We start from the raw sequence: 454198 nt of genomic DNA on the forward strand, positions 1-454198 counted from the left end.
TCCCCCCGCGGCACTCGGCCCGGGGGCCGCCCCAAAACCCGCCCCGCCCGCTTGTCATCACGATGGGCGAACCGGCCGGCATCGGCGTCGAGGTGGTCGGTCGCGCGTTCGAGCGTCGGCACGACGCGCAGCTTCCGCCGTTCTACCTCCTTGCCGATCCGGAGTTCGTGTTCTCCCGCCTCGCTCGGGCGCGGATCGGCGTTCCCGTGAAGACGGTGGAGCCCGAGGACGCCGCGGCGTGCTTCGGCGAGGCGCTGCCGGTGGTGGCGATCAACCGCCGGGTCTCCGACCGTCCGGGCCAACCGGACGGGCTGGACGCCGAGGCCGTGGTGGAGGCCATCGAGACGGCCGTCCACCATGTCGCGCTCGGCCAGGCGAGCGGCATGATCACCGCGCCGATCCAGAAGGCCACGCTCTATTCAGCCGGCTTCGCCTATCCCGGTCACACCGAGTTCCTCGGCGCACTCGCTGCGGACCGTTTCCCGGGTCTCGCCGTCGAGCCGGTGATGATGCTTGCCGGTCCGGACCTTTCCACCGTCCCCGTAACTGTCCACGTGCCGCTCGCCGCCGTGCCGAGACTGCTGACCGCCGAGCGGATCATCGCGGTCGGTCGCGTGGTGGCGGCCGATCTCGTCCGGCGCTTCGGGCTCCAGAACCCGCGGATCGCGGTCGCCGGCCTCAATCCGCACGCCGGCGAGGATGGCACGATGGGCCGGGAGGAGATCGAGGTGATCGGCCCGGCCATCGAGGCGCTCCGGGCCGAGGGGATCGCCGTCACCGGGCCGCATCCGGCGGACACGCTGTTCCACGCCCGGGCGCGCGCCGGCTACGACGTCGTGCTCGCCATGTATCACGACCAGGCCCTGATCCCGGTGAAGACGATCGCCTTCGACGAGACCGTCAACGTCACGCTCGGCCTGCCGTTCGTGCGCACCTCGCCGGACCACGGCACCGCCGTCGACATCGCCGGCAAGGGCATCGCCGTCGCCGACAGCATGGTTGCGGCCATCCTTCTCGCCGACCGGATGGTCCGCGCGGATCGCCGATGAACCAGATCGACGGCCTGCCGCCCCTTCGGGACGTCATCGAGCGGCATGGCCTTTCCGCGCTGAAGAGCCTCGGCCAGAACTTCCTCCTCGACCTCAACCTCACCTCGCGGATCGCACGGTCGGCCGGTTCGCTGGAGGGGCACACCGTCGTCGAAATCGGGCCGGGACCGGGCGGGTTGACGCGGGCGCTGCTGGCCAACGGCGCCGCGAAGGTGATCGCCGTGGAACGCGACCGCCGCGCGATCGCCGCGCTGGCGGAAATCCAGGCGCACTATCCCGGACGGCTCGAGGTGATCGAGGGGGACGCGCTCGCCATCGACACCGCCGCGCTCGGCGAGCAGCCGCTGCGGATCGTCGCCAACCTGCCCTACAACATTGCCACGCCGCTGCTGATCGGCTGGCTTTCCCCTGCCACGTGGCCCCCGCGCTGGTCGTCGATGTCCTTGATGTTCCAGAAGGAAGTCGCCGACCGGATCACCGCGACCGAAGAAGACGACGCCTATGGCCGGCTCGGCGTGCTGGTCGGTTGGCGCTGCCGGGCGACGCAGATGTTCGACATCTCGCCGAAGGCCTTCGTACCGCCGCCGAAGGTCACGTCCACCGTGGTGCACTTCGAGCCGCGGCAAGAGCCCCTGCCCTGCCGCCTCGCCACACTGGAAGCGGTTACGGCTGCCGCCTTCGGACAGCGGCGCAAGATGCTCCGGCAGAGCCTGAAGCCGCTCGGCTTTGATCCGGCGGCGCTCTGCGCAGCCGCCGACCTCGATCCCACGGTCCGCGCCGAAACCGTTCCCGTCGCGGGGTTCGTCCGGCTTGCCAACGCCCTGGACGCGCTGCGGGGTCAGTGACGCCGCGGCGCGGCCAAAGCTCCATCGAGCAGAACCGACCTTCTCCGATCGGTGTCGGTCCATGCCCCGAGCGCGACGCCGCAGTCGGCCAAAATCGGGGAGCCCGAAGGGTTTGTCAGGTTCATCCGCCCGGGTTTGTCGCTGTTCTTGCTCGACCGGACGGTCGAGCTGCGAACAGCTCCTGCCCGGATCGGCGAACCTGGCAAACGCAGAGGGGTCAGGACTTTGTGAGGTCGGTATCAGTTGGTGCCGAAACGGGTGACCTGATCGCCGCTGGTGCGGCAGGTGTAGCGGACGCGCCGATCGCCGGGCCGGAACCGGGCGACGATCTCGCCACTGACGCGGTAGCTGCGCCGGTCGATCCGGTCGACGTCGACTACCGTGTTGCTGCGGATCCGGGTCGCGCCGCGCTGCTTCATGTCGTAGGCCGCGTAGGCCTTGCAGAGCTTGGCGGCGTCGACCGAGGGTCGGTCTCCGGGCACGCGGTCGTTCTTGTCGATCAGCGCCGCGGCAGCGCCCACGATGGCCAGCAGCGCCAGCAGGCCGAGGGTGTCGTCGCCTGAGAATTCGGAGCCCGGCCGGTACTCCTCGTCCGGATACGGCGGGCGGTACTCCTCGTCGGGATACTGCGGGCGATAGTCCTCGTCCGGATAGGGCGGGCGGAAGCCGTACTCCGGGTCGGGGCGTGGCGGCCGGTAGCCGCCGATCTCGACGGCGAACACGCCGCGGCAGCCCCTGTCGACCCAGATCCGATCGTCGGTCACACCCCAGGAGACGCGATAGCGGCACGGCGCATCGCTGACCTGGCGGATCAGTTCGACGCTGCGGATACCCGGCACGTAGCAGGTGTTGTACCGGCTGTCGCGCGAGGCGCAGCTGACTTCACGGGTCTCGGCGACCGCCGGAACGGCGCCGAGCGGCACCGAGGCCAGCGCCACGGAAGCGGCGACCAGCCACGAAACGGGTTTGCAAGCCAACGGCATCTCGAGCTCCCCACCAAGGTGGAGCCATCCTAGGCCTGAGCTCGGCCGTTTTCAAAGCCAGACTAGTCCAGGAGGCGGGTGACGAAGGTGTCGACGCCGGCAGCGATGCGCTCGCGCTTCTTGCGCTCGGCACGCAGGATCGCCTGGAGGTCGGCGAAGGCGCCCTGCAGGTCGTCGTTGACGACGATGTAGTCGAAGTTCGGCCACTGCAGGATCTCGGTGCGGGCGTTCTTCAGCCGTTTCTCGATCACCTCGGGCGCGTCCTCGGCGCGCCGCATCAGCCGCGCCTTCAACTCGGCCATGGTCGGCGGGAGGATGAAGATGGAAACCACGTCCTCGGGCATCTTGTCGCGCAACTGGGCGGCGCCCTGCCAGTCGATGTCGAACAGCACGTCGCGGCCGCCGGCGAGCGCCCGCTCCACCGGGGGGCGGGGCGTGGCGTAGAGGTTGCCGTGCACCTCCGCCCATTCCAGCAGTTCGCCGGCCTCGCGCATGCCGTGGAAGCGCGTCTTGTCGATGAAATGGTAGTGGACGCCGTCGACCTCGCTGGTGCGGCGGTCGCGGGTGGTCACCGAGACGGACATGGTGATGTCGCGGTCGGTGTCGAGCAGCAGGCGCGAGAGCGTGCCCTTGCCGGCGCCGGAGGGCGACGAGATGACGAGCATGACGCCACGCCGCGCCATCGTCACCCGGTTGATGGACCCTTCGGAAGCGCTCATGGCAGGATCGACCTCCTGGGCTCACTCGACATTCTGGACCTGCTCCTTGAACTGATCGACCACCGCTTTCAGCGACAGGCCGATCCGGGTCAGCTCCGTGTCGTTCGACTTTGAGCAGAGAGTGTTGGATTCCCGGTTAAATTCCTGGGCAAGAAAATCCAGCCGTCGGCCGACCGCAACCTCCGTCGCCATCAGCTCGCGCGCCTGGGCGATGTGCGCCTTCAGGCGGTCGAGCTCCTCCTTGACGTCGGCCTTGGTGGCGATCAGCGCCGCTTCCTGGTGCAGCCGGACGACGTCGAGGTCCTCGCGGACGAGCAACAGCGCCAACTGCTCCTCGAGGCGGGCGCGGATCGCTTCGGGCGTGCGGGCCGGCAGTGCCTCCGCGGCGTCGACCAGCCGCTCAATCTCGTCGACCTGGGCGGCGAGGATGCGGGACAGCGCGGCGCCCTCGGCCCTGCGGGCGGCGACGAAGTCCTCCAGCACGGCATCGAAGGCCTTGGCGAGCGCCGTCTCCAGCGCCTTCTGTCGCGTCTCGTCGGCGACGGCATCGACCGCTTCGACGACACCCTTGACGGCGAGCAGCCCGTCGATCGAGGCAGGCTGCAGGCCCGGCGTTTCGGCGTAGCGGCGGGCGGTCTCCACCAGGAGGTCGAGAAGCTGGTGGTTGACGTGGAAACCCTGCTCGGCGGTCTCGCGCGATAGGGTCAGGTTGGCGGTCACCGAGCCGCGACCGAGTCGCTCGCCGGCGCGGGCCCGCGCCTTCATCTCCACGGCGTCGAAGCCGGGCGGCACGCGGAAGCGCAGGTCGAGGCCGCGGCCGTTGACGGAGCGGATCTCCCAGGCGAAGCGATGGCCTTCGGCGGAGCCGTCGCGCCGGGCGAACCCGGTCATGCTGGTCAGGGCCATGGGCGCTCGATCCTGGTCTGGGGGCAGGCCTGCGGGCCCGGGCGATCCATGTGCCACAGGGGCCGGGGGCGCACAACCCTGACCGGAGCGGCGGGCCCGGCGGAGCGAAAATCCGGGGGAACGGCCCCCGCGCGCCCTTGTCCCGCCGGGCTTTCCGCCGTATCAGCGGGGCTCATGACCACCACCGTCAACCCCTACGGCTTCCGCCGCCCGCACCTGCTCGGGATCGAGGGGCTTTCCAAGCCGGAAATCGTCGATCTGCTCGACCGCGCCGAGGCCAACGTCGCGGTCAGCCGGCAGGCCAACAAGAAGCGCGACGGCCTTCGCGGCCGCACGCAGATCAACCTCTTCTTCGAGGCCTCGACGCGGACGCAGTCGTCCTTCGAGCTCGCCGGCAAGCGGCTCGGCGCCGACGTCATGAACATGTCCGTCGCCTCGTCCTCGGTGAAGAAGGGCGAGACGCTGATCGACACCGCCGTCACGCTCAACGCGATGAACCCGGACGTGATCGTGGTGCGCCACCACGCCTCCGGCGCCGTCGCGCTGCTGGCGCAGAAGGTCGATTGCTCGGTGATCAACGCCGGCGACGGGGCGCACGAGCACCCGACGCAGGCGCTGCTCGACGCGCTCACCATCCGCCGGCACAAGGGGCGGATCGAGCGGCTGACGGTCGCCATCTGCGGTGACATCCTGCACAGCCGCGTGGCGCGGTCCAACATCCTGCTGTTGACGGCGCTCGACGCCCGGGTGCGGTTGGTCGGGCCGACGACGCTGATCCCGCAGGCGTTCCGCGACATGGGCCTGGAGGTCACCACCTCCATGAAGGACGGCCTGAAGGACGCCGACATCGTCATGATGCTGCGCCTGCAGCGCGAGCGGATGAACGGGTCGCTGGTACCGTCCGTAAGGGAGTACTTCCGCTACTACGGACTCGACGCGGAGAAGCTCGCCTACGCCCGGCCCGACGCGCTGGTGATGCATCCCGGCCCGATGAACCGCGGCGTGGAGATCGACCCGGCGGTCGCGGATGGTCCGCAGAGCCTGATCCGCGAGCAGGTGGAGATGGGCGTTGCGGTGCGCATAGCGGTCCTGGAGGCCGTCACCGGCAACCGCAACGCATCGGCCGTGGAGTCCGCGCCATGAACCCCACGCGACGCACCGCCGACGAGCGCCCGCTCGTCCTCGACCGCGCCCGCGTGGTGGATCCCTCGCGCGGTCTCGACGCGCTCGGCGCGGTGATCGTCACCGGCGGGGTGATCCGCGCGGCGGGTCCGGAGGCGCTCAACCAGGGACGTCCGGACGGCGCCGAGGTGATCGACTGCAGCGGCCTCGTCGTCGCGCCCGGGCTCGTCGACATGCGCGTCTTCGTCGGCGAACCCGGCTACGATCACCGCGAGACCTTCGCGTCGGCGAGCCGGGCCGCCGCTTCGGGCGGTGTGACGACCATCGTCACCATGCCGGACACCAACCCGCTGATCGACGAGCCGGCGCTGGTCGACTACGTGCTCCGCCGCGCCCGCGATACGGCCGTGGTGCGCGTGCACCCGATGGCAGCGCTCACCAAGGGCCAGGCCGGCGCGGAGATGACCGAGTTCGGCCTCCTCAAGGAAGCCGGCGCGATCGGCTTCACCTCCGGCCGCTCGGTGGTCACCAACGCCATGGTGCTGCGCCGGGCGCTCACCTATGCGCGCGACTTCGACGGCCTCGTCTGCCACCTGCCGCTCGATCCGGACCTTGCCGGCAGCGGCGTGATGAACGAGGGCGACACCTCCGTCCGGCTCGGCCTCACCGGCATCCCGGCCGAAGCGGAGAGCGTGATGCTCGCGCGCGATCTCCGGCTCGCCCGGCTGGCCGGCGGGCGCTACCACGCCTCGGCGGTGTCCACGGCGGAAGCGGCGAGCCTGATGGCGTGGGCCAAGGACCAGGGCATCCAGGCGACCTCTGCCGTGCCGATCACCCACCTCACGCTCAACGAGATCGACGTCGGCGCCTACCGCACCTTCTTCAAGATGTCGCCGCCGCTGCGCCGGGAGGACGACCGGCTCGCCCTCGTCAAGGCGCTCGCCGACGGCGCGATCGACGTGATCGTCTCCAACCACGATCCGCAGGACGTGGAGACCAAGCGCCAGCCCTTCGCGGAAGCCGCCGACGGCGCGATCGCGGTGGAGACGCTGCTTTCCGCCGGGCTCAGGCTGGTGCACGCCGGCGACCTCCCGCTGCTGCGGCTCTTCGAGGCCACGGCCACCCGCCCGGCCCGCCTCGTCGGGCTCGACGCCGGAACGCTTTCGCCGGGCGCGCCGGCCGACATCGTGGTGTTCGACCCCGAGGAGCCCTGGGTGCTCAGCGAAGCCGACGTCGTTTCCCGCTCCAAGAACACGCCCTATGAGGGGGCGCGGTTCAGCGGCCGGGTGCGGCGCACGCTGGTCGGCGGACGCACGGTGTACGTGGGGTCATGACGATGGATGCAATCCCGCTCAGATGACGCGGCAACGCCATGCTGCTACGTTTTGCGTCATCGGGCTGAACTTGGAACGGATCACGCCGCCTTGTCCCAGTGGCTCCCGCTCATCGCCGCCGTCACCCTGGGCTACCTCCTGGGGTCGATCCCGTTCGGCCTGATCCTTACGCGCTGGGCCGGGCTCGGCGACGTCCGGTCGATCGGTTCCGGCAACATCGGCGCGACCAACGTGCTGCGCACCGGTCGCAAGGGGCTCGCCGCCGCGACGCTGCTCGGCGATGCGCTGAAGGGCACCGCGGCGGTGCTTCTGGCGGGCGCCCTCATCGGCCCCGACTATGCCGTCGCCGCCGGTCTCGGCGCCTTCCTCGGCCATCTCTTCCCGGTCTGGCTGGGCTTCAAGGGCGGCAAGGGCGTCGCCACCTACATCGGCATCCTGCTCGGGCTCTACCCGCTCGGCGTGCTGGTGTTCGCAGCGGTCTGGATCGGCATGGCCTTCGTGTTCCGCTACTCCTCGCTCGCCGCTCTCACCGCCACGGCGGTGATGCCGCCGGCGCTCTGGCTGTTCGGCCGGCCGGACCTTGGGGTGCTCTTCCTCATCCTCTCGGCGCTGGTCTGGGCCAAGCACCACGGCAACATCCGCAAGCTCCTTTCCGGCACCGAGAGCAAGATCGGCAAGAAGACATGAACGGACCATCGGCATCCGGCGGAGTGCGGTTGTCGATGGACCAGAAGATATCCTGGCTGCGCCTGATCCGTGCGGAAAATGTCGGGCCGGCCACCTTCCGGGCGATGGTCAACCACTACGGATCGGCGGCCGACGCGCTGGAGGCCCTGCCCCAGTTCGCCCGGCGGGGCGGCGCACGCCCGCCCCGCATTCCGACCGTTGAGGAAGCCGAGGCCGAACTCGCCCTGACGGAGCGCGCCGGCGCGACGCTGGTCGCGCTCGGCGAGCCCGCCTACCCGCCCCGGCTGAGGGAGATCGCCGCAGCGCCGCCCCTCGTCACCGTGCGCGGCAACCTCGACATCCTCACGCGGCCTATGGTGGCGATCGTGGGATCGCGCAACGCGTCGATCGCCGGCTCCAAGATCGCAGAGCGGATCGCGCGGGGGCTTGGCGAACAGGGCTACGTGGTGGTGTCGGGACTTGCGCGCGGCATCGACGCCGCAGCCCATCGGGCATCGCTCGCCAGCGGCACCGTCGCCGTTATCGCGGGCGGCATCGACCACGTCTATCCGGAGGAGCACGGCCCGCTCAGCGCCGCGATCTCCGGCGGGGGCGGCGCCGTGCTCACGGAGATGCCGTTCGGCTGGATCCCGCGGGCGCAGGACTTTCCGCGCCGGAACCGGCTCGTCTCCGGCCTCGCGCTCGGCGTCGTGGTGGTCGAGGCCGCCTCCCGGTCCGGCACGTTGCATACGGCGCGCTTCGCCCTGGAGCAGAACCGCGAAGTGTTCGCCGTGCCGGGCTCGCCGCTCGACGCCCGGGCCGACGGGACGAACGACCTGATCCGGCGCGGCGCGACGCTGGTGCGCCACGCCGACGACGTGGTCGAGGTGCTCGATCCGCTGATCCGGACGCTGCCGTTTCCCAAAACCGAGGCCAACGATCCGACCCATGATGATCGACCACCGCAGATGGTCGACGCGGGTGCAGTCCGCACGGTGCTTGCCGCGCTCGGCCCGGTCCCCACGGCGATCGACGACATCGTGCTCCACACCGGACTGCAGGCCCGGGTGGTTGCAGCCGTCGTGCTCGACCTGGAGCTTGAAGGACGGATCGAGCGGCATGGCGGCCAGCTCATTTCGTTGATCAGCTGAGCGGCCGTCAGTTCCTCTGGCGGGGCGCGCGCATGCCGATGGCCGACGGTTGGATGCCCACGCTTGCGGAGGTTCGAGCGTTCTCCGCTTCCTCCCGCGCCATCTCCAGGAGGTAGCTGAGCAACTTGTGGCCGCCGACTTCGGCCATGCGCGCCAGCTCCTGGCACATCCTCTCGATGTACTCCAGGCGCTCACGTTGCGCGTCGGTCACAGGCACCTTTTCCCCGCCCATCGGTCGCCCCGTCCCCATTCGTTGGCAGCTTCACCAGCAATAATTGAACTTTGAGGATAGCTCCACTGCTCTGCCTAAACTTCAGGTTGATTTATGTCGCTATAGGTGTCAACGGGCATTGTTACATCTTTTTAGTGTACCTCGGTCGCGAGTGGCCAAAAGACGGGCATGACTTGACCCGCGGCCCCGATCTCTCCATAGGGGGTTGGACGCCGACGAAGAGGCCTTCGTCTGCTCTCCTGCGCTTGCGGCCGATCCGCCTTTTCCGAACGAGTGACCAGACCCGATGAATGTCGTGATCGTGGAATCGCCTGCCAAGGCGAAGACCATCAACAAATACCTCGGTGGCGACTACACGGTCCTGGCGTCCTACGGCCACGTGCGCGACCTCCCCGCCAAGGACGGCTCCGTCGACCCGGAAGCCGACTTCAAGATGCTCTGGGAGGTGGACTCCAAGTCCGCCAAGCGCCTGAACGATATTGCCGCTGCAGTGAAGACCGCCGATCGCCTGATCCTGGCAACCGACCCGGATCGCGAGGGCGAGGCCATCTCCTGGCATGTGCTGGAAGTGCTCAACGCCAAGCGCGTGCTGAAGGGCAAGCCGGTGCAGCGGGTGGTGTTCAATGCCATCACCAAGCAGGCGGTGCTGGAGGCGATGGCCAAGCCGCGCGACATCGACGAGCCGCTCGTGTCGGCCTACCTGGCTCGCCGCGCGCTCGACTATCTCGTGGGCTTCACGCTGTCGCCGGTGCTCTGGCGCAAGCTGCCGGGCGCCCGCTCGGCCGGCCGTGTCCAGTCGGTGGCGCTGCGGCTGGTCTGCGACCGCGAGAACGAGATCGAGATCTTCAAGCCGCAGGAATACTGGACGCTGATCGCCCGGCTGGCGACGCCAGCCAACGAAGAGTTCGAGGCGCGGCTGTCGGAGTGGGATGGCAAGAAGACCGGCCGTCTCGACGTCAAGGACGAGGCGAGCGCCACGGCCATCCGCACCTTCATGGAAAAGGCGACCTATTCCGTCTCGTCCGTTGAATCGCGGCCGCAGAAGCGCAATCCCTATCCGCCGTTCACCACCTCCACGCTGCAGATGGAGGCCTCGCGCAAGCTCGGCTTTTCCGCGCAGCGAACCATGCAGGTCGCCCAGCGGCTCTACGAGGGCGTCGATGTCGGCGGGGAGACCGTCGGTCTGATCACCTACATGCGCACCGACGGCGTGCAGATCGCACCGGAGGCGATCACCGCCACCCGCGCGGTCATCGCCAAGGAATACGGCGACCGCTACCTGCCGAAGTCACCGCGCCTCTACTCCACCAAGGCGAAGAACGCCCAGGAGGCCCACGAGGCTATCCGCCCGACCGATCTGTCGCGGCTGCCGAAGGCGGTGTCGCGCTTCCTCGACGACGAGCAGGCCCGGCTCTACGACCTGATCTGGAAGCGCACGGTGGCGAGCCAGATGGAGAGCGCCGACTTCGAGCGCACCACGGTCGACATCGCGGCGGCCTTCGAGAGCCGCTCGGCGGGTCTGCGGGCCACCGGCCAGGTGCTGAAGTTCGACGGCTTCCTCACCCTCTACACCGAATCCAAGGACGACGAGGACGACGAGGAGGGCGGCCGCCTGCCGCGGATGGCGAGCGGCGATCCCTTGAAGCGGGTCGACAAGCCCGGCCATCCGGCGATCACCTCGACGCAGCACTTCACCGAGCCGCCGCCGCGCTACACGGAAGCGACGCTGGTGAAGAAGATGGAGGAGCTCGGCATCGGGCGTCCGTCCACCTATGCCGCCACGCTCGCCACCCTGCGCGACCGCGAATACGTGAACGTCGACAAGAAGCGGCTGGTCCCGTCCGACAAGGGCCGGCTCGTCACCGCTTTCCTGGAGAGCTTCTTCGAGCGCTGGGTCGAGTACGACTTCACCGCCAGCCTGGAGGAGGAGCTCGACAAGGTCTCGGCCGGCGAAGCGGACTGGCGCGAGGTGCTCAGGCGTTTCTGGAAGAGCTTCTCGGCGCATGTGGCCGAGGTGAAGGACCTGCGCGTGTCCGAGGTGCTGGACGCGCTCAACGAGGAGTTGGCCACCCATGTCTTCCCGGAGCGGGCGGACGGGGCGGATCCGCGCACCTGCCCGACCTGCGGCACCGGCCGGCTTTCGCTGAAGCTCGGCAAGTTCGGCGCCTTCATCGGCTGCTCCAACTATCCGGAATGCCGCTACACCCGCCAGCTCGGCAACGGCAACGGCGAGGAGCAGGCGGCCGAAGGCCTCGGCGGGGACGGCGTGAAGCTGCTCGGCACCGATCCGAAGAGTGGCCTGGAGGTCACCCTGCGGGTCGGACGGTTCGGGCCCTACGTCCAGCTCGGCGAAGGCGATAAGCCCAAGCGCGCGTCGCTGCCGAAAGGCTGGTCCGCCGAAGCGATGGACCTGGAGAAGGCGCTGCGGCTCCTGGAGCTGCCGCGCGCCGTCGGCGTGCATCCGGAAACCGGCAAGCCGATCGAGTCCAACATCGGCCGCTACGGCCCCTACGTCTCGCACGACGGCGTCTACGCCAACCTCGATTCCGTCGAGGAGGTGTTCTCGGTCGGTCTCAACCGCGCCGTTGCCGTGCTTGCGGAGAAGAAGGACAAGGGCGCCCGGGCCAGAGCCACGCCGGCGGCCCTGAAGAGCCTCGGGGAGCATCCGGAGGGTGGCGGCGAGATCACCGTGCGCGACGGCCGCTACGGGCCCTACGTCGCCTGGGGCAAGGTCTACGCCACCTTGCCGAAGGGATCGGACCCGCAGGCCGTCACCGTCGAGCAGGCGATCGCACTGATCACGGAAAAGAGCGGCAAGGCACCGACGAAGGGTCGCGGAGCCGCATCGAAGTCCGCCGCCGCCGCTTCCGCACCGGGCGCCTCAAAGTCCAAGAAGAAAACCACGAAAACAACGACCTCGAAGAAGAAGGAAGGCGCCTGAATCGCGCTGTAGCTGGGCGGTTCGGGCCGGTGCGCCTGCGGCAGACACGGACGGCCGCGGGTCTGGGCCAAAGCAGTGTCGCGTTTCCGTATTCTTCACACCGATGTAGGACATTTTGGCAGTTCCAGAGAGTGGCTGCCGATGAAGCCGTTGCCGTTGAGATTCGCCGACCGGCTGAAGTTGCCGACGAATCGGTCCGGAGAAGTGCGCAGGGCCGTCGTGCTCTTCGTCCTCATCGAGGCAACTTTGGTAGGAGGCATTCTCACCGCGATCTTCGCGGTCGTCGAACCCTCGCCGCTCGTCTTCAGCGTGATCGGTATAGGTTTGACGATCCTGGTTGCGCTACCGGTTAATCTCCAGAGTTGCAAAGCCTGGATGAAGCTGTTGGATGCCAATCAGCAGTTGACCTGGACCAGCATCACGGACCCGTTGACGCAACTCCCCAACCGCAGGGCCTACTCTGACCGCATGACGGAGGTCGGTACCGATGACCTGGTCCTGGCCTTGGTGGATGTCGACCGGTTCAAGCGGATCAACGACGACTTCGGCCATGCCACCGGCGACGAAATCCTCGTCGAAGTCTCCCATCTCCTGTCGTTTGCGATGGAGGGATCGGGAACCGTCTACAGAATGGGCGGCGACGAATTCGCCATCGTGGGCGACGCGATCTCCAGCGAGCATATGCACGACATCCTCGATGCGACGCGAGAAACGGTGGCGAAGCTCACGTTCCACGCCGGATCCAGGCCGGTTCGCATCACGATCTCCGGGGGAATCTCCCATCGACGCCCGGGTCAGTCGTTGGATGATCTCTACCGAGCGGCCGACGCCGCCCTCTACGGCGCAAAACTCGCCGGCCGCAACAACATCTGGGACGACGCCCCGCAGGGGACGGGAGTTCCACCCCTGACGGTCGGCGACGACTTGGAATGGCGCCCCGCCAACCGGAGCGGCTGATGGTCAGTGCACGGAACAATTCCCCCGGGACTGCGCTTCGCGGAAGCGACTCCCGCGCTGGAACCGGATAAGGTCGCGGCCACCGATTGTGCCGACGGATGGATTGCATTGGCCCGCAAACTGCGCCCCGAAACCGACGCCCTGCCCTTTCCGACCCGTGAAGCCGTCCTTCGCTACATCACGGAGCATCCCGCACGCGCCACGAAACGCGACATCGCCCGCGCTTTCGACGTGAAGGGTGAGCATCGGGTGATGCTGAAGGCGCTGTTGCGGGAACTCGAGCAGGAAGGGCTGATCGAGCGTCGGGCGAAACGCCTGTCGGAGCCGGGCGCGCTGCCGCCGGTGCTCGTCTGCGAAGTCGTCTCGCGCGATGCGGAGGGCGACTTCTTCGCCGAGCCGGTCACCTGGGACGAGGAGCGTGGCAGCCCGCCGCGGCTGCTCGTCATCGCCAAGCGTGGCCGCCGCGGCGAAGGCGACGTCCAGCCGGGCATCGGCGACCGGCTGCTCGGCCGCGTCACCGACCTGCCGCACGGCTACGAGGCGGTGGCGCGGGCCGCCGTCCGGCCGATCAAGCTCCTGGAGCGCAAGCCGTCGGGCATCATGGGCGTGTTCCGCGCCACAGCCGGCGGCGGCGGGCGGATCGTGCCGATCTCCAAGAAGCAGCTGCAGGAGTTCGTCGTCGACGCCGCCCACACCGGCGGGGCGGAGGACGGCGACCTCGTCGCCCTCGACGTCCACCGCAGCGGACGCTACGGCCTGCCGCAGGCCAAGGTGCGCGAGCGGATCGGCAGCCTGAAGTCGGAGAAGGCGGTCTCCATGATCGCCATCCACGCCAACGAGATCCCCTACATCTTCCCCGAGGCGGTGATCGCGGAGGCGGAAGCCGCCGAGCCGGTCAGGATGGACGGCAAGCGCGAGGACTGGCGCGACCTGCCGCTCGTCACCATCGATCCGCCCGACGCCAAGGACCACGACGACGCCGTCCACGCGGTGCCCGACGAGGACCCCGCCAACCCGGGCGGCGTGATCGCCACCGTGGCGATCGCCGACGTGGCGCACTACATCCGGCCGGGCTCGGCGCTCGACAAGGAGGCGCTGAAGCGCGGCAACTCGGTCTACTTCCCGGACCGCGTCATCCCGATGCTGCCGGAGCGGATCTCCAACGACCTCTGCTCGCTCAAGGAGGCCGTCGACCGGCCCGCCCTGGCGGTGCGGATGGTGTTCGACGCGCACGGCCACAAGAGGCGCCACACCTTCCACCGCATCATGATGCGCTCGGTCGCCAAGCTGTCCTACCAGCAGGCGCAGGCCGCGGTGGACGGCCGTCCCGACGACAAGACGCGACCGATCCTCGACAGCATCCTGAAGCCGCTGTTCGCCGGCTACCAGGTGCTCCTGAAGGGCCGCAACGCCCGCGAGCCGCTGGAACTCGACCTGCCCGAGCGCAAGATCGTCCTGAAGCCCGACGGCACGGTCGACCGGGTCGTGGTGCCAGAGCGGCTGGAGGCGCACAAGCTGATCGAGGAGTTCATGATCCAGGCCAACGTGGCCGCCGCGGAAACGCTGGAAGCCAAGCGGTCGCCGCTCGTCTACCGGATCCACGACCAGCCCTCGATGTCCAAGCTGGAGGCGCTGCGCGAATTCCTGGCCTCGCTGGACCTCAAGATCGCCAAGCAGGGCAACCTGACGCCGGAGGTGTTCAACCGGATCCTTGCCCGGGTGGAGGACGCGCCCAACGCCCACCTCGTCAACGAGGTGGTGCTGCGCTCGCAGAGCCAGGCGGAGTACTCGCCCTTCAACATCGGGCATTTCGGCCTCAACCTCAGGCGCTACGCCCACTTCACCTCGCCGATCCGGCGCTACGCCGACCTGATCGTCCACCGCGCCCTGGTCGGCGCGCTGAAGCTCGGCGACGACGGTCTGCCGAACGGCATCGAGGACCGGCTGGAGCGGATCGCCGCCGACATCTCCGGCGCCGAGCGCCGGGCCATGCAGGCCGAGCGGGAGACCATCGACCGGCTGATCGCGGAGTGGCTGTCGGACCGGATCGGCGCGGTGTTCCGGGCGCGCATCGGTGGCGTCACCAAGGCCGGGCTGTTCGTCAAGCTGGCCGACACCGGTGCGGACGGCTTCGTTCCGGCCTCCACGCTCGGCGCCGACTTCTACGCCTACGACGAGGCCCGCCACGCGCTCGTCGGCAACCGCACCGGCGAAACCTTCCAGCTCGGCGACACGGTCGAGGTCAAGCTGGTGGAGGTCGCGCCGCTGGCAGGGGCGCTCCGCTTCGAAATCGTCAGCGAGGGCCGACAGGGCAAGCCGCTCAACCGCTCTCGCCACGGCCGCATGGCCCCGCCCGGCCGCCGCGACGGCGAGCAACGCCGTCCGAAGGGGATCAAGACGAAACGTCGATGATGCTCGGCAGCCCGGGCCGTCAGCCTGCCGGTTTCGGCGGCGGCAGCACGGGCGTCTCCGGGTCGCGCGGAGGATCCCCGTCGCGCAGGTCGCTCGCGTCGGCCGCTGCCGGCGCCTCGGCCTGTTCCCCGCTTTCCGCGTCGATCGCGTCCGGCGCGCGCTGGTCCACCTCGCCCGCCGCCGCGCGGGTCCGCTCGATCTCGCGCCATTTGGCGACGTTGCGGTTGTGATCCTTCAGCGTGGCGGCGAACACGTGGCCGCCGGTGCCGTCGGCCACGAAGTAGAGCTCGTCGGTGCTCGACGGTGTCGCCACCGCCTCCAGGGCCGCGCGGCCCGGATTGGCGATCGGCCCCGGCGGCAGTCCGGCGATGCGGTAGGTGTTGTAGGCGTTCTCCGCGTCGATGTCCGAGCGGCGGATCGGGCGGCCCAGCGTGCCTTGCCCGCCGACGATGCCGTAGATGATGGTCGGATCCGACTGCAGCCGCATGCCCTGGCGCAGGCGGTTGACGAACACCGCCGCGACGCGAGGCCGTTCGTCGGCGCGTCCGGTCTCCTTCTCCACGATGGAGGCGAGTGTCACCAGTTCGCGCGGCGATTTGACGGGAAGGTCGGCGCGGCGGCTTTCCCACACGGCCGCGAGGGTCTTCTCGTGCGCCGCCGCCATCTGGTCGAGGATCTGCTTGCGCGTGGTTCCGCGGCTGAAGCTGTAGGTTTCCGGCAGCAGCGTGCCTTCTTCCGGTATCGCGTCGATCTCGCCGGACAGCACGGTGTTGGCCTTGAGGCGTTCGACGATCTGGCGGGAGGTGAGGCCCTCGGGGAAGGTGACCTGGTAGAGGATGGCCTTGCCGGCCACCAGCAGGTCCATCACCTCGCGCATGCTAACGCCGGCCGGGAAGGCGTACTCGCCGGCTTTCAGCTTCTGGTTCTGGCGATAGGCGTAGACGCCGCCGAGGAAGACCTGGCGTTCGGCGATCACGCCCTCGCGCTCAAGGGTGTCGGCGATGGCGTTGAGGCCGCTTCCGCTGGCGATCACCACGTTCTTCTGTTCGGTGAGCGGGCCGCGAGCGTCGAACTCCTGCTTGCCCCAGTAGAGCACCGCGCCGCCGCCGATCACGACAACCATCAGCACGGTGATCAGCGCATTGAGCGCCACCACCAGCGGGTTGCGGACGGACTGGGAGCGCGGCGGCGGCGGAGGCGTCTCCGGCGTCAGCGCCTCGCGCGGGCTCTTCGGATTGATCCGCTTGGCGCCGTCGGTTTCGGCACGGTCCGTCGGCGGTATCGGCGAACTGTCGTTCATGGTCCGTCCGGTTGCGATCGATGTCGTCGGTCCGTTGCCCGGCGGAAACGGAGGCGTCGAATCGCGACGCCTTCATCCGGTCGACGCCGCGGGCCGGGACGATAGCACAAGCCACCCGACCAATATGGCGAAAGAGCGGACCGCCGCCGGCCCGCCCCCTCTTCGTCAGCCCTCGAAGGCGCGGAACACCACGGAGGCGTTGGTGCCACCGAAGCCGAAGGAGTTGGAAAGCGCGACGCGCACCTTCTTCTCCTTGGCCTTGTTCGGCACCAGGTCGATCTTGCTGTCCACCGAAGGGTTGTCCAGGTTGATCGTCGGCGGCAGGATGCCGTCCCGGATCGCCAGAGTGGAGAAGATCGCCTCAATCGCGCCGGCAGCACCCAGCAGATGGCCGGTCATCGACTTGGTGGAGGACATGGAGATGCGGCTTGCCGCATCGCCCACCAACCGGTGAACGGCGCCGAGTTCGATCTCGTCGCCCAGCGGCGTCGACGTGCCGTGGGCGTTGACGTAGTCGATCTCGTCAGGCGAAACGCCAGCCCGCTTCAGCGCCATTTGCATGCACCGATAGGCCCCGTCACCGTCCTCGGACGGTGCGGTGATGTGGTAGGCGTCGCCGGACAGGCCATAGCCGATCACCTCGGCGTAGATCTTGGCGCCGCGGCGCTTGGCGTGCTCCAGTTCCTCCAGCACCACGATACCGGCGCCCTCGCCCATCACGAAGCCGTCGCGGTCCTTGTCGTAGGGACGCGAACCGGCCGTGGGGTTGTCGTTGAAGCCGGTGGAGAGCGCGCGGCAGGCGGCGAAGCCTGCCACGGAAATGCGGCAGACCGGGCTCTCTGTGCCGCCGGCGACCATCACATCGGCGTCGTCGAGGGCGATCAGGCGCGCGGCGTCGCCGATCGCGTGGGCGCCGGTCGAGCAGGCCGTCACCACGGAGTGGTTGGGGCCCTTCAGGCCGTACTTGATGGAGACGTGGCCGGAGGCGAGGTTGATCAGCCGGCCAGGGATGAAGAAGGGCGAGACGCGGCGCGGACCCTTGTCGCGCAGCGTGTAGCCGGCTTCCACAATGCCGGCGATGCCGCCGATGCCGGAGCCGATCAGGACGCCGGAGCGGATCTGGTCCTCGTAGTCGGTCGGCTTCCAGCCGCTGTCCTCGACAGCCTGGGTCGCGGCGGCGACGGCGTAGACGATGAAGTCGTCGACCTTGCGCTGCTCCTTGGGCTCCATCCAGTCGTCGGGATTGTAGGTCCCGTTGGTGCCGTCGCCCTTCGGAATCATGCAGGCGATCTGGCAAGGCAGATCGTCCACTTCGAAGGTGTCGATGCGGCGGGCGCCGCTCTGGCCGGCGAGAAGCCGCTGCCAGGTTTCCTCGACGCCGCTGGCCAGCGGAGTGACCATGCCAAGGCCGGTGATGACGACGCGTCTCATACGCGGAACGCCTCCTCAAGAGGGGATCGATGAAGCCGGGCGCGTCTCACGCGCTGCTTGCCCTTGAAAGCAGCGCGGGGGCAGACGCGAGACCCGGCGGGTGCCATTGGCCGCGCGCGCCCCCGACGCACGAGTACAGGTGGTGTCGGCGCGGCGGAACCGCCACGCCGAACCGGATCAGGCGCTGGTCGCCTTTTCCAGGAAACGGACCGCGTCGCCGACCGTGAGGATCGTCTCCGCCGCGTCATCCGGGATCTCGACGCCGAACTCTTCTTCGAAGGCCATCACGAGTTCGACGGTGTCGAGCGAGTCGGCGCCCAGGTCCTCGATGAACGAGGCCTCGATGGTCACCTTGTCGGCGTCCACGCCGAGGTGCTCGATCACGATCTTCTTCACGCGGTCAGCGATGTCGCTCATGTCAGGAAATCCTCACAGTTCTCAGATCTTTGGATGAGGGGTTCGATTTCGGCTCAAGCGGTGGATCTTGCGGACGGATCCGATCCGGTCCTGCGACCCGATCCGAGAAGCGACCCGGAACCACGCGCGTGTGTTGCTCGATCTCGCGGATTTGCCGGTTTTCCCCGATTAGATCGGCGGCTTGGTACCATACTTCCGCCGCCTTGACCAGCGCCGCCCCAGTCCCCGCGGGGCGGCTCCACTTTTCCCGGACGAGCCGGAAAACGCGTCTCATATCATGGCGATACCGCCGTTCACGTGGAGTGTGTGTCCACTGACGTAGCCGGCTTCGCGGCTGGCGAGGTAGACGCAGGCGGCGGCGATGTCACCCGGGGCGCCGAAGCGGCCCATCGGCACCTGTCCGATCGCCGCTTCCCGCTGCTTCTCGTTGAGGGCGTCGGTCATCGGCGTCTCGATGAAGCCGGGCGCCACGCAGTTGGCGGTGATGCCGCGCGAGGCGACCTCCAGGGCGAGCGCCTTGGTCATACCGATCATGCCGGCCTTGGCCGCGGCATAGTTGGCCTGCCCGGGGTTGCCGGTGACGCCGACCACCGAAGTGATACCGATGATGCGGCCGAAGCGGCGCTTCATCATGCCCTTCACCGCGGCGCGCGATAGGCGGAAGCCGGAGGTGAGGTTCACCTCGATCACCTGGTCCCAGTCGTCATCCTTCATGCGGATGAAGAGACCGTCGCGGGTGATGCCGGCGTTGTTGACGAGGATGTCGAGCTGACCGGTGGTGCTCTCCACCTTGGCCACCAGCGCGTCCGCCTCGGCGCGATCGGACAGGTTCGCGGCCATCACGTGGACGCGGTCGCCCAGTTCGCTCGCCAGCGCCTCGAGCGCCGAAGCGCGGGTGCCGGAGAGCACCACGGTCGCGCCGCTGGCGTGCAGACCCTTGGCGATGCTGCCGCCGATGCCGCCGGAAGCGCCGGTCACCAGTGCGGTCAGGCCCGATAGATCGAACATGGGCGTCGTCCCTTTCCATCATGGGATGCCCGCCCGGAAGGCGGGGCTTGCAGCCGGCTGCGCTGTGACCACGTTGGCGGGCCGGTGTCAAGCCGGAAGCAGTTCGAGGAGGAATCCGCCATCGAAAAAGCAACAAGGGCGCTTGCGCGTTCCCGGCGCCTCGCGTTGGATAGCTTTCGCGTTGCTTGCGTCGGCGTCGCGCCGGTGTTCGGGGGGAGAATTTGCCAGCGGCCGGGAGAAGTTCGACGGGACTGGTGGCGGCCGCCGAGCAGCTGCTGGTTGCCGTTGCAGCCGGGCGGGTGGAGGCGGTCGCCGAGCGGGATGCCTATGCCGACCTGTTCGCCTTCCACGCCGGACTGCCGCTCTGTCTGACGCTACGGAGCCTGCACGGCGATCCGCGGGCCCTCGCCCGTCATTCCGCCGGGGTGGCGGTGACCGCGATGGCTCTGGTGACGCGGACCCGCCTGTCCGGGCGCGTGTCCGCGCGCCAGGTGTTCGAGGGAGCCCTCTTCCATGACATCGGCAAGCTGGAGATCCCGGACGCGATCCTTTCCAAGCCGTCGCCGCTGACGGACGCCGAGAGCGACCGGATGCGGGATCATGTCACCATAGGACACCGCATCCTGTTGCGGTGCCCCGGCATCGCGCCGGAGGTCGCCGAGGTCGCGCTTCGCCATCACGAGTATATCGACGGCTCCGGCTATCCCGATGGCATCGGCGGGGACAGTCTCTCCCCGCTGGTCCGGCTGGTCACCGTCGCGGATATCTTCACCGCCCTGACCGAGCCGCGGGCCTATCGCGAGGCGCAATCGGGCGCCGACGCGGTGCTCGCGCTGCGGTCGATGGGGGGCAAGGTCGACCCGTCCCTGGTCGACGCGCTCGCCGCGATCGTCGAGGCTACGTAGCCGCTTTCGTTTCGAGAAAAACGCTACGTAGCCGCTACGTAGCCGCCGGTCAGAGACCGAGCAGCGCGCGGGCGCCTGCGATGTCCTCGGGGGTGCCGACGGACACCGTCGCGGCTTCCTTCGCGATCCGTTTCACCAATCCCGCCAACACCTTGCCGGCGCCGATCTCGACAAAGGCGGTGACGCCGGCGGGGCCTGCCAGGTATTCCACCGATTCGCGCCAGCGCACTGTGCCGGTGACCTGCTCGACCAGCCGCTGCCGGATCTCCTGGGGATCGCTGATCGGGGCAGCAAGAACGTTTGAAATCAAAGGGATAGCCGGTGCGTTGACGGTCGCGGCGGCGAGTGCCTCTGCCATCACGGCGGCCGCCGGCGTCATCAACGCGCAATGGAACGGCGCGGAAACCGGCAGCAGGACGGCGCGCTTGGCGCCCTTGGCCTTGGCGATCTCCAACGCCCGCTCCACGGCGGATCTGTGTCCGGAAACAACGACTTGGCCGGGTGCGTTGTCGTTCGCGGCCTCACAGACCTCGCCCTGTGCGGCCTCCTCGGCCACCTCCGACGCCGCCTCGAAATCGAGGCCGAGCAGCGCCGCCATCGCCCCGACCCCGACCGCAACCGCCTGTTGCATCGCGTTGCCGCGAGTCCTGAGCAGCCGGGCGGCGTCGGCAACCGAAAGGGAACCGGCGGCGGCGAGCGCGGAGTATTCGCCGAGGGAGTGGCCGGCGACGAAATTCGCGTTGTCTTTCAGTGAGATACCCTCGGCCTCAAGGGCCCGGAGCGCGGCGATCGAGACCGCCATCAGCGCCGGCTGGGCGTTGGCGGTAAGGGTCAGGCGATCCTCCGGACCGTTCCAGATGACGTCGGAAAGCGTCTCGCCGAGCGCCTCGTCGACCTCCTCGAAGACCGCCCGGGATGCCGGATAGGCCTCGGCCAGCGCCTTGCCCATGCCGACGATCTGGCTGCCCTGCCCCGGAAAAACGAACGCGACCGCCATGGAAACCTCCTGAAACACCAGAGTTCCGCGGGTGTCACCACGGCAGAGGTGCCCTGTCAAGATCGACGGAACGGTCGCGGCGATGCAGCAGAGCGGGCGTGTTGTGTCGCGGCGGGCTCGTCCTTATGATCCGCGCGCCTTGCGGGGATCTCCCGCGACGATGCTTCTTCACTCTGGGCCGACCGCAGGCGCGGCGCCCGAACCGGACGGACCGATGCTCGATTCCCTGCGCCGCGGCGCCAATACGATTGTTGCCAAGATCCTCCTCGGCCTTCTCGTCGTCTCGTTCGCGGTCTGGGGCATCGCCGACGTGTTTCGGTCCACCGGCAGCCAGTCGGTCGCCGAGGTGGGCGACACGGAGGTATCGCTGACCGACTTCGGACGCCAGTATCAGAGGGAAATCCAGGCTTTCTCCCGGCAATACGGCCAGCCGATCACGCCGGAACTCGCCGCCCAGCTCGGCCTGCCGAGCCGTCTCCTCGGCCGGATGATCTCCGAGGCGGCGTTGACCGACACGGCAACCAGCATGGGTCTCGGCGTCTCGGACGAGGCGATCGCCAAGACCATCGCGGCGGACCCGAACTTCCAGGCCGGCGGCAAGTTCGACCGTGCCTATTTCAACCAGCTGATCAACCAGAATGGCCTGACGGAAGCCCAATACATCGCCGAGCAGCGCTCGCTTCTGTTGCGCCGGCAGCTGGCCGAAGGCCTTTTCGGCGGCATGGGCACCCCGACGACGCTGCTCGAACAGCTCTCGCGCTACCGCGACGAGGTTCGGATCGTCGACTACATCGAGCTGCCGCGAAGCCTGATCACACCAATTCCGACGCCTAGCGGCGACGAGCTCCAGACGTACTATGATGCGAACAAGGACCAGTACCGGGCGCCGGAGTACCGCAAGCTGGACATCCTGACGCTCACGCCGGACGATATCGCCGACCCGTCGGCGGTCACCGACGAGGACGCCCGCAAGGAGTACGAGCGCACCAAGGGCCAGTATGGCACCGCCGAGCAGCGGCGGATCCAGCAGATCCTGTTCCCGACGATCGAAGAGGCGAAAGCCGCGTCGGACAAGATCAAGGGCGGCGCTACCTTCGAGCAGATCGTCGGCGAGCGGAACCTGAAGCCGGAGGACATCGACCTCGGGCTGCTCACCAAGGATCGCGTTGTCGATCCGGCGATTGCGGAAGCCGCGTTCGGGCTCGGCGCCGGCGCCGTCAGCGACGCGGTGGAGGCCCGTTTCGGCGGCGCTCTGGTCCGTGTGACCGAGATCGTGCCGCAGAGCGTGAGGCCGTTCGAGGACGTTGCCGCGGAGATCAAGGCATCGATCGCGCGCCGCGCCGCCGAGGGCACCGTGCTGGAAACGCACGACGAAATCGAGGACGCCCGTGCCGGCGGCGCGACGCTGGCCGAGATCGCGGAGCGGTTCAAGCTGAAGGTTCGCACGATCGAGGCGGTGGACGCTGAAGGCAAGGACGCGGCAGGCGCCACGGTCGACATTCCGCAGTCGACGGAGGTGGTCGCTGCGGCCTTCGCCAGCGATGTCGGGGTGGAGAACGACCCGGTGTCGATGTCCAATCGCGGTTTCGTCTTCTTCGACGTGGTGGACGTGAGGGCCGCCCGCGACCGGCCGCTGGAGGAGGTGAAGGACCAGGTCACCAAGGGCTGGACCGAGGCTCGGATCGGTGAGCTGCTGCAGGCCAAGGCCGACGATCTCCAGAAGTCGGTGGCCGGTGGACAGGACCTCGCCGTCGCTGCCCAGAGCGTCGGCGCGACGGTAAAGACCACGCAGGCCTTCGCCCGCAACGGTCAGATCGCCGACCTGACGCCGGCCGGCGTGGACGCCGCGTTCGGCGGTCCGGAGGGGCATGTCGCCACGGTGGAGAAGGAGGACGGCAGCCGGCTTCTCATCAAGGTGAAAAGCGCCGTGGTGCCACCCTTCTTCGCGGAAGCGGCGGGCAATGCGGAAGCGGCCAAGGGCTTCGCCGAGGAGCTCCAGAGCAGCCTGCTGTCGCAGTATATCGAGCAGCGGCAGGCGGAGCTCGGTTCGTCGGTGAACCAGGCCGCGCTGCAGCAGGTGATCGGCCTCGCCGGTCGTTGACATGCCCGGTTGGGCAGCCACATTCAGCCGGGGGTGAGCGGCGATGAGCGAGCTGAAACGACTGCTGGGCAAGGTTGCGACCGGCGCGGCGCTGACGCGTGAGGAGGCGAGCGCCGCCTTCGACGTGATGATGTCGGGCGAAGCGACGCCGGCGCAGATCGGCGGCTTCCTGATGGCTCTTCGCGTGCGGGGCGAAACCGTCAACGAAATCGCCGGCGCGGTGGAGACCATGCGCGCCAAGATGCTCCGCGTGCCTGGCGCGGAAGACGCCATGGACATCGTCGGCACCGGCGGCGACGGCTCCGGCAGCCTGAACATCTCGACGGCGACCGCCTTCGTGGTGGCCGGTGCGGGCGTCAAGGTGGCCAAGCACGGCAACCGGGCGCTCTCGTCGAAATCCGGAGCCGCCGACGTGCTGATGGCGCTGGGCGTCAAGGTGGACCTGGAGCCCGAGGCGATCGCCGGCTGCATCCGGGACGCAGGGGTCGGCTTCATGTTCGCACCGGCGCACCATGCCGCCATGAAGCACGTGGGCCCGAGCCGGGTGGAACTCGGCACGCGGACCATCTTCAACCTGCTCGGGCCGCTCTCCAACCCGGCGGGCGTCAAGCGCCAGCTGGTCGGGGTGTTTTCCAACCAATGGGTGGAGCCGGTGGCGCGGGTGCTCCAGGCGCTCGGCTCGGAAGCGGCGTGGGTGGTGCACGGGTCGGACGGGATGGACGAGATGACCACCTCCGGACCGACGCACGTGGCGAGGCTGGAGGGCGGGGAGATCACGACCTTCGAGGTCACGCCCGAGGAGGCCGGCCTGCCCCGTCATCCGGCCGACGCGGTCAAAGGCGGCCTTGCCGAAGAGAACGCCGCGGCCTTGCGGGCCCTGTTGGACGGAGCGCCCGGCGCATACCGCGACACCGTGCTCCTCAACGCCGCAGCGGCGCTGATCATCGCCGGTCGCGCCGCGACGCTGAAGGACGGTGTCGCGCTGGCGGCCGCTTCCGTCGACGAAGGCCGCGCAGCGGATACCCTGGCGCGGCTGATCGCGCTTTCGAACGCCTGAGGACGCGATGACCGACATCCTGGCCAAGATCGAGGCCTACAAACGGCAGGAGATCGCGGCGGCAGAGGCGGCGATTCCGCTGGCGGAGATCCGGGCGCGCGCGCTGGACCAGCCGCCGACGCGCGGATTTGCGAACGCACTCCGCGCCAAGCTGGACGGCGGACAATATGCGCTGATCGCGGAGATCAAGAAGGCGAGCCCCTCGCGCGGGTTGATCCGGCCGGACTTCGATCCTCCGCGTCTGGCGGAGGCCTATGCGGAGGGCGGCGCTGCCTGCCTTTCCATTCTGACCGACACCCCCTCCTTCCAGGGAAGGCCGGAGTACCTGACCGAGGCACGGGCAGCGGTGGACTTGCCGGCGCTGCGCAAGGACTTCCTATTCTCGCCCTACCAGGTCTACGAGGCCCGCGCCTGGGGTGCGGACGCCATCCTGATCATCATGGCTTCGGTGGACGACGAACTTGCCCGGCGACTGGAAGAGACGGCCGCCGAACTCGGGATGGATTCGCTGATCGAGGTTCACGACGAGGCCGAGCTGGAACGCGCGCTGAAGCTCTCCTCGCCGCTGATTGGGATCAACAACCGGAACCTCCGGACCTTCGAGACCAAGCTGGAGACGACCGAACACCTCGCCCCGCTGATCCCCGAGGGGCGGATCATCGTCGGCGAATCCGGGCTCTTCACCACGGCGGACCTGGACCGGCTCGCCGAGGCCGGGGTGCGGACCTTCCTGGTGGGCGAGAGCCTGATGCGCCAGGACGACGTCGCAGCGGCCACGCGCGGGCTCCTGGGCCTGCCCACCCGAGAGCAAGCGCAACTGACGCATCTGGACGCCCGCGGTCAGGCCGCCATGGTGGACGTGACGGAGAAGGCGGTGACCGACCGGACCGCCGTCGCGGAGGGCCGCGTGGTGATGAAGCCGGAAACGCTCGCCGTGATCCTGGACGGCCACCTACCGAAAGGGGACGTGGTGGCGACGGCGCGGATCGCCGGCATCATGGCGGCGAAAAAGACGGCGGAACTGATCCCCCTCTGTCACCCGCTCCCCGTGACGAAGGTCGTCGTCGACATCGAACCGTCGCCGGCGCTGCCGGGACTGGTCGTGCGGGCGACCGTGCGCGTGACCGGCCAGACGGGGGTGGAGATGGAGGCGCTGACGGCCGCGTCCGTCGCTTGCCTCACCATCTACGACATGGCCAAGGCTGTGGAGAAGACGATGCGGATCGAGGGGCTGCGCCTGGTCGAGAAGACCGGCGGCAAATCCGGTCCGTTCAAAGCGGACTAGAGCATTCGGGAGGCGGACGTGGCGCTGTTGCCGGTCGAAGAGGCCCAGGCGAGGCTGCTTGCGGGGGTTCGGCCGGTGGAGGCCGAGCACGTCGGAATCGCCGATGCGGGCGGACGCGTGCTCGCGTCGGACCTCTCGGCGCGGCGGACGCAGCCGCCCTTCGCCGCCTCCGCGATGGACGGCTATGCCGTGCGCGCAGCCGACCTTCAGCCGGGCGCGCGGCTCCGCGTGATCGGCGACTCGATCGCCGGACGCGGCTTCGGACATCCTGTGGCGGCGGGCGAAGCGGTGCGGATCTTCACCGGGGCACCGGTGCCGGATGGCGCCGACACGATCCTGATCCAGGAGAACGCCCGCCGGAACGGCGAGTTCGTGGTGGCGGAGCAGGCGGAACCTGCCGGGCGCTTCATCCGCCGGGCCGGGCTCGACTTCAGCGAGGGCGATGTGCTGCTTCGCGCCGGCCTCCGGCTGGACGGCCGCCTCGTCGCGCTGGCGGCGGCGATGAACCATGCGGACGTCGCGGTGCGTCGGCGGCCGCGTGTGGCTCTGCTTGCAACGGGCGACGAACTTGTCCAGCCCGGCGCGCCGATCGGGCCGGACCAGATCGTCGCGTCCAATGCGCTCGGGCTGGCGGCGGATATCCGCGCGCTCGGCGGCGAGGTGATCGATCTCGGCATTGCGCCGGACGACCTCGGGACCATCCGCGCCCGGATCCGGCAGGGGATTGCCGCGAAGGCAGACGTGATCTGCCTGTTGGGCGGCGCCTCCGTGGGGGACTACGACCTGACGCGGCCGGCGCTGGAAGCGGAAGGCATGGTGCTCGACTTCTGGAAGATCGCGATGCGACCCGGCAAGCCGCTGATCGTGGGTCGTCACGGCGATACCGTGATGCTGGGCCTGCCCGGCAACCCGGTTTCGACGATGGTGTGCGGTCTGCTGTTCCTGAAACCCCTGGTTCGAGCCCTGCTCGGCGAAGCCGGTGTCCTCCCGATCGCCGAACGCGCAACGCTCGGTGCGGCGATGGGCGAGAACGACCAGCGGCAGGACTATGTGCGGGCGCGCCTGCGCGTGGGGGAGGACGGACGCCTGATCGCGACCCCGCTCGACCTGCAGGATTCCTCCATGCTTTCCCGGCTGGCGCTGGCCGAAGCGCTGATCGTGCGGGTTCCCGGCGCCCCTCCCGCGCAGGCCGGCAGCGTCTGCGAAATCCTGCGACTGCCCTGACACATCGCGGTGCAACCGCTCTTGCGGAACACACACAGAACATGGTAACCCTGTTCGTGTTTTGTACCGATTCACGGTGCGGAAGGAACGAAGGCGGCCCGGATCGCGAATCCGGAGCTGCAATAGAGGGGCTACCGATGCTCACGCGCAAGCAGCTCGAGCTGTTGATGTTCATCCATGAACGCCTCAAGGAATCGGGCGTGCCTCCCTCGTTCGACGAGATGAAGGACGCGTTGGACTTGAAGTCCAAGTCCGGCATCCACAGGCTCATCACCGCCCTGGAAGAGCGCGGGTTCATCCGCCGCCTGCCGAACCGGGCGCGCGCGCTGGAGGTGATCAAGCTGCCGGAATCGGTGCAGTCGTCGATCGGCAAGGGGCGTCGCGGGTTCGCCCCCTCGGTGATCGAGGGCACCCTCGGTAAGGAGCGGCCCACTCCGCCGCCGGAACCGGCCGCAGAGGCGCGCGATACGCTGCCTGTCCCAGTGATGGGGCGGATCGCAGCCGGCGTGCCGATCTCGGCGATCCAGAACCATTCCCACACCGTTCACGTCCCCATCGATCTGATCGCCGGCGGCGAGCATTTCGCCCTGGAGGTGCGCGGCGACTCGATGATCGAGGCTGGAATCCTCGACGGCGACACGGTGGTCATCAAGAAGTCGGAGACCGCGGACACCGGCGACATCGTGGTCGCGTTGGTGGACGACGAGGAGGCGACCCTGAAGCGCCTGCGCAAGAAGGGTGCTTCAATCGCGCTGGAAGCGGCCAACCCGGCCTATGAGACCCGCATCTTCGGGCCCGATCGCGTGCGGATCCAGGGCAAGCTCGTCGCGCTCATGCGGCGCTACTGAGGGCGCTCCCAGCGGTGCCAGGGGGCTGGCGGGTCGTCGATGGCCTGATCCAGCGGCTCCAGAACGATCGGCGCGTCCGGGTTTGATCGGACGGTCCGGTCGCCGGCGGAGGGAGCCGCCGGGTGGACCGGAAGGTCGGTCCGGTAGGTTCGGGTGCCGGTGCGCTGGAGGACAGCGCCGTCGACGACGGTCGTCAGCGCATGACACCAGGGCGGCGCGACCAGTCGGGTCACGACCAGCCGAGCGCGGTGGCACTCATCGAGAAAGGCCATCGGCCGCTTGATCAGGGCGGCTTCGGCAATGCCGCCGGGATCATCCGCCAGCAGGATACAAGCCTCGCCGTCGCAGAAGACGCCGCGGACGAGCGAGGGGTCGGAGGGCTTGCGGGCGTCGCCGAGCACGGCCAGCCAGATCTCGGTCTGGAAGTCGTCGGCATCGCCCAGGATGCGGATCGTGCCGTCCGGAAGCGTCACCAGCGCGCGGCGGCCTTCGCCGTCGACGATGACATGCGGCAGGGTGGCGAAGGGCACGAGGGCCAGGCCGAGTGCGATCGCCGGCAAGCCTGCGAGGCGCTGGCGTCCTGTCCAGAGGCAGAGCCAGAGCCCGCCCGCGACCATGGCGAGAACGGCGATGACCGGCGGCCGGCCGAAGGTGCCGCCGCGCGGGGTCCAGGCGGCGACCTGTTCGGCGATCAGGACCAGACCGTCGATGCCCCAGCCCATGAGGGTAAGCGGAAGCCGCTCCAGGCCGAGCGGCATGGCGATGGCCGTGACGACGGCCATGGGCATGATCAGGAAGGTGACCAGCGGCGTGGCGGCGAGGTTGGCGACAAGGCCGAGCGGGGCAACGCGGTTGAAGTGGTAGAGGGCGATCGGGAAGGTGGCGAGGCCGGCGATGAGCGACGTCAGCAGCGAAGCGCCGATCCAGAGCGCGACTTTTCCGGTGACGCGGACGATCCACGAGATGTCCCCGCTGTCGCGGGTTCGACCCATGCGTGCCGACAGAGCCTCGTAGCCGGCAATCAGCGCGACCACGGAGGCGAAGGACATCTGCGCGCCGGGCTCCAGAACCGCGGAGGGGGACAGGGCGAAGACGACGAAGGCGGAAACGGCGACAACGCGCAGGCTGAAAGGCTTGCGGTCGGCGATGATCGCGACGAGGCCGAGCCCGACCATGATGGCGGACCGCTCGGCGGGGACCCCCATGCCGGAGACGAGGAGGTATCCGGCATTGCCGGCCAGCGCGGCGAGCGCCGCCCATTGCTTGACGGGATAGCGGAGAGCGATCGGCGGTATGGCGGCAAGGACGAAACGGACGAGCAGAAACAGGCTGGCGGAGACCAGCGCCATGTGGAGGCCGGAGATCGAGAGGATGTGGCTCAGGCCGGATGTCCGCATCGCCTCGTCGGTGTCGTCGTCGATCGCGCCCCGGTCGCCGACCAGGAGCGCCGCGGCGATCGCGCCGCTGTCGCCGGGGACGATCTCCCGGACGCGTGCGGAGACGTGCTGGCGGAGCCGCTCGACCGGACCCCAGGTGGCGAGGTCGCGTGGCAGGTCCGGCGCGTCCGACCACAGGACGGGCGCGCCCAGGGAGAAACCGACCGCGCCGATCCGTTCGAACCAGGCGGCTCGGGCGAAGTCGTATCCGCCGGGCACCAGGGGCGCCGTCGGCGGCGATAGCCGCGCCAGCATCCGAAGGGGCGCGCCGACGACCGGCGGTGCATCCAGCCCGCGGACGGTGACCCGCACCCGTTTCGGCGTTCCCTCGCCCGGTGCCGGGTCCATGGCGTGGACCCGAAGGATCAGGCGCAGTCCGCGCCCTGCCCTGTCCTCCACGGTTTCGACGTGGCCGAAGATCGTGGCGGTGCGTTGTCTGAGCAGTCTCGGCGCGTCGGCCCAGGCGGCGGCGCAATCGGCTGCAAGCACGCCCGCGGCAGCCACGAGGGCGAGCGTGGCCAGGGCGGCGGCAAGGCCGCCCCGACGGCGAAGAGCGAGCGCGGCAGCGGCGGCGACCATCATGACGAGCAGCACGGGAGCGGGAGCCGGACCGATCATCCACTCCAGGCGGATCCCGGCCGCGGTTGCAAAGAGGACGGGCAGCCAGAGGAAACCGCGGCGGTGTTCCAGATCCTTGCCGAGGTCGGCCGCAGCCAAGTCGGCCATGCGTCGGACCAGGGCGCGCAGCGGCGGCGCCGCGGAGCGGACACCGCGGCGCGACCGCGTGGCGGCGGACGGCGAACCATGCGGTGAGGAAGGCGACGTGTCCTGCGGTAGTGGCACCTTGGCGAGCCTCGTCATCAGAAGGTCTTTTGCGAGGCCCCGCCGCTCGTGCTAAGACCCGCTGCGCCCGTAGCCACCTGCCTCCCCAAGCGCGAGCGATACACGCCATACGCGCTCCGTTCATTGGAATTATTGTCCATGTCAAAGCCTGTCGTCACGCGTTTTGCGCCTTCCCCGACCGGATTTCTTCACATCGGCGGCGGACGGACTGCGCTGTTCAATTGGCTCTACGCGAAGCGGCACGGCGGCACGATGCTGCTGCGGATCGAGGACACGGATCGCGAGCGTTCGACCGACGCGGCGGTGGCCGCCATCATCGACGGTCTGACGTGGCTCGGTCTGACCTGGACGGGAGACCCGATCTCGCAGTTCGAGCGCGCCGGGCGCCATGCCGAGGTGGCGCGTTCGTTGGTAGACGCCGGGAAGGCCTACTATTGCTTCTGCACGGCGCAGGAACTCGACGAGATGCGCGAGACTGCGAAGGCCGAAGGCCGCCCGCCGCGCTACGACGGGCGCTGGCGCGACCGCGATCCCGCCGAAGCTCCTCCCGGCGTGAAGCCCACCATCCGGATCAAGGCGCCGCTCGACGGCGAGACGGTGGTGAACGACCAGGTGCAGGGCCGGGTTGTGTTTCCCAACAAGGACCTGGATGATTTCATCATCCTGCGCTCGGACGGCACGCCGACCTACATGCATGCCGTGGTCGTGGACGACCACGACATGGGGGTGACCCACATCATCCGCGGCGACGATCACCTGACCAACACCGCGCGGCAGCAGATCATCTATTCGGCGCTCGGCTGGGAGGTGCCCGTAATGGCACATATCCCGCTGATTCACGGTGCGGACGGCGCGAAGCTTTCCAAGCGGCACGGTGCTCTGGGCGTCGACGCCTACCGCGCTATGGGCTACCTGCCCGCGGCCCTACGCAACTACCTCGTCCGGCTCGGCTGGGCGCACGGCGACGCGGAGATCCTGTCGACGGAGGAGATGATCGCTCTGTTCGACCTAGAGGGCATCGGCCGGTCCCCGTCCCGCTTCGACTTCGCGAAACTGGAGAACCTCAACGGGCACTACATCCGCCACACGGACGACGCCGAACTGCTGACGCATCTGGAGATCCTGCTCGACCACATTCCCAGCGGGCCGGCGCTGAAGGCCAAACTGGACGAGGCGATGCGGGCGCGGCTCGTGGCGGCGATGCCCGGGCTGAAGGAGCGCGCAAAGACGCTGCTGGAGCTTCTCGACGGGGCGCAGTTCCTGTTCGCCGAGCGTCCGCTGCAGCCCGACGAGAAGGCCGGGCAGCTGCTCGACGATGCCGGTCGGGCGGCGCTCAGCGCCCTGCTGCCGCTGCTCGGCGATCTCCAGGACTGGACCGCGTCGAGCACGGAGGCCGCTGTCCGAGCCTACGCGGAGGCGGCCGGCCTGAAGCTCGGCAAGGTAGCGCAGCCGCTTCGCGCAGCCTTGACGGGGCGCAGCACCTCCCCGCCGATCTTCGACGTGCTTGCGGTTCTTGGCCGCGACGAGGCATTGGCCCGGATCAGGGACGCCGTTTAAGCGGACTGGCGGGGTCACGCGCCAGAGACGGAGCTTCGCGGACAACGCAGCCCGGTTCACGTGGACGGAAGGCGGATCCGCTGCTGCCGATGTGTATCGCAGTGCGAAAGGCCGGCTGTTCACGCGGCCGGCCCGACATCTGGCATTGAATACTGAAATACCGCAGGCGGATAACGTCGAGGAGAGGAACGAAACGGTTCCTCCCCGACAAAGGGCCTAGCTCCAATTCACGTCCCTGTTCTTGCCGCATTCGGTTTTTTCCGCTACGCACAACGGCAGGCTTTCCCCGGCGGAAAACAGCTACTTCCCTTTACGTAAAGGGTATTCAGCTCCCTCCGCCCAACGTGGGTCCCGCCCACGCCTCCTGGAGGTCAGACTTTATGAGCGACACCAAAGCCCTCCTCACGATCGGCGGCCAGAGCCATGAGTTCCCGGTGAAATCGGGTTCGGTCGGCCCTGATGTGATCGACATTTCGTCGCTTTACGCCAAGACCGGGGCCTTCACCTACGATCCGGGCTTCACCTCGACCGCGTCCTGCGACAGCAAGATCACCTACATCGACGGCGACAAGGGCGTCCTGCTCTACCGCGGGTATCCGATCGAGCAACTGGCCGAAAACGGCGACTTCCTGGAAACCTGCTACCTGCTTCTCTACGGCGACCTGCCGACGAAGGCGCAGAAGGCCGACTTCGACATGCGCGTGACCCGCCACACGATGGTGCACGAGCAGATGTCGCGGTTCTTCTCCGGCTTCCGCCGCGACGCGCACCCGATGGCGGTCATGGTGGGCGTGGTAGGCGCGCTGGCTGCGTTCTACCACGACTCGACCGACATCTCCGATCCGCACCAGCGGATGGTCGCTTCGCTGCGCATGATCGCCAAGATGCCGACGATCGCGGCGATGGCCTACAAGTACTCCATCGGCCAGCCGTTCGTTTATCCGCGCAACAGCCTCGACTACTCCTCGAATTTCCTCAACATGTGCTTCTCGGTGCCGTGCGAGGACTATACGGTGAACCCCGTCCTGGCGCGCGCCATGGACCGGATCTTCACCCTGCACGCGGATCACGAGCAGAACGCGTCGACGTCGACGGTGCGGCTCGCAGGCTCTTCCGGCGCCAACCCGTTCGCCTGCATCGCCGCCGGCATCGCCTGCCTGTGGGGCCCCGCGCACGGCGGCGCCAACGAGGCGGCGTTGAACATGCTGGCGGAGATCGGCACGCCGGACCGCATTCCGGAGTATATCCGCCGGGCCAAGGACAAGAACGACCCGTTCCGCCTGATGGGCTTCGGTCATCGCGTCTACAAGAACTACGATCCGCGCGCCCGTATCATGCAGCGCACCACCCACGAGGTGCTGCGCGAGGTCGGCCACCAGGACGATCCGCTGCTGCACGTGGCGATGGAACTGGAGAAGATCGCGCTCAGCGACGAGTACTTCGTGGAAAAGAAGCTCTATCCGAACATCGACTTCTATTCCGGCATCACGCTGCGCGCGCTCGGTTTCCCCACCACCATGTTCACCGTTCTGTTCGCGCTGGCACGGACCGTCGGCTGGATCGCCCAGTGGAAGGAAATGATCGAGGATCCTGGCCAGCGTATCGGCCGGCCCCGCCAGCTCTATTCCGGCGCACCGTCGCGCGACTACGTGCCGATCGAGAACCGCCGCTGATCCTGCGCGATCTTCGGACCTGAACGAGCCGGGCCTTTCGGGGCCCGGCTTTTTCGTCGGCCGATCAGGCCCGTCGGCGGGCCGTCGCGAGAACCACTTCGGCTGCGGTGTCAGCGGAACTGCGTCCACCCGGCAGCTGCATCAGCGACCAGAGCCGCTCTAACGCGATGACCTGGCGCGCGCGATCGGGAGTCCCGGAGAGCAGGCCGGCGACGGCGGGTGCGAGGCGATCCGGCGTCACCTCGTCGTCCAGGTGCTCCGGAATCGCCTTTTCGCCGAGGATGATGTTGGGCAGCACCATGGACGTGAACCGCGCTCCGGGCATACGCAGGAGAAGCGGCTTGGCCAGCCGGAAAAGCGCATCCAGCCGATAAGCGACCACCATGGGAACACCCGCGAGGGCAAGTTCGAGCGTCACTGTTCCAGAGGCGGCGAGCGCGGCGTGTGCTCTTCGGAAGGCGGCGAACTTGGCGGCTTCACCGGTGATGATCGCGGGCTTGACGGCCCAGTCAGCCGTTTCCGTCGCGATCCGTTCGGCGTGGCGCTCGACGGCCGGCAGCACCAATTCGAAGCGGTGGCCGGTCGCCTGCAATCGGCCGACGGTCTCGCCGAACACGGCAAGCAGCCGGGTGATCTCGCTGTTGCGACTTCCGGGCAGCACCAGCAGCGTCGGGACCGCGCCTGCGGCAAGCGCCGGGCGCTCGCCGGCGGCGGGCTGCAGGAGCTCCGGACGGTCGACCAGGGGATGACCGACATAGGTCGTCGGGGGGCCGCCCAACTGCCGATGGACCTCGGGTTCGAACGGGAGGATGGCGAGGAGGTGATCGAAATAGCGGGCCATCTTGGCAGCCCTGCCCGGCCGCCAGACCCACACGGATGGCGAGACATAGTCGACAATCGGAATGCCGGGACGTGCCTTGCGAATACGCTTGGCGACCTGATGGGTGAAGTCGGGGCTGTCGATGATGATGACGACGTCCGGGTCCGCCTCGAGGGCAGCATCGACGGTCTGGTAGACGCGCCGGACGATGGTCGGCAGGCGCGCGATTACCGGGCCGAACCCCATCACGGCGATGTCGTGCAGCGGGAAGATGCTCCGCAGGGAGAGCGCTTCCATCCGCGACCCGGCGGTTCCGGTGAATGTGACCGCGCCACCGGTTCGCCGGATCAAGGCCTCCATCAGCCGGGCGCCCAACTGATCACCGGATTCCTCGCCCACCACCATGAACACGCGCAGCGGCCCAGCGGCCGTCATGGCACATCCTCAGCGACGGGCGCGACGGACGCCGGGTCCAGCCGTTCGGAAACCAGGAAAAGCTTGGCCTTGTCGGCGGCCGCGATGGTCTCGGCCCGGTCGACGATCATGACGCGGCCGGTTTCCACGGCGAGGCCCGCAAGCCCCGCTGCCGCGACCGCCTGGACGGTGCGCGGGCCGATCGTCGGCATATCGACCCGAAGGTCCTGTTGCGGTTTGGCAGCCTTCACCAGCACGCCTTCGCGACCGGACCACTTGAGGCGGCCGCGGGCCCTCAGGTCGGCGATGCGGGCGATCAGCTCGTCGGTGCCTTCGACGCCCTCAACGCCGACCACGCGCCCGTTCAGCGCGACGACGGCTTGGCCGATATCGAGCGTGCCGAGAACGCGGGCGGCCTCGAAGCCCTTGGCCACATCGAGCGATTGCGCAGCGGTCGGCCTGACTTGCCCGAGCTGGCCGACGTCGGCAACGAGGAGTGGCGCGACCTCGTGCGCTCCGACGACGGTGTAGCCGCGATCCTCGAAGAAGCGGACGACCCCGCGCAGGACGGTGTCGTCGCCGCCCACCATCAGGGAGAGGATCTTGGGCAGGCTGAGCACCGCGCCGAGGTCCACACGGATGGAGGTGAAGTCGGGCCGAGTCACGGAGCCGCAGATGACGAGGTCGCCGACCTTTTCGCGGACCATGAGATCGAACAGACGGCCGATCTCGCCCCAGCGGATCCAGTGATGCGGATAGGATTCGACAGACGGGCTGGCCTCACCGCGGATGGCGAAGACCACGACGGGACGCCCCGCCTCCGCAGCGGCATCAGCGACCGTGACGGGGACTGCGCCGCCGCCGGCGATGATGCCCAAGGTGGGCCGCGAAGGATCCAACGGCGCCGACGTCATCAGTCGTCCTGGTCCTTTCCGCGCGGGGTGCAGATGGCCCGGTCTCCTCCTTCCCGGATGAAGGCGACCATGCGGTCGACGAGAAGCGAGCCGCCGAAGGTTTCCGCCACGCGGTCGACGCGCTGCTTGAGCGGCTCGTCGCCTTCGAACAGCGCCTTGTAGGCAGCGCGGAGGGCGTGGACATCCTCGCGCGGGAAGTTGGCGCGGCGCAGGCCCACCAGATTGAGGCCGCCGAGCTGGGCGCGGTTGCCGATCACCGTGCCATACGGGATCACGTCGTTCTCGACGCCGGACATGCCGCCGACGAAGGCGCCCTCGCCGATGCGCACCCACTGGTGAACCGCGGAGAGGCCGCCGAGGATGGCGTTGTCGGCGATACGGACATGGCCGCCGAGCGTGACGTTGTTCACCAGGATGACGTTGTTGCCGACGATGCAGTCGTGCGCGACATGGGATCCGACCATCAGGAGGCAACGATCGCCGACCTTGGTCAGCATGCCGCCGCCCTCGGTCCCTGTGTTGAGGGTCACGTTCTCGCGGATTACGGTGTCGCTGCCGATCTCCAGGCGGCTCGGCTCGCCGCGGTACTTCAAGTCCTGCGGGGCGGTGCCGACACTGGCGAAGGGGAAGACCTTTGTGCGCGCGCCGACGGTGGTGCGTCCCTCCACCACCACGTGGCTGTGCAGGACGACGCCGTCGGCGAGTTCGACGTCCGGACCGACGACGCAGAAGGGGCCGATGGTGACGCCCTCGCCGATACGGGCCGCGCTATCGACCAGAGCCGTCGCGTGGATATTCGACATGTTCCCTCCGCCCACCTCGGATGCCGAGATCGCGACCATCAATCGACCAGCATGGCGCTGAGTTCGGCTTCCGCCACCTTGACGCCGTCCACCTTCGCCTCGGCACCGAACCACCACATGTTGGCACGCTGCTTCAGCTTGCGGACGTGATACTCGAGCACGTCGCCGGGCACGACAGGCCGGCGGAACTTCACCTTGTCGATCGTCATGAAGTAGACGAGCCGCGGGCGGCGCTCCGTTTCGCGGGAGGCGACGCAAATGGCGCCGGCAGTCTGGGCCATGCCCTCGATCATCAGGACGCCCGGCATGACGGGCTGAAGCGGGAAGTGGCCCTGGAACTGCGGCTCGTTCATGGTCACATTCTTGATGCCGACGCCCGACTCGTCACCGTCGATCTCAATGATCTTGTCGACCAGCAGGAAGGGATAGCGGTGCGGGAGGACCTCCAGCAGCCGCATGATGTCGAGCGAGTTCAAGGTCTTCGGCGCGCCGCCGCCCGGTGCTGGACTGTCACTCACGGTTCGTTGCCTCCACCGAGTGCGAGTTTCTTCAAGATGGCGTTCTCCTTGATCCACTGCCGAACCGGGCGAGCGGGGTAGCCGCCCATCCTGGCGCCGGGGGGAACGTCGTCCTTGACGCTGGAGGCGCCCGCAACCTGCGCGCCGGCGCCGACCTTAATGTGCCCGGCCAGTCCGGCCTGGCCGCCGAGAGCGACGAAATCGCCGAGCGTGGTCGACCCGGAAATGCCGACCTGAGCCACGATCACGCAGTGTCGACCGATGACCACGTTGTGGCCGATCTGGACCTGGTTGTCGATCTTGGTACCCTCGCCGACGATGGTGTCGCGGTTGGAGCCACGGTCGATGGTGGTGTTGGCGCCGATCTCCACGTCGTCCTGAATGACGACGCGACCGATCTGCGGCACCTTCAGGTGACCCTTCGGCCCCATCGCGAAGCCAAACCCATCCTGGCCGATGCGGACGCCGGCGTGGACGATGACGCGGTTGCCGACGAGAGCGTGCGTGATCGTCGCGCCGGGACCGATGTATCCGTCCCGGCCGAAGCGGACGCCCCGGCCGACCACGGCGCCCGCGCAGACGACCGTGCCGCGGCCGATCTCGGCGCCCGCGCCGATCGAGGCGCCGGACTCCACCGTCACATCGGCCTCAAGTCTCGCCTCGGGATGAATGAAGGCAGCAGCCGATATGCCCACCTCGCCGGTGACGCCCTCCGGCCTGACGGCTTCGGGGAAAAGCGCCTGCATGACCTGGGCGATCGCCCGATAAGGTGAGGCCGAGGCGATGACGGCCAGGCCTGGGGGGGCGGCAGACACGTACTTATCCGCGCAGATCGCGGCAGATGCGGATGTGGTCCGGAATTGCGGAAGATAATGCGGGTTGTCCAGAAAGGTGAGTTCGCCGGCACCCGCCTCGTCGAGAGGCGCGATCCGGCTGAGCACCATGGCGGGTTCACCGGACAGGATCGTCCCGCCGGAGATACGGGCGGCGTCCTCCAGTGTCAACGACCGGACGGGCCGGAAGAAGACGGGATCACTCATTTCCATGTCTCACTTCGGATCGCCTCGACGGAGGCGCTGTCCGCGATTGTCTGCCGCTCACGACCACCCCATAGACGAAACGGCCGCCGCGGTGAAGCGGCGGCCGTGCGATTGTTCAGGCACTGTGTCCTCAGAAGCGGGTGCCGCCGGAGAACCGGAAGAACTGCGTCTCGTCCGCATCGCCCTTGGATACCGGCAGCGCGAAGTCCGCGCGGAGCAGGCCGAAGGGCGACTGCCAGAGAAGGCCGAGGCCGACCGAGGCGCGGATGGTGGCATCGTCGCCGTAGACCGACGGGCTGCCGGCGTTGGAGTCGACGCCCCAGGCCGTTCCGGCGTCTGCGAAGAGCGAGCCGTAGAAGCCGAACTCCTCGGGGATCACCGGGAGCGGGAAGATGGTTTCCGCCGTCGCCGCCGCATAGAACTGGCTGCCGAGGAGGTAGCCGGTGTTGCGGTCGCGGGCGCCGATGCCTTCGGAGTCGAAACCGCGGATCGTCTCCCCGCCAAGGCGGAAGTGGTCGAGGTAGCGCAGATCCTGGCCGATGCCCATGACGTGGCCGGCCTTGACGCCCAGTCGACCGATCAGGCCCCAATCCGCAGAGAGTTCGCGGTAGTAGTCGGCTTTTGCGGTGGTGCGCAGGAAGCTCACGTCGCCACCGACGCCGGCGAATTCCTGCGAGAACTGGGCGTAGATGCCTTCCCGCGGGAACAACTTGTTGTCGATGGTGTCGTAGGTCAGCGAGTAGCTGATCGAGGAGACCAGCGTGTCGCCCTCGTCGACCAGCGAGGTGTAGTCAGCCCCGACGTTGGCGATCTCCTGCTGGTAGATCGAGTACTTCAGGCCGAGCGTGGTGTCCTCGGCAACCGGGATGCCGAAGCGGATGGCGCCGCCGGTCAGCGTCTCGTCGTAGGGATGGATCGCGCCGCTGCCGTCGTTGTAGTCGCGCTTGTAGGCGTCGAACCCGGCCGAGAGACGACGATCCAGGAAGAAGGGCTCGGTGAAGGAGAGCTCGTAGGTCTCCGCTTCGGTGCCCCGGCCGATGGCGGCCCGGACGTACTGGCCGCGACCGAGGAAGTTCTTCTCGGAGATCGACAGTTCGGCGATGAAGCCGTTGTTGGTGGAGTAGCCGGCACCGACCGAGACTTCACCGGTCGCCTGATCCTCGACCTGGACGTTCACGATCACGCGGTCAGGCGAGGAGCCCGGCTCGCTGTAGATGCGGACGTTCTTGAAGTAGCCGAGGTTGCGCAAGCGCCGCTCGGCCTTCTCGATCAGGACCTGGTTGTAGGCGTCGCCTTCGGCAATGTCGAACTCGCGGCGGATGACGTAGTCGCGGGTGCGGGTGTTGCCGATGATGTTGATGCGCTCGATGTAGGCCCGGGTGCCCTCGTCGACGAAATAGGTCACCGAGATGGTCCGGTTGTCGTAGTCGCGATCGCCACGCGGACGGACCTGAACGAAGGCGTAGCCTTTGGCGGCGACGGCGACCGTCATGTCCTCGAGCGTCGATTCCACTTCCTTGGCGCTGTAGACGTTGCCCTTCACGGTGCTCGCGAGAGCCTGCAGATCCTCGGCGTTCACTTCCGTGAGCGTGGTCTCCACGTTGATGTCGCCGTAGGTGTACTGCTCGCCCTCCTCCACCGTGAAGGTGATGACGAAGGCGTTCTGCGTGCGGTCGAAGTCGGCCACTGCGGAGATGATGCGGAAGTCGGCGTAACCGTGGTTGTAGTAGAAGCGACGCAGCAATTCCTGATCCGCGTTGAGGCGGTCCGGATCATAGTTGTCGGTCGACCGCAGCCAGCCGAAAAGCCCGGATTCCTTGGTCTGGATCACGCTCTCCAGACGGCTGTCGGAGTAGGCGTTGTTGCCGACGAAGTTGATCGTGTTGACCTCGGTCCGCGGACCCTCGTTGATCTTGAAGACGAGGTCGACACGGTTCTGGCCCTGGTCGATGACCTGCGGCTCGACGGTCGCGTTGTAGCGGCCGGTTCGGCGGTAGAGCTCGACGATGCGCTGGGTGTCGGATTCAAGCTTGGCCTGGGTGAGCACCGAGCGGGGCTGCAGCTCGATCGTGGCACCGAGAATGTTGTCCTCGTGACGATCGTTGCCCTCGAAGTTGATGCGCATGATGACCGGATTCTCGACGACGGCCACCACCAGAGCGCCGCCGGAGCGGGTGATGCGGACATCGGAGAAGAGGCCAGTCGCGAAGAGCGCCTTGATCGACTCGTCGATGTCGGCGGCACCGAACTGGCGGCCCGGCTTGATGGTGAGGTAGGAGGTGACCGTCTCCGGCTCGACGCGTGTCGACCCGGTGACCGTGATCCTGTTCACGACGTCGGCATGAGCCAGCGACGCGCCGAAGCCCGGAATGTCGCCCCCGATCACTGGAACCGCACCCACCAGTGCGGTCGCGACGGCAACGACTTTGATCCAGTTGAAGAATGAGCGCATGAGATACTCGAACCCGTTTCGCTGCCTGCTTCCGCGTCGGAACCGACGACAGAATCTCGACGTTCGTTTTTGTACAGCGTTCCAAGGGGCTTGCAAGCTGGCCAGACCGGCCGGAACCCTTTTTCGCGCCGCGTCGTGGCCGGTTGGCCACGCTACCCGGTGATCAGGCGGCTGATGTCGTTCCACATCGCCACCGCCATGAGAGCGAAGAGTACCGCAGCCCCCACGGCGAAGCCCAATTCCTGCTTACGCGCTGAAAGCGAACGTCCCCTGATCGCTTCGATCGCGTAGAAGAGCAGGTGTCCACCGTCCAACAACGGAATGGGGAAAAGGTTAAAGAGACCGATCGAAACCGATAAGAATGCGGCAAGGTTAATGAACGGTAAAATGCCCAGGGACGCGGCTTCTCCGGCCACCTTGGCGATGCCCACCGGGCCGCTCAGTTGTTCGATCGATTGGTATCCCCGGAAGAGATGGCCGATGAAGGTGAAGGTCTGGTCGATGATGTACCAGGTCTGTTTTCCGGCCTCCGCGAAGGCCTGAAGAGGACCGAGACGGATCACCTCCGCGTCCTTGCCCGAGTGCTTGAGACCAAGAAGTCCGCGGGCGTTGCCGGCGGCAGGACCACTCTCGATCACCTCGCTCCGCGGGGTGGCTTCAAAGGTCAATCGTTCACCATTGCGCTCCACGACGACGATCAGCGGGACGTTGGCGTTAACCGAGACGATGCGGGAAATGTCGCTGAAGGACTCGATCGACCGGCCGTCGATCTCCAGAACCAGGTCGCCCTTCTGGAAGCCGGCGGCCTCTGCTGCGCTGCCGGCCTGGATCTCGTCCACCCGGGGGATCAGCACCACCTTGCCATAGGCCATGAAGACGCCGGTGAAGATCACGATCGCCAGAATGAAGTTGGCGATCGGGCCGGCGGCGACCACGGCGGCGCGCTGGGCGACGGACTTGGACTGGAAGGCTCCTTCCGTCCGGGCCGCGGGCGAGTCCGTATCCGGGACGCTCGCCGGGTTCATGTCGTCGATGAACTTGACGTAGCCGCCGAGCGGGATGCTGGCGAGCTGCCAACGGGTGCCGTGCCGGTCGGTGAAGCCGAAGATTTCCTTGCCGAATCCGATGGAGAAGGTGCGCACCTTCACGCCGCACCAGCGGGCAACCAGGAAGTGGCCGAGCTCGTGGATGAACACCACCACCGTCAGGACGACAAGGAACGCCAGGATCGTCCCGATCGTCCAGCTTCCTATGCTCGATAGGCTTTCCATCACATTGGCACCTGTGTTCTGAGCAGCCGCCCGAAGGCGGCGCCCCACTCGTTCCTATCACCGGATTCGGGTCGTCACCACCTCGGCCGCGATCCGACGGGCCAAGTCGTCGAGCCGGGTCGCCTCTTCCAGGGATCCGGGGTCGGCCACCGCGCCCGTAGCGATCGCCCGGTCGAGCGTCATCTCGACAGTCACCGCAATGTCGGTGTAGCCGATCCGGCCCGCAAGGTAATTCTCGACGGCGATCTCATTGGCCGCGTTCAGGACGCAGGGCTGCCCCCTGCCCTCCGCCAAAGCCGCCTCGGCGAGCGCAAGGCAGGGGAAGCGCAGGCGGTCGGGCTTCTCGAAGGTGAGTTGGCCGAGCGCCGCCAGGTCGAGCGGCGCAACAGGCGTCGGACGCCGGACCGGCCAGTCGAGGCAGTAGCCGATGGGCGTGCGCATGTCGGGCGAGCCGAGTTCGGCGAGGAGCGAGCCGTCGGAATAGCGGACGAGACCGTGGATGACGGACTGCGGGTGAACCAGCACGCCGAGCCGGTCCAGACCCACGCCGAAGAGATGGTGGGCCTCGATGAGTTCCAGGCCCTTGTTCATCAGCGTGGCGCTGTCGATCGTGACCTTCCGCCCCATCGACCAGTTCGGGTGCTTCAAGGCGTCCTCGGGCCGGAGCGCCGCCATCCTCTCCAGCGGCGTGGTGCGGAAAGGCCCGCCGGATGCCGTCAGGATGATCTCCGCGACGGCCGCCATGTTGCGGGTCTCGAGCGCCTGGAAGATGGCGTTGTGCTCGCTGTCGACGGGAAGCACCGTGACCTCTCTGCGGGCTGCTTCCCGCATGAAAAGGTTGCCGGCGCAGACGAGCGTCTCCTTGTTGGCGAGAGCCACGATCCGGGTCGCGGCAAGGGCAGCCAGCGAGGGGGCCAGGCCTGCCGCGCCGACGATGGCGGACACGACGATGTCGGTGCTTCGCGCCGCAGCCTCGATCACCGCCGAGGGCCCGGCGGCGGCCTCGATGCCGGATCCGGCGAGCGCGGCCTTCAGGTCCGCATAGGCGGCGGGATCGGCGACCACGGCGAGTTCGGCGCCGACCGCGCGCGCGGTACGCGCCAGCGCGGTTGCGTTGCCATTGGCCGTGACGGCCACGACGGTCCAGCGCTCGGGATGGCGTTGGACGAGATCGAGGGTCGACGTGCCAATCGAGCCCGTGGCGCCCAGGATGGAGAGGCGCCGCGGCGGCGCAGGATCGCGGGGGTCTGTCATGGATGCCCTGTCACCATGCCACGAGGCCGGCGCCGATCTCGCCGCCTCCAGTCCTGGCGTAGCCAATCAGGGCGGCGGCCGCGAGCGCGACCACGAGGCCGTCGACGCGGTCCATGATGCCGCCGTGGCCGGGGATGATGGTCCCGGAATCCTTGACGCCAAACCGGCGCTTGATGGCCGACTCCAGGAGATCGCCCACCTGGCTGAAGACCGAGAGCACAGCCGCAATGATCGCGCTGGAGGCATAGGTGGTCAGTCCGGCCATTGCGATGGTAGCGACACCGGCGGCGATCCCGGCGACCAGGCCGCCAATCGCGCCGGACCAGGTCTTCTTCGGCGAGACCCGGGCCCAGAGCTTGGGTCCGCCGATCGAACGGCCGGCGAAATAGGCGCCGCTGTCCGTTGCGATCACGACGACGAAGGTGAAGATGATGGCGACGAGGCCGACAGCGCTGCCCCCGTTCTCGCCGATGCCGCGCAGAACGACAGCCGCAACACCGGGGAAGCCGGCATAGACGATCCCGACGCCGAGCCATGGAAGGCGGGGATCTGCAATCCGCGCCAGGACGGTGGCAAGCGCGACGGCGCTCATCACAGCCATCGACGAGGACGGGTCCCAGATCGCGGAGAAGACGGATACGAGAACCAGGACGATCGCGGACTTGTCGACCATCCGGACTGTGAAAGGCCCAGTGATGCGCGACCACTCCAGGAGCACGAGCGCCGAACCGATGGCAGCGAAGGCGGCAAAGATCATACCGCCGGCAACAATGGCGGCGATAGCGACCGCCATCATGACCACGGCCGAGACGAGCCTCAGGCGGAGGTCCGACCCGGGAGCCGTCGGCGGGGGCTGCCGATCGGCTGCCATGCTCAGGCCCCAGCCGCGGCCGGGACGCCGCCGAAGCGGCGCTCGCGGCCCAGGAACTCGTCGATCGCCCGGTCGAACTCGTCGGCGGTGAAATCCGGCCAGTAGGCAGGCACGAAGACGAACTCGCTGTAGGCCGCCTGCCAGAGCAGGAAATTCGACAGTCGCTGCTCGCCGCTGGTGCGCAGGATCAGGTCGGGGTCCGGAATGCCGGCTGTGTCCAGCCGCTGACTGATCGCGTCCTCGGTAACGGACTCGGCAGGGAGGCGGCCGGCGGCGACGTCGGCGGCGACGCGACGCACGGCCCGAGCGATTTCATTGCGCGCCCCGTAGTTGAAGGCGACAACCAGCGTCAGGCCGGTGTTGCGCGTCGTCTTGGTTTCGGCCTCCTCCAGGAGGGCGCGGATATCGGGGGCCAGATCATCCCGTTCGCCGATGACGCGGACCCGGACGTTGTTGGCGGCGAGTTCGGCGAGGTCGCGGCGGACGAAGTGCTTGAGGAGCGACATCAATTCGCGCACCTCCTCGGCCGGGCGGCTCCAGTTCTCCGACGAGAAGGAGTAGAGCGTGAGGTAGTCGATGCCGATGCGGCCGGCGTGGCGGACGATGTCGCGCAGCGTCTGGACACCACGGCGATGGCCCTCGAAGCGCGGCAGCCCGCGGCTCCGGGCCCACCGGCCGTTGCCGTCCATGATGATGGCGACGTGCCGCGGCAGTCCCGTCGGCGCTGTCGCCATGCTGATCGCTTCGCTGCCCGTCGTCATGGATCCCCCGGATCCGTTCGGCCCAAGCAAGGCCGATCGGTCACCTCATTCACGCTCAGATCGAGGCCCCGTCCTCAGACCTGCATGATCTCTTGTTCCTTGTGCGCCAGCAGCTTGTCGACCTCGGCGATCGTCTCGTCGGTCAGCTTCTGCACGCGCTCGGAATACGCCCGCGAACTGTCCTCGGAGAGGAGGCCTTCCTTCTCCAGGTCCTTCAACTCGTCCATGCCGTCGCGCCGGACATGGCGAACGGAGACCCGCGTCGCCTCCGCATACTTGTGCGCGATCTTGACCAGATCCCTGCGCCGCTCGGTGTTGAGCTCGGGGATGGGCAGACGCAGCAGCGTGCCGTCGACGATCGGGTTGAGGCCGAGGTTGGATTCACGGATCGCGCGGTCCACCGCGCCGACCATCTGCTTGTCCCAGACCTGGACGGAGAGCATCCGCGACTCCGGGACGCTGACGCTTGCCACCTGGTTCAGCGGCATGGTCGAGCCGTAGGCGTCAACCGTGATGGCATCGAGGAGGTTGGCCGAAGCCCGCCCGGTCCGCAGGCTGGCGAGTTCGTTCTTGAAGACGGAGATCGCACCCTGCATGCGACGCTTCAGGTCGCTCATGTCGAATTCTTCGTCAGCCATTCTTCTTCTTCCTTTATCGCACCCGGCGGTCACGGGCTCCACGCGTCAGATCCCCGTCTGAAGGAGGCTGCGCGCTCCAAAGGATACGTGCGCGAGCCAGCCCTCCGGCTTCGGCTCGACCCCGCATCAGTCGGTGATCACCGTCGAACGACCGTGTCCGGTCAAGACGTCGACGAAGGAGCCCGACTCGTGAACAGAAAAGACGATTACCGGAATCCGATTGTCGCGGGCAAGAGCAATCGCCGCAGCGTCCATGACCTGTAGATTCTTCGCAAGCACTTCCTGGTGAGTCAGGCGTTCGTAGCGGGTTGCCGTCGGATCCTTCTTGGGATCGGCCGTATAGACGCCGTCGACCTGGGTTCCCTTGAGGAGGGCGTCGCAGTTCATTTCGGCGGCGCGCAGGGCGGCGCCGGAATCGGTAGTGAAGAAGGGATTGCCGGTGCCGCCGGCGAAGACGAGCACCTTGTTCTCGGCGAAATGCTTCAGCGCCTCGCGCTGGGTGAAGGTTTCGCAGAGGGCCGGGATGGCGATGGCCGAGAGCACCACGGCGGACACGCCGAGCCGGTCGATGGCCGATCGCACGGCGAGCGCGTTCATGACGGTTGCGAGCATGCCGAGGTAATCGCCGGTGGTGCGGTCCCCGCCCTCGGCCGCCACCTTGACGCCGCGAAAGATGTTGCCGCCGCCCACCACGACGCCGACCTGGACGCCCAACTGGTGCGCCTGGACGATCTCCGACGCCAACCGCTCCACGACCTTCGGATCGATGCCGAAACCCCGGTCCCCCATCAACGCTTCGCCGGACAGTTTCAGAAGGACGCGACGGTAAAGCGGCTTGTCCGCCATCGGGAAGGTCTCCTGGGTGTTCTGGATCATTTGGCCGGGAAGTACGGCCATTGGACGGGATGGAGGCGCATGGCGCAACGGCATCGTGTCGATTTGATGCCCTACCCACGTGAAAAGGGCGCCGTCCATGAGAACGGCGCCCGGATCGTTGCCGAAGAGCCTCAGCCCTTCGCGCCGGCTGCCGCCGCCACTTCGGCGGCGAAGTCGGTCTCTTCCTTCTCGATGCCTTCACCCAGCGCGAAGCGGACGAAAGCCGTGGCCTTGATCGGCGCGCCGACGGTGGCCTCAGCGGCCTTGATCGCCGCCTCGACGGTCAGGTCGGGGTTGACGACGAAAGCCTGCTTGAGGAGCGTGGACTCCTCGAAGAACTTGCGGATGCGACCCTCGACCATCTTCTCGATGACCTGAGCCGGCTTGCCGCTCTCCTTGGCCTGCTCCAGGTAGACCGCGCGCTCGCGCTCGACCACGACCGGATCGACCTCCTCGGCCGAGAGGGCGAGCGGGTTGGTGGCGGCGACGTGCATCGCCACCTGGCGGCCGAGCTTGAGGAGCTCGTCCTTGCTGCCGGTGGATTCCAGCGCGACGAGAACGCCGATCTTGCCGAGGCCGTCGACGATCGCCGAGTGGATGTACGGGGCGACGACGCCGTCGCTGACCGACAGGGCCTTGGAGCGGCGGAAGTTCATGTTCTCGCCGATGGTGGCGACGAGTTCCTTCACTTCGCTCTCGACGGAGTGGCTCTTGCCGGGATAGCCGGCGGCGGCCGTCTTGTCGCGATCGCCACCGTTCGCTACGGCGACGGCGGCCACGTTCTTCACGAGCTGCTGGAAGGCGTCGTTGCGGGCGACGAAGTCGGTCTCGGAGTTGACCTCGACGACCGCGGCGCTGGTGCCGGACACGGCGACGCCGACAAGGCCTTCCGCAGCGACGCGGCCGGCCTTCTTGGCGGCCTTGGACAGGCCCTTCGCGCGCAGCCAGTCGACCGCCGCCTCGATATCGCCGCCGGTTTCGGTGAGGGCCGCCTTGCAGTCCATCATGCCCGCGCCGGTCATTTCGCGGAGCTCTTTCACCTGTGCAGCCGAGATGCTCATCAGTTCCTCTTCCGGTCTGGAATCAAGTGGCAGTCTGCGTCCGTCCGGAGGTCCTATCGGCGCGAGCCGACATCCTCATGACGAGCCGCGGGCCGATCGCTCGGCGCGGCGAAGGACGCGTTCAAAAACGACGGGCGAACCAGCCCTGGTCCGCCCGCCGTCGATCAATCAGCCAGGGCGACGTTGGCCTCAGGCGGCGGCTTCGCTGGTTTCGGCGAGCGCCGGCTCTTCGAGGACTTCCTCAGCTGCGCCGACGTCGACGCCGAGCGAGCCCTGGCCGCGGGAGATGCCGTCGATCGCCGCGCGGGCGATCAGGTCCGTATAGAGCGCGATCGCGCGACCGGCGTCGTCATTGCCCGGCACCGGGAAGGTGATGCCGTCCGGATCGCAATTGGAGTCCAGGATGGCGGCGACGGGGATGCCGAGGCGGCGGGCTTCGTCGATCGCGATCTTTTCTTTGTTGGTGTCGATCACGAAGATGAGGTCCGGCGTGCCGCCCATGTCCTTGATGCCGCCGAGCGCACGCTCGAGCTTGTCGCGCTCGCGCGTCATGACCAGCCGCTCCTTCTTGGTGAGGCGGTTGGCGGCGTCGCTGTTCAGCGTCTCGTCAAGCTTGCGCAGACGCTGGATCGAAGCGGAGATGGTCTTCCAGTTGGTCAGCATGCCGCCGAGCCAGCGGCTGTTGACGTAGTACTGGGCCGAGCGGCGCGCCCCGTCGGCGACCGCTTCCTGGGCCTGACGCTTGGTGCCGACGATGAGCACGCGACCGCCGCGGGCAACAGTGTCCGAGACCGCCTTCAGCGCCTGGTGCAGCAGGGGCACCGTCTGCGCGAGGTCGAGGATGTGGACGTTGTTGCGCTCGCCGAAGATGAACGGCTTCATCTTCGGGTTCCAGCGGTGGGTCTGGTGGCCGAAGTGGACGCCGGCCTCGAGGAGCTGGCGCATGGTGTAGTCGGGAAGAGCCATTACAGAACTGTCCTTTTTCCGGTTCTACCTCCGCGGGGTCCGGATCTTTTGTGTGCCGCTTATGCCAGCGAACACGATCCGACCGGACGGGAACGCAAAAGCGCACCCGCGGCCCGCGTGTGGGATGGCGGCCATATAGGGGAAGAGGCGGGTCGATTGCAAGCGCGGAGGCGCAATTGTGGCCTCTAGCGGCAGTTATTCGCGTCGGAACGGCCGATCGAACCGTCTCGCGACAGGAATCGAGGCTCAAGCGATGCGGGATGCGGCCTGTGTGACCCAGTCCTCGCGCTCAATCCGGCCGGGGAATGCGAGGTAGGATCCCACCCAGCGCGCCTCTTCCGGCGTCCAGGCCGCGATCTGCTCGAAGTGGTAGATGCCGAGCGCGTTGAGCCGCGCTTCGTTCTGCGGACCGATTCCCTTGATCAGCTTCAGGTCGTCCGGCATCCCGTCGCGTGGGCCGGCGAGGATTTCCGGCCGAACACCGACCTGGTCCGCCGCCGCGGCGCGGGAGGGATCGATGACCGAGGTGGGCGGCTCGGGCAGATCCGCCGCCATCTCCACCACCTCGGGCGTCGGAACGGCGACAGGCTCCACTTCAAGCGGGGCGAAGGACTGCGTCGGGGGTAGCGGGTCCAGTTCCACGGACGGTGCACCGCCGGCTGCCGCCAGTCGCGTCGCGCCCGACCGGTCGGACAGTACACGCCGCAGAACGATGCCGGAGACGATACCGGCCGCCGTGAAGGCCAGGAGCAGAACGAATGTCTCCAGAACCAGCCAGATCATGCCTCAAGTCCTTTCGGGCGGCTGTCGAACGACCAGCGACGCCTTGATGCCAATCCCCGCGTCACGCGGCGCTCAGGTTTCGGGCGAGCGGTCCGCCGTGAACCAGCCGATCACGACTCCCAGAACCAGCGCCGCCAGTACATAGGGCCAGAGTGCAAACGTCAGGTAGATCATGGTGGTCCCCTCCCCCGTTCGTTGCGCCGCTACGGCTGGGGCGCCGGGGCTGGCGCCGCCGGATCCGCAGCAGGAGCCGCCGGCGGTGCTGCCGGCACGACGCGCATCTCGATACGCCGGTTTCTGGCTTGTCCGTCCGGCGTGCTGTTGTCGGCCGCGGGCTTGTCCGCGCCGAAGCCCAGAGCTTCCAACCGGGTCGCGTCCACCCCGGTGGAGACGAGAAGCGCGACGACCGCGTCGGCGCGCTGCTTGCTGAGCGACAGGTTGGCCGCCGGGTCGCCGACGTTGTCCGTGTGCCCTTCGACCACGAGCTTCGCCTCGGGGCACCGCTGCGCGGTTTGCGCGATCCGGTCGATGAGACCGTGGCTTTCGTCGGCGATCTCGGCCTTGTTCGTCTCGAAATAGATCGCATTCCGGGACAGAAGGTCAGTGAGCAGCGCTTGGCATTCGCCCTCGGACACATCGGGCCCGCGCCGCGCGACGCCGACGGAGGTATCCAGACGGAAGCCCTTGGGAACCGCCGAGGCGATGTCGGAGGAGAGCCGCGTGGCCCCGACGCCGGTGAAGGCCTTGCCCTGCACCGTGATGGTCGGCCCCGAAACGGTCACGGTGCCGGTTGCCAGCAGTGCCGCGGCCCTGATCGCGACGATCACCGCCTCCTCCGCCCCCGGTGGCAGATCGGCAGCTTCCTGCAGGCTCATCTCGACGTCCGCCCTGCCGAAGCTGCGGGCGACGAGATCGGCGACGCGGTCGCGGACTTTGGTGCTTGCGATGGTGCCCTGGATGGAGAGGGCGTCGAGGCCCCGATCGATGGTGAACTGCAGGAGCGGCGGCGCATCGATGTAGACGACGCCCTTCGTCGTGCCGGGCGGCAGGTCTTGATCGAAGGCGCGGGTCACCGCCGCGGCGGCGCGCGCATCCTTGGTCTGACCGGCGACCGACAGCTTGCCGTCCTCGAAGGCGACCTTACCGGAGTCCAGGCCGGCGAGCTGGTCGGCCGCGAAGGCTGCGACGGCTTCCAGATCGATGCCGGCGGGCAGTCCACCGGCAAGCTGCGTCCGGTCCGCGACTCCCAGGTCGCCGGCGAAGTCCTCGGCTGCCTCACGGATGACGGTGCGGGACTCCTCGCTCGGGACGAAACCGGAGATGACGACGTCCTCGGCGCCCTTCTCGATGGACCAGGTGAAGGGCTTGACCAGCGGCGGCGAGACGCGCACGTCGAACTCGAACCCCTCGGGGGCGTTGGCGCTGACCTCGGCGTTGACGTCGAGAAGATCCGCGCCGGTCTTGGCTGCGCCGACGATGGTCAGTCTGGTATCGGCGATGGTTGCCGCACCGGTCGAGAGGTGCTGCATCAGATCGACGGCGAAGACCGCAGCCGCCTGGAAGCCATCCGGCGCCCCGTTGGCAAGGGTGCCCTCCACGACGGCCCCGTTGAGACCGGCGACGCGGGTAGCGGCAGTCTTGACCGCTTCCAGCGTCTCACTGCTCGGCACGAACCCGGACACGGTGACCTTCTCGCCGTCGCGGACGACCGTCAGGGTGAAGGGCTTCACGAGCGGGAGGTCGATCGAGGATTCGACGACGAAGCCGGCGGGGTTCCAGGTATCGAGATACGCGAGCAGCGTGCGATAGGCTTCCGGTGTCGCAGCGGTTCCGCTGACGGAGATCGCCTTGTCGGTGACGTCGACGCGACCGGCCGCCATCAGGCTGAGGAAATCGAGCGCGTCGGCCGCGGCGGCGGCGAAGCCATCCGGCGCGCCGGATGCGAGGTCGACGGTATCGCGCAAGATGCGCTGGCCCGCGGCCGACCGGGCGGCGCCGAGCAGTGCGTTGCGTGTGTCCGGATCCGGTGCGTAGCCGGACACGGTGACGGCCCCGCCGTCCAGGACGGCACTGTAGGAAAAGGGCGTCGCCACCGGCCGGACGATGTCGATGGAGGCGACGCGGAACCCTTGCGGCAGTCCGGTGACGCCCTCCCTGAGCCGATCGTAGGCGGCGTTCGACGCGGCTTCACCGGAAATGGCGACGGACTGGTCGGTCAGCGTGACGGAGCCGGAGGAGATGTCGGCCAGGATCGGGTAGAGGCGGGCAAGAGCTTCGCCGAAGCCCTTTTCCGGCGCGCCTCGCGCCAGCAACAGCCGGTCGTTGTAGGCGGCGTTCGGCACGGCCCCGGTGAAGCCTTCCACCATGCGCCGGCGTTCCGGCCCAGAGGGCGCCGAACCGGAGATGGTGAGCGCACTCCCAGCGCGCGACAGGGTGACGACATAGGGCGCGGCTTCCGGAAGCAACGCCACGGAGCTGTCATCGACGGATCGAACGCCGAACAGGCGTTCCACCCGTTCCTGCGCAAGCCGGCGGAGTTCCTCGGTGGGGGCAGAGCCAGAGAGCGAGACGTCACGCCCGTCGACCTCGACCGAGGCCCACGACGTCACCTCCGGACTGAGGACTTCGCGGCTCTTGCGCTCGACGTCGTCGACGATGCGCCCGCCGTTGATCAGCAGAGCGACAAAGGTCAATGCGACAGCAACCAGAATTCCAGCCGCAGCCCGTGCCTGCCAGCGCACCATTCCCGACCCCTCCCGCCGCAGCCGTTCTTCGCCGCAGCCATCGATGGTCGCCAGCCTAAGGGCGGGCGATGCGCGGCGCAACTCGGCTAGACGTCGCGGAGCACGCGGGTCGGACCGTGTCGCCATCGCGCGACACTCGCCTGCTCGCCAAAAGGAAAGGGCCCGGTTTCCCGGGCCCACCCTTGCAAACCTCGAACTGGTGATTACCAGCTGCGGGTCAGCTGAACCGCGAAGGCGGTGTCTTCGTCGGCACCTTCGGTGTCGGTGTACTTGAAGCCGGCTTCGGCAACGAGACCCGGAACGACGGTGTACTCAACACCGGCGCTGGCGGTCCAGACGTCGGTCTCGTCGATCGTGTAGCCGAGCGAGGCGACCAGCGCGAGAGTGTCGGTGGCCGAGTACTTGGCACCGAGACCGATGTCGATCTGATCGTCGTCAGCCTCTTCGGCGTAGTAGACGACGCCGTTGATTTCCAGCGGATCGGCGATCTTCACGATCGCGCCGAGCTTGGCGGCGATCAGTTCGTCGTCGGCGAAGTACTTCACGCCGAGTTCGGCCGAACCCCAGGGCTGGCCCGTCACGCCGACAACCGCGACGAAGTTCGGGGCGTCGCCGAAGGTGGCCTCGTAGGCCTCGGCACCAGCCTCAACCGCGCCGCCGACGTAGAAGCCGCCGCCAAGGCCGTCATAGAGCACGGTCAGCTGGGCGGTGTCGCCGTTGCCGAAACCAAGGTCGTAGATGCCGTAGCCGGAGTCCTGATCGAAGATCGAACCGGTCTCACCGACGGTGAGGTAGCCGAGCTGGATGAAGGCTTCTTCGATGCTGACGTCCTTGTCGGCAGCTTCGCCACCGCCGCCGATGCGGAAGTAGGAACGGAGCGTGCCGTACTCGGTCGCGGTGCGGGCGTCGAAGCCCACGCGGCCGGTGATGTCAACGACCAGGTCGCCGCTGTCGTCGGTGTACTCGCCCTTCACCCGGACGCGACCGTCGATCTTGAAGCAGGTGTCACCACCCGGGATGTAGAAGAAGCCGGCGCCGAAAGCGTCGCAGACCTTTACGTAATCCACGGCCGCCGGGACGGCTTCACCCGGCAGGTCCGCAGCCTGGGCGCCCGTGGCGACCATAAGGCCTGCGGCAGTGCCGAGCAGGATGTGCTTGATGTTCATGTTCCTGACCTCCAAACAAAACCAGAGGAGGAACCGGCCGCCAGCGAAGCTTCCAAAGACCCTTTGTAGTCAGGGTCTGTCCGCACCACTCGTCCGGTCCCAAGCGACGCCGCGCCACCCGTATCGGCTGCCACCCCTGACAGCCGGTGATGCGACGGAGCGAGCTCGGTCTCCCGAAAACTTACGACCAGAAAATTGCTGAGGCCGGAAGCATGCGCAATCAGGAAATGCCTTAGGCACCTTTGTCATGTCTCCATTCAAAGGTACTGTTGCGTTTATGCACCGTGGTATGCATTAGTTGCTATGTTTTGCGTTGTTTTAGATATCTTCGAGTAACCAAATGTTACTAGTTACTTACCGCGATCGCGGTGTCCGCCGGCTTCCCTGCGGGGAGATTCCGACTCGCGACGAAGCGGACACGACCGGGCGACCGCGGCATACGCGCGGCCGGTATGGATCGAGCAGGGATTTGCGGGATCGTTAAAAAGCCAGGGAAGACTTTCGCGCGGTTTCAACACGTCCCGGGGCATGGTCGGCGTCTCGTCACGCGACCGGGGGGTCCGATGCTGCTTCTCTACGCCTTCTCATTCGTCTCCGGCTTCGCCGCCTCGGTGGGCAGCCGCCGTTCCATCCAGTCGGTGATGATGATCGCCATCGTGGCCGTGGCGTGCCTATCGGCTGCGGTCTCCGGCAGCACGATGCCTGCGGTGACCGTCCAGGCTCTGGGCGCCGCCTTCGTCTTCATCTTCGGATCGGCGGCGACGTTGGTTCTCGATCCGGTTCGGCTCAGCATCGCCCACCGGCTGCACCCTCACCTCGGCTGACCGCTCGGGCCGGGCAATGCCGGCCCGCCGCTCAGCTGCCGCCCTCGGCGTTTTTCGGTGCGGTGCTGGGGTGCGCCGGAACCGCCTTCAGATAGGCAGCGATCGCCGCGCGATCCTCGGCCGGAAGCGCGGCCATATTCTCCTGCACGGCCACCATCGAACCACCGAACGAGTCGTAGTCCGGCTTGAACCCGGTCTCTAGCGCGTTGACGATGTCCTCGGCCGTCCACGACGCGATGCCTTCCTGATGGGGCGTGATGTTCGGGATCGAGCCCTTCCCCTCCGGATTGGCCGCACCGGCCAGCCAGTTGGCCTTGTCGGGGCCGCCGATCGGGTTACGCGGCGTATGGCACTCGCCGCAGTGACCCGGACCCTCGACAAGATACTGCCCGCGTCTTGCCGCCTCCGTCACATCTGCGGGGAGAGACGCTACGGGCGCGGGATCCAGGTAGAGCGTCTTCCAGAGGCCGAGGCCGCGCCGGACGTTGAAAGGAAAGCCCAGCAAGTGTGGGCCGACCTCGTTCGACACGGCCGGCAGCGTATCCAGGTACGCCTTCAAGTCGATGATGTCCTCGGTCTTCATGCGCGCGTAGGACGTATAGGGAAACGCCGGATAGTAGTGGCGACCGTCCGGGGATGTGCCGCGCTGCATGGCATTGACCAGGTCGAGCGCGGACCAGCCGCCAATGCCAGTCGTCTCGTCGGGCGAGATGTTCGGCGACCTGAACGTGCCGAAGGGCGTCGCCAGTTCAAGCCCGCCGGCAAGCTTCAGCTTGTCCTCGCCTTTCGAACCGGGTGCGGCGTGGCATGAGGAGCAGCCGCCGGCGTGGAAGATGCGCTCGCCATTGACGATATCCGGCTGATGGTCCGGCAGATCGGCCGCCTGAAGCTGCTGGGGGGTGGTCAGGACCCAGAACCCGGCCGCTCCCACGGCGCCGAGTGCCAATGCCGCCGCGCCGAGCTTCCTGAGCATGCCACCTTCTCCGACCTGGATTCGCCCGCCGAGACTAGCGGGGCGGGCTTGCCTGTCAAAAAACGCTTCAGTGAACGGTTGCGCGGCACTGCCCAGAATCGTCTAGACTCTCGGGCATGAACGACGACGCTACACATGGCCGGGGCGTCGGGGGGCGGCTGACCGTCGACCTCGCCGCCCTGGCCGCGAACTGGCGGGCACTCGCGGCTCTCGCGCCCTCGGCCGAGACCGGGGCGGCGGTGAAGGCCGATGCGTACGGGCACGGGCTGGCTGCGGCCGGCGATGCACTCCGGTCGGCCGGGTGCCGGACCTTCTTCGTCGCGCTGCCAGCCGAAGGTGCCACGCTGAGAGCTGCTGTTCCGCAGGCGACGATCTACGTCCTCAACGGCTACTTCGCCGATGCCGCGGAGACCTACCGTCGCGAGCGGCTCCGGCCGGTGCTCGGCGGGCCGGAGGAGATCGACGCCTGGCTCGCGGCCGCGAGCCCGGCTGACGAGCCCCCTGCCCTCCATGTGGACACCGGGATGAACCGCCTCGGCCTTTCGTTCGACGAGGCGGCCGCACTCTCCGCCGAACGCCCCAGGGTGGAGCGCCTGCGGCCGGCGCTCGTGATGAGCCACCTGTCCTGTGCGGATAGCGCCGAGCACCCGCTGAACCGACTCCAGATCGAGCGCTTTCGTGCAGTCCGTGCGCTGTTCCCGGGCGTTGCGGGGTCGCTATCGAATTCCGCGGGACTTCAACTCGGCCCGGCGACGCACCACGATCTGACGCGGCCGGGCATCGCGCTTTATGGCGCACGCGCGGGCAACGCCCTGTCGCCGCTCCGTCCGGTCGCCACGCTGGAGGGACGGATCGTTCGGGTCCGAACGGTTCGCGCCGGTGAATGGGTCGGCTACGGCGCCGCCTTCGAGGCCCGGCGCGACAGCGTGATCGCGATCGTCTCGGTGGGCTATGCGGACGGCTACATCAGGCGATCGGGGGCGTCGGACGCAGGTTCCGGCGCATCTGCCGCGATCGACGGGCAGCGGGTTCCCCTCGCCGGCCGCGTCTCGATGGACCTGCTGGCGGTGGACGTCACCGACCTGCCGGCCGGATCGGCCCGCCCGGGCGCTTGGGTCGAGCTGTTCGGCTCGACGATCCCCGTCGACGAGGTTGCCGACCACGCGGGCACGATCGGCTATGAACTGCTCACCGGCCTCGGGTCCCGCCTTGCGCGTCGGTGTATTGAATAAGATCCGGCTGCCCTGTACAAAACAAGAACATCCGCCCATATTCGGGCCGCATCTCCTCAAACACCGAGTCTCCATGGCCAAACGCTCCACCCAGTTCGTCTGCCAATCCTGCGGCGCGGTCAGCACCAAGTGGGCGGGCAAGTGCGAGTCATGCGGCGAATGGAACTCGATCGTCGAGGAGACGGCCGGCGGCGGCATCGGCGGCGGACTGATCGGCCAGAAGGGCCGCGCCATGCGCAAGGGCCGCATCGTTCCCCTGGTCGCGCTGTCCGGCGCGATCGACCAGGCGCCGCGGCTCGCGTCAGGCATCGGCGAGTTGGACCGAGTGACCGGCGGCGGATTCGTGCGGGGGTCGGCTCTGCTGGTCGGCGGAGACCCGGGCATCGGCAAGTCGACGCTGCTCATCCAGGCGGCGGCAGCGCTGGCGCGGACCGGCGGGCGGGTCGTCTATGTTTCCGGCGAGGAAGCGGTGGCCCAGGTGCGCCTGAGGGCGGAGCGGCTCGGACTGGTGGACGCGGCGGTCTCGCTCGCCGCGGAGACGAGCGTCGAGGACATCATCACCACGCTGCAGGACGGCCCGCCGCCGCATCTCGTCATCATCGATTCCATCCAGACCCTCTGGACGGAGGTGGTGGATTCGGCGCCCGGCACGGTGGCGCAGGTGCGCACCTCGGCTCAGGCCATGATTCGCTACGCCAAGGAGAGCGGGGCGACGGTCGTGCTGGTCGGCCACGTGACCAAGGAAGGGACGATCGCCGGTCCGCGGGTGGTGGAGCACATGGTCGACGCGGTGCTCTACTTCGAAGGAGACGGCGCGCGGCACTTCCGAGTCCTTAGGGCCGTGAAGAACCGGTTCGGCCCGACAGACGAGATCGGCGTGTTCGAGATGACCGGAAAGGGGCTGAAGGAAGTTCCCAATCCCTCTGAGCTGTTCATGGGGACAAGGGACGCCTCCTCGCCGGGCGCGGCGGTTTTCGCAGGGATGGAAGGCACGCGGCCGATGCTGGTGGAGGTGCAGGCTCTGGTGGCGCCCTCCTCGCTCGGAACGCCCCGGCGGGCGGTGGTCGGGTGGGACGGCAACCGGCTGTCGATGATCCTGGCGGTGCTCGAAGCCCACTGCGGGATCCGGTTCGGCCAGCACGACGTCTACCTGAACATCGCCGGCGGGTTGCGCATCCAGGAACCGGCCGCGGACCTTGCCGTTGCCGCCGCGCTCGTGTCCTCGCTTGCCGGGGTTGCTCTCGGGCCGGATTGCGTCTATTTCGGCGAAGTCAGTCTATCAGGGGCCGTACGGCCCGTGGCCCACGCGACAAGCCGCCTCAAAGAGGCAGAAAAGCTGGGGTTCGGCCGCGCCGTGGCGCCAAAAGGGAGCCCAGGCGAGGAACCGATGCCGGCCATCCGAGTCGGCGCCGTCGCGGAGCTCACGGATCTCGTTTCCCGGATTGCAGCGTCGGGCCGGCCTCGCCAGGAGGCGCCGGAACGGTTCGCAGTCCGGTCCTGAGGACAAGACGCCACGGCCTCAGGCGACCAGCAGGGTTCCCGCTCTTAAGACTCCAGGAAAGACCGACGATGCCGATCACCATTCTGGACGGGATCCTCCTCGTGATCATGCTGATCTCGGCCCTCCTGGCCATGATCCGAGGCTTCGTCCGGGAGGTGCTCTCGATCGCCGCCTGGATCGCGGCGGCGGTGGCCGCCTTCACCTTCTACGACGACCTGCTGCCCTATGTTCAGCAGCATATCGCGCAGAAGACGATCGCAATGGCGGCATCGGCGGGCGGCATCTTCCTGGTCACGCTGATGGTGGTCTCGTTCATCACCATGCGCATCTCCGATTTCGTGCTCGACAGCCGGATCGGCCCCCTGGACCGCACTGTGGGTTTCATCTTCGGTGCGGCGCGCGGGCTGCTGCTCGTCGTGGTCGGCCTGTTGTTCTTCAACTGGTTCATCCCGGACGAGAACGCGCAACCGGGTTGGGTTTCCGGCGCGAAATCGAAGCCGGTGCTGGAGGCGATCGGGGAACGTCTTCTGGCAGCACTGCCGGAGGATCCGGAAAAAGAGATCCTCGAGCAATTCAAGAACCCGCTCCGCGAGGAGTCACCGGACGGAGCGCCAGACGCGGCGCCATCGGACTCCGGAGCTGTCGAGGGCGACCCTGCCTACCAGAACACCGAGCGGGACGGACTGGACCAGTTGATCCAATCGACCGAGCCGCCGCGGCAGTGACGCGGGTGCATGGCTGACCGCCGTGATTCTGCGGTCGAAATTGGGCCACGGTCCGACTATATAGGGGCGAGCTGAAAGTCGGCGCGGCGCGTCACGACGTCCCCCGGAGACGAACTTGATGGAAGACTTCTCCCTTCACCCGTTCACCGCGGGTGACGACGACCGCTTTCATGAGGAATGCGGTGTGTTCGGCGTTTTCGGAGCGATCAACGCCGCACCGCTGACAGCCCTCGGCTTGCACGCGCTGCAGCACCGGGGACAGGAAGCCGCCGGCATCTGCACGTTCGACGGCAAGCAGTTCTACACCGAGCGACACATCGGCCTGGTGGGCGACAACTTCACCAAGCCGTCGGTGATCGCACGCCTTCCGGGCGACCGGGCGATCGGCCATACCCGCTATTCGACGACCGGTGGTTCCGGTATCCGCAACGTCCAGCCGCTGTTCGCCGAGCTGTCGGGCGGCGGCTTTGCCATCGCACACAACGGCAACCTGACCAACGCACTGTCCCTGCAGAAGGAACTGCAGCGACGAGGCGCCATCTTCCAGTCCACCTCCGACACGGAGACCATTCTCCACCTCGTCGCCACCAGTCGCGAGACGCTGCTGGTCGACCGGATCGTGGATGCGCTCAGGCGGGTCGAAGGCGCCTATTCGCTGGTCGCCGTCTCCGAGAAGAAGCTGATCGGTTGCCGCGATCCCCTCGGGATCCGGCCGCTGATCATGGGCGACCTGGAAGGCGCGATCGTGCTCGCCTCGGAGACCTGCGCACTCGACATCATCGGCGCGCGGTTCGTGCGTGAGATCGAGCCCGGCGAGATGGTCGTGGTGACGGAGGACGGCATCGAGAGCCTGAAGCCGTTCAAGGCCACGTCATCACGCTTCTGCATCTTCGAATACGTCTACTTCGCCCGGCCGGACTCCGTGTTCTCCGGAACGTCGGTCTACCAGGTGCGCAAGCGCATCGGCGCCGAGTTGGCGCGAGAGAGCGGCGTCGAAGCGGACATCGTCATTCCGGTTCCGGATTCCGGCACGCCGGCTGCGATCGGCTTCGCGGAGGCGGCAGGCATCCCGTTCGACTTCGGGATCATCCGCAACCACTACGTCGGACGCACGTTCATCGAGCCCACCGATTCGATCCGGCACATGGGCGTGAAGCTGAAGCACAACGCAAACCGAACCGTGATCCAGGGCAAGCGGATCGTTCTCGTCGACGATTCCATCGTCCGCGGGACCACGTCGGTCAAGATCGTGCAGATGATGCGCGAGGCCGGCGCGACAGAGGTGCACATGCGCATCGCATCGCCGCCGACGCGCGACAGTTGCTTCTACGGCGTCGATACGCCGGAGAAGGGAAAGCTGCTCGCGTCGCGTATGTCGATCGCCGAGATGGCGACCTATATCGGCGTCGACAGTCTGGCGTTCCTGTCGATCGACGGGCTCTACCGGGCGGTCGGCGAAGCGCGGCGCCACAACGAGCTGCCGCAATACTGCGACGCCTGCTTCACCGGCGAGTATCCCACCGTGCTGACCGACCAGTCCGGTGGCGACGGGAACGTCCGCCAGCTTACCCTCCTGGCCGACGCCCGCTAAGGCGGCGGCCTGCATTCCTGGAGCCTCGATCTTCGACATGGACAAGCGCATCGCCGTCGTCACCGGGGCATCGCGCGGCATCGGCCGCGCCGCCGCCCTCGCCCTGGCTCAGGCGGGTTGCCATGTGGTGGCGATCGCGCGGACCGAAGGCGGGCTGACCGAACTGGACGACGAGATCCAGGCCGTCGGCGGAAGCTCCACGCTGGTGCCGATGTCCGTGACCGACGGCGAAGCCATCGACCGGCTCGGCGGCGCCTTGTTCGAGCGCTACGGCCGGGTCGATGCGTTGCTTGCCAACGCAGGCATTCTCGGCCCGATGTCTCCGCTCAACGTGATCGATCCGAAGAAATGGGACGAGGTGTTCGCCGTGAACGTCACGGCCAACTGGCGGCTGATCCGGTCGCTCGATCCGCTGCTCCGCCAGTCCGCGGCGCCGCGTGCCCTATTCGTGTCGTCCGGCGCCGCTCACAAGTGCCGCGCCTACTGGGGGCCCTACTCCGCCTCCAAAGCGGCGCTGGAAGCGCTCGTGCGGACCTACGCACACGAGGTCGAAACGTTCGGCATCAAGGCCAACCTCGTCAATCCCGGCCCGCTGCGGACACGGATGCGCGCGCAGGCCATGCCGGGCGAGGATCCGCTGACGCTGCAGACCCCGGAGGATCTCGCGCCCCACATCGTGGCGGCGCTCGATCCGGCGGAGACGCGCACCGGCCTGATCTACGATTTTCCGTCGCTCGCTTGGCTGGAACCGCGCGCGCCGGAGCCGGTTCGAGCAGATTGACGAACGCGCAGCCCCGCGACGTCTCGCCCCGTGGCCGACGACGGCAGCCGAGGCTATGCGAATGAGGAAGAGGACTTTGCGATGACCGCCGACACATGGACCCCCGAACGCGTTCGGACGGAGACCCTTCCGAAGCGTGACACCTGGACGGCGATCAAGCGCGGTCTTCTGGGGCGCTGCCCGCACTGCGGCAAAGGCCGGCTGTTCGGCCGGTATCTCAAGGTGGTCGACCACTGCGAGGCTTGCGGCGAGAGCTACAGCGAACACCGGGCGGACGACCTGCCCCCCTACCTTACCATCATCATCGTCGGCCACATCGTGATCCCGCTGGTGCTGTCGGTCCAGCAGGCCTATCAGCCGCCCGACTGGGTGCAGATCTCGATCTGGGTTCCCGTCACGCTGATCCTCACGCTCCTGCTGCTGCAACCGATCAAGGGCGGCGTGGTGGGTATGCAGTGGGCGAACTACATGCACGGCTTCCACCCGCACGGCGCGGACGACGACGATCGCACCTACCGTGGTTCTCCAGGAGACAAGCTTGGCGGCTGACGTCGCGTCCTCTTCCGTCCCCCCCAAGAAGAAACGCCTCGTCCCCCGGGACGCGGCCACCCTGCTGATCCTCGACCGGACGCCCTCCGGCATCCACGTCCTGATGGGCAAGCGCCGGGACGATCTCGCCTTCAACCCGGGCGCCTACGTCTTTCCGGGCGGTCGCCTCGATCCCACGGACGGCCTCGTCCACGCCGCCGTTGATCTGTCGGAGCGCTTGCGCGAGCGTCTCCTCGACCGAATGAGGCCGAAACCGTCGCTGCGGCGGGCGCGCGGGCTTCTTGTCGCCGCACTGCGCGAAACGGCCGAGGAGACCGGGTACCTGGTGGGCGTGAAGGGTGGCGGGTTCGCGAAGGCTCCGCCCGGCGAGTTCCAGCCGTTTCTGGACCAGGGTGTCGGGCTGGATCTCTCCGCGCCGGTGCTGGTTGGCCGGGCGATCACGCCGGTGAAGCGTCCGCGCCGGTTCGACGCCCGCTTCTTTGCGGTCTGGGCGGACACCGCGGTGGCTCATGTCCCGACATCGCCGGTGCCGCCGGACAACGAGCTTTCGGATGTACGATTCGTCTCGCTGGCGAAGACCCATGAGCTGGAATTACCGCGCATGACCAAGATCATGCTGGCGGAACTTCAGAAGCGGCTTGAACTCGACCCCCGGCTTTCGGAAGACCTGCCCGCGCCGTTCTTCGTCCCGGTGGGTGAGAAGCACCGCCGCGAGGAGATCTGAGGCCGGGTGTTCACGAACACGCGACCCGGCCCGGGTTGCGCCGGGCCGTGAATTGTCGGATCACGGAGGCGGATTTCTCAGAAGGCCGATCCGTTCATGAACGCACCCCTTGCCGATGGCTACCACCCGCTGCTTCCAGGCAAGCTTGCGACGCTCGTCACCTATGTGGAGATGACATCGCCGCCGCAGCGGCCGGAAGCAGCAGCGCCGGCCGGCTACGACCTCGCCGTCGTGGAAAGCTGGACGGTGGCCGATTTCAAGCGGCTCTACGTGGAGATCGGCTTCGAGTGGTTGTGGACATCGCGGCTGCTTCTGTCCGACGACCAGTTGCTGGAGCGGCTGCACAAGCCGGGCACGGTGACCTTCACCCCCTTGAAAGACGAGCGGCGCATGGGCGTTCTGGAAATGGACTACGCCGATCCGGAGAACCCGGAGGTGTCTTTCTTCGGCCTCGTTCCCGAAGCGATCGGTGGCGGCGTCGGCAAATGGCTGATGGACCAGGCGATCCGCATGGCGTGGTCGCGACCGGAGACCAAGCGGCTCTGGCTGCATACCTGCCATTTCGACAGCCCGCAGGCGCTGCCCTTCTACCTGCGCATGGGCTTCAAGCCCTACGCACGCGCGGTGGAGGTTTTCGACGACGCGAGGCTGCTGAACAAGCTGGATGTCGGCGCCGGCCCGCACGTCCCCGTCATCCGCGACGCGCGTCTGCCCTGAGGGCGGTCAGCAGGCCGTGACGTTGACGGCCAGCCCGCCGAGGCTGGTTTCCTTGTACTTGGACTGCATGTCGAGACCGGTCTGGCGCATCGTCTCGATCACCGTGTCGAGGCTCACGATGTGCTCGCCGTCGCCGTGCAGGGCCAGCGAGGCGGCGTTGATGGCCTTGATCGCGCCGAAGGCGTTCCGCTCGATGCAGGGGATCTGAACCAGCCCGCCGACGGGGTCGCAGGTCATCCCGAGATGGTGCTCGATGGCGATCTCGGCGGCGTTCTCCACCTGTGCATTGGTCCCGCCCAAAGCCGCGCAGAGCCCCGCCGCGGCCATCGCGGCCGCCGATCCGACCTCGCCCTGGCAGCCGACTTCCGCACCGGAGATGGATGCGTTCCGCTTGATGAGGCCGCCGACGGCGGTCGCCGCCAGGAAGAAGGTGCGAATGCCGTCCTGATCTGCGCCGGAGCAGAAGTCGCGGTAATAGCGCAGCACGGCCGGCACTACGCCGGCGGCCCCGTTCGTCGGCGCGGTGACGACGCGTCCACCCGCAGCGTTTTCCTCGTTCACGGCGATGGCGAAGACCGATACGTAGTCCATCACGGTGTGCGGCGCGCGGTCGTTCTGGAGGCGCTTCTCCTCAAGCCGTTCGAAGATCTTGCGCGCGCGTCGCTTCACCTTCAGGCCACCCGCAAGCTCGCCCTCCTGGGTGAGGCCGCGGGCGATGCAGGCGAACATGGCGTCGGCGACGCGATCGATATCGGCCAGCACGCGCTCGCGGGGATGGCGTGCGGCCTCATTGGAGAGCGTCAGTTCGGCGATGGAGAGGCCCGCGGCTTCCGCAACGGCCAGCAGTTCGTCGGAGGTGCGATAGGGATGCGGCACCGGGACCGCCTCCCCGTCGACGCCTGCTTCGCCATCGCGCACCACGAAACCGCCGCCTACGGAGAACCAGACCTCAGAGGACAGCACCCGTCCCTGGTCATCCAGCGCCTGGAACCGCATGGCGTTCGGGTGCCGGTCGAAAGTGACCACGCAGTCGAAGACCACATCGTCGTCGGGGCTGAAGCGCAAGGTCCTTCCGCCGGGGACGGCGATCAGCTTCTCGTCACGGATCCTGGACAGAACGGCTTCCGCCTCGTCGGGATCCAGACTGTCGGGACGCAGACCGGCTAGGCCGAGGATCATCGCCTTGTCGGTGGCGTGGCCCTTGCCCGTCCAGGCCAGCGAGCCGAAGGCGGTCGCGGTCAGCCTCGCGACGTCGGGCCAGCGATCACCGACGGAGGCGAGGAAGGCGTTGGCTGCGCGCATCGGGCCGATGGTGTGAGACGACGACGGGCCGATACCGATCTTGAACAGGTCGGCAAAGGCGACAGGTGCTTCGATCTCACCCATGTCGGGATCGTGCGCGAAATCGGCGTCTGGTGCGGCGTTCATGCTCACGAGCACTCCGGAGAATGGCTGTCGTCGACACTGAAACGCCCCATCTGTCCCTTGCGCCTGAGATCGTTATCCCGTCGGCGGAGCGCCAGCCGGCGCCCTCTCTCCAGATGCAGTCCATCCCCGCGCGGTTCGGGTGCCTGAGAGTTTCCGGGGCGGTTGCTCCTTCGGCGCCGGATCGAACCGGTCTCTCCCACGCGGGATAAGTCAAATCACCATAAGACTATGGTCAGAGCGCGGCTTTCCCGGCAAGTGCCCAGCCGTCTGGCGGCACGGTGAAAAGCGACATCCGGTTAAGGCGTAACACGAATGCGTCACCGGCAAGCTGATCCGTTGCAGTGGCTGATCCGGCAGCGGGTTACCGTCGTAAGCGGATTTGAACGGCGGCGCATCCGGCATGCGCCGTTCGCGTCGGAAAAGCCGGGAGGACTTGAACATGGATGGGTCGTCTGCGGCGGGGGCGCCGGCAATCGTCTGGTTCCGCGACGACCTTCGCCTCGCCGACAATCCCGCCCTTTCCGCTGCGGCGGCAACCGGCCGCCCGGTCATCGCCCTCTATATCCTGGACGAGGGAACTGGCCGTCGTCCGCTCGGGGCTGCGTCCCGGTGGTGGCTGCACGAAAGCCTGTCTGCTTTGTCTGCTGACCTCCGGCGGCAAGGCGTTCCGCTGGTTCTGCGGAAAGGCGCCCCGGAAGAGCTGCTGCCGCGGGTGGTCGCCGAGTGCGGCGCGGGCGCCATCGTCTGGAACCGTCGCTATGGCCGCGCGGAATGCCAATTGGACGCCGGTCTCAAGGCGGGTCTGTCCCAGGCCGGTCTGGATGTTCGAAGCTTCAACGGGCATCTCCTGATCGAGCCTTGGGACCTTCGCAACAAGTCAGGCGATTACTTCAAGGTGTTCACGCCCTTCTGGCGCGCGGCGTCGGATACCCTGGGAGGGCTGCGTTCGCCGCTGCCGGTCCCCGTCCTGCGCGGCGGCGTACACATCAGCAGCGACGACCTGGACGGTTGGCGTCTTCAGCCGCGGCATCCCGATTGGGCGACCGGGCTGGACGACACCTGGACGCCCGGGGAAGCCGGCGCCCGGGCCAGACTGGAACGCTTCCTCGAGAATGGGCTGGAGACATACGCAGCGCAGCGCGACGTGCCGGCCAGCGGCGCAGTCTCCATGCTTTCTCCGCATCTCCGCTTCGGGGAGATCAGCGTCGTCAGCGTGCATTCGGCTGTGCGAGGCTATGCGGCCGCCTACGGCATTTCGGACGCGCCGGTCGACAAGTTCGTGGCCGAACTCGGCTGGCGCGAGTTCTCCTACTATCTCGCCCACCACTTCGAGGCCTTGGCGACCCGGAACTTCCAGAGCCGGTTCGACCAGTTCCCCTGGCGGGAGAGTGTTCAGGCCGACCTCAAGGCGTGGCAACAGGGGCGAACGGGCTATCCGATCGTCGACGCCGGGATGCGCCAGCTCTGGCAGACCGGATTTATCCACAACCGGGTCCGGATGATCGTGGCGTCGTTCCTGATCAAGCATCTCCTGATCGACTGGCGGATCGGCGAGGCCTGGTTCTGGGACACGCTGGTGGATGCAGACCCGGCGAACAACGCAGCGAGCTGGCAATGGGTGGCCGGATCGGGAGCGGACGCGGCTCCCTACTTCCGTGTCTTCAATCCGATCAGCCAAGGCGAGAAATTCGATCCGGACGGTGCCTACGTCCGGCGTTATGTGCCAGAACTGAATGGCGTACCTGACGAGTTCGTGCATCGGCCCTGGGAAATGCCACGATCCGAGACCGGAAACCAAACCCCCACCCTGCTTCGTACCTATCCGCAACCGATCGTCGACCACGCTTCAGCTCGCGAGCGCGCTCTCAGGGCCTTCGAGACGCTGAAGTCGGTCGCCTGACCGGATGCAATCGACGATTCTCGCAACAGCCCGCCACAAGGACCACTTGATGCGTATCGCCGTCATCGGCTCCGGAATCTCCGGCAACTCCTGCGCCTGGGCCCTCGCTTCCCGTCACGACGTGGTGCTTTACGAAAAGCGGCCCCGAGCAGGCGGTCACTCCGCGACGGTCGATGTGGACTACGACGGCATCCACATCCCGGTGGATACAGGCTTTATCGTCTACAACGAGCTGAACTACCCGAACCTCGTGGCGCTGTTCCAACATCTGGACGTGAAGACCGAAGCCAGCGACATGAGTTTCGCCGTGTCGATCGGCAACGGGCGGACGGAGTGGGCCGGTTCCTCGCTGGGCACGGTGTTCGCGCAAAAGCGGAATGTCGCCAGCCCGCGCTTCCTCTGGATGCTGAAGGAAATCCTCAGATTCAACCGCAGCTGCATCGCCGATCTCGACGCCGGCCGCCTCGCCGGGCTTTCGCTTGGTGAATATCTGTCCGCGGGACGCTACGGCCGCTGCTTCATCGAGGACTATCTGGTGCCGATGGGCGCAGCCATCTGGTCGACGCCGGATGCTGAACTGCTCGATTTTCCGGCCGAGAACTTCATCCGCTTCTTCAAGAACCACCGCCTGGTGCATTTCCAGCGCCCGACGTGGCGCACGGTCAGCCGCGGCAGCCGCGAGTATGTGGACCGGCTGCTGGCGCCCCTGAAGGCCGCTGGCCGGGTCCGCCTCGGCGATCCCGTCGTCGCGGTGGAGCGCCATCCGAGCCACGTGACGGTAAGGACGGCATCGGGCGACGTCGACCTGTTCGACCAGGTCGTCCTGGCCTCCCACACCGACCAGTCGCTCGCCATGCTGACCGATCCATCCGCGGAGGAGCGCTCCATTCTTTCGGCGGTCCGCTATCTGCCGAACCAGGTCTACCTGCACCGGGATGTCGACCTGATGCCGCGCCGGCGGTCGGTGTGGTCGTCGTGGAACTACCTGCGTCGCGACGGCTACGACGCCCGCGGCCCGGTGGCGGTCAGCTACTGGATGAACCGCCTGCAGAACATACCCGAGGACAAGCCGCTTTTCGTGACGCTCAACCCGACGACCCCGCCGCGGGCGGATCTGGTCTTCGGGCAGTATGAATATGACCACCCGCAGTTCGACGGCGCTGCCATCGCCGCGCAGAAGGCGCTGCCGACCATCCAGGGCACGAACCGCACGTGGTATTGTGGCGCTTGGACCGGTTACGGCTTCCACGAGGACGGCCTTGCCTCCGGGCTCGACGTGGCCGAGGCGCTCGGGGGCGTGGTGCCCTGGCGCAAGCCCGCGCAAGCCGTCAGCGGCCGGCTTGTGGAGGCGGCCGAATGAAAAATCACCTTCCAACCACGTCTGCGGGAAACGGATCGCCTCCGCCGGAAGCCGCGGTGCTCTACCGGGGTGAGGTGATGCACGCTCGGCTCAAGCCGTTGAGCCACCGGTTCGTCTACAAGGTGGCCAACCTGATGATCGATCTCGATCGGCTGGATGGCGCCGACCGGCTGTCACGTCTGTTCTCTGTCGGGCGGTTCAACCTCTTTTCCTTCCGCGAAAGCGACCATGGACGCCGGGACGGAAAGCCCCTCCGCCCCTATGTGGACGCGCTCTGCGCGGAGGGCGGCGTTCCGCGCCCAGAACGGGTGCTGCTGCTCTGCTATCCGCGAGTCGTCGGCTTCGTGTTCAATCCGATCTCGGTCTACTTCTGCCTCGATGGTCAGGACCGACCGACGGCACTGATCTATGAGGTGCGCAACACCTTTGGCGAGAGCCACACCTATGTGGCGGCCGTCGAGGAGGGGCAGGTCACCTCCGCCGGCATCCGGCAGGAGCGGAACAAGGTGTTCTTCGTTTCGCCGTTCATGCCGATGGAGCAGCGGTACCACTTCCGCGTCCTTCCGCCCGGTCGGGCCGTCCGGATCCGGATCCTGGAGACCGATCGGGACGGGCCGACGCTGGCGGCGACCTTCGTCGGCGAGGAGACCCCGCTGACGAGCGCGACCATCCTACGGATTGCCGTGGGGAGGCCGCTGCATACGGTGAAGGTCGTGGCGGGCATCCACTGGGAGGCGCTGAAGCTGTGGTTCAAGGGCGCGCCCTACTTTTCCCGTGGCCAGCCTCCGGCACCCGTCAGCCACGCAGACATGGCGGCCCACGCCGCCGAGTAGATCGTTTTTCGCTTCGGCAGGGCCGATCCTCGATCGCATCAGCTCGATGGAGGCCGGCATTTCCTGTCCGCAAAAGTCATGCTTCAATATCGGGACGTGGGGCAAGCCTCGGGTCAAGCCGACAAAAACGGGCAGAACGAAGCCCGCGGCGATGGCGCAAGCACCCTCCCGGGGTCTAGGGGACGGACGTTAGCCATGACCGCTACCATCTCACATCCGGTCGAGTTGACCGCCGCGAATGCGGACCGGCTGCTGCGCGGGCTGCCGACCATGGTTCGGCGCAGCTTCCAGCTGGTCAGCACGCTGAACTTCGGACAGCTTGACGTGACGCTGCCGGATGGGCGCTCGATCCGCATTCCGGGCCGGGAGCCAGGACCGCACGGGCAACTGGTTGTGCACGACTACCGCTTCATCCGGCGACTCCTGATGTCGGCCGACATGGGCGTGGCGGAGAGCTACATGGCCGGCGAATGGTCGAGCCCGGACGTGACGAGCTTCCTGGAGCTGTTCTGCGTGAACCACGACGTGGTGGAGGGCAAGCTCAGCCACAGCCCTCTGGTGCGCGTGTTGCTGAGACTGCACCATTGGCTGAACGCCAACACCAAGCGGCGCGCCAAGCGCAACATCTCGGCGCACTACGACCTCGGCAACGCGTTCTATTCGCAGTGGCTCGATAGCACCATGACCTACTCGTCGGGCCTGTTCCCGACCGGCGACGAGGACCTGCCTGCCGCTCAGAACCGCAAGTACCGGCATCTTGCGGAACGCACCGGGATGAGCGACGGCCACCACGTGCTGGAAATCGGCTGCGGCTGGGGCGGGTTCGCCGAGTTCGCCGCCAAGGAGATCGGCTGCAAGGTCACGGGTCTGACGATCAGCCAGGAGCAGTATGACTTCGCCCGCAAGCGGATGTTCGAGGCCGGGCTGAATGAAAAGGTCGACATCCGGTTCCAGGACTACCGCGACGAGCGCGGGCTCTACGACCGTATCGCGTCGATCGAAATGTTCGAGGCGGTGGGCGAGAAGTACTGGCCGGTCTATTTCGACACGCTGCGCGAACGCCTGAAGCCCGGCGGGTCCGCCGGCGTGCAGGTGATCACCATCCAGGACCGGCTGTTCGAGCAGTACCGTGCGACGCCGGACTTCATCCAGCGCTACGTGTTTCCGGGCGGTATGCTGCCCTGCCCGTCGGCGCTCGACCGCGTGTCGGCCGCGTCGGGGCTGTCCAAGCAGTCCGAGACCGTCTTCGGTCGCGACTACGCGCGCACCCTGGCGCTCTGGCGCGACCGGTTCTGGGAGTCCTGGCCGAGCCTGGAGCCGCTCGGGTTCGATACCCGGTTCAAACGCCTGTGGGAGTACTATCTGCACTACTGCGAGGCGGGCTTTCGCGCCGGCAACATCGACGTCCGCCAGATCGTCTACGCGCGAGACTGAGGAGGCTCAGCCTCCTTCGTGGTGCGGGCGCGGCCCCGGCATAAAGTCGAGGGTCACGCCGGCCTGCTTGGCGATCGCAAAGCCAGTGAACAGCGCGGCGGCGATCAGCGTGGTGGCGATCAGCTTGCGGCCGATCAGCGGGATCGACGGGGCACCCGGGTCGGTGCCGGGCGTGACCTCGGCGGTCTCGTGCTGGGACCGGACACCCCAGGGCAGCACCACGAAGAGGGAAAGCCACCACAGGATGAAGTAGATCGCAAGGGCGCTGCCGATGCCGATGCCGGCGATGGTCATGGGTCTGTCCTCAAGAGGGCCGTTCACGCCTGTCTACGTCCGGCGCGCGTCACCCGATCAGGTCTTCTTGGGCTGAAACGTGTTCTCGATGCCGGGAAACGTGCGGGCCTTGACCTCGGACGCGTATTCGCCGACGGCCTTGCCGATCTCTTCGCCCAGGTTGGCGAAGCGACGGACGTGGCGCGGAATGAACTCGTTGAACAGACCCAGCATGTCCTCGGTAACGAGGATCTGGCCGTCGCAGTGGGGCGAGGCGCCGATGCCGATGATCGGGACAGGCGAACGCTCGGTGATCTCCCGGGCCAGCGGTTCCATCGTGCCTTCCAGAACAATGGAGAAGGCGCCGGCGTCGGCGATGGCCTTGGCATCCGCCTTGATCTTGGTGGCGCGCGCCTCGTCGCGACCTTGGGTCTTGTAGCCGCCGAAGGTGTTGACCAGCTGCGGCGTCAGGCCGACGTGGCCGAGCACGGGGATGCCCCGCTCGGAAAGGAAGGACACGGTGGGCGCCATCTCCTCGCCGCCCTCCAGCTTGATGCCGTTGGCGCCGGTCTCCTTGAGAACGCGCGAGGCCGACCGGAACGCCTGCTCCGGACCTTCCTGATAGGAGCCGAAGGGCATGTCGACGAGAACAAGCGCCTTCTGAGACCCGCGGACCACGGCCGCCCCGTGCGCGATCATGATGTCCAGCGTCACCGGCAGCGTCGTCTCGAAGCCGTAGAGCACCATGCCGAGGCTGTCGCCGACGAGCAGGAAATCGACGTGCGGATCCAGGAACTGCGCCATGGGCGCGGTGTAGGCCGTCAGCGACACGATCGGGCGGACGCCCTTCAGCGCACGGATATCTGACACCGTGGTGCGGCGGGAGCGGACGGGGGCACTCATTCTGGGTTCCTTCCGGACGACTGCGGGACGGGAATGACCCGCTGGTCGAGGAGGCGGGTCCGGCCGAAGCGGACGGCGAGAAGGACGACGAGCGCCCTGGGCGGGTGGGCGGAATCGACCTCGGCAAGGGTGTCCGCATCGCGGACGGCGACGAGATCGGGCGCCGCCAGCGGTTCGGTCTCGATAAAGGCCCGGATCTTCTTCTCCAGGGCATGACCAACGACCAGGCCGCCGGCCACGGCCTCTTCGGCCATCGCCAGGGAGCGGGAGAGGATCGGCGCGGCGGCGCGTTCGTCGGCACGCAGGAACACGTTGCGGGAGGAGCAGGCCACCCCGTCCGGGTCTCGGACGGTGGGCACCCCGACGATCCGGATCGGCATCGCGAGGTCGGCGACCATCCGCTTGATCACGAGCAGCTGCTGGTAGTCCTTTTCGCCGAAATAGGCGGCGGACGGCATGGCGATGCCGAACAGCTTGGCCACCACCGTCGCAACGCCGCGGAAGTGACCTGGGCGGCGCTCGCCCTCGAGAAGGTGGGACAGCGACGTGACGTCGACCATCGTCTCCATCGGGGAGGGATACATCTCGGAAACCGCCGGGGCAAAGACCACGTCGCATCCGGCGGCCATCAGCATGCGGCAGTCCCGCGGCAGGTCGCGCGGATAGCGGTCGAGATCCTCGGTGGGGGCGAACTGGAGCGGGTTCACGAAGATGGAAGTGACCACGACGTCGTTGTCCGCGCGGGCGCGGTCGACCAGCGTGATGTGGCCCTGGTGCAGGTAGCCCATCGTCGGCACGAAGCCGATGGTGCGGCCCGCGCGGCGTTCGGGATCGAGCCGGGCGCGCAGCTCGGCGATGGTGGAGATGACCTCCATCGGGTGACGTTCCTCCTGCCCAATCCTGAGGCGTCTTCTATAGCGGCGGCGGATGGATTGAAATGGGCTTGTGCGGGCGCCGGGTGCCGCCCACGCGGACCCGGGCCACCGCCACCACCGCCGATCAGGCCTGTTCCAGCTCGACCAGCGTGCCGTTGAAGTCCTTGGGATGCAGGAACAGCACCGGCTTGCCGTGAGCGCCGATCTTCGGTTCGCCGGTGCCGAGGACGCGGGCGCCGGTCGCCTTCAGGTGATCGCGCGCGGCGATGATGTCGTCCACCTCGTAGCAGACGTGGTGGATGCCGCCCGAGGGATTCTTGTCCAGGAACGCCTTGATCGGCGAATTCTCGCCCAGGGGCTCCAGCAACTCGATCTTCGTGTTCGGCAGATCGATGAAGACGACGGTGACGCCGTGGTCCGGCTCGGCCTGTGGCGGCCGCACCGTCGCACCGAGGGTGTCGCGGTAGGTGGCTGCCGCGGCTTCCAGGTTGGGCACCGCGATCGCCACGTGGTTCAGTCGACCGATCATCCGTCACTCCTCGCCATTCAAGCGGCGAGGCTTGTCCCCGCCGTCAGACCCTCAACACCGTCACGTCGCAGAGCGGCTTCTTGCCCCAGCGTTCATTGACCGCCGACCGGACCGCCCGGCGGATCGCCTCGGCCACCAGTTCATCGTCCCGGCGACGCTGGCGCGGGATCGACTCCACCGTGCCTTCCACGACGCCGCCGACCGCATCCCGGAAGGCTTCGCCGCGGTCGTCCGTGGTGGGCAGGCCGAAGAGCGAGACGGCGAAGTCGCCGACAAGCTCACCGCGTCCATCCAGCACGACCGTAATCGCGACGGCGCCTGCGAAGGACACCTTGCGCCGCTCGATCACGCCCGACACTTCCGGCTCGCGGATCAGCGAGCCGTCCTTGACCAGGATGCCGTGCGGGGCGTGGTCGACGACTTCCGCCGGGCCCGGCAACAGCCTCACCAACGCGCCGTTCTTCGCCATCACCACCTTCGGCACACCCACCGATCGGGCGAGTTCCGCGTGCGCTGCAAGATGGACCGGCTCGCCGTGGACGGGAATTGCGACCTTCGGCGAAATCAGCTTGTAGAGCTCTGCCAATTCGTCGCGCCGGGGGTGCCCCGAAGTGTGGATCATGGCGTCGCGGTCGGTGACGATCTTGACGCCGTGCGTCACCAGCGCGTTCTGGATGGCTCCGACGGCCTTCTCGTTGCCGGGGATGGTGCGGGAGGAGAAGACCACCGTATCGCCGGCGGAGAGCGCGACGGAGCGATGGTCGTCGAAGGCGATCTTCGCGAGGGCGGCGCGCGGTTCGCCCTGGCTTCCGGTGACCAGCGCGACGACCTTGTCCGGAGGCAGGTAGCCATAGGCCTCCTCGTCGCGGAACGGCGGCAGGCCGTCCAGCATCCCGAGTTCGCCAGCCACGTCGACCACGCGGCGGATCGCGCGGCCGAGGATCACCACCTCGCGGTCGGTCTTCTCCGCGGCGCGCGCGACGGACCGGATTCGCGCCACGTTGGATGCGAAGATCGTGACCGCGACGCGCTTCTTCGCGTTCCGAATGACCTCCTCCATGCCGGCCGCAACATCGGCCTCCGAGGGGCTGCGCCCTTCGCGAACGGCGTTGGTGGAGTCGCAGATCATCACGTCCACGCCTTCGCGTCCGATCGCGGCGAGGCGGTCCATGTCGATGGGCTGGCCGACCTGCGGGGCGAGATCGATCTTCCAGTCGCCGGTGTGGAGGACGTTGCCCTTCGGCGTGCGGAAGAGCACCGCGTTCGGTTCGGGCAGCGAATGGGAAACCGCGATCAACTCGATGTCGAACGGGCCAATCGAACGCCGCTCACCCTGCTGCAGGACGGTGGTGGGGATCCGCGGCGCGCCGGGTTCCATCTCGCGCTTGGCGGCGTGCAGTGCGGCGGCGAAGGGGGTCATGTAGACCGGAACCTCCAGCCGCGGCCAGAGATCGTAGAGGGCGCCGTAGTGGTCCTCGTGGGCATGGGTGATGAGGATGCCGACCAGGTTGGCGCGCTCCTCCTCCACGAAGCGTATGTCGGGAAGGATCAGGTCGACGCCCGGCAACTCAGGGCCGGCGAACGAGACGCCGCAGTCGACCATGAGCCATTTGCGATCATCCTCCGGGCCGATCCCGTAAAGGGCGAGGTTCATTCCGATCTCGCCCACACCGCCCAGAGGCAGGAACACGAACTCGTCACCGGTGCTTGCCGCAGGCTTTCTCAACACGTCACTCCTGACCACGTCACACGGAAGCCGGATGCAGCAGGAACGCCTGTTCCATCCGCGTGCATCAGCTTCATCCATACCGTTGCGCAAGACCTAGCGGTCTTCCCGCCCCGCCGCAACCAATCCGGCGGCATGCAGAGTTCACATCCGCCAATTTCCCACGTCACGAGGCCGGAGCGCCTGCCTGGACCAGGGCGACGACCAACCGGGCGGCGCGCTCGTGAAGATCGACGGGCCTTACCTGGAAGTCCTCGGCAGTGGCGGGCTCGTGAACCCAGGGAACATGGACGAAAAGCGCTGGCGTCCCCGGCCGGTTCTCCGCCAGCCAGTGCAGGACCGTGTAGTAGACGTGGTTGCAGACATAGCCGCCGGCATCCAGCGACACGAAAGCGCGCAGCCCTGCCTCTGTGACGCCGGCCAGGACGGCGGCGAGATCTGTCGTCGTCTCCAGGGCGGCCGGACCGCCGGTGACGATCGTGCGCCCTTTCCCGACAACGCCGCTGTTGTCGGCGATCGACGCCTCGATGCGGTTGTGGGCGTAGCGTTCCAGCCGCAGACCGGCGGTCGCCCGGGCGAGGCCGAACATCAAAACGCCGTCCGGCCGGACCCGTTCGAGCCCGGCGCGCACCTTGTCGGAAGCCTCGTCATACGAGGTCGGCAGGAGAAGCGCCTCGGAAAGACCGGGCGGTGGATCGGAGGCGAGGCGGCGGACGATCGCCTCCGAGGGGTTGAACGGCAGGCCGGCGAAGGCGTCGAACCCGGTGACGAGCAGGCCGGCCATGGCACCCTCCTATCCGAAGAAGACGTCGCCGGCTGAGATGGTCTCGCGACGGCCGTCGTCAAGGCGCAGGACGAGGCGGCCGGCTTCGTCGAGGGTCTCGAATCGCCCGTGCACCGTCCGGTTCGGCAGGCGGACGGTGATCGACTCGCCGATTCCGCGCGCACGGGCGATCCAGGCCTCCCGCAGGACCGCGAAAGGGCTGTCGCGCCACTGCTCCAGGCGTGTTGCCACACGGGCCGCGAGCCGCTCGAACAGGATGTCCGGCTCGGTCGGATAGCCGAGGGCGGCCAGGTTGGTAGCGGTGTAGGCGGCGGGATCCGGATGGTGGCGACAGTTGATGCCGATGCCGACGACGACCACCCTGCCCTGGCGCGAAACCGCACCCTCGATCAGGATGCCTGCGATCTTGGAGCCTTCGTAGAGGACGTCGTTCGGCCATTTGATCTGCAGGCCCGCGCGGGCGGGCGGCGGCAGGACGTCGGCAACAGCGTCGTGAACTGAGACGGCGATCACGAGCGGCAGTTCGCCGAGGCGCTCTGGTGCGACGGGGTCGCGGAGCAGGAGGGACGAATAGAGATTGCCGGTTTCCGAGACCCAGGCCCTGCCCTGGCGCCCGCGCCCGGCGGTCTGCCGGCGGCCGACGATCCACAGACCTGCCGGTTCGCCGGCCTCGGCCCGTTCGAAAGCGACGGCGTTGGTGGACCCGACCTCGTCCAGGACCGTGACCCGGTATCCCGGTGGAACGATCGGGCCCGCCGCCATCGACGGTCAGAACAAGGTCTTGGCGGCCGCCGCGGCGGCATTGCCGAGCGGGCCGGAGACGAGCACGAACAGGATCGTGAAGAGCCCGGCGCCCCAGTAGACGGCGCTGAGTTCCACAGGCGTCCGCTCGAAGGCGGGCGCGGGCTCGTCGAAGAACATCACCTTGATGATGCGCAGGTAGTAGTAGGCGCCGACGACGCTCGACAGAACGCCGATCACGGCCAGAACCACGAGGCCCTGCTCGATGGCGGCGACGAAGACGAAGTACTTGGCGAAGAAGCCCGCGAAGGGCGGAATGCCGGCCAGCGAGAACATGATCATGGCCAGAAAGAAGGCCATCGGCAGGTTGGTGCGCGACAGGCCGGCCAGTTCATAGACGTCCTCGGTCATGACGCCGTTGCGACGCATGGCCAGGATGCAGGCGAAGGCGCCCGCGGTCATCGCGACGTAGGTGGCGAGGTAGATCAGCACGCCCTGCACGCCGGTCTCGGTGCCGGCGGCGAGACCGACCAGGGCGTAGCCCATGTGGCCGATCGAGGAGTAGGCCATCAGGCGCTTGATGTTGCGCTGGCCGATGGCGGCGAAGGAGCCGAGCACCATGGAGGCGATCGCCATGAAGGTGACGATCTGCTGCCAGTCGCCGGTGACGGGCGCGAAAGCCTCGATCACGACGCGGACGAACACGGCCATGGCGGCCACCTTGGGAGCGGCGGCGAAGAAGGCCGTGACCGGCGTCGGCGCACCCTCGTAGACGTCGGGCGTCCACATGTGAAACGGCACGGCGGACACCTTGAAGGCGATGCCGGCGAGCAGGAAGACGAGGCCGAAGATGAGGCCGACCGACGCGCCGCCCTCGGCGCCGAGCGCCGCAGCGATGGCGCCGAACTCCGTGTGCCCGGTAAAGCCGTAGGTCAGCGAAGCGCCGTAGAGCAGCATGCCGGACGACAGCGCGCCGAGCACGAAGTACTTGAGGCCCGCCTCCGAGGAGCGGGCGTCATCGCGGTGGATGGCGGCGACCACGTAGGCGGCAAGCGACTGGAGTTCCAGGCCGAGATAGACGGAGAGGAGATCGTTGGCCGAGATCATCAGCAGCATGCCGAGCGTCGCGATGACGATCAGCACCGGGTACTCGAAGGTCTCGAACTTCTCGCGTCGGACGAAGCCGACTGACATGACGATGGCGAGCGCCGAGCCGATCAGCGCGAGCACCTTCAGGAAGCGGGCGAAGCCGTCGACCACGAAGGCCCCGCCGAAGCCGACGCCCTCGCTGTCCATGCCGATCACGATGAAGAGCACGACCACGAGCAGCAGGACCGAGAGGCTCGAGACGAGCCGCGCCGCGCCGGCGCCCATGAAGGCGCCGAGCATCAGGAGCACCATGGCTCCGGCCGCCAGGACGATCTCCGGCGTCGCGAGGGAGAAAAGGGGAAGCTCCACCATGATCCTGTGGCCTCAGCGAAGGAGAGCGGACGGCTCGACGAGCGCCGCAGTCTGGGACGCCGCTTCGATCGCGGCCTGATAGTTCTTGACGAGGAGGTCCACCGAGGCGGCGGTCGCGTCGAGCACCGTCACGGGATAGACGCCGAACCAGATCGTCAGGATGACGAGCGGAGCGAGGATCACCACCTCGCGCCGGTCGAGGTCCATGATCGACTTCAGCGACGGCTTGGTGAGCGCGCCCCACACCACCCGGCGGAACAGCCAGAGCGCGTAGGCGGCCGACAGGATCACGCCGGTGGTGGCGAAGAAGGCGACCCAGGTGCTGACCTGGAAGATGCCGACCAGGGTCAGGAACTCGCCGACGAAGCCGGATGTGCCGGGCAGGCCCACGTTCGCCATCGTGAACACCAGGAAGGCGAAGGCGTAGAGCGGCATCCGGTTGACCAGCCCGCCATAGGCGTCGATGTCACGCGTGTGCATCCGGTCGTAGATCACGCCGACGCAGAGGAAGAGCGCGCCGGAGACGATGCCGTGGCTGAACATCTGGAAGATCGCGCCCTGGATGCCCTGCTGGTTCATCGTGAAGATGCCCATCGTCACGTAGCCCATGTGGGCCACGGAGGAGTAGGCGATCAGCTTCTTGATGTCCTCCTGCATCAGGGCGACCAGCGACGTGTAGATGATCGCGACCACCGAGAGCGTGAAGACGAAGGGGGCGAAGTCGGCGCTCGCCAGCGGGAACATCGGGACGGAGAAGCGCAGGAAGCCGTAACCGCCCATCTTCAGGAGGATGCCGGCGAGGATCACCGAACCGGCGGTCGGCGCCTCGACGTGGGCATCGGGGAGCCAGGTGTGCACCGGCCACATCGGCATCTTCACCGCGAAGGAGGCGAAGAAGGCGAGCCAGAGCCAGGTCTGCATGGAGGCCGGGAAGTTGTACTCCAGCAGCTTGGTGATGTCGGTGGTGCCGGCCGCCCAGTACATGGCCATGATCGCCAGCAGCATCAGCACCGAGCCGAGCAGCGTGTAGAGGAAGAACTTGTAGGACGCGTAGACGCGCCGCTTGCCGCCCCAGACGCCGATGATGAGGAACATCGGGATCAGGCCGCCTTCGAAGAAGACGTAGAAGAGCACGATGTCGAGCGCGCAGAACACGCCGATCATCAGCGTCTCCAGCACCAGGAAGGCGATCATGTACTCCTTCACGCGATGCTCGATCGAATGCCAACTCGCCAGGATGCAGAAGGGCATCAGGAAAGTGGTGAGCAGCACGAAGAGGATGGAGATGCCGTCGACGCCCATCCGGTAGGCGAAGAAGCTGCCCATCCACGCGCTTTCCTCGACCATCTGGAAGCCGGGGTTGGCCGGGTCGTAGTTGGCCCAGATCAGCAGCGAGACGAGGAAGGTCACCACCGTGGTGAGCAGCGCCACGCGGCGGATGTTTTCCAGCGCCACGGCGTCCTGCGCCTTCACCATCAAAATGAAGAGGACGCCGGCCAGCGGCAGGAACGTGGTGAGCGAGAGAAGCGGAAGTCCGCTCATCAGTGGGTTCCCCCGAACATGGCCCAGGTGATCAGGGCGGCGACGCCGATCAGCATGGCGAAAGCGTAGTGGTAGACGTAGCCGGTCTGCAGTCGGACGACGCGGGCGGAGACGTCCTGGACCCGTGCGGCGATGCCGTTCGGGCCGAGCCCGTCGATGACGGTGCCGTCGCCGGTCTTCCAGAGGAAGCGCCCGATGGCCTTCGCCGAGCGGACGAACAGGATGTCGTAGAGCTCGTCGAAGTACCACTTGTTGAGCAGGAAGGCGTAGAGCGCATCGTGCCGGGCAGCCAACTGCTTCGGCATCTCCGGATTGGCGATGTAGAACCAGTAGGCGACGCCGAGGCCGGCCAGCATGGCGAAGAAGGGCGACGCCTTCACCCAGGCCGGCACCTCGTGCATGGCGTGCAGGATGTGGTTCTCGGCGCCGTAAAAGACGGATCCCTTCCAGAACTCGGCCTGCGCCTCGCCGACGAAGGCGTCGTAGAAGACCATGCCGGCCAGCACAGCGCCGACCGACAGCACCGCGAGCGGCACCAGCATCACGCGCGGGCTTTCGTGCGCGTGGTCGAAGGTGTGATGGTCGGCCCGGGTCTCACCGAAGAAGGTGAGGAAGATCAGGCGCCAGGAGTAGAAGGACGTGAAGGCCGCGGCCAGCACCGTCAGGCCGAAGGCGTAGCCGGAGAAGGCGTTGTGGCCGGCGTAGGCCGCCTCGATGATGGCGTCCTTGGAAAGGAAGCCGGCAAAGCCGATGTGGGTGAGCGGGATGCCGACGCCGGTGATGGCGAGCGTGCCGATCACCATCACCCAGAAGGTGACGGGGATCTTCTTGCGCAGGCCGCCCATGTTCCGCATGTCCTGCTCGTGGTGCATGGCATGGATCACCGAGCCGGCGCCGAGGAAGAGCAGAGCCTTGAAGAAGGCGTGCGTGAAGAGGTGGAACACGCCCGCGCCATAGGCGCCGACGCCGAGCGCGACGAACATGTAGCCGAGCTGCGAGCAGGTCGAATAGGCGATCACGCGCTTGATGTCGTTCTGGACGAGGCCGACCGTCGCGGCGAAGAAGGCCGTCGTCGCGCCGACAAGGGTCACGACCGTGAGCGCGGTGTGACTGAGCTCAAACAGCGGCGACAGGCGGGCGACCATGAACACGCCGGCGGTCACCATGGTGGCCGCGTGGATCAGCGCGGAGACCGGCGTCGGGCCCTCCATCGCGTCCGGCAGCCAGGTGTGCAGCAGGAACTGGGCGGACTTGCCCATCGCGCCCATGAAGAGCAGCAGGCAGATCACCGTCATGGCGTCGAATTCGTGGCCGAGGAAGACCATGGTCTTGCCGGCCACTGCCTCGGTGTTGGCGAAGATCGCGTCGAAGGAGATCGACCCGAACATCACGAAGACGCCGAAGATGCCGAGGGCGAAGCCGAAGTCGCCCACGCGGTTGACGACGAAGGCCTTGATGGCGGCCGCCACGGCCGACGGCTTCTTGTACCAGAAGCCGATCAGGAGGTAGGAGGCGAGGCCGACACCCTCCCAGCCGAAGAACATCTGGACGAGGTTGTCGCTCGTCACCAGCATCAGCATGGCGAAGGTGAAAAGCGAGAGGTAGCCGAAGAACCGCGGCCGGTCCGGGTCCTCGTGCATGTAGCCGATGGAGTAGAGGTGGACGAGCGAGGACACCGTCGTCACCACCACCAGCATCATCGCCGTCAGGGTGTCGATCCGGAAGGACCAATCGACCACCAGGGCGCCGGAGGTCATCCATTCCAGCACCGGCACGCGGAGCGTCTCGGCCTCGCCGAAGCCGACGCTGATGAAGGAGATCCACGACAGGAAGGCCGAAACGAACATCAGGCCGGTGGTGACCAGTTCCGAGATCCGGGACCCGGGCGCCGCGGGTTCGGCGGCGTGGTGGTCGTCGTGACCGTGCGCGTCGTCGTGGCCGTGGTCGTCATGGGCGTGATGATCATGGGCGTGATGGTCATGGCCGTGGCCGCCGCCGACCGGGGCCGGAACGGTGGCCGAAGCACCGAACAGCGCGATGGCGCCGGCGATCAGGAAGCCGATGAGGGGAAGGAAGACGATGAGGGAGTACATGAAGCCGTTCCTCAGCCCTTCATCATGTTGATGTCTTCGACCGCGATCGTGCCGCGGTTGCGGAAGAAGACAACGAGGATCGCAAGGCCGATCGCCGCCTCGGCCGCGGCCACCGTGAGCACGAAGAGCGCGAAGATCTGGCCCATCAGGTCGTTCAGATGCGCCGAGAAGGCCACGAAGTTCAGGTTGACCGCGAGCAGGATCAGCTCGACCGACATCAGGATGACGATCACGTTCTTCCGGTTCAGGAAGATGCCGAGGATCCCCAGCGTGAAGAGGATCGCCGCGACCGACAGGTAGTGGGAGAGACCGATGACCATGGGACGAGCCTTATGGGTTCAAGTTCCGGGCGGGACTGGGATCAGAGCCCCTTGCCCGGCTCGACGTGCCTGACTTCGATGGACGTCACCCGCGTGCGGGCGACCTGGACGGCGATGTTCTGGCGCTTGACGTTGGCCTTGTGGCGGAGGGTCAGCACGATCGCGCCGATCATCGCCACGAGGAGAACCATGCCCGCCGCCTGGAAGAAGAAGACGTATCGGGTGTAGAGGAGCCGGCCGATCGCCTCGATGTTGGAGACCTGATCCATGTCGGGGATCGGCGAGGCGGTGGAGCCGACGACCGTCGGGGCGATCACCCAGGCGCCGACCACCGCGATCAGCTCCGCGAGGAAGATGACGCCGACCAGCATTCCGACCGGCAGGTACTGCAGGAAGCCCTGGCGAAGCTCGGTGAAGTCGACGTCGAGCATCATCACGACGAAGAGGAACAGCACCGCCACGGCGCCGACGTAGACCACGATCAGGATCAGCGCCAGGAACTCGGCGCCGGCCAGCATGAAGAGGCCCGCGGCGTTCACGAAGGCCAGGATCAGGAACAGGACCGAATGGACCGGGTTCCGGGCGGAGATGACCATCACCGCCGATGCGATCGTGATCGCGGCGAAGAGGTAGAAGAAGAAAGCCTGGATCATCGTCTTCCCATTGCCCCCGTGGCGGAGCCGTCCGCTCCAGCCAAAGTGTCTCTCAGCAGCCTGTCGGCGGGGTTCCCGTTCCCCCGCCCGAACTCAGCGATACGGCGCATCCACGGCGATGTTGCGCGCGATCTCGCGCTCCCAGCGGTCGCCGTTCGCGAGAAGCCTCTCCTTGTTGAAGTAGAGCTCCTCGCGGGTCTCCGTGGCGAACTCGAAGTTCGGCCCCTCGACGATGGCGTCCACCGGACAGGCTTCCTGGCAGAAGCCGCAGTAGATGCACTTCACCATGTCGATGTCGTAACGGGTGGTGCGGCGGGTGCCGTCGTTGCGGCGCGGGCCCGCCTCGATGGTGATCGCCTGCGCCGGGCAGACGGCCTCGCAGAGCTTGCAGGCGATGCAGCGTTCCTCGCCGTTGGGATAGCGGCGCAGGGCGTGCTCTCCGCGAAAGCGCGGGGACACCGGGTTCTTCTCGAACGGGTAGTTGATCGTCGGCTTGGGCTTGAAGAAGTAGCGCATGGCCAGGAAGAACCCGGACACGAACTCCTTCAGCAGCAGAGATCTCGCAACGGCGTCGAGTGCCATCGTTGGTTTTCCTTTGCGAGCGCCGCCCGGACCGAGCCGGCGCTTCAACGTCCAATCATCCGCCGGGCTGCCTCCCGGCGACCCGAAATCCATCAGCTCCGCTCAACCGGGGGCGACACCGTAGCCGGAAACCGACACGCCCACCCACCAGCCGAGGATCGCGAACACCACGGCGTTCACGACGAAGAGCCCCTTCATCACCAGGTCCATCCGCCGGGGATCGACCACCTCGTCCTGTTTTGCGATGAACCGCCGGATGACGCCGGCGATCAAGGCATAGTCCAGCAGCCCGACCCCTACTCCGAAAACCGCACCGATGATGCCGGAGAGAGGAAGGTCCATCTCAAGCCGCCCAGCCGGTGACCTGCAGCACGCCCGCCACGATGACGACCATCGCCAGCGAGATCGGCAGGAAGACCTTCCAGCCGAGCCGCATCAGCTGGTCGTAGCGATAGCGGGGCACCATCGCCTTGGCCATGGCGATGAAGAAGAACACCAGACAGGTCTTGGCTGTGAACCAGATCACGCCCGGGATCCAGTTGAACGGCGGAATGTCCAGCGGCGGGAGCCAGCCGCCCATGAAGAGGATCGTGGTGAGCGCGCACATGGTGACGATCGCCACATACTCGCCGAGCATGAACATCATGTACGGGGTGGAGCCGTACTCCACCATGAAGCCCGCGACCAGCTCCGATTCCGCCTCGACGAGGTCGAAAGGCGGCCGGTTCGTCTCGGCGAGCGCCGAGATGAAGAAGATCACGAACATCGGGAAGAGCGGCAGCCAGTACCAGTTCAGGAAGGTCAGCCAGGGCAGCCCGATCATGTCGGCGAGGCCGTCGGACTGCGACAGAACGATGGCCGAGAGGTTCAGCGATCCCGCGCAAAGAAGCACGGTGATGATCACGAAGCCGATCGAGACCTCGTAGGAGACCATCTGCGCCGCCGAACGAAGTGCCGACAGGAACGGGTACTTCGAGTTGGAAGCCCAACCGCCGATGATGATGCCGTAGACCATCAGCGACGAGATCGCGAAGATGAAGAGGATGCCGACGTTGATGTCGGCGACCACCCAGCCGTCCGCGACCGGAACCACGACCCAAGCGAGCAGCGCCAGCGTACAGGTGACGAGCGGCGCGAGCAGAAACAGGCTCTTGGAAGCGCCGGACGGGATCACCGGCTCCTTCAGCACGAACTTCAGAAGATCGGCGAAGGACTGGAACAGGCCGAACGGGCCGACGACGTTCGGGCCGCGCCGGATCTGCACGGCCGCCCAGATCTTGCGGTCGGCATAGAGGAGGTAGGCAACAAGCACGAGGAGCACCACCAGGAGCAGGACGCTCTGGGCGGCGATCACCACGACGGGCCAGATGTAGTCGGACCAGATCATTGTTCCCCGCCCCTCATTCCGCCGCTGCGGCCGGCGCAGCGCCCTTGGCGAGCGCCGAGCATTCCGCCATGACCGCCGACGCGCGCGCGATCGGGTTGGTCAGGTAGAAGTCCTTGATCGGGCTCTCGAAAGGCGCCCGGTCCATGGTGCCGCCGGCGGCCGCCAGCTGGGCGATCGCCTCGGCGTCGTTCTCGGCAACTTCGTCGACGGCCGCAAGATGCGGGAACTCCGCATAGAGCGCCGCGCGGAGCTGGGCGAGGCTGTCGAAGGGCAGCCGCTTGCCGAGCACGTCGGACAGCGCCCGCAGGATCGCCCAGTCCTCGCGCGCCTCGCCCGGCGGGAAGGTGGCGCGGGCGATCTGCTGCACGCGGCCTTCCGTGTTGACGAAGGTGCCGGATTTTTCCGTGTAGGTGGCGCCGGGCAGGATCACGTCGGCGCGGTGAGCGCCAGCGTCGCCATGGCTGCCGATGTAGACCACGAAGGCCGAGCCGAGGGCCTTGGTGTCGATCTCGTCGGCGCCGAGCAGGAAGAGCACATCGAGACTGCCCTGCCCGGCCGCCTGGACCATGCCGGCCACGTCGAGGCCGCCGTCGGCCGGCACGAGGCCGATGTCGAGCGCGCCGACGCGGGCCGCAGCGGTGTGGAGCATGCCGAAGCCGTTCCAGCCGTCCTTCACCGCACCGACCTCCACCGCGACCTTCGCAGCGGCCGAGAGAACGGCCAGACCGTCCGGGCGGGCGACGGCGCCCTGCCCGACGATCACCAGCGGCCGTTCGGCCGCGGCGAGCGCGTCGCGCGCCGCCGGCTCCAGGTTCGCCAGCGTTTCGGGGCCTGCGCCGAGATAGGTGGTGGGATAGGCGAGGTTGGCCGGTTCGCCGATGACGAAGACCGGCAGCTTGCCCATCCGCCAGCGCTTGCGGATGCGGGCGTTGAGAACGGCCGCTTCCCAGCGCGGGTTTGCGCCGACGATCAGGATCGCGTCGGCCGACTCGATGCCTTCGATGGTCGGGTTGAAGATGTAGGACGCGCGGCCGAGCGAGGGGTGGAGCTTCGTTCCGTCCTGGCGGCCGTCGACATTGGCTGAACCGAGAGCGGCGGCGAGCGCCTTCAGGGCGAACATCTCCTCGACGGTCGCGAGATCGCCGGCGATCGCGCCGATCCGCGGGCCGGACGTGCCGGCGACCTTCGCCTTGATCGCGGCGAAGGCTTCGCCCCAGGAAGCGGCGCGGAGGCGGCCGTTTTCGCGGACGTAGGGGCGATCCAGACGCTGGGTCTTCAGGCCGTCCCAGATGAAGCGGGTCTTGTCGGAGATCCACTCCTCGTTCACCGCCTCGTTGAGCCGCGGCATGACGCGCATGACTTCGCGGCCGCGGGCATCGACCCGGATGGCGGAGCCGACAGCATCCATAACGTCGATCGACTCGGTCTTGGAGAGCTCCCACGGCCGGGCCTGGTAGGCGTATGGCTTGGACGTGAGGGCGCCGACCGGGCAGAGGTCGATCACGTTGCCCTGGAGCTCGGACGACATCGCCTTTTCAAGATAGGTGGTGATCTCGGCGTCCTCGCCGCGCCCGATCAGGCCGAGATCCGTGACCCCGGCGACCTCGGTGGTGAACCGGACGCAGCGGGTGCAGTGGATGCAGCGGGTCATGATGGTCTTGACCAGCGGGCCGATGTACTTGTCCTCGACGGCGCGCTTGTTCTCGGCAAAGCGAGAGGAATCAACGCCGTAGGCCATCGCCTGGTCCTGCAGGTCGCACTCGCCGCCCTGGTCGCAGATGGGGCAGTCGAGCGGATGGTTGATCAGCAGGAACTCCATCACGCCCTCGCGGGCCTTCTTCACCATCGGCGACTTGGTGAGGACGACCGGCGGCTCGCCGTTCGGGCCGGGGCGAAGGTCCTTGACCTGCATGGCGCAGGAGGCCGTCGGCTTCGGCGGCCCGCCCTTCACCTCGACCAAGCACATCCGGCAGTTTCCGGCGATCGACAGCCGCTCGTGGAAGCAAAAGCGCGGAACTTCCGCGCCGGCTTCTTCGCAAGCCTGCAGAAGAGTCGCTTCCGGAGCGACATCGATCTCTACGCCGTCGACGATCAGTTTCGCCATGTCGGTCTTCCAAAACCTTCAGCTGCGATGCGATGACCTTCAGGTCACCTCAGCGTCGAATGGGTTCTACTCCGCCGCAACCGCGTGGCTGCGATGGTACTGGTCGATGCGCGCCTCGATAACGGGGCGGAAATTCTTGATCAGGCCCTGGATCGGCCAGGCCGCGGCGTCGCCGAGGGCGCAGATGGTGTGGCCCTCGACCTGCTTGGTGACCTGGAAGAGCATGTCGATCTCGCGCTTTTCGGCCTGGCCCTTGACCATGCGCTCCATGACCCGCCACATCCAGCCGGTGCCTTCGCGGCAGGGGGTGCACTGGCCGCAGCTCTCGTGCTTGTAGAAGTACGAAAGACGAGCAATGGCCTTCACGATGTCGGTCGACTTGTCCATCACAATGACTGCCGCGGTGCCGAGGCCGGAGCCAAGATTCCGCAAGCTGTCGAAGTCCATCGGGACGTCGATCACCTGCTCCGCGGTCAAACAAGGCACGGAAGAACCACCCGGGATCACGGCGAGAAGATTGTCCCAGCCGCCGCGAATACCGCCGCAGTGCTTGTCGATCATTTCGCGGAATGGAACGCCGAGTTCCTCCTCGAAGGTCGCCGGCTTGTTGACGTGGCCGGAGACGCAGAAGAGCTTGGTGCCGGTGTTGTTCGGGCGGCCCATGCCGGCGAACCAGGCGCCACCACGACGAAGTATCGTCGGCGCGACCGCGATCGACTCCACGTTGTTCACAGTCGTCGGGCAGCCGTAGAGGCCGACGTTCGCCGGGAACGGAGGTTTCAGGCGCGGCTGGCCCTTCTTTCCTTCGAGAGACTCAAGAAGAGCCGTCTCTTCGCCGCAGATGTAGGCGCCGGCGCCGTGGTGGACGACGATGTCGAAGTCGTAGCCGTGCTTGTTGTTCTTGCCGATGAGGCCGGCTTCGTAGGCCTGATCCACCGCCGCCTGGAGGTGTTCACGTTCGCGGATGAACTCGCCGCGGACGTAGATGTAGGCGTGGTGGGCGCCCATGGCGAAGCCGGCGATCAGGCAGCCCTCGACCAAATGGTGAGGATCGTGGCGCAGGATCTCGCGATCCTTGCAGGTGCCCGGCTCGGATTCGTCAGCATTCACAACGAGATAGTGAGGCCGCCCGTCCGACTGCTTGGGCATGAAGGACCACTTCAGGCCGGTCGGGAAGCCTGCGCCGCCGCGGCCGCGCAGGCCGGACGCCTTCATTTCGTTGATGATCCAGTCGCGGCCCTTCGCGAGGATCTCCTTTGTGCCGTCCCATTGACCGCGTTTCAAAGCACCCTGCAGCCCCCAGTCATGGCGGCCGTAGATGTTCGTAAAGATGCGGTCCTGATCCTGCAGCATCGTCAAAGCTCCTCGCGACTAGAGATCTTCTCTTCGTCTGCGAATGTCGTCACGTCGGCTTGTCGCCATCCTTATCGGACGGACGCCAACCAGAAGCGAGCTTCACGGCCTGCTCGATCCACTTGTCGCGGACCGCGCGGCCTTTGAAAGCGCCGAGATTCTGGTCGACCCATTTCAAGTTCATCTCGTTCCAGGACGCGATCTGGTCGAAGTGGAAAACTCCGAGACGGTGGAGCAACTCTTCCAGCTTCGGGCCGACGCCCCAGATGAGTTTCAGATCATCCGAAGATCCGCCGCGCGCTTCGGCCAGCAGTGCCGGCTTGAACTCGTCGGAGACCTTGACGTCTTCTTTCGGAGCGGCTGCCGGCTGTGTAGCCGGTGTAGTCGCCTTTTCCGGCGCCGGTGTAGCGTTTTCCGGCTTTGTAGCCGGCGACGTAGCCGCCGCGGCGGCAGGCGCCGGTGTCGGCGCAGGCGCCGGTGCGGGTGCCGGAGCAGCGGCCGCCTCGACCGGCTCGCGGGCATACTCGCGGTACTTGCCGATCACGGAGCCGTCGTAGAGCGAGGCGTCGGTCAGGGTGGTATCCCCGCCCTCGGCGGCGGCGTACTGCCGACCGTTCTGCGGACCCGGCTTCGGCGGACTGCCGGCGGCGAAACCGTCGATCAGGGCGTTGAAGGTATCCGGGGTGAGGTCCTCGTAGGTGTCCTTGAGGACCTGGACCATCGGGGCGTTGACGCAAGCGCCGAGGCACTCGACCTCCTCCCACGAGAAATTCCCGTCCGGGGATATCTCGAAGGGGTGCGCGGCAATCCGGCTCTTGCAGATGTGGATCAGTTCCTCCGCCCCGCGCAGCTGGCAGGGCGTGGTGCCGCAGACCTGGATGTGTGCCTTCTTCCCCACCGGGGCGAGCAGGAACATGGTGTAGAAGGTCGCGACCTCGAGCACGCGGATGTAGGCCATGCCGAGCCGGTCGGCGATGGTCTCGATCGCCGGCTTGGTGACCCAACCCTCCTGCTCCTGGGCGCGCCAGAGCAGCGGAATGACGGCCGACGCTTCGCGCCCCGGGGGGTACTTGGCGATCGTCGCTTGGGCCCAAGCCTCGTTCTCCGCGTTGAACGCGAAGCCGGCGGGCTGTTCATGATGCAGGCGGCGGACGCTCATCAGCGATCGACCTCTCCGAACACGATATCGAGCGAGCCCAGCACCGCCGAGACGTCGGCGAGCTGGTGACCGCGGCACAGGTAGTCCATCGCCTGGAGGTGGGCGAAGCCGGGTGCGCGGATCTTGCAGCGGTAGGGCTTGTTGGTGCCGTCGGCGACGAGATAGACGCCAAACTCGCCCTTGGGAGCCTCGACGGCGGCATAGATCTCGCCTTCGGGGACGTGGAAGCCCTCGGTGTAGAGCTTGAAGTGGTGGATCAGCGCTTCCATCGAGCGCTTCATCTCGGCGCGGCGGGGCGGCGCGAACTTGCCGTCGGTGGAGACCACCGGACCGCGGTCGGTGCGCAGCGCCTTGATGCACTGCTTCATGATGCGGACCGACTGGCGCATCTCTTCCATGCGGATGTGGTAGCGGTCGTAGCAGTCGCCGTTCTTGCCGACCGGAATGTCGAAGTCCATTTCGGCGTAGCACTCATAGGGCTGCGACTTGCGCAGGTCCCAGGCGGCGCCGGAGCCGCGGACCATGACGCCGGAGAAGCCCCACTTCCAGCAATCCTCCAGGCTGACGATGCCGATGTCGACGTTGCGCTGCTTGAAGATGCGGTTCTCGGAGAGGAGGTCGTCGAGGTCCTGGACGGTCTGCAGGAAGGGATCGCACCAGCCCTCGATGTCGTCGACGAGGCTTTCGGGCAGATCCTGATGGACGCCGCCCGGCCGGAAATAGGCCGCGTGCATGCGGCTGCCGGAGGCGCGCTCGTAGAACACCATCAGCTTCTCGCGCTCCTCGAAGCCCCACAGAGGCGGGGTCAGCGCGCCGACGTCCATGGCCTGGGTCGTCACGTTGAGGAGGTGGGAGAGGATGCGGCCTATTTCGGAGTAGAGCACGCGGATGAGCTGGCCGCGCCGGGGAACCTCGATGCCGGCCATCCGCTCGATGGCCAAACAGAAGGCATGCTCCTGGTTCATCGGCGCAACGTAGTCGAGCCGGTCGAAATAGGGGATCGCCTGGAGGTAGGTCTTCACCTCGATCAGCTTCTCGGTGCCGCGATGCAGCAACCCGATGTGCGGATCGACCCGTTCGACGATCTCGCCATCCAACTCCAACACAAGGCGAAGCACGCCATGCGCCGCAGGGTGCTGCGGCCCGAAATTGATGTTGAAATTACGGACTTCGGCCTCTGCCATGTCAGTTCGCCTTGGCCTTCTCGTCGCCCGGGAGCACGTAGTCGGTGCCTTCCCAGGGGGAGAGGAAATCGAAGTTGCGGAATTCCTGGTTCAGACGGACCGGTTCATAGACGACACGCTTCTGCTCGTCGTCGTAGCGGACCTCGACGAAGCCGGTGAGCGGGAAGTCCTTGCGGAGGGGGTGACCGTCGAAGCCGTAGTCGGTGAGGATGCGGCGCAACTCCGGATGGCCGGAGAAGAGGATGCCGTAGAGGTCGTAGGCCTCGCGCTCGAACCAGTCGGCGCCCGGAAACACGCCGGTGATCGAAGGCACCGTTGAGGTCTCGTCGGCGGCGACCTTGACGCGGATGCGTGCGTTCCGCTTCGGGGAGAGGAAGTGGTAGACCACCTCGAAGCGCTTCAGGCGCGAAGGGTAGTCGACCCCGCAGACGTCGATGATGTTGATAAACTGCAGGCTCGGATGGTCCCGCAGCGCGAGGACCACCTCGACGATGCGCTCGGCCGGAACGGTGAGGTTCAGGTCGCCATAGGCGATGTCGAGCGCCAGCACGTCCGACCCGAGGGCCGTCCGCACCGTTTCCGCGATCTCATTCAGGGCTTCACTCATCGATCTCTCGACCTTCGCCGCCGGTCCGCGGCCGCCATTGGAGCGACCGGGCGGACATCGCCCATGGTGACCCGTTTCCGGCGGGGAGCCGTTCCGGGCCGACCGGAGCAATGACCGCTCCGGCCTGGTTTTCAAACTCCGGACGAGTGACTAGGCAATGCCCGGCCCCGTCCGTTCCATCCCCTCAGCGCTCGATCGTGCCAGTCCTGCGGATCTTCTTCTGCAGGAGCAGGACGCCGTAGAGCAGCGCTTCGGCCGTCGGAGGACAGCCGGGCACGTAAATGTCGACCGGAACGACCCGATCGCAGCCGCGCACCACCGAGTAGGAGTAGTGGTAGTAGCCGCCGCCGTTGGCGCAGGATCCCATCGAGATCACGTAGCGCGGGTTCGGCATCTGGTCGTAGACCTTGCGCAGCGCCGGCGCCATCTTGTTGGTCAGCGTGCCGGCGACGATCATCACGTCGGACTGCCGCGGCGAGGCGCGCGGGGCGAAGCCGAAACGCTCGGCGTCGTAGCGCGGCATCGACATCTGCATCATCTCGACCGCGCAGCAGGCGAGGCCGAAGGTCATCCACATGAGCGAGCCGGTGCGCGCCCAGTTGATGAGATCGTCGGTTGCGGTGACCAGAAACCCCTTGTCGGCGAGCTCGGCGTCGATGCCCTGGAAGAACGGGTCGTCGGAGCCGATCGGCTTGCCGGTGGCGGGATCAATGATGCCCTTCGGAGCGGGGGCGACGAGCGGCTCTTGACCGATCAGTCCCATTCCAGAGCTCCCTTTTTCCATTCGTAGATGAAGCCGATCGTGAGCACGCCGAGGAACACGATCATGGACCAGAAGCCGAACAGGCCGACGTCTCCGAAGGCGACGGCCCAGGGGAAGAGGAAGGCGACTTCCAGGTCGAAGATGATGAAGAGGATCGAGACGAGATAGAACCGGACGTCGAACTTCATGCGGGCGTCGTCGAAGGCGTTGAAGCCGCATTCGTAGGCGCTGAGCTTCTCCGGATCGGGCGACTTGAAGGCCAGGATGAAGGGCGAGACCAGCAGCGCGAGACCGATGCCGAGGGACACGCCCAGGAAGATGATGATCGGCAGGTAGTCTCTCAGCAGCTCTTCCATCGCGACCCACCTCTTCAGGACCGGACGACGCCCGGACCGCCTGCCTGGCTTGCGGTCTACCCGCGCATCCGTTCCGAAAGGCTTACCTATCGGACAACGGCGTCAGGTCAACCACGGGCAGCACGCGGCCCCGGTTTCTCGTCGCGCCTTCTTTCGGCGAAAAGTATTCGTCGGAACGCAGGCACGAGGAGACTCGTGTATTCCGGTCGCGGAATCCAAGGGCACGGTTAGCCCAACCCCCGGCCTTTCGCAAGTGCGATCGGCACCCTGCGCAAGGCATTAGTTGGGGCGACCGGAACCATAAATCGAGATGTGACCCAAAAGCTTTGTCGTTCAATCGATTAGACGCGATTGCGCAGGCGTGGGCGGGGCCTTCGGCATCGTACGGATTGACGAACCGGCGACAGGGATTTTCGAGCATCCGGAATGGGCGCGCGCAAGGCTCGGAGATCGCCACGGAGGCGATGGGGGACAGGCGGGGACGGGGTTCGGGCGGAGATGAATCCGCACAGCCACTCAGCCGTAGAAAACGACCTTGCCGGTGTGGACGTCATGCATGGCGCCGACGATCTTCAGCGCGCCGGCGTCGACCAGTTCCTTCAGGACGCTGCTGAGCTCCGGCAAGACGGCGGCCTGGAGCTCGACGTTGGTGTCGGCCACCGCCTGGACGAACTCGTGGTTCTTTGACGATTTCTCGCCGACCCGATGGGTCGAGGCGATCGCCGGCTCGATGCGGCCGAACAGCGAGGTGAGGCTACCGAGCGAGACCCCGTCGATCGCGCCCTTGACCGCGCCGCAGGAGGAATGGCCGAGCACGACGATGGCCTTGGTGCCGACCACCTTGCAGGCGTACTCCAGGCTGCCGACGATGTCGGTGTTGACCACGTTGCCGGCGACACGGATCGTGAAGATGTCGCCGATCTGCTGGTCGAAGACCAGTTCGGGCGGCACGCGGGAATCCATGCAGCCGACGATGGCGGCGAAGGGAGCCTGGCCGCCCTCGGTCTCGTGGACGAGGTGCATGAGATCGCAGTGGATGGACTGGCCGGTGATGAAGCGCTCGTGTCCGGCCTTCAGCATGGCGATCGCGTCGTCCGGCGTGGTCGCCTTGAGGCGGTCGGGCGTGTAGGCGGCGCAGGCCGGATCGCCCGAGGCGACGGCGGGGCCGGGAACGGCGGACGCGATGAAGCCGGCGATCGGCAGGCCGCAACAGAAAGCGCGACGAGACAGCATGAACACCCCCCGCGATCGCCGACCGGCGTCGCCAGGGATCTATCTGACACAAGAGATCTCAAAAAAGACTTATGTTCTGTAGTGAATTCTACCCGGGTCGGCCGATGCGAGCGCAAGACCGGACGACACCTCCAGGAGGCGTCGCCCGATCGCGCAATACAGGGTGGATCAGCCGAGGAAGGTGACCTTGCCGGTGTGGATGTCGTGCATGGCGCCGACGATCTTGAGGGCACCGGCGTCGACCAGTTCCTTCAGGACCGCGCTGTCCTTGGTGAGCTTCTCCACCGTCAGCATGACGTTGGTGTCGGCGACCTTCTGGACGAAGTCGGCGTTCTTGGACGACTTCTCGCCTTCGAGCGGCGCCGCGGCGACGGCCGGCTGCAGGTTGGCGAGCATGGCGGTGAGGTTGCCGAGCTTGACGTCGTCGATCGCGCCCTTGATGGCGCCGCAGGAGGAGTGGCCGAGGACGACGATGGCCTTGGCGCCGGCGACCTTGGTGGCGAACTCCATCGAGCCGAGTATGTCGGTGTTGACGAAGTTGCCGGCGACGCGGGCGGTGAAGATGTCGCCGATCTGCTGGTCGAACACCAGTTCCGGCGGAACGCGGCTGTCGATGCAGCCGATCACGCAGGCGAACGGCGCCTGGCCGCCCTCGGTGGCGTGGACGAGTTTCATCATGTCGCAGTTCACCGGCTTGCCGGCGAGAAAGCGCTCGTGTCCCGACTTCAGCATGGCGATGGCGTCGTCGGGGGTCTGGGCCTTCTGGAGATCCGTTGTGAAGGCTTCGCAGGCTTCGACCTCGGCGCGAGCAATGGTCGGAATGGCGGTGGCGGCAAAGCCGGCGACAGGCAGCCCGCAACAGAAAGCACGACGTGACAGCATGGGATCTCCTCCTCGGTTGATTTGTGTACTAATCACCCTGTTTCTTCCTACAATAGGATTTTCACTTAATCACCTCTGAATTTGTCGACAGTGTGTCGCAGCGCGTGGAAGGGGACGGACCGGGTGCGGTTCCGGCGAGATCCGTTTGAACAGCGTGCGGCCGGTGGGTGACACAACATCGGGCCTTGGCGGCGGCACGGCGGGTGTGCTTTCTCAGGCCATGACCAGACCAGATCTCCAGGCCATCCGTGCCGCCGCAGACATCCTCACCGGACAGGTGATCCGCACGCCGCAGCTGCCCGCGCCGCGGCTGTCGAAGCTCACCGGCGGCGACGTGGTGGTGAAATACGAGACGCTGCAGGCGACGGCGGCGTTCAAGGAGCGCGGCGCGCTGGTGAAGCTCTCCACGCTGACGGCGGAGGAGCGGGCACGCGGCGTGATCGCCATGTCGGCCGGCAACCATGCGCAGGCGGTGGCGCACCACGCGACACGGCTCGGCATCAAGGCGACGATCGTGATGCCGGTGACGACGCCCTTCGTGAAGGTGGCGGCGACGGAGGGGTTCGGGGCGACGGTCCTGCTGGAGGGCGAAGCGGTCAACGAGAGCTTCGACGCGGCGATGCGAATCGCGGAGCGCGACGGCCTGGTGTTCGTGCACCCCTACGACGACTGGGAGGTGATCCGCGGCCAGGGCACGATCGCGCTGGAGATGCTGGCGGACGATCCGGACCTCGACGTGCTGGTGGTGCCGATCGGCGGCGGCGGTCTGATCTCGGGCATGGCGATCGCGGCGAAGGCGCTGAAGCCGGCAATCCAGGTGATCGGGGTGGAGACCAAGCTCTATCCCTCGATGTGGGCGGCGGTGCGCGGGATGCCGGCCGAATGCGGCGGGGCGACGCTTGCCGAGGGCATCGCCGTGAAGAGTGCGGGTGCGCTGACGCTGCCGGTGGTGCGCGAGCTGGTGGACGACATCATCCTGGTCGGCGAGGCGGAACTGGAGCGGGCGGTCAACGCCTTCGTGACGCTGCAAAAGGTGATGGCCGAGGGCGCGGGGGCGGCGGGGCTCGCCGCCATGCTGACGGAGCCGGAGCGCTTCCGCGGCAAGCGGACGGGGCTGGTGCTCTGCGGCGCGAACATCGACCCGCGGATGGCGGCGTCGATCATGATGCGCGAGCTGGCGCGCGAGGAGCGGATCGTCGACATCCGCCTGGCGATCCCGGACAGGCCGGGCGTGCTCGGCGATATCGCCACGCTGATCGGCTCGCAAGGCGGCAATATCCTGGAGGTGTCGCACCGGCGTACGGTGCTCGGCATCCCGGCAAAGGGCGCTTCGCTCGACATCACCATCGAGGCGCGCGACGGGACGCACGCAGGCGCTATCTGCGACCTCCTCAGGGCGCGCGGGTACGGGGTGGAGAAGGTCTCGGCACTGTAGGGCCCGGCGTGGATTGAAACGGCGGATGGGCGGGACCACATTGGAACCGTAACCGGAGCCTGACGATGACCCACGTGCCTTCCACCTTCCCCGCCGACCCGCTCACCGACGGGCGGCTCTACGACGGCGTGCGGACGCGGCGCGCGATCGGGTTCCTGCTCGATGCGGTGGTGCTGGCGATCCTGACGCTGCTCGCCAGCGTTCTGATCTTCTTCCTCGGCATCTTCACGCTGGGGCTCGGCTGGCTGCTCTATCCGCTGCTGTGGCCGGTGCTGGCGCTGATCTACTGCGCCTTCACCATGGGCGGGCCGAACTCGGCAACGCCGGGCATGCGCGCCATGGGGCTCGAGGTGCGGCAGTTGGACGGGCAGAAGCTGACGCCGGTGATCGCGGCGATCCACTCGGTGCTGTTCTACGCGTCGGTGTCGATCCTCACCCCGTTCGTGCTGGTGGTGGCGCTGATCTCCGACCGCAAGCGCCTGCTGCACGACCTGGTGCTCGGCACGGTGGTCGTGAACCGCCGCTGACCTCGCATCCCGGCGAACCGAACGGCGCCCGACGTCGTTGACGAGCGCGACCGCATCGCTGCGATGCGGTCTCGCATCGGACCACGATCCGTGAGAGGATCGGCAGCAGTCTTGGTTCGCCGAAAGACGAATGACACATCATCCGACCGACGCCCCGCAGTTCTTCCTGACGGCCCCGTCGCCCTGCCCCTATCTGCCGGGCCGCTTCGAGCGGAAGGTGTTCACGCATCTGGTGGGCGACCGAGCCCCCGCGCTGAACGACATCCTGAGCCAAGGCGGTTTCCGCCGCAGCCAGAACATCGCCTACCGGCCGGCCTGCGAGACCTGCCGGGCCTGCATCTCGGTGCGGGTGTGCGTGGACGGCTTTCAGCTGACGAAGAGCTTCCGGCGGACGCTGAAGGCCAACGAGGACGTGGTCGGCGCGGAGATGCCGCCTGCGCCAACAGCCGAGCAATACTCCCTCTTCCGACACTATCTCGACAGCCGGCACGCGGACGGCGGGATGGTGGACATGACCATGCTGGACTACGCCATGATGGTGGAGGACACGCATGTGGAGACGACGGTGGTGGAGTATCGCCGCCGGGGCATCGACAGCTTCATCACCGGCCGAGGGGCCGGTCCGCTGCTCGGCGTGGCGCTGACGGACGTGCTCGCCGACGGGCTCTCCATGGTCTACTCGTTCTACGACCCGGAAGCGGCGTGGCGGGGGCTCGGCACCTACATGATTCTCGACCACATCCGCCGGGCGCGGGCGCGGGGGCTGCCCTATGTCTACCTCGGCTACTGGGTGAAGGGGTCGCACAAGATGGACTACAAGGCGCGGTTCCGCCCGCAGGAACACCTGATGCCGAAGGGCTGGGAACGGGCGGACTGATGGCGCACCTGGGGGCGGTGACGCTGCTGGTCGCCGACTACGACGAGGCGATCCGGTTCTATCGCGACGCGCTGGGGTTCGACCTCGTCGAGGACACCGACCTGGGCGGCGGCAAACGCTGGGTGCTGATGGCGCCGCAGGGCGCCAAGGAGACGCGGCTGCTGCTGGCCAAGGCCTCCGGCGACGCGCAGATGGCGCGAATCGGCGACCAGGCCGGCAGACGGGTGCTGCTGTTCCTCCACACGGATGATTTCGCGCGGGATCACGCCCGCATGACCGCTGCGGGCGTGCGTTTCCGCGAGGCGCCGCGGCATGAGGCCTACGGCACCGTGGCGGTGTTCGAGGACCTCCATGGCAATGCCTGGGACCTCCTGGAGCTGAAGAAGCCGTGATCGGAAGCGTGGCGGCGACGGCGCGGTGATCCTGGCGCGGCCGGAAGCCGTACCGGGAACACCTGCTGCGCATGAGGATCCTTTGCCGCCGTCCCGAATCCCGCTTGCCGTGATCCTCGCCTACGCCCTGCCCGCGCTGCCGCTGGCGGTGCTGACGCTTCCCTTCGCGATCGTGGTCCCAACGTTCTACGCGACGACGCTGGGCCTGCCGTTGGCGGCGATCGGCCAGGTGCTGCTGGCGGTCCGGCTGATCGACGCCATATCCGATCCGGTGGTGGGGGTGCTGGCGGATCGCTGGCGACCGCGCTTCGGCCGACGGCGGCTGTGGTTCGCGCTGTCGATCCCGGTGACGGTGGCAGCCGTCTGGGCGGTGTTCGTGCCGCCGGAAAGCGCGGGCGTGTGGTGGCTGTTTGGCTTCGCCACGCTGCTTTCGACGGGCATGACGCTGAGCCTGATCCCCTATTGGGCGTGGGGCGCAGAGCTTTCCGGCGACTATACCGAGCGCAACCGCATCGCGGGGGCTCGCGAAGGCGTGGTGGTGCTGGGGACGCTGATCGCCACCGCGACGCCGGCGATCGCCACGGCCATGGGCGCGACCGACGGCGGGCTGGCGCTGATGATGCTGGCGGGCTTCGTGCTGGTGCTGCTGCCGTTGACCGGGCTGATCGCCGTGTGGCGGGTGCCGGAGCCGCGGGACTTCACGCAGACCCGGCTCGACTGGCGCGCCGGGCTGAAGCATCTGGCCGCCAACCGGCCCTTCGTGCGGCTGCTCGCGGCCTTCGTGCTCAACGGGTTCGCCAACGGACTGCCGGCGACACTGTTCCTGTTCTTTGTGAACGAGCGGCTGGAATCGCCTGATTCGGCCGGGATTCTGCTGTTTGCGTATTTCCTGGCCGGCGTGGCGGGCGTGCCGCTCTGGACGCTGGTCGCCAACCGGATCGGCAAGCACCGCGCCTGGTCGATCGCCATGCTGTTCAACGTGGCAGTGTTCGCCACGGTGCCGTTGCTGGGCCCCGGTGACAGCGACTGGTTTCTGGCCGTCTGCCTCCTGACCGGGATCGCGCTGGGTGCGGACCTTGTGCTGCCCTCCTCCATCCAGGCCGATGTGATCGACGTGGATACGGCCTCGACCGGCGAGCAGAGGACCGGAACCTATGTGGCGGCGTGGGGATTGGCGACCAAGCTGGCGCTGGCGCTGGCCGTGGGAATCGCCTTCCCGCTGTTGGACTGGGCGGGCTTCCAGGCGAACGGCGGGCCGCAGCCGGAAGGCGGGCTGACGATGCTGGTGGCGCTCTACGCCGGGGTCCCGCTGTTCGCGAAACTGGCGGCGATCGGGCTGATGTGGAACTTCCCCGTGGACCGTGCGGCGCAGGAAACCCTCCGCGCCACGATCGAGGGAAATCCCGTCACTTCCAGCCGGTGAAACGCCGGACGAGCGGGAAATACGCGGCATAGGGCAAAAGGTTGATCGCCTTCAGGCCCCACGTGAAGCGGCGGGGGAAGGTGATCTCGTAGCCGCCGGTCTCCAGTCCGGCGACGAGCCGGTCCGCTGCGTTCTCCACCGTCATCAGGAAGGGCATCGGGAAGGGGTTGCTTGCCGTCGCGGGCGTGTCCACGAAGCCGGGGCTGACGACCTGGGTGAGGATGCCGAGGCGATCTAGGTCGAACTTCAGCGATGCCATGAGGTTGAAGAGCGCCGCCTTGGTGGCCCCGTAAGCAGCCGAGGTGGGCAGTCCGCCATAGCCGGCGACCGACGATACAACGGCGATCTGGCCCCTACCCCGCCGCTTCATGGCCTCGATGACCGGAAGCAGGGTGTAGACGGTGCCCTTCAGGTTGACGTCGATGGAGCGGTCGAAATCCTCCACGGCGAGGCTTTCGCCGCGCACCGGGAGGTAGATGCCGGCGTTGAGGAGCGCCAGTGCGATCGGGCCGACCTCCGCTTCGATCCGGGCGACCGCCGCGGCGGCCGCGGCGTGGTCGGTGACGTCGAGCGGGATCGCGTGGATGCGGCCGGGGGATGCGGCCGCGAGCGAGGTGAGCGCATCGGCGCTCCGGGCGGAAACCGCGACGGTCCACCCTCGGGCGGCGAGGCGCAGAGCAGTCTCGCGGCCGATGCCGCTGGAGGCGCCGGTGACCCAGGCGATTCCATCCGCAGGCCTGGCGTGGGAAAGGGGCATGACGTCTCCGCGCTGGTTGTTCCAAGGTCTACGGCTGCGGCGAGGCTTTGGTTCAGACCGTTCCGGTTATCGCGCGATCGGGCAGGCTCTGCAGCGCGTATTGGTAAGACGCCAAGCAGATTCGCCCGCCTACGAAGGCGGGCGGCGCGGAGCGATCCGGCCATCGGCCGGCCGCGTCGGGGATCGAGAAGGCGGGCGTCAGCCCCGGATGAAGGGGTTGAACAGCCGACCGAAGAAGCCGGTGAGGCGCAGCGGCGCGTCGGTGACGGCAAAGCAGATGCAATCGCCGTCGTCGTCGGCGACCGGCTTGTGGTCGACCGAGGAGTCGGTGATCGAGATGTCTCCGCGATCGTAGGAGCCGAGGATGTCGGTGAAGCCGCCCTCGCAGACGAGCGTGATCTCGCCGCCCTCGTGGGTGTGGGCAGGCATGGCCGTGCCGGCGCGGATCCAGAACAACTCGGTCTTCAGACCATCGAACTCGCCGATCTTGTATTCGCGTACGCCGGGCAGGACCGTCTTCCAGGGGAGGTTGGCGGCGTCGTTGCCGACGAAGCGGCGAATCGCAAGCGGCAAGCGGCCGGTGCGCGGAAGCTGGATGCGACGGCTGGCGGATGCGGTCTCCACCGCCGAAGCGGCGGGCGACGGCGCGTCGCCGAAGATGGCGGCGAGCTTGGCGTCGCGGTCGCGGACTGCGGCGGGCTCGACCGTTTCGATGGCGCGGCCGGCGAGCGACTCCATGTCGGACACGAAGCGGCGGTTGCGTGGGCTCAGCTCAAGGTGCGCGGCGACGAGCACGCTCAATGGCGCTGGGAGGCCGCCCATCGCGTAGCCCGCGAGGAGCGAGTTGATCTCCTGATCCAAATTCGGCGCCATCGACTGCCTGTCCTGTCCACTGACCCATAGATTTGCCCGAAAGCCGCACGAAGTGCAACGCTCGCATCCCCCTCTACGGCGGGCCTGCCGGTCTGGATCACCAACGCGGTTCTATTGGTGTTTCTACGAACCCTCCCCGTCGTGAACGGCGGATCGCCGGGAGTGCCGCGGTCTCCCGTGTGACGCAGGGCCGGGCCGGCGGGCTTCCTTCGTGCTTGATCCATGACGAAGGCGTCAATAGCCTTCAACCCTGGTGCGTCCGTCCGCAGGCGGCGGCAATGATGGGAGCAATGATGTACGGCAGCGTCCTGGAACTGATCGGCAACACGCCGCTCATCCGGCTGAAGCGCGCTTCGGCGGAGACCGGCTGCGAGATCTACGGCAAGGCCGAGTTCCTCAACCCCGGGCAATCGGTGAAGGACCGGGCGGCGCTGTACATCCTGCGCGATGCGCTGGCGCACAAGCGCCTGGAGCGCGGCGGGATCGTGGTGGAAGGGACCGCCGGCAACACGGGCATCGGGCTGGCCATGGTCGGCAACGCGCTGGGCCTCAAGACGGTGATCGTGATCCCGGAGACGCAGAGCCAGGAGAAGAAGGACGCGCTGAAACTGCTGGGCGCCGAACTCGTGGAAGTGCCGGCGGTGCCCTACAAGAACCCGAACAACTACGTGAAGCTGTCCGGGCGGCTGGCCGAGGAGCTGGCCAGGAGCGCGCCGCACGGGGCGATCTGGGCCAACCAGTTCGACAACACGGCGAACCGGCAGGCGCACATCGAGACCACCGCGCAGGAGATCTGGAACGAGACCAACGGCCGCGTCGACGGGTTCGTCTGCGCCGTCGGATCCGGCGGAACGATCGCGGGTGTCGGACTGGGGCTGAAGGCGCTGAACCCGGCCGTGAAGATCGGGCTCGCCGATCCGCATGGGGCAGCGCTCTACTCGTTCTATACGAGCGGCGAGCTGAAAGCGGAGGGCTCCTCGATCACCGAGGGGATCGGCCAGGGGCGGATCACCGCAAACCTGGAAGGCGCGCCGGTGGACTTCGCCTGCCGGATCGGCGACGAGGAGGCGGTGTCGATCGTCTTCGATCTCCTGGAGCACGAGGGGCTTTGCTTGGGCGGCTCGTCCGGCATCAACGTGGCGGGCGCGATGGCACTGGCGCGGGAGATGGGGCCGGGTCATACGATCGTGACGATCCTCTGCGACTACGGCAACCGCTACCAGAGCAAGCTGTTCAACCCGGAGTTCCTCCGCTCCAAGCAGCTGCCGGTGCCGGGCTGGCTGGAGCGGCCGGCGTCGATCACCCCTCCCTTCGTGACCGAGTGAGCCGGGGCCTGCTATGACTGAACCGCTGTTTCGCGACGACGCCTATCTCTCCGTGGCCGAGGCGACGGTGATTTCCGCCGACGAAGCCGGCATCGTGCTCGACCGCTCGCTGTTCTATCCGAGCGGCGGCGGGCAGCCGGGCGACTCCGGCCACCTGGAAACGTCGGACGGGGCGGAGGTACCCATCACGACCGCCGTCTACGGCGAGGGGCGGACGGCGATCGTGCTGAAGCCGGCGGAAGGGGCCGCCCTGCCCGCCCCCGGGTCACGCGTCGTGCAGCACCTGGACTGGGCGACACGCTACCGGCACATGCGGATCCACACCGCGCTGCACCTGCTCTCGGTGGTGCTGCCCTACCCGGTGACGGGCGGGCAGATCGGCGCGGGGGAAGGGCGGCTCGACTTCGACATGCCGGACGAGATCCCGGACAAGGCGGAAGTGACCGCGGCGGTGATGGCGCATGTGGCGGCCGACCATCCCATCACCACGGAATGGATCACCGACGAGGAGCTCACCGCCAATCCGGGGCTGGTGAAGACCATGAAAGTGAAGCCGCCGATGGGCCAGGGCCGCGTCCGACTGGTGCGGATCGGCGAAAGCCTGGACCTGCAGCCTTGCGGCGGCACGCATGTGCGTTCGACGGCGGAGGTGGGCGAGGTCCACATCGCCAAGATCGAGAAGAAGGGCAAGATCAACCGGCGGGTGCGCCTCCGGTTCGGTCCGCTGCCGCAAGGGGAGGAATGACCGATGGCCGACGATTTCCGCGACCGCCGTTTCGTATCCGTCGACTGGCTGGCCGCGCGGTTGCGGGCGCCGGACATCGCCATCGTGGACGGGACGTGGCACCTGCCGCCGACCGGGCGAAAGGGCGGCGAGGAGTATCTGGCGCGGCATATCCCGGGCGCGGTGTTCTTCGACATCGACACCATCGCCGACACCGACAGCGGCCTGCCGCACATGCTGCCGAAGCCCGAGGTGTTCTCCAGCCGGATGCGCAAGCTCGGCATCGGCGACGGCCAGACGATCGTGGTCTACGACACGCACGGGCTGTTCTCCGCGCCGCGGGTGGCGTGGACATTCCGGGTGATGGGGGTGCGCGACGTCTACATCCTCGACGGCGGGCTGCCCGCCTGGATCGCGGCCGGACACGACGTGGAGGAAGGGCCGGTGCGCCGGGCCGAGCGCCACTTCACCGCGCGGCTGGACCATTCGGCGATCCGCGACCTGCGCGACGTGGAGGCGGCGCTGAAGACGGGCTCGGCCCAGGTGGTAGACGCGCGGCCCGCCGACCGATTCCGCGGCGACGCGCCGGAACCGCGTCCGGGCGTGCGCGCCGGTCACATGCCGGGAGCGGTGAACGTGCCGTTCGGGGCGCTGGTGGAGGACGGTCGGCTGAAGGATCCGGCGGCGGTGAAGGCCGTGCTGGCCGAGAGCGGCGTCGACCTCGCCAAGCCGACGATCACGAGCTGCGGATCCGGCGTCACGGCCGCGCTGGTGGGGCTGGCGCTGGAGAGCGCGGGCGCGCGGGCCGTGGCAGTCTACGACGGCAGCTGGGCGGAATGGGGCGGACGGGAGGATACGCCGGTGGCGACGGGCGGGTGAGCGGCGGGTGGGCTTAGCCCTGCCGGCGCGTCGAGGGTTTCCGGGTGGGTGGAGGTCCCCCCCTACCCTGGCCCTCCCCGCAAGGGGGAGGGAAGTTGTTGGTGCTCCCCCTACCCTGGCCTGTCCCACAACTCCGCTTCGCCGTCATGGTCCGCGCAGGCGGACCACCCACGATTTTGTGGGGGCCGCACGGCGCGGCATGGTCAGGACCTGTGCATCGTCCCGGCAAATGCTTGGGTGGTCCGCCTGCGCGGACCATGACGGGTCAAGGGGAGGCGGACCGCGACGGGTTAGGCAGGGTGCGGACTGCGACGGTCAGTGAGAACGCGGACCGATCAACCGACGATGCATGTGCCGCCGGCTCTTCCGGGGGATGAGCCTCCCCGGGGGTGGTCGAAGGGCAACCCACCCTTACCCTCCCCGCAAGGGGGAGGGATTTGGGCGGGGTTGAAATCAGCCCTTCAGCACGCTGCGGCCGGCGTAGGTGGCCTGGGGGCCGAGTTCCTCTTCGATGCGGATCAGCTGGTTGTACTTGGCGATCCGGTCGGAGCGGGCGAGCGAGCCGGTCTTGATCTGCCCGCAGTTGGTGGCGACGGCGAGGTCGGCGATGGTCGAGTCCTCGGTTTCGCCCGAGCGGTGGGACATGACGGCGGTGTAGCCGGCCTTGTGGGCGGTTTCCACGGCGTCGAGCGTCTCGCTGAGCGAGCCGATCTGGTTCACCTTCACCAGGATCGAGTTGGCCGTGCCGGACTTGATGCCGCGGCGCAGGCGCGTGGAGTTGGTGACGAAGAGGTCGTCGCCGACGAGCTGCACCTTGGAGCCGATCTTGTCGGTAAGGAGCTTCCAGCCCTCCCAGTCGTCTTCCGACATGCCGTCCTCGATCGTGATGATCGGGTAGTCGGAGGCCAGCTTGGCGAGGTAGTCGACCTGCTCGGCGATCGAGCGCACCTTGCCCTCGCCCTCGTAGTGGTAGGCGCCATCCTTGAAGAACTCGGTGGAGGCGCAGTCGAGGCCGAGGTAGACGTCCTCGCCCGGCTTGAAGCCGGCCTTCTCGATCGACTTCATGATGAAGTCGAGGGCTTCGACGGCCGAGCCGAGGTTCGGGGCGAAGCCGCCCTCGTCACCGACGTTGGTGTTGTGGCCGGCGGTCTTCAGGCCCTTCTTCAAGGTGTGGAAGATCTCCGAGCCGATGCGCACGGCGTCGGCGATGGAGTCAGCACCGACCGGCAGGATCATGAACTCCTGGAAGTCGATCGGGTTGTCGGCGTGCACGCCGCCGTTGATGATGTTCATCATCGGCACCGGGAGAACGTGGGCGTTGGGGCCGCCGACGTAGCGGTAGAGCGGCAGGCCGGCGGATTCGGCGGCAGCCTTGGCGACCGCGAGCGAGACGCCGAGGATGGCGTTGGCGCCGAGGCGAGCCTTGTTGGGCGTGCCGTCCAGGTCGATCATGGTGCGGTCGATGAGGAGCTGGTCCTCAGCGTCCATGCCGCCGAGGGCTGCGAAGATCTCGTCGTTGACAGCGTCGACCGCCTTGGTCACGCCCTTGCCGAGATAACGGGAGCCGCCATCGCGCAGTTCGACCGCCTCGTGGGCACCGGTGGAGGCGCCGGAGGGAACCGCGGCGCGGCCGAAGGCGCCATCCTCCAGGACGACGTCGACTTCGACGGTGGGGTTGCCGCGGCTGTCGAAGATCTGACGTCCGACGATGTCGATGATGGCGGTCATGCGGGAAGCTCCGTTCTCTTGAACTCGGGAGGCTCGGGAAATCCGCGCGTTCTATAGCGGAGCAACGTGACGGTGAGAAGAGACCGGGACCGCAATGAGGCTTGCGGCGAAAGGGCCTGCCGCAAATGCCACGGACCTGATAGGAGCACGCGGGTTCCCTACCGTCGTCGAGACATCACCGGAGGTGCCCCCGTTGACGACCATCGATCCCACCCACCTGAAGCTCGGGAAACCAGCGGAAATTCCCGATCGGCCGGACGCGACCGTGCTGGACCGGGTGCCGAACCCGCATGCCGACACGCTGTATCTGACGCGCTTTGCCGTGCCGGAGTTCACCTCGCTCTGCCCGGTGACCGGGCAGCCCGACTTCGCACACCTGGTGATCGACTACGTGCCCGCGGAGTGGCTGGTGGAATCGAAGAGCCTGAAGCTCTACCTGTTCGGCTTCCGCAACCACGGCGCCTTCCACGAAGGCTGCACGGTGGAGATCGGCAAGGCGCTGAGGGATCTCCTGCAGCCGCATTGGCTCCGGATCGGCGGCTATTGGTATCCGCGCGGGGGCATTCCGATCGACGTGTTCTGGCAGACCGGAGAACCGCCGACCGGGGTCTGGGTGCCGGACCAGGGCATGCCCGGCTACCGCGGGCGGGGGTGACGGCGGCGGCGTGAGCGCGGTTATGCCACCGGGGCCGACCGCAACCAAATCCAGTACAGTTACTATCTTCAGTTGCGCAACTTTGCGTTGATCACTTCCTCTTCCTTGCTTCCAATCCGTGCATCCATCAACGCGATGGGGACATCGGGGGAGCGCAACATGGATCCGGTACTCTATTGGAACGACGTTGCCATAGAGGTGCAACGTAGGGATTTCACGGTGGGCGGCGAGGGTGACAGCTTGAAACCGGGTGCGCTCGGCGCTGAGCAAGGCGGCCCAACCCGGACTTCGCGGGCGCTCGCCATGGTCCACATTGCCATCTACGAAGCTGTTGCACACGGGGACTCCACGAGCGGGCTGGCGCCGTTCGCTGCGATGATCGGACAGACACCAACCCGGCCGGCCACCGCACCTGTCAACCCGGGCGGCGGATATGACTCGTTTGTCGCGGGAACCGTCTGCGGAGCTGCAACAACGGTTCTGGAGGACCTCTGGCGGCGGCAAGGTGATCATGTAAGGTCGGCGCTGGACAGCTATCCCCGCGGTGCGTCGGCAACTACGTTCGAAGCGGGCGTGGCCTATGGCCTCACGATCGGAAAAGCGGTTCTGGATTGGCGGCACCAGGACGGGTCCCACCTGCCTGACGACATGACCTTCTCGACACAGGACGGAAAGCACAGGCCCGATCCCTTCTCGCCGGGACAACAGCGGTTGAGCACCCAATGGGGATCGCTGCGGCCGTTCGGCATCGCTCCGGCAGCCGCCGGCGCGGCGATCCATGCGCCCTATCTTAGCCCACCGCCTCCGATCCGCTCGCCGCGATACAACGCGGCGCTTTTGGATGTGAAGGAGAAAGGGGCGGCTGCCAGTACGAGCCGCTCGGCGGACGAAACCGTGGAAGGCATCTTCTGGGGCTACGACGGGCCACGGGGGCTTGGCGTCCCGCCTCGCCTCTACAACCAGGTGGCTCGGGCCTTCATGACCAAGCATCTGGCCGGTAATACGGCCGCGGACAACGCGCGTCTCCTGGCATTGCTCAACACGGGAATGGCAGACGCCGCGATCGTCGCCTGGAGCGCGAAATACGACTATGACCTGTGGCGCCCTGTGGTGGGTATACGCGAACATGACGCCGGCTTCGGCCCGGATAATGGCGCAGGCGCCGGCGCAGCGAGTGGCTATTGCGATCCGACATGGGCCCCGCTCGGTCGTCCAGCCACGAACACGCCGGGCGAGTTCTATCGGACACCGGATTTTCCAGCCTATCCTTCCGGTCACGCGACGTTCGGAGCCGTGTCACTGCGCCTGCTCGCGCTGTTCGCCGCGGCAAAGCTCGGCATCAGTTCCAAGGAAGCGATGAACACGCTGAAGGTCGCGTTCGTTTCCGATGAGTTCAACGGCGTGAACCAGGATCCGAAGGGAGACATCCGGACCTTTCACGTCCGTGAGTTCAGCCTGGCCGAGGGTGTGATCGGGAACGCTCTCTCGCGTGTATGGCTCGGGGTTCACTGGCGGTTCGACGGGCTTGGGGCGGTTGCTCCGGACGACCTCCAGGCCGACATCCCCGTCGATCCGGCATTCAGCGACAAATTGAGCGCCCCGATCGAGAAGTCGCTCGGCGGCGTTCCGGCCGGACTGAAGATAGCCGCGGAACTCTTCGCCGGGCACTTCACCCCGCCGCCTGCGCCCAGGCCTGCCAGACCGGGTGCGCCTTTGCCTCGCATTCCGGGCGTCCGCCGCTGAAGGAATGCGGGCGTCGCCTGTTTGAGAAACTTGAGGGCGCGGCAAGGCCGTGCCCCCTTGCTTGACTGACGACCGGCTTTGCGATCTCCAAGAGGTGCGATTGCTTGGGATTGCCGCAATGATCGAAACGACCCGGTTGACGATGACGATCTGGACCGACGCCGATCTCGACGCGGTGGCGGCGCTGAACGCCGATCCGGAGGTGATGCGGTTCTTCCCGAGCCCGCTGACGCGTGAGGAGAGCGATGCGGCCGTGGCGCGGTGGCACGAGCGGCTGGTGCGGACCGGGGTCGGGATGCTGTGCGCGCGGGAAAAGGCGACAGGTGCTTTCGTCGGGATCATCGGGGCGCAGTGGGTGCCCTACGAGGCCGACTTCGCGCCGGCGGTGGAGATCGGCTGGCGGCTGTCACCCTCCTTCTGGGGCCGGGGTCTGGCGACGGAAGGGGCGCGGGCGGCGGCCGAGCATGCGTTCTCGACGGCGGGGGTGGAGCGCGTGGTGGCTGTAGCGCTGCCGGCGAACGGGCCGTCGATCGCCGTGATGCGGCGGCTCGGAATGCGGGACGCGGGGTTCTTCGAGCACCCGCTGCTGCCACCGGGGCCGCCGCACAATCCGCATGTGCTGCACGTGCTCGAGCAGGCGGCGGGGCTTCCGGGCACTCTGCTGCAAGGCGCGGGATGAGTTCGCGCAACTGCCGGCGGCATCAAAAGATGCAACCGATGCAATTATACAACCAATGAGTTGTGCTGGATTGTGGTCGCGTTCGGGCGCGGAAGCAGCAGCACCGGTCCAGGGTGCGACCGGGGAGATGGGCCTCTCCGTCCGCGGCGACGGCCTCGCCGTTCGAACAGGAGGTTCAGCCGATGTCGCGAAGGCGATGGACGCTGGCGGTCACCCTGACGAAGAATGCGGAGCGCTGGACAATAACGCTCCGCATTAGCTTCGTAAGGTGATCCAGGAGCGGGCGGTTGGAGCCGCCCGCTCCACTCCTCCAAAATACGGAGGGTCGAACCGGAAATCAAGGGTTGCGGACGGTCAGACCAGCCGGCTCTGCTCCATGGCGGCTTCGACGAAGCTGGCGAAGAGCGGATGAGGCTCGAAGGGGCGGCTCTTGAGCTCGGGGTGGTACTGGACGCCGATGAACCAGGGGTGGTCCTTGAACTCGACGGTTTCCGGAAGAACGCCGTCCGGCGACAGGCCGGCGAAGACCATGCCGCAGGCCTCCAGCTTTTCGCGGTAGTCGATGTTGACCTCGTAGCGGTGGCGGTGCCGCTCCGAGATGCGCTCGGAGCCGTAGATTTCCGCGATCTTGGAGCCCTGGGCGAGCCGAGCATCGTAGGCGCCGAGACGGAGCGTGCCGCCTAGGTCGCCGTCGGACTTGCGCTTCTCCAGTTCGTTGCCCTTCAGCCACTCGGTCATCAGGCCGACGACCGGGTGGTCGGCCGGACCGAACTCGGTGGAAGTCGCGTCCGGGAAGCCGGCGAGGGAGCGGGCAGCCTCGATCACGGCCATCTGCATGCCGAAACAGATGCCGAAGTACGGCACCTTGCGGGATCGGGCGAAGCCGGCCGCGCGGATCTTGCCTTCCGAGCCGCGCTCGCCGAAGCCGCCGGGCACGAGGATCCCGTGGACGTGCTCCAGGTAGGGCGTCGGATCCTCCTTCTCGAAGACCTCGCTCTCGATCCACTCGATGTTGACGCGGACGTTGTTGGCGATGCCGCCGTGGACGAGGGCTTCGATCAGCGACTTGTAGGCGTCCTTCAGCACGGTGTACTTGCCGACCACCGCGATGTTGACGTGGCCTTCCGGGTTCTTGATGCGGTGGACGATGTTCTGCCAGCGCTCCAGGTTGGGAGCCGGCGCGCCGACGATTCCGAAGGCGGCGAGAACTTCGTCGTCGAGGCCCTCGGCGTGGTAGGCGAGCGGCACCTCGTAGATCGAGGAGACGTCCAGCCCCGGGATGACCGCGCTCTGGCGGACGTTGCAGAAGAGCGAGAGCTTGCGCCGCTCGCCGTCCGGAATCGGGCGGTCGCAGCGGACGAGCAGGATGTCGGGCTGGATGCCGATCGAGCGCAGCTCCTTGACGGAGTGCTGGGTCGGCTTGGTCTTGAGCTCGCCGGCGGAGGGGATCCACGGCATCAGCGTCAGGTGGATGTAGACGACCTGACCGCGCGGCAGCTCGTTGCCGAGCTGGCGGATCGCCTCCAGGAAGGGCATCGCCTCGATGTCGCCAACGGTGCCGCCGATCTCCGTCAGCACGAAATCCACGTCCTCGTTGCCGTCGAGCACGAAGGCCTTGATGGCGTCGGTGACGTGGGGAATGACTTGGACGGTGCCGCCGAGATAGTCGCCGCGGCGCTCCTTGGCCAGGATCTCCTGGTAGATGCGGCCGGTGGTGATGTTGTCCTGCTTGGTGGCGGGACGTCCGGTGAAGCGCTCGTAGTGGCCGAGGTCGAGGTCGGTCTCGGCTCCGTCGTCGGTGACGAAGACCTCACCGTGCTGATACGGAGACATCGTCCCCGGATCGACGTTGAGGTAGGGATCGAGCTTGCGAAGACGGACCTTGTAGCCTCGGGCCTGAAGGAGCGAACCGAGGGCCGCCGAAGCGAGCCCCTTGCCCAGGGACGAAACCACGCCGCCGGTGATGAAGATGTACCGCGCCATGGGCCACCAACCTATCCAAAGCTCGCGCCGAGGGTGAGTGCCCTCGCGCGGTTTTCCGCAATAAAACGACATGCCGGATACGACGCGCGAACGGGCCGGTGCGGCACTGAATTCCGGAGACTTTTCGGGTGTTTCGGGCGGCCGCCCCGTTGTCGGAGGAGCCGCCCGGAGATCACTGGGCCGGAGCCGGAGCGGCAGGCGCGGCCGGAGCGGGGGCGGCCGGGGCTGCGGGGGCCGAATCGGTGGCGGGCGCCGCCGGGGCCGTCTCGGCGGCGGGAGCCGCGGGGGCCGGTACAGTCTCGGCGGCGGGAGCCGCGGGCGCGGCCGGCTCGGCAGGAGCCGGAATCTGCGCACCGGGAGCCGGGGCCTCCGGAACCTGGGCGCCAGGCGGCTGCCGCAGACGGTTCAGGTCGTCGAGCACGCCGCCGGCGCCGCCGCCGACCGGCGCATCGGTACCGGTCTGGGCAGGTGCGGCGCCCGGGACCGAATCGAAGATGGAGCCCGGACCGCCGATGAAGCGCGGCAGGATGGAGAGGGCCAGCGACGTGACGAAAAAGACCGCCGCCAGGATCGCCGTCGTCCGGGTGAGCACATTGGCCGTCCCGCGGCTGGACATGAAGCCGCCACCGCCGCCGATGCCGAGCGCGCCGCCTTCAGAACGCTGCAGAAGCACAACGCCGACCAGGGCGACCACCACCATGAGGTGGACGACGAGAAGAACCGTTTCCATGAAATCTTTCGAACCTTGTCGAAGGGGCGCGCGGAATCCGTCGGGCCCGCGCACGCCCGAGCCGGCGGCGTTGTACACGAAGCGGAAACGGGTTTCCACCCTCCCCTTCGAGTCCGGACCGCATGTGGGGTCGCAACAAGCCGATTGCGAGGCCGAGATCAGCCGTAGGCGGCGATGATGCCGAGGAAATCGGCCGCCTTGAGGCTCGCGCCTCCGACCAGCGCGCCGTCGACGTCCTCCACGGCCATCAGTTCGGCGGCGTTCGACGGCTTGACCGAACCGCCGTAGAGGATGCGAATCCCTTGGCCGTCCTCACCGAAGCGCTTGACCAGCTCGGCGCGGATGAAGGTGTGAACCTCGCGCACGTCGGCCGCCGTCGGCGTCAGCCCGGTGCCGATGGCCCAGACGGGCTCGTAGGCGACGACCGTGTTGGCGGCGGTGACACCGTCTTCGAGCGATCCGGCGAGCTGCGTGCCGACGACCTTCAGGGTAACGCCGGACTCGCGCTCGGCCCGCGTCTCGCCGACACAGACGATGGCGACGAGGTTGGCGCGCCGGGCGGCAGCGGCCTTGGCGGCGACGACCGCATCGGTCTCGGCGTGGTCGGTGCGGCGTTCGGAGTGGCCGACGATGACGTAGGCGGCGCCGGCGTCCTTCAGCATCTCGGCGGACACATCGCCGGTGTGCGCGCCGGAGGCGGCGGCGTGGCAATCCTGGCCACCGACCGGAAGGGCGCCGCGGGCGGCGAGCGCGGCGACGAGGGTGAAGGGCGGGCAGATCGCGACGTCGGCCTTGCCGGCAAAGGCCGCGGCACCGGCTGCAATGGCGTCGAACTCGCCGACCGAGGCCTTGAGGCCGTTCATCTTCCAGTTTCCAGCGACGAGCGGTCTGCGCGGTGCCATGATTGCCCTCGGGATCGATGTTGACTGCGGCCGTCTGTAGCAAAGCCGGCGGCTGCGTCCAATGGGCCGTTCGGTTCAACGGTCGTCTCGCTTTACCGGGCGGGCCTAACGTGCAGGCTAGGATCCGCGCCGCATGTCCGGCGAATCGAGAGGCGACGCCTTGCACCCCGAGGCCCTGGACCTTCGCGAACTCATCGTCTTCCTGGTCGCCGCCGGCTTCATCGTGCCGGTGGCGCACCGCTTCCATATCAGTCCAGTGCTCGGCTTCCTGCTCACCGGGCTCCTGATCGGTCCGTTCGGCGCCGGGCGGCTGGACGACACGGTGCCATGGCTCGGCATCGTGTCGATCGACGATGACGCGGGCGTGCACCTCCTGGCGGAACTCGGCGTGGTGCTGCTGCTGTTCGTGATCGGGCTGGAGCTTTCCGTGGCGCGGCTGTGGTCGATGCGGCGGATGGTGTTCGGGCTAGGCGGCGCGCAGGTGGCGATCTCGGCCGCGGTGATCGGAGCCACGGCCTACGCCTTCGGCAACAGCGCGGAGGCGAGCCTGGTGCTCGGCAGCTGTCTGGCGCTGTCGTCGACTGCGATCGTCATGCATCTGCTCACGGAAGGCCGGCGACTGGGGTCGGCGGTCGGACAGGCCTCATTTTCGGTGCTGCTGCTGCAAGACCTGGCGGTGGTGCCGATCCTGTTCCTGGTCGGGATGCTGGGCGCCGACACGCAGGGCTCTGTGGCCTGGGCCTTCGGGCGGGCGATCGTGGAAGCGATTGCGGCGATCATCGTGATCGGCGCGCTGGGGCTGGTGCTGGTGCGGCCGATCTTCGGGATCGTCGGTGCCACCAAAAGCCGCGAGCTGTTCATGGCAACCGTGCTCCTGACCGTGATCGGAACGGCGGTGGCGACCGCTGCAGCCGGGCTCTCGATGGCGCTCGGTGCCTTTCTGGCCGGACTGCTCTTGGCCGACACCGAGTACCGCCACCAGGTGGAGGTGGACATCGAGCCGTTCAAAGGGCTGCTGCTCGGGGTGTTCTTCCTGTCGGTGGGGATGGGAATCGATCCGCTGGTGGTGGTGGAAAGCCCGGTGCCGATCCTGACGGGGGTGCTCGGGCTGATCGGGCTGAAGGCGGCGATCCTGTTCGCCTTGGCGCGCGCGTTCCGGCTGCCGGCGCCGGTGTCGCTGGAGACGGCGCTGCTGCTCGGAGCGGGCGGTGAGTTCGCCTTCGTGGTGATCGGGCTGTCGACGACGCGCGACGTCATCCCGGAGGAGACCGGGCACTACATGATGCTGGTCACCGGCCTTTCCATGATGCTGACGCCGGTGATCGCCCGCTATGCCCGCGACCTCGCCAACCGGCTGCGCGGACGCGACCTGCTCAGGCTGGCGAGCGAGGCGGAGCCGGTGTCCGCGGCGGGCCTCGACCGGCACGTGCTGATCGCCGGCTACGGGCGCGTGGGGCAGATGCTGGGTGCGCTGCTCGACGGGCAGTCGATCCCGCACGTCGCGCTCGACACGGATGTGCGGCTGGTCGCTTCGTTCCGGCGCGGCGGCGGCGCCGTCTACGTGGGCGATGCCAGCCGGCCGGAGATCATGGAGCGGGTCGGCATCGACCGAGCAGTCGCCCTGGTGGTGACGATGGACAGCATTACAGCGTCCGAACGGGTGGTGGAGGCGGTGCGGAAGCGCCGGCCGCACCTGCCCATCTTCGCCCGGGCCCGCGACGCGGCCCATGCCGCACGGCTGATGGAGCGCGGGGCGACCAAGGTGGTTCCTGAGACGATCGAGGCGAGCCTGCAACTAGGCGAGGCGGTGCTCGCCGGTGCAGGGCTTCCGGAGGACGCGGCGCACCAGGTGGTTGCGGCGGTCCGGGCGCAGGAGGGGGCGAAGTACACGAAGGCCGGGTGACGGCCGCTGCCGGACCGCGCGGCCGGTCTCGGTTCGCCACGAAAAAGGGCGCCCGTTGCGGGGCGCCCTTCGTGTTCGAACCTTTGGAGATCAGGCCTTCAGCGGGACCTTGGGGACGAGGCTGCGGCGGGGCTTGTCGGGGCCACCCTTGTCGTCGCCCGGGGGCTGCTGGCCCTTGCCGCTCGGCTTGCGGGGCGGGCGCTTGGCCTTCTTGGCCTCGGACGCCTCGTCCTCGCTCTCGACCTTGCGCTTCAGCGCCGGATCGGGGATGGCGTCGAGCTTGAGACCGGTTTCGCCGGTTTCCAGCGTCTCCACCGAGACCTTCACCGTGCCGCCCTTCTTGAGGACGCCGAAGAGCACGGCGTCCGCGAGCGGGCGCTTGATGTGCTCCTGGATCACGCGGCCGAGCGGACGGGCGCCCATGCGCTCGTCGTAGCCCTTGACGGCCAGCCAGTCGATCGCCTCGTCGGTCAGTTCGAAGGTGACGTTGCGGTCGGCGAGCTGGGCCTCCAGCTGCATGACGAACTTGGCGACGACGGAGCGGACCACTTCCGACGGCAGCGGCGCGAAGGGGATGATCGCGTCGAGACGGTTGCGGAACTCCGGAGTGAAGAGGCGGTTGATGGCCTCCTCGTCGTCGCCAGAACGGCGCACCTGGTTGAAGCCCACGGGGGCCTTGGCCATGTCGGCGGCGCCGGCGTTGGTCGTCATGATCAGGATGACGTTGCGGAAGTCGACCTGCTTGCCGTTGTGGTCGGTCAGCTTGCCGTGGTCCATCACCTGCAGGAGGATGTTGAAGAGGTCCGGGTGGGCCTTCTCGATCTCGTCCAGCAGCAGGACGCAGTGCGGATGCTGATCGATGCCATCGGTCAGCAGGCCGCCCTGGTCGAAGCCCACATAGCCGGGAGGGGCGCCGATGAGGCGGCTCACGGTGTGGCGCTCCATGTACTCCGACATGTCGAAGCGGATCATCTTCACGCCGAGCACACTGGCGAGCTGGCGGGCGACCTCGGTCTTGCCGACGCCCGTGGGGCCGGAGAACAGGTAGTTGCCGATCGGCTTCTCCGGTTCGCGCAGGCCGGCGCGGGCAAGCTTGATCGCCGACGCGAGGGTTGAGATCGCGCGGTCCTGGCCGTAGACGACCCGCTTGAGGTTCTCCTCCAGATGCTCCAGCACCTGCGCGTCGTCCTTGGAGACGGACTTCGGCGGGATGCGGGCCATGGTGGCGATCGTGTTCTCGATCTCCTTGACGCCGATGGTCTTCTTGCGGCGGTTCTCGGGCAGCAGCATCTGCGAGGCGCCGGTCTCGTCGATCACGTCGATCGCCTTGTCCGGCAGCTTGCGGTCGTTGATGTAGCGGGCCGACAGCTCCACCGCCGCCTTGATGGCGTCGTTGGTGTAGCGGACGCGGTGGTAGTCCTCGAAGTAGGGCTTGAGGCCCTTGAGGATCTCGATGGCGTCCGGGATGGTCGGCTCGTTGACGTCGATCTTCTGGAAGCGCCGGACGAGGGCCCGGTCCTTCTCGAAGAACTGGCGGTACTCCTTGTAGGTGGTGGAGCCCACGCAGCGCAGCGTGCCCGACGCGAGCGCCGGCTTCAGGAGGTTGGAGGCGTCCATCGCGCCGCCCGACGTAGCGCCCGCACCGATGACGGTGTGGATCTCGTCGATGAACATGATGGCGCCCGGATAGGCCTCGATCTCCTTGACGACCTGCTTGAGACGCTCCTCGAAGTCGCCGCGGTAGCGGGTGCCGGCCAGCAACGCACCCATGTCGAGCGCGAAGATGGTGGAGCCGATGAGCACGTCTGGAACGTCGCCCTCGACGATGCGCTTGGCCAGGCCCTCGGCGATCGCCGTCTTGCCCACGCCGGGATCACCCACGTAGAGCGGGTTGTTCTTGGAGCGGCGGCAGAGCACCTGGATGGTGCGGTTGATCTCGTCGGCGCGGCCGATCAGGGGGTCGATCTTCCCCTTCTTGGCCTTCTCGTTGAGATTGATGCAGTAGGCCTCGAGCGCGTCGGACTTCTTCTTCGCGCCTTCCGGACCCTCGGTCTGGGCGGTGTCCTCGTCGACGCCGCGGGCGGGCCGCGAGTCGGACATGCCGGCGCGCTTGGCGATGCCGTGGCTGATGTAGTTGACCGCGTCGTAGCGCGTCATGTCCTGCTCCTGCAGGAAGAACGCGGCATGGCTCTCGCGCTCGGCGAAGATCGCGACGAGCACGTTGGCGCCGGTCACTTCGTCGCGACCGGAGGACTGGACGTGGATGACGGCGCGCTGGATGACGCGCTGGAAGCCGGCGGTGGGCTTGGACTCCTCGCCGAGTTCGGTGACGAGGTTCTCCAGTTCGGTATCGATGTACTCCACCAGATTGCGGCGGAGCAGGTCCAGGTCGACGTTGCACGCCCGCATGACGGCAGCGGCGTCCTGGTCTTCGACCAGGGCCAGCAGGAGATGCTCGAGAGTCGCGTATTCCTGGCGACGCTCGTTGGCGAAGGCCAGGGCCTGGTGCAAGGCTTTCTCGAGGCTACGGGAGAATGACGGCACGGGCGTACCTCACTTCTTTTCCATGACGCACTGCAGAGGGTGCTGATGACGGCGGGCGAAATCCATCACCTGGGTGACCTTGGTCTCGGCCACCTCGTAGGTGTAGACGCCGCATTCCCCGACGCCGTGGTGGTGCACGTGGAGCATGATCCTGGTCGCTTCCTCACGGTTCTTGTTGAAGAAGCGCTCGATGACATGCACGACGAACTCCATGGGTGTGTAGTCGTCGTTGAGAATGAGAACGCGGTACAAGCTCGGCCGCTTGGTCTTCGGCCGCGTTTTCGTCACGACGCCGGTTCCGCTGTCGTTGTCGTCACTCTCGTTCCGGCGCTTGTCGTTGCTCATCTCGTTCGCGGAGCCTGTCTTTCCATCCCGCAGGGCGCCGAACCGCGGAAAACGGTTCGCCGCACATATCCGGAGCGCCCTTCGCAGGCTGGTTGCGACCGCCTGAACGATCGGCCACCAGCCCAATATAGGTGCGCCAGCCGCAGGAAAACAGGTTACCCCCTGCCCTCCCTTGGATGGGGAGTCGAACACGTCCGAGACGATTTGTGAAGCGGGGATGTTCACGCAAGCCGCGGCAACGTGCGGCGGAGCGCGAAAAAGAAAGGGACCCGGCGCATGGCACCGGGTCCCCATCACACTCGTGTGATCGCCTCATGCGCTCCGTACGGAGCGCGGGCGGCTCACTTGGTGAACTTGGCGGTCAGGCCCTCGTAGGGCTTCGCCCATTCCTTGGCGATGTCCATGTAGAGCTCGGTGAACTTGGTCGCCTGGCCGACGGCGTCCTCGTAGGACTTCTTCATGAACTCGGTCTGGACTTCGATGACCGCGTCGAGCGACTTCGCGCCGAGCAGCTTCTCGAAGTACTTGGTGGAGTCCTCGACCGACTTCTTGGAGTAGTCGGTAGCCTCGGCGGCGATCGCCTGGAAGCCTTTGGAGACGACGCCAGCCGACTTGACGGCGGTGTCGAGGTTGTCCTTCACGAGCTTCTGCATGTCTTCGTATCCGGCAGCCATTTTGCGCATCCTCACGTTTGAGTCCGTTTCCCCGCGACCCACTCCAGAGCGGTAATTGTGGATCTCCGCCCGTCCGGGATTGCTCGTGACTATATGCATCGCAAAAATCCCAGTCAACATTTTTTGTGCGCTGCACAACGAAAGACGTAGTGAACGATCTCTTTTTGTCTGCAGCGCAACAAGTCGATCGCATTTTACCAATTCGTAACCGCGTTCGGAGCAAGGTCACCGGAGTTGAAGCCCGTCACCGAGGAGCGGTGGTGGGCAAAGGTTTTGGCGGCCCGAAGGTTGTGCATAAGCGCCGTCCGCGCCTCACGTTCGCCCAGAAGGGAACGGATTGCGAGGGTGCGGCTCAACCGGACGACGGGCTTGGCGAAGCCGTGGTTGCACTCGAGAGGACGCCTCACCGGCGGCGATGACATCCCATCGCCGAAGGTCTGGCCCATTCAGCGGGGACGAGCACGTGTTCGGTATGCGTTTCGAGTTTGGGTCGCGGGCTCGTGCCGTGGCTCGTGGTCTGGCAGCGGCGATCCTGGCCGCCACGATGGTGGCGGCAACACCCAGGATCAGTGAAGCCAATCCGAAGTACGCCGCGATCGTGGTCGATACGGCGTCCGGCAAGGTGCTCTACCAGTCGAGCCCCGATGCACGCCGCTATCCGGCGTCGCTGACCAAGATGATGACCCTCTACGTCCTGTTCGAGGACCTGGAGCGCGGCCGCTTCCGTCTCGGCACGGCGCTGGAGGTTTCGCAGAACGCCGCGCGTCAGGCGCCGTCGAAACTGGGCCTGCGCGCCGGCAGCACGATCTCCGTTGAGGACGCGATCAAGGCGCTCGTCACCAAGTCGGCGAACGACGCCTCGGTGGTGATCGCGGAGAACGTCTCGGGCTCGGTGCCGGCCTTCGCCGAACGCATGACGCGCACGGCGCGCGCGCTCGGCATGTCCAACACGCGGTTCCGCAACCCGAACGGCCTGCCGGACGGCGGCCAGTACACGACCGCCCGGGACATGATGAAGCTGGGCGTGGCGCTGCAGGTGCGCTTTCCCAAGTACTACACCTTCTTCCAGACGCGCTCCTTCGTCTATCGCGGCCGCACCCATGGCAACCACAACAACCTGCTCGGGCGGGTGGAAGGCGTCGACGGCATCAAGACCGGCTATATCAACGCCTCCGGCTTCAACCTCGTTTCGTCGGTGAAGCGCGATGGACGCAAGATCGTCGCCGTGGTGATGGGCGGGCAGACCGCGCGCAAGCGCGACGCCCACATGGTGCAGCTGATCAACAAGTACCTGCCGATGGCTTCGCGGGCGAAGGGCTACGATGCCGATCTGGTGGCGGAGATCCGCTCCGTGCCGCCGGTCGCCGCTTCGACGCCGCATCCGGTGCCGACGGCGCTCGCCAATCATCCGAAGCCCGCCGAACGCCCAGCCATCCTGATGGCCGGCGCGGTGCCGGACGTCGACCCCGCCGACGTGGCCGACGAGGAGATCGCCGAGGTTGCCGAGCCGCCGATTCCGAGGGGACCGGTCACCATGGCAACCGCCACCCTGCCCTCGTCCGCGGCGGAGGCTTTCGCCGACGTCGCCGCGATGGAACAGGGCGACCGGGGCGACAGCCACGATGCGCTGGGCGCGATGATCGAGGACCACATCGGCGAGGCCGAGATGGAAGTCGCCTCGATCGAGCCGGTCCTCGAACCGGCGCCGCTGAAGACGGCAGCGCCGAAGAAGGCGCCCAAGGCGGAGAAGGTCGCTGTGGCCGCCGAGGAAGCGCCTGCCCGTTCGGCCAGCGGCTGGGTGATCCAGATCGGCGCGGTGGACAGCAAGTCGGCGGCCAAGGCGCTGATCGACAAGGCGCGCGACAAGGGCGGCAAGGCGCTGGCCGGCGCGGACCCGCTGACGGAGTCCTTCACCAAGGGCGGCCAGACCTACGTGCGGGCCCGCTTCGCCGGGTTCGACAGCGAAAAGGCGGCCCAGAAGGCCTGCGCGGCGCTGAAGAGAAAAGACTTCGCCTGCTTCACGCTGAGGCTGTGACGGACAGCCCCGGCGCATTCACCACCCACCGTCCCGTTCTTGTTTGTTGTCTCGGGGGCTAGCGATGTTTGGAGAGAAGTCGGTCCTTCGCCTCGTTGATACGGGCCGCCAGGAAGGTGGAGCCGCCGTGGTCGGGATGAACCTTCTTCATCAGCCGGCGGTGGGCGGCGCGGATCTCGGGCTCTCGGGCGCCCTTCTCAAGCCCAAGGATCTGGTACGCTTCCTCTTCGCTCATGGCGCCCGCGTTCGCCGGGCCACGATGCCCCGCTGCAGCGTCGGCCTTCATGTGCTCACGCCAACGGGGCATCCGGCGGTCGAGATAAGCTTCAAGTAAGGCGCGGCTCTCCGCGTCGCCGGAGATCTCGGACGCGAGGCGCCCGAGCGAGGACATGCCGAGGCTGTCGAGGTCGCGGCCTTCGTAGGTGCCGGCGAGGACCCGGCCGGTCATCTTGCCGGTGGCGTGGTCGAGTTCCATCTCCAGCGCCGCGGAGCGGACCATGGATCGCCTGCCCTTCGCCCCGGCAGGCTTGGCCGGCTTGGAGGCGCTTCGGCCGAACATGCCGTGGGCGTTCAGCGTCAGCGCCACGAGACCGAGCAGGATCGCCGCCGCCACACGCCCGGTCGCGGCGAGTGCCAGGCAGAGCAACGCGACGATCAGGAGCGCGAGCAGCCGCCCGCTGCGCAGAACCGCTCCGGGGTTCGTGTTGACGAACCAGCGAAGCGCCAACGCGGCGGCTCCCAGACCGACCAGGGCGATGATCAACCAGTTCATGTGTGCATGAACGCAGCCCGGCAACCCGAAGCCGGTCGCGCCTCCTCCTTATCCGTTTTAGCACGCCCGGTGACCGCGTCGAGCGGCGCGGCCATCATTTCAACTGCGACAGCAGCGCTCGGGCCTCGGCATTGGTCGTGCCGAGCCGCTCCAGCGCGTCGAGACCGCCTGCGGCGTAGGCGCCGACGGCGCGCAACAGCTCGGCCATGCGGGCGGCCGCGCCGGCATCGAAGCGGACGTGGGCCCCGCCGGAGAGCCGGGCCATCTCGGCGAAGGTGCGCGACACCGCGGGATCCTCGCCCTCCTGGAACAGGAACAGGCGCGTGCCGTGGATGGCGAGTTCGCCAGCGGCTGCGCAGAGGTCGTCCGCGCGCTCCTCCATCGCGTCACCGACATAGACGAGGGCGTCGACCCGCTCCTCCCGCGTGGTGGCGAGCGCGTGGCGCAGGACGCGCTCGATCTGGGTGCGGCCGCCGCGACAGTCGATGCCGGCCATCAGCCGGGCAAGGCTGCGGGTGTCGGCCACGAAGCGGCTGGCGCGGCATTCGCCGAAGCCGCGGAAATAGACCAGTTGGACGTTGAGCGTTCCGATGCGGGCCGCTTCCTCGAACATCTCCGCCTGCAGATGCTGGGCACGGTCCCATGTGGGCTGGCGGCTCAGCGTGGCGTCGAGCGCGAAGACGAGGCGGCCGCGCCGGACACCTTCGGCCGGCAGTGCGGCTGCCTTGTCGAGGAAGGCGGCGATCTCCTGGGGCGCCGACCGCGTGGCCGGTTCGGTGCCCGGCCGGGTGATCGGGGCAGACTTGTCGGGCGAGTCTTCGCTCATGAATTCATCTCACGCATGCCTGCACCCGCCTTTAACCTTGCTCCGTCATACTCGACAGGATCGATTCGAGCCCGAACCGCCGATGACGACGATCAGTTCGCTCTACGCCAACATCACGGTCGCGACCGCGTCCAGCCTGCTGACGAGCGCGCGGGCGACCTATGGCGAACTCGCCTCCGGCACCACGGGTTTCGATACCATCGAGATCTCCGATACGACGCGGATGCTGTTCGAGGTCCACAAGTCGCTTTCCCTGATGCAAATGTTCGCGTTCGCCTCGGTCGACAAGTCCGACGAGATCGCAACGTTGCAAGAGATGACCGAGCCCGGGTTCGACACGTTCGTGCAGGTGCCCGAGCCGAATGTCGTGATCTTCGGATCGTCGACGGCCGCGAACCAGAAGTACGAGACCTACGACAACCTCCGCGCCTGGACGGGCTCCGGAGTCTCGCACGTCAGCGGCGGCGAAGGCAGCGAGGTGTTCTCCGGCGCGGGCGACGACAGCGTTTCGGTCGGGCACAATTCCCTGGTGGATGCGGAGGACGGCAACGACAGCATCGTCGCCGGATCCAATGCCATCGTGGTGGGCGGAGCGGGCAACGACACGATCAGCGCCGAGGACGCGAGCGTCGTCTACGGCGGCGACGGGGACGACGCGATCACGGCGTTCAACGGCAGCACCATCGAGGCGGGCAGCGGCGACGACACGATCACCGCCGAAGGCAGCACCGCCTACGGGGGCGCTGGCGCGGACAGTATCTCCGCGGGCGGCGGCGGCATCGTGTCCGGCGGGCTGGGCGACGACAGCGTGACGCTGACGGGCGGCGGCGTGGACATCCGCTTCGACGCTGAGCACGGCAGCGACACGATCGAGGGCGGACAGGCCTCGACGATCAAGCTCGGCAGCGCGCTCACCTCGCACAGCCTGCGCGTGGAGGTGATCGGCGACGACTTGTCGCTGAGCTTCGACGGGCGGGCCGAGACGATCACCTACCGCAACTACCGGGGCTCCAACCCGCGCCTGGAGTTCGCCGACGGGTCGGTGATCGAACTTCAGTTCGGCTGACAACCTGAAACGGAAACGCCCGGCGAATAGCCGGGCGCTGTCCACCTGCTCCGATCTCACAAGATCAGAGCGGGATGTTGTCGTGCTTCTTCCAGGGCAGCTCCATGTGCTTGTTGCGCAGGAGCCGGAGCGCGCGTGCGACGCGCTTGCGGGTGGAGTGCGGGAAGATCACCTCGTCGATGTAGCCGCGCTCGGCCGCGACGAACGGGTTGGCGAAGCGGGTCTCGTATTCCTTGATACGGGCGGCGATCTTCTCGGGGTCGGACAGGTCCGAGCGGTAGAGGATCTCGGCCGCGCCCTTGGCGCCCATCACGGCAATCTCGGCGGTCGGCCAGGCGTAGTTGATGTCGCCGCCGATGTGCTTGGAGGCCATCACGTCGTAGGCGCCACCGTAGGCCTTGCGGGTGATCACGGTGATCTTGGGGACCGTCGCCTGGGTGTAGGCGAAGAGCAGCTTGGCGCCGTGCTTGATCAGCCCGCCGTATTCCTGGGCGGTGCCGGGAAGGAAGCCCGGGACGTCCACGAAGGTGATGATCGGGATGTTGAAGCAGTCGCAGAAGCGGACGAAGCGGGCGGCCTTGCGGCTGGCGTCGCTGTCGAGCACGCCGGCAAGTACCATGGGCTGGTTGGCGACGATGCCGACCGTGCGGCCTTCCACGCGGCCGAAGCCAGTGATGATGTTCTTGGCGTGGGCTGCCTGGATCTCGAAGAAGTCGCCCTCGTCGAGCGTCTTCAGGATCAGCTCCTTCATGTCGTAGGGCTTGTTGGCGTTGTCCGGGATCAGGGTGTCGAGCGACATGTCGATCGCGTCGGGATCCTGGTGGCACTCGATCTCCGGCAGGTCCGCCTCGTTGTTGGAGGGGAGCAGGTCGATCAGCCGGCGCATCTCCACCAGCGCCTCCACGTCGTTCTCGAAGGCGCCGTCGGCGATCGAGGACTTGGTGGTGTGGATCGACGCGCCGCCGAGCTGTTCATGGGTGACGGTCTCGTTGGTGACCGTCTTCACCACGTCCGGGCCGGTGACGTACATGTAGGAGGTGTCGCGGACCATGAAGATGAAGTCGGTCATGGCGGGCGAGTAGACGTCGCCGCCGGCGCAGGGGCCCATGATCAGCGAGATCTGCGGGATGACGCCGGAGGCGCGGACGTTGCGGCTGAACACTTCGCCATAGCCGGCGAGCGCCGCGACGCCTTCCTGGATGCGGGCGCCGCCGGCATCGAAGAGGCCGATGATCGGGGCGCGGTTCTTCAGCGCCATGTCCTGGATCTTGACCATCTTCTCGGCGTGCGCTTCGGACAGCGAGCCACCGAACACCGTGAAGTCCTTGGCGAAGACGAAAACCACGCGGCCGTTGACCGTGCCCCAGCCGGTGACGACGCCGTCGCCCGAAATGGTCTGCTCGGCCATGCCGAAGTCCGTGCAGCGATGCTCCACGAACATGTCGAACTCTTCGAAGGAGCCCTCGTCGAGCAGGACCGAGATGCGCTCGCGGGCGGTCAGCTTGCCCTTGGCGTGCTGAGCCTCGATGCGGCGCTGCCCGCCACCGACCCGCGCAGCCTCACGACGGCGGTCGAGTTCCCCGAGCACATCCTTCATCAGCGTTCCCCTCGCCTGTTCAACGCGACCCGTTCCGGTCCTGAAGCGTCTTCGCATAACGCAGATGCGAAGCCGCCGCACTTTAGACATTAGCCGATACGGAGCGACGCGACACGGCGGCGCGGGGAGACGAGGCGCGGATGCGGATCGTCATATTTGACAGAGCGCGTCGAGCGTTCGAGGTTTGTTCCGCTCAAGGACGGAAGCAGGCGCGCCGGGCCAGCGGCGCGACCGGGGAGGACGGGCCACCCCGGCCAGGCGAAGGCCTCGTCGCTCGAGCAGGAGGTCCGGCCATGTCGCGAAGGCGATGGAAGCTGGAGGTCAGCCTGACGAAAAATGCGGAGCGCTGGGTTATAACGCTCCGCATAACTTTCGTCATTTGATCAAAGAGGCGGGCGGCGCGAACTGCCCGCCTCACTCCTTAGATATAGCAAGGGCGGACGCCGTTTGCACCTCTGTTTTGCGATACGGCGTTCGCTCAGGAAGCCGGGCCGAGCGGCCAGGAGCGGCGGAAACGGAGGCCTTCGGAGTCGGTGACGTCTGCCACGAGATCCTCGCCGGGTTCACGGGTGGCGTAGGTGAACTTGAAGGTCGGGTTCTCCGAGACGGAGATGCCGGACCTGATCGTCACCACCGGCTTCTGACCCTCGCTCACCACCATGTCGGTCATGAAGTGGGCCAGGATGTAGTGCAGCGTGATGTAGTTCATCTGCATGCCGGTGTAGTTCGGGTGCTTAAGCCCGACCGTCACCGTGCGTTCCACGCCCCCGCCCGGACGCTCGTGGGCGCCGGTCTCGGCGAACTCCATCTCGCCCAGAGATTTCTTGGCTACTTCCGGCAGGTCGACACCGCGGGCCGAACAGCCGCCCGATCCCTTGACGTAGCGGGCGACAGCGAAGAGCTGGCCGTCTTCGGTCTCGGCGACCAGGTGGACGTAGGAGAAGCGGTTGACGCGGATCGTGGTCTCGACGGCGGAGAGCACGGACTCGTCGCCGATCTCGAAGGTGGCGACGACCGGCGCCGGGTTTTCGTCAACGACCAGGGTGAGCGTCTTGATGCGGGACGGACCGACGGCCGGGGCGCTGGTGCGCAGCACGACCGGGATGGCGCCCGCGTCGGGGTGGTTGACCGGCGCCTCGAGCGCGATCAGGCCGGCACCGTCGCGGATCGGGCGGTTCTCGAACACGGTGGCTGCCAGATCGGGCCAGCTCGTCTCCGATTCCGCGGGAACGGCCTTCGTACCGGCGGCGGACGCCGGAAGGACGGCCGCCACGCCACAGAGCAGGCCAGCTCCGCACACACCCAACAGGCGCCGACGCGCCAGACCCATGCCGTCCATGCGTGTTCCCTCTCTTCCGGCAGATGCGCCGGTGGTCCGCGTTCCGTCGCGGTTCTCGTGAGAGATAGAGTAGCGGAAATCCGCTTTTTTTCAATTACCGGCGCCGGAAGCGGGAAGTGTACCGCCCGATGGCCGCGGTGCGGTTGAATCGGCTGGCACGCGACTGGCCGGTAGGGATTATTTCCTGGAATCGTCAGGCAATCCCGAGAACCAAGGCGGCCGCGTCGAACTCCTTGCGCCTGTAGGCCCGGCGTTCGGAGGCCTCTTCGTCGTCGCCCCAGAGCTCGATGGTCCAGTCCTCGTCGAGGTGGGCGGCATTCCAGGCCTGGTCGCCGGTGATCCGCCCTTCAAGCGCCGCAACGGCCAGGAGCACCGAGCCCATCAGAGTGGTGATCGAATGGAGAGCGGCGAGAGCGAGGGGCTCGTCGGGCATCAGGGCGCGAACCGCCGGGATCACGGCCGGGTCCTGATCGACCGGCATCACGCCCTCAACGAGCCGGAAACGGACGCCAAGTCGGTTCTCCGCCCAGGCGACGACAGGGTCCCAGGTCGCGGTCTGCCGGGCGACGAGGCGGTCGGGACCGTCGGCGCGGTAGAGGAGGAGATCGGACCCGGCGAACTTGGCGGCGTCTGCGGCAACCGCATCCATATCGGCGGCGACGCCGTCAATCGCCGAGTTGGCGAGACGGGTGAGCGGCATGACGGAGGGATCGATGTGGGTGCCCTGCCCTTCCCACTCGGCGGCGATGGCGGCGGCGGCCCGTTCGGAGGCGACGACGAGAGGATTGCGCGCAGGCGTGCGGACGGGGCGACCGTCGAGCAGGATGGCGAAACCACCGGCCTCGGGGGCGACGGCGGCGGACTTGTAGAATCGCTTGGGGAGTTCACCACGGGACAGTTCCCGCGCGCGGCGGATCGGATCCTGCTCGGCGCCGGGTGTCGCGATGTCCTCGAAGATGTCACGCATTCGGCTTTGCCTCCTCGGCGAACAACGCGTCCACGGTGGCTGGCAGGTCCGTGAAGCGGCTGAGGACAACCTCCGCCCCGACAGCAGCCAACTGAGCCGGACGGTGATAGCCCCACGCGACGCCGACGCCTCGGCAGCCCGCGGCGATCGCCATCTCGATGTCGTAGGTGGTGTCGCCGACCACGAGCGTCAAACGCGGATCGGCGCCCAGGGCGGCCATCGCGTCGAGGACCATCGTCGGATCCGGCTTGGAAGGAGCGTCGTCCGCGGTGCGGATGACCTGGAAGCGATCGGCGAGGCCGTGCAGGGCAAGGATCGCGTCGACGCCGCGGCGCGACTTGCCGGTGACAATGCCGAGCAGCAGGTCGTCACGGGCGCCGAGTTCGTCGATCACCTCCCGCGCGCCCGGGAAGAGGGGCTCGTGGTGGTCGTGGCTCTGGCGGAGTTCGAAGAAGGCTTCCTTGTAGGCGTCGACCAGGGCGTGCGGCTCGCGGTCCGGATGACCGGCGAGCAACCGGGCGATCGCGATCGGCAAGGACAGGCCGACGATGGAGAGGATCTCGTCGCGCGGCGGCGGGGCAAGATCGTGGGCCAGAAAGGCGCGCGTCATCGCGGCGACGATCATCACCTGGCTGTCGACGATGGTGCCGTCGCAGTCGAAAAGCACGAGCTTCACGTCAGAGAACCCCTTCGGTGCAGCCACTGGCCGCGTTGGGCACTCGCATACCGGTCATCGGCGCCGCGCGCCAGAGCGCACGCGCGCGCACCGGCCCGGCGATAGCGACCAGGGCAGCCGGAATTCGGCGGCCGGATTCAACCTTCCTTAGAGGCTTCAAGGCTTTAATGCCGCCGGTAAAACGCGCAAGACCGGTTAGCAGGGAGCAAGCATGAAGCGCGAGCACGCGGATGTGGCGATCATCGGCGCGGGACCGGCCGGACTGACGTCGGCCTACCAGTTGGCGAAAGCCGGCGTCTCGACGATCACCCTCGAAGCAGACCCCGTGCGCGTCGGCGGGATCAGCCGGACGGTGGATTACAAGGGCTTCCTGTTCGACATCGGCGGTCACCGCTTCTTCTCCAAGTCGCAGGAGATCGTGGCGCTGTGGGACGAACTGCTGCCGGACGATTTCATCGAGCGGCCGCGGATGTCGCGGATCTACTACAACGACCGGTTCTACTCCTATCCGCTCAACGCGTTCGAGGCGCTGAACAATCTCGGCTATGCGGAGAGCGTGCACTGCGTTCTTTCGTTTCTGAAGAGCCAGGTGTTCCCGCACCACGATCCGGCGACCTTCCACCAGTGGGTAGCCAACCAGTTCGGCGAGCGGCTGTTCTCGATCTTCTTCAAGACCTATACCGAGAAGGTGTGGGGCATGTCGTGCGACGACATCTCGGCCGACTGGGCGGCGCAGCGGATCAAGGGGCTGGACCTGTGGAGCGCGATGGCGAACGCCCTTCGCAACTCCATCCGGCCGCAAGCCGTGGCGGAGAAGAAGGACGGCGAGGTCATCAAGACGCTGATCCAGAGCTTCCGATATCCGCGCAAGGGTCCGGGCATGATGTGGGATGCCGCCGCGCGACGGGTGCGCGAGATGGGCGGCGCCATCGAAATGGGAACGACACTGACCGGGCTCTCCCACGACCCGCGCCGGGGACTCTGGTCGCTTGAAGGAACGCGTGCAGACGGGTCCAAGACCCGCTACACGGCGCACGACGTGATCTCGTCGGCGCCGATCCGCGAGCTGATCGGCATGCTCGATCTGCCGGCGGAGGCGCATGCTGCGGCCGAACGCCTGAAGTACCGCGACTTCATCACCGTGGCGCTAGTGGTGGACCGGCCGGACCTCTTCCCTGACAACTGGATCTACATCCACGAGCCCAAGGTGAAGGTGGGCCGGATCCAGAACTTCCGCTCATGGTCTCCGGAGATGGTGCCCGACGCGTCGCTGTCGTGCCTGGGGCTGGAATATTTCTGCTTCGAAGGCGACGGCCTGTGGACCGCCACCGACGAGGACCTCCTGGCGCTCGCCAGGCGGGAACTCGCCGAGATCGGCCTTGCCAGCGAGGCCGAGTGCGTGGACGGCTGCGTGGTGCGGCAGAAGAAGGCCTATCCCGTCTACGACGAGACCTACAAGGCGAGCGTGGAGACGATCCGCGGCCACCTGGAGGCGCGCTATCCGAGCCTGCACCTGGTCGGCCGGAACGGGATGCACAAGTACAACAACCAGGATCACGCGATGATGACCGGCATCCTGACCGCCAAGAACATCATCGCGGGCGAACCGATCTACGATGTGTGGGGCGTCAACGAGGATGCCGAGTATCACGAGGCCGGGGAGTCGGGGGCGGAAGAGGCCCTGAAGAGCGTTCGGATGGTGCCGGAGAGGCTGCGTCGATCCGCGTGAGGCGGCATGGCCACGCCGACCGGACTTGAACAGGACAGGGACTGGATCACCGACGCATCGGTTGTTTTTTGGTTGGGAATCAACCACGTTTTCGCGTATATTTGACAAGGTCCGACTTCGCGGTCGTGGCGTCGCATGCTTCCGATCAGAGGAGAGACCAGAGGTGGCGGTGAACGTGTCTGACCGCGTGCGGGCGCACGTCCAGGGTGATTTCGTCGTCTTCATCATCGGTCTGCGGATCAACCGGCCCTGGCGTGTAACCAGCTATCTCAGGCCGATGTTGGCGATGCGGTCTATGCTCGATGAACTGCAGCAGATCGGCCCTGACTCGGGCCTGCTTCATGTCGAGCGGGTCGGCTTCCTCACCTTCATCCAGTATTGGCGCAGCTTCGACCACCTGGAGTCCTACGCGCGCGATTCCACCAGGAAGCATCGGCCGGCTTGGACCGCCTTCAACCTCCAAATGAAGCGACGGTCGGGCGACGTCGGTCTGTTCCATGAGACCTATCTCGTGCAGGGCGGGAAGTATGAAGCGGTCTACAGAGGCATGCCGCCGACCGGCCTTGCCGTTGCCGGCGAGCAGGCTCTGGTCAACGACGCGGCCGATAGCGCGCGCCAGCGGATCTATCTGGACTAAGTTCCACCCGGGAAGCGGGCTGCAATGCAACCGCCGTTATCCGAGGTGTGCCTGCGCAAGCACCCGTCCAGCCAGACTGGCGGTGGCGAGTAGGCGCCCCGCCCCGTGTCCGCCGCGCGCCATGGCGGAAAGACTGCCCGCCCCGCTCTAACGGGAGGTCGTGCGGCGGATGAAGGCGCCGAAGGCTCGCGGGCCGGTGCCGACGTCGACTTCGTCGGCGACTTCGAGGGTTTCAACGTCGATGGAGAAGAAGGCATCGTCGCCCCAGGCGGCGGCCCAGACCTTGCGGCCGTCACGGGCGGTCTCGATGCCTTCCGGGAAGGACGGCGTGTCGATGGTGGCGACCGTCTGCAGGGTGCCGGTGTCGAAGACGGTGACGGTGTCGGCGTGCTGGTCGGTGACGAAGGCGCGGGTGCCGGCGAGCGCGATGCCGTAGGGCGTGTCGCCGACGGGGACGCGGGTGATTTCCCGCCGTCCGGCGAGGTCGACGACGGAGACGTCGTTGGACATCACGTTGGCGGCGTAGGCGCGCTTGCCGTCCGGGGCGATCGTCACGGCGAAGGGATGTGTTCCGACCGGGATGGTGCCGGTGACCTTGCGGGTCGCGAGGTCGACCACGGACAGGCGGTCGTCGTCGCGGTCGCAGGAGAGGAGCGTCCGGCCGTCCGGGGTGATCGCCATGCCGGCGGGCGCGCGACCGACCGGGATGCTGGCGACCACGGCGTTGCTGGCCGTGTCGATGACGAGGATGGCGTTGTTGAACCAGTCGGCGACGTAGAGCCACGCGGCGTCCGGAGACAGGACGATGCCGACGGGGCCGCCCTCGATGGGGATCCGCGCCACAACCGTACGGGCGGCGGCATCGATGACGGTGACGACCTTGCCCTCGGGGCTGGTGACATAGGCGCGTGAGCCGTCCGGCGAGACCGCGACGCCGGCAGGCTTGCCGCCGACCGGGATGGTGGCGACGACGGTCGCTGTCTCGAGGTCGACGACGGAAACGTCGTCGCTCTGCTGGTTGGTGACGAAGGCCTCGTCGGCGCGCGCCGGACCTGCCGCCGCCAGGAGACAGAGGGCGCCGGCCAGAACCAGCGCCCTGCCCCGGGCCAGCATCAGCTGCCGCCCTCGACCTTCTTCTTCAGGCCGTCGAGGCCGGCGTTGTAGAGGTCGGTGACCGCCTTCACGGCCGCCTCGTCGGAGAGTTCCGGCGGCGGATCGTTGTTCGGATAGCCGCGATAGAAGGCGCCCCACCAGGTGACGGTGGACTTGCCGCCGGCGTCCTTGACGGTGATGCGCGAGGAGTAGTTGGTGACCGGCAGGAACTTGATGTTGTCGGCTTCGGCCCGGTACATGAACATCATCTTGGCGGCGTCGAACTTGTCCATCTTCTCGACCAGCTTCTCGCCGTTCTCGAGGGTGATGGTGCGCGTCGCGCCGACTTCGCTGCCGCTACCCTCGACGCTCTTCACGCCCGGGATCCACGACAGGTCCTGGAAATTGCTGACCACGGCCCAGACCTTGTCGGCGGGGGCGTCGATCTCGCGGGTGACCTCGATCTTCTGCCGGGTCGGCCCGTGGGCCTCCGCGACGACCGGCACCAGGGCCACGGCGCCCGCGACCAGCGCCCAAAGCAAGCTCTTCATAGGCAAATTCCTCCGTCCCTGCAGCGGCCTCCAGCGGTTATCCCTCTCGGATCCGCCGGTAGCAGTCATAAGGTGCCCCGAAAGGGCGGCCGTCAGGTGCGGAGTATTCTCGCGTCCGCTTCGTGGCGCAATGGCGACGAAGGTGCACTGACTTAAGGTCGCACCTTTCGGGATCTTGTCTCAATCCTCCGGGAATTCCGTGTCGTCGCCGGTGGGATCGTTGACCTCGAAACCGAGCAGGTTCCAGGACTGCATCATGTGCGGCGGCAGCGGCGCGGTGACGTCGATGACGCCCTTGCCGGAGGGGTGGGGAATCGTCAGGCGGCGCGCCAGCAGATGCAGCCGGTTCTGGATGCCTCCCGGAAGCTCCCAGTTCTCGATGTCGAAGTAGCGGGGATCGCCGATGATCGGGTGGCCCATCGCCTGGCAGTGGACGCGGAGCTGGTGGGTGCGGCCGGTGGTCGGCTTCATGGTGAGCCAGGAGAGCTTGCCGCCTGCATGGTCCACGGTGGAATAGAAGGTGATGGCGTGCTGCGCATCCTTCTCGCCGTGCTTGGCGACGACCATCATGTCGCCATCGGGGCTGGCGACGCGCTTCAGGTGCGTGGAGATGCGGCCTTGGGCGGGCCGCGGCTGACCGTAGACGAGGGCCCAGTAGATCTTGCGGGCCGAGCGGGTCTGGAACGTCTTGGCGAGCGTGGCGGCGGCGAGCCGGGTGCGGGCGACCAGCAGGCAGCCGGAGGTTTCGCGGTCGAGCCGGTGGACGAGGCGCGGACGGACGCCCTTCTTGTCGCGGAACACCTCCAGCATGCCGTCGATGTGGCGGGTCATGCCCGAACCGCCCTGCACTGCGAGACCGGCGGGCTTGTTGAAGACGAAGCAGTGCTCGTCCTCGTAGAGCATCAGCGAACGCAGGTAGTCGGCCTCGTTCGCCGAGGGGGTCTGCTTGGGGCGGGCCATCGGCGCGCCGTTGTCGACGAAGGAGGCGGAGGACTCGGCCGCGTCGCCGAACTGCAGGGGCGGCACGCGCACGACCTGCCCTGCTGCGACGCGGGCGGCGGTGTCGACGCGCTTGCCGTCGACGCGGACCTGGCCGGAGCGGATCAGCTTCTGCAGGCGTCCGAAGCCGAGGCCCGGATAGTGCTCCTTAAACCAGCGGTCGAGGCGCAGACCCGCTTCGTCCTTTTCCACGGTCCGCAGCTCGACGCGCGGCCCGGTGCCGGCGGCTTCTTCAGTCATGACAGGGTCCTCACGATCGCAAGACCCGCAACCAGGCCCGCGAGAGATAAAAGGATCGATCCGGCCACGTAGGCACCGGCGGCCAGGATGGCGCCGCGCTCCCACAGGGTGACCGCGTCGAGGGAGAAGGACGACAGCGTCGTGAAGCCGCCGAGGAAGCCGGTGGCGACGAACAGGCGGAGCGCCTGCGAGCCGTCGAGCTTCAAGGCGAGGAGCTCGATGAACACGCCCATCAGGAAGGAGCCGGCGACATTGACCGCGAAGGTGCCCCACGGGAAGTCGGGCCCGGCGAGCCGCAGGGCAGCCATGTTGACCAGGTGCCGGCAGACGGACCCGGCGGCGCCGCCCAGCGCGACGAGCAGGAGATGAAGAGGCGACATGGCGGACCGGGGGGGTGCGACGGATTTCAGGCGGGGGATAGCACGGGCGCGCCGTTCAGGCGAGCCGCAACGCGGCGGGCGGCAGCGGGATTCGAAGGCTTCTCACCGGCATCGGCGGTCGGTCGATCCGATTCGCAGTCGCCGGAGATCGGTTTGCTGCGTTGCACAATGCGTTGCTTGATAGGTACGGCCTATCAAGACTGAATCGAGGATCGACAGGGCGCACAGTTCGTACAAGCCCGGAATACGGGGGTTTCCGTATTCAGAAAAAGTATGTTCGGTGTTCAAAACAATTGGGATGGATCTAAACGGTTTAGACCCAGTTCAATCGGTTAAGCCGATCAAGCGCCTCTTCCGCGTGCAGCGCAACAGGAGTAGGTTCACCTCATGCCGATGACGCAGACGGTGCAGCCCGCAAGGGCAGGCCTGGAGCGGATGAGGCGAAGAAATCTGCCGGAGCCGGATCGCTCATCCTCCCAAGACCCGATCCGACGCCGGCATCCGGAGACAGGCACCATCCCTCCCAAAGGTGCCGCTCCGGCCCCCATCGCGGTGGTCCCTCCCACCGCCCTGCAGGTCGGGCGCAGCGCGCAACCCTCTGACATGCGCTGCGTCCACATTCGGAGACCACGACCATGAAGACCCGTCTTGTCGTTCCCGCAGTCGCCGCCGTCGCTCTTGTCGCCGGCGCCGCCTTCTTCGCCGCCCAGACCGCCGAAGCCACCGATGTGGGCCTGCTGGCCACCGGCGGCATGGTCCACAAGGCCGGCCAGGGTTTCGATTACGAGGTCGGCTCCAAGCACGCGGTCGGCTACTTCACCGCCAAGGGCTCGGACTGCGCGCTGACGGTGATCATCTCGGATCGCGTCACCGATGACGGTGTCGCCGCCCAGGGCGCCCGGGTTCGCGTCAACGTCGCCGGCGGCGCCGACGCGCTGCTCGAAACCGCCGACGGCAAGGGCCTGCAGGTCAGCTGCGCGAGCGACGCCAAGCATGTGACCGTGACGCCGCTGGCGTCCGGCAACATCTGATAAGCCATCCGAAAAACGCCTTCGAACGGGCGGCCGGAACGACGGAACAGTCGTCTCGGCCGCCCGTTCGGCTTGTGCGGGCGCGGCATGCGCAGGAATACCGGGACGTGGGACGACGGGACGGTTGCACTTGCGAACTGCCCCGGTATCCCTTAGATGCTCAGCCCGCCGATCGAGCCGACGTCCATCGACGTCCGATCGCTGATATGGTTCGACATGAGCGACACCAATCCGAGCGGGAGCGCCGCCGAGGCCGGTCAGGCCCGGCCGACCCAACAGGCTCCTTCCGACAAGATTCCCGAGCATGACGCGAACGGCCACGGTCATGCCAAGGCCAGTGTCGCAGGCCTTGCGCTCGGCTCGGTGGGCGTCGTTTACGGCGATATCGGCACCAGCCCGCTCTACGCCTTCCGCGAGGCGCTCGCCCATTCCGCAACGGACGGGCTGACGCGCGCGGAGGTGACCGGCGTGGCGTCGCTGCTGATCTGGGCGCTGACCATCGTCGTCACGATGAAATACGTGCTGTTCGTGATGAACGCGGACAACCGCGGCGAAGGCGGAACGCTGTCGCTGCTGGCGCTGGCCAAGGGGGCGCTCGGCGGACGCACGCTGGCGGTGTTCGTCATCGGCGTGCTCGGCGCGTCGCTGTTCTATGGCGACGCCGTTATCACGCCGGCGATCTCGGTTCTGTCGGCGGTCGAAGGCCTCAAGCTCGTCACCCCCGCCTTCGAGACGGCAGTCGTGCCGCTGACCATCCTGATCCTGGTCGTGCTGTTCGCCATGCAGAGCATCGGCACCGGGAAGGTGGCAACGCTGTTCGGGCCGATCACCGCTTTCTGGTTCATCTGCATGGCGGTCTCGGGGCTGATCCACATCGGCGACGACCCCGACATCCTGTGGGCGCTGAGCCCGCTTGCGGCGGCCAGCTTCATCGTGGAGCACGGGTTCCTGGCGCTGGTGGTGCTCGGATCGGTGTTCCTGGCGGTGACGGGCGCGGAGGCGCTCTACGCGGACATGGGACACTTCGGCCGGCGACCGATCCGGCTCGCCTGGTTCTGCCTGGTGTTCCCGTCACTGACGCTCAACTATCTCGGCCAGGGCGCGCTGGTGCTGGCGCATCCGGTGGCGATGGAGAACCCGTTCTTCCTGCTGGTGCCGGAGTGGGCCCGCCTGCCCTACGTGATCCTCGCCACCGTGGCGACCGTGATCGCCAGCCAGGCCGTGATCACCGGGGCGTTCTCGCTGACGCAGCAGGCGGTGCAGCTCGGCCTGCTGCCGCGGCTGGAAAGCCGGCACACCTCCGAGACGCAGGCCGGGCAGATCTACATGCCGCGGGTGAACTGGATGCTGCTGGCAGGCGTGCTGACGCTGGTCATCTTCTTCCAGTCGTCCACCGCGCTCGCCTCGGCCTACGGCATCTCGGTGACCGGCGAGATGGTGATGACGTCGCTGCTCGCCTTCATCGTGGTGTGGAAGGCCTGGAAGAAGCCGCTGGTGGTGGCCATCGCGCTGGTGGCGCCGTTCCTGGCGCTGGAGCTGATCTTCCTTTCCGCGAACATGCTCAAGGTGCTCGACGGCGGCTACGTGCCACTGATGCTGGCCGCGACGATCACCATCACCATGTGGACGTGGGTGCGCGGCACCAACATCGTGTTCGAAAAGTCGCACCGGGAGAGTGTGCCGCTGATCGAGCTCTGCAAGATGCTGGAGAAGTCGCACCCGGTGCGCGTGCCCGGCACGGCCGTGTTCCTGACCTCCGACCCGGAGATCGCACCGAGCGCGCTGATGCACAACCTCAAGCACAACACGGTTCTGCACAGCAAGAACGTGGTGCTGACGGTGAAGGTGGCCACCGCGCCGCGCGTGCCGGAGAACGAACGGATCAAGATCGATCCGCTCAACGAGGACTTCACGCGGGTGACGTTGACCTTCGGCTACATGGAGACGCCGAACGTGCCGAAGGCGCTGGGGCTCGGCCGCAAGCTGGGGCTGAAGTTCGACATCATGTCGACCTCCTTCTTCCTCAACCGCCGCTCGTTCCGCGCGTCGCCGCAGTCGGGCATGCCGATATGGCAGGACCGCCTGTTCATCGCCCTCACCCGCATGGCCGCCAACGCCACCGACTTCTACCGCATCCCGTCCAACCGCGTGGTGGAGCTGGGGCAGCAGTTCACGGTGTGACTGTTCTTGACGTGTTCCGTCTGAAGGCGCAGTCTTTCGACAATGGGCGGGCTGCACGTCGTCGTGGAAACCGACTGGTTTCTGACGGACTGTCGAAGTACAGGCATGGATGACGGTGAACGGACGCGCATCGTCCTTGCCTATGCTGCAGAACCTGATCTCGGTGATGAAATCCGCGGGACAGGCGGACTTCGAAAAGCGCGGTTTGCGCGCCCCGGTACCGGCAAGCGAGGCGGCTACCGCGTGCTGTCTGCCTACATCGGCCCCAACTCGCCGGTTTACCTCATGGCGGTGTTGAAGAAGACCGAAAGGGCCAACTTCACCGCAGCCGAAACGGCCTCACTTTCCAGGCTGGTCGCCGCGCTAAAGGCCGAAGCGAGGACACGATGAAGGACAGGAGCCTATTCGACCGCGTTACCGCCGGCCTGGAGCAGGCTATCGCACATCAGCGCGGGGATGCTGTCGGAGCTCTGGCAGCGTTCGTCCCGGCGGACGCCGACGTCCGGGCGGTCCGCGCTCGGATCGGCCTGACGGAAGAACAGTTCGCGGCAAAGATGCAGGTTTCCCTGGCGACGCTGAGGGACTGGGAACAGGGCCGGCTTGTTCCGGACGGGCCGGCGAGGGTGCTGCTTGCCCTGCTCGACCGCAATCCAAGAATCGTCGAGGAAACCCTGGGCAACGTGGCCTGAGGGTTCCCCCTTGCCTTTCCGGTCGGGGTCCGGCATCACGCGCGGGCCATGCTGACGATTTCCGATCTCACCTTTCGCATCGGGGGGCGCGTGCTCCTGGAGAAGGCTTCCGTCGTGATCCACGACGGGGCGAAGGTCGGGCTCGTCGGGCGGAACGGGACGGGCAAGACGACGCTGTTCTCGCTGATCGCGGGCGAGCTTTCGGCCGAGAGCGGCACGATCGAGATGAAGCGGGCCGCCAAGCTGGGGCGGGTGGCGCAGGAGGCGCCGGGAACGGCGCAGAGCCTGATCGATTTCGTGCTCGCCGCCGACACCGAACGGGTGGCGTTGCTGGCTGAGGCGGAGACGGCGACGGATCCGCACCGGATCGCGGAGATCCAGGTGCGGCTCGCCGACATCCACGCCCACAGCGCGGAAGCGCGGGCGGCGACCATCCTCGCCGGCCTCGGCTTCGATGCGGCGGACCAGTTGCGGCCTTGCGCGGACTTCTCCGGTGGCTGGCGGATGCGGGTGGCGCTCGCCGCCGTGCTGTTCGCCGAGCCGGACCTGCTGCTCCTCGACGAGCCGACCAACTACCTGGATCTGGAAGGGACGCTCTGGCTGCAGGCCTACGTGCAGAAGTATCCGCACACGGTGCTGCTGATCAGCCACGACCGCGACCTCCTGGACACCGCCGTCGACCACATTTGCCACCTGGACCAGCAGCGGCTGACGCTGTGGCGCGGTGGCTATTCGTCGTTCGCCCGGCAGCGGCGGGAGAAGATGCTGCTGCAGGAGAAGGCGCGCGAGAAGTCGGAAGCGCGGCGCAAGCACCTGCAGGCCTTCGTCGACCGGTTCAAGGCCAAGGCGTCCAAGGCGCGGCAGGCGCAGAGCCGCGTCAAGATGCTGGAGCGGATGGAGACGATCGAGGCGGTGGTGGAGGAGAACGTGACGCCGATCACGTTCCCCAACCCGAAGGCGCGGATCGCGCCGCCGGTGCTCGCCTTCGAGAAGGTGACGATCGGCTATGACCGGGCGAAGCCGGTGCTGAAGAACCTGACGCTGCGGGTCGACGACGACGACCGCATCGCGCTGCTCGGCAAGAACGGCAACGGCAAGTCGACGCTCGCCAAGCTGATCTCCGGGCGGCTGGAGCCGTTCGAAGGGCGGGTGACGAAGGCGTCCAAGCTGGAGATCGCCTATTTCGCGCAGCACCAGCTGGACGAGCTTCGGCCGGACGAGAGCGCGGTGGAGCACGTTCGCCGGCTGATGGTGACCGAGCCGGAGGCCAAGGTGCGCTCGCGCGTGGCGCGGATGGGGCTGGAGACGTCCAAGATGGACACGCCGGCAAGGGAGCTTTCGGGCGGCGAGAAGGCGCGGCTTCTGCTGGGGCTTGCCACCTTCCACGCGCCCAACCTGATCATCCTGGACGAGCCGACCAACCACCTGGATATCGACAGCCGCGAGAGCCTGATCGAGGCGTTGAACACCTTCGAGGGCGCGGTGATCCTGATCAGCCACGACCGGCATCTCGTCGAGGCGACGGCGGACCGGCTGTGGCTGGTGGCCGACGGCGCGGTGACGCCGTTCGACGGCGACATGGACGACTACCGCCGCTACGTGCTGTCCGGGCCCGCCGTGGAGCGGCGCGACGGCAACGGGGCCGACAAGGTCACCAACGCGGACCGGCGGCGGCAGGCGGCCGAGCGGCGCGCGCAACTGGCGCCGCTGCGCAAGAAGATCCAGGCGGTGGAGAGCCGCATCGAGGCCCTCAAGAAGACGCTGAAGGGGCTGGACGACCAGTTGGCCGACCCTGCCCTGTTCACCCGCGACCCAGCCAAGGGCGCCCGGCTCTCCAAGGACCGTGCCGATACCCAGGGGGCGATCGACGCGGCCGAGGAAGAGTGGCTGGAGCTTTCCGGCGACTACGAAGCCGCGGAGCTGGAATCGACGGGCTGACAGGCCCGCCGCCGGCCCGATCTCAGTACCATTCGTACCAGCGGCGCGGACGCCCGCCCGCCCAATACGGAATATGGCGGCGAGCGCGATCGGCTTCGTCCGCCGCAGCTTGCGCCGCTTCGGCCGCCGAGTCGCGGCCGTAGGCGCCGGCACGGTTCAGGGCGCGCCCGGCGACGTCGCCGAGCCGGCTTGCCGCAGCGCCCGCATAACCGCCGACGCGGCTTGCCGCATCCCCCGCGTAACCACCGACTCGATAGGCTGCATCCCCGGCATAGCCGCCCAGGCGGCTGGCGGTGTCACCGGCATAGACGCCCGCCTCGTGGGCGACCTCGCGGCTACGCTCGGCATAGGTGGGCCGGTGCGGCGCGAACCAGGACCGGTGGGTCCGACTTGGCGTGGCGAGGGCGCTCAGGCGATGTCCAGCGTCGCTGGCGACGCGTCCCGCGCCGTGGGTCCAGTCACCCAGGGTGTCGGCCGCCCTGCCCGCCCAGTGACCGAGCGCGCTGTCGGAGACCCAGCCGCGCCAGCCGTGGTGACGTTCCTGCCAGGGCCAGCGGCCCGTCCGGGAGTGCTGGACGAGGCAGTAGCCGGCGCCAAGGGCGACGGCGGCGATCAGCATGGCGGCGCCGGGGCGGAGCTTCAGGGCCGTGTAGAGCGACAGTTCGCGCCCACCGAGGCCGCTGAGGCCGCGTTCCGAGCCGTCGCGCTTGGGGCCGTCGAGGTTGTCGCGAACGTCGTCGGCACCGGAATTCGGCCGATCCTGCGTCTGCTGGCCGGACCAGAAGGTGGACTGCACGGTGTCGAAGAGCATCGGGAAGGTGCGGCGCAGGACGACCATCGCCTTGCCGGCCCCGCCGACGTACATCTCGCGGCGCGGGTTTTCGGCGCAGTAGAGGATCGCGCGGGCGACAAGCTCGGGCGCGTAGCGCGGCGGCGGGGTCTTCGGCTCGCGGTCCAGATAGTTGCGGGCGTGGTCGACGTAGGGCGTATCGATCGACGTGGGCTTGATCAGGCTCACCGAGATCGGGAACTCCTCCGCGTCGATGTCCATGCGCAGCGCGTCGGTGAAGCCCTTCAGCGCGTGCTTGGAGGCGACGTAGGGGCCCTGCAGCGGCACCGCGATCTCGGAGAGGACGCTGCCGATGTTGATGATCGCGCCGCCTCGGTCTTTCAGGTGGCGGACGGCCTCCAGCGTGCCATAGACGACGCCCCAGTAGTTGGTTTCGAAGAGCTGACGGTGGTCGGCGAGCGGGACCTCGTCGAGGAAGCCGTAGATGGCGACGGCGGCGGCGTTCACCCAGGTGTCGAAGCCGCCGAAGCGCTCGATGGCGAGTTCGGCGATCTTGTGGACGTCCTCTTCCTTGCTCACGTCCGCCATGATGAACTCAACGGGGGTCCCGTCCATGCGCAGTTCTTCGGCGATGGCGGCCAGCGCCTCGCCGTTGCGAGCGGCGAGCACGAGAGCGGCGCCGCGGCGGGCCGCCATGCGGGCGGTGACGAGACCGATGCCGCTGGACGCGCCGGTGATCACGATGACCTGGTCCCGGACAGGGCGAAGGCGGATACGACCGAACATGGGTGGATTCTCCAAGGGTATGCGGGCGCGGCGCGCCGATAGCGATGGTTCGGGAGGGAAAGACCGAGGGGGCGGGGTTTGTTCCGGGCGGGCCGGGTCACCTTTCGGTCCGGCCAAGATGACGCTGCGGACTTGAAAAGCCAGGCGATGGCCCGCACGGTCGATTTCTCACCCCTCGGCGGAGTCGCAGCGCCTTGAGCAGCTTCACCACCCTCGATCTCATCGCCGTCGGCTGGTTCCTCGGTGTCTGGCTGTTCCTGTCCTGGCTGACCGAGTTCAGCCCGTTCCGGACGTTCTCGCTCACCTTTTCGATGAACGGCGCGCGGCGGGACTGGATCGAGCGGATGGCGGAGCGGGAGCTCCGGATGATCGACACGTCGATCATGGCGGGCCTGCAGAACGGCACGGCCTTCTTCGCCTCCACCTCGTTGCTGGCGATCGGCGGCTGCTTCGCCCTGCTCAACTCCACCGACCGGGTGATCGAGGTGTTCCAGGAACTGCCCTACGTGGTGGCGGTCAGCCGAGGCATCTACGAGGCCAAGGTGCTGGGGCTGATCGTCATCTACGCCTACGCTTTCTTCAAGTTCGGCTGGGCCTACCGGGTGTTCAACTACGCCTCGATCCTGATCGGGGCGGTGCCGATGCGCGACAAGGCGGGAACGGCGGAGATGCGGCGCGCGGTGGACCGGGCGGCGACGATGACCGTGCTCGCGGGGCGGCACTTCAACCGGGGCCTCCGGGCCTTCTTCATGTCGATCGGCTATCTCGGCTGGTTCCTGGGGCCGGTTCCCCTTGTGGCGGGCGCGAGCTTCGTGTTCATCGTGCTGATCCGGCGCCAGTTCTTCTCCGATTCCCGCGCCGCAGTGACAGAGCCGCAAGAATGATCGATCCCAAGCGCGTCAAGGCCGCGGAGCTCCGCGAGAAGATTCTCGAGCTCGCGGAGGCGCGCAGCGCCACCGGCGGCAAGGTGGACCCGATGGAGGTCGCCGTGGCGATCGCCGGCAAGGACGAGAAGTTGTGGCGGCGGCTGATGAAGCCGATCAAGGATGAAGTGTCTCGGCTGGCGCTCGACGGGGCGATCGTGGTGGTGCGCAAGAAGAAGGCGGTGGATCCCAAGCGGATCCGCGGCCTCTACCGCTTCCGCAAGCTGGCCGCCGGCGAGGAGCCGCCGGTGTTCGAGGATGGCGGCGACGACGATCTCGGCGATGATCCGGATGACCTCGACGATCTCGATCTCCTCGACGGAAGCGACGAGGACGACGACGAGGACTGATCAGGGCTCGGGGAAGAGCGCGTCCGTGTAGCCCATGAAGCGGTAGGCGGCGAGGCCGAGCCATTCGCGGACGGCGATATCTGCGATGAACAGCCCCTCGCTGGCATACTGCCTGCCCATCACCTTGAGCGCGCCGACCGTCCGGAAATCCACGGGATAGGCGGTGATCCCCGGCCAGCCCGCGGCGCGGAAGACGCCGACGGATCGGGGCATGTGGAAGGCGGAGGTGACCAGCAACCAGCGCTCGCCCGGCTGCGGCTGGACGAGATCGTAGCTGAACGCGGCGTTCTCGCGGGTGTTGCGCGACTTGTCCTCCAGGATCAGCCGGTCGCGCGGTAGGCCCATCGCGGCAAACACCTTGTCCGCCACCCAGGCCTCCGAAGGCTCGTCCATGAGGACAGCTGCCGATCCGCCGGTGAAGACGATCCTGGCGTTCGGGTAGCGGCGAGCGAGGCCGGCGACGAGCAGCAGCCGTTCGGCCCCGTCCAGCATCTGCGGCTGGTCGCGCCACTTGGCGGTGCCGACGGTGTCCACGGTCCCGCCGAGGACGATGATGCCGGTCGGGGGCTCGGGCAAGGTCTCCACGATGGGGAAACGCTTCTCCAGCGGCTCCATCAGCACGGTGGAGAGCGGCGTCCAGGCCAGCGCGACGAGGGCCACGAAGGCCGTCCAGAACAGCACCGGCCCGGTCCGGCGGCGGCCGAAGCGCGGGGCGGCCAGCCCTGCGATCATCATCAGGATGATCAGGTTCGATGGACGCAGGACCAGGAAGGCGAGCTTCGAGAGAACGAAGAACATGGCTTCATGGGGTTCGGGCAGGCGGCCGTTCGGCTGCCGCCGCGCGCACGGTCACTCGGGCGAGAGAACGCGGCCGGGCACGTTGCCGACCTTGCCCTCGTAGGACACCTCGCACCAGCGCTCGTCGAGGAGCTTCAGCTGCTCCTTGCGCGAGCCGAACTGCCAGGCGCCGAAGGGGATTTCCTTGCGGCACCACCGCAGCACGATGCCGGACGCGCCGGCCGGCAGCGAGCCGACCTTGGCGGCCTTCTCCGACATGTCGGCGTAGAGCGGCGCGGCGCCGTCGGCGCGCAAGGTGTAGGTGATGTCGTAGGGGCTGGGTGCGACGGCCCCGGCCGCGGTTGCCAACACCAGGGCGACGGCAAGCGCCGGTCCCCCGACCGACAGACGCATCATGGCAGGTCCCCCACCTGTTCGATCGCGGCGAACGGGCGCCCCTCGAGGGCGCCCGCGCCGGTGCTCAGCTCTTGATCTCGTTGGCCGACGAGACGATGTGGCCGGCGAGGCCGTAGTCGATGGCTTCTTCCGCACTCATCCAGTAGTCGCGGTCGGTGTCCTTCTCGATGCGCTCGATGGGCTGGCCGGTCGCGTTGGAGAAGATCCGGTTCAGGCGGTCGCGCATCTTGAGGATCTCGCGCGCCTGGATCTCGATGTCGGTGGCCATGCCGCCGGTGCCGCCGGACGGTTGATGAAGCAGGAAGCGGGTGTTCGGCGTGCAGAAGCGACGCTCCTTGGGCACCGACACGAAGATCAGCGCGCCGGCGCTCGCCACCCAGCCGGTGCCGAGAATGTTCACCGGGGCGGGCACGAAGCGGATCATGTCGTGGATCATGTCGCCGCTCTCGACGTGGCCGCCGGGCGAGGAGACGATCACGGTGATCGGATCGGTGTGGCTGGCCTCGGCGAGGGCGAGCAGGCGCGCGGTCACGTCGCGGGCCAGTTCCTGCTGGATCGGGCCGGTGATCAGGACGGTGCGCGACTTGAAGAGATACTTGTCGACCTGCGGGGCGGCAGCAGCGTCCTTGGCCTTTTCGTCCTTCTCGTCCTCATCGTCCAGACGAGCCTTCCAGCGGGAAGCGGTATCCTTGGAGATCATGGGCACCTTCTTTAGGTGTTCGAGCCTGATCCGGAGCCAGCCGGATCCCAAATCAGCGAAGTGGTCTGTCCCTGTGGTAGCGCATGTAAGACGCGGGCGGCAACCCGGCCAGACCCCCGTGTCCTTCCTGACATGATGATCGTGAAGATGAGGTATGCGGGCGGGCCCCGGGCTGGTGCCGCTTGTTGACCGGCGGGACGCGCCGGTGCAGTTTCCCCACCCCGACCACAGGTGCGACCAAGCCATGACCCTCGACGACATTTTCCAGGTGATCGAACGGGTGGGGGCGGAGGGTCCGCTCGTCCAGAACATCACCAACTACGTGGTGATGAACAACACGGCCAACGCATTGCTCGCCTTCGGCGCCTCGCCGGCCATGGTACACGCCGCCGACGAGGTGGAGGACTTCGCGGCGATTTCGTCGGCCGTGGTCATCAACATCGGCACGCTTTCCAGCGAGTGGGTCGCCTCGATGCGGCTCGCCGCGCTTACGGCCGGGCGACTCGGCAAGCCGTGGGTGCTGGACCCGGTGGGCGCCGGCGCGACGCGCTACCGCACGCGGGCGGCGGCCGACCTGCTGGCGCTGAAGCCGACGGTGGTGCGCGGCAACGCAAGCGAGGTGCTGGCGATCGCCGGCTTCTCCCCCAGCGGGCCGAAGGGGGTCGACAGCGTCCATGCGGCGCACGAGGCCGCCGGGCCGGCACGCGCCTTCGCCAGCGCGCACGGGACGGTGGTCGCCGTCACCGGCGCGACGGACGTGGTGACCGACGGAACCCGCACCGTGCTGATCGAGAGCGGGCATCCGCTGATGGCGCGCGTCACCGGGCTCGGCTGTACGGCGACGGCGCTGGTCGGCGCCTGCCTTGCCGTAGAGGGCGACGCGGTGCTCGCCACCGCCGCAGCGCTGGCGGCGCTCGGGGCGGCGGGCAAGGCCGCGGCCGAGGTGGCGGGCGGACCAGGCAGCCTGCAGGTGGCGCTGCTCGACATGCTCTACGGCCTGGACTTCGAGACGCTGAAGACCCACGCGGCGGTGCGGCTCGCCTGATGACCCGGCGGGCGTTCGACCTCTCGCTCTACTTCGTGACGGACCACCGGCTCGCCCTGCCCCGGCTTCTTGAGGTGACGGCAGCGGCCATCCGCGGCGGCGTGACGCTGGTCCAGCTTCGCAATCCGGATCTCGGCGGGCGGGACCTGCTCGACCACGCGCTGGCGCTGAAAGCTTTGCTTGCGCCCACCGGCGTGCCCCTGATCGTCAACGACCGGGTGGACGTCGCGCATGCGGCCGGCGCCGCCGGCGTCCATGTCGGCCAGTCCGACCTGCCGGCCGCCGCGGCGCGCGCGATACTCGGGCCGGAGGCGATCGTGGGGCTCTCGATCACGGAGGCGGGCCAGTTGGCGGCGGTGGATGCCGACGCTGTCGACTACCTCGGCGTCGGACCGGTGTTCGCCACCGCCACCAAGGGGGACGCCGCCCCGGCGCTGGGGCTGGCCGGGCTGGCTGCGATCGTTGCGGCCGCGCAGTTGCCCTCGGTCGCGATTGGCGGCATCGACGCGAGCAACGCCGCGGCTGTTCGGGGCACCGGAGTCGGCGGGCTGTCGGTCGTGAGCGCGATCTCGATGGCGGCTGATGCGGAGGCGGCAGCGCGGGGGTTGAGGGGCTAAACTCGATCGAGACCGGGCCGGAAGCCGTGATGCCACTTCAGAACCGCGTCACACCGTTTGGTGAGTTCGAAGCGACGAGCGCGCGCGGTACTCTCATGGGTAACCGGGGAATTCTCCATGACGATCAGCAGCGACTCGGCCGTGCGCGATGGAAACACAAGCATTGGGTTGCTTGCGCCTTGTCATTCAAGGGTCGCAAGCGACCGCTGATGGCACCGCACGCCTATACCGAGCTCTTCTTCTGCGACGAAGCGGTGTCGCTCGCTGCTGGGCACCGACCATGCTCCGAATGCAGGAAGGCAAACTACGAACGGTTCGTCACCGCCTGGCGAAAGGCGAACGGCGATTTGGACGGTCGGACACCACGGGCGGGTGAAATCGACACTGTTTTACACAAGGACAGGCTGACGCCCGAGCGCCGGAAGGCGACCTCCGAGTCCGCCCTTGGCCTTCTTCCTCCCGGAACCTTCATCGCGCTCCCGGACGAGCCATCATCGGCTTGGCTCGTCGGGGAAGGCGCCATCCAGGCCTGGTCGCATGCTGGATATGGCGAAGTTCGCATCACGTCCGGAACGGAAATGGTGACGTGCCTCACTCCAGCGAGCACGGTCCGGGCCCTGGCCGCTGGTTATCGCCCCGCCCTGCATCCTACGGCGCGAGTGATCCGCTGACGAACGCCTGCCAGTCGGCGCGGGAGCCGTAGAAGACGTTGCGGTCGACGTCGCCGCGGATGCCGGCGACGCGGCCGGTGGCGGTGTGCTGCCAGAAGTGCCACTTGCGGGCGCCGTAGCGGACCGTGGGGTGGCCGGCGACGCTGCGGACCCAGATATGGTAGTCGGAGAAGGCGCCCTGCAGGCGGTCGCGGTGGAAGTCGACGGTGGTGTAGATCACCGGCCGCTTGCCGTAGTGCTTCTCGACGGCGGTCAGCCAGGTGCGCATGTCGCGGTGGATCGTGTCGCGATCGGGCTGCAGGCGGCAGGTGGGCGACTGGTGGTTCCACTCCATGTCGAGCACGGGCGGCAGCGCGTCCGGGTCGGCGGGCACGTTGGCAATGAACCAGGCGACCTGATCCTCCACCGGGCGGCAGAAGTAGTAGAAGTGGTAGGCGCCGCGCGCCAGGCCCGCGGCCTTTGCGGCGGCGAAGTTCTCGTGGAAGCGGTCGTCGACGCGGTCGCCGCCCTCCGTCGCCTTGATCCAGGCGAAGGTCTTTCCCGCGGTGCGGACAGCCGGCCAGTCAATGGTCTCCTGGTACTTGGAGACGTCGATGCCCTGGACGGGAAAAGCCTCCGGACCCGACGATTCGAACTCCAGCGCCGAGCAGCCGGCGAGGACCGCCAACCCTGCGAGCGCCGCGCATCCGAGCAGCCAGCGGCGGGTGGCGGCGATCATTTCATCAGGATCCATGTGGCGAGACCCAGGAAAGCGAAGAAGCCGACGGTGTCGGTAACCATGGTCACGAAAACGCCGGAGGCGACGGCGGGATCCACGTCGAAGCGGTCGAGAGCGAGCGGGATCAGGATGCCGGCGAGCGCGGCGGCCAGAAGATTGATGATGAGCGCGCTGCCCATCACGGCCCCCAACATGGGATCCTGGAACCAGAGCGCGGCGACGAGGCCGACGATGACGGCGAAGCTCGCGCCATTGAGGAGGCCGACCAGCACCTCGCGGCCGATGATCCGCCAGGCGTTGTTGCTGTCGAGGTCGCGGGTGGCGATGGCGCGGACGGCCACCGTCATGGTCTGCGTGCCGGCGTTGCCACCCATGGAGGCGACGATCGGCATTAGCACGGCGAGCGCCACCATCTGTTCGATGCTTGCGCCGAAGATGCCGATGATCGACGAGGCGAGCATCGCGGTGCCGAGGTTCACCACCAGCCAGAGCCAGCGGGTGCGGACGGCGTAGAGCACGCTGTCGGAAATCTCCTCGTCGCCGACGCCGGCCATGGCGCGGATGTCCTCCTCGGCCTCGGCCTGGATGACGTCGAGGATGTCGTCGACGGTGATGACGCCGACCAGCCGCTCGCCCTCGTCGACAACGGCCGCCGAGATGAGGTTGTAGCGCTCGAACAGCCGTGCGACCTCCTCCTGGTCCTCCGTGGCGGAGACCAGGTGGCGGTTCTCGTGCATGATCTCGTTGATGCGCGTCGGACGGGCGGCGCGCAGGATCCGGTTCAGCGACACCGATCCGAGCAGGCGGAAGCCGGGGTCGATGACGTAGATCTCGAAGAACTCTTCCGGCAGGTCGTCCTGGTCGCGCAGGTAGTCGATAGTCTGGCCCACGGTCCAGAAGGGCGGGACGGCGATGAAATCCGTCTGCATCCGCCGGCCGGCGGTCTCCTCCGGGTAGTCCAGGCTGCGCTGCAGGGCGAGCCGGTCCGGAAAGGGGAGCTGCGAAAGAATCTCGGCTTTGTCGGCCTCGTCCAGATCCTCCAGCAGGTAGACGGCGTCGTCGGAGTCCATCTCGCGGACGCCTTCCACGACGGTCGCGGTGGGCAGTTCCTCCAGGATCTGGACGCGGATGGTCTCGTCGACCTCGGTCAGCGCGGTGAAGTCGAACTCGGCGCCGAAGAGGCGCACGAAGGGCGCGCGGTCCTCCGCATGCATCGCCTCGATGAGGTCGCCCATGTCGGATTCGTGGAGGTCGCCGGCGAGCGCACGCACGCGGTCGGCGTCACCGGCCTCGACGGCTTCGGTGACGGCGGCGACAAAGTCGTAGGAGAGGTCGCCATCCTCGTCGCGAAGAGGCGGCGCCGCGGGCTCGACGTTGTCATCGGGCGCGATGGGCTCGTTGTCGGCCATGGCGTCTCCCGCGGTTCCAGAGAGGCTGCTGCGGCGAGAGCTTTAGCCCGTCGATAGCGTTCGGACCAATGGTTTTTTCAGCGCAGCAAAGGTTTGCCGGATGGTATGTCACCGCATTGTTTCAGCCGTGCGAAGGCAGCCCGGCCGCGCCGCAGCGCGGTCACGTCCTCCGGCCGGCGGGCACAAAAAAACCCCGGACCAGCCGGGGCTCTTTGCCTTGGCTCCAAGGAGCCGACGAATGGTGCGGTCGAGAAGACTCGAACTTCCACGGGTTGCCCCACAGCGACCTCAACGCTGCGCGTCTACCAATTCCGCCACGACCGCAATTCGTGGATGGTGCCGCCGCCTCCGCGTCGGCGCCGGCTTACTAGCAAACCCCTTCCCCCCGCACAAGGGGGTTTAGGCTGCCATCCCCCGGTCAGAACTTCTTGACGTTCGGCGCGATGCGCGCAGCCGGATTGCGGAACAGCACCTCGGTGATGGAGATGCCGATCTTCTCGCCGTTCAGCACCACCTGCCCGCGCGCCACGGGGATGTCGTTGGCGAGGATCTCCACGTCCTCGTCGGCCTGGGTGTCGAGTTCGATGACGGCGCCGCGGCCCATGCGCAGCAGCTGGTGGATGGGCATGCTCTGGCCGCCGAGAACAACCGATATCTCGACGTGGATCTTCTCGAAGGTCGACATCGCGTCCGATCAAGCTGAAGACAGACGTGGCAAAGAATCATGCCCCGGAAAGGCCGCCCGCAAGATGCCGGAACCAGCCTCGGCGGCATGATCCCGGCGTTATGGTTAGCAAAGGGTTAACGACGAACGATCGCCGCATGCGGACGGCCGGTTCGACGCCGATCCGTCTCCGCTCCCCCATCGACGAAGCGCCGGAATGGGCGTATCCGGTTGCCCGACCGATCATACCTGTCCAGGATTCCGGCGACGATGACCAGCCAGCGCGATGCGCTCGACACGCGGTTCCTTCCGTTCGCTGGGTCCGCCCCCGTGGAGTGGGTGGTGGAGCCGGACCTGACGGACTATGCGGCCGCCGTCGCGGAGATGGACGCGCGTGTGGCGGCGATCGCGGACGGCCAGGCACCGGAGCGGGTGTGGCTGGTGGAGCACCCTCCCCTCTACACGGCGGGCACCAGCGCCGATCCGGCCGACCTCATCGAGCCGGACCGCTTTCCGGTGTTCGCAACCGGGCGCGGCGGCCAGTACACCTACCACGGGCCCGGCCAGCGGGTGGCCTATGTGATGCTGGACCTGAAACGCCGGCGGCAGGACGTGCGGGCTTTCGTGGCGGCGCTGGAGGCCTGGATCATCGCCACACTGGGCGCGTTCAACGTGCGTGGCGAACGGCGGGAGGACCGGGTCGGTGTCTGGGTGCGGCGGCCGGACCGCGGCATCGGGGCGGAGGACAAGATCGCCGCCATCGGCATCCGCGTCCGCCGCTGGGTGACGTTCCACGGCATCAGCCTCAACGTGGAGCCGGACCTCTCGCACTTTTCAGGCATCGTGCCCTGCGGGGTGACGGAGCACGGCGTCACCAGCCTCGTCGACCTCGGCCTGCCCGTCACCATGGAAGACGCCGACGTGGCCCTCCGGCGGGCGTTCGAGGGGGTGTTCGGGGCAACGGTGAACGGGTGAGTCGTCCGCGAACCGACGAGGTCGCGTTGACAGAAGGCTGCGTCTCCCTGATCGTCTACCGGCCATGAGCGACGACAAGATCAAAGGCCCCGCGTCCTACTTTCCTTCCATCGAGAAGAAATACGGGCGCCCGATTTCCCATTGGAAGGCGTTGGTGCGTGCAGCGCTCCCCGCCAAGCACATGGAACTTGTCGCGCTTCTGAAGGACCAGCATGGGATGGGGCACGGCCACGCCAATGCGATCGTCGCTCATACGCTTGCCGAAGACGGTTGTTGAGCCGGATCTGTCCAGGACCGATCGATTGCGGATCCGTCTCAGGCCGGGTCGCTTCCTAGACCGTCGGGCGAACCTCGAAGGGACCGGTCGGCATCTCCGGTTCGGCCACGATCTCGATCTCCTTGACGCGCGCCGCAGCCGGGCCCGAGCGGCAGGCCGCCAGCATGGCGTCGACGGCCTCCGCGGACCCGCCGAACACCGCCTCGACCGCGCCAGACCGCCGGTTGCGCACCCAGCCGGATAGGCCGAGTTGTCGCGCCTTCCACTCGGTCCAGGCACGATAGCCGACCCCCTGAACGCGCCCCGAGATCAAAACGTGGAGGGTTGACTCCTGGGCATTTTTATCGATCATTTCCGCTATCTCTGATTTTTTATCGTCGGCACTACAGTCATGTTCATAGTGGCGCAGCCGGATCTTTTCTCTTCGATTGCGGAGAGAGGGATGGGGTATCATCTCGCCTACAATCCCAGAAATCCAGGCGTCCCCCACATCGTCTGCAATCATGTTCTGGCCTTGAGCATGATCGAGCTTGCTCGGGTTCTGGCGGGCGATACCGAACTCATCGGCGAGATACGTCAGTCGATCAGGCGCGATGACGACGGATCGGCTCAGCAACTCGCGGAGGCTGCGTTTCTACCGCTGACGAACGTCGACACGGCTGCAGAGTTGGAAAGCGGGGCATTGCGGCGCAATGCGGTTCTGGCGCACGGACGCGTGCACGGATCTCCGAGTTTCTCCCGCACGACGGCAGCGAGCCATAGTTTCGTCAGGTACAGCATGTACCGGAACGACCGCCGCCTCTCGCCGTTCGGCTTTATTGCCGGGACCTATGCGACCACGATCGCCGACGCGCAGATGGTCACCTGCGCATTCGCGGCGGTGGGCCGTTACGCCCTGCCGTCGATCGCACCACCAGTTCATGTTTTTGTAGATACTGCTCCGGCAAACTTGGCGCTGCAGGTCGGAACCGTCGCCCCCGCGAACGGGCAGGCCGGCGGCGGTACAGAAGTGTTGTTTCCCACAGGTACCGGTTCAGGTAGATTGCCCAGTCATCATATGGTCGACGAGTTCTAGATGGCCGTTCAGCTCCCCGACCCGCTCGTGCGCAAACTAATCGCCCTTCCGGAAACCGGAATGGGTTATCAGCTTGTCGATCTGAGCCTCGCCGATGGTCGAGTGGTCAGGCGCGTCCAGGTGCTGAACTCGGAACTGGCGCTGATCCCGGACGACTTCGGGACGGTCGATCCCGCTTCCGTCCGGGACGTGAGCCTTTCGCCCCGCCAGTAGCTCACGCGAATTCCAGGATCACGGCGTCGACGGCCAGGCTGTCGCCGGGCTTGGCCTTGATGGCGGAGACGGTGCCGTCGCGTTCGGCGCGGAGCACGTTCTCCATCTTCATGGCCTCGACGACGGCGAGGGTTTCGCCGGCCTTGACCTCCTGCCCCTCCGCCACGGCGATCGAGACGACGAGGCCGGGCATCGGGCAGAGCAGGTACTTGGACATATCAGGCGCCTGCTTGACGGGCATCAGCGCGTCGAGGGCGGCCACGGACGGCAGCATGGCGCGGGCGTAGACCGAGACGCCGCGCCAGGCGAGCGTGGCGCCACCGGCCGCCGGACGGGTCTGCACGGCCACTTCCTGCGAGCCCACCTGCCCCACCCAGACGCCATCGCCGGGGCGCCAGTCGGAGGACACGGTGAGCTTGCGGCCGCCGACCACAACGTCGATCTCCAACGGCACGGCCGGGTAACCCTCGGGCACGGAGAGCTCGACCTGCTCGCGGTCGAGGCGGACGACCCAGTCGCGCTGCCAGCGGCCGGAGTGCGGCTTGAGCCGGCCACTGTGGTGGTCGAGCCGCTCCTTGCGCACGAGCTCCATGGCCAGCGCCGCGACGGAAAGCACCGTGCGGGCCTCGTCGTCGAGGCCGCGGCCACCGAAGCCGTCGGGATACTCCTCGGCGATGAAGCCGGTGGAGAGGCGTGCCTCACGCCAGCGCGGGTGCTGCATCAGGGCGGTCAGGAACGGGATGTTCGGCTGGATGCCGTCGATGACGAAGGCGTCGAGCGCCTTGGCCTGGGCGTCGATCGCCTCCAGACGGGTCGGGGCGTGGGTGACCAGCTTGGCGATCATCGGGTCGTAGAACATCGAGATCTCCGAGCCCTCGGTGACGCCGGTGTCGTTGCGGACCGTGACGCCGTCCTCCCTGCCTTCCGCCGGCGGGCGATACTTCACCAGACGGCCTGTGGACGGCAGGAAGCTGCGGTAGGGATCCTCGGCGTAGACGCGGCTCTCCACGGCCCAGCCGTCGATCTTCACGTCGGCCTGGGTGATGGTCAGCTTCTCGCCGGCGGCGACGCGGATCATCTGCTCGACGAGGTCGATGCCGGTGATCAGCTCGGTGACGGGGTGCTCCACCTGCAGGCGGGTGTTCATCTCGAGGAAGAAGAAGGAGCGGTCCTGGCCGGCGACGAACTCCACCGTGCCGGCGCTGTCGTAGCCGACCGCCTTGGCGAGGGCGACGGACTGCTCGCCCATGGCGCGGCGGGTCGCCTCGTCGAGCAGCGGCGACGGGGCCTCCTCGATGACCTTCTGATTGCGGCGCTGGATCGAGCATTCGCGCTCGTTGAGATAGATGACGTTGCCGTGCTTGTCGCCGAGCAGCTGGATCTCGACGTGGCGCGGGTTGACGATGAACTTCTCGATGAAGACGCGGTCGTCGCCGAAGGACGACGCGGCTTCCGAGCGGGCGCGGGCGAAGCCGTCGGCCACCTCCGACGCGCTCCAGGCGATGCGCATGCCCTTGCCGCCGCCGCCGGCGGAGGCCTTGATCATCACGGGATAGCCGATCTCGGAGGAGACCTTGACCGCGTCCTCCGGCGTCAGGATCACGTCGAGATTGCCGGGAACGGTGGAGACGCCGGCCTTCGCCGCATAGATCTTGGACTGGATCTTGTCGCCCATGGCATCGATCGCGTCCGGGTTCGGCCCGATAAAGACGATGCCCTCGGCGGCGAGCGCCCGCGGGAAGGCCGCGCGCTCGGACAGGAAGCCGTAGCCGGGGTGGACCGCCTCGGCGCCAGTCTGCTTGCAGGCGGCGATTATCTTGTCGATCACCAGGTAGGACTGGGCGGCCTGGGGCGGCCCGATGTGCACCGCCTCGTCGGCCATTTCCACGTGCACGGAGTCGCGGTCGGCATCGGAGAAGACGGCGACCGTCTTGATGCCCATCTTGCGCGCGGTCTTGATCACGCGGCATGCGATCTCGCCGCGGTTGGCGATCAGGATCTTGGAGAACATCTGGGACAGCCCACCCTGGTACGTTTCGCCGGTCTGGTCCGTCTTCTTAGGCAAGGACAGTCACCGTCACAACTCAGCCCTTGGACTGATAGGCGGGGGAGATTGCCGCAGGGGGCAGGCCGCGGCGGCCGCGTGATGAGCCGCGCGGATCGGGGAACGGGCGGAGGACGGCACGGAACCGACGTCAGAGGATGACGACGGAGGCCTGCTGATGCATCGGGACGTAGCCGAGATACCGGTACTTCAGGCCCGTGCTGGCGATGAACTCCTGGAACATCTTGTACTCGTGGCGGCGCCAGCCGACGTAGTTGAAGTACTCGTCGAAAACGATGACCGTGCCGGGGACGATCCGGTCGCGGCAAGCGTCGAAGATCGTCTTGGTCGAGGCGTAGAGGTCGCAGTCGACGTGGAGGACCGAGATCGGCTGCGGATGCCGGTCGAGGAAATCCGGCAGCGTCTTGTTGAACCAGCCGACCACCAGTTCCACGTTGGGCGCCACCTGCGGCAGGGCGGTCTTGAAGGCGCCCTTGCGGTAGTCCGGGCGCCAATCTTCCGGAAGGCCCTCGAAGCTGTCGAAACCGAACACCGGCTCGTCGGTAAGCGAAGCCATGTGGTTGATCGTCTTGCCGGAGAAGACGCCGAACTCCAGGATCATCCCGCCGCTTCGGCGGCGCTGCATGGCGTCGGTCAGGATGTCGAGCGTGGACTGGAATTCGCGCGCGCCGGCCATTTCGGCAACGGCGTAGTTGACGGAATCGACCGCGGCCGCGAGCCGGGCGACCCGCCGCAGGTCGGCGCCATCGTTGGGAGAGCCGAAAAGGCCGAACATTTCGACGATGGCGGCTCGCACGAGACCGGCGACCTCGTCCTTGCGGACGTAGTCGCGATACAGGTCGTGATCGGATTCAGCCCGTTGCGAGTTCTGCATTCCGCCCTCCGCCCGCCGCACGGTGTCGCGCCGGCATGGGGCAATCTCCGATTTCTTCGCGTGATTCGCCACCGAAGAGCGCGCCGCGGCGGTCGGGCGGCCGAACAGGTTATCCGAGGTCCCCTGGTCTACGGCCGCCATTCGATCACTCTCGCGCAGGCCGGAGCCGTTGGCATATGGTGGCCGGCATGACGCGACCGATCATCGTCCTGTTCCTCATCCTCTCCCTCACCCTCGCTTCGGGCAGCCGGGCGGCCGGAACACGATCAGCGGTGGAGGACGCGTTCCGCGTGTGGCTGGCCGAAACCGCAGCGCCGGCCGCGGCTGCGGGGGGCGTGGACGCGGGATTCTTCGCATCCGCGGTCGCAGACCTGACGCTCGACTGGAGCCTGCCGGGCCTGGTGCCGCCCGGCACGGCCGCCGCCGAGGCGGCGCCGGAGTGGCAGGCCGAGTTCCGCTCGCCCGGACGCTATTTCGACGAGAAGCGGCTCGCGGCGCTTGCCCGCGACGGCCGGCGGGAGCTCGCCGGGTCCGCGCGCCTGTTCCGAGAGGTGGAGGCTAAGTTCGGCGTGCCGGCCGCGATCGTGGCGGCCGTCTGGGCCCGGGAATCGGATTTCGGGCGGGCGCCGATCAAGTATGACGCGCTCCGCACCCTGGCCACACAGGCGTTCATGGGGCGGCGCAGCGATATCTACCTCGACGAGTTCGTCGCCCTGCTGCGGGTGATGGCGGAGGACGGGCTGCCCCGATCCCTTTTACGCAGTTCGTGGGCCGGGGCGCTCGGGCAGCCGCAGTTCCTGCCGACGAAGCTGGAAACCCATGCGGTGGACTTCGATGGCGACGGGCGGCGCGACATCTGGCGTTCGGATGCCGACATCGCCGGCTCGATCGCGCATTATCTCCGCGACTTCGGTTGGGTTCCCGGCGTCGGCGTGGCGGTGGAGGTGGCGGTGCCGGCGGGCGTATCCTGCACGCTGGAGGGGCCCGACAAGGGCCGCGGGCTCGGCGATTGGGCGGCGATGGGTGTGACGGCCGCGGACGGGGCTCCGCTTCGGGCCGACGCGCTCGGCAGCGGATCGCCGAAAGGGCATCTCCTGATGCCGGCCGGGCGCAAGGGGCCCGCGTTCCTGGTGTCGGAGAACTTCTATGTCCTCAAGCGCTACAACGAGAGTGACCTCTACGCCCTGTTCATCGGGCATCTCGCAGACCGGATGGGCGATCCCGCGGCCCGGATCGCCGGCCCGTGGCGCGCTGTCGACGGGCTGACGCGGCGGGACGTTCGCGACCTTCAGATCGCCCTGCAGAAGCGCGGCTACGACACCGGCGGGGCGGATGGGCTCGCCGGCTGGCGGACGCGGGTCGCGATCGGGTCGGCGGAGGCGGCGGCCGGGCGGCCCCCCACCTGTTTCCCCGGGCGTGGATTCAGCCTCTGACCCTCTGTCGCGCGGCCGATCAAGACTTTTTCAGGTAGCTCTCGATGCGGGCGTTGTAGGCGTTCGCCTCCTGGACCCGCTCGATCATGCCGGACACCTGGTTGGCCGACGTCATGGTCATTCCGGCGGCGTGGTTGACGCCGCTGATCAGCGAGACGACCTCCTGGGTGGCGGCCTGCTGCTCCTCCATCGCGCTCGCAACCGCAGTGGTGAACTCGCGGATCCTGTTGATGACCTTGGCGACGTCGTCGGATGCGGCGACGGCGGCCTCGGTGTCCTTGACCATGGACAAGATCTGGTTGCGGATCTGCTCGGTCGCCCGTCCGGTCTGCTCGGAGAGCTGCTTGACCTCGGCGGCGACCACGGCGAAGCCGCGGCCCGACTCGCCGGCACGGGCGGCTTCGATCGTGGCGTTCAGCGCCAGCAGCTTGGTCTGTTCGGCGATGGCCTCGATCGTGGCGGTGAACTCGTTGATCTTGCTGCTGTTGGTGGTCAGGCTCTGCATCCGCTCGGTGCAGATCGCCGCTTGCCGTTCGGCGTGCTGCGACACGGTCGCAGTCTCGTTCATCCGGACGTTGATCTCGCGGATCGAAGCGCTCATCTCCTCGGCCGCGGACGAGACGGAGGACGCCTTGACCTGGGCATCCTGAGCGACACCGCTCAGTTCGGAAGACGCCGTTTCCAGGCCATCGGCGACGCTGTTCATGGTCTTGACGATCTGGCCGACGTCATTGGCGATCTTGATGCGGTCCGAGATCACCGACCAGGAGACCATCGGGCCCAGATACTCGCCGTTCTCGCCGGTGATGGCGGAAATGCGCAGTTCCAGGTGCTCCGGCCCGACCTGGATGGTGGCCCTGTGCGGCAGCTTCGGGCTTCGCTCGCCGACGATGCCGCGCTGGACCTCGGGACGCTTGTGGAACACGTCGATGGACGCGCCAAGCATCTGGTCGGCACGGATCGGCAGGTGCGCCTCGATCGCCTTCAGGGTCGTCAGGCTTGCCTCGTTGATGTAGTTGATTTTGAAGGTCTGCGGGTCGCAAGTCATGATGTTGATCGGCGCCTTGTCGATCATCTGCAGCAGGCGCTTGGCCTCCCGGTCTGCCTTCACGCGCTCCGTGGCGATGTTCCAGACGAGCATCGCGTGGGTGTAGCGGCCAGAACCGTCGCGGATCGCTTGGATGTCGAGGTCCAGGATCTCGTCGCCGAGCGTGATACGGGCCTTGTGCGGGAGCCTGCTCGGATCGGAGAGCAGTCGCCTCTGATGGGAGGGGTCCTTGTGGAACACGTCGATCGACGTGCCGATGATGGCTTTCGGATCGACTTTGATCAGGTGCTTGATCCGCTCCAGCATCGTCCGTGACGCGGCGTTGGCGTAGTCGATGATCAGGTCCGACGCCCGACATGTCATGACCGCTGTCGGCAAAACGTCGATCACCGCGCGGAACGTTCCCTGCCCGTTTCTATCGCCAGACATCTTGAAAGGCAGAAAGGTCATCACTTGTTTCCCCCGTTACCTCATCCTGTATTTTTGCCTGTTAAATTGTGATTAATTTCAATGCACTTTTTGCTTATAGATTAACCACACTCTTTGTTAACCCTCATACTAGGGGGTCTGATCCGCCGGATCGGGCGGCGCGTAGACATGCTGATTTTGATAAGGAGTGTCTGATGCAAGCCGATCTGCTCGCGCGTGTGCGCAACCCGAACACCAGCCGAAACGGGGGTGTGGCCGCGCACTTTTCCCATGCTCAGGAGATCTCGACGGGGATCCGGCAGATGGCAGAGCAGTATCGCGTGCTGGTCCAGCGGCTGCAGGCGATGGACCTCCGGTTCGACTGACCGGACACATCCGCTCCGGTCGAACAACGCCGCCGCGGCTCACCGCGGCGGCGTTGTCATGTGCGGGGACGAGAACGCAGAAAGCCCGCCATTGCCGGGAGGCAAGGCGGGCTTCGGGTCACTCGGCGCTGCGGGCCTGTCAGGCGGCCGTGTCGAGCAGCGTCTGGAGCGAGGGGTGGATGTCCGGGCTCTCCTCGCGCAGGAAGAGAAGCAGCGCCCGCTCGTTCTGATGGATCACGCCATCCCGGCCGATGCGATCGGCGAGCCAGCGCACCTCGTCGGCGGTCACCGGGGCGCTGGCGCGCATCTCGGCCTCGACCTCGCGGTTGCGGGCGGCCTGCGGGGTTTCCTCGGGCGCGCGGAAGGAACTCCAGATGCCGCGCAGGCCGTGGGTCAGCAGGCCCGACATGGCATCGCCGAACAAGCCGACGACACCGCCGCTCGGCCGGTCGAGCCATTCCTCGCGGCGCAATGCCTCCTGGCGGGAGGGAACGGTATAGCCGCGGGCGGCCATCAGGAAGTTGGCGACCGCCTTGACGAAGAGATCGGACCAGGACGGATCGTTCGCCGCTTCCTGCGTCCGGTCGTTGAGGTCGAAGAGCACTTCCGCCTCGGCCCGGGAGATGGCGATGCCGCCGTCGCCGCCGAAGGCGAACAGGATGCGGCGCAGGAGTTCTACCTCCGCGGCGCCGATCACGCCGGGTTCCAAGACGCCTTTGGCGATCGGGCCGGCGCCGTCGACCACCGCGGTCGCCACCTGCTTCAGGCAGAAGGCGGACAGCTCCGCGGGCGCCGAGACGCTGGCGTCGAGCACCTTCACCAGCACTTCCAGTTCGCTTTCGGTGCGCACGATGCCGTCGCGGGAGACCGACTTGATCAGCCAATCCGCCATCGATGGGGTGACGTAGCCCTCCGGCCGCGCCTGGTGGACGACGAAGTCGACGACCTGCTCGACGAAGAACTGCGTCCACTCCGGACACTTCTCCGCGCAGCCCTCATCAAGGCAGAAGGCCCACTCGGCCTCCTCAGGCGTGACGATCGCGTTGCCGTAGACGGTGGCGCGGAGCCGGCTCACGTCGGCGGGCGTAATGGTGCCACGCGCGAGGATGGCATTCACCGTCGGAGGCAAGTGGATTTCGTGCATGTGCTCAACCCGGAACTGTCTGAACCGGTGTTGAAGCTACCAAACACGTGTCGACGCCCGCTTAAGGGAAGCGGTAAAGCGACGGCCAGCAACACGCTGACAAATCTCGTAAAATTGTAACTATCGGTGGTCCGGACGTCAGCGCCAGACGGTGACCGGACGGCCGTCGGCAAGGGTGCCCTGGTAGAGGCCGGGGCTCTCCTGCCGGAGCCGGGCGACCGGATTGCGCTGGAAATCGTAGAGCGCGATCTCGTCCGGCGTTGCCGACCACAAGCCGATGCCGGCGAGCGTCCGGTCCGGGCAGTCGCGCGTGCGGGCGTTGAAATCTCCGACCGGGTTTCGGCGCCCGAGTTCGATGGCGCAACTGCGCTCGCCGGTTCGGGCGAGACGCCAGGACCCGAGCAGGGAGGGCGGGGGCTCCAGGGCGATCGGCGCTTGGGAGGCGGAGAGCGTGGCGACGCCGATGCCGACGCCCGCCGAAGCCGGGCCGACGCCGATCGATCCTCCGGCTGCCGTCGCCGAGATTTCGGCCTGGGTCTGGCCCGCGATCACCGTGCCCGTGGTGTCGCTGCGGCCCCAGCCGATGGACTGGCAGCCCGCCAGCAGGAGAACCGCCGTGATTGCGCCGGCTGCCTTGGCCCGATCTCGCATCAATCCCTCACCCAGCCTTCGAGTCGCTGAAGCATGAACACCAGCGCAGCTTTGGAGTTCCCGAAGTGGGATCGCAAGATGTTCGTTGTGCGATTCACCGCGGAACGGGCGAAACACCAAAAATGGGGGTCGTGGCTGGAGGGGTACCACGACCCTCAGTCAGTCCCGGGAGCGGGAGCTGTCTGACGGCCCGTCGGAAAACCGAAAGAGAGGGACGATCGTACTCCCCGAACGGACCACCACTCGTCGGCCAGTCTACACCTTCCCCATCCGAGCGGAAGCAGGCTCGTCCAAGCGTGGCGCGTCATTCGCCGCTTGCCAGCCGAAGGCCGCCGGAATGGTGAACGGACTGTTAAGCGACTGCACGACAATCGCTTTTCTGCACGAGAACGTGATCGCCAATTGAACGCGGGACGCCTTGCCGTTACCCAGATGGGCTTGCAAGCATTGACAGGTCCGAGGGCGATTTGCCCTCCACGGGAGGATTTTCATGAATTCGCGTTTGCTGGCATCCGTGTTCGGTCTGGCCGCCCTGTCGGTCGTTTCCACGATGGCTGTCGCCCAGGAGGATCCCATCAAGGCCCGCGAGGAGCTGATGGAGGAGATCGGCGACCAGATGAAGATTCTCGGCCCGATGGCCCAGGGCAAAGCGGATTACGATGCGGCTAAGGCCGCGGCAGCCCTGGAGAAGATCTCCGCCAACGCGGCCGACTTCCCCAACCATTTCCCCGAGGGATCCGACCAGGGCAAGACCGAGGCGCTGCCGGCGATCTGGGAGAACAAGGCCGACTTCGAGGCGAAGTCCAAGCAGCTCTCCGACGACGCCAAGGCGGCCGTGACCGCCGCAGCGGGTGGCCTGGAGGCGTTCAAGCCGGCGTTCGGCCAGATGGCATCGAACTGCAAGAGCTGCCACGAGAAGTACCGCAAGCCGAGCTGACCGGCGCCCGCACGCTCATGCCCGATCGCGAAAGGCCCCGCCGCAAGGCGCGGGCCTTTCTTCTTGGGCGGGTCAGCCGCCGTTGCGCTCGCGGCGCAGGCGGGCCCAGTAGTCGAGCCGCTTGCGGAGTTCGCGCTCGAAGCCCCGCTCGACGGGGTCGTAGTAGGCCTGACGGCCCATCTTCTCCGGAAAGTAGTCCTGGCCGGAAAAGGCGTCGGGCTCGTCGTGGTCGTAGCGATAGCCGGTGCCGTAGCCCTCGCCCTTCATCAGCTTGGTGGGGGCGTTGAGGATGTGCTTGGGCGGCAGCAGCGAGCCGTTCTCCTTGGCCGAGCGCAGCGCGCCCTTGTAGGCGGTGTAGAGCGCGTTGGACTTCGGCGCGGTCGCTACATAGACGACGGCCTGAGCAATCGCCAGTTCGCCGTCCGGCGAGCCGAGCATCTCGTAGGCGTCCTTGGCCGCCGTGCACTGGACGAGCGCCTGGGGATCGGCGAGGCCGATGTCCTCAACCGCCATTCGGATCAGGCGGCGGACAAGGTAGAGCGGGTCCTCGCCGGCGTCCAGCATGCGGCAGAAGTAATAGAGGGCGGCGTCTGGGTCGGAGCCGCGGACCGACTTGTGCAGCGCGGAGATGAGGTTGTAGTGGCCGTCCTGCGCCTTGTCGTAGACCGGTGCGCGGCGCTGCACGATCTCCTGCAGGGTGGCGGCGTCGAACACCTCGCCCTCCCCTGCGGCCCGCCAGACGTCCTCCGACAGGGTCAGCGCCGAGCGGCCGTCGCCGTCGGCCATGCGCACCAGCACGGCCCGGGCTTCGGCGTCGAGCGGGAGCGGGCGACCCGTCACCGCCTCGGCGCGCTCCAGGAGCTTGCCGATCGAAGTCTCGTCGTGCGGCTTGAAGACCAGCACGTGGGCCCGTGACAGGAGCGCCGCGTTGAGTTCGAAGGAGGGGTTCTCGGTGGTCGCCCCGACCAGGGTGATGGTGCCGTCCTCCATCACCGGAAGGAAGCTGTCCTGCTGGGCGCGGTTGAAGCGGTGGATCTCGTCGACGAAGAGCAGCGTGCCGCGGCCCATCTGGCGGCGGGCTCTTGCGCCCTCGAACACCTTCTTCAGGTCCGCGACGCCGGAGAAGATGGCCGAGATCTGCTCGAAGGCAAGGTTGGTCTCGCGCGCCAGGAGACGGGCGACCGTCGTCTTGCCGGTGCCGGGCGGACCCCAGAGGATCAGAGAGCCGAGCGAGCCCGACTTCAGCATGCGGGTGATCGTCCCCGCCGGGCCGACGAGGTGATCCTGCCCGACCACGTCGGCGAGCGCCTCCGGGCGGAGGCGGTCGGCGAGCGGGCGGAGACGCTGGCTCTCCTCGGTCGGGGCGGAGAAGAGATCGCTCATCGGAACGCCAGTCTCAGGATGCGGCCGTTGCGGTCCAGGGTCAGGCGCCAGAACATCGGCTCGTCCTCGGTCAGCTTCTTCAGCTCGGCGGTGGACGTCACCTCGGCGCCGTTGACCGCGACGATGATGTCGCCCGGCGCCAGGCCGATCCGCGCGGCCGGGGAGCGGCGGGCGATCTCGGTGATCACGACGCCGGCCTGGCCACGGTAGGAGAGCCCCAGTTGCTGGGCAACGGCCGGCGACAGGTTCGCCACGGTCGCACCCTGGAACGGCGAGGGATCGTCGATGACGACCTCGTCGCGCGGGGTCGTCTCCGGCGGCGGTTCGAGCGCGACGGGGATCTGCTCGACAGCGCCGTCCCGATTGACCGAGAGCGTCGCCTTGTTGCCGACGCCCTTGGTGGCGAGGCGGTAGTTGAAGACGCGGGGATCGGAGACCTCGACGCCGTCGACGGAGACGACGAGGTCGCCGACCTGGAGGCCGGCCTTGTCGGCCGGGCTGTCCGGGGCGATCCCGGTCACCAGCACGCCGGCGGGCCGGTCGAGGCCGAGGGTTTCGGCGATGTCGTTGGTGACCGGCTGGAGATCCGCGCCGATCCAGGGCAGCTCGACCACCGAGCCACCCTTGCGGGCGCTCTCGATCACCACCTTGACCATGTTTGACGGAATGGCGAAGCCGATGCCGTTGGAGCCGCCGCCGCGGGAGAAGATGGCAGTGTTGATGCCGACCAGCCGGCCTTCGATGTCGACCAGCGCGCCGCCCGAGTTGCCGGGATTGATGGCCGCGTCGGTCTGGATGAAGAACTGGTAGTCCGAGATGCCGACCTGGCTGCGGGCAAGCGCGGAGACGATGCCCTGGGTCACCGTCTGACCGACGCCGAAGGGGTTGCCGATCGCCAGCACGAGGTCGCCCACGAGGAGCGCGTCGCTGTCGCCGACCGGGAGGGCGGGAAGTTCGCCGCGCGGGTCGCGCACCTTCAGGATCGCGAGGTCCAGCTGCTCGTCCTTCAGGAGCACGTCGCACTCGTACTCGCGGCGGTCGTTGAGCACGACCTTCACCTCGGTGCCTTCGGCGATGACGTGGTTGTTGGTGACGATCAGGCCCGAGGGGTCGACGATGACGCCGGAGCCGAGCGAGTTCTGCTGCCGCTGGCGGCGTGGGGCCTGCGGCAGGTCGCGGCCGAAGAACTGGCGGAAGAACGGGTCGTCCATAAGCGCGGTGCGCTGGTCGGGCACCTTGCGCGAGGCGTAGACGTTGACCACCGCGGGGGCGGCCGCCTGGGCGACCGGCGCGAAGGACAGCTTCATCTCGGTGTCGGAGCGCGGCACCGCGCGCTCCTGTGCGATCGCGCCGGGCAGCGCGAGCATCAGCATCAGCGCGGCGGAAAGGCTTCTGACCAGCATGGCGACCATTCATCCCCTCGTTCGACATCGGGCCGGCCCTGGAAACCGACCGCCGGAGGCTACGATCCCGTTGGTACGAAACTGCGGCGAAAGCCGTTGATAGGTCTGCCGCAGCCGGAACGGAACCGATCGATAGCAGATATGCTCGGCTGGTCGATTCGCGAAGCTTCGAGCCCTTCATGCCAGACCCGGACACCTCTTGGATCGCCGCGGCCGAAGCGCTGTTGGCGGCCGGCGATCTCGCTGCAGCCGACGCCGCGTTCCTTGACGGACTGTCGGCCGCGCGGGCCGCGGACGCCCTGCACGGGCTGGGCGTGGCGCGGCTGGAACGCGACGCGCCGGCAGAGGCCCTCAGCCTTCTGCAGGCTGCCGAGGTGCTGCAGCCGTCGGAGCGGATCTCGCACAACATGGCGGTCGCGCTGCTGCGGCTCGGGCGCGTCAACGAGGCGATGGCGCGCGAGCGGGCGCTGATCGAGACGCATCCGGGCTACGTGGCGCCCTATGTGGGGCTGGCGGAGATACTGGCGGGGTCCGGGCACGTGGACGGCGCGGCCGACGTGTGGGCGCTGCTCTGCGACCGCGCGCTGCGCAGCCGGAACCACGACGTGATCACCAGGGCCATCGATGGACTCGCCGGCATCGGCCGGGCGCCGAGCAACTGGTCGTGGCTCGCCACGTGGCTGAGGATCCACGGCTTCCCCGACGACGCCGAGCGCGTCGCCTCGCTGCGGATCGCCGCGGCGCCAGACGACATCGGCGCCAAGCTGATGCGGGCGATGGCGCGGCTGACGGTGGTGCACCGGTCCGACGAGGAGATCGTGGAACGGCGCGGCAAGTATGCGACCAACCTGGCGGAGCTCGACCTTCTGACCAGCGTGTCGGATCCGTCGCTGCTTGCCGGTGCGGCGATCGAGATCGGGCGGGCCAAACCGTTCTTCCTCTCCTACCAGGGGCAGGACGACACCGCCCTGCAGCGCACCTACGGCCGGATCGTGGACCGGATCTCGCGCGCGGCCGGCAATGGGCCGGCGCCGATGCCGGCTGCGCCCGCGCCGAAGATCAAGGTCGGGTTCGCCACGACGTGGTTCACGCTGCACTCGGTCTCCAAACTGTTCGCGGGCTGGATCCACAAGCTCGACCGGCGGCGGTTCGAGGTCTACGCCTACAATTTCTCCGGCGGCGAGGACCACATCTCGCGGGAGATCGAGACTGTGGTGGACGGCTACCGGTCCGGGCAGCGCGCGCCACAGCTCTGGAGAGAGGCGATCATCGCCGACGGGCTGCATGCGATCATCCACCTGGAAGTCGGGATGGGCATGGAGAACGTGGCGCTCGGTTGCCAGCGGCTGGCACCGGTGCAGTGCATGACCTGGGGCCATCCGGTGACCTCGGGCTTCCCGGAGATGGACTACTTCCTCTCCAGCGAGCTGATGGAGCCGGAGAACGCGGTGATGCACTACACCGAGAAGCTGGTGCGGCTGCCTAACCTCTCCATCTTCTACGAGCCCATGCCCTACAAGCCTGGCGCGTTCACCCGCGCCGACCAGCGGCTCGCGGACGACGCGGTGGTGTATGTCTGCTGCCAGTCGCTGTTCAAGTACCTGCCGAAATACGACCACGTGTTCGTGGATATCGCGCGCCGGGTGCCGGCGGCGCAGTTCCTGTTCATCGGCGACCCGCATTCGCCTGCCACGCCGGTGTTCCTGGAGCGGCTGGTGCGCGCCTTCGCGGCTGCGGGGTTGAAGGCGGAGCGGCACATCGTGGTGGTGCCGCCGGTGACGCAGGAGGCTTTCGCTTCGCTGATCGCGCTCGGCGACGTCTACCTCGACAGCATCGGCTGGTCGGGTGGCAACACGACGCTGGAGGCGATCGCCTGCGACCTGCCGATCGTGACGATGCCGACGGCGCTGATGCGGGGCCGGCACAGCGCCGCGATCCTGAAGCGCATCGGCATGGACGACTGGATCGCCGAGACGCCCGAGGGCTACGTGGAGCTTGCGGTCCGCCTCGCCGATCCCCTGGAGCGGATGGCCGCGACCTCCTACATCGCCGCCGGACAGGAGCGGCTCTACCGCGACATGGCGCCCGTGAAGGCGCTGGAAGTGTTTCTCGAGGCGGCCGTGCAGAAAGCCTACGGCACCGGTCTCCGCGCGGCGGGGTAGGATCGGCCGTGGCGGGACACGCTTGCGCGGCCGACCACCGACAGCCTCCCCGTCCACCCGAAAAGAAAAGGGCGGCCCGGAAGCCGCCCTTTTGCAGTTCTGATCCTCGAAACCAGCCTGATCAGGCGGCTTCGGTCTCGGAGGCCGTCTCGGCCGCGCGGGCCTTGTCGACGGCGCCCTTGGCGGCCGGATCGCGATCGACGAACTCGATCACGGCGACGGCGGCGCTGTCGCCGTAGCGGAAGCCCGCCTTCAGCACGCGGGTGTAGCCACCCGGGCGGCCCTTGTAGCGCGGGCCGAGGATCTCGAAGAGCTTCTTGGCAGCCGCTTCATTGTTCTGCAGTTCGGCAACCGCCTGACGGCGGGCGGCGATGTCGCCCTTCTTGCCGAGCGTGACCAGCTTCTCGACGATCGGACGCAGGTCCTTCGCCTTGGGAAGCGTGGTGACGATCTGCTCGTGCTCGATGAGCGACGCGGCAAGGTTGGCGAAGAGAGCCTTGCGGTGGCTCTGGGTCCGGTTCAGCTTACGGCCTGCATTTCCGTGACGCATGGCCTACTCCTACGTTTCAAGCGCGGCATCACGCCGGGCGATGTTTTCTTGACGGAGCCGGCGGAGTGGTCCGCCGGCGGCTCGATCACGGATCAGTAGTTGTGATCCTCGTAACGCTTGGCGAGTTCCTCGATGTTCTCCGGCGGCCAGTTCGGCACTTCCATGCCGAGGTGCAGGCCCATCTGTGCGAGAACTTCCTTGATCTCGTTGAGCGACTTGCGGCCGAAGTTCGGCGTGCGGAGCATCTCCGCCTCGCTCTTCTGGATCAGATCGCCGATGTAGACGATGTTGTCGTTCTTCAGGCAGTTCGCAGAACGGACCGACAGCTCCAGCTCGTCGACCTTCTTGAGCAGCGCCGGGTTGAAGGCGAGTTCGGGGACCGACTCGACCTTGGTGTCCTTCTGCGGCTCTTCGAAGTTGACGAAGATGGCCAGCTGGTCCTGCAGGATGCGCGCGGCGTAGGCCACGGCGTCCTCGGGCTTCACCGCGCCGTTGGTCTCGACGACCATCGTCAGCTTGTCGTAGTCGAGGACCTGGCCCTCACGGGTGTTCTCGACCTTGTAGGAGACCTTGCGGATCGGCGAGTAGAGGCTGTCCACCGGGATGAGCCCGATCGGGGCGTCTTCCGGACGGTTGCGCTCGGAGGGCACGTAGCCCTTGCCGGTGTCCACGGTGAACTCCATGCGGATCTCCGCGCCCTCGTCGAGGGTGCAGATGACCAGCTCGGGGTTCAGGATCTCGATGTCGCCCACGGTCTGGATGTCGCCAGCCGTCACGACGCCGGGGCCCGACTTGCGCACGACCATGCGCTTGGGACCCTGGCCCTGCATCTTGATGGCGATCTCCTTGATGTTCAGGACGATGTCCGTCACGTCCTCGCGGACGCCGGCGATCGACGAGAACTCGTGGAGGACGCCGTCGATCTGCACCGCGGTGACCGCCGCGCCCTGAAGCGACGACAGCAGCACGCGACGCAGCGCATTGCCCAAAGTGAGGCCGAAACCACGCTCGAGCGGCTCGGCGACCACGGTCGCGATCCGCTTGGGATCGCGGCTGGCCGCAACCTCGAGCTTGTTCGGCTTGATGAGCTCCTGCCAGTTCTTCTGGATGCTCACGTTCGTAACCCTTTCCAGTGAAGCGGTCGAGACGCGGGCCGCCGCCCTCATTCGTCGTGACCACTCGAAACGGCCTGCCCGGCACGCCCATCGCGCCGGGATGTTCCCCCGCAGGTCGCGATCAGACGCGACGGCGCTTGCGCGGGCGGCAGCCGTTGTGCGGGATCGGCGTCACGTCACGGATCGACGTGACGAGGAAGCCCGCAGCCTGGAGCGCGCGCAGCGCCGACTCACGGCCGGAACCGGGACCGCGAACCTCGACCTCGAGCGTCTTGACGCCGTGCTCGCTCGCCTTGCGGGCAGCGTCCTCGGCCGCCATCTGCGCGGCGTAGGGGGTCGACTTGCGGGAACCCTTGAACCCCATCGTGCCGGCGGACGACCAGGAGATGGTGTTCCCCTGCGCGTCGGTGATGGTGATCATCGTGTTGTTGAAGGTGGAATTCACGTGGGCGATGCCGGACGTGATGTTCTTGCGTTCGCGGCGACGAACGCGTGCTGCTTCCTTGGCCATCGTCTTCTTTACCTTTTTACACCGAGTTCGATCTCGTCACCGCCGTAACACCAGCGGCTCCACCGGAGCGCACGCTTCGGACGCATACCCGCGCACCGGACATGTGATCCCGCCGAGCGTCTGGTCGAAACCGGCCGCCGGCGGACTCTCGGACGCCGACCCAACGCTCGGCGTTCCGAATGCGGACAAGGCGCCACGCGCGACCGTTCGATCGCGGCGTCGGCGCCAAGACCGCATGACACGGCGAACCGGCCCCGGGACGTTGCCCGACGGCCGGTTCGCCGAATGCGAATTACTTCTTCTTGCCCGCGATCGCCTTCGCCGGACCCTTGCGGGTGCGGGCGTTGGTGTGCGTGCGCTGACCGCGGACGGGCAGGCCGCGGCGGTGACGCAGGCCGCGGTAGCAGCCGAGGTCCATCAGGCGCTTGATGTTCATCGCGGTCTCGCGGCGGAGGTCACCCTCCACGACGTAGTCGCGATCGATCACTTCGCGGATCTGGAGCACTTCGGCGTCGGTGAGCTCGTTGACGCGACGCTCGCTCGGGATGCTGACCTTGGCCAGGATCTCCTCGGCGAACTTCGGGCCGATGCCGTGGATGTACTGCAGCGCGATCAGAACGCGCTTGCCAGTCGGGATGTTGACGCCAGCAATACGGGCCACTTGTCTTCTCTCCTGTCGTCGCAGGCGCCGGGCGCCCGCTCCCTCCAACCCGTTCGGGAGGAGGTCGTGTTCTTGTCGTTCGATCGGCTGGTTGGGCATCCCTTTTCGGAGACGCCGCAAGCGCCTGCCCCATAGGGAGCCGGCCCGATCGCACGTGCTGACCGTGGATAGGTGCGGGTTCATAACCGACACACCCACCCCAGTCAACCGATTCCCTGGGTTTTCACGCTCACGAAGACCGGAGAGGATGGGCCGTCGGCGCATCCTCTCGCCTGGTCAGACTGCGGCCGTTTCCTTCAGGATGGCCGCAATGGCGTCGGTCACCTCGTCGACCGGCGCCATGCCGTCCACCGTGTGCAGCAGGCCGCGCTCGCGGTAGAAGGGCGACAGCGCCGCGGTGAGGGCGGCGAACTCCTGGAGGCGCTTGGCGAAGACCTCCGGGTTGTCGTCCTTGCGGACCGGCAGGCCGGCGGCCTCGGTCTCCTTGGCGCGCTTGACGATGCGGTCGACGAGCTTGGTCTCGTCCACCTTGAACTCGATGACGGCGTCGAGCTTGAGGCCCTTCTCCGTCAGCATCTTCTCCAGCGCATCGGCCTGGGCGATCGTGCGCGGGAAACCGTCGAGGGCGAAGCCCCGCTTGGCGTCCGGCTCGTCGATGCGATCGGCGACGATGCCGATCACGATGTCGTCGGACACCAGCTGGCCGGCATCCATGACGGCCTTTGCCTTCTTCCCGATCTCCGTGCCGGCGGCCACCGCGGCGCGCAGCATGTCACCCGTGGACAGCTGCACGATCCCATGGCGTTCCACCAGCCGCTGGGCCTGGGTGCCTTTTCCCGCACCCGGCGGCCCGAGCAGTATCAGCCTCATCGACGCCTCCCCCGCAACTTCGACTTCTTGATCAGCCCCTCATACTGATGCGCGAGCAGGTGCCCCTGGATCTGCGCGACGGTATCCATCGTGACACTGACCACGATGAGCAGAGACGTCCCTCCGAAATAGAACGGAACGCCGGTGGCCGATATGAGAAATTCGGGTAAGAGACAAACGACCACAAGGTAGATCGCGCCAATCACCGTGATGCGGGTAAGTACGTAGTCGATGTACTGGGCGGTGCGCTCACCCGGGCGGATGCCCGGAATGAAGCCGCCATGCTTCTTCAGGTTCTCCGCCGTGTCCGTCGGATTGAACACGATCGCGGTGTAGAAGAAGGCGAAGAAGGCGATCATGCCGGCGTAGAACAGCATGTAGAGCGGCTGGCCGTGGCCGAGCAGCGTGGTGATCGTCTGCAGCCAGCCGGTGCTCGCATCGGTGCCGGCGAAGCCGGCGAGGGTCGCCGGAACGAGCAGCAGCGACGAGGCGAAGATCGGCGGGATGACGCCGGCGGTGTTCAGCTTCAGCGGCAGGTGGCTGGAATCACCCTGGAACATCCGGTTGCCGATCTGGCGCTTGGGATACTGGATGATCAACCGGCGCTGGGCGCGTTCTACGAAGACGATGGCGGCGATCACCACGACGGCGAGCACCAGGATGCCGATGATGATGCCGGTGCCCAGCGCGCCCTGTCGGCCGAGTTCCAGCATGCCGGCCAGCGCGCTCGGAAGGCCGGCGACGATGCCCGCGAAGATGATCAGCGAGGTGCCCTGGCCGATGCCGCGGGAGGTGATCTGCTCGCCCAGCCACATCAGGAACATGGTGCCGCCGAGTAGCGACAGCACGGTGGAGACGATGAAGAACGGGCCGGGGTTGATGACGATGCTGCCCTGGCCCTGCAGGCCGACGGCGATGCCGTAGGCCTGGACGACGCCCAGCACCACGGTGAGATACCGGGTGTACTGGTTCATCTTCTTGCGACCGGCCTCGCCCTCCTTCTTCAGCGCTTCCAGCGACGGCAGGACGCCGGCGAGGAGCTGCACGATGATGGAGGCGGAGATGTAGGGCATGATGCCCAGGGCGAAGATCGCCATGCGGCCGACGGCGCCGCCGGCGAACATGTTGAAGAGGCCGAGGATGCCCTGGCTCTGCTGGTCGAAGGCCTGGCGAAGGGCTTCCAGATTGATGCCGGGAAGCGGGATGTAGGTGCCCAGCCGATAGATGACCAGAGCGCCGAGGGTGAACCAGATCCGCTTCTTGAGCTCTTCCGCCTTGGCGAAAGCGCCGAAGTTCAGATTGGCAGCAAGCTGTTCTGCCGCAGAGGCCATGTCTCACTCCGTCCGCAGAGGGACCGTCGCGTGTCGCGTCCGTGGCCTGGCTGGAACGATGGCGCCCGCTCACCCGGCCGACGGTGTGGAATCCGAGCCGGTGTCGGACACCGGCGCGCAAACGTAATAAGCCCTCGGATGCGCCGGAGAAAGGCCCCTCACGAAAATGGGACCGTTCCGCTGGCGCCTCCGAGGGCTCCTTGTCTTCAGCCTTCGACCGGAGCCGAGGCAAGGACGGTGAGCTTGCCGCCCGCCTTCTCGATCGTGGCGGCGGCCGGAGCCGACGCGCCGGCGACCTCGAAGGAGACGGCCGCGGTGAGCTCGCCGCCGAGGATGCGCACGCCGTCACGGACGCGGCGGATCACGCCGGCGGCCTTGAGGGCCTCCGCGGTCACGACGGCGCCCTTCTCCAGCTTGCCGGCATCGATCGCCTGCTGGACGCGGGTGAGGCTGACCTCGACCCAGTCCTTGGCGAAGATGTTGTTGAAGCCGCGCTTGGGCAGGCGACGATGCAGCGGCATCTGGCCGCCCTCGAAGCCCTTGATCGACACGCCCGAGCGGGAGGTCTGACCCTTCACGCCGCGGCCGCCCGTCTTGCCCTTGCCGGAGCCGATGCCACGGCCGACGCGCATGCGCTTCTTCGTCGCGCCTTCGTTGTCCTTGAGCTCGTTGAGCTTCATTGTCCCGTTCCTTCCGACCGGCGGGTCTCTCAGGCCTCGTCCACGACGCGGACGAGGTGCTGGACCTTCGCGATCATGCCGCGCACCGAAGGGGTGTCCTCCAGCGTGGAGCGGCGGTGCATCTTGTTGAGCCCGAGGCCGACCAGCGTTGCGCGCTGGTCCGCCGGGCGGCGCTGCGGGCTGCCGATCTGCTCGACCGTGACGGTCTTGCCCGCGGAGGTGGTGGTCGCCATCTGTCCTGTCCTCTTGGAAAGGAGGGGACCGTCGCCGATCCCCCTGCCCTCTTAACCTCAGCCTTCGGCAGCCACGGCGTCGGGATCGACGTCGCGACGGCGGGACTGCAGCGCGGAGACCTTCAGGCCACGGCGGGCGGCCACCGAACGGGGGCTGTCCTCACGGGCCAGAGCGTCGAAGGTCGCCCGAACCATGTTGTACGGGTTCGACGAGCCGAGCGACTTGGTCACGATGTCCTGGATGCCCAGGGCTTCGAAGACGGCGCGCATCGGGCCACCCGCGATGATGCCGGTACCGGCCGGAGCGGCCCGCAGGATCACGCGCCCGGCGCCCCAACGGCCCTGGGTGTCGTGATGCAGGGTGCGGCCTTCGCGCAGCGGTACGCGGACCAGGGCGCGCTTGGCGGCCTCGGTCGCCTTGCGGATCGCCTCGGGAACCTCGCGCGCCTTGCCGTGGCCGTAGCCGACGCGGCCCTTCTGGTCGCCGACGACGACGAGGGCGGCGAAGCCGAAGCGACGGCCGCCCTTCACCACCTTGGCGACGCGGTTGATGTGAACCAGGCGGTCGACGAATTCGCTGTCGCGCTCGTCGTCACGGCCCCGGTCCCGGTTGTTGCGTTCACGTTCAGCCATTTTGTTCTCTCTCGATCCGGGACCTTAGAAGTCCAGCCCGCCTTCACGGGCCGCATCGGCGAGCGCCTTGATGCGACCGTGGAAGATGAACTGGCCGCGGTCGAAGACGACCTTGGTGACACCGGCGGCGAGCGCGCGTTCGGCGATCGCCTTGCCGATCGTCTCCGCGGCTTCCTTGTCGGCGCCTGTCTTCAGCTGCTCGCGCAGAGCCTTGTCCAGGGTCGAGGCCGCGGCGAGGGTGCGCCCCGCCACGTCGTCGATGACCTGAGCGTAGATGTGGCGGCCCGTGCGATGCACGGAGAGCCGCGGGCGACCATTGGCCGCCGCCTTGACCGAACGGCGCACCCGTGCGCGGCGTCGATCGTTACCGGTGAGCTTAGCCATTGCCGACCCTTACTTCTTCTTGCCTTCTTTGCGGACGATCTGCTCGCCCGCATACTTGACGCCCTTGCCCTTGTAGGGCTCCGGCGGGCGGAATTCGCGGATCTCCGCGGCAACCTGGCCGACCTTCTGCGCGTCGATTCCGGAGATGGTGATCTCCGTCGGCTTCGGGCAGGCGATCGCGATGCCTTCGGGGATCGCGTAGATCACGTCGTGGCTGTAGCCGAGCGACAGGTTCAGGTTCTTGCCCTGGACCGCCGCCTTGTAGCCGACGCCGGTGATCTCGAGCTTCTTCTCGAAGCCCGTGGTGACGCCCTTCAAGAGGTTCGCGATCTGGGTGCGAGACATGCCCCAGCTGGCGCGAGCCGGCTTGCTTTCGTCCTTGGGATCCACCTTGATCGACCCGTCCTCGGTCTTGGAGACGAGGACGAGATCGTTCAGGGCGAACTGCAGCTGACCCTTCGGCCCCTTGACCGAAACGGTCTGCCCATTGATGTCGGCCGTGACCCCTTTCGGGACCGGTACGGCCTTCTTTCCAATGCGCGACATGGTTCTTTCCGTTTCCAGTCTTGAGTGGTCAGAAGACGCGGCAGAGAATCTCGCCGCCCACGTTCTTCTCGCGGGCTTCGTGGTCGGCCATCACGCCCTGCGGCGTGGAGAGGATCGACACACCGAGGCCGTTGGCGACACGCGGCAGATTCTTCACGGAGGCGTAGACGCGGCGGCCCGGCTTGGAGACACGCTCCAGGGTCCGGATCACCGGCTGACCGTCGTAGTACTTGAGCTCGATCTCGAACTCGGACTTGCCTTCCTGATCCACGGAGGCATAACCGCGGATGTAGCCTTCGGCCGCCAGGACATCGAGAACGTTCTTACGCAGCTTGGAAGCCGGCGTGGAAACCTTCGACATCTTGCGCAGCTGGGCATTGCGAATTCGGGTGAGCATGTCACCCAAAGGATCGGTCATCGACATGGGACCGTTCTCCTCACCAGCTCGACTTCACGAGGCCCGGGATGAGCCCTTTGGATCCCAGCTCACGCAGGGCGATCCGGCTCATCTTGAGCTTGCGGTAATAGGCACGCGGACGGCCCGTGACTTCGCAACGATTGCGAACCCGGACAGCCGACGAGTTGCGCGGCAGCTCCGCCAGCTTCAGGCGCGCCGCGAACTGCTCCTCGATGGGCAGGTTCTTGTCGCTCGCCTGAGCCTTCAGGGCAGCGCGCTTCGCGGCGTACTTCTTCACCAGCTTCTCGCGACGCTTGTTCTTCTCAATGGCGCTCTTCTTAGCCATGGTTCCGAAACCCTCTCGTCACTGCCGGAACGGGAAATTGAAGGCCTTCAGAAGCGCGCGCGCTTCGTCGTCGGTCTTCGCCGTCGTGCAGACGATGATGTCCATTCCCCAGACCTGATCCACCTTGTCGTAGTTGATCTCGGGGAAGATGATGTGTTCCTTCACACCCATGGCAAAGTTGCCACGGCCGTCGAAGGACTTCGGGTTCAGACCACGGAAGTCACGAACGCGCGGGAGCGCGATGGTGACCAGGCGATCGAGGAACTCGTACATGCGCGTCTTGCGCAGTGTAACCTTGGCGCCGATGTTCATGCCCTCACGGAGCTTGAACGTGGCGATCGAGGTGCGGGCCTTGGTGACGACCGGCTTCTGGCCGGCGATCAGGGTGAGGTCGTTGACGGCAGAATTGATCTTCTTGCCATCCGCGACGGTCTCGCCGACGCCCATGTTCAGAACGACCTTCTCGATCGTCGGAACCTCGAACGGGTTCGCGTAGCCGAACTGCTTGATCAGTTCGGGACGGATCTCGCTCTCATAGACGCGCTTGAGACGCGGAGTGTTGCTCGCCTCAGCCATCGATCACATCTCCAGAACGCTTGGCGACGCGGACCTTGCGGCCGTCGTCGAGCACCTTGAAGCCGACGCGGGTCGGCTTGCCGTCCTTGGGGTCGGCCAGCGCAATGTTGGACAGGTGGATCGCCGCTTCCTTGGCGATGATCCCGCCTTCCGTCTGCGCGGTCTGACGCGTGTGGCGGCGGACGATATTGATACCGCGGACAACGGCGCGTTCGTCGGTCGGGCGGACCTCGATGACCTCGCCCGTCCTGCCCTTGTCCTTGCCCGCGAGGACGACGACCTTGTCGCCCTTCTTGATCTTGGCGGCCATGGTTACAGAACCTCCGGGGCCAGCGAGATGATCTTCATGTGGTTCTTCGCGCGAAGTTCGCGCGGAACCGGTCCGAAGATACGGGTCCCGATCGGCTCCTTCTGATTGTTGATCAAAACGGCGGCGTTCCGGTCGAACCGGATCACCGAACCGTCCGGACGACGGATGTCCTTGGCCGTGCGGACCACGACCGCCTTCATCACATCGCCCTTCTTCACGCGGCCGCGGGGGATCGCTTCCTTGATGGAGACGACGATGACGTCGCCCACCGAGGCATACTTCCGCTTCGCGCCGCCGAGCACCTTGATGCACATGACACGACGCGCGCCGGAGTTATCCGCGACGTCGAGGTTTGTTTGCATCTGAATCATGACTTGGCCGCCTATCTTCTTCTCGTCTCCACAGCCGTATCCGCAGCCATGGAGGAAACCAAACTCAGCGTTCGTCTATCAGCTTGCCTGATCGGCACCAACGACGATCCAGCTCTTGGTCTTGGAAATCGGACGGCTCTCCTCGATGAAGACCACGTCCCCGACCTTGAACTGGTTCGTCTCGTCGTGCGCCTGGTACTTCTTGGACCGGCGCACGGTCTTCTTCAGCAGCGGGTGGGTGAAGCGACGCTCCACCCGGACCACCACTGTCTTGTCGGTCTTGTCGCTGACGACGACGCCCTGCAGTACGCGCTTCGGCATCTTCGTCTCCTTAAGAGTTTTCGGCGGTGCGCTTCTGGCGCAGCACCGTCTGCACGCGGGCGATGTCACGACGGACGACCCGTACCCGCGCCGTGTTCTCAAGCTGACCGGTCGCCTTCTGGAAGCGCAGGTTGAACTGCTCCTTCTTCAGCTTGACCAGCTCGTCCTCGAGCTGGTCCGGGGTCAGCGTTTTGACATCGTTCGCCTTGGCCATTTGTCTCGGTCCTTACGAGATTCCAGGTCGCCGGGGAGCCTTGAAGGCTCACTCGGCGATGCGCTGCACGAAGCGCGTCTTGATCGGGAGCTTCGCGGCGCCCAGACGAAGGGCCTCACGAGCCACATCTTCAGGTACGCCGTCAAGCTCGAACATGATGCGACCCGGCTTGACCCGGCAGGCCCAGTATTCCGGCGAGCCCTTGCCCTTGCCCATGCGGACTTCGGTAGGCTTGGCGGACACCGGAACGTCCGGGAACACGCGGATCCAGACTCGGCCCTGACGCTTCATCTGGCGGGTGATCGCGCGGCGGGCCGCTTCGATCTGACGGGCGGTGACCCGCTCCGGCTCGACGGCCTTGAGGCCGAACGCGCCGAAATTCAGATCGGTGCCACCCTTGGCGACGCCGTGGATACGGCCCTTGAAGGCCTTGCGGAATTTAGTGCGCTTCGGCTGAAGCATCTGCCCTACTCCCGGGTCTTATCGTTCACGCGCCGTCGCCGGCGTTGTCACGGTCACGACGACGACCACGGCCGCCATCGCGGTCACGGTCACGGTCGCGCTCGCGACGACGGTCGCCGCCGCTCGGACGATCACCCTCGTTGCCGCCTTCGAGCGCCTTGCGTTCGGACGCCATCGGGTCGTGTTCCAGAATTTCGCCCTTGAACACCCAGACCTTGATGCCGTTGGTGCCGTAGGCGGTGTGCGCGGTCGCCGTGCCGTAGTCGATGTCGGCGCGGAGGGTATGCAGGGGCACGCGGCCCTCGCGGTACCACTCCAGGCGCGCGATCTCGGCACCGCCGAGACGGCCGCCGGCGTTGATGCGGATGCCCTCGGCGCCGAGACGCATGGCCGACTGCACGGCGCGCTTCATGGCGCGACGGAAGGCGACGCGGCGTTCCAGCTGCTGGGCGATCGAGAGCGCGATCAGGTTCGCGTCGATCTCCGGCTTGCGGACTTCCACGATGTTCAGGTGGACTTCCGAGTCGGTGAAGTCGGCGATGCGCTTGCGCAGCTTCTCGATGTCCGCGCCCTTCTTGCCGATCACCACGCCCGGACGGGCGGTGTGGATCGTGACGCGGCACTTGCGGTGCGGACGCTCGATGACGACCTTGGAGACCGCGGCAGCCTTGAGCTCGTCGAGCAGCCAGGCGCGGATCTTCAGATCCTCGTGCAGCAGCTTGCCGTACTCGTTCTTGCCGGCGAACCAGCGCGAGTCCCACGTGCGGTTGACGCCGAGGCGGAGACCGATCGGATTGACTTTGTGACCCATCAGGCGGTCTCCTCGACTTCGCGAACCACGATCGTCAGGTTCGAGAACGGCTTGTGGATGGCGCCGACGCGGCCACGGGCCCGGGGGGAGAAGCGCTTCATGACGAGCGCCTTGCCCACGTAGGCCTCCTTGACGACGAGCGCGTCGACGTCGAGGTCGTGGTTGTTCTCGGCATTCGCGATCGCGGACTCGAGCGTCTTCTTGACGTCGAGCGCAATGCGCTTGCGCGAGAAGGTAAGGTCGGCCAGAGCCGCCGCGACCTTCTTGCCGCGGATCATCGCCGCGACCAGGTTCAGCTTCTGCGGGCTGACCCGGATGTTCCGGGTCACCGCCTGCGCCTCGTTGTCGGCGAGCGAGCGTTCGCGCTTCGGCTTGCCCATGTTACTTCCTCTTCGCCTTCTTGTCGGCGCCGTGGCCGTAGTAGGTCCGGGTCGGCGCGAACTCGCCGAACTTGTGACCCACCATGTCCTCGTTGACCGAGACCGGAATGTGCTTCTGGCCGTTGTAGACGCCGAACGTGAGCCCGACGAACTGCGGCAGGATCGTGGAGCGACGGCTCCAGATCTTGATGATTTCGCTGCGCCCGCCACCGCGAACGGTCTCCGCCTTCTTCAGGAGGTAGCCGTCGACGAACGGACCTTTCCACACAGAACGAGCCACTGTCGTTCTCCCTTAGCTGGTCTTCTTGCGCGCGTGACGGCTGCGCACGATGAACTTGTCGGTCGACTTGTTGGACCGGGTCTTCTTGCCCTTGGTCGGCTTGCCCCACGGGGTGACCGGATGACGGCCGCCCGAGGTGCGACCCTCACCACCACCGTGCGGGTGGTCGATCGGGTTCATGGCGACGCCGCGAACCGAAGGACGCTTGCCGAGCCAGCGGTTGCGGCCGGCCTTGCCGATCGAGATGTTCGCGTGGTCCGGGTTGGACACCGCGCCGATCGTGGCGAAGCAGGTGCCGAGGATCTTGCGCTGTTCGCCCGAGTTCAGGCGAACGATCGCATACCCCTGGTCGCGGCCCACGAGCTGGGCGTAGGACCCGGCGGAGCGGGCGATCTGCCCACCCTTGCCCGGCTTCAGCTCCACATTGTGGATCAGCGTGCCGACCGGGATGGCCGACAGCGGCATCGCGTTGCCCGGCTTCACGTCGGCCTGGGCCGACGCGATCACCTGGTCGCCGACGCTGAGGCGCTGCGGAGCCAGGATGTAGGCGAGCTCGTCGTCCGCATAGCGGATGAGCGCGATGAACGCCGTGCGGTTGGGATCGTACTCCAGGCGTTCCACCGTGCCGGCGACGTCAAGCTTGCGACGCTTGAAGTCGACGATGCGATAGGAACGCTTGTGTCCGCCGCCGCGGTTGAATGCGGTGACGCGGCCCAGGTTGTTGCGGCCGCCGCTCTTGTTCAGGCCGACCGTCAGAGTCTTGACGGGGCCGCCCTTGTAGAGCTCGCTGCGATCGACAAGGACCAGCTGGCGCTGGCCCGGGGTCGTCGGCTTGAAGTTCTTCAGTGCCATTGTCGTCCTGCCGCCCTATCAGAGGCCCGTCGTGACGTCGATCGAATGGCCCTCTTCGAGGGTCACGATCGCCTTCTTCACGTCCGACTGTGTGCCGAGCGTGCCGCGAAAGCGCTTCGTCTTGCCTTTACGCACGAGCGTGTTGACGCTCTTGACCTTGACCGAGAAGAGCTGCTCGACGGCAGCCTTGATCTCGGGCTTGGTCGCGGTCTTGGCAACGTCGAAGACCACCTTGTTGTTTTCCGCCTGGATGGTCGCCTTTTCGGTGATCACCGGGCGGCGGATGATGTCGTAGTGCTTCAGGTTGCTCATTTGAACCGCTCCTCGAGCGCCGACACCGCCGCCTTGGTGAGCACCAGCGTCTCGCGACGCAGGATGTCGTAGACGTTGATGCCCTGGATCGGCAGCACGTCGATCTCGGGGATGTTGCGGGCCGCGAGGCGGAAAGCCTCCTGCGGAGCCGCGCCGTCCACGATCAGCGCGTTGGTGAGGCCGAGAGCGGCGAGCTTGCCCTTGAGCAGCTTCGTCTTGGCCTCCGAGGCAATCGCCTCGTCGAGCACGATGATGTTGGCGCCCTTGGCCTTGGCCGAAAGGGCGAGCTTCAGGCCGAGCGCGCGGACCTTCTTGGGAAGATCATGCGCGTGGCTGCGCACCACCGGACCGAAGGCCTTGCCGCCGCCGCGGAACTGCGGGGCCGCCTTGTTGCCGTGGCGGGCGCCGCCGGTGCCCTTCTGGCGGTACATCTTCTTGCCGGTCTTGTTGATCTCGGTCCGGGTCAGGGTCTTGTGGGTCCCTGCCTGACGCTTGGCCAACTGCCAGCGAACGACGCGCTGAAGGATGTCGGCGCGCGGCTCGAGACCGAAGATCTCGTCGGCGAGCGCGACCGTGCCGGCAGAGGTGCCGTCGAGGGTCTTGACTTCGATGTCCATCACTCACCTGCCTCCGCCGCTACGGCGACTTCGCCACCGGCCTTGCGGAACTTGCCCGGGGTCGGCACGCCGTCCGGAAGCTTCTTCTTGACCGCGTCGCGGACCAGGATCCAGCCGCCCTTGGCGCCCGGAACCGCACCCTCGACCAGGATCAGACCGCGCTCCACGTCGGTGCGGACGATCTTGAGGTTCTGGGTGGTCACCCGCTCGTCGCCCATGTGGCCGGCCATCTTCTTGTTCTTGAAGACCTTGCCCGGATCCTGGCGCTGACCGGTCGAACCGTGGACACGGTGCGACAGCGAGTTGCCGTGCGTCGCGCGGCCGCCGGCGAAGTTGTAGCGCTTCATGACACCGGCGAAGCCCTTGCCGATCGACGTACCGGTGACGTCCACGAACTGGCCGGGAACGAAGTGGTCGGCGGTGAGCTCGGCGCCCACCTCGATCATGTTCTCCGGCGAGACGCGGAACTCGGCGATCTCACGCTTGGGCTCGACCTGCGCCACGGCAAAGTGCCCGCGCTGCGCCTTCGAGACGTTCTTGACCTTGACCGTACCGGCTCCGAGCTGGAGGGCGGTATAGCCGTTCTTTTCTTCGGTCCGCTGAGCGACGACCTGGCAGTTCTCAAGCTTGAGAACCGTCACGGGGACGTGCTCGCCCGCATCGTTATAGATGCGAGTCATGCCGACCTTCTGTGCGATGACACCTGAGCGCATGGTGATCTCTCTACCCCGGCCCTTCGATCAGAGCTTGATCTCGACGTCCACGCCGGCCGCCAGATCGAGCTTCATCAGCGCGTCAACGGTCTGCGGGGTCGGATCGATGATGTCGAGGAGGCGCTTGTGGGTGCGCATCTCGAACTGCTCGCGGCTCTTCTTGTCGATGTGCGGCGAACGGTTGACGGTGTACTTCTCGATCCGCGTGGGGAGCGGAACGGGTCCACGAACCTGAGCGCCGGTGCGCTTCGCCGTGTTGACGATCTCGCGCGTCGAGGCATCGAGGATTCGATGGTCGAACGCTTTGAGCCGGATACGGATATTCTGGCCGTTCATTGTCTTCAAACCTCGGTAGACGGGTGCACGTCCTGATGGATCATGCCCCGGACGTCACCCGTCCGATGGCCGTGTTACTCGATGATGGACGCCACGACGCCCGCACCAACCGTGCGGCCGCCCTCGCGAATGGCGAAGCGGAGCTTCTCTTCCATGGCGATCGGCACGATGAGCTTGACGGTCATCGAGACGTTGTCGCCGGGCATCACCATCTCGGTGCCTTCCGGCAGCGTGCAGACGCCGGTCACGTCCGTGGTGCGGAAGTAGAACTGCGGGCGGTAGTTGGTGAAGAACGGCGTGTGACGGCCACCCTCCTCCTTGGTCAGGATGTAGGCCTCGGCCTTGAAGGTCGTGTGCGGCGTCACCGAACCCGGCTTGCACAGAACCTGGCCGCGCTCAACGTCCTCGCGCTTGGTGCCGCGAAGCAGCGCGCCGATGTTGTCGCCAGCCTGGCCCTGGTCGAGCAGCTTGCGGAACATCTCCACGCCCGTGATGGTCGTCTTGGTCGTCGGGCGGATGCCCACGATCTCGACTTCCTCGCCCACCTTGACGATGCCGCGCTCGACGCGGCCGGTCACCACCGTGCCGCGGCCGGAGATCGAGAACACGTCCTCGATCGGCATCAGGAACGGCTGGTCGATCGGACGCTCGGGCTGCGGGATGTACTCGTCGACCGCCCGCATCAGCTCCAGGATCGCGTCGTGGCCGAGCTCGCGGTTGCTGTCTTCCAGCGCCGCAAGAGCCGAGCCCTTGACGATCGGAATGTCGTCGCCGGGGAAGTCGTAGCTCGACAGGAGCTCGCGAACCTCCAGCTCGACCAGCTCCAGGAGCTCCGGATCGTCGACCATGTCGCACTTGTTCAGGAACACCACGATCGCCGGAACGCCGACCTGGCGGGCGAGCAGGATGTGCTCGCGCGTCTGCGGCATCGGGCCGTCGGCGGCCGAGCACACCAGGATCGCGCCGTCCATCTGCGCGGCACCGGTGATCATGTTCTTCACGTAGTCGGCGTGGCCCGGGCAGTCCACGTGGGCGTAGTGACGGTTCTGCGTCTCGTACTCCACGTGCGCCGTGTTGATCGTGATGCCGCGCGCCTTCTCTTCAGGCGCGGCGTCGATCTGGTCATACGCCTTGAACGTCGCCCCGCCCGTCTCCGCGAGAACCTTGGTGATCGCCGCCGTCAGCGACGTCTTGCCGTGGTCCACGTGACCGATCGTGCCGATGTTGCAGTGCGGCTTCGTCCGCGAGAATTTTTCCTTGGCCATTGGATCTCTCCATCGATTCTTTAAAGCGGCGTCTCAAGTCGGCGGCGTCAGGTTCCGGCGTACTTGGCCTGGACTTCCTGAGCGACGGCGGCAGGCACCTGCTCATAGTGGTCGAACTGCATGGTGTAGCTGGCGCGGCCCTGGCTCATCGAACGGAGCTGGTTCACGTAGCCGAACATGTTGGCGAGCGGGACGAAGGCCGTGATGACATTGGCGTTGCCGCGCATGTCCTGGCCCTGGATCTGGCCGCGCCGGGAGTTGAGGTCGCCGATCACAGAACCGACGTACTCCTCCGGCGAGACGCACTCCACCTTCATCACCGGCTCGAGCAGAGCCGGGGATGCCTTCTCGATGGCTTCGCGCAGCGCGGCGCGAGAGGCGATTTCGAAGGCGATCGCGGAGGAGTCCACCTCGTGGTAGGCGCCGTCGATCAGCTGGACCTTGACGTCCACCACCGGGAAGCCGGCGATCGGACCGGAGGTCATGACCGAGTTCAGGCCCTTTTCGACGCCCGGAACGTATTCCTTGGGCACCACGCCGCCGATGATCTTGTTCTCGAACAGGAAGCCGGCGCCGATCTCGTTCGGCTCGACGACGAACTTCACCCGGGCGAACTGGCCGGTACCACCGGTCTGCTTCTTGTGGGTGTAGTCGATCTCGGTCTTCTTGCGGATCGTTTCGCGGTAGGCGACCTGGGGGGCGCCGACGTTGACCTTGATGTTGTGCGGAGCACGACGAAGGATGTCGATCTTGATGTCGAGGTGAAGCTCGCCCATGCCCTTGATGATCGTCTGGCCCGACTCCTGGTCGGTGGAGACGCGGAAGGACGGGTCCTCGGAGGCGAGCTTCTGCAGCGCGACGCCGAGCTTCTCCTGGTCCGACTTCGTGGCGGCCTCAACGGCCATCTCGATGACGGGATCGGGGAATTCCATCTTCTCCAGGATCACCGGCTTCAGGGGATCGCAGAGCGTGTCGCCCGTACGGGTCTCCTTGAGGCCGACGAAGGCCACGATGTCGCCGGCGAAGGCTTCATCGATGTCCTCGCGGGAGTTGGCGTGCATCAGGACCATGCGGCCGATGCGCTCCTTCTTCTCCTTGGTGGAGTTGAGGAGGGTGACGCCCTTCTGCAGGGTGCCGGAGTAGATGCGGGCGAAGGTCAGGATGCCGAAGGGGTCTTCGATGATCTTGAAGGCCAGCATCGAGAGCGGCTCGCTGTCGGACGACTCGCGAACGATCTCCTGCTCGGTCTTGACGTCAATGCCCTTGGTCGGCGGCACTTCGACCGGCGACGGCAGGTAGTCGACAACCGCGTCGAGCAGCGTCTGGACGCCCTTGTTCTTGAAGGCCGAACCGGCGAGCACCGGGAACCAGGCCGAAGTGCGGACCGCCTTGCGGATCAGCGACTTCAGGGTCGCCTCGTCCGGCATGTTGCCTTCGAGATAGGCTTCCATGGCGGTGTCGTCGAGCTCGACGGCGGCTTCGATCAGCTCCGCGCGGGCTTCTTCAGCACGCTCGAGCAGGTCGGCCGGGATGTCCTCGTCGTGGAACTTGGCGCCGAGCGACTCGTCTTCCCAGATCACCGCCTTCATGCGGACCAGGTCGATGATGCCCTTGAAGTTGTTCTCCGAACCGATCGGCAGCTGGATCGGAACCGGACGCGCGCCGAGGCGGACCTTGATGTCGCGCAGGCAGTTGTCGAAGTCCGCGCCGGTCTTGTCCATCTTGTTGCAGAAGACGATCCGGGGGACCTTGTACTTGTCGCCCTGGCGCCACACGGTCTCGGTCTGCGGCTCGACGCCCTGGTTGGAGTCCAGCACGCAGACGGCGCCGTCGAGCACGCGGAGCGAGCGCTCCACCTCGATGGTGAAGTCGACGTGGCCCGGGGTGTCGATGATGTTCAGGCGCTTGCCGTTCCAGAAGGTCGTGGTCGCGGCGGACGTGATCGTGATGCCGCGCTCCTGCTCCTGCTCCATGTAGTCCATGGTCGCAGCGCCGTCGTGGACTTCGCCGATCTTATGCGACTTGCCCGAGTAGTAGAGGATACGCTCGGTCGTCGTCGTCTTGCCGGCATCGATGTGGGCCATGATGCCGAAGTTGCGGTAGTCTTCGATTTTGTGGCTGCGAGCCATGGTCGTCATCCCCGCCTTTGAGGCGATTACCAGCGATAGTGCGAGAAGGCGCGGTTGGCTTCCGCCATCCGGTGCGTGTCTTCACGCTTCTTCACGGCGGTGCCGCGGTTGTTGGAGGCGTCGAGCAGTTCGCCCGACAGGCGGTCGACCATGGTCTTCTCGTTGCGGCCGCGGGCGGCCGTGATGAGCCAGCGGATCGCCAGCGCCTGGCGGCGCTCGGTGCGGACCTCGACCGGGACCTGGTAGGTCGCACCACCAACACGCCGCGAGCGGACCTCGATCTGCGGCATCACGTTGTGAAGCGCCTGATGGAAGACCTGCAGCGGGTTCTGCTTGATGCGGTTCTCGACCTGATCGAGGGCGCCGTAGACGATCGCCTCGGCGACCGACTTCTTGCCCTGCTTCATGATCGAGTTCATGAACTTCGAAACGACGAGGTCACCGAACTTCGGATCGGGGTTGATCTCGCGCTTCTCTGCACTGTGACGACGGGACATTCGACTGCGTCTCCGACTTGAAACTGGTTAGTCCGCGGACCCTGCCTTGCGGCGGATCACTTCGGACGCTTGGCACCGTAGAGCGAACGGCGCTGCTTGCGGTTCTTCACGCCCTGGGTGTCGAGGACACCGCGCAGGATGTGGTAGCGGACGCCCGGAAGGTCCTTCACGCGGCCGCCGCGGATCATGACCACGGAGTGCTCCTGAAGGTTGTGACCCTCGCCCGGGATGTAGCCGATGACTTCGAAACCATTCGTCAGGCGGACCTTGGCGACCTTGCGAAGCGCCGAGTTCGGCTTCTTCGGGGTCGTGGTGTACACGCGGGTGCACACGCCACGCTTCTGCGGGCAGGCCTCCATGGCCGGCACCTTGTTCCGCTTCGGCGGGGCCTTCCGCGAGTTGCGGATCAGCTGGTTGATCGTCGGCATCCTCAGCCCTTCAATCTTCTTCGGTCCCGGCTTCGAATTCGGCGCCACCGGAACCTTCGTTCTTCACTCACGGAGCCCGCCGGCCTCGGCCAAACAGGCGCTCCAGTCCGTTTTCCACCCCCAACCGGCTTCGTCCGCACAAAACGAAGCGCACCGAAACCGTGGTCGGACCACGGACGGCGCTGCGGGAAGCAGAGGATCAACACCCGTAAGGGCGCCGATCGTGCGTGCAACTGCTTTCACCATCGGAACGGGGATAGTGTTTAAGGGTTTTCCGTCTCGCACTTGGCGTGCTGGACGCGCGAACCCTTACGGACCTATCCGCTCAGTGGCGCGGTTTGTACTCGGGTAACCCCCTCCCGTCAAGGGCGATGGGAGAAAAACCCGGCATTCCCGCCATTCCGCCGCCGCAGGGCTCAGATCGGGAGCGTAGAGGCTCGTCTCCACCCCCGACAGCGACATTTTCTTGCGCCGAACCCCCAACGCGCTCCTCCGTCGGCGGGCTACGCCGAGACGGAGGGCCGAATCCGCCGGTGGCGAAGATTCGTTGGACTGGTGGGATCGAAGTCGATTCCCGCGGCTCGGTCCGGCCGACAGGACGACCCGGTCCAATACGTACCAGGGGACGAGCGGCTTGCAGGATCGATCAGCCCGATGGTTCAATCGGTTCAGTCGCTGTCAGCGAAGGGGGAAACCGATGACGGACGCGAGCGAGACGACACCCTATCGCATGCCCACCGTCCGGATGCTCGGTACCGAGGATATCCGCGCGGCGCTGCTGGCCGGGGCGGAGGACTTCCGGCGGGCGCCACAGTACGGGCTGTTCTTCGGTGGGCTCTACGCCGCCGGCGGCATTCTCCTGGTGCTGGCGGTCACGTCCCTACACATGCCTTGGCTCGCCTACCCGCTGGCGGCCGGGTTCGCGCTGCTCGGGCCATTCGTCGCGGTGGGCCTCTACGAGGTCAGCCGGCGGCTGGAGACGGGGCTGCCGCTCGGCTGGGGCCCTGTTCTGGGCGCAGCCTATGCCCAGAGCGGCAAGCAGCTCGCCGGCATGGCCTTCATCACGCTCTTCATCTTCCTGATCTGGATGTACCAGGTGCGCCTGCTGATGGCGCTGTTCCTCGGCGGGCAGTCTTTCACCACCCTGCCCGGCTTCATCACCGTCGTCTTCACCACCTTCGACGGCTGGATGTTCCTGGCGGTCGGCCATGTGATCGGCGCGGCGCTCTCCATCTTCGTCTTCTCTTTGACGGTCGTCTGGTTCCCTCTGCTGCTCGACCGGGATACGGACGTCGTCACCGCCATGATCACCAGCGTGAAGACGGTGGTCACCAGTCCTGTCCCGATGATCGGGTGGGCGGTGATCGTGGTCGCCGCGCTGATCCTGTCAGCCGTGCCGATCTTTCTCGGACTTGCGATCACGCTGCCCATTCTCGGGCACACCACCTGGCATCTCTACCGCCGGGCCGTCGCGCCGGACGCGTGATCCGCTTCGGACCCTGAACGAAAAGGAGGGGCCGCGGCGTTGCCACCGCGGCCCCTTCCCTATCGATGCGGAGCGGATCACTCCGCCGGCGTGATCGCCTCGGAGCCGAGCAGCTCGCCGACCGGCACCTGACCACCCTCGCCGAGGGCGTCCTTGCGGCGCTCCTCGAGGATGAGCTCGTCGCGGCGCGTGGCGACCTGACGGATCTTGGTCATCATCCCGCCGGTACCCGCCGGGATCAGGCGGCCGACGATGACGTTCTCCTTGAGGCCTTCCAGCGTGTCGACCTTGCCGTTGACCGCCGCCTCGGTGAGGACGCGGGTGGTCTCCTGGAAGGACGCGGCCGAGATGAAGGACCGGGTCTGCAGCGACGCCTTGGTGATGCCGAGCAGCACGGGGTGGGCGACGGCGGGCTTCTTGCCCTCCTCGACCACCTTGGCGTTGATCTCGTCGAACTCGATCCGATCGACCTGGTCGCCGCCCATGAGGTCGGTCTCGCCGCCCTCGGTGACTTCGACCTTCTGCAGCATCTGGCGAACGATCACCTCGATGTGCTTGTCGTTGATCACCACGCCCTGGAGCCGGTAGACCTCCTGGATCTCGTTGACGAGGTAGGCCGCGAGTGCCTCCACGCCCTTGATCGCCAGGATGTCATGCGGCGCCGGGTTGCCGTCGACGATGTAGTCGCCCTTCTCCACCACGTCGCCTTCCTGCAGGTGGAAGTGCTTGCCCTTGGGGATCAGGTACTCGCGCGGCTCCAGGCTGGCGTCGTGCGGCTCGATGATGACGCGACGCTTGTTCTTGTAGTCGCGGCCGAAGCGGATCGTGCCGTCGATCTCGGCGATGATGGCGTGATCCTTCGGACGACGAGCCTCGAACAGCTCCGCCACGCGCGGCAGACCGCCCGTGATGTCGCGGGTCTTAGCGCTTTCCAGCGGAATACGCGCCAGCACGTCGCCGGCCCGCACCGTCGAACCGGGCTCGACCGAAAGGATCGAGTCGACCGACAGCAGGTAGCGGGCATCGCCGCCGCGAGCGAGCTTCAGGATCTTGCCGTCCGCTCCCTTCACGACGATCGCGGGCTTGAGGTCCGACGTCCGGGCCGAACCGCGCCAATCGATGACGACGCGCTTGGTGATGCCGGTCGCCTCGTCGGTCGTCTCCGACACGGAGGCGCCTTCCACCAGGTCCTCGGTCCCGACGACGCCTTCCACTTCGGTCAGCACCGGGCGGGTGTAGGGGTCCCACTCGGCGATGCGCTGGCCGCGGCGGATCTTGTCGCCGTCGTCGACATGCAGGCGTGCACCGTAGGTAACGCGGTGCGTCGAGCGCTCGTTGCCGGCCTCGTCCACCACCACGACCGCAAGGTTGCGGCCCATGGCGATGAGCTTGCCGTCGCTGTCGCGCACCACGTTCCGGTTCCGGAGGCGGATGGTGCCTTCGAAGTTGGACTCGATGAACGACTGGTCGACCACCTGTGCCGTGCCGCCGATGTGGAACGTGCGCATGGTGAGCTGGGTGCCCGGCTCGCCGATCGACTGCGCCGCGATGACGCCCACGGCTTCGCCCATGTTGACGGGCGTGCCGCGCGCGAGGTCGCGACCGTAGCACTTGGCGCAGACGCCCACCTTGGTCTGGCAGGTCAGCACCGAGCGGATCTTCACCGACTGGATGCCGGCCTTCTCGACCTTCTCGACGTCGCGTTCCTCGATCAGGCTGCCGATCGGCACGATCACCTCGCCCGTCGCCGGGGAGGAGATGTCCTCCGCGGCGGTGCGGCCGAGGATGCGGGCGCCGAGCGTGGCGACCACCTGGCCGGCGTCCACGATGGCCTGCATGCGCAGACCCTCGGTGGCGGAGCCGCAGTCCACCTCGGTGATGATGCAGTCCTGGGCCACGTCGACGAGACGACGGGTCAGGTAGCCCGAGTTGGCGGTCTTCAGGGCGGTGTCGGCCAGACCCTTGCGGGCGCCGTGCGTCGAGTTGAAGTACTCGAGAACGGAGAGGCCTTCCTTGAAGTTCGAGATGATCGGCGTCTCGATGATCTCGCCCGACGGCTTGGCCATCAGGCCGCGCATGCCGGCGAGCTGCTTCATCTGCGCCGGCGAACCGCGGGCGCCCGAGTGGCTCATCATGTAGATCGAGTTCATCGCCTTGGTGCGGCCGGAGTCATCCTTCCGGACCGCCGAGATGCGCTTCATCATCTCGTCGGCGACGCGGTCGGTGCACTTGGCCCAGGCGTCGACCACCTTGTTGTACTTTTCGCCCTGGGTGATCAGGCCGTCGGAGTACTGCTGCTCGTAGTCGTTGACGAGCGACCGGGTCTCCTCGACGAGCTTCTGCTTCGTCTCGGGGATGACCATGTCGTCCTTGCCGAACGAGATGCCCGCGCGGCAGGCCTCGCGGAAGCCGAGCGCCATGATGCGATCGCAGAAGATGACCGATTCCTTCTGACCGCAATGCCGGTAGACGGCATCGATCATCGCGGAGATCTTCTTCTTCGTCATCAGGTCGTTGCAGACGTCGAACGGCACGTTGTGATGCTTCGGCAGCAGTTCGCCGATCATCATGCGGCCCGGCGTCGTCTCGTAGATCTTGGAGACGGGCTTGCCTTCCTTGTCCACGGTCTTGAAGCGGCCGCGCACCTTGGTGTGCAGCGTGACGACCTTGGTGTCGAGCGCGTGCTGCAGCTCGCCCATGTCCGCGAAGGCCATGTTCTCGCCGGGCTCACCCTCGTTCATGATCGAGAGGTAGTAGAGGCCGAGCACGATGTCCTGCGACGGAACGATGATCGGCGAACCGTTGGCCGGGTGCAGGATGTTGTTGGTCGACATCATCAGCACGCGCGCTTCCAGCTGGGCCTCGAGGCTCAGCGGGACGTGCACGGCCATCTGATCGCCGTCGAAGTCGGCGTTGAAGGCCGAGCAGACGAGCGGATGCAGCTGGATCGCCTTGCCTTCGATCAGCACCGGCTCGAACGCCTGGATGCCCAGGCGGTGGAGCGTCGGCGCGCGGTTCAGCATGACCGGATGCTCGCGGATGACCTCGTCCAGGATGTCCCAGACCTCAGGACGCTCCTTCTCCACCAGCTTCTTGGCCTGCTTGACCGTCGAGGAATAGCCCTTGGCGTCGAGCCGCGAGTAGATGAACGGCTTGAACAGCTCGAGCGCCATCTTCTTCGGCAGGCCGCACTGGTGCAGCTTCATCTCGGGGCCGACCACGATGACCGAACGGCCGGAATAGTCGACGCGCTTGCCGAGCAGGTTCTGGCGGAACCGGCCCTGCTTGCCCTTCAGCATGTCGGAGAGCGACTTCAGCGGGCGCTTGTTGGCGCCCGTGATGACGCGGCCGCGGCGACCGTTGTCGAACAGCGCGTCCACGGCCTCCTGGAGCATGCGCTTCTCGTTCCGGATGATGATGTCCGGCGCGCGCAGCTCGATGAGGCGCTTCAGGCGGTTGTTGCGGTTGATGACGCGGCGGTAGAGGTCGTTGAGGTCCGAGGTCGCAAAGCGGCCGCCGTCCAGCGGAACCAGCGGGCGCAGGTCCGGCGGGATGACGGGGATCACCGACATCACCATCCACTCCGGCTTGTTGCCGGACTGGATGAAGGCCTCGATGATGTTGACGCGCTTGGCGAGCTTCTTGGGCTTCAGCTCGGAGGTCGACTCGGCGATCTCCTGGCGCAGGCGCTCGGCGAGCTTGGCGAGGTCGAGCGACATCAGAAGCTCGCGGATCGCCTCGGCGCCAATCATGGCGGTGAAGCCGTCGGAGCCGTACTCGTCCTGGGCGCGCAGGAACTCCTCCTCGCTGAGCAGCTGGTGCAGCTTCAGCGGGGTGAGCGCGGGCTCGGTGACCACATAGTTTTCGAAGTAGAGGATGCGCTCCAGGTCCTTGAGCGGCATGTCGAGCAGCAGACCGATGCGGCTCGGCAGCGACTTCAGGAACCAGATGTGCGCGACCGGGGCGGCGAGCTCGATGTGGCCCATGCGCTCACGGCGCACGCGCGACAGCGTGACCTCGACGCCGCACTTCTCGCAGATGACGCCCTTGTACTTCATGCGCTTGTACTTGCCGCACAAGCACTCGTAGTCCTTGATCGGCCCGAAGATGCGGGCGCAGAACAAGCCGTCGCGTTCGGGCTTGAACGTCCGGTAGTTGATGGTCTCGGGCTTCTTGATCTCGCCGTAGGACCAGGAAAGGATCTTTTCCGGGCTCGCGATCGAGATCTTGATCTGATCAAACGTCTGAACAGGAGCCTGGGGGTTGAAAAGGTTCATGACCTCTTGATTCATCGGCTCTCTCTCCTCGTGGCGGACCGACCCTCGCGCATGCCGCCGACGCGCTCCGGTGTCCGCACAATCCAATAAAAGCGGCCCAACTCGTTCTCACCAGGATCCGGGCGTCCGTTGAACCGCCGGGTGTGCGGTCCAGGTCTTCCCGGTTCCTATCCGGACGGCCAAAGCTGCCCGTTCCCTAGAGGGGAAATCGGGCAGCCCTGGGGTCGTCCGTTCATCTCATCGTGATGCGGCGGTCACTCCGCCGCATCCGCGGGACGGTCGGAGTCGTTGGCTCCGGCCCGATCCTTCGAATTGATCAGCTCGACGTTGAGGCCGAGCGAACGCATTTCCTTGACCAGCACGTTGAACGATTCCGGGATGCCGGCCTCGAAGCTGTCGTCGCCGCGGACGATCGCCTCGTAGACCTTGGTGCGGCCCGCGACGTCGTCCGACTTGACGGTGAGCATCTCCTGAAGCGTGTAGGCCGCGCCGTAGGCTTCCAGCGCCCAGACCTCCATCTCGCCGAAGCGCTGTCCGCCGAACTGCGCCTTGCCGCCCAGCGGCTGCTGGGTGACGAGCGAGTAGGGGCCGATCGAACGCGCGTGGATCTTGTCGTCCACGAGGTGGTGGAGCTTCAGCATGTAGATGTAGCCCACGGTCACCTTGCGGTCGAACGTCTCGCCCGTGCGGCCGTCGTAGAGCGTGACCTGGCCAGACCGTTCCAGGCCCGCCTTGTCCAGCAGTTCCACGATGTCCGGCTCGCGCGCGCCGTCGAACACCGGCGTGGCAATGGAGACGCCCTTGCGGACCTGGTCGGCCAGCCGGACCACCGCCTCGTCGTCGAACTCGCGGACCTTCTCGGTCTTGGACGAGCCTTCGAAGGTGTTGCCGATGGTGTCGCGCAGCGGCTCGATGTCGCCGGAGCGCCGGTAGGCGTCCAGCATCTCGCCGATCTTGCGACCCATGCCCGCGCAGGCCCAGCCCAGATGGGTTTCCAGGATCTGCCCGACGTTCATGCGCGACGGCACGCCCAGCGGATTGAGCACGATGTCGACATGGGTGCCGTCCTCGAGGAACGGCATGTCCTCGACCGGAACGATCCGCGAGACCACGCCCTTGTTGCCGTGCCGGCCGGCCATCTTGTCGCCCGGCTGGATCTTGCGCTTCACGGCCACGTAGACCTTGACCATCTTCATGACGCCCGGGGGCAGCTCGTCGCCCCGCTGCAGCTTCTCCACCTTGTCGATGAAGCGCTGCTCCAGCCGCTTGCGGCTCTCGTCGTACTGCTTGCGCAGCGCTTCGATCTCGGCCATCTGCGCGTCGTCAGCGACGGCGAACTGCCACCATTGCGACCGCGGATACTCGTCCAGGCGCTCCTGGTCGATCTCGGCGTCCTTCTTGAAGCCCTTCGGGCCGGCGATACCGACCTTGCCCATCAGCATCGCCACGAGGCGGCCGTAGACGTTGCGGTCGAGGATCGCCTGCTCGTCGTCGCGGTCCTTGGCCAGGCGCTCGATCTCTTCGCGCTCGATCGCCATCGCGCGCTCGTCCTTCTCCACGCCGTGGCGGTTGAAGACGCGCACTTCCACGATAGTGCCGGTCACGCCCGGGGGAACCCGGAGCGAGGTGTCGCGGACGTCCGAGGCCTTCTCGCCGAAGATGGCGCGCAGGAGCTTCTCTTCCGGCGTCATCGGGCTTTCACCCTTCGGCGTGATCTTGCCGACCAGGATGTCGCCGGCTTGGACGTCGGCGCCGATGTAGACGATGCCGGCTTCGTCGAGGTTCTTCAGCGCTTCTTCCGAAACGTTCGGAATGTCGCGCGTGATCTCCTCGGGGCCGAGCTTGGTGTCGCGGGCCATCACTTCGAACTCGTCGATGTGGATGGACGTGAACACGTCGTCGGACACGATCTTCTCGGAGAGAAGGATGGAGTCCTCGAAGTTGTAGCCGTTCCAGGGCATGAACGCGACGAGCACGTTGCGGCCGAGGGCCAGATCGCCGAGGTCGGTGGACGGACCGTCGGCGATGATGTCGCCCTTCTCCACGAGGTCGCCCACGCGGACCAGCGGACGCTGGTTGATGCAGGTCGACTGGTTGGAGCGCTGGAACTTCATCAGGCGGTAGATGTCGACGCCGGACTTGGACGGATCCAGGTCCTCGGTGGCGCGGATGACGATACGCGTCGCGTCCACCTGGTCGACCACGCCGCCGCGACGGGCGCCGATGGCGGCGCCGGAGTCACGGGCGACCACCGGCTCCATGCCGGTGCCGACGAAGGGGGCCTCGGCACGCACCAGCGGAACCGCCTGGCGCTGCATGTTGGAGCCCATCAGCGCGCGGTTGGCGTCGTCGTTCTCAAGGAACGGGATCAGCGCCGCGGCGACCGACACCAGCTGCTTGGGCGACACGTCCATGGCGTCCACGCGTTCGCGGGGGACCTGGGCGACGTCGCCGGCATGGCGGCAGATGACGAACTCGTTGACGAAGCGGCCTTCGCTGTCCAGCTCCGCGTTCGCCTGGGCGACCGTGTACTTGGACTCCTCCATCGCCGAGAGATAGACGACGTCGTCGGTGACGCGGCCGTCCACCACCTTGCGGTAGGGGCTTTCGATGAAGCCGTACTTGTTGACGCGGGCGAAGGTGGCCAGCGAGTTGATCAGACCGATGTTCGGGCCTTCCGGCGTCTCGATCGGGCAGATTCGGCCGTAGTGCGTCGGGTGCACGTCGCGCACTTCGAAGCCGGCGCGCTCGCGGGTCAGACCGCCGGGGCCGAGCGCCGAGAGACGCCGCTTGTGCGTGATCTCGGAGAGCGGGTTGGTCTGGTCCATGAACTGCGAGAGCTGCGAGGAGCCGAAGAACTCGCGCACGGCGGCGGCCGCCGGCTTGGCGTTGATCAGGTCCTGCGGCATGACCGTGTCGATATCAACGGAGGACATGCGCTCCTTGATGGCGCGCTCCATGCGGAGCAGGCCGACGCGGTACTGGTTCTCCATCAGCTCGCCGACCGAGCGGACGCGGCGGTTGCCGAGGTTGTCGATGTCGTCGATCTCGCCCTTGCCGTCGCGCAGTTCGACGAGCGTGCGGATGACGGCGAGGATGTCTTCCTTGCGCAGCGTGCGGATGGTGTCCGGGCACGTCAGGTCGAGGCGCATGTTCATCTTCACGCGGCCGACGGCGGAGAGGTCGTAGCGCTCGGCGTCGAAGAACAGCGACTGGAACATCGCCTCCGCGGTGTCGACGGTCGGGGGCTCACCCGGACGCATCACGCGGTAGATGTCGAACAGCGCTTCCTCGCGCGTCTCGTTCTTGTCGACGGCCAGCGTGTTGCGGATGTAGGGACCCGTGTTGACGTGGTCGATGTCGAGCAGCGAGAGGTCCGTGTAGCCGAGGTCGATCAGCTGCGCGAGCATCTTCGGGGTGATCTCGTCGCCGGCCTCGGCGTAGATCTCGCCGGTCGTGGGGTTCACCACGTCCTCGGCGAGGTACATGCCCTCCAGGTCCTCGTCGGTCACCTTGAGGGCCTTGAGGCCCTTGTCGGCGAGCTGGCGGGCGGCGCGGGCGGTCAGCTTGCGGCCGGCCTCGATCACCACTTCGCCCGTGTCGGCGTCGATCAGGTCGCCGACGGCCTTCATGCCCTTCATGCGCTGGGCATCGTAGGGCATCCGCCAGCCGTCCTTGTCGCGGGCGAACTCGATCTTGTTGTAGAAGGTGTCGAGGATCTCCTCGCCGTCCAGGCCGAGCGCGAACAGCAGCGACGTCACCGGGATCTTCCGGCGGCGGTCGATGCGCGCGTAGACGATGTCCTTGGCGTCGAACTCGATGTCGAGCCAGGAGCCGCGGTACGGGATGATGCGGGCGGCGAACAGCAGCTTGCCGGAGGAGTGCGTCTTGCCCTTGTCGTGGTCGAAGAACACGCCCGGCGAGCGATGCATCTGCGAGACGATGACGCGCTCGGTGCCGTTGACGATGAAGGTGCCGTTGTCCGTCATGAGCGGCATGTCGCCCATGTAGACGTCCTGCTCCTTGATGTCCTTGACGGACTTGGCGCCGGTGTCCTCGTCCACATCAAACACGATGAGGCGCAGCGTCACCTTCAGCGGGGCGGCGAAGGTCATGCCGCGCTGGCGGCACTCGTCGACGTCGTACTTGGGCGCTTCGAACTCGTAGCGGACGAATTCCAGGAAGGCCGTGCCGGCGAAGTCGGAAATCGGGAACACCGACTTGAAGACGGCCTGCAGGCCCTCCTCCGGTCGGCCACCGTTGGGCTCGTCGATCTGCAAGAACTGGTCGTAGGACGCCTTCTGGACCTCGATGAGGTTCGGCATCTCGGCGACTTCACGAATATCGCCGAAGAACTTGCGGATCCGCCTGCGGCCGTTGAAAGTCTGCGCCATTGCTTCCCTCGTATTCGTCGGATCGGCTGTCCGGAGCCCTCGCGTCGGTCCCCGCGGACGGGGGCCAGGGCTCGGGACAGCCCGATCGGGTCATCTGTGCCACGATTCGGGGCGTTTCCCCGAAACGGACGCGAGGGCGGCCTTGTTTCGGCCGCCCACGCGCAGTTTTCAAACGCCGGTCGATTACTTGACTTCGACCTTGGCGCCAGCTTCCTCGAGCTGCTTCTTGATCTTGGCGGCCTCGTCCTTGGACACGGCTTCCTTGACCGGCTTGGGAGCCGCTTCGACCAGGTCCTTGGCTTCCTTGAGGCCGAGGCCGGTGATCGCGCGGACTTCCTTGATGACGTTGATCTTCTTGTCGCCGGCGTCGGCGAGGATCACGTCGAACTCGGTCTTCTCTTCCTCGACGGCGGCCGGAGCCGCGGCGCCGGCGCCACCAGCGGCCGCCACGGCGACCGGAGCGGCGGCGGAGACGCCCCACTTCTCTTCGAGCATCTTGGAGAGTTCGGCGGCTTCCAGGACCGTCAGGTTGGAGAGCTCGTCGACCAGCTTGCTGAGATCAGCCATTTTTCACATCCTTGAGTAGGTTCGAACACTGTTTGGTTTTCAGGTCGAACGGCCTCACGCCGCTTCGTCCTTCTTGGCATAGGCACCGAAAACGCGGGCGAGCTGAGCCGCCGGCGCCTGAACGACGCCTGCGATGCGGGTGGCGGGGGTCTGAATCATACCCACCAGCTTCGCGCGCAGTTCGTCGAGCGACGGCAGCGAGGCCAGAGCCTTGACGCCGTTCGGGTCCAGATTGGATTTGCCGAGCGCTCCGCCGAGGATCACGAGCTTGTCGTTACCCTTGGCGTAGTCCACGACCGACTTCGTGGCCGCGACCGGATCCGCCGAATAGGCGATGACGGTCGGACCCTTGAAGAGGTCTGTGATGTGCTCGGCATCCGTGCCTTGAAGAGCAAGCTTGGCGAGGCGGTTCTTGGCGACCTTGACCTTACCGCCTGCTTCCCTGACGCGGGCGCGCAGCGCCTGCAGTTCAGCCACGGTGAGGCCTTGGTAGTGGGCGACGACGATCACACCAGCGTCCTTGAACGAGGTGTTGAGCGCCGCGACCAGTTCGCGCTTTTCCGCTCTATCCACTGCCTGTCTCCAGTTGACGACGAGGAGAGTTCCCCGCCGTCGGTTGCCATGGCCGCCGGACCTTTGTCCCGCGAGGCTCTCATCGAGACCCGCGGGCGTCCGACGACGCTCGCGTGCCTGTCCGCCAGCCCGCCCGGTGTCCCGGTGCGGCAACGGCAAGAGTTCGAACCACCTTCAGGCATCAGGCGAGGATCCCGGGGGACCCCGCTCATGCAGAATCGGTTTTCACTCCCGTCTCATGCAGGCCCGACCGTTCCGGCCGCCCGTAAAAGCGGTGACGGAGGGTCCAGAAGGCTTAGGTCGTGGCAGAGCCACGGCACCTGCAATCTCGGACAGGTTTTGGCCCGCGGGGGAGACCCATGAGGATCGCCTCCGCCGGCCAGACCACCCGCCGGTCGCCCGACGGGAATTCACAAGGCCGCGTGTTACGCGGTCACGGACGACGGGTCGACCTTGACGCCGGGGCCCATCGTCGAAGAAATCGAAACGCGCTGCAGATAGGTGCCCTTGGCACCCGTCGGCTTGGCCTTCTGCACCGCGTCGAGGAAGGCGCGGATGTTCTCCACGAGCGCGTCGCTCGCAAAGGACACCTTGCCCACGCCGGCGTGGACGATGCCGGCCTTCTCCACGCGGAACTCGACCGCGCCGCCCTTGGCGGCCTTCACGGCGCCGGCGACGTCCTGCGACACCGTGCCGACCTTCGGGTTCGGCATCAGGCCGCGCGGGCCGAGCACCTTACCGAGACGGCCGACCAGCGGCATCATGTCCGGGGTCGCGATGCAGCGATCGAAGTCGATCGTGCCGCCCTGGACGATGTCCACCAGGTCTTCGGCGCCGACGATGTCGGCTCCGGCAGCCTTGGCCTCGTCGGCCTTGGTGCCGCGGGCGAACACAGCGACGCGGACCGTGCGGCCGGTGCCGTTCGGCAGCTGGCAGACGCCGCGAACCATCTGGTCGGCGTGACGCGGGTCGACGCCGAGGTTGATGGCCAGCTCGATCGTTTCGTCGAACTTGGCCGTCGCGCGCTCCTTGAGGAGGCCGATGGCGTCGGCGAGGGGGTACAGCTTGTTGCGGTCGATACCCTCACGGGTCTTGGCGACGCGCTTTGCGATCTTTGCCATGCTCGTCACTCCACAACCGTGAGGCCCATCGCGCGGGCGGAGCCTTCGACCATCTTGGCAGCCGCATCCACGGTGTCCGTGTTGAGGTCGGCCAGCTTCGTCTGGGCGATTTCGCGCACCTGCGCCCGAGTCACCGTACCGGCCGTGCCCTTGCCCGGGGTCGAGGACCCCTTCGGCAGGCCGGCGGCCTTCTTCAGGAAGTAGGAGACCGGCGGGGTCTTCAGCTTGAAGGTGAAGGAGCGGTCGGCGTAGATCGTGAACTGGACGGGGATCGGCATCCCCTTCTCCATGTTCGCGGTCTGCGCGTTGAACGCCTTGCAGAATTCCATGATGTTCAGGCCGCGCTGACCGAGCGCGGGGCCGATCGGGGGCGACGGGGTCGCCGAACCGGCCGATACCTGAAGCTTCAGGTAACCGGTGATCTTCTTCGCCATTGTTCTACTCCATCCTTATCGGACCGGGGCCGAAACCCCGGAGGAGAGCGTGGTCAAGATCCTCATCTCCCGCCGGCGATCAGCGGGACGGATCTCCCACGCGTGAAGTCGGTGCCGAAGCGCCGACGTGACCGGCCCTGGTTTCCCGGAGCCGGATGGGTTGCGTCAGACCTTTTCGACCTGACCGTATTCGAGCTCGACAGGCGTGGCGCGACCGAAGATCGACACCGCCACCTTGAGGCGCGAGCGCTCTTCGTCGACTTCCTCGACGAGGCCGTTGAAGGAGGCGAACGGGCCGTCTGAGACGCGCACCTGCTCGCCGATCTCGAAGCTGACCGAGGCCTTCGGCCGTTCCACGCCTTCTTCCACCTGGTGAAGGATGCGCTCGGCCTCGCGGTCGGGGATCGGCACCGGGCGGTTGTCGCTGCCCAGGAAGCCGGTCACCTTCGGGGTGTTCTTGATCAGGTGGTAGGCCTCGTCGGTCATCTCCATGCGGACCAGGACGTAGCCGGGGAAGAACTTGCGCTCTGCGTTGACCTTGCGGCCGCGGCGCACTTCCACGATGCTCTCGGTCGGCACCAGGATCTGTTCGAAGAGATGCTCGAGCCCGCGCTGATGCGCCTGCTCGCGGATGGAGTCCGCCACCTTCTTCTCGAAATTCGAGTAGGCGTGAACGATATACCAGCGCTTGGCCATGTCAGTCTCTCACCCTCGCCGCGATAGTTCAGCCGCCGATGCCGAGCAGCAGCCCGACACCCCACGCGAGGATCTGGTCCACGAGCAGGAAGAATACGGCCGCAACCGCCGCCATGATGAACACCATGGTGGTGGTGATCGCCGTCTCGCGCCGGGTCGGCCAGGTCACCTTGGCCGTTTCGGTACGCACCTGCTGAAGAAACTGAAAGGGATTGGTCTTCGCCATCCGCCTGCTCATGACAGTCGGGCGCGCAGGACGATCATCCCGCACGCCGCGATCAGGAAACCGTTATCTATAGGTTCCGGGTCTGAAGTGCAAGAGCGAGAAGTGGCAGGGGCAGCAGGGCTCGAACCCGCGACCTGCGGTTTTGGAGACCGCCGCTCTACCAGCTGAGCTATACCCCTTCAAGCTCGCTCTCACGAACCCGCAACGCTTATATCCGAACCGGAGCGCCGATCAAGCGCCTCGGCGCCGTCCTTGTTTCCGATTCTTGCTCCGGCGGCAAGCCGTCGAAGCAAATTCCTCTGGATTGTCAGCCGGTAAGCTCGACGCAGCCGGCCGATCGGCGAGGGAGGGCGGCTGGTCGGCCACCCTCCCCGGCTTCGATCATCACTCGATGATGGACGCCACGACGCCCGCACCAACCGTGCGGCCGCCCTCGCGAATGGCGAAGCGGAGCTTCTCTTCCATGGCGATCGGCACGATGAGCTTGACGGTCATCGAGACGTTGTCGCCGGGCATCACCATCTCGGTGCCTTCCGGCAGCGTGCAGACGCCGGTCACGTCCGTGGTGCGGAAGTAGAACTGCGGGCGGTAGTTGGTGAAGAACGGCGTGTGACGGCCACCCTCCTCCTTGGTCAGGATGTAGGCCTCGGCCTTGAAGGTCGTGTGCGGCGTCACCGAACCCGGCTTGCACAGAACCTGGCCGCGCTCAACGTCCTCGCGCTTGGTGCCGCGAAGCAGCGCGCCGATGTTGTCGCCAGCCTGGCCCTGGTCGAGCAGCTTGCGGAACATCTCCACGCCCGTGATGGTCGTCTTGGTCGTCGGGCGGATGCCCACGATCTCGACTTCCTCGCCCACCTTGACGATGCCGCGCTCGACGCGGCCGGTCACCACCGTGCCGCGGCCGGAGATCGAGAACACGTCCTCGATCGGCATCAGGAACGGCTGGTCGATCGGACGCTCGGGCTGCGGGATGTACTCGTCGACCGCCCGCATCAGCTCCAGGATCGCGTCGTGGCCGAGCTCGCGGTTGCTGTCTTCCAGCGCCGCAAGAGCCGAGCCCTTGACGATCGGAATGTCGTCGCCGGGGAAGTCGTAGCTCGACAGGAGCTCGCGAACCTCCAGCTCGACCAGCTCCAGGAGCTCCGGATCGTCGACCATGTCGCACTTGTTCAGGAACACCACGATCGCCGGAACGCCGACCTGGCGGGCGAGCAGGATGTGCTCGCGCGTCTGCGGCATCGGGCCGTCGGCGGCCGAGCACACCAGGATCGCGCCGTCCATCTGCGCGGCACCGGTGATCATGTTCTTCACGTAGTCGGCGTGGCCCGGGCAGTCCACGTGGGCGTAGTGACGGTTCTGCGTCTCGTACTCCACGTGCGCCGTGTTGATCGTGATGCCGCGCGCCTTCTCTTCAGGCGCGGCGTCGATCTGGTCATACGCCTTGAACGTCGCCCCGCCCGTCTCCGCGAGAACCTTGGTGATCGCCGCCGTCAGCGACGTCTTGCCGTGGTCCACGTGACCGATCGTGCCGATGTTGCAGTGCGGCTTCGTCCGCGAGAATTTTTCCTTGGCCATCGTTTGTCTTCCTCGAACTGTCGCGTAGTCCGGCGTACCGGGGCGGGCCGGCGGCTCGAATAGTTTGTTTTCACCTTGGGTTCAAGCCCCCTCGCGCATGACAGGATCGCGCCGCCGCGCATCGCGCGCACACGTCCTGTCGCAAAGGGGATGGGCATGGAGCGGGTAGCGGGAATCGAACCCGCGTATTCAGCTTGGAAGGCTGCTGCTCTACCATTGAGCTATACCCGCGCTGGCTCCTCACATATTCGCAGCCGCGCCGCCGCGCAAGACGGTTCGTCGCATCCGACGGCTCCGATCGGCTCGTCCCGTGCGCGCAGAGTCGTTCGGTTGCCAGACGGCCGCCGGCGCTCGGTTGCCGGCGGACCGGCGGCATTGGACGAGAAGGAAGATGGTGGGGGAAGTAGGACTCGAACCTACGAAGGCCTAGCCAGCGGATTTACAGTCCGCCCCCTTTGCCGCTCGGGACATTCCCCCATCCGGGACGCGATGGGTGGAACCCTGAACGCGACCGCGCCTCCACCGGACGGGCCGGCGGTGCGGGCGTCGTTATGGCGAGGGGAATGCCCCCTGTCAACCCGTCATCGACAGCGGGGCGGCGCGCGTTCGCCGGTCCGGCTGGGCGGGCGGAGGATCGGGCCTTCCGCCCTCCCCGGCGGCTCGCTATAAGGCGCGCATGAGCGACGACCGGCCCTCCCCCAGCAAGCGCAAGCCCTTCCGCAAGCCCGGCGGCAAGCCGGGAGACGCCCGCGGCTTCAAGCCCCGCCCGAAGCGCGAGCGGGAAGCGGGCGACACCCTCTATCTCTATGGGCTGCACACGGTGGAGCTGGCGCTGAAGAACGAGCGGCGCCGGCCGCTCCGGCTGCTGGCGACCCGCAACGCGCTTGCCCGCCTTCAGGAACGGTTCGACGGCGGCGTGCTGCCGCTGCCGGCGGAAGAGGCCTCCCCCTATACGCTCGACCGGCTGCTCGGCTCCGACGCGGTGCACCAGGGCGTCGCGCTGGAGGTGGAGCCGCTGCGCCCGCTGAAGGCCGCGGACCTTTCCGGCGCGCGGCTTGTGCTGGCGCTCGACCAGATCACCGATCCGCACAACGTGGGCGCCATCCTGCGCTCGGCCTGCGCGCTCGGCGTCGATGCGGTGGTGACGACGGCACGGCACAGCCCGGCCGAATCGGGCGTGCTCGCCAAGTCGGCGTCCGGGGCGCTCGACCTCGTTCCGATCATGCAGGTGCGCAATCTCGGCGATGCGCTGGAGGAGCTCCGGGCCGAGGGCTTTCAGGTGGTCGGCCTGGATTCGGACGCCCCTGCCCCGCTGGAAGCCTGCGCCTTCCAGGCGCCGGTCTGCCTTGTGCTCGGCGCCGAGGGCAAGGGCATCCGCCAGCGAACGCGCGAACTCTCCGACGTGGTCGCCCGGCTCGACATGCCCGGTCCGATCAAGAGCCTCAACGTCTCCAACGCCTGCGTGCTCGCCCTCTACGTGGTCAGCCGCGCCATCGCCGGCACCTGACGCCGCACCGGCAGTTGCGATCGGCAGCCCGTTTCGCTATGGAAACCTCCACGCCAGGGCCGGCATAGCACAGCGGTAGTGCAGCGGTTTTGTAAACCGAAGGTCGGGAGTTCGATCCTCTCTGCCGGCACCAATCCCTTCCGGTGGCACAGCCACCGGAGCCGAACTCCGCCGACCTGATCTGCAAGACGGACAAGATGCCGGGTGTCGTCGGGCTGTGGTGGGAAGGGATCTGTTGGCGCCTTACTCTCCGCTTGCCGCCCTGACCCTACGCGAACTGCGCCAACAGTCTGTTGATTTTCGCGACATGATAGAGTGTAAATGATCGAAATTCGGTCATGGGACGGACCACATGCCTCTTTGGGAGCATCGCTTGTTGCCTGCTGTCGTTTTCCTTCTGATTTGGGTGGCAATTGGACTGCTATTCCGGGGCGGATACGTGTCCTTCCATCCCTAGCGAGCCAACGCGTTATTTTTTTAATCTTTGTCGAAATGCCGTAAGTTCTGACTGGAGTATTCATGGACTTACTGGATAGTGAGCAGCAAAAGGCAGAGCAACATTTCCGTTTGCTGATCAACAAGGCATCTCTAGCTGCATCTCGCCGTTCGTGGTTGCATGCAAGCGTTCTTCTGCAGGCGGCCGTGCTTGGCACATGGGCCCGTCATCCCGGCTTCTTCTTCTCCAGGGAAGCTGAAGAATTGGCCGCACGCATCGCCGCGAACACGCTCGGCACCCGTCCGCCCGCCGCACATCCCGTTGAGACGTCCCGACCGCGGCGCATCCTGCACGTTCTTTCGGAAGCCAAGCTGCCGGGCGGCCATACCCGCGCGATCCAGCGCCTGATCGAAGCCGACAGCCAGTCGGTTCATTCCCTGGCCGTCACCCAGCAGCTGGTCCCGTTTCCGAAGGAACTGAAACAGACCATCCACGGGTCCGGGGGCAGAATCCACTTCCTCGACCGTTGGAGCAAGTTGATCGGAACGGCCAGAAAACTTGCGGACCTCGCCGCCGTCCACGACATCATCGTGCTCAGTCCGCATCCGCACGACATCGTGCCGATCCTGGCCTTCGCCGGAAATCCGTCCTGCCCGCCGTTGATCCACTTCAACCATGCCGACCATGTGTTCTGGCTAGGCGCAGGCGTCGCCGACGTGATCTGGAACTTCCGGCGATCGGGCCTGGCTCTTGCCTCCGCCCGGCGAGGAATCGAACCGCACCGAGCCGGCCTCCTGCCGCTGCCTTTGCGCCTCGATGAACGCAGTGGGCGCGCTCCGTCGAAACAGGACGCCCGGCGAAAGCTGGGGTTGCCGGATGATGCCGTGGTCGCCCTGACCGTCGCATCGGCCTACAAGCTGAAGCCTCACGACCAGGCGAACTATTTCGATCTGCACCGTCCGCTTCTCGACGCCTGTCCCGCCCTTCGCATCCTCCTCGTCGGTCCCTCTCCGGACGCCCAGATCTTTCGCGATCTGACTGCCTTCAGCGGTGGCCGCATCCGCTGTGAAGGCATTCACATGGACCTCGCGGATCATCTGGCGGCGGCGGACCTTTATCTTGATTCCACCCCGTTCGCCTCGCAGACATCGCTTCTGGAGGCGGCGGCGGTCGGTTTGCCTTGTGTCAGCTGGCGGACCTTTCCAGCCGAAAATCTTGCAAGCGTGTTCGGAAGCGACGACCCTTCCTTTGACGACCTGCCGGTGTGCTTCACCGACCCCTCGGCGTACCGCAGTCGGGTTGCGTCGTTGATCGACGACGCGGACTTCCGCGTGGCCGAGGGCCGGAAGCTCGCCACGTCGGTCGCACGCCATCATTGCGGCGACGAGTGGAAAGCCTCTCTCGATCGTCTCTACCGGCAGGCGATCGAAAACGCCCGGCAGCGGCCGCATGTCCTGGCGCCGGACCTCGGACCTGCAGAGGTCAACCGGGAGGTCATGCGGCTGCAACTTGGATCGGGGCAATGGGCGCTCGATTCGGAAGGGGCGACCGCATCTTTCCTTCCATTGATCGAGCAGTGGCGGCGATACTGGAGCTTGGAGGCCGGCAAGCGGCCGTCACCGCGGGTCTTCATCCCGTTCTACGTGTCGCGGATGATCCAATCGGTGAAGAACGCTGCTGGCCTGGGGCGGCGCTAATATCGACAGCGCTCAACGAAGCGGTAGCGGTCGGGCCGGGTTGCCCGCCACCGTCGATCCGGCCTCCACGTCGCCGACCACCACGGCACCGGCAGCCACCCTCGCCCCTTCGCCGATGGTTATGCCGGGCAACAGGACGGAACCGGCCCCGATCCAGGCTCCTGCCCGGATCATGGTGGTGGGATACCGGTCGGGATACTGCTTGGACCGCGGATATCGATCCGTCGTGATGGTGACGTTCGCCTCGATCGTGACATCGTGTTCGATGCGCACGGCATCCCAGAGGTGGACGCCGTGGCCGATGCTCACGCGATCCCCGAGGATCACGTCGTTCTCCACGAAACAGTGGGTGCTGAACCGGCAATCGGCGCCGATGACCGCACGCGGAAGGACGACGCAATAGGCATCGATCAACGTGCCATCGCCAAGCGCCATCGACTGGCAATCGGCAAGAGGGTGGATGCTGACGGCCATTCGATCTCGCCACACTCGGTTTCACACGTTCGGCGGATCACTTTCTAAGAAGAGCCCGCCGCAGGCAAGCCGGCCGAAGCCCCGGCCCCGACGAGGGACGCGGCGAGTGCGTCGGCCGTCAGCGGGGCTATGCTCTCGATGCGGCGGACGTTCTCCACGTGCCACAGGCGGAGCTTCTGGTTCCAGACGCCGGCTAGGAGCGGGCCGGCGACGAAAACGCCGTCGCGCACCTCCAAGCCGCCACCGACCTCGAACCCCCGCCCCGTCTCGTTGGCGCGCGCCATACCGGTCGATAGCAAATTCCGGATCAGCGGCACCGTCGAACGTCCGTCGATCTCCTCGAACCCGCCGCAATTGACCACGGCGGCGAAGGTGGTGTCCGGCTGCCGCGCCTGCCCGTCGGTTCCGAGATACCGGAGCGTCACGCCGCCGCCTGACGCGTTCCCCGCGAGACTTTCCAGCCGGCCCGCCAGCATCTCGAGGCGGCCGCTCGCCGCCAGGGACTCCGCGGTGTCCCGGTACTCACGACCGGCGCGCCGGATCAGCCGGGAGAACCGCATGCCGTAGGTGTTGTTGAAAACGCGCGCCTCGCCCTCCGGCAGGCGCGAAAGCACCTGAACCAGCAGCGCACCGAGATGGGAGAAGCTGTCCGCGACCGCAACGCCTTCGGCCGAAAGGTCCGCCACGTCGGCCTCGGCCGCCTCGATCACCTGGCGGGCATCGGTTGGCGTGCCGGCGATCAACTGCTGCATCCTGGCGAAGGGCGGGCTTATCTCGTCCTGCCCGGAGATGCGGTGGGGGAATTGTCCACTCGGCGACAGGGTCACGACCTTCCTCAAGATGCCGTCGAACCGCGGGTCGCTGCCGAGGACGTAGAGGATTTCAAGCGCGCTCGCGTTGGTCCCGACGACGAGGATGTTCCGCTGGTCGGCGGGAGCCCGGGAAAGAAGGTTTTCCAGCGTCCGAAGGTTCTGATCGAACCCCGGTTCGTAGACGTCGTCGATGACCGGCGGGGCGTCGCCCGTTCGACCCTGGACATGGCCTACCCCGCGCGTCGGCGGACTTCCGATGGCCAGAACCACGGAACGGCATTCCAGGGCTCCGCCGCCGTCAGCGGTCGTGAACTTGACCCGGAAACGGTTGGACCGGCCTTCGCCGATCTCGACGACTTCTCCCACCGTCCGGCGCACTGTCAGGAGCCCCTTCGCCTTCGCCTCGGCCAGTTCGCGTTCCATCACCTCGGCCAGGTACAGTCCGAAGAGACGCCGCGGGATGTAGAGCCCGTCCCATTCACCCCTGTCCATCAGCGGGTTGTTCCGGTCCAGCCAACGGTCGAACGCCGGGCCCGACTCCCGACGGGCTTGCTCGGTCCACCAGGACCGCTTCTCTTTCAGCCAGGAAACGAAGGCGTCTAACTCGGCGGGCGGTACGAACTCCTTCAGCGTGGTGATGATCAGGCCGTTAAAAGACGACCGTGACCCGTAAGGCACACCGCACCAGAAACCGGACCGGTCGAACACCTGGACAACCAGCGGAGACGCGGGTCGAACCCCAGCCGACAAACGGTTTATCAGCGCCCGCAAGGTATAGGTTCCGGAGACGCCGGCACCGACGACGACAAGGTTGGCATCCGCCGCGATCTGCGGTTCATGGCTCAACTGAAACTCCACTTCTGCACCTCAAGCGAGACTAACGGACGCGTTTGCCGGTTTCCGACGATTGGACGCCTTGTGTTGCAATGGGCGAAACCCTACGGGAAAGGAGCGATCCGATCGAGGTAGGAACTCGTAGGTACGATGTGGTACTCGACAGGTGTTGCAACGAGTCCGAGGCGTCCCCAATTTTTCCGGAACGCGGTCGCCGTGGAAGGCTGATTTGATGATCCACCAAAAAGCTGAGTGTCTTACTCCAAATATTGGGGCGGGCACTTATGTGTGGCAATTTTCGATTGTCCGCGAAGGTGCAATCCTTGGTGAGGATTGCAACGTTTGCTCCCATTGCTTGATTTCCGATAGTGTCGTCATCGGCGACCGCGTGACGATCAAGAACGGAGTTGCGATACCGGCCGGCGTCATGATCGGCAATGACGCCTTCATCGGCCCGAACGTGACCTTTGCGAACCCTCTCCCAGCAGATGGGGTCGAGCATATCTTCGGCCTTTCCACGGCGACCCGCACCGTCATCGGTACCGGCGCGTCGATCGGGGGCGGCGCGGTTGTTCAAAAGGGCGTCACGATCGGCGACAACGCTCTGGTGGGCGCCGGCGCGGTTGTCACGCTCTCCGTCCCGCCGAATGCGATCGTAGTCGGCAATCCGGCGCGCATCGTCGGCTATGCGAACCAGCCGGAACCGACGAAGTCGGCCGTCGAGTCCTGTCCGAACGGAATTCCCCTCGGCGCCACGCCGACCGAGGTGAGCGGCGTCGTCCTCTATCGCCTCCCCATCGTCAAGGACTTGCGCGGCGACCTCACTGTTGGCGAGTTCGAGAAGACGCTTCCATTCCGGCCGATGCGCTATTTCATGGTCGTGGATGTACCGTCCAGGGAAACGCGTGGAGAGCATGCGCATCGTGAATGCACGGAATTCCTGATCTGCGTGACCGGCAGCTGCACGGTTGTCGCGGACGACGGGCGAAACCGTCAGTCCTTCCAGCTCGACAGCTTCGACCGTGGCCTGTTGCTTCCTCCAGGCGTATGGCGGACGCACTTCAACTACAGCCCCGACGCCATCCTTTTGGTGTTCGCGTCGCACCACTACGATCCTTCGGACTACATCCGGGACTATGACCAGTTCAGGGCCGAAGTCGGAGCTGTGGCATGATTCCGTTCCTGGAGCTCGGGTCGGCTTACCGGGAACTGAAGTCCGAAATCGATGACGCCGTCTCCCGCGTGCTGTCTTCCGGGAGCTACATCCTCGGCAAGGAAGTGGCGGACTTCGAAGAGCAATTCGCCGCCTACTGCGAAGCCGAGGCGTGCATCGGCGTCGGAAACGGTCTCGACGCGCTGCATCTGGCGCTCCTTGCGGTCGGGGTGGGCCCTGGCGACGAAGTGATTGTTCCGTCCCACACGTTCATCGCCACCTGGCTCGCCGTCGCGCAGTGCGGGGCGAAGCCGGTGCCGGTCGAACCCGACTCTCGTACGTTCAACATCGATCCAGAGCGGATCGAGCAGGCGCTGACCGATCGGACCCGCGCGATTGTCCCGGTGCATCTCTACGGACAGCCCGCCGATCTCGATCCGATCCTCTCCGTCGCCCGCAAGCACGGGCTCAAGGTGGTCGAGGACGCAGCTCAGGCCCAGGGCGCCTCGTACAAGGGGCGTCGGATCGGCGGCCATGGCGACGCCGTTTCGTGGAGCTTCTATCCCGTCAAGAATCTTGGCGCTATCGGTGACGCCGGCGCGGTCACCACCAACGATCCGGAAATCGCCCGGCGCCTTCGCCTGTTGCGCAACTACGGCTCGGAAGTGCGCTACTACAACGACGAGATCGGGTATAATTCGCGGCTCGATCCGATCCAGGCAGCGATCCTTGGCGTCAAGCTCCGCCACCTCGACGCATGGAACGCCCGAAGGCAGGTGCTCGCCGACATGTACCTCGACAGCCTGCGCGACTGTATCGAACTGCCAACGACCATTCCCTTCACACGCAGCGTCTGGCACCTCTTCGTGGTCCGGCACCCGAAGCGTGACGAGCTTCAGCGGCGGCTTGCGGAGGCTGGAGTCGGCACGATCATCCACTATCCCGTCGCGTGCCATCAGCAGAAGGCTTTCGCCGATCGGGGCTTCCGGGCATCGGACCTGCCGATCGCGCAAAAACTCGCCGAAACCGTCCTCAGCCTGCCCATGGGGCCGCATCTGTCGACGGCCGACTGCGCGGCCGTGATCGAGAGGGTCAAGTCTACCGTCGCGCAAATGGGAGAGCCGGGCGCGCCCAGCGGAGCTTGATGCCGCAATCCACCAGCAGCCACCGGCACGTCCTGCGGATCCTTGGGATTCTCGGCAGTTCGGCGGTCATCCAGATTGCGATCGGTGTTCTGAAGGTGAAGGCGCTGGCCCTGTTGGCCGGCCCGAGCGGAGTGGGTCTCGCCGGGCTCTTCGCGGCTGTCCTGAGTGTCGGGACCAGCACGGCCGGCATCGGTCTTGGACAGGGTGCCGTTCGCGAGATTGCCGCCAAAGCCGATGATCCGGCGTCGGTGGCCGTGATCCGACGCGCGCTCTTCTGGGGCAGTGTCGCCCTGGGGCTCCTGGGCGCCCTGGTCATGATCGCACTCGCAGAACCCATCGCCGCCTACGCGATGGGCGATGCCGCGCTCGCCTCGCAGGTAAGGTGGCTGGCCGGCGGAGTCGCGGTGGCGGTGGTCGCGGCCGGGCAAGCCGCGCTCCTCAACGGATTGCAGCAGATCCGCGCGCTAGCCGTTCTCGGCGTCGTCGTCAGTGCTCTTGCGGCGGTTGCCGGCGTCGGGTTTGCCGTCGCCTGGGGCCCGGACGGCGCGATCGGCTTCACGCTGGCTGTTCCGGTCGCGTCTCTCCTGGTCGGCACCATCCTCTGCGCCCGTCTGCCGCGTGTCCCGCAGACCGCGTGGCGGTGGCGAGAGCTTCTTCCTTTGCTACGCAGGATGGCCGGGCTGGGCTTTGCGATGACCCTGGCCGGGATAGCCGGGCATCTGGCGCAGGTGACGGTCCGCGCGCTGATCGTCGAGGATCTCGGCCTGGAGGCGGTGGGCCATTTTCAGGCTGCCTGGACCGTCTCCTATCAGTACATGGGCGTGATCCTCGCGGCGCTCGCCATGGACTTCTTCCCCCGGCTCTCGGCGGTCGCGGACGACCGGCCCCGGGCTGCCCGGCTTGTCAACGAGCAGTTCGAGATCGCGCTCCTCTTCGCAGGTCCCGTCCTCACCTGCGCGATGGTCTTCAGTCCGATCGCCATCCAGATCCTCTACACGGCGGACTTTGCCGAATCCGCGCAGGTCCTGCGCTGGCAGATCCTCGGCGACATCGTCAAGATCGCAGCCTGGCCGCTCGGCTTCCTGCTTCTCGCCCAGCGTGCGGGCACCGCGTTCTTCATGACGGATCTGCTTTGGGCCGCGTCCTATCCGGCCCTGGTTGCCCTTCTTCTTCCGTCTTACGGGTTGGAAGCCGCCGGCATGGCGTTCTTGGCCAGCTACACGCTCTACCTGGGGAGCGTGGTGCTGGCCGCGCCGCGCTTCGGCTGCACGATCTCCGCGCAGAACTGGCGTTACCTGGCGGAAAGCGCGCTCTACCTGGTCGCCGGCTTTGCTGTGGCCGACCATGGCGGCATCGGCCCGCTTGCCATTGGCGTGGCGCTGATCGCCGCCCAGTCGGCGACGAACTGGCGCCGGATGCGCCACAACTTCTAGCGTTCCAGCCAGCCCGTTCAGGACGTGATCTGAACGGCGGCGTTCCAATCCGCGACATTGTAGGCCAGATACCGGTAGCGAAGACCGCGACGGGCTATGAACTCGTGGAACGCCTTGAACTCGTGCTCTTTCCAGCCATCGTAGTTGAAGTACTCGTCGAACACGATCACCGTTCCCGGCCCGATATGGTCGTCAAGAGCGTCGAAAACCGCCTTCGTCGACGAGTAGAGATCGCAGTCGATGTGAAGGAACGAGCACTTCCGACCCTGCTCGCTCTTGGCGTATGCCGGCACCGTCGTGTTGAACCAGCCGACGTGGAGGCGCACGTTGGGTCGCACCTTCGGAACCGAACCCTTCGTATTGAAGAAGCCCTTGGTGTATTTGCCGAACCAGTCTTCCGGCAACCCCTCGAAGGAGTCGAAGCCATCGACGACGGTGCCGGCGGGAGCACGGTCGGCGATAAGGTTGATCGTGGCGCCGGAGTAGACACCGAACTCCGCGAACAGTCCCCCGGCCTCGGCATGCGCCAGTCCCTCAAGCAGGACATCCTGCTTGTTCGAGTAGGCCCGCGCGCCCTGCATGTTGGTGGCTGCGTAGTTCGACCCTTCCAGAAGAGCGGCTAGAGTCCGGGCGGACTCGTGCGTGTACACGACCTTGTTCGTGAGCTTGTTCAGCTCCATGGCAATCGCGTGTTTGATTGCTGGAATCAGGTTCTTCATTCTCGATCCGACCAGTCGTGCTTGAAAATCCGGGTGCGGAGGGATGCCAGGCCGGGCAAGGCCGGCTGGATCCCACTGGATCAAGCTAGACCGTGGAAACCGTCGGTTTGCTGTCAGGAGATCGATTTTGAGGCGCCCGGTGTGGCGGCGAACTGGGTCGGGATCGTTCCCTGCGGCGAGGACGGAAAACAGACCTGGACCAGGAAGCCGGCCGGTCCCTCGTGCCGGAGGACGACCGCGCCGTGGAGTTGGGCTATGCGGTCGACAATCTGCGAGCCGAGCCGGGCTCCGCTTGCGGAACCATCCGGCGGGGGCGACTTGCCGTCCCCTGGGCGCGGACGATTGCCGGGCAGACTGTTGGCAACCTCCAACACCCCGACGGCCCTCACAGAAACAGTGATCTCGGTCCCCTCTTCGGTGTGGCGGATCGCGTTCTCGACGAGGTTCCGGATCAGCAGTTCCAGAAGGCTGGGGATCGCGCGCACCTGCGGATCGCCCATCGCCTCCAGGGAGATGACCTTGCCGAACTCGTAGACCAGCGGCGCCATGGCGGCGACGGCCGTCTCGGCGACGTGCCTCAGGCTGACGGTCTCAAAGGTCTGCTCGACCATTCCGTCCAGGCGGGCCAGGGATGTGAGTTGCTCCAGTACGTAGGTAAGGCTGGCCAGGTCATTGAGTGCGTTCCGCGCACGGGGGTCGTCGCAGGTTTCAAGTTCCAGTCGGATCACCGCGATCGGCGTCCGTATCTCGTGCGCTATCGCGGCCGTGTAGACCTTTTGCGCCTGGATCAGATCCGAGATGCGCTGGATGGCTCGGTTCACGGCGCTGCCGAAACTGGCGATCTCGAAAGGCATGCCATCCAGAGCGATCGGGCCCGGCCGGAAGGCCAGATCGAGATTGCCAACCGTTTTTGCGGCGGCGCTGACCGGCTTGAGGGCACGTCGCACGGACCAAACGGTTGCGCCGAACACGAGGGTCAACATCAAAGTCATCGGCAGGAGCATGTGATCGAGGAGCTCGTCGACGATGACCACGTTCGTCAGTCCATCCGGATCATCAACGACGATCAGTTCGATGTGGAAGACACCGTTGCTGCTTTCGAAGCTCTGACCGCCCGCGAACGACAGCGGTTTGCCTGGGCGAAGAGACCGCTGCCAGAACGCCGGGGGCGTGAAACCTTCCGGCATCAGCAGGTTCAGGCATGCCCCTTCGCAGGTCGAGTACACCAGACCGCGCGTCAGATTTCTGATGCGCAGGTAGTAGCCCTTCATATCGCTGCGCGTGGCGTCCGGAATCGAACCCGTGTCGCCAGTCGTCAGAACCTTGGCGTACCGCTCAGCGATAGTGGGGGTGACCGTCAATGTGGTCCCATCCTGAACGGATGCGGCGATCCGTTGCGTCTCCAGTTCGATGATCCGGCGTATCAATCCGTCGTTGTCACGCCAGTACTCGAGAAAGACGAGCGTTGCCTGCAGCGCCATGGCAACGAGTGCGAAAGCCAGGACGCGAACCCCGACGATCCGGATGAGCCGGGGCTGACCCGTCATGGCGAGCCGATCGTCCGCAGCATATAGCCGACGCCTCGTATGGTATCGATGCGGATATCCGCCGCCTGGGTCTCCAAACGCTTGCGCAAGCGAGAGACGCTCAGTTCCAAGGCGTTTGCCGAAACGGCCTCGTCGTATTCGGAAAGCGCCGCCTCCAACCGTCTCTTCAGCACGACCCGGCCGGCGTCTCTCAGCAGCAGTTCCAGCAGGGCGCGCTCGCGCGGTGGCATCGCGACGCTTTGGCCGGCCATCGTGACGAGCGTCGTGGCGGGATCGTAGCGGATCTGACCTGCAGAAAGGATCGGTTGGGCCGTCGACGGCGCCCGCCGCAGCATCGCCCGGCAGCGTGCCAGGAACTCGGCGTGGTTGAACGGCTTCAGGAGGAAGTCATCGGCTCCGGCATCGAGCACCGCGACGCGCTGTTCGATGCCTGCCCGCGCCGAGATGACCAGGATCGGTACAGCGCTGCCCGCCGCTCGCAGGGCACGGATGAGGTCTGTTCCGTCGCCGTCCGGCAAGCCCAAGTCGAGCAGCAGCAGATCGTGGCTGCCTTCCCGCAGTGCGGTCCGGGCATCGGCGATCGTTGAGAATACATCCACGCGCCAGCCCGCGTCGTGAATTCTTTCCACGAGGAGGCCCGTCAAGCGCTGGCTGTCCTCGACCAGTAGAATTCGCAACTCTCGTCCTCGCGATCTGAATCCGAATGTCGCCCCACCCGCCTGGAACCAACAGCCTATTCTCACGTAAAGGAAATTACCAAGAGACATCGTCGATGGTGAGACTACCTATGCTCCGGGACGCGGTGTGCCGGTTCAAACGGGTCCGCGGCGCTGGCCGCCCGGCCTCGGGTCGACAGCTGGTGTCGAACCTGGAGGCGGCGGTCCGGTGCGATCAGGTCGAGGGCGGTGAGATGCGCGGCTGCTCGGGCGTTTCGAGGGGACCGTCTGTCTGCGTCCGACGGAGGCGGGCACGCAGGTCGGTGAGCGGCGCGCCGAGCGGAGAAAGGGCGGCCCACATCCGAAACAGCCGGTCGCGTGCCTTCATGGCGAGGTGGCTGGCGCGCTCCGACGGGGTGAGATCGAGCTGCTCGAGGCGCGCTTCGCCGATCGAGGAGGCCTGGAACCGCTCGAAGAGCGGGAACGGATAGACCGCCAGGTTGACAAGGCCGTGGTCCCAGTAGCGATCCATGAACACGTCCACGGGCGCGGCAACCTGGTTTCCACGGGCCAGCAACCGCTCGGCGCCCCGGCGGGTGATCAGATATCCCTGCGTGCCCAGAGCGAAGCTGGTGATCTGGACGAGGTGGTGATAGCGGTCGAGAAACGGGCTGGCCACATAGCGCATGCGCGGCGGCACCTTGGCGAACAAGCGCAGGTACTCGATCCCGAGATCCTCGAATTCGGTCGAAACAAGGGAGCGTAGGCAGGGCCAGTCGACGACAACATCGTCTTCCAGGACCACCATCTGCGAGACGTCGGACTGCACAAGCCAGCGCCAAAGCGCGTCGTGGCTGCTGTAGCAGCCCAATTCGCCGGCGGTCATGTTCCGGCCCTCGCGATGGCGAGCGCCTTGACTGTCGTAGACGAGCGGCGGCTGAAGCTGACGATGCGCGTCGAAGAAGGACCACTCCATGCCGGCATCGGCGGCGGACCTTGCGAAGGCCGCCCGGCGCTCTGCAGCGTCCGAAAGGCTTATGACCCAGGTCTTCGTGTTGTATGCCATCTGCGTCCCATCTACAGAACACCCCAACCGGTCGAACACTCCGTCTACGGTATATGCGCCGGATTGGGAACGTCCGGGGCTGGGCGTGGCGGTCAGGACCGTCTCTGTCGAGGGGACGACATACGGCGCGAGCGCTGCGTGCCCTTGAGTTTCAAGGGCTCCGGCGGGGACGATTCACATGCGAACGGGATGCGCGCGGCATTCCCGTTTATCCTGTCCTCCGGGGGTCGGCCGACAAGGAGCTGCAATGGAACTGGCAGAATTCAGGAAGCCGCTGATCCGAATCGCTTTCACCGACTTTCCGGGACAGACCAACCCCGGCTTCATCACCCGCCTGCTGTCGGAGCGATACGACGTCCACGTCACGGATCGGGATCCAGACTACGTCATCTATTCCGTTTTCGGCCACGAATTCCTGAGGTTCGACAACGCTATCCGGATCTTCTTCACCGGCGAGAACGTGCACCCTGACTTCAATCTCTGCGACTACGCTTTCTCCTACGATTGGCTCACGTTCGAGGACCGGCACTTTCGGGCCCCGAACTTCATCCTCTACGACCAGTGGACCGATCTCGTCAGGCGGGGATCCTCGAAGGTCCCGCACGCGTCCGCGAAGACGGCCTTCTGCAATTTCATCTACTCCAACGGCGCCGGCCACCCGGCGCGCGACAGGTTTTTCGAACTCCTCACGCGGCACAAGCCAGTGGAGTCCTTCGGCGCCCATCGCAAGAACAGCGCCCGGACGATCGGAGCCGCCTACGATGGGGACTGGAGTTCGCCCAAGGTCGAGGCACAAAGAGACTTCAAGTTCTCCATCGCCTTCGAAAACAGCTCCAGCTCCGGCTACACGACCGAGAAGATCGTCCATGCGCTGGCCGCCGATACGGTCCCGATCTACTGGGGCGATCCGACGATCGCGCGCGTGTTCAACCCGGACCGGTTCATCCATGTCGACGAAGCCAACATGGACGAGGCCGTCGAACGGGTGATCCGGCTCGACGCGGACGATGACGCCTATCTTCGGATGGTCAACCAGCCGTTTTTCCTGGGCGGAGAGGCGCCCCACGAACTGACGCGGGAGGCGCTGCTCGATGCGTTCTCTGCGATCTTCTCGCGGCCGCTGGAGACCGCGGGTCGCCGGAACCCCTACTTCTGGGGGGCCAAGTACGAGCAGCGGCGGCGCCGCGAGGTCAAGGCCGGTCTCCTCCTTGACCGGCTTAGCCGGCCGGCGCTGCTGGGGCGAGGAAAGGCCGCCCTGAAGTCCCTGATCGGCCGAAGCAGGATCTGAAGCAATCCGCGACGGGGACGAAAGACCCGGTCGACCGGAGACTGCTCCCAGCGCCTCCGAAACGAACCAAAGCGTCAGGTCGGCTTGGCCATGTGCCGAATCGGCAAACCGCGAGAGCGGGAGATCGGGAAGACTTTCGTGCGGTCGTTCAGACCGGGAAGTCGGCCCGGATCCGCTCGGCGGCGTGCTGCAGCTTCTCCACGGCCTCGGCCAGCGCGGCATCGGTGCTGAGCTGCGGGTCCACCCGTTCGATCCGCCGGGCGAGATAGTCCGACGCCTTGCGCGCGAACCAGGCGTCCACGCGCCCGTGGCCGGGGATGCGGCGGTAGCCCTTTCTCACGGCCCGTCTCGGAAGGCTGACCGTGTTCACACCCATGGCTTCGTAGAGCGACGTCGGCCGCATGGGGAGGAAATCCGGTCGGATCCCGATCGCGCTTCCCCAGTCCGCCCATTTCATGTGATGGCGGGCGTCCTGCGGTTCGAGCGCGATCCAGGGCACTCTCAACGCGTCGGCCACGATCGCGCCGTGCATGGCCTCCGCCACGATCAGCTCGCTCGCCTTGATGTCCTCGAGCACGTGGAGCGTATCGCCGGTCGGGTCGATGAAGTGGAAGCCCGCGTCGTCTGCCACGGCCTTCCAGGAGCCGCGATCGAGCGATTCGAAGTGCGGGATCAAGGAAACCTTGTGGCGCTTGGGGACAGGGTCGCCGAACCAGGCATTGACCAGCAGCGCGGCGTCGCCGACGACCAGCCGGCGGGAGATGGACAGTGCGTCCGCCGTGAACTCGCCGCGTACCCCGTAGATCCGCCAGCTTTCGTCGATGATCGGTGCCGGAGCGTAGCCGCCGTAGCCGGAACCGAACACGACCTTGAGATCCCGGGCGGGATGCTGATCGTTCAGGATCGAGCCGATGCCCAGGAACAGCCGGTCGTCCTGTTGGTCGAAAAGACCGGGAAACACGCGCGGCAGCAGGACGTGGTTCAACTCGTCGCCGAAATTCGGCTTGGACCCCTGGTAGTAGTAAAGCCGCATTATGTGTTCGCCCCCCGCCTTTTCATGTAGGCCAAAGCGCCTTTGGCGATCTGGACGGCGCGGGCCGGCCGACGGGCCGCGGTCCAGAGGTCGTGCGCCAGAACCCGGCGGTAGTTGAGGAGCCCGTAGTCCGCGGACTTCCGATAGACTGCCCCTGCGCCGTAGTCATAGTACAACAGCTGTTGGAAGGCTGTGCCGAGGTCACGGCCGTGATCATGCCAGACGACCGGCAGCGGCGAATAGACACCGCGCCAGCCGCGGCGCAGCAGCCGAAGCGCCAGCTCCCACTCCTCTCCCGCGAAAGGCGTCCCCGCGCCGAATGTCTCGTCGAAGCGCTCGGTTTCGAGCGCTTGACGGCGGAACGCCATGTTGGAGCCCTGGACAACGCCCCGCGGCAGAAACACGCCCCGATCGAAGGTGGCGGGTTCGGGGTCGGTTCGCGTTCCCAGGGTCGACTGATCGGGCGTGAACGGCTTGATCATGCCGGTTCCGAAGCCGATCGACTCGTCCTGAAAAACCTGGCGCCAGGCGTCGACGAAACCCCGGTCGACATAGCAGTCGTCGTCGATGAACAGGAGGATCTCACCGGTCGCCTCAGCGATCGCGTCGTTGCGGCCGGCCGAGTTTCCGCGTCTGCGGCACTCCACCACCACGGTCTGCGCGACGTCGGCCTGGAAAGCCCGCATCATGGCCTGGGTCTGATCCGTCGAACCGTTGTCGACCAGAATGATCTGCAGGTCCGACCGGTCCGACAGGGCCGCGATGTGGCGCAGGGTCGGCTGTAGCCGCGAGGCCCCGTCCTTGCTGCACAGGACCAGCGTGACTGGCGCTCGGTTGCTGACCGCAGACGTCATGAACTCCCCTTGAGCTGGCTTAAGAGCTGGCGCATCGCCGGCCGGACGCGGGCTGCCTCCACCAGGGCAAGCGCCGCGGCATAGACCAGGACGCCGCTGGCGATCAGCGCGCCGAGGCGGTACACGCGGGCCCAATCCTCGACCTGGGTCTCGACAAGCTTGACGCCTGCGACCATGACCAGCGCGGCCAGGAGCGGCCGCCAGAACTGCTGCAGATAGGTCATCGGACTGATCTGCAGCAACCGGACGGACATGAGGACCGGTATGAACCAGAATGCGAAGGATCGCAGCACGAGACCCGTCAGCAGCACATTGACCCCGTAGGGAGCCAGGATGAGGACGAGCGGGATCGAGGTCAGCGTGCCGGACATCTGGTAGTAGAACCACCAGTCGGCCTTTCCGAGCCCGCGGATCAGGCCGGCCTGCAACAGGCCGACCGATGTGATCAGGCCCTGCACGCAGAGAATCTGCACCGGCAGCGTGGCGATCGCCCAATGCTCTCCGAACAGGAACGGCACCAGATCCCCGGAAACCGCCGCTAGCCCCATGAACAGCGGGAACGAAACGGCCGCCGCGGCATAGGAGGCCATCAGGTATCCCCGGGTGACCCGCGCCCTGTCGTCCTGAATGGTGGAAAAGATCGGGTGCACCGAGGCGCCGAGCGCGCCGCCGACCGTGTCGGCGCAAAGAGCGTAGATCCGCTTGGCGAAGTTCAGCACACCGAGCGCGGCCGGCCCGAGAACCAGTCCGGTCACCGTCTGGTCGATCTGCGTGGAAACCGTGTTGAGGATCCGGGTCCCGGTGGCGAACAGCGCGTACCGCGGCACCCCTCGGACAGCCGAGACGGGCGGCCTCATCGGACGCCAGCCGGCCGCCATGAAGTTGACCAGCGTAATCGCCGCCTGCGCTGCGACCGGCGAAGTCGCCAGCGCCCATAGCCCGTATCCGGCAAACAGCAGACCGAGCGTCACCGCGCCGGCGAACAGCGACGCGAACGTCGCACGGGCCGCCACAACCGAGAACCTCAGGCCACGTTCGACGAGGGCTGCAGGCACGATGTTGAGCGCGTCCAGCGGGATCTTGATGCCGAGCAGGAACAGGATCTCGCTGTGTCCAAGCGTGAAGTCGTCGACCCAGCCGAAAACGGCGATCGTGGACATGCCCGCATAGATCAGCAGCGCCGCCCCCAGACAGATTGCGAACTGGGAATAGAGATCCGCCTGGTCCAGCTTCTTCGCCTGGACGATGTACTCGCCGACGCCCGACAGACACAAGGACGAGGCGATCGTGCAGAGGCTCAAGCAGAAGGCCACGGCGCCGAAGTCCGAGGGACCAAGCCAACGGGAACTCACCATGAACACGGCGAAACTGACGAGGCTCGGGAGAGCCACATTGACGCCCGACCAGACGACAGCTCCGATCGCCCGGCGCTTGAGCGGCCCCGCTGCCGCGGATGTCCGGGCCGAATCGTCGAATTCCACCATCAAGCGCCCAACCGTTCTCCGTCCGCTCCGCTTGCCCCGGGCCTGTGGCTCAAATAGGGCAGATCCGGTCCGCCCTCCGGGGGCGGTCCTGCTGCGGCTCGCTGACGGCGCAGTCCCGGCCTCGTTGCGTTCTCACCCGTCCGCGTGGATGCCCGATCGGCAATGCGGAAGGGCCAGCCGACCTCCGGCAATCGGCCGGATGCGGGCGCACAGACGGGTCAAGACCTGATGGGGCCGGTATAGCAGTCCGGCTTGAGGAAGTCCTCCCTCTAGTTCCCGCTCGATGCCGGTGTGACCGTGTCCGGCCCGGCGGGCGGTTACGCGGGATACCGTCGGACGGAGGCGTCCTCGCGCCCCCGCTCGCGCCGGTTCACGGTTTGATGGCGATACCCCAGGGCAGACGGCCGACGGGGACGGATTTCTCGGCGGTCAGCGTGGCGACGTCGATCACGGTCATGTCGTTGGTGAGGCCATTGGCGACGTAGAGCTTGCCGCCGTCCGGGGCGATCTCCACGTGCCAGGGCCGCTGGCCGACCAGGATGTAGTCGTGGACCTTGTAGGTTGCGGTGTCGACCACCGCGACGCGGTTGGCCGGCCCGAGCGCGACGAAGGCCCACTTGCCGTCGGCGGAGAAGCGCAGGCCGACCGGCTGGATCAGCTCCTGGCGAAGGCCTTGCACCTCGAAGCCGATCTTCTGCACCACCGCGTGGGACGCAACGTCGATCACCGACACGGTGCCGCCGATCTCGGACGTCACCCAGACGGACTTTTGGTCGGGATGGAATTCGGCGTGGCGCGGCCGTGTGTCGACGAGCACGTGGGCGAGCACCTCCAGGGTCTCGTTGTCGATGAAGTGGGCCATCGACGTGCTCTCCGACGTGGCGACGGTGATCTTGGAATCGGCCGAGACCGCCATTCCCTCCGGCTCCACGCCTACCATCACCTCGGTGATCACCTCGCCGGTGTCGCGGGCCATGACGGTCACCATGGCGTCGTCCTCGTTGGCGATGTAGATGCGCTCGCCCTTGGGATCGACGTCGAGCAGTTCCGGGTCCGGGCCGGAGTCCAGCTGCCGGGTAATCTCCAGCGTCTCCGTGTCGATCACGTCGAGGCGGTCGTCGTCGCCGGCGCAGACATAGACCTCCTTGAAATCGTGGCTGATGATGATGCCACGCGGGCGCCGGCTGGTCTTGATCGTCTTGACGATTTCCAGGGTCTGCGAATCGAGGACGGTGACCGTGTTGTCCTTTTCGTTGGTGACGAAGATCGAGCCGGCCTCTGCCGTCCCGACGCCGCCGGCGGTCAGCATGGTGGCGGCGACGAGCGACGCGCGCATGGCACCGATGGTCATGGGATCCTCCCTCCTGATCTCGTTCTCAGTTCTTGAACTTGCAGAGTGTCTCCGGTGCATCGACGCCCAGCGTGTCGAGTTCGGAGGATTCGTGCAGGAAGCCCTCCTGCGGCGACATGGAAACGAGCGCGCGCGGGCCGGCGACGAGGATCGGCTGGCGGAGCTGGTGGTCCCAGGTCCGGAAGCTCATACCGATGCCCTTGTGGCCGGGCGCCTTGAACGCCGGCGCGCGGATGTAGGCGATGGCCTGCTGCGGATCGGCCGAATTGCCCCGCGTGACCGCATCGCCGAACATCTTCGCCGCCAGCCAGGCGTTGTAGTCGCGCTCGCGCATCCAGCGCTTGAAGTGCCGTTCGAAGGAGGACTGCAGCGACAGGCCGCCGAATTGCTCGAAGGCGCGATGCCAGGCCACCCCGACGAGGCCGTGCGTGCCGACCACCGGCCGCGGTCGCTCCGTGCGGTAGAGCAGGTATTCGCCGAAGGCCTCCGCCGCGTCGGCGACGAAGACGACGTCGTGCTCCGGGGCGCCCTGCGTCACCTGGGGCATCTGGGTCTGGATCTGCTGGTGGCCGGATTCGATGCGCCGGGAGCCGGCCTCGAAGGTGTAGGCCCGGATCTCGACGATCTCCGCGCCGAAGCGCGTCGCCGCTCGCTCGATCGCCGCGACGTAGGCCCTGTCCGCCGGCGTCTCACCCGCGATGACGAACCAGCGGTACCAGCGTTTCCATGCGAGATACTGGCCGAGGGCGTCCGCCCGCTGGGCGAAGCTCGGCACCACGTGAAAGACGTTGGCGCGGCAGTCCGCCTGCCGCAGCCGGTCGTCGCTATCGCGGATGTTGAGGATCATGGCGTCTCGCGCTTCGGCAAGATCCGCCACAGCCAAAAGGTCGGCCGCGTCGAGGTCGGCGATGATGAAGCGCTGGCCGGATGCCAGCAGCCGCCGCGCCTCCGGCAGCACGTCGGCGTCGGCCGGTACGACGACCTCCTCCATCTCGTAGGCGTGCCGGAGCAGCATGCCGGTCGCCTGGTTCTCCTTCAGGCCGAGCTGTGCGCCGCTGAGGCCCTCGTCGTCGACGATGGGATCGAGCAGCGACAGCGGCGGCGGGTCTTCGTAGGCCTTGCCCAGGTAGGCGAAGCGGGCGGTGAGCAGCGGCTCCTTGGCAGGCTTCTTGGTCTGCGCCGCGGCGGGCCCGCAGGCGGCCGCGACGAACACTGCGGCGAGGGCGGCGGATGCCCATCGCAGCAGCGGCCGGCGGATCGGCGGGGAAACGGCGGTCATCGCCGGGTCACTTCTTGTGAAGCGACTGGATGAAGGCCACGATCTTCCAGAGGTCGTCGCCGTTCTCGATGATGTCGACGTAAGGCGGCATCGGCCCGACCACGTTCTCCCGGCCCTTGCGGGCGTAGCCGTCGGCCTGGAGATCGTCGGTCCCCTTCGCGATCAACCGGAACAGGGTATCCGGGTCACTGCCGTAGACCCACACCTCGTTGGTTAGCGGGGGGCACATGCCGCCGCCGCCGTTGCCGCCGTGGCAGCCGTTGCAGGAGTTGTTGAGGAAGAGCTGGTGGCCTTCCGTGATCGCGTTGGCGTCGCCCTCGAAGGGGTTCACCAGCGTGCCCTTCGCGGCCGCTTCGATGATCTCGCGCGGGCTCTTCACGACATCGCCGCGGTGGGCGGCCTGCTCGGCGGCGGCGGCCTTCAGCTCGTCCGTCGCCGGGTCGCAGCGGGCCGCGACGATCGCCTTCTTGCCCGACTTACCCAAGAAGACGACCGTGCAGATCTCCGCGTCGGAGATCTCAAACAGCGTCAGTTCGCTGGCCTTCACAGGCGTCGGATCGCCGCCGTTGACGACCACCTCGATGGTCCCCTGCTCGATCGCGGTGACCTTGACGGTGACCTTGCCGTCGGCGAAGGCCTTCTCGGCGCCGGCCTCGATCTTTCCCTGCTGGGTCGGAACTGGGATCCGGTACTTCTCGTCCACCGGCCCCTGGATCGCGACGCGCTCCACGAGACCGGACTTGTCGAGGGGGATGGGACCGAACGCCAGTGCGCTACCGGTCAGAACGATGCCGCAGCAGGCGGCGAGCAGGATACGCTTCACGATCATCGTCACGGTTCTGGATCTCCCGGGGGCTTCCCTCGGGCGTGGTTGGTCGCCACGCCTCATGTTTTCTTCTGGTAGAGCCGCAGGGCCTTGGCGGCCCCGTCGGCGCGGATGGTCGTCGCGATGTCGAGCGCGGTGCGGCCGTCGTTCGACCTGGCGGTGAGGTCGGCGCCGGCTTCGGCGAGGAAGCCGACCATGGCCGCGTTGTTGTGGCCGGCCGCGATCATCGCGGCCGTGACTCCGTGCACGGACCGGGCGTCGAGATCGGCGCCCTTGGCCCGAAGGGCCTCGGCGAGCTCGATGATGGACGGGCCCTGGGCGATCTGGATGTCGCGGTTGTTCGCCTCGTACTGGGTCGCGGCGATCATCATGGCCGTCAGCTTCTCCGTCCCGAAGGTCTCGTCGACCGGGGCGCCGACGGCGATCAGCGTTTCGGCCGCCCAGTACTTCCCCTCGCTGATGGCGAGCGCCAGCGGGGTCACGTCGCCAGGGGCACGGCCAGAGAGATCGGCGCCCCGCTCGGCGAGCAGCCGGACCGTCGGCTGGTGGTTCCTGAGGATAGCGTGGTGGAGCAGGCTCCAACCCGAGAGGTCCGTCGCCGCGATGTCCGCGCCGCGGTCGAGCAGGAAGGCGACCAGGTCGGTGTCGCGGCTCTGGGCGGCGGCGATCACCGCCGGCGTGCCCTGCTTGGAGCGGCGGTTGATGTCCGCACCCTTGGCCAGCAGCGCGTCGATCCGGGCTTCGTCCGAGGCCACGACAGCGCGCTGGAACAGCTCGTTCACGTCGGCGCCCGCCGCCAGGTCCGCCTCGACCTCGGCGATGTCGACGATCTGGCCGGGGTCGGCGAGCGCCGCGTCGATCCGGCGGCCCGCTTCCGGCGCGACGGCCGTGAAGCGCTTGTCGCCCTCCTCCACGATTCGGTCGAAGTAGGTGCCGTGCGAAGGCAGATCGCCGTCCACCACGCAGGTGGAGCAGCGGACAAGCGGAACCCCGAAGTCGACGAGAATGGCCCGGATCTCGTCGCGGCTTGCCTCCAGGGCGAAGTCGAGGGCGAACTTCAGCACCGGGTCGTTGGTGCGCACGCCGAAGGCAAGATCGAACTCCAGGACGACCTGGTCTTCCATCAGGTTGACCGGCTGCAGCGTCAGCGGCGCGCCGTTCTTCTTCACCCAGCCGGCAAACGGCCCCCAGACGCCTGCCGCATCCAACTCCCCGTCGACCACTTTCTGCACCTGCCGCCAGGGCTGGCGCCAGGGCTCCAGGTCGGCGTTCTGGCTGATGACGTGGATGTCGAGCCCTTCCTTCTTGCCGTGGCGGGCCAGGGCCTCGCGAAAGGCGGAGTGCTGGAACACGCCGATGCGCAGGCTCTTCAGCTGCGGGTCGTCGAAGCCGGAGATCGCGATGGCCCGGTCGGTGCGCGTCGCCAGCACGTAGGTAGACCGGTAGATCGGCACCGTGGTCAGGATCCTCTGGTAGCCGAAGGGCACCTCGATGAGGATGTCGCACTCGTTGTTCTCGAAGGTCTCGCGCGTCAGGCCACGTTCGATGTAGGGCCGCCAGAAGGTGGAGACCTTGGCGCCCATCCGGTCGGCGACGGCCTTGGCGATGCGGTTCTGGATGCCCTCCCCCGCCATGTTGGAGAGCGGCATGTTTCCGGGATCGGCGCAGAAATGGAGAGTCTCGTAGCGTCTGGTCTTCGCCGCCTTGCGCGCGGTCGTCTTCTCGGCCGCCGTCATCTGCTCGTAGATGATCTGCTTGTTGAAAACGGGCTTCTGCTCCGCCGCGCCGGCCGGCCGCGCGAGGACGCCGAGAAGAACGGCGGCAGCCATTCCGACGGTCGACATCCACAGGATGCTCCGCCCTGCTCGATCTCCTGGCATCGACTTCCTCCCCGGCGCCGGCCTGTCCAGCCGTAGCCACTCAATAGTATTGCTGCGTATGTCTACGCACTACTCAACCGCGAAACAAATTAAACTCGTGTAATGATCAAACTAATACTTAGACAACGGAAAGCGCTCGGGCAGCATAGCCACCCGAGCACCAGGATTTATTGTTCGATCTACTTATTCGAAGACGCGGAATGTGTAGAGCGAACCACCTTGCGGGATCTTGTCGAGGCCCGCCGCCTTGGCCATGGCCGAGGCGCCGATCGCACCGAACTTGTCTTCCAGATCGAGACCCGCAGTGATCGGCAGGCCGATCCAGCCGCCGATGCCGGCGAAGACCGAGACGTACTGCTTGCCGTCGATCTTGTAGGTGATCGGGTTGCCGATGATCCCGGAGCCCAGCTTCCTGGACCACACGACCTTGCCGGTCTCGCGGTCCACCGCGCGGAAGTCACCGCCCAGCGAGCCGTAGAAGACGAGGCCGCCGGCCGTCGTCAGCGTGCCCGACCAGTTCGGATACGGATCGGGGATCTCCCACACCGTCTCGCCGGTCAGCACGTTGAACTTCTTCAGCTTGCCGGTCACGCCCGGGACTTCCGGGTACATGTAGACGTTGGCGAAGACGTAGACCGTGCCCTGCTGCGTGTGGGTGCGCTGTTGGGGCTCGTCCTCCATGCACCAGTTGTTGGTGGGCACGTAGAACAGCCAGGGCTCCTTCGGGTCGACGGATGCCGGCTGCTGGTCCTTGCCGCCCATTGCGGAGGGGCAGGCCTGGACGTTCTTGCCGACTTCGAAGGGCGAGTGCTCCTTCACCTTGACCGGGCGGCCGGTCTTCAGGTCGACGCTCTCGGCCCAGTTCACGGTGACGAACTTGTTGGCGCGCAGCAGCGTGCCGTCGACGCGGTCGAGCACGTAGGCGAAACCGTTGCGGTCGAAGTTGACCAGCGTCTTTCGCATCACCCCGTCGACTTCCATGTCGACCAGGATGTTCTCGTTGACGCCGTCATAGTCCCACTGGTCGAATGGAGTCTTCTGGTAGGCCCAGACCACTTCGCCGGTGTCCACCTTGCGGGCGAAGATGGTCATCGACCACTTGTTGTCCCACTCGCCGGTGTTGCACTCCTCGTGCGTGTCGGCGCCGCAGCGGTAGGACGGCGACCAGTGGCCCGGGTTGCCGGTGCCGGCGTAGACGATCTTCAGTTCAGGGTCGTAGGAGAACCACGCCCAGGGCGCGCCGCCGCCGATCAGGTGCTCGCCCTCGGGATAGGAGGTGAGGCCGATGTCCTTGCCGGAGATGCCGTAGTGCGGGTTCGCCTTGTTGGTCTCCGGCGTCAGGCAGACGTCCGCGTCGGAGCCGGTGGAGTGGCACTTCCAGACTTCCTTGCCGGTCTCCAGGTCGTAGGCGACCGTGCGGCCGCGGGCGGCGAACTCGTCGCCGCCGAAGCCGGCGATCACGTACTTGTCGGCGATCAGCGCGGGGCCGGTGTGGGTCTCGCCATGTTCGGGATAGGCGTGCTTGACGACCCAGACTTCCTTGCCGGTCCGGGCGTCCAGCGCGATGATGAAGCCGTCGAGGGTATGGACGACGATCTTGCCGGAGGCGTAATTCAGGCCGCGGTGGACGACGTCGCAGCAGGCGCGCGGCACGGCCGATTCATCGCGGTCCGTCTTCTTGACGTAGTTCCAGATCTGCTTGGGGTTGTCGGGATCGGAGAGGTCCAGGGCCTGGACGATGTTCGGCCAGGCCGACGCGAAGAACATCATCGGCTTGCCGTCGATCTCGACGACGACCGGCTGTCCCTCGTGGCCGCGCAGCGCGCCGGTCGACTGGGACCAGGCCATCTGCAGCTTGCCGACATTGTCCTTGTTGATGTCGCCGAGCTCGGAGTAGCGCGTCAGCGCCATGTCCTTGCCGGGCGCCGCCCACAGGTTGGGGTTCTTCGAACGCTCGATGATTTCTTCATTCGCAGCTGCCGTTCCAACCAGCGCCGCCGTGCCGAGGGCAAGGCAGAGGGTTCCGGCGAGCCACTTCGCTCGACGCTTCATTGGGTTTCACTCCCGTGTGGATGTTGCATACGCCCGGCGACCGGTTCCCCGATCCGAACCGCCGGGCATTCCCGTGGGGGACATGCCGCCGGTACCCATGGCTCGTCGTCCGTCCGACCGGAGGGACGGTCGGGAATTGGACCACGATGAAGGCCCGGTTTTCTTGTGTACCGGTCCGGTGCGGCAGCCGAGCCTAGGGAGTTCGGCCGATGCAACGATGGGTACGGGGTCGGAGAATACTGATCGGGAGGAAGAAACGAATGGAGGATCTTCCCGATTTTTCCCTCTTGCTTTCCCGATCACCGGAGATGGAGAAAGTTTAATCTTACCGCAACGCAGCAATGACTTGGCGGGACCGTTTCCGATCGGACGGCGCCGGACCCGATGCCCCCCCGGCAGCCGCCCGGCCTAGCCGACGATGTGGTTCCGGCGATTCTCCAGCGCGAAGCGGATGAGGTCCGCGGTCCGGTCCACGCCCACCTTCGCCTTGATGCGCGTGCAGGTGTTGGCGACCGTCTTGTAGGCGATGCCGAGGGCGTTGCCGATGTCCAGCATGCTGCGGCCGTCGGCCAGCATGCGCAGGATCTCCAGCTCGCGGTTGGTGAGCTGCGAGTCGGCGATCAGTTCGGCGGTGGAGAAGGCGGCGACGGCGATCTCGCCGGCGATGGCGGAATCGACGTAGGGCTCGCCGCGGGCGGCGCGGCGGATCGCCGTGACCAGCTGGTCGGAGGTGGCGCTCTTGGAGACGTAGCCGAGCGCGCCGGCGCGCCGGGCGGAGGTGGCGTAGACCACGTCGGAGTACATGCTGAAGACCACGACCTTGGCCGCAGGGTCCTCGATCATGAAGCGGCGAAGCAGTTCCAGGCCGCTGCCCTCGCGCAGGTTGATGTCGAGGACGACGACATCCGGCTTGCTCTTGCGGAACAGCGCAAGCCCCTCCTGAAGTCCCTCCGCCTCGATGTACTCGATCCCGTCGAGTTCGGCGAGAAGCCGACCGACGCCCTCCCGGACGATCACATGGTCGTCCACGATCAAGACCTTCATGTTTCCTTCCCTCCAACGGGCGCTTCTGCGAGCGCGCTTCTATTGTTGCCGGACAGCGGGACAATGGCGTTGACCGCCGTGCCGCGTCCGGCCGGATTGCGTTCGATCGCGAGCATGCCGCCGAGCGCGGCGACCCGCTCGCGCATGCCGATAAGGCCGTAGCCGGTCGGCCTGTCCTTCGGGTCGAAGCCGCGGCCGTCGTCGACCACCACTACGGCCGCCTCCTGCCCCATCGGCACGATCGAGACCTCGATCTTGCGTGGCTCGGCGTGCTTGATGGCGTTGCTGAGGGCTTCCCGGATCACCGCCAGAATGACCCCGTCCAGGACCTCCCCGTAGCTCGCCTCCGGGACGTCGAGCGCGAAAGCGACGTCCGGACGGCGGCTGCGATGGAAGTCGACGATCTCGCGGACGGCGGCGGCGAGCCCCAGCGAGCCGAGCACGCCGGGCCGCAGCTGGCCGAGGATGCCGCGGACGTGCAGGCGCGCGTGGGACGCCGCGGCCTTGATCGATGCGGCCTTGGCGGCGATGTCGCCGCCGCGCGGTCCGCCGCCGGTCTCCTTGACGATGACGGCGATGGCCGCCGAATCGACGTCCACCGCGAACAGGAACGGGCCCACCTCGTCGTGCAGGTCGCGGGCGAGTTCGGCGCGCTCCTCGTCCTGCAGCCGGACGAGTTGCTCGGCGAGCTGGCGGTTCTTTCCCGCCATGTCGCCCAGCCGCTCGGCCATCTCGTTGTAGCCCTGGCATAGCCCGGCGAGTTCGGGCGAGCCGGTCTGCGGCAGGCGGGTGGAGTAGTCGCCGGCGCCAATGCGGCGGTAGGCCTCTGCGAGGGCGCCGATCGGCTTCAGCGAGCGGCTGATGATCACCGAGACGAAGCCGAAGGACGCGATGAAGAAGCTGGCGAGCACGGTCAGCGTGATCTGCACGTCCGCCCAGACCTCGTCGACCTCGCTGCGCGGGTCCGGCACCAGGAGGATCGCTCCCACCGGCATGGGGATGGACGGCACGTCGATCCGCTCCGTCTCGAAGCTCGGCGCGACGGCGGCCAGGAACCAGTCGGGCACGCGGTTCTCCGGCGGCGGCACGCGCGATTGCGCCACCACGCCGCCGTCGCGGTCGACCAGCGTCGCCTGCACGTGGCGGTCGCCGTCGAAGATTGTCACCGTCTCCTCCAGGTGGATCTGCGGGCGGAACGACCGGGTGAGTTCCTCCATCCGGCGCTGGACGGTGTTGCGCGCCACCTCCATGGCGGCCGCCATCTCGATCTCCACCTTGCGCTGGGCGTGCAGGTAGGTCAGCACGCTCCCGGCGAGAAGCGCCCCGACGAGCACAAGCGTGATGGCGCCGACCAGCCGTCCCCGTAGCGACACTCCGCCCTCCCCGATGAAGTGACGGTCTCGTCATCGGCCCTGTCGCCTGCCCGTGCACGTTAAATTCCGTCCATCTGCAGGCTAGATCGCGGTCACGACGTCGCATCGGGAAGTAATTCCCGGGATCCCGTTGGGATATTTTCTCTGTATGACGGAGAAGCCACCAACAGCACTCCACGAAGACGTGAGCTGTTGGAATCTTTTGGTGACCTTGGCTGACTTTCTTGAAGCATCAAAGCCCGGGAACGGTATCGACAACACATCGGGCGTCGCACGTTCAGCAAAGGGAGTTCACGGTCGACGAGAACAACGCTTTCGGCGGACTAGCGATGGCTGCGTGCCAGCGCGTCGGCGCGTGGTTCTTCGCCTCCCGAATGCGGCGCGTAATGCGATCGCCGAGTGAACCCGCGATAGTTGTTTATAACATATTGCCGCTACTTTTATTTGAATTCTGTTTGTTCCATCTGTTCCAGAGACAGAGCGTGGTCGCTTGCTCATTCCGAGCTTTCGCCATGCCTGAACAGCGGCACCGCTGAGGTCGTCCGCAACGGGGGAAACATGCGTCTCATATCGAGTTCTCTTCTCTGTGCAGTCCTGGCCGGCTGCGCGACCATCACACGCGGGACGACGGAAGAGGTGCGGATCGAAGTCGATCCCCCGGACAGCATCATCACCACAACCGTCGGCCACAGCTGCACCGGCATCCCGTGCAAGATCCAGGTCCCTCGAAAGACCGAGTTCTCGGTGACAGCTTCCAAGGAGGGGTACACCAGCGCCACCGTGCCGGTGATCTCGACGATGGCCGGATCGGGCGCGGCGGGAATGGCGGGGAACGTGATCCTCGGCGGCTTCATCGGAGTCGGCGTCGATGCCGTCAGCGGCGCCACGCTCAACCATTCGCCGAACCCGGTATTGATCGCCTTGCAGCCGATTGATCCGACGAACCCTGCCACGCCTGCCGGCAGCCTCAGCGTTCTGGAAGGGAGGATCAAGGCCGAGAACCTGGAGAAGGCGGCCAAACAGTCGAGGCGCCAGGACGAGCGGAACAGCTAGTCGGGCTCGGAACGGGCTCAGACGAACGGGCTGTCGCCCGCCCCCCTCACCCTCCTCCCGCGATCCTCGTGAGGTAGATCGAGAGCAGCTGCGTCTGCGAGGTGATGTTGAGCTTCCGGTAGACGTTGCGGCGGTGGACCTTGACGGTGCCGGTGCGGATCTCGAGGCGGCGGGCGATGCTGTCGGAGGAGTGGCCCTGGAGGACGAGTTCCACCACGGCCGCTTCGCGCTCCGTCAGGTTGAGGTCGCGCCAGACGGAGCCCGGCGAGGCGGGGGAGCGGCGGCCCACCCTTCCCCCGCCGGCCTCGCGGTCGAAGCGGCGCGAGAGATCCTTCCAGCGGGTGCGGATCAGGGCGGAGACCAGGGGTTCGACCGCGTGGAGCAGCGCGATCGAGCGGGCGGGGAAAGCGCCGGTCGCCTCCTTGCGCATCAGCGACCAGACCACCGCGGCATCGTCCGACACCGGCACGAAGAAGCCGACCTCCTCGGCAAGGCCGGTCTCCACGTAGTAGCTGCGGAAGTACTCGCTGGAGAAGAAGCGGTCGGGGGCGAGGTCGCGCATGCGCCAGAAGCCGGGCTTGGGCTCGCGCGCGGCGCGATAGAAGGGATCGAGCAGGTAGGGGCCGACCTGGTACTTCGCCACGAAGACCACGTGCTCGGCGGGCGTGAAGGTGTCGTAGAGGTCGATCGGCCGGGCGTCGCCGCGATAGCCGAACACCACCACGTGGTCAAAGCCGACCAGGGTGCGGAGCACCGTGGCGAGCGCGTCTCCGAAGGCGGCGTCGGTGGTCGGCGGCGTGCCGACCAGTTCGCCGAGGGTGCGGAACAGGGTTGCCGTGTCCATGGGCGCTCGGGCGGCTCCGTCGTTGGCGTCTGCACAGCATGAAGGCAGGCACCGCCTCTACCACTCGCAAAGATCAATTCCGATGAATATACCCCTCTCGGGGTATATACCGCGGCTTGGGCTCGTCACTAGGCTGAAGGCTAGAGGGGTGGCATCGGAGACCGCAAAGAACCGGCCCGGCCACCGCATCGGAACAGCAGGGCGAGCGCGTGACGGCGACGCATCCGAACGACATCGAATTCCGGCGCGTGGTGAAGCGCTACGGCGCGGTCACGGCAGTGACCGGCATCGACCTCGCCGTGCCGCGCGGCGCCTTCGTAGCGCTGCTCGGCCCGTCGGGCTGCGGCAAGACCACGTGCCTCAGGATGATCGGCGGGTTCGAGCAGCCGAGCGAGGGCGAGGTGCTGATCCGCGGCGAGGCGATGACCGGCGTGCCGCCCTACCGGCGCCCGGTCAACATGGTGTTCCAGCACTACGCCCTCTTCCCCCATCTCGACGTCAGCGCCAACGTCGCCTACGGCCTCAAGCAGATGCGACCGCGCATCGAGACCGGCGAAATCGCCCGTCGCGTCGCCGAGGCGCTGGAGATGGTGCGGCTCGACGGGTTCGGCGGCCGGCGGATCCACGAGCTCTCCGGCGGCCAGCAGCAGCGGGTGGCGCTCGCCCGGGCACTGGTCAACCGGCCGGCCGTGCTGCTCCTCGACGAGCCGCTCGCCGCGCTCGACAAGAAGCTGCGGACCGCCATGCAGATCGAGCTGCAGTCGCTGCAGCGCAACCTGGGCATCACCTTCGTGCTGGTCACCCACGACCAGGAGGAGGCGCTCTCCATGAGCGACCTCGTCTGCGTGATGAACGCCGGGCGGATCGTGCAGATGGCGACCCCGCGGGAGATCTACGACCGGCCGGCGGACCTCTTCGTCGCCGATTTCGTCGGCAAGACCAACATCCTCGATGCCTCGGTGGTGGCCTCGGGGCGGGCACGACTCGCCGACGGCAGCATGGTCGCCGTGGCGCCGTCCGATCGCGTCGGCGCGGCGACGGTCGCAATCCGACCGGAGGCGATCCGGCTGGCGCGCAAGGCGGCCGGCGATCTCACGGGCACCGTCACCAACCGCATCTTCCTCGGCGCGACGGCCGAGTATGCCGTGCGCGTACCGGGGGTCGGCGACCTTCTCGTCACCGCCGACCACCACGCCACTTCCAAGAGCGACCTGATCGAGCCGGGCGAGGCGGTCGCGCTCACCTTCGACCCCGGTGCCGCACTGGTGTTTCCCGCCCGGTCGTCCGCCTGACGGCCGCGCCAACCACAACAGGGGATGAGGACCATGACAAAGGGATACCGCGACAACGCGCCGATCTCGGCCAGCGCCTTCCTCGACGAACTGATGCGCCTGAAGCGCGGATCGGTCAGCCGGCGCCACTTCCTCGGGGTCACCGGCCTGGGGCTCGCCACGGCCGTGCTTTCGCGCGAGCTGATCCTGCCGCGGCCGGCTTTCGCCGCCGAGGACCTCGGCACCAAGATGTCGATCGCCACCTGGCCGAACTACCACGACCCCGCCACCTTCGAGGCCTTCACCGCCGCCACCGGCGTCGCGGTCGAGGTCAACGTGTTCGGCTCCAACGAGGAGATGCTGGCCAAGCTGCAGGCCGGCGCGTCGGGCTGGGACCTGTTCGTCCCCACCAACTACACGATCTCCACCTACGTGAAGCTCGGCCTGATCGAGGCGCTCGACATGGCCAAGCTCGGCAACTTCGACGGCTCCACCCAGAACACCCGCTTCACCTCGGAAGGCACCATCGACGGCACCGTCTACGCCGTGCCGAAGAACTGGGGCACCACCGGGTTCGCGGTGAACACCGGCAAGCTGAAGACGCCGGTCACCAGCTGGAAGGGTTTCTTCGAGGCCGCCAAGGGCGAGGCCGACGGCCGCGTCATGGTGCACGACTACCAGCTGACGACGATCGGCAGCGCGCTCAAGGTCTTCGGCTACTCCTTCAACTCGATCGACCCGGCCGAGCTCGCCAAGGCCGAGGAGCTGCTGATCAGCGTGAAGCCGCACCTTTACGCGATCTCGTCCGACTACCAGCCGGCCATGCGGGCGACCGACGCCTGGATGACCATGTGCTGGACCAACGACGGCGCCCAGCTCAACCGCGACATGCCGGAGATCGCCTACGTGCTAGGCTCGGAGGGCGGCGAGATCTGGACCGACTTCTACGCCATCCCGAAGGACGCGCCGAACAAGCCGGCGGGCTACGCGCTCCTCAACTACCTGATGGATCCGGCCAACGCGGTGAAGGAGCACATCGCCAACGGCGCGCCGACCACCGACAGCCGCGTCGCCGCGCTGCTGCCGAAGGAGATGCTGGAGAACACCATTCTCTATCCGGACGAAGCGGCCCTCACCCCGCTGGAATTCGGCGCGGCGGTGACGCTGACCGATCCGGCCCGGGCGGAGCTGATGGCCCGCTTCAAGTCGGCCTGACGACCAGACGCGGGACGGGGAGGCGGCCATGGCGATGTCGGCGGCGGGAAAGCGGAGGGCGGTCACCGGGCTGCTCGTCGCCCCGGCGGCGGCGTGGCTGGTCGTCTTCCTCGTCCTGCCGTTCATCGCGATCGTGGTGTTCTCGCTGGGCGAGCGCGCGCCGGAGGGCGGCTACCAGCCTGCCCTGACGCTCGCGCAGTACATGAACCTGCCGGCGCGGGCGGCGGCCTTCTGGAACACGCTGGTGCTCGCCCCGATCGGAGCGCTCGCCTGCCTCGTGGTCGCCTACCCCGTCGCCTACTACCTCGCGGTCAAGGCCGATCCGCGCTGGCGGCTGCTGCTGGTCTCGCTCGTGGTCGTGCCGTTCTGGACGAGCCTCCTGGTGCGCACCTACGCCTGGATGTACATCCTCGGCTCGCGCGGCATCCCGAACCTCCTGACGCTCGTCGGCATCGAGGACGTCCGCCTTCTCAACACGCCCTTCGCCGTTCTCGTCGGCATCGTCTACGGCTACCTGCCGCTGATGATCATGCCGATCTACGTCAGCCTGGAGAAGCTCGACCGGCGGCTGCTGGAAGCCTCCGCGGATCTCGGGGCGAGGCCGGTCTCGACCTTCCTCGGGGTGACGCTGCCACTTTCCATGCCGGGCGTGATGACCGGCGTCGCGCTCGTCACCATCCTCCTCCTCGGCGAGTACCTGATCCCGCAGCTGCTCGGCGGCGGCAAGGTGTTCTTCATCGGCAACGCGCTGGTCGATCTCTTCCTGCAGTCGCGCAACTGGCCCTTCGGCTCGGCGATCGCGGTGACTCTCGTGCTGGTCGTGGTGGTCGTCCTCCTCGGCGCGATGCGGCTCGCCTATCGCGTCGCCGGCACCCGGCAGGTGGACCTCGTCTGATGCGCGCGCTCGTCACCGCCGTCTATGTCTTCCTCTACGCGCCGATCGCCCTCGTCGTGCTGTTCTCGTTCAACGCCGGCCGGCATGCGAGCGAGTTCACCGGCTTTTCGCTGCAGTGGTACGGCAAGGCGCTCTCCAACCCCTTCCTCACCGAGGCGCTGCTCAACAGCCTGATCATCGCCTTCACCAGCGCCGGGACGGCCGCCGTGTTCGGCACCATGGCCGCGCTGGGGCTGGAGCGGCTCGGGCCGCGCACCCGGGCCGTCTTCGACGGCCTGTTCGCGGCGGCGATCGTCGTGCCCGGCGTGGTGATCGGCATCGCGACTCTCGTGGCGCTCGTGGAGGTGTTCCGCTTCGTCAACCCGGTGCTGACCTTCCTTTGGCCGGGGGACACGCCGCCAAAGGCCGGGCTCGGGTTCTTCTCCATCATCGCAGCACACGGGCTGTTTTCGCTCGCTCTCGTCACGATGATCGTCAAGGCTCGGCTGGCGAGCCTGGGGCGGGACATCGTCGAGGCCTCCAGCGATCTCTACGCCACGCCCTTCACCACCTTCCGCTCGATCGTGCTGCCGCAGATCTTTCCGGCTGTGGCCGCCGGCTTCCTGCTCGCCTTCACCTTCTCCTTCGACGACTTCATCGTCGCCTTCTTCGTCGCCGGCTCCAAGACCACCCTGCCGATCTACGTCTTCGCCTCGATCCGACGCGGCGTCACGCCCGAGGTCAACGCGATCGCCACGATGGTGCTCGTCTCCTCCATCCTCATCATCGCCGTCGCCCGGCTGCTCCTTACCGAGCGGCGAGCCTCCTGACGCTGGAACAAGACCCATGATCCTCAAGGACCGCATCGCGATCGTCACCGGCGCCGGCTCCGGCATCGGCCGGGCCGGGGCGCTCATCCTTGCCCGCGAAGGCGCCGTGGTCGCCGTGCTCGACCGCAATGCCGGAGGCGCGGCGGAGACCGTTCGCCACATCGTCGAGAGCGGCGGAAAGGCCGAGGCCGCCGCCGTCGACGTCACCGACGACCGGGCTTTGGAGGCGGTCGTCGAAGGCGTTCTCGCTCGCCATGGGCGGATCGACATCCTGCACAACCACGCGGGCATCCAGGTGGAGGGCGACCTGGAGCACGTCTCGCCGGAGGGCTTCGACCGGTCGTGGGACCTCAACGTCCGCGCCCACTTCTACGCCTGCCGTTTGGTGGCGCCCGCAATGAAGCGGCAGGGCGGCGGCGTGATGCTCAACACGTCGTCGTCGTCGGGGATCTTCTACGATCGGGAGATGATCGCCTATACCACCACGAAGCACGCGGTGATCGCCATGACGCGGCAGATGGCCGGCGACTACGGGAAGTTCGGCATTCGTGTGAACGCGCTCTGCCCCGGCTGGGTCGACACGCCTTTCAACGAGCCGTTCATCCGCCAGATGGGCGGACGCACCGCGATCGAAGCCTACATCCGGGAGAAGGTGCCGCTCGGCCGCTGGGCGAGCGTGGAGGAGATCGCGGAATCCATCCTCTTCCTTGTCTCGGACCGTTCGTCCTACATGACCGGCCAGACACTGGTGGTCGACGGCGGCGAAACTGTTGTCTGACGCCGACCTGGCGATGGGGCGGCCCGACCGGCCGCCCCTTCATTCGAATTCAACGCTTCTTGGTAAGTTCCGCGTAACCAGCGGCTACATTCTTGAGCGTCTCGGAGGTCTGGCGCATGGCCAACTTCAGTGCTTCAAAGCCCGAGGTGTCGATTCCAGCCGTATTTTTCATGGTTACTAACACCTTATTCTTTTGTTTATGATATAAGTTGGCGACATCGCCACCGCTTGACATGCGATTACTTACTTCACAGCAGCTCTACGGGCATCCCCGATGGCTGGATCAGCGGAAGGTCCGTTTTTTTATTCGCGGCATCGGCAGTGAAGATGCGGTCTTCGCTCGGATAGCCCCGTCCCGGAACCGCGACTGAATGCCTGTCCAATCCCGTCGTCACCGGTCGGGCAGCCGGACCGGGGTCTGCGCGCCGGATACACCTGTTTAAAAAGCGTTAAACGCATACGCATTTTGACTGACCCTGAGACACCTCTCAGAGCACAGTGCAAAACTTCCATTCTCATGGCGGTTTTTCGATCTATTTTAATCCTACGGTTACCAGCTTCCATTCAACTCATGATCGGAAGCTCAACCGACGCCGCACCGAAACCCGGGCGATGCCGTGGGGCTGGGCTTTCTTGCCGAAAAGAACTGGACCCGCCATGCACTCGATCGACGTCTCCAGACAATTGCGAGCGTTCAAGCTCACGACCGCCGACCTGTCCGTCCTGCAGGCGCTTCGGCCCATCCTTCGCGAGAAACTGGAATCGATTCTTGTCGAGAGCCGCCAGCATTTCGCCGAATGGCCGGAGATCGTCGCGTCGCTTTCACGACCGGACATTCACCAGGCGCGGGTCGAGCACTGGACGCGCGCCGCGGGCGGTGACTTCGGCACCGATTTCGTGAAATCCGCGCTGCGCTTTTCCGCTGCGTTCGTGGCAGGCAAGATCCCGGCCCACGCGATCGTCCTCTGTCATAACGCCGTCTTCGACGTGGCCTGCCGGACGCTTCGCAGCGCCTCCGCGCCGCGTGGCGCGTTCCAGTTCAAACGCAGCGACTCTGGTGTTCTGGAGAGCCGAATTGAAGTGCTGCGCAAGGCGACATTCCTGGACATCGAGATCCTGACCGAGGCCTATGCCATCGCGGCTGCCGAGGAGCGCCGCGCGATGCTGGCGACGCTTGCCTCCAATTTCGAGAAGGCGGTCGGCACCGTTGTCGACGGCGTCGGGCGGGCGGCCGGAACCCTGTCGACCACCGCGCAGAGCATGTCCATGTCCTCCGAACAGGCGCTCGGCCAGTCGTCGGCGGTCGCCGCGGCGTCCGAGGAGGCCTCGTCCAATGTCCAGACGGTCGCCACGGCCTCGGAGGAACTGGCCTCGTCGATCGCAGAGATCGGCCGGCAGGTGAACGAGGCCGCCGCCGTGGCGGAGAAGGCTGCCCATGACGCCGAGCGAACAGCGGCGCAGGTCAAGGACATGTCCGCTGCGGCGCAGCGGATCGGCGACGTGATCGACCTCATCAGCAACATCGCGGGTCAGACCAATCTGCTGGCGCTCAACGCCACCATCGAGGCCGCGCGTGCCGGCGAGGCCGGGCGCGGCTTCGCCGTCGTCGCGGCGGAGGTCAAGCAACTCGCCGATCAGACCGCCAAGGCGACGTCGACCATATCGGCGCAGATCAGCGGCATCCAGGCGTCGACCGCCGAGTCCGTAGCGGCGATCACGGCGATCAGCGGCGTGATCGCGCAGCTCAACGATATCTCCCGGGCCGTCGCCGGGTCCGTCGAGCAGCAGGACGCGGCCACCCGCGAGATCGCGCAAAACGTCGTTCAGGCCTCCAAGGGCACCGAAAAGGTCTCCAACAACATCACCGGCGTGGCCAAGGCAGCCAGCGATGCGGCGGATGCCTCCCGAAAGGTGCTCGCGGCGGTCAAGGATCTCACCGGCGAAACTGCCGCGCTGCGCACCGAGGTCACCCGCTTCCTCGGCGAGATCCGCACCGCCTGACGACTCGGACCGTCGTTCCGTTCGCGTCAGCGGCCGATCGATGCCCGGATGTCCGGCACAAGGGCTGCGACGTCGCGCTTGATCGCAGCGAGGTCGGCGCGGGCCAGGCGCCGGTTCCGAACCACCGGTTCGCCGCCGACGAAGACGTCCCGGACGTCGCCGCGGCCGGCGGCGAAGACCAGGAAGTTCACCGGGTCGAACATCGGCGTGGCATGGGCGCCGCCGGTGTCGACCAGGATCAGGTCGGCCGCCTTTCCCGGCTCCAGAGTGCCGATCCGGTCGGCCAGCCCCAGCGCCCGGGCGCCGTTCGCCGTCGCCATCCAAAAGGCCGTCTCGGCCGGAACCGCCGTCGCGTCCTGGCGGGCGCCCTTGTGCAGGATCGCGGCAAGCCGCATGGCGAGCCAAGGGTCGAGGTCGTTGCCGCTGATCGGGCCGTCGGTGCCGAGCGCCACGTTGACGCCGGCCGCCAGCATGTCGGGCACAGGGGAGATCCCCGAGCCGAGCTTCAGGTTGGACACCGGGTTGTGGGCGACATTGGTTCCGGTCGAGGCCAACAGCGCGATCTCCTCTTCGTCCAGGTGCACGCAATGCGCCAGCGTCACGTCGGGTCCGAGCAGCCCCAGGTCCGAGAGATGGCGGATGACGGACCGCCCGTGGCGCTTCGTCACCGTCGCCTGCTCGAACGCGGTTTCGGCCGCGTGGGTACCCCAGAGCACGCCATGCCGCCGGGCGAGCTCGCCCGTGTCCTTCAGCGAAGACGGCCCCACGGTGTAGGTGCCGTGGGGCTGCACCGCGGCATGAATATGCGGGTGGTCGCGGTAGCCGAGGATAAACTTTTCCGACTCGGCCAGATGTCCCCGGTGGTCCAACCCGTCGGAGGTCTTGCCGTCGATGAACACCCCACCCCCGACCAGCCGGATCCCAAGCTCCTCCGCCGCCTTGGCGGTGGAGAACGGGTACCAGAACATGTCGAGGGTCGCGGTTATCCCCGACAGCAGCATCTCCGCCAATCCGAGGCGGGCACCCAACCGGACCGTATCGGCGTTGAGGATCGCCCCCTCCGCCTTCCACACCGTCTGCAGCCAAGGCTCCAACGGCAGGTCCTCGACCAGACCCCGGAACAGGCCGTCGGCAGCGTGGCTGTGGGCGTTGACGAGCCCGGGCATGACGATGCCACCGCCGGCGTCGATGCGTGTAGCCGTATCAGGGCTACGTAGCGTACCCCTCGGCCCGATGGAGACGACTACACCATCGTCGAGAAAAACGGCCCCGTCGGGGATAACGTCGGCGCCCGGAACGCCGGTCACCACCGTCGCATTCTCCAGCAGGAACCCTGTCACGCTATCCTCCCCGATCGGTGTCGTGCGACCATACCGCCACCCAGCGCGGGCGGTCACGCCCCTCGCGAACAGCGGACGCGAAAAGGCCGCCGATCCCGACCGGAACCGGCGGCCTTTCTGCGATCAGGACGAACCGTCAGATCACGTAGTCGTTGGAGTCCAGGTAGGCGACGATCCGTTCGGCCATCTCCTCGGCGGAAGCCGAGGTCGTGTCGAGGCGGATCTCCGGGTTCTCCGGCACTTCGTAAGGGCTTGAAATGCCCGTGAAATTGGCGATCTTGCCCTCGCGCGCCTTCTTGTAGAGCCCCTTCGGATCGCGGCTCTCGGCTACTTCCAGCGGCGTATCCACGAAGACCTCGATGAACTCCCCCTCGCCGACGAGATCGCGCGCCAGCCGCCGCTCGGAGCGGAACGGCGAGATGAAGGAGACCAGAACGATCAGGCCAGCGTCGACGAACAGCTTCGCGGTTTCCGCGACGCGCCGTATGTTCTCGACCCTGTCAGCATCCGTGAAGCCCAGATCCTTGTTCAGGCCGTGTCGCACGTTATCGCCATCAAGGATATAGGTGTGCCGGCCTAGCGAATGCAGCTTTTTCTCGACGAGATTGGCGATCGTCGACTTGCCGGAACCGGATAGACCTGTAAACCAGACGATTGCAGCCTTCTGGCCTTTCATTGAAGCGCGCGACTCCTTGGTGACGTCGAGCGCTTGCCAATGGATATTGCTGGCGCGTCGGAGCCCGAAGTCGACCATCCCGGCGCCGACGGTCAGGTTCGAAAGCCGGTCGATGACGATGAAGGCGCCGGTGTCCTTGTTGTCGGCATAGGCGTCGAAGGCGATCGGCTCGGACAGCGCGACGTTCACCTGCGCAACTTCGTTGAGCGACAGGGTTTTTGCGGCGAGTTTCTGGAAACTGTTGACGTCGATCTTGTGCTTGATCTCCGTCACCTGGCCGGAAACCGTCTTGGTGCCGAGCTTGATCGAGTATTGGCGGCCGGGAAGCAGTTGATCATCCGACATCCAGATCAGATGGGCAGCGAACTGGTCGGAGACTTCCGGACGGCTCTCGGCCGAAGTCAGGACATCGCCGCGCGAAATGTCGATCTCGTCGTTGAGCGTCAGCGTCACCGCCTCGCCGGCGACCGCTTCGTCCTTGTCCCCGTCGTAGGTTACGATCGCCCGGACGGTCGAGGTCCGGCCGGACTTGGCCACCGCGATCCGGTCGCCGGGACGAATCCGGCCCGTGGCGATGGTTCCGGCAAAGCCGCGGAAGTCGAGGTTCGGGCGGTTAACCCATTGGACAGGAAGGCGGAACGGCCGACCAAGCAAGTCGTCCTCGACGTTGACGGTCTCCAGGTGCTCGACCAGCGTCGGGCCCTCGTACCAGCCAAGCTTCGGTCCGCGGTCGAGCACGTTGTCGCCGAAGCGGGCGGATAGCGGGATCGGCTGGAAGGTGGTGAAACCGAAACCGGCGGCGAACTCGCGGTATTCCGCGACGATCCTATCGAAGACCTCCCGGGAGTAATCGACCAGGTCGATCTTGTTGACCGCCAGAACCACATGCCGGATGCCGAGCAGCGAGACGATGAAGGAATGCCGGCGGGTCTGGGTCAGGATGCCGTGCCGGGCGTCGACCAGGATGACGGCGAGGTCTGAGCTGGAGGCCCCTGTCGCCATGTTGCGGGTGTACTGCTCGTGGCCCGGGGTGTCGGCGACGATGAACTTGCGCCGGTCGGTGGCGAAGAATCGGTAGGCGACGTCGATGGTTATGCCCTGTTCGCGCTCGGCCTCCAGGCCGTCGACCAGGAGGGCGAAGTCGATGTCCTCGCCGACGGTGCCGTGCTTCCGGCTGTCGCGCTCCAGGCTCTTCAGCTGGTCTTCGAACAGCAGCTTGGTGTCGTAGAGAAGGCGGCCGATCAGGGTCGACTTGCCGTCGTCCACCGAACCGCAGGTCAGGAAGCGCAGCAGGCTCTTGCGTTCGTGGCGGGCGAGGTAGTCCGTGAAGGCTTCGACGTCGAGGGTGGCGAGCGCGTCCATCAGAAATACCCTTCCCGCTTCTTCTTCTCCATCGAGGCGGAGTCGTCGTGGTCGATCAGCCGGCCGGCCCGCTCGGAGGTCCGGGCGAGCAGCATCTCGCGGACGATTTCCGGCAGCGTGGTCGCGGGGCTCTCCACCGCCGCGGTCAGCGGGTAACAGCCGAGCGTGCGGAAGCGGATCAGCTTCTGCTCGGGCGTCTCGCCGGGCTTCAGAGGGATCCGATCGTCGTCGACCATGATCAGCATGCCGTCGCGTTCCACCACCGGGCGATAGTCGGCGAAGTAGAGCGGCACGATCGGGATGTCCTCGGCCAGGATGTACTGCCAGATGTCGAGCTCGGTCCAGTTCGACAACGGGAACACGCGGATGCTCTCGCCCGGCTTCACGCGGGCATTGTAGAGCCGCCAAAGCTCGGGCCGCTGGTTCTTCGGGTCCCAGGCATGGGTTTCAGTGCGGAAGGAGAAGATGCGCTCCTTGGCGCGGCTCTTCTCCTCGTCGCGACGCGCGCCGCCGAAAGCCGCGTCGAAACCGTACTTGGTCAGCGCCGCTTTCAGGGCGTCGGTCTTCATGACGTTGGTGTAGGCGGACGACCCGTGGGTGAAGGGCGTGATCCCCTGGGCGACGCCCTCCTGGTTCGTGTGGACGATCAGGTCCAGGCCGAGCCGCCGGGCGGTCTCGTCGCGGAAGCGGATCATCTCGCGGAACTTCCACGTGGTGTCGACGTGAAGCAGCGGGAACGGCGGCTTGGAGGGATAGAAGGCCTTCATCGCCAGGTGGAGCATCACCGACGAGTCCTTGCCGATCGAGTAGAGCATCACCGGGTTGCGGAACTCGGCCGCGACCTCGCGGATGATGTGGATGGACTCGGCCTCAAGCCGTCTCAAGTGGGTCAGTCGATCGGAGGACAACGCAGTCACCTTGGCATGCCGCCCCAACGTCCCCAGCGACAGCGGGGACACGGGTCCGGGCACATGCCCGGCGAGGCCACAAGTAGCGTCGCCGGGCCGTTTTACACAAGAGCGGCTCCCCGCGAGTTTCGGGTCGGATCGAGAAAAATTTTCGCTCGCAATGGCCTTCTCTAGAACCGGCTGTGTTTGGCAGCGGGCCCGGAGGTCCGCCCGCGCAAATTTCCTCGCAGTCGGTCAGGAGCGGATGCCGCGTCGCCGCTGCCTGTTCCGGCGAAGGGCGTGCGGCAGGCCTCGCAGCGCCTCGATCGAGCGGCGGCGTTCCCCACGCTTCTGCAGATGGGCGAAGCGGGCGCCGAGGGCGTAGGTGCAGGCGCGCAGATGGTCCATCAGCGCCCGCCGGTCGGCGAGATCGGCGAGGCTGGCGTAAGGGATCGGATCGCCGATCGCCACGGGCATCGAGGTGCCGATCCGGTCGCGCACCTCCTTGAAGATGAGCGACAGGCGCAGCGCCTGGTGGATGTGGCTGGCGATCTGGAAAATTCGCGAGTTCTGGCCCGCGAAGAAAACCGGGACCACGGTGGCGCGGGTGCGCTGGATCAACTGACTGGTGAAGGGCTGCCAGGTGGCGTCGATGGCGTCGCGTCGTCCGAGGCGGTCGGGCGCGGTGGAAACGCCGCCGGCGGGAAACACGACGATGCAGCCGCCAGCCTCCAGGTGGCGGCGGGCCGCCTGGCGAGTGGCCAGGTTGGTGGCGAGCGCCTCCTCGGTCTCGGCGAAATCCACGGGAAGCAGATAGGGCTTCACCTCCGGCGCGCGCAGCAGAACGGCGTTGGTCAGCACCAGGAAGTCCGAGCGGACCTTCTCGATCAGCCAACTGATGACGATGCCGTCGAGGACGCCGAAAGGGTGATTGGCGACGACGACCAGCGGGCCGGAGCGGGGAATGCCGGCGAGGCGGTCCTCGTCGATGTCGACGGTGATTTGGAGGCGGCGGACCGCGGCCTGAAAGAAGCTCTCGCCCGGAACCGGATTGCTCCGGTTCTCCAGGTAGAGGCGCTTGAGTTCAGGCTGCCCCGTCGCCCGCTCGATGAGCCGGATGAGGTTCCGCTTCAGGGGAGGAAACGTCGGGTCCGCGTAGGAAAAGATCAGATTGTCCATGGCCGTTCGAATGGCGGTGAACGCAGCGTCTTATGGCACAAATATCCATGGAGTGCGAACGGACGATGACGGATCCGGATTACCGGACCGGCGGGGGCGCCGTGGAGGCGCGGACGATCAGTTCGACCGGCCAGACCTCGTGTGGCTGGTCCAGCACCTCGCCCGTGACCTGCGCCAGCGCCATCTCCGCGACGCGCGCGCCCGCCGCCCGGATCGAGGAGCGTGTGGTGGTCAGAGGCGGCATCATCTGATCCGCCCGGAAGGCCGGCATTTCGTCGTCATGAGCGATGATGGAGATATCGCCCGGCACCTCCAGGCCAGACTCGGCGACCGCCTTCAATACGCCCAAGGCGACGAGGATGCTGCCACAGAGAAAGGCGGTGGGAGGCCCCTCCCCGGCCAGCGCGGCGCGCGCTGCACGGTAGCCGTTCTCCATGGTCATGGGCCCGGCGGAGAAGAGATCGAGCGACGGTTGGTTGCCGGCCTCGGCGAAGGCATCGAGCGTTCCAGCGCGACGGTCGACCGCGAAGGTGAAGCGTTCGTCGCCGTTGACGAGTGCGATCCGGCGGTGGCCGAGCTGCAGGAGAAAGCGGGTCGCCTGCAGAAAGGCGCCGCGGTTGTCGATGTCGAGAGAGACGACGTCGAGCCCCTCGCCCGCCCGGCCATGCACCACGGCCGGGAAGCCGAGCGCGCCGATACGGACGATGCGCGGATCGTCGACGGCAGGGCTGGAGATGATCACGGCGTCGACGGTGCCGCTGCGAACCAGGCGACCGTAGGTGGCAATCTCGGTTTCGGACGTGGTGGGGCTAATCAGGATGTCGAAGTTGTTCCGGCCCGCGGTTTCGCTGACCCCGGCGAGGAACTCCACGAAAAGCGGATCCAGAAGAACATTCCGCTCCACGGGGAAAACGATGCCGAGCGCATGGGCGGTTCCGGTGGCCAGGCGGCGCGCGGCGGGCGACGGTCGGTATCCGAAGCGGCTCGCCGCTTCCATAACACGCAGTCGCGTCGCCTCGCCCACCTCCGGATAGCCGTTGAGAGCGCGGCTCACGGTGGTCTGCGACAGACCGAGGTGAGCCGAAAGCTCCTTCAAATTCATCGCCATGGACGATCGCGTCTCAAACCGCTTTGATGCACCATGCCCCGATCTCCGGCCCGGCGGGCATCCCCGCCCGGTCGTTGCAGCGGTCCGTTGCCCGCTCCCCGATCCACTCAAGATAAATCGGAAACCGCTGCAAAACCAAGCGTCTCATTCCGCCTCCGCAACATTCGCAGAGAACTGCGGGAACCCGGGGACATAGACCGCGTTGAAAACCAACGGCGTCAACTTGACACATGCAGTCTTCAGGGCTCTTATAGCATCGCTCAAAGCGCTTTGAGAGGAGCCGGGGTCGAACCCTGGTCAAGCGCGCGGGCGTGGCCCGGAGCAGGAATTCGGGATCCAAGGGAGGAAACACACATGACCAGGTCCAGGAGCCTCATCCGGCTCGTTGCTGTTGCGTTGTCCGCTGGCGTGGCGCTCGGCGCCGTAGCTGCCCGCGCGGAAGAGCTGTCGCTCGTCTCAGGCGCCGTCGGCAACGACCTTGCCGAGCTCGAAGCGCAGCTGAAGATCTTCACGGAAAAGACCGGCCACACCGTCAAGGTCGTGAACATGCCGGCATCGACGACCGACCAGTTCGGCCAGTACCGGCTTTGGCTGTCGGCCGGCAACGCCGACATCGACGTCTACCGCACCGACGTGATCTGGGCGCCGCAGCTGGCCGAGCACTTCGTGGACCTGACCGAGGCGGCCAAGGACGTCGCCAAGGACCATTTCCCGGCGATCATCGAGAGCCAGACGGTGAACGGCAAGCTGGTCGCTCTGCCGATGTTCACCGACGCCCCGGCGCTCTACTACCGCAAGGATCTGCTGGAGAAGTACGGCAAGCAGCCGCCGAAGACCTGGGACGAAATGGCGGCCACCGCCAAGGAGATCCAGGACAAGGAGCGCGAAGCCGGCAGCGCCCAGCTCTGGGGCTTCGTGTTCCAGGCCAATGCCTATGAAGGCCTGACCTGCAACGCGCTGGAGTGGATCAAGTCGTTCGGCGGCGGGCAGATCGTAGAAGCGGACGGCACCATCTCGGTGAACAACGAGAAGGCCGCCAAGGCGCTCGACACGGTGAAGACCTGGGTCGGTTCGATCGCGCCGGAAGGCGTGCTCGCCTACCAGGAGGAGGATGCGCGCGGCCTCTGGCAGACCGGCAACGCCGTGTTCATGCGCAACTGGCCCTACGCCTACGCGCTCGGCAACGGCGACGACAGCGCCGTGAAGGGCAAGTTCGACGTGACGACCCTGCCGGTCGGTGCCGAAGGCGAGAGCTCGGCGGCAACGCTTGGCGGCTGGAACCTGGCGGTGGCCAAGTATTCCACCAAGCAGGAAGCGGCGATCGAGCTGGCGCTCTATCTGGCCTCCGCCGAGGCGCAGAAGTACCGTGCGCTGCAGAATTCCCGCCTGCCGACGATCGAGGCGCTCTACGACGATCCGGAGATCCAGGAGAAGCAGCCGATCATCCCGCGCTGGAAGGAAGTGTTCCAGAACGCCGTGCCGCGGCCGTCGGCGCCGACGAAGACCAAGTACAACGAGGTCTCCAGCGAGTTCTGGACCGCCGTGCACAACACGCTGTCCGGCGACGGTGACGGGGCGACCAACCTGAAGAAGCTGGCCGCCCGGCTGAAGCGTCTGCAGGGCAGCAGCTGGTAAGTCCCGTTCCCGGGATCGCCGTCCGGCGATCCCGCCTCCCGAGCGTTCGCCGGCGGATGATCCCGCTGCCGGCCATGCCGACTCCACCGGTCCGCGCCATCCCGCGCGGGCCGGCCTTCCCGCACGCTGGCGGAGCACCCCATGGCAGGACCGGTCTCACCCCACTCGGAACTCGGGCGGCAACGCATCCTTGCGGCCTGGTGGTTCCTGGCGCCGATGCTCGTCGTCCTCGCGGCCGCGGCCGGATGGCCGCTCCTGAAGACGATCTACTTCTCCTTCACCGATGCGACGCTGAACAACCTGTCCGGCGCGCAGTGGGTCGGGATCCTGAACTACTACGAGTGGCTGGACTATGGCGACGGCACCGGCGAGGCCTTCGGGCTGCTGGCGGACGAGCAGTGGTGGGCGGCGGTCTACAACACCGTGCGGTTCACGCTGATCTCGGTGACGCTGGAGACACTCTTCGGACTCGTCATCGCGCTGGTGCTCAACGCCGAGTTCAAGGGACGCGGCCTGGTGCGCGCCGCCGTGCTCGTTCCGTGGGCGATCCCCACCATCGTCTCGGCGAAGATGTGGGCGTGGATGATGCACGACCAGTTCGGCATCCTGAACGACATGTTCCTGCGCCTGGGCCTGATCTCCGCGCCGATCGCCTGGACCGCCTCGCCGGACACGGCGATGGTGGCGGTGCTGATCGTGGACGTGTGGAAGACGACGCCGTTCATGGCGCTTCTGATCCTGGCCGGGCTGCAGCTGGTGCCGGGCGACATCTACGAGGCGGCCAAGATCGATGGGGTGCATCCGGTCAAGGTGTTCTTCAAGATCACGCTGCCGCTGATCCGGCCCGCCATCCTGGTGGCGGTGATCTTCCGCGCGCTCGATGCGATGCGGGTGTTCGACCTCATATACGTGCTGACGCCGAACAACGATCGGACACGCACCATGTCCGTGTTCGCGCAGGAGAACCTGTTCCAGTTCGACAAGTTCGCCTACGGCTCGGCCGCCTCCACCCTGCTCTTCGTCGTGATCGCGCTGATGGTGATCCTCACCATTAAGCTCGGCCGCATGGATCTGGAAGGGAACGGCTGACATGAAGACCGTCAAGCAGATCCTGTTCTACCTGCTCGTGGTGGTGATCATCGTCCAGGCGGTGTTCCCGTTCTACTACGCCATCGTGACGAGCTTCAAATCCGGCACGTCGCTGTTCCAGGTGAACTACTGGCCGACGCAGTTCCGGTTCGACAACTACGTCAGCGTCCTGACGAGCGGGTCGTTCATGCGGAACGTTCTGAACTCGCTGATCGTCGCCACGACGGTGGTGCTGATCTCGCTGTTCCTGGCGGTGACCGCCGCCTATGCGCTGTCGAGGATCCCGTTCCGTGGCCGCGGGCTCTTGCTGATGACGATCCTGTCGGTGTCGATGTTCCCGCAGATCGCGGTGCTTGCCGGGCTGTTCGAGATGATCCGCGCGGCGGGGCTCTACAACACCCTGTTCGCGCTGATCTTCTCCTACATGATCTTCACCCTGCCCTTCACGGTGTGGGTGCTGACCACCTTCATGCGCGACCTGCCGGTTGAGATCGAGGAGGCGGCGATCGTCGACGGGGCGAGCCCGTGGGTGATCATCACGCGGGTGTTCCTGCCGCTGCTGTGGCCGGCGCTGGTGACCACCGGGCTGCTCGCCTTCATCGCCGCGTGGAACGAGTTCCTGTTCGCGCTGACGTTCGTCTCCAACAACGACACGCGGACTGTGCCGGTGGCGATCGCGCTTCTTTCGGGTGCGACGGAGTTCGAGGTGCCATGGGGCAACATCATGGCCGCGTCGGTGATCGTGACCGTGCCGCTGGTGGTGCTTGTGCTGATCTTCCAGCGGAAGATCGTCTCGGGCCTGACAGCCGGTTCGGTTAAGGGTTGAGCACTTATCTTGCATGGAAGGGGCGCACGCCCCTGCCCTCGAGCCAGTCCGGATCCCGATGAACAAGCCTTTCGCAGCGCCGCTTACCGCCCCTCTGACCTCCGACGCCGCCTGGTGGCGGGGGGCGGTGATCTATCAGATATATCCGCGCTCCTTCCAGGACTCCAACGGCGACGGAATCGGCGACCTGCCGGGCATCACCAGCCGGCTCGGCTACGTCGCGGATCTCGGCGTCGACGCGATCTGGCTGTCGCCGTTTTTCACGTCGCCGATGAAGGACTTCGGCTACGACGTCTCCAACTACCGGGACGTCGATCCGATCTTCGGCACGCTGAAGGACTTCGACGACCTCGTCGCCGAGGCGCATCGGCTGGGCCTCAAGGTGATGATCGACCAGGTGCTGTCGCACACGTCCGACCAGCATCCCTGGTTCGCGGAAAGCCGGAAGGACAAGACCAACCCGAAGGCCGACTGGTTCGTGTGGGCGGACGCGCGGCCGGACGGCACGGCGCCGACCAACTGGCTGTCGGTGTTCGGCGGACCGGCCTGGGAGTGGGACAGCCGGCGCTGCCAGTACTACCTGCACAACTTCCTCGCCTCCCAGCCGGATCTCAACTTCCACAACGAGGAGGTCCAGGCGGCGCTGCTCGACGACGTGCGGTTCTGGCTGGAGCGGGGCGTCGACGGGTTCCGGCTCGACACGGTGAACTACTACTTCCACGACCGGGAGCTCCGGAGCAATCCGCCGCTCGACCGGGAGCAGACCGGCAACGACGCGCCGGCGGTGAACCCCTACGGGCGGCAGCAGCACATCTACGACAAGACCCAGCCGGAGAACATCGGCTTCCTCGTCAAGTTCCGAGCGCTGCTCGACGAATACCCGGGCACGACGGCGGTCGGCGAGGTGGGCGACGGAGACCGCTCGCTCGACACCATGGCCGCCTACACGTCGGGCGGCGACAAGCTGCACATGTGCTACACCTTCGACTTCCTCGGGAGCGGCTACGGGCGGGACTTCTTCCGCGGCACGCTGGAGACCTTCGAGACGAAGGCGCAGTCGGGCTGGCCGTGCTGGGCGTGGTCCAACCACGACGTGATCCGTCATGCCACGCGCTTTGCCGACCGGACCAGCGACCCCGCCCGCATGGCCAAGCTGCTCGGCAGCCTGCTCCTGTCGTTCCGCGGTTCCGCGTGCCTCTACCAGGGCGAGGAGCTGGGGCTCACGGAGGCGGATCTCGCCTACGAGGACCTGGTCGACCCCTACGGCATCCGCTTCTGGCCGGAGTTCAAGGGCCGCGACGGATGTCGCACGCCGATGGTGTGGGAGTCGGGCGCGCCCTACGGCGGGTTCTCGACCGCCAAGCCCTGGCTGCCGGTGCCGCAGGATCATCTGGCGCGGGCGCCGAGCGTCCAGGTGGGCGACAGCGCCTCGATCCACGCGCACTACAGGCGCTTCCTGCATTTCCGGCGCGGCGAGCCCGCTCTGTTCTCCGGCGAGATCGAGTTCCTGGAGAGCGAGGGGGACGTGCTGGCCTTCCTGCGCAAGAGCGGGAACGAGGCCATTCTCTGCGTCTTCAACCTGGATCCAGAGCCAGCCGCCTTCGCGGTGCCGCCTCACCTCAGCGTCACCTCGATCGACGGGCTGGGCTTCACCGCCACGCTGACGGGTGGCGTGGTGAACCTCGGTCCGGAGGACGCCTTCTACGGACGCGTGGCCTGACGATACGGCGGCAGCCCTTCAACGGCTGCCGCATGACAAGAAACCGAATGGGAGGAAACGATGGCCAACCTGAAGCTGACGAACGTCGCCAAGTCCTACGGGAGCGTGAAGGTGCTGCACGGCATCGATCTCACGATCCGGTCCGGTGAGTTCATCGTCTTCGTGGGGCCGTCGGGCTGCGGCAAGTCCACGCTGCTGCGCCTCATCGCGGGGCTGGAGGACATCACCGGCGGGACGCTGGAGATCGACGGTCAGGTGGTCAATGCCCTGCCCCCGTCCAAGCGCGGCATCGCAATGGTGTTCCAGTCCTACGCGCTCTACCCGCACATGACCGTCTACGACAACATGGCCTTCGGCCTGAAGCTCGCCAACACCAGCAAGGAAGACCTCGACAAGCGGGTGCGGGCGGCGGCCGAGATGCTGCAGATCACCCAGTACCTGGACCGGTTGCCGAAGCAGCTCTCGGGCGGGCAGCGGCAGCGCGTGGCGATCGGCCGGGCCATCGTTCGCGATCCCAAGGTGTTCCTGTTCGACGAGCCGCTCTCCAATCTCGACGCGGCGCTCCGGGTGGCCACCCGGATCGAGATCGCCAAGCTGCACGAGCGGATGCACCAGACCACGATGATCTACGTCACGCACGATCAGGTCGAGGCGATGACGCTCGCCGACCGGATCGTGGTGCTCAATGGCGGCAAGATCGAGCAGGTCGGTTCGCCGATGGAGCTCTACCACGCACCTGACAACCTTTTCGTCGCGCGCTTCATCGGCTCGCCGGCCATGAACATCATTCCGGCCAAGATCGAAGCGGGCGGGATGCCTGCAACGGTGAGGCCGCTGAACGGCCAGCCCGTCCAGGTGGACGCGAACGTTCCGGCCTCCGCGGCCGGCAGCGCCGCCACCTTCGGCGTGCGTCCGGAGGACCTGCGGCCGACCGACGGTCCGGGCCTGTTCTCCGGAAACGTGCTGCTGGTGGAAAAGCTCGGCGAGGTCGTGCTCGCCTACATCGACATCGGCATGGAGGAGCCGCTGATCGCCAAGCTCGACGGCGACAGCCAACTGGAGCGCGGGCAGCACATCAGCGTCACCGCCGATGCGGACCGGCTGCACGTGTTCGACGGCAACGGCAAGGCCTACGTCCGCACCCGACGCGCGCTCGCCGCCTGATCTCTGGGCCCGCGGCGTCCCGTTCCGGCACAGCCGACCTGGAACGCGGATTGCTCCGTCTCCTGCCAAGGAGACCGGGCCCATGGATCGACGCGCCTTTCTGTTCGCAACAGCCGCCGCAGCGGTGTCCGGTACCGTACCGGCAGCGGCGGCGCCGGAACGCATCGATCTCGTCGACCTCCGCGGCACGCTGGCGGCCACCGACGCCGGCGTACACCCCGGCGCCGTGGACGACCAGAGCGTCGAGCTTCAGGCTGCGATCGACCGCGCCGCGGCCGAGGCCAAGCCGCTGTTCCTGCCGCCCGGGCGCTACGAGGTGTCGAACCTGACGCTGCCGAGCGGCATGCGCCTCGTCGGCGTTCCCGGACAGACCCGGCTGGTCTACGGCGGCGGCGGGCATCTCGTCTATGCGGCCAACGGCTCCGGCATCAGCCTGGACGGGCTGACCCTCGACGGCGCCAATCGGGCTCTCGGCGACTACGCGCCGGGCCTCGTGCACTTCATGGCGATGGATGACGTGACCCTGGAGCGGTCGGCGGTCATTGGAAGCAGCCGCAACGGACTGGCGCTGGAACGGGTCTCCGGGCGCATCAACGGCAGCCGGATCAGCGGCGCGCGTGACGCGGGCATCTGGTCGGTGGACGGCCAGGGCCTCACCATCACCGACAACCTGGTCGCCGACTGCGGCGACGGCGGCATCCTGGTGCACCGCTGGACCAAGGGCGAGGACGGCACCATCGTCAGCCAGAACCGGGTGGAACGGATCGGCGCGCGGTCCGGCGGCACGGGGCAGAACGGCAACGGCATCAACGTGTTCCGGGCCGACGGGGTGGTCGTCTCCAGCAACCGGGTGGCCGATTGCGCCTTCTCCGCGGTGCGCTCCAACGCGGGCTCGAACGTGCAGATCGCGGGCAACAGCTGCTTCCGGTCGGGCGAGACGGCGATCTACTCCGAATTCGGCTTCGAGGGCGCCATGGTCAGCGGCAACATCGTCGACGGCGCCTCGATCGGCATCTCGATCGCCAACTTCAACGACGGCGGCCGGCTGGCGGTGGTCTCGGGCAACATGATCCGCAACCTGCGGCACGGCGCGCCCTACCCCGACGAGCACGGCCTCGACTTCGGCATCGGCATTTCAGTGGAAGCCGACGCGAGCGTCACGGGCAATGTGATCGACGGAGCCCCGAGCGTCGGGCTGCTGCTCGGCTGGGGGCCATACCTGCGCAACATCGTGGCCACCGGCAACATGATCCGCGACTCCAAGGTGGGCGTCGGCGTCAGCGTGGTGGACGGCGTCGGCGACGTGATGATCGCCAACAACCTGTTCTCCGCCACCCCGGACGGTGCGGTCCGCGGCATGCGCTGGGCCGAGTTCGTTTCGGACGATCTGACCCGTATCGGGACAGCCGACCTGCCGCACATCACGCTCTCGGCCAACCGGATCGGCTGATCAGATCCCGGAGACCGCCGCCGTCGGCCGCAATTCGCCGACGGTGACGCCAGTCCGGTCCTGGATCGCAGGGCGGCGCAGGCTATCGAGGCCGGCCGTCAGGCGATCGTCCAGCCCGGACAGGAAACGCTTCAGCAGATCGGCGGTGACGACTTCGGAGGCGCGCGCGGCGCCGTCGTCGATCTTCACCGCGATCCCGAGCCCCTGTTCAGGCAGTGCGGCGGTGAAGACGCCTTCCGCGCCGGTCTTCACGAACGCCCTTTCACCGAGGAGCGTCATTGCTTTGGTGCAGAACCGGCCGGTGCCGGCGACCATGAACGGCTCGGCCGCGGCGGCCTTGCGGAGACGATCGCAGGCGGCCCTGCGCGCCGGAGACAGCCCGACCCCGGTCGCGAACCGTGCGAAGCCAAGGGCGATCGACTGCAGCGGGATGGCGAAGGTGGGGATCGAGCAGCCGTCGATGCCCATCCGGTCCGAGGCGTGCTTCGCGCCGGTCATCTCCTCACCAGCGGCGACCACGGCGCGCATGACCGGGTGTTCGGCCTTCACGTAGCCAGCGGGGTCCTCGCCGGTGCAGGCGGCGGTGCAGAGAAACCCGGAATGCTTGCCGGAGCAGTTGTTGTGGATGCGGCCGGGGTTCAAGCCGGCGCGGTGCAGCACGGCCTGGTCCTTGCCGCGCTCAGGCCATTGCGGGCCGCACTCAAGGCAGCCCTCGTCGAGTCCGGCCGCGGCCAACATGCGGCGGGCTGTCTCCACGTGGCGCTCCTCGCCGTTGTGCGAGGAGATCGCGAGCGCCAGTTCGGCATTGCCGAAGCCGTATCTGTCCGCCGCGCCGCTCTCGATCAGCGGCAGCGCCTGGAAGGCCTTCACCGCAGAGCGGGGAAACACAGGACGCTCGATATCTCCGACGCCAAGGACGAGCCGCCCGTCTCCGTCGACCACGGCGATGGCCCCGCGATGGCGGCTCTCGACCACGTTCCCACGTGTGACTTCGACCAGAACCGGATTATCCATGAGCCTCACTCCCGACAGCGCGAGAGCCGATAGCATTCCCGCCGCGAGGAGGGAATGGCGCTTTGGCCGTCACGCTGCCCGACGAAGCCAGGTCCGCAGCCGTTCCAGTGCCGTATCCAGCACTTCGTCCTTCTTGCAGAAGCAGAAACGGATGTAGGTGGAGGGCGGGTTCGACGCGTAGAAAGCCGAGACGGGGACCGCGGCGACGCCGGCCTCCCGCGTCATCTTCAGGCAGGCCTCCTTGTCGTCTGCGATGCCGAGCGGGCCGGTGTCCGTGGTGACGAAGTAGGTGCCCTCGGATTTCAGCACCTCGAAGCCGAGGTCGGCGAGGCCGGCCGACAGCCGGTCCCGCTTGGCGGCTAGGCCGGTGGCAAAATCCCGGAAGTAGTCGTCGCCGAGCCTCAGGCCGGCCGCCACGCCCTTCTGCAGGTCGGGCGGCGTGGTGAAGGTCACGAACTGGTGGACCTTGGCGATCGGCGCGAGCAGGTGCGGCGCGGCGGTGATGTAGCCGATCTTCCAGGCGGTCAGCGAGAACGTCTTGCCGGCGGACCCGATCCGCACCACCCGGTCGCGCATGCCGGGAAGCTGCATGGGCGAAACGTGGGTGCGGCCGTCGTAGACGAGGTGCTCGTAGACCTCGTCGGCGATCACGTAGGCGTCGTGCTTGATGCAGAGGTCGGCGATCAACTGCAGCTCGTCGCGGGTGAACACCTTGCCGGCCGGGTTCATCGGGGTGTTGATCAGGATTGCCTTGGTGCGATCGCTGAAGGCGGCGGCGAGCGCATCGGGGTCGAGCGTCCAATGGGGCGGCGTGATGCGGACCAGCTTCGGGATGCCGCCGGCCTGCCGCACGATCGGAAGGTAGCAATCGTAGAGCGGCTCGATCAGGACCACCTCGTCGCCGGGCGCGACGAGACCGATGATGGCGTCGGCGATGGCCTCCGTGGCGCCTGACGTCACCATCACTTCGGAGCGCCAGTCCACGTCCAAGCCATAGAACCGCTTGTTGGTCTCGGCGACTGCCTGGCGCAGGTCCTCGATGCCCATCATCGACGGGTACTGGTTCGGACCCGCCATCAAGGCGTCGGCTGCCGCACGCCGGATCACTTCCGGGCCGTCGACATCGGGAAAGCCCTGGCCGAGGTTGATGGCGCCGGTCTCCACCGCAAGGCGGGACATGACCTCGAAGATGGTGGTCGGCAGACCGGTGAAGATAGGATTGGTGGGTTTCATCGCTCTGGCCACACTCGTCTACGGGCCGGGGACGATAGAAGAGCGGCCGCCGGGCGACAAGGCGCGGCGGCCGTTCGAAAAGGCGAAACTGTTGATCCGTTGATCAGAAGGTGATGCGTTCCAGTTCGGTGAACTGGATGACCTGACCGTTTCCGAAGGCGACAAAACCGGAGGAGTCGGCCGAAAGATCAAGTTGGTTCGCCGTTTGGTTCGTCACCGAGCCGCTGTTCAGATGCAGCGTCCAGTCGCTCCCCGTGATCAGGCTGGTGTCGAGCCCGGTGTAGGCGCCCGCCCCGTCGATATCCAGCGTGTCGGTCCATCCGCCGCCAGCGCCGCCGGCGATCGTGTCGTTGCCGTCGCCATAGTAGAACATGAAGGAGTCGGTGCCGGAGCCACCGGCCATGCTATCCGCGCCAGAACCGCCGGTGAGGATGTCGTTGCCAGCGCCGCCGATGAGCTGGTCGTTGCCGGCGCCGGCGGAGATGGTGTCGTTGCCTGCGCCGCTGTTGAACCAGTTGGCGTTTCCGTCGCCGGTAATGCTGTCGTTACCGGAACCGGTCCACACCTCCTCGAAGTTCCAGATGGTGTCGGACCCCGTCGCCGCGCCCGTCGCGGTGCTGGTCGCCAGGTTGACTGTGACCCCGGCCGTATCGGCCGAGTAGTCCAGGATGTCGGTGCCGTTGCCGCCGTCGAGCGTGTCGTTGCCGCCGGTGTCGGAGACGATGTCGTTGTCGGCGCCGGCGTAGATCGTGTCGTTGCCGGTACCGGCGCTGATCGTGTCGTTTCCGGCGTCACCGGTCACGTAGTCCGCGCCCGATCCACCCAGAATGCTGTCGGCGCCGTCGCCGGCATAGAGGGTGTCGTCACCGGATCCGCCGGAGATCAGGTCGTCGCCGGCGTCGCCGGTGACGTAGTCGTTGCCCTGGTATCCGAAAATCGTGTCGTCGCCAGTGCCGCCGTAGAACGTGTCGTAGCCGGTGTAGCCGACCAGGAGATCATTGCCGTCGCCGCCGCTGACCGAGCTGTTTCCAGCGCCGGTGTAGGCGACGTCATTCCCGCCGGCGAGATCGCCGCTGTCCCCGCCGCCGTTGCCGATCGCGTATTCGGCGTTGTTGGTCGCGGTCCAGGTCTCGTGGGCGGAACTGCCGTAAAGGAAGGAGCTGATCGTGAACGAGCGGTCGGCGAACTGAAGCGTCTCGAAGCTGGTGAGCGCGGTCGTCTTCGCCACGCCGGTCGCCTCGTAGTCGGCCATGTCGGTGATCGTCATGGTCGTGCCGTTGTACGACAGCATGTACTGCGAGGCGTTTCCGCTCAGGACATAGGTGTCCGTGCCAGCACCGCCGGCCAGAGACGTTTCCGCAACGCTCGTTTCGGTGAAGGTGTCGTTGCCGCTGGTCAGCGTGTGGCTCTCGGCGACGTCGGTGAGGCTGATCGCGACGGCTTCCGAATAGGTATTGCCTGCGGAGTCCGTTACCTGCACCGTCACGCTGTCCGATGCATCGGCTTCGAAGTTCAGCGTCGCGCCGGCTTTGACGCGGATCTGGTTGCCGACGATCTCGTATTTGGCGCTATCGCCTCCGGTGATCGCATAGGTGAAGGTCTCACCCGCATCCGGATCGGTGGCGGACAGGGTGGCCACGACGGTCCCCGCCGCGCTGTTCTCGGCGACGGTGCCGCCGCTGGCGGAAAGGTCCGTCGGCGCCGCGTTCATCAAGGTCGCCGTCGTGCGGGTGCCGTTGGCGAACTGGAAGCTCTCGACGCCGCTGACGGTGTCCGTACCGTCGCTGCCGCCGTTCTTGTGGACGAAGGTGTAGGTGCCGGCGTTCAGGGTGATCGTGTAGTCGGCCCAGTTGCCCGAGAAGACCACCGTATCGGTCCCGTTGCCGCCGACGATGCTGTCGCTTCCGCTGCCACCGGTCAGCGTATCGTTTCCTTCACCACCGGTCAGTGTGTCGCTTCCACCGCCGCCGGCCAGGGCGTCATTGCCTGCCCCGCCGTCGATCACGTTGTTGCCGGCGTTGCCGGTGAAGGTGTCGGCGTATTCCGATCCGATCAGGTTCTCGATCGAGTTCATCTGATCCGTGCCGGATCCGCCGGTGGCTTGGTTGCCGCCGGCGCCGAGATCATACGTTACGCCACTCGCCGCATTCACGTAGGAGACGGTATCGGTTCCACCGCCGCCGAAGATGACTTCATTGCCGGATCCGGCCAGGATCGTGTCGTTGCCCGAACCAAGGTAGAAGGCGTCGTTGCCGCCTTTTCCGTCGACAAGGTTGTTGCCTCCCGTGTCGTCGAACTGATCATCTCCGGAGCTGCCGGTCAGCGTGTCGTTGCCGGACCCGGACACCACATGCTCAATCGAGAGCAGGCTGTCCGTGCCGATCGCCGCGCCGCTCGCCACGCCGGTGGAAAGGTTCACGGAAACCGCCGTGTTGTCGCCGCTGTAGTCGACGGTATCCCACCATCCGCCGCCGTTGAGAGTGTCGTTACCGCTGCCGCCAACCAGGACCTCGTTGCCTTCCCCGCCGACGATGCTGTCGTTCCCGGCGCCGCCATACAACGTGTCGCTGCCCGCGCTGCCGATTATCGTATCATCGCCATCGCCGCCGTCGACGGAGAGCTCCGTCGTTCCGGCGTCGGTGAAGCTGTCATTGCCGGCGGTGAGCACGATCGCCTCGGCCACGTCGGAGATCGTGATCGCCACCACTTCCGAATAGGTCGCGCCGTTGGCGTCCGTCACCTCAATCGTCACGCTGTCCGTCGCGTCCGTCTCATAGTCGAGCGTCGCGCCGGCCTTGACGCGGATCTCGTTGCCGACGATCTCGTACTTGACGCTGTCGCCGCCGGTGATGGCGTAGGTGAAGCTGTCGCCGGCGTTGGCGTCCGTCGTCGACAAGGTCGCGACCACGGTACCGGCCGCAGCGTTCTCGGCCACACTGCCGCCGGACGCCGCGATGTCGGTCGGCGCCGCGTTCAACAGGCTCGCCGCCGCGACCGTGCGGTCGGCGAACTGGAAGTTCTCGACGTTGTTCACCGTGTCGGTGCCGTCCGCGCCGCCGTTCTTGTGGACCAGCGTATAGGTCCCGCCGCTCTCCGTGATCGTGTAGTCGGCCCAGCTGCCCGAGAACACCGCGGTGTCGGTGTGGGCGCCGCCGTCGATGCTGTCGTCGCCGGCGCCGCCCGTCAGCGTATCGTCGGCGGTGCCGCCGAGGAGCGTGTCGTTGCCGCCGCGTCCGTCCAGCACGTCGTTGCCGGCATAGCCGTCCAGCAGGTTGTCGCCGCTGCCGCCGGAGATGGTGTCGCCGTGAAGCGACCCGACGACATTCTCGATCCCGGAGAGCACGTCGCCGAACGCATGCGACGTACCCCAGCCGCCGCCGCTGCCGGACTGCAGATCGACCGCGATCTCCCGGTTCGAGTTGGCGTAGGAGACGGTGTCGATGCCGTCGCCGCCGATCAGCGTGTCGGCCCCCTGGCTGCCGACGAGCGTGTCGTTGCCTGAGCCGCCGTCCAGCGAGTCGGCCGCCGCGTCGTCCACCTTGACGGTGTCGTAGTCGCCGGGCTTGCCGCTGTAGAGGATATCGTCGCCGTCGCCGCCGAAGAGCCGATCGGCTCCGTCGCCGCCGACCAGGCTGTCGTTGACCGCCGAGCCGGTGATCGTGTCGTTGCCGGCGCCGCCATCCACAGACAGCTCCGTGACGCCGCTGTCGGTGAAGCTGTCGCTACCGGCGGTGAGGACCACCGCTTCCGAGACGTCGGTGACTGTGATCGACACCGTCTCGGAGTAGGTCGCGCCGCTGGCGTCGGTGACCTGGACCGTGACGCTGTCCGCGGCATCGGCCTCATAGTCGAGCGAAACGCCGGCCTTCAGGCGGATCTCGTTGCCGACGATCTCGTACCGGGCCGCATCGCCGCCCGTGATGGCATAGGTGAAGGTATCGCCGGCATTGCCGTCGACGGCGGAAAGCGTCGCCACCACGGTGCCCGCTGCCGCAGTCTCAATCACCGTTCCGCCGGTTGCGACGAGATCCGTCGGCGCGATGTTGAGGAGATCAGCCGCTGCGACCGTGCGGTCGGCGAACTGGAAGCTCTCGACATTCGAAACCGAGTCCGTGCCGTCCGGTGATCCGCCACGACGATCTACGATCGTGTAGCTGCCATCTGGGTTTGCCGTGACGGCATAGTCCGCCCAGTTGCCGGAGAAGACGGCCGTGTCGGTGCCCGTCCCGCCGTCGATGGTGTCATTGCCGGCGCGGCCCTGGAGGGTGTCGTTGCCGCTCCCGCCCGAAAGCCGGTTTGCACCAGCGTCGCCACGGAGCGTGTCGTTGAAGTTGGAGCCTACGAGGTTCTCGACATTGGTGACGATCAAGCCGCCAACCTGGTTGTTGTTCTGGAGGGTGGAAACCGAAAGGTCCACGCTGACGCCGACGTGAGACAAGGTCGACCAGTCTAGCGTGTCGATTCCGGCTCCGCCGTCGATGGTGTCCGTCAGGACCGCCTGGTTGGAGGCGTTACGGGCAGTGCTGCCGTGGAAGATGTTGTCGCCGTCGTTTCCGATCAGTTGGTCGGCATAGTTCGAGCCCCGGACGTTCTCGATGCTGATCAGTGATTGGAGCGAGCCGTCCGCCAGGATCGCTTGTCCTGTCTGAAGATTGACGACAGTACCAGGCGTCCCGACCATGCCGAGCGTGAACCAATCGCTGCCGTCGCCGCCGTCGATGGTATCGGCGCCGCTGGACGAACCGATGTAGTCATCACCCGCCCCGCCCTGGACGAGGTTGCTGCCGGTGTCGCCCCGAAGCGAGTCGCCGTAGGCGGAGCCGATCAGGTTTTCGAAGCCGGAGACCGTGATGCTTCCGACGCCCGCCGACGCCGACATCCAACCGGAGAATGCGCTCGTGTCCTGAGCCGCCGTCGTAGCGATGCTGACGACGACCCCGTTGGACGCGGACGCGAACGAGAGCGTGTCGGTCCCGCTTCCGCCGACAAGCGTGTCGTCTCCGCCAGCGCCGTCGACCGTGTCGTCCCCCGCCCCGGCATCGATGACGTTTGCGGCGCCGCTGCCCAGAAGGCTGTCCGAGCCGGACCCGCCGACTATGTTCTCGAACCCGCTCGCGGTGACTGCGCCGAAGTCCGAGCCTGTGTTCTGGGCGCTGCCATCGGAAAGGTCGAACGTCAGCGCGGACGATGCTGCCGCGAAGCTGATCGTGTCCGTGTCGGCACCGCCGTCCAGCGTATCTCCGCCGGCTGTCGCCACGATGCTGTCATTCCCGGCCCCGCCGAGAATCATGTTCGCACCCGCTCCGCCGGATATCGTGTCGTCTCCCGCCAAGCCGTCGATGGAGAGTTCGGCCACGCCGGTATCGACGAAGCTGTCGTTGCCCGCTGTAAGGACCAGGGCCTCGCCGACGTCGCTGACGGAGATCGTGAAGGTCTGCGTCGTGGTGTTGACTCCGTCGGAGACCTCAACGGTCACGCTGTGGCTGGTTGCCTGTTCAGCGTCGATCAAGGCCGCGTCGGAAACTGTGATCTTTCCGGTCGCAGGGTCGATCGCGAAGCGGCCCCCGGCATTGTCCAAAAGCGTGTAGGCGAAGCTCGAGCCCTCATCGGGATCGACGGTCGTCACCTTGCCCACCACGGTTCCGTTGGCGGCGTTCTCTGCCACGGTGTCCGCCGAGAGCGCCATCGTCGAGGGCGCTTCGTTGAGGTTGGTGACGGCGATGTCGAACGTCTGCGAGACCGAAAGGCCGGCCGAATCCGTGCCCGTGACGGTGACCTGCACCAAGGCTCCCGCTTCGAAGTCGAGGACGATGCCGTCCTTGAGCTTCAACGCCTGGCCGACCACCTCGAACCGGGAGTCCGAAACGGTGAAGGTTGCGCTGTCGCCTGCGTCCGGATCCACGATCGACAGCGTCCCGACCGCAGCCCCGGCCTCGCCCTCAGCGATGACGGCATCGTAAACGCTGTCGGCCGTCGGGGCGGACGAGGTGTCGAAGGCGATCTCACCGGTCCACGGCATGATCTGCTGGGAATAGCCTGGCCAGACCGTTCCGGACTCCCCGATGTAGGTGCCGGAGGAAATGGACAAGCCGTTCACCTCCACCCCACCCACGATCAGGTTCCGATCGCCGTGCTCCGGAGTGTAGGCATCGTTGATGAAACGCACCGAAACGGACGAGGGAACAGGCCCGTCCAGCGCGAGGCTGATCGTCTGCATCCGCGTCGCGGGATCCTGGTCCTCGAACGGGACCTCGGTCGCCCAGGATACCGTTCCCGACGCGACCACGACGCCATCCACGACGATCTCGTAAGCCGGTGGCGCAACTTCGTCGGCGGTATCGCCGCCCCACTCGCCACCGATCGTCACATTGATGACGTTGGGCATCGAAGCGTCGGTGAGACCGATCCCGATCGGAGCCTCGTTCACGTCGCTGACGGCGACCGTGAACGCTTGGCTGGCGGTGGAGCCGTCGGCGGAGGTGGCGGTGACGGTAAGGCCAATGGAGGCTTCCGTCTCGGCGTCGAAACTTGCGCCGGCCGCGACGCGGACGACGCCATCGGCGCCGACGGTGAAGCGGTTGTCGGAGACGGTGTAGCTCACCGCGTTCGTGGTTGCGTCCGCGTCGCTGGCGAAGGCGGTGATGCCGACCGCGGTGCCGGCGGTGGCGGCCTCGGTGATCGTGTTCGCGGTGGCGTCGGTGTCGGCGGGGGCGGAAACGTCGGATTCGTCGACGTCCGAGATAGCGACCGTAAAGGACTGGCTCGCCTGCGAGCCGTCCGCGGATGTCGCGGTGACGGTGAGGGCGATGGAGGCTTCCGTCTCGGCGTCGAAGCTGGCGCCGGCAGCGACGCGAACCACGCCGTCGGCGCCGACGGTGAAGCGGCTGTCGGAGACGGTGTAGCTGACGGTGTTCGACGTGGCGTCCGCGTCGCTTGCGAAGGCGGTGATGCCGACGGCGGTGCCGGCGGCGGCGGCCTCGCTGATCGTGTTCGCGGTGGCGTCGGTGTCGACGGGGGCGGTGACGTCGGATTCGTCGACGTCGGAGACGGCGACGGTGAAGGACTGGCTCGCCTGCGATCCGTCGGCAGAGGTGGCGGTGACGGTGAGGCTGATGCTGCCTTCCGTCTCCGCGTCGAAGCTGGCGCCGGCCGCGACGCGGACGATGCCGTCGGCGCCGACGGTGAAGCGGCTGTCGGAGACAGTGTAGCTCACCGTGTTGGTGGTCGCATCCGCGTCTGTGGCAAAGGCGGTGATGCCGACGGCGGTGCCGGCGGTGGCGGCTTCGGTGATCGTGTTCGCCGCGGCGTCGGTGTCGACGGGAGCAGTGACGTCGGACTCGTCGATATCGGAAACCGTGATCGCGATCGTTTCCGTGTAGGTCGCGCCGTTGGCGTCCGTCACCTCGATCGTGACGCTGTCGGAAACGTCCGTCTCATAGTCGAGACCGGCACCCGCCTTCACGCGGATCTCGTTGCCGACGATCTCGTATTTAGCGCTGTCGCCGCCGGTGATCGCATAGGTGAACAGATCGCCGGCGTTGGCGTCTATCGTCGACAGGGTCGCGACCACCGTACCCGGCGCGGCGTCCTCGGCCACCGTGCCGCCGGCGGCAGTAATGTCCGTCGGCGCGACATTGAGGAGGTCGGCTCGTGCCACGGTCCGATCTGCGAACCTGAACTGATCGACCTGCCGAACCAGATCGGTGCCGTCCGGAGATCCGGGCCGCAGATCGGTGATCGTGTAGTGCGTCACTCCCGCTACCACGGCGGCCGAGATCGCATAATCGGACCAGTTGCCGGTGAAGACCGCCACGTCGGTGCCTGCGCCGCCGTCGAGGGAGTCGTTACCCGCACCGCCGGTGAGGGTGTCGTTGCCGGACTCTCCCAAAAGAAGGTCGGCACCGGCTCCACCGGAAAGGCTGTCGCTACCCAGGCCGCCGGCCAGGAAATCGTCGGAAGAAGCACCCGTCAGCCGATCCGCAAAATCGGAACCGAGCAATGCTTCGAATTCGGATGCCGTCACGGATCCCAGATTGGTGCCGGTCGCCTGTGCCGCCGTTGACGAGAGGTCGAAAGTCACGCCGGATTGGGCAAGTGAGAAGTCGAGAGAGTCCGAGCCGGATCCGCCCGACAGGGTGTCCCCGCCGGCCGTGACCACGACAGTATCGTCGCCGGCGTTCGTGGAGATGACCTCGGCATCGGACGAGCCTGTCACGATGTCGTAGCCCGATCCCGTCGCAACCATTTCGAACCCGGTGATCGAACCCTCCGAGAGTTCGCCGTCGACCGAAACCGAACCGGCCGTGAGGTCGACGTCCAGGTCGTTGGTCAAGCCGGAGAGGTCGAGAAGATCGATTCCATCGCCGCCAACCACGGTGTCATTGCCATCGAAGCCAAGGACCGTGTCGTTCCCCGCGCCACCGACCAGACTATCGCTGCCCTCGCCCCCGACGATCAGGTCATCGCCGTCGCCGCCGATGAGATAATCCGCGCCCGTTCCGCCGGTCAGCGTGTCGTCCCCCGCGCCGCCGTCGACCGAAACCTCGGTAACGCCGGATTCCGCAAAGCTGTCATTGCCTGCGGTGAGCGTGAGGTGTTCCGCGACGTCGGTCACCGCCAAGGTGAATGCCTGGCTCGCCTGCGAACTGTCAGCAGAGGTGGCGGTGACGGTAAGGCCGATCGAGGTCTCCGTCTCGGCGTCAAAACTTGCGCCGGCCGCAACGCGGACCACGCCGTCCGAGCCGACGGTGAAGCGGTTGTCGGAGACGGTGTAGCTGACCGCGTTCGTGGTCGCATCCGCGTCGCTGGCGAAGGCGGTGATGCCGACCGCGGTGCCGGCGGTGGCGGCCTCGGTGATCGTGTTCGCGGTGGCGTCGGTGTCGGCGGGGGCGGAAACGTCGGATTCGTCGACGTCCGAGATAGCGACCGTAAAGGACTGGCTCGCCTGCGAGCCGTCCGCGGATGTCGCGGTGACGGTGAGGGCGATGGAGGCTTCCGTCTCGGCGTCGAAGCTGGCGCCGGCAGCGACGCGAACCACGCCGTCGGCGCCGACGGTGAAGCGGCTGTCGGAGACGGTGTAGCTGACGGTGTTCGACGTGGCGTCCGCGTCGCTTGCGAAGGCGGTGATGCCGACGGCGGTGCCGGCGGCGGCGGCCTCGCTGATCGTGTTCGCGGTGGCGTCGGTGTCGACGGGGGCGGTGACGTCGGATTCGTCGATGTCGGTGAGAGTGATCGCCACCGTCTCCGTGTAGGTGGCGCCGCTGGCGTCGGTGACCTGGACCGTGACGCTGTCGGCAGCGTCCGTCTCCGCGTCGAGGGCCGCGCCGGCCTTGACGCGGATCTGGTTGCCGACGATCTCGTATCTGGCCGTGTCCCCGCCGATGATGGCGTAGGTGAAGCTGTCGCCGGCGTTGGCGTCGGTCGCCGACAGGGTGGCGACCACGGCGCCGGCCGCGGCGTTCTCGGCGATGGTGCCGCCGGTGGCGGTCAAGTCGGTCGGGCCGACGTTCAAGATCTGCGCCGCAGCGAGCGTCCGGTCGGCGAATTGGAAGTTCTCGACGTTCGTCACCGTGTCGGTGCCGTTGGGGCCGCCGTTCTTGTGGGCGATCGTGTAGGTGCTGCCGTTCTTGCTGATCGTATAGTCGGCCCAATTGCCGGAGAGGACGACTGTGTCGGTCCCGCCGCCGCCGTCGATCGTGTCATTGCCCGCGCCACCGGTAATGGTGTCCGCACCGCTCGAGCCGGTCAACGCGTCGCTGCCCGCGCCGCCGAGGATTCTTTCAAAGCCCGATGCGGTGATGGTGCCGAAATCGGAACCTGTCGCCTGCGCCACGGTGACTGCGGCGCTGAACGTCACGCCCTGTGTGGCTTGCGAGAAGTCGATCAGGTCGATGTTGCCGCCGCCGACCAGAGTGTCGCCTCCGGCGCTCGCAACAATCGTATCGTTGCCCCAGCCGCCGTCCAGCATGTTGGCATCGCTGTTGCCGATCAGAACGTCGCCAAAGAGGTTCGAACCGGTGACCCATTCGATGTCATTGAGTTGGTCGCCCTCAGCAAAGCCGCCACTGCCGAGGCCGGTCGCGAGGTTCACAGTGACCGCGCCGGTCGAGTAGAAGTAGTTGGCGCGGTCGAAACCGCTACCACCGTCGATCTGGTCCGCCCCGAGTGATGCGTCGATGCGGTCGTTGCCAGCACCTGCAGACACGACTTTGGCCGCGGTGTCGGCCATCGAGGTCGCATCGTTCCAGGTCGCTGCCGCAATCGTGTCGTTGCCGTCGCCACCGATCAGGGTGTCGGCGCCGCCCATCCCGTCGATCTTCGCACCTTCGTTGTGTGCGATGAGAATGTCGGCATGACGGGATCCGCCAACGTTCTCGATCCCTGCATAAAGGTCGCCTTCGGCGTCTCCTCCACTGCCCGTGCCGGTCAGGAGATTGACCTGGACACCGGTCGTGGAATTGTCGTGATTGACCTTGTCTCGGTCACCGTTGCCGTAGAAGGTCTGGGCAGATGAATCGGCCATCAGCACTTCACCAGCCCACGTACCGAGCGCCAGCGTGCTTACGGCAATGGACCGGTCCGCGAACTGAAACGTCGTCACATTGGAGACGGTATCCGTCCCGTCAGGCGAGCCGGAACGCATGTCGGTGACGGTGTAGGTCGTCACCCCGCCCGAGACCGTGGCCGTGATCTCGTATTCGTCGTAAGCACCGCTGAATATCGCGGTGTCCTCGCCGTCCCCGCCGTCGATGGCATCTGCTCCAGCCCCACCCATCAGGCTGTCCGCGCCCTCACCGCCTGAGAGGCTGTCGTTTCCGTCGCCACCGATCAGGCTGTCCGCGCCGGTACCACCGGTCAGCGTGTCATGGCCCGCCCCGCCGTCGACGGATAGCTCGGTGACGCCGTCCTCGTTGAAGACGTCATCGCCGGCCGTCAGCACAACAAGCTCGGCCACGTCGGATATGGCGAGGGTGAAGGACTGGCTCGCCTGCGAGCCGTCGGCCGATGTCGCCGTCACGGTGAGACCGATCGAAGCTTCCGTCTCGGCGTCGAAACTTGCGCCGGCCGCGACTCGGACGACGCCATCGGCGCCGACGGTGAAGCGGTTGTCGGAGACGGTGTAGCTGACCGCGTTCGTGGTTGCGTCCGCGTCGCTGGCGAAGGCGGTGATGCCGACCGCCGTGCCGGCGGTGGCGGCCTCGGTGATCGTGTTCGCTGCGGCGTCGGTGTCGACGGGGGCGGAGACGTCGGATTCGTCGATGTCGGAGACAGCGATGGTGAAGGCCTGGCTCGCCTGCGACCCGTCCGCCGAGGTCGCCGTTACGGTGAGACCGATGGAGGCTTCCGTCTCGGCGTCGAAGCTGGCGCCGGCGGCAATGCGCACCACGCCGTCCGCACCAACGGTGAAGCGGCTGTCGGAGACGGTGTAGCTGACCGCATTCGTCGTGGCGTCGGCGTCCGAGGCAAAGGCGGTGATGCCGACGGCGGTGCCGGCGGGGGCCGCTTCGGTGATCGTGTTCACTGCGGCGTCGGTGTCGACCGGGGCGGTGACATCGGCCTCGTCGACGTCGGAGACGGCGATGGTGACGGTGCGCGTGACGGTTTCGCCGAGGCTGTTCGTGGCGGTGATGGTCAGGGCGAGGGACGCGGTGGTCTCGGCGTCCAGCGTCACGTTCGGCCTGACGACCAGTTGGTCGCCGGCGACCGCAAAGAACTGCGCGCCGGGACCGGAGAGGGTGAAGCTCATCGGGCCGGTGACGGCGGGATCGCCGAGCGTGCCGATCACCGTTCCCGGCGCGATGTCCTCGGCCACGGTGGCGCCGGAAAAGCCCACGGCCGGGCTGTCGACGGGGGCTTCGCCCTTTGCTTCCGACGGCGGCGCTTCGGCAGGGGCGGCTTCGGACCGGGCGGCCTCGGTCTCTTCGGAAACATCAGGCTGCGCTGCTGCTTCCCGCTCGGCCGGCGCCGGCGCGGTCTCAGGTCTGATGTCGTCGGCCAGAACCTCGGGGGGTTGCGCGAGAATGCGCGGCGGCGTCGGAAGCGCGGTGTCCTGCGGTTCGGCCGAAGGGGTCGCGCGCGCGGGACGAGCGGGTTCGCCTTGCCGCCCGCCGTCGTCAGCAACGGTCTCGCCGGCCGACTCGGTGCCGCCGGCGCTCCTCGGCACAGAATCGACCTGCCCGGTGCCGTCGGCATCGATCAGCAGCGCCTCCTCCTCGTGAGGCAGCGCCACGTGCGACATTACACCGTCGGTGCGCTCCGAGGGCGCGGAGGAAGCAAGAAACGCCTGGATCTTGGCCAGTTTCTGGAGGGCCGCACTGACGGCGTCGTCGGTCTGCGGTGCCGTTTCCAACAGGCTCCGGCTCGCTGCGCTCCGGCCTTCTTCCGCCATGACCCACCCACTCTTCCCACACGTGTCGAACTTGATGAAACTGACGAGCAGCCTGTTCGAAACTCCTGACGAAAATACCTCCACTTTTAGTCAACTCGTGATGGCAGGCCGACTGCCTCCCGGAATAGTTAAGCGCTTCTTTAAGGCTTAGTCCTAGATTTGCCGCAGCAATCGTCTGAACCAGAGGTAGATCTGCGAGTGTCAATAGTGGGGATCCCCAACCGCCCGAACGACCCGGCTCGATTCGGCCGCCGGTCCGTGGCCGGCCAGACGACGGTGATCCGCCGCGTGATCCGGCTCGTGCGGGACACGGTGAGCGGGCTTTCGCCCGTGGTGATCCTGGGTTCGATCGCTGTCAACCTGCTCAGCCTGGTGCTTCCCCTCGCCACCCTGCAGATCTACGACCGGATCATCCCGCAACGCGCGCTCGACACGCTGTCGCTGCTGCTGATCGGGGTGGTTGTGGTTGCAGCCTGTGAAAGCGTGCTTCGGATCGCCCGGACGAACCTGATCACCTGGTCGGCCACACAACTCGCCTGGAAGGTCCAGTCGGAAGCGCTCGGCCGCATTCTCGCGGCACCGCAGGCCTGGGTCGATTCCGAACCGCCGAGCCGGATCCTGGAGCGGCTACAGGCGCTTACCGCGGTGAGCGAATGGCAGGCGAGCCCGTCGCGGCTGGTGCTCGTCGACCTGCCCTTCGTGCCGATCTATCTCATCGTGCTCGGGGTGGTGGGACATTGGCTGGTGCTGGTGCCGATCGTGCTGTTCGTCCTGCTCGGGTCGATCGGCGCATCGCGCGGCTCCCAACTTCGGCGTGTGGTGGAGGCGCGGTCGTTCGAGGATCTGAAGATCCGCGACTTCCTGATCGAGACGCTGACCGGTATCGGCACCATCAAGGCGCACGCGATGGAACCGCAGATGGTGCGGCGATTCGAGCGGCTTCAGGAAACCGCCGCCCGCTGCACCAGCGAGACAATTCGGATCAGCGACGACGCCCAGTCGTTCGCATCGCTGTCGTCGACGCTGACGCAGGTCGTCATGGTGTCGATCGGGGCGGTTCTGGCCATCACCGACGGCCTCAGCATCGGCACGCTCGCCTGCTGCACCATGCTGGCGGGGTGGTCGCTCCAGCCGCTGCTGCGAGCGGTGTCGCTGCTTTCCGAGCTTCAGAGCCTGATGGTCGCAGAGGGCAAGGCCGAACCGCTGATCTCGCTGCCGGCCGTCCGACCGCGGATAACGCCTCTGCCGCTGCGCCGCGAGCCTGCGGCGGTGAGCTTCAGGGCGGTGAGCCTCAATCGGATGCGGCCGGGCGCCTCGCCACTCGGGATCGAGCAATTCGACTTCAATCCCGGCGAGATCGTCGCGCTGACCGGGCCGGACGGCAGCGGGAAGTCGACGCTGGCCGAACTCGCCGCCGGCATGCTGCTGCCCGACAGCGGACAGATCCTGCTCGACGGGGAGGACATCCATCTCGACCCGGAGCGCCTCGTCACCCGGGTGGCCTTCGTTACCCAGCGGCAGGCGACGGTCCGCGGGACGGTTCTTGAGAACATCACGATGTTTCGGCCGGACGCCACCGACGTCGCCCTGGAATCATGCCGGCTGATCGGTCTGGAGCGGGACATCAACCTGCTGCCGTTCGGCTATGAATCGCGCATGGCGGACGGTATCGGCGAACAGTTCTCCGGCGGCTTCCTGCAGAGGGTGGCCATCGCACGGGCGATCGCCCGGCGTCCGGGATTCCTCATCCTCGACGAGGTGAACACCAGTCTGGACATGGCCGCCGATCGCGCGCTTGCCGCAGGGCTCGCGCAGTTGCGTGGCACGACGACAATCCTGCTCGTCACCAACCGGCCGTCGATGGCGTCGATCGCCGACCGCTTGGTGACGATGGACCACGGGCGGATCGCCAAGGTGACGGCCAGCGATGCGGCGCGTCCGGTCGCGGCGGGGGTCGGCGCATGACCGACTTCCAGTTTACACTACCCGGACCGGCCGCTGCGGCCGAGAATGCGGTGTTGGCGTCGCGCCGGCGGATCACAGAGGCGTTCGCCAACCGAAACGCCGAGGCGAAGGCGCCGGGCACGGATGAGGAGGCCTGCCTGGCGGTGCTTCTCGACGCGCTGGGTTGGAACGGAGCGCCCCGGCACGTTTTCGAGGCGATGCCACACCTGGAGGCGATCCAGGACCTCCCGGCGTTGCGGGCCGTTCTGCTACGGCTCGGCATCCGGACCGAGACGCTTTCCGGCAACGCGGCGCACCTGGCTGGGCAGTCGCTGCCCTGCCTGCTTGTTAGCGCAACGGGACGGCTCGGCGTAGTGCTGAGCGAGACCGAGGATGGCGGGTTCCTGTGTTTCGATGGAGCGACCCGAGCGTCGCGCGCCGTGCCGCGAGCGCAGCTGACGGGCACGGTCCTGCGGCCGATGAGGACTTCGGGCGAGGCCGACCCCGCTCCAGGACGGTCGCTCGACTGGGTGACAGCCCAGATCATCGGCATGCGCGGACGGCTGAAGGCGATCGCGCTGCTGTCGCTGGGGATCAACCTGCTGGTTCCGATGACGACCCTCTTCGTCATGACCGTCTACGACAAGGCGATCGGCACGCTGTCGCTCGACACGCTGGCCTTCCTGCTGGCCGGCATCTGCGTGGCGCTGGCATTGGAACATCGGATGCGCGGGGTCCGCGCCGAGCGGCTGGCCGATCTGGGCGGCCGGATCGATGCGGCGATAGCCATCAACGTCTTCTCCAAGCTACTCCACCTGCCCATCGCCATGACGGAGTCGGCCGGCCTCGGGCCGCAGCTGGCGCGCTTCCGGCAGTTCGAGATCGGCCGCGAGCTGTTCCAGGGCCGTCTTGCGTCGGCGATCCTGGACCTTCCGTTCACGCTGATCTTCTTCGCCCTGATCTTCACGCTCGGCGGGAGCCTTGGCTTCGTGCCGGTTGCGCTGGCGCTGGTGGTCGGCAGCATCGCAGCGCTGTCGTCGCCGGTTGTCGCCACACGCAACAAGCTGGCCGGCGACGCGAAGGTCAGGTCCGATGCCCTGTCCGTGGAGATCGCCACCAAGTTGCGGGCGATCCGTGAGGCTGGCGCGTCGCAGATGTGGTTGAAGCGGGCCGAGGCGGCCTATGCGGCCTACGTGGTCCAGCGATACCATGCCAACAGCGCGAGCGCGCTGCTGCAGACCGCGTCGCAGGCCTGCGTTTCGATCTCCGGGGCGGGATTGCTCGGCCTTGGAGCGTGGCGGGCCATGGAAGGCGAGCTGTCCGTCGGAGCGCTGGTGGCGATCATGGCGGTGGCCTGGCGTGTGCTGTCGCCGATCCAGGAAGTGCTGCTTTCGCTGCACAGACTGGCGCAACTGCGCTCGACGATCCGGCAGATCGACCAATTGATGAAGATGAAGCCGGAACGCGAGCCGACGCTGGTGCCGACCATCCGCCGAGAATTCGCCGGGGCGATCTCGGTAAGCGGCGTCGGGTTTCGTTATCCGATGCGGCAGGACCTGTCGCTGCGCGGAATGTCGTTCGATCTGAAGGCCGGCGAGTTCGTCGCCATCACCGGTCCGAGCGGATCGGGCAAGAGCACCCTGCTTCGGCTTCTGGTCGGACTGCACCAGCCGCAGGCCGGGAGCATCCGGTTCGACGGCCTCGACCTGCGGCAGCTCGAACTGGGCGACGTGCGCCGCAGCATCGGCTACCTGCCTCAGGACTCGATGCTGTTTCACGGAACGGTGGCGCAGAACGTGCGGCTGGCAGCGCCGGAGGCGACCGATTCGGAGATCCTGTCGACGCTGCGCCAGCTGGATCTGCCCTTCCCGCATCCGATGTTCCCGGAAGGCCTTTCGACCCGGGTCAACGCCGAAATGAAGGAGCAGCTTTCCCTGTCGATCATCCAGCGCCTGCTGCTGGCGCGGGTGCTGGTGGCCGAGCGTCCGATCCTGTTTCTGGACGAGCCCGCCAACTACCTGGACCGCACCGGCGACGAGGCGTTCCAGAAGCTGCTGCTCGACCGGCGCGGAACCAGCACCGTGCTGATGGTGACAGCGCGCCCGAGCCACATGCGGCTCTGCGACCGCGTCTGCTACATCAACGACGGGACGATGGTCGCTTCCGGCACGCCGGCCGAGATGGTTCCGCGGATCCTTGCCGCCAGCGCGAGGACCGCATGATGGATCGCGCCCTCGCTCTGGCCGCAACTGACGTCGGGAGGTTCGCCCGATGAACCTTTCCAGTTGGGTCGGCAAGGCGGCCGAAGCCAATCCGTTGGCCTTCACGACACCGATCGAACTCGACGACGGTCCGACGGGCCGGCGCAGCTACCGCGTGCTCGCTTTCGGTTCGATGCTGGTGGTGGCCGGCATCGTATGGGCGACGCTGACGCCGATCCGGGAACTGGCGGTTGCCGGCGGTCAGATCATGCCGGAAGGCCAGATCCGGGTGCTGCAACACCTGGAAGGCGGTGTGGTCGCCGAGATCCTGGTGCGGCCGGGAATGTCGGTGAAAGCCGGCGATCCGCTGGTGAAGCTGGCGCCAGCCGCGGTGGTGGCCGACTACGGTCAGCTCCGCTCGCGCATCTTCGATCTCGGGTTGCAGCGCGCGCGTCTGAAGGCACTGCTCGACGGCAAGCCGTTCGCGACCGCGGCAGCCGATGCCGGCAGCGTTCTCGATGCGGAACGCAGCGTGTTCGCGGCCCGGCAGGTGAAAGCCGAGGCGGACCGGCTGCTCTATACGAGCAAACTGCAGCAGCAGCGGGAAGAGGTGCTGGCATTGGAGACCGAGGTCGCCGGCCTGCAGGGGCTGGTGCGGGTCCAGCAGGAACAGGTGGAGATCCGCGGCAAGCTGCTGCCGAAGGGTCTGACCTCCAAGCGCGACTACCTGGAAGCCGAAGCAGCGTTCCAGCAGGCGCAGATCCAGGCGGCGAGCGCGGCGGGCAGGCTCGCCAAAGCCCGCGAGGCGGTTGCCGAAGCGGAGCATATGCTGGCCGGGGCGGAAGCGGAGACGCGGCGGATCTGGTCGGAGGAACTCGCCAAGGTGGAGAGCGAACTCGCCGAGATGGCGAGCGCGATCGAGAAGCAGGCGGACCGCGCGGCGCGGCTGGTGGTCCGCTCGCCGGTGGACGGCGAGGTGCTGGAGTTGATGCCGACCTCGGTGGGCGACGTTATTCCCGCCGGACAGCCGATCGGCAAGGTGGTGCCGTCCGGGACGACGCTGCTGGCGGAGGTGCAGATCAAGCCGGAGGACATCGGGCACGTCCTGGTGGGCGACGAAGCCGAGATCCGGGTGACGACTTTCGACCCGAACGTCTACGGCCGGCTGACCGGGCGGGTGACCGACATCTCGCAATCGACCCTGCAGACCCCTGACGGGGTGCTCTACTATCGGGCGAAGCTGTCGCTGGATGCCGATGTTCTGGGAGATTCGGCCCATCCCAGGCCGCTGAAGGCCGGCATGGTGGTTCAGGCGCAGATCGTGACCGGCGAGAAATCGCTGATGCGCTATCTGCTGAAGCCGATCTATCGGACATTCGGCTTGGCGTTCAGCGAGCGCTGAGGCTTCGGCCCAGTCCGACTTTCAATCCGATTCTGGATATTTGTCGGACACGAGCAACTTCGCCACTTGCGTAAACGGGCAGAAAACCTTAACAATCTGTTACTTGCGAGGCAGCTATTTCGCTGCTTCCGGCTTTAGTCGGGAATAGCCACCCCAAGTCCGTCGTTTTCTCGACGATCGTATTTTTAAAATCTTTGTATCGGGGTCGTTATGCGAATCGATACCAACGAAGAGCTTCTCGTCGCGTCTGGCGCCGTTGGCAGTCTCAAGGATCTCCATGATCATTCGACGGTAGGCGCATTGAAACGCGTCTATCAATCGGCGGCATCCGGGGTGGTTCCGCAGCCGCGCCGCCGGGGTTTCGGCGGTCAGAGCCGGCGGCCGATCGGGGTTCCGCCGGGGGTTTCCAAACGAGCGTTCGATTTCGCCGCCGCCCTGATCGGGCTGGTTGCCCTGCTGCCTCTGCTACTTCTGATTGCAGCAACGATCAAGCTGACGAGCCGGGGGCCGGTGTTCTTCCGCCAGAAGCGGATCGGATACCAGAATCAGCTGTTCGAAATCTACAAGTTCCGGACGATGTACTTGGAGCGCTGCGACGCCAGCGGGGTTGCGCAGACGACGGATTCCGACCCCCGGGTGACCCCGTTCGGGCGCTTCCTGCGGCGGCTGAGCCTCGACGAACTGCCACAGCTGCTCAACGTGGTGAAGGGCGACATGTCGCTGGTGGGACCGCGGCCGCACGTGCCGGGGATGCTGGCGGCGGGCGTGCTCTATGAGGAACTGGTGCCCGACTACTTCGACCGCCACACGGTCCGGCCGGGCCTTACCGGGCTTGCCCAGGTCAACGGTTTCCGCGGCCCGACGACAAACCGGGACATGGCGATCGGCCGTATCGAGAAGGATCTCGAGTACGTTCGAAATGCCGGATTGCTCAAAGATATCAAAATCATCGCGATCACGCTGGTGCGTGAACTGAAGGGCGGCTCGGGGCACTGAGCCGACTTCCACCCGCACCCGAACCGCGAGACGAAAGCCCGCCATCCGGCGGGCTTTTCCGTTCGGGCGATTGTCCCGCCTCCCGCTGTCGTTCAGATGCGGAGGGTCTGGATCTCGGCTCCGTCGGCGTCCGCCTGGCGGGTCTCGGGAACCGCCTCGCCCGCGTCCGGCTCGGCCTCGGTCTCTTCCTCAAGCAGCGGCGGAACGAAGACGCTCTTGGGAATAACGACGAGCGCGTGGGCAGGGACGCTGGCTCCGGCGGCGAAGAGTGTCGCAAGGATGACCGCTCGGGCAAACATGATGATGCTCCACGAATTTGAACCTCATTGCAGCCTTTCTACCAGCCGCGCATGAATTCGACGTTCCGAGTTCAGGACAAATTCAATTCTAAGGCGAGTGCTGGTCTCAACCGACTTTTAACCGTAGGCGGCCGGCGGGCGGGGGCAACCGCGTCCACGGGGCGGTGTTCTCCGGCGATCGTGTAGTCGTGTTTTCCGGAACGACTGTCGTGCGTGTAGCGCTACAAAAAGCGACGACGCGGAGGACATATCGTGGCAGGCAAACATATCGTTCTGGTCGGAGCTGGACACGCCCACCTCGACGTGATTGCCGGCGCCGAGGCGTTCACACGGCGAGGTCATCGGCTGACGGTGATAGCGCCGGGGGATTTCTGGTACTCGGGCCTGGCGACCGGGGTGGCCGGCGGGATCTATCCCCCTGCCCTCGATCGGATCGACATCGCCGCGCTGACGGCGAAAGCCGGCGGAACTTATCACCGGGGCGTGGTGACGGGCTTATCGTCGGAACGAAGCCGGCTGACGCTGGAGGACGGGACCGAGGTGCCGTTCGACGTCGTATCGCTGGACATCGGCAGCGAAGCGCCGCCCATCCCCGGCGAGGCGGCGCATCCGGACCGGTGCTTCGCGGTGAAGCCGGTGCGGCGGATCGCCGAGCTGCGGGCGACGGTGGAGGCGCGGGCGGCGGCGGGCCGGCCGACGCGGATCGCGGTGGCCGGAGGCGGGGCGACCGCGGCGGAGATGGCGGCCAACCTGGAGGCGCTCGGCCGGCGCATCGGGGGACGTGTCGACGTCACGCTGCTGGCGGGCGGGGAGCGGGTGCTGGCGCAGTTGCCCGGGCGGGCCGGGGCGGCGGCGGTGGATGCGCTGCGGCGGCGCGGCGTCTTGGTGCGGACAGGGGCCCGGGTGGCGTCTGTAGATCCGGACGCGGTGCGGTTGGCGAACGGGGAGTCGATCGGCACCGACCTGTTCGTCAACGCGACCGGTCTTCGACCGCGACGGCTCGCCGTCTGCGACCTACCGCTGGATCCGAACGGCGCGCTGGTTCTGGACCGGCATCTGCGCTCGCGAAGGGATCCGCGGGTGCACGGCGGGGGTGACTGCGTGGCGATCGAAGGGCATGAACTGCCGCGGATCGGGGTCTACGCGATCCGGCAGGCTCCGGTGCTGGCGCGCAATCTGCTCGCGGCGGCGGAGGGCGGCGAACCGGCGACCTTCGAGCCGCAGGCGCGCTATCTCTGGATCATGAACCTCGGCGACGGGACCGGCCTTGCCATGCGAGGCGGCCTTTGGTGGCACGGGCGCGCCGCCTTCCGGCTGAAGGACTGGATCGACCGCCGATTTCTGGCGAAGTACGCTTAACCCCGACGACCAGGAGCGAGGACCGAGATGAACAAGCCGCGGAACCTGCCGGATGGAAGCGATCGCCGGGAGGTACGGGCGACCCCGCGCATCAGGATCGTGTTCGGAGACGGGATGCGGATAGGGCCGGGCAAGGCGGACCTGCTCGAGGCGATCGGCAGGACCGGCTCGATCTCGGCGGCAGGGCGGGAACTGGGCATGTCCTATCGACGCGCATGGCTGCTGGTGGACAGCCTGAACCAGATGTTCACGCAGCCGGTGGTGACAGCGAACGCCGGCGGCGCGCACGGCGGCGGCGCCGGGCTGACGCCTTTCGGCGCGGACATGCTGGCGGCGTACAGGCGGGTCGAGGCGCGCATGCGGGATGTGGTGGAGGAGGAGTTCGGGCGCTTCGAGGCGGAGGTGGTGGTGGACGGGGCGTGATGGGTGACGGGCGATCGGCAGGGGGCGGTGGGTCGAAGGGCCTCAGCAGTAGCGGTGGACCGTAAGCAGCGGGCCTTCCCCTCCCCGTCTTGGTCCGCGCAGGCGGACCACCGCATTTTTCCGGGACGGTGCACCACCTCAGAACACGATGTAGAGCGGCACTCACAAAGGCGTGGGTGGTCCGCCTGCGCGGGCCATGACGGCTCGAATGAGGGGCGAACCGCGGTGCGTTCTGTGGCGTGTGGGTAGGGGCGAACGGCGGCGTTCTGTGGCGGCTGGAGGCGGGCGAACGGCAGGGTCGGGCGGGTTATTCGCTGGGGATCTGGAGGCCGGGGACCATGCGTTCGTCGAGGGAGACGGCCTTGATGAGGGCGTGGACTTCGTCGCCGGTGTCGAGGCCGAGTTCGGCGGCGGCGAGGCGGGTGATGTAGGCGGTGAGGCGGTCGCCGCCGCGGAGCGCGATGGTGGCGAGAGCGAACGGGCCGTCGTCGGTGGCGATGTGGACCACCGTTCCGGTGAGCGCGGTGCGGATTGAGAGGTTGCTGGGCCTGCCGACGGCGAGGGTGACGTTGGTGGCACGGATGGAGAGGCGGACCAGCGCGCCGGGGGGCGACGACGCGGTTCGGTCCGTTGGTTTGCCCGTCATGGCGCCCGCCTGACTTGTGGCAGGCGACCCGGGCCCCAGGCCGGTGGGCGTTGGCTCCATAGCCGTCCCGCCGAGGTGGCCGGGGAGGATGATGCGACCGGCGGGGTGGTCGAGGATGGTAACGGCGAAGGCCGGATCGTAGCGCTCCACCGTGGCGGTGAGGATGGAGACAGCTTCGAAACGCGAGGCGGTGGAAAGCGAGGTGGGCGCGAGGATCTCGGAGGCGGGACCGGCGGCTGCGACCCGGCCGGCTTCAAGGCGGACCACGTGACCGGCGAGACGGGCGACCTCGTCCACGGCGTGGCTGACGTAGACGATGGGGATTCGGAAAGCGTCGCGCAGGTGTTCGATGAAGGGCAGGATCTCGCGCTTGCGGGCATCGTCGAGCGAGGCGAGCGGTTCGTCCATCAGGAGAAGGCGCGGCGAGGCGAGGAGCGCGCGGCCGATGGCGACGCGCTGGCGTTCGCCGCCGGAGAGCGTTGCGGGCCGACGATCGAGCAGGCGGTCGATGCCGAGGACCTGGACGACGTCGTCGAAGGGAACGGCGCGCTCGCGCCGCGGGGTGAACCAGCGGCCATAGGTGAGGTTGGCGCGCACGGACAGGTGCGGAAAGAGCTGCGCGTCCTGGAAGACGAGGCCGATGCGGCGGCGATGCGGGGGCAAAACGATGCCGGCGGCGGTGTCGGCGAGGACGGCGTCGTCGGCGACGATGCGGCCGTCGTCGGGACGCTCCAGGCCGGCGATCAGGCGAATGACCGTGGACTTGCCGGAGCCGGATGGGCCGAACAGGGCGGTGACGCCCTGCCCCGCGCTGAACGCAACGTCCAGCTTGAAATCCGGCCGCGCGAGGCGGCAGTCGAACTCGATCATGCGTAGACCGCCACGCGGCGGCTGGCGCGACGCTGGAGCCATTCTGAAAGCACGAGCGCGCCGAGGGCGATGACGACCGCGACGACGGTGAGGCGAAGGGCGCCGGCATCGCCGCCGGGGATCTGGGTGAAGGTGTAGATGGCGGCGGAGAGGGTCTGCGTTTCGCCGGGGATGTTGGAGACGAAGGTGATGGTGGCGCCGAACTCGCCGAGGGCCTTGGCGAAGCAGAGGATGGCCCCGACCAGCACCCCCGGCAGTGCCAGCGGCAGAGTGACCGTGGCGAAGACGGCGAATGGGCCGGCCCCGAGCGTGCCGGCGGCGGCTTCCAGCCGGCGGTCGACCGCCTCGAAGGAAAGGCGGATCGCGCGGACCATCAGAGGGAAGCCCATCACGGCGCAGGCGAGCGCCGCACCGGTCCAGCGGAAGGAGAAGACGATCCCGAAGTCGGCCAGGAAGGCGCCGAGCGGGCCGCGCTTGCCGAAGAGCAGCAGCAGCAGGTAGCCGGTGACGACGGGCGGAAGCACCAGCGGCAGGTGGACGAGCCCGTCGACAAGGGTCTTGCCGGGAAAATCGCGACGGGCCAGCAGGTGGGCAACGGCGATGGCGAACGGCAAGCTGGCGAGGGTTGCGACCGCGGCGATGCGCAGGCTGAGGGCGACCGCCGTCCACTCTTCAGGTGTCAACTCCGGCATGGGGCGTCCGGTGCGAAGGGAGCCGGGACGGGATCGTCACGGCAGGAGGGTGAAGCCGGCTTCGGTGAAGACGGCGCCGGCCGCCTCGCCCTTGAGGTAGGCGAGGAAGGCGTCGGCGTCGGGGCTCGGAGAGCTTTTCAGCCGGGCGACAGGATAGACGATCGGCGGGTGGCTGGAAGCGGGGAAAACAGCGACGACCTTCACCTCCGGCACGGCTCGGGCATCGGTGGCGTAGACGACGCCGAACGGCGCCTCGCCGCGGGCAACGAGCGTAAGCGCGGCGGTGACCTTGTCGACGAAGGCGGCCTTCGGCTCGACCGCGGCCCACAGGCCAAGGGACTCGAGCGCAGCCTTGGCGTAGGCGCCGGCGGGGACGGACTTCGGCTCGCCGAGGGCGATGCGGCCGTCGCCGATCAGGGCTGCGAGATCGGCGCCGGGCTTGGGCTCGAAGACGGCGGTGCTGTCGGCAGGGGCGATCAGAACGAGTTCGTTGCCGAGAAGCGCCGTGCGGCTGGCGGGTTCGACGAGGCCGGCCTTTTCCAGGTGATCCATCCACTTGAGGTCGGCGGAGAAGAAGAGATCGACGGGGGCGCCCTCCTCCACCTGCCTGGCGAGCGCGCCGGAGGCGGCGTAGCTGACCGTGACGGCCTTGCCGGTTTCGGTCTGCCAGGCGGCGGCGACCTCGTCGAGCGCGGTCTTCAGGGAGGCGGCCGCGAAAACGAGGATGGGCTTTTCCTCCGCGGCGGCGGGAGCGGCGGGGAGGAGCGAGAGCGCGGCGGCGACGGCCAGAATGCGGCGACGGGTGAGCATGCGAGCCTCCGGACGGGGTTCGCTATGCATCATTGGATATAACGCGGTCGCAGGCAAGAGGGACCTTCGGGTCACCGGTTGAGCAGGATCGTGCCGGCTTCGGACACGTCATAGCCGCCGAACTCGGCCGCGCGGGCAACAAAGGCGGGCGTCCGCATCAGGGCGAACAGGCGCTGCGGGCCGGGCTCGAAATAGGTGCGGCGGCGGAGCGCGAGGTCGAAGCGTTCCCAGGCGAGCGGCAGGAAGGCGAGGCCGTGGGTCTCGGCGACTCCGCGGGAAGCAATGCCGCAGTCGGCGCGGCCGACGCGGACGGCGAGCGCGAGTTCGGACCCGGTGGCGCACGGCCCGGCGGCGACGGCGAGCGTTCCAGCGGCGATGCCGGCGCGGGCGAGAATCGCCTCCAGGAGGAGCTGGGCGCCGGCGCCAGGCTGGCGGACGGCGAAACGGGCCTTGCGGGCGACGGCGTCCTCGACGGCGGCTAGGCCGAGCGGGTTGCCGGGCGCAACGACGAGGCCCTGCTCCCGGCGGCAGAAGGAGACCACGACGGCATCGGCGAGGTCGGCCCGGGCGGAGACGGCGGCCAGATTGGGCGGATCGCTTTCGTCGGTCGCGTGGAAATGGATGGCGGCGACGGCCGCCTCTCCGGCGGCGAGGCGCTCCAGGCCTCGGGAACTGCCCTCGGCGAGCAGCGCCAGGCCGCAAACGCTGTCGCGGGCGGCCCATTCCAGGAGGAGATCGTGGCTGCCGGCGATCACCGGCGGGGCGGCGCGCGCGGCGGCGGCCGGGCCGGTCATGCCGGCCTCCAGCCAGCGATCGAGGCTGGCGCGCGGGAACAGCCACTTGCCGGTGACCTTGGTGCAGGGGATCGCGGCCTCGGCGACGAGTTCGTAGAGCTTGCGCTCCTTGAGCTTGAGGTAGTCGGCAGCTTCCGCCGTGGTGAGATAGGTGTCGCCGGGCATGTCGGGGTTCCGGTTGGGGAGGCTCGCCGGGGATGTATAGGCGATTTGGCGGGCGGGCGTGAGGGATGGCTTTTCGGCTTTATCGACGGGGCGGTCCGGCCTAAAAGGCTGGTCCGACAGTCTCCGTCTCCCGAGGTGCCGTCTTGCCAGCCCATGTCGTTCCCGCGCCCGCCATCCCCGAGGTTCCGGTCGAAGGGGGCGGCGCGTTCCCGGTGCGCCGGATCTTCTGCGTGGGGCGAAACTACGCCGAGCATGCGCGGGAGATGGGGGCGGATCCGACACGGGAGGCGCCGTTCTTCTTCACCAAGCCGGCGGACGCGATCGTGACCGGAGAGGCCGACACGCCCTACCCCAGCGCGACCGAAGACCTGCACCACGAGATGGAGCTGGTGGTGGCGATCGGCAGGGGCGGCACGGACATCGCCGAGGGAGACGCGCTCGGCCACGTCTACGGCTACGCGGCGGGGCTGGACCTGACGCGGCGCGACCTGCAGGCGGCGGCCAAGAAGGCCGGGCGGCCGTGGGACATGGCCAAGGGCTTCGACGCCTCGGCGCCGATCGGGGCGATCGTGCCGGCGGCGAAGATCGGGCATCCGGCCGCCGGGCTGATCGAGCTCAGCGTCAACGGGACTGTGCGGCAGTCCTCCGACATCGCCAACATGATCTGGTCGGTGCCGGAGACGATCGCCTACCTGTCCGGGCTGGTGGCGCTGCAGCCGGGCGACCTGATCTTCACGGGGACGCCGGAGGGCGTGGCGGCGCTGAAGCGCGGGGATCTCGTGGAAGGGCGGATCGCGGGCGTGGGCGGCGTGCGGACGCGGATCGTCTGAGGGGAAGGCGGAACCTCGCGGCTGGCTGGCGACTTTCGATCAGGCCCATTCGCCGCAACGTCTTTTTCGCCTTGTTCCCCTCCGACGGGTTGCGGCGCAGCATACCGAACCGCTATCTCGGTGAGACGAGGATGCGCCCATCCCAGCCTGACACGGACCGATCCGCGTTGACCGCAGAGAAGCCGACACCCCCCTCCCCGCTCCGCCTGGCGCTGACCGAGTTTGCGCGGGAACGCGGAACGACCCGCCAGCGCTTGGGCCGGCTGGTGGACTCCATCCTGCCGCAGGCGGCGGCGGACTTCCTGTTCCCGCCCGCCCCGGAGCGCGGGGCGAAGGTGGTGGTGGCCTCCTACAACATCCACAAGTGCGTGGGGACCGACGGGCGCTTCGACCCGGAGCGGATCGCCGAGGTGATCGCCGAACTGGACGCGGACGTGGTGTGCCTGCAGGAGGCGGACCGGCGGATCGGGCTGCGCAACGGGCTGCTCGACCTTCCCGGACTGGAGCGGCGGACGGGGCTGACGCTGGTGCCGGTGGCGGCGCGGCCGGCGAGCCACGGCTGGCACGGCAACGCCATCCTGGTGCGCCAGGGCGAGGCGATCCGGATCAAGCGGTTGACGCTGCCGCATGCCGAGCCGCGCGGCGCGGTGATGGCCGAGCTCGACCTGCCGGTGGGCAAGCTGCGCGTGGTGGGCGCGCACCTCGGGTTGCTCCGGCGATCGCGGGCGCAGCAGGCGGCGACGCTGCTGCAGACGCTGGACCGCAGCGAGCCAATGCCGACAGTGCTGATGGGCGACTTCAACGAGTGGCGGCCCGGCCGGCCGGACTGTCCTCTGGCGGCGCTGGAGCCGTTCTTCGGGCCGGTGCACTCGAACCACCCGAGTTTTCCCTCGCGCCGGCCGATCTTCGCGCTGGACCGGATCCTCGGCTGGCCGCACGGCACGGTGGAGACGATCGCGGTGCATGCGAGCCCGCTGGCGCGGGTGGCCTCCGACCACCTGCCGATCAAGGCGCTGGTGGACCTTTCCACGCCGCTGCCCAACGCCGACGTGGCGGCCGCCACGGTCTGAGCGCCGGGCCTTCCGGCCGCCGCAGCGGCGTGCGATGAATTCGCCTGCAACGCCGTGCCTACCGGAGATGCCCCGTGAGTGACGACCTGACGATCCGCCGCGCCATCGTGGACGCTTGCCGGGAGATGAACCGGTCGGGACTGAACCAGGGGACAGCGGGCAACATCAGCGTGCGGCGGGGCGAGGCGATGCTGATCACGCCGAGCGCGACGCCCTACGAGGCGATGCAGCCGGACGACATCGCCGTGATGCCGTTCGAGGCCTACGGCGTCTGGACCGGCCCGCTGGCGCCGTCCACGGAGTGGCGGATGCATCTCGACGTGATGCTGGCGCGGCCCGACGTCAAGGCGATCGTGCACGCCCATCCGGTGCACGCGACGGCGCTGGCGATGTGCCGCAAGCCGATCCCGGCCGCGCACTACATGGTGGCCGCCTTTGGCGGCACCGACGTGCGCTGCTCGCGCTATGCGACCTACGGCACCAAGGAGCTCTCGATGGCTGCGCTGGAGGCCATGGAGGGGCGGACCGCTGTGCTGCTGGCCAACCACGGCATCCTGGCGGTGGGGGCGAGCCTCGCCGAGGCGATGTGGCGGGCGGTGGAGCTGGAGACCCTGGCGCGCCAGTACATCCTGTCGCTCGGGATCCCGGGCGGGCCGGTGATCCTTGACGACGGCCGGATCGCCGAGACGCTGGCGAAGTTCGGGGACTACGGGCTGCGTCATAAAGTGGAAACCTGATCCGGCGATCCTTCGGCCAGGCGACGAAAGTCCGGGCCGACCGGCGCGACGGGCCGGGCTATGGTCGGGCGGATCGATGCGCAGGAAGGGGATGTGGGCATGGCGGAGGCGACGCGTTCCTCCTGGACCGCCCTTCCAGGCATTCGGCCGCTGACCGACTTGTTCGGCACCTTCTTCGTGGATCAGTACGGGGTGCTGCACGACGGGCAGAGGCCTTACCCGGGCGCCGTGGAGACGCTGCAGCGGCTGAAGGCGAGCGGGCGCGGGGTGGTGCTGATCTCCAACTCCGGACGGAGCGCGACCTACAATGCGGAGCGGCTGACGGGGCTGGGGTTCGATCCCGGGAGCTGGGACCATTTCGTGACGTCGGGCGACGTGGCGCTGTCGCTGTTGACCGGTGGGCGGATCGCGGTGACGCCCGGTCCGGCCACTCGGTGTCTGACGGTCTCGGGTGTCGGCGAGCGGAACCTGGCGGATGCGCTCGGCTTCGGCGAGGCGATGGAGGGCGAGGACGCTGACTTCGTGGTGATCGCCGGGAGCCGCGGCGACATCGTCCCACTGTCGACCTACCGTGACCTGCTGGCGCCGGCGGCGGTGCGGCGGGTGCCCTGCATCTGCACCAACCCCGACATGATCATGCTGACCCCGTTCGGGCCACGTTTCGGCGCGGGGCGGATCGCCCGGCTCTACGAGGAGATGGGCGGGCGGGTGACCTGGATCGGCAAGCCCTACCCCGAGCTCTACGCACATGCGGCCAAGCTGGCCGGCGTGACGGACCCGTCGACGGTGATCTGCATCGGCGACAGCATCGAACACGACGTGGTGGGGGCGAAGCGCTTCCGCGCAGCGTCGGCGCTGGTGCGCACCGGCATCCATGCCGCGCTCGGATCGGAGGAGATCGAGGCGGAGGGCGAACGGCACCGCGTCAGTCCGGACTACGTGCTGCCGTCGTTCCAGTGGTGAACAAGGCCGGTCAGGCGGCGGGCCGAAGTCTCGCGAGGAGGCGGACGGGCAAGAGGCCGAGCACCAGGGCGCAGCCGCAGACGATGGTTGCCGCGCCGACGACCTGGAGCGCGGAGAGCGGCTCGTGCAGGGCGAATGCGCCGACGAGGACCGCGACGACCGTGACGGCGAACTCCACGCTGATCGCCCGGGTGGGACCGATGGTGGAGACGAGGCGGAAGTAGAGCACGTAGGTGGTGGCGCTCATCACGCAGCCGAGGATGAGCAGGTAGACGTAGTCGACCGGCTGCGGCGTGCCGGGGACGGGGACGGCCGCAAGCAGCGGCAGGCTGAACAGGCCGCCCCACAGGAAGGATCCGGCGGTGATCTCCCATGTGCCGGCGCCCTTCAGGCGCTGGCTGGCGTAGACGCTGCCGACCGCCGCGCAGAGGCAGCCGAACAGCGCGCTGGCGCAGCCGAGCACGAAGGTGGGCGTGACCGCGACGGCCGGGAAGCCGACCAGCATGACGATGCCCGCAAGGCCGAGGAAGAGGCCGACGACGCCCTGCGGCGGGATGCGCTCGATGTTCCAGAGGCGCGCGATCAGCATGGAGAGCATTGGGATGGAGGCGACCAGGATGGCCGCCATCGCGGTGCCAATGCGCGGCGTGGCGTAGGAGAGGCCGAGGAGCTGGCCGGCGACGGTGGTGGCGCCGACCACGGCCAGCGGGAACAGCCCGAAGCCGAAATCCATCCGCCGCCGGAGCAACGCGGCGGCCAGGACCAGCGTGACACCGGCGACCAGCGAGCGGAAGGCGACGGCTCCCACCCAGCCGAAGGCGTGCACGGCCTTCAGGATCACGAGGAAGGAGAAGCCCCAGGCGAGCGCCAGGAACACATAGGACGCGACGTCTTTGATTTTCATCCGGGGGTGGCGGCAGGCGGGGGCCGATCAGGCACCGCCCTCCTCCTTCTCGTAGGTGTAGCGGAAGTCGCAGTGGGAGGCGCCGCCCATGATGGTCTGGGTGCGGGTCATCTTGAGCTTCGGGTCGTAGCCCTCGCAGAAAGCGCCGTCGCGGTTGCAGGAGAGCAGCGGTCCGATCTCGCCGAGGCCCATGGCCTTGTACATCTCGGCATAGCGGCAGCGGGTGACGTTGAAGTCGAAGCGGGTCTCATCGCGCGCGATCACCTCGACGGTGAGCGCGTCCTCGGCCGTCCAGTGCTTCTGGATGTCGACGAAGCTGTCGAGGCTGGTGCCGGCGGGCTCGCGGGCGGCGAAGGCGGCCGCCTGGCGCACCGCGGATCGGTGGACGGCATCGGCGATGACGGCCTTGGCCTCGTCCTTGCCGACACGCTCCAGGAGGGTCTCGTAGACCTCCTTGAGGAGCTCGGCCTCGATGCGGCGCCGCTCGATGATGGGAAGGACGGTGGACATCGGGCGTTCTCCTGCGGTTCAGGCGACGAGCGGGGCGATCCGGGCCTTCAGTGCCGCCACGGCGTCGGCGGGCTTGAGGCGGACCTGCAGCCCGCGCTGGCCACCGTTCATGTAGACGAGTTCCTCGGCCATGGCAGCCTCCTCGATCGCGGTCGGGACTGCGCGCTTCTGGCCGAAGGGGCTGATGCCGCCGACATGATAGCCGGTGACACGCTCGGCGTCGGCGGGCTTCATCATGGCGGCCGACTTGCCGGCAAAGGCAGCGGCGAGTTTCTTCATGCTCACCTCGCGGTCGGAGGGGACCACCACGCAGACCGGCTTGCCGTCGACCTCGGCCATCAACGTCTTCAGGACGATCCGCGGCGGCACGCCAAGCTCCTCGGCCGCCTGGAGGCCGATGCGCTCGGCGTTGGGGTCGTAGGCGTATTCGTGCACGGTGAAGGCGGCGCCCGCGGCCTTGAGGGCCTGCGTGGCGCGGGTGGTCTTCGACATGGGACGCGGATTCCGGTGGGCCCGGAACGGGTTGAGCAGAGGACGGGGGGCGTGGTCAAGGGGGACGGTGGAGGGACGTGAGCGGATGGTGGGCGGGGGCGGAAAACGGCGTGGGTGGTCCGCCTGCGCGGACCATGACGGCAGAGGGGTGGGGGCGGGAGGCGGCGGGGGCGGCGGGGAGGCGCGGGGGTTGGCGCGTGGCGGGATCACTGGCAGATGCGGTAGCCGTTGTTGCGGGACTGGAGGTCGAGGTGGAAGTGGGTGGCGTGGGCCTGGTCGGCACCGGGGCCGAGGACGGTGGTGAAGTAGGCGCAGGCGGCGGTACGAATGGCCTTCTGGAAGGCGCGGACCTCCTCGTCATCGGAGCCGTCGTCCTCGATCGGGATGGCGGGACGGCCGGCAAAGGCGATGGAGGCGATGTCGACGGCGTTGCCCGTGGCGTGTTCGCTCTGCTTGGCGCCAGCCTTGCCGTTGCGCGGGCGGCAGACATAGGCGGAGGCGTGGGCGACCGCGGTCGGGCGGGCCTTCAGGTGGTCGGCGGCTTCGGGGACGACCACTTCGGCGACCCAGCGGGCGAGGGATTCGGCGGCCTCGCAGTTGAGGGTCGCGGCGGGTTCCAGGGCGATGCCCTGCCCCACCGACGTGACCTCGATCGGATCCTCCACGGCGCAGTCCTTCTCGGCGATGGCCGGGATCGGCTTGAATGAAACGTCGAGACGCTCCAGGCGAAGGCGGCAGGCGAGTTCGGTACTGGGGGCCGGCGTGTCGGCGGGCACATTGCGGACGGCGTCGTCGGCGGGGGCGGCCGGAGCGGTGTCGGGCTTTTGGGACTCGGGCGTCGCCGGAGCGGGGTCGGGCTTGGGGGGCTCGGGGGCGGTTGGAGCGGCGTCGGGCTTGACGGGCTCGGGGGCGGCCGGAGCGGGGTCCGGCTTGGGAGGTTCGGGGGCGGTCGGAGCGGGGTCGGGTTTGGGGGCGGCAGGAGGCTCAGGAGCGGGGATGGGCTTGGGGGGCTCGGCGGCGGGGGGCGGATCGGCGGGCTTTTCGGGCGGGAGTGGCGTGGCGGCAGACACGGGAACCGAGAAAGCAAGGAGCAACGCGGCGAAACCGATCCGACGAAGAGTGGCCATGCGAACCTCCGGCTATGACGCAAGGGTAACGCGCGAAGGCGGCAACGGATCGGCCCGCGCGAAAAGATGGCTCATTCGACGAAGTCGACCGGCACGCCCTTGGAGACGAGATGGGCGAGTTCGGCGGCGTCCCAGTTGGTGAGCCGGACGCAGCCGTGGCTGAAGCCCTTGTCGATGCGGTCCGGATCAGGCGTGCCGTGGATGCCGTAGGTGGGCTCGCTGAGGTCGATCCAGACGGCGCCGACGGGGCCGTTCGGACCCGGCGGCAGGCGCAGCGGCTTGGTGTTGTTGCCCTGCCTGAAGTTGACGTCCGGGCGGTACCAGTACTCCGGGTTCATGGCGACGGCCTCGACGACATGGCGGCCGGAGGGCGACGGAAGGTTGCTGCTGCCGATGGTGGCGGGATAGGCGACGACGATGCGGCCGGCGGCGCTGTAGCCGATGAGCTGCTTGGTGCGCTTGTCGGCGGCAAGATGGACCACGCGCTCGCGGACCGGCGGGCCGGGGTCGGCGACAATGATGCGGGTGCCTGCGGCGGCGAAGTCGGCGGCCGGGTTGATCTGCCGGAGGAAGTCGAGGTCCATGTGGAAGCGCTCGGCAAGGAGCTCGGCCGGGCCGCGGAAGGCGAGACGGTCGAGCTTGGCGAGTTCGGCATAGTCGGTCGGCAGGTCCGGGACGAACGGTCCGGCGACATCGTCGGCGGTGATCTCGTAGCTGGTGAGAACAGGCGCCGCGGAAATCGCCTGCAGCCGGGCCCAGACCTCGGCATCGAGGACGCCGTCGACGGGGAGATCGGACATCGCCTCGAAGGCGGCGACGGCCTTCTGGACGTTGAAGCCGTAGTAGCCGTCGATGACGCCGGGCGAAACGCCGGCGCGGTCGAGGAGGATCTGGAGCTTCACGACGAGGGGGCTCTGGACGAGCTTGCCGCCGCTGCGGGCGCCGAGGTCGGTGGAGGGCATGAACTCGGCGGCGTCGACCGCCTCGACGAGTTCTTTCGGCGACAGGGTCGGCGGGGCGGCCTGGGCGGGCGCCACCGGATCCGGGACGCTGGGGATGGGGGTTTCGGCTGGCGCTCCGGGGGGCGGACCGACGGCGCCGCCGTCGAGCGGCGGGGCGGTCTCGAAGCCGGGCGGCGGGGCGCCGTAGCCTTCATTGGGGCTGATGCCGTCGTCGGGGTAGTCGGGCGGGCCCTCGGGGTACGGGCCGTAGAGGTCGCTCGGCCCGCCGTAGAGCTCCTCGTCGATGCTCGGCGGCGGCTCGTCGGCGGCAAAAGGGTCGTCGTAGGGCCCGTCGTAGCCAGGGGGCGGCGCGAGGGGCTCGCGCTCGACCGGTGGATCCAGGCGGAACAGCCGGCCGCCCGGTTCGAGGATCTGGGCGGCGGCCGGGACGGCGATGAGGAGCAGGCAAAGACCGAGCAACGCGCGCCGCACGTGATTCTCCAGACAGCCCCATCCGCGAGATGGGAGAGCACGGGAGATGGGCCGAACCGTGGCCAGACGGACGACGCGGCGCGGCCGACCATTGCTCCGGCGGGACGGCGACCCAGATAGGGATGGGGGCCGAGGTCGCGAGGATCGGATGAACGGGATTGCCGCACGGATGATGGCCGCCACCCTGACGGGGCTGGTGGCGTTGCAGGGCGCCGGCGCGCCGGCATGGGCGCAGGAGGTGGCGCGGCCGACGTCAGGGATCCTGGCGCTGATCCCCAAGCCTTCCGTGACGCAGCACACGCTGACGATCGCGGGGCGGGCGATCGACTACACGGCCGAGGCCGGGACGCTGCCGATCCGCGGCGGCAACGGCGATGTGACGGCGGAGATCTTCTTCACCTCCTACGTGGCGGCGGATGCGCCGCCGGGCGGGGCGAAGCGGCCGGTCACCTTCGTTTTCAACGGCGGGCCGGGCGCGGCGTCGGCCTACCTCCACATCGGGGCAATCGGGCCGCGGGTGCTGGCGACGGCACCGGACGGATCGTTCCTGCCGCCGCCCTCGCGGCTGATCGACAACGCGGACAGCTGGCTGCCGGCAACCGATCTGGTGTTCGTGGACCCGCCGGGAACCGGGTACAGCCGTGCGCCGGGGTCGGAGGGGGACTCGCGCTTCTGGGGCGTCAACGCGGACCAGCAGGCGATGGGGGCCTTCATCCGGCTGTGGCTCCAGAAGTCCGGGCGAACCGGAGCGCCGGTGGTGCTCGCCGGGGAGAGCTACGGCGGATTCAGGGCGGCGCTGCTGGCCAAGACGCTGCAGGAGGACATCGGGATCGCGCCGGTGGCCGCCATCCTGATCTCGCCGGCGCTGGAGTTCTCGCTGCTCTACGGGGAGGACTACAATCCGCTGACCTGGGCGCTGCCGCTGCCTGCGATGGCCGCGGTGAACCTGGAGCGGCAGGGGGTGACCGACAGCGCCACGCTGGCGAGCCGGCTGAAGGAGGTGGAGGCCTACGCGAGCGGGCCCTACGTTGCGGCGATCTCGGGCGGGCTGGAGAGCGGCGGCAAGTCGGCGTCGGAGACGGTGGCGCGGATGATCGGGCTGCCGCGCGAGCTCGTCGAACGGCACAATGCGCGGGTGCCGACCAGCGTGTTCGCCAAGGAGTTCGAGCGGGCGGCGGGCCAGGTGCTCAGCCGCTACGACGGATCGATCTCGGCCCCGGACGCGACACCCGGCGGCGGGCGGGGCCTCGGACCGGATCCGGTGCTGGACCGCAGCGTGCCGGTGCTGACCTCGGCGTTCGTCACCTACGTGCGGGACGAGTTGGGCTTCAAGACGGACATCTCCTACCGACTCCTGAACGGCGAGATCGCCGGGCGCTGGGACTACGGGACGAGCGCGTCGCGGCAGGGTTATGCGGGCGTGCTGGAGGACCTGCAGGAGGCGCGGGTGCTGAACCCGGCGCTGCGAGTGCTGATCACGCACGGCTTCACCGACCTGATCACGCCCTACTTCGCCTCGTCCTACCTGGTGGGGCAACTGCCGACGCTGAAGGGCGCGGAGCCGATCCGGCTCGTCAACTACGCGGGCGGGCACATGATGTACTTCCGGCCGGAGTCCCGGCGGGAGCTCACGGCGGACGCGATCGCGACGATCACAGGCGGGGATTGACGGTCAGGCCCGGGCGGCGAGGAGGACGGGCCCGGCGCGACCGGGACGGGGGCGGAACGTTTCCATGAAGCGCAGGAGGTCCGGGACAGCCATCGGACGGGCGAAGAAGTAGCCCTGCCCCATTTCGCAGCCGAGTTCGCAAAGACGGTCCAGCTGTCCGGCGGTCTCGATGCCCTCTGCGATGACGCGGATGCCGAGCCGGTGGGCGAGTTCGACCAGAGCGGCAGAGATGACCGCCCCGGGGCCGTCCCCGATCATCCGCTTGACGAAGCTCTTGTCCATCTTGATCAGGTCTACCGGGAAGGTGCCGAGATGGGCGAGCGAGGCGTAGCCGGTGCCGAAATCGTCAAGCGCGACGGTCATGCCGCGGTCGCGCAGCTGGGCGACGGTGCGGGAGACGGCATCTGCGCCGCGGGACAGGAAGACGTGCTCGGTCACCTCCAGGATAAGGCGGGAGACCGGGACAGCCGCTTCGTCGCAGGCTGCGAGGATGCGTTCGGCGAGGTGCCCGGCGCGGAAATCGTGCATGCCGACGTTGATGCCGACGTGGGGAACATCGATCTCCGACGCGTCGAAGGTGGCGAGATCGTCGAAGACCCGCTGCAGCATGCGCGTGGTGAGCTTGGCGGCGACGCGGGCGTCCTCGAAGGCGGAGGCGAACTGGGCGGCGGACTTCACCGAGCCGTCCGGCATCTCCATGCGGGCAAGCGATTCGACCCCGACGATGCGCCCGGTGGAAAGCGAGATGACCGGCTGATACCAGGCGACGACGCGGCCCTCCGACAGACCAGCCTCGACCGACTTCAGCGTGTGGACGCGGCGGGTGATGGCGGTGCGCAGGTCCTCGCGGAAGGCGACATAGATGCCGCGGCGGATCTCCTTGGCGTGGTAGAGGCCGAGATCGGCCTCCTGGCGCAGGGTTTCCGGGGTAGAGCCAGGCTGGGCGATGGAGCCGCCGATCGACACCTTGGGGGTTATGGTGTGGCCGAGGCAGCGGAAACTCGGCTGCATGGCGGCGAGGATGCTCTCCGCCAGCGCGGCGAGGCCTTCCTGGCCGCCGGGCTCGTTGACGATGACCGCGAACTCGTCGCCGCCGAGGCGGGCGACGAAGCCGATCCCCGACACGAGCGCCTGGATGCGGTCGGCCACGGTGCGGATGAGTTCGTCGCCGGCCGTGTGGCCGAGGGTGTCGTTGACCTCCTTGAGGTGGTCGACGTCGATCATCATCAGCCCGATGCCGGTCGGTTCCAGCCCGTTGAAGCAGTCGGCGAGCTCGCTTTCGAAGCGGTGGCGGTTGGCGAGGCCGGTGAGCGCGTCGGTGTTGGCGACCTGCCAAAGCCGCGCCTCGACCCGGTGGCGCTCGGACACGTCCTGGATCGAACCGAACAGGCGGTGGGCTTCGCCCTCGTGGATCTCGATGTCGCCGACGCAGCGAATCCAGCGGCGATTGCCGGCCGCTGTCAGCACCTCGAACTCGGCGTCGAAGCCATTGCCGTCGCGCACGGAGCGCTCAAGGATCTCCTCGAAGCGGTAACGCTCTGCGCCAGGGTAGATGGCGAGGAAGGCTTCGCTGTCGACCGGGGTGCCGATCTCCAGGTCGTAGATGCGGTAGACCTCGTCGGACCAGGTGACTCCCCCGGTGACGAGGCTGAGTTCCCAGCCGCCGACCCGGGCCATGGTTTCGGTCTGGCGGAAGCGGCGCTCGCGCAGCTCCAGTTCTCGGCGGTGCTCGTCGAGCACGAAGCGCTGGGCATCGGCCTCCTGGGCGAGTTCGATCGCCTCCTGAGCGAGGCGGTGACCGCGAATGAGGCCCGTGACGACGCTGGCCAGATGCTTCAGGGCGGTCCGCTGGGCTGGCGTGAACCGGCGCGGCTTGCTGTCCAGCAGGCACAGGCTGCCGATGGCGACGCCCGGGCGCACGACCAGCGGGGCGCCCGCATAAAAGCGGGTGTCGAGAGAGAGCCGGCCGGAGATGCGCGCGAACTCGGGATCGGTGGCGATGTCCTCCACCACGACCAGGTCGTCGCCGCCGATCGTGCGGCTGCAGAAGGCGTCTTCCCGGGTGTGTTCGGCCCGCGGGAAACCGCAGGCGGCCTTCATCCAAACGCGGCTCTCGTCTATGAGGGCGATATAGGCATGCGGGACATCGAAGATGGCGCAGGCGTGGGCGACCACGGCTTCGAACTCGGGCGAAGCGGCGGAGTCCAGGATGCGCGAGGCGCGCAGTTCCGCCAGCCGCTCGGCTTCCCGATCCCCCGACATTCGCACCCTCATGAGCTGGCTTTCCAGAAATCGGCCCGAGGGAGTCGGGCGGCTAGGCTCGGCGACATTCGCATGCATTCAGCCCGTGCTGCTACTTCGGCGCGTGCTGCGGCGCATATGAAGAGCACACAAGTGCTGAACAGACGGTTGATCTGAAAGGAAGACTCCTTCCGTTCCGCGGTTTTCGGACCGAACAAGCGCATGCGCCGCCAGGGGTGCCGGGGCTCTCCTGTGATTACTGCATATCTTAGACGTCGGAGATGGCGGGCTGGATGGGCCGTGCGGCGCGGGACGGCGGGATTTGCGCTGGCCGTTGTCCCTCCCCGGCTCGGGGAGGGAGGGCTGGTCGTCGCGGAGGACGACAGCGGGGCGTGGATTCAGGCGAGAAAGTCCTCGTCGTCACCGAGGGCGCGGTCCTCGGCCTGCTGGCGGACGGCTTCCTCCAGATCGCTGAGACCGTCGGGGGTTTCATCGTAGCCGGAGGTGGGGTCGTGGCCGGTGGTCACGCTGGCCGGCTGGGCGGAGACGTCCATCCAGACGGCGTCGTCAGCTTCCAGGCTGTTCGGGTCGATGTCCTCCGGATCGGGGCGTTCCTGCTCGCCGGTGGGGGTCTCCAGGTTGGGCGCGTCGTAGACGCCGGCGTCGCCCTCGTTGGCGAAGGTGCTTTCTTCGCCGGGCGCGACGTCCTGATGTTCGGGGAACTGCTTGCCCATGGATGTCTCCGGTTCTGGTTGGGGCTCAAGACCTCAACGAACGGAGACGGCGGGCGTTCCGGCTATTCGGTGACGGGCGGCGGCGCGGTGCGGCCGCTGCGGAGCGGCCGCTCCTCCATCAGCATCATGAAACCGGTGGCGACAAGCTGGGTGACCGCGCAGGCGCCGAACACCCAGCGGAAGGCCTCCGCTGCCGCCGCTGCGGCGGCCGGGTCGTGGCGAAGGGGTCCGGAGGCCTCGCCGATGCTGTCGACGACGCCGAGGCCGATCAGGATGGCGCCGAGCAGCGCCACGCCGATGACCGAGCCGAGCGACCGCAGGAAGGAGAGCGCCGCGGTGGCGACGCCGAGGTCCCGCTGCTCGGCGGCGTTCTGCACGGAGACGGTGGTGACCGGATACTGCGAGCCGAGGCCGATGCCGATGACGGCGATCAGCGTCTGCACCGTCCACACCGAGGCGGAGGGGACCACCACCGCCAGCACGAGGAGGCCGAGCATGGCGAGCGCGCTGCCGCCGACGGCGGCGATCTTGTAGTGCTCCGCGCGGCCCATGTAGCGGCCGGTGAGGTTGGCGCCGACGACCGTGCTGGCCATGTAGACCACCAGCGCGGCACCGGCCTGCGCCGGGCCCATGCCCTGGACGAGCTCGAAGTAGACCGGGATGAAGACGGAGAGGCCGATGCCCGCCGTCATGGAGAAGAACAGCGAGGTGGAGGCGGCTGCGATCACCGGGTTGCGGAGGACGCGCGGCGGCAGCAGCGGCTCCTCCACGCGCAGGAGGTGAAATGCGAAGGCTGTGAAAAGCGCAGCGGCGGCGAGGACGAGGCCGACGATCTCCAGCGACGTCCAGGCGTAGCGGACGCCGCCCCAGGTCATCGCCAGCATCAGCGCGACGGTGGCGCAGACGACGAGCAGCGCGCCGAGCCAATCGAGCGCATGCTCGCGGCGGATGGTGGGGAGCTTGCGAAGGGCGCGTTCGGACAGGACGAGCGCGATGGCCCCCAGCGGGAGGTTGATCCAGAAGATCAGCGACCAGTGGACGTGCTCGGCGAAGACGCCGCCGACGACCGGGCCGGCGAGGCTTGCCGCGGCCCACACGCCGGAGATGAAGGCGATGTAGCGCGACCGTTCGCGCGGGGCGACGACGTCGGCGATGATGGTCTGGGCGAGCGCGATGAGCCCGCCGCCGCCGAGGCCCTGCACCGCCCGGCCGGCGATCAGCACACCCATCGACGGCGCGACCGCGCAGATGACCGACCCGACCAGGAAGATGCCGACGGCGGCGAACAGCACCGGCCGGCGGCCGCGCAGGTCGGCGAGCTTGCCGTAGAGCGGCGTGACGGCGGTGGCGGTGAGGAAGTACGCGGAGATCACCCAGGACAGCCAGGCCGGATCGCCGAGGGTCGCGCCGATGGTCGGCAGCGCGGGCGCGACGATCGTCTGGTCGAGCGCGGCCAGGAACATGCAGAGCAGCGCCCCGATGACGATGGAACGGCGGTCATCGTCCGTGACCTGGACGGCGGTGGGCGGAGTGGTCATGTCCGGGATGAGTCCGTTTCGGAAGGCGAGCCAGAAGATAGACGCAGCGCAGCAAAATGCCAGCAGCGATCGCGCCGTGCGGCTTCACGACTTGTCGAACGGACAGGGGGAGCGGGCGGGGAGCGGATCCCCGCCCGCGCGGCGTCAGGTGCCTACGGTGAAGCGGCGGCGGACGTGGGCCGGCTTCTCGATCTCGTCGGCCATCGCGATGGCGTAGTCGGCGAAGGAGATGAAGCTCTTGCCCTCCGCGGAAACGAGCAACTGGTCGGTGCCGAGGCGGAACGCGCCCGTGTGCGGGCCGACGTCGAACAGCGCGGAGGGGGATAGGAAGCTCCAGTCGAGGTCCGTGTCGGCCTTGAGGAGGTCGAGGAAGCGGGCCCCGGCGAGGGCCTCGCCCTTGTAGATGGCGGGGAATTCGGGCGTGTCGACGAGCCGGACGCCCGGCGCGACCTCCAGGCTGCCCGCCCCGCCGACCACGAGGTAGCGCTTCACGCTGGAGGCCTTCACGGCGGCGATCAGCTTCAGGGGATCGCTGGCGTGGAACATGATGGCGCTGACGACGGCGTCGTGGCCCTTGAGGGCGGCAGCGAGGCCGTCCGGGTCGTCGGCATCGGCGGACACGGCGGTGATGCCGGCGGCGGCGGGGACCTTGCCGGCGTTGCGGGCGATGCCGGTGACGGCATGACCGCGGCGGGCGAGTTCGAGGGCGATTTCGGATCCGGCGCGGCCGGAGGCACCGATGACAGCGATCTTCATGAGGGAGACTCCACTCGGTTTCAGATGGAAACCAAGTGTGTTAAACTTGTGCAGCTGTAAAGAAGGCACCTTCTGGTGATCTGGTCACCGGGAGGTAACCGATGGAGACGGGTGATGGTGGCGGCGAACTGGAACGCCTACGAGGCGGAGTGCCCGACGCGGGCGGTGCTGGACCGGATCGCGGACAAATGGACGGTGCTGCTGCTGGGGCTGCTGGCGGAGCGGCCGATGCGGTTCAACGAGTTGCGACGGCACGTGGACGGGCTGTCGCAGAAGGTGCTGTCGCAGACGCTGAAAAGCCTGGAGCGGGACGGGCTGGTCACGCGGCGGGCGTTCGCGACCGTTCCGGTGACGGTGGAGTATTCGATCACGCCGCTTGGGGCGTCGCTCGCCGAGACAACCAACGCGTTGCGGCTCTGGGCGGAGGCCCACATGGACACGGTGGTGGCTTCGCAGGCCGCCTACGATCGGCGCGGCGCGGACGCGTGAGTCGCGCATTCGACGGACCGGAATGTCGGCTCCGTTCGACGGCGATGTCGGCCGGCGTGCTACGGTCGGGGTCAACGAAGCCAACGATTGCAGAGAGTTGATGCACCCATGAGCCGCCGACCGAATGTCCTCGTCGTGATGGTCGACCAGTTGAACGGGACGTTTCTGCCCGATGGGCCAGCCGGCTTCCTGAAGACGCCGCACCTCTCAGCCCTTGCGGACCGGTCGGCGCGGTTCGCCAACACCTACACTGCGAGCCCGCTCTGCGCGCCGGCGCGGGCGTCGTTCATGTCGGGGCAGCTGCCGTCGCGGACACGGGTCTACGACAACGCCGCAGAATTCGCTTCCGACATCCCGACCTTCGCGCATCACTTGAGGCGAGCGGGCTATCATACTTGTCTGTCAGGTAAAATGCACTTCGTAGGCCCGGACCAGCTGCACGGCTTCGAGGAGCGGCTGACGACCGACATCTACCCGGCGGACTTCGGCTGGACGCCGGACTACCGCAAGCCGGGCGAGCGAATCGACTGGTGGTACCACAACCTCGGCTCGGTCACGGGCGCGGGGGTGGCGGAGATCACCAACCAGCTCGAATACGACGACGAGGTGGCCTACAACGCGACGCGCAAGCTCTACGACCTGTCGCGCGGGCACGACGAACGGCCTTGGTGCCTGACGGTGAGCTTCACCCATCCGCACGACCCCTACGTGGCGCGGCGGCTGTTCTTCAATCTCTACGCCGACAGCCCGGCGCTGGAGCCGGCGGTGGGGCCGATCCCCTTCGAGGCCCTCGATCCCCATTCCAAGCGACTGTGGCTCGCCTGCGACTCGCAGCGGTTCGACATCACGGCGGAGATGGTGCGGCGCTCGCGGCAGGCCTATTTCGCCAACATCTCCTACATCGACGAGAAGATCGGCGAGCTGATGGACGTGCTCGCCCGCACACGGATGCTGGACGAGACGATCGTGGTGTTCGTCTCCGACCATGGCGACATGCTCGGCGAGCGCGGGCTGTGGTTCAAGATGAGCTTCTACGAGGGGTCCTGCCGCGTGCCGCTGATGATCGCCGCGCCGGGGATGAAGGCGGGCCTCGTCGAGGCGCCCGTCTCCACGCTGGACGTGCTGCCGACGCTGGCGGAGCTGGCGGGAATCGACCTCGACCAGGTGGCGCCTTGGACCGACGGGGAGAGCCTCGTCGGGCTCGCCAATGGAGGGGAACGGCGCTCCCCGGTGCTGATGGAGTACGCGGCGGAGGGGACGATCGCGCCGATGGTGGCGATCCGCGAGGGGCGGTGGAAATACACCGCCTGCCCCGCCGATCCGCCGATGCTGTTCGACGTCGCCGCCGATCCGCATGAGCTCACCGATCTCGCCGGGCGGCCGGAGGTGGCGGCGGTGGAGGCCGACCTTGCCGCCCAGGTGGCCGCGCGCTGGGATCTCGGCGCGTTCGACGCCGCGGTCCGGGAGAGCCAGGCACGGCGGCACGTGGTCTACGAGGCGCTCCGGAACGGTTCCTATTTCCCGTGGGACCACCAGCCGCTGCAGAAAGCCTCGGAGCGCTACATGCGTAACCACATGGATCTGAACGTTTTGGAGGAGAACCAGCGGTTTCCGCGTGGGGAGTGACGGCTCGCAACGCTGTCGGTTTTTTTACATAGAGCTACTTGGATGTATCCGCGCGCTTCCGGTAATGTGCGGCGGCGCTGGGGCGCGTCAAAGAATGTTCGCGGACCATGGATCTCAGTGACGCGGGCGGGATCGGGTTCGTGAATGCGGCGTGCCCCTTCAAGGGGGCGGTATGCGTTCGCTGATCAACGGGTACGACTGGGCGCGTACGTCGCTCGGGCCGCAGCAGGAGTGGCCGAGCGAGGTAAGGACGGCCGTCGAGATCGCCCTGGCGTCTCCGGTGCCGATCGTGCTGCTGTTCGGCGCCGACGGCGTGATGATCTACAACGACGCCTATTCCGGCTTTGCCGGCGGCCGCCATCCGCGGCTGCTGGGCAGCGCGGTGCTGGAGGGCTGGCCGGAGGTGGCCGACTTCAACGCCAACGTGCTCCGCGCCTGTTTTCACGAGGGCGGCACCCTCTCCTACCGCGACCAGCCGCTGGTTCTCTTCCGCAACGGCGTCGCGGAGAACGTGACGTTGAACCTCGACTACAGTCCGATCCCGGGCGCCGACGGCCGGCCGCTCGGCGTGTTCTGCATCGTGGTGGAGACGACCGAGCGGTTCCGGGCGGAAACGGCGCTCAAGCTCGCCAACGAGCGAGTGGAACTGGCGCTCAACGCCGGAGCGATCATCGGAACCTGGGTATGGGACGTGAAAGCCGACCGGTTCACGGCGGACGAACGCTTCGCCCGGTCGTTCGACCTCGACCCGGACCAGTGCCGGGAGGGTCTGCCGCTGGCCGACGTCACCCAGTCGATCCATCCGGACGACATGCCTGATGTCAACGAGAAGATCGGATCCGCGCTGGCGAACTCCGGACCCTATCGGGCGGAGTACCGGGTGCGGCAGTCGGACGGCAGCTGGCGATGGGTGGAGGCGAACGGCTTCTGCGAACACATGGACGGCCGCGCGTCGCGTTTTCCCGGCGTTCTCATCGACATCAACGAACGCAGGCAAACGGAAGAGGACCGGTCTCGGCTGCTCGGACAGCTCGCGCACGAGCGCGCCCGCTTTCAGGCGATTGTCGAGAATATGCCCGCCGGCGCCCTCTTTGCGGAGTTGCCATCGGGGCGGATCGTATTCGGCAACCAGCGGATCGAGACGATCCTGCGCCACCCCGTGATCTATTCGCCGAGCATCGAAACCTACCATGATTGGGTAGGCTGGCATGCCAACGGCGAGCGCGTGAAGGGCCACGAGTGGCCACTCAGCACCGCTCTCCAGGGCCAGTCCACTACCCTGGAGGCGCACTACCAGCGGGGCGACGGAACGCGGGCTTGGATCCGCGTCTACGGAGCGCCGGTGCGCGATCGCGACGGGACGGTGATCGGCGGCTGCGTGGTGGTGATCGACATCGACGACGAGCGCCGCGCCAAGGAAGAACGCGAGCTGCTGACAGCCGAACTCCAGCACCGCATCAAGAACATGCTGTCGCTGGTGGCGGTGATCACGTCGCAGACCTTCCGCACCACATCGTCCAAGGACGAGGCCCGGGCGATGCTGGAGGCGCGGATCCACGCGCTGAGCCGCGCATACGACATCCTCACCGAAACCAATTGGGCGAGCGCGGAAATCGGCTTCGTGGTGGACGCCGCCCTGGAGCCGCACCGCGGCGGCGAAGGCCGCTTCCGCACCGAGGGGCCGGACGTGCGCCTCAGCGCCAAGCAGGCGCTGTCGCTGGCCCTGGCGGTGCACGAACTGGCGACCAACGCGGCGAAATACGGGTCGCTCTCCAACGACGCAGGCGTGGTGGACATCCGCTGGTCGATCGAGACGGCGGGGTTGGTGCCGATGCTTGATTTCGTGTGGGCGGAAAGCGGCGGGCCGAGCGTGTCCCCGCCGAAGCGGCAGGGGTTCGGCTCGCGACTGATCGAGCGGACGCTGTCGGCCGACTTCGGCGGCACGGTGGAGATGCGCTACCGGCCGGAGGGTCTGGTGTGCGTGGTCCGGGCGACGGTCGGCGACGCGGGGTGATGGAGGGGCGGGATGCGTTGCCCTTATGCCTCTACCCGAGCCGTCATGGTCCGCGCAGGCGGACCACCCACGCATTCCGGGGACGGAGTGGTGGGGTCGGCGAGAGTGGGTGGTGCTGGAAAAATGCGTGGGTGGTCCGCCTGCGCGGACCATGACGGTGGGAGGTGGGACGGACGGGGCCGTGGGGTGGTGACGGCGTCTGGGGTGGTGACGGCGTGGGGGTGGCGACGGCGTTTCGAGTGAGTGACGGCGTGGGGGCGAGGCCGTCGCTTGTTTGTCAGCGGAAGCGGGCGGGCGAGTAGGGAGTGGGGTCGACGATCGGGTCTTCGCCGGTGATCAGTTCGGCGAGGAGGCGGCCGGTGACGGGGCCTAGGGTGAAGCCGTGGTGGGCGTGGCCGAAGGCCATCCAGAGGCCGCGGTGGCGGGGCGCCGCGCCGATGACGGGGCGCATGTCGGGGATGGCGGGGCGGCGGCCGAGCCAGGGTTCCGGGTCGAGACGTTCGGCGATCGGAAAAATCTCACGCGCGACGGGCTCGGACCGGTCGAGCTGGACGGGGGTCGGCGGCGCGTCGCGGTCGGCGAATTCCACGCCGGTGGTGAGGCGGATGCCGCGTTGCATCGGGGCCAGGACGTAACCGCGCTCGGCGTCGAGCAGCGTATGGTTGAGCCGCTTTCCCGGCGCTGGGGCGTAGTGCATGTGGTAGCCGCGCTTGACGGCGAGCGGGATGCGATAGCCGAAGCCCTTGAGCACGTCGTTCGACCAGGGGCCGAGCGCAACAACGGCGTCGCGGGCGGTGAGGAGGCCCTCCTCCACTTCGACGGTCCAGTCCGAACCGCTCTGCGCCAACGTGCGGGCATCGCCCTTCACGATGCGGCCGCCGCGTTCGACGAAGAGCGCGGCGTAGCCCTTGGCGACGCCGCCGGGGTCGCTGACGGAGGCCGGGTCGCGCCAGTGGATGGCGCCGACGATGGCTTCGGTGACGTCCGGTTCCAGCGACTTCAGGGCGGCGCGGTCGAGGTGCTGCCACGAGAGGCCGTAGGCGCCGAGGCCCTCAGCCTCGCGGATGGCGGCCTGGAGGCCGGCCTCTGTGCGATAGCCGTCGATCCAGCCGCGGCGGGAAACGAAGCCGCCGGTGCCGGCCTGCTGGGTGAGCACCTCGTGCTCGATCACGCAGCGTTCGATCAGCGGCAGCATGGCTGCGGCCGCTTCGTTGAGGCGCTTGGGCGAGGAATGGCGCCAGTACTGGAACAGCCAGCCGGCGATCCGGGGCAGGAAGCCCAGGTGATAGCGGGCGTCGAGCTGGCCGTTGAGGCCGTAGCGGATCAGCGAGGGCAGATCGCGCGGGAAGGAATAGGGAATGACGCTGGCGCGCTCGATCAGGCCGGCGTTGCCATGGCTGGTTTCCTCCGCGACGCCCTTGCGGTCGACGAGGACGACAGACCGCCCCCGCGCCTGCAGATGGAGCGCCACCGAAACCCCGACGATGCCCGCCCCCAGAACCACCGCGTCGCTGCGCATCGCGCCAACTCCCCTCGCCCATAAGAAAACGCGGCCCCACGGGTGCAGGGCCGCGTCGGGTCATGCAAGTTTCGGATCAGTAGATGTCGAAGTCGAAGTACTTCGCGCGGATCTTGTCGTAGGTGCCGTTGGCACGGATCTCGGTGATGGCCGCGTTCAGCTTGTCGCGCAGGTCGGTATCCTCCTTGCGCACGGCGATGCCGGTATCGGAGGTGGTTCCCGGCGCGTCGCCGAGGAACTTGCAGCACTCAGCGCCGTCCTTCTTGATCCACTCGGCGATGACGAACTTGTCGCCGATGATGGCGTCGAGGCGGCTGTTGGCGAGGTCGAGATTGGCCTCGTCCTGGGTCGGGTAGAGCTTCAGCTCGGCGCCGCCCGGAACGTAGTTCTTCTCGGCGTACTCGGCCTGGGTGGTGGACGACTGGGCGCCGATCACCTTGCCCTTCAAGGCCTCCGGCGAGACGTCCTCGGCGGCGTCCTTCGGGCCGATGACGGCGAGCGGTGTGCGGTAGTAGCGATCGGTGAAGTCGATCGTCTTCTTGCGCTCCTCGGTGATCGTCATGGAAGCGACGATGGCGTCGAACTTGCCGGCGATGAGGGCGGGAATGATGCCGTCCCAGTCCTGCGCGACCAGCGTGCACTTGGCCTTCATGGCCTCGCAGAGCGCGTTGGCGATGTCGACGTCGAAGCCCTGCAGCTGGCCGTTGGCGTCGACGAAGTTGAAGGGCGGGTAGGCGCCTTCGGTGGCGATGCGGACCTCGGTCCAGTCCTTGGCGTCGGCGCCGGACGCGGCGAGCACGCCGACGGCGAAGAGGGCTGCGGATATGGCGGTCCGGATTTTGTTGGCTTTGAACGACATGACGTCCCCATTGGCTGGCCTGCCGCGCTGCCCCTGTGCCGGAGCTTCGCGCCGCAGTTATACAGGCGTATTACCGCGCAAAGCCGGCGTCAACGCCACCCTTCGCCGGTGGGATAGGTGAATCGTTCGATGCTGTCCGGTTTCATGGTGATGGAGAAGCCGGGAATGTCGGACACGCGGTAGTGCCCGTCCTGCATGATCACGGGATCGACGAAGTGCTCGTGAAGATGGTCGACGAATTCGATCACCCTGCCCTGCCGGGTGCCGGACACGGCGAGATAATCGAAGAAGGAGATGTGCTGGACGTATTCGCAGAGGCCGACGCCGCCGGCGTGCGGACAGACGGGGATGCCGAATTTGGCAGCCATCAGGAGGACGGCGATGTGCTCGTTGACGCCGCCGAGACGGGCTGAATCGAGCTGGCAGATCTCCAGCGCGCCGGCCTGGAAGAACTGCTTGAACATGACGCGGTTGTGGCAGTGCTCGCCGGTGGCGACCTTGATCGGCCGGACGGCCTCGGCGACGCGGCGATGGCCGAGGATGTCGTCCGGGGAGAGCGGCTCCTCGATCCAGTAGGGCGAGAAGGCCTTCAGCTCGGCCATGGCGGCGATGGCCTGATCGACCTCCCAGACCTGGTTGGCGTCCATGGAGAGGATGCGGTCCGGGCCGATGGCGTCGCGCATGATCTCGGCGCGGCGCATGTCGGTGGCAAGCGGGCCGCCGACCTTGAGCTTGAGATTGGTGAAGCCCTCGTCGATCGCCTCGGCGCAGAGCCGGCGCATCTTGTCCTCCGAATAGCCCATCCAACCGGCCGAGGTGGTGTAGCCGGCGTAGCCCTCGCGGCGCAGGACCGCCTCGCGCTCGGCCTTGCCAGGTTCGGCGGCCTTGAGGATGGCGAGCGCCTCCTCCGGCGTCAGGGCGTCGGTGATGTGGCGGAAGTCTACGGCGGCGACCAGTTCCTCCGGCGTCATGTCGGCGAGGAGCTTCCAGAGCGGCTTGCCGGCCGCCTTGGCGCGGAGGTCCCAGGCGGCATTGACCAGCGCGCCGGTGGCGAGGTGGACGACGCCCTTCTCCGGGCCGAGCCAGCGGAACTGGCTGTCGCGGGCGAGACGGTTCCAGACGAGTTTGGGATCGGCCTCGATGGACTCAAGGTCCAGGCCGATCAGGAGCTCGGCCATTCGCTCGATCGCCATGCAGCAGATGTCGTTGCCGCGGCCGATGGTGAAGGTGAGGCCGTGGCCGGAAAGGCCGGGCTGATCGGTCTCCAGGATGACATAGGCGGCCGAGTAGTCCGGATCCGGGTTCATGGCGTCCGAACCGTCGAGGGCGCGCGAGGTGGGAAAGCGGACGTCACGGACGATGGCGCTGACGATACGGGGCATGTGGATGGCGTCTCCGGGGCGTATGTATGTTTTTTGCCGGTAAAAATACTCTTTACAGACGAATGGGGCGGTTTGGAAGAGGCCGAACGGCAGTCTCGACCATTTGCTGGCTGCGACAGGGCCGCCTCCCCTTGCCTCGCCTCGTCTCGCCCGATTTGATGGGGAAACGTGTTGCGGGGGCGGGCATGGCGGATCTTTCGGGTTTCGACTTGACGGGCAGGCGGGCGGTGGTGACGGGGGCGAGCCGGGGGATCGGCCGGGCGATCGCGGAGGCGCTGGCGCGAGCGGGCGCGGCGGTTGCGGTGACGGCGCGGTCGGCGGAGAACCTGCAGGATACCGTGACGGCGATCGAGGCGGCCGGCGGACGGGCGGTGGCGATCGCGCAGGACGTGACGGATGTGGCGGGGACGCGGGCGGCAATGGCGGAGGCGGCCAAGGCACTGGGCGATCTCGACATTCTCGTCAACAATGCCGGCATGGAGGAGGTCTGCCCGTCGCTGGAGGTGGAGGAGGCGCTGTGGGACCGCATCCTCGACACCAACCTGAAGGGGGCGTTCTTTTCCGCGCAGGCGGCGGCGCGGGCCATGGTCGCGGCGGGGCGCGGCGGTTCGATCATCAACATCTGCTCGCTGACGTCGCAGATCGGCATCCCGACGGCGGTGCCCTACGGATCGTCGAAATCCGGGCTGCTCGGCATGACGCGGGCACTGGCGGCGGAGTGGGCGCCGTTGGGCATCCGCGTCAACGGCATCGCGCCGGGATACTTCCGCACGGCGCTGACCGACGTGTTTTACCAGAACGACGCCTGGGCCGCGGCGATGCAGGCGCGCATCCCGCTCGGCCGGTTCGGGGCGCTGGAGGACCTTGCGGGCATCTCGGTGTTCCTCGCCTCCGACGCGTCTGCCTATGTGACCGGGCAATGCCTGGCGGTCGACGGGGGCACCCTCGCCTCGCTCTGACCCATCTTCTCCTTCGCCAACCGGGTGACCGATGTCCCGACCTTGCAATCTCCATGTTCTTTCAGAGCTCTCGCCGTCGGCCCGCGCCGATCTCCTGAAGCGCACCGAATCGGATCTCACCCCCTTCATCGAGAAGGTGGTGCCGATCATCGAGGCGGTGCGGCTGGAAGGGGACCGGGCGCTTGCCCGCTATGCCCGCGAGCTCGACAAGGCCGCCGTGCCGGTCGACGCCATCCAGGCGAGCGAGGCGGAGTTCGACGCTGCGTTCAAGGCGGTGGAGCCGGAGGTGATCCGCGCGATCGAGTATGCGGTCGGCAACATCCGCCGCTTCCACGAGGAGCAGAAACCGGAGCCGATGTGGCTGAAGGAGATCCGGCCGGGCGCCTTCGCCGGCGACCGCTGGCACCCGATTCCCTCGGTGGCGCTCTACGTGCCGCGCGGCAAGGGCGCTTTCCCCTCGGTGACGATGATGACCTCGGTGCCGGCGGTGGTGGCGGGCGTGCCGGAGGTCTCGATCCTGACGCCGCCGACGCCGGAGGGGACCGCCGACGCGGCGACGCTGGTGGCGGCGCGGATCGCGGGCGTCTCCACCGTCTACAAGACCGGTGGGGCGCAGGCGGTGGCGGCCGCCGCCTACGGCACGGAGACGGTGCGCAAGGCGGTGAAGATCCTGGGCCCGGGAAGCCCCTGGGTGGTGGCGGCCAAGCGGCTGCTGGCCGGCGTGATCGATCCCGGCACGCCGGCGGGACCGTCGGAATCGATCGTCTTCGCCGACGAGACCGCGGACGGGCGGATGGCGGCGCTGGACCTCCTGATCGAGGCCGAGCACGGGCCGGATTCCTCGGCCTACCTCGTGACCCACGTCGCCGCGGTGGCGGAGGCGGCGATGGCCGCCCTGCCCGGCTGGTGGGCGCGGATGCCGGAGTTGCGGGTGGGCTTCTCGCAGACGGTGCTCCGCGGTCCGCACGGCGGGATCGTGCTGACGGGATCGCTGGAGGAGTCCTACGCCTTCGTCAACGACTATGCGCCGGAGCACCTGGAGGTGCTCTCCACGGACCCGTTCCGCCACCTCGGCCGCTTCACCAATGCCGCGGAGGTGCTGATGGGGCCGCACACGCCGATCACCTTCGGCAACTTCGTGCTGGGGCCGAACTGCGTGCTGCCGACGTCCGGCTGGGCGCGGACGTTCGGTCCGCTGGCGGTGACCGATTTCATGAAGCGCTCTTCCGTCGGTTACGTCACCGAGCCGGCCTACGCGGAGCTGGCGCACCACGCCGGGGTGCTCGCCCGCTACGAGGGGTTCTCGGCGCACGCGAACGCGGTGTCGGAGATCCGCGACGGGCTGCTGGCGGAGATGAAGGAACGCGGGCGATGAAGGCGGTGCGGCTCTACGGGGCTGGCGACCTGCGGGTGGAGGAGGTGCCGGACCCCGGCCCGCCAGGTGGCGACCTCGTGCGCATCCAGGTGACGGCGGCGGGAATCTGCGGCTCGGACCTGCACAACTTCCGCACCGGCCAGTGGATCAGCCGCGCGCCGTCGACGCCCGGCCACGAGCTGACAGGCGTGGTGGAGGCGGTCGGCCCGGGCGCGACCCGCCTGAAGCCGGGCGACCGGGTGGCCGCCGACAGCCGCGTCTGGTGCGGCGTGTGCGCGGCATGCCGGGAGGGGCGGCGGCATCTCTGCGAGAGCCTGGGCTTCGTGGGAGAGGCCTGCGACGGCGGCTTCGCGCCGGTGGTGCTGCTGCCGGAGCGGCTGCTCCACCGGGTGCCGGACGGCCTGCCACCGGAGATCGCGGCGATGGCCGAGCCGTTCGCCGTGGCGCTTCACGCCGTGAACCGGCTGGACCCGCCGCCCGGCGAGCCGGTGCTGGTGGCCGGCTGCGGCACGATCGGCGGGATCGCCGCGCTGATTCTAGCCCGCCGCGGCGCGGAGCCGCTGCTGGTCGCCGACCGAAACCCGGCGCGGCAGGCGATGGTGTGCCGGCTGACCGGCGCGCTGCCGGCGGATCTCTCGGCGGCCGCGATCGGCGTCGCCACCGGCGGCCGCGGCCTCGGCCATGCAGTGGAAGCGACGGGCAGCACAGCCGCGCTCGCCACCCTCGTCCAGACGATGCGGCCGGGCGGGCGGCTGGCGCTGGTGGGGATCTACCACGGGACGATGGCGCTCGACCCCACGATCCTGGTGGAGCGCGAGCTTACGCTGACCGGCAGCCATGCCTTCGCCGACGAATTGCCAGAGGCGATCGCCCTGCTGCCGGCGTATGCGGAGGCGCTCTCGGCCGTCATCGACGGCAGCGTGGACCTCGACGGCGTACCGGCGGCCTATGCGCGGCTGATCGCCGGCGAGGCGGGCGGCCTGAAGACCATCGTTCGGCCATGACCGAGCCGGTCCGAAGCGCGGGCTGACCTGCTCCGGACCGGCGGATGGATATGGGTCCGGTCAGATGCCCTCGGCGGCCAGCGGCACGCGGGTGTCGTCCTCGACGCCGAGCTCCCGGCAGGCCTGGTCCCAGTGTTCGGCCGCCCTGCCCTCGGGCCGGCCCTCGCGTTCCCAGATCTCGTAGGCGCGCGCCTGCACCCGTTCCTCGGTTTCCTCGTCCATGTGCCACTCCTTGATTCCGATCGATCGGAGCACCGGAACGGGAATGCCGCTGCGCTTGTTCCCGTGCGCCGGACGCGCTCCGACAACGCGCACAGGTATGCCGAGACGTCGTTGACAGCCCGATGACGATGGGCTACCAGAACCGCGCTGCCGGCGACCGCCTCGCGATCTCCGGCCCGAGCCTCCAAGCGAGGCGCTCGGATCCCGCTGGGGGATAGTTTAACGGTAGAACAGCGGACTCTGACTCCGTTAGTCTTGGTTCGAATCCAGGTCCCCCAGCCAATCCTTCCTTTCCTAGACAGACGCGATGCCGGGGCGTGCCGCCGGGCTGTTGGCACGTGCGGTGGTCAGGGCCGGCGGAACAGGTCGTGCTCCGTGGCGATGGCGTCGAGGGGGATGTCGTGGGGCTCGTCGGGGACGGCAGAGACCTCCTGGCAGGCGAAGGCGATGCCGAGGGTGCGGACCGGTCGGTCGGGGCGGACGGTGCGGACGGCGGCGAGGGTCCGGTCGTAGAAGCCGGCGCCGTAGCCGATCCGGAAGCAGCGACGGTCGAAGGCGACCGGCGGGACGAGGAAGGCGTCGGGCACGACGATGTCGGCGTCGGGCGCCGGTTCCGGCACGTTCATCCGGCCGCGGACAAGCGGATCGCCCGGCGACCAGCGGCGGAACACCATCGGCCTGCCCCATTCGGGCGTGCACGGAAGGGCGAGGTCGCGGCCGCCGGCGGCAAGGCTCTCGGCGAGGCGGATCGGGTTGAGTTCGTCGCGGATGGCGACGTAAAGGCCGACAGTGCCGGGCCAACCGCCGAGGGTTTCGGCAGCGCGTTCAAGGACGGCGCGCGTCGCCGCCGCGCGGCCGGCGCCCCGCAGTGCGGACCGGGCGGCGGAGGCGGTCTCAAAAAGGGCCCTCTTGGCGGCGGTCGTCGGCATGCGGGTCCTCTCGGCAAGCGCCCTCCCCTTCAACGGACGAGGGGCGAACCGGTTCGGCGGCCGCCAGTGTGAGCAGCGCCGGCGTCAGGCCTTGCGCGGCGCAGCGTCGACCTCCGCCGCGGCCCGGACCTGGGCGCCTCGTTCGTACCACCCCTTCGAGGCGGTCACGATCTTGACGACCGACAGCATGACCGGCACCTCGACGAGCACCCCGACCACCGTGGCGAGCGCCGCACCGGAGCCGAAGCCGAACAGGCTGATCGCCGCGGCGACCGCGAGTTCGAAGAAGTTGGAGGCACCGATCAGGGCCGAGGGACCGGCGACGCAATGCGCCTCGCCGCTCCAGCGGTTGAGGACGTAGGCGAGACCGGCGTTGAAGTAGACCTGGATCACGATGGGAACAGCCAGCAGGCCGATCACCAGGGGCTGGGCAATGATCTCGCCGCCCTGGAAGCCGAACAGCAGCACCAGGGTGGCGAGCAGCGCGGCGAGCGAGAGCGGCTGGAGCCGCGCGAGCAGGCAGGCCAGCGCCGCCTCGCCGCCGGAGGCGAGCATTGCGCGCCGCACGACCTGGCTGATGATCACCGGGATGACGATGTAGAGCACGACGGAGAGCAGCAGCGTCTCCCAGGGCACCGTGATCGCGGAAAGGCCGAGCAACAGCCCCACGATGGGCGCGAAGGCCACCACCATGATGGCGTCGTTCACCGCGACCTGGCTGAGCGTGAAGCGCGGTTCGCCGTTCACCAAGTTGGACCAGACGAAGACCATCGCCGTGCAAGGCGCGGCGGCGAGCAGGATCAGGCCGGCGATGTAGCTGTCGATCTGGTCGGCCGGCAGATAGGGCCGGAACAGCCAGCCGATGAAGATCCAGCCGAGCAGCGCCATGGAGAAGGGCTTCACGGCCCAGTTGATGAAGAGCGTCACGCCGATGCCGCGCCAGTGGCGGGTGACCTCGCCGAGGGCGGCGAAGTCGATCTTCAGGAGCATCGGGATGACCATCAGCCAGATCAGCACCGCGACGGGAAGGTTCACCTTGGCGATCTCGGCCGCGCCGACGGCCTGGAAGACGCCGGGAACGAGATGGCCGAGGGCGATGCCGACGACGATGCAGAGGGTCACCCAGAGGGTGAGCCAGCGCTCGAAGAGGCTCATGCGGCATCTCCCTCGCGCGCAGCGACGACTTCGCCGTCCTCCTTGGTGAAGGTCTCGGGCGGGTTGTCGAGGAGGTCGAGCACCGCTTCGGATGGGCGGCAAAGGCGGACGCCCTTGTCGGAGACCACAATCGGGCGGTTGATCAGGATCGGGTGGGCCAGCATGGCGTCGATCAGGGCGTCGTCGGTCAGCGCGAGGTCGTCGAGCCCGAGGTCGGCATAGGGCGTGCCCTTCTCGCGCAGAAGGGCGCGCGGGGCGAGCCCCATGCGGGCGATCAGGTCGACGAGCGTTTCGCGGGACGGCGGCGTCTTCAGGTACTCGATGACGACCGGCTCCTCGCCGGATGCCCGGATCATCGCGAGCGTGTTGCGCGACGTGCCGCAGGCGGGGTTGTGGTAGATCGTGACGGGCATGAAGCCTCCAGGGGCCGGGCGCGCGGGTCGCGGCGATCGGTCAGGGACAGTTGCAGGACGGTGCGGTCAGACCACCGCAGATCTCGGGACGACCGCCGCAGCAATCGGCGGTGAGAAAGGTGATGAGGTCGCGGACCCGGTCGATCGCTACGGCGTAGCGGATATGGCGGCCGTCCCGGCGGGAGGTGACGAGCCCTGCCCTTTCCAGCGTGGAAAGGTGGAACGACATGGCGGTGGGCGGAACGGAAAGCTCCGCCGCGATTTCGCCGGAGGGCATGCCCTCCGTCCCGTTCCTGATGAGGAGCCGGAAGGCGTCGAGGCGGACCTGATGTCCGAGGGCGACGAAGGCGGGGACGGCTTGGAGATCGTTCAGCATGGAATGTTACAAACATCCTTGCAGTGTCACAGTCAAGGTCCTAGCGTCGGGAGGGGCGGTGGAGCCGACCGGGCATCGGGCGGGAGAGCCTTGCCGGAGGGGCAACGGATTTGATAGGCCGCGGACATGTCCATTCGCCTCGCCATCTTCGATTTCGACGGCACGCTCGCCGACAGCGCCGATTGGGTCTTCAGCACCATGAACTCCGTCGCGGACCGGTTCGGGTTCCGGCGCGTCGCTCCGGAGGAACGGGAGGAACTTCGGGGGCTTTCCAACCGGGAGATCATCGCCAGACTCGGTGTCCCCATGTGGAAGCTGCCGCTGATCGCAGCCCACATGCGCAAGGCCGTGGCGGCAGACATCGACGCGATCCGGCCGTTTCCGTGGACGGCCGACCTGATCGGGCGGATCCACGCCGGCGGCTGCGCGGTCGGGATTGTCACCTCGAACGCGGCCGAGAACGTGGCACGGATCCTCGGGCCCGAGACCATGGCCCGGGTGGCCCGGGTCGAGGCCGACGCCTCGCTGTACGGGAAAGCGCGCAAGCTGTCGAGGATGACCGCGGCGAGCGGCGTCGATCCGGCGTCGGCGGTGGCGATCGGGGATGAGGTTCGCGACGTGGAAGCGGCGCGCGAAGCCGGGATACGGGCGGTCGCGGTCACATGGGGGCTCGCCTCGGAAGCAGCGCTCGCACGGGCGTTGCCGGACGCGTGGGCGCATTCGCCCGATGACCTGGCGCGGCTGATCCTCGGTTGAGCGCCGACACCGGACCGGTGGAAGTTTGACCCGGGCTGTCCGGCTGCACCGCGCGGCGAAACGAAAGGCGACGAAAACGGCAACCGTCACGGATGCAGATCGGCAAGAGCCGGTTTGTCCAGCAACGACAGCGTCGGCGTGCCGATTTCGCGGAGGAGCTTGGCGCGCATCGCCTGGGCGAAATCCTCGAACTCCGCCACTGCCATGACGCCGGCCCGAAGCGGAGTGGCGCGCGTGCTCTGTGCCGAAATGAGACACTGCTCTCTGCATCGTCGACCAACCGCCGCTGCCGGGATTCACGCCGCTCCGCGGAACGGCTAGCCTCCCGAAGCAGAGATGGGAGGCTCCGATGGCAGACGGCGACGACGGGTACGACATTGAAGCGGCGATGATGAAACGCGCGCTCGACGTGGAAACCCAGCGGGTGGCGCGGCCGAGCGCGTGGCTGATGACGCATTCGTTCCTGTTGAAGCGCTGCGACGGCGACTTCAGCAAGGAACCGGCCTCGATCGATCTGCTCGACTTCATGGTCGCGCTGCGCATGGAGGCGCGGGCGAGTTTCACGGAGTTGCATCTCGCACGGTTCCTGACGGACGGACGGAAGCCGGTCCGCTTCTACGCGATCAGCAAGCGAGCAGCGCTGGCGGTCCATGGCGAACTCGCCCACCTGGACGCGCATCGTTCCTTCGAGGGGCTGTTCCAGAGACGCATACCGCGCGCAGCGGCGGAGTTGCCCGTCCACCGGAACATCATGATCTGGCTGCTTCTGCGAAAGCGGGCCTACCAGCTGAACCTGTTGATCGATCCGACGAGCTTCTTCGAGCCGATCGACGAAACGGGCCACGCGCTGGCGTTCTTCGAGCCAGCCGGCGCGATCGCCGTCCGCATGCCTTCGGGTCGGCATCTCATCGTCACGGCGGCGGAAGCGGCGGACCTTCTCGAGAGACGAAGCCTGTCCGCTGATGTGGCGGACAAGCTTCGCCATCAGCTCCGGACCGCCGAATCGCATCGGTCCAGCACAGCCTGGCGGTCGCGCCATCCGCTCGCCCGCACGGGATAGTCCGTCACCGCGCCGTCTGTGCGGCGAGATCGGCGGGGTATCGGTCGCCGACGACGGTGATGGCGGCCAGGGCTTCGCCGATGGATTGCAGATCGTCGGCGGTCAGGTCGATCTCGGCGGCGCCGAGGTTCTCCTCCAGGCGGCTGAGCTTGGTGGTGCCGGGGATCGGGACGATCCAGGGCTTGCGGGAGAGGAGCCAGGCGAGCGCGATCTGGGCCGGCGAGGCTTTGCGGGCGGCGGCGATGGCGGCCAGCCGGTCGACCAGGGCCTGGTTGGCCTTGCGGTTCTCGGCCGAGAAGCGCGGCAGGGCGCTGCGGAAATCCTTGTCCTCGAAGCTGGTGGACTCGGTGACGGCGCCGGTGAGGAAGCCGCGGCCGAGCGGGCTGAACGGGACGAAGCCGATGCCGAGTTCCTCAAGGGTCGGCAGGATCTCGGCCTCCGGCTCGCGCCACCACAGGGAGTATTCGCTCTGGAGAGCCGTGACCGGCTGAACGGCGTGCGCCAGGCGAATGGTGCGGGCGCCGGCCTCCGACAGGCCGAAGTGCTTCACCTTGCCCTCGCGGATCAGCTCGCCGACGGTGCCGGCCACGTCCTCGATCGGGACCGCCGGGTCGACGCGGTGCTGGTAGAAGAGGTCGATGCGGTCGGTGCGCAGACGCTTCAGCGAGGCCTCGGCCACGGCGCGGATGTGGTCGGGCCGGCTGTTGGTGCCACGCTGGACGCCCGTCGCCGGATCGATGTCGAAACCGAACTTTGTGGCGATCACCACCTGGTTTCGGATCGGCTGCAGGGCTTCGCCGAGCAGGTCCTCGTTGGTGAAGGGGCCGTAGACCTCCGCCGTGTCGAAAAAGGTCACGCCCTTCTCATAGGCCGACCGGAGAAGGTCGATCATCGCCCCGCGGTCGGGGATGGGGAAATAGCCGTGGGTCATGCCCATGCAGCCGAGGCCGATCGCGGAGACGTCCGGACCGTTCCTGCCGAGCCTGCGCGTCTTCATGCCGTCCTCCATGGAATAGAGCCCTGTCGGGCACTCGTGGCGTCGACTCTAGGCCTTCGCGCCGCTCAGGTGCAGGGGGCAATTCTGGCAGGGCGGACGAGTGCTTCGTCCAAGGACGGCGGCCGTGCAAGGAGGCCGCGTCTCAGGGCTGCGACCGGGCTACGGACCGGGCGAAGTCCGGGATGCGGAAACGGCGGCGGTAGGTGCCCGGCGTAAGGCCGGTCGTGCGTTTGAACAGCCGGCGGAAGAAGGCCGGATCCTCGTAGCCGACCTGCCAGCTGATCTCGTCCACGGAGGCTTCGGTCCGCTCGAGGCGGCGCTTGGCGTCTTCGATCCTCAAGCGTTGGACGTAGGCGATCGGACTGACACCCGTCGCCTGGGTGAAGCGGCGTTTGAAGGTGCGCTCGGTGAGAGCGGCGTGACGGATCATCTCCTCGACGGGGTTGGCGACGGAGAAATGAGTGGCGACCCACTCCTGCGCCGCCTGGATGGAGACATCCCCGTGATCCTTGCGGCCCTCGAAGACGATGTAGGGCGCGAGTCCGTCCTGGTGCCACTGCAGGGCGAAGAACCGCGCCATGGACTGGGCAGCCGTCGCGCCGGCGAAACGGGCGATCAGGTAGAGCACGAGATCGTGCCAGGTCATCGACGCGCCGGAGGAGATCAACTCCTCCCGCGGGCCGGAGATCACGAGCACGCGCTCCGGATGGATCGGCACCTGCGGATAGGCCTCCTTGAAGGCGCGCGCATAGCCGAAATGCACCGTCGCATCCATGCCGTCGAAGAGGCCGGTCTCGGCCAGAAGGAAGATCCCCGAGCACGCCGAGCAGAGCAGCGCGCCGCGCTGATGCATGGAGCGCAGCCACGCCACGAGCTCCGGGTGCCGCCCCTTCTGCCAGCCTGCCGGTCCGAGCAGCACCGAAGGGACGATGACGATGTCGGTCGCTGTGATCGAAGCGATCTCGCGCTGAACGGTGACCGGCACATGACTGGCAAGTTCCAGCGGCCCGGCGCGCAGTCCAACGATCTCGACCCGGAACGGCGGCGGGGCAACGGGCGGCTTGCCGGACTGGGGCACGATGGCAAAGGCATTCAGGACGTCGAACACACCGCTCAGGGTCGAGACCACCGCCTCGGGTATGGCGAGGAGACTGACGTGGAGCGGGTCGGATCCCGTCGAAGCTGGGTGGCGCGGCATGTGAGGCCCCGGCGTCGTCGAGCGGGCAGACTAGCTCCAACGGTCATGCGGTGCCAAGCGCAGTGGTGGTCTCGTCCGAGGGCAATCGTCCGCGAATGGCACGAACGGACCTGTTCCGGCCCGTCCCGCTCTGCCGCCCCGACACTGCGCCTGCGAGTGTCCGCCCGGCTCGGAACAGTCCGACCTATCGAACAGGAGATGCGGATCATGACGACCGCGCAGACCAACAGCATGGACCCGACAAAACTGGACGCCCTGATCGGACGGGCGGTGGGCGATCTATCCGCGGGCTACGGGGGCGTGATGGTGAGCCTCGGCCACCGGCTCGGGCTCTACAAGGCGATGGCCGGCGTCGGCCCGATCAGCGCGCGCGAACTGGCCCGCCGGTCGGGATGCGCGGAACGCTACGTTCGCGAGTGGCTCAATTCGCAGGTCGCGGGCGGCTATGTGGACTACCACGCCGTCAGCGGCACCTACGAGCTGTCGCCGGAACAGGCCTTCATCCTGGCAGACGAGAACAGTCCGGTGTTCATTCCGAACGCCTGGTCCGTACCGGCATCGATGTGGGCCGACGAGTTGAAGGCGGTGGACGCTTTCCGAACCGGCGCCGGCATCCCGTGGGGCGACCACGACGGCCGTCTCTATTGCGGTGTCGCGGCCTTCTATCGGAACGCATATCGGGCGAGCCTGGTGCCGGAATGGCTGCCGGCGCTGAACGGCGTGGTGGAGAAGCTGACCTCCGGGGCCTGGGTCGCGGATATCGGCTGCGGCCACGGGCATTCCACCGTGCTGATGGCAGAGGCATTCCCGGCTTCGCATTTCCATGGCTTCGACGCGCATCCCGCGTCCGTAGACGAAGCGCGGAAAGCCGCTGCGGCTGCCGGCGTGGACGCCCGCGCGCGGTTCTCGCAGGGCCGAGCCGCGGACTTCCCGGGCGATGGCTATGACTTGATCTGCTATTTCGACTGCCTGCACGACATGGGTGACCCGGTGGCGGCGGCCAGGCACGCGGCCGAGGTCCTGGCACCGGACGGCACGGTGATGCTGGTGGAACCGTTTGCCAACGACCGGGTGGAGGACAACGTCTCGCCCGTCGCGCGGCTCTACTATGCAGCGTCGACGACGATCTGCTGCGCCCACGCGATCTCGGAAGGCGGCCACATGGTGCTGGGGGCGCAGGCCGGCGAGGCGCGGCTCGCCGACGTGTTCCGCAAGGCCGGTTTCACCCGCTTTCGCCGCGCACTCGCCACCCCCTTCAACCTGATCCTCGAAATCCGGCGCTGAACCTGCCGGGCCGAGGAACCGACGCGCCCGGCGGTGCCGGGCGCCTATCCAGAGTCGTTTCTGCCATGGAATTGCTGATCAACGCGGCGAACCTTCTCTACGTGGTCGCCTATTTCACCCTCGACATGCTGCGCCTCCGGCTCCTCACCGTCACGGCGGCGACGTGCCTGGCCGTCTACTTCTACAACCAGCCCGTTCCGATGCTGAACGTGGTGGCCTGGAACGTGTTCTTCATCGTCCTGAACCTGGCGCAGATCGCCCGCCTGCTCCAGGCGCGAGCCGGACGGGCGGGCCACCTGACGAGCGGCGTCAGAGGTCGGCGATGATGGAGAGGATCTGCCGGCTGAAGCGGCGGACCGGGTCGGTCGGCTGCCAGACCAGCCAGAGCGGGAGGTCGAAGCGGGGATCGAGTTCGAGGATGTCGAAGTCGCCGACGATCCCTGCGAGCGAGGCGCGCGGCAGGACCGAGACGTAGCGGTGGGCGACCACGAGGTTGACGATCACCGGGATGCTGTCGACCTCCACGAAGTTCGGCGGCGTGCGCTCGGCTGGGCTGGTGGCCTCGCCGAGGACGCGGCCGACGGTCTGGCGCAGGCCGCTGCGCAGGCTCTGCACCGCGACCTTTTCGGAGGTCAGTATCTCCTCCGGCTGCCTTCCACGCGCGAACCCGGGATGCCCGACGATGGCGAGCCGTGAGCGGCCGAACTGCTCGCCCTCCAGTCCGCCCACGCGGCCATCGGTGTCGAGCACGGCGAGGTCGAGCTCGCCGCTCCGGAGCTGGTCGACCAGGATCTCTGCGGTGGTGCTGGTGAGGGCCAGGCGGTAGGCGCGGGCCTCGGCGGTCCAGCGGGCGAGCAGCGCCGCGAGCAGGCGGGCGATCGGGCTCTCCTGGCCGAGCGGGACGATGGAGCCCAACCGCACGGTGTTGATGCGGCGTTGCCGATCCTGCCGCGCGGTGCCGGCGAGATGGCTCCAAACGGCGTCGATCTCACGGGCGACATCGAGCACCCGGCGGCCTTCCTCGGTGGGGCCGCAGCCCGCCGCGCCGCGGTCGAGCAGGCGGACGCCGAGAGCCGCCTCCAGGTTGGTGAGCTGGCGGGTCAGCTGCGGCTGGCCGATACCGAGCCGCAGGGCGGCGCGGCGGATGCTGCCGACGCGGGCCACCTCGGCGAAGCGGCGGAGCGCCTCCAGCGACACGGCGCGTTCGATGGCGAGCGCGGTGCGGTCCCCGTCGGCAGCGCCCGGGGCCATCAGCGCCTCGGACAGACGGCGCAGTTCGGCAAGCGGGGCCGCCAGGCGGGCGGCTTCCAGCGTCAACGTCAGCCGGGCCCCAACCCGGTGGACGAGATCGACGGCGAGTTCCTCCTCCAGGCGCCGGATAGCGACCGAAACCGTCGCCGGCGGGCGGCCGATCCGCCGGGCGGCGGCGCGTACCACGCCCGACTGCAAAACGACGTCGGCCATCACGAGGGTGCCAGTATCCACATCGGGCTCCGCAGATCGCACAGGAACCGTGCAGGACCCACGCTAGCACATACGGTGTTCAAGAAATGGGATATCCCGCGGGAGAACAGTCGGGCCTACAGTCCGCCTAAGAACGCCCCCGCAGACCGGATGCCATGACCAAGCAGCTGACCACGCTGACCCTCGACGGAACCCCGCTCAGCTTCTCCGCGATGGCGCAGATCGGATCGGGAAGCGCGATCATCCTGCCCGACGCCGCCGGCATGGAGCGTGTACGGCGCGGCCGCGCGGACCTCGACGCCGCGATCGCGGCGGGCATCCCGGTCTACGGCGCGACGACCGGCGTCGGGGCGATGAAGGACGTGATGCTCTCGCCTGACGAGTTGGACGCGTTCAATGCCGGTCTTGTGCGGGCGCATCACTTCGGCACCGGCGAGCCGTTCCCGGCGGACGTGGTCCGGAACGCGATGGCGATCCGCGTGAATACGGCGCTCAGCGGACGGGTCGGCTGCACGACGGAATTGGTCAACGCCTATGTCCGGCTGCTGGCCGCGGGCGTGGTGCCGGTGGTGCGGCGGACCGGTTCGATTGGCTGCGCGGATATCGGGCTGATGGGACAGATCGGCGCGGTGCTGACCGGCGTCGGCGAGGCGGTGCATGTCGGGCGGCGGATGCCGGCAACGCTGGCGCTCGCCTCGGCGGGGCTCGAGCCGATCCGGATGGCGCCCAAGGACAGCCTCGCCTCGATCAGCGTCAACGCGGTCGGCTACGCTGCGGCTGCGCACGCGCTGCGCCGGGGCGCCGGCGGCGTGCGGTCGCTGCTGGCGGCGGCGCTGGCGAGCGCGAGCGCGATGGGCGCCTCGTCCGACCCGTGGGAGGCGGCCGCCTATGTCGGGACGCCGCACGAGGCCTCGGCCGGGCGGTGGCTCTATGAAGCGTCGCGCTCGTCCGGGATCGCGCCGGTGACGCACGTGCAGGATCCGCTGAGTCTGCGGATGATGGCGCAGGTGTTCGCCATGGTGTTCGACAGCCTTGCCAAGGCGGGCGAGACGGTGGTGGCGGCAACAGGGCGCAACGACGACAACCCGGTGGTGATCAACGGCAGGATCCTGACATCCGGTGGCTCGCTGCCGTTGGATGTTGCGGTCACCATGCAGACTGCCAGCCTCGCCCTCGCCCATGCGGCGCGCAACAGCTTCAACCGCTGCGTCCTGATCGGCAACGGGATGCGGCGCGACCTGCCGATCAACCTGGTGCCGGCCGGCTGCATCGCCACCGGCTTCGGGCCGATCATCAAGCTGGCCGGCGAGCTGTTCGCCCGGGTGCTCTCCATGGCGCAGCCGATCTCGGCGCAGTCCCTCGTGGTGGCGGCGGGCCTGGAGGACGAGGCGGCGTTCCTGCCGCTGGTGGTGGAGCGTTTCGAGCGGCAGGTGGAGGCGATCCGACGCCTCGCGGCGCTGGAGGCGCTACTGGCCGCGCAGGCGATGGACATCGCGGGCGACAAGCCGTGCGGGGTTGTTGCGATGATCTACGGGATCGCTCGAGCCCATGCTGCGTTCTATCAAGTCGACCGCCCGCTTTCGGCCGAGGTTGAGGCGATCGAGGAGGACCTCGGATCGGATTCCGCCATGGAGCAGCTGCTGCGCATCGCGCCGATGGCGGAAATAGATGGATTTTTCGCGTTGGATCCCAAGTTCACGAAAAGCCATGCGCCGACGTGATCGGAAAAGCGGCCAATATTGCAGCGTCTGTTCAGCAACTTGAACCCAAGGGGAATACAAGCATGCGCCTCACAGCCCTGACCGCCGCCGCGCTGGCGGCGAGCCTTCTCGCCACGACGGCCGACGCCAAGGTGGTGGTCTCGTCCAAGATCGACACCGAGGGCGGCGTCCTCGGCAACATCATCCTCCTCGCGCTCCAGGCCGGCGGCATCGAGACGGAGGACCGTATCCAGCTGGGCGGAACCCCGGTGGTGCGCCAGGCCATCACGGCCGGCGAGATCGACATCTATCCGGAGTACACCGGAAACGCCGCCTTCTTCTTCAACAAGGCCGACGATCCGCTCTGGAAGGACGCGGCGAAAGCCTACGCGGAGGCCGCCAAGCTCGACCTGGAAGCCAACAAGATCGTCTGGCTGACCCCGTCGCCGGCCAACAACACCTGGGCGATCGCAGTCCGCAAGGACGTCGCGGAACCCAACAAGCTGGCCACGCTGAGCGAGTTCGGCGCCTGGGTCGCGGGCGGCGGCACGGTGAAGCTCGCCGGGTCGTCGGAGTTCGTGAACTCGGCGGCGGCGCTGCCGGCGTTCCAGACCACCTACGGCTTCACCCTGTCGCCGGAGCAGCTGATCGTGCTGTCGGGCGGCGACACCGCGGCGACCATCAAGGCCGCGGCCGACCAGACCAACGGGGCGAACGCCGCGATGGTCTACGGCACGGACGGCGCGATCGCCCCGTCGGGCCTGGTGGTGCTCGACGACGACAAGGGCGTGCAGCCGGTCTACCAGCCGGCGCCGATCGTGCGCGAGGCGGTGCTGAAGGAGAACCCGCAGATCGCGGAAATCCTGAAGCCGATCTTCGAGAGCCTGGACCTCGTCACGCTGCAGGACCTCAACGGCCGCGTGCAGGTGGGCGGCGAACCGGCCAAGGCCGTGGCCGAGGACTTCCTGAAGTCCAAGGGCTTCCTGAAGTAAGGCGACCGCGGTCCCGCTTCGACGATCCCCCGGGCGGCTCCGTTGAGCCGGCCGGGGCCATGCCCGACCTTTCCAAACCTCGTCGAGGCCCCTCGTCCATGCAGCAGCGGATCGACAAGCTCGGCGTGGTGATCGCGCTTACCCTGGCGGGGGCCGCGTTTCTGCCGCTTGCCACCTACCGGGCGAACCGGATCGCCGGCGGCGAGGGGAAGTCGATCGCCGAAGCGCTGCCGGCGTGGGCGGCCGTGGCGCTCGCGCTGGTGCTAGTGGCCGCCGCGTTGGTCGCCCTCATCCGATCGTCGACCGGGCTGCGGCTCGGCACTTCGCTTGCGGGCATCGCGGCGCTGGCGCTCGCGGTCGGGTTCTCCGCCATCTACCTGACGCCGGAGGGAGACCGCTACGCGCGGGTCGCTCCGGGATCGGGCTTCTGGCTGGCGCTGTTCGGGCTCGCGATCATGGCGGCGGACGCGATGGTGCGGCTGCGGCTAGGACCGACGGCGCGGATCGCCGGCGTGCTGCTGTTCTTCGGCGCCCTCGGCCTGCTGCTGGTTTCGGGTGTGTGGGACGGGCTTTCGATCCTGAAGGAGTACTCCGGCCGCGCCGACGTGTTCTGGCGCGAGGCGGGCACGCACATGACGCTGGCAGTAGGCTCGCTTGCCGCGGCCGTCGCTGTCGGGCTGCCGCTCGGCATCGCGGCGGACCGGGTGGACCGGCTGCGCGCGCCGGTGCTCAACGTGCTCAACATCGTCCAGACGATCCCCTCGATCGCGCTGTTCGGGATCCTGATCGCCCCGCTCGGGTGGCTGGCGGCCAACGTTCCGGGCGCGGCGGCGATCGGCATCCGCGGCATCGGGATCGCGCCGGCCTTCGTGGCACTGTTCCTCTACTCGCTGCTGCCGATGGTGGCGAACACCGTCGTCGGTCTCCGCGGGGTCGCGCGCGAGGCGGTGGAGGCAGCCCGAGGCATGGGCATGACCAACGCCCAGCGCCTCTTCAAGGTGGAGCTGCCGCTCGCCGCGCCGCTGATCCTCACCGGCATCCGGATCGTGCTGGTGCAGAACATCGGGCTTGCCACCATTGCCGCGCTGATCGGCGGCGGCGGGTTCGGCGTCTTCGTGTTCCAGGGGATCGGCCAGACAGCCACCGACCTCATCCTTCTCGGCGCCGTGCCGACCGTGCTGCTCGCGTTCGCGGCGGCGGTCGTGCTCGACGCGGTCGTCGAACTCACAGCCAAGGGCGCGCCATGATCGAGCTCCAGCACCTCACCAAGCGCTATGGCGGCACTACCGTCGTCGACAACGTGTCGCTGACGGTGGAGGCGCGCAGCATCGCAGTGATCGTCGGGACGTCCGGGTCCGGCAAGACCACGCTGATGCGCATGGTCAACCGGCTGGTGGAACCGACCTCCGGCCGCGTGCTGATCGACGGCGTGGACACCGCCACCATCGCGCCCTTCGAGCTCCGGCGGCGGATCGGCTACGCGATCCAGAACCACGGCCTGTTCCCGCACCGGACCGTGGCGCAGAACATCGCAACCGTGCCGGCGCTGCTCGGCTGGGACAGCGGGGCGATCGCGGCGCGGGTGAACGAGCTGCTGGAGCTGTTCGGGCTCGATCCGGCCGCCTTCGCCAAGCGCTACCCGCACGAGCTCTCGGGCGGGCAGCAGCAGCGGGTGGGCGTCGCGCGGGCGCTCGCCGCCAAGCCGAACCTGCTGCTGATGGACGAGCCGTTCGGCGCGCTCGACCCGATCGTGCGGACCAAGGCGCAGGAGGATCTGAAGGCGATCCAGCGGACGCTCGGCACCACGATCATCCTCGTCACCCACGACATGGAGGAGGCGATCAGCCTGGGCGACCGGATCGCGGTGATGGACGGCGGCAGGCTTCTGCAATACGCCTCGCCGAACGAGATCCTGGTGCGGCCGGCGACCGCCTTCGTCGACGACCTCATCGGCACGGGAGACCGGCCGTTCCGGCTGCTGTCGCTGACCCCGCTCGCAGAGGCCGTGGAGGCCGGACCGGCCGAGGGCGAGCCGATGCCGGGCGACCGCAGCCTGCGCGACGCCCTGGCCGAACTGCTCTGGTCGAAGCGGGCCGCCCTGCCCGTCGCGGGCGCCGACGGCGCGGTGATCGGGCGGGTGACGCTGGACGGGCTCCTCAAGCGCGCGGCGAGGCCGGCATGAAGCTCGGCGCGCCGCTTCTCATCCGCATCGTGGTGTTCCTCCTGCTGGTGCTGTTCCTGACGAGGCCGGAGCTGTTCGCGCCGCTCCTGGAGCCGCTGACGCAGAACGGCGCGCCGGCGATCTACAACCAGGGTGACCTCCTCGCGCTGACGCTGTCGCACCTGCGCACGGTCGCGGTCGCCACGGGCGCGGCGGCGGTGGTGGCGGTGGGGTTCGCGATCCTGGTGACGCGGCCGATCGGGGCGGAGTTCCTGCCGTTGTCGCGGTCAATCGTCAACATCGGGCAGACGTTTCCGCCGGTGGCCGTGCTGGCGCTGGCCGTCCCGGCCGTCGGGTTCGGCGAGAAGCCGACGCTGATCGCGCTCTTCCTCTACGGGCTGCTGCCGATCTTCGAGAACACGCTGACCGGGCTGACGCGGCTGCCGCCGGCCGTGGTGGACGCGGCCAACGGGATGGGCATGACCGAGACGCAGCGGCTCTTCCGGGTGGAGCTGCCGCTCGCCTTCCCGGTTATCCTGGAAGGGGTGCGCCTGTCGACGGTGATCGCGCTCGCCACGGCGACCATCGGCTCGACGGTGGCGGCCAAGGGGCTCGGCGAGGTGATCATCGCAGGGCTCCTTTCGAACAACCTCGCCTTCGTCGTGCAGGGCGGCGTCATCGTCGGCGTGCTGGCGGTGCTGCTCTCCGACGCGTTCTCCGCACTCGGCGATGCGGCGGCCCGGCGCACCGGGCGGGTCGTTCGTGCGGAGGCCGCGTGATGTCCGATTTCGACCTGGTGCTGTCGGGAACGGTGGTGCTGCCGACGACGGTGGTGGAGCGCGGCTTCGTCGCCGTGCGCGACGGCAAGGTGGCGCTGGTGGGGCGCGGCGAAGCGCCCGGCGCGGCGGAGCACCACGACTTCGGGCGTGGGCTGATCCTGCCCGGGGCGATCGACGCGCAAGTGCATTCGCTGAGCCAGAAGAACCAGGAGGACTTCGCCTGGTCGACCAACGCGGCGGCGGCCGGCGGGGTGACGACCATCGTGGACATGCCCTACGACGAGGGGGACCTCGTGTGTTCGGCGGCGGCGGTGCGCCGGAAGGTGGCGCATGCGAGCGGGCTGGCGCGCGTGGATTTCGCGCTCTACGGCACCGTGGATCCGGAGGAGGGACCGGCGCGGATCGCGGAGATGGTCGAGGCTGGGGTCGCCTCGTTCAAGTTCTCCACCTTCGGCACCGATCCGAAGCGGTTTCCACGCATTCCGCCGCAGCTGCTCCACGACTGCTTCGCGGCGATCGCGCCGACGGGGCTCGCGGCTGGTGTGCACAACGAAAATCACGAGGCGGTGGACGCCGCCATGGCGCGCGTCCGGGCGGCCGGGATCACCGATTGGCGGGCGCACGGGCTGTCGCGTCCGCCGTTCACCGAGCTGCTGGCGACGGCGGAGATCTATGAGACCGGGGCGGCGACTGGCTGCCCGTCGCATGTGGTGCACTGCTCGCTGGGGCGCGGATACGAGCTCGCCGCGCGCTATCGGGCGGAGGGGCATGCTGCGACGATCGAGTGCTGCATCCACTACCTCACCCTCGACGAGGAGACCGACGTCGCGCGGCTCGGCGGCAAGGCGAAGATCAACCCGCCGATCCGCCCGCGGGCGGAGGTGGAGCGGCTGTGGCGGCACGTGGCGGCCGGCAACGTCACGCTGGTCTCCACCGACCATGTGTCCTGGTCGGAGGACCGCAAGAGCGATCCGGACATGCTGAAGAACGCCTCGGGCGTGCCAGGGCTGGAGGTGATGGTGCCGCTGTTCGTGAAAGGTGCGCTGGAGCGCGGCATTCCGCTCACCTGGGCGGCGCGGCTGATGGCGGAGAACCCGGCCCGGCACTTCCGCATCGATCACGAGAAGGGCGCGCTGACGGTGGGGCGCGACGCGGACATCGTGGTGCTGACGCCGGAGCCGCAGGTCTACGACCCCGCGGCGACCGGGCATTCGGTGGTCGCCTGGTCGCCCTACGCGGGGATCACCCTGCCCTGGCGGGTGGCCGGTACCTGGCTGCGCGGCCGCTTGGCGTTCGACGGGACGACGGTGACAAGCGCGCCGGGAAGCGGACGCTTCGTGCGGCCGCCGCGAACGCTGCCGATTGGCGGGGCCGGGCCATGACCCGCAACCTCTCCGTCCGGCCGGACAGGATCGCCGCCGACATCGAAGCGCTTGCGGAGATCACCGACCCGGACCGGCCTTGGACGCGACGGGCGTTCACGCCGCGGTTCCTCCAAGGGCGCGCCTGGGTGGACCGGGCTTTCCGGGCCGCGGGGCTGGAGACGCGGATCGACGCGGCCGGCAACCTGATCGGCCGGCGCGCGGGACGGCGGGAGGGGCTCGGGACCATCGTTGTCGGCTCGCACACCGACACGGTGCCGGACGGCGGACGGTACGACGGGATAGCAGGAGTCGTGGCGGGGCTGGAGATCGCCCGGGCGCTCGCCGATCGCGGGATCGCACTCGACCACGACCTGGAGGTGATCGACTGCCTGGCCGAGGAGGTGTCGATCTTCGGCGTGTCCTGCATCGGCAGCCGGGCGGCGGCGGGCGTGCTGCCAGCGGCGTGGCTGGAGCGTTCGGCCGAAAGCATCACCCTGGCGGAGGGGATCGCGTCGGTGGGCGGCGACCCGGGCGTGCTGGAGAGCGCGAAGCGGGACGACATCAGCGCCTTCCTGGAGCTCCACATCGAACAGGGGCCGGTGCTGGAGCGCGAGAAGCTGGACGTGGGGATCGTTACGGCGATCGCCGGGATCACGCGGATCGAGGTTGAGGTCGCGGGCCGCGCCGACCACGCCGGAACCACGCCGATGGACGCGCGGGCCGACGCCCTCGTGGCCGCCGCGGGGATCGTGCTCGCGGTTCGCGAGATCGCAATCGACCTCGCCGGCCGAGGCGACGGGCATTTCGCGGCGACGGTGGGCGAGTTTTCCATCGAACCGGGCGCGGCGAACGTGGTGCCGTCGTCGGCACGGCTGCTGATCGATGCGCGGGCCGAGGCGCGGGGGCTGATGGAGACCTTCTTGGAGGCGCTCTCGGCCCGCTGCCGGACGGCGGAGACCCCGGGCATCATCGTGGGGCCGCCGCGGGTGCTGTCGGACAACCCGCCGACGCCATCGGATCCCGCGCTGCTCGACGAAATCACAGCCGCCTGCGACGGGCTCGACGTGCGGCATCGCCGGATGGCTTCCGGCGCGGGACACGACATGGCCTGGTTCGCGCGCATCGCACCGGCGGCGATGGTGTTCGTGCCCTGCCGCGGCGGGCGCAGTCACGCGCCGGACGAGTGGGCGGACAGCGATGCCATCGCGCTCGGCGCCGAAGTGCTTCTCGAGACCATCCTGCGCCTCGACCGGCGCGCTTCCAACGGGGGAACCACATGGGACGCATCCTGAACGAACGGGACGTGGAGGCGGCGGTGCGCGGCGGTTCGGTCTACGCAGCCGGCGGCGGGGGCTGGGCGGACCACGGCCGCATGCTCGGCGAGGCCGCGGTGCGGGTGGGCCGGCCGGAGCTGGTGTCGATCGACGAGCTCGACCCGGACGCGATCGTCGTGACATCGGCCGCGATCGGCGCGCCGGCCGGAACCACCGCCTGGGAGATGCATGGGATCGACTACGTCAAAGCCGCACAGCTCCTGCAGGACGCGCTCGGCAAACGGATCGCCGGCTTCATGGTGGGGCAGAACGGCCGCTCGTCGACCCTGAATGGCTGGCTGCCGTCGGTGGTGCTCGGGGCGAAGGTGGTGGACGCGGTCGGCGACATCCGCGCCCATCCGACCAGCGACATGGGCTCGATCGGTCTCGCCGCCTCGCCGGAGGAGACGATCCAGACCGCCGTGGGCGGCAACCGGTCGGAGAACCGCTACATCGAGCTGGTGGTGCGCGGTGCGACCGCGAAGGTTTCGCCGATCCTGCGCACGGCCTCGGACATGTCGGGCGGGTTCATCGCCAGCTGTCGGTCGCCGGTGAAGGCGTCCTACGTGAAAGCCAACGCCGCACTCGGCGGGATCTCGCTGGCGCTGGCGCTCGGCGAGGCGATCATCGCGGCGGCGGCGCGCGGCGGGTCGGCGGTGATCGACACGATCTGCAAGACGACCGGAGGCTCGATCATCGCGTCGGGGACGATCACGCGGAAGGCGGTGGTCTACACCAAGGAGGCCTTCGACATCGGCACGATCACCATCGGCAGCGGCGCCAAGGCCGCGACGCTGCATGTGATGAACGAGTACATGGCGGTCGACGACGCCGACGGCGCTCGCCTCTCCACCTTCCCCGACGTGATCACCACGCTGGACAAGGACGGCGAGCCGCTGTCCGTCGGCCAGCTCCATGAGGGGATGGAGGTGTTCGTGCTGCAGGTACCGCAGAGCGTGATCCCGCTCGGCGCGGGGGTGACGGATCCGTCCGTCTATCCGCCGGTGGAGAAGGCGCTCGGGATCGATCTCGCCCGCTACGCCCTGCTGCGGACCGCCTGAGGTCCGCCGGACGCCGTTTTCAAGAAGACCAGGACGCGATGCCATGCCCAATCCCCGTTTCCCGATCCCCGGCGGCCCCGCGTTGCGCGCCAAGGGATGGCGCCAGGAGGCCCTATTGCGGCTCCTGGAGAACGTGCTTTCGGTGGGGGAGGACCCGGACAACCTGATCGTCTATGCGGCGCTCGGAAAGGCGGCGCGGAACTGGGCGGCGCACGACCGGATCGTAGAAGCGCTGAAGACGATGGACGAGGACCAGACGCTGGTCATCCAGTCGGGCAAGCCGATCGGCCTTCTGAAGACGCACAAGGACGCGCCGCTCGTCATCATGGCCAACTGCAACATCGTCGGCCAGTGGGCGAAGGCGGAGGTGTTCTACGACCTGCAGGAGAAGGGGCTGATCTGCTGGGGCGGGCTGACGGCCGGCGCCTGGCAGTACATCGGCAGCCAAGGCGTCATCCAGGGCACCTACGAGATCTTCATGCGCATCGCGGAGAAGCGGTTCGGCGGCGACCTTCGCGGCCGCTTCGTGCTCACCGCCGGGCTCGGCGGGATGGGCGGGTCGCAGCCGCTGGCCGGCCGGATGGCGGGCGCGGCGATCCTCTGCGTGGACGTCGATCCGGAGCGGGCGGAGAAGCGCCGGGCGATCGGCTACCTCGACGAGATCGCGCCCGACCTCGACAGCGCCCTCGCCGTGATCGACCGGGCGGCCAAGGCCGGCGAGGCCCGCTCGGTCGGGCTCGTCGGCAATGCGGCGGACGTCTATCCGGAGATCGTGCGGCGGGGGATCGTGCCCGACGTGGTCACGGACCAGACCGCGGCGCACGACCTCGTCTACGGCTACGTGCCGAAGGGCTTCACCCTGGCCGAGGTGCGCGCGCTCCGCGTCACCGATCCGGCGCGGCTGATGGCGGAAAGCCGGGCCTCGATCGTCGACCATGTGCGGGCGATGCTCGCCTTCCAGGCGGCCGGCGCGGAGGTGTTCGACAACGGCAACCTGATCCGCACCCACGCCCGCGACGGCGGCGTCGCCAACGCCTTCGACATCCCGATCTTCACGGAGGCCTATCTCAGGCCGCTGTTCTGCCGGGCGATCGGGCCGTTCCGCTGGATGGCGCTGTCGGGCGATCCCGAGGACATCCGGATCATCGACGACCTTGTGCTGGAGCGCTTCCCCGACAACCGGATCGTTTCCAACTGGATCCGGCTCGCGCGGGAGAACGTGCCCTTCGAGGGGCTGCCGGCGCGGATCGCCTGGCTCGGCCACGGCGCGCGGACGGAGCTGGCGGTCGCCGTCAACGACCTCGTCGCCAAGGGTGCGCTTGCCGGGCCGGTCGCTTTCTCGCGCGATCACCTGGACGCGGGCGCGATGGCGCATCCGAACATCATGACGGAGAACATGTTGGACGGCTCCGACGCAATCGCCGACTGGCCGCTGCTCGACGCCATGGCGCTCTGCGCCTCGATGGCGGACCTCGTCGTGGTGCATTCCGGCGGCGGCGGCTACGCCGGCTTCATGACCAGCGCCGGCGTGACGCTGGTCGCGGACGGCACCGACGCGGCCGACCGGCGGCTCCGGCACGCGCTCACCAACGACACCTCGCTCGGCATCATGCGCTACGCCGACGCCGGCTACGACGAGGCGGTGGACGAAGCGGCCGCGAAGGGGCTGGACTGGTTCGACCTCAGCGGCCGGGCGTGAATGTGCCGGGTCCGTGCGCGGCTGGGGAAACCGGCGCACGGGCCCGGCGTCTTCGCAGATGGGGCTGCGAAGCCTTGGTCGCGGTCAGGCGTGGGCCGCCCGGAGCGCATCGAAGCGGGTGAGCAGCGCCGGCTTCAACGCGCGGGTCTCGTCGCGGGGCACGAAGACCTTGAACATGGCGTGACCGTCGCCGTTCAGGAACCAGACCGAGCAGGAGCGGCGGCCGTGGAACTGCCGGTCTACGATGGCGACGGCAGCGCAGCGGTCGCGGCGGATGTGACCGCCGATCGGGCTGTCGCCGTGGATGTTGAACCAGCCGTGGCCGTGGCTGCCGGAGGGGAGCGGGCCGTTCACCTCCAGCACGATGTCCTCGGTATGGACGATGAGGAGGACTTCCTCCCAGCCCGCGAGGTCGGCCCAGATGCTCTCGAAGCTGTCGGCCGGGAGAAAGGCGACCTCCCCCGGCCCGAGCGCTTCCAGAACGTCGCGCGGGGTGAGGCCGGCGTCCTTGGCGATGGTCTCCACGACGCCATCCGGACGGGCCGCGAGGGCGATCCGCAGGCGCTGGTCCGGCGCTTCGACGGTTGTGGACATGTCGGTGCTCCTGCGCGCGCTCATGCCGCCAGCTCGGTGCGCTTGCCGTCGCGGTCCTCGGTGAGGATCACCTCGAAGCCCTCGAAGTGCGGGCCGCCGAGGTAGATGGCGCGGGTCTCGCCGGCCCGAGCATGGGCGGCGCGGAACTGCTCCGACTTCGTCCAGGCGAGGAACTCCTCGTGGCTCGCCCACACGGTGTGGGAGGCGTAGAGACGGTGATCGTCGTGGAGCGGGCCGCGCAGGAGGTGGAACTCCAGGTAGCCCGGCACCTCGGACAGGCGACGCTCGCGATCGCGCCAGATGGTCTCGAAGATCTCCTCGCTGCCGAGGGCGACGCGGAAGCGGTTCATGGCGATGTACATGGGTCTGGTCCTTACTTGGTTCGGGGGCTGGTCGGGGCGGGTCAGCCGCCGAGGCGGGCGTTGAGGGTGAACATGACGGAGAAGCCGGGCGACGGATCGTCGTTCAGGTACTCCACGTACTGGGTGTCGAAGAGGTTCTTCACGTCGACGCCCAGGGTGACCTCCTCGGTCAGGTCGTAGGAGGCGAACAGGTTGAAGAGGTTGTAGTTGTCGCTTTCCGGGGTGCCGGAGGGCACCCGGGTCTGGCCGGCGACGGCCTCCACCTGCGCGCCCACCGTCAGCCGCTCCTCCAGGAAGCGGAAGCCGAGGGTGCCGACCACGCGGTCCGCCGGGATGGAGCCGAGCGCCTCGCCGGTGATGTCGTTCTCGCCGCGGATGCGGGCGGCGGAGAGGCCGACGAAGGCGAAGCCCTGGTCGTAGGTCGCTTCCAGTTCGAGGCCTTCGATCGTCGCCTGCGAGACGTTCTGGTACTGGTAGGTCATCACGCCGCCGGAGAAGCCGATGCGGCCATCGATGAAGTCGTCCACCTCGTTGTGGAACCAGCCGGCCTTCAGGCGCAGGGCGTCGCCTTCCATGAAGAGGTCGTCGCGGCTGTAGTTGAGGCCGAATTCCACGTTGTGCGCCGTCTCCGGCTGCAGGTTCGGGTTCGGCAGGAAGTCGAAGCCGGGGTGCGGGCCCGAGACGAGCGTCTCGGTGATCGACGGCGCGCGGTAGCCCTCCGCGTAGGAGCCGTAGAGTTCCAGGCCGCGGGCGAACGTCGCCTCGAAAGGCGTCAGGCCGACGGCGATCTTCGGCGAGAAGCGGGTGCCGTCGCCCTCCACCGGGTCGCCGTTGGTGTCCTCGCCGGCGAAGTCATAGCCGTCGAAGCGGAGCGCGGCGGTGACGGTTAGCCAGTCCGAATACGCCAATTCGTCCTGGATGTAGGCGCCGTAGACCGTGCGCTCGCCGGAGGGCGTAGAGACCGCGCCGGTGCCTCCGGGCACGTCCGCCGTGTCGACGTCGTCGGAGAAGGCGTCGACGCCGACGGTGACGGCATGGCTGAGCGGGCCGGTATCGAAGCGGGCCGTGTTCGCCGCGTCGAAGCCGAGCGTGCCGATGTCGAAGGTCCGGTCGCGGCCGGCGTTGGCGCCGAAGACGTAGGTCTCGGTCTTGTCGGTGCCGGTCCAGTAGGCGGACACGTCGAAGTCCAGCCAGGCGAGATCCGGGTTCTCGTAGCTCCACTTGGCCGTCGCGGTCTGGCCGAACACCTCCGTGTCGTAGGCTGAGGTGGCCGAGGCGACCCGGGTGTAGTCGGTCAAGTCGGCGAGATAGGACGCGGTGATGCGGTTGAAGTCGTTCGCCTGGATCTCGGCCTTGAGGAGGCCGGTGATGTCGTCGGCATCCGAGCCGGTGATCGGGTCGCCGCTGCCGTCGCGGCGGGTGTCGTTGCCGCGATAGGCGAGCGCGCCCAGGACGGCAAAGCTGTCGGTGATGCGGTAGGCCGCCCGCGCGCCGGCCTTGCGGCCGTCGCCGTTGGTCTCGTAGGCGCCAAGCGTCTCCACGGCCCAGGTCTCACCTTCCCCCAGAAGGTCGGACGGCGAGATGGTGTCGAAAGAGACCACGCCGCCGATGGCACCCGAACCGTAGAGGTTGGCGATGGGTCCGCGCACCACGGTCGCCTTGCCGATCAGGAAGGGATCGGGGAGGAAGACGCCCGTGGTGCCGTGGCCGTTCTGGCTGAAATTCTGGCGGGCGCCATCCACGGTGACGGCCACGCGGCCGGAGTCCTGCAGGCCGCGGACGTTGACGACGGTGCTCTGGTCCGTGCCGTCCGAGGCGACGGCGACGCCGGGGACGGTCGCCAGCAGATCGGTGGCACGGCGGGCGCCGGCGTTGGAGGGCTGGCCCGGGGTCACCACGCTGACACCGGCCAGCGCGTCGATCGGCGCGCCCTCGGTGCGGCTCGCCGAGAGCGTAATCGTGTCGAGGGTGATCTCGCCGCCCGGCTGCAGACAGGGCTGACCTTCAGGACAATCCACCGCCGGCGTCGCTTCCGGTTGGACGACGGCGTCCTGCGCGAAGCCGTCGGCCGGGCGGGCGATCAGCGCGGTGGAGAGGAGCAGCAGGAGCTTCAGAGAACGCGTTCCGTTGGACATGGGGCCCCCGTTCCCGCGGCCGACAGGGCGTGCGCGGGCGGCGGCGCGCTTTCGCGCACCAGATTGATCGGATTGGCAAAACCGGAGCGGCGGGAGGCGCCGTTCCGTCGGCTGACCCTTGCGCTGATATTTAATCCTGAGTATCATAGTCAAGTTATTTGTTGCGAATGGCTCGCAACTTTAGAGCGGTTCCAAACTGACGACGCGTCGGGCGCCCCTGCCCTTCGCGACCGCCGATCGCTTGCCTGGAGAAACCCGATGACCCTGCCTTCCCGCCCCCCGGCTGCGCGGACCAACGTGCGCTTCTGCGCCGCGTTCGCGGCCTGGATGAGCTTCGCGGCGCTCGCCCATGCCGCCGAACCCGCCACGCGGATCGTCTCCGTGGGCGGGTCGGTGACGGAGATCCTCTACGCGCTCGGGGCGGCGGACCGGATCGCAGCGGTGGACACGACCAGCACCTACCCGGCCGACGCCGCCGCCAAGCCGGACGTCGGCTACATGCGTGCGCTGTCGGCTGAAGGCGTGCTCTCGGTGGCGCCGGATCTCATCCTGGCGCAGCAGGGCGCCGGCCCGCCGGACGCGCTGGCGGTGCTGCAGGCGAGCGGGATCGCCTATGTCGCCGTGCCGGACGAGCCGAGCCCGACCGGCGTCGCGGCCAAGATCAAGGCTGTGGGCGAAGCGGTAGGCGCTCGGCCGGCGGCCGATGTGCTGGCTGCGGACGTGGTCGCGGCGTTCGACGGACTAGCCGAGGAAACGCGAACGATTCCAGAGCGCAAGCGGGTTCTCTTCGTGTTGTCGCTGGCCAACGGCCGGATCACGGCGGCGGGGCGCGATACTTCCGCGGCAGCGATGATCGCGCTTGCCGGCGGCATCAACGCCGCGGACGGGTTTACCGGATTCAAGCCGATGGTGGACGAGGCGGTGATCGCGGCGGCGCCAGACGTGGTGCTGGTCATGCCGCGGGGCGAGCACGCGACGACGGCCGACGCGGTGTTCGCCCTGCCCGCCTTCCAGTCCACGCCGGCCGCCGCGAACAGGGCGCTTCTCTCGATGGATGGGCTTGCCCTGCTGGGCTTCGGCCCGCGGGCGCCGGCCGCCGCGCGCGATCTCGCCGCCGCGCTCTATCCCGGCCGGATCAGCCCGGCGACCGCGCCATGACGGTGGCAGCGATGAGTTCGCGGACCCGGCCGGCCGGCGACCGGTCGCGACGGGCCGCCGCGGTCACGGCGGCGTCCGCGGCTTTGGCGGTCGCAGCGGCGGTGCTGTCGCTCGCGATCGGGCCGACGGGCGTCGATCTCGGCCATCTCGCCGCGTATCTCGGCGGGGAGCCGATCGCCGAGCGCGACCGGATCATCCTGGAGGCGGTCCGGCTGCCGCGGATGGCACTGGGTGCACTCGTCGGGGCCGGGCTGGCGGTCTCCGGAGCGATGATGCAGGGGCTTTTCCGCAACCCGCTCGCCGATCCCGGCCTGGTCGGCGTGTCGTCCGGCGCGGCGACGGCGGCGGTGGCGGCGATCGTGCTCGGCGGCGGGGTGCTGGCGCCGATCGCCGGGCTGCTCGGCAGCCACTTCCTGCCGCTGGCGGCCTTCGTGGGCGGGCTGGCGAACACCGTGCTCCTCTACGTGATGGCAACCCGCGGCGGGCGGACGTCGACGACCACGCTGATTCTCGCCGGCATCGCGGTGGGGTCGCTGGCCGGCGCGCTGACCGGGCTGTTCATTTTCGGCGCGGACGATGCGGCGCTCCGCGACATCACCTTCTGGAGCCTCGGGTCGCTGGGTGGTGCGACGGCGGTGAAGGTGCTGGCGGTGCTGCCCTTTGTGGCGGCGGCGCTGGCGACAATCCCGTTCGTTGCGCGCGGGCTCGACGGGCTGGCCCTCGGCGAGGCGGAGGCGATGCACCTCGGCGTTTCGGTGGAACGGCTGAAGCGCGTCGTGATCCTGGCCGTTGCAGCGTCCAGCGGAGCGACCGTGGCCGTCACCGGCGCCATCGGCTTCGTCGGGATCGTGGTGCCGCATCTCCTCCGGCTGGCGATCGGCCCCGGCCACCGCTTCCTGCTGCCGGCTTCGGCCTTCGGCGGCGCGGCGCTGCTGCTCCTGGCGGACACGGTCTGCCGGGTGGTGGTCGCGCCGGCCGAACTGCCGATCGGGATCGTGACGGCGCTGATCGGCGCGCCGGTGTTTCTGGCCATCCTGCTCAACCGGCCGACGGAGGACGCGGGATGATCGAGGCGCACGACCTCTCCTACCGGCGTGGCGCGCAGCGGGTGATCGACGGCGTATCCGCGGCGGTGGAAGCCGGACGGGTGACGGTGGCGATCGGCCCGAACGGGGCGGGCAAGTCCACGCTCCTGAAACTGCTCAGCGGCGAAATCCGGGCCGACAGCGGGGCGATCCGGTTCGGCGACCGGACGCTCGGCACGCTGTCGCCGGCCGATCTGGCGCGGCGGAGGGCGGTGCTGCCGCAGAAGGCGGCGCTGGCGTTTCCGTTCACCGTGCACGAGATTGTCCGGCTCGGAGCAGTGGCCGGCGGCAGCCGCGACCCGGACCGGATCGCGGCCGACATGCTGGAGGCGGTCGGTCTCGGCGGCTTCGGGGGCCGGCTCATCATGCATCTCTCCGGCGGCGAGCAGCAGCGTGTGCAGTTCGCCCGCGCGCTGGCGCAGGTGCCCGTTCCGGCGGACCGCGGCGAGCCGCGCGCGCTGTTCCTCGACGAGCCGACATCGAGCCTGGACCTGAAACACCAGATCGGGCTCCTCACCGTCGCCCGCGACTTCGCCCGACGCGGCGGCGCGGTGTTCATCGTGCTGCACGACCTGAACCTAGCCGCAGAGTTCGCCGACGAGTTGTTGCTCCTGGAGGGCGGGCGGCTGTTCGCCTCGGGTCCGCCCACCGCCGCGCTGTTCGAGCGGGTGACGCGGGAGGTCTACGGGCTGGCGGGCGCCGCCTGCCGGCTGCCGGCGGCGGGCATCCCGTTCGTGCTGCCGCAGGCGCGGACGACCGGCTAGGCCGGTTCAGAACAGGAGATCGCGCGTCATCTCCGGCACGTGGCCGAGGCGGCTCAGGGCCGCCTTCAGGTCGGCGCGGACATCGCGGGGAATGCGGGCGATCTCCACCGCGTTAGACAAGCGCCGGCCGGCCTTGAGGTCGGCGAGCTGCTGGTCCAGGACCAAGCGCTGCAGGAGATCGTAGGCGGAAGCCATGTGCGCGAGATCGGCATCCTGGCCGACGGCTCGCTCGCGCAGGCCCTGAAGCCGGTCTCGCGTGGCGCGGCGCACTACGCCATGGCGGATGGAGAGCACGCGCGCGGCGGTGACGATCGGCAGGAAGCCGCCGCGTTTCAGGTCCAGGCGGCCGTCTTCCAGGCGGAAGCCGCCGAAAAGCTGGATCGGCGGCCGCCAGTTGTCGAGGTCGGCGGCGAGCAGCTTGAGGAACGGCAGGGAGGAAGCGCCCGTCGCGTAAGCGTGGTCGAGGACGTCGAGCGCCAGCGCGCCGTCGCCGTGGACGGCGCGAAGGTCGAAGAAGATGTCGACGGCGAGAAGGTCCTCGGCACCGGATCGGCGAACCCAGCCGTCGATGCGCTGGCGCCAGGTGTCGACGCTGCCGCGCCACGGGGCGTTCTTCACCATCACCCCGCCCTTGCAGAGCGGCAGGCCGGCAATGTCCAGGATGGCGGCGAGCCGCTCACCGAAGGCGGCGAACCAGCGGTCCTCCGGTCCGTCCGGCGCGCCATGCTCGAAGATGACGGCGTTGTCCTGGTCGGCCGCGAGCAGGCTGTCGCCGCGTCCGCCCGAGCCGAGCACGAGCAGCGCGAAGCGGCAAGGCGGCGGCCCCTCGCCGGCCTGAACCAACTCCGCCTCGGTCAGCATGGCGGCGCGCCGCGTGAGCGCGCCGACCTCGCGGGAGACGACGGCGACGGTGTCGGCGATCGGGACGTCCTCGGCGAGGAGGCTTTGCGCCAACTCCGGCAGCCGGGCGAAGGCGAGCGCGAGGGCCGGCGCGTCGGCGGCGACGTCGATCGCGTCGCCGAGGGCGATGGCCATGCCGGCCCGCAGGCGCAAGAGGTCGCGTGCGGAGACGGCGCCGACGAGACGCCCGGCCTCGTCCGTCGCGCCGAGGTGGCGGATTCCGAGCCGGTTCATGCGACCCATGGCGCGGTAGACGAAAGCCTCCGCCGGCACGGTGGCGATCGGCTTGGACATCACAGTTTGGAGGGGCGCCTGAAGGGCTGCCGCACCGCCGTCCGCGAGCGCGCGCATGACATCGCGCTCGGTGACGATGCCTGCTTCCGCCGCCAGCCTCGGACCGTCGGGGCCGGGCGGCAGGACGAAGAGCGAACTGACCTTCGCCGCCACCATCCGGCGAAGGGCGATCTCCAGGGTCTCGTCCGGCGTGGCGGTCTTCAGGTCCGTCGCCATCAGCTCACGGACCCGGTGGCGATAAGGGTAGCTGTCGAGGCGGGCGAGCGAGCGTTCGGCATCCTGCACCGCGCCGTCGGCCACCTCCCACCCCGCGCGGTGCTGGGCCTCCATGGCGTCCGTCAGCCGGCGGCAGGCTGCCTCGGCCTCGGCGATGGTCCGGATGCCACGCTCGCGCAGGCGGGGAACGAGGGCGAGGAAGATCTCGGCGGTCGCCTGGGCATCGCCGAGTGCGGTGTGCCGGCCGGCGATCTCCAGACCGAGCCAGCTGGCGAGGAGTTCCAGAGAGACGTCCGGCAGGTCGGGGTTGGCGATGCGCGCGAGCAGTCGCGTGTCGAGTGTGCGCGGCTTGCGCCAGGGGCGACTGGCGCGCTCCGATTCGCGCTTGAGGATGGCGAGGTCGAAGCCGATGGAGTGGCCGACGACCAGCGCGTCACCGATCCAGGCTTCGAGCCGTTCGGCCACCGGGGCGAACCGCGGCGCGCCGGCGACATCACCGTCCCCGATGCCGTGGATGCGGGTGGCGGAGGCGGGAATCGGTTCGCCGGGATCGACAAGGGTCTGGAACGTGTCCGACGCGGCGAGCCGACCGGCGCGGACGCGGACGGCGCCGATCTGGACGAGCCGCGCGCGCGCGGTGTCGAGCCCCGTGGTTTCCGTATCGAGGACCACGGCGTCGACCGCAATCAGCGGCGTTCCCCCCGGCTGCATCGGCGATCCTCCTGTCGCTGATCTCCCCTGTTGCAGGATGGGCCGGCGTAGCCCGCCGGGCCATGGCCTGGATCAAGCCACGGGCGTGTCGGCAGCGGTCAGAGCTGCGGCGAACTGCTGGGCGTCCAGCCGCTCCAGCAGAGTCTCGTGTGCGCGGCAGAGGTTGATTCGCAGGGTGCTGAGCAGCAGCGGACCGTCGTGGCGGGTCAACTCGGGGTGCATCGGCAGGCGCTTGAAGAACTGGGTGTGGCCGTCGAGCGCGATGTCCTTCACGGCCTTCGGCGGGGCGACGAGCGTGCGGTTGAGGCGCTCGGTGACGAAGACCGCCGCCTCCTGCCAGAAGCCTTCGTCGAAACCGCGCGGCAAGGGGTGCGCGGCGACGACGTTGCGGGCGGCCTCAGCGACGACCGGCACGACGACGTTCGCGTCGAGGCCGGCGCCACGCAGCGTCACGGCCGCCATCTCGCCGACGAAAGCCAGCCCGAGCGGGTAGTTGCGCCATGTCGAGGCCTCGATCGCCTCCTTGAAGGCCGCCTCCTTGAAGAGCTTCTGCCAGAGCACGCCAGAGCGGGCGCGAGAGTATTCCCAGGTGCTCTTCTGGACCAGGAAGGCCGTCTGTTCGGCCAGAAAATCCTGCAGCGCACCCGAATCGGCGATGCGCGGCGGGCGGCGGAAGATATCGAACAAACCCACGGGATGGTCCCTCCCCTCGACCGCGGCAGGTTGCTCCTGCCTGTCGCTCTAAGGTGAGGCATGGGAACGCGGACCGCAACGGGGGTCTGCCGATGGGTATAACATACGACTAAAAGCTATCTCCGTGTGTACTATCCTGTGAACACAACCTCTTTGACGAAGGTCTAAGCAGAAACGCTTAACCCAAAATGCTAATCGTTTTAGGGCCGTGTACCTGGAGGAGGGAGCACGGCCCGGCACGTCACGCCGACCACTCCGTCAGGGGGAGATACGATGGCAAATGGCAACCAGGAGGAATGGTGGGCCAGTACGCGAGGGCTGATGATCACGGCTCTCGTCATCTGGTTCATTTTCAGTTTCGGCATCCACTTCTTCGCCACGGCGCTGAACGGGATCGTCGTCTTCGGCTTCCCGCTCGGCTTCTACATGGCCGCGCAGGGGTCTCTGATCATCTTCGTGATCCTCTTGTTCTGGTTCGCAGGAGCCCAGGACAAGATCGACCGCGAACACGGCTTCGCCGAAGAAGGCTGAGGGGGAGACCATGGCAGCCCAAACCGGTGATGCATTCACCTCCAATCTGAGCCGCATCTACGCCACCTACACCGGCGGGTTCGCGGCCTTCGTGCTCCTCATCGCGGTGCTGGAGCAGATGGGAGTCCCCGACCATATCCTCGGGTACCTCTTCGTGTTCTTCACGATCGCCGTCTACGCGATGATCGGCGTCCTCTCCCGCACCATGCAGGTGTCGGAGTACTATGTGGCGGGCCGCAAGGTGCCGGCCTTCTACAACGGCATGGCGACGGGTGCCGACTGGATGTCCGCGGCCTCGTTCATCGGCATGGCCGGCACGCTCTACGCGCTCGGATACGACGGTCTCGCCTACATCCTGGGCTGGACCGGCGGCTACGTGCTCGTGGCGGTGCTGGTGGCGCCCTACCTGCGCAAGTTCGGCGCCTACACGGTGCCCGACTTCCTCTACGCCCGCTACGGCGGCAAGCTGGCCTCGATCTGCGGCATCGTCGTGCTGATGAGCTGCTCGTTCACCTACGTTGTGGCCCAGATCGTCGGCACCGGCCTGATCGCCAGCCGGTTCATCGGCATGGACTTCGAGATCGCGGTGTACGTGGGTCTCATCGGCATCCTGGTCTGCTCGCTGCTGGGCGGCATGCGGGCGGTGACCTGGACGCAGGTGGCCCAGTATATCGTGCTGATCGTCGCCTACCTGATCCCGGTGGTGGTGCTCTCGGCCCAGAAGTACGGCGTGCCGCTGCCGCAGATCATGTACGGCAACGTGCTGCAGGAGATCACGGCCCGCGAGCAGGAGATGGTCGCGCAGGGCCTGGTAGCGGCGGAGGCGCTGAAGCCTCACACCCAACCGTTCGCCAACCTGGATCCGCTGAACTACTTCGGCCTGATCCTCTGCCTGATGGTGGGCACGGCTTCGCTGCCGCACGTGCTGATGCGCTACTTCACCACGCCGAGCGTGCGTGACGCGCGCAAGTCCGTGGCGTGGTCGCTGCTGTTCATCTTTATCCTCTACTTCACGGCGCCGGCCTACGCCGCCTTCGCGAAGCTGGAGATCTACACAACCGTGATCGGCGCCCAGGTTGCCGATCTGGCCGCCAACACCGACCTCGCCTGGCTGTTCAAGTGGGGTTCGATCGGTCTCGTCAAGATCTGCGGCGTGGACGCCGCAAGCGCACAGGCGGTGATCGACGCCTGCGCCAAGGTGGCCGACCATCCCGGCATCGTCCGGCTGGCCGACTTCCGGATCGACAACGACGCCATCGTGATCTCCACCCCGGAGATCGCGGGCCTGCCCTATGTCATCGCCGGCCTCGTCGCCGCCGGTGGCCTTGCGGCAGCACTCTCGACCGCCGACGGCCTGCTTCTGGCGATCGCCAACGCGCTCAGCCACGACATCTACTACAAGATGATCGACCCGAACGCGCCGACCGCCCGCCGCCTGATCATCGCCCGCGTCCTGCTGGTCATCGTGGCGGTGTTCGCAGCCTATGTCGCCTCGTTCCGCCCCGCGGACATCGTGGCGATGGTGGCCTGGGCGTTCAGCCTGGCCGCCGCCGGCCTGTTCCCCGCCCTCGTGCTCGGCATCTGGTCCAAGCGGACCAACAGCGCCGGCGCGATCGCGGGCATGATCGTGGGCTTCGGCCTGACCCTCTACTACCTCGTGGGCACCCGCTACTACGCGATGGGCTTCTACGAGATGTGGTCGGGTCTTTCCGGGGCATCGGAAGCGGCGATCACCAAGTACAACGACCTGAAGGCCGCATGGGAAGCCGCCGCGCCGGAAGCCAAGGAGGCAGCCTGGAAGGCGTTCGACACGCACGCCCAGACCGTCGCCAACTGGTTCGGCGTGCGCAACATCTCCGCGGCGCTGTTCGGCATGCCGATCGGCTTCATCGTGATGATGGTGGTCAGCCGCCTCACTCCGGCACCGTCCAAGGAACTGCAGGATCTCATCGACGAGATCCGGCGTCCGAGCGGCGGCGTCGTAATGAAGGAAAAGTCGGCCTGACGATGGCCTGACGACCAGGGCGGCGGGGTCCCTCGATCCCGCCGCCTTTCTTGCGCCCCGCATCGGGCCTGTGACACCGTTTGGACAAGCTGGGCTGGAGAGGTTGATGCCGGAGAGCAATCCGTTCTGGGACACCTGGTATTTCCACGTTCCGAACTACCTCCTGGCGCTGGCGATGTATCTGATGATGGGCCGGCTGCTGCTGACGCCCATCGTGCCGCCGGAGTCGCAGAACTACATCTGGCGGTCCTTCGTGCGCCTCACCGATCCGGTGCTCAGGCTGGTCGCCGTGATCACCCCCGGCGCGACGCCGCCGATCGTGATCCTGGTGTTCGGCTTTCTGTGGATCTTCATCGCCCGCATCGCGCTGTTCGTCGGCCTCGCCGCCGCCGGGCTGGCGCCGACGGCCGGCTGAGGGGGCGGCCCAATGTCCAACCAGTCCTTCTATGCAGCTCTGCTCGGCTTCGCGATCGTCAACGGCATCTTCTCGCCGGCGACCGCGATGACCTTTCTGCTCCATCCGATCTGGTATCCGCCGATCGCGCCCTTTTCGCTGCCGATCGTGTTCATGTTTGCCTCGCTGATCGTGTCAACCGCAACGATCATGATCGCCGGCGTGCCCGCCGCGATCTACGAGCATGTCAGCGGGCGACGCGTCGACAATCCCGTGTCGGCGTGGATCTGGCTGGCCGGCACCGCCGTCCTGTCGCTGCCGGCGGTGACCCGGGCGCTCGGACTTCTCTAAAAATTGACCCGACTTCTTCACGGATTCAGGTGAACGTAACGGCGCCGGGCTACGTTAGAGCTCTGCGGCAGCCGGGGGGCGGCCGTGCCCTCGCCGGAACTGCCTTTCCGGCACTGTACGGGGAGAGCCGAGACGATGAATCCGATCCGTCAGATGGCCTTCGAGAGCGTCGCCCGGGGAACGGGTTTCGCCGGACTTGCGATCGTGTGCATCCTGGTGGGGTTGTGCTGGAATCCGCCGCTGGCGGCCAAGACCGGCGGCATTCTCTGCCTGATGACGACGCTGACGCTGGCCGCCAAGGGATACACCGCGGCTTCGCGCGATCATCGGCTGACCGAGGCCTGGCTGCTCCTGGCGGAGGGCGAGCGCCCGCCGGCCGCCGTCGCCCAGCGGATCACCGCGTCGGCGCTGCAGGAGGCCTACTATTCCTTCGCGGTCAAGGGAGCGGCGATCAGCATCGCCATGTTCGGCCTGGCGGTGGTGTTCGCAGCGGCTATCCCGCCGGAGATGCTGCAGCTGAAGGGCCACAGGGTGGCCGCGCCGATCAGCGCCCACCACAGCAACGGATCGCCCGACCACTTCCGCTCGATCGCGTATGTCCGGGCCTTCAACGGCTAAGGCTCGCCGCGGTCAACCTTCCACGACGGGATAGCTCGAGCTGAAGATCTCGCCGACCGGCGGATGCCGGAAGGTGCGATCGGGGTAGCGGGCGACGAGGCCGTCGAACTGGGCCTGGGCGCGCGCCGTATCCGCCTTCTCGTCGACGCCGGGGATGATCCGGTTTTCCATCACGAAGCGGCCGTCGATGACGACGGTGGAAACATCGCGGCCCGAGGCGGCGATCAGCAGCGTCTGGATGGGGTCGATGACCTGGCCGATCGCCGGGCTTTTCAGGTCCACCACGATCAGGTCGGCGCGGCATCCCGGCGCGAGGCGGCCGAGGTCCGGACGATGGAGCGCGTCGGCGCCGCCAAGGGTGGCGGCGTCGAAGTAGTCCTCCGCGCGGCAGGCGGTGTCGTCGCTCTCCACGAAGCGGTTGACGAGCAGGCCGACCTGCATGTTGAGGATCATGTCGGGCGGCGCGGTGTCGGTGCCCATGCCGACCTTGAGGCCGCGCGCGCGGTAGCGGCGGAAGCTGTCGAGCCCGTCGCCGAAGCGGGCGGACACCAGCGGACAATGGACGATAGCGCTGCCGGCTTCGGCGATGATGTCGAGGTCGCGGCCGGGCTCGTCCATGTTGCGCGAGGGGCTGACGAAGGTGCCATGCGGCAGCAGCGTCCGATCGTCGAGGAAGCCGAGGCGGTCCAGCCACTCGATCGAGGTGCAGCCGTGCAGGCGGCGGACGGTGTCGCGCTCGAAACGGCTCTGGGCGCAGTGGAGGCGGACCGGCACGCCGAGCTCCCGTCCGGCGGCGGCCGTGCGGGTCAGCAGCGCCTCGGTGCAGAACTCGATGCGGTCCGGTGCCAGCATGGTGCGGACGAGGCCGCCCGCCCTGCCCTCGACGTCGCGGCAGAAGCGGATCGCCTCGTCGAGGCCTGCGAGCCCGCGCGGCTCGTCGAAGTGGAGGACGATCGACCCGTCGCCAGCCACCAGCGAAGTGCCGGTGCGGTAGTTGGGGCCGAGGTAGACGCGAAGGCCCAGCCGCTCGGCGGCGTCCGCGGCGGCGGCGAACTCGTCGTAGGTTTCCGCCCAGGCCCGGTAGAAGGGCGAGGCGATGGGGAGTGCGGTGGTGACGCCGTTTCGGATCAGGCGGCAGAAGGCATAGTGCTTCTGGAAGGCCAGTTCCTCGGGCGTGTACATCTCATAGGGACCGGCCTCGAAGTAGTCGACGGGCCAGACCCGGCCGGTGCGCCATTCCGGATGGTTGTCGAAGGAGAGGATGGTGGTGTCGAGGTCGGAGAGGGCGTCGAGGTCGACGAAGCCGGGGGCGATCAGCGCGAAGCCGTAGTCGATCCGGCGAGCGACCTCGCCGGAAAAGCCGTGGCCGACGAACAGGATCGCGCCGTCCTCGAACACCACTTCGCCCCGGCGATAGAGCTTGTGGCCGCCGTCCCTGAAACCGACCACCCATTCGGCGGTGACGAGAACCCGTTCTCCGGCCATGGCGTCTCCTTCAGGCGATCCGGCCGGAGCCGTAGGGCGGTACCCATCGCATCATGCCGACGTCCTGGGCGAGCGCCCGGTCCAGCATCGCCTGATAGTAGGGCTTCAGGCGCTCCGCGTGCGCGTGGATCTTGTCGAAGGTTTCGGCGTGTTCGGCCATCGCCGCGCGGATCTCCGCCTTCAGCGCCGCCTCGTCGACGGTGGTGAGCTTGCCGTCGCGCATCACGATACGACCGGCGACCATGGTCATGACGACGGAGGAACCGTTCTCGCAGAATACCAGCTGGCGCTTCAGGTCGTTGAGCGGCGTGAAGGCGATGGTGTCGAGGTCGACGAGGATCAGGTCGGCGTCGTAGCCCGGTGCGATACAGCCGATGCGATCCTGAAGGCGCATGGAGCGGGCACCGCCGAGGATCACCGCGTCGAGGATCTCGTCCTCGCGGGGCCAGCGACGCCAGTCGGGATCGGCGACCTTCTGGACGAGGCCGACCTGCTTGGCGGCGGACCACACGTTGGCGCTGTCGTCCACCGCCGCCTCGTCGGTGCCGATGGCGATGGGGATGCCGGCGTCGCGGAGCGCGCGGAACGGCATGACGCCGGAGCCGACCTTCAGGTTGGAGATCGGATTGTGCGCCACCGAGCAGCCGGAGGCGGCCATGCGCGCGATGTCGTCGCCGTCGACCCAGATGGAGTGGATCACCATCTTGCGCTCGTCCAGACAGCCGAGGTCGTCGACGTAGGCGACCAGCGACTTGCCGTAGAGCTCCTGGCCGAGCACGCGCTGCAGGCGGGTCTCCAGGATGTGGATGTTGAAGGCGAGGTCGTGCTCGGCGGAGAGCGCGGTGAGGTCCTTCAGGTACTGCGGCGTGACGCGCTGCGGCGCCGAGCAGGACACGGAGCAGCGCAGGCGCCCGTCCTCGGCCTCGTGCCAGCGGCCGATGAACCACTTGCAGAGCTCGATCAGCTCCTCGCCAGACTGGATCGGCGCGCGGCGCATGCGCTCGCGCTCCTCCTCCGGAAGCAGGTCCTTCAGGAACGGAAACTTCTCGTATTCCACCACGTTCGGCTGGTCGATCGCCACGGTGGCGCGGATGCCGCTGTCGCGGTAGGCGCCCATGATGGCGTCGATCGTCTCCGGATAGGGCGTCGGGTTGAAGAAGGCGTCGTCGTGGACAGAGGTGATGCCGAGCTTCAGCATCTCCATCGCGCCCAGCATGGAGCGGAGGTAGTAGAGCCGCGCGCTCGCCGGGGTGTCGCCGATCGGCGGCACCTCATAGAGCATGAAGAGCTCCAGCGGCATGTCCACCATCGCGCCCTTCAGGAGATTGGCGGGCGAGTGGAGGTGGGCGTTGACCAGGCCCGGCATGACGAGCTTGCCCGTGCCGTCGATCACCTCGGCATCCGGCGGCGCAGGGAGGTCCGGCCCGACCGCCGCGATGGTGCGGCCCGTGACAAGGACGTCGGCGCGGGGCCATTCCGTGCGGTCGGCGTCGAAGGTGAGCACGCGGGCGTTGCGGATCAGGATCGACATGGACAGGCTTCTTCTGCTCGGGCGACGGGCATGCGGTGGTCAGCTCCCCATCGAGGCGCGAACGCGCGGGTCGAGCGCGTCGCGGATGCCGTCGCCGACGAGGCTGCAGGCGACGACGAGGAGCGTGAGGAAGAGGCCGGGAATGGCCGAGACGTGCGGGGCGACGAAGACGACGGTGCGTCCCTCGGCGACCATGATGCCCCACTCGGCGCCGGGCGGCTGGACGCCGAGGCCGAGGAAGCTGAGGCCGGCGGCGGTGATGACGATGCTGCCGACGATGGTCGTGGAGTAGACGATCGCGGCGGACGCCACATTGGGCAGCAGCTCGGCGAAGAGGATGGCCGGGGTCGACGTGCCAGCCGCCCGCAGCGCCTCGACGTAGGGCATCGACTTCTGCTCCACGGTCGCCTGGTAGACGACGCGGACGTTGTAGGGCAGGAGCACGATGACCAGCGAGATCATCATGTTCTCCACGCCCGGGCCGAGGAAGGCCGCCACCATGATGGCGAGCAGCGCCATCGGGAAGGCGAAGAGCACGTCCATCACGCGCAGGATCGCGGCGCCGAGGCTGTCGTACCAGGCGGCGATCATGCCGATGGGGATGGAGATCGCGGCGCCGACCGCCACCGGGATGATGCCCGCCGCGAGCGTCAGCCGGGCGCCCCAGATCAGACGGGAGAGGATGTCTCGGCCCTGGTGGTCGAGGCCGAGGAGGTGGCCCTCGGTGCCGGGCGGCATCAGGCGGAACATCGGCGTGGCCTCGTCCGGCCCGAAGGGGGCCAGCCACGGCGCGAAGATCGCCGCGAAGCAGATCACGGCCAGAAGGAAGAGGCCCGTTGCGCAGGCGCGGTCGGAAAGCAGCACGCGCAGCGTCGGCGAGCGCAGCCAGCGGCGGCGCGGGGGCGTGGCGACGGCGGTCATGCGCTCCTCCGCGGGTCAAGCGCCTTGGCGAGCACATCCGAGATGAGGTTGCCGATGACGAAAACGGCGGCGATGGCGAGCACGCTACCCTGCACCACCGGGAAGTCGCGCTGGATGATCGCCTGATAGAGCTGCAGGCCGATGCCCGGCCAGTTGAAGACGATCTCGGAGAAGACCGCGTTGCCGAAGATGTAGCCGATCTGCAGGCCGGAGATGCCGACGTAGGTCGGCAGCACGTTGCGCACCGCCTCCAGGTAAACCACGCGCCGTTCCGACAGACCGCGTGCCCGGGCGGCGAGGATGTAGGGCTGGGTCATCACGTCGATCATCCGCCCGCGGGTGACGCGGGTGACGATCGCCAGCGACGAGACCGCCGTGGTGATCGCCGGCAGAACGAGGTGATGCAGCACGTCGGGCCAGCCGCCGGGGTTCGCCATGTCGTACATGCCGGAGATCGGGAACATCCGGAGCTGCAGGCCGAAGACGTAGAGCAGCACGATGCCGAGCCAGAAGGGCGGCATGGACGCGCAGAACAGCGTGAAGAGGACGACGACCCGGTCGCGCTTGGAGCGATGGTGGCCGCCGGCGATCGCAGCAAGGCCGAGACCGAAGGCGAGCACGAGGAAGAGGCTCGCGGCCATCAGAAGCAGCGAAGCGCCGATCTTGTCGAGGATCACCGTCGTGACGGGCACGCCGAGCGCGATGGAACGGCCGAAGTCGCCGCTGAGCACGTTGCCAAGCCAGATCCCGTACTGGATGAGGATGGGCCGGTTCAGCCCCAGTTCCTCGCGCAGCGCCTGCACGTTCTCCTCGGTGGCGCTGTAGCCGAGGATGAACCGCGCCACGTCACCCGGCACGAGTTGGAGCGCGACGAAGACAACGAAGGACACCCCGAGAAGAACCGGGATGGCGCCGAGCAGGCGTTTGGCGATCAGCATGAGCATGTCGGGGTCCGAGCCTCTCAATCCGGACCGGACGGGGCCCTTCGACAGGGCTCCGGCCGGCGGCTTGTCGGTGGCGTCGGGAGGGGGCGCCCCGGGGGAGCGCGCCCCGCCCCCCCCCCGGGGGCCGTTGGCGGGCACCCCCGGTCGATCACTCCCTGTTGACGCCGGGGGAGTCGGCCCAATGCTGCGGGGCGAGGACGAAGCCCTTGACGTTGGGACGCGTCACGTAGACCTGGATCGGCGTGTAGACCGGGATGAAGGCCGCATCGGCGGTGACGATGTCGCGCACCTCGTGAAGGGTCTTGATCATCTCCTCCTCGCTGGCGGCGCTGCGCGCCTTGGCGAGAAGCTCGTCCATCTTCGGATTGTCGTAGTAGCCGGAGTTGAAGCCGTTCGGCGGCATCGCGGCCTTGGTCAGGACGAGGTCGAGCCAGAAGAAGCCGGTCTCGCCCCAGGAGACCTGCATGCAGCAGGAGCCCTCGCGGATACCCTTGGCGAGCATGTCCCAGTAGGTGCCGTTGTCGAACACCTCGATGGTCGCCTTGATGCCGATGCGGGCGAGATCGCGCTGGATCCATTCCGCGTCGGCGCGGGTGTTGACGTCGCCGCCGCCGCCCATCGTCCAGTCGAGGCGGGTCTCGAAGCCGTCGGGATAGCCGGCCTCGGCCAGGAGCTTCTTGGCGCCTTCCGGATCATAGGGGAAGTCGCGGTACTCGGGGTCCCAACCGGGGCCGCCGAAGTTGAGAATGCCGTAGGCAGGCACCGCCATGCCGCGGCGCAGGAACTTGGCCATGCCCTCGCGGTCGATGGCCATGGCCATCGCCTTGCGCACGCGCACGTCCTGGAGCGGCTTTTCCTTGAAGTTCAGCCAGATCGGATAGACCGTCGCGGCCGGACCCTTGAAGACGGTGAGGCCCTGGGCCTCCAGGTACTCGATGCTGTCCGGCGACGGGGTGGCGATCATGTCGAGCTCGCCGGTCATCAGGCCGAGCTCGCGGGTGGCGACCTCAGGGATGCCGCGCAGGATCAGCTTGTCGACCTTGGGCGTGCGCTTGGGGTCCCAGTAGCTGGCGTTCTTGGTGAGTACGGCCTTCTCGCCGACGACGCGCTCGGTCAGCATGAAGGGGCCGGTGCCGACAGCGTTGGCGTTGATGCCGTCGTTGCCGTACTTCTCCACCGCCGCCGGGGAGATGAAGCGCGGGGTGCCGGAGCCGCCGGCCGCCATGCGGCGCAGCAGTTCGGAGTTCGGCTGCTTCAGCTTGATCTCGTAGGTGTAGTCGTCGACCACCTTGTAGCTGGCCACGTCGCCCCAGACCCACTGCATCATGCCGACGGCGCCGGGCTGGTGGAACTGGAAGCTCGGATCCAGCATGCGCTTCATGTTGAAGTCGACCGCGGCGGCGTTGAAGTCGGTGCCGTCGTGGAACTTGACCCCCTGCCGGAGCTTGAAGGTGTAGGTCAGCTTGTCCTCGCTGATCGTCCAGGACTCCGCGAGCGCCGGAACGATCGGCGGGGCCGGTACGTCGGCGACCAGCAGGTCCTCGGCGACGAAGCCTTCGTAGACGTGGCTGAGTGCCTTGAAGGTGTTCCAGGTGCCGGAGATGTGCGGATCGAGCTTGGCGAGGTCCGCCTCGATGCCGATCGTCAGCGTGGTCTCGGCCGAGGCCTTGCCGACCGTGCCGAACAGCGACGTCGATGCGAGCGCCGCCGCCACAAGGATGCCGGCGATACCGCGCCGGGTTGTCGAAAACAGCTTCCCTGTCATCGTGTTTCCCTCATTTGCTTGAGCGAAGGCCGTTCAGGCCGCGCCGGTGTCGACCCCTTCGAGGCGTCTCGTCAGGGCATCCCAGTCGGGCGGCGCGTCCAGGCGGAGCACGCCGTCGAGAAGGTTTCGGGTGTAGGGGTGTTGCGGGTCGTTCCAGACCGCCTCGGCCGTGCCGCGCTCCACGACGCGCCCGTGGCGCATGACGACCACCTCGTCGGCCATGAACTCGATGAGCTTCAGGTCGTGGGTGACGAAGAGGTAGGTCAGGCCGAGCTCGGCCTGGATGTCGAGCAGCAGGTTGAGGATCTGCGCCTGGACGGAGACGTCGAGGGCGGAGACCGGCTCGTCGAGGAACAGGAACTTCGGTTCCAGCGCCAGCGCCCGGGCGATGGCGACGCGCTGGCACTGGCCGCCGCTGATCTCGTTGGGGTAGCGGGTCGCCTGCGACGGATCGAGCCCGCAGAGGCGCATCAACCGCTCGACCCGGTCGCGCGACTCCTGCCCCCGGATGCCGAAGTTGGCGAGCGGGCGGGCGATGTTGGCGCCGATCGTGCGGCGCGGGTTGAGCGACAGCAGCGGGTCCTGGAAGACCATCTGCATGTGCCGGCGGGTGGCGCGAAGGTCCTCACCGCCGATCGCGGTGATATCGCGCCCGTCGAAGTGGATGGACCCGGCGGTCGGCTCGATCAGGCGGATCAGCATGCGCCCGAGGGTGGATTTGCCGGAACCGGACTCGCCCACGCAGCCGAGCGTGCCGCCGGCGGGAATGGCGATGTCGACGCCTTCGACGGCGACCTTCTCCTCGCGCGCGCCGCCCCACCAGCCGCCCGACGTGAAGGTCTTGCCGAGCCCGCGGGTCTCGACGAGCGGTGCGGCGGTCATGCGCGCCCTCCCTCGACGTCGGTGAAGTGGCAGCGCACGCGCGTGTCGGCGCCGGCGGGCCTGAGGTTCGGGCGTTCGGTCCGGCAGCGGTCGACCGCCATCGCGCAACGCCCGGCGAAGCGGCAGCCGGTGGCGTCGGGCGGGACGGGCGCGGGGTAGCCCTCGATGTAGGCGAGCCGGTCCGTCCGTCGGGACGGGTCGGGCACGGAGGCGAGCAGCGCCTGCGAATAGGGATGGAAGGGCTTGGCGAGGATGGCGTCGACGCTGCCGACCTCCTGGATCTCGCCGCCGTAGAGCACGATCACGCGGTCGGCGAGCGAGCGGACGAGCGCGAGATCGTGGCTGACGAGCAGGATCGAGACGCCCGTCTCGCGCCGCAGGCGGTAGAGGTAGGCGAGGATCTGCATCTGGACCGCGACGTCGAGGGCGGTGGTCGGCTCGTCGGCGATCAGGAGGTCCGGGCTGCCGGCGAGCGCCATCGCGATGCAGACGCGCTGGCACATGCCGCCGGAGAGCTGGTGCGGGAACGACGCCGCGACGCGGGCCGGTTCGTGGAAGCCGAGCAGCGACAGAAGGTCCAGCGCGCGGGCAGAACGGGCGGTTCCCGTCAACTCCGGCGCGCAAGCGCGGAGCGTGATGTCGAGCTGGTCGCCGATGCGGTAGCTGGGGTTGAGCGCCGCGCGGGGCGTCTGCGAGATGTAGGCGATGCGCCGGCCGCGCAGGGCCTGCATCTCGCGCGGCGGGATGGCGAGGATGTCACGGCCGTCGAACAGCGCCTGACCGGCGATCAGCCGCCCCGGCTTGGGCACGAGCCCGAGCAGCGCGAGCGCGCTCACCGACTTGCCGGAGCCGGATTCGCCGACCAGGCCGACGATCTCGCCGCGGCCGATCGTGAAGCTGACGTCGTTGACGGCGCGGTAGGTACCGCGCTCGGTCTCGAAGTCGACCGTCAGCCCGGACACGGTGACGACCGGGTCCGTGGAGACCGCACGTTCGCTCCCACCGGCGCTGCGCACGCCGGTTCCGCCCAGACGATCACGCATCGTGATCACCCCTGATGGAATTGGCACGCCAACCCTTGGGAAATCGCCGAACAGTCGACGACCGCGCTGAAAAGAGGTTTGCAAGCGGTGTGCCAACCCCGAAGAAGGGTCGATCGGCCCGCGTACGCACGCTGGGCTTCAACGTTCCCGGTCATTCGCAAGTGGAATGTCGCTTTCAGAGGCACCGTCCTGGTCAATTTCCGCGCACGTCCAATTCGGATATGATCCCGTACGGGAGCAGAATTAGCGAGGGGCCGTGGATTCTCTCAAGATGCTCCCGCTCGGTAGCAAAGTCCGTGACAAAGGGTTGTTGAATGCGCTATGCTCCCGCTCGGTAGCAAACGAAAGACGGAACGGAACGATGGTGACGCTCAGCGCGACCGGCGAGGTCCGGACCCTGAACCCCGTGGACTCGGCCAAAGACCTTGGAATGCTCGTGCGCCGTCTCCGCAAGGCGAAGGGCTTCTCGCAGCAGGAGTTCGCCGACCTTGCGGGCGTTGGACGGCGCTTCGTATCCGAGCTTGAAGCCGGGAAGGGCACCATCAGCCTCGACAAGGCGCTGCAGGTGTCCCGTGCCCTCGGCATCACCGTCATGGCGCGGAGCCTGTGATGCCGGATCCGGACCTTATCCTCGACGTTCGGCTGGACGGCTTCGAGAGCCCGATCGGCAAGCTTTCGCGCGGCGGTTCGGGAGCGGTCTCATTCCGATTTACGGACGACTACCTCATCGACCCGGAAACCGTCCGGTTGTCACTTGCCCTGCCGCCGAGGGTCGAACCCTACGGAGACGTCGAGACCCGCGCCTTCTTCGGCAACCTGCTTCAGGAGCGTGATCAGGCACTTCAGCACATTCGGGAGCGCGAGGGCCTGGCGGTGGACGACATCGCCGGCCTGCTGCTGCACCTCGGCAAGGACTGCGCCGGAGCCATCTCGGTGCTCCCGGAAGGGGCGCCTCCTGTGAAGGTGCCCGGCGATCTCACGTCCGACTACGAGCCGCTGTCCGACGAACGTCTGCGCGAGATCGTCGAATCGCTCCACCGACGACGGCAACTGCCGGAGAACAGCCAGGATCCTTCCCCGCTCGCAGGCGTCCAGAGCAAGATCGCGCTCACCGTGCTGCCGGACGGCCGCTATGCCGAGCCGAAGCCGGACACCGGCGCACCAACCACGCACATCCTCAAAGTGCCGGACGCGCGCAACCCGAGGGATGCCCGGCACGAGCAGGCGGCCTTGGACCTCTGCCGGGCGGCTGGGTTCCGGACAGCGGACACGCGGATCGTCCGGATCGGCAACATCGAAGCGCTGCTCATCACCCGCTACGACCGGGCGACGGCTGCCGACGGGCGCATCGTGCGCATTCATCAGGAGGACTTCGCGCAGGCGCTAGGCCTGCCGCCGTCGCTGAAATACGAGCGCAACGGCCGCGAAGGCCGCCGCTTCGATGTCGCCGGAATCGCGCGCGTCCTGAATACGACGTCCAGCCCGGCCGAGGAGCGGCTGACGTTCATCCGGGCGACTCTCCTGGACATGCTCGTGGGCAACGCGGACGGCCATGCGAAGAACTTTTCGCTGCTCCACGAAAGCGGCGGCCGGACCAGATCAGCGCCGCGCTACGACGTACTGCCGACCCGGCTGGACCCGAGCTTGACGGACGAGTTCGCCTACCGGATCGGCGGCGCGGAACGGCTGGATGAGGTGACCGAAGAGGAGTTCGAGGCTTTCCTGGGAGCGCTCGGAATCGGCACGGCGGCTGCCCGGCGCCGACTGCGGAGGGATCAGGCCCAGAGCATCGCCGGGGCGATCGCGCCGCAACTGGCCGAATATGACCGAGACGAGTTGAAGCCGATGGCGGACCTTATCGCCGCAAACATGCGGATGCTGCTTCCTGCTCTTGGCTGCGCAGTGCCGGCGGAGGCGGAAAACCGGGACGCCTTCGTAAATCGCGGCGGTGGCTGGGCGATGAGCTAGAGCATTCTCCCAGCGGCGGTCATCCCGCCTTTGCGAAGATCTCGCGCGCCCACTCCGCGATCACCAGGGCTTCGGCCCAACGGTCGGAGAGCTCCTCGCCGTTGCTGTCCGTGATGGCGTATTCCGGGGGGCCGAGTTCGCAGAGGAAGACGAGCTCGGCGTCTTCGGGCGCGCGGGCGCGCCAGGCGCGGAAGCCCTCCGCCCACCAGCCTTTGAACAGGTCCACCCACTTCTGGTGCTGGGGGAAGTCGATCTGCAGCTGGATCTGGTTGCGCGAGGCGATGCGGCCCTGGAAGCTGTCGGAGCGGGCGAGGATGCGCGAGACCTGCGCCGGCAGGTCGGGGAAGAGCGGCAGCTTCATTTCGCGGTCGACCACGTAGTGCGAAAGGTCGGCGGCGAGCCGCATCTCGGGGATCGCGTCGAGAAGCTGGAGGGTGGAGAAGAGGTCGTTGGTGATGCAGTTGCGGTGGGTTTCGAACTGGATCGGCATGCCCTCCTCGGCCGACACCTTCAACCAGTCGCGGATCACCGGGATCATGCCCTCCACGGTGACCGGCATGATCTGGCCGACGACCACCACGAAGGGCGCGCCGATGTCCTTGGCCAGATGCAGCGCCGGGCGAAGGCCTTCGATAGAGCGCGGGAAGGCGGTGACCAGCCCACCGAGCCCCGTGCGGGCGTAGTGCGGGACGGCGACGCGGGCGGCCTCCACCGGTGCGACGCCGAGATCGATGGCGAGCCCGTGGTAGCCGGCCGCCTTCACGCGGTTGAAGATCTCCTCCAACGGCTCGGGCGGCACGCCGGGGCGGCCATGCTCGGCCGCCCAGAGGGACTGGTAGATCCGCAGGCGCTGCATGGTCACTCCGCCGCGGCGGCGGTGGCGGCCTTCATCTTCTTCTCGTCCACCCAGGAGAGGTCGTCCGGGAACTCGGCCTCGGAGCGGACGTGCCAGAGCGCGTCGAGCACGGAGCGCTGGAACTCGAAGTAGCCCATGCGATGGGGCTCGATGCCGTTCTTGCCGAAGATCGTCTGGTCGAGGTCGGGCAGCTTGTGGAAGGGCACGCCCGGGAAAGCGTGGTGGGCGGTGTGGTACTGCATATTCCAGCCGAGCCAGCGCATGAAGGCGTTGGTGCGGGTGGAGCGGGTGTTCTCCAGGATGTTGCTCTCGTGGCTGAGGCCGATGTGCTCGATGGTGTTCTGCAGCTGGTGGAAGCCCTTGGTGAGGATCAACGGGGCGAGCCAGTAGGTGACCGCGGCCCAGCTTCCGGCGGCGAGCGAGACGAGCGCGATCAGCGCGTAGCCGGCCATGTGGATCCGCGCCTCCAGGATCAGGCCCGCCTTGCGGTCGTCCGGCACGTAGGGCTCGGTGACGATGCCGGCGGTGAAGCGGAACAGGCGGCGGATGCGCGAGTACCAGTAGGTGGGTCCGAGCAGCCAGAGGATGTAGCTCATGAAGGTGAACTTCGGGCGGCCCAGTTCGCCGTCCTTGGCCCAGTCCTGCGTGAAGCGGTGGTGGGCGAAGTGCTGGATCTGGTCGAAATCGCGCGGGTAGAGCATCAGAAAGCCGATGGCGCGGCCGCAGATCTCGTTGAGCTTCTTGGTCTTGAACACCGTCCAGTGGCTGAACTCGTGCTGGCCGGCGTAGAGGAAGTTCAGAAGGATGCCGTGCGCGATGAACACGGGCACCGCCACCCACGATCCCCACGTCAGCGAGAGCAGGATGCCGGTGCCGACGATGGCGGCGGCGTGGCTGCCGAGCTGGATCCAGCCGGCGCGGTCGGACTTGATGGACAACGCGCGCAGCGTGTCGGGCTGGATCAGGTCGCGGCGGACGAAGACGTCTTCCATGGCTGCCTCCTCCTCGGGCTTCTCAATGCAGGATGGATCGGATGAACGCCTTGAGGCGATCGCTTTTCGGGTCGTCGAAGATGGCCTGCGGGGTTCCGGACTCTTCGATCCGCCCGCCGGCGATGAAATGGACCCGGCCGGCCAGGCGCTTGGCGAACATCATCTCGTGGCTGACCACGATCATGGTGCGGCCCTCCTCGGCGAGCTCGCGGATGAGGTCGAGCACCTCGGAGACGAGTTCGGGGTCGAGCGCGGAAGTGGGCTCGTCGAACAGGATCAGCTTGGGGCGCATGGCGAGTGCGCGGGCGATGGCGACGCGCTGCTTCTGGCCGCCGGAGAGCTGGCCGGGGTAGTAGTCGGCCCGCTCGGCAAGACCAACGCGCTTGAGGAGCGCCCTGCCCTCCTCGATCGCCTCGGCGCGCGGTCGCTTCTGCACGATCACCGGGCCTTCGATGACGTTCTCCAGCGCGGTGCGGTGGGTGAACAGGTTGAAGTGCTGGAACACCATCGGCATGTGGCTGCGGGCCTCGCGCAGCACGGACTCGCGGGCGGCCTGGAACACGCCTCCGTCCTCGTGGCAGAGGCGCTGGCCGTCGAAGGCGATCTCGCCGGCGGTCGGCGTCTCCAGGAAGTTGAGGCAGCGCAGCACCGTGGACTTGCCGCCGCCGGAGGGGCCGATCAGGAAGGTCACTTCGCCCGGGGTGACATCGAGGTCGACGCCGTTCAGCACCTTGGTGGCGCCGAACTGCTTGGCGAGGCCGCGGACGGAGAGTACGGGGGCGCCAGTCATGCGAGCCTCAAGCGGCGGCGGAGGTCGAAGGCGGCGGGCCGCAGGTAGGCGGGCGTCAGCTTCATCTCCACCCAGCCAACCAGACGGGCGGCGGCGAAACTCATGATGAAGTAGATGATCGCCACCATGAAATAGACTTCCATGCTGCGGAAGGTGTTGGCGATGATGATTGTGCCGTTGCGCAGCAGCTCGTTGACCGCGATGAACGAGACGAGCGAGGAATCCTTCAGAAGCGAGATGAAATAGCCGCCGAGCGTCGGCAGCGCGATCCGCATCGCCTGCGGCAGGATCACCCGCCGGTAGACGGTGAAGCGGGACATTCCGATCGACAGCCCGGCGTCGCGCTGGCCGGTGTCGATGGAGGAGATCGCCGCGCGGAACACTTCGGAGAGGTAGGCGCCGATGTTGAGGCTGAGGCCAAGCACGCCCGCCCAGAAACCGGGCAGGCGGATGCCGATGTTGGGCAGCGTGAAGAAGATCACCAGCAGCTGGACGATCAGCGGAACGTCGCGCCAGACCTCCACGTAGGCGGCGCAGAGCTTGGACAGGATCGGCACCTTGGCGAGGCGGATCAGCGCGACGCCGAGCCCGATGACCACGGCCGCCGCCATGCTGAGGATCGAGAGCTGCAGCGTGATCAGCGCGCCCTCGAGCAGGAAGGGAAAATGTTCGGGTATCAGGACGAAGAAGAACTCGACCATCCGCTGCACCGCCGCCGGAAAAAAGCGGCACCGGTCATGCACGACCGGTGCCAGGGATGCCTCACTTCATCAGCTTGACCTGTTCGGGCGACCAAACGCCGTACTTCTCCAGGATGGCCTTGCGGGTGCCGTCGGCGTCCATCGCGGCGAGCGTCTCGTTGAGCGCGAGGCGCAGGTCCTCGCATTCGACGCGGACGCCGATGGCGGTGCCGCCGAAGACGTAGGGGGCGTCCTTCTCCTTGTCTTCCCAGCCCGGCTTGGCGTTGTAGTAGATCGGTTCGCCGACCGTGCGCAGGCCGCCGATGTCGTTCTGCATGCCGAGATAGGTGGTCTGGTCGAGGACGACGGCGTCGACCTGCTTGTTCTTCAGCGCCACGAAGGGCTCGCCGAAGGTGTTGAAGTCCATCACCTCGCCGACCTTGCCGGCGTCCTTGAGGATGTGGGCGTTGATGCTGTCGAGCGTGCCGAGCGTGGTGCCGACCGTCTTGCCCTTGAGGTCGTCCATCGACTTGATGTCGGAGCCCTCCTCCACGATGACCACGTCGTAGAGCATGAAGTAGGGGTTGGAGTACTGGATGCCGGCGCCCTGGATGCGCTCCTGTGTGACGCTCATGCCGGAGAGGATGATGTCCCAGCGCTCGGCCTTGAGGCCCGGGATCATGGTGGTCCACTCGGTGATGGCGTAGTCCCACTTGGCGATGCCGAGGCGCTTGGTGATCTCGGCGAAGAGTTCGGCCTCGTAGCCGAGGTAGGTTCCCGTCTTCTCGTCCTTCCAGACGTAGGGCTTGGTGCCCATCAGGCCGTTGGCGGAGAGCAGGACGCCCTTCTCCTTGATCGCCGGAAGGCAATCGGCCAGGACGGCCTCGGTGCTGAAGACGGTGGCGAGCGCCACGGCCAGGATGCGCGATGTGAAAGCGGTCATGCGGATACCCCCTCTTTTCTTGAACGAAATCGTAGACTGTCCGGCGCACACTTGAATGCGACCGTCCTTCTCGCGAGATATACTCTTCGCGAGCATGTTTTCACTTGATATCACATGCAAGTCTCAGGCCAATGACTTACAGTTGGCCCGAGATCTTCTTTACATGTCCTGCCGCCGCTACTGGCGGACGGCGATGCAGTCGATCTCGATGCGGCAGCCGTAGAGCAGCGATCCGGCACCGGTGGTGGTGCGCACGGGCCGACGGCCGGCGGGGAAGAAACGGGCGTAGACCGTGTTCATCCGCTCGAACTCCTCCAGGTCGGCCATCAGCACGGTCACCTTGACGACGTCGGCCATCGAGGCGCCGGCCTTCTCCAGGTAGGTCTGGATCAGCGTCAGGCAGACCTCGGTCTCCTCCTCGATGGTGCCGTGGCGCCCGGCCCAGTCGGGATGGTCCTGCGCGATCTGGCCGGCGACGTAGATGGTGCCGCCGGCCACCACGGCCTGGCTGTAGGGCGCGGTTTCGGTGGCGGTATCGGCGGGGGCGATATAGCGACGTTCGGTGGACATGGGTCAGGGACTCCGGACAAGGAGGCGGTAGCGGGACAGGGTGCGGTCGAGGAAGCGGCGGGAGCGCTCCTCGCGCGGATTGCCGAAGAAGGAGGCGGGCGTTGCCTCCTCGACGACCCGCCCCTCGTCCATGAAGAGGATCCGGTCGGCCGCTTCGGCGGCGAAGGACATCTCGTGGGTGACGACCACCATGGTCGTGTGCTGGCGGGCAAGCGCGCCCATCACGTCCAGCACCTCGCCGACGAGTTCAGGATCGAGCGCGGAGGTGGGCTCGTCGAAGAACAGGATCTCCGGCTCCATGGCGAGCGCGCGGGCGATGGCGACGCGCTGCTGCTGCCCGCCGGACAGGCGCGCAGGATAGGCGTCCGCCTTGGCGAGGAGGCCGACGCGATCGAGGTGGGCGAGCGCGAGCTCGCGAGCCTTCGCCTTCGGCATGCGGCGGACGGTGACGAGCCCTTCCATCACGTTGCCGGCGGCCGTCAGGTGAGGCCAGAGGTTCAGCCCCTGGAACACCATGCCGATGCGCGAGCGCTGGCGGCGGATCTCGGCCGCCGAACGCAGCCGCTCGCCGCCGTCGACCAGACCGAGCCGCTCCCCAGCGAGTTCGATCCGTCCGGCGTCGGGCGGCGCCAGCCAGCTGAGGCAGCGCAGGAGTGTGGACTTGCCGGACCCGGACGGCCCGATCACGCAGACCACCTCGCCGCGGGCGACCGTCAGCGAGACGTCGTCGAGCACCGTCGCGGCGCCGAAGCGCTTGACGATGCCGGTGGCTGAAATGGGCGGGGGAGCGGTCATCAGCATCGCCTACCGGCTCTCGCGGAAACGAAGGGCCCGCCCTTCCGCTCCGCGCATCAGCGTCTCGAAAGCGGAGAGGAGCATCCAGTAGACCACCGCCACGAAGGTCCACACCTCGAATGGAGCATAGGTGCGCGAGACGACCTGCTTGGTGCGGTAGGCGAACTCCTGGACGGAGATGACGGAGAGGATGGCGGTGTCCTTGGCGAGCCCGATCATCAGCCCGGTCAGCGGCGGGATCACCAGGCCGAGCACCTGCGGGGCCACGATGCGGCGGGCGATCGAAAGCCCCGGCATGCCCACCATTCGCGCGGCGTCGATCTGGCCGGGCGGGATGGAGCCGACCGCGCCGCGGATCGCCTCCGCCATGTACGGCGAATAGTAGAGCGTCAGCGTCAAGACGCCGGCCGAGATCTCGTCGAGCCTCAGACCGAGGTCCGGGGCGACGAAGTAGATGAGGTAGAGCAGCACCAGGATCGGTAGGCCGAGGATGATCTCCGTGTAGACGCGCACGATTCCCCGCACCGGTCCGAAGGGCGATGCGGCCGCGCCGGCCAGCAGGAGCGCGCCGGCGACCGAGGCGAGCGTGCCGAGCACGGTCACCCAGAGGGTGATCAGGAGGCCGTCCATCAGCCGCGGGATGTGAGGCAGGAGAACGGTCCAGTCCATGGCTCAGGCCCTCGCCCGCGCAAGGCGGCCTTCCAGGTGGCGGGCGCCACGCAAAATGGCCTGGGCGATCAGGATGTAGCCGACCGCGATCGGCACGAATACCTCGATGGCGGAGAAGGCGCGCGACTGGATCAGCACGCCGGAATAGGTCATCTCGGTCACCGCGACGACGGAGGCGAGCGGCGTGGATTTGAGGACGATGGTCAGTTCGGCGGCGAGCGCCGGCAGGCTGATCGCGAAGGCCTGCGGCAGCAGGATGCGCGTCCAGATCCGGACCGGTGAGAGGCCGACCGCGGCCGCCGCCTCGATCTGGCCGGCGGGCACGGCGAGGACGCCGGCACGCAGGATCTCGGTGACGTAGGCGCCGGAATTGAGGCCGATGGCGAGCGCTGCGGCAAGGAAGGGATCGGCGGAAACGCCGAGCATCGGCAGTCCGAAGGAGACGACCAGCAGTTGGACGAAGAGCGGCGTGCCGCGCATCAGGCTGACGTAGATCCGGCTGAGGATGCGGAGCGCCGTCACCCCGGAGAGTTGCGCGGCGGCGGACAGAGCGCCCGCGAGAAGGCCGAGCGCGCCGGAGACGACCGTGAGCCTGATGGTCACGAGCGCCGCGTCGGCGAGGGTCGGTACGCTCTCCAGGAACAGCTCGGTGTCGAACACGGGCCGCCCGTCCTCCCTGTGCTTGCCTGCCTTACGAAAAAGGAGCGTCCGGCAGGAAAGCCGGACGCCAAGTCACAGGGGACACTTATTTCGGAACGAAGTCAGTCTCCGGCAGGTCGGTGGTGTAGCCGAAGTACTTGGTCTGCAGCTCGGCCATCTTGCCGCTCGCCTTCAGGGCCTTGAGACCGTCGGAGAGCGCGGCGGTGAGCTTGGGATTGGCCTTGTTGACGCCCCAGGCGATCGGTTGCGATCCGCCGATCTCGCCGGCCAGCGCCAGCGGCAGGTCGGCGCGCTTGTTGATCGCCTCCACCAGCACGGACTTGTCGTCCACCACGCAGTCGACTCGCTTGTCGGCGAGGGCGGCGATGGTCTGCTCGATGGTCTCGAAGCCGAGCAGCTCGACCGGCTTGGCGCCCTTGGCCTCCAGCTCGTCGTTGAGGGTCGTCATCATCTGCTCGGGCTGGGTGGTGGCCTTCACGGCGCACTTCAAACCGGCGAGATCCTCGATCGCGGAAGACTTTACGGCCGTTTCCTTCAGCGTCAGCACGGCGTTGACGGAGGCGGCGGTCGGGATCGCGTAGTCGATCTTGGCGGCGCGCTCGGCCGTCACGTTCAGCGTCGGCGTCATGTCGAAGGCGCCGGCGATGAGGCCCGGGATGATGCCGGAAAAGGCCATCACCTTGTACTCGACCTTGACACCCATGCCGGCGGCGACCGCCTCGATCAGTTCCGGATCGTAGCCGACGACCTTGCCGGCGGCGTCGGTGAACTCGAAGGGCGGAAAGGTCGGATCGATGGCGACGATGATGGAGCCGCGGGCCTTGATGTCGTCGAGCGCGTCGGCGGCGGCGGGCGTTGCGGTTGCGAGGCCGGCCGCCAGAACGGCGGCGAGGGACGACAGCATGAAGCGACGATTGAGCATGATCACCCCCTCTTGAGCAGGTCGGCGAGGTCCGCCAACTGGTTGCAGGTCCTGACGGCGATGGGGCCGGGTGTGGCGCGGTCCCAGAGTTCCGGGTCGGCATGCGGCGCGCCGACCACGGCGACCATGTCCCGCACGACGCGAAACACGACGGTGTCGCCAGCCCGGGACGAGACGCCCTGCGGCGACAGGCTGCCGTCGAGATTGACGGCCACGTCGAGGAAGAGGTTCACCGGATCGGCGAGCTTCTGCGGCTCCAGACCGGCCCCACGGAAGGCGGCGGCGACCTTGGCGCGCACCGCATTCGCGCCGCCTTCCGGGCCGTTCACCGAGGCTTCCGTCACCGGCATCAGGAGGTCGTGCCGCAGATGGTCGGGCGAGACTCCGAGCACCATCGCCGGACGGCGGCGGTTGGTGACGAGGCGCATGCCGAGACGCAGCAGGAAGGAATTGGAGAAGACGCGGGTGTGGTGCGGCGAAAGCACCTGGCCTGGATCGTCGAGCATGGCGGCAAAGAGCGCCGCCGGCTGCCCGCCCTCCAGATCCGTCACCGCCAGGAACTGCCCCTTGGCGACTGTCACCGCGGCGACCGCGCCGCCCGCGACGGTGAGCGACGCGACCGGCGGAAGCGGGCCGGTTTCCGGCTCGATCATGAGGAGCGGCATTGGAAACCCTCCGCCGGCCGGACGTGGACTTCAAGGGCGCTCGGCACCAGCCCGTTGCCGGGGATGATGTCCTGCGGGCAGGACGACACCGCGCAATAGACGTCCATCAGCGCGCGCAGCACGAGCTTGTCGCCGGGGCGGCTCGGCGGGTCGACGACGCCGGTGCGGCCGCCTTCCACGACGGGGCTGTTCTGGAAAAAATTGAACGGCTCGGGCACGTCGAGGTCGGCCGGCAGGCCGTAGGGCTGCAGCGCCTCGAACATGTTGTCCAGGCAGTTGCGGTGTCCGGGGCAGCCGAAGTCGACGGCGTAGCGACTGGGGTCGCAGGCGGGCACCGTGTAGTCGTGCACGCCGATGCTGTCCTCCACCACCTCGAACATGGGGCGGCCGGCGCTGGTGTAGAGCTTGTCGCCGGTCTTGATGTAGAGCGAGCGCAGCTTGCGGCGGGTCTCGACGCCGGAAAGGCCCTCGGAAAGGTCGGCCTTGGCGACCGCAACGAAGTCGAGCGCCTGCTGGCCTTCCACGTCGACGATGGTGACGAGGTCGCCCTCATCGGCGGCGAAGCCGCGGCCGTGGCCGCCGGGAACGAAGACGTCGGCGGTCGCGCTCATGCGTCCTCCCCCGGTTCCATGATGTCGACGAGCATCTCGGTCGGATACCAGCCGGTGATCGGGTTGAACTCCTGCGGGCAGGCGGAGATAGCGATAACGCTGTCGATCCAGGCCTTGAGGACGATGTGGTCGCCCGCCTTGGAGGGCGCCTCGCCGTTGAGGACGGCGCCGTCCGCGCCGATCGGCACGTTGGCGAACACGTTGAAGGGCTGCGGCACGTAGAAGCGCTCGGTTCCGAACCACGGCTCCATCACCTCGCGCAGGTTGCCGGCGCAGCTGCGGTGGTGGCCCTGGACCCCGTAGAGGCGGTAGCGGTGCTCGTCGCAGGCTGCGGTGAGCAGGTCGTGCACCCGGCAGGTGTCGGCGATCATCTGCAGGATCGGCCGGCGATGGTTGGTGTGGAAGCTTTCGCCCGGCACCGGGCAGAGCTTGTTGACCCAGACCCGGGTGTGCATGGCGGACAGGTGCTCGGTGACGTCCTCGGCGTTGAAGGCCCAGAAGTCGCCACACTGGCGGCCGCGGGGGTCGGTGAGGCGGATGTACTGCCCGGCCTTGAGGATGCCGGCCCAACCGGTCATCGGGGCGATGACGTGGCTTGCCACCGTTTTCAGGGGAAGCGTCTTCTTCCCGTTGAGATCGACCGAGAAGGCCGTTGACATCGCCACCACCACAGGTTTCGCATTGTCGGGTCTCGGAGCGTATTCCGCGTGCGGCCCGCTTGCCGAGATCTTGAAAACAGGTTTTCATAGGTAGGCCTTAGCGAAAAGGCCTTTTCTTAAGCAGTGCATGACCGAAACTTGTGCAGCGGGGCACGCATGAAAACCGGGGTCTTGACGGGGGGACGGACGCTTCTGGCGATGGTGCGCGACAGCTATCCGCAGCTCGCGCCGGCGGAGAAACGGGTCGCCGATCTCATCCTCAATTTCCCCGGCGAGTTGCCCGGCTATTCCGCGTCCGAGCTCGCGGGGATGGCGGAGACGTCGAATGCGGCCGTCAGCCGGTTCGTGCGGCGGCTCGGGTTCGCCAACTTCGAGGAGATGCGCAGGCTCGCCCGGGAGGAGCGGGAGTCCGGGGCGCCGTTGTTTCTGCTCGATAAATCCTTCGGCAACGGCGGCCTCGACCCGATCGACCGGCACCTCGACACCGTTTCGGAGAACCTGCGCAAGACCTACGGCGCGCTGGACCGGACCGCCTTCGCCGGCTTCATCGAGCGGATCGCGGCGGCGCCGCAGGTTTGGATCGCCGGCTTCCGGCACGGCTACCCGATCGCCAAGTACCTGCACTGGTCGATGGTGCACGCCCGCCCGAACATCCGGCTGCTGCCGCGCGCCGGCGAGACCTTCGGCGAGAGCCTGATCGATCTTTCAGCAGGCGACGTGATGATCGTGCTCGCCATGAGGCGCCGCGTGCCGGTGACCGAGACGCTGATATCCACAGCTATGGGCGCGGGAGCGGAGGTCGCCGTGATCACCGACCCGGGCTATGTCGCCGCAGCCGAGGCAACCTGGGTGTTCCGTTGCGAGTCGCGCGCCAAGGGTCCGATCGACGACCATGCGTCGGTGCTGGTGCTCGCCCACCTGATCACCGAGGCGCTGATCGCCCGGCTCGGCAAGGCCGCCCGCAACCGCCTCGGCCGGATCGACGACCTGCACGACGAACTGGGCGAACTCTGAGCTTTCATCCGTAGCGGCGGCGGGCCTCGATGGTGAGGCCGATGCCGACCGAGCCGAAGGTGTCGCCCTCCACCACGCGTGCATCGGGCACGCAGGCGACGATCGCGTTCCGGACGTGGGAGAGGCGCGTGGAGCCGCCGGTGAGGAATACCGCGTCGATGGCCTCCGCGCCGACGCCCGCCTCTATCAGGCAGGCGCCGATCCGCGCCGCAATGCGATCCGCCAGCGTCTCGGTATGGGCGACGAGCGCGCGGTGGTCGGCCGCGGCGGCGAGACCCGGCTCCAGCCAGTCGAGCGCGATGGCGGTGGCTCCAGTGTCGGCGACGGCGATCTTGGCGGCCTCGACCTCGATGGCGAGCGTGTGGCCACGCTCGTCCTCCACGGTGCGGACCAGGCGGCCGACAGCGGCTGGATCGGCGGCGTCGCGCTCCAACTCGCGCAGGTCGCGCAGGACCTTGGGCTCGTAGAGCCGGTTGATCGCCGACCAGGTGGCGAGGTCGTGGAAGTAGCCGGCAGGCATCATCAGGCCGGGCCGCTTCAGGGCGCTGCGATAGCCGAGCAGCGGCATCACCACGCCCAGGCTGAACAGGCGGTCGAAGTCGGTGCCGCCGACCCGTACGCCGTCGTTGGCGAGGATGTCGTCGGCGCGCTCGTCGCGGCCGCGCCGCTCGGGGCTGAGGCGCACGATCGAAAAGTCCGACGTGCCGCCGCCGATGTCGGCGATCAGCGCCAACTCCTCACGGTCGATCTGCCGTTCGTAGTCGAGGCTGGCCGCGATCGGCTCGAACTGGAACGACACCTCGCGGAAGCCGACCTCCCCGGCGATGGCGCGGAGGGTATCCTCCGCCCGCCGGTCGCCGTCCGGATCGCCATCGACGAAGTGCACCGGCCGGCCGTGCACCACCGCGTCCAGCGGCCGGCCGGCCGCCGCCTCGCCGCGCGCGCGAATCTGGCCGACGTAGGCGGCGATCACGTCGCGGAACTTCAGCCGCTGGCGTCCGACCTGCGTCGTCTCGTCGATCAGGGCGCCGCCGAGCACCGACTTCAGCGCGCGCATCAGCCGGCCGTGGTGGCCGTCGACATAGGCCTCGATCGCGGCGCGGCCGATCACCGGGCCGCCGGCGCGGCCATAGAAGATGGCGCTCGGGATCGTCACCGCGTCGCCTTCCAGCGCGGCCAGCCGCGGCTCGCCGTCGGCGGCGACGCCCAGCGTGGTGTTCGAGGTTCCGAAGTCGAGGCCGCAGGCCGCCATCATCCGTCTCCATCCCGGGGGAGCGGCCTTGTAGCGATGTTCATGGCGACGATCCAGTGCGGATCGGTTATGCAGGCGGACGCCCTTGTCACCCGCGACCCGTCCGCCATGCCGATCGAACCGCATCACTTCTGGCAGGAGATCCTGCCGCCGGCGCCGTCCAGGGCCCCGGGGATGCACGGGTATTCGGATGCCTTTCCTGCCGTCCTGCCGGACGGATCGCGGCTGATGCTGCCGATCCGGGTTCTGCCGGGCGCGGGCGACCGCGCAGTCGCCTCGCTGATCGTCAACCAGGCGAGCTTCGCCGTAGAGGACGCGCTCGCCGCCGCGATGACCGCCCTCGCCCGTCCATTTGAGGCCGACGTGTTGGTCGGCGTGCCCACGCTCGGTCTCCCGCTCGCCGCCAACGTGGCGCGGCGGCTGGGTCACGGGCGCATGGTGCCGCTCGGTACCTCGCGCAAGTTCTGGTATCGCGACGATCTCTCCGAACCGCTCCGCTCGATCACCACGCCGGACCAGGCCAAGCGGATCTTTCTCGACCCGCGGATGCTGCCGTTGATCATCGGACAGCGAGTGCTCGTCATCGACGACGTGCTCTCCAGCGGCGCGTCGATGGCGTCCGTGCTGCGGCTTCTGGCGCGGGCCGGGGTGGTGCCGGTCGGGATCGTCGCCGCCATGCTGCAGACGGAGCGGTGGGTCGCGGCCACCGACGCGGTGTCGCCGGGCGTCTCGGGCCGGGTGCGCGGCGCGATCCGCTCGCCTTTGCTGGCGCGCGGTCCCGACGACCTTTGGCATCCTGCGGACGATCAGACCTGAAGCGGACACCATCATCGTTCACCCGGCGTTGACGGTGGATCAACGTGGCGGCCCCTCACGCTTTGCCGCCGGGCGCTCTACCTCTCATGGCAACGGGCACCCTGCCCTTTCCCATGCGGAGATCCGTCCATGAGCACTCCCGGTATCCACCACGTCACGGCCATTTCCGGCCCGGCCCGGCGCAACCTCGCCTTCTACACCGAGGTGCTCGGGCTCCGGCTCGTCAAGAAGACCGTGAACTTCGACGACCCCGGCACCTACCACCTCTACTTCGGCGACGAGGCCGGCAGCCCGGGCTCGATCATCACCTTCTTCCCGTGGGCGCATGCCGCGCCCGGGCGGATCGGCATCGGCGAAACGCAGGAGACGCTTCTGCGCGTGCCGCAGGAGTCGCTCGGCTGGTGGATGCACCGGCTGATCGAGAAGGGCGTCGAGCACGACAAGCCGGAGAAGCGGTTCGGCGAGACCATCGTCGGCTTCAAGGATCCGGACGGCATGCGCCTCGCCCTCGTCGGCATCGCCGGCGCGGCGGGCGAGCCCGCGTGGGCCGGCAGCCCGGTGCCGGTCGAGCATGCCATCCGCGGCACCTACGGCGTGACGCTGCTTCTGGCGGACGCAGCGCCGACCGCGCGGATCCTCACCAACGTGCTCGGCTTCCAGACCGAGGGCACGGAGGGCGTGATCACGCGGCTGCGGGCGCCTAGCGCGGCGGCCGGCGCGGTGGTGGACCTGCGGGCCGTCGGCGGCTTCCCGCGCGGTCGGCTCGGCCGGGGCACGGTGCACCACGTCGCCTTCCGGGCGGCGGACGATGCCGCGCAGGCGGCGATGGTGAAGCGGTTGCGGGAGGAGCACGGCATCGCCGCCACCGAGCAGAAGGACCGCAACTACTTCCGCTCGGTCTACTTCCGCGAGCCCGGCGGGGTGCTGTTCGAGATCGCGACCGATGCGCCGGGTTTTGCGGCGGACGAGGCCGCGGACGCGCTCGGCACCGCGCTGAAGCTTCCGGCTTTCCTGGAGTCGCGGCGGAGCGTGATCGAGACCACCCTGCCCGATCTCACCTGACGACAGATGCGCCGGGACCTTTTGGGTCCCGGCGCCCCGTTTCTCAACGGCGGCGCGGCAGCGCGCGGCCGATCGGCGCCGTATACTGCGGCAGCAGTTCCAGGCGGGGCGTGTATTCACCGCTGTCGGTGACCGCCTTCACGTGGGCGGCAATCTCCTCCATCGGCGCGAACCAGACGTCGCCGCGCGCGACCGCCTTCTCCAGGAACTCGGAGAAGACGTGCCAGCGCGCGAGACGCCCGGTGGCGAAAGGATGGAGCACCGGCACCCAGAGCGTGCCGTAGCGATAGGCGGCCTCGAACTCCTCGGCGTAGATCTGGAAGCCGCTGGAGGGCGAGCGGATCGGCATCTTGTAGTCGAGGTCGAAGGTCTGCACCCACTGCGGCCAGTCGTCGAGGCCCCAGTGCGTCGGCAGTTCGACGAGGCGGCCGCCGGTCTCGCGGCTCTCCAGCAGATAGGGGATGTCGTCGCCCATCAGCGACGTGTCATAGGCAAAGCCGCGCTCCAAGAGCAGGTCGAGCGTCGAGGCCGAGAAGTTGTAGAGCGGCGCGCGGTAGCCGCGCGGCTTGCGGCCGGTCATGCGGACGTGGACGTCGATGCCGGCGTCCAGCCAGTGGGCCTGGTCGTCGCGCGTCTGCTCCACCGGGTTCTCGTGAATATAGCTGTGGTGGCCGATCTCGTTGCCGTCCTTCAGGATCGTCTCCACCGCGTCGGGATACTGCTCCATGCACCAGGCCGGCACGAAGAAGGTCTGGCGGATGCCGAGCCGGCGGTAGGTCTCCACGATGCGCGGGATGGCAACGGTCGGGCCGTAGCGCAGCCAGGAGATCGCCGACACGCGCTCGTGGCCGCTGGTCGGGAAATCCAGGTGGATCAGGCTGTCGGCGTCCATGTCAAAGGTGAGGCAGGCGGCGCAGCGGGCGCCGTTCGGCCAGGGGATCGGGTTCTGGATCATCGGCGGCGTCCTTTTGTCGGCGGTGGTCAGGTCATGGCCGCGCCGCCATTCACGGCGAGCGTGTGGCCGGTGATGAAGGTGGCGCCCGGTCCGGCGAGGAAGACGACGGCGTCGGCGATCTCGCTGGGCCGTCCAAGCCGGCCGAGCGGCTGGGTCAATTCCAGCGCCTTCTGTTCGTCGGTCATGGCGTCGAAGGCGAGCAGCGGGGTGTCGGTCGGACCGGGCGCGACCGCGTTGACGAGGATGCCGCGCGGGGCGAGCTCGCGCGCCCACGAGCGGGTGAGCCCGACGATCGCGGCCTTGGTCGCGACGTAGACGGACGCGTTCTGGCGGCCCAGCGCGGCGAGTTCGGAGGCGAAGTTGATGATGCGGGCGCCCTCCCCCATGACCTTCAGCGCTTCCCGCGTCGCAAAGATCGTACCGCGCACGTTGACGTCGAAGTGCAAGGCGATGTGCTCGGCCGTCACATCCTCCAGCCGCGCCTCCTGCATCACGCCGGCGACGTTGACGAGGATGTCGAGCCCGTCCATCAGGCGCACCGCTTCAGCCACCGCCGCCACGACCGCCGCTTCGTCGCGGAGGTCGGCGATCACGGCCGGGAACGCCTGGCCGTGCGGCGACTGGCGGTCGAGCCCGACCACCGCCGCGCCCGCCGCGATCAGCGCCTCGGCCGAGGCGAGCCCGATGCCGCTTGCCGCGCCGGTGACCAGCGCGCGCTTTCCCTGCAAAGACGGCATAGGAACCCCTCCTCTTCAGTCCGGCTATTTCGCGCCCCGCGCGTGGAGGATGCGGCCGATGAAGTTCATCAGGATCTGCGCGGCGAGGATCGCCGTGGTGCCGGTGTGGTCGTAGTCAGGGGCGACCTCGACGAGGTCGACGCCCACCACCGTGCCGCGCTTGGCGAGCCCGGCGAGGAGTTCGAGCACCTCGTAGTAGAGGAAGCCGCCATGCGAAGGCGTGCCGGTGCCGGGTGCGATCGAGGGGTCGAAGCCGTCGATGTCGATGGTGACGTAGTAGCGCTTGCCGGCCGGGATCCGCTCCAGCACGGCCTCGACGCCCATCTTGCGGAGATGGCGGACGGAGAGGATGTCGGAGCCCATGCGGCGGGCGTCGTCGTAGCCCTCCTTGGCGGTGGAGGAAACGTTGCGGATGCCGATCTGCGAGAGGCCTGTGACGTAGGGCTTCTCCGCCGCCCGACGCATCGGATTGCCGTGGCCGTAGCGCACGCCGTGCCGCTCGTCGACAAAGTCCAGGTGGGCGTCGACCTGGACGAGGTGAATGTCGCCGTAGCCCTCGAAGGCGTTGATGCAAGGAATGTTGATCGAGTGGTCGCCGCCGAGCACCACCGGCAGCGCGCCGGCCTCAAGGATCTTGCGCACGCCGTATTCGATGTTGGCGTGGCTCTTCATCGTGTCGGTATGGACGATGTCGGCGTCGCCGAGATCGAGCAGCTTCAGGCCCGCCGGCAGGTAGACGACGTCGTCCTCGTGGTCGTAGGCGCCGCCGTGGCCGAAGGAGAACAGCGTGGAGGCCTCGCGGATCGCACGCGGTCCCAGCCGGGCGCCCGCCCGCCACTGAGTGCCGAAGTCGAACGGCGCACCGAGGACGCAGACGTCCGCGTCGATGGCGTCCCAGTCGGCCACGTAGGGCCACTTGCCGAAGGTGCAGATGCCGACGAACGGCAGGTTCAGCCGTCCGGTCTCGTAGGCATTCTTGACGTTGGGCGTGTCGGTCACGGTCAGGCTCTCCGCAGGATCTTGGCGAGGCGTTCGTTGACGACCGGGGCGCGGCCCTTGCGGCGAGCGACCGCGTTGGCCGTCACGCAGAGCAGTTCGAACAGGATCGACGCGCCGACGAAGGCGGTGATGCCGCCGACGTCGAAGGGCGGCGAGACTTCCACCAGGTCGGCGCCGACGATGTCGAGGCCGTCGAGGGCGCGGACCATGCGCTGGGCGGTATGGGTCGAGAAGCCGCCGATCTCTGGCGTGCCGGTGCCGGGCGCCTGCGCCGGATCGATGCCGTCGATGTCGAAGGAGATGTAGACCGGCTTGTCGCCGACGATCTGCCGCGCCTCGGCCATCACGGCCTCCGGGCCGCGGTCCATCAGTTCCTCGATGCCGACGATGCGCACGCCCACCTCGGCGGCGAACTCACGGTCCTCGCCGTCGTAGGTGGAGCCGCGGATGCCGATCTGGACGATGCGCTTGGGATCCAGCAGACCCTCCTCCACCGCGCGGCGGAAGGGGGTGCCATGGGTCAGCTTGTAACCGCCGAAATAGTCGTCGTAGAGGTCGGTATGGCTGTCGAAGTGGATCATGCCGATCGCCCCGCCGGCTGCGACGGCGCGCAGCACGGGAAGCGTCGAGAGGTGGTCACCGCCGGCGGTTAACGGGGTCACGCCGGCCGCCATCAGGCCGTCGTAGAAGCGCTTGATGCGCACGAGCGTGTCGTCGAGGCTGGCCGGGTTGGGGCCGACGTCGCCCACGTCGGCGCAGCGGGCGGTGTGGAAGGGCGCGGCGGCGGTCGACTGGTTGACCATGCGGATCATCGTCGACGCATCGCGCAGCGCGCGTGGCCCGTGGCGGGCGCCAGGCCGGTTGGTGGTGCCGCCGTCCCAGGGCACGCCGACGATGCCCACTTCGATGCCGTCGAGCGACTTCGGGTTAGGCAGGCGCATGAAGGTCGGAATGCCGGCAAAGCGCGGCAGGTCGAAGCCCGATACAGGCAGGAATTCGGGGTCAAACGCGTCCATCAGCGGCCTCCGCTGGAAGGGGAAAGACAGGTCACCAGGGCACCTCGCCCCGGTCGATGCCGAGCGTCTGCCCGGTGACGTTCCGGGCGAGGTCCGATGCAAGATAGAGGTAGGGCCCGACCACGTCAGGCGGTTCCATCAGCCCGCCGGCAAGCGCCTGCGCGGCTTCCACCTGGCCCACGACGTCCGCCTCCGACCGGCCGGTGCGGGCGGCGATGACGGTCGCCGAGCGCATCGAGCCTTCCGTGCGCACCCAGCCGGGCGCGACGGCGTTGACGGCGATGCCGCGCGGGCCGAGTTCCTTGGCCCAGGTCTTGGTCAGCCCGATCACCGCGTGCTTGGAGGCGACGTAGGCGCCGAACATCGGCTCGGCGACGCGGCCCCAGATGGAGGCCGTGTTGATGATCCGCCCGCCGGAGCCCATTGCCGGCAGCATCGCCTGCGTGACGATCGTGGTGCCGACGACGTTCACCTCGATCACCCGGCGGAAGACGGCCAGCATGGTTGCGCCCGCGTCGTCGATCGGCGTCATCCGCTCCAGCCCGGCGTTGTTGACGAGCACGTCGAGCGCGGGGATCAGCGCCGCGACACGGGCGACCGCCTTCTCGTCGGCGATGTCGGCGACGTGGCCGACCGCCCCGATGCGTCGGGCCGTGTCCTCCACGGCGGGGTCCTCGGCGAGGATGATGACCTCCGCTCCGGCCGCCACGAAGGCCGCAGCCACCGCCTCGCCGATGCCGCGGCTCGCGCCGGTCACCAGCACGCGCTTGGCCTTGAGGCCAGGAAGGGTCATGTCAGGTGTCCTCCGCGGTGGAGCGGACGAGATGGAGGAGTTCGCTCCTCAGCTCGAAGAAGGCGCGGCTGTCGCGCGTTTCCAGGTCGCGGTGAGCGCCGAGCCGCGCCGTCACGTCGACAAGGGCCAGCGTGCGCGCCGGACGGCGGGTGAACACCACCACGCGGTCGGCGAGGAAGGCCGCCTCCTCCACGTCATGGGTCACGAAGACGATCGTCTTGGCGTCCGCTTCCAGGATGCGGCGGAGCTCCACCTGCAGCTGCTCGCGGCGCTGGGCGTCGAGCGCGCCGAAGGGCTCGTCCATCAAGAGCACGTCGGAGCCGGCGGCGAGCGTGCGGGCGATCGCCACGCGCTGTCGCATGCCGCCGGAGATGCGGTTCGGGTAGCTCGCCGCGAACTCGGTCAGGCCGACCACGCCGAGGAAGTGGCGCGCCCGGTCCCGCTTCTCCGCCGCACCAAGATCGCCGCGGTAGCGCATGCCGAAGGCGACGTTCTCCTCCACGGTCAGCCAGGGGAAGGAGCTGTAGGACTGGAACACCATGCCGCGCCGCCGGTCGGGCTTGCCGAGCACGGCGCCGCCGAGGCGGATCGCGCCCGTGGTCGGCGTCTCCAGGCCGCCCACCATGCGCATCAGCGTGGTCTTGCCGCAGCCGGAGGGGCCCAGGAACACGACGATCTCGCCCTTGGCGACCTCCAGGTCGAAGGGCTCCACCACCGGGATCGGGCCGGTTCGGCTCTGGAAGGTCTTGGTGACGGCATCGAAGACGAGATGGCTCATGACGTCACCGGGTCAGATAGGGAAAGAGCCGGGCGTGCAGGGCCCTCAGGATCTGGTCGGTGAGCAGGCCAATGATGCCGATGGCGATCACGCCGGCCATCACCTCCGGCGTCTTGAAATAGCGGCGCGCCTGCCAGATGACGAAGCCCAGGCCGCTGTCGGCCGCGACGATCTCGGCCACGATGACATAGCTCCAGCACCAGCCGAGGGTGACGCGCATGTTGTCCCAGAGTGTCGGCAGCATGGCTGGCAACGTCACGTCTGCGAGCGCACGGGCCTTCGGCGCGCCGAGCGTGGCGGCGAGTTCCCCATATTCGTGCGGCACCCGGCGAACGTCGTCGGCCACCAGCAGCACCAGCTGGAAGAAGGTGCCCATCCACAGGAGGAAGATCTTGGTCTCCTCCCCCACCCCGAACCAGATGATGGCGAGCGGCACCAGGGCCGGAACGGGCAGGTAGCGGATGAAGTCGATGGTCGGCTCCAGCGACCGCCCGGCCAGCTTGTAGCTGCCCATCAGGATGCCGATCGGAACCGCCATCATCGCGGCGATCAGGAAGGCGGTCCAGACGCGGGCGGTGGAGACACCCGCGTGGTAGAGGAGGTCGCGGGAGGTGGCCATCTCGACGAGCGTGGCGAGCACGACCGAGGGCGGCGGCAGGAAGAGCGGCGCGACGAGCCCCGAACGCGCCGCTCCCTCCCACAGGGCGACGAGCGCCGCCCCGAAGACGATGCCGGCCACCGGCACCCGTGCCCCGATCCCCGCCATTCCCGGCACCCCCAGCGTTCAGGATCGGGTCAGCGCTTGGCGCCGTCGAACAGGCCGGTCAGCACGGAGGGGTCGATCTGCTGGGCGGCGTCCAGCTTCACGTCGGCAGCGCCGTAGTCGAGGTTGAGCTGCATCACCTGGTCGAAGAAGCCGTGCAGCGTGCCCGGCTGCTCCTTGGTGCCGAGGTAGGCGACGGCGTCCTCGTAGGTGGTGTAGCCGAGCGAGGTGTCGATGATCTCGGTCACCTCGGCCGGCGTCAGGCCGTAGAAGGGCGCGGCCAGTTCGGCGAACTTGGCGGGGTCCTTCTTGTAGAAGTCGACGGCGCGGTAGATGCCGCGCAGGAACTTCCTGTACTTCTCCGGATTGGCGGCGAGGTCGTCCTGGCGGGCGGTGATGATGTCGATGATCAGGCCCGGCGCGTCCTTGGACGACACGAGGATCTTCGGGTTGCGGTTGGTGATCGCCTTGACCGACTGGCTCATGAAGGGCTCGTAGGTGCCCACGGCCGCGACGCTCTCGTCGGCGAAGACGGCGAGGGTGTCGGCGGTGGCGATCTCCTTCAGGTCCACGTCCTTCAGCGACAGGCCGGCCTTGGCGAGTTCCATCTGCAGGAGGAGGCGGGCCGGGATGTTCGGCTCCACCGCCACCGTCTTGCCCTTGAGGTCGGCGACCGAGGCGATCGAGCCGTCGGCCACAACGCCGTCGCCGCCGACGGAAAGGTCGATGGTGCCGATGATGATGCCGGGCGTCGAGGCGTCGCGCGGGCGGCCCTGGTGCTCGCCGACGGTCCGCATGTCCACCTCGATGTCGCCGCGGGCGTAGGCGGCGAGCACGTTGCTTCGATCATCCTCGAACTTGAAGTCGACCTCCAACCCCTCCTCGGCATAGTAGCCGAGGGTGTTTGCAACGAGGGCGGGCGCAAAGCCGACCCAGGTCGGCGCCAGCGCGCGGATCTTGTCCTCGGCCTGTGCGGGAAGGGCGGAAACCGTGGCCGCAATTACGGCGGCCAGGGCGGCGGAGGCGAAAAAGCGACGCATGCGATCGGCTCCTCATGGCGGAAAGTCAGGTTTCCGGATGGTCAAGCTAACGCCGCATTTCATTTCGCTTGAATCACGAAGTTCGGCGGGCTTTCATCGATTTTCGTCAATGTGAATGAGGCGCGGCATGCGGCGGCTAAGCGGGATCGACCTCAGGCTCCTGAAGATCTTCGCCACCGTCGTGGAGTGCAACGGCTTCCAGAATGCGCAGATCGCGCTCAACATCTCGCAATCCACCCTCTCCACCCATATCGCCAGCCTGGAGGCGAAGCTCGGATCGCGGCTCTGTGAGCGCGGGCGCGGCGGCTTCAAGCTGACGCGCGCCGGCGAGGAAACCTACGAGGGCGCGCAGGACCTGTTCCGCTCGATCGAGTCCTTCGAGGCGCGGATGGGCCGCGTGCATGGGACGGAGAGCCAGCGCTTCCGCATTGGCGTGATCGATACGGTCGTTTCCTCAGCGGGGATCGGCCTGGACCGGGCGATCGCCCTCTTCGGCGAGGCCTATCCCGACGTGTTCGTGGACCTGGAGGTCACCACCCCGCAGACGCTTGAGCGCAGCCTCACCGAGGGCCGGCGCGACGTGGTGATCGGTCCGTTGTCGCAATCGGTTCCGGCGCTGGAGTACCGCGAGGTGATTGTCGAACAGCACTCGCTCTACTGCGGGCGCGAGCACCCCTGGTTCGATCGGGAGGACGCGACGATCACGCGCGCCGACTTCCAGGCGGCCCGCTTCTCCGTGCGTGCCTACCGCTACTTCGACGACGTCTATCGCTTCGGCAAGGCGACCGCCAACGCCAGCGTCTCCAACATGGAGGCGCAGGAGATCCTGGTGCTCTCCGGCCGCTATGTGGGCTTCCTGCCCGACCACGCGGCCGAGCGTTGGGTGCTAGCGGGTCGCATGCGGGCGGTGCGGCCGGCCGACTGGGGCCTGACCTCCCGGTTCATGGTGGCTTGGGATCCAGCAGGCGAACTGCGGCCGCTCAAGCGCGCCTTCGTCAGAATGCTCTGCCGCGAGGGCTGATCGCTCGGGCCCGGCCGGCTGCTTCTCTCGTCTGGAGTTGCGCAGGTGCGGCGAAATCGGGCGGCCAAGCCGGACTCTTGTATTTTAGCGATTACTCATATACCTTAGCAGCATGACCACACCCGTCCCGACCCTCTGCGACAGCCCCGCGTCCGAACTCGATATCCTGGAAGGAAAGGCCGAACAGGCAGCCCGCCTGCTCGCCGCGCTCGGCCAGACGAAACGGCTGATGGCGCTCTGCCGGCTGGTCGATCGCGAGATGTCCGTCGGCGCGCTGGCGGAAGCGGTCGGGCTTGGCCACTCCGCGCTGTCGCAGCATCTGGCGCGGCTGCGCGACCTCGGCATCGTGGCGACCCGGCGCGACGGGCAGACGATCTACTACCGGCTCGCCTCGGACGACGCGCGGCGGCTGATCTCCGTTCTCTACGACATCTACTGCCGCTGAGGTCAGGCCTTGCGCCGGATGCCGAGCCAGCGGGGGGTCTGCGCCTTGTAGGCGTCCCAGGCGCGGCCGAACTGTTCGCGCAGATGCACCTCCTCGCGCTCGATCGCGAGGCGCTGCACGGCGACGGCCATGACGAAGGCGGCCACCACGGTCCACATCGAGCCGAGCCCGATGCCGAGTCCGATCACCAGGATCGTGTTCCCCAGGTAGATCGGATTGCGCGTGAAGGCGAAGGGGCCGGTTGTCACGAAGTGCTCCGCCGGCCGGTGCGGCAGCACGTTGGTCTCGGCGCGGATCATCGTCAGCACCGCCCAGGCATCCAGGCTCAGTCCGACCAGAACCAGAATCCAGCCAAGGGTATGGGGCAGCCCGAGTGCCGTCGGTGCCATCTGCTCCATCAGGAACGCGCCCACCAGCGCCATCAGCAGCAAAAGCGGCGGCCATGGCACGGTGTTTGGCGGCGCAACGCGACCCGTCATCATCAAGTCTCCTGGCGGCGTGGCACGGGGAACCGGCAGCGACTGCCGCAGCGGATCCGAGCCAGGCCTGCCCGCCCCCCCGAGGAGCGGCGGGCGCAGGATAAATAAGTCAGGTGCGCTCGTCGACCTTGATCGCCTTCAGTTTATCGATCCCGAGCGCCTGCAGGGCGAGCCTCTCGTAGAACGGCTCAGACTTGCCGATGCGGATCTTGCGCAGGAAGTACTTCTCAAAGCCGATCTTCGCGGCGTGGACCCACTTGCCGGACGAGGACCAGTTGACGTTGCGGGGCGGTATCTGCGGCTGGGCCACGAAGGCGACGCCCCCGTCGCCGAAGTCGGCGAGGCAGACCGCGTTCCAGGTCGCCTCGGCGTCCGGCTCGCGACCGTCCACCAGACGGGCGATGTTGTGGGCCGTCGCCGTCACCATGCTCTCGATCATGAAGCCGGTCTTCGGCACGCCGACCGGCACCGGCGTCTTGCCGACCGGGGGAATGGCGACGCAGACGCCGACGGAGAAGACGTTCCTGAAGGCCGGGTTGCGCTGGTGCCGGTCGGCCAGGATGAAGCCGCGCGGGTTGGTGAGGCCCTCGATGCCGCGCACGGCGGCCACGCCGCGGAAGGCCGGCAGGATCATCGAATAGGCGAACGGCAGGTCATGGGCGGCCTTCAGCGAGCCGTCGTCAGCAAGTTCGCTGACATGCATCGTCCCCGCCTCGACCTTGTCGATCCTGGCGTTGGTGACCCACTTCACGTGGTGCTGGCGCATCTCGCTTTCGAGCAGCGACTTCGTATCGCCGACACCGTCGAGGCCGAGGTGGCCGACGTAGGGTTCGGCGGTCACGAAGGTCATCGGCACGCGGTCGCGCACCTTGGCGTCACGCAGCGCCTTGTCGAGCACGAAGGTGAATTCGTAGGCCGGGCCGTAGCACGAGGCGCCCTGGGCCGCGCCGATGATCACCGGCCCGGGGTTCTTCACCAACTGGTCGAAGGCTTCCTTGGCCTTCAGCGCGTGGTCGACGTGGCAGATCGACTGCGTGTGCCCCTCCGGCCCGAAACCCTCGATCTCGTCGAAGGCAAGGTCCGGGCCGGTGGCGATGACGAGGAAGTCGTAGGATACGGACTGGCCGCCCACCAGTTCGATCCGGTTCTCCGCGGGGTGGAGGCGGGCCGCGCCTTCCGGGTGGAGGGCGATGTCGCGCTTGGCGAAGACGGGGGCCAGATCGACCTCGATCGATTCCCGGTCGCGCCAGCCGACGGCGACCCACGGATTCGACGGCACGAAGGAGTATTTCGACCCCTTGTTGACGACCGCGATCTCGTGGTCGCGCCCCAGGATATCGCGCAGTTCGTAGGCCATGATGACGCCGCCCAAGCCGGCGCCGAGGACTGCAACACGTGCCATTTCCGGATCCTCCCGATCCATGCGCCCCGTTTCGGGGACCATTCGCCGCATTCCCGCAGAAGGGGTCTTGCGGCTCAGGAGACGTACGGTATATTAGCGAATACGAAAATACAAATACACTTTGGAGTAAGTGCATGTTCGGTTTCTCCCGCCCGGCGGCCAAGACGGTCTCGCCCGAAGAAGCGCGGTCCCTGGCCGAGTCCGGTGCGATCCGTCTCGTCGATGTGCGGGAGGCCGGCGAGTGGGCGCAGGGGCGGATCGCCGGCGCGATCCACGCGCCGCTCTCCAGGCTCCGCGACCTGGCGGGCACCCTGCCCTCCGACAAGCCCGTGGTGTTCTACTGCCTGTCCGGCGCCAGGTCCGGGCAGGCGGTGGCGCTCGCCAAGGCGCTTGGCCTGCCGCACGACACGCACATGGCCGGCGGCATCTCCGCCTGGCGCGCGCACGGTTTCCCGCTCACCCGCTAGCGGTCGGCTTCCGCTGTGCGGGCGACCGCCAGCGGCCCTGGGCCCGATCGCCGGACTTCCGCCGGCGGTCGGGTCCAGGTGATGGTCCCGGCCCTGAAAATCGAAGCGATCGCCTTCATCTCCCCCTTGCAATGCCTCTTGTATTTTAGTATCTACTAATCTACTAACTCACGGAGTGTTTCCATGACCCTCGACCGATCCGTTCTCGCCTTCGCCGGTGTGATGGTGCTGCTGTCCGTCGTCCTCACGGCGTATGTTTCCCCCTACTTCGTCTGGTTCACCGTCTTCATCGGGTTCAACCTGATCCAGTCGGCCTTCACCGGCTTCTGCCCGGCCGCGACGGTGTTCAAGGCGCTCGGGATCAAGCCGGGCTGCGCCTTCTGAACCGGAGATCTCCCATGCGTCCGCTGATCCTGGCCCTTGCCCTCTCCGCCGCGGTTCCTGCTGCCTTCGCCGGCACGCTCACGGTCGCTCCGACCACGGTGCCGGAGTGGAAGGCCGTCTACGGCCGGGTGGAGGCGCGGGACCTGATCCCCGCCCGCGCCCGGATCGGCGGCACGCTGGTCGCGCTTGAGGTGACCGAGGGAGACGCGGTCAAGGCCGGGCAGCGGATCGCAACGGTTCGCGACGACAAGATCGCATTCCAGGTCAACGCCTTGGACGCGCAACTTCGCGCGCTTCAGGCGCAGCTCGCCAACGCCGAATCCGAGCTCGCCCGCGGCCAGGCGCTGGTGGAGAAGGGCGTCACGACCGCACAGCGGCTCGATCAGCTCCGCACCCAGACCGATGTCTTCCGCAACCAGATCGCCGCGGCGGAAGCCCAGCGGCAGGTGGTGGTCCAGCAGGGGCAAGAGGGCGAGGTGATCGCGCCCGCGGACGGCAAGGTGCTGACCGTGCCCGTCACCAAAGGCGCGGTCGTCATGCCGGGCGAGGCGATCGCCACGATCGGCGGCGGCGGCTTCTTCCTGCGCCTCGCCATTCCCGAGCGCCATGCCGCCATGCTGGAGGAAGGCGCCGCACTGCAGATCGAGACCGGTTCGGCGCCCACCACGGGTCGGCTCGCCAAGGTCTACCCGCAGATCGAAAACGGCCGCGTCATCGCCGACGTCGAGGTGGAGGCGCTTCCCACGGCCTTCGTCGACGCCCGCCTCCTCGTCCGGGTGCCCGTCGGCGCTCGTCAGGCGATCGTCGTTCCCGCCGCGGCCGTCTCGACCCGCTCGGGCATCGACTTCGTCCGCGTCCGCGCCGGCGATGCCGAGATCGAACGGGTCGTCGTGGTCGGCGAGCGCACCGGCACCGACGTCGAAGTCCTGACCGGGCTCCACACGGGCGACGAGGTGATCACGCCATGAAGCTCGGCATCGCCGGCGGCCTGACGCGCACCTTCATCGGGTCCGCGCTGACGCCCCTGTTCCTGCTCGCCGCGCTCGCCATGGGGCTGGTCGCGCTGATCACGCTCCCCCGCGAAGAGGAGCCGCAGATCTCCGTCCCGATGGTGGACATCCACGTCCGCGCGCCCGGTCTCAAGGCGGAGGACGCGGTCAAGCTCGTCACCGAACCGCTGGAGACAATCGTCAAGGCGATCGATGGGGTCGAGCACGTCTACTCGCAGACCCGCGACGACGCGGTGATGGTCACCGCGCGCTTCCTGGTCGGCACCTCGTCCGACGCCGCGGTGCTGCGCGTCCACGACAAGCTGCGCGCCAACATGGACCGCATTCCCGTCGGCATCCCGGAGCCGATGGTCGTCGGCCGCGGCATCGACGACGTGGCGATCGTCTCGCTCACCCTGACGCCCGTGCCCGCCGCTGCCGCCACGATCTCCGCCAACGACCTCACCCGCATCGCCCGCGAGCTCCGCACCGAGATCGCCAAGGTCGACAACGTCGGGCTCAGCTATCTCGTCGGAGAGACCGGCGAGGCGATCAGGATCGCGCCCGATCCGGAGCGGCTGGCGATGACCGGCGTCACCCTGCAGCAGCTCTCGGGCAAGGTCACGGGCGCCAACCGGTCGTTCTCCACCGGGCTCGTCCGCGACGGCGGCCAGCAGATCGAGGTGGTCGCCGGCGAAACGCTGCAGACGCCGGCCGAGATCGGCAACCTCCTCCTCACCACGCGCGACGGCCGCCCGGTCTACGTGCGCGACGTCGCCGACGTCTCGCTCGTCACCGACACCGCCGACCTCCATGTCTCCAGCGTCACGCGGACCGCGGACGGCGCAATCCAGCGCGTTCCGGCGGTCACGCTCGCCGTCGCCAAGCGCGCCGGGTCCAATGCCGTGACCGTCGCGGAGGAGATCCTGCACCGGGTGGAGAGCCTCAAGGGGTCGCTCATCCCGGAGACCGTCGCCGTGGAGGTGACGCGCGACTACGGCGAGACCGCCAACGAGAAGGCCAACGAGCTCCTCTTCCATCTCGGCCTTGCGACCCTTTCCATCATCGCGCTGGTCTGGTTCGCGATCGGCCGGCGGGAAGCCTTCGTCGTCGCCATCGTCATTCCGGTGACGATCCTCCTCACCCTCTTTGCGGCCAACGTGATGGGCTACACGCTCAACCGCGTGTCGCTGTTCGCGCTGATCTTCTCCATCGGGATCCTGGTCGACGACGCCATCGTGGTGATCGAAAATATCGCCCGCCACTGGGGCATGAACGACGGACGCGACCGGCGGGAGGCCGCCATCGAGGCGGTCGCGGAGGTCGGCAATCCGACCATCGTGGCCACCCTCACCGTCGTCGCGGCGCTGCTGCCGATGCTGTTCGTCAGCGGCATGATGGGGCCCTACATGAGCCCGATCCCGTCGAACGCGTCGGCGGCGATGATCTTCTCCTTCTTCGTGGCGGTGATCGTCACGCCCTGGCTGATGCTGAGGGTGGCCGGCAAGGCGCCTGTTCACGCGCACGGCGACCATTCGACCGGCGGCCCCCTCGGCCGGGCCTACGCGGCCGTCGCGCGGCCGATCCTGTCGTCGAAGGCGACGAGCTGGCTGTTCCTCATCGTGGTCGGATTGCTCACGCTCGGCTCGCTGGCGCTCTTCTACACCAAGGACGTCACGGTGAAGCTGCTGCCGTTCGACAACAAGTCGGAGCTCGCCGTCGTCATCGACCTGCCGGAAGGCTCGTCGGTCGAACAGACCGACGCCGTCGCCCAGGCGGTCGCGGCCGCGGCGCTGGAGATGCCCGAGGTGATCTCGGCGCAGACCCACGCCGGCACCGCCGCGCCGTTCAACTTCAACGGCCTCGTCCGGCACTCCTATCTCCGTGCGGAGCCGCAGCTCGGCGACGTCCAGCTCAACCTGACGCCCAAGGCCGAACGCGAGCGGTCCTCGCACCAGATCGCGCTCGACCTCAGGCAGCGGGTGAGCGCGCTCCCGGTTCCGCCGGGCACGTCGCTGAAGGTGGTCGAGCCGCCGCCGGGCCCGCCGGTGATGGCGACGCTTCTGGCGGAGATCTACGGCCCCGACGCCGACACCCGACGCCGCACCGCGGAGACGGTGGAGGCCGCGTTCCGGTCCGTGCCGTTCATCGTCGACGTCGACAATTCCTTCGGCACGCCCGCCCGGCGGCTGCGCACCACCATCTCCACGGACGACCTGGAGTTCTTCCACGTTGAGGAGAGCGACGTGTTCGACACGCTCGCCATCCTCAACGGCGGAGCGACGGTCGGCTACTCGCACCGGGGCGGCGGCCGCCCCCCCATCCCGATCCGAGTGGAGCGCCCGAAGGGCGAGAAGGTGGTCGACGAGCGGTTCCTCTCCACGCCGATCCCCGCCAACGTGCTGCCTGGCGACCGCGGCGTCGTGGAACTCGGCGACGTGGTCCGCGTCGGCAAGGAGACCGCATCGTTCCCGATCTTCCGCCACAACGGCCGCTTCGCGGAGATGGTGACCGCCGAACTCGCGGGCGCCTACGAAGCGCCGCTCTACGGCATGCTCGCCGTCCAGGAGGCGCTCGATGCGCAGGATTGGACCGGGCTCGCCAAGCCGGAGATCGCGCTGCACGGGCAGCCGGCCGACGAGACGAAGCCGACCCTGCTATGGGACGGCGAGTGGGAGGTGACCTGGGTCACCTTCCGCGACATGGGCGCGGCCTTCGGGGTGGCGATGCTCGGCATCTACATCCTGGTCGTCGCGCAGTTCGGATCGTTCAAGGTGCCGCTCGTCATCCTGACGCCGATCCCGCTCACCTTCATCGGCATCCTCGGCGGGCACTGGCTGTTCGCGGCGCCCTTCACGGCCACGTCGATGATCGGCTTCATCGCGCTTGCGGGCATCATCGTGCGCAACTCGATCCTGCTCGTCGATTTCGTGAAACACTCCGCCTCGCCGGACAAGCCGCTGACCGAGGTGCTGATCGAGGCAGGGTCGATCCGCTTCAAACCAATCCTGCTCACCGCGCTGGCGGCGATGATCGGCGCGGCGGTGATCCTGACCGATCCGATCTTCCAGGGGCTGGCCATCTCGCTGCTGTTCGGGCTCGCCTCATCCACGCTGCTGACGGTCCTCGTGATCCCGGCGATCTACCGCGTGCTCCGCACCTGAGGACGGCAGGCTCGGAACGCGGAACGGCCGGATCGGGGAAGCCCGGTCCGGCCGTTGTGTGTCCGTTGGTTCAGTCGACCGATCAGGTCCGCGAGGGAATCTGCGCCATGATCTTCTTGGCGATGACCACCGCGAACGGGATCGCGACGACAAATCCCGCACCGGCCGCGATCGGGATGTTCTCCATCGCCTTGGCGTAGAGCGCGGGGACCGTGAGCACCACCGTCACGAACGATCCGGCGAGCGTGGTGCCGAGCACGATCCAGATGAGCACTGCGAGTTTCAGCATTTTAGCAACTCCTAAATTGCCCAACGACGCTACGCCCGTTCCGATCCGCTGCTGTTGACCTGGATCAAAGCGCGCGAGCGGAACCCCGATCCAGGCTGCGATCGTTCCCCACCTGGCTGTCGCAGAGACCTCGAACGATCACCGGCAGCGGCGTGCCGACGTGGGCTTCAGCGCTGCTTGACCGACCTCGGGTCGGGGTCTATGTCATCATTAGATTAGAACCATTCCAATCTCGGAGAGGCCATGCTGTCCCGTCTTTCGCTGTCCGGCTTCGGCGGCAAGCGCCGCTTCGACGACCTCACGGAGCAGGAGGTGCTCGCCCTCGCGATCTCCTCGGAGGAGGAGGACGGGCGGATCTACGCGGCCTATGCGGCGCAGCTCCGGGCGGAGTATCCGTCGTCCGCCGCCGTTTTCGACGGCATGGCCGCCGAGGAGGACGGGCATCGCCGGCGGCTCATCGACGCCTACCAGCAGCGCTTCGGCGACTTCGTCGTGCCGATCCGCCGCGAGCACGTGGCCGGCTACTACACCCGCAAGCCGGTCTGGCTGGTGAAGAACCTTGGGCTCGACCGCATCCGCGACGAGGCCGAGGACATGGAGCGGCAGGCGCACGCCTTCTATCTGGCCGCCGCCGCCCGCTCCACCGACGCCGGGACGCGCAAGCTCCTCGGCGACCTCGCCGCGGCCGAGGCGGGCCACCAGAAGACCGCGGCCGGCCTTGCCGCGGAGCACCTCGGCGAGGAGGAGAAGTCCACCGAGGACCAGGCGGCGCGCCGCCAGTTCGTGCTCACCTGGGTGCAGCCGGGTCTCGCGGGGCTGATGGACGGCTCGGTCTCTACCCTTGCGCCGATCTTCGCCACCGCCTTCGCGACGCAGGACCCGTGGACGACCTTTCTCGTCGGCCTGTCGGCGTCGGTCGGCGCGGGCATCTCGATGGGCTTCACGGAAGCCGCGCACGACGACGGCAAGCTGTCCGGACGCGGCGCGCCCTGGAAGCGCGGCCTCGCCTCGGGTGTGATGACCGCACTCGGCGGCCTCGGGCATGCCCTGCCCTACCTGATCCCCAATTTCTGGACCGCCACGATCCTCGCCTTCGTGGTCGTGTTCCTGGAGCTCTGGGCGATCGTCTGGATCCAGAACCGCTACATGGAGACGCCGTTCCTGCGCGCCGCCTTCCAGGTCATCCTCGGCGGCGGGCTCGTGCTGGCGGCCGGCGTTCTGATCGGGGCGGCATAGCAGCCCTTCCCCGCCCGGCCTTTCAAGGACCGGCCACCTGTGGCAGGTACGGGCGATGGAGACCCAGCTCTACGCCCCCGTGAAACGATTCCTGGAAGACCTCGGCTTCGCCGTCAAAGGCGAGGTCGGCGGCTGCGACGTGGTCGCGCTGCGCGACGGCGAGCCGCCGATCGTGGTGATCGGCGAGCTCAAGATGAGCTTCAACCTGGAACTCGTCCTGCAGGGCGTCGACCGCGCCGGCTCGGCGGACGAGATCTGGCTCGCGGCGCCGATGTCGGCGCGCGGCAAGGGCCGCGAATCGGATCCCCGCTTCCGCAACCTGATCCGCCGCCTCGGCTTCGGCCTGCTCGGCGTCACCGCGGCGGGCGGCGTGGAGATCCTCGTTCCGCCCACCGCGCCGCTACCGCGCCGCGATCCCAAGCGCCGGTCGCGCCTCGTCGACGAGCACCGGCGCCGGCAGGGCGACCCGGCGGTCGGCGGCGGCAATCGCGCCCCGATCATGACCGCCTATCGGCAGGACGCGCTCGCCTGCGCCGCGGCGCTTTCCGAAGGTCCGCTGCGGCCGCGCGACATCAGCCCGAAGGTGCCGACCGCCCCGAAGATCCTGTTCGGCAACGTCTACGGCTGGTTCGCCCGCAAGAGCCGCGGCGTCTACGAACTGACCGCCGAGGGTCGCGCAGCGCTTGCCAAGTGGCCGCAGAAGGATCCGCCGAAGACCCCTCCGGGCTCCGGCGACGACGCCCCCCGGCTCGGCTGACCGCCGCCACCGGTCAGGCCGGTCCAAGCCCCGCCAGCGCCTCTTCCGCTGCGCGAACGCCGGTTCGGTACGCGCCGTGCGCCGTCGAGAAGTCGTGGCGAGAGGTCGCCTCGCCGGCGAAGAACAGCCGCCCGTCGACCGGCGCAGCCAGGCGCGCGCGCTCATCCGCCCGTCCGGGGAGCGCGGCGGAATAGGAGCCACGCGCCAGCGGATCGGAAGCCCAGGCCGTCGCAGCGACCACCCGGAGCCGTCCGCGGATCGCCTCGCCGAACAGGCCGGCGAGTTCGTCCGTCGCAAAGGCGGCGAAAGCCTCGACGCCGCCGGCCTCCAGGTCGCGGGCCAGCGTTCCGCCGAAGTAGCCCTCGATCAGCGGCCGGCCGAAAGGCTTCAGGTGATAGCTGCCCGTTCCAGCCCGGTCGGTTCGTCCGAAGACATGGCCGGCCGGCAGCTCCTCGGGCCGATCCAATGCCAGGAACAGCTTGTCCGCGACGCCGAGCGGCAGCCCTTCCGCCGCCTCGCGCTTGTCCGGCAGATCGGGCGTGAAGCAGACCGCGCCGGCGGCGAGCAAGGTCGGTGGAAGCGTCACGATCACCGCGCGGGCCTCCACGGTGCCGCCAGTCGTCTCCACGCGGATCGTCCGGCCGGAATGGTCCACCGCGGTCACCGCACACCCCGTCAGTACCGGCAGGTCGCGGCCGTGGGCGGCGACCACCGCGCCGTAGCCGTCGGGCACGCGCCAGTTCACGTCGGTGTCGGCGTAGCGGACGTAGTCGCGCAGCGAGGTCTTCGACAGTTCCGTCCCGTTGACGTAGGTGTTCACGGCGTCGATCAGCGGCGACCAGCGGTCGCCCGGCTCCAGCAGGTCGGCGGCGGGACGGTCCGGCCCGTCCTCGTCCTCCGCTTCCAGGCGCTCGAAGAAGCGGCCCATGGAGGCCTGGAGATCCTGCTCTTCGCCCGGCTTGAAGCCGACTCCGCCGGCCTGCACGCCCCAGGTCGGCGGTCTGCGGTCGATCGCGAACCCGTGGCTCTCGGCGATGGCGACCCACGGGTTGCGATCCGCCGAATGCAGCCAGCCGCAGCCGAAATCGATGGGGTCGCCGCCGACGCGCTCGGTCCAGGCCCGCCCGCCGATGCGCTCGCGCGCCTCCAGGATCACGAAGGACCGTCCGGCCTGCAGCAGCCGGCGCCCCGCCCCGATCCCCGCCGCGCCCGCGCCGATCACCACGACGTCGGCGGCAGAGGATGTCAGTTCGGGTGCAGGCATGGGATCTCCGGCGGCTCGTATTCGGCCGCCCAGGAAGAGTGGAAACCTGCCTGCGGTCAAGGCTGCCCGCATCGTCGCGGTCTGGCCTCAGGGCTCCAGCAGCCGTGGCCCCGATCCTTCCTCCGACAACTCGTCCCAAGGGTTGCGCAACGGACAGGACCGGGTGGAGAGGCAGCCGCAGCCGATGCAGTCGTTCAGGTGATCACGCAGTTTTGTAAGCCGAGCAATGCGGTCGTCGAGGTCGCTTTTCCAGACGGCGGAGAGCCGCTGCCAGTCGTCCGCGTCCGGAGTCCGCCCGTCGGGCAGCGACGACAGGGCGTCCTTGATCTCGGCGAGCGGAATCCCGGTGCGTTGCGCCACCTTGATGATCGCCACCCGGCGCAGGATCTCGCGGTGGTAGCGGCGCTGGTTGCCGGCCGTGCGATGACTGCGGATCAGCCCTTTCGCCTCGTAGAAGTGCAACGTCGAGACAGCGATCCCGCTGCGCTCGGCAACTTCACCGACCGTCAGTTCGCGATGGTAGCGGCTCGGATCCACGCGGCCCATGGCGACCCCTTGACCTCAACTATGGTTGAGGTTCTATCTAGGGTGCTCCTCGACGGATATGCAAGGAGCATCATTCCCCATGAACGACACCCTCAATCTCGCCCTGGTCTACGGCAGTGCCCGCGAAGGTCGCTTCTGCGACACCGTTTCGGCCTGGGCCCGCTCCGAGATCGAAGCCGACGGGCGGTTCTCCCTCGACATCATAGACCCCGCCGCGCTGCCACCGACGCGGGACGGCGCTGGCCTGCTCAAGGCCCATGTGGCGAATGCGGACGCGTTCATCGTGGTCACCCCGGAGTACAACCACGGCTATCCGGCGGACCTGAAGGCGCTCATCGACCGCGCCTATGCGGAGTGGAACGCCAAGCCGGTCGCCTTCGTCTCCTACGGCGGCGCGTCGGGCGGGTTGCGGGCCGTCGAGCAGCTGCGGCAGGTCTTCGCCGAGCTCCACGCCGTCACGATCCGCGACAGCGTGATGTTCCCCAATGCCTGGAAGCAGTTCGGCGAGGACGGGCGCCTGCTCGCGCCGGAAGGGCCGCAGGCGGCCATGCGCGCCACCCTCGCCCGGCTGTGGTGGTGGGCCGACGCTCTCCGCGCGGCACGCTGGAACCGGCCCTACAACGAAGCCGCCTGAGCTGGCCGACGGGCGGGCGCCTTTTGTCCCGCGCCTGCCCGCCGTTCAGCAGCGGCCCTTCTTGGCCTGTCCCGGCGGGCAGTGGCGGCCCTTGCCGTGGCCCTTCGGCGCGGAGCCGCGCGGCTCGATGAGCTCGATCCGGACTTCCGGCTCGGCGTATTCGCGCGCCCGGACGGTCCGGCGATGGCGGTCCTCGTCGCGGCGGTCGCGGAAGAAGACGTCGCGCTCGCGGTACCAGGAGCGGTCGCGGTAGTGGCGGTCCCAGTAGCCGAGGCCGCCGAAGGCGACCACCGGCCAGTCGACGCGGGGCGACAGGTCGCGCAGCACCAGCCGGCCGTCGCCACCTTCGAACTCCAGCAGCCGGGCGGAGATCCAGCCGCGGTCGAAGTCGGTTGTGACATCGCACCAGCTGCCGTCGGACAGGCAGCCGTGCACCTCGACGGGCTCGCCGGCCGGCACGCGGTCCACCACGGGATAGCGCGTGCTCGGGCCGGCCCGCATGTTCACCGTGGTGACGGGATAGGCCTCCAGGACGGCGGCGGCGGCGGGCGCCAGCAGGTAGATCGCCGAGGCGGTCAGCGTGGCCGCGAGAATGACGGGCTTGAGCATGGTTCCTCCAAGGGTTTGGAGGAGTAACGAACGGGAGCCGGATTTACTCCCCGGCGAACGGCCCGGCGCGACCGCACGCCGGTCGTGGTCCCGTGCGGCGGCATCCTATTCCGCCGCCACCGGCAGAGCGTGAATCTCCCCGCGTGCCGGCGGAAGCGCCGCCGTAGGCGCCGCCTCTTCCGTTGGGGCGACCGCTTCCGCCGCCTTGCCGCGGACGGGCGCCTTGACGCGGAACCAGAGCGCGTAGAGCGCCGGCACGAACAGCAGCGTCAGAACGGTCGCGACCGCCAGGCCGCCCATGATGGCGATCGCCATCGGCCCCCAGAACACGTTCTCCGACAGCGGAATCATCGCGAGGATCGCCGCTGCGGCGGTCAGCACCACCGGCCGGGCGCGGCGCACCGTCGCCTCCACCACCGCGTCCCACGGGGTCGCGCCGGCGTCGAGGTCATGGCCGATCTGGTCGACCAGGATCACCGTGTTGCGCATGATCATGCCGGCGAGCGCGATGACGCCGAGGAGGGCCACGAAGCCGAAGGGCTGCTGCCCGATCAGGAGGCCGAAGGCCGCCCCGATCAGCCCCAGCGGTGCCGTGGAGAACACCAGCGCCAGCTTGGAGAAGCTCTGCAACTGGATCATCAGCAGCGTCAGCATGGCCAGGATCATCACCGGGAAGATCTGGAACAGAGCGCCGTTCGCCTTAGCGCTTTCCTCCACAGATCCGCCCATCTCGATGCGATAGCCGACCGGAAGCTGGTCCATCACCGGCTTCAGCGTGGGCAGGATCGCGTTGGAGACGTCCGGCGGCTGGACGCCGGGCACCACGTCGGCGCGCACGGTGATCAGCATGTCGCGGTTCTGGCGCCAGAGGATGGGCTCCTCGTGGGCGTATTCGATCCGCGCCACCTGCGACAACGGTACCACCATGCCGTCGCGCGCGGTGATCGAGAGGTCCGGCAGTGCCTCCAGGTCCAGCCGCTCGTCCGCCTCGGCGCGGGCGACGACGCCGACCTTCTCGATGCCGTCGCGGATCGTGGTCACCTCGAAGCCGGACAGAAGCGTCGCCAGCGTCTGGCTGATGCTCTCCGGGGTCAGGCCGAGCGCGCGGGCCCGGTCCGGATCGACCGCGAGGCGGACGACCTTGGCCTGGTCGTTCCAGTCGAGGTTGGCGCCCACCGTCTTGTCGTTCTTCGCCACGAGGTCGCGGACCTCGTAGGCGATGCGGCGCACCTCCAGCGGGTCCGGACCGATCACGCGGAACTGGACGGGGTAGCCGACCGGCGGGCCGAGCACGAGTTCGGAGACGCGCACCTGCGCCTCGGGGACGGCCCCGCCGTCGATCCAGGCGTCGAGGCGCGCCTTCACCCGATCGCGGGCTTCCGCGTCCTTGGCGTAGAGCACCACGATGCCGTAGTTCGCCTTGGGCAGCTCGGGGTTGGAGGCCATGAACCAGCGCGGCGCGCCGCCGCCGGTGTAGGAGGTCCAGGTCGTCACCTCCTCGTCCCCTGCGATCCGGTCCTCCACCTTCTTCATCGCCGCCTCGGTCGCCTTGAACGAAGCGCCCTCCGGCAGGCGCACCTCGGCCATCAGCTCCGGGCGCGGCGAGTTGGGGAAGAACTGCTGCTGGACGAACTGGAACGACCAGATGGCGGAGGCGAACAGCATCAGCGTCGCCAGCACGACGATCACCCGGTGGCGCACACACCAGCGGATCAGGGCGCGCAGGATCCGGTAGGCACGGCCCTGGTAGTTGCCGCCGTGGGCATGCGAATCAGCGCTCTCGCCGTGTTTCTTCATGTCGGGCAGCAGCTTGACGCCGAGATAGGGCGTGAACACCACGGCGACGATCCACGAGGCGACCAGCGCGATGCCGACCACCCAGAAGATGCCGCCGGCGTATTCGCCCGCGCTCGACTTGGCAAAGCCGACGGGCAGGAAGCCGGCCGCTGTGACGAGCGTACCGGTCAGCATCGGAAAGGCGGTCGACGACCAGGCGAAGGTCGCCGCCTGGATGCGGTCGTAGCCCTCCTCCAGCTTCACCACCATCATCTCGACGGCGATGATCGCGTCGTCCACCAGGAGGCCGAGCGCGATGATGAGCGCACCGAGCGAGATGCGCTCCAGACTCATGCCCATGAGGTCCAGCACCACCATCACCATGGCCAGCACCAGCGGCACGGCCAGCGCCACGACGATGCCGGTGCGCCAGCCGAGAGACAGGAAGCTCACCGCGAGCACGATCGCCAAGGCCTCCACGAAGACGCGGAGGAACTCGCCGACGCTCTCCTCCACCACCTCGGGCTGGTCGGCGACCTGCTCGATGTCGAAGCCGACGGGCAGGTCCGCGCGGACCTCTTCCATCGCCGTCTCCAGGTCGGCGCCGAGCGTCAGGATGTTTGCGCCGTCGGCCATCACCACGCCGATCGCGAGCGCCGGACGGCCCTCGTGGCGGACGGTGTAGGTCGCCGGATCCTCCGTCCCGCGGGACACCTTGGCGATGTCGCCCAGGCGGAAGGTCGCCCCGTTCGCCGTCACCGGCACTGCCTCCACCGCCGCGACGCCGTCGAGCGCGCCTTCGACGCGCACGTTGATGCGGTCGGTGGGCGTGTCGATCGACCCTGCCGGTGTCACTGCGTTCTGCGCGGCGATGCTGTCGAAGATCGTCTGCGGCGCGATGCCGAGGGCGGCGATCTTGGCGTGGCTGAACTCGACGAAGATCTTCTGGTCCTGGTCGCCGTAGAAGCGGACCTTCTCCACGTTGGGCACGCGCAGGAGCCGCTGGCGGATCGCCTCGGCTTCCGTCTTCAGCCCGGCCAGCGACACGCCGTCGCCCTGCAGCATGTAGAGCGCGCTGTCGACGTCGCCGAACTCGTCATTGAAGAACGGGCCGATCACGCCCGCAGGCAGGCTGCCGCGGATGTCGCCGACGCGCTTTCGCACCTGGTACCAGATGTCGTCCACCTCGGCCGGCGGAGTGCTGTCCTTCAGCGCGAGCTGGAGAAAGGTCTGGCCGGCCTTGGAGTAGGTCCGCACCTTGTCGAAGTGAGGCACCTCCTGCAGCGTCTTCTCGATGGGATCGGCCACCTGCCGCTGCATCTCCTCCGACGTCGCCCCCGGCCAGACGGCTGAGATGATCATCGCCTTGATGGTGAAGGCGGGATCCTCCGCGCGGCCGAGGCGGGCGTAGGAGAACACGCCACCGAGCGAGATGACGATGATCAGGAAGAGAACCAGCGCCTGGTGGGTCACGGCCCAGCGGGACAGGTTCAGCCTGGAAGCGAACTCCGACATGGGAGGCCTCATTCAACGAGTAAGACGTGAGGTTTCAGGCGCGGTGCGGCGCTTCAGTCTGCGGAGGCGAGGCGCACCTTGGCGCCGTCCTTCAGCCGGTTGACCCCGAGCGTGACGATGGTGTCGCCGGGCTTCAGGCCGCCTGTCACCACCACGTCCCCGGTCTCGAAGCGGGCGACCTCGACGGCGGTCTTGGCGATCGTCGACGACGTCCGGTTCACGGTGAACACCATCGGGCCGCGGCCTTCGTCGAGCACGGCGGTCGAGGGCAGCCGCACCACCGGGCGCGGGTCGCCCTTCATCAGGGAGAGCGTCGCGGTCATCCCAAAGCGGACGGCGTCGTCGGCGTCGGGGATCGAGAACCGTGCGGCGTAGGTGCGCGTCACCGGGTCGGCCTGCGGCGACACTTCGCGGAGCGTCGCGCGGTAGGACGCATCGTCCGCCCACAGCGAGACCTGCGGCACCGACGCCTGGAGATCGCCGAGCCGGCTTTCCGGGATGGCGACCAGGATCTCCTTCTCGCCGCCGGCCGCCAGCGTCACCACCGGCGAACCCTGCCCCACCACCTGCCCGGCTTCCGCCGAGACCGCCGTGACGACGCCGTCGGCGCTGGCGGCGAGGTCGGCGTAGCGGCGCTGGTTGCGGGCTAGCTCCAGCTGCTTCTCGGCCGTTTCCAGCCTCGCCTTCGCCTCGTCGAGGTCCAAGCGCCGGCCGTCGTAATCGGCCTGAGACACATGCCCCTTCGCGAGCAGATCGGCGGCGCGGCGTTCGTCGGCGGCGACACGGGCGAGATTGGAGCGGGCCGCCGACGTACTCGCCTCGGCCTGCTGGAGCGAGAGGTCCAGGTCCTCCGGATCGAGCCGCGCGATAACGTCGCCCGCCTTCACGGTGTCGCCCACGTCGACCGTCCGCTCCGCCAGCTTGCCGGCCACACGGAAACTCTCCGCGACGAGGCGGCGCGGCTGGATGGTGCCGGTGTAGTTGCGGCTTTCGGCGAGCGACACGGGGTGGACGGTGGCGACCTGGACCACGGGTGCCGGAGGCTCCGGGATGACTTCGGCCGCCTCCTCGCCCTGGCAGGCGGCAAGCCCCAGCGGCAGGGCGAGCGCGGCGGCGAGGGCGGCTTTGCGAAGGCGGTTCGGAACGGCGGGTCGGGAGGTCATGGCGCCTGTCCTGTCGTGACGTAGGTTTACTGTTGACTTTTCATAGTCGTCAGTTTTTGGGGCCGAAAAAGACGCCCGAAGGCGTCGCCGGATCGATGTCGGGGGCGGGCCGTCAGCCGGCAGTCCGCCCGGTTCAGTCGTTGCGCAGCGGCCGAAGCGCGCGGATGATGAAGCGGGCCATCTGGCGGGAGCGCTGGTCCAGGTCCTCCTCGATGCACTGCTCGATCATCAGCGGATGCAGCAGCATGCCGTAGGCGCCCTTGACGCAACTTGCCGCCCCTTGCGGATCGTCGACCTCGAACTCGCCGGCCTCGATACCCTCGCGGATCAGGCCTTCGACGATGGTCACCAGCCGCCCGGTGTAGTTCTCCACCGTCTGCCAGTTCTCCGACATCGCGGCCGCGACCATGTCGTGCACGCGCTTCTCCTGAAGCAGCGTTTCGCGGTTGTGGCGATGCATTTCCACCAGAAGCCGCTCCAGCCGCTCGGCCGCGGTGCCCTTGCCGCGCACGATCGACCAGGCCAGTTCGATCGCCTCGTCCAGCACGCGGCCGCAGATGCACTCGTTGATCGCGCCCTTCGACGAGAAGAAGCGGTAGACGTTGGCCGGGCTCATGCCCAAGGCCTCGGCGATGTCGGCCACCGCCGTCTTCTGGTAGCCGACGCGCCGGAAGTGCTCTTCGGCAACCTCCAGGATCTTCGCCCGCACCTCGTCCGGATCGCTGCGACCGCGCTGCACCTTGCTCATCTCATCCTCGATAACTGATGATTTTTGTAATTCGTCACTCGTCAGGAGTCAACGAAGCGCAAATCACAGGCGCGTGAGTTTCGATGATCGAGCGAAGGGAACGTTGCGTCAACGCTCCCGAAGCATCACCGGTGCGCGTCGGTGTGCGGCTGGCAGTTCGCCGTCACGGCGAATGCAGGCAGTCACTCTCACCCTAGCGCGTCCAGCGCCGCCAGCCCTGCCGGCGTGGCGCACCAGACGCCGTCGACCTGCTCCACCAGCCCGCTCGCCACAAGGCGGCGGAGCACCGCGCCATCCTGGATCAGGTCGTGGTCGGCAGCGATCGCGGCGAGCGTCGCCCGCTCGTCGTCGGTCAAGGTGTCGTCGCTCATCGCGTGCTCTCTTTCACTTCGCTTCGAGTACAACCAACGCTTGAAACGCTCGCCAGATCCACCCGATCTACGGTCATTGGCCTGATGTAATCGCCGCAAATGATGCAACCCGTTCTCAACCCTCGCAATTCGCCTGTCCGCATGCGATCGGGTTAAGCAGCGGTTAGCTTCATCGCTAGAAGCGAAACCGAATGCCCTGACGATTTGCCCCGCTCGCCGTTATATTGGAGACGTTTCCGGCACGCGCCAAATCATGCCAGGCTTCTTCAGGAGCCGGCCTACAACACCTCAGCGTCGCCAGCGTCTCGGCCATTTGCCAAAGACCATTTATCGCGAACCTGCGGGTTTCATTTCCATGCCGCGCCAGCACAGTTCCGACGACGGTCCAAGGGGCACCGGGGAGCCCCTCGACCCGGCACGCGTCGACGTCACCGACGTCGTGCGCGTGCTCCGCCTCCTCCTTACCGCGGTCGAGATGTCCGGCGAGGACGGACTGCGGTTGACAAACGACGCGCCGCTTGTTGGTTTGGCGCGCACGCTGGTGGGTGGCACCGGCGCCTACCACCATTCGTCCCGCACGGCGCTGATGGCGCTGCGCGATCTGGTCTGGAGGGTGGACAGCGCCAAGGCCCTCCTCGAGCAGCGGATGGACGCGGAGGGACGTGCCGAGCTTGCGGCCCTCCTTGCCACCGACGACATCCATATGTTCCTGAGGCAGGAACCCTGACCGACTCCGTGCACCGCGGCGGCCGGCAGACACCCGGCCGCAACGGCACCATCGGAGCCGAGACATTATGAGTTCCACTCTCGAGGTTCCTGCCGCGGGATCTCTTTCCGAGCAGGTCGCGCGCCGCCGCACCTTCGCGATCATCTCGCACCCGGACGCCGGCAAGACGACGCTGACGGAAAAGCTGCTGCTGTTCGGCGGCGCGATCCAGCTCGCCGGCCAGGTCCGCGCGCGCGGCGAGAACCGCCGCACCCGATCGGACTGGATGAAGATCGAGCGCGACCGCGGCATCTCGGTCGTTACCTCGGTGATGACCTTCGAGTACGGCGGCAAGGTCTTCAACCTCCTGGACACGCCGGGCCACGAGGACTTCTCCGAGGACACCTACCGGACGCTGACGGCCGTCGACAGCGCCGTGATGGTGATCGACGCGGCCAAGGGCATCGAGGCGCGGACGCGCAAGCTGTTCGAGGTCTGCCGGATGCGCGACATCCCGATCGTCACCTTCATCAACAAGCTCGACCGCGAGGCCCGCGATCCGTTCGAGATCCTCGACGAGATCGAAAAGACGCTGGCGCTCGACACCGCGCCGATCACCTGGCCGGTCGGCTCCGGCAAGGACTTCCTCGGCACCTACGATCTGCGCGGTGGCCGCACCCGGCTGATGAACGACAAGAACGACGAGCACGCCGACATGATCGACGACGCAGCGCTCGACACGCTGCTCGCCGAACGGCACATGTCGGGCATCCGCGAGGAGATCGAGCTCGCCAAGGACGGCACGCCGGAGTTCGACCTCACCGCCTTCCGCCAGGGCCACATGACGCCGGTCTACTGGGGCTCGGCGCTGCGCAACTTCGGCATCAAGGACCTGCTCGACGGCCTCTCGGCCTTCGCGCCGGCCCCGCGCGACCAGGACGCCGACCGGCGGACGGTGAAGGCGGAGGAGCCGAAGATGACGGCCTTCGTTTTCAAGATCCAGGCGAACATGGATCCCAACCACCGCGACCGCATCGCCTTCATCCGCCTCTGCTCGGGCAAGCTCCAGCGCGGCATGAAGGTCAAGCACGCCCGCACCGGCAAGCTGATGAGCCTCACCGCGCCGCAGTTCTTCTTCGCGCAGGAGCGGCACATCGCCGACGAGGCCTGGGCCGGCGACGTGGTGGGCATTCCCAACCACGGCACGCTGCGGATCGGCGACACGCTGACCGAGGGCGAGGACATCACCTTCGTCGGCGTGCCGAGCTTCGCGCCGGAGATCCTGCGCCGCGTGCGGCTGGAAGACGCGATGAAGGCCAAAAAGCTGAAGCAGGCCCTACAGGAGCTCGCCGAGGAGGGCGTCGTCCAGGTGTTCCGCCCGGTCGACGGCTCGCCGGCGATGGTCGGCTTCGTCGGCGCGCTGCAGCTCGACGTGCTGCAGAACCGGCTCGACCAGGAGTATGGCCTGCAGGTCGGCTTCGAGGCGAGCCAATACAACATGGCCCGCTGGATCGGCGGCGAGAAGGCCGACGTGGAGGAGTTCCTCAAGGGCAACCGCTCCGCCCTCGCCGAGGACGTCGACGGCGAACCCGTCCTCCTCGCCACCTCCGGCTACGCCTTCAACTACATCAAGGACAAGTGGCCGAAGGTCCGCTTTACCGACGTCAAGGAAGTCCAGGCGAAGAAGGCGGCGTGAGCGGCGGGAGAGCGGCTCAGCCCAGCCGCTTCCAGTAGACCCGCGTGCCCGACATACGGCCGTCGGGCGTCAGCGCGAAGTCGGGGATCTCGCCGGCCTCCTGCCAGCCCAGGCCGGCGTAGAACCCGGCCGCCCCTTCCACCGACGCGGTGTCGAGCACCAGGAGCCAGCGGCCCTCGCCGGCGGCGATCGCCTCGGCGGCCTTGAGCAGCGCGGTGCCGATTCCCCGGCCCCGGTGGCTGGCGCGGGTCATCATCTTGGCGATCTCGGCGCGGTGCGGCTGGTTCTCCGGCAGGCCGGTCACCAGCGTCACGGTGCCGACCAGGAGCGGGCCGTCGTAGGCGCCGAGCACCACGCGCTCTCCGCGGGCCGCGGCGTCCAGCGAGCCCTGCCAGAAGGCGGCCGCCTTTTCCGGCGCCAGCGGGTGCATGAAGCTCACCGAGCCGCCGCCCGCGACGGTTTCCACCAGGATCGTGGCCAGCGCGTCGACCGTGGCGCGGTCCGGCCCCAGCCGGCGGATCTCGACAGGCGTCACAGCGGCGTCAGCTTCGGGCGAGAACGACGACATAGGTGCAGGGCTCCGCGCTTTCGTTGGCGATGACGGTGTCGGCGGGCGGGCCGAAGCCCAGGCAGTCGCCGGGGCCGAGGTCGTGGCGCTCGCCGCCCTCCTCGACGACGAGCCGGCCGGATCGGACCCAGACGGCCTGCCGGATCCGGGCGTAGGACGAGGCCGGCAGCGGCACGCGCACGCCGGGCGGCATCTCCACCTCGGTGATCTCCAGCGGGTTCTCCGTGCGGCTGAACACCTGCCGGCGGCGATAGCCGGTTTCGGGGTCGCGCCACGTCGGCTGTTCGGCGGCGCGCGACAGGCGTCCGCGCTCGCGCTCCGCCTTCAGCATGAGCCCGGCGAGCGTCAGGTCGAAGGCCGTCGCCAGCCGCACCAGGATCACCGCCGTCGGGCTCGTCTCCTCACGCTCGATCTTCGAGACCGTGGCTTTGGCGACGCCGGACCGCGCGGCCAGTTCGCCCATCGACCAGCCGCGCGCCTCGCGCTCCTCGCGGATGCAGCGGGCGATGCGGGATGAGGAATCGTCCACGATCGTTGACATTCGTCGCTTATAGTGGACGATCCGATCGCCGGCAAGCGCAACGACCTCACCGCAGCGCCAGCAGCGCTAGGTGGGCCGCGATGGTCACCACCAGCGAGCGGAAGGCCACTCCCACCCAGAAATACTTGGTCCGGCAGATCGCGGCGAGATGGCTGATGTTGGTGCGGTATTCGTTGACGAGGTAACCCGCTTCGGCCGTCTCCGCCGCCTTCATCAGCCGCTCGCCGGCTGCGTCCCAATTGCCCCAGAACAGAGACGAGCCGCCGCTTCTTTGGCGTGGCAATACCACCCAGATCGCCGAGAACAAGGTCAGGCAGAGTGCCGCCGCGGCCACCGTGGAAAGCGCGATCACCAGCCAGCTCGCGCCTTCATAGCGGTGGACCGTGAACAGCTCGCGCGCCTCCGACGACCAGACGAGCAGCGCCAGCATGAAGGTGAAGATATAGGCCGCCTTCTGGTCGGCGCCGCGGACCTGGTCGTAGAAGGTCCGGTTGACCTCCTTGAGGTGATCGAAGAAATCCTTGTCCATCATTACTTTCCAAAGGAGAGCATCCGGGGTCCGGACACGCCGGATTGGCTTTGCGATGGGCTATCCACTGGAAGGGGACGGGGTGAACACAACAGCGGGCCATCCACAGGCCGGCTGTTTCTCCGTCATTCCTCGCAATTGACAGTCGTGCATCAGCGCCGTTTTGTGTGCGCAACATATATACAGAAAACAGAATAGTTCATCATGCGATCGCGTCTTCTGGCGGCCACCTTCCTCGCGGCCGCATGGTGTGCCCCCGTCCATGCCGAGATCGTCGCGCGGCCGACGCCGACGGCGGGCGCCGTCATCGACGTCAAGACGGGCGAGGAGATCGCCTTCGTCGACAGCGCCGGCTGGCACGGCGTCGACATCACCCAGGCGGTGCTTTCCGGCGACACGCTGCGCACCAACGCGCTCGGCCAACTCGCGGTGCTCTTTGCCGACCAGACGCAGATCCGAGTCGGCCGAAACACCACCCTTGTGGTCAAGGAGGTCGGCCCTGCCGGGGCGCGTCTCGCCATGCCGGCCGGTGCTATCTGGGCGCGGGCGGCCCGCGGCGGCTCCGGCGTCACCATCGACACGCCGGCGGCGGCGGCCGCCATCCGCGGCACAGACTGGTCGCTCGCGGTCGGGCCGGACGGCCGCACCACGCTCGTCGTCATGGAAGGAGCGGTCGAGCTCTCCAATCCCCAGGGCTCGGTGACGGTGCGCCAGGGCGAGGCGGCGGTAGCTGCAATCGGCGAAAAGCCGACCAAGATCATCCTCGTCGACATCGACGACCGCGAGCAGATGCTGTTCTACGTTTCGCTGCGCGGCGCCTACACCTTCCTGCCGGCGTCTCCGCTGCCATCGCGCAGCATGCTTGCGGAGCGCAGACGTCTCGCCGGACAGCCGGATGAGGCGCTCTCGACCGACGATCTCGTCACCCGCGCGGAGCTGGCGATCTCCTTCGACGGCGTTGCGGCGGCCGAGGCGGCGGTGGCGACCGCCCGCGCCCGCAGGCTTTCCGCCGGGCAGGCAGCCCGGCTCGATCTGGTCGAGGCGCTGATCGCCGGCGCGCGCACCCGCTACGGGGACGCGGCGCGGCTCTTCGCGCGCGCCCTGCCCCGGCTCGATCCCGGCCGGCGCGACGTGGCGGCCTACGGCGGCTACTTCGCCCGCGCGCTCGCCGATCCGTCGCGCGTCGAGCAACCGCCCGCGATGACGTCGGGCGGCCCCTACGCGGCGCTCGCGGAAGCCTACGCGGTCGGCCACCAGACCAACCCCAGGGCCGCCATCGCCGTCATCGAGCGGGCCGAACGGCGCTGGCCGGACGAGGCCGTGCTGCCGGCCGTGCGGGCGATGTTCGCGCTGCTCGACGGGGACCGCGAAGGCATGCGGGCCGCCGTGGAGAGGGCGGTCTCGCTCGATCCGGAAAACCCCGTCGTCCTCCATGCCCGCGCCGAATACCGGTCCGGCATTCTCTCCGACCTGCCCGGTGCCGAGGCGGACCTGAAGAAGGCGATCGCCCTGCAGCCGGGCAACGCCGATCTCTGGAACTCGCTCGGGCTGCTCTACCAGGAGCGCGGCGCCACCCGCGAAGCGGAAGCGGCGATGCGCCGGGCGATCGAGCTGGAGCCGGAGGACCCGGTCTCCTACGTCAACCAGTCGATCCTCTATCTCGACCAGAACCGCCTTGACGAGGCGAAGACGATGATCGACGAGGTCGGACGGCGCGACCCGGCCTTCCATGTCGTCCACCTTGCCCGCGGCCGCTACCACCTCGCCCGCGGCGAGAACGACCTCGCCATCCAGGAATTCCTGAAGGCCTCGGTCGCCAATCCCGCCTATTCGAACGCGCTGCTGCTCCTGTCGGCCGCCTACTATCAGAACGGCGACTTCGAACCTGCCGCGCAGGCGCTGGAGAACGCCGCGCGGCTCGATCCGAACGATCCGTCCGTCCCGCTGTTCGCCACGGCCATTGCCATCGACCAGTACCGGTCCGACGAGGCCATCGAGAGCGCCCGGCATGCGCTGGAGCTGCAGCGGCTGCGCGGCGGCGTCTACGCCTCCGTCGGCGCCAGCCGCGAAACGGGATCCACCGTCGCCAACGCCTTTCGCTTCGCCGGGCTCGATGCCTGGGGGCGGGCCTATTCCGACATCGCCTTCGATCCCTTCGTTTCCACCGGCTACATCGACCAGGCGATCTCCGGGACGCCGAACCCGTTCTTCACGGCGGGAAGCTATGGCCAGGAGAACCCGGACTACGTCGACAGCCCGCAGTCCTTCTCCTCCCTGTTCCAGGGCCTGCTGCTCGATCCGCTTTCCATCTCCGCGCCGTCCAAGCAGCTGCAGATCGTCCGCGCGCCGTTCCTGGAGGCCGAGATCGGCGCCGGCTACGCCTTCGGTGACGGCGAGGGCCCGACCGCCAGCGTCCAGGTGCAGGGCTTCTCGCAGACGCCGATCCCGGTCAGCGTCGCGGTGGCGGCCAACCTGCGCCGCTTCGACCAGGATTCCTCGACCTTCTTCGATGACCCGAACAGCGCGACCGTCCTCGTCGGCGCGACGCCGACGCCCAACGACCGGGCGCTGCTGTTCGGCACCTACTCGGAGAGCGAAACCGGCTACACCGGCGAGCCCAACTTCCTCGGCGATGCGGCCGACGTCACGTCGGCGCGCGCCGGCCAGCTCGGGCTCGGCTGGAGCCACACCATCGGCGACCGCAACGTCGTCAACGCGGCGCTTTATGCGGCGCGCAGCCACGTGGAAACGTCGCAGATCCTTCTGCCGATCCTCACCCGCTTCGACAGCAACCTGGAGCGGGGCAGCTATCTCGCCGCGCTCAACCACATGGTCGCGCTCAACGACGCGGTGACGCTGCGCTACGGCGTCGAGGCCGGGCATGTCACGGCCGACGACACCACCACCATCAACTTCGCCAACGTCGTCTTCGACACCACCGACAGCCGCACCGACACCACCTTCGGCAGGCTCTACACGGATGTCATCGCCAAGCCGACCGACGCGCTGACGCTGGAAGCCGGCGTCGTCGCCGCGGTGCTCGACGAGACCGGCGACGATCCGGATCCGACCATCGAGCCACGGGTCGGTCTCGCCTTCGCGGCCTTCGAGGGGCACACGGTCCGCCTCGCCGCGATGCGCGAGACGCTGATCCCCTCCGCGCTGACGCTCGGCCCGGTCGGCGTCGTGGGCATCCAGTCCGCCGTGTCGCCGGTGGAAACCGGCGGCCAGGTCGACACGCTGGCGGTGCGCTGGGACGCGGAGTGGTCGTCGCGCTTCTTCACCAGCCTGGAGTACCGCCGCCAGTACCTCGGCGACGTCAGCATCGATCCGCCGGCCGCCCTGCCCTTCGACCTCGACGAGGGCACGATCGACCGGGTCAGCCTCACCGCCAACGCCGCGGTCGGCGGCGGCTTCGGGCTGTTCGGCACAGTCGCCTACGCCCGGTCGGAGGGCGAGCAGGACAGCGACGGAGCCGGGGTGCCGTTCATCCCGGACTGGTCGGCCCGCGCGGGCCTCACCTTCGTCCACCCCTCGCGGTTCAAGGCGACGCTCGCGGCCACGTACGTCGGCGAGCGCGACAGCAACGACGGGGCGACGCTCGGCGACTACGTCACGGTCGATTCCAGCCTCAGCTGGGAATCGCCCGACCGGACCTTCCAATTCGAGCTTTCCGGCTACAATCTCCTGGACGAGGACTTCACCATCGCCTCCGGCGTCCCCGGCTGGGGACGCACCGTGATCGGTACCGCCACCGTGAGATTCTAGGAATGGCCGAGCGCATCAGACGACGGCGCGGCGCCGCCGTCGCGGGCCTCGCTGCCCTGATCGGCCTCGCGGTCGCCGCGCTCGCGCAGCTGCCGGCCGCCGGCCTTGTCGACGCGCGGCTCTACGACCTCATCTCCACCGCCCATCCGCCCATGCCGCCGGCCGATGTCGTCGTGGTGGCGATCGACGAGCCGTCCTTCGCCAACGTCGGCGAGCAGTGGCCGTGGTCGCGCTCGATCCACGGTGCCCTCGTTCGCGCGCTGCGCGAAGCGGGCGCGCGCGCGATCGGGCTCGACCTGATCTTCGCCGAGCCGTCCGCGCCGGAGGCCGACGCCGCGCTTGGGCAGGCGCTCGGGCCGGACGTGGTGCTCGCCGCCGACGAGACGCTGATCGAGACGCCGCAGGCGAGCCAGGTGATCCGCAGCGAGCCGCTGCCGATCCTCACAGAAGGCGGCGCGGCATCCGGCCTCGCCTCCGTGGTGCTCGACGGCGACGGCGTGCTCCGCCGCCTGCCGCCCTTCGACGACAGTTTCGCCCGGCGCATCCTCGCCGCCGCCGGCGAGCCGGCCCGGCCCAGCCGATCGGGCGACCTTCTCGCCGCCTTCGGTCCGGCGCGGACGATCCAGACCGTCTCCTACTACCAGGCGCTCGAACCGGAGACCTACCTGCCGCCGGACTTCTTCAAGGGCAAGATCGTGCTCGCCGGCCTCAGCCTGCAGTCGGCGCCCACCGTCGACGCCGGTGGCGCGGACGCCTTCGCCACGTCCTTCACCACCACCACCGGTCGGCTCGTCGCCGGCGTGGAGGTGCAGGCGACCGTGTTGGAAAACGTGCGACGCGGCCTGTACGCCCGGCCGCTGCCGACCCTCGCGGGGTTCGGCGTCGTGGTTCTCGCGGCACTGGCCGCTGGGCTCGCGGTCATCGGCGGAACCGGCGCGCCCACCGTGCTCATCGGCGTCGCCGGCACCCTCGTCCTCGCCGGCGGCAGCGCCCTCCTCCTGCACGGGACGAACCTCTGGATCTCGCCGGCCGCGCCGAGCCTTGCCTTCCTCGCCGTGCTTGCCGCCCAGGGCGGTTTCGACTACGCGGCCGAGCGCCGGCTGCGGCGGACGATCACACGTGCCTTCTCGCAGTATCTCGCGCCGGAGATGGTCGATAGCCTCGCCCGCGACCCGTCCGCGCTGAAGCTCGGTGGAGAGCGGCGCACGCTCACCATCCTCTTCTGCGACGTCCGCGGCTTCACCACCATTTCCGAGCGGCTGAAGGACGACCCGGAACGCCTCACCAGCCTGATCAACCGGCTGCTCGATCCGCTCTCCGACGCCGTCCTGAAGCGCGGCGGCACCATCGACAAATATATCGGCGACTGCGTGATGGCCTTCTGGAACGCGCCGCTCGACGACCCCGACCACGCCGTCCATGCCGTGGAGACTGCGCTCGCCATGGTCGCCGCCGCCCGCCGCTTTGATGCCGCGCTCCACGCCGAGCCGCAGCCGGGTGGCACGCCGCTGCCCTCGATCGCTGTCGGCGTCGGCATCAATACCGGCGACGTGGTGGTCGGCAACATGGGCTCCACTGCCCGCTTCGACTACACCGTGCTTGGTGACGCGGTGAACCTCGCCTCCCGCCTGGAGGGGCTCTGCAAGACCTACGGCGTGCCGATCGTCATCGGCGACAGCACCCGCACCGCCCTCGGCGACCGCTTCGCCACGCTGCCGCTGGATCGCATCGCCGTGCGCGGGCGCAGCGAGGCCGCGCGGGTCCATACGGTGCTGGAGGACGCCGCCGGCCTGACGGCGGAGACGGCGGCGCTGCACGAGGCCGTAGTTGAGGCCTTCGCGGCGGGAGAGCTCGCGGCCGACGACGCCCGGATCGCGCGGCTGGAGCAGGCGGTCCCCACCCTCGCCGGCTTCTACGCCTCGCTTCGAACGCGGGCCGGCGCGACATGACGGGCGCTGCGGCTACCCCTCCCGGTTCACCCGGCCGCGCTCCTCGGCAATCTCCTCCACCGTCCGTTTCAGCGCGGGGTTGCCCTCCAGCACCCGATCGAAGTCCGCCTTGCCCAGACGCAGCAGCGCACAGAAGCCGAGCGCCGTCACGTCGCCAGAGCGGGGCTGGCCGGTGAGGAGGGCCATCTCGCCCACCACGTCGCCGCGGCCGAGGCGAAAGACGGCACGGCCGGTGTCGACTTCCACGGCGCCGGAGGAGATCAGGTAGGCCGCGTCGCCGCGCTCGCCCTTCCGGATCAGGCGATGGCCGGGATAGACGAACACCGGCCGCAGCGCTTGGGCGAGCGCCGCCCGTTCCGCCGGGCCGAAGCCGGCGAACAGCGGCTGGCGGTCCACCAGCGCGCGGGTGTCGAGCCCGAGGTCCAGCGCCGGGCGTGCGGCGGCGCGCAATTGGCCGGAGGCGACCTCCTGAAGAAGATCGCGCTCCACCTCCGCGTTGATCAGACCGTTCTCGGCCAGCGCCGTCACCTCGGTCAGCTCCACGGCGAGCCCGAGCCGTTCCAGGAAGCGGGTCTCCAGCGCACGGGCGTAATCCGGATACTGCAGCCGCAGCGCATCGAGCCCGCGCTCCACGTCGGCGCGGCGCTCGTCAAGGGCGGCCTCGATCGCGTCCTGGACCTCCGCCCCGAACACCGGACCGATGTCATCGCGGGCGAAAGGCGCCAGTTCCTCCAGCACGATCCGGTGCAAGAGCAGCTCCTCGGTCCGGTCGGCGAGGCGGCGGGCGAGCAGGCGGTCATAGCCGAAGACGCGGTGGAGACGATAGGCGAGCCGGTCCCGCCAGGTGAAAGCGATCGCCTCCGCCGCCGCGGCGGTGTAGCCGGCCCGGCCCTTCAGCCTCGCGCCGTCGATCCGCGACCGCGCCTCGGCGAGCAGCCGTTCGACCAGTTCGGCGGACACCGTGCCGTCGCCGGCGTGGGAGAGCACGATCTCCCGCTCGCGGCCGGCGATCGCCACCAGCCCGAGCGCGATCCGATCGTCCAGAGACAAAACCGACGCTCCATCCGCCGCGTTGCGGGCGGAACGGCCCCGCGCGCGGTAGGTCGCGACCGCGGCCTCGGTCAACGGCGCGTCCAACCGGAAGGCCTCGGCGCTCTTCTCGATCCGGTCGGCGACGCGGGTGTAGGCGACCGCGATCGCCTGGTCGCGCAGCACCTCGTCGACCGGGGTCAGCCGGTTGAGGCCGAGGCTCTTCATCAGCGGGCGCATGGTGAGGCCCTGGACCAGCATGGTGAAGAGCGTGAAGCCGGTCGCCAGCACGGCGACGAAGCGCGTCACCTCCGCCGGCATGGCCTGGTTCTCCGTCACCGCGAGCGCCAACGCCAGGGTTGCAGCCCCGCGCAGGCCGCCCCACAGGATGACGAGGCGATAGTCGCGCGAGACCGGCGGCGACCATTTCGCCGCGGCGAGCAGCGGCATCACCACGAAAAGGATCAGCCAACGCGCCACCAGCGAGGCGATCACCAGCACCACAAGCGCCACGCCGTCGAACCAGGTGATGCCGCCGATCAGGCGGGGGATCAGGATCGCGGCGAGGAGGAAGATCAGCGTGGAGGCCCAGAAGGCAAGCTGGTCCCAGATGCCCTTCAGGTACTTCCATGCGGCTGGCGTCATGCGCGCGGGCCCGGTGCTTGCCAGAGTCAGCCCCGCGGTCACCACGGCGATCACGCCGGAGAGGTGGAAGATCTGCTCGGCCACCGGGTAGACCAGGTAGGGCAACGCCAGGCTGAGCGAGACCTCCACCAGCCTGTTGTCGCCGACGAAGGCGATCAGGCCTGCAAAGGCGCGGGCGACGACGAAACCCACCAGCGCGCCGCCGAGCGGAATCACCACGAAGTCCAGCGCCACCACCGTCCCGTCGAGCGCGGTCACCTGCGTCAGGATCGCAGTGAACACCACAAACATGGTGATCGCGGCCGCGTCGTTGAGCAGGCTCTCGCCCTCCACCAGCCGCACGAGCCGCTCGGGCGCGCCGACGTCCTTGAAGATGCCGATCACCGCCACCGGGTCGGTGGTCGCCACCACGCAGCCGAGCAGCAGGCAGGCGACCAGCGGCACGCCCGACACCGGCCAAAGCGCCAGGCCGATCACCAGCGTCGCCAGCACCACCGCGATCACGGCGAGCAGCAGGACCGGCACGGCGTCGTCGGCGAGTTGGTGCATGTCCATGCCGAGCGCCGAGTGGAACAGCAGCGTGGGCAGGAAGACGTAGATGAAGAGGTCCGACGAGATCGGCGGATCGGCGAAGAACAGCGCGATGGAGGCATCGGGCGGCACCAGGCCGCCATAGATCAGCAGCGAGGCGATCAGGCCGACACCGACGCCGGTTGCGGCCAGCACCACGCTCGCGGGAAGCCGGATCGCCTGCGCGACGGGCTCGGTGAGGGCGATCGCCGTCAACAGCGCGGCGAACACGAGAACGAGCGACGGTGTATCCATGGAAGCGAGACGATCCCCTCGGGGCCAGCGGGCGCCACGCTATCCAATGCGCCCAGGCGCACCAATTGTCTCAACTTCCAAGGTGTCCAGTCGAAGCCCGCCTCACGGCCGCGGGGTCGGCAGACGGCCCTTGGCAAACCAGGTGACGATTCGGTCCGAGAGGGCGGCCGGCAGAAGGCCGGTCACGGCGAGGATGGCGGCCGTGAAGAACGGCACGGCGATCGACGAGCGTCCGGCCACCAGGTGGTGCGAGATCACCCGCGCCACGCGCTCGAAAGCCGGTCCCACCTCGGTCTCGGTGTCGGACACTTCCTGCGGGGCCACGAAGCCCGGATAGACCACGGACACGCCGACCCCGGTGCCGGCCAGCATGCCGCGCAGCGCCACGCCGTAGCCGCGCACCGCGTACTTGCTGGCGCTGTAGCCGGGCATCCGCGGCACGGCGCGCAGGCCCGCCAGCGCCGAGATCACCGCCACGCGGCCCCTGCCCCGCCGCACCATGCGCGGCAGCACCGGCTCGATGGTGTTCAGCATGCCGAGGTAGTTGATGTCCATCAGCCGGCGCGTCTCGCCCTCCGGCTCCAGCTGCCCGGCCGGGGTCGGCCAGCCCGACACGCCGGCGTTGGCGACCAGCAGTTCGATCGGCGTATCCTGGTCGAAGCTCCAGAGCGCCTCCTCCAGCGCCGTCCGGTCGCGCACGTCGAGCACGCGGATCCGCACCAGCGCGCCCTTCAGCCGGCATTCTTCCGCCACCGCCAGCAGGCGCTGGCTGTTGCGGCCGATCAGGAGGAGGTTGACGTCCGGCCCGGCGAACTCGATGGCCAGCGCGCGGCCGAGCCCGCTCGACGCGCCTGTCAACGCGATGCTCCTATAGGCCGTCCGCATCCATCCCTCCCCAAGCGCAGGCTACGGCGAGGCAACGCGCGAACCGACGCGTTTGTTCGAAGGAGGTGGAATTTTAGGGTGGGTCCGTGTATATACAATTTCTATGTGAGTGTAAGGACAGGATGGTACGATGCCCCTCAGCATTCGGGATGCCCGGGCAGCGACGCTCGCGCGCGACTTGGCCCGGCGACGTGGAACGACGATGACGGCCGCCATCGTGCAGGCGCTTGAGAATGAACTGAAGCGGGAGAAGGAAGCCGTTCCGTTAGCGGAACGACTTTCAGCACTGGCAGCGCGTGCAAAGGCCATGAGCGGGCCGAATCCCCGTCCCATGTCCAAGGACGAGCGCGACGCGCTGTGGGACGACAGCTGATGGTGGTCGACACTTCGGCGATCGTTGCAGTCGTGACGGGAGAGCGACGAGCAGCCGATCTGTCGGCTGCCATGGCCGCTTCAAAGCGTTTGCTCGTCTCGCCGATGACTCGCCTCGAAGCGGCGATCGTTCTCTCGACGCGCCTTGATATCGCACCGGTTCAGGCGGAGGCAGTGTACGACGAGTTCATCGAGGAGGTGGGTGCCGTTTCGGTGGTCTTGTCCGACGATGTTGCCAGAGAGGCCGTCCAAGCCTACAGCCAATACGGGAAGGGCCGGCATCCCGCCCGGCTCACTCTGGCTGACTGCGTCGCCTACGCGATCGCCAAAGCCGAAGGTGCAAGCCTGCTCTTCGTCGGCCACGACTTCGCCCGGACGGACGCCCAAAGCGCGCTCGCCGATCCGAGCCCCTGACCTCGCGACCGCCCTACGCCGCGACCTTGCCGCCGAGGGCGGCGGCCATGAGCTGGCGGGTGTAGGCCTCGCGCGGGGCGTCGAAGATGGCGTCGGTCGGGCCTTCCTCCACCACCTTGCCGTTCTTCATCACCATGATGTGGTCGGACAGCGCGCGGACCACCGCCAGGTCGTGGCTGATGAAGAGGTAGGCGAGGCCGTGCTTCTCCTGGAGGTGGCGGAGCAGGTCGACGATCTGCTTCTGCACCGAACGGTCGAGCGCGGAGGTCGGCTCGTCGAGCACAACCACCTTGGGCTTCAGGATCATCGCCCGGGCGATGGCGATGCGCTGGCGCTGGCCGCCGGAGAACTCGTGCGGGTAGCGGTTTCGGGACGCCGGGTCGAGCCCCACCTCCCGCAGCGCCTCGACCGCGCGGCGGTCGCGGTCGGCGGCGGAAAGCTGCGGTTCGTGGACCAAGAGCCCCTCCGTCACGATCTGGCCGGCGGTCATGCGCGGCGACAGCGAGCCGAACGGGTCCTGGAAGACGAGCTGCAGCTGCCTGCGGTGCTTGCGCATGCCGGCGCGGTCGGCGGTGGAGATGTCGTGGTTCTCGAACCGGATCTGGCCGACGCCGTGGTTGAGGCGCAGGAGCGCGCGGCCGAGGGTCGACTTGCCGGAGCCGCTCTCGCCCACGATGCCGATGGTCTGCCCGGCGTGAAGGGCCAGCGAGACGCCGTTCACCGCCTTGATCTCGATCGGGGCGCCCGCCAGGAAGCCGCCGCCGAGCTTGAAGGTGACGTTGACGTCGCGGCCCTCCAGGAGCACCGGGGCGTCGATCGGCGGCGGCTCCTTGCGGCCGGTCGGCTCGGCCTCCAGCAGCATCCGCGTGTAGGGATGCTTCGGCGTGGCGAAGATCTCGGCAACGCGGCCCTCCTCCACCACCTCGCCGGTGCGCATCACGTAGACGCGGTCGGCGAAGCGGCGGACGATGCCGAGGTCGTGGGTGATGAAGGCGATCGAGAGGCCGGTGCGGGCCTTCAGGTCGGCCAGGAGCTCCAGGATCTGCGCCTGGATGGTCACGTCGAGGGCCGTGGTCGGCTCGTCGGCGATCAGGAGCTTCGGATTGCAGGAGAGCGCCATGGCGATCATCACCCGCTGGCGCTGCCCGCCGGAGAGCTCGTAGGGGTAGCTGTCGACGCGGCGTTCGGGTTCCGGGATCTGGACGAGGCGCAGCAGCTCCACCGCTCGCTCGCGCGCCTGCCGCGCGCTCAGGCCGGCGTGGTGCATCAGCGGCTCTGCGATCTGCCGGCCCACGGTGTAGAGGGGGTCCAGCGAGGTCATCGGCTCCTGGAAGATCATCGTCAGTTCCGAGCCGCGGACGCGGTTGATCTCGCGCAACGGCAGGCCGATCAGCTCGCGGTCGCCGTAGCGGGCCGAGCCCGTGGCGCGGCCGTTGGCGGCAAGCAGACCCATCACCGCCATCATAGTCTGGCTCTTGCCGGAGCCGGATTCGCCGACGATCGCCACCGTCTCACCGCGACCGACGGCAATGTCGACGCCCTTCACCGCGTGCACGTCGCCGCTTGGCGTTTGAAAGCGGACGTGGAGGCCGCGGATGTCCAGCACCGTGTCGGTCATCGTCAACGGTCCTTCGGGTCGAGCGCGTCGCGCAGGCCGTCGCCGACGAAGTTGAGGGCGAACAGGGTCACGACGAAGAAGACGGAGGGGAAGATCAGCAGCCAGGGCGAGGCCTGCATGTTGGCGCTGCCCTCGGCGATCAGCGTCCCCCAGCTGGTCAACGGCTCCTGCACGCCGAGGCCGAGGAAGGAGAGGAAGCTCTCCAAAAGGATCACCTGCGGAACCAGCACGGTGACGAACACCACCACCGGACCGATGGTGTTGGGGATCACGTGGCGGCGGATGATGGCCCAGGTGGAGAGGCCCATGGCGTTGGCCGCCTCCACGAACTCGCGGCGCTTCAGCGACAGCGTCTGGCCGCGCACGATGCGGGCCATCTCCAGCCACTGGATGGCGCCGATGGCGGCGAAGATCAGCGCGAAATGGCGGCCGAAGAACACCACCAGCATGATCACGAAGAACATGAAGGGCAGCGAGTAGAGGATCTCCACCAGCCGCATCATCACGTTGTCCACCTTGCCCCCGATGTAGCCGGAGGCGGCGCCGTAGACGACGCCGATGACCAGCGCTACGAAGGTGGCGAGCAGGCCGACCACCAGCGAGATCTGGCCGCCGATCATGATGCGGGCGAAGAGGTCGCGGCCGTTCTTGTCGGTGCCCATCGGAAAGTACTGGCGGTTGACGCTGCCGGTGATCGTCATCGTCCGGCCGTCGTCGGCGGTGCTCGCCACCGTGGCGCCGTCGAACTCGTCCGGGCGGTCGAGATAGCGGGTCAGGCGTTCGTCGATCGGCTCGTCGTCGGTGAGGACGGCCGAGTAGCTGCTGCCGGTCACCTCGAACTCGGACAGCGTCACCCGGCCCCGCTCCACGGCGCCCGTCATCACCTCCTCCAGCGTCTCCTCCTCCGGATAGGGCGTCAGGCTCGGCGGCACCCCGACGTAGCTGCCGAAGATCTCGTCGTAGCGGTGCGGGTAGACCCAGGGACCGGCGAAGCAGACCACGGCGACGAAGGCCAGGATGATCAGGCTGGTCACCGCCGCCTTGTTGCGCTTTAGCCGGGCGAGCGCGATCGAGCCCAGGCTCTGTCCGGCGCCCTCGGCAGGGGCGAGCTCGAGCGGGGCGGGAACGTCACTCATAGCGCACCCTCGGGTCGATCACCGCGTAGAGCACGTCGACGATCAGGTTGAACACCACGATGAAGAGCGAGATCAGCACCACCGTGCCCATCACCAGCGTGTAGTCGCGGTTGAGGGCGCCGAGCACGAAGTAGCGGCCGACGCCCGGCAGGGAGAAGATGGTCTCCACCACCACGGAGCCGGTCAGAACGCTGGCCGCCGTCGGGCCGAGGTAGCTCACCACCGGCATCAGGGCGGATCGGAGCGCGTGCGTCACCACCACCGAGCGCGCCGGCAAGCCGTAGGCGCGGGCGGTGCGGACGTGGTCGGCGCGCAGCGATTCCAGCATCGCGCCGCGGGTCAGGCGGGCGAACACGGCCAGCTGCGGCAGCGCCAGGGCCAGCACCGGCAGCACCAGCTCGCGGAAGCCGCCGTCGCCCCAGCCACCGGCCGGCACCCATCCGAGGATCACCGCGAAGACAAGCGAAAGCACCGGTCCCAGCACGAAGTTCGGAATGGTGATGCCGAGCGTCGCCACCGACATCACCGCATAGTCGAAGGCCGAGTTCTGCCGAAGCGCGGCGTAGGTCCCGACCGCGACGCCGCCGACCACGGCGATCAGCAGCGCCCAGGATCCGAGCACCAGCGAATAGGGCAGCGCCTGCAGGATCAGTTCGCTGACGGTGTAGTCCCGGTAGATGAAGCTCGGTCCGAAATCGCCCTGCAGCACGTTTTTCAGGTAGTGCCAGTACTGCACCACCAGCGGCTGGTCGAGCAGGTAGGTTTTGTTCAGCGCCGCCAGCACCTGCGGCTCCAAAGGCCGTTCCAGGTTGAACGGCCCCCCCGGCGCCAGCCGCATCATGAAGAACGAGATGGTGACGACGATGAACACGGTCGGAATGGCCGACAGCAATCGTCGAAGGACGAAACGGAACATGTGCACCACCTGCTCGGTGTGAAACTCAGCCATCAGACCAAATTCTAAAGGGTAGCCAGGCTCCCCCGCCTCCCCGCCTCCCGCCGTCATGGTCCGCGAAGGCGGACCACCCACGACTTTTTCCGGCCCGCGGGTTCCCAACCCCTCACGAACACCCTCACGCCCCAATGCGTGGGTGGTCCGCCTGCGCGGACGATGACGTGTCGGGGGTGAGACGGGTGAACACCGATCAACGCTCCGCCGGGCGGCACCCAATCGAGCCCACTCTCCTTCACCCCCACTGCCGTCATGGTCCGCGAAGGCGGACCACCCACGACTTTTTCGACAGGCAGGGGGCCAACCATCTACCGAACGGCTTCCAGCCCAAATACGTGGGTGGTCCGCCTTCGCGGAGCATGACGGGTTTGGGTGGAATGCACCTCGCACCTGCCGGCGCAACGCTCCACGCCCCGAAGACGGAAGCCGTGCGGCCCCCGTCTCCGGGTCTCTGCGGCGTCACTCGATGGAGAGGTACTTGGTCAGGTGCTCGTTGACGGCGTTGTTCTCGAAGCCCTTCACCTTTCGGTTGACGAGCCAGAGCGAGCCGTTGTTGAGGAAGGGCGAGACGGGCTGTTCCTTGGCCATCAGCGCCTCGGCCTTCTGCAGCACCTCCATGCGCTTGGCCGGGTCGGTCTCGGCGTAGGACTGCTTCATCAGCGCGTCGTAGTCGGCGTTCTTCCAGTGGCCGTAGTTGAAGGTCGCGTTTTCGGACGTCAACAGGCTGAGGAAGTTCTCCGGATCGGCGTAGTCGGCCGCCCAGCCGGCGCGGGCAACCTGAAAGATGCCGCCTTCCTGCAGATAGGCGTAGTGCGACTTCACGTCGAGGTTTTGCATGGTCACCTCGACGCCGATCGCCTTCCACATGTCGGCCACGGCAGTGGCCACCTTCTTGTGGTTTTCCGAGGTGTTGTAGCGGATGTCGATCTTCAGCGGCTTGCCGCCCTCACCGTAGCCGGCCTCCTTCAGCAGTTCCTTGGCCTTGTCCTCGCGGTCGAGCTGGTCCATCGAGCTCCACTCCACGGGCACGGGCGTGTAGCCCTCCATGCCCGGCGGCACGAAGGCGTAGGACGGCAGGTAGGAGTTGGTGAAGATCTTCTCCGACAGGAAGTCGCGGTCGACCGCCATGGAGAGCGCGGTCCGCACCCGCACGTCGTCGAAGGGCGGGGTCCGGTTGTCGAACACGTAGTAGTAGGTCGCCAGGTTGGGGGCGACCTTGATCTGGTCGGCGCCGAGCTTCTCGGTCAGAAAATCCAGCTGGTCGGCCTGGAACTGATAGACGACATCGAGCTCGCCGGCCTCGAACATGCGCTGGGTGGCCGGCATGTCCTCGGTCAGCGTGTAGACCACCTTGTCGATCTTGACGTTCGCCGCGTCCCAGTAGTTCGGGTTCTTGGCGGCTGTGATCTCGCCGCCGGCGACGAAGCCGGTCAGCACGTAGGCGCCGTTGGAGATCATGTTGCCCGGCTTGGTGAAATCCTTGCCGAACTGCTCGATGTTGCCCTTGTGGACGGGGATGGCGGTGTAGTGGGTGGCGAGCTGCAGGAAGTAGGGCGTCGGCCGCTCCAGCGTCACTTCCAGCGTCTTGGCGTCGATCGCCTTGAGGCCCACGCCCGCCACATCACCCGTCTTGGTATTGTAGGCCTTGGCGCCCTTCACGGGGTGAAGCATGAATGCATACTCGGCCGCCTCGTCCGGGTTGAGCAGGCGGGTCCAGGAATAGACGAAGTCGTCCGCCGTCACCGGGTCTCCGTTGGACCACTTGGCGTTCTCGCGGATCTTGAAGGTGTAAACCGTCCCGTCGTCGGACACCGTCCAGCTCTCGGCCGTGCCGGGCACCACCTTGCCGGTGGGGTCGTAGATCGTCAGGCCTTCGAAGAGATCGCGGACGACGAAGCCCTCCACGTCGATCGAGATATGCGCCTGGTCCAGCGTCTGCGGTTCGCCGCCGTTGCCGCGGCGGATCGTGGTCTCCGCGCTCGCAGCCGAGACGGACACCAGCAGCGTGGCCGACAATAGCGCCGCGGCCAGCCCGCGGTGAAGGGACAGTGTCATCGACAACCTCCTGTTCTTGCGGAGGCCGGCATGCCGCACTGCGACACCCCTGGCCGAGCCTCCGGATGAGGCAAGGCTATTCGCCTGTTCGGCGGTGGCAACCCTTATTTTTACGGATGCCCTTCGGGCAGTTCGGTTTTTGAACGCCGCGGGCAACAATCGGGCGCGTAGGACGGCAGCCCTTTCCAGTGGCAACCAAAGTCGGCGCGGCGGCATTCGTTTCGTTGCTGCGAGATCACGAGGTCGTGATCAGCCCGGTTTGTGGTGCGCCGTCCAGTGCCAGGCGATGTCGATGCGGCGGGCGAGCCAGACCTTGTCGTGGCCGAGCACGTAGTCGACGAAGCGCTGCAGCGCGGCGATGCGGCCGGGGCGGCCGACGAGGCGGCAGTGCAGGCCGATGTTGAGCAGCTTGGGGGCGCCCGCCTCGCCTTCGGCATAGAGGACGTCGAAGCTGTCCTTCAGGTAGCTGAAGAACTGGTCGCCGGCGTTGAAGCCCTGGTTGGTGGCGAAGCGCATGTCGTTGCTGTCGAGGGTGTAGGGGATCACCAGGTGGGGGCCGTTCGGCCCCTGGATCCAGTAGGGCAGATCGTCGGCGTAGCTGTCGGAGGAGTAAAGGAAGCCCCCCTCCTCCATCACCAGGCGCGTGGTGTGCTCGGACGAGCGGCCGGTGTACCAGCCGAGTGGGCGGGCGCCGGTCACCGCCTCGTGGATGCGGATCGCCTCAAGCATGTGCTCGCGCTCGGCCTCGGCGGTGAAGTCGCGGTAGTCGATCCACTTCAGCCCGTGGCTGGCGATCTCCCAGTCGGCCTCCTTCATGGCCGCCACCGCTTCCGGATTGCGGGCGAGCGCGGTCGCGACGCCGTAAACTGTCACCGGCACGTTGCGCGCGGTGAACAGCCGCCACAGGCGCCAGAAGCCGGCGCGGGAGCCGTATTCGTAGATGGACTCCATGTTCATGTGCCGCTGGCCGGGCCAGGCCTGCGCACCGACGATCTCCGACAGGAACGCTTCGGACGCGGCATCCCCGTGCAGGATGTTGTTCTCGCCGCCCTCCTCGTAGTTGAGCACGAACTGCACGGCGACGTTCGCGCCGTCCGGCCAGGCGGCGGCGGGCGGGGTGCGGCCATAACCGACCATGTCACGCGGATACGAAGCGTCCATCCTCACCCTCTCGATACTGTTCGCATTTGCGGTAACGTCCGACAGGACCGGCATGTTTGCAAGCGCCGTCGTCTGACGACCCGCCCCCCGGCCTGACGGGCCATCCACCTTCCCTCCCGCTCCCCCACTCGTGCCTTCCCGGCGCCTCCGCTTCCCCGTCTTTGTGTCCGCGCCGGCGGACCCACGAGATCTTTCTTTCGCTGGGCCCGGATCGGCCGAACTGCTGATCGACAGTGTAGAACGACGAAGGTTGCTGTTGTGAAAAAGTAACTGTCATTCCGCGCGAGCGGCTGATTCGGACGCTTGCTTCGCGGCAGATATTGATTAGGTCCTTCACTTGCCTGATAAATGAGCCTTGTTTTTCGTGTACTTTTTACTTCTGCCATCAAGCACCAAGACGGGGCTGCGTTTCAAATGGCAAACAATCGCATCCTTGTGGCTTCGGGCCACGGCAAAGACATGTCGTTGTTCGTCACCAACTGCTTCGAGTTCTCATCGATCATCGAAGCAGCCGGGGACGTCGATCTTGTTGCGCCCAAGCGCCGAAAGCGGTCCTTTCTGGGCGACAAGCTGAACCGCGTCGCCAACAAGCTTCGGCGCGTCGCCAGAAAACCACGCCGGATCGAGATGGAGCCGTATGTCATCGAGGATGACTACGAGTTCTTCTTCTTCGTCTGCCTCAACGTCGACCAGCTCGTTGACGTGCCCGCCTTCGTCAACCGGCAAGACAAGTGCCGGAAGTCGGCGGTCATGCTGCTGGAGGTGATCAACAGCGAATTGGCGAGCCAGACGGAGACGCTGCGTCTCCTCGACACGTTCGACCACGTGTTCGCGTTCAGCCGGCACAGCGCGGAAGCCCTGCAGCAGTATACGAAGACGCCGTGCTCCTTCCTGCCGGGCGGAGCGGATTGCCTGGCCACCGGCCCGGCGTCGCTGAAGACCGAGCGGCCGATCAACGTCTACAGCATGGGCCGGCGGTCGGAAGACCTGCACTGCCAGTTCCGGTCCTGGTCCGACGAGGGGGACTTCTTCTACGTCTACGACATCGGCCACGGGCTCACCGCCTACAGCTTGAAGGACGCGCGCGCCCTCACGCTCTCGATGATCCGGCGGGCGCAATATTTCATCTGCTACAACATGATGGTCGGTCCGAAAGCCAAGCTGCTCGGCGGCAAGGACTGGATCCCGTTCCGCTTCTTCGAAGGGGCTGCCGGCGGTGCGGTGATGATCGGGTCGCGGCCGGAATGTGCCGAGTTCAAGGACCTGTTCGACTGGCCCGATGCGGTGATCGACATGCCGGAGGACCCGGCGTCGGCAAGGCCCCTCCTGGAATCGCTCAACCGGGATCCCAGGCGGGTGACCACCATCCGCTACCGAAACATGGTGGAGGCGCTTCGCCGGCACGACTGGGTGCATCGCTGGGAGAATGTGCTGGTCAGCATGAGCGTCGCGGTGCCGGCGGGCGTTATGGTGCGCAAGTCGGCGCTGGAGGAGCGCATCGTCACCCTCTCGGCCGAATACGAGTACCTGATCAACCTCCTGTCGAACATCACCCCCGGCGCCTGAGCCGGGCGGCCATCTATATCACCGGATCGGTTCATCGAACCGTCATCTAGCCGTCGCCGTACCGTTAAGCGAGACCGATAGGTTCCATCTCGTTCGCTGATGAATGTCGCGCAACGGGAGGCTGTTCATGCTCGCTTTCAAGGGTGTCACCAAGCGTTTCGGCGGCAAGACCGCGGTCGACGACATCAGCCTGGAGATCCCGAAGGGGCAGATGGTCGGCGTGATCGGGCGGTCGGGCGCGGGCAAGTCCACCCTCCTGCGGATGATCAACCGTCTTGCCGAAACCACCGACGGCTCGATCGTGGTCGAGGGCGTCGACGTCACGCAGTTGAAGGGTGCGGCGCTGCGGTCCTGGCAGGCGGACTGCGCGATGATCTTCCAGCAGTTCAACCTGGTGCCGCGGCTCGACGTGCTCACCAACGTGATGCTCGGGCGCCTCAACCGCCGGTCCACGGCGGCGAGCCTGTTCAAGATCTTCTCCGACGAGGAGCGCGCGCTCGCCATCGCCGCGCTGGAGCGCCTCGGCCTTGCGGAGACCGCCCTGCAGCGCGCCGGCACCCTTTCCGGCGGCCAGCAGCAGCGGGTGGCGATCGCCCGCGCGCTGATGCAGCAGCCGCGCGTCATCCTCGCCGACGAGCCGATCGCCTCGCTCGATCCGCGCAACGCCCAGATCGTCATGGAGTCGCTGCGCGACATCAACCGGCGCGAGGGCATCACCGTCATCACCAATCTCCACACGCTCGACACTGCCCGCGCCTACTGCACCCGCATCGTCGGGATGGCGGCCGGGCGCGTGGTGTTCGACGGGCCGGCGCACGCCCTCACCGAGGCGGCCGCCCGCGAGATCTACGGCGCCAACGGCATGGAGGAGGCCTTCTCGGAGGCGATCACCTCCACCAGCCTGCGCTTCCCCACGCCGGCCGCGCATGCCGCGCCCGCGCTTGCGACCGCCTGATCGGCGGCGCGCGTCCAGAACGTCCGGCCCGGCGTCACTGGGCCACGTCCCAAGAAAAGCACCATCCCGGAAAAGTCAGGAGACCGTCATGTCCATGAAGTCCGCCCTCTTTGGCGCCGTCGCGCTCACCGCCGCCCTCGTCTCGGGCGCGGCCTCGGCCGAAGGCATCACCGAATTCCGCGTCGGCATTCTCGGCGGCGAGAACGAAGCCGACCGCCTGCGCAACTTCCAGTGCCTGGCCGACCACCTCAAGACCGAGCTCAAGGTCGAGAAGGTGTCGCTGTTCCCGGCCGCCGACTACGATGGCACCGTGCAGGGCCTCCTGTCGGGCACGATCGACTACGCCGAACTCGGCGCCTCGGCCTACGCCAAGGTCTATCTGGCCGATCCGAACGCCGTGACCCCGGTGCTCACCACGGTGCAGACCGACGGCTCGACCGGCTACTACTCCATCATGGTCGCCCGCAAGGACAGCGGCATCAAGACGCTGGAAGACGCCAAGGGCAAGACGATCGGCTTTGCCGACCCGGACAGCACCTCCGGCTACCTGATCCCGATGGTCGACCTGCCGAAGGCCATCAAGGCCCCGATCAAGGAATACTTCGGTGAAAGCGGCTTCGGCGGCGGTCACGAGAACCTCGTGCTCGCGGTCCTCGACAAGAAGTTCGAGGTCGGCACCACCTGGGGCTCCGGCGTCGGCGAATTCGACGAAGGCTACACCTCCGGCAACCTGCGCAAGATGGTCGACAAGGGCATCCTGGACATGGGCGACCTCGTCGAGGTCTGGCGCTCCACGCTGATCCCGAACGGCCCGGTCGTCGTTCGCAACGGGCTGCCGGAAGACATCAAGGCCAAGTTCGTGGCCTTCATGGAGAAGCTGCCGGAGACCGACAAGGCCTGCTTCCAGGCGATCCAGGGCGGCGACTTCACCGGCTTCACCAAGGTGGATCCGAGCTTCTACCAGACCATCATCGACGCGCGTAAGCTGACCATCGGCGGCTAAGCCACCGCTTCAGGACCGGCCGGGAATCCCCTGATTTCCCGGCCGGTTTTTTGTTGCCCGCACCTTGAGCCCGCGCCCCGGACCCGCCATGCCACAGACCGTTTCCCGACCCCAACTGAGTGACGCCGGACGACAGGTGGAGCGGCACTGGAAGGAACTCGCTGCCAAGCGCCGGCTCTATACGCTGATCGGCGTCGGCGGCCTCGTCTTCGCGCTCTCCGCCTCGCTCTGGTATGCCAACGAGGCGAACGCGGGCAAGTTCTTCGACCGTCTGCCGCACCTCCTCGATTTCGTCAGCTGGCTCGTCCCGTCCGACTGGAACGACGTCTGGCGCGCCTTCCTCGACCTGCCGACACCGAACGCGGACGGCACCGAGGCGATGTCCTTCGAGGGCGGACGCGTCTACCTCACGGAAAGCCTCTACGTCCCCGAATACGTCCACAAGATGCTGGAGACGATCAACATCGCGATCCTCGCGACGCTGATCGGCTTCGTGTTCGGGTTCGTCCTCTGCTTCCTCGCCGCGCAGAACACGGCCCCGAGCCTCGTCCTCAGGGCCGTCGTGCGCCGGATCATGGAGATCTTCCGCGCTTTCCCGGAGATCGTGATCGCCGGCTTCTTCGCCGCCGTGCTGTCGCTCGGGCCGATCCCGGCCATCATCGCGGTGGCGATCCACACCATCGGCGCGCTCGGCAAGATGTTCTTCGAGGTGGCCGAGAACGCCGACATGAAGGCCGAGGAGGGCCTGCGGGCCGTCGGTGCGCCGTGGATCCTTCGGATGCGCTACGGCCTCGTCCCGCACGTGCTGCCGAACTTCCTCTCCTATGCGCTGCTGCGCCTGGAGATCAACGTCCGCGCCTCCACCATCATCGGCGCAGTCGGCGGTGGCGGCATCGGCGAGATCCTGCGCCTCTCCATCGGCCGCGGCTGGGGCGCCCAGACGATTGCGATCATCTCGATCCTCTTCGTCACCGTCATCGTGGTGGACCAGGTATCCGCCAGCCTGCGCCGGCGTCTGGTCGGCGCCGAAGCCTTCAGCCCCGTCGCCTGAGGAACACCGGCCATGGCCCTTGCCCTTTCCCCTGCCGAGTTCGCGGGCATCCGCAGCCGCCACCCGCTGGTCTTCCAGCGCTCATGGAAGAAGCGGTCCGTACCGTTCCTCGTGGTCGGCGGCACGATCCTCTATGTGCTCTACGCCTGGTGGTTCTTCGCCATCGGCGCGGTTCTCTCCGAAGGTCGCTGGGACCGCGCCGGCGCCTATCTCGCCGACTGGGTCTCCTATGACGTCCGCCCCACCCTGCGCTTCAAGGGCGAGGGGATCGAGGTCACCTACCCCCGCTTCAACGTGCTCGGCGACAACCCCGACCCGGACTGGGTGCGGCAGGTCGACGGTCGAACAGTAGAGGTCGACGTCGGCGGTGCCCGCATCGCTGCCACGCCGGACCTCGTCACGATCACCCACGCCGGCGAGACGCTGGAGGTCGATCTTTCCACAGGTACGCCCACGGCCGCCGAACCGGTGCCGGGATGGGCCGTCCAGAAGGAGGACGAGGTCGACGCCGACTTCGGCTTTACCGGCAGCGTGGAGATCAAGGCAAACCGGGTCGCCATCGAGCACCGGTTCCTCGGCTGGGCGAACTTCATCTTCGATCCGAACTCGCCCTTCTTCGGCCGCTCCACCGGCGAGGTGATATCGCTGATCCTCTGGGGCGACCGGCTCGATCCGGATGTCTCCAACGCCGCCCTCGCCTTCGACAACTTCTGGAACAACGGCGAATGGCAGCACGGCGACGTTTACGCCAAGCTGCTGCAGACCATCATCATGGCCTTCGTCGGAACAGTGTTCGCCGGCCTAGTCGCTTTTCCCTTCGCGTTCCTCGCCGCCCGCAACATCACGCCGTCGCGCCTCGTCAATCACGCCGCCAAGCGGTTCTTCGACTTCCAGCGCACCATCGACGGGTTGATCTGGGCATTGTTCTTCATCCGCGCCTTCGGTCCGGGCCCGATCCCAGGCATCGCGGCCATCTTCTTCACCGACATCGGCTCGCTCGGGAAGCTCTACGCGGAGGCGTTGGAGAACATCGACGAGAAGCAGCGCGAGGGCATCCGCTCGGTCGGCGCGCCGCCGTCCGCCGTCCAGCGGTTCGGCGTGCTGCCGCAGGTCTTGCCGGTCTTCCTCAGCCAGGCGCTCTATTATCTCGAGAGCAACACGCGATCCGCCACGATCATCGGCGCGGTCGGTGCCGGCGGCATCGGCCTGAAGCTTCTGGAGGCCATGCGCACCAACCAGGACTGGGAGAACGTCTTCTACATGGTCATCCTGATCCTCGTCGTGGTCTATGCCATCGACGGGATCTCAGGTGCGCTCCGCAGCCGCCTCGCCGGCAACGACCATCACTGATCCGGTCGCCCGAAACAGGAAAGCGCCCCGGCTGTTCGCCGAAGCGCTTTCCGCCGCCCCCCACGCGCGAAAACTCAGACCGGCTGAAAGCTGGATCGATCCCCAGCCCGAACGTTCTTCACCAGATCCGTGCAGTCGCGGAGCATGACGCTGCTCCTGAGGTGCGCGAGAACCGCCAGCAGTTCCTGGCTCGCCTCCGCGCAGGTCTCAGCCTGTCGCACCATTCCGCCGACTTCTCCGATAAGACTTGTGTTGATCGCCGTCGCCATTGTCATCCAGCCCCCCGCAGCCCGATCGCTGTCCACCTCCTGATGACACCTCTGCCGGTGCCGGAACAGGATGTTCTGGACCATGCACCAGCTACTTTTCCGGACCGTCTTCGCCGTCTGCGCGCCATACGTGAAATTACGATTAGGCATCATTTCCCGACAACCATAATGGAATTTTACATTCACATCCGTAATTTTAATTTTTATGCAACTATCCCTACGCGAGGATCCCTGTAGCAAGTCGGGGGCCGCTATGTTTGCCAAAGTTATGCAATTTTCTGCAAAATCCATGGTTGATACCCATGCGGTATTGGAATATGTCCCTACCCCTACCTTGGTCGTTGATCTCGGTCTGTTCACTGTGGTCCACGCCAACAAGGCCTCTCGCGACGCCTTCGATCGGCTCCGACCAGTGCTCGCCCAGGGTGTGGTGGACCTCGTCGGTCAAAGCATCGAGATCCTGTTCAGGGGATCGACCGACCATCGAAACCTGAGGACCGACCTGGCAAAGCTCCCGTTCGAGACGACTGTCGGATTGGGCGAGGCCCTGTTTCGTTTCCGCTTCGACGCGCTGCCAGGCGCCGGGGACCGCAAGGCGGTGGTGACATGGTCGGAGACGACCTCCTCGGCCAAGGCCGACCGGGAAGCGACGCAGCTGCGCCAGATGATCGACGACATGCCGATCAACGTCATGTTCTGCGATCCCAAGACCTTCATCATCACCTATGCCAACCGGACCAGCATCGAGACGCTGCGACGGCTCGAGCAGTTCCTGCCGATCAAGGCCGACCAGCTCGTCGGCAGCTCGGTTGACATCTTCCACAAGCGACCCGAGCACCAGCGGGCGCTTCTCGCCAACCCGGCCAACTTGCCCCACACAGCTCTCATCAAGGTCGGCCCCGAGACGCTGGAGCTTCGCGTCGCACCGATCCGCGACAAGCAGGGCACCTACATCGGGCCGATGCTGTCGTGGGCGATCGTCACCGACCGGCAGCAGTTGGCCGAAAGCGTCGTCGCCGCCGTGCGGGAGATGGAGGACATCTCCGGCAAGCTCTCCGCGGCGTCCACCTCCATGCTGGAGCGTGCGGACCGGGCCGAGTCGATGGCCGGGTCCGTCGCCGCCGCCTCCGAGGAGATGACCGCCACCATCGGCGACATGGCGGAGCGCACGGCGCTTGCCGCCGGCCGGGCGCATTCCGTCAACGACGCGGCCTCGGTCACCGAGGCGCAGATCTCGTCGCTTGTCACCGCAGTGGAACGGATCGGTGAGATCACCCGCGTCATCGAGCAGTTCGCCGCGCAGACCAAGCTGCTCGCGCTCAACGCAACCATCGAGGCGGCGCGCGCCGGCGAGGCCGGGCGCGGGTTCTCCGTCGTCGCGGCCGAGGTGAAGGCGCTCTCCGACCAGACCGCAAAGGCGACGGACGACATCAAGACCCAGGTCGGCCGTATCCAGGTGGAGACCCAGGGCGCCGCCACCTCGGTCGGCGAGATCGTGCGCGCGATCAGCGAGATCTCGGCGCTGACCACCGAGATCGCCGGCTCCGTGGAGGAGCAGCGCGCCGTCTCCGAAGACGTCTCCCGCACCATCGCCAACGTCGCCACGGAAGCCCGCTACACCGGCGAGGCCGCCAAGGAAGTCACCGCCATCGCCGACCGCGTCACCACCAACTCCTCCGCCCTCGAACGCCAGGTCAAGGGCTTCGTCGACCGGAGGTGAGGCGCAGCTCAATCGTCCAGGAAAGCCTCGCACTTGGGGGCTTCCGCTGCGGTGCCCCAGGGCATGATCGGCACGGTGGAGGTGGAGTTCTTCGGGCTGCCTTCGATCAGCTTGTCGGAGTAGACGATGTAGACCAGCACGTTGCGCTTCACGTCGCAGCCGCGGACGATTTGCATCTTCTTCCAGATCAGCGAGCGGCGCTGGCGGTACATGTCGGAGCCCTGCTCGAACTTCTCCTTGAAGGCGATCGGGCCCACCTGGCGGCAGGCGAGCGAGATGTCGGAGACCTCCTCGGCAAGGCCGAGCATGCCTTCCACGCCGCCCTTCTCCGGCACCGTGAAGTGGCAGGAGACGCCCTCAACCACGGGGTCGTCGATGGCGTAGACCGCGAGCTTGTGGTCGGGGGTCAGGAACTTCCAAACCGTCGACCGCTTGAAGATCAGGTCCGGCTCCTGCGCAAACGTCCCGCCGACCGAGACGGCGAGAACGGCGGCGGCGGCGATGAAGGTCTTCAGCATGCTCATTCCCCGTGGCTCCGGCTCCGGCCGGTCGCTCCTCACATGGGGATCGGCCGGCCGACTGCAATCGGTGTGAGACACTACCCCGTTTCGACGGCGCGGGGATAACATCGCCCGCCCCCCGTCCTCACAGGCTACGTAGCGGCGCACGCGGTCGAAAAAGGCGACTACACCAACACGGGAAAACCGATCGGCAAGTCGACCGGACGCGGTGGAGGCCGAGAGCCCGATTGTCGCGCAACGGTTGTGGCGGCGTGTGCCCTGCCCTGTTCTCTCAGGAACCGGCCGTCGTGTCCAAACGGCGCTCTGCTTCCTGCCGGCCGATCAGCGGCAGCAGCGCCGCCATTTCCGGACCGTGGTCCAGCCCCGTCAAGGCCTGCCTCAGGGGCATGAACAGAGCCTTCCCCTTGCGGCCGGTGGCATCCTTGATGGCGTCGGTCCAACGCTTGAACGTCTCGCCGTCGAACGGCTCGTCGGGAAGCAAAGCCTTGGCCTGCTTCAGGAATTCCGCGTCGTCGGGACTCCCGACGGCAGTCACAGGGCCGGTCACCACCTGCCACCAGAGCTTCGCATCGGCAAAGGTGGCGCAGTTTCCGGCAACGGCCGCCCAGAAGGCCGGGTCCGGCGAGATCCCCATCGCCTGGAGCCGCGGCGCCACCCGATCGAAGGGCAGACCGTGGACGATCCGGGCGTTGAGGTGGTCGAGGTCGGCGGGATCGAAGCGAGCGGCCGAGCGGGAAGCCGCGGACAAGTCGAAATCGCCTGCAAGATCAGCGACTTGACTCACCGCTTCGACGGCGTGGCTGGTGCCGATGCCGACTGCCAGGGCAGCGACGGCTTCCGGTTCCAGCCCTTTTTCGCGGAGCGAGCGGATCGACAAGGCACCAGTCCGCTTGGAGAGCCCCTCGCCGCTGGTGTCGGTCAGCAGATTATGGTGGCCGAAGGCCGGGACGTGGCCGCCAAGTGCCTGAAATATCGCGATCTGTACGCCGGTGTTGGTGACGTGGTCCTCGCCGCGGATGACGTGGGTGATGCCGAAATCCACGTCGTCGATCACCGACGGCAGGGTATAGAGGTAGGTCCCATCCTCGCGCACCAGCACGGGGTCGGAGAGCGAGCCGAGGTCGACCGTTTCCGGCCCGCGGCAGAGGTCGTTCCAGTGCACCTCGCGGCGCGCGGGTTGCAACGGATCGGCGTCGAAGTTGGGGAGCAGGAAGCGCCAGTGCGGGCGCCGCCCTTCGGCTTCCAGTTGCGCTCGGTTGTCGGCGGTGAGCTTCAGCGCGGCGCGGTCGTAGATCGGCGGAAGACCGCGGGAACGGCGACGTTTGCGTGCGAAATCAAGTTCTTCCGCGGTTTCGTAGCAGGGGTAGAGGAGCCCCCGGGCGGCGAGATCCGCCTTCACCGCGTCGTAGCGGTCGAAGCGATCGGACTGCCGCGCGGTTGCGTCCGGTCGGATGCCGAGCCAGGCCAGGTCGGCGGCGATCGCGTCGGCATATTCCTGCTTGGAGCGCAACCTGTCCGTGTCGTCGTAACGCAGCAGGAAGCGGCCGCCGGTCTTCAGGGCGAACAGCCAGTTGAACAGGGCAGTCCGGGCATTCCCGATGTGGATATACCCGGTCGGGGACGGCGCGAAGCGGACGGTCGTTGTCATGGCCGGTGTCATAGCGCGGGCGGCGGCATTTGCAAACGGGAAGACGCTGGAATCCCGCGGTTTTCAGCCCGTCGCTCCCGCTCGCCGGGCTCCGACCCGCCCGGCGACGACGGCCATCACGGCGGAGGCGAGGAGGGCGTAGAGCCCCAGCGCGATCAGGGTCGTCTCCACCCCGATGCCGGCGTCCGACAACAGGCCCACCAGGGCCGGGGACAAGGCCGAGGCGAAGACGAGGCCGGAGGTCGCCAGACCTCGGACGGCGCCGAGATGCCGGGTGCCATAGAGCTCGGCCCAGAGCGCGCCCAGCAGCGTGTTGGCGCCACCGGCCGTCATGCCGGCGAGGATCAGCGCAACCGTCAGCAACCATGGCTCGTGGGCGAAACCGATCAGCAGCGCGGAGCAGGCCATCGGCAACAGGTAGACGGGCAGAATCCGGCGGGCGCCGAAGCGGTCGATCACAACCCCGGCGGCCAGACTGGTGATCACCGTCATCGCCGCGTAGAAGGGCGTCGAGGCGGCGAAGGCCGTCAGCGACCAGCCCTTGGCCTCGGCGACCGGCACCTGGGAGTACCAGATCGCGGTCAGCACGAAGGGCGGCGCCAGGATGCCGGGCTGGAGGGCGTAGAAGAGGCCGTCGCGCAGCACCTCGGCGCGAGTCCAGTGGCGGACCCCGGCCGCGGTCGCCGGGTCGGCGTCGCCCTGCCCGTCCACCGGCGCCGGTTCCGGCGGCGGCTCGCGGTTCAGCAGCAGGAAAACCAGCGGCAGCGAGACCCCGATCAGCAGCGCGGAGGCGATCATCCAGGTGTCGCGCCAACCGACGGCGGCGATCAGAGTGACGGCCAGGATCGGCAGGATGGCCTCGCCGGAGGGGTGCCCAAGGGCGGCGATCGCGACCGCCTTTCCCCGGGCGGCGGGAAACCAGCGGACCATGCCGGTCATCGCCACGTGCAGCATCATGCCCTGCCCGAAAAAGCGCAGGCCGAAAAGGATGAAGATCAGAAACGCCGCATGCGGGACCAGCGCCAGCAGCAGCGTGGTGACGCCGAGCGCCAGCACGACCGCTGCCGCCAGCCCTTGCAACCGCGGGCGGTCGGCGATCCGACCGGCGAAGATCAGGCAGGTCGCGCTGGCCAGCGTGGCGGCGGAGTAGAGCGACCCGAACACGCCGGCGGAAAGGCCGAGGTCGGCCTGAATCTGGCCGATGAACATCGACACGAAGAAGGTCTGGCCGAAACTGGAGGAGAAGGTGAGCAGCCACCCGGCAATCAGCCAGCGCAGCCCGCCGGCAAGGGAGTTGGGCATCGATCGGGGGACTTTTCTGGCAGGAAAGGGTCGATCCACCCTCGGCGGCGGCGTTCCACTGGTCTAGCTGCTGGACCATTCTGCGGCAAGGCCCGCGCCGGCATTGCCACCGACCGCACCGGGATCAGAGGTAGAGCACTTCCGTCTGCGTCCCCGGGATCTGAACCGCCTCATCTAGCGGTGCGAGGATCGGAACGGGCCCCTGCGAGGTAACCGGGATCGGCATGAGGCGGCCGCCAAGACGCTGGTAGGTGAACCGCCCGTAGACCAGGCGGCGGATCCGATCGTAGAGGATGCGCGGGGAAATCGGCTTTACGATGAAGTCGTTGGCGCCCAGCTTGGCGGCGAGGAGGACGTGGCGTTTGTCGCTGTGGGCGGAAACGAAGACGAAAAGCTGGGTCGCCACGGCATCGTCGCGGCTGGAGCGGATCCGTTCCAGCAACTGGCCGCCGTTCTGGCCGCCGAGATTCCAATCGCAGAGCAGGATATCGGGCCGGATGCTGGAGACGAGCGTCCATCCGGTGTCCGCACAATCGGCCTCGAGCACCTGCTTGACGCCCATCCCGACGAGGATGGTGCGCACGATCCGCCGGAAATAGGCGTTGTCGTCGACGACACCGACGCGAAGCGCATCGACGGACATGAAGGTCGGAGGTCGCCTGTCTGGCTTTGGCACACTCATCGATATGCCTCGTTCGCGGTGGCTCCACGCCATCCTGTGCGGTGATACGCGACAGTCGAGCTGACCAATTTCAGTAGGCGGGTATTTACGTCAGGCGGAGCGCAGGGTCAACAATCTCTGCCTGTCCGCCTGTCTCGTCGCGGAAAAATCGCGATTTCCAGCCATGCGCCTACTGCACCAACAGTAAAAGTAAGGTATCCATCTGAGAAATCGATTACTTCTTATCTCGCGATTTCTCCAAAGAGAAAGAGAGGGCCAGGGCCCTCTCTTTCAATTAATTGCATATACTTTGGACTTACTCGCCGGCGACGGCAAGTCGAACCGGCGCGGCGCGTCCCTCGCGCTCCTTCTTCAGGTTTTCCGCCACGAGGAAGGCCAGTTCCAGCGCCTGGTCGGCGTTGAGACGCGGGTCGCAATGCGTGTGATACCGGTCGGAGAGGTTCTCCGCCGAGATCGCGGTCGCTCCACCGGTGCACTCCGTGACGTCGCGGCCGGTCATCTCGATGTGGATGCCGCCGGCATGGGTGCCCTCGGCGCGATGAACCGCGAAGAACGCCTCGACCTCGCGCAGGATGCGCTCGAACGGGCGGGTCTTGTAGTTGTTGAGCGTGATGGTGTTGCCGTGCATCGGATCGCAGGACCACACCACGGAGCGCCCTTCCCGCTGCACCGCCCGGATCAGGCCCGGCAAATGCTCGAACACCTTCTCCGCGCCAAAGCGGGCGATCAGGGTCAGCCGGCCGGGCTCGTTGGCCGGGTTCAGGATGTCGATCAGGCGGATCAGTTCGTCCGGCGCCAGCGTCGGTCCGCACTTCAGGCCGATCGGGTTCTTGATGCCGCGGGCGAACTCGACGTGAGCATGGTCCGGCTGACGGGTACGATCGCCGATCCAGATCATGTGGCCCGAGGTGGCGTACCAGTCGCCCGAGGTGGAATCCACACGGGTCAGCGCCTGCTCGTAGCCGAGCAGCAGCGCCTCGTGGCTGGTGTAGAAGTCGGTCGTGCGCATGTCCGGCACGCTGTCCGGATGAATGCCGCAGGCGCGCATGAACGCCAGCGACTCGGTGATCCGGTCGGCGAGCTGGGCGTAGCGGCTGGACTGCGGCGAGCCCTTGACGAAGCCGAGCATCCATTGGTGCACGTTGTCGAGGTTGGCATAGCCACCCTGGGCGAAGGCGCGAAGCAGGTTCAGCGTGGCCGCCGACTGGCGGTAGGCCATCTCCTGGCGCTGCGGGTCCGGGATGCGGGCCTCCGAGGTGAACTCGGTGCCGTTGACGATGTCGCCGCGGTAGGCCGGCAGCTCGATGCCGCCGATGGTCTCGGTCGGCTTGGAGCGCGGCTTGGCGAACTGGCCGGCGATGCGGCCGACCTTCACCACCGGCTGAGCGGCGGCATAGGTGAGCACCACCGCCATCTGAAGGAAGACGCGGAAGAAGTCCCGGATGTTGTCGGCGCCATGCTCGGCAAAGCTCTCGGCGCAATCCCCGCCCTGCAGCAGGAAGGACTCGCCGGCGGCGACGCTCGCGAGCTGCTTTTTGAGCTTGCGGGCTTCACCTGCAAAAACGAGCGGCGGATAAGAGGCCAGACGCGCCTCGACGGCGGCGAGTTCCTGCAGGTCCGGGTACTCGGGAACCTGCTGGATCGGCTTAGCTCTCCAGGTATCGGGCTTCCACGCGGTTGTCATTGTCGTGCTCTGTTTGATGTCGGGCGCACGGCGGTTTTCCGATCTCCGCGCCCGCGACCTTTCCAAGACGCGGCGTTATACACGCAAGTGGCCGCGCCCGCCACACGCGCGGCTTCTCATTTTAACCGATCAGTGAGGATCTGTCGGCGTCAGATCAGCGCCAGTTCGGCGAGGTGGCGTCGCATCTCGGCCGGCATGTCGTCGCCGACCGCGGTTCGCCTGATATCGCGGGGGGCGTCGCGCTCCTCCAGATAGCGCCAGCCCTGGAAGGGGCGGCGCGGCTGAGTCTCGGTGCGCATCAGCACCGGCTCCAGCACGAGGTCGCAGCGCTCGATGCCGTCTTCTCCCTTGAACGGCCGGATGGCGACGATGCGCTGGCGCACCTGTACGAAGCCCTTGATCACCCAGAACAGGGAGCCGCCGTCGACGATCTCCGCCGCCCGCTTGGGGATCATGCGCGTGGTGTGGGTCTGTTCGGGCTCCAGACCGGCGGATTTCTGGATGGCGATACGCTCCTGAATCCAGGCGTCGAGATCCTCCACCGACTCGGCGCCGACGCAGAGCTTGATCAGATGAAGGGGCATCGCTGGTCTCCGTCCTCGTCCGGAGGTGTCGCCCAAACGCCCGGCCGCGTCAATTCACGGAGATCTTGTCCACAGTCCTGCGAACCTGCCAGTCGCTGTCGCCGTACATTTCAGGGCAAGATCCAGCAAAACAATCATCGCTGTAGGTATTTTGATCTACCCTTCATTTGACCGCCGTACACGCCGGTTTAATCCTTTTATTTTGTCATATGCTCAATTCGCGAACAATTTGTGGGGCAAAATTTGCGCTCGCTGTTTCAACGCCGCTCGGAGCCGAAGCCGTCCGAGGTTCTCCCAGTCGTCGCTGCAGCGGCCGCGGCCGCGCCGACCACGGGCCGGGACGACGGCACGCTCCTCCTGATCGAGGAGGATATCGCCCGGACCCGTGCGGTGCTGTCTTCGGCAACCCAATCGATGACGGGCCGGGTGGATGTCGCGCTCGGACGGTCCGAGGAGATCAACCGGACCGCCGTGACGCTGGTCGAGGCCGTGGACGGTGCGACGGCCACCGTGAACGCGCTCACCCACTCCTTTCGCTCCATCACCGAGGCTGGGCGGGAAATCTCCGGCGAGCTCGATCGCGCGACGGGGCTGGCCACGGTGGCGCAGGAGGATGCCGCCCGCGTGGGCGCCGGCATGCGCGAGCTGGGGGATGCCATTTCGGCGATCGAAGCGGTTGTCGGACTGATCGCCAAAGTCACCAAGCAGACCACACTGCTCGCGCTCAACGCGACGATAGAGGCGGAGCGCGCCGGTAGCGCTGGCCGCGGCTTCGCCGTCGTGGCGAGCGAGGTGAAGGCGCTGTCGGTGGAGACGCAGAAGGCGACAGAGGAGATCCGCGCCAACATCGCCCGGCTGCAGTCCACAGCGCGGCAGTCGATCGGCGCGGTCGGGCACGTGGTGGACTCGATCGAGCGGATCACACCGGCGTTCGGCGTCATCGCCAAGGCGGTCGAGGCGCAGGGCTCGGTGATCGGCGCGGCGGCCGGCCATGCGGAGGAAACCCGCACCTTCATCGACACCGTCTCCAGTCGAGCAAGCGAGATCGCCGCGTCCAGCGAGGCGGTGAGCCAGGAAGTCCGCCTCGTCAGCGAGTCCGCGCGCCAAGTGTCGGCGAGCAGCGACCGCTCCAGCGAACGACTGATGACCATGCTGCGACAGAGCCCGGCCGGCGACCGGCGGCGGCACGATCGGTTCCCGGCGGAGCGAACCGTGCGGCTCGCCCGCGGCAGCGCGATCGAGTCCGCTTCGACGGTCGACGTGTCGGAGGGCGGACTGCTGATCAAGACTCCCGCCAGCGGCGCACCCCACGTCGGGGAGACGCTGACGCTCGACCTCGACGGCGCCGGACGCGTGCCGGCGCGGGTCGTCGGCGTCAGTCCGCTCGGCGTCCACGTCTGCTTCCAACCCGTCGACGAGACCACGGAGGGGCGGATCGCGGCATTCGTGGCCGGGATCCGGATGGAATACCAGGCGCTGATCGAACGTGCGACCCAGGCGGCGGGTGACATCTCGGCCCTTCTGGAGATGGCGATCGCGCGCGGCGAAGTTCGGACGGACGACCTGTTCGACGTGGACTACCAACCGATTCCCGGCAGCGACCCGGTGCAGTTCCGCACCCGCGGGCTCGGCTTCCTGGAAAGCCGGCTGGCGCCGATGCAAGAGGCGCTGCTGGCGACCGACTCCCGTATGGCATTCTGCGCGGCGGTTGATCGGAACGGGTACCTTCCGGTCCACAACGCCGTCTTCTCCAAGCCGCAGCGGCCCGGCGAGACGGCCTGGAATACGGCCAACTGCCGAAACCGGCGGATCTTCGACGACAGGACAGGCCTGCTTGCCGCGCGCAACACGCGCCCGTTCCTGATCCAGGCCTACAGGCGCGACATGGGCAACGGCCAGATCATCCTGATGAAGGAGGTCGATGCGCCGATCACCGTCGCCGGCCGCCACTGGGGCGGCTTCCGGATGGCCTATAAGCTCTGACGTCGCCGGCGCGGCCGACAGCCGCGCACGCCGACGGTTTCGCGCGGCGTCGGGTTCGACACCGGACCCGGCATTCACTGCATCCTTCGCGCCGCCGCCCGCCATCCCCTTCAAACACGTCACGAAACGGATTACGCCCCGGCCGAGTCGCCGGGACGGCGGTTTGGATTCGGATGCGGCGAGGAGGTTCGGGTGCCCGATTCCGGCATCTGGACTCCGCTGGGCGGTCCATCCGCTTGCCGTGGTGAACGATCCGGATGCCACACCGCGCGCTCGAAGCGCTTCATGGCACTCGCTTTTCCCGGACAGGCAATTCTGCGCTTAACTGCCTGTTAACAGTTGGTTTTCTGCGCATATCTGTTCTGTTGTATATATGGCACATTGCATGTGAAAGACCCCCGTTTCGGGCTTTCGGCCGCTGATGCCCATTGCATGCAAACCTCCAAATAGGTGAAGTTCTGAATATGAGTTCGGGGCATCGAGCTCATCACGCCGGATCGCCGGCTGTCAGGGGTGGCAGCCACAGTACGCGGTTCGGCGCCGTAGGGAACCGGAATGGCCACAGCTCGAGGTCGAGACCCGGTTTCTTCTCTGGTTGACTTTGGAGGTCAGGAAATGAACATCAAGAGCATCCTGCTCGGCACCGCCGCCGGCCTTATGGCCGTCACTGGCGCCCAGGCTGCGGACCTGCCGGGCGAGGTCGTTCCGGCGGCCGTCGACTACGTCAAGGTTTGCGATACCTTCGGCGCGGGCTTCTTCTACATCCCCGGCACCGAGACCTGCCTGGACATCTCTGGCCGCGTCCGCTTCCGCGTGACGGCCAGCACCGACGAAGACACCTTTGGTGATCCGGATGGCACGGGCGCCGACCAGGTCCAGTTCCGCGCCGATGCCCGCGTCGACTTCGACGCCCGCACCGCCACGGAATACGGCCAGCTGCGTTCGTTCTTCCGCATCAACGCCGACTCGTCGGACAACTCCACGACCGTCGACAGCGCCTTCATCCAGCTCGGCTGGCTGACGGCCGGTTACGCCGGTACGCCGGTTGACGTCGCCGTCCTGCACGGCATCAACGACAACACCTTCTTCGACTTCCAGACCGTTCAGCTGACGGTCCTCGCCGACGACCTCGGCGGTGGCTTCTACGCTGGCGCGTCGATCTTCGATCCCAACGGCGGCGCCATGCGCGCTTCCTTCGGCGATGGTGACCTCGACCTCGACGGCGACGGCATCTTCGGCGAGCCGGGCGAAGAAGGTGGTGACGATATGCCGGGTATCGCTGCTCGCATCGGTATCGGCGATCAGCCCTGGGGTGGTATCGACCTGAGCGCCGTCTTCATCCAGGACGTCGAGTGGTTCGCCAAGCTCACCGGTAACCTGAAGCTCGTCGACAACTTCGAGCTCCGCGCTGCCGCGGCCTACGTGAACTGGGACGATGAAGTCGTCGGCGTCGGCACGGAAGACGATGGCTACTTCGTGTCGCTGTCGGCCTACTACACCGCTTCGGAAGCGGTTGGCGTCTACGCCGGCGTCGTCTACGACGACAACGCCTACGCGCAGGGTGTCGAAGAGCGTCTCTTCGTCAACGCTGGTGTCGACTACACCGTCACGCCGGGCCTCGTTCTCACCGGCGAAGTCAACTACTCCGACTCCGACGCTGCTGACGACGACAACTTCACTGGCATCGTCCAGCTGACCCGCAACTGGTAATCCAGTAACGGTTCGACTAGAGCGGCCCGGCCAAAAGCCGGGCCGTTTTTCGTTACGGCCATGGAAAAGCCGGCGCTGGTTTCCCGGCGCCGGCTCGATCCAATCAGGAAACCTGATTACTGCTGCATGTTGGCTTCGGCGCAGGTGCCGTCGTCCTTGGCGTTGTAGCCTTCGGGGCACGGAGCGGTCTGCGGGGACTTGCCGACGCTGTCGCCCTCGCCCTGCTGAACGGTCGAGGTGGCGCCGTTCGCGGTCGTGCCGCCCGCGGTGCCGTCCGAGCCGGTGGAGCCAGTGGCCGCGGCGCCGCCGAGAGCGGAACCATCATTGCCGGAAGCAGCATTGTTGCCAGCGTTCGAGCCGCTGTTGCCGGAGTCCTGCGCGAAAGCCACGGTAGAACCGGCAGCGATCAGGGTGGCCAGGGCGGTCATCTTCAGAATCTTCATCGTCATGTCGACCTCGTCGTTTTGTGCGTTGCGTTCGGCAGACAAATCTTCCAAATGCATCGTGCATCCAGAGACTGAGAAACGACGCAGTTGCAAAGACGTTCCACCAGACCTTACGCTCGGTTGCTGACGACATCCCGAAGCTCGAGCTGAAGCTAGGGCTTTATATTTGCGGAATACCGCAAATTTCCGCCTGGGCGTCGGTTCGAGGCAACGAATCACAAATATGGGATCGGACTAGCTCAGACGGCGAAAAGCATCTATCATCTGAGTTGCAGCGGATGAGCCCCTATGCTGCGCCTGACATCCAACACGAAGCCCCGGCTGGTCGTTAGTCCGCCGGGGCTTCTGTCGTTTCGGAGCCCTCTGCGGCGGGGCGGTCAGCGGCGGTGCTTCACGCTCGGCGTACGCAGCGTGACCAGTTCCTCGGCTGCGGTCGGATGAACCGCCATAGTGCGGTCGAAGTCGGCCTTGGTGGCGTTCATCATCATGGGAATGCCGAGCAGCTGAGCCATTTCGCCCGCCCCCTCCCCCATCACGTGGACGCCGAGAACGCGGTCGGAGATCGCGTCGACGATGAGCTTCATCATCATCCGCTCGTCGCGACCAGCGAGCGTGTTGCGCATCGGGCGGAACTCGGCCTTGTAGACGTCCACCGCCTCGTGAGTGGCGCAGGCGCGCTCTTCTGTCATGCCGACCGTGCCGAGTTCCGGCGTGGTGAACACGGCCGTCGGGATCAGCCCATGATCCACCAGCACTTCGCGTCCACCAAAAACCGTATCGGCGAAGGCATGGCCCTCGCGGATGGCGACCGGGGTCAGGTTCACGCGGTTGGTCACGTCGCCGACGGCGTAGATGCTGGGCACCGACGAGCGGGACCAGGCGTCGACCTTCACGGCGCCGACCGCGTCGAGTTCCACGCCGGCCGCTTCAAGGCCGAGGTCGCGGGTGTTGGGCAGACGTCCTGTCGCGTACATGACGAGCGAGGGAGGCAGCGACTCGCCGGTGTTCAGCGTTGCCACCGGGCCAACGTCGCCGTCCCCGATGGAGACGATGTCGGAGCGCGTCAGGATCCGGATCCCGCGGTGTGTGAGCGCGGCGGCGAGTTTGTCGACCATCTCGCGATCGAAGCCGCGCAGGATCTGCTCGCCGCGGTAGATCAGCGTCGTCTCCACGCCGAGGCCGTTCAGGATGCCGGCGAACTCCACCGCGATGTAGCCGCCGCCGACGATCACCGCCCGTTCTGGGAGCGCCGGCAGGTCGAAGATCTCGTTGGAGGTAACTGCGCGTTCGATCCCCGGCACGCCGGCCGGCAGGAACGGCCAGGCGCCCGTGGCGACGAGAATATGGGCGGCGGTGACGGTCCGCCCGTCGGAGAGGCGCACGCTGTTCGGGCCGGTGACCACCGCGCGGGCGCGGATGATCTCGGCGCCGGAGCGCTCGAGATTGGCGACATAGGCCTTCTCGAGACGATCGATCTCCCGATCCTTGGCGGTGCGGAGCGTGGTCCAGTCGAAGGACGCCTCGCCCAGGGTCCAGCCGAAGCCGGAAGCGTCCTCGAACTCGGAGGTGAAGCGCGAGGCGTAGACGAGCAGCTTCTTCGGCACGCAGCCGCGGATGACGCAGGTGCCGCCGACCCGGTATTCCTCGGCGATGGCGACCCGCGCTCCGTAGCCCGCAGCGATGCGGCCGGCGCGAACGCCGCCGGACCCGGCGCCGATGACGAAGAGGTCGTAGTCGAAGTTCGCCATCGCGGATTCCGGCATCAGGACGGGCGGGCCTTAGAACTGATGGCCGCGCTTGATCAGCTCTTCACGCGACTTGGTGACCAGCTCGGTGGAGAGCGCATCGCGCCAGATGCTGGCGGAGCGGATCGAATCCTGGATCACCAGCGGCATGTTCTGGCCGAACTTCATGCCGACGGCGGAGGAGTAGAAGGCGGTGATCTCCTTCAGTTCGTCCTCGGTGAAGCGGGCGGCCCAGACGCGCTCGAGTTCGCGATCGAGTTCGGGGCGCCGCTTGGCGAGTTCGAGGGCGATCTGGTTGACGACCGCGTCGATTTCCTGGACGAGCGAGGGATTGGAGCGCTGGAACAGGGCCTTGGCCTGATCGGCGAGCACCGGCAGGATCTGGTCGAACTGCTCGGAGGCGTGCGCGGCGGCGATGGTGGCGCGCGCGGCTGCCAGATGGCTCTCCGCGTAGTCCTGGGACAGCACCGGCGAAGTGCCGAGAAGCGCCGCGACCAGGGCCAACCCGGCCACCCGGATTCGATGGTTTTTCATTCTTCTCCTCCGGAGAGATCAAATCGTTTGTCTATCGATACGCCTGATGCCGGATCGACCCGCGACGATCACCGTCGAGGCCATATCGATGAAGAGCCCATGCTCGACCACGCCGGGAATCCGGTTCAGGGCGAGTGCGAGTGCTTTTGGGTCCGAAATCCGGCGAAATGATGCATCCACCAACCAATTGCCCTGATCCGTGACGAGGCGGTTGCCAGACCCATCCTGCCGGAAAGAGATGCCGCCCGATAGCCCGGATCGACGTGCGGCGTCGGCGATGGCGCGAACGGTCGCCGTGGCGCCGAAAGTCACCACCTCGATCGGTAACGGAAACGCGCCGAGCGCCTCTACCTCTTTGCTCTCGTCGGTGATCACGATCATGCGGCGGCTGTCGGCCGCGACGATCTTCTCGCGCAGCAACGCGGCGCCGCCGCCCTTGACGAGGTTGAGGTCCGGGTCGAACTCGTCGGCACCGTCCACCGTGAGATCGAGGCCGGCGACGTCGTCGAGGCTGATGATGCGGATGCCAAGCTCGCGGGCGAGCCGATCGGTGGCCTCCGAGGTGGGCACGCCGACCACATCAAGGCCGTCCCTGACCTTCTCGGCGAGGAGCCTCACGAACCATGAGGCTGTCGACCCCGTTCCGAGCCCGAGCCGCATGCCCGGCCGGACCTCCTCGAGCGCCGCCGCGGCTGCGGCCTTCTTCATCTCGTCCGACGACATCAACCCACCCGGCACGGCCATAACGAAACGTTTGCGCTCTTACCACGTGGGTGGGTGGGGTCAAGCTTGGGGGAACACGGGTGTCCGAGCCGCCGGAACAGCCACGGTTCCGCTTGCCGCTCACGACACACGCGGCTATCCACGGACGTCACTGCCGGAGACATCATGACCGCGCCGCTTCTCGTGCTCGATCTCGACGGAACGCTCCTCGATACCGCCCCCGACCTTCTCGGAGCCCTCAACGCGGTGCTCGCCGAGGAGCGGCTGCCGACCGTGGACCGGTCGGCATTGACCACCAACTTCGGCCAGGGCGCGCGCTCGCTGATCGTGGAGGGGTTCCGCCGGGCCGGCGCGGCGTTGGCGGTGGAGCGGATCGACGACCTCGTCGCTCGGTTCATTGAGATCTACGCCGGGCGCCTCGCCAGCGAGACCGTGCCGTTTCCCGGCGCGGTGCAGGCGCTGGACCGGCTTCAGGCCCGGGGCATCCGGCTCGCCGTCTGCACCAACAAGCGCGTCCATCTCGCGGTGCCGCTGCTGGCCTCGCTTGGGCTGGCACACCGCTTCGCCGCAATTCTCGGCGGCGACAGCCTGCCCGTCCGCAAGCCCCACCCGGACCACCTGATCGGCACCGTGGAGGCCGCCGGCGGGCTGGTCGGGGCGAGTGTGATGGTCGGCGACAGCGACGCCGACATCGCCGCCGCCAAGGGTGCGGGGATCCCGGTGATCGGCGTTTCCTTCGGCTACACGCCGGAGCCGATCGGCGCGCTCGGTCCGGACGCGGTGATCGACCATTTCGACGCGATCGACGAGGCGCTTGCCGCCATCTCCCCCGCCTTTGCCGACGCGCTTGCCTGAGGAGCTACCGATGCCGATTCCCGCTCCGACCGTGATCGCCTCGATCCAGATCGGCCGCATCGTGCGGCTTCCCGATGGCGAGACCCCGTCGGCCATCGCCAAGCGTCCGGTGGACCGGGCGGTGCAGGTCGGGCCGGAGGGCATCGTCGGCGACGAGCAGGCCGACCGCAGCGTCCACGGCGGGGTGGACAAGGCGGTGCTGCACTACAGCCTCGACCACTACGCCTCCTGGTGGAGCGACTACGGTGACGCCCTGCCCGCCTCACTGTCCGGCGGCGGCGCTTTCGGCGAGAACCTCTCGTCGGCCGGCTGGACCGAGGAAACCGTGCACCTCGGCGACCGGATCCGCGTCGGATCGGTGCTGTTCGAGGTCAGCCAGGCCCGCCAGCCCTGCTTCAAGCTGAACGTCCGCCACGGCGTGGAAGACCTTGCCTGGCGCGTCCAGAAGACCGGTCGGTCCGGCTGGTACTACCGGGTGTTGGAACCCGGCACGATTCGCGCCGGAGACTCGGCCGAGATCGTCGAGCGCCCGCACCCGGACTGGCCGGTGCAGCGCGGTTTCATGACGCTGATGCGCGATTTCCAGAACGTGGAGGCGCTGCGATCGCTGCGCGCGATCCCCGCGCTGGCGCAGGCGTGGGTGCAGCAGATCGACCGGCGGCTGGGCTGAAGCCGCGACTTTCGCGGCAGTTCCGGCCGGACGGCGCCCACCGCCAATCCCGGCTTGACTTGCCCGGCGGGCGCCCCTTATATCGCGCCACGACCGGAACGGGTTTGGGCGATTAGCTCAGCGGGAGAGCACTTCGTTCACACCGAAGGGGTCGCAGGTTCGATCCCTGCATCGCCCACCATTCCCTTCCAGTCAAAGTTTTCCCGACATCGGCGATCAAACAGGCAGCAGTCTTCCGCTGCCCGACCGTTTGCGTCCAGGGCTGGCGCCCCGTGCGGGTGAATGCACCATCACAACCGGAACAGCGTACCGAGGTTGCCGCCGAGGTTGCTGGAGGTGAGCCGCTCGGGCAGCTTGATGCCGGCGACGACCGAGCGCTTCTGCGGGAAGCGCTTGAGATAGGGCGCGAGCCAGGCCACGCGGTCGCCGCGGATGGCGCCGCTGCGGGTGGGGATCTTCAGCTGCTTCTCGCCGGTCATCGCCTCGACAGTCCGCGGGTCGCGGATCATGTCCAGGTTGAACTTGACGAGGCGGTGGATGGCGCCGCCGCAGGCGCCGTAGGCGTCCATGCCGTTGGCCGCTGCGAGTTCGGCGATCATCACCAGCGGGCCGGTGGCGTGGATATGGTAGTCGCGCGCCCGCTTGCCGCGGGCCAGTTCCATCGGCAGCACCCCATCCGCGCGGATCTGGCAGGCACCGATCTTGTAGCTGGTGAAGCCCCAGGCGAGATCGTCGCGGTCGCCGGTCACCACGCCGATCGCCGCCACGGAGAAGCCTGCCCAGTAGCGGTGGTTCTGGCGGTCGGACGAGCGGTCGTCGGTGCCGTCGGCGGAGAAGTTGCCCTTCACCAGATCGGCGAACTCCTGCAGCCAGGCGTCGATCAGCGCGCGATCCTCTGGGGTGCCGGCGTGCGCGTTCTTCACCTGCGCGTAGGAGATGGACAGGCCGGCCATGATGCGGGTGGAGGAAAGCACGGCCTGACGGGTGTCGAGGTCGGTCAGAGCGCCGGACTTCGCCCAGGCCGCCATCCAGGCGAGCGCGCAGGCCGCCTCCTTGACCCGGGCGCCGTTCGATTCGGTGTAGCGGGTCGCCATCTGCGAGACGTCGGCGAGATAGTCGCGGATCGGCTTCATGCCCTGCTGGTAGGCTTCCTCGGCATCGTCGTCGATCGTCGACTTGGTCTTGTCGGACTGGTCGTAGCGGCTGGTGACGGCGAGCGAGACCACCGCCTTCGGGGCGCGGTTGCCGCAGGTCGCGGGGGACCCGCTGGCCTTGACGGAGGGGACGGGGAACGGCAGGGCGAGCATCGCGGCGGATGCCGGGCCTGCCAGCAGCAGACTGGCGATGAGGACGGGTCCGAGGGCTCGTCGCAGGGTCATGGTGTCTCCAAGGATTAAAGACCGGCAGTCTGAGCGCCGACCAGAGGCTACTGGGTGACCGGCGGCTCGACAGCCACCGCTTCGTCGTTGAGGGCTCGGGCCTTCGTCGCGTCGGGGGCGACCACGAAACCCACTTCATAGGCGGCGGCGAGCGCCCGCTTGGCGTCACGGTCGCCGGCGTCGGCGGCCTTCTGCATCCAGGCGATGCCCTTCTGCGGATCACGGCCGTTCACCGGACCGTAGAGGTAGGTCTCGGCCAGCGCGCGCATGGCGGCCGGCTTGCCCGCCTCGGCGGCGCGCAGCAGCCAATCGTTGGCGCGGCGACGTCCGTCCTCGCCGAAGGCACCGTTGCGTGCCTTCGCGGCGAGTTTGAGGAGATTGCCGCCGAGCGTGTCGAGATCCGACCCGATCCGGTCCATGACGCGTGCGAGGACCGCGGCTTCGGGCGCCAGCACGTCGTCGGCGGCGAGCTTCAGGAACAGGACGTCGGCGCTGGAGTCGCCCGCATCGCCGCGGCCGACAAGCAGCGTTTCGGCGTCCTTCGGGGCGGGCGGACCGAAGGTGCCGCGGGCGAGACCCTCCGCCAGCCGGCGAAGCGCCTTCGGCTCGCCGGCCTCCAGCGCCATGCGCAGGTAGGACTCGGCCTTGGTGCGATCGCCGTCGGTGCCGATGATGATATCCGCCAGCGCCATCAGCGAGCCGCCGTCGGTGGGCTCGACGGTCTCGGAGGCGAGCGCGCCGTAGCGGGCGGCTTCCGCCCTGCCCTCGGCACCGAGGCTGACCCAAGCGAGACCGAGCTTGGAGAAGTCCTCCGCGCTGCAGGCGCCGCCGTCCTCGGCGAGCCGCTTCAGTTCGGCGATGCGCGAGGCTTCCGGCAGACCGTTGGCGAGCGCCAGTGACGCGGTGAAGTCGCCGGCCGCCGCGGCCGCCTGGAGCCATTCGTAGCCCGACCTGCCGCCGGCTTGCTCGCTGCCTTCGAGCAGTTCGCCCAGCTTGCGCATGGACGGCACGTGCCCGGCCTTGGCGGAGGGGATCAGGAGATCGAGGAGGTCCTGCGGCTCGGCCGATCCGGTCTCGTCCAGCGCGCGGGCGAGTTCGAAGCGGGCGTCGATCGCACCGGCTGTCTCGGCAGCGCTGAAGAGCGCGCGGGCTTCGTCCATCGCGGCGAGGCCGTTTTCGGCCAGACGCGCTTTGGCGAGCGCGATCTCGAAGCCGCCCGGCGCGGCTGCGAGGCTGCTGCCATGAGCTTTCCAGCGGGCCGCCATCTCCGCGTCGGCAGGGAGGCCGCGGCCGGTTTCGTAGGCGATCACCATGGACGCTGCCGCGTCGGCGTCGCCGCCCTGGGCGGCCTCGCGCAGCAGCAGGAGGCCGCGGGCGGCGGTCTCGGGGTCGGCCGAGGCCATCAGACGGCGGGCGTAGATCTCCATGCTGCTGGACGATCCGAGGAAGGCCGCGCGTTCGGTCCAGGTCGCGGCCTTCTCGGTGGATTGGGCGACGCCCATGCCGCAGCGGTAGACCTCGGAAAGGCGCACGGCGGCAGCCGCGCTGCCGTTGGAGGCGGCGAGGCGGAACAGGCGGACGGCGCGCGGGAGGTCGCGCGGCACGCCGTCGGCGCCGGTGCGCACCAGCATGGCGGCTTCGTAGGCGCCCTTGTCGGAGCCCGCGTCGGCGGCCTTCTCCAGGTGGGCCAGCGCGGCCGCAGGGTTCTTGGGCGTGCCGAAACCATCGCGCTCCGCGATGCCGCGCTCGAACACCACGTCGGCGGGGGCGTCGGGCAGTTCCGCGGCTTTCACGAGATAGGCGTAGGCCTTGTCCGGGACCGGTGCACCTCCGAAGTCGCCGCGATAGAGCTGAGCGAGCCAGTACCAGGCGTCGGTACGGCCCACTTCGCCCGCCTTTGCAAGGAATTCGGCGGCTTTCTTCAGATCTTGAGTCACGCCCACGCCCGTCGCATAGGCGATGCCGACCGGCAGCAGCGCGGAGGCGCGGCCGGCGTTGGCGGCGATCTCGAAGTAGCGCACGGCCTTGGTTTCGTCGGGCGTCACGCCGAGGCCGCGGTGGTAGGCCTTGGCGAGCAGGATGGCGGCGCTGGAGTCGGCCTTCTCGGCGGCGAAGCGCGTCCACGCCATCGCCAAATCCGGGCGGGGCTCACCGAAAGCACCATCGGTGTAGAGGGTCGTCATCAGCCGTGCGGCGCGGCAGTCGCCGGTCTCGACCGCCGAGACGATGGCGGCAAAGGCGTTGGTGACGGCGAGATCGAGGGTCGCCGGATCGGCCTTGCCGGTGAGCTTCAGGAGGCGGGCGAGCGCGAGCGACGCGCGCGGGTCGCCCTGGGCGGCGGCGACACGGTAGGCGCGAACCGCGCCGTCGACGTCCTTGCCGGCAAGGAGATCGCCGAGCGAGCGGGCGGCGGAGCGCGAACCGGTCTTCATCGCCTCGCGCAGCAACTCGATCGCCTTCGTGCGGTCGGCCTCGTCGCCTGTGGCGATCAGCATCCTGGCCTCGATCGCCGCGCCTTCCGGGCCCGCGCCTTCCTTGCTGGCCTTGGCGAGGTGGCCGAGGATCCGGCGGGCGGCGTCGGGATCGCGCGCAACGCGCGCGCTGCCGACTGCGTATTCGCGGGCGATGGCAAGTAGGTCGTCGCGCGAGCGGTCCGTCTTGCCGCCGTCCCAGGCCGTCCAGTCGGAGCCGAGCTCGACCGGCTTCTCCACCACGCAGGCCTTCGCCGAAGCGGCGTCCGGCGGCGCGAAAGCGGGCAGTCCGGCGGCGTTCGCCGGCAAGGCCGCCAACAGCGCGGCGCCGGTCATCAGGGCGCGGGCAGTCGCAGGCTGGAACAGGAGGGCAAGACGCATCGAGGGAAGGCTCCACAACTCGGCACAGGGGCGCCGCCCGCGGGTTTCCGCGAGCGGCGATCGCATCGGGCGGATCAACGCTCGACGGTGTTGTCGACCACTACGGCCTTCGGGCCGGCAGCGCTGGCAACGACCAGCACGGACTTGGCGGCGCGGCGCTCCAGCTTGACCGAGCCGACGTCGACCACCGTCTTGCCTCCGGACTCGACGGCAAGATCCACATCCACCGCGCCGACGGGGCGGAACTTCATCTCGCCGGGGCCGACGTTCTCGAAGATGGCGACCTTCTGCTTGGGCGCGGCCAGCGACAGGCCCGCTTCGCCGGTGAGGTTGTAGAAGTGGAGGCCGGCCTTGGCCGGGTTGGTCAGGACCTCGTCCTTGATGACGACCGGGCCCTGCCCCGCCTCGTTGAACACCACGGTGTAGTAGTTGCCGGCGTCGAAGGCGGCCGAGGCGGTGGCGTCGCCGTAGGTGACGCTGTGTTCGCCGGACTTGACCACCACGAAGGAGGAGACCCCATCGCCGGAAAGGTCGAGCGGCGCGCCGTCGACAGAGCCGGTGCCGTCGCCCTTGAGGCTGGCGTCGACGAAGCGGACGAAGGCGCTGTCGGCCGGGGGCGCCGGATCGTAGAGCCCCGCGTCCTGGGCGAGCGCCGCAACGGGGGCAGCGGCGAGGATCGTGGCGGCGAGGAGAAGGCGCTTCATCATGGTCATGCTCCGTTGGATGCGCAGACGTCGAGAGTGACGGTGGTCTCGGCCTTCACGGGGGCCGAGACGGTGATGGACTTGAGCGGGGCGGCGAAGTCGTCGCTCAGCTCAAGGAAGGCCCGGTCGGTGTCGCCCATGCGGTCCGGTCGGGTGAGGGCCACGTCCTCGCCGTCGCCGTCGCGGTGATCGAGCGAGATCTTCAGCGTCCGCAGCTGCCGGTCGGACACCGACATGGCGAGGTAGCTGTCGTGGCCGGCGACGCTGACCGTTTCCGGCAGTTCGACGGTCGCCGGTTCGCCCGGCTTCAGGGTCAGCGTCGCCTGGTGCAGCGAGCCTTTCCCGGCGCAGGAGCCCTTCACCGCGGGGATCAGCTGGCGGAAGTTGGTGATGCCGTCGCCGTCGAGGCGGTAGCCGACCGGGTTTTCCCAAAGCAGGAACTTCGGCAGCGGCCCGTCGATCAGGTCGGAGTGCGACCACTGCATGAACGCGGTGAAGGTACCGCCGCCCGATATGGCGTAGTTGGCGACGTCGACCTGCAGCGCCTCGGCGAGGAAACCGGCGAAGTTGAACTCGGGCAGATCGCTATAGGAGGTGCCGACGATGGCGACCGGCGGTCCCTCGCTGTCGTCGCCGCCGAGCAGGTCGTCGGCGGAGATTTCGGCGGCCTCCGTTTCGAAGCGGTTCAGTTTCTCCACGTCGAGCTTGTCGGTGCAGAGCGACTGGAGCGCGCTGCGCATGGCCGAGGCGAGTTCCGCCTCGCCGGTGTCGGCGGAGGCAAAGGCCTTCTTGGTAAGCTCGCCATAGACCGCGATCTGCTTCAGCTCGGTGGCGACAGACTCGGCGCTCACCTTGGCGCCTTCCGGACGCCAGTGGATGTCGCGGGCGAAGTGGAAGTCACCGGCGAGCTTCACGTCCGCCATGGTCTTCAGGATGTCGACCGTCGGCACGCCTGCGCTGCGGAAGGTGGCGACGGTCTCGTGGAACTGCGTCCGGGCGACGTCGCCGTCGTAGACGATGCCGTCCTCGATGCCCTCCGGCATCTTGGCGCCGTCCGTCATGCCGCGGTTGGGGATCGGCATGTAGACGAGCGTCACGCCGCGGGCCTGGAGGGCCTTGGCGAGCCGGGACATCATGCCGACGGCCTGCGGCGCCTGCAGGGTAAAGTCGTCGACGTCGTTCTTCAGGCGAAAGAACCAGCCGTCCTTGCCCTCGTAGACCGGGTTGTCGAAGAAGCTGGTGGCCGGCGACCGGACGGAGATGTCCGGGCAGGCGTAAAGGGTCCCCTCCTTCACCGCGCCCGGCGCTGGGCGCGCTTCGCGGGCGAAGGCGGGGGCGGCCGGCAGCGCGACGGAGGCCGCCAGCATCAGGCGAAGCACAGGCTTCATGAGGGGTCTCCGAAATCCACCTTCTGGGCGTCGTCAAGGTAGCGTTCCGGGAGTTCCCAAATGACGACCTTCGGCGGTGCATTTTTAACGGTATCGCCGGAAAGGAAGGCCGCCATCGGCTCGAACGGGCCTTTTCCCATCTCCGCGAGGTTAACGACGTCGCGTTTCAGCGATGCCTTGAGCGCTGCTTCGAAACCCCAGCGGCTCTCGGCGGAGTAGCTGGTGCCGACCAGCGCGACCGGGATCTCGGCCTCGCCCAACAGTCCGCCGGCGGCCTCGCCTTCCGCGTCGAGCGCGACGACCCGGTCCGGCTCCGGTCCGATCCAGTACGCGAGCGGCCCGAGGCGCACGTAGCGCAGGAGGTCGCCGGAGTGTTCGAAGGACGGGCCTTCGACAAGGCGGAAGTCGGCGGGTTCGCCGGTGTCGGCCATGGTGCCGACGACCGAGGCGATCGCGCCGGCGGCCGCGGCAGCGCCTTGCGGTGTCCAGTGGGTGTCCGTTTTCAGGAACACGGGGCCATCGGCCTTGGCCGCGGTCATCGCCGGGCGAAGGTCGACAGCCGGGATGCCGGCGTCGGCGAGGGCCTGCAGCACCCGGTCGTATCGACCGGCGGGCTCTGCCGGCCAGCGATAGCCGCCGAGGTGCTCGCCGTAGATGCCGGCCTTGGAGGGAACGACGGCCGTGACGAGGCGGATGCCCTGCGCTGCCAGCTTGTCGCGGGCCGCCGTCACGAGCATCAGGTTCCGTGCGAGGCGTTCGGCCGAGTGCTTGTCGGTCTCGAAGTCCTCCTTGGTGAAGAGCCAACCGTCTTCGCCGATCAGAACGCCGTCACGCCCCTCGCCGAAGAGCACGTAGGCGATCGAGCCGAAGAGGTCGATGCCGGTGTCCTTGAGGGCGAAGCGCTCGTTGTAGAGCGCGGTGATCTCAGCCGTACGGCCGCCGCGCAGCCACTCCTCGGTGAAGGAGGCGCCGTCGTCGATGCTGCCTTCGCGGGCGGAGAAGAACACCCAGTTGACGGGGAGCGACAGCGCGAGGATGGCGAACATCCCGGCGGTGGCGGCGATCTTGCGGCGGGTCGGAAGCCCGCGCTGGAGGGTGACGTCGGTCATTTCGGTGGCCTCGTCAGAACTGGAAATAGAGGAAGGGCGAGTAGCTGTCGGCCGACATCTTCAGCACCGCGAAGGCGAAGGCCGTGACGAGGGCGGCGCGGCCCATGCCGACGGTCATCGCGCTGCGGCCCATGGCCAGCACGCCCCGGGTGATCCGGCGCATGTTCGGCTCGATGAACACGACGGCGATGGCGATCAGCAGCCAGGCGAGCTGCATGTCGGTGATGCGCCAGGCGTATTCGTCCGTCAGCGCGAAGCCATTGAGGCCCACCATCGCCTCGTAGAAGGCGAAGGCGCTGCCGACGTCGTGGGCGCGGAACATCACCCAGCCCAGCATCACGGCCACGATGGTGATCGGCCAGGCGAGCAGCTTCGGATACGGGCTCTCCTTGCCCTTGCCGCCGAGCGCGCGCTCCAGCGCCAGGATGCCGCCGTGCCAGGCGCCCCAGACGATGAAGGTCCAGTTCGCGCCGTGCCAGAGGCCACCGAGCAGCATGGTCAGGAACAGGTTGACGTAGGTCCGCGCCCTGCCCTTCCGGTTTCCACCGAGGGTAATGTAGAGGTAGTCGCGCAGCCATTCCGACAGCGAGATGTGCCAGCGCCGCCAGAACTCGGTGATCGAGCGGGAGATGTAGGGGCTGTCGAAGTTCTTGATCAGGCGGAAGCCGATCATCAGGCCGAGGCCGATCGCCATCTCCGAATAGCCGGAGAAGTCGAAGTAGAGCTGAACGGTGTAGGCCGTCGCGCCTAGCCAGGCTTCCGTGAAGGTCGGGCTTTCCGCGGAGAACAGAAGGTCGGCGAGCGGGGCGACGCTGTCGGCGATCAGCACCTTCTTGGCGAAGCCGATCATGAACCAGACGCAGCCCTCGTTGAACTTCGTCCAGGTGTGCGTGCGGGAGACGATCTGCGCCGACAGGTCCTTGTAGCGCATCACCGGTCCGGCGATCAGGTGCGGGTAGAGCGCCAGGAAGGCGGCGAAGTCCACGAAGTTGCGGGCCGGCGGGGCGTCCTTGCGGTAGATGTCCATCATGTAGCTGATGGACTCGAAGATGAAGAACGAGATGCCGATCGGCAGGATGATCTGCATCGTGAAGATGCCGGCGGGCGAGGTGACGCCCAGCACGTCGATCAGGCTGGCGGTGAAGAAGTTCCAGTACTTGAAATAGAACAGCACCATCAGGCTGCCGACCGAGCCGACGATGCAGCGCAGCTTGGCACTCTCCTGATCCCGGGCCGAGGCGATCAGGTGACCCATCACGTAGCTCCACACCGTCACCAGGGCGTAGAGCGCCAGGAAGTCCACCCGCCACCAGCCGTAGAACGTCCAGGAGCCGATGACGATGGTCATCGAGCGCCAGCGCATCGGCGTGAGGTAGTAGACCGCCAGGAACAGCGGCAGGAACACGAAAACGAAGATGTTGGAGGAGAAGATCATACGCGTTCACCTCCCGGCGTGATGGCCGGCATGCTTGTTGATCGGGTCATCCGGAGGACTTCTCGGTGGCCAGCGACTGCAGCAGCCGCTGGGAACTCTTGTGGCCGGCCGCGGCCGACTTCTGCAGCCAGCCGACGGCCTCGGCGCGGTCGCCGGCGAAGCGGTCGTCGGAGCGCATGATCACGGCGAGGCGGAACATGGCGCTGGCGCTGCCGTTCTCGGCCGCCTTGCGCAGCCAGAGCATGGCCTGCTCGAAGGCGGCCGGCTCGTCCTGGAGATTGTAGAAGGAGAACAGGTCGTACATGGCACCGACGCTGCCGCCGTCGGCGGCGGTGACGAGCCAGCGGGTGCCCTCCGCCTCGTTGCGCGAGGTGCCGTAGCCGGCGATCAGCGCCTTGCCGACCTCCTGCATGGCCTCCACCGAGCCGGCTTCCGCCGCGCGGTAGAACCAGACGAAGGATTGTTCTGCGTCGATCGAGGATCCGGCGCCCGAGGCATACATGCGGGCGAGGTCGACCATGGCGTCGCGGGAGCCGGCCTCTGCGGCGCGGACGTACCACTCGTAGGCGGCGACCGGGTCGCGTGCGGTGCCGACGCCGTTGAGGTAGGCGTTGGCGACGCGGATCTCGGCATTGATGCTGCCGGCGTTGGCAGCGCGCAGGAACAGCGCGAAAGCCTTCTCCACGTCGTCCTCCCCGCCCGCGCCGGAGGCGTAGGCGGCGCCGAGGCGGGTCAGCGCCTTGATGTTGTCGGGGGCGGCGGCGAGAGCCCGTTCCAGCAGTTGGCGGCCGAGCACCGGGTCCTTGATCTCCAGGTCCTTGCCGTCGAGAAGCGCCTCCCCGACGCGGATCGCGGGCTCGACGGTGCCGTTGGCGATCGCCTCCTCCGCCCAGCGGACGGCCTCCGACTTGCTCTTCATGCCGCCCGAGCCGGTGAGGTAGCTCTCGACGAGGTCGCGGGCGGCCTCGCTCATGCCGCGGCGGGCGAGCGTGATCAGGATGGTCAGCCCCGCTGGCCGCATCTCGGGGTCAGGAAAGGTGACGGCCCCGCGGGCGATGGCCAAGAGCACCTTGGGGTCGTCGGCAGCGGCGACCTGGGCGCGCTCCAGCATGTCGCGCGCTTCGGCGATCGCTTCCGGCTTCGGCGTGGGCCCGAGCGTCAGGCTCGCCATGGCAACCAGCGCGGCGGCGCTGCCGTCGTTGGCGGCTTTCTCGAAGGCAGCGCGGGCGCGGTCGGTCTCGCCGCGCGCGGCGTAGAGCTTGCCGAGACCGACGGTGCCTTCCTGTTCGCCGGCGGCGGCCGCTTCCGTGTAGAGCTGTTCGGCGCGGGCAAGATCGTCCGGATTGCCGGTCGCGGTCAGGAAGTCGCCGAGTTGGACGAGCGCGGCGAGGTAGCCCGCGTCCGCGGCGGCCAGCATCAGCCGTTCGCCCTCGGTGCGGTCGGGTGCGAAAGCACCGCGACCGGTCAGGTAGATGCGGCCGATCGCGGCGGTCGCCCCCGCGCTGCCGGCGTCCGCGGCCTGGGCGTAGAGATCGATGGCGCGCTGGATCTCCGGCGCGGCGTAGGCGGTGTCGAGGATCAGCCCGGCGAGCCGCTCGTAGGCCGTGGCGTCGCCTGCCGTTTCGACCGCTCGACCGTAGAAATCCTTGGCGGTGGCGACGTCGCGGGGTACGCCGATGCCGTCGCGGTGGAGGTCGCCGAGGAGGACCAGCGCGCGGGTGTCGCCGGCGTCGCCTGCCTCGGCGAGCAGATCGAAGGTACGCTTGCGGTCTTCCGGCGAGGGGTCGACGCCGCGCTGCAGGACGAGTTCGGCGGCGTGGACAGCGCCCATGGTCTCGCCCCGCTCGGCGGCGGCGAGATAGAGGCCGAGCGCAATCGCGGGGCCCTCCGGCGCACCGGGCATGTCGCGGATCTGGCGGGCGTAGGCGAGCAGCCGGGCCGGCGCCGCATCCGGCGAGCGGAGGATATCGGCGACGGCAGCGGCAGCGGCAGCCGGATCGCGGGTGAACGGCGGGCGGCCGACGAGGCGCAGCCGCGCCTCGATCGAGGCGGCGTCCGGGTTGCCGATGTCGCGCAGGATGCGGAGTGCGAAGGCCGCGTCGTCGCCGGAGACCGGTAGATTGCCGCCGTTCATGAAGTTGCGGACGAAGGCGAGCGCGGCCTGGTCGCTGCCGGCGAGGATGGCGGACTGGAGGCCGTCGACGATCTCCTCGGGCGTGGCGTTGCCGGAGTTGAGGTAGACACCGACGGCCGGATCGTAGCCGAGCGCCATGGCGACCCGGTAGTAGCGGCGGGCCTGGTCCAGGTCGGGCTCGACGCCGAAGCCGGTGCGGTAGGCTTCGGCCAGGGCGAAGGCGGCGGCGCCGGAGTGCTCGGCGCGCAGGCGCAGCAGCATCAGGCCCTGGGCACGCCAGCTGGCCGCCTCGGCCGGATCGTCGGTGAGACGGGCGAGACCTTGCGCCGCCGCGGGCTCCTTGTTGGAGAGACCGACCGCGTAGTAGCCGCGGGCCTCCTCGACCGCCTTCGGGTCGCCTGCGGAGGTCGCCATCAGGTGATCGGCAAGGCGGACGGCGGCGCCGCCGTCGCCCGCGTCGGCGGCCCGGCGGAGCAGCGCGACCGCCTCGGTGCGCTCCGCTTCGCCGCCGGCGATCAGCAGGCTGCCGAGCGCTTCGGCCGCGGAGACGCCGACCTCGCCGGGCACGTCGAGCACGCTACGCAGCAGCTCGACCGCCTCGGCGCGGCGTGGCACGCGGAGCGGATTGGTGGCGGACACCTGGGTGCCGGACTTCAGCAGCGCAGCGAGCTGGACCTTGGCGCCGGGGTCGGTGGAACGCTCCAGCTCGGCGATGCGGCGCTGCTCGTCCTCGAAACTGCGCGCCGCCGGTTCGGCAAGCCCGGCCTCGATCGCGCCGGCCGCGTGGGCAAACCCCGTCCAGGCGTCGACCAGGGTCGCGGCGGGTGCGGCAAAGGCCAGCGCGGTGATCAGCGCGATGCGGGAGGCGGAGAGCAGCGGGCGGCGGGTGTCGGTGCGAAGCATGGCTCAGGTGCCCTCTTCTTCTGTCGCCGTGGTGGCAGCGGGCGTGATCGCGGGGGCAAGCGTCGGGATGCGGCCGGGCGGCGGGCAGAAGCCGACGCCCGCTTCCTCGGCAAGCTCCGGCTCGGGCGGCAGCGTTCCGATGGGACGGGCGGTGACCCGGTCGTTGCCGCCGGCGAACTGCAGCAGGTGGACCCGCAGCGGCTTCAGCTCTCCGTCGAAAACGCCGGGCGTCTGGTCGACGAAGAGGTTGCCGGAGAGCTCCACCTCGGAGGTGTCGCGTGCCGTGATGCCAACGGTGTTGCGGACGACGGTGTTGCCGTGAGCAGCGAAGGAGGCGATCCGCAGATAAGGATCCTCTTCCAGGTTGCGCAGCTCGCCGCCATCCGTGGCGGCCAGATCGGCGACGTAGGACTCGATCCCCGGCCCGTTGTTGGCGGCGACGTGGTTGCGCTCGACGAGCACCTTCCAGCTGTTGCGGATCTTGACGCCGCTGCGGCCGTTGTCGACGAAAGCGTTGTTGGCGATCAGCAGGCACGGGCTCTCATAGACGGTCATGCCGTCCTGGGCGTTGCCGATGGCGGTGTTGGCGTAGATCCAGTTCAGCGACGACCGGCGGTCCATCATGATGCCGGAGCCGGCGTTGTCGAAGGACACGTTGCCGATGAGGTGACTGTGCTCCACGTCGCGCGAGAAGATCGCGCCGTGCTTCTTCATGGTGCCGTAGAGCGTGTTGTAGGCCATCACCAGCCGCTGGGAGCGGTCGTGCGGGTCCAGGCCGTAGACGATGCTGTCGCGGTACTCGTTGCCCACCACGAGCACGTCGTCGGCCTCGTAGGTGTAGAAGCCGTAGAGCAGGTTGTCGAAGGAGGAGTCCACGAACAGGCCGCGCGGGCGCGGCAGGTTGCTGGTGCGCGAGCCTTCCTTCGGACCGGACGAGAGCGTGATGCCGTAGGACTTGCCGGCGGAGTAGCCGAGGCCGAGCAGCCGCGAGCCGGCGATGAAGGTCTCGCTGCCGGACCAGGTGGTGATGAACGGCCGGAACTGGTGCTTGGTTTCGTAGGTGGCGAGCGACGGCCCGCGCTTCGCCTCGTCCCAACCGACAAGGCTGGTGTCGACCAGGAACAGCTTGCCGGCGTTGATGATGAAGGCGCCGGCGGAGGCGGAGATGCGGAACTCCGGCGCGTCCTGGCCGGACAGTACGAGGGTCGCGTCCGGACCGATGACGAGCGGCACGCGCAGCGTATAGACGCCGTCGATGCGGACCAGCTGGCTGCCGCTCGAGGTGTCGATGGCGTGCAGCAGGTCGCGGGCGGTGAAGACGCCGTTGGTCAGGTAGATGAAGGTCGGGTTGATGGTGCCCTGGGTCTTGAAGATGTGCTCGCGCGCCGTCGTGCCGACCACGTCCTCCAGGAACTTCGAGTTGAAGCGGTTGAGCTGGGTGAAGCGGTTGAGGCCGGCGAGCGACAGTTCGGACACGCCGGGCAGCGGCACCGGTACCATCCGGCGGACCGTGTCGGCGGTGGCCGAGATGTCGGGTACCGTGTGGACCAGCGTCGGCGTCGTCAGCGTCACGCCGGCGCCCGTGGTCAGGCGCATGCCGGCGGCCTGGAGGATGGCAGGCGCGTGCTCGTCGGCGGACTGGTTGCCGCCCGACGCGGGTACGTGGCGCGAGGCGATGCGGCCGTCCACGTCCAGCTTGGCTGCCTGGATCTCGGCAACGGCGCGGAAGGCGCTGATGCGGACGCGGTAGTCGGAGAGAGCGCGGATCTTCTCCAGCGAGGCGCGGAGTTCGGAGCCGCGCACCGCCTCCACCACGGCTGCGGCGGTCTCGCGTTCGTCACCGCCGAAGGGCAAGGCGCGGAGGTCTGCCGCGTGTTCTTCGATGGTCGCCGGGGCGACAGTCGGCTCGGCGACCTCGGCCAGGGCGGCGCGTGCCTCGGCGACGGCATCCGGGGTTGCGGCCGCATCGGCGATGACGCGGTCGGCAACGGAGCGGGCGATCAGGTCGTAGCCGACCTCGGCCAGTTCGCGGGCGATCGTCGCCTCGTACCGAGGGCGCGCCGCGGTCAGCATCAGGCGGGCGGTGTCGAGCGCGGCGAAGCTGCGGCGCTGGGCGACCTGCGCCTCGGCGATGGCGGCAAGCGCCTTGTCCTGCGCCTCGGCGTCCGGCGCGGACGAAGCGATCAGCATCGCCGCCTCGTCCTCCATGCGCTCCACGGCGATGGCCTTCAGCTCGTCCAACGCCATGGCGTCGCCTGCACCCAGCATCGGCCAGACCGCCGCGGCAACCGGGGTCTTTGCGGCCCGGACGTCATCCAGAAGGGAGACGGGGCCTGCGCCGATCCGGCGTGCAACGGCGCCGATGGCCTCGGCGCGGCGGTTGCCGTCCGTGAAGCCGGCGAGCGCCGCCGAGACGATGCCCAGGGTCTTGGAGGCGTCGCCCGCCGTGGCGAGTTGGAGGACGTCGGCAAGGGCACGGTCACGTTCCTCGCCGGGAGCGATGTCGCGGGCGGCACGCTCGGCGAGCTGGCCGTAGCGGATCGCGCGGTCGACGTTGCCGATCGCCTGGTGCGTGCGGCCGATGCGGATCAGTGCCTCCACCTTGGCGGAGGGATCGGAGATGTCGGCCGACAGCCGGTCGAGGTCGGCGAAAGCCGCCGTCAGGTCGGCCGGGTTCAGGGCGCCGGCGCGCACCCAGTCGGATTCGGCCGCGACGGCGCGGCGGCTCAGCCGGTCGCGATCGATGCCGCGGGTGGCGAGCCCCAGAAGCGCACGCTTGGCGGCCTTGGTGATGGCGTCGGTGCGCGGGTCCGGCGACGCGGGACGGCGAGCGACCGTCTCGATCACCGACAGGTCCTCCAGCGACGATTGCAGAGCGCGGAGGGTCTCGCCCGGAGAGGCGGCGCCGGCCTCCGCGCGGCGCGCGATGCTTTCCGCCAGACGGTCGATCGCCGGTCCGTCGAGACTGCCGATCGAAACGATCGCCGACCCGGACGCGGCCGGGACCGGCGTCTGCGCGCCGACAGGCGCGGCAAACACCAGCGCCCCGGCGAGGGCGGCGATCGAAGCGGTGCGCAGCATAATCATGAGCATCGGTTCAAGGCTCTCGGTCTGGTCAGGGAAGCCGGTCGCCCTTGGGCGACACGGGGGCGGCGGCAGGCGAAGCCGCGGCGGCTGCGCTGGCGAGTTCGGTGGAGCTGGCGAGGTCCGACTTCGGACCGCCGGCCTCCGTGGGCGGGGCAACCTCGAAACGGACCGCGACCGCCTGGCCGATCTGGCTGGTCAAGTCGCGGGTGGTGTCGATCCGGACACTGACGCGGGAGGTCTCGGTCGCCTCGGCCACCGGCTGGATGCTGGCGGCACCGACGTCGACCACCTCCTGCGACCCATCGGCAAAGCGCAGTTCGGCGCGCACGCCCTGGGCGACGCGAACGGCGTCGGACGTGCGGACGCTGGCGATCACAAAGGGATGCGCGTCCGGCGGCGTGACAACGAGCACCGGCTGGCCCGGCCGCACCTTCTCGCCGGCGCGGACCAGCACCTGGCTGACCGTGCCGCCGATCGGAGCCGCCGAGGCGAGTTCGTAGCCGGAGCCGGTCTGGACGCCGAACACCGGCTCGCCGGCCTGGACGTCGCGCTTGTCGGTGAGGAAGACGACGCGGCCGCCCTTCTCCGCCTTCACCACCTCACCGCCTGCCGCCACGCGGGCGACGTCGGCGGTGAAGGTGAAGAGGCGGCTGTTCAGCTCGAATCCGACGACGAAGGCGAGCACGACGGTCGCCACCATGAAACCGACGTTGAGCCGGCGGCTCTTGCGCTTCTGGACGACATGCCGCGACGTGCGCCGGTTTGGCAGCCGCTCCAGCGCAAGGGCGTGACGGAAGCGGCGGCGCCCTTCGTCGCGGGCGATGCGGGCGATCACCTGCAGCGCGTTCGCCGGGGCGATCACGCGGTAGCCGAAACGCTCGGGTGCGTCGCTGCCGGCCACCCGCTCGACGATGCAGGAGAGGGCCGCGCCGACCGGTCCATCGGACATCAGCAGCTTGGCGCCGAAGCGGCCGGTCGGCGTGCCGATCTCCTCTCGGATGAAGACGATGCCGCCTTCCGAGCCGATGATGCGGGCGCGGCGGTCGCCGGCCTGGATCGTCAGAACGGGCTTGTCCGTTTCGGGGGCGCTGCTGATCGACATGCCTGCTCCGTTCCTCATTCGGCCGCGATCGCGGCGTCGAAGCCGCGCGGCGGATCGGACACCTCGACGAGATCGTCCTCGCCGAGGTAGGCGCCATGCTCCACCACCACGACATGGGCCGGCAGGCGGCCGGGATTTCGCAGGCTGTGGACCGCGCAGTCCGGCACGTGGACCGACTGGTTCTGGCGCAGGAAACGTGCGACGCCGTCGATGACGACCTCAACAGTCCCGGCGACCACGGTCCAGTGCAGGCTGCGGTGGTGGTGGTAGCGGGCCTTCAGCTCGTGGCCGGGGTTGAGCACGAGATGCTTAACCTGGAAGGTGTCGTTCGCCGTCACCTGGCGGGTGGTGCCCCAGGCGTGCTCCAGCGTGCGGGTGGTGGTCGCCTCCGGCCGGTCGGCGCGGTTCAGCTGCTTGACCAGGTCCTTGACGTTCTGCGAGCCCTCGATGGAGGTGATCATCGTCACGTCTTCGGTGTCGATGACCGCCAGGTTGGAAACCCCGGTGATGGCGATCAGGCGGCCGCCGACGGACTGGACGAGGCAGTTCTCCGTCCGGTCGACAATGGCGTCGCCGACGACGGCGTTGCCCTTGTCGTCGCGGGCCGAGACGTCCAGGACAGCGGCCCAGGAGCCGACGTCGTTCCACGCGGGATCGCAGGGGGCGACCGCCACCACGTCGCTCTTTTCCATGACGGCGTGGTCGATGGAGATCTCCGGCGCGCTGGCGAAGGCCTCCAGGTCGAGCATCAGGCGACCGTCGACCGTGCGGGCGTGCAGGAAGGCGCGCATCACCGCGCCGGCCACTTCGGGCGCATGGCGGTTGATCTCGTCCAGCAGCGTCGCCGCTGTGAACAGGAAGATGCCGGCGTTCCAGACGTGGCGGCCGCCGCCGAGGTAGGCCTCAGCCACCTCACGGCGGGGCTTCTCCACGAAGCTCTCGACGCGGAAGACGCCGTCGACGCCCTCCATGCCGCGCTCCACGGCGATGTATCCGAAGCCCGTCTCCGCGTGCGTCGGGCGGATACCGAACGTCACGATGTGGCCGGCCCGGGCGACGGGGATCGCGGCGGCGACGGCGCGGTGGAAGTCGGCGGGCGCGGCCATCAGGTGGTCGGCCGGCGCAGCGAGGATCAGCCGGTCGGGGTCGCCGTCGCCGATCGCCAGGGCCGCGGCGGCGAGCGCCGGAGCGGTGGAGCGGACGGTCGGTTCGATGACGACGCCGCCGAGCTCCACGCCGATCTCGGCGGCGTGGGCCTCGCCGATGCCGGCGCCGCGCTCGCCCGTCAGCAGCCACGGCCGGCCGTAGGTCGGGCCGGTGAAGCGCTGAAGGGTCTGCTGCAGCAGGCTGAAGTCGCCGCCCAGCTTGTGGAACTGCTTCGGCTTGTCGGTGCGCGACAGCGGCCAGAGCCGAGTGCCGGTGCCGCCGATCATGATGGCGGGGGTGACGAGGGTCATTGCGGTGGTCTCCTCGGTCGGGAATTGCATCAGCCGGCCTGGCGGACGGCGTTGACGGCGCGGGTGAACAGGCCGCCGAGCCAGTGACCGACGTCGCCTATCCCGTCGGCGAGCGCGGACGAACCAGACGTGTCGAACCAGACGTTGACGGGCTGGCCGATGGCGGACGCGTCGATGTCGCGGCCGGGATCGAGCTCGATGATGGCGCGGTTGCCGCTGTCGACGCCGGCGCCGGCACCGAGCACCGCCGGCTGGAAGCGGACGGCGGCGACGGATACCTCGACGCCGTCGAGGTACTGGATGCGGGCTTCGGCGCCGGACGACAGGCGGTCGAGCTGGTCGTAGTCGACGGCCGCGGCGATCAGCGGCTCGGTGTTGGCGCCGACCAGCGTCACGACGGTCTGGCCGGGGCGGACGACGGCGCCTTCCTGGACGGCGGCGCTGAGCACGCGGCAGTCGCAGGGGCTCATCACCGGGGTGACCGCGCCGGTCGCGTCGGTGAGCTCGAAGGCCACCGCGCCGGCAGCGATCTCGCCGGTGCGGACGACCTTGGTCACCTGCCCCGCCGCCTGCGGCGCGAGCACCATCAGGTCGCCCGTGATCGTCGCCATGGAGGGGCGGACGATGTAGAGGCGGTCGTAGATGTTGGAGCCGACGAAGGCGAGGATGCCGCCCATGACGCCGACGATCACCGCGTAGGATGTCGCGCGGCTGGCGATGCGGCCGGCCTTCTGGCGCATGGTCTCGACGACGGGGGCGGCCGCCTTGCCGCCGCGAGGCGCCATCATGCTGTCGCGCTTGGATACCTCGAGCAGTTCGCCGCCATCGACAATCTCGCCGGCCAGGTAGCTATCGACGACGAACTGGATCAGGTTCAGCTGGCGGTCCGTCATGTCGACGAAGCGGAAGCCGACGCGGCGCTTGGCGCGGTCCACATAGCGGATCTCGCCGTTGGCACGCATCGTCAGGCTGAAGCCCTCGAAGCCGAAGCAGAGCGCCAGCTGGTGGACGGTGCCGGTGCCGACGTCGAGGTCGATGTTCTCGACGCCGACGCCGCCGACGGACCAGTCCGCCGCGTCGTATACCGTGCCGTTGAAACGGACCTTGAGGGGAAGCTTGTAGCGCGTGTGCTGACGCTGGACCTGGGCTTCATGAACAAGTGCTGTCATCGGCATTCTGCCTCTCACCTTTCAACCGGCTGACCACCGGCGCGCGTCAGCGCAATTCGAGCACGCCCGCGGTGACCGACACGGCGGTCAGGAACAGGGCAACGGCAAAGACGTTCATGAAGAGCGAAGAATAGGTGTTGTATCTCGCTCTCCACGCGGAGACGTTCCGCTTGGAAACTGTGTTCTGGCGCGTCCACTTCTGCCGATCGAGACGGAAGAAGATGTAGACCTTCATCAGCGATCCGAAGATCTGGTTGAAGAAGATCAGGAACGGGTAGGAGATCGAGACGCGATCACGCACCGAGAGGAGGAACAACGTCATGACGTAGCGCGACGTCAGTACCCAGATCAGGTAGAAGACGAAGGCGAACGGGTTGACGAAGAGCGTACCCACCAGGGCGAAGGCGACGCCGGTCAGGCAGGTCCACATGGACAGGCGCTGATCGAGGATCGCCCACCAGGTGAAGAACCCCAGCCGGTGCGGACCGAGGGCGATCGCCCGGCCGTTGGTGCGCAGCATGTTGCCGAACCAGCGGACCATCAGCATGGCGGCGCTGTCGACGAAACCGTTGGCTGGCGGCTGCTCGATGGTCTCGACGATGACGTCGGGAACGTAGAGCATCTGGTAGCCGCGCTGCAGCAGCCAGTACCAGCTGGACTTGTCGTCGCCGGTCAGGAACTTCACGCGGCCCAGGCGCCAGTGGTCGATGGCGTCCTCCTGGACGTGTTCGATGAAGTCCGGATCGCAGGCGATGCGGGCGCGGAACATGGACATGCGTCCGGTCAGCGTCAGCACGCGGCGCGACAGCCCCATCGAGCACATCAGGATCTGGCGCTGGGCGAAGCGCAGCGAGTACCACTCGCGGAAGATCTCGCGGCCTTCCACTTCGCAGATCTCGTCGGTGGTCAGCGCGCCGACCTCCGGGCCGAGCTGGAAGAAGGGAGCGCACTTGGCGATGAGGTCCTTCGGCACGATGCTGTCGCCGTCGATCACCGCCACCGTGTCGTTCTCGCCTGGGTCGCGGGCCTGGATGGCCCGGAAGCCGTGGGCGAGCGCGTCGCGCTTGCCGCTGCCGGCGATGCGGACGAACACCAGTTCCACGCCGGGCTTGTCGCCCACCGTCAGCTCGAACACCCGCCGGATGATGCGCTGGTCGCCCATCTCGACGATGGAGGCCACCACCGTGGCGCCAGCCGGGGCGGCAAGCGCCGCCTCGAAGGCCGCCCGGTAGACCCGCATCGTCGTGTTGGCGTCGATGCGGAAGCTGGTGATCAGCAGGAAGGCGTGGCCGGGGGCCGCCGCCGACCGGGCGATCGCCTCCCGGCGCATGGCCGGGAAGGTGATCGTCCGGAACCAGATGGAGCGGACGAAGTGGAGAATACCCCACCCGTAGCGCCACATCCCGATCAGGCCGACGGCGAGAAGGACGCCCTTCTCCTCGGCGTGGAAGGCATTTTCCGGAAGGGCCAGGGCGAGCGCGGCTACGAAGAGAACGTAGGCCGCGTGCGCCCAGGCGCTTTCCAGGGCCTTACCAGCAGATGCCCTGGTATTGGCCATTCAGCCGCTCCCTGCCTTCCATGCGGACGAGGTCGATGACCTTGAGGTCGTCCTTGTCGCTTTCCATCACCTTCGTCGCGGCGCGGTCGTGGTTGCCGATGACGATGGTGTCGGCGCGGCTCATGACCTCGTCGATGTCGTCGGTCACGAAGGCCGAGAGGTGGCCGATGGTGGAGCGGTTGTAGCCGTTGCCGTGCATGCGCTTCACGTTCGGGTCGTAGATCGTCAGATCGTACCCTTTGCCGTGCAGCTGTTCGGCGAGCGCCACCAGCGGGCTTTCGCGGAGGTCGTCCGTGTCGGCCTTGAAAGTGAGGCCGACCATGCCGACGCGCTTGTTGCCGCTCTCCTCGACCAGCTTGAAGGCGCGGTCGAGCTGGACGTTGTTGGCCGCCATGGCCGCGTCCAGGATCGGAGTGACGACGTCCTGCTCGCGGGCCTTGTAGCGCAGCGCCCGGAGATCCTTCGGCAGGCACGAGCCGCCGAAGGCGAAGCCCGGCTTCATGTAAGCCGTCGAGATGTTGAGGCGGGTGTCGGAGCAGAGGATGTCCATCACCTCGTGCCCGTCGATGCCGACCGCCTTGCAGATGTTGCCGATCTCGTTGGCGAACGAGATCTTCACCGCGTGCCAGCAGTTGTTGGTGTACTTCACCGCCTCGGCCGTCCGGACGTCGGTGATCACCGGCGTGGTGGGCAGGTGGGCGTTGAGGGCCTTCAGGCGCTCCGCCGTCTTCTCGTCGGCCAGGTAGCGGCCGATCACGATGGCGCCGGGCTTGTAGTAATCCTTGATCGCGGTGCTTTCGCGCAGGAACTCCGGGTAGTAGCCGATCCCGAAGTCGATGCCGGCGCGCTTACCGGAGGCCGCTTCCAGGGTCGGGATCACCAGGCTCTCCATGGTGCCCGGCAGGATGGTGGACCGCATGACGACCGAGTGGAACGCGTCGGTCTTGGCCAGCGCCTTGCCGATCTCCTCGCAGGCCATCTTGACGTAGCCGGTGTCGAGCGAACCGTTGGCACGGCTCGGCGTTCCGACGCAGACGAGGGACAGCTCGCTGGCGTGGACCGCCGCTTCCGCATCCGACGTCGCCCGAAGCGAGCCGTTGCGGATGGTGCGTTCGATGATCTCGTCGAGGCCCGGTTCGACGATGGGGGAGCGTCCCTGGTTGAGGGCGTCCACCTTGTCGCCATTCGGGTCGACGGCGGTGACGTCGTTTCCGTCCGCCGCCAGGCAGGCGGCGGAGACCGCGCCGACATATCCGATGCCGAAGATACTGACTTTCATGTTTCCCTCTCTCGTCACGCAACACAAAGTCGCTCGAGGTAAAGTCCGGCCGTGCGCCGAAGTGATCACCGCGGCGTGGCTGAATAGGTTGGGGTCGGTCAGGGTCGGTCTTGATCTTCGTTCGGCCATTGCGGCCGATACCGACTTCTCTACATCCGTTCGACTGGCGATCGCTCAAGTCGCCGTCTGGACCAGCAAAACGCTAAGTGAAATCGAGATGCTGCTCAAGACGCAAAGTCGCATTAGCTCGACCAAATAATGTGCATGCGTTTTGCTTCGTTTACCGCCGGTTAATTCGATCTCACACGGCGATTAATTCTAGTATTACACTTCCGCTATTTTTAAGGAACTCCAGTGGAGACACGCAAACAGCAAAAACGGGAGGTGCGGTTTTGGTCGACTGTCTTTGCTGTCCACCGCCCGAGATGTCGATTGCCATCCGAGGGCCATCTTCTGCCCCCCATTTGGCCGAGAAGCAGAGTTCAAGGACATGCATCTTGCTGACGGCAAGATCTTGTTAGGAACTGCCGCGGCCCCGCAATTTCCTATCTGCGGTTGTATTCGAGGCGCTGCACAGAATTTGAGCGGGCGTTCTTTGCGCGTTGCAACAGAGCTGACCCACCCGACGAGGGCAGCGTGAGCTAGTCGCCAGAACCGACAGGTCCCGGTGATTTTTTGCTAAATTTTTTCGGGAGTTTGTCCGCTTCGGGAACATGTCTCCCCGGTTTTTCCGATCGAGTTCAGCCGGATTTAACCCACTGCCGATCGCCCCCTGCGCGTGGCTTGTTGCATTGCACGCGGCCTTGCAAGCCTGTCTGCGCAGATTCTGACCTGCCGTTTTGAGGACCTGTCCTCGCCCGCCGGTAGAGTCGTTTTTGTGGGTTCCGCATCCCTCGAGGGCGGCAATTCTTGCCCACTACTGACACTCGGCAGTGGCCTGGTCCGGCACCGCGGCGCTCCCCTCGCGGGGCTTCGACCATCCCGAAAGGCCCTTTCCAAGCACGTTCGAACGACCCGATCAAAGCTTTGGAAAGCTTACTGCAAAGCTGCCGAGATCATATAGCGAACCGCCAAACCATTGTTTTCATGCAGTTCTTTCATGGCGGCAAGAGCATTTTAAGGAGTTTGCCTTCAGATTGCCGTTTTTATGCCGTATTTTCGCCACAGCCCGTGCCCAGCCTCCGGGTCGTCGGCACGGGGTATCTGATCACGTCTCCCATCCGTCGACTGGCCGCCGCTCTCGGCCCGTCGACCCGCCGCAGAAATACTTCTGCGGCGGATTCCTATTCTTAAGCCGCTTCGGTTCATCAGAGAGGAGCCTTCATGCTGGCCCGACCAGAGTCGCGCGTGGTGCCCAACACGCTTGCGTTCGAGACGACGCCGCTCGTCAAGCCGACGGGGTTCCGGGAGTATGACGCCCGGTGGTGGTTCGGCCATCCGGCCTCCGACAAGGCGCCGGAGCTCAACCTGATGGGCGTGCAGGCGCTGGGGCTCGGCCTCGGCACCCTCCTCCACGAGCTCGGCAAGCCGCTCGACGTGGTCACCGGCCACGACTTCCGCGGCTACTCCATGGGCATCAAGATCGCCCTCGCCCAGGGCCTGATGGCCGCCGGCTGCACCGTCCACGACATCGGCTTGGCGCTCTCGCCGATGGCCTATTTCGCCCAGTTCGCGCTCGACGTGCCCGCCGTCGCCATGGTCACCGCCAGCCACAACGACAACGGCTGGACCGGCGTCAAGATGGGCTGCGACCGGCCCGTCACCTTCGGACCGGAGGAGATGGGGCGGCTGAAGGAGATCGTGCTGGCCGGCCGCTTCCGCCAGGCCGGCGGCGGATCCTACCGCTTCGTGGAAGGCTTCCCGGCCACCTACGCCGACGACCTCACGCGCGGCAAGCAGCTGAAGCGCAAGCTCAAGGTCGTCGCAGCCTGCGGCAACGGCACCGCGGGTGCCTTCGCCCCCGCCATCCTCCGGGCGCTCGGCGCCGAGGTGATCGAGCTCGACTGCGACCTCGACTACACCTTCCCGCGCTACAACCCCAATCCGGAAGACAT

410 protein-coding genes, 7 tRNA genes, 1 pseudogene and 1 riboswitch are annotated in these 454198 nt (G+C 67.6%); of the genes and pseudogenes, 157 read left to right on the forward strand and 261 right to left on the reverse strand.

From position 1 onward, the window contains the following. Positions 1-62: 62 nt before the first annotated feature. Together pdxA and rsmA are read left to right on the forward strand one after the other, a co-directional pair. Positions 63-1049, forward strand: coding sequence for a 4-hydroxythreonine-4-phosphate dehydrogenase PdxA (pdxA, locus tag HZ321_RS08150; protein WP_181701799.1), 987 nt, complete (start codon positions 63-65; stop codon positions 1047-1049). Continuing rightward, positions 1046-1894 carry a 16S rRNA (adenine(1518)-N(6)/adenine(1519)-N(6))-dimethyltransferase RsmA gene (rsmA, locus tag HZ321_RS08155; protein ID WP_181701800.1) on the forward strand — a complete coding sequence of 283 codons (849 nt, stop codon included), beginning with the start codon at positions 1046-1048 and terminating at the stop codon, positions 1892-1894. The genes pdxA and rsmA overlap by 4 nt, the downstream gene beginning before the upstream one ends. A 239-nt stretch (positions 1895-2133) precedes the next feature. Here the strand turns inward: rsmA and HZ321_RS08160 are convergent, their stop codons facing one another. The 3 genes from HZ321_RS08160 to HZ321_RS08170 all read right to left on the reverse strand — a co-directional run bounded on the left by HZ321_RS08160 (position 2134) and on the right by HZ321_RS08170 (position 4502). Next, the gene (locus HZ321_RS08160; RefSeq protein WP_181701801.1) at positions 2134-2877 is read right to left on the reverse strand and encodes a DUF3011 domain-containing protein; all 744 of its coding nucleotides are present in this window, start codon (positions 2875-2877) and stop codon (positions 2134-2136) included. Positions 2878-2939: 62 nt separating this feature from the next. Continuing rightward, positions 2940-3596: a guanylate kinase gene (gene gmk / locus HZ321_RS08165; RefSeq protein ID WP_181701802.1), complete on the reverse strand. Its 657-nt coding sequence runs from the start codon at positions 3594-3596 to the stop codon at positions 2940-2942. A 21-nt stretch (positions 3597-3617) separates the two neighbouring features. Then, positions 3618-4502 (reverse strand): YicC/YloC family endoribonuclease, encoded by an 885-nt coding sequence (locus HZ321_RS08170; protein WP_181701803.1) that lies wholly within the window; start codon positions 4500-4502, stop codon positions 3618-3620. Between the two features lie 174 nt (positions 4503-4676). Between HZ321_RS08170 and HZ321_RS08175 the strand changes: the two genes are divergently transcribed. From HZ321_RS08175 to dprA, 4 genes are all read left to right on the forward strand, one after another. Continuing rightward, positions 4677-5645 (forward strand): aspartate carbamoyltransferase catalytic subunit, encoded by a 969-nt coding sequence (locus HZ321_RS08175; RefSeq protein WP_181701804.1) that lies wholly within the window; start codon positions 4677-4679, stop codon positions 5643-5645. Further along, positions 5642-6958 carry a dihydroorotase gene (locus HZ321_RS08180; RefSeq protein ID WP_181701805.1) on the forward strand — a complete coding sequence of 439 codons (1317 nt, stop codon included), beginning with the start codon at positions 5642-5644 and terminating at the stop codon, positions 6956-6958. Before HZ321_RS08175 ends, HZ321_RS08180 begins: the two co-directional genes overlap by 4 nt. A 90-nt stretch (positions 6959-7048) precedes the next feature. Further along, positions 7049-7645, forward strand: coding sequence for a glycerol-3-phosphate 1-O-acyltransferase PlsY (plsY, locus tag HZ321_RS08185; RefSeq protein WP_244635734.1), 597 nt, complete (start codon positions 7049-7051; stop codon positions 7643-7645). 35 nt (positions 7646-7680) lie between these two features. Continuing rightward, positions 7681-8775 (forward strand): DNA-processing protein DprA, encoded by a 1095-nt coding sequence (gene dprA, locus HZ321_RS08190; RefSeq protein WP_244635736.1) that lies wholly within the window; start codon positions 7681-7683, stop codon positions 8773-8775. 7 nt (positions 8776-8782) lie between these two features. Here the strand turns inward: dprA and HZ321_RS08195 are convergent, their stop codons facing one another. Then, the gene (locus HZ321_RS08195) at positions 8783-8986 is read right to left on the reverse strand and encodes a hypothetical protein (protein ID WP_181701808.1); all 204 of its coding nucleotides are present in this window, start codon (positions 8984-8986) and stop codon (positions 8783-8785) included. A gap of 307 nt (positions 8987-9293) precedes the next feature. On the opposite strand from HZ321_RS08195, the gene topA reads away from it, so the two are divergent. The 3 genes from topA to rnr all read left to right on the forward strand — a co-directional run bounded on the left by topA (position 9294) and on the right by rnr (position 15317). After that, a complete protein-coding gene (gene topA / locus HZ321_RS08200; protein WP_181701809.1) occupies positions 9294-11948 on the forward strand; it encodes a type I DNA topoisomerase in 2655 nt (884 codons plus the stop codon). Between the two features lie 141 nt (positions 11949-12089). After that, the gene (locus HZ321_RS08205) at positions 12090-12905 is read left to right on the forward strand and encodes a GGDEF domain-containing protein (protein WP_181701810.1); all 816 of its coding nucleotides are present in this window, start codon (positions 12090-12092) and stop codon (positions 12903-12905) included. A gap of 108 nt (positions 12906-13013) precedes the next feature. Beyond that, positions 13014-15317, forward strand: a complete 2304-nt coding sequence (gene rnr, locus HZ321_RS08210; RefSeq protein WP_244635738.1) for a ribonuclease R — start codon at positions 13014-13016, stop codon at positions 15315-15317. Between the two features lie 19 nt (positions 15318-15336). Here the strand turns inward: rnr and mltG are convergent, their stop codons facing one another. The 4 genes from mltG to fabG all read right to left on the reverse strand — a co-directional run bounded on the left by mltG (position 15337) and on the right by fabG (position 19473). After that, a complete protein-coding gene (gene mltG / locus HZ321_RS08215) occupies positions 15337-16617 on the reverse strand; it encodes an endolytic transglycosylase MltG (protein WP_181701811.1) in 1281 nt (426 codons plus the stop codon). Positions 16618-16782: 165 nt separating this feature from the next. Then, positions 16783-18048 carry a beta-ketoacyl-ACP synthase II gene (gene fabF / locus HZ321_RS08220; RefSeq protein ID WP_181701812.1) on the reverse strand — a complete coding sequence of 422 codons (1266 nt, stop codon included), beginning with the start codon at positions 18046-18048 and terminating at the stop codon, positions 16783-16785. Positions 18049-18225: 177 nt separating this feature from the next. Continuing rightward, complete coding sequence (locus HZ321_RS08225) at positions 18226-18465, reverse strand: acyl carrier protein (protein WP_181701813.1); 240 nt, start codon at positions 18463-18465, stop codon at positions 18226-18228. Positions 18466-18735: 270 nt separating this feature from the next. Continuing rightward, complete coding sequence (gene fabG / locus HZ321_RS08230; protein WP_181701814.1) at positions 18736-19473, reverse strand: 3-oxoacyl-[acyl-carrier-protein] reductase; 738 nt, start codon at positions 19471-19473, stop codon at positions 18736-18738. A 254-nt stretch (positions 19474-19727) separates the two neighbouring features. On the opposite strand from fabG, the gene HZ321_RS08235 reads away from it, so the two are divergent. Continuing rightward, a complete protein-coding gene (locus HZ321_RS08235) occupies positions 19728-20378 on the forward strand; it encodes an HD domain-containing phosphohydrolase (RefSeq protein ID WP_181701815.1) in 651 nt (216 codons plus the stop codon). 49 nt (positions 20379-20427) lie between these two features. Here HZ321_RS08235 and fabD read toward each other — a convergent pair whose 3' ends face one another. After that, a complete protein-coding gene (gene fabD, locus HZ321_RS08240; RefSeq protein WP_181701816.1) occupies positions 20428-21375 on the reverse strand; it encodes an ACP S-malonyltransferase in 948 nt (315 codons plus the stop codon). A 214-nt stretch (positions 21376-21589) separates the two neighbouring features. Here fabD and HZ321_RS08245 point away from each other — a divergent pair, with 214 nt between their 5' ends. The 6 genes and pseudogenes from HZ321_RS08245 to lexA all read left to right on the forward strand — a co-directional run bounded on the left by HZ321_RS08245 (position 21590) and on the right by lexA (position 27890). Next, the gene (locus HZ321_RS08245; protein WP_181701817.1) at positions 21590-23476 is read left to right on the forward strand and encodes a SurA N-terminal domain-containing protein; all 1887 of its coding nucleotides are present in this window, start codon (positions 21590-21592) and stop codon (positions 23474-23476) included. A gap of 43 nt (positions 23477-23519) precedes the next feature. Continuing rightward, complete coding sequence (gene trpD / locus HZ321_RS08250) at positions 23520-24533, forward strand: anthranilate phosphoribosyltransferase (protein ID WP_181701818.1); 1014 nt, start codon at positions 23520-23522, stop codon at positions 24531-24533. 7 nt (positions 24534-24540) lie between these two features. Next, positions 24541-25323, forward strand: a pseudogene (gene trpC, locus HZ321_RS21645) (indole-3-glycerol phosphate synthase TrpC); the annotation flags it as partial. A 27-nt stretch (positions 25324-25350) separates the two neighbouring features. Next, the gene (gene moaC / locus HZ321_RS21650) at positions 25351-25818 is read left to right on the forward strand and encodes a cyclic pyranopterin monophosphate synthase MoaC (protein ID WP_280514477.1); all 468 of its coding nucleotides are present in this window, start codon (positions 25351-25353) and stop codon (positions 25816-25818) included. Positions 25819-25836: 18 nt separating this feature from the next. After that, the gene (locus HZ321_RS08260) at positions 25837-27042 is read left to right on the forward strand and encodes a molybdopterin-binding protein (protein ID WP_181701820.1); all 1206 of its coding nucleotides are present in this window, start codon (positions 25837-25839) and stop codon (positions 27040-27042) included. 137 nt (positions 27043-27179) lie between these two features. Then, positions 27180-27890, forward strand: a complete 711-nt coding sequence (lexA, locus tag HZ321_RS08265) for a transcriptional repressor LexA (protein WP_181701821.1) — start codon at positions 27180-27182, stop codon at positions 27888-27890. Here the strand turns inward: lexA and HZ321_RS08270 are convergent. After that, positions 27884-30052 carry a ComEC/Rec2 family competence protein gene (locus HZ321_RS08270; protein ID WP_181701822.1) on the reverse strand — a complete coding sequence of 723 codons (2169 nt, stop codon included), beginning with the start codon at positions 30050-30052 and terminating at the stop codon, positions 27884-27886. The two genes, lexA and HZ321_RS08270, sit on opposite strands and share 7 nt — an antisense overlap. A gap of 255 nt (positions 30053-30307) precedes the next feature. On the opposite strand from HZ321_RS08270, the gene gltX (HZ321_RS08275) reads away from it, so the two are divergent. Then, entirely contained in the window at positions 30308-31726 is a 1419-nt protein-coding gene (gltX, locus tag HZ321_RS08275; RefSeq protein WP_181701823.1) for a glutamate--tRNA ligase, read from the forward strand. Between the two features lie 380 nt (positions 31727-32106). Continuing rightward, positions 32107-33399, forward strand: a complete 1293-nt coding sequence (gene gltA / locus HZ321_RS08280; RefSeq protein WP_181701824.1) for a citrate synthase — start codon at positions 32107-32109, stop codon at positions 33397-33399. 64 nt (positions 33400-33463) lie between these two features. On the opposite strand, the gene lpxB is transcribed toward gltA, so the two are convergent. The 17 genes from lpxB to HZ321_RS08365 form a co-directional block, all read right to left on the reverse strand. After that, positions 33464-34654 carry a lipid-A-disaccharide synthase gene (gene lpxB / locus HZ321_RS08285; protein WP_181701825.1) on the reverse strand — a complete coding sequence of 397 codons (1191 nt, stop codon included), beginning with the start codon at positions 34652-34654 and terminating at the stop codon, positions 33464-33466. Further along, entirely contained in the window at positions 34651-35547 is an 897-nt protein-coding gene (locus HZ321_RS08290) for an LpxI family protein (RefSeq protein ID WP_181701826.1), read from the reverse strand. Before HZ321_RS08290 ends, lpxB begins: the two co-directional genes overlap by 4 nt. Continuing rightward, a complete protein-coding gene (gene lpxA, locus HZ321_RS08295) occupies positions 35547-36350 on the reverse strand; it encodes an acyl-ACP--UDP-N-acetylglucosamine O-acyltransferase (protein WP_181701827.1) in 804 nt (267 codons plus the stop codon). Before lpxA ends, HZ321_RS08290 begins: the two co-directional genes overlap by 1 nt. Before the next feature lie 38 nt (positions 36351-36388). Next, entirely contained in the window at positions 36389-36808 is a 420-nt protein-coding gene (fabZ, locus tag HZ321_RS08300) for a 3-hydroxyacyl-ACP dehydratase FabZ (RefSeq protein WP_181702182.1), read from the reverse strand. A gap of 56 nt (positions 36809-36864) precedes the next feature. Further along, a complete protein-coding gene (gene lpxD / locus HZ321_RS08305) occupies positions 36865-37908 on the reverse strand; it encodes a UDP-3-O-(3-hydroxymyristoyl)glucosamine N-acyltransferase (RefSeq protein WP_181701828.1) in 1044 nt (347 codons plus the stop codon). 130 nt (positions 37909-38038) lie between these two features. Continuing rightward, positions 38039-40360, reverse strand: a complete 2322-nt coding sequence (gene bamA / locus HZ321_RS08310) for an outer membrane protein assembly factor BamA (RefSeq protein WP_181701829.1) — start codon at positions 40358-40360, stop codon at positions 38039-38041. 152 nt (positions 40361-40512) lie between these two features. Continuing rightward, positions 40513-41631 (reverse strand): RIP metalloprotease RseP, encoded by a 1119-nt coding sequence (gene rseP, locus HZ321_RS08315; protein ID WP_181701830.1) that lies wholly within the window; start codon positions 41629-41631, stop codon positions 40513-40515. Positions 41632-41688: 57 nt separating this feature from the next. Next, positions 41689-42885, reverse strand: coding sequence for a 1-deoxy-D-xylulose-5-phosphate reductoisomerase (dxr, locus tag HZ321_RS08320; RefSeq protein WP_181701831.1), 1197 nt, complete (start codon positions 42883-42885; stop codon positions 41689-41691). Between the two features lie 10 nt (positions 42886-42895). Further along, a complete protein-coding gene (locus HZ321_RS08325) occupies positions 42896-43756 on the reverse strand; it encodes a phosphatidate cytidylyltransferase (RefSeq protein ID WP_181701832.1) in 861 nt (286 codons plus the stop codon). A 2-nt stretch (positions 43757-43758) separates the two neighbouring features. Next, on the reverse strand, positions 43759-44517 hold the full coding sequence (locus tag HZ321_RS08330; RefSeq protein WP_206682755.1) for an isoprenyl transferase: 759 nt from the start codon (positions 44515-44517) through the stop codon (positions 43759-43761). Positions 44518-44591: 74 nt separating this feature from the next. After that, entirely contained in the window at positions 44592-45155 is a 564-nt protein-coding gene (gene frr / locus HZ321_RS08335; protein ID WP_181701833.1) for a ribosome recycling factor, read from the reverse strand. Between the two features lie 126 nt (positions 45156-45281). Beyond that, positions 45282-46001, reverse strand: a complete 720-nt coding sequence (gene pyrH / locus HZ321_RS08340; RefSeq protein WP_181701834.1) for a UMP kinase — start codon at positions 45999-46001, stop codon at positions 45282-45284. A 161-nt stretch (positions 46002-46162) separates the two neighbouring features. Next, positions 46163-47092: a translation elongation factor Ts gene (gene tsf, locus HZ321_RS08345; RefSeq protein WP_181701835.1), complete on the reverse strand. Its 930-nt coding sequence runs from the start codon at positions 47090-47092 to the stop codon at positions 46163-46165. 189 nt (positions 47093-47281) lie between these two features. Continuing rightward, positions 47282-48058, reverse strand: a complete 777-nt coding sequence (rpsB, locus tag HZ321_RS08350; protein WP_181701836.1) for a 30S ribosomal protein S2 — start codon at positions 48056-48058, stop codon at positions 47282-47284. Between the two features lie 246 nt (positions 48059-48304). Continuing rightward, entirely contained in the window at positions 48305-48841 is a 537-nt protein-coding gene (locus HZ321_RS22010) for a hypothetical protein (RefSeq protein ID WP_425305384.1), read from the reverse strand. A 203-nt stretch (positions 48842-49044) separates the two neighbouring features. Further along, on the reverse strand, positions 49045-51585 hold the full coding sequence (locus HZ321_RS08360; RefSeq protein WP_181701837.1) for an OmpA family protein: 2541 nt from the start codon (positions 51583-51585) through the stop codon (positions 49045-49047). 203 nt (positions 51586-51788) lie between these two features. Then, positions 51789-52751, reverse strand: coding sequence for a porin (locus HZ321_RS08365; protein ID WP_181701838.1), 963 nt, complete (start codon positions 52749-52751; stop codon positions 51789-51791). A gap of 563 nt (positions 52752-53314) precedes the next feature. Here HZ321_RS08365 and HZ321_RS08370 point away from each other — a divergent pair. Then, complete coding sequence (locus HZ321_RS08370; RefSeq protein WP_181701839.1) at positions 53315-53575, forward strand: hypothetical protein; 261 nt, start codon at positions 53315-53317, stop codon at positions 53573-53575. 31 nt (positions 53576-53606) lie between these two features. Here HZ321_RS08370 and HZ321_RS08375 read toward each other — a convergent pair whose 3' ends face one another. Continuing rightward, positions 53607-54548, reverse strand: a complete 942-nt coding sequence (locus HZ321_RS08375) for a c-type cytochrome (protein ID WP_181701840.1) — start codon at positions 54546-54548, stop codon at positions 53607-53609. A 116-nt stretch (positions 54549-54664) separates the two neighbouring features. On the opposite strand from HZ321_RS08375, the gene alr reads away from it, so the two are divergent. The 8 genes from alr to HZ321_RS08415 all read left to right on the forward strand — a co-directional run bounded on the left by alr (position 54665) and on the right by HZ321_RS08415 (position 62368). Continuing rightward, complete coding sequence (gene alr / locus HZ321_RS08380; protein WP_181701841.1) at positions 54665-55780, forward strand: alanine racemase; 1116 nt, start codon at positions 54665-54667, stop codon at positions 55778-55780. A 73-nt stretch (positions 55781-55853) separates the two neighbouring features. Next, positions 55854-57281 (forward strand): DNA repair protein RadA, encoded by a 1428-nt coding sequence (gene radA / locus HZ321_RS08385; RefSeq protein WP_181701842.1) that lies wholly within the window; start codon positions 55854-55856, stop codon positions 57279-57281. A gap of 68 nt (positions 57282-57349) precedes the next feature. Then, the gene (locus tag HZ321_RS08390) at positions 57350-58006 is read left to right on the forward strand and encodes a CvpA family protein (RefSeq protein WP_181701843.1); all 657 of its coding nucleotides are present in this window, start codon (positions 57350-57352) and stop codon (positions 58004-58006) included. A 118-nt stretch (positions 58007-58124) separates the two neighbouring features. Further along, positions 58125-59597, forward strand: coding sequence for an amidophosphoribosyltransferase (purF, locus tag HZ321_RS08395; protein ID WP_181701844.1), 1473 nt, complete (start codon positions 58125-58127; stop codon positions 59595-59597). 37 nt (positions 59598-59634) lie between these two features. Beyond that, positions 59635-60378, forward strand: coding sequence for an SDR family NAD(P)-dependent oxidoreductase (locus tag HZ321_RS08400; protein WP_181701845.1), 744 nt, complete (start codon positions 59635-59637; stop codon positions 60376-60378). An 81-nt stretch (positions 60379-60459) separates the two neighbouring features. Then, positions 60460-60927 carry a DUF983 domain-containing protein gene (locus HZ321_RS08405; RefSeq protein WP_181701846.1) on the forward strand — a complete coding sequence of 156 codons (468 nt, stop codon included), beginning with the start codon at positions 60460-60462 and terminating at the stop codon, positions 60925-60927. Beyond that, positions 60917-61651 (forward strand): NUDIX hydrolase, encoded by a 735-nt coding sequence (locus HZ321_RS08410; RefSeq protein WP_181701847.1) that lies wholly within the window; start codon positions 60917-60919, stop codon positions 61649-61651. The genes HZ321_RS08405 and HZ321_RS08410 overlap by 11 nt, the downstream gene beginning before the upstream one ends. A 96-nt stretch (positions 61652-61747) precedes the next feature. After that, positions 61748-62368 (forward strand): GNAT family N-acetyltransferase, encoded by a 621-nt coding sequence (locus HZ321_RS08415; protein WP_181701848.1) that lies wholly within the window; start codon positions 61748-61750, stop codon positions 62366-62368. 6 nt (positions 62369-62374) lie between these two features. On the opposite strand, the gene HZ321_RS08420 is transcribed toward HZ321_RS08415, so the two are convergent. After that, positions 62375-63754 carry an L-serine ammonia-lyase gene (locus HZ321_RS08420; protein WP_181702184.1) on the reverse strand — a complete coding sequence of 460 codons (1380 nt, stop codon included), beginning with the start codon at positions 63752-63754 and terminating at the stop codon, positions 62375-62377. Positions 63755-63917: 163 nt separating this feature from the next. Beyond that, a riboswitch (glycine riboswitch) is annotated at positions 63918-64005 on the reverse strand. A gap of 230 nt (positions 64006-64235) precedes the next feature. Between HZ321_RS08420 and HZ321_RS08425 the strand changes: the two genes are divergently transcribed. The 4 genes from HZ321_RS08425 to HZ321_RS08440 all read left to right on the forward strand — a co-directional run bounded on the left by HZ321_RS08425 (position 64236) and on the right by HZ321_RS08440 (position 69323). Continuing rightward, on the forward strand, positions 64236-65696 hold the full coding sequence (locus HZ321_RS08425; RefSeq protein ID WP_206682756.1) for a cryptochrome/photolyase family protein: 1461 nt from the start codon (positions 64236-64238) through the stop codon (positions 65694-65696). A gap of 49 nt (positions 65697-65745) precedes the next feature. Continuing rightward, entirely contained in the window at positions 65746-67056 is a 1311-nt protein-coding gene (locus HZ321_RS08430) for an NAD(P)/FAD-dependent oxidoreductase (protein WP_181701850.1), read from the forward strand. Further along, positions 67053-67889 (forward strand): DUF1365 domain-containing protein, encoded by an 837-nt coding sequence (locus tag HZ321_RS08435; RefSeq protein ID WP_181701851.1) that lies wholly within the window; start codon positions 67053-67055, stop codon positions 67887-67889. Before HZ321_RS08430 ends, HZ321_RS08435 begins: the two co-directional genes overlap by 4 nt. A gap of 195 nt (positions 67890-68084) precedes the next feature. Continuing rightward, entirely contained in the window at positions 68085-69323 is a 1239-nt protein-coding gene (locus HZ321_RS08440) for an SAM-dependent methyltransferase (protein ID WP_181701852.1), read from the forward strand. Positions 69324-69329: 6 nt separating this feature from the next. On the opposite strand, the gene HZ321_RS08445 is transcribed toward HZ321_RS08440, so the two are convergent. The 24 genes from HZ321_RS08445 to HZ321_RS08560 all read right to left on the reverse strand — a co-directional run bounded on the left by HZ321_RS08445 (position 69330) and on the right by HZ321_RS08560 (position 92833). Continuing rightward, the gene (locus HZ321_RS08445) at positions 69330-69617 is read right to left on the reverse strand and encodes a DUF1467 family protein (RefSeq protein ID WP_181701853.1); all 288 of its coding nucleotides are present in this window, start codon (positions 69615-69617) and stop codon (positions 69330-69332) included. Between the two features lie 57 nt (positions 69618-69674). Next, positions 69675-70499 carry a 3-methyl-2-oxobutanoate hydroxymethyltransferase gene (panB, locus tag HZ321_RS08450; protein ID WP_181701854.1) on the reverse strand — a complete coding sequence of 275 codons (825 nt, stop codon included), beginning with the start codon at positions 70497-70499 and terminating at the stop codon, positions 69675-69677. Beyond that, a complete protein-coding gene (gene panC / locus HZ321_RS08455; protein ID WP_181701855.1) occupies positions 70496-71374 on the reverse strand; it encodes a pantoate--beta-alanine ligase in 879 nt (292 codons plus the stop codon). The genes panB and panC overlap by 4 nt, the downstream gene beginning before the upstream one ends. Positions 71375-71498: 124 nt before the next feature. Next, complete coding sequence (gene mce, locus HZ321_RS08460; protein WP_181701856.1) at positions 71499-71903, reverse strand: methylmalonyl-CoA epimerase; 405 nt, start codon at positions 71901-71903, stop codon at positions 71499-71501. 43 nt (positions 71904-71946) lie between these two features. Beyond that, a complete protein-coding gene (locus HZ321_RS08465; RefSeq protein ID WP_244635753.1) occupies positions 71947-73557 on the reverse strand; it encodes a ribonuclease J in 1611 nt (536 codons plus the stop codon). Positions 73558-73795: 238 nt separating this feature from the next. Continuing rightward, positions 73796-74413 (reverse strand): pyroglutamyl-peptidase I, encoded by a 618-nt coding sequence (locus HZ321_RS08470; protein ID WP_181701858.1) that lies wholly within the window; start codon positions 74411-74413, stop codon positions 73796-73798. A gap of 9 nt (positions 74414-74422) precedes the next feature. Then, positions 74423-75175, reverse strand: coding sequence for a biotin--[acetyl-CoA-carboxylase] ligase (locus HZ321_RS08475; RefSeq protein ID WP_181701859.1), 753 nt, complete (start codon positions 75173-75175; stop codon positions 74423-74425). 6 nt (positions 75176-75181) lie between these two features. Next, the gene (gene nuoN, locus HZ321_RS08480; RefSeq protein WP_181701860.1) at positions 75182-76615 is read right to left on the reverse strand and encodes an NADH-quinone oxidoreductase subunit NuoN; all 1434 of its coding nucleotides are present in this window, start codon (positions 76613-76615) and stop codon (positions 75182-75184) included. Between the two features lie 12 nt (positions 76616-76627). Further along, positions 76628-78157 carry an NADH-quinone oxidoreductase subunit M gene (locus HZ321_RS08485; protein ID WP_181701861.1) on the reverse strand — a complete coding sequence of 510 codons (1530 nt, stop codon included), beginning with the start codon at positions 78155-78157 and terminating at the stop codon, positions 76628-76630. Next, the gene (nuoL, locus tag HZ321_RS08490) at positions 78157-80250 is read right to left on the reverse strand and encodes an NADH-quinone oxidoreductase subunit L (protein WP_181701862.1); all 2094 of its coding nucleotides are present in this window, start codon (positions 80248-80250) and stop codon (positions 78157-78159) included. Before nuoL ends, HZ321_RS08485 begins: the two co-directional genes overlap by 1 nt. A gap of 11 nt (positions 80251-80261) precedes the next feature. Next, positions 80262-80570, reverse strand: coding sequence for an NADH-quinone oxidoreductase subunit NuoK (gene nuoK / locus HZ321_RS08495; protein WP_181701863.1), 309 nt, complete (start codon positions 80568-80570; stop codon positions 80262-80264). 41 nt (positions 80571-80611) lie between these two features. Further along, complete coding sequence (locus HZ321_RS08500) at positions 80612-81223, reverse strand: NADH-quinone oxidoreductase subunit J (protein ID WP_181701864.1); 612 nt, start codon at positions 81221-81223, stop codon at positions 80612-80614. Between the two features lie 93 nt (positions 81224-81316). Next, the gene (nuoI, locus tag HZ321_RS08505) at positions 81317-81805 is read right to left on the reverse strand and encodes an NADH-quinone oxidoreductase subunit NuoI (RefSeq protein WP_181701865.1); all 489 of its coding nucleotides are present in this window, start codon (positions 81803-81805) and stop codon (positions 81317-81319) included. 102 nt (positions 81806-81907) lie between these two features. Then, positions 81908-82147, reverse strand: coding sequence for a hypothetical protein (locus HZ321_RS08510; protein WP_181701866.1), 240 nt, complete (start codon positions 82145-82147; stop codon positions 81908-81910). 1 nt (position 82148) lies between these two features. Next, entirely contained in the window at positions 82149-83192 is a 1044-nt protein-coding gene (gene nuoH / locus HZ321_RS08515; protein ID WP_181701867.1) for an NADH-quinone oxidoreductase subunit NuoH, read from the reverse strand. Positions 83193-83205: 13 nt separating this feature from the next. Continuing rightward, on the reverse strand, positions 83206-85296 hold the full coding sequence (gene nuoG / locus HZ321_RS08520) for an NADH-quinone oxidoreductase subunit NuoG (RefSeq protein WP_181701868.1): 2091 nt from the start codon (positions 85294-85296) through the stop codon (positions 83206-83208). A gap of 66 nt (positions 85297-85362) precedes the next feature. Further along, positions 85363-86649 (reverse strand): NADH-quinone oxidoreductase subunit NuoF, encoded by a 1287-nt coding sequence (nuoF, locus tag HZ321_RS08525; RefSeq protein WP_181701869.1) that lies wholly within the window; start codon positions 86647-86649, stop codon positions 85363-85365. Positions 86650-86698: 49 nt separating this feature from the next. Beyond that, positions 86699-87808 carry an NADH-quinone oxidoreductase subunit NuoE gene (nuoE, locus tag HZ321_RS08530; protein ID WP_181701870.1) on the reverse strand — a complete coding sequence of 370 codons (1110 nt, stop codon included), beginning with the start codon at positions 87806-87808 and terminating at the stop codon, positions 86699-86701. Further along, positions 87808-88992, reverse strand: a complete 1185-nt coding sequence (locus HZ321_RS08535; RefSeq protein ID WP_181701871.1) for an NADH-quinone oxidoreductase subunit D — start codon at positions 88990-88992, stop codon at positions 87808-87810. Before HZ321_RS08535 ends, nuoE begins: the two co-directional genes overlap by 1 nt. Before the next feature lies 1 nt (position 88993). Beyond that, on the reverse strand, positions 88994-89599 hold the full coding sequence (locus HZ321_RS08540) for an NADH-quinone oxidoreductase subunit C (RefSeq protein ID WP_181701872.1): 606 nt from the start codon (positions 89597-89599) through the stop codon (positions 88994-88996). Between the two features lie 184 nt (positions 89600-89783). Continuing rightward, positions 89784-90362 carry a NuoB/complex I 20 kDa subunit family protein gene (locus tag HZ321_RS08545; protein ID WP_181701873.1) on the reverse strand — a complete coding sequence of 193 codons (579 nt, stop codon included), beginning with the start codon at positions 90360-90362 and terminating at the stop codon, positions 89784-89786. Beyond that, a complete protein-coding gene (locus HZ321_RS08550) occupies positions 90353-90718 on the reverse strand; it encodes an NADH-quinone oxidoreductase subunit A (protein WP_181701874.1) in 366 nt (121 codons plus the stop codon). Before HZ321_RS08550 ends, HZ321_RS08545 begins: the two co-directional genes overlap by 10 nt. Before the next feature lie 516 nt (positions 90719-91234). Continuing rightward, complete coding sequence (locus tag HZ321_RS08555) at positions 91235-91951, reverse strand: carbonic anhydrase family protein (RefSeq protein WP_181701875.1); 717 nt, start codon at positions 91949-91951, stop codon at positions 91235-91237. Between the two features lie 168 nt (positions 91952-92119). Further along, positions 92120-92833, reverse strand: a complete 714-nt coding sequence (locus HZ321_RS08560) for a carbonic anhydrase family protein (RefSeq protein WP_181701876.1) — start codon at positions 92831-92833, stop codon at positions 92120-92122. 220 nt (positions 92834-93053) lie between these two features. Between HZ321_RS08560 and HZ321_RS08565 the strand changes: the two genes are divergently transcribed. The 5 genes from HZ321_RS08565 (at position 93054) to HZ321_RS08585 (ending at position 97487) form a co-directional block, all read left to right on the forward strand. Beyond that, on the forward strand, positions 93054-94268 hold the full coding sequence (locus tag HZ321_RS08565) for a threonine ammonia-lyase (protein ID WP_181701877.1): 1215 nt from the start codon (positions 93054-93056) through the stop codon (positions 94266-94268). Positions 94269-94333: 65 nt separating this feature from the next. Then, entirely contained in the window at positions 94334-94795 is a 462-nt protein-coding gene (locus tag HZ321_RS08570) for an RDD family protein (protein WP_181701878.1), read from the forward strand. A gap of 130 nt (positions 94796-94925) precedes the next feature. Next, positions 94926-95672 (forward strand): arginyltransferase, encoded by a 747-nt coding sequence (locus HZ321_RS08575; RefSeq protein WP_181701879.1) that lies wholly within the window; start codon positions 94926-94928, stop codon positions 95670-95672. After that, complete coding sequence (locus HZ321_RS08580; RefSeq protein WP_181701880.1) at positions 95672-96064, forward strand: VOC family protein; 393 nt, start codon at positions 95672-95674, stop codon at positions 96062-96064. Before HZ321_RS08575 ends, HZ321_RS08580 begins: the two co-directional genes overlap by 1 nt. Positions 96065-96146: 82 nt before the next feature. After that, positions 96147-97487, forward strand: coding sequence for an MFS transporter (locus HZ321_RS08585; protein ID WP_181701881.1), 1341 nt, complete (start codon positions 96147-96149; stop codon positions 97485-97487). On the opposite strand, the gene HZ321_RS08590 is transcribed toward HZ321_RS08585, so the two are convergent. Both HZ321_RS08590 and HZ321_RS08595 read right to left on the reverse strand, forming a co-directional pair. Next, positions 97471-98244 (reverse strand): SDR family NAD(P)-dependent oxidoreductase, encoded by a 774-nt coding sequence (locus HZ321_RS08590; protein WP_181701882.1) that lies wholly within the window; start codon positions 98242-98244, stop codon positions 97471-97473. The genes HZ321_RS08585 and HZ321_RS08590 overlap by 17 nt on opposite strands. A 198-nt stretch (positions 98245-98442) precedes the next feature. Next, entirely contained in the window at positions 98443-99117 is a 675-nt protein-coding gene (locus HZ321_RS08595; protein ID WP_181701883.1) for a ChrR family anti-sigma-E factor, read from the reverse strand. 293 nt (positions 99118-99410) lie between these two features. Here HZ321_RS08595 and HZ321_RS08600 point away from each other — a divergent pair, with 293 nt between their 5' ends. From HZ321_RS08600 to sseA, 3 genes are read left to right on the forward strand one after another with little or no spacing between them, the layout of a single operon-like run. Beyond that, positions 99411-100442, forward strand: a complete 1032-nt coding sequence (locus HZ321_RS08600) for a cysteine synthase A (protein ID WP_181701884.1) — start codon at positions 99411-99413, stop codon at positions 100440-100442. Positions 100443-100455: 13 nt separating this feature from the next. Further along, entirely contained in the window at positions 100456-101187 is a 732-nt protein-coding gene (locus HZ321_RS08605) for an alanyl-tRNA editing protein (RefSeq protein WP_181701885.1), read from the forward strand. Between the two features lie 3 nt (positions 101188-101190). Beyond that, complete coding sequence (gene sseA, locus HZ321_RS08610; protein ID WP_181701886.1) at positions 101191-102045, forward strand: 3-mercaptopyruvate sulfurtransferase; 855 nt, start codon at positions 101191-101193, stop codon at positions 102043-102045. A gap of 453 nt (positions 102046-102498) precedes the next feature. On the opposite strand, the gene eno is transcribed toward sseA, so the two are convergent. Further along, positions 102499-103773, reverse strand: coding sequence for a phosphopyruvate hydratase (eno, locus tag HZ321_RS08615; RefSeq protein WP_181701887.1), 1275 nt, complete (start codon positions 103771-103773; stop codon positions 102499-102501). Positions 103774-103975: 202 nt separating this feature from the next. Here eno and queF point away from each other — a divergent pair, with 202 nt between their 5' ends. From queF to HZ321_RS08630, 3 genes are all read left to right on the forward strand, one after another. Further along, entirely contained in the window at positions 103976-104428 is a 453-nt protein-coding gene (queF, locus tag HZ321_RS08620; protein ID WP_425305387.1) for a preQ(1) synthase, read from the forward strand. Between the two features lie 159 nt (positions 104429-104587). After that, positions 104588-106171 carry a vanadium-dependent haloperoxidase gene (locus HZ321_RS08625; RefSeq protein WP_181701889.1) on the forward strand — a complete coding sequence of 528 codons (1584 nt, stop codon included), beginning with the start codon at positions 104588-104590 and terminating at the stop codon, positions 106169-106171. A 118-nt stretch (positions 106172-106289) separates the two neighbouring features. Beyond that, complete coding sequence (locus HZ321_RS08630; protein WP_181701890.1) at positions 106290-106850, forward strand: GNAT family N-acetyltransferase; 561 nt, start codon at positions 106290-106292, stop codon at positions 106848-106850. Positions 106851-107204: 354 nt separating this feature from the next. Here HZ321_RS08630 and HZ321_RS08635 read toward each other — a convergent pair whose 3' ends face one another. The 3 genes from HZ321_RS08635 to tpiA form a co-directional block, all read right to left on the reverse strand. Continuing rightward, positions 107205-108833: a CTP synthase gene (locus HZ321_RS08635; RefSeq protein ID WP_181701891.1), complete on the reverse strand. Its 1629-nt coding sequence runs from the start codon at positions 108831-108833 to the stop codon at positions 107205-107207. Positions 108834-109005: 172 nt separating this feature from the next. Then, positions 109006-109563: a preprotein translocase subunit SecG gene (gene secG, locus HZ321_RS08640; protein ID WP_181701892.1), complete on the reverse strand. Its 558-nt coding sequence runs from the start codon at positions 109561-109563 to the stop codon at positions 109006-109008. Positions 109564-109721: 158 nt separating this feature from the next. Next, positions 109722-110465, reverse strand: coding sequence for a triose-phosphate isomerase (gene tpiA / locus HZ321_RS08645; RefSeq protein WP_181701893.1), 744 nt, complete (start codon positions 110463-110465; stop codon positions 109722-109724). Positions 110466-110598: 133 nt separating this feature from the next. On the opposite strand from tpiA, the gene HZ321_RS08650 reads away from it, so the two are divergent. After that, complete coding sequence (locus HZ321_RS08650; protein ID WP_181701894.1) at positions 110599-112368, forward strand: cation:proton antiporter domain-containing protein; 1770 nt, start codon at positions 110599-110601, stop codon at positions 112366-112368. A 90-nt stretch (positions 112369-112458) separates the two neighbouring features. Here the strand turns inward: HZ321_RS08650 and clpA are convergent, their stop codons facing one another. The 3 genes from clpA to HZ321_RS08665 all read right to left on the reverse strand — a co-directional run bounded on the left by clpA (position 112459) and on the right by HZ321_RS08665 (position 115931). After that, entirely contained in the window at positions 112459-114912 is a 2454-nt protein-coding gene (gene clpA / locus HZ321_RS08655) for an ATP-dependent Clp protease ATP-binding subunit ClpA (RefSeq protein WP_181701895.1), read from the reverse strand. 9 nt (positions 114913-114921) lie between these two features. Then, a complete protein-coding gene (gene clpS, locus HZ321_RS08660) occupies positions 114922-115257 on the reverse strand; it encodes an ATP-dependent Clp protease adapter ClpS (protein WP_181701896.1) in 336 nt (111 codons plus the stop codon). 341 nt (positions 115258-115598) lie between these two features. Next, positions 115599-115931 (reverse strand): phasin family protein, encoded by a 333-nt coding sequence (locus HZ321_RS08665; RefSeq protein WP_181701897.1) that lies wholly within the window; start codon positions 115929-115931, stop codon positions 115599-115601. A 472-nt stretch (positions 115932-116403) separates the two neighbouring features. Here HZ321_RS08665 and HZ321_RS08670 point away from each other — a divergent pair, with 472 nt between their 5' ends. Beyond that, on the forward strand, positions 116404-117966 hold the full coding sequence (locus tag HZ321_RS08670) for an SPOR domain-containing protein (RefSeq protein ID WP_181701898.1): 1563 nt from the start codon (positions 116404-116406) through the stop codon (positions 117964-117966). A 58-nt stretch (positions 117967-118024) separates the two neighbouring features. On the opposite strand, the gene HZ321_RS08675 is transcribed toward HZ321_RS08670, so the two are convergent. Together HZ321_RS08675 and HZ321_RS08680 are read right to left on the reverse strand one after the other, a co-directional pair. Then, positions 118025-118738: a DnaJ domain-containing protein gene (locus tag HZ321_RS08675; RefSeq protein WP_181701899.1), complete on the reverse strand. Its 714-nt coding sequence runs from the start codon at positions 118736-118738 to the stop codon at positions 118025-118027. A 94-nt stretch (positions 118739-118832) separates the two neighbouring features. Further along, positions 118833-119564, reverse strand: coding sequence for a vWA domain-containing protein (locus tag HZ321_RS08680; RefSeq protein WP_181701900.1), 732 nt, complete (start codon positions 119562-119564; stop codon positions 118833-118835). An 82-nt stretch (positions 119565-119646) separates the two neighbouring features. Here HZ321_RS08680 and HZ321_RS08685 point away from each other — a divergent pair, with 82 nt between their 5' ends. Then, positions 119647-120630 (forward strand): hypothetical protein, encoded by a 984-nt coding sequence (locus HZ321_RS08685; protein ID WP_181701901.1) that lies wholly within the window; start codon positions 119647-119649, stop codon positions 120628-120630. A 64-nt stretch (positions 120631-120694) separates the two neighbouring features. On the opposite strand, the gene HZ321_RS08690 is transcribed toward HZ321_RS08685, so the two are convergent. The 4 genes from HZ321_RS08690 to HZ321_RS08705 form a co-directional block, all read right to left on the reverse strand. Further along, a complete protein-coding gene (locus HZ321_RS08690; RefSeq protein ID WP_181701902.1) occupies positions 120695-122227 on the reverse strand; it encodes an acyl-CoA carboxylase subunit beta in 1533 nt (510 codons plus the stop codon). A 478-nt stretch (positions 122228-122705) separates the two neighbouring features. Then, on the reverse strand, positions 122706-123566 hold the full coding sequence (locus tag HZ321_RS08695) for a quinoprotein dehydrogenase-associated SoxYZ-like carrier (RefSeq protein ID WP_181701903.1): 861 nt from the start codon (positions 123564-123566) through the stop codon (positions 122706-122708). A gap of 193 nt (positions 123567-123759) precedes the next feature. Further along, positions 123760-124533 carry an ATP12 family chaperone protein gene (locus HZ321_RS08700; RefSeq protein WP_181701904.1) on the reverse strand — a complete coding sequence of 258 codons (774 nt, stop codon included), beginning with the start codon at positions 124531-124533 and terminating at the stop codon, positions 123760-123762. Beyond that, entirely contained in the window at positions 124526-125209 is a 684-nt protein-coding gene (locus tag HZ321_RS08705) for an HAD-IA family hydrolase (RefSeq protein ID WP_181701905.1), read from the reverse strand. Before HZ321_RS08705 ends, HZ321_RS08700 begins: the two co-directional genes overlap by 8 nt. A gap of 211 nt (positions 125210-125420) precedes the next feature. Here HZ321_RS08705 and HZ321_RS08710 point away from each other — a divergent pair, with 211 nt between their 5' ends. Both HZ321_RS08710 and HZ321_RS08715 read left to right on the forward strand, forming a co-directional pair. Beyond that, a complete protein-coding gene (locus tag HZ321_RS08710; protein WP_181701906.1) occupies positions 125421-126938 on the forward strand; it encodes an NAD(P)/FAD-dependent oxidoreductase in 1518 nt (505 codons plus the stop codon). 163 nt (positions 126939-127101) lie between these two features. Beyond that, positions 127102-127575: a monooxygenase family protein gene (locus tag HZ321_RS08715; protein WP_181701907.1), complete on the forward strand. Its 474-nt coding sequence runs from the start codon at positions 127102-127104 to the stop codon at positions 127573-127575. Positions 127576-127722: 147 nt separating this feature from the next. Here the strand turns inward: HZ321_RS08715 and HZ321_RS08720 are convergent, their stop codons facing one another. From HZ321_RS08720 to crcB, 4 genes are all read right to left on the reverse strand, one after another. Then, the gene (locus HZ321_RS08720) at positions 127723-128688 is read right to left on the reverse strand and encodes a YVTN family beta-propeller repeat protein (RefSeq protein ID WP_181701908.1); all 966 of its coding nucleotides are present in this window, start codon (positions 128686-128688) and stop codon (positions 127723-127725) included. Beyond that, positions 128688-129218 carry an SRPBCC family protein gene (locus HZ321_RS08725; protein ID WP_181701909.1) on the reverse strand — a complete coding sequence of 177 codons (531 nt, stop codon included), beginning with the start codon at positions 129216-129218 and terminating at the stop codon, positions 128688-128690. The genes HZ321_RS08720 and HZ321_RS08725 overlap by 1 nt, the downstream gene beginning before the upstream one ends. A 180-nt stretch (positions 129219-129398) precedes the next feature. Continuing rightward, entirely contained in the window at positions 129399-130457 is a 1059-nt protein-coding gene (locus tag HZ321_RS08730; protein WP_181701910.1) for an RluA family pseudouridine synthase, read from the reverse strand. Further along, positions 130454-130837 (reverse strand): fluoride efflux transporter CrcB, encoded by a 384-nt coding sequence (crcB, locus tag HZ321_RS08735; RefSeq protein WP_181701911.1) that lies wholly within the window; start codon positions 130835-130837, stop codon positions 130454-130456. The genes HZ321_RS08730 and crcB overlap by 4 nt, the downstream gene beginning before the upstream one ends. A 635-nt stretch (positions 130838-131472) precedes the next feature. On the opposite strand from crcB, the gene HZ321_RS08740 reads away from it, so the two are divergent. From HZ321_RS08740 to HZ321_RS08760, 5 genes are all read left to right on the forward strand, one after another. After that, positions 131473-131868: a hypothetical protein gene (locus HZ321_RS08740; protein ID WP_181701912.1), complete on the forward strand. Its 396-nt coding sequence runs from the start codon at positions 131473-131475 to the stop codon at positions 131866-131868. 216 nt (positions 131869-132084) lie between these two features. After that, a complete protein-coding gene (locus HZ321_RS08745; protein ID WP_181702185.1) occupies positions 132085-134049 on the forward strand; it encodes a potassium transporter Kup in 1965 nt (654 codons plus the stop codon). 105 nt (positions 134050-134154) lie between these two features. Continuing rightward, positions 134155-134439, forward strand: coding sequence for a type II toxin-antitoxin system RelE/ParE family toxin (locus HZ321_RS08750; RefSeq protein ID WP_181701913.1), 285 nt, complete (start codon positions 134155-134157; stop codon positions 134437-134439). Further along, a complete protein-coding gene (locus HZ321_RS08755) occupies positions 134436-134738 on the forward strand; it encodes a helix-turn-helix domain-containing protein (RefSeq protein WP_181701914.1) in 303 nt (100 codons plus the stop codon). Before HZ321_RS08750 ends, HZ321_RS08755 begins: the two co-directional genes overlap by 4 nt. 48 nt (positions 134739-134786) lie before the next feature. Continuing rightward, positions 134787-136676 (forward strand): ABC-F family ATP-binding cassette domain-containing protein, encoded by a 1890-nt coding sequence (locus tag HZ321_RS08760; protein WP_181701915.1) that lies wholly within the window; start codon positions 134787-134789, stop codon positions 136674-136676. Positions 136677-136698: 22 nt separating this feature from the next. Here the strand turns inward: HZ321_RS08760 and HZ321_RS08765 are convergent, their stop codons facing one another. Continuing rightward, on the reverse strand, positions 136699-138252 hold the full coding sequence (locus HZ321_RS08765; RefSeq protein ID WP_181701916.1) for an SDR family oxidoreductase: 1554 nt from the start codon (positions 138250-138252) through the stop codon (positions 136699-136701). Between the two features lie 194 nt (positions 138253-138446). Here HZ321_RS08765 and HZ321_RS08770 point away from each other — a divergent pair, with 194 nt between their 5' ends. Beyond that, positions 138447-139136, forward strand: coding sequence for a DUF599 domain-containing protein (locus tag HZ321_RS08770; RefSeq protein ID WP_181701917.1), 690 nt, complete (start codon positions 138447-138449; stop codon positions 139134-139136). Continuing rightward, positions 139133-139525, forward strand: a complete 393-nt coding sequence (locus HZ321_RS08775) for a DUF3253 domain-containing protein (protein ID WP_181701918.1) — start codon at positions 139133-139135, stop codon at positions 139523-139525. Before HZ321_RS08770 ends, HZ321_RS08775 begins: the two co-directional genes overlap by 4 nt. Here the strand turns inward: HZ321_RS08775 and HZ321_RS08780 are convergent, their stop codons facing one another. From HZ321_RS08780 to HZ321_RS08790, 3 genes are all read right to left on the reverse strand, one after another. Beyond that, positions 139526-140323: a YdcF family protein gene (locus HZ321_RS08780; RefSeq protein WP_181701919.1), complete on the reverse strand. Its 798-nt coding sequence runs from the start codon at positions 140321-140323 to the stop codon at positions 139526-139528. 51 nt (positions 140324-140374) lie between these two features. Then, positions 140375-140719, reverse strand: coding sequence for a hypothetical protein (locus HZ321_RS08785; RefSeq protein WP_181701920.1), 345 nt, complete (start codon positions 140717-140719; stop codon positions 140375-140377). Positions 140720-140783: 64 nt separating this feature from the next. Then, positions 140784-141419: an ATP-dependent Clp protease proteolytic subunit gene (locus HZ321_RS08790; protein WP_181701921.1), complete on the reverse strand. Its 636-nt coding sequence runs from the start codon at positions 141417-141419 to the stop codon at positions 140784-140786. Between the two features lie 244 nt (positions 141420-141663). Between HZ321_RS08790 and thiM the strand changes: the two genes are divergently transcribed. From thiM to HZ321_RS08805, 3 genes are read left to right on the forward strand one after another with little or no spacing between them, the layout of a single operon-like run. Then, on the forward strand, positions 141664-142464 hold the full coding sequence (gene thiM / locus HZ321_RS08795) for a hydroxyethylthiazole kinase (RefSeq protein ID WP_181701922.1): 801 nt from the start codon (positions 141664-141666) through the stop codon (positions 142462-142464). Continuing rightward, positions 142464-143081 carry a thiamine phosphate synthase gene (gene thiE, locus HZ321_RS08800; protein ID WP_181701923.1) on the forward strand — a complete coding sequence of 206 codons (618 nt, stop codon included), beginning with the start codon at positions 142464-142466 and terminating at the stop codon, positions 143079-143081. Before thiM ends, thiE begins: the two co-directional genes overlap by 1 nt. A 29-nt stretch (positions 143082-143110) precedes the next feature. Then, the gene (locus HZ321_RS08805; protein ID WP_181701924.1) at positions 143111-143752 is read left to right on the forward strand and encodes a hypothetical protein; all 642 of its coding nucleotides are present in this window, start codon (positions 143111-143113) and stop codon (positions 143750-143752) included. On the opposite strand, the gene HZ321_RS08810 is transcribed toward HZ321_RS08805, so the two are convergent. The 4 genes from HZ321_RS08810 to HZ321_RS08825 all read right to left on the reverse strand — a co-directional run bounded on the left by HZ321_RS08810 (position 143730) and on the right by HZ321_RS08825 (position 146564). Further along, entirely contained in the window at positions 143730-144485 is a 756-nt protein-coding gene (locus HZ321_RS08810) for a glycoside hydrolase family 25 protein (protein WP_206682757.1), read from the reverse strand. The two genes, HZ321_RS08805 and HZ321_RS08810, sit on opposite strands and share 23 nt — an antisense overlap. Beyond that, positions 144467-145879 (reverse strand): magnesium transporter, encoded by a 1413-nt coding sequence (mgtE, locus tag HZ321_RS08815; protein WP_181701925.1) that lies wholly within the window; start codon positions 145877-145879, stop codon positions 144467-144469. Before mgtE ends, HZ321_RS08810 begins: the two co-directional genes overlap by 19 nt. 239 nt (positions 145880-146118) lie before the next feature. Next, positions 146119-146203, reverse strand: a tRNA-Leu gene (locus HZ321_RS08820). Between the two features lie 94 nt (positions 146204-146297). Next, positions 146298-146564: a FliM/FliN family flagellar motor switch protein gene (locus tag HZ321_RS08825; RefSeq protein WP_181701926.1), complete on the reverse strand. Its 267-nt coding sequence runs from the start codon at positions 146562-146564 to the stop codon at positions 146298-146300. A gap of 249 nt (positions 146565-146813) precedes the next feature. On the opposite strand from HZ321_RS08825, the gene lipB reads away from it, so the two are divergent. Further along, the gene (gene lipB, locus HZ321_RS08830) at positions 146814-147518 is read left to right on the forward strand and encodes a lipoyl(octanoyl) transferase LipB (protein WP_181701927.1); all 705 of its coding nucleotides are present in this window, start codon (positions 146814-146816) and stop codon (positions 147516-147518) included. Between the two features lie 64 nt (positions 147519-147582). After that, positions 147583-147795 (forward strand): DUF4287 domain-containing protein, encoded by a 213-nt coding sequence (locus HZ321_RS08835; protein WP_181701928.1) that lies wholly within the window; start codon positions 147583-147585, stop codon positions 147793-147795. 55 nt (positions 147796-147850) lie between these two features. On the opposite strand, the gene HZ321_RS08840 is transcribed toward HZ321_RS08835, so the two are convergent. After that, positions 147851-148147, reverse strand: a complete 297-nt coding sequence (locus tag HZ321_RS08840; RefSeq protein ID WP_181701929.1) for an acylphosphatase — start codon at positions 148145-148147, stop codon at positions 147851-147853. Positions 148148-148237: 90 nt separating this feature from the next. Between HZ321_RS08840 and HZ321_RS08845 the strand changes: the two genes are divergently transcribed. Next, positions 148238-148870 carry a hypothetical protein gene (locus HZ321_RS08845; RefSeq protein WP_181701930.1) on the forward strand — a complete coding sequence of 211 codons (633 nt, stop codon included), beginning with the start codon at positions 148238-148240 and terminating at the stop codon, positions 148868-148870. Further along, positions 148871-149083 carry a hypothetical protein gene (locus tag HZ321_RS08850; protein ID WP_181701931.1) on the forward strand — a complete coding sequence of 71 codons (213 nt, stop codon included), beginning with the start codon at positions 148871-148873 and terminating at the stop codon, positions 149081-149083. A gap of 1 nt (position 149084) precedes the next feature. Here the strand turns inward: HZ321_RS08850 and HZ321_RS08855 are convergent, their stop codons facing one another. Both HZ321_RS08855 and HZ321_RS08860 read right to left on the reverse strand, forming a co-directional pair. Then, positions 149085-151094 carry an acetyl-CoA carboxylase biotin carboxylase subunit gene (locus tag HZ321_RS08855; RefSeq protein ID WP_181702187.1) on the reverse strand — a complete coding sequence of 670 codons (2010 nt, stop codon included), beginning with the start codon at positions 151092-151094 and terminating at the stop codon, positions 149085-149087. Positions 151095-151278: 184 nt separating this feature from the next. Then, a complete protein-coding gene (locus HZ321_RS08860) occupies positions 151279-152022 on the reverse strand; it encodes a class I SAM-dependent methyltransferase (protein WP_206682758.1) in 744 nt (247 codons plus the stop codon). Positions 152023-152210: 188 nt separating this feature from the next. Here HZ321_RS08860 and HZ321_RS08865 point away from each other — a divergent pair, with 188 nt between their 5' ends. Further along, complete coding sequence (locus tag HZ321_RS08865) at positions 152211-153455, forward strand: lytic murein transglycosylase (protein ID WP_181701932.1); 1245 nt, start codon at positions 152211-152213, stop codon at positions 153453-153455. A 19-nt stretch (positions 153456-153474) separates the two neighbouring features. On the opposite strand, the gene HZ321_RS08870 is transcribed toward HZ321_RS08865, so the two are convergent. Further along, complete coding sequence (locus HZ321_RS08870; protein ID WP_194304003.1) at positions 153475-154953, reverse strand: methyl-accepting chemotaxis protein; 1479 nt, start codon at positions 154951-154953, stop codon at positions 153475-153477. A gap of 173 nt (positions 154954-155126) precedes the next feature. Between HZ321_RS08870 and HZ321_RS08875 the strand changes: the two genes are divergently transcribed. Beyond that, positions 155127-155297 (forward strand): hypothetical protein, encoded by a 171-nt coding sequence (locus HZ321_RS08875; protein WP_181701933.1) that lies wholly within the window; start codon positions 155127-155129, stop codon positions 155295-155297. A 139-nt stretch (positions 155298-155436) separates the two neighbouring features. On the opposite strand, the gene HZ321_RS08880 is transcribed toward HZ321_RS08875, so the two are convergent. Next, the gene (locus HZ321_RS08880) at positions 155437-156441 is read right to left on the reverse strand and encodes a hypothetical protein (RefSeq protein WP_181701934.1); all 1005 of its coding nucleotides are present in this window, start codon (positions 156439-156441) and stop codon (positions 155437-155439) included. Between the two features lie 138 nt (positions 156442-156579). Continuing rightward, on the reverse strand, positions 156580-157092 hold the full coding sequence (locus tag HZ321_RS08885) for an AprI/Inh family metalloprotease inhibitor (protein WP_181701935.1): 513 nt from the start codon (positions 157090-157092) through the stop codon (positions 156580-156582). A gap of 490 nt (positions 157093-157582) precedes the next feature. Between HZ321_RS08885 and HZ321_RS08890 the strand changes: the two genes are divergently transcribed. Beyond that, positions 157583-158029 carry a c-type cytochrome gene (locus HZ321_RS08890; protein ID WP_181701936.1) on the forward strand — a complete coding sequence of 149 codons (447 nt, stop codon included), beginning with the start codon at positions 157583-157585 and terminating at the stop codon, positions 158027-158029. Between the two features lie 72 nt (positions 158030-158101). On the opposite strand, the gene HZ321_RS08895 is transcribed toward HZ321_RS08890, so the two are convergent. Then, on the reverse strand, positions 158102-159412 hold the full coding sequence (locus HZ321_RS08895) for a replication-associated recombination protein A (protein WP_181701937.1): 1311 nt from the start codon (positions 159410-159412) through the stop codon (positions 158102-158104). Further along, a complete protein-coding gene (locus HZ321_RS08900; RefSeq protein ID WP_181701938.1) occupies positions 159409-160815 on the reverse strand; it encodes a DegQ family serine endoprotease in 1407 nt (468 codons plus the stop codon). Before HZ321_RS08900 ends, HZ321_RS08895 begins: the two co-directional genes overlap by 4 nt. Before the next feature lie 179 nt (positions 160816-160994). Between HZ321_RS08900 and HZ321_RS08905 the strand changes: the two genes are divergently transcribed. Beyond that, positions 160995-162977: an O-linked N-acetylglucosamine transferase, SPINDLY family protein gene (locus HZ321_RS08905; RefSeq protein ID WP_181701939.1), complete on the forward strand. Its 1983-nt coding sequence runs from the start codon at positions 160995-160997 to the stop codon at positions 162975-162977. Positions 162978-163098: 121 nt separating this feature from the next. Here the strand turns inward: HZ321_RS08905 and rplQ are convergent, their stop codons facing one another. The 31 genes from rplQ to rpsL form a co-directional block, all read right to left on the reverse strand. After that, complete coding sequence (gene rplQ / locus HZ321_RS08910) at positions 163099-163527, reverse strand: 50S ribosomal protein L17 (RefSeq protein ID WP_181701940.1); 429 nt, start codon at positions 163525-163527, stop codon at positions 163099-163101. A 92-nt stretch (positions 163528-163619) separates the two neighbouring features. After that, on the reverse strand, positions 163620-164693 hold the full coding sequence (locus tag HZ321_RS08915) for a DNA-directed RNA polymerase subunit alpha (protein WP_181701941.1): 1074 nt from the start codon (positions 164691-164693) through the stop codon (positions 163620-163622). 70 nt (positions 164694-164763) lie between these two features. After that, the gene (gene rpsK / locus HZ321_RS08920; RefSeq protein ID WP_181701942.1) at positions 164764-165153 is read right to left on the reverse strand and encodes a 30S ribosomal protein S11; all 390 of its coding nucleotides are present in this window, start codon (positions 165151-165153) and stop codon (positions 164764-164766) included. A 292-nt stretch (positions 165154-165445) separates the two neighbouring features. After that, positions 165446-165814, reverse strand: a complete 369-nt coding sequence (gene rpsM / locus HZ321_RS08925) for a 30S ribosomal protein S13 (protein ID WP_181701943.1) — start codon at positions 165812-165814, stop codon at positions 165446-165448. A gap of 276 nt (positions 165815-166090) precedes the next feature. Further along, positions 166091-166684 carry an adenylate kinase gene (locus HZ321_RS08930; RefSeq protein ID WP_181701944.1) on the reverse strand — a complete coding sequence of 198 codons (594 nt, stop codon included), beginning with the start codon at positions 166682-166684 and terminating at the stop codon, positions 166091-166093. Continuing rightward, a complete protein-coding gene (secY, locus tag HZ321_RS08935; RefSeq protein WP_181701945.1) occupies positions 166681-168015 on the reverse strand; it encodes a preprotein translocase subunit SecY in 1335 nt (444 codons plus the stop codon). The genes HZ321_RS08930 and secY overlap by 4 nt, the downstream gene beginning before the upstream one ends. A 206-nt stretch (positions 168016-168221) precedes the next feature. Beyond that, a complete protein-coding gene (rplO, locus tag HZ321_RS08940) occupies positions 168222-168695 on the reverse strand; it encodes a 50S ribosomal protein L15 (protein ID WP_181701946.1) in 474 nt (157 codons plus the stop codon). A 29-nt stretch (positions 168696-168724) separates the two neighbouring features. Then, positions 168725-168928, reverse strand: coding sequence for a 50S ribosomal protein L30 (gene rpmD, locus HZ321_RS08945; protein WP_181701947.1), 204 nt, complete (start codon positions 168926-168928; stop codon positions 168725-168727). A gap of 57 nt (positions 168929-168985) precedes the next feature. Further along, a complete protein-coding gene (gene rpsE, locus HZ321_RS08950; RefSeq protein ID WP_181701948.1) occupies positions 168986-169561 on the reverse strand; it encodes a 30S ribosomal protein S5 in 576 nt (191 codons plus the stop codon). A 24-nt stretch (positions 169562-169585) separates the two neighbouring features. After that, a complete protein-coding gene (gene rplR / locus HZ321_RS08955) occupies positions 169586-169945 on the reverse strand; it encodes a 50S ribosomal protein L18 (RefSeq protein ID WP_181701949.1) in 360 nt (119 codons plus the stop codon). Positions 169946-169954: 9 nt separating this feature from the next. Further along, entirely contained in the window at positions 169955-170491 is a 537-nt protein-coding gene (rplF, locus tag HZ321_RS08960) for a 50S ribosomal protein L6 (RefSeq protein ID WP_181701950.1), read from the reverse strand. Positions 170492-170519: 28 nt separating this feature from the next. After that, positions 170520-170915 (reverse strand): 30S ribosomal protein S8, encoded by a 396-nt coding sequence (gene rpsH / locus HZ321_RS08965; protein ID WP_181701951.1) that lies wholly within the window; start codon positions 170913-170915, stop codon positions 170520-170522. Between the two features lie 13 nt (positions 170916-170928). After that, positions 170929-171234 (reverse strand): 30S ribosomal protein S14, encoded by a 306-nt coding sequence (rpsN, locus tag HZ321_RS08970; RefSeq protein WP_181701952.1) that lies wholly within the window; start codon positions 171232-171234, stop codon positions 170929-170931. Positions 171235-171252: 18 nt separating this feature from the next. Further along, positions 171253-171810, reverse strand: a complete 558-nt coding sequence (gene rplE / locus HZ321_RS08975; protein ID WP_181701953.1) for a 50S ribosomal protein L5 — start codon at positions 171808-171810, stop codon at positions 171253-171255. Beyond that, positions 171803-172120: a 50S ribosomal protein L24 gene (rplX, locus tag HZ321_RS08980; RefSeq protein ID WP_181701954.1), complete on the reverse strand. Its 318-nt coding sequence runs from the start codon at positions 172118-172120 to the stop codon at positions 171803-171805. Before rplX ends, rplE begins: the two co-directional genes overlap by 8 nt. 2 nt (positions 172121-172122) lie before the next feature. Continuing rightward, positions 172123-172491, reverse strand: coding sequence for a 50S ribosomal protein L14 (gene rplN, locus HZ321_RS08985; RefSeq protein ID WP_181701955.1), 369 nt, complete (start codon positions 172489-172491; stop codon positions 172123-172125). A 78-nt stretch (positions 172492-172569) separates the two neighbouring features. Further along, positions 172570-172812 (reverse strand): 30S ribosomal protein S17, encoded by a 243-nt coding sequence (rpsQ, locus tag HZ321_RS08990; RefSeq protein WP_181701956.1) that lies wholly within the window; start codon positions 172810-172812, stop codon positions 172570-172572. A 10-nt stretch (positions 172813-172822) separates the two neighbouring features. Then, positions 172823-173026 carry a 50S ribosomal protein L29 gene (gene rpmC, locus HZ321_RS08995; protein WP_181701957.1) on the reverse strand — a complete coding sequence of 68 codons (204 nt, stop codon included), beginning with the start codon at positions 173024-173026 and terminating at the stop codon, positions 172823-172825. A gap of 48 nt (positions 173027-173074) precedes the next feature. Beyond that, positions 173075-173488, reverse strand: a complete 414-nt coding sequence (rplP, locus tag HZ321_RS09000; RefSeq protein WP_181701958.1) for a 50S ribosomal protein L16 — start codon at positions 173486-173488, stop codon at positions 173075-173077. A gap of 25 nt (positions 173489-173513) precedes the next feature. Then, positions 173514-174299: a 30S ribosomal protein S3 gene (gene rpsC, locus HZ321_RS09005; RefSeq protein ID WP_181701959.1), complete on the reverse strand. Its 786-nt coding sequence runs from the start codon at positions 174297-174299 to the stop codon at positions 173514-173516. Next, on the reverse strand, positions 174299-174679 hold the full coding sequence (gene rplV / locus HZ321_RS09010) for a 50S ribosomal protein L22 (protein ID WP_181701960.1): 381 nt from the start codon (positions 174677-174679) through the stop codon (positions 174299-174301). Before rplV ends, rpsC begins: the two co-directional genes overlap by 1 nt. Position 174680: 1 nt before the next feature. Beyond that, positions 174681-174959: a 30S ribosomal protein S19 gene (rpsS, locus tag HZ321_RS09015; protein ID WP_181701961.1), complete on the reverse strand. Its 279-nt coding sequence runs from the start codon at positions 174957-174959 to the stop codon at positions 174681-174683. Between the two features lie 12 nt (positions 174960-174971). Next, complete coding sequence (gene rplB, locus HZ321_RS09020) at positions 174972-175811, reverse strand: 50S ribosomal protein L2 (protein WP_181701962.1); 840 nt, start codon at positions 175809-175811, stop codon at positions 174972-174974. Between the two features lie 18 nt (positions 175812-175829). Continuing rightward, the gene (locus tag HZ321_RS09025) at positions 175830-176123 is read right to left on the reverse strand and encodes a 50S ribosomal protein L23 (RefSeq protein ID WP_181701963.1); all 294 of its coding nucleotides are present in this window, start codon (positions 176121-176123) and stop codon (positions 175830-175832) included. Further along, on the reverse strand, positions 176120-176740 hold the full coding sequence (gene rplD / locus HZ321_RS09030) for a 50S ribosomal protein L4 (RefSeq protein ID WP_181701964.1): 621 nt from the start codon (positions 176738-176740) through the stop codon (positions 176120-176122). The genes HZ321_RS09025 and rplD overlap by 4 nt, the downstream gene beginning before the upstream one ends. Further along, positions 176740-177453, reverse strand: a complete 714-nt coding sequence (gene rplC, locus HZ321_RS09035) for a 50S ribosomal protein L3 (protein ID WP_181701965.1) — start codon at positions 177451-177453, stop codon at positions 176740-176742. Before rplC ends, rplD begins: the two co-directional genes overlap by 1 nt. A 27-nt stretch (positions 177454-177480) precedes the next feature. Then, positions 177481-177789, reverse strand: a complete 309-nt coding sequence (gene rpsJ / locus HZ321_RS09040; protein WP_181701966.1) for a 30S ribosomal protein S10 — start codon at positions 177787-177789, stop codon at positions 177481-177483. 74 nt (positions 177790-177863) lie between these two features. Continuing rightward, complete coding sequence (gene tuf, locus HZ321_RS09045; protein ID WP_181701967.1) at positions 177864-179054, reverse strand: elongation factor Tu; 1191 nt, start codon at positions 179052-179054, stop codon at positions 177864-177866. A gap of 47 nt (positions 179055-179101) precedes the next feature. Continuing rightward, positions 179102-181183: an elongation factor G gene (gene fusA, locus HZ321_RS09050; protein WP_181701968.1), complete on the reverse strand. Its 2082-nt coding sequence runs from the start codon at positions 181181-181183 to the stop codon at positions 179102-179104. Between the two features lie 26 nt (positions 181184-181209). Continuing rightward, on the reverse strand, positions 181210-181680 hold the full coding sequence (gene rpsG / locus HZ321_RS09055; RefSeq protein WP_181701969.1) for a 30S ribosomal protein S7: 471 nt from the start codon (positions 181678-181680) through the stop codon (positions 181210-181212). A 56-nt stretch (positions 181681-181736) separates the two neighbouring features. Next, positions 181737-182108, reverse strand: coding sequence for a 30S ribosomal protein S12 (rpsL, locus tag HZ321_RS09060; protein ID WP_181701970.1), 372 nt, complete (start codon positions 182106-182108; stop codon positions 181737-181739). A gap of 697 nt (positions 182109-182805) precedes the next feature. On the opposite strand from rpsL, the gene HZ321_RS09065 reads away from it, so the two are divergent. Beyond that, a complete protein-coding gene (locus HZ321_RS09065) occupies positions 182806-183594 on the forward strand; it encodes a DUF2189 domain-containing protein (RefSeq protein WP_425305385.1) in 789 nt (262 codons plus the stop codon). Between the two features lie 77 nt (positions 183595-183671). On the opposite strand, the gene rpoC is transcribed toward HZ321_RS09065, so the two are convergent. The 12 genes from rpoC to HZ321_RS09125 all read right to left on the reverse strand — a co-directional run bounded on the left by rpoC (position 183672) and on the right by HZ321_RS09125 (position 197934). Continuing rightward, positions 183672-187886, reverse strand: coding sequence for a DNA-directed RNA polymerase subunit beta' (rpoC, locus tag HZ321_RS09070; RefSeq protein WP_181701971.1), 4215 nt, complete (start codon positions 187884-187886; stop codon positions 183672-183674). A 239-nt stretch (positions 187887-188125) separates the two neighbouring features. After that, positions 188126-192265 carry a DNA-directed RNA polymerase subunit beta gene (gene rpoB / locus HZ321_RS09075; RefSeq protein ID WP_181701972.1) on the reverse strand — a complete coding sequence of 1380 codons (4140 nt, stop codon included), beginning with the start codon at positions 192263-192265 and terminating at the stop codon, positions 188126-188128. Between the two features lie 183 nt (positions 192266-192448). Further along, positions 192449-192832, reverse strand: a complete 384-nt coding sequence (gene rplL / locus HZ321_RS09080; RefSeq protein ID WP_181701973.1) for a 50S ribosomal protein L7/L12 — start codon at positions 192830-192832, stop codon at positions 192449-192451. 54 nt (positions 192833-192886) lie between these two features. Beyond that, positions 192887-193405: a 50S ribosomal protein L10 gene (gene rplJ / locus HZ321_RS09085; protein WP_181701974.1), complete on the reverse strand. Its 519-nt coding sequence runs from the start codon at positions 193403-193405 to the stop codon at positions 192887-192889. Between the two features lie 425 nt (positions 193406-193830). Beyond that, positions 193831-194526: a 50S ribosomal protein L1 gene (rplA, locus tag HZ321_RS09090; protein WP_181701975.1), complete on the reverse strand. Its 696-nt coding sequence runs from the start codon at positions 194524-194526 to the stop codon at positions 193831-193833. Between the two features lie 5 nt (positions 194527-194531). Next, on the reverse strand, positions 194532-194960 hold the full coding sequence (gene rplK / locus HZ321_RS09095; protein WP_181701976.1) for a 50S ribosomal protein L11: 429 nt from the start codon (positions 194958-194960) through the stop codon (positions 194532-194534). A gap of 165 nt (positions 194961-195125) precedes the next feature. Next, complete coding sequence (gene nusG, locus HZ321_RS09100; protein WP_181701977.1) at positions 195126-195656, reverse strand: transcription termination/antitermination protein NusG; 531 nt, start codon at positions 195654-195656, stop codon at positions 195126-195128. 28 nt (positions 195657-195684) lie between these two features. Further along, on the reverse strand, positions 195685-195882 hold the full coding sequence (gene secE / locus HZ321_RS09105; RefSeq protein WP_181701978.1) for a preprotein translocase subunit SecE: 198 nt from the start codon (positions 195880-195882) through the stop codon (positions 195685-195687). 103 nt (positions 195883-195985) lie between these two features. Beyond that, positions 195986-196061, reverse strand: a tRNA-Trp gene (locus HZ321_RS09110). Between the two features lie 205 nt (positions 196062-196266). Continuing rightward, a complete protein-coding gene (tuf, locus tag HZ321_RS09115) occupies positions 196267-197457 on the reverse strand; it encodes an elongation factor Tu (RefSeq protein ID WP_181701967.1) in 1191 nt (396 codons plus the stop codon). Positions 197458-197614: 157 nt separating this feature from the next. Continuing rightward, positions 197615-197688, reverse strand: a tRNA-Gly gene (locus HZ321_RS09120). Positions 197689-197849: 161 nt separating this feature from the next. After that, positions 197850-197934: transfer RNA gene (locus tag HZ321_RS09125), tRNA-Tyr, on the reverse strand. A 199-nt stretch (positions 197935-198133) separates the two neighbouring features. Between HZ321_RS09125 and HZ321_RS09130 the strand changes: the two genes are divergently transcribed. The 3 genes from HZ321_RS09130 (at position 198134) to HZ321_RS09140 (ending at position 201097) form a co-directional block, all read left to right on the forward strand. Then, on the forward strand, positions 198134-198964 hold the full coding sequence (locus HZ321_RS09130; RefSeq protein WP_181701979.1) for a TrmH family RNA methyltransferase: 831 nt from the start codon (positions 198134-198136) through the stop codon (positions 198962-198964). A gap of 58 nt (positions 198965-199022) precedes the next feature. After that, positions 199023-199097, forward strand: a tRNA-Thr gene (locus HZ321_RS09135). A gap of 386 nt (positions 199098-199483) precedes the next feature. Beyond that, positions 199484-201097, forward strand: coding sequence for a glycosyltransferase family protein (locus tag HZ321_RS09140; RefSeq protein ID WP_181701980.1), 1614 nt, complete (start codon positions 199484-199486; stop codon positions 201095-201097). A gap of 12 nt (positions 201098-201109) precedes the next feature. On the opposite strand, the gene HZ321_RS09145 is transcribed toward HZ321_RS09140, so the two are convergent. Further along, positions 201110-201571: an acyltransferase gene (locus HZ321_RS09145; RefSeq protein ID WP_181701981.1), complete on the reverse strand. Its 462-nt coding sequence runs from the start codon at positions 201569-201571 to the stop codon at positions 201110-201112. 44 nt (positions 201572-201615) lie between these two features. Next, positions 201616-203229 (reverse strand): FAD/NAD(P)-binding protein, encoded by a 1614-nt coding sequence (locus HZ321_RS09150; RefSeq protein WP_181701982.1) that lies wholly within the window; start codon positions 203227-203229, stop codon positions 201616-201618. Positions 203230-203449: 220 nt separating this feature from the next. Between HZ321_RS09150 and HZ321_RS09155 the strand changes: the two genes are divergently transcribed. The 3 genes from HZ321_RS09155 to HZ321_RS09165 are packed head-to-tail and all read left to right on the forward strand — an operon-like array spanning position 203450 to position 206948. Next, entirely contained in the window at positions 203450-204391 is a 942-nt protein-coding gene (locus tag HZ321_RS09155; RefSeq protein ID WP_181701983.1) for a WxcM-like domain-containing protein, read from the forward strand. Continuing rightward, complete coding sequence (locus tag HZ321_RS09160) at positions 204388-205515, forward strand: DegT/DnrJ/EryC1/StrS family aminotransferase (RefSeq protein WP_181701984.1); 1128 nt, start codon at positions 204388-204390, stop codon at positions 205513-205515. Before HZ321_RS09155 ends, HZ321_RS09160 begins: the two co-directional genes overlap by 4 nt. Further along, positions 205515-206948: an O-antigen translocase gene (locus HZ321_RS09165; RefSeq protein WP_181701985.1), complete on the forward strand. Its 1434-nt coding sequence runs from the start codon at positions 205515-205517 to the stop codon at positions 206946-206948. Before HZ321_RS09160 ends, HZ321_RS09165 begins: the two co-directional genes overlap by 1 nt. A 17-nt stretch (positions 206949-206965) precedes the next feature. On the opposite strand, the gene HZ321_RS09170 is transcribed toward HZ321_RS09165, so the two are convergent. The 4 genes from HZ321_RS09170 to HZ321_RS09185 all read right to left on the reverse strand — a co-directional run bounded on the left by HZ321_RS09170 (position 206966) and on the right by HZ321_RS09185 (position 210975). After that, positions 206966-207667, reverse strand: a complete 702-nt coding sequence (locus HZ321_RS09170; RefSeq protein ID WP_181701986.1) for a class I SAM-dependent methyltransferase — start codon at positions 207665-207667, stop codon at positions 206966-206968. Between the two features lie 113 nt (positions 207668-207780). After that, positions 207781-209214 (reverse strand): ATP-binding protein, encoded by a 1434-nt coding sequence (locus tag HZ321_RS09175; protein WP_181701987.1) that lies wholly within the window; start codon positions 209212-209214, stop codon positions 207781-207783. Next, on the reverse strand, positions 209211-209891 hold the full coding sequence (locus HZ321_RS09180; RefSeq protein ID WP_181702191.1) for a response regulator transcription factor: 681 nt from the start codon (positions 209889-209891) through the stop codon (positions 209211-209213). The genes HZ321_RS09175 and HZ321_RS09180 overlap by 4 nt, the downstream gene beginning before the upstream one ends. Positions 209892-210105: 214 nt before the next feature. Next, positions 210106-210975, reverse strand: coding sequence for a glycosyltransferase family 25 protein (locus HZ321_RS09185; RefSeq protein ID WP_181701988.1), 870 nt, complete (start codon positions 210973-210975; stop codon positions 210106-210108). Positions 210976-211183: 208 nt separating this feature from the next. Between HZ321_RS09185 and HZ321_RS09190 the strand changes: the two genes are divergently transcribed. Next, the gene (locus tag HZ321_RS09190; protein ID WP_181701989.1) at positions 211184-212224 is read left to right on the forward strand and encodes a glycosyltransferase family 10 domain-containing protein; all 1041 of its coding nucleotides are present in this window, start codon (positions 211184-211186) and stop codon (positions 212222-212224) included. 148 nt (positions 212225-212372) lie between these two features. Here HZ321_RS09190 and HZ321_RS09195 read toward each other — a convergent pair whose 3' ends face one another. From HZ321_RS09195 to HZ321_RS09240, 10 genes are all read right to left on the reverse strand, one after another. Beyond that, complete coding sequence (locus tag HZ321_RS09195) at positions 212373-213257, reverse strand: polysaccharide pyruvyl transferase family protein (RefSeq protein WP_181701990.1); 885 nt, start codon at positions 213255-213257, stop codon at positions 212373-212375. Beyond that, complete coding sequence (locus HZ321_RS09200; protein WP_181701991.1) at positions 213257-214111, reverse strand: glycosyltransferase family 2 protein; 855 nt, start codon at positions 214109-214111, stop codon at positions 213257-213259. The genes HZ321_RS09195 and HZ321_RS09200 overlap by 1 nt, the downstream gene beginning before the upstream one ends. Then, positions 214108-215595 (reverse strand): oligosaccharide flippase family protein, encoded by a 1488-nt coding sequence (locus tag HZ321_RS09205; RefSeq protein ID WP_181701992.1) that lies wholly within the window; start codon positions 215593-215595, stop codon positions 214108-214110. Before HZ321_RS09205 ends, HZ321_RS09200 begins: the two co-directional genes overlap by 4 nt. A gap of 370 nt (positions 215596-215965) precedes the next feature. Next, positions 215966-216946 (reverse strand): PQQ-dependent catabolism-associated beta-propeller protein, encoded by a 981-nt coding sequence (locus HZ321_RS09210; RefSeq protein WP_244635743.1) that lies wholly within the window; start codon positions 216944-216946, stop codon positions 215966-215968. Between the two features lie 25 nt (positions 216947-216971). Continuing rightward, positions 216972-218225 (reverse strand): ABC transporter substrate-binding protein, encoded by a 1254-nt coding sequence (locus HZ321_RS09215; protein WP_181701993.1) that lies wholly within the window; start codon positions 218223-218225, stop codon positions 216972-216974. A gap of 7 nt (positions 218226-218232) precedes the next feature. Then, positions 218233-219054: a c-type cytochrome gene (locus HZ321_RS09220; RefSeq protein WP_181702193.1), complete on the reverse strand. Its 822-nt coding sequence runs from the start codon at positions 219052-219054 to the stop codon at positions 218233-218235. Positions 219055-219110: 56 nt separating this feature from the next. Next, a complete protein-coding gene (locus HZ321_RS09225; protein WP_181701994.1) occupies positions 219111-220895 on the reverse strand; it encodes a quinoprotein dehydrogenase-associated putative ABC transporter substrate-binding protein in 1785 nt (594 codons plus the stop codon). 219 nt (positions 220896-221114) lie between these two features. Next, entirely contained in the window at positions 221115-222983 is a 1869-nt protein-coding gene (locus HZ321_RS09230; RefSeq protein WP_181701995.1) for a PQQ-dependent dehydrogenase, methanol/ethanol family, read from the reverse strand. Positions 222984-223391: 408 nt separating this feature from the next. Then, positions 223392-224027 carry a response regulator transcription factor gene (locus tag HZ321_RS09235; protein ID WP_181701996.1) on the reverse strand — a complete coding sequence of 212 codons (636 nt, stop codon included), beginning with the start codon at positions 224025-224027 and terminating at the stop codon, positions 223392-223394. Further along, positions 224024-225400: an ATP-binding protein gene (locus HZ321_RS09240; protein WP_181701997.1), complete on the reverse strand. Its 1377-nt coding sequence runs from the start codon at positions 225398-225400 to the stop codon at positions 224024-224026. The genes HZ321_RS09235 and HZ321_RS09240 overlap by 4 nt, the downstream gene beginning before the upstream one ends. A gap of 636 nt (positions 225401-226036) precedes the next feature. On the opposite strand from HZ321_RS09240, the gene HZ321_RS09245 reads away from it, so the two are divergent. Then, entirely contained in the window at positions 226037-226453 is a 417-nt protein-coding gene (locus HZ321_RS09245; protein ID WP_206682760.1) for a translation initiation factor 2, read from the forward strand. Between the two features lie 46 nt (positions 226454-226499). Here HZ321_RS09245 and HZ321_RS09250 read toward each other — a convergent pair whose 3' ends face one another. After that, the gene (locus tag HZ321_RS09250; RefSeq protein ID WP_181701999.1) at positions 226500-227297 is read right to left on the reverse strand and encodes a helix-turn-helix transcriptional regulator; all 798 of its coding nucleotides are present in this window, start codon (positions 227295-227297) and stop codon (positions 226500-226502) included. Positions 227298-227506: 209 nt separating this feature from the next. Between HZ321_RS09250 and HZ321_RS09255 the strand changes: the two genes are divergently transcribed. Genes HZ321_RS09255 through HZ321_RS09275 form a run of 5 tightly spaced genes read left to right on the forward strand, consistent with a single transcriptional unit; the run spans position 227507 to position 232265 of the window. Further along, a complete protein-coding gene (locus HZ321_RS09255) occupies positions 227507-228589 on the forward strand; it encodes a polyamine ABC transporter ATP-binding protein (protein WP_181702000.1) in 1083 nt (360 codons plus the stop codon). A gap of 33 nt (positions 228590-228622) precedes the next feature. Next, positions 228623-229783: a polyamine ABC transporter substrate-binding protein gene (locus tag HZ321_RS09260; RefSeq protein WP_181702001.1), complete on the forward strand. Its 1161-nt coding sequence runs from the start codon at positions 228623-228625 to the stop codon at positions 229781-229783. A 28-nt stretch (positions 229784-229811) separates the two neighbouring features. Next, complete coding sequence (locus tag HZ321_RS09265; RefSeq protein WP_181702002.1) at positions 229812-230678, forward strand: ABC transporter permease; 867 nt, start codon at positions 229812-229814, stop codon at positions 230676-230678. After that, positions 230678-231487, forward strand: a complete 810-nt coding sequence (locus tag HZ321_RS09270; protein ID WP_181702003.1) for an ABC transporter permease — start codon at positions 230678-230680, stop codon at positions 231485-231487. The genes HZ321_RS09265 and HZ321_RS09270 overlap by 1 nt, the downstream gene beginning before the upstream one ends. Positions 231488-231503: 16 nt before the next feature. Further along, a complete protein-coding gene (locus HZ321_RS09275; protein WP_181702004.1) occupies positions 231504-232265 on the forward strand; it encodes an SDR family NAD(P)-dependent oxidoreductase in 762 nt (253 codons plus the stop codon). Between the two features lie 49 nt (positions 232266-232314). Here the strand turns inward: HZ321_RS09275 and HZ321_RS09280 are convergent, their stop codons facing one another. Next, positions 232315-232500, reverse strand: a complete 186-nt coding sequence (locus HZ321_RS09280; RefSeq protein WP_181702005.1) for a hypothetical protein — start codon at positions 232498-232500, stop codon at positions 232315-232317. Between the two features lie 422 nt (positions 232501-232922). Here HZ321_RS09280 and HZ321_RS09285 point away from each other — a divergent pair, with 422 nt between their 5' ends. Next, on the forward strand, positions 232923-234266 hold the full coding sequence (locus tag HZ321_RS09285; protein ID WP_181702006.1) for a globin-coupled sensor protein: 1344 nt from the start codon (positions 232923-232925) through the stop codon (positions 234264-234266). A gap of 26 nt (positions 234267-234292) precedes the next feature. On the opposite strand, the gene HZ321_RS09290 is transcribed toward HZ321_RS09285, so the two are convergent. From HZ321_RS09290 to HZ321_RS09310, 5 genes are all read right to left on the reverse strand, one after another. Then, on the reverse strand, positions 234293-235606 hold the full coding sequence (locus HZ321_RS09290) for an amidohydrolase (protein ID WP_342343828.1): 1314 nt from the start codon (positions 235604-235606) through the stop codon (positions 234293-234295). Between the two features lie 136 nt (positions 235607-235742). Then, a complete protein-coding gene (gene cysN, locus HZ321_RS09295) occupies positions 235743-237644 on the reverse strand; it encodes a sulfate adenylyltransferase subunit CysN (protein ID WP_181702007.1) in 1902 nt (633 codons plus the stop codon). Next, the gene (cysD, locus tag HZ321_RS09300; protein ID WP_181702008.1) at positions 237644-238552 is read right to left on the reverse strand and encodes a sulfate adenylyltransferase subunit CysD; all 909 of its coding nucleotides are present in this window, start codon (positions 238550-238552) and stop codon (positions 237644-237646) included. The genes cysN and cysD overlap by 1 nt, the downstream gene beginning before the upstream one ends. A gap of 234 nt (positions 238553-238786) precedes the next feature. Beyond that, complete coding sequence (locus HZ321_RS09305; protein WP_181702009.1) at positions 238787-239710, reverse strand: lysophospholipid acyltransferase family protein; 924 nt, start codon at positions 239708-239710, stop codon at positions 238787-238789. 79 nt (positions 239711-239789) lie between these two features. Next, positions 239790-240818: a LacI family DNA-binding transcriptional regulator gene (locus HZ321_RS09310; RefSeq protein ID WP_342343829.1), complete on the reverse strand. Its 1029-nt coding sequence runs from the start codon at positions 240816-240818 to the stop codon at positions 239790-239792. A gap of 354 nt (positions 240819-241172) precedes the next feature. Here HZ321_RS09310 and HZ321_RS09315 point away from each other — a divergent pair, with 354 nt between their 5' ends. The 6 genes from HZ321_RS09315 (at position 241173) to HZ321_RS09340 (ending at position 248702) form a co-directional block, all read left to right on the forward strand. Then, positions 241173-242453: an ABC transporter substrate-binding protein gene (locus HZ321_RS09315; RefSeq protein WP_181702010.1), complete on the forward strand. Its 1281-nt coding sequence runs from the start codon at positions 241173-241175 to the stop codon at positions 242451-242453. 141 nt (positions 242454-242594) lie between these two features. Next, positions 242595-243542 carry a carbohydrate ABC transporter permease gene (locus tag HZ321_RS09320; protein WP_181702011.1) on the forward strand — a complete coding sequence of 316 codons (948 nt, stop codon included), beginning with the start codon at positions 242595-242597 and terminating at the stop codon, positions 243540-243542. Between the two features lies 1 nt (position 243543). After that, positions 243544-244368 (forward strand): carbohydrate ABC transporter permease, encoded by an 825-nt coding sequence (locus HZ321_RS09325; protein ID WP_181702012.1) that lies wholly within the window; start codon positions 243544-243546, stop codon positions 244366-244368. A 58-nt stretch (positions 244369-244426) separates the two neighbouring features. Next, a complete protein-coding gene (gene bglA, locus HZ321_RS09330; RefSeq protein ID WP_181702013.1) occupies positions 244427-246088 on the forward strand; it encodes a beta-galactosidase BglA in 1662 nt (553 codons plus the stop codon). A 60-nt stretch (positions 246089-246148) separates the two neighbouring features. Then, positions 246149-247252 carry an ABC transporter ATP-binding protein gene (locus HZ321_RS09335; RefSeq protein ID WP_181702014.1) on the forward strand — a complete coding sequence of 368 codons (1104 nt, stop codon included), beginning with the start codon at positions 246149-246151 and terminating at the stop codon, positions 247250-247252. Positions 247253-247334: 82 nt separating this feature from the next. Next, positions 247335-248702 (forward strand): TIGR03808 family TAT-translocated repetitive protein, encoded by a 1368-nt coding sequence (locus tag HZ321_RS09340; protein WP_181702015.1) that lies wholly within the window; start codon positions 247335-247337, stop codon positions 248700-248702. Here HZ321_RS09340 and HZ321_RS09345 read toward each other — a convergent pair whose 3' ends face one another. The 3 genes from HZ321_RS09345 to HZ321_RS09355 all read right to left on the reverse strand — a co-directional run bounded on the left by HZ321_RS09345 (position 248703) and on the right by HZ321_RS09355 (position 263337). Next, entirely contained in the window at positions 248703-249716 is a 1014-nt protein-coding gene (locus HZ321_RS09345; protein ID WP_181702016.1) for an asparaginase, read from the reverse strand. It abuts the gene before it with no gap. A 69-nt stretch (positions 249717-249785) separates the two neighbouring features. Further along, on the reverse strand, positions 249786-250949 hold the full coding sequence (locus tag HZ321_RS09350; RefSeq protein ID WP_181702017.1) for an aminotransferase: 1164 nt from the start codon (positions 250947-250949) through the stop codon (positions 249786-249788). A 103-nt stretch (positions 250950-251052) separates the two neighbouring features. Beyond that, positions 251053-263337, reverse strand: a complete 12285-nt coding sequence (locus tag HZ321_RS09355; protein ID WP_181702018.1) for a cadherin domain-containing protein — start codon at positions 263335-263337, stop codon at positions 251053-251055. Between the two features lie 207 nt (positions 263338-263544). Here HZ321_RS09355 and HZ321_RS09360 point away from each other — a divergent pair, with 207 nt between their 5' ends. From HZ321_RS09360 to HZ321_RS09375, 4 genes are all read left to right on the forward strand, one after another. Then, complete coding sequence (locus HZ321_RS09360; RefSeq protein ID WP_181702019.1) at positions 263545-265302, forward strand: ABC transporter transmembrane domain-containing protein; 1758 nt, start codon at positions 263545-263547, stop codon at positions 265300-265302. After that, positions 265299-267503 carry a peptidase domain-containing ABC transporter gene (locus HZ321_RS09365; protein WP_181702020.1) on the forward strand — a complete coding sequence of 735 codons (2205 nt, stop codon included), beginning with the start codon at positions 265299-265301 and terminating at the stop codon, positions 267501-267503. Before HZ321_RS09360 ends, HZ321_RS09365 begins: the two co-directional genes overlap by 4 nt. A 49-nt stretch (positions 267504-267552) precedes the next feature. After that, on the forward strand, positions 267553-268884 hold the full coding sequence (locus tag HZ321_RS09370; RefSeq protein ID WP_181702021.1) for an HlyD family type I secretion periplasmic adaptor subunit: 1332 nt from the start codon (positions 267553-267555) through the stop codon (positions 268882-268884). 210 nt (positions 268885-269094) lie between these two features. After that, positions 269095-269880, forward strand: coding sequence for a sugar transferase (locus HZ321_RS09375; protein WP_181702022.1), 786 nt, complete (start codon positions 269095-269097; stop codon positions 269878-269880). 92 nt (positions 269881-269972) lie between these two features. Here HZ321_RS09375 and HZ321_RS09380 read toward each other — a convergent pair whose 3' ends face one another. Next, positions 269973-270179, reverse strand: coding sequence for a hypothetical protein (locus HZ321_RS09380; protein WP_181702023.1), 207 nt, complete (start codon positions 270177-270179; stop codon positions 269973-269975). Positions 270180-270431: 252 nt separating this feature from the next. Between HZ321_RS09380 and HZ321_RS09385 the strand changes: the two genes are divergently transcribed. After that, on the forward strand, positions 270432-271538 hold the full coding sequence (locus HZ321_RS09385; RefSeq protein WP_181702024.1) for an FAD-dependent oxidoreductase: 1107 nt from the start codon (positions 270432-270434) through the stop codon (positions 271536-271538). Positions 271539-271565: 27 nt separating this feature from the next. After that, complete coding sequence (locus tag HZ321_RS09390; protein ID WP_181702025.1) at positions 271566-271961, forward strand: winged helix-turn-helix domain-containing protein; 396 nt, start codon at positions 271566-271568, stop codon at positions 271959-271961. Between the two features lie 307 nt (positions 271962-272268). Here HZ321_RS09390 and modC read toward each other — a convergent pair whose 3' ends face one another. The 4 genes from modC to HZ321_RS09410 all read right to left on the reverse strand — a co-directional run bounded on the left by modC (position 272269) and on the right by HZ321_RS09410 (position 275938). Then, positions 272269-273477 (reverse strand): molybdenum ABC transporter ATP-binding protein, encoded by a 1209-nt coding sequence (gene modC / locus HZ321_RS09395; protein ID WP_181702026.1) that lies wholly within the window; start codon positions 273475-273477, stop codon positions 272269-272271. Further along, entirely contained in the window at positions 273474-274169 is a 696-nt protein-coding gene (gene modB, locus HZ321_RS09400; RefSeq protein ID WP_181702027.1) for a molybdate ABC transporter permease subunit, read from the reverse strand. Before modB ends, modC begins: the two co-directional genes overlap by 4 nt. A gap of 36 nt (positions 274170-274205) precedes the next feature. Next, positions 274206-274979 carry a molybdate ABC transporter substrate-binding protein gene (modA, locus tag HZ321_RS09405; protein WP_181702028.1) on the reverse strand — a complete coding sequence of 258 codons (774 nt, stop codon included), beginning with the start codon at positions 274977-274979 and terminating at the stop codon, positions 274206-274208. Between the two features lie 71 nt (positions 274980-275050). Next, a complete protein-coding gene (locus HZ321_RS09410; RefSeq protein ID WP_181702029.1) occupies positions 275051-275938 on the reverse strand; it encodes a helix-turn-helix transcriptional regulator in 888 nt (295 codons plus the stop codon). Positions 275939-276081: 143 nt separating this feature from the next. Between HZ321_RS09410 and HZ321_RS09415 the strand changes: the two genes are divergently transcribed. The 4 genes from HZ321_RS09415 (at position 276082) to HZ321_RS09430 (ending at position 279538) form a co-directional block, all read left to right on the forward strand. Further along, positions 276082-276768 (forward strand): fumarylacetoacetate hydrolase family protein, encoded by a 687-nt coding sequence (locus HZ321_RS09415; protein ID WP_181702030.1) that lies wholly within the window; start codon positions 276082-276084, stop codon positions 276766-276768. A gap of 167 nt (positions 276769-276935) precedes the next feature. Continuing rightward, positions 276936-277838 (forward strand): endonuclease/exonuclease/phosphatase family protein, encoded by a 903-nt coding sequence (locus HZ321_RS09420; RefSeq protein ID WP_206682761.1) that lies wholly within the window; start codon positions 276936-276938, stop codon positions 277836-277838. A 74-nt stretch (positions 277839-277912) separates the two neighbouring features. Continuing rightward, positions 277913-278575 (forward strand): class II aldolase/adducin family protein, encoded by a 663-nt coding sequence (locus HZ321_RS09425; RefSeq protein ID WP_342343830.1) that lies wholly within the window; start codon positions 277913-277915, stop codon positions 278573-278575. A 99-nt stretch (positions 278576-278674) separates the two neighbouring features. After that, positions 278675-279538, forward strand: coding sequence for a TIGR01459 family HAD-type hydrolase (locus HZ321_RS09430; protein WP_181702032.1), 864 nt, complete (start codon positions 278675-278677; stop codon positions 279536-279538). 10 nt (positions 279539-279548) lie between these two features. On the opposite strand, the gene HZ321_RS09435 is transcribed toward HZ321_RS09430, so the two are convergent. The 5 genes from HZ321_RS09435 to HZ321_RS09455 form a co-directional block, all read right to left on the reverse strand. Further along, complete coding sequence (locus HZ321_RS09435) at positions 279549-280442, reverse strand: DMT family transporter (protein WP_181702033.1); 894 nt, start codon at positions 280440-280442, stop codon at positions 279549-279551. Positions 280443-280469: 27 nt separating this feature from the next. Further along, the gene (locus HZ321_RS09440) at positions 280470-280952 is read right to left on the reverse strand and encodes an L-2-amino-thiazoline-4-carboxylic acid hydrolase (RefSeq protein WP_181702034.1); all 483 of its coding nucleotides are present in this window, start codon (positions 280950-280952) and stop codon (positions 280470-280472) included. Between the two features lie 18 nt (positions 280953-280970). Then, entirely contained in the window at positions 280971-281444 is a 474-nt protein-coding gene (gene ybaK, locus HZ321_RS09445) for a Cys-tRNA(Pro) deacylase (RefSeq protein WP_181702035.1), read from the reverse strand. A 206-nt stretch (positions 281445-281650) separates the two neighbouring features. After that, positions 281651-282571, reverse strand: a complete 921-nt coding sequence (locus HZ321_RS09450) for an extensin-like domain-containing protein (protein ID WP_181702036.1) — start codon at positions 282569-282571, stop codon at positions 281651-281653. Between the two features lie 71 nt (positions 282572-282642). Further along, positions 282643-284004, reverse strand: coding sequence for a L,D-transpeptidase family protein (locus HZ321_RS09455; protein WP_181702037.1), 1362 nt, complete (start codon positions 284002-284004; stop codon positions 282643-282645). Positions 284005-284152: 148 nt separating this feature from the next. On the opposite strand from HZ321_RS09455, the gene HZ321_RS09460 reads away from it, so the two are divergent. Beyond that, positions 284153-285673, forward strand: a complete 1521-nt coding sequence (locus HZ321_RS09460; RefSeq protein WP_244635746.1) for a S10 family peptidase — start codon at positions 284153-284155, stop codon at positions 285671-285673. 3 nt (positions 285674-285676) lie between these two features. Here HZ321_RS09460 and HZ321_RS09465 read toward each other — a convergent pair whose 3' ends face one another. The 4 genes from HZ321_RS09465 to HZ321_RS09480 form a co-directional block, all read right to left on the reverse strand. Beyond that, positions 285677-287935: a putative bifunctional diguanylate cyclase/phosphodiesterase gene (locus HZ321_RS09465; RefSeq protein ID WP_181702038.1), complete on the reverse strand. Its 2259-nt coding sequence runs from the start codon at positions 287933-287935 to the stop codon at positions 285677-285679. Positions 287936-288312: 377 nt separating this feature from the next. Continuing rightward, positions 288313-288648 carry a hypothetical protein gene (locus tag HZ321_RS09470; RefSeq protein ID WP_181702039.1) on the reverse strand — a complete coding sequence of 112 codons (336 nt, stop codon included), beginning with the start codon at positions 288646-288648 and terminating at the stop codon, positions 288313-288315. A gap of 62 nt (positions 288649-288710) precedes the next feature. After that, positions 288711-290186, reverse strand: coding sequence for an MDR family MFS transporter (locus HZ321_RS09475; protein WP_181702040.1), 1476 nt, complete (start codon positions 290184-290186; stop codon positions 288711-288713). 144 nt (positions 290187-290330) lie between these two features. After that, the gene (locus HZ321_RS09480; RefSeq protein ID WP_181702041.1) at positions 290331-290942 is read right to left on the reverse strand and encodes an NAD(P)-dependent oxidoreductase; all 612 of its coding nucleotides are present in this window, start codon (positions 290940-290942) and stop codon (positions 290331-290333) included. Between the two features lie 114 nt (positions 290943-291056). Between HZ321_RS09480 and HZ321_RS09485 the strand changes: the two genes are divergently transcribed. The 3 genes from HZ321_RS09485 to HZ321_RS09495 all read left to right on the forward strand — a co-directional run bounded on the left by HZ321_RS09485 (position 291057) and on the right by HZ321_RS09495 (position 295071). After that, entirely contained in the window at positions 291057-291431 is a 375-nt protein-coding gene (locus HZ321_RS09485) for a winged helix-turn-helix transcriptional regulator (protein WP_181702042.1), read from the forward strand. Between the two features lie 108 nt (positions 291432-291539). Beyond that, positions 291540-293057, forward strand: a complete 1518-nt coding sequence (gene betC, locus HZ321_RS09490) for a choline-sulfatase (RefSeq protein WP_181702043.1) — start codon at positions 291540-291542, stop codon at positions 293055-293057. Positions 293058-293229: 172 nt separating this feature from the next. Next, positions 293230-295071 carry a PAS domain-containing sensor histidine kinase gene (locus HZ321_RS09495; protein WP_181702044.1) on the forward strand — a complete coding sequence of 614 codons (1842 nt, stop codon included), beginning with the start codon at positions 293230-293232 and terminating at the stop codon, positions 295069-295071. A gap of 277 nt (positions 295072-295348) precedes the next feature. Here HZ321_RS09495 and HZ321_RS09500 read toward each other — a convergent pair whose 3' ends face one another. From HZ321_RS09500 to HZ321_RS09510, 3 genes are all read right to left on the reverse strand, one after another. Continuing rightward, the gene (locus HZ321_RS09500) at positions 295349-296590 is read right to left on the reverse strand and encodes an NAD(P)/FAD-dependent oxidoreductase (protein ID WP_181702045.1); all 1242 of its coding nucleotides are present in this window, start codon (positions 296588-296590) and stop codon (positions 295349-295351) included. A gap of 76 nt (positions 296591-296666) precedes the next feature. Next, entirely contained in the window at positions 296667-297449 is a 783-nt protein-coding gene (locus HZ321_RS09505; protein WP_181702046.1) for an ABC transporter substrate-binding protein, read from the reverse strand. Positions 297450-297538: 89 nt separating this feature from the next. After that, complete coding sequence (locus tag HZ321_RS09510; protein ID WP_181702047.1) at positions 297539-298831, reverse strand: L-fuconate dehydratase; 1293 nt, start codon at positions 298829-298831, stop codon at positions 297539-297541. Between the two features lie 185 nt (positions 298832-299016). Between HZ321_RS09510 and HZ321_RS09515 the strand changes: the two genes are divergently transcribed. Genes HZ321_RS09515 through HZ321_RS09525 form a run of 3 tightly spaced genes read left to right on the forward strand, consistent with a single transcriptional unit; the run spans position 299017 to position 302169 of the window. Then, positions 299017-299790 carry an SDR family NAD(P)-dependent oxidoreductase gene (locus HZ321_RS09515; RefSeq protein ID WP_181702048.1) on the forward strand — a complete coding sequence of 258 codons (774 nt, stop codon included), beginning with the start codon at positions 299017-299019 and terminating at the stop codon, positions 299788-299790. A gap of 31 nt (positions 299791-299821) precedes the next feature. After that, on the forward strand, positions 299822-301165 hold the full coding sequence (gene hisD, locus HZ321_RS09520; protein ID WP_181702049.1) for a histidinol dehydrogenase: 1344 nt from the start codon (positions 299822-299824) through the stop codon (positions 301163-301165). Then, a complete protein-coding gene (locus HZ321_RS09525; RefSeq protein ID WP_181702050.1) occupies positions 301162-302169 on the forward strand; it encodes a zinc-dependent alcohol dehydrogenase in 1008 nt (335 codons plus the stop codon). The genes hisD and HZ321_RS09525 overlap by 4 nt, the downstream gene beginning before the upstream one ends. Positions 302170-302229: 60 nt before the next feature. Here the strand turns inward: HZ321_RS09525 and HZ321_RS09530 are convergent, their stop codons facing one another. Beyond that, a complete protein-coding gene (locus HZ321_RS09530) occupies positions 302230-302391 on the reverse strand; it encodes a DUF2934 domain-containing protein (protein WP_181702051.1) in 162 nt (53 codons plus the stop codon). 208 nt (positions 302392-302599) lie between these two features. Here HZ321_RS09530 and HZ321_RS09535 point away from each other — a divergent pair. Further along, positions 302600-302673, forward strand: a tRNA-Gln gene (locus HZ321_RS09535). Between the two features lie 65 nt (positions 302674-302738). Here the strand turns inward: HZ321_RS09535 and HZ321_RS09540 are convergent. From HZ321_RS09540 to HZ321_RS09555, 4 genes are all read right to left on the reverse strand, one after another. Continuing rightward, positions 302739-303320, reverse strand: coding sequence for a 5-formyltetrahydrofolate cyclo-ligase (locus HZ321_RS09540; protein WP_181702052.1), 582 nt, complete (start codon positions 303318-303320; stop codon positions 302739-302741). Between the two features lie 84 nt (positions 303321-303404). Beyond that, positions 303405-304475 carry an ACR3 family arsenite efflux transporter gene (gene arsB, locus HZ321_RS09545; RefSeq protein ID WP_181702053.1) on the reverse strand — a complete coding sequence of 357 codons (1071 nt, stop codon included), beginning with the start codon at positions 304473-304475 and terminating at the stop codon, positions 303405-303407. Next, entirely contained in the window at positions 304472-304888 is a 417-nt protein-coding gene (gene arsC, locus HZ321_RS09550; RefSeq protein WP_181702054.1) for an arsenate reductase (glutaredoxin), read from the reverse strand. The genes arsB and arsC overlap by 4 nt, the downstream gene beginning before the upstream one ends. A gap of 40 nt (positions 304889-304928) precedes the next feature. Beyond that, positions 304929-305264 carry an ArsR/SmtB family transcription factor gene (locus tag HZ321_RS09555; protein ID WP_342343831.1) on the reverse strand — a complete coding sequence of 112 codons (336 nt, stop codon included), beginning with the start codon at positions 305262-305264 and terminating at the stop codon, positions 304929-304931. 126 nt (positions 305265-305390) lie between these two features. Here HZ321_RS09555 and HZ321_RS09560 point away from each other — a divergent pair, with 126 nt between their 5' ends. Then, complete coding sequence (locus tag HZ321_RS09560; RefSeq protein WP_181702055.1) at positions 305391-306020, forward strand: HAD hydrolase-like protein; 630 nt, start codon at positions 305391-305393, stop codon at positions 306018-306020. A gap of 86 nt (positions 306021-306106) precedes the next feature. On the opposite strand, the gene HZ321_RS21660 is transcribed toward HZ321_RS09560, so the two are convergent. Beyond that, positions 306107-306226 (reverse strand): DUF1194 domain-containing protein, encoded by a 120-nt coding sequence (locus HZ321_RS21660; RefSeq protein WP_244635748.1) that lies wholly within the window; start codon positions 306224-306226, stop codon positions 306107-306109. 143 nt (positions 306227-306369) lie between these two features. Here HZ321_RS21660 and HZ321_RS09565 point away from each other — a divergent pair, with 143 nt between their 5' ends. Further along, positions 306370-307080, forward strand: a complete 711-nt coding sequence (locus tag HZ321_RS09565) for a hypothetical protein (protein WP_181702056.1) — start codon at positions 306370-306372, stop codon at positions 307078-307080. 4 nt (positions 307081-307084) lie between these two features. Here HZ321_RS09565 and HZ321_RS09570 read toward each other — a convergent pair whose 3' ends face one another. Together HZ321_RS09570 and HZ321_RS09575 are read right to left on the reverse strand one after the other, a co-directional pair. Further along, the gene (locus HZ321_RS09570) at positions 307085-308077 is read right to left on the reverse strand and encodes an aldo/keto reductase (protein ID WP_181702057.1); all 993 of its coding nucleotides are present in this window, start codon (positions 308075-308077) and stop codon (positions 307085-307087) included. Positions 308078-308219: 142 nt separating this feature from the next. After that, positions 308220-309275, reverse strand: a complete 1056-nt coding sequence (locus HZ321_RS09575) for a GlxA family transcriptional regulator (protein WP_181702058.1) — start codon at positions 309273-309275, stop codon at positions 308220-308222. 207 nt (positions 309276-309482) lie between these two features. Between HZ321_RS09575 and HZ321_RS09580 the strand changes: the two genes are divergently transcribed. Both HZ321_RS09580 and HZ321_RS09585 read left to right on the forward strand, forming a co-directional pair. Then, complete coding sequence (locus HZ321_RS09580) at positions 309483-310559, forward strand: class I SAM-dependent methyltransferase (protein ID WP_181702059.1); 1077 nt, start codon at positions 309483-309485, stop codon at positions 310557-310559. 65 nt (positions 310560-310624) lie between these two features. Then, entirely contained in the window at positions 310625-310885 is a 261-nt protein-coding gene (locus HZ321_RS09585; protein ID WP_181702060.1) for a hypothetical protein, read from the forward strand. On the opposite strand, the gene HZ321_RS09590 is transcribed toward HZ321_RS09585, so the two are convergent. Then, the gene (locus HZ321_RS09590) at positions 310869-312044 is read right to left on the reverse strand and encodes a LysR family transcriptional regulator (protein ID WP_181702061.1); all 1176 of its coding nucleotides are present in this window, start codon (positions 312042-312044) and stop codon (positions 310869-310871) included. The two genes, HZ321_RS09585 and HZ321_RS09590, sit on opposite strands and share 17 nt — an antisense overlap. A gap of 134 nt (positions 312045-312178) precedes the next feature. Between HZ321_RS09590 and HZ321_RS09595 the strand changes: the two genes are divergently transcribed. From HZ321_RS09595 to HZ321_RS09635, 9 genes are all read left to right on the forward strand, one after another. Continuing rightward, the gene (locus HZ321_RS09595; RefSeq protein ID WP_181702062.1) at positions 312179-313744 is read left to right on the forward strand and encodes an aromatic amino acid lyase; all 1566 of its coding nucleotides are present in this window, start codon (positions 312179-312181) and stop codon (positions 313742-313744) included. Positions 313745-313806: 62 nt separating this feature from the next. Beyond that, the gene (osmF, locus tag HZ321_RS09600; RefSeq protein WP_181702063.1) at positions 313807-314715 is read left to right on the forward strand and encodes a glycine betaine ABC transporter substrate-binding protein OsmF; all 909 of its coding nucleotides are present in this window, start codon (positions 313807-313809) and stop codon (positions 314713-314715) included. 98 nt (positions 314716-314813) lie between these two features. Next, positions 314814-315962 (forward strand): ABC transporter permease, encoded by a 1149-nt coding sequence (locus HZ321_RS09605; RefSeq protein WP_181702064.1) that lies wholly within the window; start codon positions 314814-314816, stop codon positions 315960-315962. Further along, positions 315959-316897: an ABC transporter ATP-binding protein gene (locus HZ321_RS09610; protein WP_181702065.1), complete on the forward strand. Its 939-nt coding sequence runs from the start codon at positions 315959-315961 to the stop codon at positions 316895-316897. The genes HZ321_RS09605 and HZ321_RS09610 overlap by 4 nt, the downstream gene beginning before the upstream one ends. Then, the gene (locus HZ321_RS09615; protein ID WP_181702066.1) at positions 316894-317655 is read left to right on the forward strand and encodes an ABC transporter permease; all 762 of its coding nucleotides are present in this window, start codon (positions 316894-316896) and stop codon (positions 317653-317655) included. The genes HZ321_RS09610 and HZ321_RS09615 overlap by 4 nt, the downstream gene beginning before the upstream one ends. Next, on the forward strand, positions 317655-319037 hold the full coding sequence (locus HZ321_RS09620; protein ID WP_181702067.1) for a dihydroorotase: 1383 nt from the start codon (positions 317655-317657) through the stop codon (positions 319035-319037). The genes HZ321_RS09615 and HZ321_RS09620 overlap by 1 nt, the downstream gene beginning before the upstream one ends. Beyond that, positions 319034-320311: a Zn-dependent hydrolase gene (locus HZ321_RS09625; RefSeq protein ID WP_181702068.1), complete on the forward strand. Its 1278-nt coding sequence runs from the start codon at positions 319034-319036 to the stop codon at positions 320309-320311. The genes HZ321_RS09620 and HZ321_RS09625 overlap by 4 nt, the downstream gene beginning before the upstream one ends. After that, positions 320296-321393, forward strand: a complete 1098-nt coding sequence (locus tag HZ321_RS09630) for a thiohydantoin desulfurase (RefSeq protein WP_181702069.1) — start codon at positions 320296-320298, stop codon at positions 321391-321393. Before HZ321_RS09625 ends, HZ321_RS09630 begins: the two co-directional genes overlap by 16 nt. 43 nt (positions 321394-321436) lie before the next feature. Continuing rightward, positions 321437-323092 carry a thiourocanate hydratase gene (locus tag HZ321_RS09635; protein ID WP_181702070.1) on the forward strand — a complete coding sequence of 552 codons (1656 nt, stop codon included), beginning with the start codon at positions 321437-321439 and terminating at the stop codon, positions 323090-323092. 84 nt (positions 323093-323176) lie between these two features. Here HZ321_RS09635 and hutX read toward each other — a convergent pair whose 3' ends face one another. From hutX to HZ321_RS09650, 3 genes are read right to left on the reverse strand one after another with little or no spacing between them, the layout of a single operon-like run. Next, complete coding sequence (gene hutX, locus HZ321_RS09640) at positions 323177-323686, reverse strand: heme utilization cystosolic carrier protein HutX (protein ID WP_181702071.1); 510 nt, start codon at positions 323684-323686, stop codon at positions 323177-323179. Positions 323687-323706: 20 nt separating this feature from the next. Continuing rightward, positions 323707-324048, reverse strand: coding sequence for a heme-degrading protein HmuQ (gene hmuQ / locus HZ321_RS09645; protein WP_181702072.1), 342 nt, complete (start codon positions 324046-324048; stop codon positions 323707-323709). 41 nt (positions 324049-324089) lie between these two features. Continuing rightward, positions 324090-326183 (reverse strand): TonB-dependent hemoglobin/transferrin/lactoferrin family receptor, encoded by a 2094-nt coding sequence (locus tag HZ321_RS09650; protein ID WP_181702073.1) that lies wholly within the window; start codon positions 326181-326183, stop codon positions 324090-324092. Positions 326184-326441: 258 nt separating this feature from the next. On the opposite strand from HZ321_RS09650, the gene HZ321_RS09655 reads away from it, so the two are divergent. Genes HZ321_RS09655 through HZ321_RS09665 form a run of 3 tightly spaced genes read left to right on the forward strand, consistent with a single transcriptional unit; the run spans position 326442 to position 329190 of the window. Continuing rightward, entirely contained in the window at positions 326442-327341 is a 900-nt protein-coding gene (locus HZ321_RS09655; RefSeq protein WP_181702074.1) for a heme/hemin ABC transporter substrate-binding protein, read from the forward strand. Beyond that, the gene (locus tag HZ321_RS09660) at positions 327338-328408 is read left to right on the forward strand and encodes a FecCD family ABC transporter permease (protein ID WP_181702075.1); all 1071 of its coding nucleotides are present in this window, start codon (positions 327338-327340) and stop codon (positions 328406-328408) included. Before HZ321_RS09655 ends, HZ321_RS09660 begins: the two co-directional genes overlap by 4 nt. Beyond that, entirely contained in the window at positions 328405-329190 is a 786-nt protein-coding gene (locus HZ321_RS09665; RefSeq protein ID WP_181702076.1) for a heme ABC transporter ATP-binding protein, read from the forward strand. The genes HZ321_RS09660 and HZ321_RS09665 overlap by 4 nt, the downstream gene beginning before the upstream one ends. A gap of 6 nt (positions 329191-329196) precedes the next feature. Here the strand turns inward: HZ321_RS09665 and HZ321_RS09670 are convergent, their stop codons facing one another. Next, positions 329197-331311, reverse strand: a complete 2115-nt coding sequence (locus HZ321_RS09670; protein ID WP_181702077.1) for a DUF294 nucleotidyltransferase-like domain-containing protein — start codon at positions 331309-331311, stop codon at positions 329197-329199. Between the two features lie 72 nt (positions 331312-331383). Next, complete coding sequence (locus HZ321_RS09675; RefSeq protein ID WP_181702078.1) at positions 331384-332004, reverse strand: hypothetical protein; 621 nt, start codon at positions 332002-332004, stop codon at positions 331384-331386. 273 nt (positions 332005-332277) lie between these two features. Here HZ321_RS09675 and HZ321_RS09680 point away from each other — a divergent pair, with 273 nt between their 5' ends. The 5 genes from HZ321_RS09680 (at position 332278) to HZ321_RS09700 (ending at position 335903) form a co-directional block, all read left to right on the forward strand. Continuing rightward, a complete protein-coding gene (locus HZ321_RS09680) occupies positions 332278-332535 on the forward strand; it encodes a DUF4212 domain-containing protein (protein WP_181702079.1) in 258 nt (85 codons plus the stop codon). Positions 332536-332545: 10 nt separating this feature from the next. Further along, complete coding sequence (locus HZ321_RS09685; RefSeq protein WP_181702080.1) at positions 332546-334540, forward strand: sodium:solute symporter family protein; 1995 nt, start codon at positions 332546-332548, stop codon at positions 334538-334540. Between the two features lie 106 nt (positions 334541-334646). Continuing rightward, positions 334647-334955 carry a YggT family protein gene (locus HZ321_RS09690; protein ID WP_181702081.1) on the forward strand — a complete coding sequence of 103 codons (309 nt, stop codon included), beginning with the start codon at positions 334647-334649 and terminating at the stop codon, positions 334953-334955. A gap of 12 nt (positions 334956-334967) precedes the next feature. Further along, positions 334968-335285, forward strand: coding sequence for a hypothetical protein (locus HZ321_RS09695; RefSeq protein ID WP_181702082.1), 318 nt, complete (start codon positions 334968-334970; stop codon positions 335283-335285). A gap of 135 nt (positions 335286-335420) precedes the next feature. Next, on the forward strand, positions 335421-335903 hold the full coding sequence (locus HZ321_RS09700; protein WP_181702083.1) for a hypothetical protein: 483 nt from the start codon (positions 335421-335423) through the stop codon (positions 335901-335903). Positions 335904-335915: 12 nt separating this feature from the next. Here HZ321_RS09700 and HZ321_RS09705 read toward each other — a convergent pair whose 3' ends face one another. From HZ321_RS09705 to HZ321_RS09735, 7 genes are all read right to left on the reverse strand, one after another. Further along, positions 335916-337388: an amidohydrolase family protein gene (locus HZ321_RS09705; RefSeq protein WP_181702084.1), complete on the reverse strand. Its 1473-nt coding sequence runs from the start codon at positions 337386-337388 to the stop codon at positions 335916-335918. Positions 337389-337398: 10 nt separating this feature from the next. Next, positions 337399-338919 (reverse strand): amidohydrolase family protein, encoded by a 1521-nt coding sequence (locus HZ321_RS09710; RefSeq protein ID WP_181702085.1) that lies wholly within the window; start codon positions 338917-338919, stop codon positions 337399-337401. 39 nt (positions 338920-338958) lie between these two features. Next, positions 338959-339840 carry an ABC transporter permease gene (locus HZ321_RS09715; RefSeq protein ID WP_181702086.1) on the reverse strand — a complete coding sequence of 294 codons (882 nt, stop codon included), beginning with the start codon at positions 339838-339840 and terminating at the stop codon, positions 338959-338961. Further along, a complete protein-coding gene (locus tag HZ321_RS09720; RefSeq protein WP_181702087.1) occupies positions 339837-340784 on the reverse strand; it encodes an ABC transporter permease in 948 nt (315 codons plus the stop codon). The genes HZ321_RS09715 and HZ321_RS09720 overlap by 4 nt, the downstream gene beginning before the upstream one ends. A gap of 148 nt (positions 340785-340932) precedes the next feature. Further along, positions 340933-342549, reverse strand: coding sequence for an ABC transporter substrate-binding protein (locus tag HZ321_RS09725; protein WP_181702088.1), 1617 nt, complete (start codon positions 342547-342549; stop codon positions 340933-340935). 33 nt (positions 342550-342582) lie between these two features. Further along, on the reverse strand, positions 342583-343431 hold the full coding sequence (locus HZ321_RS09730) for an ATP-binding cassette domain-containing protein (RefSeq protein WP_181702089.1): 849 nt from the start codon (positions 343429-343431) through the stop codon (positions 342583-342585). Further along, positions 343428-344474, reverse strand: a complete 1047-nt coding sequence (locus tag HZ321_RS09735; protein WP_181702090.1) for an ABC transporter ATP-binding protein — start codon at positions 344472-344474, stop codon at positions 343428-343430. The genes HZ321_RS09730 and HZ321_RS09735 overlap by 4 nt, the downstream gene beginning before the upstream one ends. Positions 344475-344835: 361 nt before the next feature. On the opposite strand from HZ321_RS09735, the gene HZ321_RS09740 reads away from it, so the two are divergent. Both HZ321_RS09740 and HZ321_RS09745 read left to right on the forward strand, forming a co-directional pair. Then, complete coding sequence (locus tag HZ321_RS09740; RefSeq protein ID WP_181702091.1) at positions 344836-345084, forward strand: helix-turn-helix transcriptional regulator; 249 nt, start codon at positions 344836-344838, stop codon at positions 345082-345084. Further along, the gene (locus tag HZ321_RS09745; protein ID WP_181702092.1) at positions 345084-346442 is read left to right on the forward strand and encodes a HipA domain-containing protein; all 1359 of its coding nucleotides are present in this window, start codon (positions 345084-345086) and stop codon (positions 346440-346442) included. Before HZ321_RS09740 ends, HZ321_RS09745 begins: the two co-directional genes overlap by 1 nt. A gap of 19 nt (positions 346443-346461) precedes the next feature. Here the strand turns inward: HZ321_RS09745 and HZ321_RS09750 are convergent, their stop codons facing one another. The 13 genes from HZ321_RS09750 to HZ321_RS09810 all read right to left on the reverse strand — a co-directional run bounded on the left by HZ321_RS09750 (position 346462) and on the right by HZ321_RS09810 (position 356254). Continuing rightward, the gene (locus HZ321_RS09750) at positions 346462-347298 is read right to left on the reverse strand and encodes a sugar phosphate isomerase/epimerase family protein (RefSeq protein WP_181702093.1); all 837 of its coding nucleotides are present in this window, start codon (positions 347296-347298) and stop codon (positions 346462-346464) included. A gap of 2 nt (positions 347299-347300) precedes the next feature. Next, positions 347301-348290, reverse strand: coding sequence for a fatty acid desaturase (locus HZ321_RS09755; protein WP_181702094.1), 990 nt, complete (start codon positions 348288-348290; stop codon positions 347301-347303). 22 nt (positions 348291-348312) lie between these two features. Beyond that, positions 348313-349080: an amino acid ABC transporter ATP-binding protein gene (locus HZ321_RS09760; RefSeq protein WP_181702095.1), complete on the reverse strand. Its 768-nt coding sequence runs from the start codon at positions 349078-349080 to the stop codon at positions 348313-348315. Then, positions 349077-349781, reverse strand: a complete 705-nt coding sequence (locus tag HZ321_RS09765; protein WP_181702096.1) for an amino acid ABC transporter permease — start codon at positions 349779-349781, stop codon at positions 349077-349079. The genes HZ321_RS09760 and HZ321_RS09765 overlap by 4 nt, the downstream gene beginning before the upstream one ends. A 61-nt stretch (positions 349782-349842) precedes the next feature. Then, on the reverse strand, positions 349843-350703 hold the full coding sequence (locus HZ321_RS09770) for a substrate-binding periplasmic protein (RefSeq protein ID WP_181702097.1): 861 nt from the start codon (positions 350701-350703) through the stop codon (positions 349843-349845). Positions 350704-350880: 177 nt separating this feature from the next. Further along, on the reverse strand, positions 350881-351273 hold the full coding sequence (locus HZ321_RS09775; protein ID WP_181702098.1) for a RidA family protein: 393 nt from the start codon (positions 351271-351273) through the stop codon (positions 350881-350883). A 3-nt stretch (positions 351274-351276) separates the two neighbouring features. Then, positions 351277-352068, reverse strand: a complete 792-nt coding sequence (locus tag HZ321_RS09780; protein ID WP_181702099.1) for an amino acid ABC transporter ATP-binding protein — start codon at positions 352066-352068, stop codon at positions 351277-351279. A gap of 9 nt (positions 352069-352077) precedes the next feature. Further along, entirely contained in the window at positions 352078-352737 is a 660-nt protein-coding gene (locus HZ321_RS09785; protein WP_181702100.1) for an amino acid ABC transporter permease, read from the reverse strand. A 3-nt stretch (positions 352738-352740) separates the two neighbouring features. Further along, a complete protein-coding gene (locus HZ321_RS09790) occupies positions 352741-353397 on the reverse strand; it encodes an ABC transporter permease subunit (RefSeq protein WP_181702101.1) in 657 nt (218 codons plus the stop codon). Between the two features lie 85 nt (positions 353398-353482). Beyond that, positions 353483-354319 (reverse strand): transporter substrate-binding domain-containing protein, encoded by an 837-nt coding sequence (locus HZ321_RS09795; protein WP_181702102.1) that lies wholly within the window; start codon positions 354317-354319, stop codon positions 353483-353485. A gap of 2 nt (positions 354320-354321) precedes the next feature. Beyond that, entirely contained in the window at positions 354322-354984 is a 663-nt protein-coding gene (locus HZ321_RS09800; RefSeq protein ID WP_181702103.1) for an urea carboxylase-associated family protein, read from the reverse strand. Then, a complete protein-coding gene (locus tag HZ321_RS09805) occupies positions 354969-355595 on the reverse strand; it encodes a DUF1989 domain-containing protein (RefSeq protein ID WP_181702104.1) in 627 nt (208 codons plus the stop codon). The genes HZ321_RS09800 and HZ321_RS09805 overlap by 16 nt, the downstream gene beginning before the upstream one ends. Then, a complete protein-coding gene (locus tag HZ321_RS09810; RefSeq protein WP_181702105.1) occupies positions 355592-356254 on the reverse strand; it encodes a DUF1989 domain-containing protein in 663 nt (220 codons plus the stop codon). Before HZ321_RS09810 ends, HZ321_RS09805 begins: the two co-directional genes overlap by 4 nt. Before the next feature lie 156 nt (positions 356255-356410). Between HZ321_RS09810 and HZ321_RS09815 the strand changes: the two genes are divergently transcribed. Further along, the gene (locus tag HZ321_RS09815; RefSeq protein ID WP_181702106.1) at positions 356411-357268 is read left to right on the forward strand and encodes a MurR/RpiR family transcriptional regulator; all 858 of its coding nucleotides are present in this window, start codon (positions 356411-356413) and stop codon (positions 357266-357268) included. A 4-nt stretch (positions 357269-357272) separates the two neighbouring features. Here HZ321_RS09815 and HZ321_RS09820 read toward each other — a convergent pair whose 3' ends face one another. Continuing rightward, complete coding sequence (locus tag HZ321_RS09820; RefSeq protein ID WP_181702199.1) at positions 357273-358520, reverse strand: Hsp70 family protein; 1248 nt, start codon at positions 358518-358520, stop codon at positions 357273-357275. A 36-nt stretch (positions 358521-358556) separates the two neighbouring features. On the opposite strand from HZ321_RS09820, the gene HZ321_RS09825 reads away from it, so the two are divergent. After that, on the forward strand, positions 358557-359336 hold the full coding sequence (locus HZ321_RS09825; protein ID WP_425305386.1) for a phosphoribosyltransferase: 780 nt from the start codon (positions 358557-358559) through the stop codon (positions 359334-359336). A gap of 129 nt (positions 359337-359465) precedes the next feature. Continuing rightward, the gene (locus HZ321_RS09830; protein WP_181702107.1) at positions 359466-360398 is read left to right on the forward strand and encodes a ring-cleaving dioxygenase; all 933 of its coding nucleotides are present in this window, start codon (positions 359466-359468) and stop codon (positions 360396-360398) included. A gap of 43 nt (positions 360399-360441) precedes the next feature. Here the strand turns inward: HZ321_RS09830 and HZ321_RS09835 are convergent, their stop codons facing one another. From HZ321_RS09835 to HZ321_RS09870, 8 genes are read right to left on the reverse strand one after another with little or no spacing between them, the layout of a single operon-like run. Further along, complete coding sequence (locus tag HZ321_RS09835) at positions 360442-361353, reverse strand: polysaccharide deacetylase family protein (protein WP_181702108.1); 912 nt, start codon at positions 361351-361353, stop codon at positions 360442-360444. Positions 361354-361379: 26 nt separating this feature from the next. Continuing rightward, positions 361380-362090 carry an SDR family NAD(P)-dependent oxidoreductase gene (locus HZ321_RS09840; protein ID WP_181702109.1) on the reverse strand — a complete coding sequence of 237 codons (711 nt, stop codon included), beginning with the start codon at positions 362088-362090 and terminating at the stop codon, positions 361380-361382. Between the two features lie 24 nt (positions 362091-362114). Then, on the reverse strand, positions 362115-363089 hold the full coding sequence (gene speB, locus HZ321_RS09845; protein ID WP_342343832.1) for an agmatinase: 975 nt from the start codon (positions 363087-363089) through the stop codon (positions 362115-362117). A 2-nt stretch (positions 363090-363091) separates the two neighbouring features. Beyond that, positions 363092-364105, reverse strand: coding sequence for an agmatinase (speB, locus tag HZ321_RS09850; protein WP_181702110.1), 1014 nt, complete (start codon positions 364103-364105; stop codon positions 363092-363094). Positions 364106-364136: 31 nt separating this feature from the next. Further along, entirely contained in the window at positions 364137-364898 is a 762-nt protein-coding gene (locus tag HZ321_RS09855; RefSeq protein ID WP_181702111.1) for an SDR family NAD(P)-dependent oxidoreductase, read from the reverse strand. A gap of 1 nt (position 364899) precedes the next feature. Beyond that, positions 364900-365676 carry an ABC transporter ATP-binding protein gene (locus HZ321_RS09860; protein ID WP_181702112.1) on the reverse strand — a complete coding sequence of 259 codons (777 nt, stop codon included), beginning with the start codon at positions 365674-365676 and terminating at the stop codon, positions 364900-364902. A gap of 4 nt (positions 365677-365680) precedes the next feature. Continuing rightward, positions 365681-366442: an ABC transporter permease gene (locus HZ321_RS09865; protein WP_181702113.1), complete on the reverse strand. Its 762-nt coding sequence runs from the start codon at positions 366440-366442 to the stop codon at positions 365681-365683. A gap of 29 nt (positions 366443-366471) precedes the next feature. Then, positions 366472-367479 (reverse strand): ABC transporter substrate-binding protein, encoded by a 1008-nt coding sequence (locus HZ321_RS09870; protein ID WP_181702114.1) that lies wholly within the window; start codon positions 367477-367479, stop codon positions 366472-366474. A gap of 127 nt (positions 367480-367606) precedes the next feature. On the opposite strand from HZ321_RS09870, the gene HZ321_RS09875 reads away from it, so the two are divergent. Then, positions 367607-368500 (forward strand): LysR family transcriptional regulator, encoded by an 894-nt coding sequence (locus tag HZ321_RS09875; RefSeq protein ID WP_181702115.1) that lies wholly within the window; start codon positions 367607-367609, stop codon positions 368498-368500. 112 nt (positions 368501-368612) lie between these two features. Continuing rightward, positions 368613-368945, forward strand: coding sequence for an ArsR/SmtB family transcription factor (locus tag HZ321_RS09880; RefSeq protein ID WP_181702116.1), 333 nt, complete (start codon positions 368613-368615; stop codon positions 368943-368945). A 2-nt stretch (positions 368946-368947) separates the two neighbouring features. Here the strand turns inward: HZ321_RS09880 and HZ321_RS09885 are convergent, their stop codons facing one another. Together HZ321_RS09885 and HZ321_RS09890 are read right to left on the reverse strand one after the other, a co-directional pair. Continuing rightward, on the reverse strand, positions 368948-369424 hold the full coding sequence (locus HZ321_RS09885) for a methyltransferase family protein (protein ID WP_181702117.1): 477 nt from the start codon (positions 369422-369424) through the stop codon (positions 368948-368950). Positions 369425-369533: 109 nt separating this feature from the next. Beyond that, entirely contained in the window at positions 369534-370826 is a 1293-nt protein-coding gene (locus tag HZ321_RS09890) for an NAD(P)/FAD-dependent oxidoreductase (RefSeq protein ID WP_181702118.1), read from the reverse strand. Between the two features lie 134 nt (positions 370827-370960). On the opposite strand from HZ321_RS09890, the gene HZ321_RS09895 reads away from it, so the two are divergent. The 4 genes from HZ321_RS09895 to HZ321_RS09910 all read left to right on the forward strand — a co-directional run bounded on the left by HZ321_RS09895 (position 370961) and on the right by HZ321_RS09910 (position 375830). Next, on the forward strand, positions 370961-371293 hold the full coding sequence (locus HZ321_RS09895; RefSeq protein WP_181702119.1) for a rhodanese-like domain-containing protein: 333 nt from the start codon (positions 370961-370963) through the stop codon (positions 371291-371293). Between the two features lie 183 nt (positions 371294-371476). Continuing rightward, positions 371477-371677: a YgaP family membrane protein gene (locus HZ321_RS09900; protein ID WP_181702120.1), complete on the forward strand. Its 201-nt coding sequence runs from the start codon at positions 371477-371479 to the stop codon at positions 371675-371677. A gap of 14 nt (positions 371678-371691) precedes the next feature. Further along, positions 371692-372645, forward strand: a complete 954-nt coding sequence (locus HZ321_RS09905) for an efflux RND transporter periplasmic adaptor subunit (RefSeq protein ID WP_181702121.1) — start codon at positions 371692-371694, stop codon at positions 372643-372645. Further along, positions 372642-375830 carry an efflux RND transporter permease subunit gene (locus tag HZ321_RS09910; protein WP_181702122.1) on the forward strand — a complete coding sequence of 1063 codons (3189 nt, stop codon included), beginning with the start codon at positions 372642-372644 and terminating at the stop codon, positions 375828-375830. The genes HZ321_RS09905 and HZ321_RS09910 overlap by 4 nt, the downstream gene beginning before the upstream one ends. Positions 375831-375912: 82 nt before the next feature. On the opposite strand, the gene HZ321_RS09915 is transcribed toward HZ321_RS09910, so the two are convergent. Beyond that, complete coding sequence (locus HZ321_RS09915; RefSeq protein WP_181702123.1) at positions 375913-376119, reverse strand: hypothetical protein; 207 nt, start codon at positions 376117-376119, stop codon at positions 375913-375915. A gap of 243 nt (positions 376120-376362) precedes the next feature. Here HZ321_RS09915 and mbfA point away from each other — a divergent pair, with 243 nt between their 5' ends. Further along, complete coding sequence (gene mbfA / locus HZ321_RS09920; protein WP_181702124.1) at positions 376363-377355, forward strand: iron exporter MbfA; 993 nt, start codon at positions 376363-376365, stop codon at positions 377353-377355. A 55-nt stretch (positions 377356-377410) separates the two neighbouring features. Then, positions 377411-378112 carry a DUF2161 domain-containing phosphodiesterase gene (locus HZ321_RS09925; protein WP_181702125.1) on the forward strand — a complete coding sequence of 234 codons (702 nt, stop codon included), beginning with the start codon at positions 377411-377413 and terminating at the stop codon, positions 378110-378112. A 13-nt stretch (positions 378113-378125) separates the two neighbouring features. Here the strand turns inward: HZ321_RS09925 and HZ321_RS09930 are convergent, their stop codons facing one another. After that, positions 378126-379376 (reverse strand): flavin monoamine oxidase family protein, encoded by a 1251-nt coding sequence (locus HZ321_RS09930; RefSeq protein WP_244635749.1) that lies wholly within the window; start codon positions 379374-379376, stop codon positions 378126-378128. An 87-nt stretch (positions 379377-379463) separates the two neighbouring features. Further along, positions 379464-379922, reverse strand: coding sequence for a redox-sensitive transcriptional activator SoxR (gene soxR / locus HZ321_RS09935; RefSeq protein WP_181702126.1), 459 nt, complete (start codon positions 379920-379922; stop codon positions 379464-379466). 79 nt (positions 379923-380001) lie between these two features. Between soxR and HZ321_RS09940 the strand changes: the two genes are divergently transcribed. Next, complete coding sequence (locus HZ321_RS09940) at positions 380002-380556, forward strand: NADPH-dependent FMN reductase (protein WP_181702127.1); 555 nt, start codon at positions 380002-380004, stop codon at positions 380554-380556. 45 nt (positions 380557-380601) lie between these two features. Here HZ321_RS09940 and HZ321_RS09945 read toward each other — a convergent pair whose 3' ends face one another. The 5 genes from HZ321_RS09945 to HZ321_RS09965 all read right to left on the reverse strand — a co-directional run bounded on the left by HZ321_RS09945 (position 380602) and on the right by HZ321_RS09965 (position 386738). After that, positions 380602-381165: an SH3 domain-containing protein gene (locus HZ321_RS09945; protein ID WP_181702128.1), complete on the reverse strand. Its 564-nt coding sequence runs from the start codon at positions 381163-381165 to the stop codon at positions 380602-380604. A gap of 105 nt (positions 381166-381270) precedes the next feature. Continuing rightward, positions 381271-384456 (reverse strand): efflux RND transporter permease subunit, encoded by a 3186-nt coding sequence (locus HZ321_RS09950; RefSeq protein ID WP_181702129.1) that lies wholly within the window; start codon positions 384454-384456, stop codon positions 381271-381273. A 53-nt stretch (positions 384457-384509) separates the two neighbouring features. Then, positions 384510-385619, reverse strand: coding sequence for an efflux RND transporter periplasmic adaptor subunit (locus HZ321_RS09955; RefSeq protein ID WP_181702130.1), 1110 nt, complete (start codon positions 385617-385619; stop codon positions 384510-384512). A gap of 133 nt (positions 385620-385752) precedes the next feature. Then, positions 385753-386367: a TetR/AcrR family transcriptional regulator gene (locus HZ321_RS09960; protein WP_181702131.1), complete on the reverse strand. Its 615-nt coding sequence runs from the start codon at positions 386365-386367 to the stop codon at positions 385753-385755. Between the two features lie 188 nt (positions 386368-386555). Further along, entirely contained in the window at positions 386556-386738 is a 183-nt protein-coding gene (locus tag HZ321_RS09965; RefSeq protein WP_181702132.1) for a hypothetical protein, read from the reverse strand. Positions 386739-387093: 355 nt separating this feature from the next. Between HZ321_RS09965 and HZ321_RS09970 the strand changes: the two genes are divergently transcribed. Together HZ321_RS09970 and HZ321_RS09975 are read left to right on the forward strand one after the other, a co-directional pair. Continuing rightward, positions 387094-387465 carry a hypothetical protein gene (locus tag HZ321_RS09970; protein WP_181702133.1) on the forward strand — a complete coding sequence of 124 codons (372 nt, stop codon included), beginning with the start codon at positions 387094-387096 and terminating at the stop codon, positions 387463-387465. Positions 387466-387532: 67 nt separating this feature from the next. Beyond that, positions 387533-389140: a peptide chain release factor 3 gene (locus HZ321_RS09975; protein WP_181702134.1), complete on the forward strand. Its 1608-nt coding sequence runs from the start codon at positions 387533-387535 to the stop codon at positions 389138-389140. A gap of 16 nt (positions 389141-389156) precedes the next feature. Here the strand turns inward: HZ321_RS09975 and HZ321_RS09980 are convergent, their stop codons facing one another. Genes HZ321_RS09980 through HZ321_RS09990 form a run of 3 tightly spaced genes read right to left on the reverse strand, consistent with a single transcriptional unit; the run spans position 389157 to position 390778 of the window. Beyond that, complete coding sequence (locus tag HZ321_RS09980; RefSeq protein ID WP_425305388.1) at positions 389157-389675, reverse strand: GNAT family N-acetyltransferase; 519 nt, start codon at positions 389673-389675, stop codon at positions 389157-389159. A 7-nt stretch (positions 389676-389682) separates the two neighbouring features. Further along, positions 389683-390249: a helix-turn-helix domain-containing protein gene (locus HZ321_RS09985; protein ID WP_181702136.1), complete on the reverse strand. Its 567-nt coding sequence runs from the start codon at positions 390247-390249 to the stop codon at positions 389683-389685. A 46-nt stretch (positions 390250-390295) separates the two neighbouring features. Further along, on the reverse strand, positions 390296-390778 hold the full coding sequence (locus HZ321_RS09990) for a Pycsar system effector family protein (RefSeq protein WP_181702137.1): 483 nt from the start codon (positions 390776-390778) through the stop codon (positions 390296-390298). A 204-nt stretch (positions 390779-390982) separates the two neighbouring features. Between HZ321_RS09990 and HZ321_RS09995 the strand changes: the two genes are divergently transcribed. Both HZ321_RS09995 and HZ321_RS10000 read left to right on the forward strand, forming a co-directional pair. Next, a complete protein-coding gene (locus HZ321_RS09995; RefSeq protein ID WP_181702138.1) occupies positions 390983-394546 on the forward strand; it encodes a tetratricopeptide repeat protein in 3564 nt (1187 codons plus the stop codon). Between the two features lie 2 nt (positions 394547-394548). Beyond that, positions 394549-396495, forward strand: a complete 1947-nt coding sequence (locus HZ321_RS10000) for a CHASE2 domain-containing protein (RefSeq protein WP_181702139.1) — start codon at positions 394549-394551, stop codon at positions 396493-396495. 12 nt (positions 396496-396507) lie between these two features. Here HZ321_RS10000 and HZ321_RS10005 read toward each other — a convergent pair whose 3' ends face one another. Both HZ321_RS10005 and HZ321_RS10010 read right to left on the reverse strand, forming a co-directional pair. Continuing rightward, positions 396508-398994 carry a cation:proton antiporter gene (locus HZ321_RS10005; RefSeq protein ID WP_181702140.1) on the reverse strand — a complete coding sequence of 829 codons (2487 nt, stop codon included), beginning with the start codon at positions 398992-398994 and terminating at the stop codon, positions 396508-396510. Between the two features lie 102 nt (positions 398995-399096). Further along, positions 399097-399879 carry an SDR family NAD(P)-dependent oxidoreductase gene (locus tag HZ321_RS10010; protein WP_181702141.1) on the reverse strand — a complete coding sequence of 261 codons (783 nt, stop codon included), beginning with the start codon at positions 399877-399879 and terminating at the stop codon, positions 399097-399099. 130 nt (positions 399880-400009) lie between these two features. Here HZ321_RS10010 and HZ321_RS10015 point away from each other — a divergent pair, with 130 nt between their 5' ends. Together HZ321_RS10015 and HZ321_RS10020 are read left to right on the forward strand one after the other, a co-directional pair. Further along, a complete protein-coding gene (locus tag HZ321_RS10015; protein ID WP_181702142.1) occupies positions 400010-400252 on the forward strand; it encodes a type II toxin-antitoxin system VapB family antitoxin in 243 nt (80 codons plus the stop codon). Beyond that, positions 400252-400665 carry a type II toxin-antitoxin system VapC family toxin gene (locus HZ321_RS10020; protein WP_181702143.1) on the forward strand — a complete coding sequence of 138 codons (414 nt, stop codon included), beginning with the start codon at positions 400252-400254 and terminating at the stop codon, positions 400663-400665. Before HZ321_RS10015 ends, HZ321_RS10020 begins: the two co-directional genes overlap by 1 nt. A gap of 13 nt (positions 400666-400678) precedes the next feature. On the opposite strand, the gene HZ321_RS10025 is transcribed toward HZ321_RS10020, so the two are convergent. The 5 genes from HZ321_RS10025 to puuE form a co-directional block, all read right to left on the reverse strand. Further along, positions 400679-402283, reverse strand: a complete 1605-nt coding sequence (locus HZ321_RS10025; RefSeq protein ID WP_181702144.1) for an ABC transporter ATP-binding protein — start codon at positions 402281-402283, stop codon at positions 400679-400681. A 2-nt stretch (positions 402284-402285) separates the two neighbouring features. Further along, a complete protein-coding gene (locus tag HZ321_RS10030) occupies positions 402286-403419 on the reverse strand; it encodes an ABC transporter permease (RefSeq protein ID WP_181702145.1) in 1134 nt (377 codons plus the stop codon). Further along, a complete protein-coding gene (oppB, locus tag HZ321_RS10035; RefSeq protein WP_181702203.1) occupies positions 403412-404335 on the reverse strand; it encodes an oligopeptide ABC transporter permease OppB in 924 nt (307 codons plus the stop codon). Before oppB ends, HZ321_RS10030 begins: the two co-directional genes overlap by 8 nt. Positions 404336-404830: 495 nt before the next feature. Next, complete coding sequence (locus HZ321_RS10040; RefSeq protein ID WP_181702146.1) at positions 404831-406426, reverse strand: peptide ABC transporter substrate-binding protein; 1596 nt, start codon at positions 406424-406426, stop codon at positions 404831-404833. A gap of 249 nt (positions 406427-406675) precedes the next feature. Beyond that, positions 406676-407587, reverse strand: a complete 912-nt coding sequence (puuE, locus tag HZ321_RS10045) for an allantoinase PuuE (protein ID WP_181702147.1) — start codon at positions 407585-407587, stop codon at positions 406676-406678. A 459-nt stretch (positions 407588-408046) separates the two neighbouring features. On the opposite strand from puuE, the gene HZ321_RS10050 reads away from it, so the two are divergent. The 5 genes from HZ321_RS10050 (at position 408047) to phnE (HZ321_RS10070) (ending at position 413512) form a co-directional block, all read left to right on the forward strand. Next, positions 408047-409153: a glycosyltransferase gene (locus HZ321_RS10050; protein WP_181702148.1), complete on the forward strand. Its 1107-nt coding sequence runs from the start codon at positions 408047-408049 to the stop codon at positions 409151-409153. A gap of 127 nt (positions 409154-409280) precedes the next feature. Further along, complete coding sequence (gene phnC / locus HZ321_RS10055; protein ID WP_181702149.1) at positions 409281-410108, forward strand: phosphonate ABC transporter ATP-binding protein; 828 nt, start codon at positions 409281-409283, stop codon at positions 410106-410108. 88 nt (positions 410109-410196) lie between these two features. Continuing rightward, positions 410197-411111 (forward strand): phosphonate ABC transporter substrate-binding protein, encoded by a 915-nt coding sequence (gene phnD, locus HZ321_RS10060; RefSeq protein ID WP_181702150.1) that lies wholly within the window; start codon positions 410197-410199, stop codon positions 411109-411111. A gap of 88 nt (positions 411112-411199) precedes the next feature. Then, complete coding sequence (gene phnE, locus HZ321_RS10065; RefSeq protein WP_181702151.1) at positions 411200-412162, forward strand: phosphonate ABC transporter, permease protein PhnE; 963 nt, start codon at positions 411200-411202, stop codon at positions 412160-412162. A gap of 12 nt (positions 412163-412174) precedes the next feature. Further along, positions 412175-413512: a phosphonate ABC transporter, permease protein PhnE gene (phnE, locus tag HZ321_RS10070; protein ID WP_181702152.1), complete on the forward strand. Its 1338-nt coding sequence runs from the start codon at positions 412175-412177 to the stop codon at positions 413510-413512. A 74-nt stretch (positions 413513-413586) separates the two neighbouring features. Here phnE (HZ321_RS10070) and HZ321_RS10075 read toward each other — a convergent pair whose 3' ends face one another. Next, a complete protein-coding gene (locus tag HZ321_RS10075) occupies positions 413587-413865 on the reverse strand; it encodes a hypothetical protein (protein ID WP_181702153.1) in 279 nt (92 codons plus the stop codon). 250 nt (positions 413866-414115) lie between these two features. Here HZ321_RS10075 and HZ321_RS10080 point away from each other — a divergent pair, with 250 nt between their 5' ends. Next, complete coding sequence (locus tag HZ321_RS10080) at positions 414116-415501, forward strand: methyl-accepting chemotaxis protein (RefSeq protein ID WP_181702154.1); 1386 nt, start codon at positions 414116-414118, stop codon at positions 415499-415501. An 8-nt stretch (positions 415502-415509) separates the two neighbouring features. Here HZ321_RS10080 and HZ321_RS10085 read toward each other — a convergent pair whose 3' ends face one another. The 6 genes from HZ321_RS10085 to HZ321_RS10110 all read right to left on the reverse strand — a co-directional run bounded on the left by HZ321_RS10085 (position 415510) and on the right by HZ321_RS10110 (position 421922). Next, a complete protein-coding gene (locus HZ321_RS10085) occupies positions 415510-416019 on the reverse strand; it encodes a CreA family protein (protein WP_181702204.1) in 510 nt (169 codons plus the stop codon). 274 nt (positions 416020-416293) lie between these two features. Continuing rightward, positions 416294-417670: a glutamate--tRNA ligase gene (gene gltX, locus HZ321_RS10090; RefSeq protein WP_181702155.1), complete on the reverse strand. Its 1377-nt coding sequence runs from the start codon at positions 417668-417670 to the stop codon at positions 416294-416296. Between the two features lie 63 nt (positions 417671-417733). Further along, the gene (locus HZ321_RS10095) at positions 417734-418972 is read right to left on the reverse strand and encodes an MFS transporter (protein ID WP_181702156.1); all 1239 of its coding nucleotides are present in this window, start codon (positions 418970-418972) and stop codon (positions 417734-417736) included. 124 nt (positions 418973-419096) lie between these two features. Beyond that, positions 419097-419615 carry a response regulator gene (locus tag HZ321_RS10100; RefSeq protein ID WP_181702157.1) on the reverse strand — a complete coding sequence of 173 codons (519 nt, stop codon included), beginning with the start codon at positions 419613-419615 and terminating at the stop codon, positions 419097-419099. Positions 419616-419949: 334 nt separating this feature from the next. Next, a complete protein-coding gene (locus HZ321_RS10105) occupies positions 419950-421338 on the reverse strand; it encodes a class II 3-deoxy-7-phosphoheptulonate synthase (RefSeq protein ID WP_181702158.1) in 1389 nt (462 codons plus the stop codon). Between the two features lie 149 nt (positions 421339-421487). Next, positions 421488-421922, reverse strand: a complete 435-nt coding sequence (locus tag HZ321_RS10110; protein WP_181702159.1) for a DUF1489 family protein — start codon at positions 421920-421922, stop codon at positions 421488-421490. 243 nt (positions 421923-422165) lie between these two features. On the opposite strand from HZ321_RS10110, the gene HZ321_RS10115 reads away from it, so the two are divergent. Then, positions 422166-423905 (forward strand): methyl-accepting chemotaxis protein, encoded by a 1740-nt coding sequence (locus HZ321_RS10115; RefSeq protein ID WP_181702160.1) that lies wholly within the window; start codon positions 422166-422168, stop codon positions 423903-423905. Positions 423906-424520: 615 nt separating this feature from the next. Continuing rightward, positions 424521-425615 (forward strand): porin, encoded by a 1095-nt coding sequence (locus tag HZ321_RS10120; protein ID WP_181702161.1) that lies wholly within the window; start codon positions 424521-424523, stop codon positions 425613-425615. Between the two features lie 116 nt (positions 425616-425731). On the opposite strand, the gene HZ321_RS10125 is transcribed toward HZ321_RS10120, so the two are convergent. The 4 genes from HZ321_RS10125 to rpiA all read right to left on the reverse strand — a co-directional run bounded on the left by HZ321_RS10125 (position 425732) and on the right by rpiA (position 429063). Further along, positions 425732-426118, reverse strand: coding sequence for a hypothetical protein (locus HZ321_RS10125; protein WP_181702162.1), 387 nt, complete (start codon positions 426116-426118; stop codon positions 425732-425734). Positions 426119-426438: 320 nt separating this feature from the next. Then, a complete protein-coding gene (gene gor / locus HZ321_RS10130; protein WP_181702163.1) occupies positions 426439-427809 on the reverse strand; it encodes a glutathione-disulfide reductase in 1371 nt (456 codons plus the stop codon). Between the two features lie 30 nt (positions 427810-427839). Beyond that, entirely contained in the window at positions 427840-428340 is a 501-nt protein-coding gene (locus HZ321_RS10135; protein ID WP_181702164.1) for a DUF2059 domain-containing protein, read from the reverse strand. An 18-nt stretch (positions 428341-428358) separates the two neighbouring features. Continuing rightward, positions 428359-429063: a ribose-5-phosphate isomerase RpiA gene (gene rpiA, locus HZ321_RS10140; RefSeq protein ID WP_181702165.1), complete on the reverse strand. Its 705-nt coding sequence runs from the start codon at positions 429061-429063 to the stop codon at positions 428359-428361. 165 nt (positions 429064-429228) lie between these two features. On the opposite strand from rpiA, the gene gph reads away from it, so the two are divergent. The 3 genes from gph to HZ321_RS10155 all read left to right on the forward strand — a co-directional run bounded on the left by gph (position 429229) and on the right by HZ321_RS10155 (position 430769). Further along, positions 429229-429918, forward strand: coding sequence for a phosphoglycolate phosphatase (gene gph, locus HZ321_RS10145; protein ID WP_181702166.1), 690 nt, complete (start codon positions 429229-429231; stop codon positions 429916-429918). 10 nt (positions 429919-429928) lie between these two features. Beyond that, positions 429929-430588 carry an MOSC domain-containing protein gene (locus HZ321_RS10150; RefSeq protein ID WP_181702167.1) on the forward strand — a complete coding sequence of 220 codons (660 nt, stop codon included), beginning with the start codon at positions 429929-429931 and terminating at the stop codon, positions 430586-430588. Between the two features lie 106 nt (positions 430589-430694). After that, positions 430695-430769, forward strand: a tRNA-Val gene (locus HZ321_RS10155). Positions 430770-430878: 109 nt separating this feature from the next. On the opposite strand, the gene HZ321_RS10160 is transcribed toward HZ321_RS10155, so the two are convergent. The 13 genes from HZ321_RS10160 to HZ321_RS10220 form a co-directional block, all read right to left on the reverse strand. Next, positions 430879-431967, reverse strand: a complete 1089-nt coding sequence (locus tag HZ321_RS10160) for an alginate lyase family protein (RefSeq protein WP_181702168.1) — start codon at positions 431965-431967, stop codon at positions 430879-430881. 47 nt (positions 431968-432014) lie between these two features. Continuing rightward, a complete protein-coding gene (locus tag HZ321_RS10165; protein ID WP_181702169.1) occupies positions 432015-434819 on the reverse strand; it encodes a tetratricopeptide repeat protein in 2805 nt (934 codons plus the stop codon). A gap of 74 nt (positions 434820-434893) precedes the next feature. Further along, positions 434894-435526 carry an alginate O-acetyltransferase AlgF gene (locus HZ321_RS10170; RefSeq protein WP_181702170.1) on the reverse strand — a complete coding sequence of 211 codons (633 nt, stop codon included), beginning with the start codon at positions 435524-435526 and terminating at the stop codon, positions 434894-434896. Between the two features lie 2 nt (positions 435527-435528). Next, entirely contained in the window at positions 435529-436911 is a 1383-nt protein-coding gene (locus HZ321_RS10175; protein WP_181702171.1) for an alginate O-acetyltransferase AlgX-related protein, read from the reverse strand. Next, positions 436908-438020: an alginate O-acetyltransferase AlgX-related protein gene (locus HZ321_RS10180; RefSeq protein ID WP_181702172.1), complete on the reverse strand. Its 1113-nt coding sequence runs from the start codon at positions 438018-438020 to the stop codon at positions 436908-436910. The genes HZ321_RS10175 and HZ321_RS10180 overlap by 4 nt, the downstream gene beginning before the upstream one ends. Before the next feature lie 13 nt (positions 438021-438033). Continuing rightward, a complete protein-coding gene (locus HZ321_RS10185) occupies positions 438034-439455 on the reverse strand; it encodes an MBOAT family O-acyltransferase (protein WP_181702173.1) in 1422 nt (473 codons plus the stop codon). Positions 439456-439501: 46 nt separating this feature from the next. Continuing rightward, the gene (locus HZ321_RS10190) at positions 439502-442492 is read right to left on the reverse strand and encodes a tetratricopeptide repeat protein (RefSeq protein WP_181702174.1); all 2991 of its coding nucleotides are present in this window, start codon (positions 442490-442492) and stop codon (positions 439502-439504) included. A gap of 3 nt (positions 442493-442495) precedes the next feature. Continuing rightward, the gene (locus HZ321_RS10195) at positions 442496-445585 is read right to left on the reverse strand and encodes a right-handed parallel beta-helix repeat-containing protein (RefSeq protein WP_181702175.1); all 3090 of its coding nucleotides are present in this window, start codon (positions 445583-445585) and stop codon (positions 442496-442498) included. A gap of 22 nt (positions 445586-445607) precedes the next feature. Next, entirely contained in the window at positions 445608-446681 is a 1074-nt protein-coding gene (locus HZ321_RS10200; RefSeq protein ID WP_181702176.1) for an HlyD family secretion protein, read from the reverse strand. Between the two features lie 14 nt (positions 446682-446695). Further along, positions 446696-448138, reverse strand: coding sequence for a mannose-1-phosphate guanylyltransferase/mannose-6-phosphate isomerase (locus HZ321_RS10205; protein ID WP_181702177.1), 1443 nt, complete (start codon positions 448136-448138; stop codon positions 446696-446698). Between the two features lie 29 nt (positions 448139-448167). After that, complete coding sequence (locus tag HZ321_RS10210) at positions 448168-449307, reverse strand: alginate biosynthesis protein Alg44 (protein WP_181702178.1); 1140 nt, start codon at positions 449305-449307, stop codon at positions 448168-448170. 46 nt (positions 449308-449353) lie between these two features. Next, a complete protein-coding gene (locus HZ321_RS10215) occupies positions 449354-450865 on the reverse strand; it encodes a glycosyltransferase (RefSeq protein ID WP_181702179.1) in 1512 nt (503 codons plus the stop codon). Then, a complete protein-coding gene (locus tag HZ321_RS10220; protein WP_181702180.1) occupies positions 450837-452144 on the reverse strand; it encodes a nucleotide sugar dehydrogenase in 1308 nt (435 codons plus the stop codon). Before HZ321_RS10220 ends, HZ321_RS10215 begins: the two co-directional genes overlap by 29 nt. Positions 452145-453467: 1323 nt before the next feature. Here HZ321_RS10220 and HZ321_RS10225 point away from each other — a divergent pair. Continuing rightward, on the forward strand, positions 453468-454198 hold a 731-nt coding region (locus HZ321_RS10225), incomplete at its 3' end, for a phosphohexomutase domain-containing protein (protein WP_483295037.1).

Origin of the sequence: Chthonobacter albigriseus (assembly GCF_013839445.1) — a bacterium.
In the GTDB taxonomy this organism is placed as follows: domain Bacteria; phylum Pseudomonadota; class Alphaproteobacteria; order Rhizobiales; family Pleomorphomonadaceae; genus Chthonobacter; species Chthonobacter albigriseus.

Bases quoted from the DNA above. Each gene is read 5' to 3' on its own strand.
- HZ321_RS09880 (WP_181702116.1), top strand. From the start codon at position 368,613: ATGACCACACCCGTCCCGACCCTCTGCGACAGCCCCGCGTCCGAACTC.
- HZ321_RS08875 (WP_181701933.1), top strand. From the start codon at position 155,127: ATGCAAGCCGATCTGCTCGCGCGTGTGCGCAACCCGAACACCAGCCGA.
- phnD (WP_181702150.1), top strand. From the start codon at position 410,197: ATGTCCATGAAGTCCGCCCTCTTTGGCGCCGTCGCGCTCACCGCCGCC.
- HZ321_RS09270 (WP_181702003.1), top strand. From the start codon at position 230,678: ATGCGCGCGCTCGTCACCGCCGTCTATGTCTTCCTCTACGCGCCGATC.
- HZ321_RS08415 (WP_181701848.1), top strand. From the start codon at position 61,748: ATGAACGCACCCCTTGCCGATGGCTACCACCCGCTGCTTCCAGGCAAG.
- HZ321_RS08905 (WP_181701939.1), top strand. From the start codon at position 160,995: ATGCCAGACCCGGACACCTCTTGGATCGCCGCGGCCGAAGCGCTGTTG.
- HZ321_RS09200 (WP_181701991.1), bottom strand. From the start codon at position 214,111: ATGACGTCTGCGGTCAGCAACCGAGCGCCAGTCACGCTGGTCCTGTGC.
- HZ321_RS10135 (WP_181702164.1), bottom strand. From the start codon at position 428,340: ATGAAAAACCATCGAATCCGGGTGGCCGGGTTGGCCCTGGTCGCGGCG.
- HZ321_RS09830 (WP_181702107.1), top strand. From the start codon at position 359,466: ATGAGCACTCCCGGTATCCACCACGTCACGGCCATTTCCGGCCCGGCC.
- dprA (WP_244635736.1), top strand. From the start codon at position 7,681: ATGGACCAGAAGATATCCTGGCTGCGCCTGATCCGTGCGGAAAATGTC.
- modA (WP_181702028.1), bottom strand. From the start codon at position 274,979: ATGCTCACCCGTCGCCGCATTCTGGCCGTCGCCGCCGCGCTCTCGCTC.
- phnE (WP_181702151.1), top strand. From the start codon at position 411,200: ATGCCACAGACCGTTTCCCGACCCCAACTGAGTGACGCCGGACGACAG.
- HZ321_RS09505 (WP_181702046.1), bottom strand. From the start codon at position 297,449: ATGTCGTTCAAAGCCAACAAAATCCGGACCGCCATATCCGCAGCCCTC.
- HZ321_RS09530 (WP_181702051.1), bottom strand. From the start codon at position 302,391: ATGGACGAGGAAACCGAGGAACGGGTGCAGGCGCGCGCCTACGAGATC.
- HZ321_RS09705 (WP_181702084.1), bottom strand. From the start codon at position 337,388: ATGGCCGGAGAACGGGTTCTCGTCACCGCCGAATGGGTGGTCGGTTTC.
- HZ321_RS09560 (WP_181702055.1), top strand. From the start codon at position 305,391: ATGTCCATTCGCCTCGCCATCTTCGATTTCGACGGCACGCTCGCCGAC.
- HZ321_RS08465 (WP_244635753.1), bottom strand. From the start codon at position 73,557: ATGAACCTCGCCCTTTACGGGATCGGCCCGGAGGATGATCGCAAATGG.
- HZ321_RS09485 (WP_181702042.1), top strand. From the start codon at position 291,057: ATGGTGGCGGCGAACTGGAACGCCTACGAGGCGGAGTGCCCGACGCGG.
- speB (WP_181702110.1), bottom strand. From the start codon at position 364,105: ATGGACGCGTTTGACCCCGAATTCCTGCCTGTATCGGGCTTCGACCTG.
- HZ321_RS09320 (WP_181702011.1), top strand. From the start codon at position 242,595: ATGGCAGGACCGGTCTCACCCCACTCGGAACTCGGGCGGCAACGCATC.
- HZ321_RS09890 (WP_181702118.1), bottom strand. From the start codon at position 370,826: ATGGCACGTGTTGCAGTCCTCGGCGCCGGCTTGGGCGGCGTCATCATG.
- HZ321_RS08755 (WP_181701914.1), top strand. From the start codon at position 134,436: ATGAAGGACAGGAGCCTATTCGACCGCGTTACCGCCGGCCTGGAGCAG.
- HZ321_RS08690 (WP_181701902.1), bottom strand. From the start codon at position 122,227: ATGAAGGATGTGCTCGGGGAACTCGACCGCCGTCGTGAGGCTGCGCGG.
- HZ321_RS09585 (WP_181702060.1), top strand. From the start codon at position 310,625: ATGGAATTGCTGATCAACGCGGCGAACCTTCTCTACGTGGTCGCCTAT.
- HZ321_RS08670 (WP_181701898.1), top strand. From the start codon at position 116,404: ATGCGTTTCGAGTTTGGGTCGCGGGCTCGTGCCGTGGCTCGTGGTCTG.
- rpsN (WP_181701952.1), bottom strand. From the start codon at position 171,234: ATGGCTAAGAAGAGCGCCATTGAGAAGAACAAGCGTCGCGAGAAGCTG.
- HZ321_RS09230 (WP_181701995.1), bottom strand. From the start codon at position 222,983: ATGAAGCGTCGAGCGAAGTGGCTCGCCGGAACCCTCTGCCTTGCCCTC.
- HZ321_RS08545 (WP_181701873.1), bottom strand. From the start codon at position 90,362: ATGGGACTGATCGGTCAAGAGCCGCTCGTCGCCCCCGCTCCGAAGGGC.
- rseP (WP_181701830.1), bottom strand. From the start codon at position 41,631: ATGGAAAGCCTATCGAGCATAGGAAGCTGGACGATCGGGACGATCCTG.
- HZ321_RS08720 (WP_181701908.1), bottom strand. From the start codon at position 128,688: ATGCTGGCCCGGGGCAGGGCGCTGGTTCTGGCCGGCGCCCTCTGTCTC.
- ybaK (WP_181702035.1), bottom strand. From the start codon at position 281,444: ATGTCGAAGACCACCCGCGCCACGCAGGCCCTCAAGGCCGCGGGCGCC.
- HZ321_RS09285 (WP_181702006.1), top strand. From the start codon at position 232,923: ATGCACTCGATCGACGTCTCCAGACAATTGCGAGCGTTCAAGCTCACG.
- HZ321_RS08590 (WP_181701882.1), bottom strand. From the start codon at position 98,244: ATGCCCCTTTCCCACGCCAGGCCTGCGGATGGAATCGCCTGGGTCACC.
- HZ321_RS09195 (WP_181701990.1), bottom strand. From the start codon at position 213,257: ATGCGGCTTTACTACTACCAGGGGTCCAAGCCGAATTTCGGCGACGAG.
- HZ321_RS09945 (WP_181702128.1), bottom strand. From the start codon at position 381,165: ATGCTCAAGCCCGTCATTCTCGCGGCCACGCTGACCGCCTCGGCGATC.
- fabZ (WP_181702182.1), bottom strand. From the start codon at position 36,808: ATGCGGCTGCTGGAGGTCCTCCCGCACCGCTATCCCTTCCTGCTGGTC.
- HZ321_RS08290 (WP_181701826.1), bottom strand. From the start codon at position 35,547: ATGACGTCGGCGCCGTTGGATCCTTCGCGGCCCACCTTGGGCATCATC.
- HZ321_RS08225 (WP_181701813.1), bottom strand. From the start codon at position 18,465: ATGAGCGACATCGCTGACCGCGTGAAGAAGATCGTGATCGAGCACCTC.
- HZ321_RS10200 (WP_181702176.1), bottom strand. From the start codon at position 446,681: ATGTCGATCAGCAGCGCCCCCGAAACGGACAAGCCCGTTCTGACGATC.
- osmF (WP_181702063.1), top strand. From the start codon at position 313,807: ATGCGCCTCACAGCCCTGACCGCCGCCGCGCTGGCGGCGAGCCTTCTC.
- HZ321_RS09615 (WP_181702066.1), top strand. From the start codon at position 316,894: ATGAAGCTCGGCGCGCCGCTTCTCATCCGCATCGTGGTGTTCCTCCTG.
- HZ321_RS09760 (WP_181702095.1), bottom strand. From the start codon at position 349,080: ATGACTGGCGCCCCCGTACTCTCCGTCCGCGGCCTCGCCAAGCAGTTC.
- HZ321_RS09780 (WP_181702099.1), bottom strand. From the start codon at position 352,068: ATGACCGCTCCCCCGCCCATTTCAGCCACCGGCATCGTCAAGCGCTTC.
- HZ321_RS09910 (WP_181702122.1), top strand. From the start codon at position 372,642: ATGAAGCTCGGCATCGCCGGCGGCCTGACGCGCACCTTCATCGGGTCC.
- mgtE (WP_181701925.1), bottom strand. From the start codon at position 145,879: ATGGCCGACAACGAGCCCATCGCGCCCGATGACAACGTCGAGCCCGCG.
- HZ321_RS10050 (WP_181702148.1), top strand. From the start codon at position 408,047: ATGTCGTTGTTCGTCACCAACTGCTTCGAGTTCTCATCGATCATCGAA.
- HZ321_RS09610 (WP_181702065.1), top strand. From the start codon at position 315,959: ATGATCGAGCTCCAGCACCTCACCAAGCGCTATGGCGGCACTACCGTC.
- oppB (WP_181702203.1), bottom strand. From the start codon at position 404,335: ATGTTCCGTTTCGTCCTTCGACGATTGCTGTCGGCCATTCCGACCGTG.
- HZ321_RS09740 (WP_181702091.1), top strand. From the start codon at position 344,836: ATGGTGACGCTCAGCGCGACCGGCGAGGTCCGGACCCTGAACCCCGTG.
- HZ321_RS09310 (WP_342343829.1), bottom strand. From the start codon at position 240,818: ATGGCGATGAATTTGAAGGAGCTTTCGGCTCACCTCGGTCTGTCGCAG.
- HZ321_RS09470 (WP_181702039.1), bottom strand. From the start codon at position 288,648: ATGGGCAAGCAGTTCCCCGAACATCAGGACGTCGCGCCCGGCGAAGAA.
- HZ321_RS08400 (WP_181701845.1), top strand. From the start codon at position 59,635: ATGGACAAGCGCATCGCCGTCGTCACCGGGGCATCGCGCGGCATCGGC.
- bglA (WP_181702013.1), top strand. From the start codon at position 244,427: ATGAACAAGCCTTTCGCAGCGCCGCTTACCGCCCCTCTGACCTCCGAC.
- panC (WP_181701855.1), bottom strand. From the start codon at position 71,374: ATGGAGGTCATCTCCACCATCGCCGAGCTGCGCGCCCGGCTCGATCCC.
- HZ321_RS08825 (WP_181701926.1), bottom strand. From the start codon at position 146,564: ATGTCGACCTTCGAGAAGATCCACGTCGAGATATCGGTTGTTCTCGGC.
- HZ321_RS08880 (WP_181701934.1), bottom strand. From the start codon at position 156,441: ATGCACGAAATCCACTTGCCTCCGACGGTGAATGCCATCCTCGCGCGT.
- HZ321_RS10195 (WP_181702175.1), bottom strand. From the start codon at position 445,585: ATGCTCATGATTATGCTGCGCACCGCTTCGATCGCCGCCCTCGCCGGG.
- lpxA (WP_181701827.1), bottom strand. From the start codon at position 36,350: ATGTCGAATATCCACGCGACGGCTCTGGTCGATAGCGCGGCCCGTATC.
- HZ321_RS08540 (WP_181701872.1), bottom strand. From the start codon at position 89,599: ATGAGTGAAGCCCTGAATGAGATCGCGGAAACGGTGCGGACGGCCCTC.
- nuoG (WP_181701868.1), bottom strand. From the start codon at position 85,296: ATGGCGAAACTGATCGTCGACGGCGTAGAGATCGATGTCGCTCCGGAA.
- HZ321_RS09860 (WP_181702112.1), bottom strand. From the start codon at position 365,676: ATGAGCCATCTCGTCTTCGATGCCGTCACCAAGACCTTCCAGAGCCGA.
- HZ321_RS09905 (WP_181702121.1), top strand. From the start codon at position 371,692: ATGCGTCCGCTGATCCTGGCCCTTGCCCTCTCCGCCGCGGTTCCTGCT.
- HZ321_RS09710 (WP_181702085.1), bottom strand. From the start codon at position 338,919: ATGTCGATCCTGATCCGCAACGCCCGCGTGCTCACCTTCGACGCCGAC.
- HZ321_RS09515 (WP_181702048.1), top strand. From the start codon at position 299,017: ATGGCGGATCTTTCGGGTTTCGACTTGACGGGCAGGCGGGCGGTGGTG.
- HZ321_RS09955 (WP_181702130.1), bottom strand. From the start codon at position 385,619: ATGACCTCCCGACCCGCCGTTCCGAACCGCCTTCGCAAAGCCGCCCTC.
- HZ321_RS08750 (WP_181701913.1), top strand. From the start codon at position 134,155: ATGGATGACGGTGAACGGACGCGCATCGTCCTTGCCTATGCTGCAGAA.
- nuoF (WP_181701869.1), bottom strand. From the start codon at position 86,649: ATGCTGCAGGATCAGGACCGCATCTTTACGAACATCTACGGCCGCCAT.
- HZ321_RS09810 (WP_181702105.1), bottom strand. From the start codon at position 356,254: ATGTCAACGGCCTTCTCGGTCGATCTCAACGGGAAGAAGACGCTTCCC.
- HZ321_RS08710 (WP_181701906.1), top strand. From the start codon at position 125,421: ATGAAGCGCGAGCACGCGGATGTGGCGATCATCGGCGCGGGACCGGCC.
- HZ321_RS08575 (WP_181701879.1), top strand. From the start codon at position 94,926: ATGACACATCATCCGACCGACGCCCCGCAGTTCTTCCTGACGGCCCCG.
- clpS (WP_181701896.1), bottom strand. From the start codon at position 115,257: ATGAGCAACGACAAGCGCCGGAACGAGAGTGACGACAACGACAGCGGA.
- HZ321_RS09440 (WP_181702034.1), bottom strand. From the start codon at position 280,952: ATGTCCACCGTCCTTCCCATCATCGAGCGGCGCCGCATCGAGGCCGAG.
- HZ321_RS09190 (WP_181701989.1), top strand. From the start codon at position 211,184: ATGGAACTGGCAGAATTCAGGAAGCCGCTGATCCGAATCGCTTTCACC.
- HZ321_RS08870 (WP_194304003.1), bottom strand. From the start codon at position 154,953: ATGACCTTTCTGCCTTTCAAGATGTCTGGCGATAGAAACGGGCAGGGA.
- HZ321_RS09670 (WP_181702077.1), bottom strand. From the start codon at position 331,311: ATGCAGCCGGGGGGAACGCCGCTGATTGCGGTCGACGCCGTGGTCCTC.
- HZ321_RS09865 (WP_181702113.1), bottom strand. From the start codon at position 366,442: ATGGCGGGGATCGGGGCACGGGTGCCGGTGGCCGGCATCGTCTTCGGG.
- HZ321_RS08605 (WP_181701885.1), top strand. From the start codon at position 100,456: ATGACTGAACCGCTGTTTCGCGACGACGCCTATCTCTCCGTGGCCGAG.
- HZ321_RS09785 (WP_181702100.1), bottom strand. From the start codon at position 352,737: ATGGACTGGACCGTTCTCCTGCCTCACATCCCGCGGCTGATGGACGGC.
- rplD (WP_181701964.1), bottom strand. From the start codon at position 176,740: ATGGACATCGAAGTCAAGACCCTCGACGGCACCTCTGCCGGCACGGTC.
- rplA (WP_181701975.1), bottom strand. From the start codon at position 194,526: ATGGCAAAGATCGCAAAGCGCGTCGCCAAGACCCGTGAGGGTATCGAC.
- phnE (WP_181702152.1), top strand. From the start codon at position 412,175: ATGGCCCTTGCCCTTTCCCCTGCCGAGTTCGCGGGCATCCGCAGCCGC.
- HZ321_RS09835 (WP_181702108.1), bottom strand. From the start codon at position 361,353: ATGATCCAGAACCCGATCCCCTGGCCGAACGGCGCCCGCTGCGCCGCC.
- HZ321_RS08900 (WP_181701938.1), bottom strand. From the start codon at position 160,815: ATGCTGGTCAGAAGCCTTTCCGCCGCGCTGATGCTGATGCTCGCGCTG.
- HZ321_RS09970 (WP_181702133.1), top strand. From the start codon at position 387,094: ATGCCGCGCCAGCACAGTTCCGACGACGGTCCAAGGGGCACCGGGGAG.
- HZ321_RS08205 (WP_181701810.1), top strand. From the start codon at position 12,090: ATGAAGCCGTTGCCGTTGAGATTCGCCGACCGGCTGAAGTTGCCGACG.
- HZ321_RS09720 (WP_181702087.1), bottom strand. From the start codon at position 340,784: ATGCTCATGCTGATCGCCAAACGCCTGCTCGGCGCCATCCCGGTTCTT.
- HZ321_RS10210 (WP_181702178.1), bottom strand. From the start codon at position 449,307: ATGACAGCACTTGTTCATGAAGCCCAGGTCCAGCGTCAGCACACGCGC.
- HZ321_RS09965 (WP_181702132.1), bottom strand. From the start codon at position 386,738: ATGAGCGACGACACCTTGACCGACGACGAGCGGGCGACGCTCGCCGCG.
- arsB (WP_181702053.1), bottom strand. From the start codon at position 304,475: ATGAGCCTCTTCGAGCGCTGGCTCACCCTCTGGGTGACCCTCTGCATC.
- HZ321_RS08500 (WP_181701864.1), bottom strand. From the start codon at position 81,223: ATGATCCAGGCTTTCTTCTTCTACCTCTTCGCCGCGATCACGATCGCA.
- HZ321_RS08890 (WP_181701936.1), top strand. From the start codon at position 157,583: ATGAATTCGCGTTTGCTGGCATCCGTGTTCGGTCTGGCCGCCCTGTCG.
- HZ321_RS09325 (WP_181702012.1), top strand. From the start codon at position 243,544: ATGAAGACCGTCAAGCAGATCCTGTTCTACCTGCTCGTGGTGGTGATC.
- HZ321_RS09365 (WP_181702020.1), top strand. From the start codon at position 265,299: ATGACCGACTTCCAGTTTACACTACCCGGACCGGCCGCTGCGGCCGAG.
- HZ321_RS10100 (WP_181702157.1), bottom strand. From the start codon at position 419,615: ATGTCCGTCGATGCGCTTCGCGTCGGTGTCGTCGACGACAACGCCTAT.
- HZ321_RS08375 (WP_181701840.1), bottom strand. From the start codon at position 54,548: ATGCTCAGGAAGCTCGGCGCGGCGGCATTGGCACTCGGCGCCGTGGGA.
- HZ321_RS08360 (WP_181701837.1), bottom strand. From the start codon at position 51,585: ATGGTGCGCTGGCAGGCACGGGCTGCGGCTGGAATTCTGGTTGCTGTC.
- HZ321_RS08430 (WP_181701850.1), top strand. From the start codon at position 65,746: ATGCGTATCGCCGTCATCGGCTCCGGAATCTCCGGCAACTCCTGCGCC.
- pyrH (WP_181701834.1), bottom strand. From the start codon at position 46,001: ATGGCGGACAAGCCGCTTTACCGTCGCGTCCTTCTGAAACTGTCCGGC.
- rplK (WP_181701976.1), bottom strand. From the start codon at position 194,960: ATGGCGAAGAAGATCACCGGTTACCTGAAGCTTCAGGTATCGGCCGGT.
- nuoI (WP_181701865.1), bottom strand. From the start codon at position 81,805: ATGGCACTCGACGCCGTTGCGAGATCTCTGCTGCTGAAGGAGTTCGTG.
- cysN (WP_181702007.1), bottom strand. From the start codon at position 237,644: ATGGACGCGCTCGCCACCCTCGACGTCGAAGCCTTCACGGACTACCTC.
- HZ321_RS08180 (WP_181701805.1), top strand. From the start codon at position 5,642: ATGAACCCCACGCGACGCACCGCCGACGAGCGCCCGCTCGTCCTCGAC.
- HZ321_RS09875 (WP_181702115.1), top strand. From the start codon at position 367,607: ATGCGGCGGCTAAGCGGGATCGACCTCAGGCTCCTGAAGATCTTCGCC.
- tuf (WP_181701967.1), bottom strand. From the start codon at position 179,054: ATGGCCAAGGAAAAATTCTCGCGGACGAAGCCGCACTGCAACATCGGC.
- rplN (WP_181701955.1), bottom strand. From the start codon at position 172,491: ATGATTCAGATGCAAACAAACCTCGACGTCGCGGATAACTCCGGCGCG.
- thiM (WP_181701922.1), top strand. From the start codon at position 141,664: ATGACCCTCGACGACATTTTCCAGGTGATCGAACGGGTGGGGGCGGAG.
- HZ321_RS09930 (WP_244635749.1), bottom strand. From the start codon at position 379,376: ATGCCTGCACCCGAACTGACATCCTCTGCCGCCGACGTCGTGGTGATC.
- gmk (WP_181701802.1), bottom strand. From the start codon at position 3,596: ATGAGCGCTTCCGAAGGGTCCATCAACCGGGTGACGATGGCGCGGCGT.
- HZ321_RS09375 (WP_181702022.1), top strand. From the start codon at position 269,095: ATGCGAATCGATACCAACGAAGAGCTTCTCGTCGCGTCTGGCGCCGTT.
- rpmD (WP_181701947.1), bottom strand. From the start codon at position 168,928: ATGGCGACCACCACCTCCGCGGGCAAGACCGTCACGGTCGAGCAGATC.
- HZ321_RS09335 (WP_181702014.1), top strand. From the start codon at position 246,149: ATGGCCAACCTGAAGCTGACGAACGTCGCCAAGTCCTACGGGAGCGTG.
- phnC (WP_181702149.1), top strand. From the start codon at position 409,281: ATGCTCGCTTTCAAGGGTGTCACCAAGCGTTTCGGCGGCAAGACCGCG.
- HZ321_RS10190 (WP_181702174.1), bottom strand. From the start codon at position 442,492: ATGCTTCGCACCGACACCCGCCGCCCGCTGCTCTCCGCCTCCCGCATC.
- HZ321_RS09130 (WP_181701979.1), top strand. From the start codon at position 198,134: ATGAGCGACGACCGGCCCTCCCCCAGCAAGCGCAAGCCCTTCCGCAAG.
- HZ321_RS09500 (WP_181702045.1), bottom strand. From the start codon at position 296,590: ATGCGCAGCGACGCGGTGGTTCTGGGGGCGGGCATCGTCGGGGTTTCG.
- HZ321_RS10105 (WP_181702158.1), bottom strand. From the start codon at position 421,338: ATGACAACCGCGTGGAAGCCCGATACCTGGAGAGCTAAGCCGATCCAG.
- HZ321_RS08915 (WP_181701941.1), bottom strand. From the start codon at position 164,693: ATGAGGGCGGCGGCCCGCGTCTCGACCGCTTCACTGGAAAGGGTTACG.
- HZ321_RS09305 (WP_181702009.1), bottom strand. From the start codon at position 239,710: ATGGACAATCTGATCTTTTCCTACGCGGACCCGACGTTTCCTCCCCTG.
- HZ321_RS08745 (WP_181702185.1), top strand. From the start codon at position 132,085: ATGAGCGACACCAATCCGAGCGGGAGCGCCGCCGAGGCCGGTCAGGCC.
- HZ321_RS09250 (WP_181701999.1), bottom strand. From the start codon at position 227,297: ATGGACACGGCAACCCTGTTCCGCACCCTCGGCGAACTGGTCGGCACG.
- sseA (WP_181701886.1), top strand. From the start codon at position 101,191: ATGGCCGACGATTTCCGCGACCGCCGTTTCGTATCCGTCGACTGGCTG.
- rpsB (WP_181701836.1), bottom strand. From the start codon at position 48,058: ATGGCTCTTCCCGACTACACCATGCGCCAGCTCCTCGAGGCCGGCGTC.
- HZ321_RS09265 (WP_181702002.1), top strand. From the start codon at position 229,812: ATGGCGATGTCGGCGGCGGGAAAGCGGAGGGCGGTCACCGGGCTGCTC.
- rplE (WP_181701953.1), bottom strand. From the start codon at position 171,810: ATGGCTGAGGCGAGCAACACTCCGCGTCTCAAGCGCGTCTATGAGAGC.
- HZ321_RS09280 (WP_181702005.1), bottom strand. From the start codon at position 232,500: ATGTCAAGCGGTGGCGATGTCGCCAACTTATATCATAAACAAAAGAAT.
- HZ321_RS09815 (WP_181702106.1), top strand. From the start codon at position 356,411: ATGAAAACCGGGGTCTTGACGGGGGGACGGACGCTTCTGGCGATGGTG.
- HZ321_RS09160 (WP_181701984.1), top strand. From the start codon at position 204,388: ATGATTCCGTTCCTGGAGCTCGGGTCGGCTTACCGGGAACTGAAGTCC.
- soxR (WP_181702126.1), bottom strand. From the start codon at position 379,922: ATGGGCCGCGTGGATCCGAGCCGCTACCATCGCGAACTGACGGTCGGT.
- HZ321_RS09605 (WP_181702064.1), top strand. From the start codon at position 314,814: ATGCAGCAGCGGATCGACAAGCTCGGCGTGGTGATCGCGCTTACCCTG.
- HZ321_RS09735 (WP_181702090.1), bottom strand. From the start codon at position 344,474: ATGCGTGATCGTCTGGGCGGAACCGGCGTGCGCAGCGCCGGTGGGAGC.
- HZ321_RS08665 (WP_181701897.1), bottom strand. From the start codon at position 115,931: ATGGCTGCCGGATACGAAGACATGCAGAAGCTCGTGAAGGACAACCTC.
- radA (WP_181701842.1), top strand. From the start codon at position 55,854: ATGGCCAAACGCTCCACCCAGTTCGTCTGCCAATCCTGCGGCGCGGTC.
- HZ321_RS08330 (WP_206682755.1), bottom strand. From the start codon at position 44,517: ATGACGACGGGCAGCGAAGCGATCAGCATGGCGACAGCGCCGACGGGA.
- HZ321_RS09770 (WP_181702097.1), bottom strand. From the start codon at position 350,703: ATGACCGCTTTCACATCGCGCATCCTGGCCGTGGCGCTCGCCACCGTC.
- betC (WP_181702043.1), top strand. From the start codon at position 291,540: ATGAGCCGCCGACCGAATGTCCTCGTCGTGATGGTCGACCAGTTGAAC.
- rplF (WP_181701950.1), bottom strand. From the start codon at position 170,491: ATGTCGCGCATTGGAAAGAAGGCCGTACCGGTCCCGAAAGGGGTCACG.
- panB (WP_181701854.1), bottom strand. From the start codon at position 70,499: ATGAGTGCCCCCGTCCGCTCCCGCCGCACCACGGTGTCAGATATCCGT.
- HZ321_RS08675 (WP_181701899.1), bottom strand. From the start codon at position 118,738: ATGAACTGGTTGATCATCGCCCTGGTCGGTCTGGGAGCCGCCGCGTTG.
- HZ321_RS09215 (WP_181701993.1), bottom strand. From the start codon at position 218,225: ATGACCGCCGTTTCCCCGCCGATCCGCCGGCCGCTGCTGCGATGGGCA.
- nuoH (WP_181701867.1), bottom strand. From the start codon at position 83,192: ATGATCTGGTCCGACTACATCTGGCCCGTCGTGGTGATCGCCGCCCAG.
- HZ321_RS08470 (WP_181701858.1), bottom strand. From the start codon at position 74,413: ATGGCCGGCCTGCTCGTCACCGGGTTCGACGCCTTCGCCGGCCTGCCG.
- HZ321_RS09525 (WP_181702050.1), top strand. From the start codon at position 301,162: ATGAAGGCGGTGCGGCTCTACGGGGCTGGCGACCTGCGGGTGGAGGAG.
- HZ321_RS09750 (WP_181702093.1), bottom strand. From the start codon at position 347,298: ATGCAGCGCCTGCGGATCTACCAGTCCCTCTGGGCGGCCGAGCATGGC.
- dxr (WP_181701831.1), bottom strand. From the start codon at position 42,885: ATGACAGACCCCCGCGATCCTGCGCCGCCGCGGCGCCTCTCCATCCTG.
- HZ321_RS09345 (WP_181702016.1), bottom strand. From the start codon at position 249,716: ATGGATAATCCGGTTCTGGTCGAAGTCACACGTGGGAACGTGGTCGAG.
- rpiA (WP_181702165.1), bottom strand. From the start codon at position 429,063: ATGTCGTCGGACGAGATGAAGAAGGCCGCAGCCGCGGCGGCGCTCGAG.
- HZ321_RS09765 (WP_181702096.1), bottom strand. From the start codon at position 349,781: ATGGTCGAGTTCTTCTTCGTCCTGATACCCGAACATTTTCCCTTCCTG.
- HZ321_RS08485 (WP_181701861.1), bottom strand. From the start codon at position 78,157: ATGAGCGGACTTCCGCTTCTCTCGCTCACCACGTTCCTGCCGCTGGCC.
- HZ321_RS09995 (WP_181702138.1), top strand. From the start codon at position 390,983: ATGCGATCGCGTCTTCTGGCGGCCACCTTCCTCGCGGCCGCATGGTGT.
- HZ321_RS09715 (WP_181702086.1), bottom strand. From the start codon at position 339,840: ATGACCGCCGTCGCCACGCCCCCGCGCCGCCGCTGGCTGCGCTCGCCG.
- rplL (WP_181701973.1), bottom strand. From the start codon at position 192,832: ATGGCTGATCTCAGCAAGCTGGTCGACGAGCTCTCCAACCTGACGGTC.
- HZ321_RS09465 (WP_181702038.1), bottom strand. From the start codon at position 287,935: ATGTCGGGGGATCGGGAAGCCGAGCGGCTGGCGGAACTGCGCGCCTCG.
- mltG (WP_181701811.1), bottom strand. From the start codon at position 16,617: ATGAACGACAGTTCGCCGATACCGCCGACGGACCGTGCCGAAACCGAC.
- HZ321_RS09205 (WP_181701992.1), bottom strand. From the start codon at position 215,595: ATGGTGGAATTCGACGATTCGGCCCGGACATCCGCGGCAGCGGGGCCG.
- HZ321_RS08175 (WP_181701804.1), top strand. From the start codon at position 4,677: ATGACCACCACCGTCAACCCCTACGGCTTCCGCCGCCCGCACCTGCTC.
- modB (WP_181702027.1), bottom strand. From the start codon at position 274,169: ATGCCGGAGTTGACACCTGAAGAGTGGACGGCGGTCGCCCTCAGCCTG.
- HZ321_RS08685 (WP_181701901.1), top strand. From the start codon at position 119,647: ATGACGACGATCAGTTCGCTCTACGCCAACATCACGGTCGCGACCGCG.
- HZ321_RS09175 (WP_181701987.1), bottom strand. From the start codon at position 209,214: ATGACGGGTCAGCCCCGGCTCATCCGGATCGTCGGGGTTCGCGTCCTG.
- gor (WP_181702163.1), bottom strand. From the start codon at position 427,809: ATGGCGAACTTCGACTACGACCTCTTCGTCATCGGCGCCGGGTCCGGC.
- HZ321_RS09635 (WP_181702070.1), top strand. From the start codon at position 321,437: ATGCCCAATCCCCGTTTCCCGATCCCCGGCGGCCCCGCGTTGCGCGCC.
- HZ321_RS08245 (WP_181701817.1), top strand. From the start codon at position 21,590: ATGCTCGATTCCCTGCGCCGCGGCGCCAATACGATTGTTGCCAAGATC.
- HZ321_RS08595 (WP_181701883.1), bottom strand. From the start codon at position 99,117: ATGGCGCCGAATTTGGATCAGGAGATCAACTCGCTCCTCGCGGGCTAC.
- HZ321_RS08695 (WP_181701903.1), bottom strand. From the start codon at position 123,566: ATGGACGGCATGGGTCTGGCGCGTCGGCGCCTGTTGGGTGTGTGCGGA.
- HZ321_RS09495 (WP_181702044.1), top strand. From the start codon at position 293,230: ATGCGTTCGCTGATCAACGGGTACGACTGGGCGCGTACGTCGCTCGGG.
- alr (WP_181701841.1), top strand. From the start codon at position 54,665: ATGAACGACGACGCTACACATGGCCGGGGCGTCGGGGGGCGGCTGACC.
- HZ321_RS08860 (WP_206682758.1), bottom strand. From the start codon at position 152,022: ATGCAGAACTCGCAACGGGCTGAATCCGATCACGACCTGTATCGCGAC.
- rpsC (WP_181701959.1), bottom strand. From the start codon at position 174,299: ATGGGTCACAAAGTCAATCCGATCGGTCTCCGCCTCGGCGTCAACCGC.
- HZ321_RS09870 (WP_181702114.1), bottom strand. From the start codon at position 367,479: ATGCGTCGCTTTTTCGCCTCCGCCGCCCTGGCCGCCGTAATTGCGGCC.
- HZ321_RS09435 (WP_181702033.1), bottom strand. From the start codon at position 280,442: ATGAAAATCAAAGACGTCGCGTCCTATGTGTTCCTGGCGCTCGCCTGG.
- HZ321_RS08785 (WP_181701920.1), bottom strand. From the start codon at position 140,719: ATGATGCGTCTGTCGGTCGGGGGACCGGCGCTTGCCGTCGCCCTGGTG.
- HZ321_RS08160 (WP_181701801.1), bottom strand. From the start codon at position 2,877: ATGCCGTTGGCTTGCAAACCCGTTTCGTGGCTGGTCGCCGCTTCCGTG.
- HZ321_RS09655 (WP_181702074.1), top strand. From the start codon at position 326,442: ATGACCCTGCCTTCCCGCCCCCCGGCTGCGCGGACCAACGTGCGCTTC.
- HZ321_RS09855 (WP_181702111.1), bottom strand. From the start codon at position 364,898: ATGACCCTTCCTGGCCTCAAGGCCAAGCGCGTGCTGGTGACCGGCGCG.
- HZ321_RS08790 (WP_181701921.1), bottom strand. From the start codon at position 141,419: ATGATCTCCAAGGATACCGCTTCCCGCTGGAAGGCTCGTCTGGACGAT.
- HZ321_RS10110 (WP_181702159.1), bottom strand. From the start codon at position 421,922: ATGCCCCTTCATCTGATCAAGCTCTGCGTCGGCGCCGAGTCGGTGGAG.
- HZ321_RS09745 (WP_181702092.1), top strand. From the start codon at position 345,084: ATGCCGGATCCGGACCTTATCCTCGACGTTCGGCTGGACGGCTTCGAG.
- nuoN (WP_181701860.1), bottom strand. From the start codon at position 76,615: ATGGTGGAGCTTCCCCTTTTCTCCCTCGCGACGCCGGAGATCGTCCTG.
- lpxD (WP_181701828.1), bottom strand. From the start codon at position 37,908: ATGAGTGATCCCGTCTTCTTCCGGCCCGTCCGGTCGTTGACACTGGAG.
- HZ321_RS08835 (WP_181701928.1), top strand. From the start codon at position 147,583: ATGAGCGACGACAAGATCAAAGGCCCCGCGTCCTACTTTCCTTCCATC.
- HZ321_RS09065 (WP_425305385.1), top strand. From the start codon at position 182,806: ATGACGGACGCGAGCGAGACGACACCCTATCGCATGCCCACCGTCCGG.
- HZ321_RS10185 (WP_181702173.1), bottom strand. From the start codon at position 439,455: ATGATCTTCTCCTCCAACATCTTCGTTTTCGTGTTCCTGCCGCTGTTC.
- topA (WP_181701809.1), top strand. From the start codon at position 9,294: ATGAATGTCGTGATCGTGGAATCGCCTGCCAAGGCGAAGACCATCAAC.
- mce (WP_181701856.1), bottom strand. From the start codon at position 71,903: ATGATCGGTCGACTGAACCACGTGGCGATCGCGGTGCCCAACCTGGAA.
- rplR (WP_181701949.1), bottom strand. From the start codon at position 169,945: ATGGCTAAGCTCACCGGTAACGATCGACGCCGCGCACGGGTGCGCCGT.
- rpoB (WP_181701972.1), bottom strand. From the start codon at position 192,265: ATGGCGCAGACTTTCAACGGCCGCAGGCGGATCCGCAAGTTCTTCGGC.
- HZ321_RS08700 (WP_181701904.1), bottom strand. From the start codon at position 124,533: ATGCGTGACATCTTCGAGGACATCGCGACACCCGGCGCCGAGCAGGAT.
- HZ321_RS09700 (WP_181702083.1), top strand. From the start codon at position 335,421: ATGAATCCGATCCGTCAGATGGCCTTCGAGAGCGTCGCCCGGGGAACG.
- HZ321_RS09950 (WP_181702129.1), bottom strand. From the start codon at position 384,456: ATGTCGGAGTTCGCTTCCAGGCTGAACCTGTCCCGCTGGGCCGTGACC.
- HZ321_RS09350 (WP_181702017.1), bottom strand. From the start codon at position 250,949: ATGAAACCCACCAATCCTATCTTCACCGGTCTGCCGACCACCATCTTC.
- rplC (WP_181701965.1), bottom strand. From the start codon at position 177,453: ATGCGCTCAGGTGTCATCGCACAGAAGGTCGGCATGACTCGCATCTAT.
- rplV (WP_181701960.1), bottom strand. From the start codon at position 174,679: ATGGGCAAGCCGAAGCGCGAACGCTCGCTCGCCGACAACGAGGCGCAG.
- HZ321_RS08805 (WP_181701924.1), top strand. From the start codon at position 143,111: ATGCCACTTCAGAACCGCGTCACACCGTTTGGTGAGTTCGAAGCGACG.
- HZ321_RS10000 (WP_181702139.1), top strand. From the start codon at position 394,549: ATGGCCGAGCGCATCAGACGACGGCGCGGCGCCGCCGTCGCGGGCCTC.
- HZ321_RS09540 (WP_181702052.1), bottom strand. From the start codon at position 303,320: ATGCCGACGACCGCCGCCAAGAGGGCCCTTTTTGAGACCGCCTCCGCC.
- HZ321_RS08425 (WP_206682756.1), top strand. From the start codon at position 64,236: ATGGATGGGTCGTCTGCGGCGGGGGCGCCGGCAATCGTCTGGTTCCGC.
- HZ321_RS08510 (WP_181701866.1), bottom strand. From the start codon at position 82,147: ATGGACCTTCCTCTCTCCGGCATCATCGGTGCGGTTTTCGGAGTAGGG.
- HZ321_RS09620 (WP_181702067.1), top strand. From the start codon at position 317,655: ATGTCCGATTTCGACCTGGTGCTGTCGGGAACGGTGGTGCTGCCGACG.
- HZ321_RS08930 (WP_181701944.1), bottom strand. From the start codon at position 166,684: ATGAGGCTGATACTGCTCGGGCCGCCGGGTGCGGGAAAAGGCACCCAG.
- mbfA (WP_181702124.1), top strand. From the start codon at position 376,363: ATGCTGTCCCGTCTTTCGCTGTCCGGCTTCGGCGGCAAGCGCCGCTTC.
- HZ321_RS10220 (WP_181702180.1), bottom strand. From the start codon at position 452,144: ATGAAAGTCAGTATCTTCGGCATCGGATATGTCGGCGCGGTCTCCGCC.
- rpsG (WP_181701969.1), bottom strand. From the start codon at position 181,680: ATGTCCCGTCGTCACAGTGCAGAGAAGCGCGAGATCAACCCCGATCCG.
- HZ321_RS10040 (WP_181702146.1), bottom strand. From the start codon at position 406,426: ATGACACTGTCCCTTCACCGCGGGCTGGCCGCGGCGCTATTGTCGGCC.
- rpsH (WP_181701951.1), bottom strand. From the start codon at position 170,915: ATGTCGATGACCGATCCTTTGGGTGACATGCTCACCCGAATTCGCAAT.
- rpsL (WP_181701970.1), bottom strand. From the start codon at position 182,108: ATGCCGACGATCAACCAGCTGATCCGCAACTCGCGGAAGGCCCCGCCG.
- HZ321_RS09475 (WP_181702040.1), bottom strand. From the start codon at position 290,186: ATGACCACTCCGCCCACCGCCGTCCAGGTCACGGACGATGACCGCCGT.
- HZ321_RS09235 (WP_181701996.1), bottom strand. From the start codon at position 224,027: ATGAAGGTCTTGATCGTGGACGACCATGTGATCGTCCGGGAGGGCGTC.
- gph (WP_181702166.1), top strand. From the start codon at position 429,229: ATGACCGCGCCGCTTCTCGTGCTCGATCTCGACGGAACGCTCCTCGAT.
- HZ321_RS10175 (WP_181702171.1), bottom strand. From the start codon at position 436,911: ATGAAGCCTGTGCTTCGCCTGATGCTGGCGGCCTCCGTCGCGCTGCCG.
- HZ321_RS08535 (WP_181701871.1), bottom strand. From the start codon at position 88,992: ATGGCAGAGGCCGAAGTCCGTAATTTCAACATCAATTTCGGGCCGCAG.
- fabF (WP_181701812.1), bottom strand. From the start codon at position 18,048: ATGAGACGCGTCGTCATCACCGGCCTTGGCATGGTCACTCCGCTGGCC.
- HZ321_RS09315 (WP_181702010.1), top strand. From the start codon at position 241,173: ATGACCAGGTCCAGGAGCCTCATCCGGCTCGTTGCTGTTGCGTTGTCC.
- HZ321_RS09225 (WP_181701994.1), bottom strand. From the start codon at position 220,895: ATGTCGACCGTCGGAATGGCTGCCGCCGTTCTTCTCGGCGTCCTCGCG.
- HZ321_RS21660 (WP_244635748.1), bottom strand. From the start codon at position 306,226: ATGGCAGTGGCGGAGTTCGAGGATTTCGCCCAGGCGATGCGCGCCAAG.
- rpmC (WP_181701957.1), bottom strand. From the start codon at position 173,026: ATGGCCAAGGCGAACGATGTCAAAACGCTGACCCCGGACCAGCTCGAG.
- HZ321_RS09685 (WP_181702080.1), top strand. From the start codon at position 332,546: ATGGCAGCCCAAACCGGTGATGCATTCACCTCCAATCTGAGCCGCATC.
- frr (WP_181701833.1), bottom strand. From the start codon at position 45,155: ATGGCTGACGAAGAATTCGACATGAGCGACCTGAAGCGTCGCATGCAG.
- HZ321_RS10150 (WP_181702167.1), top strand. From the start codon at position 429,929: ATGCCGATTCCCGCTCCGACCGTGATCGCCTCGATCCAGATCGGCCGC.
- HZ321_RS08445 (WP_181701853.1), bottom strand. From the start codon at position 69,617: ATGACCATCGCCGGCATCGGCATCGGCAGCGCCCTTGCGATCTACTTC.
- HZ321_RS09925 (WP_181702125.1), top strand. From the start codon at position 377,411: ATGGAGACCCAGCTCTACGCCCCCGTGAAACGATTCCTGGAAGACCTC.
- tuf (WP_181701967.1), bottom strand. From the start codon at position 197,457: ATGGCCAAGGAAAAATTCTCGCGGACGAAGCCGCACTGCAACATCGGC.
- HZ321_RS08270 (WP_181701822.1), bottom strand. From the start codon at position 30,052: ATGGCCGACTTGGCTGCGGCCGACCTCGGCAAGGATCTGGAACACCGC.
- pdxA (WP_181701799.1), top strand. From the start codon at position 63: ATGGGCGAACCGGCCGGCATCGGCGTCGAGGTGGTCGGTCGCGCGTTC.
- tpiA (WP_181701893.1), bottom strand. From the start codon at position 110,465: ATGGCACCGCGCAGACCGCTCGTCGCTGGAAACTGGAAGATGAACGGC.
- HZ321_RS09680 (WP_181702079.1), top strand. From the start codon at position 332,278: ATGGCAAATGGCAACCAGGAGGAATGGTGGGCCAGTACGCGAGGGCTG.
- nuoK (WP_181701863.1), bottom strand. From the start codon at position 80,570: ATGGTCATCGGTCTCTCCCACTACCTGTCGGTCGCGGCGATCCTCTTC.
- HZ321_RS09220 (WP_181702193.1), bottom strand. From the start codon at position 219,054: ATGATCGTGAAGCGTATCCTGCTCGCCGCCTGCTGCGGCATCGTTCTG.
- hmuQ (WP_181702072.1), bottom strand. From the start codon at position 324,048: ATGTACATCGCCATGAACCGCTTCCGCGTCGCCCTCGGCAGCGAGGAG.
- HZ321_RS10170 (WP_181702170.1), bottom strand. From the start codon at position 435,526: ATGATGAAGCGCCTTCTCCTCGCCGCCACGATCCTCGCCGCTGCCCCC.
- HZ321_RS10160 (WP_181702168.1), bottom strand. From the start codon at position 431,967: ATGACCCTGCGACGAGCCCTCGGACCCGTCCTCATCGCCAGTCTGCTG.
- HZ321_RS09155 (WP_181701983.1), top strand. From the start codon at position 203,450: ATGATCCACCAAAAAGCTGAGTGTCTTACTCCAAATATTGGGGCGGGC.
- HZ321_RS08840 (WP_181701929.1), bottom strand. From the start codon at position 148,147: ATGATCGATAAAAATGCCCAGGAGTCAACCCTCCACGTTTTGATCTCG.
- HZ321_RS09340 (WP_181702015.1), top strand. From the start codon at position 247,335: ATGGATCGACGCGCCTTTCTGTTCGCAACAGCCGCCGCAGCGGTGTCC.
- HZ321_RS08570 (WP_181701878.1), top strand. From the start codon at position 94,334: ATGACCCACGTGCCTTCCACCTTCCCCGCCGACCCGCTCACCGACGGG.
- HZ321_RS09825 (WP_425305386.1), top strand. From the start codon at position 358,557: ATGTTCATGGCGACGATCCAGTGCGGATCGGTTATGCAGGCGGACGCC.
- HZ321_RS08885 (WP_181701935.1), bottom strand. From the start codon at position 157,092: ATGCGAGATCGGGCCAAGGCAGCCGGCGCAATCACGGCGGTTCTCCTG.
- HZ321_RS09510 (WP_181702047.1), bottom strand. From the start codon at position 298,831: ATGCCCCGTATCGTCAGCGCCATCGTCCGTGACGTCCGCTTTCCCACC.
- HZ321_RS09795 (WP_181702102.1), bottom strand. From the start codon at position 354,319: ATGCTCAATCGTCGCTTCATGCTGTCGTCCCTCGCCGCCGTTCTGGCG.
- HZ321_RS08555 (WP_181701875.1), bottom strand. From the start codon at position 91,951: ATGCTGTCTCGTCGCGCTTTCTGTTGCGGCCTGCCGATCGCCGGCTTC.
- HZ321_RS09140 (WP_181701980.1), top strand. From the start codon at position 199,484: ATGGACTTACTGGATAGTGAGCAGCAAAAGGCAGAGCAACATTTCCGT.
- HZ321_RS10005 (WP_181702140.1), bottom strand. From the start codon at position 398,994: ATGGATACACCGTCGCTCGTTCTCGTGTTCGCCGCGCTGTTGACGGCG.
- HZ321_RS09895 (WP_181702119.1), top strand. From the start codon at position 370,961: ATGTTCGGTTTCTCCCGCCCGGCGGCCAAGACGGTCTCGCCCGAAGAA.
- HZ321_RS09145 (WP_181701981.1), bottom strand. From the start codon at position 201,571: ATGGCCGTCAGCATCCACCCTCTTGCCGATTGCCAGTCGATGGCGCTT.
- HZ321_RS10215 (WP_181702179.1), bottom strand. From the start codon at position 450,865: ATGGCCAATACCAGGGCATCTGCTGGTAAGGCCCTGGAAAGCGCCTGG.
- HZ321_RS08895 (WP_181701937.1), bottom strand. From the start codon at position 159,412: ATGAGCGATCTCTTCTCCGCCCCGACCGAGGAGAGCCAGCGTCTCCGC.
- rpsK (WP_181701942.1), bottom strand. From the start codon at position 165,153: ATGGCCAAGGAAGCAGCACGCGTTCGTCGCCGCGAACGCAAGAACATC.
- HZ321_RS10120 (WP_181702161.1), top strand. From the start codon at position 424,521: ATGAACATCAAGAGCATCCTGCTCGGCACCGCCGCCGGCCTTATGGCC.
- HZ321_RS09885 (WP_181702117.1), bottom strand. From the start codon at position 369,424: ATGACGGGTCGCGTTGCGCCGCCAAACACCGTGCCATGGCCGCCGCTT.
- HZ321_RS09660 (WP_181702075.1), top strand. From the start codon at position 327,338: ATGACGGTGGCAGCGATGAGTTCGCGGACCCGGCCGGCCGGCGACCGG.
- HZ321_RS08325 (WP_181701832.1), bottom strand. From the start codon at position 43,756: ATGGCAGCCGATCGGCAGCCCCCGCCGACGGCTCCCGGGTCGGACCTC.
- nuoL (WP_181701862.1), bottom strand. From the start codon at position 80,250: ATGTACTCCCTCATCGTCTTCCTTCCCCTCATCGGCTTCCTGATCGCC.
- puuE (WP_181702147.1), bottom strand. From the start codon at position 407,587: ATGGACGCTTCGTATCCGCGTGACATGGTCGGTTATGGCCGCACCCCG.
- HZ321_RS09730 (WP_181702089.1), bottom strand. From the start codon at position 343,431: ATGACCGCCGCACCGCTCGTCGAGACCCGCGGGCTCGGCAAGACCTTC.
- HZ321_RS08600 (WP_181701884.1), top strand. From the start codon at position 99,411: ATGTACGGCAGCGTCCTGGAACTGATCGGCAACACGCCGCTCATCCGG.
- HZ321_RS09975 (WP_181702134.1), top strand. From the start codon at position 387,533: ATGAGTTCCACTCTCGAGGTTCCTGCCGCGGGATCTCTTTCCGAGCAG.
- HZ321_RS08405 (WP_181701846.1), top strand. From the start codon at position 60,460: ATGACCGCCGACACATGGACCCCCGAACGCGTTCGGACGGAGACCCTT.
- HZ321_RS09170 (WP_181701986.1), bottom strand. From the start codon at position 207,667: ATGAAGAACCTGATTCCAGCAATCAAACACGCGATTGCCATGGAGCTG.
- eno (WP_181701887.1), bottom strand. From the start codon at position 103,773: ATGACCGCCATCATCGACATCGTCGGACGTCAGATCTTCGACAGCCGC.
- HZ321_RS08780 (WP_181701919.1), bottom strand. From the start codon at position 140,323: ATGTTCTTCGTTCTCTCGAAGCTCGCCTTCCTGGTCCTGCGTCCATCG.
- HZ321_RS09840 (WP_181702109.1), bottom strand. From the start codon at position 362,090: ATGCCGTCTTTGCAGGGAAAGCGCGCGCTGGTCACCGGCGCGGCAAGC.
- HZ321_RS09370 (WP_181702021.1), top strand. From the start codon at position 267,553: ATGAACCTTTCCAGTTGGGTCGGCAAGGCGGCCGAAGCCAATCCGTTG.
- HZ321_RS08475 (WP_181701859.1), bottom strand. From the start codon at position 75,175: ATGGCGGCGGGCCCGATCGTTCCACCGGGATACCGGGTCACGGTCCTG.
- HZ321_RS08760 (WP_181701915.1), top strand. From the start codon at position 134,787: ATGCTGACGATTTCCGATCTCACCTTTCGCATCGGGGGGCGCGTGCTC.
- HZ321_RS09775 (WP_181702098.1), bottom strand. From the start codon at position 351,273: ATGTCCACCGAACGTCGCTATATCGCCCCCGCCGATACCGCCACCGAA.
- HZ321_RS10075 (WP_181702153.1), bottom strand. From the start codon at position 413,865: ATGGTCCAGAACATCCTGTTCCGGCACCGGCAGAGGTGTCATCAGGAG.
- HZ321_RS08420 (WP_181702184.1), bottom strand. From the start codon at position 63,754: ATGGGTGAGATCGAAGCACCTGTCGCCTTTGCCGACCTGTTCAAGATC.
- modC (WP_181702026.1), bottom strand. From the start codon at position 273,477: ATGATCGAGTTCGACTGCCGCCTCGCGCGGCCGGATTTCAAGCTGGAC.
- fabG (WP_181701814.1), bottom strand. From the start codon at position 19,473: ATGTTCGATCTATCGGGCCTGACCGCACTGGTGACCGGCGCTTCCGGC.
- HZ321_RS09755 (WP_181702094.1), bottom strand. From the start codon at position 348,290: ATGGAAGACGTCTTCGTCCGCCGCGACCTGATCCAGCCCGACACGCTG.
- HZ321_RS09165 (WP_181701985.1), top strand. From the start codon at position 205,515: ATGCCGCAATCCACCAGCAGCCACCGGCACGTCCTGCGGATCCTTGGG.
- nusG (WP_181701977.1), bottom strand. From the start codon at position 195,656: ATGGCCAAGCGCTGGTATATCGTTCACGCCTACTCGAATTTCGAGAAG.
- HZ321_RS09460 (WP_244635746.1), top strand. From the start codon at position 284,153: ATGAACGGGATTGCCGCACGGATGATGGCCGCCACCCTGACGGGGCTG.
- HZ321_RS08730 (WP_181701910.1), bottom strand. From the start codon at position 130,457: ATGACTGAAGAAGCCGCCGGCACCGGGCCGCGCGTCGAGCTGCGGACC.
- purF (WP_181701844.1), top strand. From the start codon at position 58,125: ATGGAAGACTTCTCCCTTCACCCGTTCACCGCGGGTGACGACGACCGC.
- gltA (WP_181701824.1), top strand. From the start codon at position 32,107: ATGAGCGACACCAAAGCCCTCCTCACGATCGGCGGCCAGAGCCATGAG.
- HZ321_RS10165 (WP_181702169.1), bottom strand. From the start codon at position 434,819: ATGCGTCTTGCCCTCCTGTTCCAGCCTGCGACTGCCCGCGCCCTGATG.
- HZ321_RS09410 (WP_181702029.1), bottom strand. From the start codon at position 275,938: ATGCCCGGCGACACCTATCTCACCACGGCGGAAGCTGCCGACTACCTC.
- secG (WP_181701892.1), bottom strand. From the start codon at position 109,563: ATGGAAACGGTTCTTCTCGTCGTCCACCTCATGGTGGTGGTCGCCCTG.
- HZ321_RS08775 (WP_181701918.1), top strand. From the start codon at position 139,133: ATGATCGATCCCAAGCGCGTCAAGGCCGCGGAGCTCCGCGAGAAGATT.
- HZ321_RS09275 (WP_181702004.1), top strand. From the start codon at position 231,504: ATGATCCTCAAGGACCGCATCGCGATCGTCACCGGCGCCGGCTCCGGC.
- rplB (WP_181701962.1), bottom strand. From the start codon at position 175,811: ATGGCACTGAAGAACTTCAAGCCGACGACCCCGGGCCAGCGCCAGCTG.
- lipB (WP_181701927.1), top strand. From the start codon at position 146,814: ATGACCAGCCAGCGCGATGCGCTCGACACGCGGTTCCTTCCGTTCGCT.
- fusA (WP_181701968.1), bottom strand. From the start codon at position 181,183: ATGGCTCGCAGCCACAAAATCGAAGACTACCGCAACTTCGGCATCATG.
- HZ321_RS09820 (WP_181702199.1), bottom strand. From the start codon at position 358,520: ATGGCGGCCTGCGGCCTCGACTTCGGAACCTCGAACACCACGCTGGGC.
- lexA (WP_181701821.1), top strand. From the start codon at position 27,180: ATGCTCACGCGCAAGCAGCTCGAGCTGTTGATGTTCATCCATGAACGC.
- HZ321_RS09725 (WP_181702088.1), bottom strand. From the start codon at position 342,549: ATGACAGGGAAGCTGTTTTCGACAACCCGGCGCGGTATCGCCGGCATC.
- HZ321_RS10020 (WP_181702143.1), top strand. From the start codon at position 400,252: ATGGTGGTCGACACTTCGGCGATCGTTGCAGTCGTGACGGGAGAGCGA.
- HZ321_RS09630 (WP_181702069.1), top strand. From the start codon at position 320,296: ATGGGACGCATCCTGAACGAACGGGACGTGGAGGCGGCGGTGCGCGGC.
- HZ321_RS08740 (WP_181701912.1), top strand. From the start codon at position 131,473: ATGAAGACCCGTCTTGTCGTTCCCGCAGTCGCCGCCGTCGCTCTTGTC.
- HZ321_RS09985 (WP_181702136.1), bottom strand. From the start codon at position 390,249: ATGTCAACGATCGTGGACGATTCCTCATCCCGCATCGCCCGCTGCATC.
- HZ321_RS10010 (WP_181702141.1), bottom strand. From the start codon at position 399,879: ATGCGGACGGCCTATAGGAGCATCGCGTTGACAGGCGCGTCGAGCGGG.
- rplP (WP_181701958.1), bottom strand. From the start codon at position 173,488: ATGCTTCAGCCGAAGCGCACTAAATTCCGCAAGGCCTTCAAGGGCCGT.
- HZ321_RS10085 (WP_181702204.1), bottom strand. From the start codon at position 416,019: ATGCTGAAGACCTTCATCGCCGCCGCCGCCGTTCTCGCCGTCTCGGTC.
- HZ321_RS09565 (WP_181702056.1), top strand. From the start codon at position 306,370: ATGGCAGACGGCGACGACGGGTACGACATTGAAGCGGCGATGATGAAA.
- HZ321_RS09355 (WP_181702018.1), bottom strand. From the start codon at position 263,337: ATGGCGGAAGAAGGCCGGAGCGCAGCGAGCCGGAGCCTGTTGGAAACG.
- lpxB (WP_181701825.1), bottom strand. From the start codon at position 34,654: ATGACGGCCGCTGGGCCGCTGCGCGTGTTCATGGTGGTGGGCGAGGAA.
- HZ321_RS09695 (WP_181702082.1), top strand. From the start codon at position 334,968: ATGTCCAACCAGTCCTTCTATGCAGCTCTGCTCGGCTTCGCGATCGTC.
- HZ321_RS08810 (WP_206682757.1), bottom strand. From the start codon at position 144,485: ATGGATCCTGATGAAATGATCGCCGCCACCCGCCGCTGGCTGCTCGGA.
- HZ321_RS09570 (WP_181702057.1), bottom strand. From the start codon at position 308,077: ATGAAGACGCGCAGGCTCGGCAGGAACGGTCCGGACGTCTCCGCGATC.
- HZ321_RS09800 (WP_181702103.1), bottom strand. From the start codon at position 354,984: ATGCCGCTCCTCATGATCGAGCCGGAAACCGGCCCGCTTCCGCCGGTC.
- gltX (WP_181701823.1), top strand. From the start codon at position 30,308: ATGTCAAAGCCTGTCGTCACGCGTTTTGCGCCTTCCCCGACCGGATTT.
- HZ321_RS10125 (WP_181702162.1), bottom strand. From the start codon at position 426,118: ATGCATTTGGAAGATTTGTCTGCCGAACGCAACGCACAAAACGACGAG.
- HZ321_RS09480 (WP_181702041.1), bottom strand. From the start codon at position 290,942: ATGAAGATCGCTGTCATCGGTGCCTCCGGCCGCGCCGGATCCGAAATC.
- HZ321_RS08565 (WP_181701877.1), top strand. From the start codon at position 93,054: ATGACCAGACCAGATCTCCAGGCCATCCGTGCCGCCGCAGACATCCTC.
- rpsJ (WP_181701966.1), bottom strand. From the start codon at position 177,789: ATGAACGGCCAGAATATCCGTATCCGGCTCAAAGCGTTCGACCATCGA.
- HZ321_RS08855 (WP_181702187.1), bottom strand. From the start codon at position 151,094: ATGTTCTCCAAGATCCTGATCGCCAACCGCGGCGAGATCGCATGCCGC.
- rplQ (WP_181701940.1), bottom strand. From the start codon at position 163,527: ATGCGTCACGGAAATGCAGGCCGTAAGCTGAACCGGACCCAGAGCCAC.
- HZ321_RS09380 (WP_181702023.1), bottom strand. From the start codon at position 270,179: ATGTTTGCCCGAGCGGTCATCCTTGCGACACTCTTCGCCGCCGGAGCC.
- secY (WP_181701945.1), bottom strand. From the start codon at position 168,015: ATGGCCTCTGCGGCAGAACAGCTTGCTGCCAATCTGAACTTCGGCGCT.
- HZ321_RS09990 (WP_181702137.1), bottom strand. From the start codon at position 390,778: ATGGACAAGGATTTCTTCGATCACCTCAAGGAGGTCAACCGGACCTTC.
- HZ321_RS08365 (WP_181701838.1), bottom strand. From the start codon at position 52,751: ATGAACATCAAGCACATCCTGCTCGGCACTGCCGCAGGCCTTATGGTC.
- crcB (WP_181701911.1), bottom strand. From the start codon at position 130,837: ATGTCGCCTCTTCATCTCCTGCTCGTCGCGCTGGGCGGCGCCGCCGGG.
- HZ321_RS08370 (WP_181701839.1), top strand. From the start codon at position 53,315: ATGCTGCTTCTCTACGCCTTCTCATTCGTCTCCGGCTTCGCCGCCTCG.
- hisD (WP_181702049.1), top strand. From the start codon at position 299,822: ATGTCCCGACCTTGCAATCTCCATGTTCTTTCAGAGCTCTCGCCGTCG.
- HZ321_RS08580 (WP_181701880.1), top strand. From the start codon at position 95,672: ATGGCGCACCTGGGGGCGGTGACGCTGCTGGTCGCCGACTACGACGAG.
- rplX (WP_181701954.1), bottom strand. From the start codon at position 172,120: ATGGCCGCCAAGATCAAGAAGGGCGACAAGGTCGTCGTCCTCGCGGGC.
- rsmA (WP_181701800.1), top strand. From the start codon at position 1,046: ATGAACCAGATCGACGGCCTGCCGCCCCTTCGGGACGTCATCGAGCGG.
- fabD (WP_181701816.1), bottom strand. From the start codon at position 21,375: ATGGCGGTCGCGTTCGTTTTTCCGGGGCAGGGCAGCCAGATCGTCGGC.
- HZ321_RS09960 (WP_181702131.1), bottom strand. From the start codon at position 386,367: ATGAGCAAGGTGCAGCGCGGTCGCAGCGATCCGGACGAGGTGCGGGCG.
- HZ321_RS08625 (WP_181701889.1), top strand. From the start codon at position 104,588: ATGGATCCGGTACTCTATTGGAACGACGTTGCCATAGAGGTGCAACGT.
- rpsE (WP_181701948.1), bottom strand. From the start codon at position 169,561: ATGGCTGAACGTGAACGCAACAACCGGGACCGGGGCCGTGACGACGAG.
- HZ321_RS08440 (WP_181701852.1), top strand. From the start codon at position 68,085: ATGACCGCTACCATCTCACATCCGGTCGAGTTGACCGCCGCGAATGCG.
- HZ321_RS08850 (WP_181701931.1), top strand. From the start codon at position 148,871: ATGGCCGTTCAGCTCCCCGACCCGCTCGTGCGCAAACTAATCGCCCTT.
- HZ321_RS08865 (WP_181701932.1), top strand. From the start codon at position 152,211: ATGACGCGACCGATCATCGTCCTGTTCCTCATCCTCTCCCTCACCCTC.
- HZ321_RS09025 (WP_181701963.1), bottom strand. From the start codon at position 176,123: ATGAGCAACCTGAAGCACTACGACATCATCCGCCGCCCGGTGATCACC.
- HZ321_RS09915 (WP_181702123.1), bottom strand. From the start codon at position 376,119: ATGCTGAAACTCGCAGTGCTCATCTGGATCGTGCTCGGCACCACGCTC.
- bamA (WP_181701829.1), bottom strand. From the start codon at position 40,360: ATGCGCTCATTCTTCAACTGGATCAAAGTCGTTGCCGTCGCGACCGCA.
- HZ321_RS10205 (WP_181702177.1), bottom strand. From the start codon at position 448,138: ATGACCCTCGTCACCCCCGCCATCATGATCGGCGGCACCGGCACTCGG.
- HZ321_RS10015 (WP_181702142.1), top strand. From the start codon at position 400,010: ATGCCCCTCAGCATTCGGGATGCCCGGGCAGCGACGCTCGCGCGCGAC.
- HZ321_RS08560 (WP_181701876.1), bottom strand. From the start codon at position 92,833: ATGCTGTCACGTCGTGCTTTCTGTTGCGGGCTGCCTGTCGCCGGCTTT.
- tsf (WP_181701835.1), bottom strand. From the start codon at position 47,092: ATGAGCATCTCGGCTGCACAGGTGAAAGAGCTCCGCGAAATGACCGGC.
- HZ321_RS08635 (WP_181701891.1), bottom strand. From the start codon at position 108,833: ATGGCGCGGTACATCTTCATCACCGGCGGCGTGGTTTCGTCCCTGGGC.
- secE (WP_181701978.1), bottom strand. From the start codon at position 195,882: ATGGCGAAGACCAATCCCTTTCAGTTTCTTCAGCAGGTGCGTACCGAA.
- HZ321_RS08390 (WP_181701843.1), top strand. From the start codon at position 57,350: ATGCCGATCACCATTCTGGACGGGATCCTCCTCGTGATCATGCTGATC.
- HZ321_RS09450 (WP_181702036.1), bottom strand. From the start codon at position 282,571: ATGGCCACTCTTCGTCGGATCGGTTTCGCCGCGTTGCTCCTTGCTTTC.
- HZ321_RS09210 (WP_244635743.1), bottom strand. From the start codon at position 216,946: ATGACCATCGGTGCCATGCGCGCGTCGCTCGTCGCCGCCACCATGCTG.
- HZ321_RS09625 (WP_181702068.1), top strand. From the start codon at position 319,034: ATGACCCGCAACCTCTCCGTCCGGCCGGACAGGATCGCCGCCGACATC.
- HZ321_RS08630 (WP_181701890.1), top strand. From the start codon at position 106,290: ATGATCGAAACGACCCGGTTGACGATGACGATCTGGACCGACGCCGAT.
- HZ321_RS09430 (WP_181702032.1), top strand. From the start codon at position 278,675: ATGGCGGAGGCGACGCGTTCCTCCTGGACCGCCCTTCCAGGCATTCGG.
- HZ321_RS09650 (WP_181702073.1), bottom strand. From the start codon at position 326,183: ATGTCCAACGGAACGCGTTCTCTGAAGCTCCTGCTGCTCCTCTCCACC.
- HZ321_RS09805 (WP_181702104.1), bottom strand. From the start codon at position 355,595: ATGAGCGCGACCGCCGACGTCTTCGTTCCCGGCGGCCACGGCCGCGGC.
- HZ321_RS08170 (WP_181701803.1), bottom strand. From the start codon at position 4,502: ATGGCCCTGACCAGCATGACCGGGTTCGCCCGGCGCGACGGCTCCGCC.
- gltX (WP_181702155.1), bottom strand. From the start codon at position 417,670: ATGACAACGACCGTCCGCTTCGCGCCGTCCCCGACCGGGTATATCCAC.
- HZ321_RS22010 (WP_425305384.1), bottom strand. From the start codon at position 48,841: ATGATCTGGCTGGTTCTGGAGACATTCGTTCTGCTCCTGGCCTTCACG.
- HZ321_RS09595 (WP_181702062.1), top strand. From the start codon at position 312,179: ATGACCAAGCAGCTGACCACGCTGACCCTCGACGGAACCCCGCTCAGC.
- HZ321_RS09940 (WP_181702127.1), top strand. From the start codon at position 380,002: ATGAACGACACCCTCAATCTCGCCCTGGTCTACGGCAGTGCCCGCGAA.
- HZ321_RS09665 (WP_181702076.1), top strand. From the start codon at position 328,405: ATGATCGAGGCGCACGACCTCTCCTACCGGCGTGGCGCGCAGCGGGTG.
- HZ321_RS09580 (WP_181702059.1), top strand. From the start codon at position 309,483: ATGACGACCGCGCAGACCAACAGCATGGACCCGACAAAACTGGACGCC.
- HZ321_RS10095 (WP_181702156.1), bottom strand. From the start codon at position 418,972: ATGCCCAACTCCCTTGCCGGCGGGCTGCGCTGGCTGATTGCCGGGTGG.
- rpoC (WP_181701971.1), bottom strand. From the start codon at position 187,886: ATGAATCAAGAGGTCATGAACCTTTTCAACCCCCAGGCTCCTGTTCAG.
- thiE (WP_181701923.1), top strand. From the start codon at position 142,464: ATGACCCGGCGGGCGTTCGACCTCTCGCTCTACTTCGTGACGGACCAC.
- HZ321_RS08650 (WP_181701894.1), top strand. From the start codon at position 110,599: ATGTCCGGCGAATCGAGAGGCGACGCCTTGCACCCCGAGGCCCTGGAC.
- HZ321_RS09900 (WP_181702120.1), top strand. From the start codon at position 371,477: ATGACCCTCGACCGATCCGTTCTCGCCTTCGCCGGTGTGATGGTGCTG.
- HZ321_RS10180 (WP_181702172.1), bottom strand. From the start codon at position 438,020: ATGACCGACGTCACCCTCCAGCGCGGGCTTCCGACCCGCCGCAAGATC.
- HZ321_RS08845 (WP_181701930.1), top strand. From the start codon at position 148,238: ATGGGGTATCATCTCGCCTACAATCCCAGAAATCCAGGCGTCCCCCAC.
- HZ321_RS09690 (WP_181702081.1), top strand. From the start codon at position 334,647: ATGCCGGAGAGCAATCCGTTCTGGGACACCTGGTATTTCCACGTTCCG.
- nuoE (WP_181701870.1), bottom strand. From the start codon at position 87,808: ATGAGCGTCCGCCGCCTGCATCATGAACAGCCCGCCGGCTTCGCGTTC.
- HZ321_RS09390 (WP_181702025.1), top strand. From the start codon at position 271,566: ATGAACAAGCCGCGGAACCTGCCGGATGGAAGCGATCGCCGGGAGGTA.
- HZ321_RS08680 (WP_181701900.1), bottom strand. From the start codon at position 119,564: ATGAGCGAAGACTCGCCCGACAAGTCTGCCCCGATCACCCGGCCGGGC.
- HZ321_RS08765 (WP_181701916.1), bottom strand. From the start codon at position 138,252: ATGTTCGGTCGTATCCGCCTTCGCCCTGTCCGGGACCAGGTCATCGTG.
- HZ321_RS10025 (WP_181702144.1), bottom strand. From the start codon at position 402,283: ATGACCGACACGGTGCTGGACATCCGCGGCCTCCACGTCCGCTTTCAA.
- HZ321_RS09260 (WP_181702001.1), top strand. From the start codon at position 228,623: ATGACAAAGGGATACCGCGACAACGCGCCGATCTCGGCCAGCGCCTTC.
- HZ321_RS08435 (WP_181701851.1), top strand. From the start codon at position 67,053: ATGAAAAATCACCTTCCAACCACGTCTGCGGGAAACGGATCGCCTCCG.
- HZ321_RS08550 (WP_181701874.1), bottom strand. From the start codon at position 90,718: ATGGAAGAGCTGCTGAGAGACTACCTGCCGATCATCATCTTCCTGGGC.
- rpsQ (WP_181701956.1), bottom strand. From the start codon at position 172,812: ATGCCGAAGCGCGTACTGCAGGGCGTCGTCGTCAGCGACAAGACCGAC.
- HZ321_RS10030 (WP_181702145.1), bottom strand. From the start codon at position 403,419: ATGAGTGACGTTCCCGCCCCGCTCGAGCTCGCCCCTGCCGAGGGCGCC.
- HZ321_RS09575 (WP_181702058.1), bottom strand. From the start codon at position 309,275: ATGCCGCGCCACCCAGCTTCGACGGGATCCGACCCGCTCCACGTCAGT.
- hutX (WP_181702071.1), bottom strand. From the start codon at position 323,686: ATGTCCACAACCGTCGAAGCGCCGGACCAGCGCCTGCGGATCGCCCTC.
- rplO (WP_181701946.1), bottom strand. From the start codon at position 168,695: ATGAAGCTCAACGAGCTCAAGGACAACGAAGGCGCGACGAAGAAGCGC.
- arsC (WP_181702054.1), bottom strand. From the start codon at position 304,888: ATGCCCGTCACGATCTACCACAACCCCGCCTGCGGCACGTCGCGCAAC.
- HZ321_RS08725 (WP_181701909.1), bottom strand. From the start codon at position 129,218: ATGAAGAGCTTGCTTTGGGCGCTGGTCGCGGGCGCCGTGGCCCTGGTG.
- trpD (WP_181701818.1), top strand. From the start codon at position 23,520: ATGAGCGAGCTGAAACGACTGCTGGGCAAGGTTGCGACCGGCGCGGCG.
- HZ321_RS09555 (WP_342343831.1), bottom strand. From the start codon at position 305,264: ATGCTGAACGATCTCCAAGCCGTCCCCGCCTTCGTCGCCCTCGGACAT.